Source organism: Streptomyces sp. NPDC050759, from assembly GCF_044456945.1.
Lineage (GTDB): Bacteria > Actinomycetota > Actinomycetes > Streptomycetales > Streptomycetaceae > Streptomyces.
Genome location: NZ_JBITGI010000013.1, coordinates 1 through 323,407 on the forward strand (window position 1 = coordinate 1; position 323,407 = coordinate 323,407).

The window sequence follows — 323,407 nt, forward strand, 5'->3', positions numbered from 1 at the left end:
CCCGCGGAGCGGGATATGCAGCGCTGGCGCGCTGCATAGGGAGCGGCGTCGCTGACGCTCCGCCAGATTCCCGCGCAAGCGCGGGAATCGAATTCCGCAAGCGGAATTCTGAGTGCGTGTCAATTCGCGCAAGCGCGAATTGAGGGAATCCCGCAAGCGGGATTCCTGAGACTGGCAGTAAGGGCAGAGTGCATCACGCGCGGGTCTGTGTAGGGCTTGGGATTCCCAGCTATCACCCCTGCAACGGATGTGACGGGCCGTCGGACTGACGGGGTGCCGGCCTCGTTGTAGTGACGGGTTCCGCTGCGCTACACCCTGAACCCCTCCCCCATCGTCTGACTGTCCCGACGTGTTCACCAATGGCCTGTCAGCATACAGGGCAACTGGCCGTTCGTGAGTGAGATCGAGTCACTGTGCCACTCTCGGGTGTGAACTTGGCGCGCGGGTGATGCATCACGAGTCATGACTGTGTAGAGTTTGGGATCAGATGCTACACCCCTACCGCCGCGCACTTTGTGCCTGGATTCCATTTGTTGTTACGCGCTGCATTTCGCGAAGAGGAGAGCACGGGGCATGGCTGTTAAGCTGCGTGATCACCAGATTGAGGCCGTTGCCGCCATTGTGCGGGGTCTTGATGTTCCGCCGGGTGGTATTCCCTGGAATGGTCTTCGTGGGCAGGTGCACGCGGCGTGTGGGACGGGGAAGACCATCATGGCGGCAGCGTCGGCGAGGCGGCTGGTGCCCCGGGGGCGGGTTCTCGTGTTGGTGCCGACGCTGGATCTGCTGGCGCAGACGGTGAGGGCGTGGCACGAGGCCGGGCACAAGGGGCCGGCGGTTGCGGTGTGTTCGCTTCAGGACGATCCGGGGCTGTGGTCGTTGAAGGTGCGCTCCACGACGAACCCGATCCAGTTGGCGCTGTGGCACGGCTCCGGGCCCGTGACCATCTACGCCACCTACGCCAGCCTGGGTGTTCTGGCGGAGGCGTTCGAGGGTGTGTACGGGCAGCAGTTGGACCCGGTGGACCTGGCGGTGGTTGATGAGGCGCACCGGACGTCGGGGTCGATGGGTAAGGCGTGGGCGGACATCCACGACCAGACGGTGATCCCGGCCTACCGGCGGTTGTACCTGACGGCGACGCCGCGGATCTGGGAGGAGCGGCTCAGTCGGGAGGTTGCTGAGGGGGTGCGGGATCCGCTGCCGCGGGAGATGGCGGCGTCCATGGATGACGAGAAGGTCTTCGGGCCGGTCCTGTACAAGCTCTCGCTCGCATCTGCCGTCTCCCGGGGCTTGTTGGCGCGGTACCAGATCATCGTCCTGGAGCTGAAGGACCCCGTCGTCACGCCCGAGCGGCTGATGGGCGAGGAGCGGCACACCGAGGAGGTCCGCGGGCAGCGTCTTGGGGCGCTCCAGGCTGCGCTGCTGCACACCATGGCTGAGCACGACCTGTCGACGTGCATCACCTTCCACCACCGCACCATCGAGGCTCAGGCCTACGCGGAGGGCCTGGAGCGCGTCGCGGCCAAGCTGCATGCGGATCAGCCGGATACGTACCCGGCTCGGATGTGGGCGGACTGGCTGTGCGGCGAGCACGTCCCCGAACGTCGGCGGGAAGTCTTGGGCTCGTTCGGGTCCACGGCGCGGCGGGCGGTGCTCTCGAACTGCCGGGTCCTGGGCGAGGGTGTCGACATCCGCGCGGTGGACTCCGTTGCCCTGCTGGACCCGAAGGGAGCGCCGCACGACATCGTCCAGGCCATCGGGCGTGCTTTGCGGCAGAAGCCGGGGCAAGGGAAATTGGCCTCTTTGATCGTGCCGGTATTTCTCCAGCCCGGAGAGCAGCCCGAGGACATGTTCACCTCCGGATCTTACCGGCCTTTGGTGAAAGTCCTGGAAGGGCTGCGGGCTCATGATGAAGAGGTGGTGGAATTGCTGGCGATTCCTCAGGAGCCTCAGAAGGACGTGGCGCAGCCGTCCGTGAACATCGGTGTCGCGCCAGAAGGCGGTGCGGAAGAATCCCGGTTGCTGCTCCGTTTCGCCGCCCCGAGGGATCCGGTGATGGTCGCGGACTGGGTCTCCTTCAACGTGATCGACACCGAACGCCAGGACTGGGCCCGCGCCTGGGCGAAACTGAAGACCTACGTCGAACGGGTCGGCAATGCCCGCGTGCCCTACGGACACCGCGAGGGCGCGACACCACTAGGGCAATGGGTCGCAGAACAACGACGCGCCTACACAGCCGGACAGATGACCGGCCAACGCGCCCGCCGGCTCGAACAACTCGGCATGGTCTGGTCCCTGGCAGATGAACGCTTCCAGGAAAACCTCGAGGCTGCGAAGGCCTACTACGACCAGCACTGGACACTCTGCGCACCCAGGTCCGCAGCGATGCTGGACCGGCCGTTAGGGATGTGGCTCGCGAATTTGCGGCGGCCCGGTGCGCTGGACGGACACCCCGAATGGAAGACGGCACTGGAGGCCGTGGACGAGGACTGGAACCCGGTGTGGCCGGCGGAGTGGCAGCGGCATTACGCCGCGCTGCGCGAGCTCGTACGCGACGAACACGGCCAGGCCGGTGAGACCGAGGTCCTGCCCGGGTTCACGGTCCACGGCATGGACATCGGGAAATGGCTGGCCCGGCAGCGGACGCCGAAGGTCTGGCAGGCCCTTCACGACGGGCAGCGCGAGCGCCTCGAGCGGCTCGGCATCACACCGCTCACCCCGGCCCCGGAGCCGGAGACACCCGCGAAGCCCTCCACTACGCCCATGAGCGCCTTCGAGCGCGGCGTTGCGGCTCTTGCGCAGTACAAGGCTCGTACGGGCTCGGTGGCCGTCCCACGGGGGCACGTGGAGACGCTGCCGGACGGAAGCGAAGTCAAGCTCGGAGTCTGGACCATGAACCAGAAAACCCGCCGCGCCAAACTCACCGCCGACAAGCTCGCCGCATTGGCCGCCCTCGGGCTCGACTGGGCGGCGTGATGGCCACACGAGGCAGAGCAGCGCGTACAGGCGGCCGTACAACGGCACGTGCGCAACAGGGCCTTCACGGAGGCGGACAAGGTCATCTCGTTCGTGCTGTCCGATCCGCAGGTACAGCAGGCGAGGGCCCGGATCGAGGCGGCGGAGACGCGGCAAGGAAAGAGTGGTCATGACGGATTTCGTCCGAGAGGGTCGGCTCTTCAGAGTGAGCGGGTTCAACCCCTCGCACCGCCAGCTCTTTCTGACCAGTGAGGCCCTGCGCGAGGACCGGACCACGACGAGGGTCGAGGTCTATATCGGGCATGTGGAACTGATGCTCCTGAAGCCCTTCTACGGGCACGGGCTCCACATCCGGAGGGCGACCGCCGAGGAGTTCGCCGTGCTCAGCGGACGGCACGGCATTCCGGCGGAGGACGCCGAGTACACCTGGATGCTGGAGCGGGACGGCGACAGCTTCGTCGTCGGCGGCCACCCCTCCTGGCGGGAGGCGGAGTACAAGCTGATGGTCGACCGGACGTCGTTGTACGACGCGAGCAAGCCCTGGCCGCCCGAGTACCCGGTGGAATCGGGGCACGTCAGCTGAGTGAAAAGGGAAGAGGCCTCTCGGTGCACAGAGCACCGGGCAGGCCCCTTCCTTTCGCATTTGCCCAGGGGGCACGTAGAACGGCTGGACGACGGCACCGAGGCCCGGCTTGGGGTGTGGGTCATGAACCAGAAGAGCCGCCGCGCCAAGCTCACTCGCGACAAACTTCAGGCGCTCGCCGCGCTGGGACTCGACTGGGCCAGGGCGTAGGGCATTCGAGGGGGAAACCAGTCAGTTGAGGTGAAGGGAGCAGAGACGTGACCGAGCAGAATGGCCTCGCTACTCTCATCGGCTTGATGCCACCGCCGGTCGGAGTGGGGGCGAGGGTGGACTGGGAGGCGGTGCAGAAAGCCTGGGGGCTCGCGTTCCCCTCGGACTTCAAAGGGTTTGTCACGCACTACGGCGGTGGTCTGTCGGATCTGGACCTGGGCGTCCTGATTCCCTCCGCAGTAACCCCCGAGACCTGTGACGAGCCAGGCGCGCCGAAGGGCGGCATGGGCTTCATCACCGCGGACACGCGCGCCACGTGGATAGACACCGAACCCACCGGCATAGCTGCTGAAGCCGAGGATCTGGTGACCTGGGGAGCGGACGGCAGCGCCGACCTGTACTGCTGGCTCACCCACGGCACACCCGAGGACTGGCCGGTAGTGCTGTTCAGCCATGACGACGACACCTGGACGCGCTTCGACTGCGGCATGACGGAGTTCCTGAGCAGAGTGCTTCGGGCCGACGGCCGGGCCCAGGCCATGCGGGACTCGGCGCTGTGGCGCGCAGGCCTGCGCGGAGCGTGAATCAGACTGAGCGGTGCCGGACGAATTGTGGGAGCTGTGCGCTGGAAGCCGTCACGAAAGCCGACAGCAGCTCGCACACCGCTCGGCCCCGGAGCAGGAAGCGCCCGCGAAGCCGTCCACGACGCCAATGAGCACCTTCGAGAAGGGGCGTCGCAGTACCTCGCGCAGTACCGCAGTACCTCGCGCAGTACAAGACCCGGGAGGGCTCCGTGACCGTCCCACGGGGGCACGTAGAGACGCTGCCGGACCGGCACGGAGGTCAAGCTCGGAGTCTGGACCATGAACCAGAAAAACGCCGCGGCAAGCTCACCGCCGACAAACTTCAGGCGCTCGCCGCGCTGGGACTGGAATGGGCGGCGGAAGGTTAAGGAAGGGGATAAGTTAGTGGATAAGTTTTGGTTGGCTCTCGAGTAAAGGGTGCGGGGCATGCCATCTGAGGAAGAGCTGTTCGCGTCCGTCGACGCTCTACTGAATGAGGAGCCGCACCTGCCGCCTCCGGCGGAGCGGGCTCGGCTGCGTGAGGCTGCCGGCATCACTCAGGCCCGCCTCGCCACCGCGTTGAAGACGACGACCCAGTCGGTGAAGAACTGGGAGAACGGCCGCTCGGAGCCTAAGTCGCCGCGCCTGGATGCCTACCAGCGGCTGCTGAACGGGTGGGCGGCAAAGTATCCGGCCCCCGGTGCCGCGTCGGCTGCCGCGCCGGTGCCGGCGGCGCCTGCCGCACCGGCCGCGTCCGAGGTGGAGCCGGCAGACGCCCCGCAGCCTGTCGACGTTCCAGGTGCGGGGCCGGCGCGTCCCGCCACCCGGCCGGCCGCGGCATCGCGGCGCCCGGCCGCTGAAAAGGCTGCGCGGCCTGCAGCCGATCCGCGGTTCCCGCATGGTCCGCTCGCGGTGCTGGACGGTGACGGCTCCGCGTACGGCACGGGCGGCATCGTGCTCGACTGCCCGGCGACAAGCGTGGTGGAGCTGGTGGAGTGGACGCTGCGCGAGTCCGGCCTCGGTGCGCCGCGTCTGCACCGCAACGGCAAGGACAGCGACCCGCTGATCGTCCTCACCGCCGCGGCCGCCGTGAAGTTGGGACTGCCGGAGCGCCTGGAGGGCCATGAGCAGCGCCGCTCCCTGCGCTTGCCCGAGGATCACCCGGTGGTCAAGCAGGTGGTGAAGGCGAAGTGGCGGCTCACGCAGCGGGGGTTCGGGCCGTGGGCAAGGATCTACCGCAAGGTCCAGGGGCGTGAGCGGCAGTGCGTGCAGCTCGCGGTCCTGTCGTGGGACGCGCTCGATGAGCGGTCCTGGCCCGGCGTGAGCGAGATGGAGCCGGCCGACGTCGCCCGCGTCCTGGGGGTGTACGCCCAGCGGGTCATCACCCCGCGCGGGTCGACGGCCGTGTCCGGACTGGAGCTGATGACCGCGCTGCGGCCGCCTACCCGCGCGGTGCAGGACCCGCAGACGGGGAACTGGGTGCCCGGCCACAACCCCGGCTCGCTGGGCACGGAGCCGATGGACCCGGCCCCGCCGGAGGCCACCCCGGAACACCCCGTCGTCGTCGACAGCGGCTGGAGCGGCGGGTTCCTGAACGAGGAGGCGTACCAGTGGGTGCGCGACGTCAGCCTGCTCACCGATGAGGAGTGCACGCTGCCGTACGCGGTCGGCCTCGACCTCAACACCGCCTTCCTCGCCGCCGCGGCCCGCCTGGTCGTCGGCCTGTCCGCCCCGGACCACTTCCGCGCCCCGACGTTCAACCCGAAGATCCCCGGCTCCTGGCTGGTCGACCTCTCCCACGTCGAGGTGGACCCGCGCCTGCCCTCGCCGTTCACGCCGGACGGCACCCGGCCGACCGGTCCGGCCTGGTACCAGACGCACACCGTCGCCTACGCCCAGGAACTCGGCTACAACGTCCAGCCCCTCGAGGGATACCTGCGCCGCGAGACCGGCGCCTACCTCGACCCGTGGCACGACCGCCTCAAGGAGGCGTATGTCGACACCCTCGCCGACCTCGGCGTCACCAAAGACCTGAGCGACACGGAGTTCCTCGCGGCGATGGAGCGGCACAAGGACGCCGACCCCGCCATGGCGGCCGTCCTCGCCGCGATCAAGGCGACCGTCAAGGGCGGCATCGGCAAGCTCCGCGAACGCCCCCAGGGCAAGAAATACCAGGAGGGCGAGCGGTGGCCGGCCCTCCAGCGGCCGACCTGGCGCCCCGACATCCGCGCCGCCGTCATCTCCAAGGCCCGCATCAACATGCACCGCAAACTGCGCAACATGGCCACCATGACGGGCCTGTACCCCCTCGCCGTACTCTCCGACTGCGTCGTCTACCCCTCACCAGGAGACAGCCCGCTCGACTTCCTCCCCTACGCCGCCTCCGGCAAGCCCCAGCCCGGCGGATTCCGCCTCGGACCCACACCCGGCCTGGCCAAACTCGAAGGCGTCCAAACGATGCTCTGGGCGGTCGATTTGATGGAACAGGGCTACAACCCCGCCCGCCACATCAAGGGCGGCGACGCCGTCCTCGACGAAGGAGAGTAGGCCAGTGCCCGACGCCGGCTCGACGCACAAGACCCGGTTCCCGCTGGTCGCCACTGGCGGCCAGGACCCCACTGTCGAGAAGGGCTGAGCTGTGGCAGAGATCGACGACGCGATCGAGCGGGCCGACCGGGAAGCCTTCACCCGCCAGCCGCCCAAGACCGTCAAAGGCCAGATCGGCTACCTGCTCAAGCAGCTCAAGACGACCCGGGCTGTCGCCGAGGAGATCGGCGTCAGCCAGCGGTCGGTGGAGCGCTACCGCAAAGGCGAACGCAAGCACCCGCCGAAGGCCATCGCCGAACGGATCGACGCCGCCGTACAGCAGCGATGGCAGCCCCAGGTCCGCAAACGCCGGCAGCAGCAGGCCGCCACCACCGGCGGGATCACGGTGGAGACCAGGGCCCGGTTCGGGTACACCGCACCGGTCGGTACAACCGACGACGGAAGATTTCGGCGCCTGACGGTGCACCTCCCCCCGGCCTACGCACAACGCCTCTTCGACGCCCGCAACACCGGAGCCGGCGACCAGCAGATGCGCCAGATCATCGCCGAAGGACTCAAAGAGATCTACTTCCAAGACGGCGGCAGCCGCGCCACAGGACTCTCCGACGTCACCCTCAACGACATCGACTATCTCGACCTCGACTACTAACCCCGGCAGCGACCGCGAGCCCGGACCTGCTCGTGAGCCGAAGCGCGATAGATGTCACAAAGGCAGCTTGTTGTCACCGGAACCGCCGGACTGCGCCGCGAGGTCGGCCGCCGACGCTGCGGACACGCGGTGCGGCTGCTCACACCGTCGGGCATCGCAGGCTGTCTGCAGGTGACGGTGCATCGCCCATTATCGTCACTCTGACACTATAAGGGTGTAGGCTGCCGCTGCTGCCTCGGGGCTCTGCCTGGAGAGGTACTGCCAGAGGAAGGAACATGCGCCATGACGTCTTCTGAATCTTCGGCCTCAAACAGGGGCTTCAGCCTTTCCCGTGCCGCCCTGGATGCACTGGAGTTGGAGGTGGCTGAAGCGCAGAGATCCGAGACAAATGATCTTTACCACTACACGAACGCCAATGTGGCCATGTACAACATCTTGGCCAGCGGGACTCTGCGGCTGTCACCGTTCGAATCAACGAATGACCTGTGGGAGTCGCGGCCCCTGCACCCCAACCTCAGCTCCCACCATGACGACGAGAACTGGCCCGAAGGTTCAGGGCACATGGACTTGTGGGCCGACATCGACCGGAACATCCGCCTACACGCCAAAGTCGTATGCCTGACCCGAGACTTCACGCTGCCGGACCACGTCTGGAACCGTGACGCCTCGCGGGGTTGGGGCCACCTGTCGCTGTGGGCCCACTACGGCACCAGCCATACGGGCGTCTGCCTGCGCTTCGACCGCGCCCGGCTGATCACGGCGTTCCAGGAACAAACTGGCTCAGCCGCACTGCGCTTCCATGGCCCCGTTCGCTACGTGAGCACCCAGGGGGTTGGGCCGCACGGACTGGACATCGGGCAGATCAGGGAATTCGGCGTCGACGCCGCCGCCTTGGCGTACGCCAAGGCGAACCACGAATCTCTGTTCTTCAGGAAGTACCGGGACTGGGAGAATGAGGCGGAGTACCGGCTCGTTCTGCTCAACCAGTCACTCCTCCCGGCACACATCGACATCCGCGATGCGCTCAGCGGAGCGGTACTCGGAGACGCCTTCCCTGAAAGACAACGCCCGGCACTCTGGGAAGTATTGAAGGCATACCCCGACGTCGAGGTCCAGCAACTGCGCTTCCAAAACCGCTACCTCCATTGCTTCGGCCCGCTCGCACCGGAGCCGGCCGCCAAGGCGGCGCCTTGTGCCGAGCCACGGCGCAGCGGCTCCCTGGAAGAGCGCCTTGGCGCTCTTCTGGAGGCGACAGCCGAGGCGAACGAGCTCCGGGAGTCGGGCAAGCTACTGGCGGCGGACCATCTGACGATCATCGACCAGGCCATGGCAGCACTGAGCGCCGAACTCGGATCCTGGCCCGAGGTGAAATCCAAGGCGCATCGGCATCCCGACGCTGTGCCCGTGGAACAGAGGTCCCGTCAGCCGGGCACCCCGGGAGAGCGGGTCCACTATCAGGCTGGCTTCATGTGCGTGGTGGAGAACCTTCCGAAGCCCTCGCACACCCTCGTGGCGGCTGCAGCCGTCCAGGTGCTTGACGGCCCTCGACTGCGCCTGCACGGACTGGTCAGGACTGAGCACAGCGACCCCGACGGCAACCGCCGCGCTGAGCACTGGCGTGCTGCGAGTGAAGTCTCCGCTGATGAGGCGGCCTCGGCACTGTCGGCCCTGTTGGCTGGGGTGCGGGCTGCGGTGGACACCGTGCGCCCCACTTTTAATGAACAGCGCGGCCAGACGCCTGGAGAAGCTGGCTGACCTGCCGGGAGCAGCGGGAACGGACGGACGTCCCGTGACCACGGGGCCGAGGACGTCGTCGTGCGGGTCAGCTGTCTTCTTCTCGCGCGGCACTGCGTGCGGCCATTCGCGCTCCCGCAGCGCGGCGACGTCCTTCTGCTCCTGCTCCGACCAGCCCGGCGAGTCGGGGTAGGCCGGGGCTGCGGGGCAGGTCAGGCGGATCTGGGACACCGCAGCCGGTGATAACCGCGATGCGTCGCGCGCTGCCGGTGACAAGCAGCGCGCCGCATTGGTGACAACCGCGCTGCTTCGTCCGGCTGAAGCCGCAGCTCAGCGGGTTCCGATGGTGACAACTATCGTGCTTCGGCTTAGCTCGTTGTGACTGAGCGCTTTACTTGGCGGATGAGCGGTTGAGTTGGCGAACTGAGCACCCGCGCGTGGGGACGCCTGGCAAGCCGAAGCGCTCAGTCACACGTTGTCGAGCAGGGGTTCCTGCTTCCCAAACCCTCTGCAGATCTCCCCGGCGAGGACGCCGTCCCCTTCGCTCAGGCAGAGGTAGGCCCACGAGATCCCGGCGTCGGCGAGCGCCTCAGTCATGGTGGCCCTTCCCGGGTAGCGGGCTTCGATAGTGTCCAGCTCGGCTTCGGAGGCGCCGCGCTCGCGGGAGGCGAGCCCGGGGGCGCAGGTGCCGCAGGCCCGCTGATGGCCACGCCGCCGCCTCATGGCTCCGAGGGTCTGTCGGAGCGATGATCGTCCGTCAGCGGCCGTACAAGCACGCGGTGAGGCGTTCCAGGGCTACAGGGATAGGGGCGTGATCATAGATACCGCCTCAGCCAGTCGGGCATGCTCGGGTCGTCAAGTTCCCAGGACTCCTGGAACGAGTCGTCCTGCTGCCAGGTGTTCTCATCGCCGTCGAAGAACTTCTGCCGGTGGCACTTGTACTTGACGACGGTGTCGCCTTCGAGCCTGTACTCGTTCCAGTAGTAGTTCTGCCTCCCGTGGCCTTTCCACTCCTGGGTCGTGTAGATCGTCGTCATGAAGTGGGAGTGTAGCCAGGGCGCTTGATCCGGTTTGACGGCGTAACCCGGGCAGGCCAGCGCGAGTTGGGAGGCGGTCGCCGCCGGCGCCGGAGTACGGGCCCCAGTAGCGAAGGGGACGGCGTCCTCGCCGGGGAGATCTGCAGAGGGTTTGGGAAGCAGGAACCCCTGCTCGACAACGTGTGACTGAGCGCTTCGGCTTGCCAGGCGTCCCCACGCGCGGGTGCTCAGTTCGCCAACTCAACCGCTCATCCGCCAAGTAAAGCGCTCAGTCACACTCGTGTGACTGAGCGCTTGATTTGGCCACTTAGTGCTTCACCTGGCCGTTCTGAGCACCGCATCTCGGCGAACCGCCCGCAGCATCGGCACCTTGCTGGACGCGCAGCAAACCGGCTGGAGCCAGAAGGCGGAGTGCGGCGAACTCAGCCTATGGGGGTCTCTCCGGGCGGAAACGAATGATCCGGGCCCGCGACAGCGACGCGAGGGTCATGCTGTGCGTCGCAATTACGAACTGACAACCCTGCTCGACCCTCTCGTACATCCACTGCACTTGCCGGGCGCTGGCCTCCGGGTGCAGGCCAGCCTCCGGCTCATCGAGCAGAAACAGCCGGTTTGGCCCGTCCATACCTTCAAGAAGCGCATCCGAGCCCTCGGGGGAGGTGCCCAGGTATGACACGAACAGGCGGCTCTCCGGCTCCCGCGAGGTGGACCACCGCGCCTCCAGCCCTCCGGCGATCACACGGCTGAGTGAACTAAGCCCATGCGGCAGGCCGCCGTTGCTGAAGCGGCAGTGTGTCAGCAGTGCCAGTGCTTCCAGAACGGCCGACTTCCCCGAGCCGTTCGGGCCCGCCAAGACAGTGATCCCGGAGTGGAACGAAACCCCCTTTTGCAAGCTTCGGATGATCGGCAAGGAGGACAGCCCAACGTGCTGCCCGCCGACCAGCCGCACCGACTGCAGGAATCCCTCCCCTGTGCCGTTCTGGTGGGCGAACTCGTCGGAGAAGCCGTCGAGGACCTCTCCCGCAATCTCGACCTCTTGCCCCGTCAGGCCCAACATGCGGTCGACGTCGGCAAGCTCACCATCCTGAAGATCGAGAGCTGGCGGAGCACTTGCCCTCGCGATGGTCGGCTGCGGCTCGCCGGGGCGGCCTCCTGGAAGCAGGGAACGGCTGAGATCGGCGACGTACTGCGACCACTCCACCAGCATGCGCTGGGCACGGTCCCGCTCCATCTCGGCAACGACCTGTTGCCACTCGCTCTCCTGCAGCCGGTGCTTCCATGCCAGCACCGACGAATCTTCCTCTGCCAGCTGTCCCCGGGCCTGAGCCAGCCGCAGATCATCCACGCGTTGCCGGATCCGCTCACAGATCATCAGCAGGGCCCGTGCCACCTGCCGCATGCGGTCCCGCTCCGCCAGCAGCGCTCCCTCACGCTGCTCTGCCTGGCGCAGCTGCTCGGCGAGATCGAGTGCCCGGTGCGCCAGATGGCTGTCCACCGGCTCGCGGCGAGAGACCGCCCTCTGGCAGGCCGCGTCCCAGGGGGCGCGGGCTTCGGCCAGACGCCGTTCCTGCAGTGCGGCGTTGTCCGTGGTGACATCCACTACGGCCTCGATGAATTCCCACGTCAGGCCCCTGCCCGCGAGGCGCTCATAAGTTGCAGTGCGTCGCGGCGGGGCACCGTCGCCGAAGTGCTCCGGGGTAAACCGGTCGATCAAGGCGGGCACGGTGCAGCCAGCCTGGTCGAGCCACGACCGCAACAGCTGGGCCACTTCGTTGTGCGCGGCGCTCGGTCCTGACAACGGCCCCCATTTCGTTCCCGCCCCGTTCATCGCCTTGCCTTCCTCCCCGCCTGCATCAACAGCCAGGACCATGCTGCCGTGCCGCAACCCCGTCCGGGCCCATCCGCCGGACAACCCGGACTGCTGGCCCGGCCCGCCCTGGCCGGACAAGGCTGAGCTCCGCCATCGGTTGACTCGCAAAGGAAAACCACAATGACTTCGCTCGACCATGATTCAGCACCGGCGCATTCGAGCCGCATGGAGAAGGCGCTGCAGTGGATCACCGCGCTGACTCTCCTGGCCACGGTCGCGGCAGTAATCGTGCTCGCCCTCACCGACAACGCTGGCTATCTCGGTACGGTCCTCGGGATCGGCGCTGCGGCGGCAGCCATCGGAGGGACCGTGCGCATTCGCATCCACGCCCGCGGCTGACCAATCGGCTGCCCTCGGGTGAGGCACACAGGCCGACCCTGGGGCGGCTGATCTCGTCGCGGACCAGCGAGTGCTCCAGTCGGCCACACTGGCCAACTGTGCCGCTCAGTCACAGCTCGTCTGAGCCGAAGCACGATCTTTGTCACAAGCCACGGGATGGGTGGGGAAACTGTTGCTGGCTGCGGGTGCCTTTCGGGTGGCTCCCCTGCAGAGTGAGATGACGCTGTCGTTCCTTGGGCGGATCGCGGACAGGTACGGCCTGACGGTGCGGAGTCTGCTGTCGTCGGTCACCGAAGTGGCTGGCCAGCAGGGCGTCGTCGGAACTCTGCGGGGCGACAGTGAGGTGTTCTTGAACGCCGCGGCCCGGGACCGGGTCGCGGCGCTGTGTCGTGTGCCGCAGGTGGGCTTGCACCGTGCGTTACCGGCCTGGACGCGGGAGGAGCCGCTGGGCCCCGCGAAGGAGAGGCCGGCGGCGCGGCTCGGCAACGGGGTGGAGACGGTTGCTGCCTGGGGTCCGGCGTGCCCGGGGGCTGTGTGGCTGGGCGGACCGGTCGCGTTGCATCAGCCCGGGTGTACCTGGCGGCGCACCAGCGAGTCTGCCCACGCCACCGGTGCTGGCTGATGGGCGTGCCTGGCAGCGGGGGCCGTGTCATCGGGCTGGCCGGATGCCCTGAGGTGGTCCAGGCGCAGGAGGATCACCGCAGGCTGCTGCGCCGCTCCCCCGTCGCTGCTTCGGCGTTCGAGGTTGCGGAAGCGGTCACCGCGTCGTGGTGGGCGCAGAGGTGGCCCGAGGAGCGCCTGTGGCCGATGCGGCTGGATGCGGCCATGCCCGCGGGCGAGGATCCGCAGCGGTGGCGGATCCTGGCGCGGGATCTGGTCACCTACCCCGAGACCGTCGCCCTCGCCACGCTTCTGGCCAGCCGGGCCTGGCGGCTCCGTGTCGCTGCTGACGGTGGTGGTCACCTGCCCTACCGGTTGGCTGATGTGCCCTGCGTTCCCAGCGAGTTGGGCCATCGCTTGCGGCGATCGTGGCTCACCGAGCGTCTGGCCGCCTGTACCCACGGAGCGCTGTTTGCCTGGACGTACCAGTGCATCCGTACCGAGGGCGGCAGTGGAGACGACGAACAGCGGCTGTGGCAGGTCCCCTTGGCGCTCCGGCCCCGGCCTCCCGCCGACGCTCTCGCGGGCTACCAGCGTCGCCAGACCGGGAGTACAGAGGGTCTGCCGGCTCAGAAGCGGCTGCGGGGCCACAGCTTGCACGCCGACGGGGCCTTCGCCGCCGGCCTGGCCCACGCGCGCACCTACGCCGCCCAGCACGGCCACCTCGCCACCCAACGCGACACCCGAGTCGGTTCCTTCGCCCTGGGGAAATGGGTGCACAACCAGCAGGCCCACGCCCTGGCCCTGCCTGAAGAAAAGGCCGCCGCCCTCAAGGAGGTGGACCCGTGGTGGAACATCCCCTGGTCGGTGAAGTGGCAGCGCTCCTACTACCGCGCCCGCGACCACGCCAGGCGCCACGGACCCCTCAACACCGCCGACGGCTTCCCCGACACCCACGTGCTGACCGGGGAGTGGCTGTACGTGCAGTGCACCGACTACAACTCACTCCACCCCGAACAACGCCGTCTCCTGGCCGACATCGGCCTCACAGCCCAGGCCGCCGGCAGCGCACGCCCGCGCCGAACGAGCCGGACAGCAGGCATCGATAAGGCTCTTGCCCGTGCGCGCGCCTTCGTCGCCGAACACGGATGCCTGGCCCTAGCCACCAAGAACATCTCGTACCAGAGATTTGCACTCGGGAAGTGGCTCAATGCCCAGCGTGTCCTCACCCGCCGCCAGGACGAACCCGGCGCGCACCTCCAGGTGCTCGACGCGATCGACGCGTGGTGGAACCCGCCGTGGCCCTTGGCGTGGCAGCGCACCTGGCACCGGATCCGCGCTCATGCCCGAGACCGGCATCAGGGGGCCGCAGAGGGGAGCTGGCCGGACGGCAGTGACGGCTGGGCCACGTGGCTGTCCGTACAGTGCACCGGCTACAAGCAGTTGCATCCGCTACAGCAGCGTCTGCTGGAGGAGATCGGCATCACCGCCGAGACCGCCGCCGCTTGCCCCCACGAGATCATCGCCCAGCTCTGCGGTACAGGCCCCGGGCTGGCCCACGCCCGCACGTATGCCGCCGCACACGGCCACCTCGCCACGCCCCTGAAAGCTTGTCATGAGGGGTTTCCGCTGGGCCGGTGGCTGAGCGAACAGCGCCACCAGGCGCGGGAGCACCATCGCAGTACAGGCGGGACATGGCCGGTCAGCACGCTCCTCGCAGCGCTCGACCCCTGGTGGAACCTGACCTGGTCCTTGGAGTGGCAACGCAATTGGACCCGCGTACGCGAGCGGTCAGAGTCCGCAGCCGCAGCCGGCGGCGGCGGCGGTACCGGCATTCCCGGCCTTGAGAAGGAGCTGGCCAACTGGCTGAGGCGTCAGTGCACCGACTACGGCACACTCCACCCCGAACAGCACCGCCTGCTGACCAAGATCGGAATCACCGCCGAAACAGCCCGCGCCGCCCGACCACCGGCTCCCCGCGCCGAGCCCGGTCTGCTGGACACCGCGCTCACACAAGCCCGCGCCTACGCAGCCGAATACGGCCATATCGCCGCACCCACCAGCACCATCCTCGACGGTTTCCCGCTGGGGAACTGGCTGGCCTGGCAACGACGACGCGCCCGCCAAGGCCGCCTCTCCCCCACCCGGGCCGAAGCCCTGACCATGATCGATCCGTGGTGGAATCCCCCCTGGCCCCTGCCATGGCAGCAGGCATACCACCGCCTCCGCACGGCAGCCACGGGTGCCGACGGCCTACCGGCCACGAACCTCCCCCGACGCCTTTACCGCTGGATCCGTGTCCAGCAGGAGTCCTGGGAGCATCTCCACCCCGGCCAGCAGGACCTCCTGACCGCCCTCGGCATCACACCCCACGCCGTCGTAGGCGAACGCCCCGCCCCGGCCACACGCTCCTACCCCGCCAGCCCCGGACTCGGCCACGCACGCGCCTACGCCGCCCGACACGGCCACCTCACCCCGGACAAGCACACCCGACAAGACGGCTTCCCCCTCGGCAGATGGCTGTGCCAGCAACGCCGCAAAGCCCGCGCCGGCACCCTCTCCACCACCACCGCAACCGCCCTCACCAACTTGGACCCGTGGTGGAACCCACCCTGGCCCTACACCTGGCACCGCACCTGGCAGCAATACCGCACCACGATCAGTGCGAACGGACCCGTCCCGGACGCACTCCAACGCTGGACCGCGCAGCAACGCACCCGCTGGCACACCCTCCACCCCCGCCAACAACACCTCCTCACCCACACCGGCATCCACCCGTAGAGCGCAGCCCTACGCCCGCGCTTCCAGTACCAAGCCAGTCCGCTCGGATCGTTTTGAGACATCGCCCGATGCTTCCCGTTCCTGCACCACGCCCGCCGGCCAACCTGACCTGCTTGTCGCACCACAGCGCCGTCACGCCGGATTGCGGAACACGGACTCAACGAGAGGGTCTATATCGGTGTAGCCCAGCCTCTTGGCTTCGCCTACCAGCCGGTTGACCTCCACAAGTGCGAGTTCCCACTCCCCCCGCTCGAACAGTGAAAGGTCAACAGGGTTCATTCCGTAGTGCTTCTCCAGTCGCCGGAACATGGCCCGCTTCTCTCTGTTGGAGAGACTCACGGAAAGCCATGCCCTAAGATGTTTCGATCTCACCTGCAGGGAGAACTTCCTGAGTCGCACAATCTCTGCACTCACTGGCAGCGCCCCAGAACGCCAGGTCCGGGAGCTTGCACTGTGTCGACCATTCACGGCCATGGCCATCAAGCGAGTACGAGCTGCATCGTTTTGATGCTCAGGGCTGGCCACAGAAAGGAGGTCGAACCAGCTGATCAGTTCCGTGGGGGAGGTTACACCGCAGGCTTCCAGGTAGTTGCGCAGGAAGTATGGGGACACCGGCCGTGCTCCTGACAGCACCGCCGCCACGCTCGAATGTGAGTAGGGCATCAGGTGGGCAAGCTGCCGTAGTGACAGCGAGCGGTAAGCGCGAAGGGACTGCAGGGCGAGTCTCAGGTCCAGATACGTCTCGGCGCGGTGTGAAGGGAGGATGATCCCTGTTCTGTCCCAACGTTCCCACGTGCGGGGCCAAGAAGCCCTCCGCCGCTCCTCGGGGCTCAGATGCAGCGACTCCACAGAGTCGTCACTGAGGAATTCCCTGGGCCGTATCTCCCGGCGAGCCTCTTCCCAGTCCTTGCGCCACCGCCTGGTATCGCCGGAGCACGCCTCCACGTAGGCCTTCGTCACTCGCCACGATGGCAGCTCGTAGCCCCCTGCGGCTTTGGACAACGACGCCGCAGAGACGCCGCACCTCGTAGCCATCTGCGCGAGGGTAGGGCTGCCTGCCCGCTCGCGGAGCACGCGGAGCGCGGCGGCGAATTCGAGGACCCGTGGATTTCCCTGTCCAATAGGTAGCTGGTTGATGCGACGTCCCACGTCTTCTCCAGAGGACCTTGAACTGCCCGCGGGGGCCGGGCTCAGCCGCTGACCCCCGCGGAGGACATCAGGCGAGTTCCTGGCGAAGCTTCCCTGCGATCAGGCTTCCGCCGGCCACTGCCGCCACAGCGGCCGGCGGAGCGCATCCGACCACCACGAGTACGATGACCGCAAGAAGAATCACGATCACCAGCCATACCGTCGCGGCAGTGATCTCTCGGCTCTGCAGAATCGTCAGCGGACCGATCGGAATCGGAAGGCTGCTGGACGTCACGACATACGTCATGGCGCGGGCACCTCAGTCTCTTAATGGAAGCGTGAATTCCGCTTCGTTGACCCGGACTAGTTCGATGCCAGGCCCTGGTTGGCGCCAAGGCTGATCTGGCGCCCTCATGCTGGCCGACCCACGAGGGCGATGTCCATTCCGATGTAAACGGATTCTGAACAATTCGGGGCTCTTTTTCAGAAACCTGTCCACAGCGCATAGAGAGTCTGTACTTAAAAACCGTGTCCTTCAGGCGCGTTCATGCAGGCCAAGGTGCCATTCTTCAGAGAATGTACCGCCAACGCGGTCAGGGGCAGCACCTTCGGTGCGGCATCGCCAGATGATGGATGACATGCTGGGCACGAGCCCGCGAGGGCTGTGGCCTTGGTCGCCGGGCACCTCAGTCTCTGACCCGGACTGTGCACCGCGCGATACGAGGTGAGCGTGCTGTTGGCGCAGGACGCTCAAGCAATGGGGTTCGCCGTGATCTGACCGGCGAACCCCATTGCTTTTACTTGGAGCACGGCGGAGTCTCCGCACGGCACACCCGCTCCGGAGTGCTTCAGGATGGGGCTCCAGTGTCGTCACGGAGGGGGATCAGGTGCCTGGACTTGCGTGGGAAGACTGGACAGCCGCGAGAGTGGAAGCGAACCATCTGCTGGCTGGCTGGGGCTGGAAGGTCGCACGCCCTTCAGCAGGAAGTTGACCACCCTTTTGAGGGTCTTGGGTGGTTCGTGGGTGCGGCCAGGGCCGTTGGCAGAGCACCGCAAGGCGGCGAGGTGGCCTCGCGTCGTGTCTGACGGTCAGCTTCTTGGAGGAGCTTCGGTGCCGTTGCCTGCCCTCCCCGGGTTCTGTCAGCGCCCACAGCGCTGTCGGCGGCCTCGCGCAAGTCCTATACGTCGTCGAAGCTGGGCTGACTCCATGGCTGGTCGGGGGGTGGGCCTTGGGCGCCGAGGAGCTGGGTGATCTTCTCGGCTTCATCATTTGAGAGATCGGAGAGCAGGCGCGTCGTTGTGCCGAGGAGGGCGTCCAGCGGTACCTGGGTACGTGCGCCGCGGGCGCTGGCGATTCCGGTGCCGAACAGGCACTGGAGAGTCTCGCCGGAGGGGATGCGGGCATCGGCCTCGATGACTCCCTCGGCCTGTCCCAGCGCGTCGCTGATGCCGTCGAGTTGGACGTCGTGGGAGATGTCGTCGCCGGGGCCGCCGTATCCGACGTGGCGGTCCGTGACGACCATGCGAAGAGAGGTCAACGGGATGCCGAAGCGGTCGGCCCTGTTCCTCACCTCGTCCAGGCGGGGCAGGTCGTGCTCCTGCCCCTGCGGAAGCTGGCGCCGGGACTGGGCAACCAGCACATGGAAACGCGGGGTCTGCAGGATCAACTGTCCGGCCTTCACCGCCCAGCGCCACGGGCTGACCTCCGCATCAGCCGTACCGGGCACGATCATGCAGACGCGGCTGGTCCAGAGCCGGATCGCCTCACGCATCAGGTGCTGAAGGTTGCCGGTGCCAGCGGCCGGGGTGCGCAGCAGGACGGGAAGGCTGATCATGCGGACGACCCGGTTCCAGAACGCCACGTCGGCGATGTCCTCGGATTCCAGCAGGTACATCAGGGCTGTCTCGTCGAGATGGCCGACGCCTCGCTGGGGTGCGGGGAAGCTGGCGAGTGTGGATCCGCCGCCTTGCCAGAGCGCGGCGAGGAAGGCCGACATCCGGTCGGCGACGTCGGTGGTCATCCGTGCAGTGAGGGCGTCGACGGCGTCGCGGGTGGGAACGCGTTCTCCCGCGCGAGCGGCCTCGGCTCCCTGAACGACCGTGTCCAGGAACTCCTCGGTCGCCGCTTTGTCGAGGGTGCCGCGGCCGCCTTCGAGAACGGAGCGGGACACCAGATGGGGGATGCCGGGAGAGTCATCGGCCGGCTGGAGTGTGCCGAGCGCGGAAGCGTCGAGGAGAAGCGCGGTGCTGCTGCCGGGAAGCGGGGGAAGATCTCCCTGCTGCCGGGCGGAGGGCAGCTGGCCGAGAGCCACCAGCACCGGCCGGTCCGCACCAGGAAGGCGCTGCAGGTCGTCCTCGAGCTCACGCTGGTCCGACGTGGTGCGCAGATAGATGAACCGGCGTGGTGTGCGGGGCCTGTCGGGCCATTCCAAGACCATGTCGGGGACATGGGTGTGGTTGAAGAACTCGGTCTTGGTGACGGTGGCCCGGGGGTCCATGCGGCGCAGGTGCCGCGCGACGATGTCTTTGACTTGGGTGAACATCAACCGGTCGTCGGGCTCGTCCATGGCCTGGGAGATCGACTGCTCGACGATGTTCACCACGAGCCCTCTCTGCGGGTGAGTTCGGCGGCGACGATGGCTGCCCAGTCCTTGAGCGGCAGGAGCGTTTCCTGCTTGTCCGAGAGCACGATCAGCCACAGGCGTGCGGCGACCGACCGGGCGAGTTCGGCGTCCAGGAGTTTTCGGGCTTCCTCGGCGTCGCTGGTGCCGAAAACACGGCTGCTGTGCTGAAGGACCGCGGTCTCCACCTGGTCAGGTGAGTTGAGGGTGGCCCAGGAATTCGCCCGGAACGGTGCCCAGGTGATCCACATGAAGTGATCGCTGAGATGGTGCTGGACCTGGGCCGCCACGTAGCACTTGGCGAGGAACTCGTCGAACTGGGTTCCCTGATCGCTGGGTTGCGCGTAGTTCTTGACCTCCGCGCAGAACATGTCGTTCTGGTAGGGGTCACCGCGCATGGCACCCCCCAGATCGAAGGAGAACGTCCGGCCTCCGTACGGCCAGGCCAGAGTCAGCCGACGACCGCAGGACTCCGAGTCCGTGTTCGCGTACGCGCCGAAGATGCGCATCGTGCCCTCGAGCCACTGCTTGGCTCTGCGGGCCCCCGAGAAGCCCTTCACCTGAGCGTCTTCGCCAACCACCACAGGCGTAGCTTAGTGCGATCGGATCATCACGATGCGCTCGAACGGGCCAATCCCCCGCCACACCGACGCCTGCCGGCTCCGGGAAAGGGAGACCCACGGCCTGGGGAAAGCATGCAGACGACGGGCCCAGGACCGGACGGCTACTGCGAAAGTGCCCGCCCGGATCGGCGAACGCGAGACCGTGGTGGAGTGTCTCATCATCCCGGCCTCCTGCGGACCGCTCCCCTGCAGGGGGAGACAACCTCGTCGCTGATCTGCCGCATCGCAGGCCGCTACGGGATGGAAGCGAAGGCGTTGCGGTCGTACTGGCAGTGGCGTAATTACCCGCCGGGGCACGACGGCGGGGGCGCGCGGGCCGACGCCGAGGTCCTGCTGAACACGGCCGGACAGGAGGTCCTGGCAGAGCTGTGCGGAGTCGGACAGGACGTCCTGGCGCGGGCGTTGCCGTCATGGGGACAGGAGGACGCCAAGCTGTCGGCCGGAAAGAACGGGGTGCCGGCGGCGGCGTGGCGGACCGGCGGCGCGGTCGCCGGTCCGGTCGCCTTCGGCTGCCGCCTGTGCACCGCCCGGCGTACGGGGACGGCCGTGCGGGTCGTGCGGTACGCGCCGCGGTGGGAGCGGGTGTGTGTCCGGCACGGGCGGTGGCTGCTGGACGCGGACGCCGACCAGCCTCTTGAGCATCTGGACGTGCGTGGCGTGCCGGAGGTGGTTGCGGCGCAGCGGCAGTGGGCCGGCGTGGCGCGGCGGGCAGCACGGGCCGGAGTCGAGCCGGAGCGGGTGTTCGCGCTGGCACATGCGGTGGTGGCCCGATGGTGGGAGCAGGCTCTGCACTGGGAGCGCGAGGCGGTCTGGCCGCGGCGGCTGCACCAGGTCGCGGGCGGCAACGCCGGTGGTGATCTGCCACGTTGGCGGATCGTGGGCCGGGACGCGGTCGTCTTCCCCGAGGTGGTGGCCGTCGCCGACACGCTGCTGGACCCGGCCATGGCCGAGCTGGCCTGGCGGGCAAGCGGGGGGATGCGGCCTCGGGCGCGGGGCGAGGACGACCCGTTGTGCCACCGGCTGGGCGAGCGGGTGGACCGGGACTGGCTGGGGCCGCTGGCCGCGGCCGACTACGGCGGCCCGCTGAGCGACTGGAGAGGCACGATCGTGCGCGCCCGCCGCGGCAGCGGGCCGCCGGGGTGGCGGGACGATCCTTGGCATCTGAAGCGGGAGCAGCAGCCCGCAACGATGTCCGGCCAGCTGCGTGTCATGGCGGCGGAGGCACAGGCGGGCGGCTCGGGCACCCGGTGGCGTGCCACCGCTTCTGCCGAACACCGCTTCCACATCACGCGGTTGCTCGACGAGGCCCGCGAGGAACTGGCGCAGCTGCGCGGCGCGCAGAGCGGCACCACCGCCGAGGTGGCCCGCACGCTGCTGGAGCACCTCAGTCAGAGTGCCGAGCTGATCGACCGGGCCGTGCTGCATACCGCCGCCGCGGCCGTCACGGCCGGGGTGGCGCTGGAGGAGGTGGCCCCGTGGTCCCGCCTGCCCGCCGAGGAGCTGTCACAGATACTCGCCGCGGGCCGCAGTGAAGACTGACGCACCCGACGCCAGCCAGGCCGTGGCATTACGGTCCGCTCGGCGTGCGGCGAGCAACGGTCGAAGCAGGGCGGCCCGGCAGCCGAAATAGTGCAGGGGTGCACACTGACACCGGCGAGCCCGGGTGGCATCCTGGCCCCCTCGTGCATCCCAACCGGCTTGCCAGGCAATGCAGTTGACGCGATTGTGGGTTACCGGCCGGTTCGCCTGCGCGGCAGGACAGGCATGGCGTTATGTGGAGTTCGTGATCACCGACAGCAGCCAGGACGGCGCGCAGGCCGGCTTGCCCGCTGTCGCGCCCGGCGCCTGCCGGGTGCCGGAACCGGGCGCGGTGGAGGCTGAGTTCCCCGGGCCGCAGGGCACGCTCGTGCAGCACCGCTGGGTTGAGGCCGCCGTGGCGGTGCGGTTCGAGCAGCTAGGGCCGGTGGCGGCGTTCCCGGTGGTGCCAGGACGGCGGTGGGGGCCGGGCTGGTGGTGGTCGGCCACGACCGGGCGGCATGTGATGCACGGTTCGCAGGCGATGTGCATGCAGCTGATGGTCCTGGACCGCGAACCGCAGGTAGTGGGTTTGTCGGCGCGGCCGGTTCGGCTGATCTGGCGGGACCCGGACAGCGGGCGGACGCTGACATGGGTGCCCCAGCTGTTCGCCCGCTACGCCGACGGCCGCGCCCTGCTCGCCGACTGCCCCGCCACAGCGGCGCCCGCCGGGGAGCGGGCCGGGCGCGCGGCCGCGGTACTTGCCGCGGCGTGTGCGGCGGTGGGGTTCACCTACCGGCGCCTGGTACCGCCGGATGCGGTGGTGGCGGGCAATGTCCGGTGGCTGGCCGGCTACCGCCATCCGCGCCACCGCGACGCCGGCCGCCTCGAGCAGGCGGTGCTGGAGGCGTTCACCAGCCCGCGGCCGCTGATGGCCGGGGCCGTGGCGGCGGGCGACGTCCTGGCGGCGCTGCCGGTGCTCTATCACGCGCTGTGGCACGGCCGGCTGGCCGCGGACCTGACACGGCCGCTGGGCGAGCACACTCTGGTTGCGCCCGGCCCGGCCACAGGCAACGCAGAGCAGGAGCAGCACGGCAGGTGAGCAGGCACAAGGTGACCGCCCCCGGCAGGCGGTGTGTTGAGGTGGGCACTCCGGTCAGCTTCGAGGCCCGCACCCGGCAAGTGACCAGTCTGGTCGACGGACGGGGGCACCTGGCCGCCGACGACGGGACCACCGGGTGCGTGCCGGCCGCCCGCTCGGCAACCGCCGACGGCTTCGAGGTCCTCGGCCAGGCCGCCTTGCAGGTTCCGGCCGCTACCGTGCGGGCGGCGCTGCCGCTGCCTGCCCGGGAGCCGGCGGTGGCCTGGTGGGACGCGCGGGCGCAGGCCGAGCAGTGGTGAGCGCACCCGGCCGTCCGGGCCGCCCGGTAGCCACTGCGAGCGGAAGGCAGGTGAAGCTGGGCGCGTATGTGACGTTCCAGGGCGGTACGTGGCAGGTGGCCGGTGCGTCGGTGACGCTGGTCGACGAGAACGGGCAGACGGCTTCGGTCCTGGCCGCGTTCCTGTTCGCCGACCCAGCCTTCACCGTGGTGGGCTCCCCCGCCGCCGGGGTGCAGCCGTGGGGGCTGCTGGAGTCGGTGCCCGCCCGTGAGCGGGAGCGGGCTCTTGCCTGGCAGCGGCACATCCGCGAGATCGAGACCGGACTGCCCGGCGGGCCCGGCAGCACCGGCGTCCCCCGGCCCGAGTACGACCCGCAGCACCAGTCGATGGCCGAGCGGGAGCAGGCCAAGGCCGACGAACTCACCCAACTGGGCTGGCCGCGGGTCAGCCGGGCCACCGTGCGCCGCATGCGGGCCCGCTACCACGACCAAGGGTTGTGGGGTCTGATCCCGCGCCGCAAACCCTCCCGTGCGACCGGGCAGGCCGACGAGCGGGTGGTGGCCGCGGTGCTGGAGGCACTGCGCCGCCAGCGCGGCCGCTCCAGGGGCACGCTGAAGGGGCTGCGGGAGCTTGCCGGGCAGATCCTGGCCGACACCCACGGGCCGGGTGTCGTGGCGGTGCCGCCGCCGTCGACGTTCAACCGGCTGGCGCGGGTACTGGCCGACCCGCTGGAGCATCCCGGCCGCCCGGCCCGCACCGCCACCGCGCCGGTGCGGCCCTTCACACCGACAGTGGCGCTGCGGCCGGGCGAGCTGGTGCAGATCGACACCACCCGCCTGGATGTGATGGCCATCGGCGAGGGCGGAAAGCCGCTGCGCCCGGAACTCACCATCGCTCTCGAGATAGCGACCAGGTCGGTGGTGGCGGCCGTGCTGCGCGAGTAAGGCACCAAGGCCGTGGACGCCGCCCTGCTGCTGGCCGAGATGGCCGTACCGCACCCGGTGCGGCCCGGCTGGGGCGAGCAGCTGCGCCTGGCCCACGCCGCCGTCCCCTACGACCGGCTGCTCACCCTGGACGCACGGCTGGAGCAGGCGGCGGCGCGGCCGGTGGTGGTACCCGAGACGATCGTCATCGACCGCGGGGCCATCTTCGTCTCCGCCGCGTTCCTGGCCGCCTGCGAAACCCTCGGGGTGAGCGTGCAGCCCGCACCGCCCCGCTCCCCCGCCGCCAAGGGCGCCGTCGAGCGCACGTTCGGAAGTATCAACTCTCTGTTCGCGCAGCACGTCGCCGGCTACACCGGCCCCCACATCCTCGCGCGCGGCGAGACAGTGCAGGACGAAGCCCGGTTCACCGTGGCCCAGTTGCAGGAACTGCTGGACGAATGGATCACCGCCTGCTGGCAGCACCGCCCCCACGACGGGCTGCGGCACCCCCTCCTGCCCAGGAAGGCGCTGGCCCCCAACGAGATGTGGGGCGCGCTGCTGGGCGCGTGCGGATACGTGCCGTGGCCCCTGACCGGCACCGACTACCTGGAACTGCTGCCCGTGCGCTTCCATCCCGTCACCGGCCGCGGCATCCGCATCAACCACCGCACCTACGACCACACCCTGCTCAATGAGCACCGCGGCCGCCCCTCACCCGAGGGCCCGGGCGGCAAGTGGGAGGTCCACCTCAACCCGCACGACGTACGCCAGATCTACATCCGGCTGCCCGACAGCCAGCTGCACGAGATCCCGTGGATCCACCGCGACCACGTCCACGCCCCGATGAGCGAGACCGCCTGGCGCGACATCCGCACCGCCCTCGACCGGCGCGGCGACCGCGAGGCACACGAAGCCGCCCTCGCCGAGGCCGCTGACCAGGTCCTGCGCCGCAGCCGCCCCCTGCCCGGCCCCGCGCCGGCCGCGGCAGCGGACCGGCCCGGGACAACAGGCCACCCGGCACAGGCGCGGCCCGCACAGCATCCCGCCCAGGACGCCGAGGACGCCGAGGACGCCGAGGACAGTCTCGACGCCGTCGAAGCCCGCGCTCATGACGATGACAGTCAAGCCGGTGGTGAAGAGTCCCCGCCGCCGGCCCGATTCGCGCTGTACGACGCCTTCGAGGAGGCCGAGCACTGGTGACCAGCCCCGACACCACACCCCCCACCGAGGAGACGTCCCCCGGGGCGGTCACCACCTTCGACGCCTTCGCCCGGTTCGCCGCTACCGCACCGCCCACACCGCCACAGCCCGGCCAGACACCGCGCTCACTGGAGCAACGACTGGCCTACCACTCCCAGTTCGTCACCGTGCGCACCCCGGCCATCGAGAACCTCTCACGCAGTGTGCGCACCCTGATGATCCTCGGCCGACACCAGAGCGTCACCGCACGTCCGTCCCTGATCGTCACCGGCCCGGCCACCACCGGCAAAACGACCGCGCTGCTGCAGGTCGGCCGCACCTGCCACCTCGCCCACACCCGCCGCGCCGCCCCCGGCGACGACAGCGTGCCCGTCGCCTACGTACTGGTGCCGCCCGGCGCCACCGCCAAGACCCTGGCCGGCGAGTTCGCCCGCTATCTCGGCATCCCCATCACCTCACGCATGACCACCGCTCAGATCACAGGCGCTGTCTGCCACACCTACACCGCGGCCAGGATCAAGCTCGTGCTGATCGACGAAATCCACCGCCTCAACCCGCGCACCTCCACCGGCGCGGAGGCCGCCGACTGGCTCAAGGACCTCACCGAACGCGTCCCCGCGACGTTCGTCTACGCCGGCATCGACGTCACCGCCAGCGCCGTATTCTCCGGCGTGCGCGGGGCACAACTGGCCGGGCGGGCCTCCCTGATCGACTGCGGCGCACTGCCCGCCCGCGCCGGCGAACGCGAACCGTTCCGCGAACTGATCACCGCCCTGGAAGCTGCCCTCGACCTCACCTCGCACCGGCCGGGCAGCCTGCCCAGGCTGGCGCCCTACCTGCACGAACGGACCGCGGGCAGGATCGGCAGCCTGGCCCGCCTGATCCGCCAGGCCGCCATCGAAGCCATCCTGGACGGCCAAGAACGCATCACCAAGACGCTGCTGGACACCATCGCACTGGACCACCTCGCCGAAGAGCACTACCGGCCCCGCACCCCCAAACGCCGCACCCGGCCCGCCGACCGGTGACATCCCACACCGCGCCCCGCCCCGCACTGCGAGCCAACGCCCTGTGGCCCACCCCGCCCGGCGCCCTGCACGTGAGGCCGCTGCCCCGCGAGGCCACCGCCTCCTACATCACCCGCCTCGCAGGCGCCTACCACCTCAGTGCCGCCCAACTCCTGGACGGCCTGCACATCACCGCCACCGGCACCCCAACGGGCCCGCCCGCCACCGACATCCACCTCAGCAACGAAGCCGCCCGCCGCCTGTCCCACTTCACCCGCATCCCGCCCGCACACCTCGCCCGCGCCCTGCCCCGCCGGCCCCCGCCCGCCGCCATCGGCACAGCCCGCGCCGCCACCGCCCGCTGGCACACGGTCGAACCCGCGGTGCAGCCACTGCCGGCATGCACCGCCTGCATCATCCGCCGCAGCCCGCACACGGCAACTCCCGCATGGATCCACCCGGCACCCGACCTGCCCCGGGGCCTCCTCTGCACCCGCCACCAGCAAGCCTCAAGCGACCCCAGACAGCGCACCCCCCTCGACATCAGCTCCCTGCCCGAACTCACCCATGCCCGCCCCACCACCCGCCGCCCACCGACAGCGGCCTCCCTGAGCTGGGCATCGACGATCACCACGCGCTGGTACGACCACCACCAACACCTCCACCAGCGCTGGCACACCCGCCTGCGCCGGCTCCACGCCGCCAACCCCCACCTCGCCTCAGGCCCGGCCTCCCCCGCCCTGACCTGCCGCAGCCTGATCACCTACCCCGAGACCCTCACCCTCGCCACAGCCCTCGACCGCCTGCCGCCCTACCCCCCCGACCCGCACCCAGCAGACCGCCTTCCTCCACGACCTGGCCGGCCGCCTCCACCTGCCCCGCCTCGCACCCGCCGACCACGACCTGCTCTGGCAACGCCTGGCAACCCGCTGAACCAACCCACTTACCCATACCGCCCTGACCCCAGCACACCGGCCGACAAGCCCCCGTACCTATAGGCGCGCCAACCACACTGCGCAAAAACCACCGCCCCACCCAGCCAATTGCGCAACGCCAAACAACCAGCCCAACCCGAAGGACTCAGTGCCCTTGGTCACCGACGCCAGATCGGTGTCGCCGCCGTCCGAGACCGCAATGTCGGCAACCGCTGCCGCGGGGGTGAGGTCGGCACCGGTGTCGGACAGCGCGGTGTCGATGCCCTTCCACACCCCCGCCCGCTTCACCCGGATCGGACCCGCGTACGCCGCCGTCTCCAGCTCCCCGCTGGGCAGCGCGTACGTCGTCGAGTCCGCCGCCCGCTGCGACAGCACCTCAATCTTCCGGCCCTGCAACCGGGCCATCAGCACCGCCGACGCCTCATCCTGCGCCTCCGCCGGACCCGGTGACGCGGTGGGCGATGCCGCCGAGACATCAGTAGCCGGCGTGGCGAACGCGATGCCGGTGTCCTGCGATACCAGTGCTGCCTCGGTCGCGAACAGCATGACGACACCGATGGCTATCTGCCGCAGCCGTCGCGCCTGGCGCCCTCGGCCCCTTCTAGATCTGCCATGGGCCACGGGTCTGTGACGCACGATCAGCTACCTCCCTTACGCTCCGCAATGCGGAGTCAACAGAAACGGAGCTGATCTTCACAAGAGGGTCAGATTTCGGCCACTGAAAGATCGCCAGATCTTCAAACCTTGCTCTGCAAGTCACCAAGAAGCATTAAAGGGCTGTTCGCGGCAGTAGCCCCCGGTCGTCCCAATTGAACTGCCTTCATACACTTCGAGCCGAAGATGGTAGGCAGTTGAGCCTGCGACCGCACCCTCTGTACCTTTTTAAGATTTTCATAAGAACTGAAAGAAGAAGCGGAGCAACCGGTAAGAAAACGACAAGATCAGTGCGTCCTGCACGGCAGCACGGCGGGAGTCGGGCCCGCGTTCAGGCCGCACTGCGGGCACTGTCCAGCTCGCGGTTCTTCGCCGACCTCGCGCTGCAGGCGATGGTGTCCGACCTAAAACAGTGGGGCAGGGGTGGTCAGCAACTGGCGTCGCTCGGGGGGGGCCAGATCAAGCTCAGGTACTGCATGGCGCGGGTCGCGTAGCTGATGTCGACGTTCGCGTCGCTCACCGTGTACGGCGTCTGTCCGGGGACGTCGATCCGGACTGTGGCTTTGGGCCAGGGGATGCCGTCGCGGCCCTCGGCGTCGATGTAGCCGCCGAACTCCTCGTACCGGTCGTAGCGGTTCCCGGCGTCGGGCAGGCGCAGGTGAGGGGCGTAGGCGGTGATCGTCTGCCCGTCCGCGAAGGTCAAGGTGGCGGGCTCGTCCGGGGTGGTCTGGGGAGCTTGCCGAGGGCGCGCAGCCACTGCTCGGCGGCCACGCGGGAGAAGGTGGGGCTCTCCTTCGTCCCGCCGGTGGCGTCGAGACCGCCGTGACGGCGGCGCCAGTTGACGACTGCCACACGGCCGACACCGGCCATGCGGGCGATCTGGGAGAGGTTCACCTGGGAGTCATTCATGGAGGGGCCCCCGTCACATGAAGCGGACGCGGGCGACGACGGCCAGGAGTTCGCCGGTGTCGGCGGCCCGTTGGAAGGCGTCCTGGTCCTCGCCATCCTTCACCGGTCCCGCGATCAGTACGTGCTGGGCACGGTCGAGCAGGTCCCAGAACGGTTCCGGCAGCGCCACGGTCTCACTCGCGTCCCGCAGGCGCGGCAGCACGTCGTAGCCGTCGGGATCAATCTGGACGAGGCACTCCAGCGACTTGGTGGCGATGTCCACCCGCAGCCGCCAGTTGACGTCCGGCTCCGGCAGCTGACTCCCGTCCCAGGCCTGCCAGTTCGTCCGGCGGCGCAAGTCCGCAGGCCCGGCACCCGCCGTCTCACACTCAAGGATGAGCATGGGCAACGGCCGCCCGTCGGGCATGTGGGTGGTGGCGAGCATCACCGCGTATGCGGGGACACCGTCGGGGTCGGACGGCAGACCGGCCTTGCCGACGGGGATCGAGCCGGGCCCGGTCCCGTCGACCCACTCGGTGGCGCTTCCCTGCGGGTCCAGGTCCGTCGTCAGGTCGAGTAACTGGAAGACGTCCGGACCCGTGCCCGCGGCTGCCCAGTGGGTGAGCGCGTCGTCCAGCAGATCGGCAGCCTGGGTCTCGTCCATCTGCACCACGGCCGCGAAAGCCGCGGTGCCGTCACCGGACTCGGCGGCCGCCCGGGCGAGCGGCGACCACGACCTGGTCGCGGACGACACGCTCAGAGAGTGCTGGGCACCCGCGTTCAACTCCAGCCCGTAGACGGCGCCGGCGAGCACCGCAAGGGTCGCCCGGTGGCGCTGGACGACCTTACTCATAAGCGATGTCTGGCACGGACCGCACCCCGACCGGGCCGCGGCCACCAGGCGGCCGGCGAAGTCGAGGTTGAGCGTGTTGCCCGCCGAGTGGTGCAGGCCCTGAAGGATCGACATGTCCGGGACGGGGTCGTGGCGGTGGACGTTCCCCGTCGCGGCGGACGCTCGGGAGGCCCCGGTGCGTACGGCGCTGCCTTGTCCCGGCTCTTCTTGCGCTGGTTCCTGACCATCACAGTCCTCAGCTGGCGTGCACGGACCCATGACCCGAACACGCGCGGGAGAGGTGACTGCGGTGATCGGTACTGCGCCAAGCGGCGGTGTTCTTTGCACTGATGCGCCCGGACCCGTGGTCCCGCGTACCTTCGCCTCAACTGCCAACAGTCATGGGCTGAGGCAGGCGTGGGCCGATGCGCGGCCCGTGTACACACGGTACCGGCTGCCACTGACAGCCCGGGCCTGAACCGGCCCTCGCGGGGACAGGATCTCCAGAATCACTCCAGGGCGAAGCCCGCGAACCCCTTCGAGGTCTTCTCGAACGCGGAGCCTGCGGCACGGGGCGGCCCGATTGCCGTGTGTGGGCGATCTCTATGGCTCTTCTGTACCCAGGGCTCGCCGTGCAGCTTGCTGGAAGGAGCGGTCCGGTGCGCGTTTTGCCTGCCACGCCTCCTTGAAGCGCTCGGCGTACTCGGCGAGTTGGCCGTGGCCTTCCCGCAGGGCCGCCGAGAACCAGTCCAGCCCGGCCATCTCCCAGTCGTACATCGCCACGCGCAGTTCCTCAGCGGCAGCCGCAGCGGCCACAGGGCCGGCAACGGCTACGGCTCGACCGCGGTGCTGAACTGGACCCACGCCTCATGCACCTCGGCGGAGGAGGCCCTCCACTGCTCCGGCGTGGACTGCTCGTCCCAGACCAGATTGGAAAACCGCCACCATGACGCCGACAACAGCTTCGTGCTCGCGATGAGCGCGCCGTACGCCTCCCATCGTGCGGCTTCGCGCCGGTGCTCCCGCTCGGCTTGCAGCTGCCGCTGCTGCTGGCGCCCTTGACCGACCACTGAGACCCAGCCGCCGGCGACCGCTCCGAGCACGCCGATCGCTGCGCCCACCACACCCGTCAGGCTCGCGTCCATCACCGGGCATTAGACCCCGAGGCCGCAGTAGAAGCCAGACCGCCTATCGCCGGACAGGCTTGCGCCTGGGCCTGGCCCCTGCCCCTTCGCGTACGGCGGGAGGCGCAGTGTGCCGTCACTGACTACCAGCAGGTCGCGGCCGGGCTGGAGTGTGTTGGCGTCCCGGTTGATGGTCCACTCGGTGCGCGGCCACGGCGTGGTCACCCGGTCCCACTCTTGCTGGCCACACAGCCGAGAGGTGGAGGCCCTGGATGCCGGCTGGCCGGGGCGACGACGTGGAGACCGTGGATGTCCTGTTCGTCGCCCCGCAGCAGCGCGCCGACCGTCGGGCCGGGCAGGCGCAGTTCCAGGAAGCTCGCCGTGCTGTAGCGCCAGGCCCGCTCCGTCACCGGGGTGTCGTCGTCCAAGATAACCTGGCCATGGTGCGTTGCCACTGTTGTGCGTCCGCGACCAGTGCCAGCCGGACGTTCACAGCGGCGCCCTCGCTGAGCATCGCCACCAGTACGGCCGTGTCCGTCTGCCCGTTGTTCGCCATGCCCGGCTTCCCTCTCCCCGCAGCGTGTGGAGCCGAACCAGGCGCATCGTCACGGCCCGTGCTCCCGAGCAGGCTACGCCGCAGGTGCGTGAGCGGAAGGCCAAGTGCTGCTGTCAGCTCAGGCGGTAGCCCAAGCAACGCGAGGCCGGCGGCCGCGGCGCAGTGCGGCGTTGCCCACCCGCGTGGGTTCGATTCCTCGCGTCCGATTCGAACGATCCGACTCGAATTTGAGTCACGCGGACCCGGCTTTTGTGGGGACGCCAGTGCGCGGACGTTCCCATCCGCAAGATGGTCTTGTTGGGCGCAGTTGCGGCCTGAGAGGGGATTGCCTACAGGAGTGGCTGTCGTGTGCGACACCGACGACTGCTTCGCCGTCTATCTGGCGGTGGAGACCGGCGACGACGAAGACACCCTCCGCCTCCGAGGTCTCGCAGCTGGCGCGTGACGCCGCGCAAGGTGAGGGGTGGGTGGTCAGCTTCGGCTTCCGTCAGCCGGTGATGACCTGTCCGGGTTGCGCGGACGGCCGGGGGCCGGTGCGTGAACGCGGGGCCTGCCAGAGGTGCATGGGCCGCGTCGACTCCGGGTCCAGGTGCGTGTACTGCCTGCGCCAGGTGGAGCCTTCACAGCCCGAGGCGTGACGCTGGCGTTGTGCCGTCGTTGAACATCACGACTCCATACACCGGGCCCCGGGGAGGTCTTCACTCCCATGGGGCCCGTGGTGTGTGCGGACGCGGGTCAGATCTTCCCGTTCGCCGTGGCGGTGAGCCAGTCGGCGGCTTCGGCATCGGTCATCAGCACCGCCGATGAAGCCGGCGCCTCGCAGCCGGTTTTTGAGTTCGGCGAAGCCGTTCTCGATCTCCCAGCGTTGGTGGTAGAGCTGGGCCAACTGCCGTGCGGTCGCCTGCCGGTGGTCGAGCAGGCTGGTCGCCAGGCGGAACTTCCCCACCTGGGGCGGGCCGTCCTGGGACCGGACGGTCACGGTGTAGTCGATGATCCGCACGAGGTGTCCTTCGGGCAGCCCTGTCGGGGTGCGGCCGTGGAAGCGGGCGTTGCCCAGACGCTGGCCCTCTGGCGGGGGTGGGCATGGTCGCCCACAGATCACGCTACCCGCGCCGTGCCCGGCCGGGGCCACCGCTCGGGATGAGTCGGTGGCCCCGGCCAGGCGATGCCGAATGGCGGGACGTGAACTCGCGTCCTCGTCATCCCTCAAGGCGCGTCATCGTTGTCAGGCTCGGACGCTCAGAGCCTCGTGGGAGCGGAGTGCCTCTCAGGACACCAGATTGACGTCCCAGTCGGTGTTGTCGTCCGAGACGTCGACCGATCGGCCTACTTGGCCGCCCGGTCCCTCCAGCAGCGTCTCGAAAGTGATGTGGTCCTTGAAGCAGAGCGTCGAGTACTTCGCCAGGCAGGCCTGGAACACGGCCACGTTCCTCAGCCTGTAGCGAGCCCCGCTGATCTCAAGTGGCGTACCCGTCCCTTCGACGCTTTCGAACCCGGCGCCGTAGAGGATGTCGCCCCAGGTGGTGGTGCTGCCTTGCAGGTATGTCGCTGTCGGGGCCACGAGAGTTCCGTCCGGCAGGGTGCAGCGGTTGATCGTCAGTGTGAGGTCGGCTGCGTGCGTGCCGAAGGCAGCGTTGTCCACCTCGTAGTGGATCACCTCGGAGGTGCAGCTGCCTGTGGCATGGGCAGTGCCCGTCAGCAAGCCGGTTGCGCCCAGGGTCATGGCAGCGAGTGCAGATCCGATCTTGAGGCTTCGTAACTTCATGTCGTTCCCCCATCTCTGCGGGCCGGGTGCCAAGGTGCCGCACCACATCCCCGCCCGTCTCCGTTGAACGGTTCTGTGCATCCATGCTGAGAGAGGGCACAGGCCGGGGTGGCATGTTCACGCATTTCATGCAAGGAAGGGACAATCGGAACACTTCATCGCCACATCGCCGATTACTGATCCTCCATCCCATTGGTTCTGCCACCCGAACGTCGGCATCGGCGCCCCGAACTGTTGACCAGGGGATTGATTCGCGGTCTGCTCGCGGCCTGGAGTTGCTACAGATAGCGAAAGCGCGTCCCAGGGCGGAAAGCGCACACTCGCCGCCTTTGACCGTGTCAATCCCCTCGCAGCGTGGAGACGATCTATGCGGCCAGTCCCTCGGCGAGGGTGGCCCGGTACTCGCGTTCATAGTCGATCGGGCTATTGAACTGGTGGCATGGTGGGTGCGCCAGCACCCTGAGCACGCGGATGATCCAATGGGCGCGCGCGTCTCACTGCGGGAGCGACTGCGTCGCTCGCTGGGCGACAACGGTGCCGAGCTCCTGGTGTTCGACACCTACACCAAGCTCGGCTTCGACCTCCTGTTACCGGTAGTTCGTTAAATCCGGTCGTGGGTTGACGGCAGGTCGGGTTCGTCGTCGGCCGGTGATAGGGGTCAACTGCTCTGCTGGGGGCCGAAGATGACTGCTCGCCGTCCGTGTCCGCCTGCGCCGGGACCGCTGGAGGAGTACGCGGCCCGGTTCGACGATCTCTTCTTCAGCCTGGCCCAGCGGCGCGGCTTTCGTGGGTGCCTGACGGGACTGCTGGCGCCGAGGGAGCGGAACTAGACGATCACTTGCCTGGCAGGGGCGGAACCGGTGGCAGGTGCGGGGATGCCGGGGGTGCAGCGGCTGCAGTTCTTCCTGTCCGAATCGCCCTGGGAGGCCGAGCAGGTCAACGACCGGCGGCTTGAGCTGCTGCGTGAGCAGCCGGCGACGGCTCCGCACCACGGCGGGGTCATCGTGATCGACGATTCCGGGGACCGCAAGGACGGCACCGCGACCGCGCACGTGGGCCGGCAGTGGCTGGGCCGGCTGGGCAAGACGGACAACGGCATCGTCACGGTGACCACAGTGTGGACCGACGGCCGCGTGTACTCCCCGCTGCACGCCACTCCCTACACCCCCGCCCATCACTTCGCCCGCGGCCGGGCCGATCCGGCCTTCCGTACGAAACCGCAGCTGGCTGCCGCCCTCGCGGCCCGTGGCAAGAAGGCGCGCTTCGGCTGCCGGGCGGTGGTCGCCGACTGCGCCTACTCCGTCAGCGACGACTGGTATCTCGCACTGCGCGAGGCCGGCCTGGCCTACGTGGTCGCGCTCAAGCCGCACCGCGGCACCTGGGCTCCGGCCGACCAGCCGCACACCCCCATCGAAGCCGCCCACGCCCTGACCTGGCGCGATGCCAAGCGTTCCAGCGACTGGACACCCGTGGAGCGGCACTTCCGCGACGGGCACACCGAGACCTGGTGAACCGCCGATGCCCGCCTGGGTGGCTACGGCCCCGACTCACCCTGCCGCCTGGTCGTGGCCACCACCGACCCAGCCGGCCTGCCGGAGAAAGCCACCTGGTACCTGGCCACCAACCTGCCCCACCCCGACGCACCACACGCCACCGCTGACCCGCACCCGCCGGCCGACCTCGCCGGGATCATCCGCCTCTACGGCCTGCGGCCATGGATCGAGCAGAGCTACAAGCAGATCAAGGACGAACTCGGTTGGGCCGACTTCCAGGTCCGCTCCGACCGCGCCATCCGCCGCCACCAGGCCCTGGTCAACTGTGCCTTCTCCTTCTGCTGGGACCCATGGTTCGCCCCACCCGGACCCCTGGACGCCGCCGCGCCGGACCCCTGCCCCGACGAGGGGCCAGAGAGGGGGACCAGTCCCGTCCCATCAGCCCCAACAGCCTTGCCGGCCCAAGGCCTTACGAACCATCTGTTCCTGGCTGACCCCCGCCGTCACCCTCAACCGGTGGTGGCAAGCCTGGAGGGACAAGGATCCGCCCTCCGAGCTTCAGGCCCTGATCGACGCGGTCACCACCGGACACGGCATTGACCTCTACTGCCGGATTTAACGAACTACCGTTAATGACGTTGACTTATCGACGTTAACTCAGGTCGTCAATCAAGTGGGGGGAAGCCCTCGGGGGCCAGGCCCGTACCGTGCCGGACCCGGCCCCGGCCCGTCAGTTCTGCAGGCGCCAGTGCTGATTGGCGCCGCCCGAGCAACTCCACAGCTGGACCTTCGTCCCGTTGGCGGTTCCCTGGCCGCTGGCGTCCAGGCAGAGCCCCGACTGCGCTGCCGTGATCGTGCCGTCGGGGTTGATGTTCCACTGCTGGTCCGGCTGCCCGCTGCAGTCCCAGATCGCCGCGGGGGTGCCGTTGCCCGCGCCCTGGCCGACTCCCAGGCACTTGTTGCCGTAGACGACCAGCTGCTTTCCGTTGGTGTGGGTCCACCGCTGGTTGGAGCCGCCGTTGCAGTCCCACAGCTGTGCCTGCGTACCGTTGGCCGTGGTCGAGTTGCTGATGTCGAGGCAGCGTCCGGACTGCTGGCCGACGATCTCCTGGTTTTCGGAGGGCTGCGGTGTCGGCGGCGTGCTCGAGCCGAACTGGGTGAAGAACTGCCACACCGCTGCCGACGTCCAGGTGCGCCAGCCGTCACCGGTGGAACCGTCGATGGGACCGGGGTCGTGGCCCGCTCCGTCGAACGCGGCCCAGACGACGGGGTATCCGGACCTGCATCCCGAGTAGGTGGTGATGATGTGCGTCAGGCTTCCGTTGGCCGGCTCGGGCGGGTTCTGCGGGGTGCAGCCGTTCGTCCGGACGAAGGTGTCGCGCAGGTCTCGTCCCGACTGGATGGGCAGCACGTTGTCCCTGAGGCCGTGCAGTCCCATGTAGGCGATGGGCTGGTTGCCGCCGTTGCACCCGCTGAGGTTCGCGCCGGAGTAGACCGCGACCGCGCGGAAGACCGTCGCCCGGGAGCAGGCGAGGGCGTACGACATCGCGCCGCCGTAGCTGAAGCCGGCGGAGAACAGCTGGGTGGTGTCGACGCACAGGCCCGATTCGATCTGGTTGACCATGGCGTCGACGAAGGCCACGTCCTGGCCGCCGGGGTTGGCCCAGCCGTTGCCGTTGCCCTGGGGGGCGACGAAGATCGTGCCGTTGTTCGCATTGTCCGCCAGGCGCCTGAGGCCGTAGTAGGACCAGTTGTACCCGTCCGTGCCGCCCGAGTCGACGTCGTTCGCTGTCCCGCCCCGCCAGTGGAAGCCGAAGACCAGCCGATAGGGGCGGTTGCTGTCGTAGCCGGCCGGGACCCGCAGGATGTAACTGCGGTTCTGTCCGCCGCTCTGAATCGTGTGGTTGCCGCTGGTCAGCGCTGGCGCCTTGCCGCAGCCGGCGCTCGCCGCCGCGGCGGACTTCGTGGCCGGTGCGGGTGCGCCGAGGGCGCTGCTGAACGAGGTGCCCGCGGTGGTCAGGATGAGAAGCAGTGCGGCCGCGATGGACATTAAGAGCGGTTTACGTTCCATGCTCTCCTTCTTCCGTCGTCGAGTCCTTGTGTCCTACGGGGAGCGCCGGTTCACACGGCGGTGATGGTCCACGCGTTGTTGGTGCTGGAGTTCGGCGTCCACAGCACCGTGGTGGAGCCGGCCGTGGTGCTACCGCTGCCGTCAAGAGCGGTGCCGGTGCCCCGGTTGACGATCTGATAGCGGTTGTTGCCGAGGCTGGTCAGCGACCACTGCTGGTTGTTGCCACCGTTCCACGCCTCCTGGCGGGCGGGAGCGCCGTTGGCGGCGTTGCCCCAGCTGTCGGCGGCCATGCCGTTGGTGCGGTTGATGATGCGGTAGTAGCCGTTGCCGAGGTCGATCAGCTGCCACTGCAGGTTGGTGCTGCCGTCGTAGTTCCACTGCTTGAGATTGGAGCCGGAGGCGACGTTGCCCCCGCTGTCGAGCACCAGTCCACTGGTCACGTTGGCGATCCTGACCCAGGTCGTGGAGCCGCCCGGCGCGCCCAGGACGGGGATCTCACCGGAGAAGGTGAACTTGACCGTGTACGCCAGGGCGCTGAACGGCGCGTTGGACGAGGGCATGGTGAGGTGCAGGCCGGACGCGTCCTGGGTCGGTGCGGGCAGGTTGATGTACGTGCCGGCGGTGTTGTCGAGCAGTTGGGCGCCTGTCAGGCTGCCGAGGTTGATCTGGTTGGAGTTCAGCGTCGTGATCGTCATGGTGCCGCCCTGCCAGCCCAGGGCGGTGGCGTAGAGAACCTTGTTGTCCCGGCTGCGGGTGAACCGGATGTCCTGCGGTTTGCCGGCCACCGGCCCGCTGAACGAGCCTCCGCCCATCTTGGTGGGGCCCTCGCCGTAGCTGGACCAGGCTCGGGTGGAGTAGACCGCCTCTCCGAAGCGGCCGAGCCAGTCGCCCATCGCGAGCAGGATGGACTGCTGCCCGGAGGGGATGGTGCCGTCGGCCATCGGGGCGATGTTGAGCAGCATGCTGCCGCCCTTGCTGACCCGGTCGATCAGCGAGTGCAGCAGTGCCTGCGTCGAGTAGTAGCCGATGCCCACCGTGTAGCACCAGCTGGAGGAGGAGATGCTGTCGTCGGTCAGCCAGTACGGGGTGAGCAGACCCGCCGGTCCGCCGCGCTCGAAGTCGAAGACCTCACCCTTGTTGTTGAGGCCGTCCTTGTAGGTGGCGACCACGTCCTTGTTCCACGCGACGGCCTGGTTGTAGTAGTGCGCGAGGAACTGGAGCCGGTAGGACTCCTGCACCAGGTGCAGGTTGAAGTCCTGCCAGACCAGGTCCGGTTGGTAGCCGTCGATGACCTCGATCAACTTGTCGTACCAGAGCTTGTTCTCCGCGGCCGAGCCCTGCTGGCCGTAGAGGATGCGCAGGTTCGCGTCGGACTGGGACGGTACGTTGTCGTAGAAGCCGGTGAAGTGGTAGGCGTGGTGCAGGGATGCCATGAACTTCAGGCCCTGTCCGCGGATCGACTGCGACTGCAGTCCCACGAGGTCGAGTCTGGGACCGTGCTGGACCGAGTTCCACGGGTTGGAGCGGCTGTTCCACATGGAGAAGCCGTCGTGGTGCTCGGCGACCGGGCCGGCGAATTTGGCGCCCGCGGCCTTGAACAGCCGGGCCCAGGCGTCCGGGTCCCACTTGCCGCCCTGGGAGACGAGTTTGGGGGCGAACTGGACGAAGTTGCCGGCCTTGTCGCGGGCACCGTCGATGAAGTTGTTGTACGGCCACGCCGAGGGGTCGCCGTAGGTGGCCTTGTGGTGGTTGTTCTCGGCCGAGCCGCCGATGTACATGTTGCGCGGATACCACTCGTTGCCGAACGCGGGAACGCTGAAGACGCCCCAGTGGTAGTAGATGCCGAACTTGGCGTCCTGGAACCAGGCCGGGGCCGGGGGGTGCTGGTCCACGGAGGACCAGCTCGCGGTGTAGCTTCCGGGACCGTCGGTCGCGGCGGCCTCGGGGGCGAACCGCAGCAGGCCGTAGGCCGCCGCCGCGCCGGCCGCCGCAAGCAGTCGGCGCCGGCTGAGCGGCAGGGAGGAGGAGGACATGTGGGGGCCTCTCAGGGGGAAATGACGGACGTCGTGCCTTCGGTCGCTGATGGTCAGCCGGGCACCCGGATCAGTCGCGCGTCCACTTCTGGTTGCTGCTGCCGTTGCAGGTCCACAGCTGCAGCAGGGTGCCGTTGGCCGTTCCGGCGCCGGTGGCGTCCAGGCACAGACCGGACTGGTCGCCGGTGATCGTGCCGTCGGCGTGGATCGTCCACTTCTGGTTGCCGCCGCCGGTGCAGTCCCAGATGTCCACCTTCGTGCCGGGGCTGGTGCCCTGGCCCGCGGCGTCCAGGCAGTCGCTGCCGTAGACCCGCAGCTCACCGGCGGAGGTGTTCGTCCACTGCTGGTTGCTGCCGCCGTTGCAGTCCCACAGCGCCACCTGGGTACCGGACGTGTGCGACTGGTTCGGTACGTCCACGCACCGGCCGGAGCCGACTCCGACGATCGCGCCGGTCGTGCCGCCGTCGTTCCCGCCGCTGCCAGGCGTGATGGACAGGTTGTCGAACTGTGCCGTCTCGCCCTGGCTGGTCCCGTAGCCGATCTGCCCGGCGGCCCAGGTGCGGTCGCTCACGGAACCGACCGTGGCGCCGTCGATGACGGCGGTGATCGTGGTGCCGGAGAAGGTGAGCGCCAGGCTGTGCCACCGGTTGGCGCCGAGCGCCACGGTCGTGCCGCGGGCCAGGGTGGAGACGGTGCCATTGGTGTTCGAGTTCAGGATCGACCAGGCCCCGGTGTCGCTCACCCGCAGGCGGTAGGCGTTCTGTCCGCCGGTGCGGTCGTAGTCGTGCCCGCCGGCACGGCCGAGCAACTCGGCGTATCCGGCCTGTTCGAGCAGCACGTCGGACGAGACGGTGTAGTTGCCCCAGCTCACGTCACCGAGCAGGGCATGCGGATCGGTCAGCGCGTCCCAGGTGATCGGCTTCTGCGGGCTCATCTGGCGTACGCATTTTCCGCTGCGGCCGCCGCCGCAGCCCACCGCCTCGAAGGCGCCCTGCCAGTCCATGAGGTACTTCGCCTCGTTGCCGGTGGCGTAGCCGTCGAAGGAGTCGCTGTACGGCAGCTTCAGCGCGCTCCGGGCGGGACCGGTGGCGGTGCCCTTGCCCTGCCCGGTCGTGGTGGTCAGGGTATACAGGTGGCCGGGCTGGACGGTCAGGCCGAAACCGCCGCCGGACGGAGTGATGTCCGTGGTGTGCACGAAGTGGTCGGCCGGGTCGGCGGAACCGACGTCCGTGGACCAGACGTGGACAGTTCCGGCGGACAGTCCCCCGGTGACGTTGAAGTTCAGCGTCTGCGCGCTGCCGGCGTCCACGGTCTCGATGACCGTGGAGTAGTCGGAGTTGTTCGGGGACTTGAGCGAGACGTAGCTTCCGCCTGCGCGGTTGCCGCCGATGTAGCCGCTGGACGCGTCGAGGTAGCGCCATCCCGGGCTGGTGAACTGGCTGGTGTGCGCCATCACCCAGGTGTTCTTGCCGATCGCGTACGCGCCGGACCACGGCTGCGAGGCCAGAGCCAGGCCCATGGTGGGGTACGGCAGGTTGGGGGTGAGCGCGGCGACCACGGGCCAGTTGAGGTACGCGGTCATGCGTCCGTCGATGTATCCGCGGTTGATACCGCGGGCCACGGCCTGCGCTCCCCCGTTGTAGTCGTCCGAGCCGTTCTCGCTCGCCCACAACGGCTTGCCGGACGACATGGCGGCCGCCGGCACCGTGCAGGTGGACTGGGAGGACCGATAGCCGCAGGGATAGTGCGTGCCGATGGCGCTCACCGCGGAGGCGAACGACGGGTTGGAGTTGACGTCGTTCGCCACGGACCAGTCCGAGTCGGCCGCGACGATCTTGACGCTGCCGTAGCCGTTGCTGTTGAGCGCGCCCCGCAGCTGCTGGTACCAGGAGACGTTGTAGCCTCGCTCGTTCCATCCGCCGAGGTAGTCGATGCTCAGCCCGTGCTGCTTGGCGCAGCCCAGCCACGAGACCAGGTAGTTGACCATGTCGGTGGACCAGAAGTTCCCGTTGCCGATCCAGCCCGGGGCGCCCCAGGCGAGCCCGTACAGCTTGATGTTCGGGTTGCGGGCCTTGGCCTGCTCCATCAGCCACCATTCGTAGCCCCGGTCGCAGTTCAGGTCGGAGCGGGTGTGCTGGTGGCTGGGTTCGGCTCCCGAGGTGGAGTTGGTGTCCCCGCCGATCTCGGCCTTGAGCATCTGCAGGGAGGCGCCGTAGCCGGGCCGGAAGAGGTAGTCGAGGACCTGGCCGCGCTGGGGCTCGGGATAGTCGATCAGGAGTCTGCTGTTGCCGCCTCCCCCGCTGATCGCGCCGACGCCGTCGAAGGTCCGTCCGCCCGAGGCGCCGTTGAGGGTGATGGAGGTGGCGGCCCGGGCCGGAGCGGCGGCTGTGCCCACGACGCCGCCGGCGGCCAGGACGAGGCCCGCGAGTACGGCCGTCGGGACGCGCAGGCGCCGTAACAGCCGTGCGATTGCTGACACGGTGGTTCCTTTCGCAGGTGGGGGGTGTCCACGGCCGGTGTGGTCGGCGGACGGTTCAGCGGACGAAGAAGTCCTGGTTGGTGCCGGGTGCGTTCTTGCACTGCCACTGGTCCAGTTGCTGGCCCGCGGTGCTCCCGGCGCCGTAGACGTCCAGGCACAGGCCGCTGTAGCGGTTCTGGAAGGCGTAGGAGCCGTCGGACTGCCGCACCGGCAGCCAGAGGCTGTTGGCCGTCGTGGCGGCGAGCTGTTGGACGATGTTCGGGGTGCCCGCCGTCGTGGAACCGCCGGCGACCGCCACGTCCTGGCCGGAGCTCTGGGCGCGCAGTTCGCCGTAGCCGCCCGAGGCCGGTACGAACTGGAACTGCTGGTTGCTCTGCCCGTTGCAGGTCCACTGGTCGATCGCGGCGCCCGCGCCGCTGGAGTTGCCGTACACGTCCAGGCACAAGTTGTCGTGGGCGACGACGAGTTGGTGGTAACCGGTCGGGAAGCCCTCGCCGCCGGAGGAGGCCGGGGTGAGATAGACGGCGAACGCGTCGTGCGTCCCCTGGAACGTCAAGGGCACGGTGATCGAGCCGCCCGAGGCGCTCAGGTTCAGGTCGTAGACGGTCAGTGGCGCACCGAGCGGTGCCTGGTCCGGGATGCGGTGCACGGTGACGTGCACGCTGCCGGCGTTCGTCAGCCAGGGCACGGACGACAGCCCGTTGAAGGTCACGGACGCGGTGCCGGAGTTGCCGTTGGCGTCGCCGATGATGGCCACCGCGCGCTTGTTGGTGGGGTCCTCGGAGGCCGAGATCGCGGTCGAGCCGACCTGGCCGGAGGTGTCGACGAGGGTTCCGGTCATGTCGGCGTAGTCGCGCAGCGCCCACCAGTTGCCCGTCGGCTGCCAGGTGCCCCCGCTCTGGGTGAGGACTCCCGTCAGGTTGGGGGTGACGCAGCAGACCCAGTTGCCGCGCATCGCGTTGGTGTACCCGGACTGCGCGAACCGCGCCAGGTACCAGGCCGTCACCCCGGCGGTCTGCCGGTCGGCGGGCTGGTACTCGTTCGCGGACAGCGGCAGCGGGCCGATGCCCGCCGTGGTCAGGGCACTGTTGAGGGACTGGGAGACGGTGACCGGGTCGTCGACGTCACCCTCGTCGTGGTTGGTGATCATGTCCGGGACCGTCCCGGCCGCCTTCACGTGCGCCAGCCAGGTCCGCCATTCCCCCGGGTTGCTCTGCGGTGTGAAGGCGAGCGACGGCCCGACGATCTGCGCCGAGGGGGCGATGCGCCGGATCTCCCGGTAGGCGGTGTCCCACATCTGGAAGTACTGGGCGCTGTTCACGCCCCGGGTCCAGAAGGCGGAGATGTCCGGCTCGTTCCAGATGTCGTAGGCGAAATTCAGCCCCGATGCCTGCAGTGCTCCCACCGTGGAGTCGATGAAGCCGATCCAGTTGGAGCAGTCGCCGTTGTCGCACGGATACCTCGTGTTGGACGGCTGCCCGCCATTGGCGCCGTAGATGTCGCTGACCAGTACCTGGTACTGCGCGTGATACGGCGGCTGGGTGAGCCGTTTCGCCTGCGCGACGATCGAGTCGAGGTCGGCCCGAGTGGCCGATCCGTACTGGTAGTTGTCCCGGATCCAGCCGCCGGAGAACCATCCCCCGCCGCGGAACGCATTGATCCCCAGCGGCTTGATGAACTGGTCGGCCGGCTGGCTGCCGTCCTGCGTGAAACCGTAGAGGAATCCCTCACCCACACCGGTCGACGGGCCTCGCGTCGACGCCAGGTTCACGCTCAGCATCTCGCCGGAGACAGCCCGGCTCTCCGCCGTCGCCGACAGCTGCAGCACGAACGCCAGGACGATGCCGACGGCCAGTACCAGACGGCCGGGTCTCGCTCTCGTCCTCATTCGGTCCTCCTGCGTTCCCGGGGTCAACTCAGTGACCACTGCTGGTTGGATCCGCCGTTGCAGGTCCACAATTCGACGGGGGTGCCGTTGGCGGTGGCGGCGCCGGTCACGTCCAGGCACAGGCCGGACTGGGCGCTGGTGACGGTGCCGTTGGCATTGACGTTCCACTGCTGGTTCGTCTGGCCGTTGCAGGCCCAGGTGATGACCTTGGTGCCGGGGCTGGCGCCCCGGTTGGAGGCGTCCAGGCACAGCCGGCTGCTGCCGGAGTACACGGCGAGCTCGCGGGAGTCGGTCCGGGACCAGGTCTGGTTCGCCGCTCCGGTGCAGTCCCGGATCTGCGTCTGCGTACCCGGCGTCGTGGAGGCGCCCGGCACCTCCAGGCACTTGCCCGCGCCCACCGCGTGCAGCGCGGTCGACGTACCGCCGCCCCCCGCGCCGTAACCGGCCGCGGTGATGCTGGCCTGCACGGCGTTCTCGGTGGCGTCGGAAGGGTAGCCCGCCGTCATCGCGCCCTCGAAGAACTCGCCCACGCCGTTGGGGCTGTTGTCGCCCCCGGTGCCGAGCAGGACCGAGCTGTCGACCTTCATCGGTGAGTAACCGTTCGGCAGGGGGCCGGAGAAGGTGGTGGTCAGGCCGTCGCCCGCGCCGTTGCCGTATTTGAGAGTGAAGTTGCTGGTGCCGTTGTTCTTCAGCCACGCGCTGACGAACGGGTAGTGCACACCGGGGTTGTTCGGGTCCTTGTTGGATCCGGTGTTGGTGTGGAACATGCCGTTCTCCAGGTCGGCCTCGACCCACGGGCCGCTGCCCGTGCAGCCACCGAACCAGCAGGCGGTGCCCCAGTAGATGGCGTTCATGGTGGCGTTGCCGGTATCGGTGTGGGAGTTCTCACCGCTGCCGTAGTCGAAGCAGCACCACTGGCTCGTGTAGTTCGACGAGGTCACCATGTAGATGCCTTCGGGCTGGGCTCCGGTGGGCACTCCCTTCGCGTGGTCGAGCCGGTAGCCGACACCGGGGGTGACCTTGACGCCGAAGACCTGGTGGCCGGCCGCGGTCACCGGAAGGGCCATGGCGTCCGCGCCGACGTCGGACCCGTCCGGCCCCGGCCCCTTCCAGTAACCGCCCCAGGAGATCGGCATGTCGTTGTGCTGGGCGGTCTGGTCGTAGATCTTCGTGATCGTGCACGACGTGCCCGAGCAGAACGACACCTGGGACGCGCCGTCCGCGTACCCGCCCGCACCGAGCAGCCCGATGTCGCGGTAGCTGTGGTCGGAGGCCCGCTGAATCTGGTAAAGCGGCCCGTTGTACGACGCGAAAAGCGCCCTGGTCGTGGAGTGCGCCGTCACGCACGGCGTACCGCCCGCGGCGTACAGGTCGCACGGGAGCGACACGTCCGCCACACGCTGGGCCGCCGGATGGACGACGGATGATGCATCGGCCCTGGTGGATGTGGCGAACGCCGGTGCGCCGAACGCGATCAGGACCATCGCCAGGGCGGACAGGAGCACGGCTTTGCCTCGCCTGCGTCGGCGATCATCGGCTGGTTCGAGCACGGAGACCTCCTCCGGGGTTCGAATGCGGAGTCATCCCAACGTCCACCGCTGGCTGCTGCCGCCGTCGCAGGTCTGCAGTTCGGCGAGGGTGCCGTCGGCGGTGGCCCCTCCGGCGACGCCCAGGCACAGGCCCGACTGGACGCCGGTGATGGTGCCGTTGGCGTTCAGCGTCCACTGCTGATTGCTCTGGCCGTTGCACGACCAGATCTCCACCTTCGTCCCTGGCGTGGTCCGGTTGTTGTAGGCGTCCAGGCACATCTGGCTGCTGCCGGCGTAGACGGTGAACTGGTTGGACGCGGAGTGCGTCCATGTCTGGTTGGCGCCGCCGTTGCAGCTCCAGATCTCCACCTGGGTGCCGGCGGTCGTGGTCGAGTCGGGTACGTCCAGGCACTTGCCCGCGCCCACCGCGTGCACCGCCCCGGTCACGCTGGTGCCGCCGCCGCTGGTGCCGCCCGCGACCCGGTACATCACCGTGCCGTGCGCCGGCACCGCGGCGCTGATCGTGCCCGAGGTGGTGGAGGACGCTCCCGACCACAGGTCGGTCAGGGTGTAGGGGGACGCCCCGGTCTTGCCGATCGCGGCCGCGGTGGTCGAGATGGTCGCTGTCGAGCCCGTCTCGTTGAACAGCGCCACCGACACGTCCCCGTTGGCCAAAGGCTTGGCCAACACGTCCCGGCCTCCCGCGGAGGAGACCATGGTGCCCTGCTTGCCGAGGGGGTCCTGGTCGACCGCGATCACCCGGGAGTTGGTCAGCGTGGAGAGGGTCTCCGCACTGGCCGAGGGGATGTTGGTGCCCGCGATCAGCGGCGCGGCCATCTCGGCCCACAGGCTGAACTCGCTGCGGCTCTCGGTGGCCGTCATCGAGCCGTTGCCGACCTCCAGCATGTCCGGGTCGTTCCAGTGGCCGGGGCCCGCGTAGGAGGCAAGGCCCACGTTGCTGTGGAAAATCGACAGCATGCTGGCGAAGTTGGCGCTGATGTCCCCGGTGGTGCGCCAGCTGTTGCCCACGCCCGCGCCCCAGGTCCACACGTTGTCCTGGCCCCAGTTGCACAGGCTGTACAGGATCGGCCGGCCGGTGGCCGCCAAGGCGTCCCGCATCGTGGTGTACCGGCTCTGCGCGGACACCCCGTTGTTGTTGCAGTTGTCGTACTTCAGGTAGTCCACGCCCCACGACGCGAACGACTGGGCGTCGGTGCTCTCGTGCCCCAGGCTGCCCGGATACCCGGCGCAGGTGGCGGTTCCCGCGTCCTCGTAGATCCCCAGCTTCAGTCCCAGGGAGTGCACGTAGTCGGCGGTGCCCTTGATGCCGTCGGGGAACTTGGCGGGGTCCGGCACCAGGCGGCCGCCGGAATCGCGGTTGTGGGTCATCCAGCAGTCGTCGATGTTGACGTAGGAGTAGCCCGCCGCCTGCATGCCGTTGGTGTGCATCGCCTGCGCGGTGGACTTGATCAGCGATTCGGAGACGTTGCAGCCGTAGGCGTTCCAGTCGTTGAAGCCCATCTGCGGGGTCAGCGCCAGCCCGTTGCCCAGCGCGGCGGCGGGCTGCGCCGTACCGACTGAGACGAGCGGGACGCCCACGCAGAACAGCGCGACCGAGAAGGCGGACGCCAGCATTCCGCGCGGGGACGGTCGCGGGAACGGCGGCAAGAGGTGTCCGACTCTCATAGTGATCATGCGCATGTCATTCACTCCTGGGTCGGGACAGCACTAGGCGGTGAGGCAGATCTCACGGCGGCCCTCCGGGCGTCCCGGAGGGCCGCCGCCTCCCGCGTGACAGAAGGTCTCAGCGGTATCCGGCAGCCGTGACGTTGGCCTGGACCGCGTTGTCGGTCGCGTCGGAGGGGTAGCCGGCGACGATGGCCCCCTCGTAGAAGGTGCCGGCGCTCAGGTTGGCACCGCCACCGGGCTTGCAGCAGTCACCGCCGCTGCCCAGAACGATGGCGCCCTGCTTCTTCATCGGGCTGTATCCGCCGGGCAGCGCGCCGTCCCACAGAGTCGTCAGGCTGCCGGACTGCGCATTGCCTCCCTTGAGGGCGAACCTCGACGTCCCGTTGTTCTTCAGCATCGCGGTGACGAACTTGACGGGGAAGGCCCGCTGACCGGTGTTCCAGGACTGGCTGCCCCCGGAGTACAGGCCCCATTCGAGATCGGCCTGGACCCAGGGACCGCTTCCCGAGCAACCGCCGAACCAGCACTCGGTGCCGAAGTTGATCGCGTCCATCGCCCCGGCCGCGTCAGCCTTCCGCGTCGTCTCGCTGTTGCCGTAGTCGAAGCAGCAGCCGCTGTTGACGTGGGTGCCGCTGGTCACCATGTACGCCCCTTCGGGCGCGTTGCCGGTCGGAACGCCCGTCAGATGGCCGTCCCGCCAGTAGCTGTTGCCCGGATTGATGTACAGCGAGTACGCCTTGGTGCCCCCGGCGGTCAGCGACTCGGAGGTCGCCTTGGCGGGACTGCTCTGACTCGATCCCGGAACCTGGGCCGATCCCTGGTACCACAGGTCGTTGCCGCGCCCGGACTGGTCGTAGACGACCGTGATCACACAGGAGGTGCCCCCGCAGAACGAGTCCTGCGCCGCCGCGTCGGCGAAACCTCCGGCCGCCCGTACGCCGATGTTCCTGGTCGCGTTGTCCGAGGCGCGCCTGACCTGGTACAGGCTGCCGCTGTACGACCCGTAGAGCGCCCGCACGGTGCTGTGCGCGGCCACGCACGGCGTACCGCCAGCGGAGTAGATGTCGCACGGGCCGGACCCGCCGGGCCCCGGCGGAGGTGTCGACGTGGTCCACTTCTGGTTGCTCTGGCCGTTGCAGGTCCACAGGATGACCGCGGTGCCGTTGGCCGTGCCCGCCCCGTTGACGTCCAGGCACAGGCCGGACTGGACACCGGTGACGGACCCGTCGGCGTTCTGCCGCCACGCCTGGTTCGGCTGCCCGTTGCACGTCCAGATGATCACCGGAGTACCCGGCGCCGTCCGGTTGTCGTAGGCGTCCACGCATCGGGTGCCGCTCATCGTCCTCAGCTCGCCCGCCGAGGTGAACTCGAAGGCCTGGTTCGGCTGGTTGTCGCAGTCCTGGATGTCCAGCGCGGTTCCCGACGTGTCGACGTTGCCCTTGACGTCCAGACATCGCCCCGACGCCGAACTCACCAAGGGCGCCGGCGTCGCTGCCGGGGCGGGCGCGGGTGCGGACCAGGTCTGCGAAGTCGCCAGCATCATGACCAGCAGCGCCAGCACGCCTGTGGCGGCGAACGCCGGTAAGCGTCGTCTGCGAGCCGTAGGACTCCGGCGGGAAAGGGGTGAAGGCCGCATTCTGTTCCTCGGGAAATGTGGGGAAAGGTGACAGATGGTGCTGTGCCTGGTCGAACGATGTGTTCGTGGACCGTCGCCGCCACCGGCATGACTGCGGGATCCGGACGCCTCATGGCGGCGTGGGCGCTCAAAAGCACTCACAGGAACCACTCAGACATCCCATGTCCTAGTGATTCCACAGGTCCTTCACCGAGTCAATACACACGGGACTCCCAATCGAACCCTGATCCATCCCATGTATTGCGCCTGGTCAGAACGTTCTGAGGGCATGCCGGAGCCCGCGTCCGGCGAGGGCCGCCGCGCCGGACGCGGGTGTTCGTTCCGGTCACCCCGAAGCGATCCGGGGGCGGGAGCGCGCGCTGCACGCCGGGTCACTTCACCTGAAGCTCCAGTGCTGGTTGGCGCCGCCGTTGGAGTCCCAGATCTGGACCGGGGCCCCATTGCCGGTCTGTCCGCTGGGGACCTCCAGTGCCCGGCCGGAGGCGACGTTGACCAGGGTGTACGAACCGTCGCTGTTACCGCTCGCCCGCCAGTGCTGGTTCGCACCGCCGTTGGCGTCCCAGATCTCCATCCGGGTGCCGTTGCCCGTCTGGCCCCCCGGCTCGTCCAGCACCCGCCCGCTGGCGACGTTCGTCAACGTGTAGGAGCCGTCGCTGTTCTGACTCGCCCGCCACTGCTGGTTCGCACCGCCGTTGGCGTCCCAGACCTGCAGGAGCGTGCCGTTCGCCGTCTGGCCGCCCGGCACGTCCAGCACCCGGCCCGCGGCGACGTCGGTCAGCGAGTACACCTGTCCCGAGACGATGCCTCCGCCCGGATTCCCCGCATCTCCACCGAGCGCGGAGAGCGACGCGTCGTAGGCCGGCTTCTTGTTGCCGTTGTTGTCGAACAGCAGCGGGTTCTCCCCCGTCCGCCACGAGTCGCTGTCCCTGATCCCCCACACCGTGATGCCGGTGCAACGCGCGACGCTCATGCAGGCCCGCACCGTGTTGCCGTACGCTGTCGCCGATGCCCGGGCGATGTCGAGTTCGGTGATCTGGACGTCGACGCCGAGGGCGGCGAAGCTCGACAGAGTCGTCTGAAAGTTGGACGGCGGACCGCCGGAGCCGAAGTGGCTCTGGAAGCCGACGCAGTCGATGGGCACACCGCGCGCCTTGAAGTCCCTGACCATGTTGTAGACGCCCTGCGTCTTGGCGTCGCTCCAGTTCTCGATGTTGTAGTCGTTGTAGCAGAGCTTGGCCGCCGGGTCGGCGGCCCTGGCGGTGCGGAAGGCCTCCTCGATGAAGCCGTTGCCGAGCACGTTCTGGAAGACCGAGCTGCGGTGTTGACCGCTGCCGCCGTCGGCGAACGCCTCGTTGACCACGTCCCAGGCGTAGATCTTGCCCTTGAAGTGGTTCATCTCGGTGGTGATGTGGTTGTTCATCACGCTGCGCAGGGTGCCTGCGTCACCGATGGAGCCGACCCAGCCGGGCAGCTGCCCGTGCCACACCAGGGTGTGGCCGCGCATCCGCTGCCCGTCCGCGGTGGCATGGTTGACGATCTGGTCGGCCGGGCCGAAGTTGAAGTTGCCGCGGGACGGTTCGGTGGTGTCCCACTTCATCTCGTTCTCCGGGGTGATCATGTTGAATTCCCGGTCGAGGATCGTGGCATACGTCGAGTCGCCGAGCTTTCCGGCGGCCACGGCCGTACCGAAATAGCGGCCGCTGTCGGCCGCAGCCGCGCCCAGTGTGCTGGAAGCGGCGTGCGCGGTGAGGCTCGCCGGTCCGGTCAGGGTCAGTGCCGTACCGACCAACAGGCCGGTGGCCGAGACCAGGGCTCTGCGGAGCAGAGGCTCGTCGTTGAGCCAGGACATGAAGGATCAACCTCCTTGTGCGGCGGTGTGAGTTCAGGACACGGGCAGTGCGGACCACTGCTGGTTGGTTCCGCCGTTGCAGTCCCACAGGACCAGCTGCGTACCGTCGGCGGTGGACGCGTTGGGGTCGTCGAGGCAGCGGCCGGAGACGGGGTTGCGGTAGCCGCCGTTGTGCGTCTGCCATTGCTGGTTGGTTCCGCCGTTGCAGTCCCAGATCGCGATCTTGGTGCCGTTGGCGGTACCGCGGCCGGCGGCGTCGAGGCACTTCCCGAGCGCCCGCAGGGTGCCGTCGGAGCGCGCGGACCACGTTTGCGCGGCGGAGCCGTCGCAGGACCGGATCTCGGCGGCGGTCCCGTTGGCGCTGTTGCCGCCGCTCACCCCCAGGCACTTCCCCGCGATCCCGGAACGCACCTGCCCGCTCGTGGAGTCCGGCGGCTTGATCCAGCCCGCCGCGTCCGCCGCCTGGATCCCCGCGTTGAAGGCGTCCGCCATCTTGCCGAAGCCGCTGTCGTTGGGGTGCAGGGAGTCGGACAGGTCCGCGGCGGTCAGGGCGCTCATGTCCACCAGACGTACGTGTTTACCGGCGGCCTGCTCGGCCTGGACGATCCCGGGCAACTTGGCGTTGAACGCGGGCCGGTTGGCCTCCTCGGTGCCGCTGGTGGAGATGATCACGGTGCCGACGAGGACGGTCGCGTCGGGTACTGCCCTGGTGATCTGGTCGATGAGCGCGTGGAGCCGGTCGGCAGCGGTCGGGATCTGGTAGTTGCCGTTCAGGTCGTTGGTGCCGATCTCCAGGGTGACCACGTTCGGGCGGTAACGTGCCAGCACGGAGTCCGCGATGCCGGCGATCTGGTCGATCCGCCAGCCGGAGTGGCCTTCGTTGTCCGGGTCGGACATGCTGCCATTGCGCCCCGAGCCGACGAAGTCCAGGGTGTGCCCCTCGGCCGTCAGCTTGTTCCCGAGGAAGCCCCGGTAGCTGTTCCCTGACGGGCTGCCGACGCCCCAGGTGATCGAGTCTCCCAACGGCATCAGCCGCAGCGGCGTGGCCGCGGCGGCCCGCGTGGCGGAGGGCGGCGCCTCGGCGGCGGTGGCCGCGCCGGGCCACGCGGCGCCCACACCGAGGGTGGCCGTCAGCGCCGCGGCCAAGGGTGCCCAGTACTTCTTCATCAGCGTTCCTCAGGGGGTGCGGGTCAGTGGGTGGGGGGAACGAATTGCCGGATCGTGTGGGTGTTCCGGAGGCGTGAATGGGTCAGCGGGGGGTGAACTCCTGGTTGGTGCCGGGTGCGTTCTTGCAGGGCCACTGGTCCAGTTGCCGGCCCGGGTCGCTGCTGCCGCCGTAGACATCCAGGCACAGACCGCTGTTCTGGTTCTTGAAGGAATACGAGCCGTCGGACTGCTGTACCGGCAGCCACAGGGCGCTGGATGCTCCGCCCGCGGCCTGCTGCACGATGTTCGGCGTACCGGCGGTCGTGGAGCCGCCGGCCACCGCCACGACCTGTCCGGAGTTCTGCGCGCGCAGTTGCCCGTAGCCGCCCGAGACCGGCACGAACTCGAACTGCTGGTTGCTCTGCCCGTTGCAGGCCCACTGGTCGATCGCGGCGCCCGCGCCGGTGGAGTTGCCGTACACGTCCAGGCACAGGCTGTTGCTGCTGATCACCAACTGGTGGTAGCCCGTGGGGAAGCCGCCGTCGCCCGAGGACTGGACGCCCGCCTGCTGGATGACCGCTCTGGCGCCCTGCGGCCAGTTGGTGCCGCTGACCAGGACGTTGCCGGTGAGGACGTTGTTGTGGGGAGGGCCGGTGGCGACGTATGTGTTGCCGCCGTTGTACCAGTTGCCGGAGAACGAGCTGTCGTCGGTGTGGTTGTTGGCGTTGGCGTTGGTGAGCGCCCAGTTGCCCGCGTCCTGCACCACGTTGGTGGACACTTTCAGGTACCGGGAACCCTCGTCGAGGTACAGCGCGGTGGTGCGGTTGTTGTCGTACATGTAGTTGTCGGAGATCACCGAGCCGGGGGCCGCGGACAGGCTGTAGATGCTGCCGCCGTCGAACATCGCGTTCTTGGTGTCGAAGACCAGGTTGTGGGAGACGGTGTTGTTCTTCAGCGTGGTGGGAGTGCTGTAGACCGGCTGGTAGTTGTACGTGCCCCGGTTGGCGTAGTCCTGGCTGCCGCCGGGGTCGTTCATCCCCCAGCCCCAGCCGATGTCGATCCCGTCGTAGGGCAGGTGGTCGCACTGGTTGTGGGTGATCGTCGCGTTCGTGACGTAGGTGGACAGGATTCCCGCGGTCTCCTTGTAGTCGGTGCCCACCGCGCTGACCTTGTTGTTGCTGATGGTGATGTTCTGGTTGGTCATCTGATGGTCGCCGGGGTGGTGCGCGTCCGGCTGGATCCCGCCGACCTGGATGCCGCTGCCGGCGAGGTCGGTGAACGTGTTGCCGGTGACGGTGACGCCGTTCGCACCCAGTCCGGTGCCGGAGGCGGTGGCGACGCCGTCGTTGCCCACGCCCAGCCCGGCCTGCCCGAGTTCGGAGAACGTGTCACCCGAGAACGTGATGCCGGTGGCGGCGGAGACCTGGACGGCCGCGGGCATCTGCGCCCAGTGGTTTCGGGTGGCCTCGAACTGTGTGCACCCCGACTTGCAGGTGCTCAGCCAGTTGGCGGGCATCGCGTAGGCACCGGTGATGTGTGCGCCGCTCTGCTGGTCCGCGTAGCCGTCGGGTCCGCTCGGGCCCAGCCAGGAGGTCCCGGTGAACCGGATACCGGAGAATCCCAGCCCGGTCGCCGGTGAGCCGTAGCTGCCGCTGATGCCGAGCAGGCTCTGCAGCCGGGGCAGTTCGACGTCGAGGCTGTTCGGGTTCTGTCCGGGCTGGGCCCGGTAGTACAGGTCCCCGTTGGACGAGTCGAGGTACCACTGCCCGGCCTGCTTGAGGAACGCGTAGTTGTTCTCCAGATACATGGCCCCGCCGGCGAAGGGCGCGTTGATGGTGTCGTAGCCCCAGGAGTTGTTGTTCCACGCCGGCTGCTGCATGGTGAGGGTCCTGCCGCTGATCGACTGGACCGGCGCGTAGCGGTCGGTGAAGGAGTTGATGCTCTCGACTTCCATGTGGTTCTGGTCCAAGAGGCCGGCCAGGTAGTCGAGGGAGGAGTCGGTGACGGTCAGGCCGGTCTGTGTGAAGGTGAAGCCGGCGCGGGGTACTTGGATCGCCGCCCGCGGTGCCTGCTTGCCGTTCACGTACAACTGACGCGTGTTCACGCCGCTGCCGACGGGGACCGACCAGATGTTGCTGCTTTGATCATGAACCTGCCAACCAGATATCTGCTGGGCGCCGCTCACGACCGGCTGCTGCCCGGGCATGGCCTGGTAGGTGATGGTGTGCCGGTTCTGGCCGCCTTCGCGGGAACCGAACGTCAGCGGTTTGGACAGCCGGTAGATGCCACCGGCCAGGCGGACCACCACGTCCGCGTCGGCCGAGAGCCGGTGCGCCGGCTGCTGCGCCTGGTCGATCGTCGCGAACGGCTGCTCGACGGTGCCGTTCCCGCCCGCGGGCGCACCCGGCGCCACGTACAGCTCGGCGGCCGATGCCTGGCGCTCGGACGGTACGGCGAACGCGGCACCGGCCGTGGGCAGACTCCCGGCCAGTAAGGCGAGCAGAGCCAGGGGGGCGGCCCGGAGGCCGCGGAGCGCTCTGGCTCGGGACATCGTCATCCTCCAGTGGTGGCGGTGGCATTCGATGCGGATGCCCAGTAGCAATCCGGTCGGACGGTAGGAAGATCTCGGCAGGTGCGCAGGGCGCCGGGCACCGGAGCGGCGAAGCCCAGGCTCCGGGTCCCGCCCGACCCATGGCCGGTGGTGAGACCGGTCACGGGCTGGAGCCACTCCCCTCAGCCGAGGCTCCATCGCTGGTTGGAGCCACCGTTGCAGGTCCATAGTTCGGCCAGGGCGCCGTTCGCCGTGGAGGCGCCGGTGACGTCGAGGCAGAGTCCGGACTGGGTGCCGGTGATCGTGCCGTCGGAGTTCAGCCGCCACTGCTGATTGGCGCCGCCGTTGCACGGCCAGGTCACCACCTTGGTGCCGGCCGTGGTCTGGTTGTTGTACGCGTCCAGACACAGCTGGCTGCTGCCGCTGTACACGGTCAGCTGGTCGGAGGAGGTGCGGGTCCAGCTCTGGTTGGTGCCACCGCCGCAGTCCCAGATCTGCAGCTGCGTCCCGGCCGCGGTGGACGAGTTCGGCACGTCCAGGCACTTGCCCGCGCCCACCGCGTGCAGCGCGCCGGTGCCCGTCCCGCCGGTCGCATTGCCGTAGCCGGCCGCGGTGATGTTGGCCTGAACCGCGTTCTCGGTGGCGTCCGACGGGTAGCCGGAGGTCATCACGCCCTCGTAGAAGGTGCCTTGGGCGCCCTTGCTGTTGTCACCACCGATGCCCAGGATGATGGCGCCCTGCTTCCGCATCGGGTTGTAGCCCGCGACGTTGGGCCGCACACCGTCGTAGAACGTGGACAGGCTGCCCGACTGCGCGTTGCCGCCGCGGATCGCCCAGTGGTTCGGGCCGCCTTTGACGATGGCGGTCGTATACCGGTAGTTGATGGTCGGGTCGTTCGCGTTGTAGTGCTGGTTCACCCCGGAGAACAGGCCGTTCTCCAGATCGGCCATGATCCAGGGGCCGTTGCCCGCACCGTAGCCCCAGACCTTGATGTTGCCGAAGTAGATGGCCTCCATGGTGCCGTTGCCGTCGTCGTTGCTGTCCGTCTCGGCATTGCCGTAGTCGAAGCAGCAGCCGCCGTTGTAGTGCGTGCCGTCGAAGATCGCGTACATGCCCTCGGGGTTGTCCCCGGTCGCGATGCCGTTGGTGTGGTTGTTGCGGTATCCCGTACCGGGTGCCACGAAGACGCCGTAGGCCTTGTGACCGCCCACCATGGTGGGCGCGGCCGTCGCGTTCGCGAGGTTGTCGGGACCGCCCGCGGCACCGCCACCGGGCGCCTGGGTGAGGTTGTTCCCGCGACCGGACTGGTCGTAGATGATCGAGATCAGACAGGTCGTCCCCGCGCAGAACGAGTCCTGCGCGGCGGCGTCGGCGTACCCGCCCGCACTCAGGACGCCGACGTTGCGGGTGGTGTTGTCCGAGGCGCGCCTGACCTGGTAGAGCGGCCCGTTGTACGAGGCGTACAACGCTCGCGTCGTGCTGTGGGCCGCCACACAGGGCGTCCCGCCGGCCGCGTAGAGATCACACGGTCCGGACGTGGCGGCCCGCGCCGTCCCGGTCGTGGCCGTGGCACCGGCCAGCGCGCCCACGGCGAGCACGGCCGCGGCCCCCGCCCGGGCGAATGTTTTCGGCCGAGAACTGCGGGAGCGCTCCCACGATCGGACAGATGCCTGGTCCAACTCATGTCCCGGCCCTCCGCGGCGCCGTACCGCAGCGAGCAGTCGTTGGACGCCACCGCGCCCGAACAGCACGTGACGTCTCGTACCTGTCGTTCCCATCCGATCTCCCTACCGTGCCGGCGGAACCCAGTCGGGTTCTGTGCTGGTGGCGCTGACAAATGCGGAAGCGCTTGAAGGTGCCGATCTTTCAGTGGGATTGCAGAGAGGTTTCGGGGGGAGACGGTGCTCCCGATTCCGCAGTGCTGTCAAGGGCCCGACCTCCTTCGTCCGGCCTGGATTCCGAATCGGTTCGATCGCCGATCTCCCCGGATCCTCGTCGACCGGCCCGCTCGAGCAGATCCGGCCGTGACAGTGGACGAGCGGCGGTGTGCCCTCACGCCGACGCGGCTCGACGCGTCGCGCCGAGCCGGGCCGACGGCCGGACCGCGATCGCTCAGCCACCCCCTGCAATGCCACTGACCTGGGGCGCGGCCGCCGAACAGCGGTTGACGAGGGATCAGTGCGCACCGCACCGGCCGATGAGACGATCCCCGACCCGCCCTTGGGCGCGTTCTTCGGCGTGCGGCACACCATTGCCCCCCGACCCGCGCCGGCCGTACCATCTCGTCGAAGCGCTTGCGCGGAACCGATTCGATTCCGGCCTTCCCGCAACGCGTAAGACGCGGAACGCATGACGGGCCCGGCAGCCCGACGCCGCTCCCCGCGTACTCCTGGTGCTCAAGCGTTCTGGTACTGCGTCACTTCGGTGCGGCAGCGAGGCACTTCGGTGCTGGGGCGCAAGGACGGGCGCGTCTGTCCATGGGCGGCACCCGGAACGGACGGTTCTGCCTGGTCGTTGCCGCCCGGTACCAACTGCCAGGCTCATGATGTTCGGATCGTCCCCTGTGCGAGACGCGTCGGCCTGGGCTTCGTCTCATGTCGCGGTCCTTCGACCTGTGGACCGCTCCCGGCGGAGGCGTCGGCCGTGGTGCGGAGGAGGGTGCGGGGTCCGTGGTGGCTGAACCCGGCAAGGGCTGATCGAGGCGGACGCGGTCGTGCAATGGCCAGATCTGGCCGCCGTCGGTGTGCCCGGAGAGCTGGAGGTCGATGCCTGCGGCTGCCGCCCGGTCGATGAACTCGGGCTGGTGCGCCAGGAGCAGGACGGGCAGTGCGGGGTCGGCGCCGTCCAGCGCTCCAGCGAAATGGGCGCAGTGGCCCGCCAGGCCGGAGGAGTCGGCGGTGACGTCGTCCGCGCAGGCGACGACGGGTGTGTGGCCTCCGCGTTCGAGCAGCAGGTGGCGGTTGCGCAGCGGCTGCCGACCCACTTCGTCCATCAAGGCGATCCAGCCCTCGGCTTCGCTGCAGTCCTGATGGTTGCGTGCGTTTACACGGGCTCGGGTGGCCGCACGGTTGCCGGCAGGACGGCCTCGGCGCGGCGGCATTCGGCCGTGCCGTCCGCGATGTCGCCGGTGTGGCAGACCAGGTCCGCTTCCAGGGTGTTCACCGCTCTCGCACACCCGCGCCGACCAGCGGGCGCGTTCGAGCGGGTCGTAGTGGGCGTCGGTGATGAGGACGACGCAGAGGCCGCCCACCCCGGCACCCGGCCGCGGGAGTTGCGCCTCTGGCCGGCCCACCCGCGGCACGGGACGGGTCTCGGCGTGGGCCCGGGCGAGCAGTACGGTGGTTGCACCGAGGACGGCCCAGGTGACGATGCGGACCCGGTCATGACTCCCGCCGATGACTGGCTGCTGCACCGGCCCGAGGGCCTGCGTTCGAACCTGCTGTTCACCGATCACGGCCGTCCGGTCAAGGCATCTCGCATCGAGACGGCCGTCCGCAGGGCCGCAGAGCGGGCCGGTCTCGGCCGGGTCACCCCGCATCAGCTCAGACACACCCTGGCCACCCAGGCGATCAACCGAGGCATGTCCCTGGAGGCGATCGCCGCACTGCTCGGTCACCGGTCGTTGTCCATGACGCGTGTTTATGCGCGGATCGCCGACCGGACGGTCGCGGATGAGTACTTCGCCGTCTCGGAGAAGGTCGAGGCCCTCTACGACGCTCCGCGCCAACTGCCGGCCGACGCCGAGGGTTCAGAGATGGGCAAGCTTCGCCGGGAGATGCACCGTCGGATGCTCGGCAACGGCTACTGCGCTCGCCCGGTCGAGATGGACTGCCACTTCGAGTCGGTCTGCGAGTCGTGCACGTTCTTCGTCACCACAATCGAGTTCCGCCCGACCCTCGAGCGCCAGCGGGACGACGCGGTGGCCAATGGGCAGGTCGCACGCGAACAGATCTTCGACGGGCTACTGACCCGCCTTGACGAGCAAGCCGGCTGACCGCCTCAGCTGCTGCGGCGCCAGAATCCAGTATCGCGCTGGCGCCACCAGTACAGGACCGTGCAGTCGACAGGCCACGGTGCCTCCTGCCTGCCGCGAGGTTCGAAGTGGTCCCGGTCCGGGTCGATGGGGCGCCAATTCTGTTCCAGCGGCTCGTCGTCCCCAGGCGGCCGGACCTTGGTCACGAATCGTTGCTCGGAGGCCCCGAACTCCTTGAAGTTCGCCTGGGCCTCGACCAACGACGGCCGGTTCGCTCCGCCAGCCCAGTCAGGCCAGCGCAGCTGCACGCGATCGTCCTCCCAGAAACAAACCGAACAGATTTCAAAGGATCCGGGTGGATCACCCAGAGTCAGATGGCCGCAGCACACGCAGGGGTAGTGGATCACGGCCGTCATCTTGCCTCACCACATCTTGACGCCCCAGTGAGTTTCACGACCTTGACATCGAGACCCGCATATTAGAGGGGTGCCGATGTCGATCGTCTACGACCGCACCAAGACCGTCGTGCGCCGGCACGTCGCCCCGGGCGAGGCAGTCCCGCTGCATCCCGAAGCGGTCGGCTTCGCCGGGCATTACGACTTCGACATCGACGTCCTGGCCGCCTACCGGCCCACCGGCAAGGGCCGGGTCGAGCGCCGCCAGGTGCTCATCGTCCGCGATCATGTCCTGTCCGGGCGGGCGTTCTCCTCCATCGAGGAGATGGACGCCGCGTTCGCCGCCTGGGTGCCCAGGCGGCGGGACCAGATCCACAAGACGCACCGGGAGGTCATCGGCATCCGGGCTGCCCGCGACCACGCGGCCCTCAAGCCGCTGCCGCCCACCCCTTAATCGGAGTGGAACGTGGAAACCCCGTCGAGGTCCAAGCCGAGGCTCGGTAGGCCGACCGCAAGGAGAGCTGAACTCCCCGGCGGGAGAAGGATGATCCAAGAAGCGAACGCCGACAGGCCGAAAGGCCAGAGGAAACCGCGAGACGGGGCCTTCACCCGTCCTGCGTATAACTCGTCGGATACGGGCCCTGGTGGCCGGCCCGAAAGGACGCCCACGTGGATCAGGTGAGCCTTTGAAGCCACGAGCCAGACATTGTCCTCGGGCATGGGACGGCCGTGACGCTCCTGGAAGGCGGCGGTGAAGCGGTCGATCAGTGCTGAAGTCTCGGCCAACTGCCGTTCCCGAGCGGGCTGGTGGGAGTTGTCGGTGACGAAGACCGAGCACGTCAGGCAGGCGTTTCCCTTGTCGCAGGTCTGCAGGGGCGGCAGCATGCACCAGCCGTGGGGCACAACAGGTCGGTCCGGTTGAACAGGTGCAGGCTGTCGTGGTCGTCGCGGGAGAAGGTGACGTGGGTGCCGTCCGCCCGTAGCAGCCGCCGGGGACGTTGTGGCGCTCCGCCAGGAAGGTTGCTCAGTCCGTCGAAGTCCGTCGTCGTGGTTACTGTTCGGCGGCCTCTCGGGCGGTCTGCTCGGACAGGGCGCCTGCAGCCTCGGCGACCGCCTGGGCGGCGGAGAGCGGGCGCACCATCACCGTGATCTCGTCGATTTTCCCGTCGCAGTCGACGTGCAGGAGGTCGCATCCCTGGATCTGCTTGCCGGCGACGGTGGCGGTGAAGACGAAGGCATGATTGCGGCCGTCGGGGTTGGCGATCTCACGGATGTAGGTGATGTCCTCGTAGATCAGGAGCGCGCCGCGCAGGATCGCCGCGGTGATGGCCTTGCCCGGGTACGACTCGACGGTGACGGGGCCGGTGAAGACGACGTCGTCGGCCAGCAGAGCGGCCACGGCGTCCGCGTCGCCGTTCTCGATCGCCTTGGGGAAGGGATGCATGAATCCACCTCTAATCTCAGAAATGCGAATAGGTGTGATGATGAATAGGTGCCGGAGCCGCTCGTAGCGGGCCAGTGGTGTGGCGCGTTTCAACGCGAAGGCGACAGTGAGGGCTTCGGGTGACAGGCTCGGTCACTCAGCGGCATCGCGCTTCGCGATCGCCTGGCCGGCGGAGTACTGGAGGGTCCAGACGTTGCCGTGGTGCGGGTACTTCTCCACCATGGTGGCCACCAGCTTTTCGGCGTCCTTCGCGACCTTCGAGGCAGCCGCGAAGTCCTGGATGTAGGCGCGGGTCAGGGCGATCATGGTCTCGACCGCGTAGTCGTCGCCGTCGGGCCTGCGGTGTCCGGACACGATCATGCGCGGGCGGAGGCGCTCCACGGTGTCGACGGTTTCGAGCCAGTCCTGCCACTCATCGGGCGTCGACACGCCGAGCATCGGGTGCATCTCGTTGCAGACGGAGTCACCGGCCACGGCGACGTCGATCTCGGGGACGTGCACGATGCTGGCGGAATGGGTGTCGCCTGCTTCACCTCGATGATGTGCAGGGGAGATCCGTCGACGTACAGCGTGTCGCCTTCGAGCGGCTCCGGAAGCGGCCCCGCCATGACGCAGATGTCGCCGAACAGAGTGCGCCACTGCTCGATCTGAAGCTGCATGCTCTGCTTCATGGACTCCACCACGAGAGGCAGCGCCACGGCCTTCGCCTCCGGGAATCGCTCCAGGAGCGGCTCCGAAGCCCAGGTAGTGATCAGCGTGATCGTGGGTGATGTAGATCGTCGTGAGCTTCTTGTCGGTGCGCTCGATCAGGTCACCGAGGTCGCGGACGTCGTCCTTGAGGTAGAGCGCGTCGATCAGGACCACCTCGGTGGCGCCGCTCACGAGCGTGGCGGTGGTGGGCGAGAAGGTGCCGTTCGGTACGCCGGGGAACTCCCTGGCCGGGATATTCGGCCAGCGACTGACGTAGACCGTGGCGCGGATGGGTGCGGCCGGCGGGGAGCGGATGTCAGTGGTGCGGATGTCAGTGGTCACGAGGTACCTCCGGTTGCGGTGTTGTCGGCCGACGCGGCATCGCGCACGTCGGCGGGCGAAGTCGCTCGTTATGACAGTCGCCATAACGAGAGGTCACGGTAGACTATGACGACCGTTATAGCCAGAGGAGATGTGCAGGTGGCCAAGAGCAGCAGCGCTACGCCGTCCCGCGAGCGGATCGTGGCCGGCGCCGCCGACATGATCAGCCGGCGCGGACTGAACGCCACGAGCATCCGGGAGATGGCCAAGCACGCCCAGGCGCCGCTCGGCTCGACGTACCACTACTTCCCCGAGGGCAAGCAGCAGCTGGCCACGGAGGCGGTCCGCTATACGGGCGAGCGGGTCGCGCGCAGCCTGCGCAAGGAACTCGCGGCCGGTCCCGCCGCCGGACTGCGCGCCTTCCTGGCCCTGTGGCGGGCAATCGTCGTCGACACCGACTTCCACGCCGGCTGCCCCGTCCTGGCCGTAACCATCGAGGAGCCCCTGGCCGACGAGGTGCCACCCGCTCTGGCGGCCGCGGCCGAGGTTTTCGACCAGTGGGAGGGCCTGTTCGCCGACTCCCTGCGCGAACACGGCGCCGACGCCGAACAGGCGGCGCAGGTCGCCACGCTCGTCATCGCGGCCGTCGAGGGGACCGTCGCCCTCTGCCGCGCCAAGCGCAGCACCGAACCCCTGGACCGCACCGCACTGCAGCTCCAGACCCTCATCGACGCCACGATCAAGCGCTGAAGGCCTCACCGAGGGGCAATTACCGCGACACGGCCGACGCCCCGCACGGGAGCGCGGCCGCCCACAGCCCCCTTACGCGCCGAGTGCGGCGCGGACAGCCTCGGCCTTGTCCTCGGTGAACACGCCGCTGTCGAGAAGGAAGAGGACGGACAGAACGCTGCCGCGCGAACATCACGCGGAAGGTCACCCGCCAGGTCGGCAACGGCTCGGGCACGCCACAGGCGTCGGCCATCGCGGCCAGGACGCGCTCGATGACCTCGGCACGGACTTGGGGTGTCTGTAAGAACGCTGTCAGTGCGCCACGAGGCACTGTTGTTTCGGACGGAGGTGAAAAACCACCGTCGATTCGCCGTCGTAGCGGCGAGGTGAAGCTGGAGGCAGCGTGAACCGGGGATCGCCGGGGAGGGCGAGAGCGGCCTCGACAAAGTCGGGTCGGCCCAGCACTTGAGTTGGCGGATTCCGTCAACTCAAGCGCTCAACCGCGTTCGATGGTCGACGATAGTGCGTCACGCTGGTTCGGCGGGAAGCCGCAGGTCGCGTTGCTGAAACTGGGCCAAACGCGCCTGCCCAGGCTGGGTCCATCACTTCACGGCACTACGTGGGCTCCTGCGCCAGCACGCCGAGCACTTCATCCGAAAGATCGACAGCGATCAGACCGACTCCTGGTCCAGCTGCGGATAGCCGATCTCGGAGATGTCCTGGGCCAGGTCCGTCAAGCTGGCCTCAGGGTTCAGCAACGATACGAGTTCCTGGTCCAACGGCCGCAAGGCGTGAACCTGGCTCACCGCCCCCAGGTCGACGGAGATCTCGTAGTAGTCCTCGGCGAAGCGCTGGAACGCTTCCGCAGACCGGTCGACCAGGAGGCTGAACAGGCCCGTCGCGCCGTCAGGATCGACAGCGCCTTCGGGGAAGTCGATCGTCCCGTGGTGCCACCGCTCGTCCGTCGGTCCCCGCCACAAGCAGGCCGTCACGACGGGCACCCCCTCCTGATCAGTGAACGCCGGCTCCTCGACGAAGACTCTGAAGGGCTCGGGGACTTGGTCGATCACACCCGGCCAGGGCTCGCCATCGTTGCCGAAGGGGCTCATCGGCGATTCGTGGCCGAAGCCGCGCACATAGGCCCCGGCCGCCGCGAACACGATCGAGTACTCGTCTCCCGACCCGTTGCGCATCGAGGCCATCTCCTCACCGTCGGCCCAACCGGCGTTGAAGGAGTAGTACCGGCTTTCCCAGTCCGGGCTCAGGATCGCATCAAGCATCGCCAGTGAACGGCACAGGTCCCGCAGGTCGGCGACGGCGGGGAGCTGGAGGGCCACGTCATAGACAGTCACCCGCTCATCCAAGCCGATGCCACCGACATCCCGACCTGCCAGGGGCATCGCGCGCCACCCAGTTCCCACATGCGTGGCCAGGTTCCAACTATCTTGTCCCGGATCGGACCTATCGATCTCGGGCTCAGGCTCAACTCACCGACTCGACCTCTCACTCGCCAACGAAGCGCCCAGTCACACCTGCTTGCGTGAGCCAAAGCACGATGGGTCACCAGGGCAGGTGTGTTGTCACCTTGGAGGTTGGGCGCCGGAGTCGGAGGTGCCGGCCGACTCCATGGTCGTGGGTCGGCGTCCGCCGCAGCAGGCCACCACTGCTGTCGCCGTGGAGTTCAGGAAGATCGTGAAGCAGGATGACCTGTCCACCGCGTCGATGGACCCGGTGCGAAGCGGCTCTTCCCCGGCTCGCCGAAGGATGTCGACACTGTCGGCCAGGCCATCGATCGTGTGGCCACGCTTCAAGGAGTGGTGCATTCGCCCCCGGAAGACGCCCGCGTGCCGGTTGGCCGGGACCAGGCCGTCCCAGACGACAAAGTCAGCCCCGGCGATCAATGCGCTACGCGCAGGCCCGCATGCCGGAGTCTGATCGCGGAGCATGCCGATGAGGTCGTCGCGAGTCACACTGCGCCCCGGCGCCAGGAAGACCAGTGATCGGCTATGTGAGACAACTCCAGCGCCTCTCTGGTGACAGTTCCGCTGCTTCGACCTGGTTTCTGTGCAGCCTATGCGGTGCCGTCGGTGACACCCACTGAACCTCGGCGCATTGTTGTGGCTGAGCAGTTCAGTACGCCCTTGCGTCCGGGCTCGAGTTCCCGCCGAGCGGGCGTTGCCGGAGCGTGGCGCGGCCATCTCGGCGGGAGCCGGGGCGAGTCGGCGCGTTCATCGACCGCTGCGGCCGATACCGGGCACCAGTAACGCTCGTTCGCCGTGCACCGGAAGCGCGGGCAGGAGGACAAGTCTTCGAAGCGCTTCGATATTGCAGCGAGGTTAGGGGGCCACCTGTGGGGCCACAAGGCTCGCGTCAATTTTCCTTGAGAACATTGGAAAGTGGGAGGTTGACCGGGTCTTCTGCGGGTCTGTGTGAGCTTGGGTGAACGCCTTGACGTCTGGGTCGAGGCGACGGAACATCGAAGCGCTTCGAACCTCGACTTATCTGCTCCCACACCACCTCCAGCTCGGCCTCCAGGTCTTCTTCCTGCTTCGCATCCTGCTTCTCCTCCTCAAGGGATCTGAGTACGTGACCGAAAGCTCGCCGCCCCTCTTCCGCGACCCCACCGCCGCCCTGGACCAGCGCGTCGACGACCTCCTCTCCTGCCTCACACTCGACGAACGCATCGCATTCCTGCACCAGTTCACCCCCGCGGTGGACCGTCTCGGTCTCGCCGCCTTCCGCACCGGGCAGGAGGCCCTGCACGGTGTGGCCTGGATGGGGCCCGGCGACGGTCTTCCCGCAGGCGGTCGGCCTCGGCGCGACCTGGAACGACGGCCTCCTCCGCCGGGTCGGCGACGCCGTCGCCCAAGAGACGCGGGCGATGCGCCCACGCGACGACCGGGTGGGGCTCAACGTGTGGGCGCTGACGGTCAGTCTGCTGCGGCACCCGCTGTGGGGCAGGAACGAGGAGGGCTGCGCCGAGGACCCGCACCTGACGGCGGCGATCGCCACGGCGTACACCCGCCGCCTACGCGGCGACGACCCGGCGTACTGGATGACGGCCCCCGTCCTCAAGCGCTGGTCGGCCCACAACAACGCGACGGACAGGTCGACTTCGTCCTCCTCAGTACGGCCGAGGGTCCTCCACGAGTACGACATGCGCGCCTTCCGCCGCCCCGTCGAGGCCGGCGCCGTGGCCGGGGTGATGCCCGCGTACAACCTCGTCAACGGGCGGCCGAACCATGTCTCGCCGTACCTGCGGGAACACCTTCGGACCTGGACGGACCAGGAAACTGCAGCCTCTGGGCAGACGTGGCCCCCCGATCAACATAGGCATCCACGGCAACCTCATCCGCGACGTCAGGTGCGACAACATCCGCATCGAGGACATCCGCAAGGACGTCACGTTCGAGAACCTCGTCGTCAACGGGCAGGTCATCCGCATCAGCGGGGGCAAGCCAGCCTGGTAGCTGGCCTCGGACGGCGTGCCCATGTTCGCCAATGGGCACGTTCACAAACTCCGCTTCCTCACCACCGAGGAGGCCGCGGCTCTGTAACCGCCGGAGCCGACCGCCCACCTTTGACACCGGCAACGAGCGGGTCGGTCGCGTCCACCAGTTCCTCGGCAGCTGTCTCGAAGGCTCCGTGCGGGGAGGTGCGCAGCCGCCCTTCACCCCGGTCTCTTGACGGCCTCCCCTCCAGGTACCCCCCAACTCTCTTACCGATACAGAATTCTCCCGAGCCTCTTGGAGCCCCCATGTCCACCGTTACCGCCATCGTCGACCTCGACATCGAGGGCCCGACGATCAGCCGACATCTCTACGGTCACTTTGCCGAGCACCTCGGCCGCTGCATCTACGGCGGCTTCTGGGTCGGGGAGGACTCGACGATCCCGAACGAGGGCGGCATCCGCCTTGACGTCGTCCAGGCGCTGCGTGCCCTGAACATCCCCAACCTCCGCTGGCCCGGCGGCTGTTTCGCCGACGAGTACCACTGGAAGGACGGCATCGGCCCCCGCGACCGGCGCCCCCGGATGGTCAACACCCACTGGGGCGACGTCGAGGAGAACAACCACTTCGGCACCCACGAGTTCATGGCGCTGTGTGAACTCCTGGGCACCGAGCCCTACATCAGCGGCAACGTCGGCTCCGGCACCGTGCAGGAGATGAGCGAGTGGGTCGAGTATCTGACCCGCGACGGCGACAGCCCCATGGCCAGGCTGCGCAGGGCCAACGGCCGCGACCAGCCGTGGCACGTGAAGTTCTGGGGCATCGGCAACGAGACGTGGGGCTGTGGCGGCAACATGCGCGCCGAGTACTCCGCAGATCTGGCCCGGCAGTACGCCACGTACTGCCGCGACCACGGCGACAACAAGCTGTACCGCATCGCCTCGGGCGCGGCCGGCGACGACTACAAGTGGACGCGCACCCTGATGGAGCAGATCAACTGCTTCGGCTGCGTGGCCACACCGCGCACGTTCTTCCAGGCCATATCCGTGCACCACTACACGATGACCGGCACCTGGGAGTCGAAGGGCAGCGCCACCGGCTTCGACACCGAGGGCTACTACCGCACCATGGCCTCGGCACAGCAGATCGATCGTATCCTCACCGGTCACTCCACCGTCATGGACATCTACGACCCGGGCCGGAAGGTCGGCCTGGTCCTGGACGAGTGGGGCACCTGGTGGGACGTGGAACCGGGTACCAACCCGGGCTTCCTGTTCCAGCAGAACACCATGCGCGACGCGCTGGTGGCCAGCACCCACTTCGACATCTTCCACAAGCACGCAGCACGCCTGTACATGGCGAACATCGCGCAGACCGTCAACGTCCTGCAGGCCATGATCCTCACCGACGGCGACGCGCTGGTCCTCACCCCCACCTACCACGTCTTCGAGATGAACAAGGGCCACCAGGACGCCACCTCACTCGCCGTGCACCTGCGCACCGCGGATGCCCGGCGCCGGGTGGGGGATGCCGAGCTCGACACGCTGTCCGCCTCGGCCAGCATCAAGGACGGCGCGGTGCTGATCTCAGTGTCCAATCTGGACGCCGAGGAACCGGTCGAGGTGACACTCGACCTGCGCGGAGGAGCCGTCGGCGAGCCGACCGCTCGTCTGCTGACCGCGGACAGACTCCAGGTCCACAACTCCCCGGACTCGCCCGAGGCGGTGGTTCCGCGCCCGTTCGACGGCGTGAAGCCAACAGGTCAGGGGCTCGTTCTGACGCTGCCTCCCCACTCGTTCGTCACCGTCCAGGCCCCCGTGGCCCGCGCGCACTGAGGAGCCGTCGTGACGAGCCGGACGCCCGACATCGCCGTGGGGACGGTGATCCACGGCGACACCGTGGCGTCCGGCACCGCCATCTCGCCCGATCCTTCGGGGCATTCTTCGAGGACCTCAGCCATGCGGCGGACGGCGGCCTGTGCGCCGAGCTGATCCAGAACCGTTCCTTCGCGTACAGCCGCGCCGACCGGCTTGATTGGCATGCCCTGACCGCGTGGGAGGTACTGGAGCGGGAGGGCACAGCGGCCGTTGCCGCGCGCCACCGACCCGTCCCCGGCTGCAGTGTCACGATCTACTACGCCATCGTCAGAGCGTACTTCTACCCCGACGGTCCGTGTGATTGAACGCAGCCTGTGCCGACCAAGCTCGCCGCGCCATGTCATGACCTGGCGCCGGCGGCGGCGCTGTCGCGCAGGATGTTCGCGAAGGCCTGGGCGGCAGGGGTCAGGAACACTGATCCGCGACGGCGACGGGAATGTTTCGACTCCTACCGGTCGGCCCTCGGCGAGGGCTCCGGATTCCAGTCGGCGATGTACCGGCGGATGGAGTTCCTGCTCGGCGAGAAGTCCGCGTCCATGCTGGTCCCGCACCGGGGCGCGCCGCGCGTGCACGCCGAGCTGGAGAAGGCGCTGCAGCAGCCGAGCCTGTACGACGAGGCGCTGCGGCTGCTGGCGCGCCGCGGGCACGCGATCCCGGCGGAGGTCCTGGAGCGGGACCTCGCGCTGCGCTACGAGCCGTCGGCCGGGGTCGAGGAGGTGTGGACCGAGCTGTACCGCAATGAGCAGGGCGCGGAGCTCGTACGGCTCGGCGAGGCCCTCACTGACGTCGCCGAGCTGGTGTGGCGCTGGCGCAACGACCATCTCGTCGCCACCGGCAGGGCCATGGGCGCCAAGGTCGGCACCGGCGGTTCGGCGGGCGTGGCCTGGCTGGAGAAGCGCGCTTCGAAGAACGTGTTCCCCGAGCTGAGGACGGCGCGCAGCCATGTCTGAGACGCCCGAGTTCGCGGACAAGTACGAGGAGAAGGCCGCGCGGGCGGCGAAGCTGGACGCCGCCGATGAGCTGGCCGGGCTGCGCGAGCGGTTCCTGCTCGACGACGTTGTCTATCTGGACGGCAACTCGCTGGGTGCGCTGCCGAGCGCGGTGCCGGGGGGGGCGTCGAGGACGTCGTTCGCCGCCAGTGAGGCGAGCTGCACATCCGGTCCTGGGACTGAGCCCTCCGGCCCCATGCCGATCCCGGGCGGGGAGCACCCCGAGGCCGATACGAAGCGCCACAGCAGAGCGCTCCAGGACGCTCAGGCGCTTCTCGAAGCGCTGGCCGATCGGTACGACGTCCTGACTTCCAAGGGCGATCCCGCGGCAGCGGCGTTCCTCCTCGCGCCCGAGCCTCTCGTCTACGACCAGGCCGGACCGGTACCCCAGCCGCCACCAGCTTCATCGCCCTCGTACCGTGCCCACGGCCAAGCTCAGCGCCGTTGTTGCGGCCTCATAGCCGCCGTAACTCTGATCACACTTGCTTGCTCCACGAGCCGTCGCAGACAGTCCTCCCGCAGGGCCCGCGCCCCGCGGGGTGGTGTCGGGGCGCTGTGGCATGAGGGTGTTCCTCGGTCTCGGTGATGAGGCGGCTACAGGGCTACGAGCAGGGCGCCGGCACCCGCACCTAGCTGTGCTGGGACGAGGCGAACGGCACTTTGCCCCTCGGCCGCCCGGTGGGCGACTACCCCGGGCGCCCGGTCCGTCGCGTTGTACGCGCCCGGCTGGTCGAGCCGGGCCGGGGCTGGGCCGAAGCACCGGCGTTGTGGCTCACCGCCGAGCAGCAGCAGCGCCAGGAGCTGCGGATTCCCTTGCGACCGTCGCGATCGTCGTCGCGGCGGTCCTGCCCGGGGGCGCTGTCCCGCGTCCCCCTGTCCGTACCGAGAATGAATGGCTCCGCACCTCCCCGGTGCGGAGCCGTCGCTATTTGTCTGTCGGTTCACTCCGGGCGGGTGGAGAGACGGAGCAGCACCGCCGAAGGGGCCGACGGGAGGGAGACGTCGAGCGTCGCGGCCTCCGGGTCCCACGTGGCTTGCGCCTTGGTGGTGGAGGGGTACAGCACGTCGACGCCGACCCGGGCGCCGCGAAGGGTCGGGAACGGGAGAACGGCCGACTCGTCGGAGTCGTCACCGGGACGGCGCCACACGGTGACGTACGTGGTGTCGGGTGTGTGCAGAGCCAGGGCGACCCACGGGTCGTACCAGCCGGGGAGGCCCAGCGGCCAGGCAGGGACAGCGGTGGCCAGGTCACCGCGGATCGTCTTGTGGACGGCGACCGCCTCGTGCGCCAGCGCGAGGGCTTCGGGGGCGAGTTCGGGGAGGAGGCCGGAGAGGTGGATGCGGCCAAGGAGGGCGCTGGCCATGGTGAAGGCGACCTCGTCGAGGGAGTTGTCGGGCAGCGGGTAGGCCCACACCGCCCCTTGTTCCGGCGTGACCGCGGTGGGTGCGGCCGCCGCGATCGGGGCGTACAACTCCAGGTTCTGCTGGTCGCTGGTGGAGTGCAGCTGGACGCGCGAGAGAAGGGCGTAATCGGCGCGCTTGCCGCCGGAGGCGCAGCTCTCCAGGACGAGGCCCGGGTGGCGGTCCAACACGCCGTCCAGCCAGTCGAGGAAGGCGCGGTTGTGGCCGAGCAGGCCGTCCGCCGGGGCCTCACCGGGGTGACTGCTGGTGCCGGAACCCGCGTCCACGTTGTAGTCGAGTTTGAAGTAGCCGATGCCCAGGCCGTCGACGAGCCGGTCCACGACCGAGTCCAGGTGGGCGCGGGCGGTGGGGTGGCGCAGGTCGAGGTGGTAGCGGCCGTTCGCGTTGACGCGGGCGCGGTGGCGGCGGAAGAACGCCTCGTCGGGCAGGGCGGTGGCGACCGGGCTTTCCACCCCCACCACTTCCGGCTCCAGCCACAGTCCCGGCACCATGCCGCGCTCCCGTATCCGATCCATGACCTCCCCCAGGCCGCCCTCGCCGGGAAAGCGGGAGGGGGCGGGCTCCCACGCGCCGACGGTGGTCCACCAGCCGCCGTCCCCGTCGTCGTACCAGCCGGCGTCGATGACGAAATACTCGGCGCCCGCTTCGGCGGCGGCGTCGATGTGCGGCAGCAGGCGGGCTGTGGTCGGGTCGCCCATCAGGCAGTTCATGTAGTCGTTGAAGATGACGGGCAGGTGCTGGTGGTCGGGGTGCGGGCGGCGGATCGCCCGCCGGTATCGGGTGAGGGCGGCGAACGCCCCGTCGGTGCCGCCGGCCTCGGTGAGGGCGAGGGCCACGGGGACGGTCGTGAAGCTCGCCCCCGGCTCAAGACGGTGCGACCAGCCGTGCCGGATGTTGGTGGGGCCGGACAGGGACAGGAATCCCGTGTCCATGTTCTCCCCGCAATCCCATTGCCAGCCGCCGCCGTTGGTCTCCAGCTGCCACAGCCAGGTCCGCCCCGTCCCGCGGTCGCTCAGCGCGCCCATCGGCAGGTGACCGCCGCTGGAGCAGGAACCCTTCCCGACGATGGCGAAGGTCCCCATGCGGTAGCGCTGGTGGACGCGGCCGTTGATGTGCGGGACGGCCTGGCGCAACGGGCGCCGCTGCCAGCGGTGCTCGTTGATCCAATCGTGCTCCGCCCACAGCAGGTCCGCGGTCTCCAGCTGAGCCGGGTCCGTGGTGAGGACGCCGAGGATGAGGGAGGTGACCGACTCCAGGTCGAGCGGGTTGCTGCCCCCGTTGCGCAGCTCCACGTGTGCACGCAGGACCGGGATGCCGTCGGGCGAGCGGTAGACCACGTCAGCGGCGAGGTCCGTCTCGGGGTCGTGCAGGCGGACGGTCAGCTGGTGCCAGTCCCCGTCGCGCCGGGCGTCGTGGCCGAGGTAGCGCAGCCGTGCGCCGACACTGTCGAGCAGGCGCCGGCTCGACGGGTCCGGGCCCTGGGCGCCCACGAAGGCATCGACCAGCGGCAGCGACTCCCTCGAACCGGCCGGCCTGGGCACGATGTCGGGGGCGCCGAGGTGACGGAGTCGCGGACGGCCGTCCTGGTCGGCGTCGATGATCAGGCGCAGGGCGTCGTGGCCCCAGTCGAGGAGAACGCGGGTGTCGATCATGATGAGTGTTCCTTCGCTTCTTCGGTGTCAGCGGCCGGTGTGCGCGGCGAACGCCCGGCCCGCGTGCGCCGGTACGACAGCGGGCCGCACGGGGGTGCTGGTGATGTGGACCGGCTGTCCGGCTTCGGCCGCGGCGAGCAGCGCCTCCATGACCTCCAGGACGTGATGGGCGAGGCAGCTGTCCGCGCGGTGCGGGGTGTCGGGAGGCGTGGGTGGCTGCCAGGTCAGCGATGCCGTAGCCGCGCTCGGCGCCCGGGTAGCCGCCCCGCACGGGGACGTCCCCCCAGTGCTTGGTCTCCGCGCCGGCCCGGAAGAGGCGCACCGGGCCGTCGAAGCGGTTGGGGTCGGTGACGGACAGCGAGCCTTCCGTTCCGTAGATCTCGATGTGCGGCAGGCCCGCTACCCAGACGTCGAACGACATCACCAGCGTCGACAGCGCCCGGCTCGCGTGCTCCAGAGTGCCGGTGACGTGCGTGGCCACCTCCACCGGGAATGTGGTGCCCGCTGCGTGCCCTGCTCCCGCAGTACCTGGATGCGCGGGTCGTCGAGCTCGACGGCCATGAGGATCACGCCGTCCGCGAGACCGCTCGCCGCGACGCGCCGCACGCCCTCAGGACCTTCGTCGCTCGTGATCAGCAGGACGTCGTAGGCGTGACGGCGGCCGGCCAGCGCCTTGGCGCCGGCGTTGGGGTGGTAGCCGAGCTCGGCCACGGAGCGCTGCACACGGCGCCGGGCCGCGTCGGACACTGAGGTCCTGCCGTTGAGCACGCAACTTACGGTGCTGGTCGAGACGCCCGCGCGCCGAGCCACATCGGCGATGGTCACCATGGTGGTGTCTTGGCTTCCTTCCTGTCGGCCGGGGCGGCCCTTCCCCCGAGGGAGAGCGCGAGAGTGTCGAAGCGCTTCACTTCGCGACGCAAGTTAATGGGGTCTTTCCAGCGGAACAAGGGTTTGGACTAAAAGAAGCTTTCTTCATTTCGGGCATTTGATACCCGAGCAGGGGCGATGACGGCGTCGAAGCGCTTCACCACTGCTTTCCCGTCCCACTCGTTGAGGGGTTTCTCCCGTGGGTTCTGCCTTCCTACCCGACACCAACCGGCCGCCGTTCAGCGATACCGCTCTCCCGCCGGTGAAGCGCGTCGACGACCTGCTGCAACGGCTCACGCTCGACGAGAGGATCGCTCTGCTGCACCATGACGCGCCACCTGTCGAGCGCTTGGGCGTCGCCTCCTTCCGGACCGGAACGGAGGCGCTGCACGGCGTGGCCAGCGAACAGCGCCTTGGCCTCCGGCCCGGACGGCGGAATCCGAAGTGCCGCATCCTTCGCGCCGCGCGGCCGGATCATCTCGTCGATCGGGCACTCGATCACCCGACCGGTCATCCGGTGGATCTCGGCCTTGTGCCGCAGCTCCAGGAACAGGAAGTACGTGGTCAGCGCCTGAGAGCGCCCCAGCCGGGTGCCGCTCGGCGAAGCCCGCAGCATCTACCCGAAGTACGCGTCGGCATCAGGCGGCTCCATCTCCCACAGCGGCCGACCGAACCAGGACCGCATCTGCTCCCGTGCCCGACGTCGCCGCGGATCGTGCCGTCCGCCAGCCCCGCCGAGGCCCGAGCCACCACGAACCCCGCCAGCACGTCGGTCTCGAACTGCTCCAGCTCCTCGGCCGTGGCCGGCGGCCGGACATCGCGCAGGTTCCGTACGACAGCCAGCGCCAACCCGAGCCCTCACCTTCACCATGACCGTCGACCGGTCATTCACAGTGAGAACGCTTCAGGAATCCCGACGTTACGTCAGAGCGCGAAACGTCACCAGAGAGAGGGCGAAACCCCTGGCCACGAGGTTGGGGACTCCGCGGGGCTCAGTAGAATGCACGGAATGTCGCACATTCCTGACCGCCGACGCCGGCGCGGAGGCCGACGGCCCGGCGCGTACGCCACGGGTGGGTGGCGTTGCTGCCGGGCCGTCAGTCACTCACGCGGTCTCACTTCCCGTGCAAAGCCCTGCGGCGACGTCCGCGAAGCACCAGCACGCCGCCGGCAGCGATGACCAGAAGGCCACCGAGGGCGCTGTACGTGACAGCGTTGCTCACCCCGGTGGAAGCCAGGTCGCCGGACGTGCTGCCCGGGGTCGGCTGGCCGACGGGTGCGCCGATCTCCCCCTGCGCACGGGTGCCGGTAGTGCCGGGGGCGGAGACAACCGGCGTGGCGGCGGTCGGTGTGGCGGCGGGCGTCGGCTTGTCAGCGCCGGCGGTACCCGACGCGGGCTTCAGCTGAAGAGTCGTGATCGAGTACGGCGGCAGCGTCTGTGCGACCGCCGAGCCCCGCTTCGCCGTAGTCAGGGCGGTGCCTCCCTTGGCGTACGAAACGGTCGTGACCGCCCCTGCGGCCGGGGTGAATCCGGCGTACGAGAGCGACACCTGCGCCGCGTTCTGCGGGCTCTTGTTGGTCAGCATGACGTTCAGACCGCCGGTGCTGTTCCGCACCGCGTGCACAGTGACCGAAGAGTTGCCCGAGGACGACTTGACCATGGTGTCGCCAGGCTTCGCCAGTGCGGTCAGCGAGCGGATGCCCCAGTAGGTGGGGAAGGTTGTGTCGCGCGTCGGTTGGCACTTCCCCCCGGCGCAGGTTCCCGCGGAGAGAATGCCCCCGTCCTGGTAGTCGGTCTGGCCGTTGACGGTGGTGGGTGCTTGGTCCGTGCCGTTGTGCAGGTTCCACCAGTCCACGTGGGTGGCACCCTGCTCGAACCAGGTCATGTAGGTGTCCGGCGCAAACAGGGCTGCGGCCTGGCTGGTCAAGGCGGGCGAGAAGGCGGCGTCGGTCTCGGTGACCGCGATCTCCACCGAAGCGGCGCGCGAGCCTGTGTACTTGGCGATCAGCGAGCGCAGCGAGGACCTGACACCGGCGATCCGGGAGGGGGTGTTCAGCAGGTCGGCCGTGGTGGTGCCGCCCGGATACCAGTGGACGATGACGAAGTCTATCGAGCGTCCCGCGATGGAGAGCACCGTGTTGTTCCAGTCGGCGGTGTCACCGGGAGCCTTTTCCGCGTCTGGCCAGAAGCCGGGGGTGGTGAGCACCGCTCCGATCTTCACCTTCGGGTCCACGGCCTTCATCGCCTTCGCGTAGGCGACGAGGTTCTTCCCGTACTCCTTCGGGCTCTTGTCGGCGTGCGTGTCGGTTTCCCAGCCCTTGCCGTTGCTGTAGTGCCCGTTGCCGTAGACCTCGTTGCCGATCTCCCAGTACTTCACGCCGTAACCTTTGTCGACGTTGGCGTACTTGACCCAGTCGGCGGCCTCCCGGGGGGTGCCGGAACCGTAGTTCGCGGTCAGGATCGGCTGGGCGCCGACCTTCTTCGCGGTGGCCATGAAGTGGTCGAAGTCGGTGTTGGGTACGATCCAGCCGCCGTTGCCCATGGTGTGGGTCTTCCAGTGGAAGTCGTCCGCGCCGGAGCCGCCGGGATAGCGAAGCTGCCGAACTCCTGCGGCCTTCATCAGCGATGTCACCTTGGCGTCCCCCATGCGGTCGTCGCCGACGCCCGTGTTGAGGCCGGCGCCACTGCTGGGCACCGTGCCCAAGGAGGTACCGGCATCCACACGGATGCCGACGGTCGACGCGGCGTCCGCGCTGGACGCCAGGGCGCCGACACCGGCCGAGGCGGCGAGCACCGCCACCGCCCCCGCGACAAAGCGGAGGCGCATCCGGCTACGGCGGGGCGTGCGACCCCGAGGCATCGGCTGCTCGGCGGATCTCGGGTTGTCTGGTGACACGTAATGCTCCGATCAGGTGCTGACACAGAGTGCGTAGCGCCGCTGACCACGGCTCGCCCTCGTCGGTACACCCCTAAGTGGCCACTCAGAGCGGAAAGGTTGCCCTTTCAATCGCTTTTCGCCGAGACGCTGTCGCACCGTCTCACCGGACCCCGTGACCCGGTGACCCGCCCGGGCTCGCTTTCCACCTCGACGGCGCGAACCATCACATGTCTCCGGCCGCACACCGCCCCGCGGTGACCGAGCGGCTGAAACCGCACAGGAAGCACAGGAAAAGACAGACGGCGGCCGCCCCCACCGCGACGGGCGACGGCGCGGCCCAGGCCGCACTGGCCGGCCGGAGCGTGGTGACCGGCGCACCCGACGACCCGGCCACGCCGCATCACCACGCCCATGACAACACCCTTGGCAGGCGAGCGTTGAGCCGGGGGGCCTGGCGTCAGGTGGTCGCGCTCGGCGAGGCCGGGTGCCTTGTGGGCCGCCTCGGCGTACAGCCGAGCCGCCGTCGCCAGGTCGCCGGCGCGCTCGTGGAGGTACGCCGCCACCGCGGCATGGCGGGGCATGGGGCATCCCCTGCTCGAAGAACTTGGGGAGGAGTCACCGGGAAACGTCGCGGTTTGTGAGGACGCGCAGGGACCTGCCCAGGGCGGTCGCCCACGTCGGGTCGGCGCGGACCTTACCGAACCCCCGTGCGCACCGCTACCTGCTCCTCACACCAAAAGCCCGTACGACCACGGGACTTGAAGCCGCCTGGTTTAAGCCTGCGAACGTTTCTGCCCCCGGATTGAGCGAGAAGCATTGACGCCATTCATGGGATGTCTAGCATTTTTCTCGATCGACACTTCGACCCTTGTTCGGTATACCGCACAGCCGGGTCGTATCACACCGCCAATCCGGACAGCCTCTGACAGGGAAGACCGGAGTCGCTTGCTCAAGGATGACGAGGTCCTTATGCGCAGACGTAGTTTCAGCCGCAGAAATCCGTCGGCGATGGTCGCCGCCGCGGTCACGGCCCTGACCGCGCTGGCAGCACTGCTCGTCGCCAGCCCGGCTCAGGCGGCCACCACCAGCGACGTGCGCGGCGTTGATTCCGGCCGGTGTCTCGATGTGGCAGGCGTCAGCCAGACCGACGGCGCGAACGTGCACATCTGGGACTGCCACAGTGGAATCAACCAGCAGTGGACGTCGACGGACAGCAACCAGCTGACCGTGTACGGCAACAAGTGCCTGGATGTCCGGGGCGGCGCCACCACTCCCGGGACCCCGGTACAGATCTGGACGTGCAACGGCAGTGACAACCAGCAGTGGCGGGTGAACTCCGACGGCACGATCGTCGGCGTGCGGTCCGGACTGTGCCTGGACGTCGCGGGCTGGGGCAAGGCCAACGGCACGGGGGTGCAGCTCTGGTCGTGCCACGGCGGCACCAACCAGAAGTGGACCGGCCTGTCCGGAGCGAACAACGCGTGTGCTCTTCCGTCGATCTACCACTGGACATCGACCGGCCCGCTGGCGCAGCCGAAGGCGGGGTGGGCCTCGCTCAAGGACTTCACCAGCGTCGTCTACAACGGCAAGCACGTCATCTATGCCACAACGCACAACACCCTCGCCGGTAACGATGGGCGCTGGGGATTGACGACCTTCAGCCCCTTCACGAACTGGTCCGACATGGCCGCCGCCACCCAGAACACGATCCCCTTCGACGGCATCGCGCCGACGTTGTTCTACTTCGCCCCGAAGAACCTCTGGGTGCTCGCCTACAACGGGGCTTGGCCATACAGCTTCGGCTACCGCACATCGAGCGACCCCACCAACCCCAACGGCTGGTCCGCGCAGCAGGAACTGTTCACGGGCACCCTGCCGAAGGGCGGCCCTCTCGACGTGACCCTCATCGGCGACGACACGAACATGTACATGTTCTTCGCCGACGATGAGGGCGGCATCTGGCGCGCCAGCATGCCCATCGGCAACTTCCCTGGCACCTTCGGTTCTTTCACGAAGATCATGAGCGACACGCCGCTCAACCTGTTCGAGGCGGTTGAGGTCTACAAGGTCCGGGGCCAGAACCAGTACCTGATGATCGTCGAGGCCCAGAATTACACAGGGTACGGTCGCTACTTCCGCTCGTTCACGGCCACCAGCCTCGACGGCACCTGGACACCGCAGGCCGACACCGTGACCAACCCGTTCGCCGGCAAGGCCAACAGCGGCGCGACCTGGACCAACGACATCAGCCACGGCGATCTGGTTCGCACCAACCCCGACCAGACCAAGACCATTGACCCCTGCAACCTCCAGTTCCTCTACCAGGGGCGCGACCCCAGCACCGACGGCATGGACTACGGCCTCCTGCCGTACCGGCCGGGTGTGCTGACACTGCAGCGCTAGCCGGTGGCGTGACACAAGTCCGGCTCCGGTGTTCCTGACGTTCGCGGGCAACGACGTGCGCCGAGCCGGGTGAGCATCACAGCGAGCGATCAGGAACGGGTGGAGTTGGAGCGGAGGGCTTGGTGCAAGGCCGAGCCCGCCCGTGCACGCGGAGAACCCGGATGGTGGCGGCCTCGCCCTGGTCGGTTGGTCGGGTGAGCCGGGGTCGCCAGCGTCCGAGGTGATCACTGGGCGGCGTGATCGTCCGGCTGGTTGATCCACACGCTGGCGGGGACGATCGGCGGGGCGGGTGGCTTGTTGACGAACCGTTCGAGGTCGCGCTGGTAGACGGCGGTCATAACGTCGGCGCGGACGGCGACCATCCAGACGACGGTGTAGCGGCTGTAGATGTCGATGATCGAGTACAGGTGGTACAAGACCCGTTTGACCGGTCCGCGCAGCCGCGTTGCGTCCCGGGACCGGATCTCGTCCGGGCGGGTGGCCGGCAGTTCCGGTTCGGCGTGCGTTGGGTGGACGGCGTGGCGGCGACGCTTGGCGGAGTCGGGCAAGGGCAAGCCGAGGCGTTACGCGAGAGTTTCGAAGCACCACCGGTTCGGTGTCCAGCATCAAACCGAGATCTGTCCATGCGATGAACGCATCAATCAACGCGGGCGAGCCCTACACTCGTCGGCCATGGAGGCCACCGCCTTGCGACAACTGACGGCGTACACGGCCGTCGCCCTGGCCGCGAGCTTCACCACGGCCGCCGCGGAGATGCACGTCTCCCAGTCCTCGCTCAGCCGCCCCGTCGCAGACGCCTCCAGCAGCGCCTGCCGGTGGGCTGACCGGCGGTGCACCGTGATCCTGGTCAGCCCCGCTTCTTCGGCGATCTGACGCCGGACTACGTCGGCGAGAACGTGCGGGGCTTCTTCACCAACAGTCCGAGGATGTGCACCGGCTCCGCCTCGCACCCGCCGACCACGACCTGCTCTGGCAACGCCTGACCACGGCAGTCCGGCGTTGTTCACCACCGCCCACACGCCGCCACCCGTCATCCGGGCGACCTCTCCCATCGCCTCAACACAGGAAGACGGCTCAGCGACATCCACCACCACAGTGCGCAGCCACCGCCCGCGCGCCCCGGCGGCAGCGACCAGGCCGTCCTCCTTCTGCTGGCTGCGCGCTGTACCGATCACATCAAAACCGGCACCCGCCAATCGCAAGACTGTCGCCACACCAATGCCACCGGTTGCACCCGTCACCAGCACGCTCCGCCGAACCGGCCGCCCCACACCGAGGAATCCACCGCCACCCCTGCCCCACTCGACTGCGCGATTGAACAGGTCGCGCCTGGTGCGCGGCCGCACGGTGAGCAACGAGCCGGAAGAAGCACAGGTGTGGCCCCTTGCGAACCGGCTTCGGCTGAACCGCCTGCGGCACCCGAACGGGTCGCCCGGTCGCAGCAGCCTTTGCCATACCGGGAGCACAGTCGGCGACGTCTACTTCTCGGCACGCGGCAGTTCCCTCCGAACGGGAACCAGACGTGCGGAGGCGTGGTCTGCTCGGGGCTGGCGTCCTAAGGAAAGCAGACAGTTTACTGCCGCGCGTCGGCGGCCGGGCGCCGGCGCTCCATCCCCGAAACCCTCTACGACGACCGCGGACTGGCCTCGACATCCGCCCGCCCCGCACCGAGGGTGCGCAGCCTCCATGCGACACGGCTTCGACGACGTGCAGAGCGGCGACGACCATGGAACGACTGCGAGGGAACCGGCCGTCGACTGGTCGTCGGCTGCCACCGCGTCACCGTGCGGCCCGCTGGTGTGGGCGAAGCGGCCCCGGGTGTTATTGAATGAGGTTTGCGGTCAAGGATCCCGGGACTCTGTCGCCCGGGTTCTGGTACGGCTCCGACGTGGTGCCGGGGTCGGCGAGCGAGCTGAGAGAGCCGCATGGACTCCACCCCACCCCCCTCGTCTGCGTCACCGTTCGACATGGTCAGCAGCGCTTTGGGGCAGTACATGCCAGTCGACGGAGCGGCAGCGGCCGCCGGTTCCGCCGACCCGCAGGGGGACGACGCCACCCGTCGGGACGTATCCGACAACCCGACCCCCGCCGGTCAGGAGCAAATCCTCGGCGCGGTCAATCTGGACCGGGATCTGAGAATCACCCGCTGCAATCTGGACGCCCCGGTCTTCGCGGGGGTGGAGGCCGTGGCCGGGAACCCTTTCGTCGATCTCCTGCCTCCCTCGGACGTACCGACGGTCACCAGGCGCCTGCGGCAGGTCCTCGAGACCGGTGAGCCGCACGTCGCCCGGGTCCAGCGCCTGCGACGCGGCGACGGGTCGGAGCTGGTGGTCTCGATGAGCATCCTGGCCGCCGCGGCGCCTCAGGAGGGCCTGACCGTCTCACTGATCGCCATGGCCAGGAGGCTGCACCTGTACGCCGCCGAGACCGCGATCGGCACTTCGTTGGACATCGGCGAGACCGCGCAGTCGCTGGCGGAGTCCCTGCTGGCCTGGGGTGACGTGACCGCCATCGACCTCGACTTCGCCGTGTGGACGGGTGAGGCGGTCACCGAGCAGGCGCAGGGGCGCCTCCGGCTGCGGCGGGCGGCCCTGGTGCCGGACCGGGCGTGGCCCGACGGCTACGTGACCCCGGGCAACGATCTTCCCGGCGATGCGAGTCGACTGCTGTCGCAGGCCACACGGCGTGACGATGCCGCGCAGGCCATCGTCATACCCGACCGAAAAGCGATCGAACGGGTGCTCGACAGTCCTCGGCTGGTACGTGCCCTGGTGCCCGGCGACCAGGCGGCGGCCGTGGTGTGCATACCGCTGGTCCTGGACGGCACGCCGCCCGTCGTCCTGGGTGTCGCGGAGGTCTGGCGGCGGGCGGACCGCCCCTTCGCGGACAGTGAGCTCTTCGACCTGCAGGAACTGGTGGCCAGGACCTCCCACCACGTGGACCTGGCCCGTCAGCACCAGCGCGAGCACACACAGGTACTGGCCTTGCAGCGCCGACTGCTGCCACGGTCCGGCGGCGACACCATCCAGACGGCCAGCGTCTACCAGCCCGCCACCCCCGACAGCGCGGGTGTCGGCGGCGACTGGGTGAACAGCTTTCCGCTGCCGGACGGCCGTACCGCGCTGATGGTCGGAGACGTCGTCGGGCACGGGCTGGGTGCCGCGGCGACCATGGGGCAGCTGAGCATGGAGGCCCGCGCGCTGCTGTCAGCGGGGCTGGCGCCCGACGAGGTGCTGGAGCACCTGGACGAGACCGTGTCGCTGCTGGACGACGCGGATTCCGGGCTGGCGGCCGGTTACAGCGCCCTCGGGTCGACCTGCTGCATCGCCGTGTACGATCCGGTCAGCCACCACGTGGCGGTGGCCAGCGCCGGCCACCTCCCCCCGGTCCTGGTACTCCTGGACGGACCTGCCGGCCCGGTCGCGATACGCCCCCACCCCGGACTGGGCGCCGAGTTCGCGCTGCGGGAGCCGTACGACGTGCACGCGTTCTGTGCGCCCCCGGGCTCGCTGCTCGCCCTCTACACCGACGGCCTGGTGGAGGATCCCGCCCTGTCGATCGACGAGGGCATCGACAGGCTGACGGACGCTGTGTCCTCGGTGCACCCGTGGGACGCCCTGGACCAGGCCGCACGGCGCGTGGTCTCGGCGGTCGCGCCGACGCGTCGGCGCGACGACGTGACTCTGCTGATCGCCCGCATGATCGGTTACCGCAAGGAGGACACCGCGACGTGGCGTCTACCCGCCCGCGGCGACGCGGCCGCCCGGGCCCGCACACTGGTCTCCGAGCTGCTGGGGCAGTGGAGCGCCAGAGAGCACACCAGGGACAGCGTGCTGCTGGTGGTCGACGAACTGGTCGCCAACGCGGTCCGCTTCGCCGGCGGACCCATCACCGTACGGCTGATCAGGACCGGCCACGGGCTGCTGTGCGAGGTGGGCGACACCGGCAACGGCAGGCCGCGGCTGGGCCCGGGCGGGCTCCTCGACGACGCCGGCCGTGGCCTGCACGTAGTGCATGGGCTCACCACCCGGTGGGGGGTGCGGTGGACGGACACCGGGAAGGTGGTCTGGGCTTCGGTCGAGCGGTGACGGTGTGTCGGCTCGGCGGTGATGAGGCGTCAGCGGGCTGGTGGCGAGGCTCCGGCCGGGTGGTGACGGAGCTCCGGCCGGGTGGTGACGGGGCGCTGGCCGGGCGGCGCGGGAGCTGCTCGTCAGGCGGCGGCACCGGCGTTACGAGGGGCGCGAGTCCGCACTACAGCCACTCCCCTTCCAGGGCGGTGGCAGTGAGGCCCGGGGCAGCCGCGTACAGGACGGCACGGCTGCCCGCCTTCTGCCCGGCGTCGTACGCCCTCCGCATGATGTCGAACACGGCGGCGCCTCCGCGGTTGCCGCTGGTGTAGCTGTCCCGGCTGTAGCGCAGGAGCCCCGACGGCCACCCGTCGGGCATCGTCTCCTCCATGTACTCCAGCACACGCGTCCCGCCGGGGTGGGCGAGCAGAACGTCGGGGTGCCAGGAGCCGGGGTCGTCCTGGTATCGGAGGCGCAACCACTCCCACATCGCGGTGACCGTCTCCTGCACGGCGCGCGGCCCGCGCCGGTCCATCACGAAGTGGGTGCCGTCCTCCCGTGTCTCCAGGCGGTGCAGGTCCTGGGTGCCGGGCAGAGTGTGGTGCCAGGCGGTGTCCAGACGCAGCGTCGACTCGGGCCTCGGGCGGCCCGTGACCACCGTGGCGACCGCAGTGTCCGCGAACAGCAGCCGGACGATCAGGGATTCCAGAGTGTCGTCCGCGGGCTGGTAGGTCGTGCTCAGTGCCTCCGCGATCACGACCAGGACCACCCGGTCGGGGTCCGCGGCCACGAGATCCGCCGCCAGCGCCAGGGAGCGGGTCCCGGCTATGCACGCCCACTGCGTGGCCGGCAGCAGCAGCACGTCGCGCCGGAGCGGGAGTCTGTTGGCGAGGGAGACGTCCAGCCCCGGCAGCGCCGGGGTGGTGGAGTGACTGGTGATCAGACAGTCGACGTCCGCGGCGTCCAGCCCGGCGACCTGCAGGGCCCCGCGCGCCGCACGCTCACCGTAGGACTGCACTGCCGACCAGGCCGGCGCAGTGCGTTCCTGGACGGTCTGCGGCGCGGGTATCGCCTCAAGGGCAGCGATCACGCGATCCACGTCCTGTTCGGTGAACCCGTCACCGGCCAGCGCCTCTCGGGCCGGCCCGATGCCGGCGGCCGGCAGGCCGCTTCCGCTGCCGGGCGCGACGGCGGCCTCCAACGGCAGCATCCAGCCACGGGTTTCGATGCCCGTACTGGCCGCGATGCCGTCGATCCGCGGCGCCCACGCCGCGTTCGGGTGCTGACCGCGCACTTCGTCCACAATCTGACTGGTCCGCACGGCGTGCTTGCCGTGTATCACGGCAGGCGGGCACAGGTAAGCGGGCATGATTGGCGCCTTTCTACAGAGAACGAGATGAATTGTCACGGGCGCTGTGCCATAGATCACTTGTGAGCTATTCACCCAAGTCCATGACAGTGCGCTCCGGTTAGGGACTCCATGTCCGTTTCGAGCATGGACGCCACAGGGGCGTTTGCGCTGTGATCTGGGCAACTTGGGAGGTTCTGCGATGCGTGACACGGCGCACACTGCTGCAGAGGGGCCGACGCGGTGCCGCGCCGGCCTGACATGCCACCGGTGGACCTCGCCATCGCCGCCACCGCGGCTCACCACGGCCTGGCTGTCCTCCACGACGAGGAGCCGGTGGGGTGCCGATCCGTAGGGTCCCACACCCCCTAGGCGCGATGTCCCGGGTCCTGAAACGCAGTTGCACGAGTTCGTCGAGCCCAGGGTGCCCCTGGTACGGAACGCGAGGAGCAGGGCGAGAAGTACGTCGAACTCATGGGCCGGGGAAGGGCCCCGACAGCGGTCGCGGTCCCAACCGGACCTGGGCGAGCCCGCCCGCGACCTGCCGGCCGACGACCACCGGCACGGGGCCGCGGCCAGAACCGGGCCGCCCGGTCCAGCTTCGGTCAGGCATGGCCGCAGGGACGTGACCCGTGCGAAGTCCGGGCCGTCGGCCTGGGGTTCGCATTGTGACGAGGATCGAACTCGCGCTCTCGGTTTCCGTGTCGGTGTGCCCGGGATGAGTGTGCGGTCTCCACTCGTGGAGTGCGCGCTCCGATCGGGCCACGTGCGGCCAGACTGAGGCCGTTGGACGCGCCGGGCGATCGAGTCCACACTCTGGCGGGAACCCGAGGACGCCCTGCGCTTCCAGGACATCGGGCAGAACGTCGCCTGCTCCGTCACTCGTGGAAGTGGCCGACACAGTGCCCGACGCCGACGGCCGTCAGGGGCATTCGTACGTGAGGTGGGTGGTGACCGTGCGGTGGCCGGGGGAGAGGATCCGCAGTTCGGCCCGAGCCGTGTAGTGACCCTTGCCCTGGAAGGTCCACAGCAGGTGCAGACGTGCCTGTCTCTGGCCCCGCACCACCACTTCGCTCAGGACGCCCGAGGCGGTGTCGTCACTCCGGGTCCAGCGGTAGGAGAGCGTGCCTGGTCGGCCGTTCGTGGCGACGAGGGCGACGATGTCCGCCGTGTCGTCGCATCCCAGAACCGTCGGCCGGGCCGTGACCTCCGCCGCACGCACCGCGACCGAAGGTCCGAGGCGCTGCCAGGCGAGGAAGGCGATGACGGCGATCAGCAGGAGCGCGGGCAGAGCGTGTCTTCGCAGACGTCGGCGCGGGGGCACGCCAGGCGGCGGCACCACGGGCAGCGTCCTGTGGGTTCGGTGCGCGACGGCGGCCGTCACCCCCGGGCCGAAGCGCAGCACGGTGCCTTCAGAACGGTCGGGCAGCGTTGGCGGCGTCGCCAGGATCTCCGTGGAGGGCTGCCCGACGAGAGTGGTGTCCGGCTCGGGCCTCTGGATCCAGTGGCTGGCCAACACCGTGGCGCTGTACTCGGCGTCGGCGGAGCGGGGTTCGTCGCTCGGGGCGTGTTCGTCGGTGGGGCCGAGGTGGAGGGTGGAAGTGTGGTCGTCGGCCGGGCCGAGCACCTGGGTTTCGTCGGCCGGGCCGAGCGCCTGGGTGGGTTCGCGGTCCTCGGCGAACGCGGGAGCGTGGTCGTTGTGAGCGCTCATCGGATGAGACACCGCCTGGTCTGAAGCTGCTGCGAGGCACCGCCGTCGGCGGAGGCCGGAGTGGTCGTGGCCTGCACCGCCCAGTAGCAGCCGGTCCCCTGGAAGGTGTGGTCGACGGTGAGCGTGTACTGGGTGGCGCCGCTGCGCTCGAACGTCTGGGACGCACCGTCCGGGGTGCCGAGCTCTCCCCCGGTGTCGCCCGTGAACCACGAGACGGTGATGGAGAGTGGCCCGGTGCCGTCCGAGGTGATGTCGATTGTGGCCGAGGCGGTCGCCACACCCGTCTGCTGGAAACCCGACACCGCGACGTCCTTGACGGCGGGAGCAGCCGGCGAGGTGGGAGAAGCGGTCGTCGGCGCCGCCTCGGTGGTCGCCCCGCCGGGCGTACTGGCCTCCGGGTCCGCAGCCGTGGTGCCGGACGCGGAGGGCTCGCCGGTGTCGGCGGTCGCCGGCTCCGAGGGCGACAGGCTGGGTGACACGGTGGACGTCGGGGCAGGCGGGGACGAGTTCGCCGACGCGGTCGGACCGGCGAGCCCTCCCGGCTCCACGCCGGGCTGGGCACTGGTGGTGGCCAGTGCCTGCGCCGCCTGTTGCGGATCCGCTCCCGGAGTGTGCTGGACGCCGTAGGACAGGACGACGGCCAGAAGCACGGCCGCACCGGCCAGCAGCATCCCCGCTCGGCCGGGACGCCACGACTGCGCCCAGCCGGGGCGCGGGCTCAGGACCGTAAGTGCCCTGTCCGTCGTGGTCCGCGGGGCGCTGCGGGCCGAGGGCAGCAGCAGCGGCAGCAGGGCCACCAGCGCGGCGAGCCGGCCGCGGCCGCGTTCCTCCCAGTCGGGCCCGTAGGCGGCGCCGGCCACCGCCTGGAGTTCAGCGACGAACTCCTCGGCGTGTGCGGGCCGTTCCCGCGGGTCCTTGGCCAGACCGCGCCGGACCAGTTCCCGCACCGCCTCGGGGGCCTCCTCCGCGGGGACGGGCGCGTCGACGTGCTGCAGCGCGAGTTCGGCGAGATTGTCACCCGCGTACGGCTTGTGGCCCGTCAGGCACTCGAAGAAGGTGGCCGTGGCCGCGTACACGTCGGCGGCGGGAGAGGCGGGCGCGCCGGTCCACTGCTCCGGGGCCATGTAGGCGGGGGTTCCCGCCGCGCCGACGCTGGTGCCGGCGTCCACCGCGATCCCGAAGTCGACGAGCTTGGACGATCCATCCGGCACGACCAGGACGTTCGCCGGCTTGTAGTCGCGGTGGACGACGCCGAGGCGGTGTGCGTCGGCCAGGCCGAGCAACGACCCCTTGAGGACCACGAGTGCGGCCTCGGGATCGAGCGGGCCCTCCCTGGTCAGCAGGGCCCGCAACGAGACACCGTCCACCAGCTCCATCACGATGGCGGCGCCGTCCGGGCTCTCGACGTACTCGTACAACCCAGTGACGTACGGGCTCTCCAGGCCGCCGAGCAGCCGCGCCTCCGCCCTGAACCCGCGTACGAAGCCCGGCCGGGTGCGCAACGACTCGCTGAGGTACTTCACCGCGACCGGAACGCCGGTCTCCTCGTGCACGGCAAGGACGACCCGCCCGCTTGCCCCCGATCCGAGCTCCATCGACTCGGTGTATCCGGGCACTGCCCATGTGTTCATTCCAGCCCCCCAAGGCCGCGCGTGCTGCCGGACACTCACCCGCCCCCGGGCTTCAGCCACGCACCCCAAGACACATTTCCAGCCACTTCGGTTGCGGTACGGCATCCGGTATCCCCGTTCCGCACACCGGCAGCCGGGACATCAGGGGGAAGCACTACTGGATAATGGCTCAGAACCTGTACAGATCGGCCCGGAACGCCGGTAACAGTCCGGCATACGGTCCGTGTTCCACACAGGTGCGCGGCCACCCAAGCCCGTTTCCTCCCCTTTCGCCACCGGTGCGATATGGATCAGGAGTGGCCGAAAAAGATCAGAGGATCAAGCGGGAGGCGCCACCGGTGAGGGCGCCGAGCCCACCGGTGAGCGCATCGCCCTGTTCGCCGCCTACGCAGGTGGGAACGCAGCATCCAGGAGTTCGGCCTCCACCACCGCAAACCCCTCCCCCACGACCGGCGACGCCGAGACCCGTCGCCCGGCGTCGGACCTCGACGGCACCAAGGAGAACACCAACAAGCTGCTCCAGCAGTACCTGCCCAAAGGCACAAACCTGTCGACGTTCAGCCAGGACGACCTTCACGCCATCGCGACGAAGCCCAACAACCGTCCCCGCACGTGCCTGGGACCCCGCACACCAGCCGATAGTCGAGGACGTCGCGGTGCGACACGACCACCGCAACCGGGGTATCGGCCCCCTGCTACCGGGAATCACTCACAGTGCCTCGGCCTTCAGGCCGGTGGTGAAGCGAATCTGATGGTGGCGACGCGGATCGTCGCGGATTCCTGTCCGGCGGAGCCGGACACTGACCCAAGTTTGTAGGGTGGCCGTCATGCAGCTCAGGTACTCCTTCCGTCTTACCCCGACGCCGGGTCAGCGCACCGCGCTGGCCCGTGCGTTCGGGTGTGCGCGGGTGGTGTAAAACGACGGGATCGCCGCCCGTGAGGCCGCCCGTGCGGCGGGAGGCAAGCCGCAGTCGATGACGGAGTTGTCGGCCGCTCTGATCACGAAGGCGAAGCGGACCCCGGAGCGGTCCTGGCAGGGCGAGGTCTCCGCGGTGGTGCTCCAGCAGTCCCTGCGGGACCTGGCCGCCGCGTACAACGCGTTCTTCGCGAGCCTGAAGGGTGAACGCAAAGGCCCCAAGGTCCGGCCGCCGGTCTTCAAGTCCCGTAAGGACAACCGGCAGTCGATCCGGTTCACGAAGAACGCCCGCTGGAAGATCACCGGCAAGGGGCGCCTCGCGCTGCCCGGGGTGGGAGAGGTGCCGGTGCGCTGGTCCCGTACCCTGCCCTCCACACCCTCCAGCGTCACCGTGATCAAAGATGCGGCCGGCCGGTACTTCGCCAGCTTCGTCATCGACACCGACCCGGCCGCCGACCTGGAAGGTGCCCCCGATGCCGCGGGCCTGCCCGCCGTCGGCATCGACCTGGGCCTGAAGCACTTCGCGATCCTGTCCGACGGCACGAAGATCTCCGCCCCGAAGTACCTTCGCCGGGCCGAGAAGAAGTTGAAGCGGGCACAGCGGGAGCTGTCCCGGAAACAGAAGGGGTCGAAGAACCGGGCCAAGGCCCGGCTGAAGGTCGCCCGCCTGCACGCCAAGGTCACCGACGCGCGCCGCGAATTCCACCACACCCTGTCCACCCGCATCGTCCGCGAAAACCAAGCGGTCGCCGTGGAGGACCTCGCGGTCAGTGGAATGGCCCGCGGACGACTGGCCAAGAGCGTGCACGACGCGGGCTGGTCCCAGTTCGTCAACATGATCCAGTACAAGAGCGAGCGGTACGGGCGAGCCTTCGTCAAGGTCGGCCGGTTCGAACCCACCACCCGCCGTTGCTCACACTGCGGTCATGTCGATGGCCCCAAGCCCTTGAACATCCGGGAGTGGGACTGCCCGGCCTGCGGCGCACATCTGGACCGGGACATCAACGCCGCAGTCAATGTGAAGGACGCCGCCGGACGGGTGGCGAAGGCCTGTGGAGCGAACGGAAGACCATGGCCGAAGGCCATGGCAGGGCGCCAAGAAGCAGGAAGCCAAGGAATCCATGCCGGAGCCCGCGCCGCGTAGCGGTGCAGCACCGGACCGGAAGGCCAGAATCCTCTCCCTTCAAGGAGAGGTTGCACGTCAATCCAGAACGCATTCCACGCCTCCTTCCACCAGCACGGTCGGCGGGCCTGCACCCTCGCGACGCACTCAGACACTGGCGCGTTGAACCTGTACCTGCGCGCCGGGATGACGGTCCGGCACAGTTACAACCCCGAGTCCGGGCAGACCCGTACCCGACCGTGTCGAAGAGACCTCGGTCGCAGCTGAAGGTGACCGCGTCCGTGTGCAGGGCGGCACCGGGACGGGTGTTCGCCGGTCACCGGCGGTCCCGGTTTCCGGCTCGGGTGAACGTGGGCCCGGTGGGCCGGGCGAAGATCTCGGGGCGTCGGCCGAGAGGTCATACGTCATCGCCCGGCAGTCCAGGTGACCGGGTGATCTCGTCTTCGGCGGCTTCGATGATCGCCAGCACTGCGGCCGCCGCAGCAGCAGGATCGCGGGCCGCGACGGCTTCCGCGACGGCGCGGTGACCCGGCAGAGAGGCTGCTACGGCGCCGGGAGTCTGGGTGCTGACGAGGAAGCTGTGCTCCAGCGCGATGTCGACGGCGCGGCCCAGTGAGCCGAGGAGCCGGTTGCCGCTGGCGTCGAGCAAGGCCCGGTGGAAGGCGATGTCTGCCTCGATGTAGCCGCTGCGGCCGGGTTCCGCCGCCGCGGCCTCCATGGCGGCCAGGGACTCGTACAGGGCTCGTATGTCGTCGGGACCGGCCCGTTGGGCGGCGAGCCGGGCCGCCTCGGGCTCGACGATCCGGCGCAGTTCACCCGTGTCACGCAGCAGAGCCGTGGCGTCCCCGGCCTGTTTCCAGCGAAGCACGTCACGGTCCAGGTGGTTCCAGTCCTCCGGAGCCAGCACGCGCGTGCCGGTGCGTGGGCGTACCCGCAGCATCCCCTTGGCCACCAGCGCCTTGACCGCTTCCCGCAACACACCGCGGCTGACGCCGATCTCGGCCGCGAGCGCGTCCTCCACCGGCAACGGCTCCCCCGGCTTCCACGCCCCACCTACGACGCGCCGCCCGAGTTCGTCGACCACGCGCTGGTGCAGGGTCCGGAAGTGCACCACGATCTCTGCTCGCCCCCTGGACGCCATTCATCGAATCATTTAATGATTGAGTTCCAGGGTACGGCCTGCGGGCCCTCGCCCGACAAGGCCCCATCGCGAAGCGCACGACGCCAGAGCCACGGGAGTGCCCACATGACCGACGGTCAGAACAAGAGCCGACGCAGCCAGGCATGGTTCGGCGCGCAGGGGCGCAGCGGGATGGTGTACCGCTCCTGGATGCGCAACCAGGGGTTCGGGCACGAGGTGTTCGACGGGCGTCCCGTCATCGGCATCGCGACCAGCGCCTCCGAACTCGCCCCGTGCAACGCCCATCTGACGCGCGTGGCCGAAGCCGTCAAGCGTGGCGTGTGGCAGTCGGGCGGCCTGCCGCTCCAGTTCCCCACCATGGCCACCGGCGAGACCTTGATGCGCCCCACCGCCATGCTGTACCGCAACCTCATGGCCATGGAGGTCGAGGAGCTGATCCGGGCCAATCCGCTCGACGGTGTCGTGCTGCTGTCCGGCTGCGACAAGACGACCCCCGCCATGCTCATGGGGGCCGCCAGCGTCGATCTTCCCGCGGTCATGGTCACCGGCGGGCCGATGCTCAACGGCAAGTACCGGGGCCAGGACGTGGGCTCGGGCACCCACGTGTGGAAGTTCGAGGAAGACTTGAAGACCGGCCGGATGAGCGAGGAGGAGTGCTTCTTCGCGGAAGGATGCATGGCCCGGTCCAACGGCCACTGCATGACGATGGGGACCGCCTCGACGATGGCCTGCATGGCCGAGGCGCTCGGTATGCAGTTGCCGGGCTCGGCGGCCTGGCCCGCGGTCGACTCTCGGCGGATGGAGACCGCCCAGGCGGCGGGTCAGCGCATCGTGCGGATGGTGGAGGAAGAGCTGCGTCCCTCGCAGATCATGACGCGGGAGGCGTTCGAGAACGCCATCCGGGTCAACGCGGCCATCGGCGGCTCCACGAACGCGATCATCCATCTCACCGCCATCGCCGGACGCGTCGGCGTCGAATTGAGCCTGCAGGACTTCGACGACCTCATCCACGCGGTGCCGACCCTGGTGAACCTGATGCCCAGCGGCAAGTACCTCATGGAGGACTTCTGCTACGCGGGCGGGCTGCCCGCCGTCGTGGCCGAACTGCTCCGCGGCAAGTTGCTGCACGGCGACCAGATCACGGTCACCGGACGCAGTATCGCCGAGAACACCGAGAACGCCGAGTGCTACGACTCCGACGTCATCACAAGCCTCGACGCCCCCTTCCAGCCGGCCGGCACGGGTACCGCCGTCCTCCACGGCAACCTGTGCCCCGACGGCGCCGTGATCAAGCAGTCAGCCGCGTCGCCGCAGCTGCTCACCCATCGCGGCCCCGCCCGTGTCTTCGACTCCCCCGAGGCCTACCACGAGGTGGCCGACGACCCGGAACTCGACATCGACGAGAACACCGTCATCGTCATCCGCAACGCCGGCCCCAAGGGCTACCCCGGCATGCCCGAGGTCTCCAACGTCCCGCTGCCCGCCAAGCTGCTTAAGGCCGGTATCAAGGACATGGTGCGCGTCTGCGACGGCCGGATGAGCGGCACCGGGTACGGCACCGTGGTGCTGCACGTGGCGCCCGAGGCCGCCGTCGGCGGCCCTCTCGCCCTGGTGCGCGACGGAGACCCCGTCGTCCTCGACGTCCCCAACCGCACCTTGCGCCTGGACGTGGACGACGCCGAGCTCACCCGGCGCCGCAAGGCATGGCGGGCTCCCGCCGAACGGCACAGCAGCGGCTATGCCTGGCTCTACACCCAGAACGTGCAACAGGCCGACCAGGGGGCCGACTTCGGTTTCCTGCGCGGAAGCCGCGGACACGAGGTCCCCCGCGACTCCCACTGAGCCCGCGCCAGGCGACCGCACCCCTCCAATCCGGGAGAACATCGATCGTGGAATCGGCAGCAGCGCGCCCTCGTCCGGTCCTCACCGCCGGCTCCGTCCTGCCGCAGGACGCCGCCCGAGCCGCACTCGTCGCACGCGTCCACCACCCGCAATGGGACGGACCGTGTGTGGCCGCCGTCCGCGGCGATCAGGTCGTCGACCTCACGGCCATCGCGCCCACCGTCTCCGACCTGATGGAACGCGACGACGCGGCGACGGTCGTCCGCGAGGCCGACGGCGGACACGCCTGGTACCTGGACGACCTGCTCAAGGCGCCGAACGGTCGCCGTGACGTTCCGCATCTGCTCGCTCCCATCGACCTTCAGGTGATCAAGGCCGCGGGTGTCACCTTCGCCCGGAGTCTGGTGGAACGCGTCATCGAGGAGCGCACGGGCGGCGATCCGGCGCAGGCCGCACGGGTCCGGGCCCGCGTGAAGCAGGTGGTGGGCAGCGCGCTGGACGGCATCCGTCCCGGATCGCCCGAGGCGGACAAGACCAAGGAACTGCTCGTCTCCGAAGGACTGTGGTCGCAGTACCTGGAGGTCGGCATCGGGCCGGACCCGGAGGTGTTCACCAAGGCACCGGTCCTGTCCGCGGTCGGCACCGGTACCGACATCGGAGTACTCGGCGACTCGGTGTGGAACAACCCCGAGCCCGAGGTCGTCCTCGTCGTGGACTCGCGCGGCCGGATACGAGGCGCGACGCTCGGCAACGACGTCAACCTCCGCGACATCGAGGGACGCAGCGCCCTCCTGCTGTCCCGAGCGAAGGACAACAACGCCTCATGCGCGATCGGCCCGTTCGTCCGCCTGCTCGACGACGACTTCGACCTCGACACCGTCCGCGGGCTCGACATCGATCTGCGGGTCGACGGCACGGACGGCTACGTACTGCACGGCAGCAGCTCCATGCGCGAGATCAGCCGCGACGTACTGGACCTGGTGGCCGCAACGCACGGTCCGCACCACCAATACCCGGACGGCTTCGTGCTGTTCACCGGAACGCTGTTCGCTCCTACCGAGGACCGACAGGCACCCGGCGCCGGCTTCACCCACGAGTACGGTGACACCGTGCGGATCTCCAGCCCGCGGCTCGGTGCCCTGGTCAACACCGTCACCACCAGCGAGCAGGCCACGCCCTGGACGTTCGGAGTACGAGCTCTGATGCGCAGCCTCGCCCAGCGCGGCGTGCTGTGAGACGACCACTCGCCTTGCCCCGCGGTCCCGTGTGAGCAGCGCCGCCGCAGACATGCGCTGCGCACTCCCGGCTCATCGGTGTTCTCCTTCGTGGATACCCCGGCCTTCAGGCCGGGGTGGGGGTACCTCCCGCTTGCGGGGGAGAAGCGAAGCTTCTGCGGAGCAGGGCAGGGGAAGTCGGTTCGCCGCCAGGGCGGACCGGCGTGCGCCGTCCACCGGCCGACACCCGCTGCCCGCACGGAAGTTGATAGAGTGTGAGACGTGAAGCGGCAGGTCAAGCGGGCGTTCAAGTACCGCTTTTACCCCACCGGCGTGCAGGCGGCTGAGCTGTCGCGCACGTTCGGCTGCGTCCGCCTCGTCTACAACAAGGCGCTGGAGGAGCGCACCCGGGCCTGGTACGGCGAGCAACACGGCATCTCCTATGTGCAGTCCTCCGCCGCGCTGACGCAGTGGAAGAAGACCGAGGAGCTGGCTTTCCTGACGGAGGTGTCCTCGGTTCCGCTGCAGCAGGCGCTGCGCCATCTGCAGACGGCGTTCGGGAACTTCTTCGCCAAGCGTGCGAAGTACCCGCGCTACAAGTCCCGCAAGAAGTCCCGCGCGTCGGCCGAGTACACCCGCAGCGCCTTCACCTGGCGCGACGGACAGCTGACTTTGGCGAAGATGACGCAGCCCTTGGACATCCACTGGTCGCGCCCCCTGCCCGAGGGGACGGAGCCGACCACGGTGACGGTGTCCCGTGACGCGGCGGGACGCTGGTTCGTGTCCGTGCGGTGCGAGGACACCATCGCCCCGGCCCCCGCCACCACGGCGGCGATCGGCCTGGACGCCGGGATCACCTCCCTGGTGACCCTGTCCACCGGGGAAAAGGTCACCAACCCGAAGCATGAGAAGCGGGACCGTGCCCGCCTGGCACGCGCGCAGCGTGAGCTGTCGCGCAAGGCCAAGGGCTCGGCGAACCGGGAGAAAGCCCGCCGCAGGGTGGCTCGCGTGCATGCGCGGATCGCCGACCGGCGCCGCGACGTCCTGCACAAGCTGTCGACTCGTCTCGTCCGCGAGAATCAAACGGTCGTGATCGAGGACCTGAGTGTCCGCAACCTGCTGAAGAACGGCAGGATCGCACGCGCCCTCAGTGATGCGGCCTGGGCGGATCTGCGCTCCATGCTGGAGTACAAGTGCGCCTGGTACGGGCGCGAGCTCGTCGTGATCGACCGCTTCTTCCCCAGCAGCAAGCTGTGCGGGAACTGCGGGACGGTCGCGGCGAAGATGCCGCTGAACGTCCGCGAATGGGCGTGCGTCTGCGGTGCGGTGCATGACCGCGACATCAACGCGGCGTGTAACATCCTGGCCGCCGGGCTGGCGGCGTCTGCCTGTGGAGACGGTGTAAGACCTCAACGGGAGTCCTCCCGGACGGGGCAGTCGTCGGTGAAGCAGGAACCCCAGCGGGCGACCGCTGGAATCCCCCGCCCTTAGCCGGGGGAAGAAGTCAAGACTGGGCAACCGGCTCCTGCCGGAACGTGGCGTGCAAGCGCCGCGTGTGATCCACATGGCGCTCGGCTCCGGTCAACGTGATCCTGGCCGTCAGGAGCGGATCCGCGCTCGATGCGGCCAACCGCACCTCCAGCTCACCCGGTTCGACGACTCGCCGACCATCGCGTCCGGTGAAGGAGGCGAGGTCGGCCGGGACCGTGACACGGACACGCCGGGCCTCGCCCCGCTCCAGTTCGACCCGGGTGTAGCCGACGAGGCGCTGCACCGGCTGGACGACGGAGGCGACCGGGTCGTGCAGGTAGAGCTGAACGACCTCGGTTCCGGCCCGCGCGCCTGAGTTGCGGAGCGTGAAGGAGAGAGTGAATTCGCCGTCCGTCAACGCCTCCTGGACGTCCAGGCTCAGGTCTGTCCAGTCGAACCGTGTGTAGGACAGGCCGTGGCCGAAGGCGAACGCTGGGGTCGGGTCGATGTTGGACACTTCGCTGGCGTGCGCGAGACGCGCCCCGAGGTAGGTCGCCGGCTGGGAGCCCGGCCTGCGCGGCACGCTGACCGGGAGACGTCCGGAGGGATTGGTGCGACCGCTGAGCACCCCGGCGATCGCGTGCGTGCCCTCCTCGCCCGGGAAGAAGGACTGCACGATGGCAGCGGACTCCTCCGCGGCGCGGCCGAGGGCGTATGGCCGTCCCGCGAGCAGCACGGTGACCACGGGTGTCTGCTGGTCCAGCAGGGTGTCGAGCAGGTGCTGCTGCGCGCCGGGCAGCGCCAGTGTGCCGACGTCGCATCCCTCGCCGCTGGTGCCTCGCCCGAAGAGCCCGGCGCGGTCGCCGAGCACCACCACGGCGACGTCGGCCTCGCGTGCCGTCTGGGCGGCCTCGCGGATGCCGGTGAGATCTCCGTCGTCGATTCCGCTGCCGCGGGCCACCGTGAGTTCAGAGTCGGGGAACTCGGCGGACAGCGTGTCGCGCAGCGTGGGCAACTCGATGCCGAGAGGGGTTTCGGGGTGGCGGACGCCGATGTGCTGAGGGAAGGAATAACAGCCCAGTACTGCGGTGGGCTCGTCGGCGTTGGGACCGATCAGCGCGATGCGGCGCGGCCTGTCCAGCGGAAGGACGCCGTCGTTGCTCAGCAGCACGACCGCTTCCTCGGCGACCGACCGGGCCAGCGCGCGGTTTGCCGGACCGTCCAAGGCGATCCGCCCACGCAGGGCGGCCGGATCGTCCAGGTCGGCCCCGTCGAGCGCGGCCGGAACGGGGTTCCAGTCAGGGTCGAGCAGGCCGAGCATCGCCTTCTGGGTGAGGACCCGGCGCAGGGCACGATCGACCAGCGCTTCCGGTACGCGGCCGTCTGCGACGGCCACCGCCAGGGGTGCGCCGTAGGTCTTGACGTTGGGCAGTTCGACGTCGATGCCCGCGTGCAGCGCCGTGCCTGCAGCGTCGGTCCAGTCGGCTGCGATGCCGTGAAGGGTTTTCAGGAAGGCGATGGCGAAGTAGTCGGCGACGACCGTGCCGTCGAAACCCCACGTGTCGCGCAGGAGGCGGGTGAGCAGGTCCTCGTCGGCTGCGGAGGGCATGCCGTCGGTGTCGGTGTAGGCGTTCATCACCGACCGGGCACCACCTTCACGGATCGCCATCTCGAAGGGAGGCAGCAGAACGTCGGCGCGCTCTCGCGGGCCCACGGACGAGGGGGCGAGGTTACGACCGGCGCGGGAGGCCGAGTAGCCGACGAAGTGCTTCAGGGTGGCGACGATCCCGGCGGATTGAAGGCCCTGCACATATGCCGTTCCGATGGTGCCGACGAGGTACGGGTCCTCGCCGATGGTCTCCTCGACGCGGCCCCAGCGCGCGTCGCGCACGACGTCCAGGACGGGCGCGAGCCCCTGGTGGACGCCGAGAGCGCGCATGTCCCGGCCGATGGCGGCGGCCAAGCGCCGCACCATGTCCGGGTCGAAGGTGGCGCCCCAGGACAGCGGAACGGGGTAGGCCGTCGCTCCCCAGGCGGCAAAGCCTGCCAGGCATTCGTCATGCGCGAGAGCGGGGATCCCGAACCGGTTCGTGGCGGCGACACGGGTCTGGGTACGGGCCAGGGAGAGCGCGCCCAGGGCGGGGTCGACGGGGACGGTGCCGAAGGGCCGGGTCAGCTGACCGAGCCCGGTGGGCAGCAGTGCGTCGAGATCGACGGCTTCCTCCATGTCGTGCTGATGCGGGGCTACCTCACCTCCCTGATCGGAGGCGCCCACCCACACTCCGTACAGCTGGGCGGTCTTCTCCTGCAGGGTCATCGCGTCGATCAGAGCATCCACTCTCGCGGTGACGGGAAGGGTGGGGTCGTTCCAGAGGGGGATGACGCGGGTGTTCTCTACGGCCACGTTGGCGTTCACTTTCCTCCGACGCCCGTCAGATCCTGGGTCAGGGCGTGACAGGCGAACAGGTATGCATGTCATGCCGCCCGAGCCACAGGCCGACAGCGTCGCTTCCGGCGTCGAAGTCGGCGTCGATCAACGGCTGAATCCGGCGGTCAGACCGCTCAGCAGCTGGCGGCGGCCGAACGCGTACAGGACCAGGACGGGCAGTGTGGTGAGGACGACGGCGGCGAGAACGGCAGGCACATTGACTCCGTACTGGCCCTGGAAGGTCCACAGTGCGAGCGGCAGAGTCCGGCGCTCAGGGCTCTGAGTGAGGATCAGTGGCAGCAGGAATCCGTTCCAGATGGTCAGAGCGTTGAAGATGGTCACGGTGAGGATCGCCGGTCGGGTGAGTGGCGCCGCCAGCCGCCACAGGGTCGTCCATTCGGTGGCGCCGTCGACCCGCATCGAGTCGAACAGTTCTTTGGGCACGTCGCGGATGAAGTTGGTGAGCACCAGCACGGACAGCGGGATGGCGAAGGCGATCGACGGCAGGATCAGCGCCAGCAGACTGTCGTACAGGTGCAGTTTGATGATGATCAGATAGACAGGGATCACCGTCGCCTGCAGCGGGATGGCCAGGCCCATCAGGAACAGCCCGTTCATCGCGCGCAGGATACGCATGCGCCAGCCGCGAACGATCGCGTAGGCGGCCATGAAGGAGAACACGACCGCCGGCACCACGGCGCCGGCGGTGGCCAGGACGCTGTTCACGAAGTAGCGAAGGAAGTCGGACTCGATGACCAGCCGGTAGTTGTCCAGTGTCGGGTCGGCCGAAGGCACCAGCGGGTTGCTCGCGTAGTAGCGGCTCTGCACCTTGAGGCTGGTGATGAGGGTCCAGTACAGGGGTACGGCGACGACGGCGAGCCAGAGCCATCCGGCCAGGCCGCCGGCCCAGTTGCGTCGGCCGGCCGCGCGACGGAAGCTGCGTTGCCGCTCGCCGTGGGTGGCGTTCTGCGGTCGCCGCGGCTCGGTCAGCGTGGTGGTCACCTCAGACCCCCTCGAGTTGGCTCGCGCCGGCGTCCCGGCCCCCGAGCCGGCGCAGCAGCAGGGCGAGGGCCAGGCCCACCAGGACCAGGATGACCGCGATGGCGCTGGCCGGTCCCATCAGGCTGGCCTGGAATCCCCGCTTGTACATGTCCAGTGCGAGGACCCGGGTGGCGTCGCCGGGGCCGCCCTCGGTCAGGATGAAGATGAGGTCGAAGAAGGTCAGCGACCCGACCACCATCAGCGTGGACGACGTGATGATGGTGTACTTCAGCTGAGGCAGCGTGATGCTGAAGAACTGCCGGATCCGTCCTGCTCCGTCCAACTGCGCGGCCTCGTACAGGGACTTCGGGATCTGCTGGACACCGCCCTGATAGATCAGTGAGTGGAACGGGATGAACTGCCAGGAGACGACGAAGACGACGACCCCGAACGCGAGCCCGGGCCGCCCCAGCCAGTCCTGGCTGAGCACCTGGATCTTCAGCCCGGCGCCGAGCCCGAAGTTGGGATCCAGCAGGGCTTTGTACGCGATCGCGATCGCCGCGGAGCTGAGCATCAGCGGGATGAAGTAGACCACGCCCAGCACCGCCCGATAGCGCTGGCGGCCCGCCAGGAACGTGCCGAGCAGGATACTCAGCGGCGTCTGGACGGCCCAGGACGCGGCCATCACCAGGAACGTCACCCAAAGGGCTTTCGGCAGCCCGGGGTTGGTGAGCACCGCGCGCCAACTGGTCAGCCCCGACGCGCGGATGGCGCCGATCCCGTCCCACGTGGTGAAGCTCAGCGCGAAGACACCGACGAGCGGGATCACGGCGAAGCCGACGAAGACCAGCAGCGCCGGCGCGGCCAGCCACGGCAGGATGCTGCGCGGTTCGCGACGCGTCGGACGGGCGGTGAGTGCACTCATTTGCCGGTGACCGCGTTGAGGTTGCTGGCGAACTGCTGGGGCGAGATGGACAGTTGGAACAGCTTGACGATGTTGTCCAGCAGGGTCTCGGCGGCCGTCGGACTGAGCGCTTGATCCCAGGACTGGCCGAATACCTTGGCCTTGCTGGCGATGTCGTAGGTGAACTGCAGGAAGTCGGCGCTCTTGGACGCGGCCAGCAGCTTCTCCGTGCCCAGCCGGATCGGAACCGAGCCGGTGTCGATCCACTGCTTCACCTCCGCGTCCTGGAGGACGCCGGTGGCGAAGAAGTCCTTGGCGATCTTCTTCTGCTCGGCACTGGCCTTCGAGGAGATGGACAGGTACTGCGCGGGGTTGCCGACGGTGTCGCTCGGATCGCCCTTGCCGCCTTCAACGGGCGGGAAGGTCATGTAGCCCAGGGCGCCGCTGGAGACGAAGTCCCCACCATCGGCCTTCTGAATGCCGTACGACCAGGCGCCGTGCAGCATCATCGCCGCCCTGCCGGTGTACAGCAGCGCCTGGTCGGCGTTGGAGTCCGCGGTGATCGAGGAGAATCCCTTGACGAACCCGTGGGCCTTGACCAACTCCTGCACCTTGGTCAGTGCGGTGATGGCGTCCGGGTTGGACCAGGCGTTCTTCTCCCCTTCGATGATGGCCTGGAACACCTCGGGGCCGCCGATGCGGTCGAACAGGAACTCCAGCCACATCATGTTCGTCCACCGGGACTGGCCGCCGAGGGAGAACGGCGCTATGCCCTTCGCGTTGAACTTGGGCACCAGCGCCATGATGTCGTCCCAGGATGTCGGCGGTTTCGCGCCGACCTGCTCGAAGACCTTCTTGTTGTAGTAGAGGATGATCGGCTGCACGGCCTCGCACGGCATTGCGTAGATCTTGCCGTTGACGGTCGCCGCACCGAACGAGGACGGGAACAGCCTGTTCTTGACGTCCGAGTGCTCGGCGAACCACGAGGTCAGGTCCTCGACCTGGCCCGCTTCCACGTAGGTGCGCAGCGTCCCGCCGCCCCAGCCCCAGATGATGCTGGGCGCCCGCCCGGCACCGATGGCGGTCTTGATCTTCGTCTTGTACGCGTCGTTCTGGAAGGTGGTGTCCTTGATCTGCTCATCGGGATGGGCCTTGTTGAACGCGGCCACCGCGCCGGCCCTGACACCTTCCTGTGGCTGGCCGTTGAGGTACCAGTACGTGGCACCGCCGCCCTTGCCGGGACCGGACGAGCCGCAGGCCGCCAGCGCCGCGGAGACCGGCACGCCGGCGGCCAGGCCGAGGAGGGTACGTCGGGAGAGCGCCATGTCTTTTCTCCGCACTCGAGAGCCTTCGGCTTCTCGTGAGTCACATCGAAAGGTTTTCGAAATGGTCTTCCTCAAGCTCTGTTCTGCAAATTAGTTTTCGAACTGACGCCCTGTCAAGGCATCTGCACAGGCGTTGTTGCGCAGTCCTCATCTGGGTACTGTCGGATCAAAACGGTCCTCACGGACTCGCCAGAGGACCGAAAGGTTTTCGACGTGGTCAGGATGAGAGCAGAGGCAGTTTCGATGATTGCGGATGGACGCACCGTCGGTACACGTCATGCGACGCCGAGAAGACCGGACGTGGCGCGCATGCCCATCGGTCTGCCTTCACTCAACCCGATCACCCCCGGATCGTCGGACGCGTCCAGGGCGCGGGACTCATCAGCACCTCCCCCGACGGGCTCGGTACCGGGTTGCCGTACGGTTGACCGTCCGGCGGCTCCTCACACAGGTGGACGTACAACGGGGAGGCACTGATGCCACGGAACACCAGACGCACCACTTTGGCGGACGTCGCCCAAGCGGCTGGGGTCTCCGTCGCGACCGTATCCAAAGTGGTCAACGACCGCGGTGACGTGGCGCCGCAGACCCGCGCCCGGGTACAGGAACTCCTGCATCAGCACCACTACCTCGCGCCCGTGTTCCGGCACACAGAATCCGCCGAAAGCCCGGCCATCGAGGTGCAGTTCCAGGGCGGCCTCAAGTCGTACGTGGCCGAGACGCTGGAAGGCATCATCGACTCAGCCGCCGAGTTGGGGGCCTCGGTGGTGATCAGCAAGGCATCGCATGCCCCACACTGGGCCCGGGACCTGGTCTCAGCGGGGCGCCGCGCCGTTATCGCGATCACCAGCGTGTACACCGCAACGCACCTGAACGAACTGGCCCGGGCCGAGCTACCGCTGGTCGTGCTGGACCCACTGCACCTGCCGGACAGCCGGGTCAACAGCGTCGGGGCCACCAATTTCGCCGGCGGTCTCACCGCGACCCAGCACCTGCTTTCCCTCGGCCACCGCCGCGTCGCGTATCTCGGCGGACCCCCGATGGCCGTATGCAACCAAGCACGCATGCATGGCTACCGCGCAGCCATGGAAGCGGCTGGAGCACCGGTACTCGACGCCTACGTCCGGCCCGGAGAATTCACGTACGAAACCGGCTTGCGCGGTGCCATGGCACTGCTGGACCTGAAAGAGCCACCAACGGCGATCTTCGCAGGCAACGACGAGATCGCCCTCGGTGCCATCGAGACCGCCCGCGCCCGGGGCCTGCGCATCCCCGAAGACCTCAGCGTGGTCGGCTTCGACGACACAAGCCTGGCTCAGATGGCCTCTCCACCACTGACCACCGTGCGCCAGCCGCTACGGAAGATGGGCGGTGCCGCCCTGCGCACCGCCCTGCGCCTGGCCAACGGCGAAAAGGTCGAGTCCCACCACATCGAACTCGCCACAGAACTCGTGGTACGCGCCTCCACAGCACCGCCCCGGAAAGAGAATTCGGCATAACCCAGAGTGATCGGCTGGGCCAGCCGGTAGTCCGCCATTCCTGCCGCTCCTCGGCCTCGCAGCGCACGCCGAGCGGAGGTTCACCGCCAGTCGTCGCCCATCCAGCCGGAGCGCAGGGTGGTGACGGCGTCCGGCTGGTACTTGCGCACCAGGCCGGTCAGGCCGAGGGGCTTGCCGGTGGGAGGGTGGGTGTCGCAGCCGCCCCACGTGCGCCAACCACACAGCGCTCTCCTCAACGCGTGCGGCCAGCTCAAGCGCCTGCGCATGACTGAGGTCCGCCCGATAAGCGAGGTCTGCGGCGATGCCGACGTCCGCGACCGCGGTCAGCCGGTCGACCAGCGCGGACGGCAGGGCCGCATTGGCAGCGAGCCCGCACAGGACAGGGTTCACAGGGGGCATCCTGCCTGGCACGTGACCGAATGGCTCCTGGATTTCGACCTCGACGAGTTGTTGGCGGCACCTGGGCACGAACGTTTCTCGTGGGGATTGCCCTGGTATGGGGGCTGCTGCCGGCCGCGCTGGCGGTCGCGGCCGGTGTCGCCGCAGCCGTCGTCCCGGCCGCCGCCGCCACGCCGGCCTCCGACACACCCCGGTTCCTGGAGCCGGCCGACCTGCCGCCCCACCCGTCCTCGCCGTGGTACGCCGGAGCGGTCACCGCCGGCCAGCCCGACCCGCTGCCGATGTGCGTGGGCGACGCGCTGCCGTCCACCACCTGGCACCGCGAGTACGGGACGGAGTACGACACGAACGCCCAGCAGCTCACGGTCGAAGGGCGCAGCGAACAGTGGGCGAAGGACTTCGCGGCGCTGCTGCGCAAGGACCTGGACGGCTGCGCGAAGAAGCTCATGCAGCAGGACCCGGACATCACGGCGACGCAGAAGTACTACGGCCGGCTGAACGTCGAGGAGGGCGCCGACGTCTACGGCATCCACACAGCCTCCGCCCGGGCTCCTCCGACATCGGCCTCTTCTCGGTCGGCCGCGACGGCGCCACCGTGACAGTCGTCCGGTGGGGCCAGATGGGCACCTTCCAAAACGCCCAGGTGGCCGACTTCAAGGCCACGACCGTCACAGCGGTGAACAAGCTGTACTGACCTTGTCGCGCACCACCACGGCGCCCCCCTCTCCCCGGGAGGGCTTCGTCGTCGCTCCCGGCCAGGGCCCATGCAAGTACTGCGCTGCAATCACGAGACCACCCCAGCACTGCCACCACGATGACGACCACCCACCGAGCAACAGGACCAGAAGCAGCGCAACCGCCAGCCGAAGCGCGGCATCTTTCGCAACGCGGGGACCGCTGGTGTCACCGCTCTCCCCCTCCTTGGAGAAGTACGGCCCCAAGGTCGCGGTATGGGTCGAGAAATCGCCGGCAAGACGGTCGGCAAATGGGTTCTGAAGGCCCTGCCGTACGTCGAGAGTTGGGTGCACAGCAAAATCAAGAGATAACCACCGCGCACCCCTGAACTGACCGATACCAGGGGGCGGACCACCGGCCCGCCCCCTGGTCCTGCCGCGAGTACCGCTCATCCGACTGAGGGCCCCTTGCTGAAGCTGATCTGTTCCATCGCCTTCGCTGTACTCCTGCTCTGCGCCTACGCCGCCGTCCGCGGCGCCCTACGCCGCCGCCACGCCCCGGCAGCCGCCGCTGCCTCCGAGGAGGCCGTCCTGTCCCTGCTGCGTTCCCGCCGCCGGGTGGCCGCGGTAAGCCGGGCAAAAGAACTCACCGACGGTGACACCGAAGCCGCACTCGCCCTCGTCGAACGGCTGGAGACTGACGCCGGCCGATGACCCGGTCCACGGGCAGCTACCGGGGACCAAGGGCGAGAGGGGGACCGGCCCGTCGGCAGTCCGCCGGAGCCGACGAAGAGTGATGCGAGGCGGCCCCCTCTGCGGAGCCGTCGCACCTTCACCGCGGCCTGAATCAAGGTTCGCGCGTCACCCGGGCTGAGCGGATACGAACTGCTCGGCTGGCTCGGACAGGGCGGGATGGGCCAGGTGTACCTGGGCGAGCCGCCCGGCGGGGACCCGGCCGCCGTGAGGGTGATCAAGCAGTCCGTGGTCGACTCCGAGACGCGGATGGTTCTGTCGGTAGTTGGTGGTGACGTCAGTTGTTCGTGAAAGCTGACGGCACCAGGTGATGGCCCAGAAAGGCGTTCGCGAATTCTGACGTCACCATCGGGGTTGCGGTGTCAAGCTGGATGTTCTCAGTAAAGAAGCATCCCCGATGCCGCCTGGCCAGTCGAAGGTCGAGTTGTACGCCGCGCTGGGCGCGACTCCCGCGATGGCATGTCGAACCGGGCGTTGCAGTGCAAGTACGGCGGCACCGGGAGCACGGTCAACAAGGCCCTGACCTCGGCTTGGCCGCAGCCACGCACGACAACCGCTTCGGCGCGGCCGCGAAGCTGGACCCGTTCACGCTGCTGATCGACGAGAATCCTGCTCATTGATCTGGACGCGACCAGGAAACAGCGCCACACCGTCACCCCGGATCTACCGCCGTCTGATCGACGAGCACTCCTCGTCCGAGGCGTTGCGTTGACCACTTGAACCCGCACCGATGAGAGGGCGCAAGAGTCCTGCGAGCAACCGCGCGGTCCGGCCAGGGACCGAGAGTCCGGTGTTTATACCTTGCTCGCGACCACCATGTAGTTCTCGGCCTCAAGATCGAACGTGCTCAGTTCCGTTTGGAGTCCGACCCGGTGCAGCTCGACTTCGAGTTCCTCGTACCGGTAGGGCCAGCAGGACAGCAGTTCCGAGCGGACAAGAACCAACCCGGTCGCATCAACTTGCGCGATCGCAATCTCGATGTGGTGCTCCTCCTCCCAATGCGGCGCAATCTCCCAGCGGTAGACCACGACGGCATCGCGACCGTTCCGGCGGACGAGTCGGTCACTGATCTCCAGCCGGGAACCTCTGGCCCTCACGAGTTCCCAAGTGCGGGATGTGAGTACCAAGCGCCCGCCGGGGCGCAGAAGCCGCGACATCGACTCCAGAGCAGCACCCCTGCCTGTCGCGCCCGCGGCATGGTGAAGCGAGTTGCCAACGCAGAAAACCATGTCGAACGTGTTGTCCTGGAAATGGTCGGGCAACTCTTCCCAGTTCGCCCGTACGGTCCGGACGGATGCCCCGAACTCCTCGGACAACTCTGCAGTCCGACGAACCATCGCCTCGCTGGCGTCAGTTGCGACAACCTGCATGCCACGACCGGCGAGGCCAACCGCCAACTGTCCGGTTCCGCACGAACAGTCGATGACGTGAGCGTTCGACGGCAGGAGATTGAGGACGTCGTCGAATGACGCAGCAAACTCAGCTGGAGGTAACTTTGCATCCGAGATGAGCCATTCGTACACCTCGGCAAGCACGTCATAGCCTGTCACAACCACTACCTCCGTCACGCGGCAGACTCACGGTAGGACGCCAGTCCATCAGCGTCGCAAGCCGGGGCACCAATGGTTTTCGCAAGGATGGCTCTGACGGTGTTTGTCAATTGTCAGTTGTCCGTCTGAGTTTGTCACCGGCTGGTTACTTGACTTCGGCCTGTCAGGGTGAGGCTGGATTATCGAGGATCAGGCCGGTGCGGGCTATGAAGCCGTCAAGGGTGTCGAGCCGGTACTGAAGCCGCTTGAGTCGGTTGCGCACGAGGGCCTCCAGCCGGTCCAGGACGACGACGAGGTTGGCCAGGCTGCGTTTGACGTGTGCCCAGCCCTAGAGAGTCCAAGGATCACGTTGCCCGGATACGGCAAGGACCAGTGACCTCCGACTGCCGGTCGATCCCCTTGCCTGCTCGATCGCGGCTGGAGAAGACTGATGGCCTCGGTGGGGAACGGGCGGGAGACGAGCGATGACCACGATGAGAAGTGGCACCGCATGGGAGGCGGACGGACAGCCGCCGCCTCAGCCGAGGGTCGGCCGGAACCTACTGGTCGGTGCGGCACTGATCGTTGTGTCCGTGGCCGCCGTACTGACCTGCCATTTCGTCTTCACCAGCTGGCTGCCCAGCGATCGCACCCAGTACCGGGAGTACAAGGCGGCCGAGGCGTGCCTCGCCCGCAGCGTGACACCGAGGGCGGAGGACTGCCTGCGGAAAATCACCTTCACCGTTGAAGACACCTCGCTTGGCGCCAAGAGGACAACGGCGACCTTGCTCGGCCCTGAGCCCTTCCCGCGGATGGTCGTGCCGTTCGGCGACACGGAGCCGGTGCTGAGCGGGCTTCAGCGGGGGGACCGGGTCACTGGCACCGTGTGGCGCGGCGTGGTCGTGGTGGTTGCCGAGAGGGACGTCCGGCAGAATTCCAGCAACGCGCCCCGCGACGAGCCGCAGATGATAGTCGCCGTCGGCACGTTCGCGGGCCTGCTGGCAGCGTGGGCGCTGATGTTCGGCGCGATGCATTTGGCCAGACCGCGCGACCCCGGACTCTTCACCTGGCGCCCGTACGGCAAATGGCTGCTCATCGTCATGGGGGCGACCTGCGCCGTCGTGGGTCTGTCCGCCGTGTGGACGGGCACCCCGTGGTTGCTCGTGCCCACGGTCTGCGGGGTAGTCGTCGCAGCTACGGCGTGGTTCCTCCACCGAGACCTGCGACTCAGAGGGGTCGGCCGGTAGATCGGGCATGACATGGCGAACAACGAACGTTCAGTACTTCGGCTCGTCAAGGTGTTGCTGGTTCGTCGAGAGTCAGGCCGGTGCCGGCTACGAAGCCGTCGAAGGTGTCGGGCCGGTGCCGGCTACGAAGCCGTCGAAGGTGTCGGGCCGGTACTGCAGGCGTTTGAACCGGTTGCGCACGAGCGTCTCTAGCCGGTCGAGCGCGACCACGGCGAGGTTGGCCAGACTGTGCTTGACGTGTGCCCATACCCACTCGACGGGGTTGAGGTCGGGCGAATAGGCGGGCAGCAGGAACACCGTCAGCCGGCGAGGGCGCACCCTGCATCAGCCTCGTGGCGCCGGAGACGCTGTAGGCAATGTGGAACTTCCTGCCGATCAGCGTGACCGCCCTCGCCGCGGTCCACACCTGTTCCTCCACCCAGCCGTGGGCGGTCGGGCCCTCATCGAGGTCTGCGGCCAGTTTCTCCAGACAGCCCCCTCGGCTGACGGATGACCCGGTCGGCGCCCTGACAAACGCGTGAGAACTGTTCGACGCCGCCTCGCACGTGCTGGTGTGCCGACCCCGCCGCCGGGATCCCGTGAAGCCCGGGCGGCGGTGGCGCCGGTCAGGGTGTCAGCTGCCAGCGGGCGATGTATCAGACGTCGGTGGAGCCGATCCTGTAGGCGCAGCTTCCATGTGCCGTTGAGCGGTTGAGTAGGGAGTAGACGGGGCCCGACGAGGTCGACGGTCGGGTCTCCGCGTCGGGGTGGACGACGTTGACGGAGACCGTGGTGGTCGCTGAGGCGTTGCCGTCGCCGCCTGTGATGGTCACAGGGGACGTCACGGCGGCCCCGTTGTCGGGGATGTCCACCTGGAAGCGTTGGCGTAGACGTAGGCGATCTGGCAGCTGAAGGTGACCGCGGCGGTCGCGCCCGTGCTATCGGTCACCTTGATCGCGACGTCGCCGGTGCCGAGCGTGGTGGGAGTGCCGCTGATCACTGCGTCCCGCTGTTGGCTTTGTCGCGGAGAACCGGGTTCTGGCACAGATCTTGGGGAGAGGTGGCGGAGTGTCACCAGGGCAACAGCATGAGGTGGTCGGCCGCAGGGCGGTTTGCCGGGACAGCCCAAACTTCCAGGCGCTCTCGCGAGCCGTGCTGGCATCGTATGGACCATGGCAGCGATAGCCGACACATCCGAACCCGACAGCCCTGTTCGCAGCGTATATCCGCCCCTGGTGGAGGCAGCGTGGCTGTATCAGGCGGATCAGGTGCGTCCGGAAGACCTACCGATGACCCTGCTCAGGCACTCGCCATGGGAATGGACACGCCGACCCTGTGCGAGCTCGCCGGCCTGCCGCGTCACGCGGACCCCCGGGATATTCGCGACACATTTGAGCAGGCTCTCGAAGAATTGGGGATCACTCCGCCCGAACACCACCTGGCCCGGCGATACGCGCTGCGCAGGCTGGCCACGCGATTCACCGCCGGGGAGGTGGATCTCGCCGAGTTGGCATCGGACGAGTGGGCGGAGATAGAGGTCAAGACCGCTGAGGAGCATGCATTCGTGGCGCTACTCCCGCCATGCGCGTGCTGCATCGAGTACACGCTTCGCCTCGACGAAGCGGAATGGAAAGTGCAACTGCAGATCGCGGCCTGTATCTTGGTCTCGCATCCCAATGTAGGGCCGCGCTTCTGACGGGTGGGTCAGAAGGCGTCTCTGGCGCAACATCTGAGGTCGCGATCGCGGAGGGTCACTGGAGCAGGATCATCTTGCGAAGGAGTTCGAATCCGGCACGCCCATTGAGCTGCCGCTTGATCTTCTTGATGCGATTGACGGCGCCCTCGATGCTGCCGGAGCTCCAGTCGAAAGTGAGCCCGGCGGTCACGGCGTCGAGGTCTCGTCGGCAAGGGCGGCCCGGTGGGACTGCGCTGGTGGGGCGACGCGCTGGACCAAGACGTCGAGTTCGCGCGCCGCCCGTCAAACCGACGGCGAAGACGTCGCCGTTGCAATGGCCGCATCGGGCGCGCCGCGGCGCACCTAGGTCGTCCGGCACCTGGCGTCCCAGGTCGTGGACCGGTCCGCAACGCGGCCGCACATCCAGATCGGGGATTTCAGACGAGTTCCGCCTCGTTTCCCCCACTGCGGCGGAAGTCCACCGGCTGTCCACAGCTCGCCCCGCGCAACGACCCCGCCCGGCCGGTCGACCTCTCAGATCTTCCAGGAGCGGATCCGCTCGGCGACTTCGGGGACCCGCAGGCTTGTGTCGCGGATCTTCCGGACGAGGTCGGACAGGGCGCCGTAGGGCGGGTCGATACCCTCGCCGGACTGATCCATGTACTGGGCCGCGACGAACGCGGCGTAGAGGCTGTTGCGGTGCGGGAGCGGCTCGAGGCGCACGATGGTGTGCATGAGCGCGGCCGCACGCCAGGCGGCGTCCGGGTCGGCTGCCTGAAGGGTGGGGAGTTTGGTCTTGTGCCGGGCCACGGCGGCAACCAGGGCGGAGTAGTCGGCGACGGACATGTCCTCGGAGCCGAGGGCGGTCTCCTGGACGTCGAGGAGCCAGGAGACGTCGATGGGCAGGTGCATCAGGCGGCAGCGGCCCCGCCGGGGCGCTCGGCCGGGGGGATTTCGTCGGGGAATGCGTCGTCGAACTCGTCGCGCAGCCGGTCGGCCCAGGCGCTCGCGCCCGTGATGAACTGCTTGCGCTGCATCTCGCGGACACCGAGGTCGTGCAGGTACTGCTTGAGGCTCTTGCCCTCGGCGGCCGCGGCCGCACGGACGCCTTCGAGCTCTTCCTCGGTGAACGGCACGTTCAGGGATGGCATACATCAGATGGTACCTAGTAGGTACCGCGCGTGTGAACCGTCAGCGGAACCTCGTACGACGCGCTCGTACCCGTCTCCGTGAACGGCACCCAAGAGCCCCGCACCCACTTCTCTCCCGGACGCGCATACGGTGCTCGTCGAGCAAGGCCCAGTCACAGTGCAGCCGGAAGATCTCGTGCGAGGGCAGCACGGAGATGCCCATGGCCGGCAATAGTGAATTTTGCGCCTCCAGGAGAGCGGCTGGCCGCAGAGGGTCCGCAGCAGTGTCGCGACCCAGGCCTTGGGCCGTTTTGGGAACTGGCTGGGCGGATTTCGGGCGAAGCGTCCAAGTGAAGTCCCCCTCGCCGTGGTCGGGGCCGGCGGATTCGCCGCCCTGGGCGCACCACCCCGACCGCAGGTACGTGGTCACGGAGCTCCGGGCCCACAGGCCTGTGCCCCCGGCCGATGTCGGCCGGGGGCACAGACGTCCGTGGGTCAGCGCGCGGTGAGTTTCCAGAGGTGGTCGGCGGTGCCGTTGTCGGTCCACTGGAGAACCTGGGCGCCGGGGGAGGTACTCATCTGGTCCACACCGAGCAGGCGCCCGCTGTTGTAATTGGCGATCTTGTAGAAGCCGTCGCGGGCCGGGATGAGCTGCCAGAGGTGGTCGGCGGTTCCGTTGTCGCCCCAGATCAGGGCGGTGCCGCCGTCACTGGTGCCCGCGTTGGTGATGCCGAGCAGCAGGCCGCTCTTCTGGTTGACGATCTTGTAGAGGCCCGAGCCGGCCGCGGCCAGCGTCCAGTTCTGGTCGGTGCCGGTGGTGGACGTGGCCTGGACGACCGAGGTGCCCTGGGCGGTGCCCGCGTTCAGGGTGTCCAGAGCGAGGCCGCTGTTCTTGTTGGTGATCTGGTAGCGCCCGGCGAGTGAGGTGTTGGTGCCGCTGGGGGTGACGACCACGTGGTAGCCGTCGGTGGCGTTCATCGTCACCGGCACGGTGATGGAGCCGCCGGACACCGCGTAGTCGGCATCCGAGATGGTGATCGGGCCGGGGGATGCCGTGGTGCGGCCGGTGCCCGGGCTGTACTCCACCTTCACGTGGACCGTGCTGCCGAAGGCCGACAGGGCGGAGAGGCCGTTGACGGTCACCGCGCAGGAGCCGGTGCAGCCGCCGGCGACGACGCTGATCTGGTTGCCCGCGCTGTTGCGGGCGGCTATGCCGTCGATGCCGGTCTGTGCGGGAGGCGTGGTGACGAGCATGTTGCCCGACATGTCGCCGTACCACTTGTACGTCCAGTACGAGCCGTTCGGCGAGCCGCCGGTGTCGGTAAGAGAGTCGCCGAGGGTGCCGTAGTGGTTCCAGAAGGCGAGTTCCGCGTCCCGGACACCGGCCCGCTCGAACTTGGCGGCGTAACCGATCAGTGCCCCGGAGTTGCCCATCTCGTCGGGCGTGCCGTACTCCTCGATGGCGATCGGGCGTGGGCTGATGCCGAGGCTCGACTCCAGGGACCGGTACGCGGACACGTGCGCGGCGATGTCCTTGCTGCCGTTCAGCTCATGCCAGGCGATCACGTCGGGGACGGTGCCGCTCGCCTTGGCGTCGGTGAGGAACGTGCTGAACCAGGACTGGTTCCACGCCGAGTAACTCGGGCCCTGGATCGGGGTCGTGGCGTCCTTCGCGCGGACCTCCTTGTACGTCCGCGCCCAACCGGCGTCGAAGACGCCCGCGTTGGTGGTGTCCCAGGTCCAGTCGGGCTCGTTCCAGAGCTCGTAGGCGCTGATGTTGGTGGCGCCGGAGGACTGCACCGAGGCGACCTGCTTGTCGACGGCGGACAGCCAGTCGGCCCAGCTCACCCACTTGTAGGGGAAATTCGGGTACCAGTCCGGCATGCGGACGACCACCTTGGCGCCGGCGCGGGCCGCCTTGGGCGCTACGACGAGCGCGTCGCCGGCGGGCTTCGGCTCCCCGTTGGGCAGCTGGCTGCCGCCCGGGGCCATCTGTACGAAGGTGTTCGGCTTGAGCGCCTGGACCACGCTGTCGGCGGGGGTCGTCCCGTCGGCGAGGCCGTAGAGGCTGCCGGTAGCGACGTGGGTGACCGGGCGCAGGGTCTGGTTGGCGTTGACGACCAGGGTGGTGGCGGAGGTGGGGATCGCCTCGGCGGACGGCACGGTGAGGGCGAGTGCCGTGACGGTCAGCGCGGCTGCGCCGAGGGCGGCGGTCAGGCGAACGGGCGTGGGGGGTCTTGTGCGGCTCATGACAGGGTTCTCCTCAACGGAGGGGGAAGGGGGTTGGAGGTCGTGCGCGGCTCAGTCCTTCACGGCGCCCGCGGTCACACCTGCGGCCACGTAGCGCTGAGCGAGGACCAGCAGGACCGTGGCGGGGACGGACGCGACGACGGCGGTGGCCATGATCGCGTTCCACTCCTGGTTGTTGTTGCCGATGTACTTGTAGATGCCGAGGGTGATCGGCCTCCAGTCGCCGCCGCCGTCGAGGGTGTTGGCGAAGACGAAGTCGGACCAGGCCCACAGGAAGCTGAAGAGCGAGACGGTGACGAGGGCGTTGCGGCTCACCGGCAGGACGATCGACCAGAAGGTGCGGAAGGTCCCGGCGCCGTCGATGCGGGACGCGGCGATGAGCTCGCCGGGGATGCCCGACATGAACGCGGTGAAGATCATGACGCCGAAGGGCACGGCGATGGTGGAGTCCGCGACGATCAGACCCCACCAGGAGTTGAGCAGCCCGAGATCGAGGAAGATGCCGTAGAAGCCCATCGCCATGACGATGCCGGGGATCATCTGGGCGACCAGCAGCACCAGACCGAGAGCCCCGCCGCCGAACGGTCGGAGTTTCGCCAGTGCGTAGCCGGCCGGGGCGGCCAGTACGAGGGTGAGGGCGACGGTGCCGAGGCCGATGAGCAGGCTGGTGCCGAGGTAGGGCATCTGGTCGTCGAGGACGGCCCGGTATCCCTCGAAGGTGGGGTGCAGCGGGAACAGGTCGGGCGGGGTCTTGCGCATGTCCTGCTGCGGGGTGAGGGACACGTTGAGCATCCAGTACACCGGAAACAGCATCAGGGCCGTCAGCAGGAGCCCGATGATGGTGTAACGGCGGGAACCGGTAGGTGACTTCACGTCTCCTGCCTCCTCTGGCCGGACTGGACGCGGATGTACAGCAGGCCGAACACGAGGGCGATGAGGATGAGGAGGTTGCCGACCGCCGCCCCCGGTCCGAACTTGGGCAGCAAGGAGCCGAAGCCCAGTTGGTACGACCAGGTCGCCAGGGTGGAGGAGGCGTCCCCCGGTCCGCCCTTGGTCATGATCCAGATGAGGTCGAACACCTTGAGGGTGTAGACGAGTCCGAGGAGCAGGGTGATCGCCGACACCGGCCGCAGCAGCGGGAAGGTGATGCGGCGGAACTGCTGCCAGGCACTCGCCCCGTCGAGGGACGCGGCCTCGTACAGCTCGCCGGGGATGTTCTGCAGCCCGCTGTAGAGGATGACCAGGTTGAACGGGATGCCGATCCAGATGTTGGCGATGATCACCGAGGTGAGCGCCCAGTCCGGCGAGGTGAGCCAGCCCACCGGGTCCACGCCGAAGAAGTGGAGGAAGTAGTTCACCACGCCCGACTCGCTGTTGAGCATCCACGACCACGAGGACGCCGACACGATCAGCGGCAGCAACCACGGGATGAGGAACAGGGCGCGGAGGGTCGGGGCCAGGCGGAAGTGCCGGTTGAAGAAGACCGCGAGGGCGAGGCCGATGGCGTACTGGAAGGCGATCGACACGAAGGTGAAGATCATGGTGTGGCGCATCGCCGGGCCGAACGTGGAGTCGTCGAGCACCTTCTGGAAGTTGTCCCAGCCGGAGAACGGCGCGTCCCCCGACACGAACGACCGGACGGTGTAGTCGCGCAGGCTCAGGTCGAGGTTGCGGTAGAGGGGATAGACGTAGAACGCGGCAAGGTAGGCGAGCAGCGGGGCGACGAAGGCGAGGGCGGTCAGCCGGCTCCGGCGCCGCTGCCGGCGCCGCAGCGGCAGGGCATCGGTGCCACCCGTACGGCTCGCCTTCGACACGGCCCCGGTCCGCCGCGGGCGGTCGACTCGGGCGATGGTCATGACGGAGGCCTAGCCCTTCTCGGCGCTCGACTGGGCCGTGTCCAAGGCATCCTCGGGGCTCTTGCCGCCCGACAGGGCCGACTGGACGGCTGTCCACATCGGCTGGGAGATGGTCGGGTACTTGGAGCCCAGACCGCCGCTGGTGCGCCCGCGGGCCGCGGCGACCGCGCTCACCCACGGCTCGAGCTTCGGATTGGCCGCCACCTGCTTGGCCTGCACGGCGGCCGTCGGGGCGATGTACGTCAGGGTCGTGTCCGTGGCCAGCAGGTTGGTGTCGTTGGTCAGACACTCGACGATCTTCTTGCTGACGTCGTAGCGGGCGCTGTCCTTCTGCACGGGCACGGTGACGAACTCGCCACCCGTGGGCACCGGCGCCGAACCGCCGTTCTGCGCGGGGACGTTGATGACGCCGTAGTCGAAGCCGGCCTTGTCGGCGTTGCCGAGCTGCCAGGTGCCGTTCTCGCCGAAGGCGTAGTCGCCGGTGGCGAACTCCTGCCAGCTGGTGGTCTGCGTGTTCTGGAGGACGTCCTTGGGGGCCAGTCCGTCGTCGACCCATCCCTTCCACAGCGACAGCGCGGCAACTCCCTTGTCCGAGTTGAGCTTTGTCAGATCGCCGCCCGCGCCCCAGAACCACGGCAGGAACTGGAAGCTGCCCTCCTCCGTGTTGATCGCGGAGAAGGTGATGCCCTTCTTCCCGGCCGCCTTGACCTTGTTCAGGGCCGCGGTGAGGGACTTCCAGTCCTTGATCGAGGACGGGTCGACGCCCGCCGCCGTCAGGACCTTCTTGTTGTAGTAGAGGGCGAGCGTGTTGGCGCCGATCGGGACGCCGTAGGAGGCGTCGTCGATGGTGCCCGCGCCGATGATGTTCTTCTGGATCGACTTGGTGTCGAGGCCCAAGTCGCTCGTCTTGTTGAGGATCCCCGCCTCGACGAGCGTGGAGACGACCGGGTTGTCCACCAGCATCACGTCGGGCGCGTTGCCCTGCTGGGCCGCCAGCAGCGCCTTGTTGCCGAGGTCGGTGGTGTCATACGCGGTGCGCTTGACGGTCACCCCGGCCTTCGTCCCGCACTCGCTGACGAGCTTGTCCCACGGGGAGGACGCGTCGAACTGCGGGTACGGGTCCCAGAAGGTGTACGTCCCTCCGGACGCGTCGGTGGAGCCCGACCCGTCGTCGGAGCCGCCTGAGCAGGCGGTGAGGGAGGCGAGGGTGCCGACGGCGGCGAGCGCGGCCAGGAGGGTACGGCGGGTGGGTATCACGGGGTGACCTCGTTGTCGTGGAAGAGGGGAAGGCAGGGGGGCTTCAGGAGGTGGGCAGCCAGACGCGCATGCTGCCGTCCTCGCGGTTGGCCCAGGCGTAGTAGGGGACGGCGGTCAACTCGACGGGTTCGCCGTCCTGTTGCGGCGAATCGGGCGACTCGTCGACTGGGGCGTACGGCCACCAGCCGGCGTCCGGGAGGTGCCGTCGGCTGCCCGCCGCCACGACCGTGGTGACGCCGCCGAGCAGGTCCGGGCGGTGCTTCACGGCGAGTGGGCGGGTGGTGTCGACGACGATGTCGTCCAGGCCGCCGCCGGGGTGGTCGACCCCTTCCAGGCAGTAGACGAGGGGTCCGCGTTCGATGGCCACGCAGCCGCGTACGGCGTCCACGCGGGGGTCGGCGGCGGTGAGGCGCGGCTCCAGGGAGAGTTCGAGGACGACCTGGTCTCCGGGCGTCCAGGTCCGCTCCAGCCGCAGCCAGCCGTCGGCCACAGGAGCCTCGTACGTCTCCTGCCCGCATCGCACCCGGAACTCCCGGCACCACTGCGGGATACGCAGGGAGAGCGTCCAGGGCTCCGCCGGAGTCTCCTCGACGGTGAGGGCGATCGTGCCGTGCCAGGGGTAGTCGGTCTCGGCCCTGATGACGGCCACGTCGCTTGCGTACCGCCCGGAGACGTACTGGTGGATCTGCAGGCCGTTGTCGTCGCTGCTGGCCAGGTAGTGCTCCAGGCTTGCCAGGAGGCGCATGACGTTCGGCGGGCAGCAGGCGCAGCGGAACCAGCGGGTGCGGCGGGCCGACTGGTCGCCGCCGGGGTCGGTGTGGCCGTCGCGGACCTGGAGCGGGTTGACGTACAGCCAGCGCTCGCCGTCCAGCGACACCCCGGCGAGGAAGCCGTTGAACAGGGTGCGTTCGATCAGGTCGGAGTAGCGGGCCTCGCCGGTGAGCAGGGCCATGCGCCAGCTCCACTGGATCGAGGCGATGGCGGCACAGGTCTCGCAGTAGGCGCGTTCGTTGGGCAGTTCGTACGGGTCGCCGAAGTCCTCCTCCTCGTGGTGGGCGCCGAGGCCGCCAGTGAGGTGGGTCTTGGTGGTGGTCATGGCCTGCCACAAACGCTCGGCGGCGGTGCGCAGTTCGGCGTCGCCGGTCTCGGTGGCCAGATCGGCCGCGGCGGCCAGCAGATACAGCTGGCGTACGGCGTGGCCCTCGACGTTCGTCGCCTCACGCAGCGGGACCCGGTCCTGGCAGTAGGCCTCACCGCCGAGCAGCCCGTGGCCATAGCGGTCGACGAAGTAGGCAGCCAAGTCGAGGTAGCGGCGCTCGCCGGTCTCCCGGTACAGCTCGACCAGGGCGGTCTCGACCTCGGGATGGCCGTCGATGCCGTCGATGGGCTTGCCGCTGCCGGGCGGCCCGAAGACGGAGTCGACGTGGTCCGCGAACTTCCTTGCCACGTCGAGGAGTTCGCCGCTGCCGGTGGCCCGGTGGTGGGCCACGGCCGCCTGGATGAGGTGGCCCGCACAGTACAGCTCATGGCCCCAGCGCAGGTCCTTGTAGCGCTCGCCGCCCTTGACCAGCTGGAACCAGGTGTTGAGGTAGCCGTCGGGCTGCTGGGCGCCGGCGACCAGGGCGACGATCCGGCCGACCTCGACGGCGAGGTCGCCGTCCGGGGCCTGGTCTTCGGCCGGGGCATGCTCTCCGTCCGGGGCCAAGCCTCCGTCCGGGGCCAAGCCTCCGTCCGGGGCCAAGCCTCCGTCCGAGGCCTGAGCGAGCTGCCAGGCGGCCGCTTCCAGCCACTTGTAGACGTCGGTGTCCACGAAGGGATAGGCGCCCTGGAACTCGCCCGCGGCCGTGCCGGCCGCCAGCCTCAGGTTGTGCAGGTTTCCGGCCGCCTCCAGCAGTGCCGGTCCCTGCGGGATGGAGACATGCGCGTTGCTCGCACGGCGGGCCTGCCAGAACCCCGTATCGATGCCGACAGCGGCGGGGCGCAGTGCGGCCCGGCTGTCCGGGCCGAATCGGACCGGTCCCGTCGCGGGCAGGGCGGGGCGTGTGCGGGGCATGGCTCTCCGGTGGTGAGTGGTGGGACGAGACCGGCGTACGGCCGTGAGGGGTGGCCTTCGCCAAGGCCCGCTCCTCCTGCACGAGGAGCGTCGAGGCGGGTGACCGACTACTTGGAACCCGTTTTGCGCAATCGTTTTCTCGCCGAGAATGTAGAGGGCGGACCACCCGACAGGTCAAGGGTTACGCCAGGAGTTTATTCACCTTTTCCCCGGACTGGCGCAACGCCGCCGCACCTGTCACGATGTCGGGCGTCTGACTCGTCCAGGAAAAGGTTTGCCCGTGACTCCTGCTGCTCCAGACTCTCCTCCGGCCGGGCGGGCCCGGCTCGCCGACGTCGCCGCCCTCGCCGGCGTCAGCGTCGGAACGGCGTCCAAGGCACTCAACGGCGCCGGACGCATGCGGCCCGAGACCCGGCAACGAGTGCTGGACGCGGTCGCGCAGCTCGGATTCAGTCCCAACCAGCACGCCCAGAGCCTGCACACCGGCCGCAGCTGGACGGTCGGCCTCATGACCACTGACGGCATCGGCCGCTTCAGCACCCCGGTGCTGCTGGGCGCCGAGGACGCGCTCGGGGCGGGGAAGATCTCCGTCCTGCTGTGCGACACCCGGGGCGACGCCATCCGGGAGCAGCACCATCTGCAGAACCTCATGGACCGCCGGGTGGACGGAATAATCGTCACCGGCCGCCGCACCGATCCCCGGCCGCCGCTGCCCGGCGTGGAGGGCATCCCGGTCGTCTACGCCCTGTCCCCCTCCACCAACCCGACCGACACCTCTGTCGTCACCGACGACCGCGGCGGCGCACGCCTGGCGGTCGAGCATCTCGTGGCCGGCGGACGTACCCGGATCGCTCACGTCACCGGCCCGCAGCACCACGCCGCCGCCCGCGAACGGGCCCGGCACACGGTGGAACAGCTGCAGGCCGCCGCGCTGGAACCGTCCACCGGGCGAATCCATCACGGCGAGTGGAGCGAGGCGTGGGGCCGCCGGGCCACCGAGGCGGTGCTGCGCACAGCGCCGGACACGGACGCCTTCTTCTGCGGCAACGACCAGATCGCCCGGGGCGTGACGGACGCCCTGCGTGAACGCGGGGTGGCGGTGCCGGGCGACATGGCCGTCGTCGGCTACGACAACTGGGACACCATGGCCCTGGCCAGTCGCCCGCCCCTCACCACCATCGACATGAACCTCTCCGAGATCGGCCGGATCGCGGCCCTGGAACTGTTGCGGGCCATCGACACCGAGCCCCGGCCCGGCACGCACACCGTGCCGTGCCGGCTGGTCGTGCGCGAATCAAGCTGAGTACGGGCGGTGCAGGCGCGGGCCCGTGCGGATCCCGGGCGACGCGGGGACCCGGCGCCTGCCCGCCATACCCTTCGCGGGCACTGCACCACCCGGCCGTCGCGGCCGATGGGTCAGTGCAGCGGCTGCCGCGGCCGACGAGAGGCGCTGCAGGAGACGCGCCCCGTGTCGTCAGCGGGGGACGAGGACCTGCGTTCGGGGTGAGCCACCGCGTCGGCTCACCCCGGACCGCGTTCAGCCGCCGAACGTTCAGTTCCGGTGCTCCGCCCGCCCCTCCCCCAGCACCACCGCGCTGGTGCCGGCGTCCTCGATGCACCCGAGCAGCCGCAGCACGTCGTGCGCGGGCAGGGCCGGTCGAACGACGCCGGTGTACACGCCCCTGTCCAACCGCTAGTGAACTGACCTACCTGCACGGAGTCGCCCTCAGCCGGGACACGCCCGTCCCGGACGGGCTCGACACCCTCGAGATGCCACCTGGAATGTGGGCAGTCTTCCGTACCAGCGGACCGCATCCGCAGGCCCTGCAGACGACCTGGGCGGCGACCGCGACCGAGTGGTTCCCCTCCAACCCGTGGCGGCTGCGGTCGGGGCCCTCGGTCGTCGCGGTCCTCGAGCGCGCCGACGATTTCAGCACCGCGACGTGCGAGCTGTGGCTTCCCGTCGAACCAGCGTGACGCGCCATCGACCATCGAACGCGGCTGAGCGCTTGAGTTGACCGAATCCGCCAACTCAAGCGCTCCTCGCCGGGACCGCAGTCGGCGCCGCCTTCGTCGGCGTGATCGCCGCCTGCCTCGCACCAGCGGAAGCGACGCGCCAACTGCTCGGCGGCACGAGTCTGGACGTGCTGAGCCTGCTCCTGGGCACGGCCGACCTCGATTTGGCGCCGGCCAGCCGCGAGTCCTGTCCCACAGCAGTCCAGCTCACCTCGAGTTGAAGATGTGAGGGGCTGGCCCCCGACGGGTGCCCCTCTCATCGATCAACACTGCGAGCTGCTGCAGTGACGCACCAGCAGTTCGATCCAGCAACGGGCCGCTTTCCCCTTTGAGTGTGGGGCGCCGTCTCCAACACTCCCGGGCGGCGCACATGCACCGTCGGGGCCGGGGATATCCAGTCGGCGTCCGCATGGATGCAGGTCTGCGAGGGAGCGGGTGCTGCTTCATCCCGCACCGGGCCGGGTGACCGTCTATGGACTGCGCACCGGCAACCCGACATGCCGCGCATGGCGTAATGAGCCGCTCGGACGGGCCGTAGAGGGCACGTTGTGCGCAGTCGATCACCAGGGTGCGGCAGGGCGGAAGCGACAGGCAGGTGCATGGACGAGGAGATCTGGGAGGACCGGTCGGAGGGGTTCGGCGAGCGGCTGCTGGGACTGCTGCTGGATCGGGCGCGGCATCTGCCGCCGCAGCTGATCGCTCCGCTGATCGCGGAAGAGGTGGCCAGGATCGGAGGTCGTGACGTCTCCATCCTGCTCCAGGACTACGCGCAGGAGCTGCTGGTGCCGCTGCCGGGCAGGAAACTGCATGTCAGCCAGCCCGAACCGGTGAGCAACTCCCCCGCTGGCCGGGCTTTCCTGCGCGGAGAGGTCGTTGAGGTGGCGCAGGCTCACGGTGGCCTGCGGATGTACCTGCCGCTGCTGGACGGCAGCGACACGGTGGGCGTGATGGCCCTCAGCGTGGACACCGTCGGGGAGGACGACCGGCGCCTGCTCACCCGGCTCTCCTGCCTGGTGGCGGACCTGCTGGTCACCAAGAACGCCTACACCGATCAGTTCTTCCAGGCCCGGCGCCGCGAGCCGATGAGCGTGTCGGCGGAGATCCAGTGGAGCCTGCTGCCGCCACTGTCGATGTCCGTGCCACAGTTCGACGTGGCCGGCATCCTGGAGCCCGCCTACCGCGTCGCAGGCGACAGCTTCGACTACGCCCTCAACGACAACATCCTGCATGCTGCGGTGATCGACGCGATGGGACACGGTCTGGACGCCGCCACCATGGCGACCGTGGCAGTCGGCGCCTACCGGCACGCACGGCGCGTGTTCGTCGGCCTGGCCGAGAAGTATGCGTTCATGAACGATGCCATCTCCCGGCAGTTCGGACCCGACCACTTCGTCACGGCGCAGTTGATGCACATCAACATCACCACCGGCGAAATGGAGCTGGTCAACGCCGGCCACCCCGCGCCGCTGCTGATCCGCGACGGCCGGGTCGTGCGGCAGTTGGAGAGCGCGACGACGCTACCCGTCGGCTTCGGCGGTCAGGAGCCCCGGATCAAGGAGCACGCACTCCGGCCGGGCGACCGCGTGCTGTGCTACACCGACGGCATCATCGAGGAGCACCTCGCCGGCAGCGACCTGTTCGGCGAGGAACGGCTCGTCGACTGCGTCAACCGTCTGGGCCAGGAACCCTCCCAGGGGGTGCGGGCGGATCTGCGTCTGCTCTCCCACGTACTGAAGAGCGAACGGGGCGGGCGTACCAGCGACGACGCCACTCTTTTCATGATCGAGTGGCGCGGTGGCGCCGCCGACCACCTCGCGGTCCTTGACTGAGAACTTCGCCGCGGACGGAGCGAGCCGGGCCACGGCCACTGCGCAGCTTCGCGAGCACCCCCCGAAGGCCGGCGCTCCGTGAGGACCTCACGGACCACCGACTGCGGTGTCCGCTCCACCTTCTCGGTGACGACCTGGTCGTAGTCGACGCCGCGACCGGCCGTGTCATCGATGTGGATCGCGCCCTGGGACGCGGCAGAGCACCCGGCCACCCGACTGTGCCCGCTGTACGGGACCGCGCAGGAGCTGACACCTCTGCTGTGCTCCCGTGCAGGGCAGCTCAGTTGCCGGACTGCTCGGCGAGGGTGTGCTCGACGAGGGCATTGGCGTGACCGTGGCCCAGCCCGTACTCGGCCTTCAGACAGTTCACGAGCTCCATGTGCGTGGTCAGAGGCGAGGAGTGGATGAGGTCCTTCCACTCCTCGATCGGGCGACCGTACTTCTTCAAAACCTACCCCCGTTCGCCCTCTGATCGGACGGAGGGACGGACCCCGTCCGCCGTCCCTCCGCCCGTACCGGCGCGGCCGGCGATCAGGCGGCGGTGAACTCGGCCACGTGCCCGTCACGTAGCGTCAGGTGGGCGCCGTTGAAGCGGGACCGCAGGCGCCGGTCGTGGGTGACGACGACCACCGTGCCCTGATAGCCGGTCAGCGCCTCCTCCAGTTCCTCGACGAGCGCGGGCGAGAGGTGGTTGGTGGGCTCGTCCAGCAGCAGCAGGTCCACTGGCTCGGTCACCAGCCGGGCCACTTCGATGCGGCGCCGCTGCCCGTACGAGAGGTCCTCCACCCGCTGCCGCAGATCGTCCTGGCTGAACAGACCGAGCGAAAGCAGCGCCTCGATGTGCTCGTCGAGGTCGCCGACCCGTCCGCTGCTGAACGCCTGAAGCACCGTCATCCCCAGCGGCCATGGCGCCTGTTCCTGCCTCAGATGACCCACCCGACCCGACACCCGCACGGATCCGCTGTCGGGTGTCAGCTCCCCGGAGAGCACTCGCAGCAGCGTTGTCTTGCCGGCCCCGTTGGGGCCGGTGATCAGCAGCCGTTCACCGGGCCGGAGGCACAAGGAGTCGATGCCGAGCCGGTCGCCCACCCGTACGTCGGTGAGCTCGGCCACCGGTTCCTCCGATTGCGTGGCCTCGGTGGTGATCTCCGCGGTGAAGGTGAGCGGCTCGGGCGGCGGCGTGACGGGGTTCTCGGTCAGCCGCGCGACCCGTTCCTTGGCGTTGCGGATCCGCGCCATCGCGCCGTGGCCCCGCCCGCGCATCCGGAACTGCCCGGCGCCGAAGACGGCGAAGGGAAGCTTGCGCGGGATGTTGTCCAGCCGTGCCACGTTGGACGTGATCAGCTCGCGACTGCGGTCCAGTTCGGCGCGCCACTGCTCGTACTCCAGCAGCCGACGCTGGCGTTCCACCGCCTTGGCCGCCAGATAGCCCTCGTAGCCGTTGCCGTAGCGGGCCACCGTGGCGGAGTCGACCTCCAGGATCGTGGTGGTGAGCCGGTCGAGGAACAGCCGGTCGTGGGTGACTGCGACGACGGTGCCCTTGTGCCCCCGCAGGTGTTCCTCCAGCCAGCCCACGGCCCGGTCGTCCAGGTCGTTGGTCGGCTCGTCCAACAGCAGCAGTTCGGGTTCGGAGGCCAGAGTCGCGGCCAGGGCGAGGCGCGACCGCTCGCCGCCGGACAGGGTGCCCAGCCGCCGGCCGCGGTCCAGCCCGGGCAGCCCCAGTCCGTGCAGCGCGATCTCCACCCGGGAGTCGACCTCGTAGCCGCCCCGAGCCTGGTACCGGTCGACCAGCACGGCGTACCGCTCCAGGAGGGCGGCGAGTTCGGCATCCTGCTCTTCCTGGTGCGGCCGTTCGGCCAGCTCGGCCTCGACCCGGCGCATGCCCTCCTCCAGTTCCCGCAGGTCGGCCAGGGCCAGATCGACGGCGTCCTGGACCGTGGCGTCCGGCGGCAGCTCCAGTGTCTGGGCCAGATAGCCCACTCCACCGGGCGCGACCACCGTGAGCGCACCGTTGTCGGGCTGTTCCTGCCCGGCGATGAGCTTGATCAGCGTGGACTTGCCGGATCCGTTGTCCCCGATGACTCCGACCTTCTCGCCCGGCTTGATCGTGACGCCGATCCGGTCGAGTACGACGTGGTCCTGGTAACGCTTGGTGATGTCATGCAGGGCGAGTTGTGCTGTCGACACGCAGCAGTCTCCTGATCGTCACTGGGTTGAGTGATGTCGCCGCGCACACAGAAGACCCTCGGGAGCGGGTCCGTTCGGTGGGAAGATCGCACGGCGAAGGATCGCGGTGCGGTTATTTCCTCAGGCGTGCACGGCGGGGCGCGGTGACGGAGCCAGGCTCGACGTCCCGCGCCTTCGCGGACCACACGTGTCGATCACAGGGAACCCATGACACGAGCGTAGACGGTACGAAGCTGCACCGGCAACCGGTCTGGCCGGAGCCGGGGTGGGAGGGCCGGGTCCGCCTCCCGGCCCTCCCACCTTGGTCACGGCTGGGGGTAGGCCCGTAGCACGGACGCCAGTTCCGGCCCCACCCTCGCCTTTAGCAGGGTCCCCTGCTCGGTGTGCTCGGCGGAGAGCACCTCGCCCTCCTGGTGGGCCCGCGAGAGCAGGCTGCCCTGGGTGTAGGGGATCATCGCCTCGATCTCCACCTCGGGGCGCGGCAGCAGGACGTCGGTGAGGTCCCGCAGGGCCTCGATACCGTCTCCGGTGCGCGCGGAGACGGCGATCGAGCCCGGTTCCGCCTCCAGCAGGCGGGAGAGCACGTCCGGGTCCGCGGCGTCCGCCTTGTTGACGACTACGACCTCCCTGATCCCGCCCGCGCCGACCTCCGCCAGGACCTCCCGGACGGAGGCGAGTTGCGCCTCCGGTACCGGGTGCGAGCCGTCCACCACGTGCAGCACCAGGTGTGCGTCCGCCACCTCGTCGATCGTGGAGCGGAACGCCTCGACGAGGTGGTGCGGAAGGTGCCGTACGAAGCCGACGGTGTCGGCGATGGTGTAGGGGCGGCCGCTCGGGGTCTCCGCGCGGCGCACCGTCGTGTCCAGGGTGGCGAACAGCGCGTTCTCCACCAGCACTCCGGCGCCGGTCAGCCGGTTCAGCAAAGAGGACTTGCCGGCGTTGGTGTATCCCGCGAGGACGACCGACAACACCTTGTTGCGCCGCCGCTCCTCGCGCTTGACGGCCCGTCCCGCCTTCAATTGGGCGATCTCCCGGCGGAGTTTGGCCATCCGCTCGTGAATCTGCCGCCGGTCGGTCTCGATCTTCGTCTCCCCGGGTCCGCGGGTCGCCATGCCGCCCCCGCCCCCGCCGCCCATCTGCCGGGACATCGACTGACCCCAGCCGCGCAGCCTGGGGAGCATGTACTGCATCTGGGCCAGTGCCACCTGAGCCTTGCCCTCGCGGGACTTGGCGTGCTGCGCGAAGATGTCCAGGATCAGCGCCGTACGGTCCACGACCTTGACGCGTACGGCGTCCTCGAGGTGGACCAGCTGGCTGGGGCTCAGTTCCCCGTCGCATACCACTGTGTCGGCACCGGTCTCCTCCACGATCTCGCGCAGCTCCGCCGCCTTGCCCGATCCGATGTAGGTCGCCGGGTCGGGCTTCTGCCGCCGCTGGATGACACCGTCGCACACCAGGGCACCTGCCGTCTCCGCCAGCGCGGCCAGTTCGGCGAGTGAGCTCTCGGCCTCGTCGGCGGAGCCCGACATCCAGACTCCGACGAGTACGACCCGTTCCAGGCGCAGTTGGCGGTACTCGACCTCGGTGACGTCGGAGAGTTCAGTGGAGAGCCCGCCGACCCGGCGCAGCGCGGTGCGCTCCTTGCGGTCGTACTGCTCACCGTCCCGGCTGTCGGTGTCCACCGGCACAAGGCGTTCGTCCATCAGGGCGGCCGCACGCTGCTGACGCGCGGCGGAACCGTCGGGGTGAGTCATATGAAGTCCTTTCTGGGGCGGGGCCCGCCGGCAGGGTCGGGCACGGTTGCGCTCCGCCGGCCGCGGGATCGTTGGCTGGCCTCTACGCAGGGCGCCCGTCCGGGACATACAGGACCGATCAACACAGCTGGATGCGTGGTTGGCCCGTCGGACCCCGTCGAAGAAACGGGCAGAGCAAGGCACAGGGCTGGAGGGGAGGTGAACACCGTCGGCAACGACGGGCAGACAAAGAGCAGCACAGCCCACGAACCGCGCCCGGCGGTACATCTCGCCCGAGGGCTCAGCAGACGGCCGCTCGGGGCATCGCGCCCCGCACCGCGTCACAGAGGGTCATTGCCGAATCTCACACGCTGTCAACGGTAGTCGATTGTCCGGCCGACCACATGCACCATTTCCGAACGACGAAGACCCGACGGATGGGCGTCGAAGGCGACCACGTCATCTTCGGGCATCTCCACGAGGCGGTCATCGGCACCCACTTCGCGCGCCTACGTCACCCCCCCCCTCAGCTGACCGGCCCCGGGCTGCCGTTCCAGGTCCGCCCGCCTCGTCGGGCCGCCTCGCGGATGTCTGTGCGCGGTGTGCGTCGGTGCTTCTACCGTTGTCAGCAGCGGATTGCCCTTCCAACGGCCTGCGGCAACAGTCTGACCCAGCCGATGTCCCGCCTGGCGTTGCCACCGCCCGCGCCTCCTCCGGGCCCAACCCCTCGCCGCGCATGAACGCGGCTTCGAAGGCCCCCTCTTTCAGTACCTCCCGCGCCCGTGCGGTCGCGCGGTTCACATCGCTGCGTTCCGCCGGGGGCAAGGGAGCACCGGTGGCGGCGCGGGTGGCGGCGGCGGCGCCCAGCAGCAGGGCCGCCGGCTCCCCCTCGCCCGAGAGGGCAAGGGCAGCGGCCAGGCCCTCCAGGGCCAGGGCGACCGCCCGCGGGTCGCTCGTCGAGCATGCCGTCGCGTATCCCTCCTCGTGCAGCGCGCGCGCCTCCCTCGCATCGCCCCGCAGTTCGGCGATGAACCCGAGCTCGGCCAGGAGCAGCGCGTTGGCACCGTCCAGCCCAACGTCCGTGTGCCACGCCCGTACCGCCCGCAGATGCGTCTCCGCCTCGTCCAGCCGACCCTCGCGCCGCGCGACGAGCCCCATCCCGAGCTCGGCGTTGATTTCGCCCGCCCGGAAGCCGATCTCGGCCGCGGCGCGCCGGGCCCTCTCGTGGTAATCCCGAGCCCCGTCGAAGTCGCCGGTCAGCAGTGCGATCCGCCCCAAGCCCGACAGCAGGTCGGCCGCGTGGGTGGAGAGCCCGAGTTTCTGTACCGTCACCAGGGCGTCCCGCTGCAAACGTGTCGCCCGCGCGTAGTCGCCGTGGATCTCGGCGACCGCCGCCCGCGGGTACACCGACCAAAGCTGCCCGCAGGCGTCGCCGACCGCGCCGAACAGTTCCACGCTCCGGGCCGCGTCCTTCTCCGCGCCCGCCAGGTCGCCGGCCAGCAGCCGCTGCACCGACCGGTCGGCGAGTGCCGCCGCCTCGCCCCACGGGTCGCCGAGCTCCCGGAACCCCTCCAGCGCCTGCCCTGTGAGCACCTCGCCCTCGGACGGATCACCCGTGCCGCACAGCGTGTGCCCCAGGAACCACTGTGCCCACGTCCCCCCGGCGACGTCGCCCACCTGCCCGTACTCCTTGAGCGCCGCCTCGATGCGCGTGGCCCGGTCCTCGCCGTCACCGCCCAGGATGATGATGCCGACCTGCCACACCTGCGCCCTCGCACGCAACGCCGTTTCGCCGCCCGCCAGTTCGAGCGCGGACGTCACCGAGCGGCGCGCCTCGCCGAGCCGCCCGCGCAGGACCCAGTACCCGGCGAGGGCGTCGACGAGCCGCAGCGCGTGTGCGGCGTCAGCGCGCTCCACCGCTCCCTCCAGCGCCCAGCGCAGGTTCGCGCTCTCGGCGTCCAGCCTGGTCAGCCACTCGCGCTGACCAGGCCCGCGCAGCTGCGGCTCGGCGGTCTCCGCGAGCCCCGTGTAGTACGCGACGTGCCGTTGCCGTACCGTCGCGAGCTCACCGGCCTCCCGCAGCCGTTCGACGCAGTACGCCGCCACCGACTCCAGGAGCCGGTACCGGTCGCTCGCGACGACGACCAGCGACCGGTCGACCAGCCGCACCAGGAGATCGAGCACATCGGCCCCGTCCACCCCGTCGCCCCCGCACACCTCCTCGGCGGCCTCCAGCGTGCAGCCCTCGGCGTGCACGGCGAGCCGCCGCAGCACCACCCGCTCGGGCTCGCTCAGCAGTTCCCAGCTCCAGTCGATCATCGCGCGCAGGGTCTGCTGCCGTGCGGGGACGCCACGCCGTCCGGCGCCCAGCAGCCGGAACCGGTCGTCGAGCCGGTCCAGCAGCCGGTGCACCCCGAGTGCCCGCACGCGTGTGGCGGCCAGCTCCAGGGCCAGCGGGATGCCGTCCAGACGACGGCAGATCGACTCCACCGCACCACGGTTGTCGTCGTCGAGCGCGAAGCCTGGCGCGGCAGCCGCCGCCCGCACCGCGAACAGCTCGACCGCACCCTCGATCCCCAGTGGCGGCACGGCCCACAGGGTCTCCCCGGCCAGTGCCAGCGGCTCCTGACTCGTCGTCAGGACAACAAGTCCGGGAGCGGTGCGCAGCAGCAGTTCGACCAGCGCGGCGGCCTCGTCCACGACATGCTCGCAGTTGTCGAGGACGAGCAGCATCCGCTTGCCGCGCAGTACGTCGGCGAGTCGCTCAGCGGCGCCCAGCGTCAGACCGCCCTCGGGCCGTACGCCCCAGACCCCGTCGTCGCGCAGCCCCATCGCGACGGCGACGACCTCAGCCAGGTCCCTGCCGACCCCGGCGCCGGCGAGCTCGACGAGCCACGCCCCGTCCGGGAAGGTGTCGTTCATCTGCTCAGCGACGGCCACGGCGAGCCGGGTCTTGCCGACGCCGCCTGGCCCGGTCAGGGTGACGAGTCGGCGCCCGGCGAGGAGTCCGCGTACGTCGGCGATGTCGTCGTCCCGGCCGACGAGCGCGCTGATCGGCGTGACGATGTTGCCACGGGTGGCCGCGTCCGGGGCGCCTGGGCCGACCTCCTGCCGTAACAGCGCCCCGTGCAGCTCGACGAGTTCCGGGCTCGGATCGAGGCCGAGTTCGTCGGCGAGCAGGGCGCGCAGGGCCTCGTACTGGGCGAGCGCCTCACTCTGCCGCCCGGCCCGGTACAGCGCCCGCAGCTGCACGGCCCGCAGCCGTTCTCGCAGCGGATGCCGTTCGACGAGCCCGGCCAACTCGCCGATCAGCTGGGCGTGTTCTCCCGCATCCAGCCGCGCCTCAGCATGCGCTTCGAGTACGGCGAGCCGGTCCTCCTCCAGCCGGTTCACGGCCGCCCGCGTGAACGACTCCTCCGCGAAGTCGGCGAACGCAGGCCCCCGCCACAACGCCAGCGCGTCGGCCAGCAGCCCAGCCCTGGTGCGGGCGTCCGGCGCCGTCCTGGCCCGCGCGGCGAGCCCGGCGAACCGGTGGGCGTCCAACGCCTGCTCGGCAACGATGAGTTGGTAGCCCGGCGCACGGGACACGACGAGTTCACGCCCGCCCGGCTCGGCCTCGTCGAGCACTCGCCGCAGCTGGGAGACCTTCGCCTGTAGGGCCCGCGTCGGGTTGCCGGGCGGCTCGTCACCCCACAGGTCGTCGATCAGCCGATGCGCGGCGACGGGCCGTCCCGGTTCGACGAGCAGGGAGGCGAGCAGGGCGCGCACCTTGAGTTCGGGAACTCGGACGGGCTGCCCGTCATCCGTCCAGACGGCCGTCTCCCCCAGCACCCCGAATCGCATGCCGCCCACGGTAACCCGGCCGCCCGGAACCCACCCGAACAGATCCGTAACACCACCCGAGCCGGACTCGAAGCGCCGGGCGGGACAGTCCTCCCCATCGAACTCCGAATCATCCGAAGCAAACGGAACGCAGACCGCGGACCGCACAACGCAGAACCCGCGGCACGTCGGAGCACTGACCAAGGAGGACCACCATGGGACGACTGACGAGCAAGACGGCGCTGGTCACCGGCGGCAGCCGCGGCATCGGCCGGGCCATCGCCCTGAGGCTGGCCGGGGACGGCGCCCGTGTCGCCGTGCACTACGCCTCCAACGAGACGGCGGCGAAGGAGACCGTGGCCGCGATCGAGGCCGCGGGCGGCAGCGCCTTCTCCTTCCGTACCGAACTGGGTGTTCCCGGCGACGCCGACGCCCTCTGGAAGGCGTTCGACGAGCACGCCGACGGTGTCGACATCCTGGTGAACAACGCGGGCATCGCGGGCCCGGGCCAGATCCACGAGGTCTCCGAGGCCGACTACGACAAGGTCTTCGCGGTCAACGCCAAGGCGCCCTTCTTCGTCATTCAAAAGGGCCTGGACCGGCTGCGCGACGGCGGCCGCATCGTCAACATCTCCTCCGGCGTAACCAAGGTCGCCTTCCCCGGGATGACCTCCTACGCCGCCGCCAAGGGCGCGGTGGAGGTGCTGACCCTCACGCTCGCCCAGACCCTGGGCTCGCGGCGCATCACGGTCAACGCCGTCTCCCCGGGCACGATCGAGACGGACATCCACCCATGGATGGCGGATCCTGACGCCAAGGCACACGCCGCCGCGTTCTCCGTCTTCAATCGGGTCGGCCGGCCGGACGACGTCGCCGACGTCGTCGCCTTCCTCGCCTCCGACGACGGCCGCTGGGTCACCGGCCAGACCATCGACGCCAGCGGCGGCTCCGGCCTTGGCATCTGATCCCGGCAACTGATCCCCGTCAGAGGCCGGCACCCCAACTCCTGGGAAGGAAAGCCGCATCATGCCCCACACCCTCCTCGTCGTCGCCCACCCACGCCCCGACTCGCTGACCGCCCAGACGGCCGCCCACCTGCACGCCCGTATAAAGGACGGTGGCGGCACCGTCGACATACTCGACCTGTACGCCGAGGAGTTCGACCCCCGCCTGGCTCCGGTCGACGAACCGGACTGGGCGGACCGTGAGAAGCGGTACTCGCCCGAGGTCCACGCCCATATGGAGCGCATCGCGGCCGCCGACGACATCCTCGTCGTCTTCCCGGTCTGGTGGTTCGGGCCGCCCGCCATCCTCAAGGGCTGGATCGACAGGGTGTGGAACTACGGCTTCGCGTACGGCCGCAGCAAACCGCGCCTCGCGGGCAGGCGGATGCTGTGGCTGGGACTGGCGGGCGGTTCCGCGCCGGAGTACGAGAAGGCCGGCCTCGACACCGCAATGGACGTCCAGCTGCGCGTGGGGATCTCGCAGTACTGCGGCATCCTCGACTCGACGGTCCACCTCGTGTTCGACACCGAACTCTCCGGTGTCCCGGAGGCGTCGCGCCCGGGCCGAGTACGGAAGATCCTGTCGGCTGCGGAGGCTGCCCTGGACCCACGGAACTGACAAGAGCACCACCGCGGCCACCCCGGCCGGCCTTGGGCCACCGGGGTGGCCGCGGCCGCTTCCGTCCCACCGTGGCCCGCCTCTCTGCTGCTCCCGGGCGCCGTCGCAACAGCACCGCAACGCCGTCCGAGCCGAACCCGAAGCACGGCACCGGACAGTCTCCCCATGACTTCACTGACGCCCTCCCGGGCGGGTGCCCGCCAATGGCTTGGCCTCGCCGTACTCCTGCTTCCCGTGGCTCTGATGACCGCCGACCTCGGCGTGTTGTGGCTGGCCACGCCGTATCTGAGCGCCGACCTGCGGCCCAGCAGCGCGGAAGTGCTGTGGATCACCGACATCTACGGTTTCCTGACCGCCGGCATGCTCGTGATCATGGGCACGCTCGGTGACCGCATCGGCCGCCGCAAACTACTGATGGCCGGCTCGGCCGGTTTTGTTGCGGCCTCGCTCGTCGCCGCCTACGCCCCCAACCCCGAGACACTGATCACGGCCCGTGCGCTGCTCGGCGTGGCGGGGGCGGCCGTTCTGCCGTCCACGCTCTCACTGATCAGCCATATGTTCGCCGACCCGCGCCAGCGAGCCACGGCGATCGCCATGTGGGTGAGCGCCCTCTCCGTGGGCCTGGCCGTCGGGCCGATTGCCGGAGGCGTTCTGCTGGACAACTGGTGGTGGGGCTCGGCGTTCCTGATCGGTGTGCCGGTCATGGTGCCGGTGCTGGGCGTCGCCACGGTGCTGCTGCCCGAATACCGCGATCCGGCGGCTGGACGGCTGGACCTGACGAGCGTGCTGTTCTTCCTGCTGGCGGTGCTGCCACTGGTCTACGGCATCAAGACCGTGGCCGAGCACGGCCCGAACGCGTCGGCGGCCGTGGCGTTCGCCGCCGGACTGATCTTCCTGATCGTCTTCATCCGCCGTCAGAACCGGTTGGAGGTCCCGTTCCTGGACCTGCGCCTGTTCCGCCACCGGGCCTACACCGGTGCCCTGCTCACGCTGCTGCTGGGCATGACGGCGCTGAACGGCGTCGAGTACCTGGTCCCGCAGTACCTCCAGGCGGTGGCGGGAAAGTCACCGCTGGAGGCGGCGCTGTGGTTGCTTCCGGGCGCCGCGGGGCTGGTGGCCGGTTCGCAACTGACGCCGGTACTAGCGCGGCGCGTCCGCCCGGCGTACGTACTTTTCGGCGGGCTGCTGGTCTCGCTGACCGGTTACGGGGCGATGGTGGTGACGACCGGTGTCGTACCCATGTCGACCGCGCTCGCAGTGATCATGTTCGGCGTGGCCCCGATCAGCGTGCTCGGTACGGTGCTGGCGGTCGGCTCCGCCCCGCCGGAGAAGGCGGGAGCAGCGGCGGCGACCGGTCAGACGGCGTACGACCTGGGCCTGGCTCTGGGTATCGCGGTCACCGGCAGCGTCGCGGTCGCGGTCTACCGCGGCGGCATCCCTTCGGACGCCCCGCCGGAGGCGCGGGACACGCTGGGCGCGGCACTGGCAGCGGCCGAGCACCTGCCGAACGGTACTGAACTGGTCGCCATCGCCCGGGAGGCGTTCACCTCGGGACTCCAGACCGCGGCGACGGTGAGCGCGGGCTTCGCGCTGGTGACGGCAGTACTGGTGATGACGCTGCTGCGTCACGTCCCGCCGATCCCGGCAGCGGCTCCGGAGGAGGAGCCGACGCCCCGTGGCAACGACCGGCTCCAGGACGAGGCACCAGTCACCACCCGCTGACGAAGACCGTCCGGCGGATCATGCCAGCCCCTCTCGGGCTCGGAATGATCCGCCGGGCAGGCCCTGACTGACCCGCACTATGGAATCAGAGGTCCGCAACTACAGCCGGGTCTGGCCCACCGTGTTAACCACCGGACGCGGTGCCATGCTTCGCGACGAGTCAGAACGGTCCTTCATCGACTTCTTCGCCGGGGCCGGCGCCCGGAACTACGGGCACAATCCACCCGGAGTGAAGTCCGAGCTGCTGGACCATCTGTCCGGAGACGGCGTCAGACACGGACTCGACACGCACACCGCAGCCAAGCGCTCTTCCTGGACCCTGGCATCCGACGCGAAAGGACCGGTACGACCTCACACTCTTCGATCGCTACATTGAGGCGTTGCCGCCCGTTCGCTGAGACTGAACCAACGGCACCTCGCCGACGACCGCCCCGCCGGAACACCCACCAGCGGGGGCGTCGCCGCCACACGCCACGTCCGCGACTTCGCCACCATGATCCGCGACACATCCAGGGACTCCTGCCCGCCTGAATGGACCGGGTTCTCGCGAACGACCTGACCGCCCTGCGCTCCCTCGCCAACCTGCGCCGCGACATCGACGCCGTTACCGCGGTCTTTCCCACCTCCTGGGGCTCAGGCCAGGTCTGAGGGGCACGTGACACGCGTCAAACTCATCAAACGCCTGGGATTTGGCCGGGCCAACCTCGATCTCCTCCGCAGACACGTACTTCACAGCCCGTGATCTTGCCGACGCCTCAAGATCGTCGACAGAGCCTGAACCGCCCCACCCGGCACAGCTCTGCGGTGACCGCCCTGCCATGATGATCGCCGCCAGGGCGGAACGGTCTCTGGAAGAGTGGCGGAAGAAGAGAAGACACAATGCGAATGCCATGGCGCCGACGGCCTGCCGGGCGATCTCGGCGACTGCTTGACGCCGCAGGGCTCGGGCCCGGTCCGACAGATGACGGCAACGACCAGGTCGTCGGTCGAGAGGTTGCCTATCGAGTCGCCCACCGCAACTCCGGCGCGATCACCGAGGTTCTGGCGATCGCGGAGGAACTGCTCGAGGACGAGGCGAACTACGAGTTCACCGTCTCACTGCTGGAGAACATCCAGAACCTCGTGTCGCACGGTCTCGACACGTTCTGGTCGCCCGACGAGGTGTACGCCCAGCTAGGCCCCCGCAGCGCAGCCTGCTGGGACACCCTGACCAGTTTCTGGAGCGCAGTAGCCGATTGGTGCGGCCGTACGAGCCTGTCGTTGGAACCTGTCGAACCTCTTCTCACCATCCAGAACGAGCAGCTGAAGGTGCTGTTGTGGACAGGGAACCGGACCCTGTCCACGGGCGAGAAGCTCGGGCTCGCACAGGCGGTCCGTTACGAGAAGGCCAACGGAGCGTCCATACCCGGCTACAGCCACATCGCGGTGGCATTGCGTAGTACCGGACCACAATGATCCTGCTCAGCATGCTCGATCGGCCTTGCCAGAGCCGAACTTCATGAGCCTCGACATCCCGCGCGTGAGACCGTCGCATGCCGTCCTTACACCTGGCGGAAAGGGACGGGGTATCCGTCGCGCAACGGGGATGTCAGCGGCCCGACCACGCCGTACGCCCGTGGTGACCTGGGCGGACTCCAGGGCGCTGCGAAGGCCGGCGCAGCACCTACTGCAACACTCGGCGCAACATCTGCCGCAACGCCCAACGCACCACGGGGACTTATGAGGTGAAGCGGCGGCCCGGCGGGCTGGTCACCGTGTCGCCCTGCGATCGGTGCCCACGATGTCGCCGGTCGCGCGCACGACCAGGTCGAGGGCGAGCCGCAGGTCGCGTCCGTCCTTCGACACGGCACGGTCGGACCCGTGATCGGGGCGTTGGTCTGGCGTGGAGGGCTCTTGGGTGGGCCCAGGCCTCGGCCCGGGCCGGATCTGACAGCGGGAATATGGGCTGTCCCGGAGCGCGGCGTGGGAACTGCGGCCGGGTGGCGCAGTTGGTCGGGAAGAAGATCGCCGTGGCGGTGCCGGAGTAGGCGAGCGTGTGTTCGAGGGAGGGGTTGTGGTCGATGCTCTTCTTGACGAACTCCAGCCGCTGCTTGGCCTCTCGCAGGATTTCGGACCACGTACGCACCCCCCGGACACTGGCGTGCTGGTATTGGGTGGGTTCGCGGTACAGGCCCTCGGGCTTGTTGGTCTGGCGAAGAGCTCGCATAGGCCTGTCCTTGACTGAACGGACGACGAGGTAGAAGTCCCAGGTGGTTTCGACGTTGGCGAAGCGCGGCTCGTTGAGAACGGCCTGCATGTAGTCGTCGAGGTCTCGCGGCTCATCGTCTCCATCAGTGCGAAGGCGCCCTCGCACTCCTCATCGGACACGTCAGCGGTCGGGGGGGCGGAGCAACTCGGCCGGAACTGCGGTGAGTGCAGTGAACGGCATCGCCGACGGAAATGGCCGTTCGATCCGGGCATGAGTGCTCAGCTGGCCGGGCCGCCGACAAGGACCGACCAGCCGCCGTCGACCCGCAGGGTCGTGCCGGTGGCCACGCGGAGTGCGGGATCGGCGGCCAGTGCCACCGCGGCAGCAACATCTTCGGCCTCAAGCATCCGCCCCAGCACGGACTCGCGGGCGACGAGGGCGCCGCGCTCGCCGGTCAGGGCTTCGGCGGTGGCCGGCGTTCGGACTGCCCCGGGGGCAACAACGAGCACGCTGACGCCGTCGCGCGCGCTCTCCGCAGCGACGTGTCGGGCGAAGGTGGCCAGCGCGGATTTCGCTGTGCCATGCGCGAGCCTGCCTTCGCCGACGTAGTCCGCAGCGGTGCTGCCGATGTAAATGATCCGACCCGAGCCCTGCGCCCGCATCGGCGCGAGGACGCGCTTGGTGATATGGAAGGCACCGGCCAGCTCGCCGGTGACCTTGGCCGCGAAGGCGGTCCACGACAGATCGTCCAGCGCAGCGAACGGCGGCGGAGCGGTATTGGCGTTGACGACGACTGTGTCGATCCGCCTGTGGGTGGCAAGGATCCCGGTCACCAGCTTATCGATGGCGGGAGGGTCGGTGACGTCGGCCCTGGCGCTCGACGCGCTGCCGCCAGTGGCCTCGATGTCACGCACGATCTCGGCTGCGTCGGCTGCACCGGTGCGGTAGTTGACGATCACGTGGTGGCCGCGCGTGCCGAGTTGCCGCGCAATGGCCGCCCCCAGGCCACGGGCGGCGCCGGTGATGAGTGTGATCGGTGGCATGCTTCCTCCTCGGTCGTGATCAGGTCACTAACCTAAGGAGAGCGCAGGTGCGGCGGAAGGCGCTCACCACGTGGTGCGGTGCTCACTCGACGGTGAGCGCGCACTCCACAAGCCCGGGAGAGATGTAATGGGTGACGTGTTCCACAAGGACTGCCCGGCCCGCGAGGTGCTGGGGCACCTCGCCGGCCGGTGGACGATCCTGATCCTCACGGCTCTGCTGGCCGAACCGCTCCGCTATCACGAACTGCGCACGGTGGTCGCGGGAATCAGTGACAAGAGCCTCGCGGCCACGCTCCGCTCACTCCAGCAGGACGGCCTGGTGCACCGCCAGGTCGGCACGGGACAGCCGCCATCGGTGACGTATTCGGTCACCGATCTGGGCCGAGGCGCAGCGGCGGCGCTCGACCCGCTGCTGCAATGGATCCGTGACAACGCGGCGGAGATCACGGCACGCCGCGAGAAGTGACCGAGCCGTCGAACGTCCGGGAAGACGTACGCGGTCTCACCCGAACCTCCGAAATCGAACACTGCAGGGACTCTCCGCAGCAGCTCCACCTGAAGTTCGACGTGTCGAAGTTCGCCGGGCAAGCACACCACCGACACCAACTTGGCGCTGTACTCGTACTACTCCTCGACCTGCTCCAGCTGGGTGCACGCCTATAAGCACCAGCGCCCGCACCAGGCTCTGAGCAGGCCACCCCGGTCAGTCTCTTCCGCCCAATGCTGCCGTCCCCGGCGGTGACCGGCATCCCGAACAGGACGTCACCGAACCTGAGTTGTCCATTGAGGTCGTCGAACCGCCCGTCCTGCCCCCGCAGGGAACCGCGGTCGAGTTCGACGTGCGGGTGCCGCCCAGCGGCGAGTTCACCCTGGTGACGGGCAGGCAGCGAGTCGGTATCCACCAGGCACTGGCCGACCGGACGCTGACGGTCTGGGCGATCCACGGCAGCGTCCACTTCTTCCTCGACGGGCATCGTCACTACGGTCCCGTCCCGGCTCCGGCCGGAGCACATCGCCTACCTGACCATGCCCAGGCGCGTCAGCCACCGGCCTACGGTGCGCGCGCTGATCTGCACTCCCTGGCCTGCAAGTTCGAGGGTGATCCGGCGGGCGAACCACTGGTTGTCCCGCCGCAACTGCTCGATCCGTTCGACGACATCGGGTGGGGTCTGGGTCGGTGAGGATCGCGGGACGCTTGGGCGGTCCTGCAGCCCGAGTTCGCCATGCGTGTCGTACCAGTTCTTCCACTTGGACAGGCAGGCGCGGGAGATATCGGCCTCGGCGGCGACGTGCGCGATCGGACGGGTGCGGCAGCGCTCCACGAGCCTTCGGCGTCCCTCGATGGTCAAGGGGGCGTTCGCATGTGTCACCGGAGCACCTCGGTACTCCGGCCGTCCGTGATGGCGGTGAGGAGGGGAAACGCGATGAGCAGCGCGACCGCGACGAGGAGTCCGCTTGCCCAGAGCGGCCCGAGGTCCCCGGCTTCGGTGCTGAGGGTGGCCGCAGCGATGACGGGGCCCACGGCGGCGCCCACGTTGAGCGCCGCGGTCGCATACGAGCCGGCCATGGTCGGGGCTCCCGCGGCCTCGTACAGGACCCGCGCAATCAGCGTGCTGCCCAGCGCGAACGACAGTGCGCCCTGCACGAACACGAGGATGAACAGGACGACCGGCTCGTCGGCCAGCATCGCCAGGGCCGGCCAGCCGATAAGCAGCAGCGGGCCGCCGACTGCAATGACCGGACCGGGACGCCGGTCGGACAGCCGGCCGGCGACGGTGACACCCACGAAGGAACCGGCGCCGAAGAGCACCAGAGCAACCGAGATCCACAACTCGCCCAGCCCGGCGCTGTCGGTCACCACGGGGGCGAGGAAGGTGAGGCTTGCGAAAGTTGCCGCGTTCACCAGCGCACCGAGCAGCATCACCAGAATCAACCGCGGCCGGGTGAGCTGGGCGAGCTCCGCTCGCAACGCCGGCCTGCCAGTCGCCTCACTCTCATCACGTCCTGCTGGGATTCCCTTCAGGACGCCGAGAGCCGCCGGCAGGCAGAGAGCGGCGACAGCCCAGAAGGTGGCCCGCCAGCCGAGCACCGTGCCGAGCACCGAGCCGCCGGGGACACCGGCGATCGTGGCCACCGTCGTGCCTGACAGCAGCACGGCCAGCGCCCGTCCCTTCCTGTCGGGTGGGACCAACGTGGCGGCAGCCGTCAGAGCGACGGCAAGGAACCCTGCGTTCGCGAGCGCGGCGACCACCCGGGTGGCGAACAGGACCGGGAAGCTGGTGGCGAGGGCGCCCACAGCGTGAGCCGCCGCGAAAGCGAGGATGAACCCGAGAAGGCTGGAGCGCCCGGGCCAGTTGCGGGCAAGCGCGGCCACAAGAGGGGCACCGACGATCATGCCGACCGCGAAGGCCGAGGTGAGCGTTCCGGCTGTCCCGACTGTGACATCGAGGTCTGAGGCGATGTCCGGCAAGAGGCCGGCGAGCATGAACTCCGAGGTGCCCATGGCGAAAACCGCCATGGCAAGCAGGTACAGCGGAAAAGGCATCGAGTAGCTCCGAGGTGAGGAGAAGCACGAGAAGGTCATCTCGTCACCGCGGCCAGCCCCAAACGCCATTCGTCCCACCGCAGAATGCGGCGCGACGACAGCGCTACGAGCTCAGTGGTTCAGGGGGCTGACGGCGTGACCGAAAGCCCCCGCCCTGTCTGACTCAGGACTCGACATGGCCCGCACGCTACCGGACCGATGCCCCTCGAAGCATCTCGGTTTCACTGGCATTGCCCTGTGTCACCAACGTCATTTCCCGCAACATCTAGCTGTACAACAATGTCGCTCGCCACCGGGGCCCATCCCTCACCAAGAGGGGCCAGTGCATCGGCGGGAGCGGGCGTTCCGAGTGGCGCGCTGTATGCCCGTCCGGTGTGTTCCCACGACGTCGAGGTCAGTACGACCTCTTGATCGAATAGCTCAGGCTGGAGCACGAGGACTCCGGCGGATTGCAGGGCCCGAACATAGTTGAGGAGTTCGATCGCGCTGATCATCATCCAGGCGACCAGGGGTACTGCGGCGCGGAACCGTTCGGACAAGCCGAATGGATCAGTTTCCGTGAGCCGTTCAATGTCGTGGTGAACGACATCACCGTAGATCCACGCCATCGCCAACGTCTGGTCGTCCAGACCTGCGACCTGGCCGGTGTCGGCGTTACCGATCATGACCTGATAGCCGCTCTGACGCGTGGTGGTGGACCCAGTCCTCGCTCTCCACTCGGTCCGCGCTTCCTTCACCCATGTCGTCTCGTCCGGCAAGGACCGACAGAAGTACCCCACACCCGCCAGGGCCTTGAGGTATGAACAGGCGTCAGTCTCCAGCAGCAGAGGCCTGACCCTCGCGGCAGCCGATTCGACCACTTCTTCGGCCGGAAAGTCCTGCCGAAAAGTCGCCTCGCCGTCGTCATGGACAGTCACCGAATACGGTGCCGCAGCAAGAGTGACCAGAGCGTCCCAGTCGGCCGCGAGTGAGTGTGCCTCCATCCGGCGAGCGCGTAGTACGAACGCCTCAAGCATGGCGCGATGCCGTCTCGCCACGTCTGTGTCCGACGAAGTACCCGCTGTCATGGGCCTCTCCAGCTGTCTCAACTGTGTGGTCCAGCGCCTCGCGGTGAGAGGAAGCATGACGTGACAGGCATACAGATATCAATTCGTTTCAGCACAAGACGCAGGAACGATCACACTCTGGTCTACCCGGGCCGGTCCGGGGTGCACTCGGTCAGATCCAGGTCTGATCTTCGTTGGTGAAGACCGGCCACGGCTGCCATCCCACTGATCCCTTTGCCAGCACGCGATCCATGCCCCGGGCCCAGGTCGGGAGGTCGACCAGTTCGAGCAGCAGCCGGTTGATCTCGGCACTGTTCATGGATACACGGTGGCCGCTACTTCGGAGCTCCAGCACTGGTTGCCCTGGCCACGTAGGTTCAACGCCGTCGGGGAGCAACCACCGCACGTCCATGCCGCACTTGCCGAGTTCTTCTACAAGGGAGTCGGAGCACAAGGTCACGGTGAAGACCAGGAAGTCGGCGATGAGGGCGGCGCACTGTGCGGGATAGATCCCCCAGGGCGGGGTGAGCCGTCCGCGAGCCACGCTGTCGCCACTGGTAAAACAGATGCGGGTCCCCGTCGTCAGGCGGGAGCGCCGCAGTAGCGACGAGTACGCGGCTTCGAAACGCCGGCCCGCCTCTTCCTCGCCCCATCGTTTCCTTGCCGCTGAGAAGTCAAAGGCGAGCAGTGCCCTGCCACCGGGGATCTTCATGGTCTGGATGCCGCGCTTGTGAGCCAGGCTGAACGCATCTGCGAGTGCGGGAAGGTGGGTGACGTATGGCACGCCGGTATCGACGAGACGGGCACGGATATCTCCGGGAAGCCGGCCGAAGTTCCGGGTCGCCTCCGCAGCGGCTTTCAGACGCAGGTCCTGGATGCGGTCGCGTGCGTTCGGGTTCGACTTCAGCTCGTGGAGATAGATGTCCTGCCAGCCATCGTCGCCGTCGTGGAAGACCGTAGCGTCGCCGATGCGCAAGCAGTCGGTGACGTCGCGCAACAGCGTGAACCGGCGATGGTCGCGCCATTGTTCGGCGGCGAACTCGATCTCGTGCTGGGTCCCCTTCTTACCTAGATGCATCGGACCGGGCGACTCGTTGCGGCACAGAGCGAGGACGTAGGAGCGGTTGTAGCCCAGGACACGCCAAGCCATCGCGTCACCGATGGAGCGCAGCTGGCGGATGATCCGCTCGCACACGTCCAGCTCCAGCACCCATGCATCAACGTCGTACGGATCTCCATCCGGCAGTTCCGGAGCGTCAGACGGAAGCTTCTCTCCCTTTCGCAGACGCTTTGCCACGCGGGATCTCTCTGCCCGGGCCTGGGTCGCCGCCAAGGTGGCCGACAGTAGATTGTCCTGGAAAGTGAAGAAATCACCCGGGTTCTGGCACATGCGCAGATCGCTGGTGAAGCCGGCAGACCCTCCACCGTCTTCACGTGCGCGGGATGCTGCATGACAGCGTCGATTCGTGCGGGGGGCATAGCACTCAGGAGCGGCACGCCCTCAATCATCCCAAGCGCCTCCACCCTCCACCAGGCGTTTTACCGAGTCCCAGGCTGGATAGGGCGTTTCCCGGGCTGTCGACCACAGCCCAGGCAGCGCCGCATTGCCTTCAACGGGGTTTAGTGGCGCTCGTTTTGCACACCGTCACAACCGACGGCCACGGCACGTTGCCCGCCCCGTCCGGCTATGCGGAGCCCGGGCCATCGGCGGTGGCCCCGCTCATTCTCGCCCGGGTGCTGCGGCGCGATCAGGACCCGATCTCGCATGATGATGGGGCAACAGCACTCGGCGCCCTTGGGCACGGTCAGGAACTGTTGGATGTGTCCGCGCTGGGACCACGGACGCACGCCCCTGACGGGACCGAGCCCGGTCACGAAGCCGCGGCGCGGGGCGGCGGATGCTCAATCGTCCACCGGCGCTCGATGTTCCGGTTCGGCAGGAACACCGGGTACTGAAGCGCGTACTGGAGGGCCGAGTGCTCTTCTCCGGCCCAACGCCTTGGCTGGCGAGGGCTGTTCGGCTTCCAGTGCAGCCACGGGTCGTGGCGGGGATGGTGGATGACGAACTGATCCGCCACGTCATAGGCGACCTCAACCAGGGCCTTGCCGACGGCTCCCTCGACATGCAGGAGGTGGTCCGTGCGCTTGCGCGGGTCGGTCAACTGCTCGGCCGGGCTGGGAAGGAACAGGAGCCGGTGCGGGTCCAGGGGCAGCATGATGTCGCTCTGGGCCACGGCGAGAACCTGATCGTCCGCGTCAGGACGGTTCCATACGACCACAGGGACGTCGCTGGTGAGCAGGCACATGTCGCTGAAGCCCAGCCCCCAGGGGCGGTTGTACAGCACGGGCGCCAGGATGGCGATGTTCTCGACGATGTAGCGAAGGTGGGGGTTGTTCGCGGTGATCCAGGCGATGTTGTCAGGGACATCCGCCTCTTGCACGGACGGCGGCTGAGTATGGGCGAGGCGCTTGGGCTGGCGCGTCGTGCGAAGGATCTGCGCGGCCATCCACCAGGAAAGAGCGCCGCGTTGCTCGGGCGTGAGCGGCCAGTTCGGTGTCAGGGCCCAGTCCTTGTCGTCGAGAATCACTTTGAGGACGGCCTCGGCATTGCCCTCCAGAGCGGTGAACAACTCCTCGCATTCGTGATGGGGCACGCCGTCGATGGTCGTACCCCAGTAGAAGCCGCGTTCGGCGCCGATCGCGGTCGTCATCGCCGGGAATGCCTTGTCGGGGTTCTCGAGGCGCCGTACGCGCAGTTCGTACAGCAGCACGTATCAAGCGGCTTGAGCGGGTGTGTGGACACGGGCGGAGCCAGCAGAACCGCCCCTGTGTCCTGAAGAGCGAAGGATGCCCGGTACAGGCCGCGCAGGCCCGCGCGCATTGCCTCCACCCTGCCTTGTGTAGCCTGTCCGCCTGACACTCGAGTTCCTCAGCCAGCCCAGTGGGGCGCAGGTCATGGGTGGTGGCGTAGATGAAGACTTCCGAGCGGCTGGCCCAGGAACCTGCGAAGAATTTGTCGAACGCTGTGATGATGTGCGCCGGTGACAGCGTCGCCACGCGCTTTGACTGCAAGGTGGTGTAGCGACGGCCGGGATCGGTGCCGGCAGACGCAGCCGGATCGCGGGTGTCGCGGACGAACAGGTCGATGCCTTCCTGGCCCTGCCCCGCCGTGCCGTACAACTCGCGCCCGTCCCGCTCGGCCAGCCGCAGAAAGAGCCGCTCCGCATCCGGCCACGGCAGTTGATCCAGCGGCAGATAGTCGGCCTTGGTCGCAATCGGCGGCGCAACCTTGCCCGAAGGAGGAACACGCAGGCTTGTCGGCACCTCCCCCGACGGCCGCATGGAGCCTCCCCCTGAGTGGTGGACACGCTGATACTGGATCTGCTTGATCCGGAGAAAGCGAGACCACCGCCGATGGCGATGAAGGACTACTCGGACGAGTTCAAAGCCGATGCCGTGGACCTGTACGAGTCCACACCCGGGGCGACGTACAAGAGCATCGCCGCTGACCTGGGCATCAACCGGGCCACCCTGCGCGAGTGGGTCCTGCGGGACCGCGAACGCCGCGGCGTCAGCGCCGGCCCGGCGTCGACCGGGCAGACGCCGACCCCGACCGGGACGTCACCGTCCGCCGATCCGGACGAGCGGATCCGCCGACTCGAGGCCAGGGTCGCCGAGCTCGAGGTGACCGAGCGGAAGCTGGCGACCGAGCGGGACGTACTCCGCAAGGCGGCCAAGTATTTCGCCGGGGAGACGAACTGGTGGGGAGCCGCTTCCAGTTCGTCGACGACCACCGGACCACCAAGGAGGTGAAGCGGCTCTGCGAGGTCCTGGAGCTCAACAGGTCCAGCTACTACAATTGGCTCTCCGGTCGGTACGCCAGAGCGGCCCGGCAGCACAGGGACCGGATCCTGGCCGAGCGGATCCGCGAGGTCCACGGCGAGTCCGGCGGCGCCTACGGCTCACCGCGGGTGACCGTCGAGCTGAGGGAGAGGGGCCTGCAGGTCAACGAGAAGCGCGTCGCCCGGGTGATACGGGCGTTCTCCATCACGGGCATCCGCCTGCGCAGACGCGTGCGCACCACCGTCCCGAACCCGGCCACCTCACCGGTTGCGGACCTGTTCCAGCGGGACTTCACCGCCGCCGAGCCGGGGCGCAAGTACATGGGCGGAATCACGTATCTCCGGCTCTCAGGCGGGGAGTTCCTCTATCTCGCGGCCGTCCTGGACTGCTTCAGCCGCAAGGTCGTCGGCTGGTCCATCGCCGACCACATGCGCACCAGTTTGGTCGCCAACGCCCTGCGGATGGCAGCCTCGACCCGAGGCGGCCTGGACGGGGCCGTGTTCCACTCCGACCACGGGGCCCGATACGGCTCCCGGGCCTTCGCCAGCCTCTGCGACCAGCTCGGAGTGACCCGGTCGATGGGCGCGGTCGGCACCAGCGCGGACAACGCGGCCTGCGAAAGCTTCCACGCATCCCTGAAACGCGAGACCCTCCAGGGCGCCCACGACTACGGCGACGCCGGCACCTGCAGAAGGACCGTCTTCGCCTGGCTGACCCGCTACAACAGCCGCCGCCGGCACTCCGCCAACGGCCACCTCAGCCCCAACGAATACGAACGCCGACACCAGACCGCTAAACTCACGCTCGCCGCGTGATCAATAACCGCGTGCCCACCTTCACGGGGGAAGGCCCCTGCCTACCCAGCCCGGGGCATGGCGTCCGCACAAACAAGCCACCGCGTGGCGGGCGGCTGCACTGGCAGTTGGTGGGGCTGCCCGGTCATGCTCGTGCGGATGCAACAAGGGTGTCGGCCCGCTGCAGGCCTTCAGGCGCTTCAGTACACGGTGAACATCCCCCGGGTGAGGGCGTGGACCTAGGTCTCGGCGCGCCACACCCAGGTTGGCCGGACAGTCACGCGAGCGATGACCACCGATCGGCGGGCCTGCGGGACTGCCCTGTGTTTCCTTTGAGCACATAGGTTCGGGACGTCAATAGCGGCGGGACATATAGGGCCAACTGCCTGCGCCGGCTTGACGAGTTCGGTGTCCTCGCATCCTCGCTCAGCGAGCCCATTCCAGGAGCCGCTCGGCCAGATGGCGAGTCCTGCCCCATGCCTCCTGGTGCCTCGGACAAGGCATACCACGTCATCAACCTCCCGACTCCTGAGGCTCATTGCCGAGAGGGCCAGCTACACGTCTTCAGCGCCGACGTGGCTCCTGGCCTGAATGAGTCTCCGGCCTGCAAACCATGACTTTGATCATATTTCTTTCGACGGGGCCGTGATGGGGTCCGGGCTGGCATGCACAAGACATGCACCCACAAGGGGGATTGAGGAAGTGAGACCCTTATGCGCGTCAGGGTGGCGACAGGCCACCGTTGGTGCCGTGCTGTTGTTACTGGCCGGGGTGGGCACCGCAGCAGCGGCACCCGCCCCTCCCGTGCCCGTTGGCGAGGCTTCGCCGGCAACGCTGGCAGCAGCCGGGCCGCAGGACCTTACGGCCATCGCCGACGGGGGTGAGCGGCCGGCCTCGGGCAAGACGCCAGCGGCCGGCCCCAAGTTCACCAAATCGGGCACGGCCTGGCGGGTCATCTCTCCGGACGTGGTGCTGCGCAACACCGTGACCGATCCGGACGGGGACACCGCGAACCTGACGTTCCAGGTGTACACCACGAATGCGGACGGTACCCCAAAGGCTCAGGTCGATCTCGACGGGTCGGGCCAGTACGGGGTGCTGGTATCACCGTATGTGGCCTCGGGAGGCCTGGCGAAAGTGCCAGTTCCCTACGGCATCCTGAAGCCGGGCGTGCTGTACAAGTTCCGCACCTCCGCCTTCGACGGCAGCCTGTACGAGACGACCTGGTCGCCGTGGGCGGACTTCCGTATCGACCCGTACATGAAGTTCCCTGCAGCGCAGTCGTCTTCGACGATCGACAAGACCGCGCAGGAGATCGACGAGTTCACCCGCTCCGATCCGGGGCCGGCGCTGCCGACGTTTGACGCTAACGGGGCGGTGAAGCGGGAAGCTGCGCAGAAGCGCACCTGCGGCCAACAAGACGCCCAGGGCCGACAGCTGTGCATTGAGCTGTCCCCGCCCACCGCGGAGTCCAAGGCGCGTGCACACAAGCGCGCCCAGGCGCTGCGCGAGGCTGCCGAGGCCAAGGCCCGTAAGGCCGGTCGGTCTCCCGCCGCAGCGGCTGTCGCGCCCGCGGTGGAGCTGGTCGACTGGTGCTGGGACAAGGCGGCGGGCAAGGACTACATGACCCGCACCGAGGCATGCCTGAAGAACATCGGCTCGGCGAGACTGACGTTCGTGGACACAGGACGGGATGTGACGATCGGCTTCGCCACATTCGACTTCGAGCAGCGCATCAAGGCATATCCGAACAAGGGCGCCTCCGGATCGAACTTCGCCGAGTTCGACCAACAGATCGCGATCATGCCGGTCTCGATCGACCAGGCACTGCAGGGCGTCACCATGAAGTGGAACGTCGGCACGACATGCCAGTCGTGTGTGACGTCAAACGTGAAGTGGACCGACGGACAGAACAACCCCGCCGGGTCGACCGCGTACTGGGATGTGGACGGCACCAGCCCGCCGTACGGAGAGCGGTGGGGCCGGGTCACGACGCAGTGGAGCGGCACCGGCAAGGAGATCATCGACCTGGGCTGGTCGGTGACCGCCACCGTGGATGCCAGCGACACCGCCAGCGACACCGCGAACTTCGGCACCTCCGGGACCGACGCGATGCGGGAGCTCGCGCCGCGCTGCGACGATTACCTCAAATCATCGGCACCGGGCTGTGTGCTGCCGTTCTTCAAGCTGACGTGGACGGTGGACACAAACCTGTACCCGGCCGCCGGGGCGTACTACTGGTACATGCAGCAGGTGCTGCCCGACCACGCCGGATCCAAGCGGTGGGACTCGCTGATGCACTACCTGGGCCCGGATACCACGGTCAAGAACAGCGCCGGCAACCCATGGACTACGGAAAACAGCCGCAACATCATCTGCGGCGCCGGCTCCGCCTGGACCATCCACCCCTCCGACACGTCGGTGGGTGAGGTCCAGTGCGACGAGTTCGCGATGGCCTCGACCCACGAGTCGGGCGGTTATCCCAAGAGTGTCAACCTGGTGTCCTCGGGCACCAAGTGCGCCCAGCTGTTCACCGACAAGATGGGAGACGGTTCGGCGAACTTCGGCCTGCTCGCCGACACCCGCACTGTGGCCAACGGGCCAGGCGGCACGGAGCGGTGCGGGCGCGCGGCGATCCCGAAGGTGCAGAACCAGATGGCCTTCAACGGGTTCCCGGCTCCGCAGTGGCGGATGCTGGACGGCGACGGCTTCTTCGTGACCCTGCCGGGATACGAGCATTGCACGTCGGCCGCGACGACTTGCACGTGGAAGAAGATCGGCAGCTAGCGCGAGAGCCAGGATGTGAAAGAGGGCGCGGAGGCCAGCCGCCTGGGCCGGTCTCCGCGCCTCGCACGGGTCAATCCGTCAGGGACTGCCACCGGTCTTCCTGTACAGGGTCGATACTGCTCAGCCACACCAACGTCCCACCGATCAGCCCCGGCTTGTCCCGCGCGGCCAGAGCCGGGGATTCCAACATGTCGGCCATCTCTTCCAGATAGGTGACCAGCGTGTCGCGTTCTTCGCCCGGGACTTCGTTGTAGCGGGACCAACGGCCCAGGAAGCCGGTTGCGGCGTCCAAGTACAGGCCCGAGGTGTCATCGGCCGGCCCGAGGGCGATCACCGGAATCCAGGTCGCCTGCCACACCGTGATCCACTCCTCTTCGGGGCGCCCAGAGTTGAGGGTGTCCTCTTGGGTCTGAGCGGCCATCTTCATGCGGTAGAGGGCGCTCACAGCCTCCAGGGTCATCAAGGCCTTGTTGCCCGGAAGGCAGCCCCAGCCCTGGGCGCCGTCGTCGCCCGCCGTCAGCAGCCACAGGGCGCGCAGCTCAACGGGTAACTGGATGCCGAGGTCACTTTCCACGGCGGCGACTGCAGCGGCGCTCGCGCCGGCCCGAAGGGCCGCATGGGAGACGGGGGCGTTGATCCGGAGCCAGCCGGTGATGCGCCGCCAGGCGTCCGCGACCTCCCGTACGGTGACCGCCTCGGCGCCGGGATCGGCAGGCTGCTCTTGATGCTGCCCTTGCGGCTCATGCTGATCCGGGTTGTCGGCGGTGGACTGAGCGAAGGAGGCCGGGGTCACGTACCGGATCTCGATCCGGTCGGGCTCACGGATGTAGCCGACGGCCAGGGCTGGGCAGTCCTCGAAGAGGTCGCCGTCGATCATCACGGTGAGGATGCCGGGCAGAGCCGAAACCTCGCCCCTATCTGGGTCGTCCGCCAGCTGGCCGGCCAGGATCTTCAGCGCGTAGGGCACCCCGTCTCCGAGCTGGGAAGCGGTCTCACGGACGTGCGTGGGGATCTCGACGTTCACGGCCTGGTGCTCCTTGCGGGTCGGATGGGGACACAGCCCTTCACACGGGACGACGCAGAAGTTGACGGTAGCTCAGACGTGCCCGGTACGCGCAGTGGCAGCGGTCCGGTCTGGTGCTCGCGACACCCCGTCACTAAGTGAGCGTTTGGTTCTCCGTTGTCTGTTTCGTTTGGCTTAGCTGTCGCGCCAGTTGGTGGTGGTTTCGTGGGCGAGGCGGCGGATCATGAGGTTGATGGCGGCGATTTGGATCATGGCTGCTGATCGGTGGAGGTGGGTTTCGTAGTCGCGGGCCAGGCGGCGGTGGCGCATGAGCCAGCCGAGGGTGCGTTCGATCACCCAGCGGCGGGGCTGGACGTGGAAGCCGCGGGTGGTGGGGTCGCGTTGGACGATTTCGAGGTCGATGCCGAGGTGGCCGGCTTCTTCGACGGCTTTGGTCTTGTAGCCGTTGTCGGCCCAGGCTTTGGTGATGGTGGGGTAGCGCTCGCGGACGTTGGTCAGGAGCTGGGTGCCGGCGGCGGAGTCGTGGACGCTGGCGGCGGTGACGGCGACGGCCAGCAGGAGGCCGAGCGTGTCGGTGACGATGTGCCGCTTGCGTCCGATGATTTTCTTGGCGGGGTCGATGCCTTGGCTGGTCAGGTGGACGGTGGCGGAGGTTTTGATGCTCTGGCTGTCGATCAGGCAGGCGCTGGGCTCGCTGGTGCGGCCTCCGGCCTGGCGGACTTTGCCGCGTAATAGCCCGGTGAGCTGGTCGAAGATGCCGTCGGCTTCCCAGTGGGCGAAGTACCCGTAGACGGTCTGGTGGGGCGGGAAGTCGTGGGGCAGGTAGCGCCAGGGGATGCCGGTGCGGTCGACGTAGAGGATGGCGTTCATCAGGGCGCGCAGGTCGTGGGTGGGTTTGCGGATGCCGTTGCGGGCCTGGCGCCAAGCTTCGAGGGTGGGGCGGATGAGTTCCCAGCGGGCGTCGGACAGGTCGCTGGGGTAGGGTCGTGGGGGCTGCATGATGCCTGGGTACGCGGTGGCCGTCGGCCTGAGCAGGGCGTGTGCGGGGGTGCTGGGTGCATCGGGGCATGCATTCTCAACTCGGTGCGAACCGGTAGGTTCCTGAATGAGACAGGAGCTCTTGCCAGGAAAACCGGCGCATTGCCGTTCTGCTGATTGCCGCAGAAGCGGTGTTTCCGGCGAATCACTTCGTTGGGCGCTCGATCTAGCTCCCGAAATTCGCCATGAACCATCCAATACCAGAACCAAACGCTCACTTAGGATCCGCCCTCATCACCTGGGCACCTATCACGCTCATGACCCGTCGAATCTCGCGTGGCCAAGTCCCGGCGAGGGCCGCCCCCTCCAGTACGTAAGAGGTCCCTATCCTTCAGCCGCTCTTGGGACGGCAGCCCCAGAGGGGCGGCCGCTGTGGTCCTCCGCGGGAACAGATGAGGGCAGTTCACGCGCATTGGCCACCGGGCTGAGTGCCAGAATCGCCCAGGTGAAGGCCAGCGGAACGGTCATGACCCACATGGTCGGGCGGATACCGACGACCGAGCCGAGTACGCCTCCGAGGGCGGATCCGATGGCGATCGTGCCTTGGTTGGTAGCCATGGCGGCAGACGAGACCCGCCCCAGAAGGTGCGCCGGACAATAACTCTGACGAAATGTGCCGACCACGACGTTGCCCACAGCGATGCCCACACCGAGGAAGAACGCCCCGGTGCCGAACAGCAGCAGGCCCGCCCGGGACGTGGTGAGCGGCAGAAGAAGCGCGAAGGGGCAGGCCAGAGCCTGTGTGAGCACCATGGCGCGTGCGGTGCCCCAGCGATGGCACAGATGTGTGGCGATCACGGCGCCCAGAGTCCCGCCGAGGCTGGCGCACATGACCAGGAGGCCCACGGTGCCGGTGCTGACGCCGATGGTGCGGACGAGGAAGATGACCTGAACCGCCTGGTAGCCCATCAGCAGGAAGTTCAGGGTGGCGCCGTAGATCACGATGGGCCGCAGGTAGGGATCGTGTCCGAGGAAGCGCAGACCCTCAGCGATCTCGCCCACCAAGTTCTTGGCCGCATCCTTATGATCTGCGGGCCTATCCTCCGACGTCCGGATGCCGAGCAGGCACACAGTGGAGAGAAGGAAGGTGAGTGCGTCCAGCAGCAGCCCCGCGGTGGCCCCGAGGACCTGGGCGACGACCCCTGCCACGCTCCTGCCCAGCACTCGGGTACCGGCTTCACTGACCTGAAGCTTCGCGTTCCCGTCCGCCAGGTTCTCCCTCGACAGAACGGTCGGCACGTATGCGTGACAGGCCGTGTTGATGAACACCGCGGATGTACCGCAGGCCAACGCCGTGAGGAACAGATGCGTGATCGTCAACTGCTCCAGCCAGCCCGCGATGGGCACGCTGATATACATCACTGCGGACACGAGGTTGCAGACGATCATGATGCGGCGTCTTGGTAAGCGATCGACCCAAGCGCCAGCGGGCAATCCCAAGAGCAGCCACGGAAGCCACACCGCCGCCGCAAGAAGCCCCACCTGCAAGGCACTGGCCTGCAGGGCTAGTACGGCCACGAGCGGCAGTGCCACCGTAGTGATCCCGTTGCCCAGACCGCTCGCCGTCTCACCGATCCACAACAGGCGAAAATCCCGCTGCACCAGCACACCCCAACGGGCCTTCTTCGCAGGCATGGCCGTCCCCTCCCACGTCACGGCAACGCTACCTATGCCATGAGGCACAGCAACAGCGATGGCCCGCGGCTCATTTGACGCCGTGAGTGATCTGGCGCGCGTACCGTACGACGCGGGCGGTCGAGATTGACGGCGTCACGATCCCGCCGCGGGCTCAGGTGGCGATGTTGTTCGGTTCGGCCAACCGGGATCCGCGCAAGTGGCCGGAGCCGGACACGTTCGACATCGGCAGAGCACCGATGGACCACGTCGGGTTCGGCTCCGTCGTGCACGCCTGCGCCGGTCAGGGCCTGCGCGGGTGGAGGTCAACGCGATCCTGTCGGCGCTGCTGGGTCAGGTAGGGGCGATCCAACTGGCCGGCCCACCCCGGCGGCACCTCAACAACGTCATCCGGGGTCTGGAAAGCCTCCCGGTCACCGTGGCGCCGGAAGCACTCATATTGAGGACATTGTGGCCGACCGCGCGGTGTGCGGCCACGAGCTGCGCGGGGCGTTCGCCCGGCCATGCTCAAAATGGATTATGTGGATCTGGGGCCCCGTCGAGCCTCTTCAGGTTCGCGAAGTCATGTTCGTTCGCGGCGCGTCAGCGGCTGACCAGGCACAGGTGCGCCAGCCGCAGGGGCCGCTCTCCACTCCCGCCGGGCCCGAAAGGTCATACCCGTATCGCCCACAGTGTGCCGTTGTCGTCGAGGAGCACGATGGAGTCGCCGCTCGCGGCAGGGTCGCTCACGGCCGGGCTGTCGAACTGGCCTGTCCAGAGCGTGCGGCCGCGCTCCACTCCGACGATCCGCACGCTGGTCCAGCGCTGGAACACTCGTGCCTGCTCTGTCCCGGAGAGCAGGGCGTATGTGCGGGTGGTCTGCACTCGCTGAGTATCGGCGTGCCACCGTTCCCTTCCGTCGGCGGCGGCCAGGCACACCGGCCCCGACCTCGTGGGCAGGACGAACCCGCCCGCCACGCTGGTCGTCGCCCGTTCCATCAGGCCAACCTCTTCGTACGTACTGCCGTACGTCCAGATCCGCTCGCCGGTGAGTCCGTTCAGTGCGGTCGGATTCCGGCGGGACCCCGCGGGCAGTGGAAGGAACACCGTGGTGCCCGACACCAACTCGTCGAGCGGCTGATAGGCCCCGATGATGAATTCCGGTTTGGTCTTCTGGAACGGGGTCCGCCACATCACCTCACCTGTGTCCGCCTTGCGACAGACGAGGTCGAGGGGGACTGTTCGGCCGGTCTCGTAGCAGAGCAGACCCTCACCCAGGGCCTGCGCCAGGTCGCCGTGCGGGTCGTAGTCGGAGCGTGTCCACAGCGTCTCGCCCGTCTTGCCGAGTACGGCGATTCCGCCGCTGCAGAGGATCAGGTCGCCGGCCAGGACCCATGTGGCGTCGTAGGGGGCCGACACGTCGATCCCCCATCGCGTGTCGCCGGTGCGTGTATCGATTCCGGTCACCGAACCGCCTTCTCCGGTGATCAGCAGGCCGCTGGGCCGGTGCACGGCCAGCCCCATGTCACTGTCGGAGACCGGCCGCTGCCACCGGCGCTCGCCGGTCGCGGCGTCGAAGGCGTGCACCCGTCCGCCTTCCTCATCGTTGTCCTGGACCAGGGCGAGTACCGTGCTGTTGACGACCGTGAAGCGCGCTGCGCGGGCCCAGGCCGCGTCGAGGGACACCCTCCACAGACGCTTGCCGGTGGCAAGGTCGAAGGTGTGGAGCGCGGCGGTCTTCTTGTTGTCGTGGCCTGCGGCCACATGACACCGGCCGTCGGCCAGGACGACGTCCGGACCGTTGGAGTTGATCACGTCGACGTCTGCGATCTTCTGCGACCAGGCGACCGGGTCCCGCTCGGGGTCGCCGGTCAGGTACATCGCCGCTGCCCCTCCGGCGACCGCGACCGCAGCGACGCCCGCGCCCCTCCGGAGCAGGCTGCGCCGGCTCATACCGGTTCCATCGAGCGGTCCGACAGACGCCTGAACCGTGGATGCCGCCGCGAGATCGTCGGAACCGGGGGCAGCCGAAGGCGCTGAACTCGGCCCGTGCTCCTCCCTGTCGACTACGGTGGGGGTGTAGCGACGGGCCGCGGGTACGGCCTGCCGCACACCACTGAGGCGCCGCAGCTCCTCGGCGAGCACAGCGGCCGATTCGTATCGCTCGCGCGGGTCCTTGGCCAGCAGTCGACCGACCAGGCGGTCCCACGGAGCGGAGACGCCGGGCGCGAGGTTGCTCGGCGCGGGAGCCGGATCGTGAAGGTGCGCCGTGACGTACCCGAGAACGTCCGGGGCGACGAACGGCAGCCGCCCGGTGAGCAGTTCGAACAGCACACACCCGAGGGAGTACAGGTCGCTGCGCTGCTCGGGGCGCCCGCGTGCCTGCTCCGGTGCCATGTACGCGGCCGTGCCCACCATGAACCCGGTCTGCGTCAGCCGGTCACCGGTGGCCGAGGCGTCGGCGGCGCGGGCAATCCCGAAGTCGAGCACTTTCAGGCTGCCCGAGGCCATGACGAACAGATTCGCGGGCTTGATGTCGCGGTGGAGGATGCCGGCAGCATGCGCCTCACCCAGCGCGTCACACACCTGTGTCCCCCACTGCGCCACCTCCTCCTCGCCGACGGGGCCGCTCCGGACGACGGCGTCCAGGCCCTCGCCCCGGAGCAGCTCCATCACGAGGAACGGCGTCGTGCCCTGACCGGTGGCTGCCTCACCGAGGTCGTGGACGGTCACGATATGGGGATGCTGCAGCGCGGCGGTGATCCGCGCCTCCCGAAGAAACCGGGCGCGCGCCTCGTCGGCCCGACTGCCGCCACCCGAAAGGACCGAGATCACCTTGACCGCGACCGGCCGCCGCAGACTGACGTCCTGCGCCTCCCACACCTCCCCCATCCCGCCGCGCCCCAGCGGGCGCACCAGGCGGTAGCGGTCAGCGAGTATCGGATCCCGGTCGTCCACAGCCCCAAGCCCCCGGTAGTAAGCGGTTTTCTCGGCAGCGTTGATCGTAGACCGTGCCACCGATGACCCAGGATCCGGGCGACAGTGCCCGTCCGGTCATGGGATGCGCTCGAAACGACTCGCCGCCCCTGGGCCGAGACGGCTTCGGCGCATTCGGAGTCGGTGAGCGGAGCTTGTCGAGGAGGCACCGAACGCGTTGACGCCCCCTTCGCGCAGGGGCGGCTGGGGCCGATGAGTTCCGGGGCCCGGTGGGGTCTACCTCTGCACGAGCGAAAGCTGCACACGAGTTCTGTGAGGGACCATGACCACCCACGCACTACCACCCGTCGTCGACGCCGCATCTTGGGAGCGCCAACTCGAGGCGCTGCGTGCCCGGGAGAAGGCCGCGACGCGGGAGCTTGACGCCATCGCCGCCGAGCGTCGTCGCCTGCCGATGGTCGAGATGCCCGACTACACCCTGGAGGGCGAGGACGGCCCCGTTCGGCTGGCGGACGTCTTCGAAGGCAAGAGGCAACTGATCGTCTACAACCACATGTGGTTCGCCGGCAAGGAATGGCAGTGCCCGGGCTGCACGGGGTTCACCTCGCAGTACACCCGCCTGGAGTTCCTGGACAACTACGATGCGCGATTCGTCATCGTCACCCAGGGCCCGATCAAAGAGGCACTCGCCTACCGGCAGCGGGTCGGCAACCAGATGACGTGGTACTCGACTGCCAACAGCACCTTCGGGGCCGACGTCGGTGCACCGCCCGACGCAGGATTCGCGGTCAACGTGTTCCTGCGCGACGGCGACACCGTCTATCGCACCTGGCACACCAACGGCCGGGGCACCGAACAGCTCAGTCACACCTTCCCGCTGATCGACGTCCTGCCGTACGGACGGCAGGAGGAGTGGCAGGACTCGCCCGAGGGCTGGCCTCAGTCGCCCACCTACAGCCGGTGGGCGACGTCCAAAGACATCGCTGCGCTCTATGGCCCGGGCTCCGGCGGCTGAACGACCTGCATCACGGCCGGTGAGCGGGCGAACTCGGTCATGCTGCCGGTGCGCGACGGGTTGACCATCGCCCGGCGTCCACGTAACTGCTGGACGAGTTGCTTACGCGCTGCTCGGCCGGGCCTCCTCGGGGTCTCGTCACGTGGCACCCGCACTCCCAGCGGGTGTCGCGCACCCGCCATCCCTCGGGCTCGCCGTCCGCCTGATCACCCACCGCCACGTCCACGACGAAGGTCCGCATGAACGCCCGTCGCGTCACCCTCCTGCTGCGGGCGTTGCTGGCGCTGACGAACACCGAGATCTCCCGGTGACAGACGATCACCCTGAGGCGATCAGGCCGCCGACCGGCTCGAGGGTCCCACCCGCCGCTCACACCAGAGCCGGTGACCCGCAGAAATCACGATGGAAGAGGTCCAATGAGGCCGGTCGATGCTGCGTGGCCGTCGTTGATTACGCCCCCGGAACGCCCGGAGTCGCCTCGCCTCGCGATGTCCGGACAGCGAGCCAGGGGTTCGCCGACGACATCCCCGCTTCAATCTCATGAGGTTCACAAACGGTCACTCACAGTGACGAAAGGCGCTTGCGACGGCCGAGGGGTGTGTTCAGGGAGCCCGTTGATCACGGGCCGGGACGCTCGCGCGGCGGGTTCACCACCAAACTGCACCTGGCTGTCGAGCAGGGCCAGAAGCCCATGTCAATCGGGGTGACGGCTGGGCAGCGCGGCGACTCGCCGCAGTTCGAGGCCGTGCTGGAGAAAGTTCGCGTGCCCCGCATTGGGGTGGGCCGGCCGCGCATTCGACCGGATCGCGTGCGCGCTGACAAGGCGTACGCCTCCCGCAGGAACCGCGCCTACCTGCGTAGACGAGGTATCCGCTGCACGATCCCGGACAAGGCGGACCAGGTGCGTAACCGTAAGCAGCGCGGGTCCCGCGGCGGTCGGCCGCCGAAGTGCGTCCCGTCGACTACCGCGAGCGCCACGCGGTCGAGTGCGGCATCAATCGCCTCAAGAGGCACCGTGCCGTCGACACGAGATACGACAAGCTGGCGGTCCGCTACGAGGCGACCGTCCTCATCGCAGCCATCAACGAGTGGCTGTGATCGAAGGATTCGAAAAGCGCGACGGGCGCTACGATGCGGACTATGGAGTGCTTCGACGCTTGGCGTGCACGTCACTGAGGGGCCCGGCTCACCGCCCATCCTGCGGCCGGGAGCGGGCCGATCGATGCCCTGTTCCGCCCGGGTATCAAGCCCTCAGCCTGAGAGGCAACACTTCCATGCTCATCCGCGCGTTCACCCAGCACGACCTGGCACCACTGACCGAACTCACCATCGACACGTTCCGGCCGTTCTACGAGGACTCCTTCCGCCCATTGATGGGCGAGGACGTCTTCACTGTTCAGCACGGCAACTGGCGCGACGACTACCGCAAACAGGTCGCCGAACTCCACGCGCCCGAACGGCACACATACATCGCCGTCGCCGAAGTCGAAGAGACCATCGCGGGCTACGTGGCGTGGAACGTCGACCAGGCCCGCAAGAAGGGTGAGGTCACGATCCTCGCCGTCTCGGCCGAGCATCGACGCCACCACGTGGCTACCGCACTGTGCGAGCACGCCTTCGACCAGATGCGGGCCCTCGATGCCGAGGTCGTCGAGATCGGCACCGGAGGAGACCAGTTCCACGCGCCGGCCCGAGCCCTCTACGAGGCCCTCGGATGCACTCCCCTCCCGCTCACGGTCTACTTCCGTCAGCTCTGACACCTCCCGGACGGGCGCCCTCGGGCACCCGTCCGGGTTCGGCAGAGAGGTGGGGTTCCGGCGGCAGCACGAGTACGTCCGTTACCGCAAGCCGCTTGCTTGACCGACCGGTCATTGGGCTGTCCGGTCAATCCACACGATTTGACAATGCCTCTCGAGTCGGCGCGTTGGGCTTGAGCCCGAGATCGATAGGTCGGAAGCGGCGAACCGCGTCAGTCCACGCGCCTGACCAGATCGGATCGCAGCGGTCGGGTGTTGCCGGGGTGCCTGCTGCCAGAGTGGGAGTCGAAAGGGAGGCTTCCTAATGATCTCGGCACTCAACCAACTTGTCGATCTTGTCGAGGAGCACCTCGCCGAGGATGTCGACGTCGACAAGGTGGCCGGGGCGCTCGGCACCACCGAGTACCACCTGCGTCGGATGTTCTCGTCGTTGGCCGGTATGCCGCTGTCGGAGTACGTGCGGCGGCGCCGCATGACAGTCGCCGCCGCCGACGTCGTCCGGGGCAAGGGGGATCTGCTGGGCATCGCCGTCCGGCACGGTTACGGCTCGAGCGAGGCGTTCGAACGCGCGTTCCGGGCGGTCCACGGTGCCAGCCCCAGTGACGTGCGCCGTAATGGAGGCCCCTTGCGCACACAACCGCAGCTCAGGTTCCGCCTGACTGTTGAAGGGAAGGGAGTATCCCCATGGACACCCGCCTCGTCGACCGCCCTGCATTCCGGCTGGCCGGACACGCAACCCGGGTTCCGCTTATTCATCAGGGCGTCAACCCGCACATCCAGGCGCACATCGCTGCGCTACCGCCGGAGGAGCATCTGCGGCTGAAGACCCTCGGCGACACCGAACCGAAGGGCCTGCTGCAGGTCACCGATGACGTCGATCCCGACGGCAGAGAGGGCAGTGAACTGACCTACCTGCACGGAGTCGCCCTCAGCCGGGACACGCCGGTCCCGGACGGGCTCGACGCCCTCGAGATGCCACCTGGAATGTGGGCAGTCTTCCGTACCAGCGGACCGCATCCGCAGGCCCTGCAGACGACCTGGGCGGCGACCGCGACCGAGTGGTTCCCCTCCAACCCGTGGCGGCTGCGGTCGGGGCCCTCGGTCGTCGCGGTCCTCGAGCGCGCGGACGATTTCAGCACCGCGACCTGCGAGCTGTGGCTTCCCGTCGAACCAGCGTGACGCCCCATCGACCATCGAACGCGGCTGAGCGCTTGAGTTGACGGAATCCGCCAACTCAAGCGCTCCATACCTTGTTGGCGGGTTGATTCCGGTCCTTCGTACGATCGCGAGGCCCAGGGGCCTGGGTGTGGCTGAAAGCGCTCATGCCGTCCGTGTGGCTTTGACTGAAGAGGCCGCCCAGCGCCCCACGACGACACGGCCACTCATTGGGATGCGCGAACAGATCGCTTCGTAAGGACACGTCGGCGTGGTCGTCTGCAGGGACCAGTCGACCGATCGACGAGGGAGGCTCAGGTGCCCGAGCTCTCGGCGGGGACAGACGCCGGCAAGGCCGCGCACCACTGCACGGTGATCGAGACAGAAGGGACGAAGGTGCTCTCCGCCGAGTACCGAACAACGAGGCGGAACTGCTGTAGCTGATAGGCGACGTCCTCGCGCTGGCTCAGGATGCCCCGGTGACCTGGGCCGTCGACCTGAACGCGGGCGGAGCCGCCCTGCTGATCGCATTGCTCATCAGTCACGGCCAACTGCTCCTGCATACCCCTGGCCGCACCATTCACCACGCCTCCCGCAGCTATCGAGGGGACGGCAAGACCTATGCCAAGGACGCCTACGTCATCGCCGACCAGTCCCGGATGCGCCGGTACCTGCAGTCTCTGCAGGACTGGGATGCGATCGCGGTGGACCTGAAGATCCTCACCGCTTGCCGCCACGACCTGGCAGCGGACCGCACGCGGGCCATCAACCGAATGCGCGCTCAGCTGCTGGAGTACTGCCCCGCTCTGGAGCGGGCGTTCGACTACGCCGCATCAAAAAGTGCCCGGCACGCAGGCCCTGGCTGACACCGCCGTCGCTGCGGCGCAGGCCCAGCACACGGCTGTCGCCGGGGAGACCACGGCCGCAGCCGTGGTCCAAACCCTGGCCAAGGCCGTATCGGCGCTGGACAAGGAGATCTCCAGCATCGACCTGAAGATCGCTGCCCCGTTTCTGTGAGCACCGCGACGCGGAAGTGATCGTCAGCATGCCCGGAATGGGCTCGTTGCTGGGGGCCGAGTTCATCGCCCGCACCGGAGGGGACATGGACGCCCTCAGGAGTGGGGGACGCCTCGCCGGAGTCACTGGTCTCGCCCCGGTCCCACGGGACTCAGAGAACATCAGCGGCACCATGCGCCGGCCCCGCCGCTACCACCGCCGGCTCCTGCACGTCTTCTACCTCTCCGCTCAAATCGCCGCTCGCTTCTGTCCCACCTCGAAGACCTTCTACGACCGCAAACGGTCCGAGGGCAAAAGCCACAAGCAGGCGATCCTCGCACTCGCCCGTCGACGCCTCGGCGTCCTATGGGCCTCGTCCGCGACCAACAAACCTTCGATGTCCTACCACCTCAGCGCGGTCTCACGACGGGCTGATCCCTGTTGCCTGGGACGGTGCGTGCTCGCTGCCGCGATGCGTCTCAGCTCCTGATGAGGGGCTCGTAGGAGTGACCCTCCGGCGTGAAGATGAGGACGAAGTTCTTTCCCATCCGAACAGCTACCTCCCGCAAGCGGGCCAAGACGTCTGCCTGGCCCGGCAGGTCGAGGCTCAGGGCTGCCGCGGCACGGTCTCTCTGGGCCACGAGATCTGGCATGTCCTCCAGGTACTCGGCCGCGAGCTCGCGACTCTCCTCTTCCGTGAACGCTTGACAGTCGCGCCACCACGGGGCGACCAGCAGCAGTCGCAAGAGCTCGGGCAGGCCGATCGCAACCAGAGCCGCACCTCCTTCGGAGTCGGCATAGAGGATGGGACGTTCCTCGCCACCTTCACCGCAGAAGAAGTACGTGCCCCCGGCGCCGTCACCGGCGAAACCCTCGAGCGCGGCGCCCGAGGCGAGGTGGACCTCTTCGACATGGTCGCCTCGGTCCAGGTCGAAGTCACCCGGCCAAGCGAGGAAACGGGCAACTTCGTCCTGCCCGCGGACGGCAGCGATCAACGATTCCATGGGCCGCACCTTACGGCTCACTGGGTTGACAGGAATCATTGGGAATCAGTCACACTTGTTGTGACTGTAGTGCTCCGCCGAGTCCGGGTCGTCGCGCAAGACCGCTGATGCAACGGCCGCGGCGTCGTCCTCGAGTGATCTGAGCCAAGTGCTGATCATGCCTCGCGAGTCCCATCGGTCCCAGGAGCCATCCCATGGGCACATGGCCTGCATGGCTTCTTCCAACACAACATCATCGAGACCGGCACCGACTCCTACCGTCTCGCCCATGCCAAGACCCATCAAGCCGACGCCTGATCGCATGCCTCCCAGTTGCAGCGTTCCGCGGCCTCTTCGCATCCGGAGCGATGAGTTCTTCCCATGCCCGGAGTCCCCACGGGTATCGACGCATGCCAAGCGGCCAAGGAGGCTCGACGTGAGGAAACTGGTGTTGAAGATATCCGTCTCGGTCGACGGATTCGTCGGGACGGACAGCGGAAGCGTCGACTGGATCTTCCCCAGCCTCAGCGACGATGCGACAGCCTGGCTGGCACAGACCCTCCGAGAGGCCGGCACTCACATCATGGGGCGGCCCACCTATCTCGGCATGGCCGCCCACTGGCCGACGTCAACCGAGGTCTTCGCCGCCCCGATGAACAACATTCCCAAGGTCGTCTTCTCCCGCACGCTCAAGGACGCCGACTGGGCCGACTCACGCATAGCCGACGGCGACCTCGCCACCGAGATCGCCCGCCTCAAACAGCAGCCCGGCAAGGACATCCTGGCGCACGGCGGCGCCGGCTTCGCACGGTCACTGTCGAGGCTGCGGCTCGTCGATGAATACCGGCTGCTGGTTCACCCGGTCGTACTCGGCAGCGGCCTGCCGATGTTCGCCGATCCGATGGACCTGAAGCTGATCAGCACGACAGCGTTCAGCGGCGGTGCCATCGCCCACGTCTACCGACCCGCGTGACCAGCGGCCCGGGGTAGGCCAGACTGTCAGACCATGGCACGGAGATCGCTGAGTGGGGCCAACTCACGGTGTCCTCCGGGCCATCAGAGACCGGCGAAGCCACCTGGGAGGCGTCCTCGTAGTGGACACGTCGGGTGCCGGCCCCGCCGACGTGCGGCCGTGAGCTCTGCCGAGGACAACTGCGGCGTCACCACCGCGGGTCCTTTCGCCGTGCTGGGGCAGGCGGCCCTGGCCCACCAGACATATTACCGGGTCGCAACACCGCCGCGTCTGAAGGCGATATCGTCGTCTTCCATATCGGGCTACGAATCAACCGGCTGCGGTCACTCTCCAGTTGGGTGCCAGCTTTTATGTCGATGCCGCGAATGCTGCGTGAGCTGTCACAGGAAAAGAGCAGCGGACTTCTTGGCTACAAGCTGCTCTTCGGCAGTCCCCGAGACTTCTACGTCATCCAGTACTGGACTGATAAGGAACACCTCCTTGCCTACGCTCACCAGCAGGACAAGGAGCACCGGCCCGCATGGACGGCGTTCAACCGGCGGGCACGCGATGGAAAGGGCCGTGTGGGTATCTGGCACGAGACATTCATCGTCCCAGCAGGTTCCCATGAATCGGTGTACGACGACATGCCCGCATACGGCCTCGGTGCCGCGACAGGTGTCGTACCGGTCGGTCGGCGCGGCGACACGGCGGCCCAGCGACTGAGTGCAGAAGAGAGGTAAGCCGTCTCGGTCGGCTCCGCAACCCCGAGCTGTCAAGGCCCTGATTGCAGGCCGTAGCCAGCGGAAACCACCCGATCGAGACTCCCGTTCGACGCACAACCCTCAAGATCGGAAGACAATAGCTACTCAGTGAGCCACAGCCGGTTCGCGCCGTCCGTCGTGAAGTCACGGCGAACCAGGTCGTCATGCACCGGCGGACCGGCCTTCTTGTATCTGCCGCGCTTCTTCCCGAACACACTCCGCCAGCTGTCGTCCCGGCAGATCCGCCACGCGGTCCGGTCGGCCATGCCGGATCCCACGCCGCGGGCTTCGTCAGCCAGGAATCGGTAGCCGGACTCCGGATCCTCGCGGTGAGCGTCGAACAACGCGTTCGCTCGTGTGGCCTGCTCGAACTCGGCATCGGTCACTGGCCCTCCAGCCAGCGGTAGTTGGGCTGGCGGGCAAGTTTCAGGACCGGCACCTGACCGCGACGGGAATTCCACCCCTGGCCACCTCTTTCACGAGCGGGTAGATCCTTTTCCCGGCAGGTGCGCATGAGACAGGTAGGCCGCGGCCCGGCGCAGGACCTCGTTCTCCTGCTCCAGCAGGTTGATCCGCCGACGTGCTTCCCGTAGTTCCGCGTCGTCCCGGCTGTTCGTTCCCGGCTTGGTCCCGTCGTCGATGTCCGCGCGACACATCCACTTCCACGGCGTCATCGCGTGCACTCCGAAGTCGGCGGCCACCTGCTCGACCATCACACCCGGGCCGCGGTTCCCCGCCACTCGCACGACATCCTCGCGGAACTCTTCCGGACAAGGCTTGGGCACAGCGACATCCTTCCCAGCCGCCCCGCAGGGCAAGCCAGTTCAGATGTCACCCGATCGTGCACCAGAACTCACTGCTGGGCCTCATCGGCCGGCGCCTCAAGACGCTGATCCACACTCCGCTCACGATCCTCAGCCATCTTTCCGATCTGATTAGCACCAGCTCGGGCAACAAGCCATGGGTCTTCACGGACGGGTCTTGAGGCCGTCCAAGATGAGGTCGAGCAGGCGTTCCGCTTGCTGTCGGTGTTCGGTGCCCGCCGAGGTGAGGGCGATACCTTCGAGGGCTGCGCTGATGTCGGTGGGGGGGATGTCGGTTCGGATCGTTCCGGCTGCCGTGCACGCCTTCATGAGGGTGGCGACGGCCTCCTGGATCATCTCCCTGCTGTGGCCATAGGGATTGTTTCCCGCCGCGGCGATGGCTCGCAAGGCGTCGATCATGCCGTACTTCGTCGTGACGTAGTCCAGGAAGAGGCGCGTCCACGCGCGCAGGGCCTCGTAGGGCGATTTCTGCGCAAGCAGGGGGCGGACTGCGTCGCACAGCTGCACTACCTCGTTGCGGTAGACCGCCTCGACCAGGATTTCGCGAGTGGGGAAGTTGCGGTACAGGGTTGCGTTGCCCACACCCGCCTCTTTGGCGATGCGGTCCATCTGCGCATCCAGGCCCTCCGTGGTGAACACGCGCGCCGCAGTGGTGAGGATCTTGTCCCTGTTGCGTTGGGCGTCGGCCCGCAACGGACGGTGCCCCTGGTCGGCCATCGCTGTCGTATCTCCTTCCCGTGAGTCTGTCTCGACTTGCTAAGTGGGGATGTCCCCGTTTACCTTCGTGGAAGTGGGGACATCCCCGCTTCCACTGTAGGTCACAAGGTGACCTGCGCATACTCCACCTAAGGAAATGATCATGTCGACCATCCAGGGCAAGGTCATCGCGATCACGGGTGCCAGCAGCGGTATCGGCGAGGCCACCGCGAACTTCCTCGCCGAAAAGGGAGCCCACCTCGTGCTCGGTGCCCGACGCGAGGACCGGCTGAACGCCGTCGTGGACAGCATCACGGCCAAGGACGGAACCGCGACCGGCGTCCTCGTCGACGTCACACGCCGCGAAGACCTCCGGCGCCTCACAGACACGGCGATCGAGGAGTACGGCCGCCTCGATGTCCTCATCTCCAACGCAGGCACGATGGCCGTCTCGCCGTTCGACGACCTGCGCCAGGACGACTGGGACGCCATGGTCTCCACCCACATCACCGGCCTGCTCAACGGTATCGGCGCGGCCCTTCCCCTCTTCCGCCGACAGGGCTTCGGTCACTTCGTCAACGTCAGCTCCACCGCGGCCTACGTCGTCATCCCCCCGCAGGCCGTGTACGCGGCCACCAAGGCGGCGGTGAACGTGATCTCCGAAGGCCTGCGCCAGGAGTCGGGACCCGACCTGAGCGTGACTGTCGTCTCGCCCGGCTTCACCCACACCGAAGGCGTCGGCAAGGGGGCCAGCCCCGAGGTCGCCTCTGTGATGACCAAGATGCGCGACGAGATCGCGATGCCTCCGTCCGCCATCGCGTCCGCCATCGGCTATGCGATCGAGCAACCTGCCGGCGTCGACGTCAACGAGATCGTCGTCCGGCCCACCGCGCAAGCCTGACAACCCCACGGAACGCCCCGCCTGCCGCCAAACGATGGCTAGCTCAAGCGGTCAGCGCATGACTGCTGTTCATGAGGCCCGCGTAGACCTCCGCCGGAGTGCGGTGGTCGTGGGTCTTGCGCGGACGGTGGTTGAGTTCGTGAGCGATGGCGTCCAGGTCGGCCTGGCTGAACGTGCGGAGGTCGGCGCCCTTGGGGAGGTACTGCCGCAGCGGCCGGTTGGTGCCGCGTTGCCACGGGCTCCGCGGCTTGCAGAGGAAGATCGACACCCTGGTCTCGGTGGTGATGGCCTGGTGCTCGGCGATCTCCCGGCCGCGGTCCCGGGCGAGCGTCCGCCGCACGTGGGCCGGGATGCCGAGGAGGCTCCGGGTGCGGTGCGGGGTGACCTGCTCGGCCTTGATGCCGTCCGGCCGCGCGACGATGGTCGTGTAGCGGCTGGTGCGCTCAACGAGCGTGGCGACCGCCGAGTGCCTGGCCCCCATCACGAGGTCGCCCTCCCCATGACCGAGGACCTTCCGGTCCTCGACCTCGGCGGGGCGGGCGGTGATGGACACCATGCCGCGGATGATGCCCCGCCCGGTAGGTCGGTGGGCGATCTTCGGGCGGCGCATGGGCCGGGCTGACCGCAGGCGCTGAGTGAGGCTCCGGTCGATTTGCCTGTCGGCGACGAGGGTCGTAGAGCGAGAGGCAGATCGCTTCATGCGAGTTCTGCATGGCGGTGGCACCGGAAAACTGGCGTCACAGCCACCCTGCGATCAAATCGCGAGACCAGCACAGAGCCAACTTCGCCCCCACCAGGGCGCGCGAAGCGGGTCGTTGGGCGAGCGTGGCCTGCTTGGGCCGGCGCCCGCGCGCGTAGGCGGGCACGGGAGATCGCTGGCCGACTGGGCCGGTCACCATCAACGCTCTCCCGCGAGCTGCGGCGCAACGGGGCCACACGCGGTGGCAGTCTCGAGTACCGGGCATCGGTGGCGCAGTGGAAGGCCGACCTCGTGGCACGGCGCCCCAAAGAGGAGAAGCCGGCCGCGAACGAGCGGCTGCGGGAGTATGTCCAGGACCGCTTGCTGGGCGTGATCCGGGCCCTGGATGGTAGGGCGCTTCCCGGTCCGCAGGCTCCCGAGTGGATGGGGCGCAACAAGCCGCATCGCAATGGCCACCGGTGGACGAACGCCTGGAGCCCGGAGCAGATCTCAGCCCGGCTGAAGATCCATTTTCCAGAGGACGAGTCGCCGCGAAACTGGGCATGGGTCAAGAACACGTCCATCTCACGCTCCACGACCACGAAGGCCGGACGGCACGTGTCGGGGTTGGTGATCGTGGTGGCGAAGGTGTCCGCCCTCTGAATGCTCCCCGTCGGAACCGCCCGGTTGTAGGTCCGGCTCTCCGCGTACCGGGTCATGGAGACCTTGCCTCGTGGCTCCGAGCGCAAGACGCCGTTGCTGTCGCAGGCCACGACACCGCCGAAAGTGTCCACGTCGCACGCATACGGCCACGCCCCGGTGTTGGCCGTGACGGGCGCGCTGGCGGAGCCGTCACCGGTGATGCCACACCCCACGCTCACCGTCGCCGCCCCAGTCGGCACGAACAGGCCACCGTCCGGGCCGATGGCGACGTTGTTGCCGGCCTGGTCGGACAGGTGCCCCGATACGACGCCGGTCGACGAGTTGTAGCTGATGCCGTCCCCGGCGGAGATGCACGGCCGGACGTCCTCACAGCCGATGACAGCCGAGACCACATAAGGGTTCAGCGTGCTGCCCGCGCCCGTCACTTCAGCGTTCTCGCCAGCGATGACCACGCAGTTGCAGCCGTCGCCGCCACACTGACACCTGGCCAAGACGCCCACCCTTCAAGGTGATCTCGGCCCGGCCCACAACCAGCGGCGTGAACGTCAGTCTACGGCGCGGACCAACACCCCCAGCTGCGGCAGCTCAGCCGTAAAGCTCCACGATCACGCATCCCCCACCGCCTGGCGCGCCGTTGACCGAGCCACCGTAGGAGAGCCCTCCGCCCGCTCCGCCGCCGAAGCCGCGCGGCCCGGTGCCATTGCCTTCGCTCACGCGAGCTTGCCCGCCGTGCCCCATATAGGACTCACCGCCAGCTCCAGAGACACCGTTGGTCCCGTTCAGACGGAGGGCGGCCCCGCCCTGCGCGAACTGGCCGCGACCGACAAGGGGAGCCGCCGCGCCCGACGACACGTCCGCCGCCGTGCCCGAGGTCTGGATCGAGTGTCCCCCGTCGCCTCCGTTGGCCGTCACGAACCCGCCGAAGGAACTGCTGCCGCCGGCCCCGCCGCTCGTCGCCGTCCCGCCCGCATCACCCCCGGCACCCACCACGATCGTCTCCACAGCGCCCAGCGAAGACGCGGCAATCAGCTGCTCGCTGTAGCCGCCGCCCGCGCCGCCGGGGCGCACGATGCACTGATTGGCGGCTGCGTTCGCTCCGGCCGAGCCGCCTCCGCCCCCCCCTGGACCCGCACGAACACCTTCGCCAGACACGGGTAGTCAGCCTTGCGGAACTGGAAAGTCCCCGGGTCGTTGTGGACGACGATCCGGCGCAGGCCCATCGTTCCCGGCTTCAGGCAGAGTTCATCGGGGTCGGAGTCCACCGTGAAGTAGTCGTCACATACGCAGGCACGCGCCATGAAAGCCCCTCCCGGGGTATCGCACGCGCCCGGCCCACAACCAGCGGCTACCCGCAGAGGTTAGCTGGCCGGTTCACCACTCGCAGTGACGTGCACCTGCACCCCCGCCCCAGCGGGCAGCAGCGGCAGCAGGCCCAGCCCGGTAGGCGGCTGCGTCCGCCACACGCGCACGGTCGCGCACTCGCCGGTGACCTGCTCCAGGGTCACCGTCACCGTGTGGTCGTCGCCCGGGTGGGGATCCACGGGCAGTGCGCTGATCACCGGGGCTGCTGCGAACGGTACGGGGTACGTCCAGGTGGCGCGGCCGTCAGCGGCCGTCGTGAGGACTGCAGCGGCGGGTGCCGCGCCCCGTGGTCCGGGCGGCCCCGGCACACCCTGTTCCCCCGGCGGTCCCGGCACCCCGGGGGCACCCTGCTCACCTGGCAGCCCCTGGTCACCTTGGCGCCCACGTCGGCCCGGCTTCCGGGACAGCGTCCTCGACTGACGGTCCAGGTCGCGCAGGACGCCGCCCATGGGATCCAGGTTGCGCCGCGCTGCGGATCCTCGTACCGCCATCAGTCCCCCAGATCGCTACTCAGCGGCGCAAGAGTGACCTGGACACTCTCTCCGTCTCCGTCCTCCGACACCTTCACGCCGCCGATCTTCAACCGCTGCCGCAGTGGCCGGCATGTCGCCGCGGTGGTGACGTCCACACAGCCAGCCCGGCACGAGCCTGGCCACGTCCACCGCGGCCTCCGGCGACAGGGTCACCTCGTCGGAACTGAGGAACACTGGCACCGGGTAGGCCGCCGCACGCTTCGACCGCGCCGCCGACTCCGCCGAGGCACTCGTCGTCACCGAGGTCTCCTCCACGCTGCGCTCCAGCAGCCCGTAGTAGGAATCCATACCGCCCGAGACGCCCTTGACGCCGCTGTCTTCGTCGCCGTGCACGATGTGGCGAGTCACGAGCGCAGAGCCGTCCTCGGCGACGATCAGGCCCTCGGGGAAGTCGACGTCCGTGAGCGTGCCGACGCTCGCGTCCCAGGTCTCCGGCATGAGGACGATCGTGGAGCCGATGGCCGTGTAGTCGAGGCCGGTATCCGCGAGATCGCGGAGGTGGTCGCCGCTCTGCCCGATGTCCTCGCTGTACTGCCGTCCGCCCTCCACACCGGAGGGTCCGAGGATGTCCACGATGTGGCCCGGGTCGTCCGGCGCGAACGCGTCCTCGATCAGCCAGTTCGCGATGTCGGTGAGGTCGGAGCCGTCGAACACGATCGACTCGTGCGGAACGCGCCGGTCAAGCCACACCAGAACGTCGGAGGCCCACAATTCCACCTTGCCGAACGACCACTCGGCCTGGATGATCGGCCCCTCCCACACGGTGACACCATCGCGGGCGAGGACCAGTTTGTGTCGCCAGGTACGGACGTTGCCGAGTTGGGCGCAGCAGTCGCCGTCCGGGTTGATGACGACGTGCGCCGTGCTCACGTCGTCCAGGATTCGCGTCCACTCGACGGACACCAGTGTGTTCGCCGGCGTCACGACCGAGCCGCCACGGTCCACGATGCAGGCGGAGTGGACGCCACAGCCCGCTGAAGACAACGGGCCCCCTGCGGGAGAAGGCGGCCCGGCCCAAAACCAGCGGCACGACACCAGACTAAGCGTCCCGAGGCGGCGGTAAGTCATCAGATAGCGGGCTGGAAAACGGTTGGGCCCTGTGAGACAGGAAGTCGGTCACAGTCAGGGGGAGGAACGATGTGGTTCTGGCGGAAGCGGACCAAGAAGAAGCGGCTCACTTCGGTGGGTGTCTCGCTGACCGGCGTATCAGCGAACTGGGAGGCTGTGAAGACCGATCGGGGACGGGCCCTGGAGGTTCTGCACCGTCTGGAAGATCATCGGATGCTGTACGACGTGTACGAATCCGAGATCGCCGATCGGGTTGTCACTTCGGCTGAGCGTCTGCGGTCGTATCTCAGCGAGCAAATCCCTGAGTGCGAAACCATCGAACTGCGGAGCGGTCTTCGCGAGATTCAGGCAGCGGTGCGTCAGTTCCTTACCGGCATGAGCAGCAACCGGGCACGGCGGAACTGGAGCCCGTTCTCCAACGCATTGCGGCACTTGCGTAGGCGAGTGGGAACAGCCGTAGTCGAGATCATGCAGACCTTCGACATCCCCGTGGACGGGGATCTCGCTCGCATCATTGAAGCGGGCCGCCAAGCCGATCAGTAGCTCGGCCGGTGACCCGATCGTCAGCCGGGCGTCCTCGGCAGGGTCAAGGAGGGCATCGGTCTCGAGGCAGACGCAGATCGAGGCGCAGTCGAAGGCCGGCCATGTTGGGGAGGCGCCGCCTGCTCCCCACACGCTGGTGCTGGTCTCGCAGTTGCCGCCGCACTCCACGGTGGCGCGGCCGATCTGCCCGTACAGGACGAGGGTGCATGCGGAAGCGCCTCCTACCGGGGCAGGTCGACCCCCGGTAGGAGGCGCGGGGGCGTGCCAGCGTCTACGTTCCGTGATCCGTCTGCCTGGACAGGCCGGAATCTCCGAAGGCTGGTCTTCCGCCTTCATGACCAACGCCGTGGGCGGCATCATGTCCGGCATGGATCAAGGGGACGCTGCGGTGTTGGCGGCGGGGCTGGGGATCGCTGGAACGCTGGCCGCTGGGCTCATGAGTCCACTGCTTCAGGCACACACCGCGCGTCGTCAATCCCGGGAACAGGAGGCGATTGACATACGGCACCGACTCCGTGAGGAACGCCGCGTGGCATTCGCCGCCGTGCTGGACCAAGGGGAGACAGTCCAGCGGGCTCTCAGCGATTTCTTTGGATCCAGGGAATCCGAAGAGCACACAAGCAGGGCAGTTACGCAAAGCGAGTGGGCGCACGTGACTGAGACTCTCCACGCCTTGCGACGGGCGGCGACGGAAGTCGCCGTCACTGGTCCTGGGCATATGGCCGATCTGGCGGAAACCATCCACGCGGAAGCCCTGAGGCTCTCGGTAGCAACGCGCAGAGTGCTTGAAGCAGGCGATGACCCGCGCGCCGTACCGGTCATGGCTGACACGGGTACTCGCCTGGCCAATGCGCGGGGGGAGTTTGTTTCTGCAGCTCAAAAGGCCATGGCACCGCCAGAGTGACCGGCTAAACCGTTTCCCACAAAAGGCCCTGCGAAAGATGCCGAACGGTTCCCTGATCAAGAATCGGCGGGCATGCGGAAGACCCCCGGCCTGGGGTGGGTGGGGGCCTTCACGGGTGGGGCGCCGGCCACGACTTGAACGTGGTCCTGCCCCCTGGAAGGGGGCTGTGCGGCGGTTACACCTCCGCCGCGTGGGTTGATCGCGCCGCTGCTCAAACGATCAACCTGACTCGGATCGTACATGCGGGGTGCGGACTTTCACGGGAGGTGGGTGAGCACGGAATCCCGCTGGTGGGGCCCCTGGTTCCGCCTGTGGCCGCCTCGTTGCCCGGTCTTGGGGTGGTGGAGGGCTCAGGGGGTTGAGGGGCTTAGACGGGCATGCGGCCGGGGAACAGTTCGAGCTGGTCCGCGGTACGGTCCTCGGTCTGCTGGTCGGGCTGCGTGATCTGTCGCAGGGAATGCTGAGCACTTCTCGCTGACGACCGAGTGCCGGACCGCGCAGAACTGAGGCCATGGTGATCCGGGGCGTGCTACTCGCCGGTCCGACGCTACCGATGAGGCTACAACGGCATCATGCGGGGCATCCTGGGCTTACCGGCCTTTTCCGCTCGTGCTGTCGGACCGGCCGAGGAGGGGGAACAACATGAACGCCGACGACCAGAGGGGCCCCAGTCAGTGGGGCGCCACGTCGCTCGAGCATTTCGACCAGCTGGCTCGCGGGGTGCTGAGGGCTGCCCGCGAGGCGGAGAGGGAGCTGCGGCGAACCCCTCCGGACCCGGAGCAGCCGACATGGGCTCTCGCCGTCCTGGCGGGGCGGGCACAGGCGATGCTGGGGCATGACGGGCCGGCCCACCCGCCGGTCGGGGCCGCAGCGCAGAAGGAATTCGTCTGTACCTCGGTCAAACTCGCCGTGGACGCCCTGTCACATCGATGGGCAGAGGCTGACCTCGGCCTGACCGGCGTGGCAGGTCAGGCCGATGCACCGCATCTTGGGGAGCGCCAGACGGCCGACGCCTTCGACGTGCTCGGGCGGCTGATGCTTCCGAACTCCACACCCGAGGGCTGGACCGCCGCCGTCTTGACCGATCTGGCCCGCGGCGACGAGACGTGGGAGGCGGTGGTCAAGGTGGGCAAGTACATCCTGCACCCGACCTTCCTGGCCTTCGTCGACGACGCGACCCGTGTCGTCGGCGAGGCCGTGCACAACATCAATGTGCGCCGCCTGCGGGCGCGGGCCCACTTGCTGCGAGACCACATGGGCGCCGCTGAACCCTGCCGCCCGGCGGCGGGACGGGAGCAGACCCATACCGCCTACGAGATGCCAGTGCTACCGAAGGTCACCCACCAAATGACGAAGCGGCCGGAACGCCTCGCCAGGAAACGCCGCATCTTCAAGGGGGTACCGGAAGTGGAAAGCGGGCTGGACCCACAACGGGCCTGGCAGTCGCCGGAGTCTGACGAACCGATCATCACCCCGATCTTCAGTGTGCTCGACCCGCAACTGGCGTGGCAGCCGCCGGAGTCCGACGAACCGATCATCACCTCCATCTTCGCCAACGCGGACGCCGATGCACTCAGGATCGAACCCGATGTGTCACTGGACCTAGACGACCCGGAGTGCGGCGGTCGTGATCTGGGTGGCCGCAACCCGTTCAGCCTCTAATGGGAGCTGCCGAGCGCACTCGCACGTATTCCTTCGAGCCTCCGCAGACGGTCGCTCAAGATTCCCTCCGCAGACGGTCGCTCAAGAATCGATGAGGATGCTCAACCTGCACTGCGAGAGGCCACTGCGGCTGCTGTTCGAGGTGCTCGGCGATCGTTCACCGCCACCGGCCAACCGACGGAATGCGCTGACCTGCTGAAATGCGACCGTCGCCGGTTGGTGATCCCGAGTAGAAGTGTGGAGTTTCCCGGCGAACCGCCGTACGACCTGTCCACCGCGCTGGGTCTTCGGGCAGCCGCCGCCCTCCACCGGCGTTGTCTGGACGACGACGGTTCGCTGCGCGAGCGGGACGACGGCGGCGGCGATGCGGGTCGCCGAGCCGGGATGCGAGGCGCCCGCCGTGCCGCACTGGTAGCACCAGGAGGACATGACGGCCCCGACGGCTGCCGAGTGCGGGCATCCGTCGGGGCGCACGGTCGTGACGAAGAACATCAAGGCGGGGCGGAAGGCCCCCTCGGCCGTCTGTCCGGTTACAGGCCCCAGCCCCAGCGCAGTTGGGCCACGCCCGAGGAGTTGTTCACCGCCAGTCCGCTGCCGCTCTGCCGGGTGATCGAATAGCTGTCGCCCGAGCGCAGGCCGGGCCAGTAGACGACGCCCATCTGACGGGACCTCGTCAGGTCCGTGGTGGCGGCGAAGTACGCGGTGAAGGTGTTGCCGTCCTGGTTCCCGCCGTAGTAATTCAGCCCGGTCGTCATCGGGGCACCGGCCTCGTCGATGATGGTGCGGGACGAGTACGAGCCGAGCCGGTTGCTCAGGTTGGTGGTCCATGCCGAGCGGGTCGTGTCGGAGGCCCAGTATCCGTAGAAGTGCAGCGACAGCAGCGTGCCGTTCAGGGCGCCGGCCGCTCCGACGCCCGTGACGTTGTCGTTGTAACCGGTGCCGCTGATGAGGACCCGCCCGCGGGGGGTGCTCGAATGCCGGGACAGCCACGACGAGCAGAGCGACACCCAGTCGTTCAGGCTGTAACCGAACGGCTCGTTCATCGGTTCGAAGTAGACGTTGCCGTTGCTGCCGTAGTCGCTGATGACCTTGTCCCACATGGTGTTCCACGCGTTCATGTCATCGACTTTGCCGTCCTTGTTCGCTTCCCAGTAGCCGAAGATGACCTTCATGCCGTGGGACAGGGCCGAGTCGGCGGCTCCCTTGTACCGCGCCCACCAGTCCGAGTTGACGCTCTGTGGGTTGATCGGCAGCCGCACGGTGTTCGCGCCGAGCTGCTGCTGGAAGCCGCTGATGATGCCGTCGGCCTTGGAGCGGACGCTGTCGTAGCTGTCCCCGGCCGTGAGGCCGGTCGGGATCACCCAGCCGTCCACGTAATTGTCACGGCTGTCCGCCCAGTTGACTCCGCGGAAGGAGTTCGTGGCGGCGGATGCGCCATGGGACACCGTCAGCAGTGGTGCGAGAAGTGCTGCGACGACCAGGAAGGCCCGCAGACGGATGCGGGAGCGGAGGCGATTCACACGAACTCCATTGTTCGATTGCTCGATGTTTACGTAAACATCCGCCCTGACGTGGGGCTACCGAGTCGAAGGCGGGGAGGTTTCTGAATGCTGATCCTCCATCGATTCAGTGTCAAGAGCCTGTCAGGAGCCGTATCCCGTGTGACAGCGGCGAGTTGGCGCTGGCGACCAATGGGTGCGGTGCCCACCAGCGGATGGCGTCTGAGCTCAGCTCACTGGAATGGGGACGTCCCTCGTACGACGGCCTCACACAGTTCTTCGAGGCTGCTGCCATGGGCGGACGACGCGATGCCCATCTGGCTGGACTGACGGGCCCGGACACCTGTGGGACCTCAACTTGGGGAGCTGATCGGGCCCTCCACGACTGCCGCCCTGCGTCCCGGGCTACCGGCGGCCGGCTACGGGCGCCGGTCGGCGGGTGCGGTCGGGCAGGCGATCGCCGGGACAGCCGGCCATGGAGTGCGCCCGCGGCGGTCGACATCGACCATCCCCGACGGCGGATCGCCCTCCTTGAACAGGACCTCGCTGAGAAGCGGGGCGAGCTCGAAGAGCGGACGGAGGACATTGATGCCGCACGGGCAGCGAACCGGGAGTTGACCCGCGCGTTGAACCAGGGATCATGACGTCTTTGCTCTTCTTTGCCTGCAGGAGCACTGTTCCCGCATCTGCGGTCGGTGACGACAGAAAGATCTCGGCCAACACTCTTTCCCGCGTACATCGTTGCACCTTGAAACGTCGGTTGGAGCACCTACCGTCCCGGTGTCACGAGCCCTGTCTCGTAAGCCACCACCACGGCCTGTGCCCGGCTGTTCAGGTCCAGCTTGGCCATGGTGCGGTTGAGGTGGGTCTTGACCGTCGCCTCGCTGATGGAGAGCCGGCCGGCGATCTCCGGGTTGGACAGGCCGCGTGCGATGAGTTCGAGGACCTCGACCTCCCGGGTGGTCAACACGCCCAGGTCCGGCGGGGGTTGGGCGCGTGGTTCGAAGGAGGCCCGGTGGGCGAAGGCTTCGACCAGTCGCCGGGTCACAGTGGGCGCGAACAGGGCGTCGCCGGCGGCAACCGCGGCCACCGCGGCCAGCAGCCGCTCGGGGCCGGAGTCCTTGAGCAGAAACCCCGACGCTCCGGCCCGCAACGCCCCGTACACATACTCGTCGAGGTCGAAGGTGGTCAGGACCAGCACCCGGGGTGCGGGGGCGGCCAACTCGGCGAGGATGCGCCGAGTGGCCTCGATGCCGTTCATGCCCGGCATGCGGATGTCCATCAGGATCACGTCGGGCCGCGTCTTGGCGGCCAGTCGCACCGCTTCCTGGCCGTCTCCCGCCTCGCCGACGGCCTCGAAGCCGGGCGCGGCATCGAGCAGGCCGACGAGCCCGGCGCGGATGAGGAACTGATCGTCGACGACTAGGACTCTGGTCATCCCTTGAGTTCGCCCCTCCACCGTGCGGCAGTCGCCGACGTCGGCAGGGTCAGGCGGACCGCGAAACCCCCCTCGGCGCGTGGGCCGACGCGGATCGTCCCGCCGTAGAGCTTGGCCCGCTCCCGCATGCCGATCAAGCCATGGCCGCCATCCTCCGACACTCTGGCCGGAATCATCCCCTCTCCCTCGTTGGTGACGCTGACGGTCAGTTCGTGCGGGGTGTAGCGGAGTTGCACCCGTGTGCCGGCATGGCGGGTGTGTTTGAGGACGTTGGTCAGGGCCTCCTGGACGACGCGGTAGGCGCACAACTCGACGCCGGGCGGCAGCGGACGCACAGTGCCCTCGACGCTCAGCTCGACGGGGACACCGCCGGCCCGGACGCGCTGCACGAGATCGTCGAGCCGGGCGAGGGTGGGCATGGGCGCGGCCGACTCGGCGCCGCCCAGGTCGTCTTCCCGCAGGACCTTCAGCATGCGCCGCAGCTCCTCGAGCGCCTCCGTGCTGGTGTCCTCGATGGTGCCCAGCGCGCCCCGGGCCGTTGCGGCATCGGAGTCGAGGACGAACCGGGCCAGGCCCGCCTGCACGGAGATCACCGACATGTGGTGAGCGACAACGTCGTGCAGTTCCCGCGCGATGCGCCCGCGTTCGGCGGCGACCTCCTGGCGGGCCCGCTCGGCCTGCTCGGCCCGCAACTGCTCGGCGAGTTCCTGGGAGCGGCGGGCCAGCGTGCCGGACCACACCAGCACCGAGCAGTACAGCAGTGCCTGACCCACGACCAACCCCAAGGACAGCTGGTCACTGACCACACCGGCGTACACCCACTTGGCGGTCATCACCGCCGCGCAGCCGACGGCGATCCGCACCGAGTACACCGACACCACCGTGTACAGGGCGAGCAGCGAGCCGAACGCGGACGCCACCGGCCAGTACCCCAGGCCGATATAGACGACGCCGACCATCTGTACGGCCACGAAGACCACCAGCGGTGCCCTGCGCCGCAGGGCGACGGGCAACTGCGCCAGGACGAGCAGCGCGTAAGCGGTCGTGTCGGGTTCCGGCCAGCCCTGCCTCACCGACCCCTGTCCCAGCAGGACGGCCGCCGCAGTCATGGCGAGCGCAATCAGTGAGTCGACGACCGCCGGCCTGGGCGTACGCATGCGCATCGCCGCAGCGTAACGCCGGTGCTCACCGCGCGGCGTCAACCCTTCGAAGTACCGCGAAAGTTGAAGGAACGGCTGCCGCGGAAGTTGCGGGCACTGCGCGGCTACCGCGCACGGTGGAGCGGGAGTTCCACCCGGCGTGCGACGCGGCAGCTGCGCCGCCGCCTCTACCGTCATGGCACACCGGCACCGCCCGACCAGCGGAGCCACACGGTCCGCGGGCCGTTCGGGGGGCCCAACGGGGAACCCGGCCCGCGGGCGGAAGGAGCCAGCATGACTCTACGGAAGATCGTGTCCGGATGGTCGGCGTTCGCAGCGATAGGCGTCGTCGTGGCCAGTGCCCCATCTGCGGCTGCCGAGCCGGCAGTGCACGGATGTGCCTATCCGCGGGTGTGTTTCTACCTCACGCAAGCCCAATGGAACGCCAACAGCCCGACGGCCGCCTACCAGGATGCGGATTACAACCAGACGCTCGGCTCCAGCAGCAAAGGGGCGGATGTTGTCTACAACTCGCGCAACGACGACACGGTCCTGCTACGGGTCGGCAGCACAAGCACCGCCATCTGCCTCAACCCGAACGGCGCCGTGGACAACGACGCATCTGTCACGGTAACGGCGATCCGAATCCGGTCCACGCCGGCCAAGTGCAGCGGCATCTTCGAGACCTGGCCGTCGTAGCTGATCGCACCAAGCCCCTGCCCTGATGTGGCCCGGGGCCAACCACCGGTCATCGCCTGGACGGGCGATGGAGTGTTCAGCGAAACGAGGAGGGATTTTGAAGATCAAAACTCGGGCCTCAAGGCCGAAGAGGCTGACAGTACTCGCCGTATCGAGCGCCGCTGCCCTCATTGGCCTCACGGCCGCTCCGGCCGAGGCTCATACCTACAACCTGAGCACAACCGGCGCGGCGGGTGCAGTTGACTACTCTGCCAACGGTACGTGGGACATCTACGCCCGCGACAGTCTCACCGACGGCCACTGCGCTCGCTTTCAGGTGAAAGACTGGGACGACACCAGTTGGCGCTGGTACGACGACATGGTCTGCACGTCCACGGAACAGTGGGTAGGTATCGTCCAATCGGGCTGGTCCGTCCGCATATGCCGGACCGGAATCGGAAACTGCTCTGCGGCCCTCAAACTTTGAGCCGAGGGACCTGGCCCGAATACCAAGACCCGCACCCTGTGGTGCGGGTCTTCCCGCATCACTATCGGCTACCGCAATGAACGAGGCTGTCCGGCGGCGGGTTGGTCAGTGCCGTGGATGGCCATGAGTTGCTGCGCCGTGTGGTGGCCGCCGACCGTCATCTGCATCGCGTTTCGCGCCAGGTGTTGGGGGCCACCTTGAGCTTCGCGTAGATCGCGTGCTGGAAGGCCCTGGTCCGCAGGATCGCCACGGCCTGCGCTTCGAGCTCTTTGCGCTGGGCGGGCGTGCGTCTGGCCCGGCCGGACGGCAGGGGGATGCGGTGAGCGCGCCGGACACGGCTGATGGCCCTGTCGCGGGTGAGCCGGCCGACCGGCCGTCGGTGATCCACGCGGAATAATGGATAGCCCCTGGACGGGGCCGGCGCGTCAGCCGGTGGACCAGGCGCGCAACCGTGCGGCGACCTCCTGGACGCGGCGCCCTTGTGCTTGGCACGCGTGACGAGCGCGAGGGCCTCCTCCGGCTCGTAGTTCAGTGTGACTCCATTGGTGTTGAGGAACGTCTCGGCGACCAGCCAGGCGAAGAACTCGTTCTTCGCCTCCAGTGGTTCGTGCAGAGCGAGGCTCTCCAGCATGGCCGCCCCCTTGAGCCAGTCGCTGGCGTACACGCCGCGGCCCATGGAGTGGGCCTGGGTCCGGGTGCGGCCTGACCCGGCTCCCCCGGGCAGCCGAGGCCGTGGGCCCACGGTGTACGTCACCGGTGGCGCCCAGGGCTCGCAGCAGATCAACACGGTCGTGGCGGAGGTGCTGCCGTGGCTGCTGGAGTACGCGAACCTCGTCCACCAGTGCGGGCCCGACCACGTCGGGGACCTGCGTCAGCGGGCGGCATCTCTGCCGGTGGAGAGTGCGGGCCGCTCCTACGTGAGCGGGTTCGTCGGCGTGGAGCTGCCTGATGTCCTGGCGCTCGCGGAAGTGGTGGTCTCGCGCAGCGGGGCCGGCACGCTCGCCGAACTGACCGCGCTGGGCAAGGCGGCCGTGTTCATCCCGCTGGCCACCTCGGCAGGCAACGAGCAGGTGCACAACGCACGCCATTTGCAGGAGGCCGGGGCCCCGGTCACGCTGGAGTGCGACGTGACCGCGCAGCGATGCGGGACGTGCTGGGCCCGTTCCTTGCCGATGCCCACGTGCGGCAGGCGAAGGCGGAGCGGGCCCGGGCACAGGGCCGTCCGGAGGCGGCCAACCGGCTCGTGGCCGTGATCCTGTCCGCCGCTTCGGGAACTCGGGGTTGAGACCGGTGAGCTCGCAAGTTCAGGCGTCGCGTATTCGCGGCTGAGCCCGGATGGGGTTCGCGCTGAGTGATCGGCGCGAGCTCGGCGGCACCCGGAAGTCTGCTGGTCGGCGATGGGCATGATGGGCGGCGGCAAATCTCAGGTGTCTCAAGAGGAGCAGCCAGGGCGTTCAAGACCGGTGTCCCCGAACGGGACAAGTGGTGCTATTCGCCAGCTGTCGGCGTCGAACCGCTCCAGTTCGGTATGACCGTCGACGAAGTGGTCGAGGCGCCTGAGAGGTTCGGTCAGACGAAGGTCAGCGATTGTGCACAGGACTAAGGACTGTCCCGCAAAAGCTGGCGGGGCCCTCCGCGACTCGGACCTCACGCCTGTGGCAGCCTGCCGTCATGCCAGCCGAGCTGCGAGAACATGCAGGACGTCACTACGCCATCCAGTTCCACTACGCCTTGCCCGACGATGCCTGGGCTGTGGAGCTGAGCGAGGCGGTGCTGGCGCCAGCCGCGTGGGCCGAGAACCCCAACGCCGAGAGGCACCTGCCTGGAGCCGCCTTCTTGGTGGCGTTTGTCCCCGACGAGGATCCAGATCTGGAACCGACCGTCCACATCCACAGCCATGATGAACACGTCATCCCCTACGAGATCATGCGCTGGTTCATGGAGCAGGTAGCCGAGCAGGTCGAACGCTGCCGCATCGCGTTCGAGCAGGACGGGCGGGAAGCGGTGGAATGATCTTGCCGTGGCTGGTGTGATCACGGCACCGGAGCCGTCCTGGATAGCCCCGTTCACCGGGCTGAGCCCGCGACAGTTCGGGAAGCTGATCACCGCGCTGCGGCGCGAGGGGGCGGACGCAGTCCGCAAGGGCCGGCCGTGGAGCCTTCCGCTGGAGGACCGTGCCCTGCTGGTCGCGGCCTACTGGCGCACGAACCTGACCATGCGGCAGCTCGCGCCGCTGTTCGGGGTGTCGAAGTCGGCCGCCGACCGCATCATCGACCACCTCGGACCTGCGCTCGCCCTCCAGCAACGCAGCCGGTTCCGCAAGGACGCTGTGCTGATCCTGGACGGCACCCTGGTCCCCACCCGCGATCACCACGTCGCCGAGCGGTCGAAGACATCTCATGTCGCTGGTGGGTCAAGTAGGTGCTCAGGCAGCGAGGTCCACGGTTGATGTGAAGGCACGATCGGGGTCGAATAGCGTGCGGCGTTGCAGGCAGTGGTAGAGGCAGCCGAGCAGTTTGTTGAACAGGTTCCTGAGAGCTGCGGTGTGGCGTTCCCCGCCAGCACGCCGTCGGTCGTAGTGGGCGCGTGGAGCCTGTGTGCGGAGGGCTGCGAAGGCCCACATGTGCCCGGCTGAGGCCAGTCGTTGGTTCTTGACGGTTCGGGCCACAACGATGTGGCTGCGGCCGGAGGCCCGCGTAACGGGGGCCGCGCCGGCGTATGCCTTCATGGCTCGTGCGTCCGCGAAGCGTTCGCGGTCGTCTCCGATCTCTGCGAGGACGCGTGCTCCGGAGAGCACGGACAGCCCCGGGAAGCTGGTGATGATCTCGGCATCTGGGTGCGTGAGAAATGCTTCCTCTGTCGCGGCCGCGAGTTGGGCGACGCTGGTGCAAGCGGCATCGAGCTGCCGGACGAGCGCTGTTGCTTGGTGTCCCAGAGCCTGTTCGACCTGCGGCAGCTGCCGCAGGTAGTCCGCGCGGAAGATCTCCCTAAGCCGTTCGACCTCGGCTTCAATTCCGTGGCGTGGACGTTCGCCACGTTTGAGTAGTGCGCGTAGCTGACTGCGGGTGAGCTTGGCGGCGTCGGCCAGCGTGGGTGCGGCGGTCAGGATCACGCGGGCGCGTGGCGAGTCGAGGCCGGGTCTTCCGGGTCCGTGAAAGGCCACGAGGGCCGCCGGGTAGTACTCGCGCAGGTGTGAACGGAGCCGGTTGATCATTTGTTGCCGGTCCCAGACTGAGTCCTGGTGGGCTCGGGCCAGGGCAGCGATGGCCTGACCGGCTTCGCTGTCGTCAGGTAGGGGGCGGTGAGTGTGCCGGTCGGTGCGCAGGATGTTGGCCAGGACCCGAGCGTCGGCTGCATCGGATTTGGCTCGGGAGACGCTGGCGCGATCTCGGTATCGGGCGGCGGCCAGCGGGTTGATCGCGTAGACCTTGCGGCCGGTGGCCCTCAGGCAGGCGACAAGCAGCCCGCGAGGGGTCTCGATGGCGACCGGAATCGGGTCATCGACGCTGTCGCCGTGTCGGACCAGCAGTTCTATCAGCGCATGGAACCCTGCGCTGTCATCGCTGATCCGCAGCTTGGCCAGCTGGGCGCCGTCTCCGTCCACCAGAGCTACGTCGTGATGTCCTTCCGCCCAGTCGATGCCGCAGAAGATCGCGCTCAATGTCTTTACCTCCGTGCCGATGTGCGGTTTCAATTCCAGGCGGAGCACGCGGCGCTCTAATAGAAGTGCTCAAGGCACGCCATCTCATGAGCCGTTCGTGTCTCCAGCGACCGGCAGGGACCTCGGTCTGTTGAAGAGCTCTCGGGCTCGCGAACTGCTGAGAGGTCGGCCCCTGCCGGCGGGCTGGCGACATGAAACCTGTGATGCCAACGCTCCTGCCGGACGGGACCGGTCTTTGACGAGAGATCGAGGTCCCGGAACTACCGAAGGTCTCCGTCCGACAGGGCGAGGGGCAAGGCGGAACCGGTCTGACGACGGGGATCCAGTCCCGGAACGGGGGCAGGCTTCCACCTTGTGCAGCGGGCCCTTGCACTCTCGCGCTCGGGCTCACCGATGAGCTATTAGAACTACCGGTACTCCACCGCCCACCAGGTCGTCATCGACGCGGACACCCGTCTCGTCGTCGTGGTCGGCCAACCTCTGCCGGGCAACCGGCACGACTCCCGCGGCTGGGAGGAGTCCGGCGCCAAGGCTGCCGTCGGCAACACCACCACTATTGCCGACGGCGGCTACCAGGGCACCGGACTGGTCATCCCGCACCGAAAGGCGAAGAGACAGGCCGAACTCCCGGACTGGAAGGAGGAACACAACCGGTCCCACAAACAGGTCCGAGCACGGGTCGAGCACGTCTTTGCCCGCATGAAGACCTGGAAGATCCTCCGCGACTGCCGTCTCAAAGGCGACGGCGTTCACCACGCCATGCTCGGCATCGCCCGTATGCACAACCTCGCCCTCGCCGGATAGGCAAGCGGGCCACGGCTGTTCACCATGCCCAAGGCGACCAGAAGATCATTTACGGGACAGCCCTTACAGCGGCCAGAAAGTGAAACTCCAGTACCGCCCCAAGAACAGCACCACCTACACCACTCTTCAGACCGTCACGACTACCAGCACCGGCGAGTTGAAGACCACCGTCAAGGCCACCGCCGACGGCTTCTACCGCTACCGCTTCCCCGGAACCACGACCACCCCCGGCCATCAGCGCCGCCGGTGACTATGTCGACGTGACGTAAACCGCCCGACAGGAACCCTCGTCCTTGCCCGCGCTGTACTGCGGGCTCCGGCGCGGCAGGTCAGGAGGCCTGCTTGTCGCGCATGCTGACGTGACTGGGTGCCGTACTGGTGAACGCCGGTGGAGGCAGTGCTGCCCGCTCCCGCCCGCAGCCATCTCAACGCTGAATGAGAGGCGGCGCGTTCTCAGCAAGGCAGCGGACCGTGTCCAACCCCGCGCCATCCAGGCTCCAGGATGACCCGGTCCATGACCAACCGATCGCCGACCGGGTGCCCAGGCGCGGTCCGGACGCCAGGGGCCCAGTCTCCGGGGGCGAGGTCCAGGACCACTTCGCCGATGCTCGCCACTTCCCCGATGTAGGAGTCCATTGCCTCGAAGGGGCGGGCCGGACCGAACATCCGCACCCGCACGAACGACATCCGGCGCCTACCGCGACGTCCTGCACCGCGTCCAACGCATCCTCATCCAGGTCACTGTGCACGGACAGGTCCTCGGCCAGGACGTCCGCGTCGATCCGGGCCGTCACCGTCCACACGTCCAGCGTGTCCGTACACCTGGAGGGGGTGTTCGTGGGCGATGGCCGCGTCCTCTACGGCGAACGCGACCACGCCGAACTGGCCCTCACCAAGGGGCCCCTTCGCCGAATCCTGACCCTGACTCCGTCGAAGTCTGCGTGGTGTCTGACGGAGGGCCAGGAACAGCCGATCGGCTGCCACCTGTACGGTTCCGCCTCTCGCTGTTTTACTTGCGGAATGCGCTGGCGATACGGCAGTTCATGGTGTGTCGCCAACATCGCGTTCGGGTTGGTTCTCGTGGGTCTGGGCGCCTGGCGCATCGGGCCGGCGTACCACCGTGAGCACCAGCAACGGGTTGTGGCGGTGTGTATCGCCGAGCGTGGTGTCGAGCAGTGTCTGCCGGTGCGGACCGCCGCCATCACCAAAACAGTCAGGCTGAAGCAGACGTTCGGCGGAGTCATGCTGGACGTGTATCTCGACGGGGCCTCTAAGCCGGCGTTCGAGATCTCGCCGCACTGGAGCGAGCGGGACAGCTCGACACTGGTCGTCGCCGACTTGCAGGGCAAGGTGTGGGCCTGGCAGGAGAGCGCGCACCACCGGTGGGAAGAACTGTACAAAACGTGGCCGCTGCGGACACTCATCTATCTCTCAGTGATCCTGGTCGGCGGCTGGTTCGTACTGAACTTCGCAAGCGAGCTGCTCATCGTGGGGCACAGCCGGTACAGAGAACTGGCCGAGCGGTTGGTCGCCCTGTACAGCGGGGTGAGCTTTGCGGGGACGGCGATCCTCGCCGGGTTCTCCTTCTCCTGGATCTTCGGGCTGGGGTCCATCGCCGTCGTGGCGCTGGCCGTCGGTGTCAACGGCGCGGACCTCTGGCGCCATTGGCAAAGCGCCTGGCGCCGAGCCCGCCGTGTACCGGGCTGACCGTATCTGTATCCGTACCCGCACCCGCTCCCGTGCAGGGCGGAAGCCACTTCTGCCGGGCGCACGGCGCGGCGGGCAGGCCACAACCTCACACGCCCCCACACCATGAGAGGTAGCTTTCTCCCTCTTCGGAGCGGGCAGGGAGGGTCTCGTAATTTCTCGCCAAGCGGCGGTGGAGCATCAGCCAGCCGTACGTCCGCCCGACCGTCCACCGCTTCGGGATCGGGGTGAAGCCCCTGGTCCCGGGGGTGCGGGCGGTGATTTCCAAGTCGATGCCGAGGGTGGCGGCGTGCTCGACGAAGTGCTTGCGATAGCCGCCGTCGACCTAGACCTTGCGGATGGTGGGCTGGGTGGCGGCGACCTGGCCGAGCAGTTGGGTGCCGGCCACGGAATCCTGGACACTGGCCGCGGTGACCAGCACCGCGAGGAGGAGGCCGAGGGTGTCGGTCACAATGCTGCGCTTCCTGCCCACGATCTTCTTGGCGTTGTCCCTGCCCTGACTTGAGGCTGGGACGCTGGTGGAGGTTTTGACGCTCTGCGCGTTACGAGCCGTGGTCCACCACGGAAGATCAAGATGCTGCAGTATCGGGCCCCGGCTGCTCGACGGCTGTCTCATCGGCACCGGCCCGGCGCTCGACGCGTGACCAGCTCGGGAACCTGCCACCCGAACGCGCGTTCAGTAGCATCGCGTCGCCTGGATGAAGTTCCCGCCCGACGAATCGAGTGAGCCCGTGAGTGACGACGTCCTGTCTGTGATTCCGACCGACCCGCACTGGCAGCCCGAGCAGGCCGCGGCTGACCGTACTGCGTCGATCGTGGAGGACCTGACCCCCGGGCTCCCCGGCGGCGCCGACGTCGAGATCGACGTCACCTGGCACGACACACTCACCGTTGTCGACTGTGGTCAGAATCTGCAGAAGATCGGTTGTCCCCACTGCGGCGCGTCGATCGACACCGAGTGGTGGGGCGACCTGCTCGAAGCCCACTGCGACGACGGCTTCGCAACCCTCGCGGTGGTGGTCCCCTGTTGCGGCGCCGCGACTTCGCTGGATGCAATGGACTACGACTGGCCCTGTGGCTTTGCTCGATTCGAGATCGCCATCTGGAACCCCGAGCGCGCCTGGTTCAGCGACGAGGAACTGGCCGCCATCGGAGGCGCCCTCGGACATCCAGTGCAGCAAATCAGGGCCCACATCTGACACACCTCAGCCCGCGAGACCCGACATCACGAGTTCAAGTTCAGTAGCCACCTACCTGCGGCCCTGAAGCCGCGCATCCTCGGCCGCGATCTGTGCCATCAACGCGCGTGCCCCACTGGGGTCGATACGGGCCGCGCTGCGCGGCCGCGCTCCGTCGGCCGGCTGCCGACGGGCCCCCTGCAGCGGGGCGTACAACTCGGCCCGGTTCCGGGCGCGCGGCGCCGTCCTCCGCCGCCATGTCCATGGACGCCTCGGCGGCGTTCAGCATCCGCCTCAGCGGCCGGGAGTGCGGGTCGACGCCCTGGAGGGCGAGACTCCCGTGCCACGCCTGACAGCCTGCCGCCATGGAGTCGAGGAGTCGGAAGACAACGTAGTAGGGCGGTTACCACCACCCCATACAACTCGACCACTCATTCCAGCAGTTCGACGATCACGCGGGTGGACAGGCGGAGCGCGTCGGCCACGCGGGCGCCTTCATGCTGGGCGGCGAACTCCTCCGCCTGGTCGAGATCCTGGAAGGACTCCAGCGTCTCGCCGTCTTTGACGACGTTAAGCCGCAGGAAGAGGTCCGCCGGAGTCTTCGACCATCTGCCGGGCAAGGAACAGGCGCAGCGCACGGACAGTGCGGCGCACGTCCTTGGGTTCGGCTTCGGCGAGGTTGTCCATGTCGACGCCCTTCGCCAGGATGGATCCTTGTCTCCCGCTCCGCGCCCGGCCCAAAACCAGCGACGCAAGGAGAAGCGCAGTGGTCGAGCGGTCTCACGCCCGGCCTGGAACGATCACGTACAGAAGCCGCACCCAGCCACCCGAGAGGTCTATCTCGGCATGTGCGTCTCTGGACGGGCCCATAGGGCAGGGCTTCGGCGTGGTCGCAAGATGTCCGGTTCGTGATCGTGCGACGCCGCTGACGCCCTGCCGCGTGCGGGCTTGGGCCGGCTGCCATTGATCAGTCGCATGGGGACCGGTACAAGTGACGAGTGACAGAACCTCTTGTTCCTCGCCCGGATGGCCGCGTCGCGTCGAAGCCGGGACGGTGGACCCAGCAGTCAGCGGGTGCGATGTTCGCCGCTGTCGCGGCATTCCTCCTCACTCGCGACGTCACGTTCGGGTTCTTCAGGCAGACGCTGCCCGACCGGGCGTACACCGCTACGGTCCTCACGGGACTTGCTGTGTCGGCTGTCGCCTACGGCCTTGCCGTGTTGTGGCTCAGGCGATTGCCCTAGCAGGCCTCACGGGAGGCTTCAGCGTTGCTGCAGGGCGTCCGGTCGGTGAGAATCCGTCGCCTTGGCGGTCATCCGGGAGTTGACAGGCACTGGCTCTCAAGAGCATGGAGTTCTCTGCCCCCGTTGTCCAACTGGAAGACCGTGCCTGCCGACGCATCGACCAACTGCGGGAGAATCCGCAGGTCGGTCCCGAAAAGTTCCCGGGCCTGGTGGAGCGGCTGGCCGCGGTGCCGGACCCGCGTGGCCCGCGCGGGGTGGGCCACCGCCTGGCCGTCGCGTCCGCCCTCACCGCGTGCGCGGTGCTGGCCGGAGCGACCTCGCTGCCGGCGGTCGGCGAATGGATCGCCGATGCCCCTGGACGTGCTGGAACAGGTCGGTGTCGCCAGCCGGCCGCTGTGCAGCCATGATGCTGCTTTCCGTCTGCCGTGATCTTTCCGCCTGCCATGACGTACGCCGTGAGATAACAGCCTTCGTCAAGCTGTTGACCGTCTCCGTCCAGAACGCTGAAGTAGGCTTTGAACTTCGCCGTGCCGTTTCCGGCCGTTGACAAGGTCCAGGGGCCGACTTTTTCGTAGCTTCCGCCGTCCATGATCTGAACCGAACCGATCTTTCCCTCTCCAGAGACCGTTCCGGTGGGATCACCCGGTGTGTCCGAGGGGCTTGAGGGCGGTGGAGAACCTGGCTGCGCAACAGATGGGGGCTCCCCTCGGATCCGGCCGCGAGGATCACCTCGCGCTCCGCGCGGACCGAATCGGTCGGCGCCCGGTGCCGTGATCGAGGATGGGGCGAGTGGCGGGGGCGTAGCCCGCCGATTCCGCGTGACGCTGATGTCGGTGAACCGGTGGCGGCAGCACGATTTGTCGGCGGCTTCTACCGCGCGTGCCACATCAGGGTCTTCGCACCCTTGCCCTCGCCCGTGAACGACACCATCGCCGGGCGGTCACCTGCGGGGAGCAGGTGGACGGTGCACAGGGTGAGGGTTGAGTTCGGCTCCAGGCGGGTGTGGGGGACGCTGCCCCGGCACTGGTCGATGCCCTGGCCCTCGGCGGCGCGGAGGTCGAACAGCGGTGTCGGCTGGACCTCGCGGCCGGCGGCGGTGCGCAGTCCGACGCCGTCGTCCATGGACGGCAGCAGCTTCTCCGTGCCTGCGTTGCGGTACTCGAAGGTCACGTACCAGGGCACGAGGTTCTTCTGGGTGTCGCTCAGGTCGTAGTCCCCGAGGTCGTTGAGGCTCCCGGCGCGCACGCTTTTCGGGGTGACGCGGATCGGTACGGTGCCGCTCTTGGTGGTGACGTCCTGGTACGTGGAGTCGGCGGTCGTGCCGGCAGCCAGCAGCCTGCCGCGGTCGTCGTCGCCGGTGCCGTCGCCGACTTTCCACAGCAGGGTCTTGCCGGAGTCGTCGGCGTAGGCAACGGTGGCGGGCGTGTGCCCCTTGGGCAGCAGCACCAGCTGGCACACCGTGGCCGTGGCGGCGGGCGCCACCGAGGCGGGGCCGGCCTGGTCGCAGTTTTCGGGCAGGTAGGAACTGGTCGCGGTGGCAAGGGGATTGCTGTTCCACAGGGAGGTCGCCTTGCCGGGCGTTCCGTCCGCGAGGGTGACCGTGAAGTTCGCCTCCGGGTCGGGCTGGGCCAGGGCGGCCGAGCCGGTGTTGGTGTAGGTGACGGTCAGGTAGTACGGGACCATCCCCGTCAGGTCCTCGTCCAGCTGGACATGGTCGAGAGCCGCCGCCGTGCCGCGCGCGAGCCGTTTGGGCGCGAGCGTCAGCTGATGGGCCGTGCTCTGGTCGGTCCACGTGGCCTTCCGTGCGGTCGACTCCACCGGTAGCGCCGTGGCCGCGGCGGGTGTGCCCGCGGCCTTGCCGGAGCCTGACTCGCCGCTGGTGGAGTCTCCACCGGTACTCCCGCAGGCGGTGGCGACCAGCGCGAGCAGTCCGACTCCTGTGATCGCGGCCATCGTTGTGCGCGTCCGCATGTGCACCCCCGTGCCGTTTCGCTTGTCTGTTCGCGAGGCGATCAGCCTATGTGGCGCACGACGACGGCTTATCACATGGTCACCACAGCAACAGTCGTGTCGTCCCCGCAGGGGGGCGATTGAGCAACCGCCCAGCCACGAGGCCGACGAGACCCACAAGGTCTCGCTGTCGGTCTGACCGACTGACGGTCTGGCACCTGGTCCGCGGTGCCACGGTCCCCGCGTCCGCCCGTATTCTCTGATGACCTACCTACCGGTCGCTGCCGCCGATAGAGTCCGCCACGGAGGACTGACCGTGACGCGCATACCCAGACCGGCTGTAGCGCTCATGTTGGCTGCCTCGGTTGTCGCGGTGACGGCGCTCGCCGGGTGCGGGGAGCAGAAGTCCGCGCCTGCGGTAAGGAGCCCGTCGGCGAGCGGGCTCACACCCGCACCTCACCCGGTCATTCATCTCCGTGCGGACGGCAACACCCTGGTCCCCGGCGGCCCGCCCCTCCCCCTCCACCTCACCGTCACGGGCCTCACCGCCGGCCAGGCCGAGCGACGCCAAGTGGCGCTCTACATCGGGACCGTCCCCGACGGACTCCAGATCCGCGAGAACGGTTCCTGGCACGATGTGCCGCTGCAGTGGACCAACGAGCAGGACGACAACGGAGAGTTCGCCGCCGTCGTGCCGCTGTCGTATCGCGGCAAGGCACGGACGGAGCTCGACTTCCGGCTGTTCGCCGCTGACCAGCGCACCGACGACGTGGAGGGCAAGGTTCCTGCCGTGACCACCACGGTGGCCGCGGAGATGTCCAAGGATGCCCGTTTTGCGGATATCCACCCGGCAGCATCCGCGACGCGCCTGCTTCTTTCCATCGACCCCACACATCTCACCATCATGGTCCCGCAGATACTCCGGGCGACCGAGGGCGGGACACCGGTGGAGTGGTACGTGCGGGTGCGCAACGCCGCGGGCAAGCTCACTCGCTCCCACCTCCGCATCTCGATCTCCCTCGCCCACGGAGAGATCAGCCAATCCATGCGACAAGTGCACTGGTCGATCAACCGCGAGGGCCGCTGGGCCGACCTGACAGGCCGAACACACGTGGAGACGGACGAGTTCCAGCTCAAGCCCGGGGAATCGCGGACCGTGCGGATCCGCCTCGCTCTGCCGGCCGAAGCCAAGCCCAGCAGGTCCGACGACGTCGGCGCCGTACTGTGGGCGCGGTCACGGCCCCTTGGTGGCCCTCCGACCCGGATCAGCCGTCGGGCGTCACACGCGACGCTATGAGCACGAACATTCTCATCGAACGCTGACCCGAGAAGGACAACCCCTCGTGGGCCGACCTGGCGCCTTACCGGACTGACCGGGGCACGAGCCCGGAAGAGCGAAATCCACCCCAGACTCCGGGTCGTACAACAGGCCTGGCTCCAGGAACTCGCGCACCCCCGCCCGCCCTCACCGCACCAAGGTGGTGGCGTTCACCGAGGAGAGGAGCAGCCATCGTGTGGTGAAGCGCGCGTACACGGTGGTCGGTTGCGCGAACAGCTCGGCGAAAGCGCGGTGCCCTCCCCCACTGACCCGGCCAAGTGTGCCCTCGTACAGACTTCCGCATTATCCTGACGACCGCCTGACAGCGTTGTCCGCAGACCTCATCTCCTCGGGGGGCCGTTGTGCCAGTTCACGAACAGCCGTCCGCGGTACCGGACTTGGACGAGCTGCGTCGGCGGGCGGTGGCCACCGCCGTCCCGCAACGTGAGGCGGGGCTGGTGGTCTGCGAGAACCTTGTGCGGATCTATCAGACCGGGGGCGTCGAAGTACAGGCTCTCCAGGGCCTCGACCTGACGGTGGCCCAGGGCGAGATGATCGCGGTGATCGGGGCCTCCGGCTCCGGCAAGTCCACCCTGCTGGGCATACTCTCCGGCCAGGACGTGCCCAGCGCGGGTGCCGCCGAGGTCGCCGGACACGACCTGCTGGCGATGAAGCGCCGCGAGCGGCTCAGCTACCGGCGCCGCACGGTGGGCTTCGTCTGGCAGCAGACCTCCCGCAATCTGCTGCCTTACCTCTCGGCGGCGGAGAACGTGATGCTTCCCATGACGTACACCGGGATCAAGCGGTCCCGGCGCCGGGGCCGGGCGGAGGAACTGCTCGATCTGCTGTCCGTCGGGCACTGCCGGGACCGTACCCCCGACACGCTCTCCGGTGGCGAGCAGCAGCGGGTCGCCATCGCCGTCGCCAGCGCCAACGAGCCGCGCGTGCTGTTCGCCGACGAACCCACCGGCGAACTCGACACCGCCACCAGCGACGAGGTCTTCGCGGCGCTGCGCCGGGCCAACGAGGACCTGGGTGTCACCGTGGTCGTGGTCACCCACGACGCGCTGGTGTCCGAGCAGGTGCAGCGCACCGTGGGGATCCGCGACGGCCGCACGTCTACGGAGGTACTGCGCCGTGTCGCCACCGGTGAGGACGGCGTCGAGGTGCTGAGCGCCGAGGAGTACGCGGTACTGGACGGCAGTGGTCGGCTGCAGTTGCCGGGTGAGTTCACCGAGCGGCTGCACCTGCGCAAGCGGGTGCGGCTGGTCCTGGAGAGCGACCATGTCGGTGTGTGGCCCGACGAGGCCGCGCGCCGGGCACGGTCCGCCGCGCAGGACGCGGCCGGCGGTGGCCCCGAACGCTGATCGCGTCGAGGCTTCACGCGAGGCGCAGTACGGCTCCCAGTCCGCGCCGGCGGGCGAGGACGGCCTCGGTGACCGCGGCGGCCAGGATCAGCGCGCTCACGCCGGCGACGAGGGCGACGGTCAGTGAGTGGTCGGTGTGCAGCGCCGGTTGGGCGGGGCCCCCAGTGAACTGCTGCAGGTCCAGTGTCCGCGCCAAGAGCCGCGGTTCGAGCAGCCCGAGCAGTGTGCCGCCCACCGCTGAGGCGACCGCCAGCGGCAGCAGTTGCAGGAAGTGCAGTGTCGCGGCTTCCCTGCCGCCGAGTCCGAGGGTGCGCAGGAACGAGGTGGTGCGGCTGCGCTCGTGGGAGGTGAGGGTCAGTTCCAGGATGAGCGCGAGCAGGCCCGACAGGGCGGCCAGGATGGAGCTGGTGGTGTAGATCGTGCCGAGTCCCCGCGTCAGGCCGTCGGTGCGCAGGGCGCTCAGCGTCTCGGAGCGGACGCGGATCCGGGCCAGTGGGCCGAGCGCCTTGGCCGCCGCCGACCGCAGTGCGGCGGGTTCGGCGGTGGCGGGAGTGTCGCCCTTGAGGAGCAGGACGGTGCTTCCCGAGGACTGATGGGGTATCAGCTGCTCGGCTGCGGTGGTGGTGATCAGCATCGGCGTCCCGGCGGGGATCTGCGCCGTGACCGGCCCGAGGAGCGGGTCGCGCAGTTCCGCGGCGGTGAGGGTGCCGACCGGCTTGAAGTTCAGGTCCCTTGGGCGCTGCCTGTCGGGCACGACGGTGGCGGTGAATCCGCCGGTGCGCTCTCTCGCCCGCAGGCCGGGCGAGAGGAGGGACGGCAGCGGGGCGTTCGCGTCGGCTCGGGCTCCCGTCGGGGTGGTCAGCCGGGCCAGCAGGGTTCCGGCCAACGGCGACTTCGGGGCGACGGCGGCCAGTTGCCGGGGATTCACGGTGATCACGGCGACCGTCGATATCACCGCGCCGTCGGTCTGTCCTGTCATGCTGAGGGTGTACACATGCTGGACGGCGGTCCGTGTTCCGGAGGTGCCTCTGTCCGGTGCTGAGGTCACGGTCCCGGCCGCGGTCGCGCTCGCGTCGGCGCCGGTGGTCCAGGCCGCACCCGTGGCCAGGCCGTCGTCGATCGTACGGTGTACGAGGCCGCCGAACACGGCCGTCCCCAGGGTCAGGACCAGGACGAACAGGGCCAGCCCGGTCGCCGGGGCGTCGTGGGCGGCCCGGGCCGCTCCGACGAAGCTCACCGCTCCCCGGCCGCGCCGGACCCGCCGCAGCACCAGGCGCAGCACGAGCGGGTAGATCCGAAGCAGGATGAGTACGACGGTCAGCGCGACCAGCACCGGCACCGCGCCCAGAATCCCGTCGGGTCCCTGCGAGCGCAGCGCGACCACGCCCGCCGCCGTCGTGACCAGCATCGTCAGCTCCAGGACCACGCGCCGGCCGATGGCAATGTTCCGGCGTGAGCGCCGCAGTCTGCCGGCTCTGCGCGGCTCACGGACCGCGAGCCAGGTCAGCAGCGGCACCGTCAGCGCCACCACCGCTGCGGCGAGGGCGGCGGTCATCGGTTGCGGGGATCCGGACGTGCCGGTGGGAGCGAGGCTCCCTCCGGCCGCCCAGCCGAGCAGTGCGGCGATCAGGATTACCGGCCAGGCCACGGCGCAGCGCAGCAGCACCAGCCGCACGGTGGACGCGCCCCGCGCGCGCTGCAACCGCAGGTGCGCCTGTCTCCGGCGCAGCAGCAGCCGTACCGCGACGGTGACGGTGGCCAGTGCTACCGCGGCCAGCGCGTCGACGGCGAACGTCGCCAGTTCCCTGGCCTGTTGGTCCTGAGCGGTGAAGTCGGCGAGCAGTGGCGTCAGGGAGTCGACCACCAGAAGTTCCCCGGTGGCCTGGCCGCCGACATGGCAGCCGAGGTCGCTGGTGATCGGGTCGACTCCCTGGCACAGAGCGTCGCTGAGGACCGCGCTGTAGTGGGACAGCGGGCCGGTCAATGCGCGGGCCTGGTCGAGCGCCGCTCCGGACAGGTCGGCGCGCACCTGCCAGGTCACCCGGGGGCCGCCCACCCCGGCGCCGGCCAGCAGGTCGGCCGCGTCGAGGCCGACGAGGCCGCGGACGGCGAGCACGGTGCCGGCGGAGTGCTCGGTCGGGTAGCGGGACGGCTGGTCCAGCGTCTCGCGGCCCGCCCAGAAGCCGTCGGTCGCGGCCGTGGTGCGGTAGACCCCGCTCACCACCAGCTCCGCGCGGGGCGGTGCGTTCTGTACCCCGAGCGTCTTCGCGAACTCGAGGGTCAGCCGGCTGCCGGCCCGGACGCCGAGCGCCTGTGCGGTGGCCTGCGACAGCCCGATCTGGGGCGCGGTGCCCAGCGGTGTGTGGTCGGCCGGCGCATGGCCGCTGACGTAGTGCAGATGGGTCCGGGCGGACGGCAGATAGCTGACCCGCAGGTGGGTGCTGGTGTTCGCCGGTCCCGGCGGCGCCGGCGAGATCAGGGACGCCTGGTTGTAGTCGTAGCTGCCGCCGGTGATGGTCAGCTGCCGCGCGGCGGGGCCGCTGAGCTGCTCGGTGAGGGTGCGGCCGGCGTCGAGCAGGCCGGCCGCGTCCATGGCGGGCGGCACGGTCCCGAAGACCTCGGGAGTGGTGCTCAGGCTGATCAGGGGTGCTTGGGCCTGCGAGGCGTGGACCCGCTGCCGCAGTGCCCGGTCCTCCTGACCGCCCGCGTAGGCGGGGAGCCACGCGCAGAGCGCTGTCAGCGCCAGGACGACCACCGCCAGGCAGGCCAGCAGCGGCAGATCGCCGCGCGTCTCCTTGCGTATCAGGCGCCGCGTCACCGCCCCGCCCGCGCCGACGGTTCGCGTCACCGTCCGCCCTTTCCGGTCGTGTCCGGCCGCCGGCTTCAACGGTCCTCCCCCGCTCTCAGCACACGCACCAGGTCCACTCGGGACAACAGCCGGGCCAGCGCCGGCACGACCGCGCTGATGGCCGCAGCGGTCGCCACCGCGGTGAGCGCCACAGTGCCCCAGGGGATGACCAACGGCAGCGGCGGATAGGGGGTTTGTCCGCTGTCGTCCACGGTGACCAAGGGCAGCACCGCCGATGCCAGGGCCATGCCCATCAGCGCCCCCGGGACCACCGCGAACAGCGCCAGACCCAGTTGCTCGACGCCCAGCAGCGCGGACAGACATCCGGCACGGACGCCGATGGCCCGCAGCAAGGCGAACTCCTTGCGGCGCTGCTGGGTGGCGACCACCGCGTGCACGGTGAAGGCGATGACCGCGAAAGCGGGGGCCAGGTACCGGACCAGTTCCAGCACCCGGCGCAGCCCGCTGCGGAACGGGTCGGCCTGCAGGGAAGCGGCGGTGGACGCCGTGGTGATGACGCGGCCCAGCGCGGGCTGCGCCTCGGCGGCGGAGGCCGTGCGCGCGCTGTCGGTGCTGCTGAGCCACCAGAACGCGGGATCCTCCTGGTCGGCACCGGCCCGCGTCATCGCGGTGGCGAGTTGGCGCTGGTCGGCGATCAGATGCCCCTGTCCGCGGCCCAGTCCGGGCAGCGAGTCGACCCGGCCCACCACCTTGGCGGTGATCCGGGCGCCACCCACATCGAGCGTGGTGGTGTTGCCCACGCCCAGGCGTGCCTCGCGCAACGTCGGGGCGTCGGCGCGCACCGGCAGCGGCGCCGGCCCGCCGGCCGGGCCCGCCACCAGTCGCACCTGGCTGCCGGGAAGGGTGTCGTAGTCACTGTCGGACAGGTCGCCGCCAAAGGCGTCATCGACGGCCTGAGAGGCCCGGATGCCGGTGCTGATGGTGGTCCGGAGCACCTCGGAACCGCCGGGAACGATGGAGCACACCCCGGGAGTGCCGAGTTCGTAGCGGCCGGTCGAATTTCCCTGGCACGCCCCCGCGGTGGAGTCGGAGGCATGGTCCGTGCCATCGCCCCAGACCTGCCCACCGGGCAGTCGGGTGCCCCAGGCGTCGGAGGTGCCGCGCCCGCCCACCCGGATCAGTTCCAGGTCCAGTCGTGCGGGACGCACGTTCGGCTGCGGCAGGACGCTGACGGCGGTCACCGTCAGCGGATACTCCCGCGGATGGCCGCCACTCAGCTCCACATCAAGGGGGACCACGATGGTGTGCCGGGCTCCGTCGGCGGCGGGCAGACGAGTCGTCACGGTGCTGACGAGGCCGGACGCGTCCTGCAAGGTCAGGCCCAGACCGGGCCCCGCCCGGTTGCCGTCGCTGCTCAGCCGCTCGTCCAGCAGCAGCGCGGTCGGACGCCCGGGCAGCCGTATCCCGAAGACGTCCGGTGACGGGGTGCGCGGGGCGGGTCCGCCGATGGTGCCGACCAGGTCTTCGGTGGCGCCGCCGGGCAGGTTCACCGTCGACCGCGTCACCGGTGTCACGGCGGTCACCGCGGGCAGTGCGCGATAAGCGGTGGCCAGTACGGAGGACGGGTAGCTGTCGGCCGCGGACGGGGAGATCCGCACGTCGGCGCCGACGGTGAACGCGGCCTCCTCGGACGCCAGGCCGCCCAGGCAGGCAAGCGCGGTGGTGGCGAAGGCGCTCACCGACACGGCCAGACACATCAGCGACACCGGTCCCGCGTTGCGGGTGGCTCGTCGGCTCAGCTGCCATCCGGCCAGCGCGAGGACCAGTCCCCGGTTGCGACGGCCGAACGCGTCCAGCAGGAGAGAGGTCAGCGGCAGCAGTCGTAGCAGCAGGAGCGCTCCGGCGCCCGCTACCAGGGCCGGCACCAGGACCAGCACCGGGTCCGCAGACGCGCTGCCGCTGCCCAGGCCGGCGAGCAGTGAGTGGTGGCGCCGTAACTCCAGATACCCCAGGGCGGCGACCGCCGCCAGCGCGAGGTCGGCGCCGAGGCGCTGCGCGGCGGCGGCCCGTGCGCCGCGGGCCGGCCGCGTCCGCGGCGACGTCAGTACGGGCAGCAGCACCGCCGCGGCGTGCACCAGCAGGGTCAGACCCACCGCCGCCCACACGCCGGTGCCGCGGCTGCCGGGGTGCAGCAGTCCGGCCAGGAAGGGAGCGGCGACGGCGGCCGGGACGCCGGTGAGCGCCCACTCGGCCGCCGCGCCGCGCAGCAACCGCAGGGTGCCGGCGCCTCTGGCCCGCTGGAGGGCCAGCTCGTCGCGCCGACGCACCGTCAACTGACGAGCGGCCAGCACCAGGGTGGCCAGGGCGAGGGCCGCCAGCATCACGCTCGGCAGGTACAGCGAGGAGCGGGCCGCCACCATCGGAACCGTCAGGTCGTCGATCGCTTCCGGCAGCCCGGAGGCCACCCTCAGGTCGTCCAGTGACGGCTGTCGCCCGCGGAACACCGACACGCGGCTCTGGCTGCCGGCGAAGGCACGCAGCCGGTCGTGCAGCCCGGGGAGGCTGTCCGCGTCGATACGGGAGAAGTCCGGCTGCACACTCCAGTGGGCCGTCAGCTGTCCGTTCAGGACGGCGCTGCCGTTGAGGGCCGACGCCGACACCACCAGCAGGTGCTGGTCGGCGGTTTGGCCCCGGGTCAGGTCACCGGCCATGGCGGGCCAGAACCCGACGGCACCACTCGCCCGGAAGACACCGGTGATCCGCAGGGTCATGGCGCGCCCGAAGGCGTCCTGCACCTGAAGACCGGTACCGGGCTTGATGTCCAGGCGCTTGGCCAACGCCTCGGGCACGGCCGCGTCGACCGGGGCGGTGGATCCGGTGGCGACCCGGACATCGGGGAGCGAGGTGAACGCGTCGGCCGGGGCGTCGGCCGTGCCGGCGGGCCACCGCCCGGCGACCAACTGTCCGAACCTGCCCCCGTCCTGCACCGCGACCGGGTGCAGCCCACTGCCCCCGGGACCGCGCGGCGGGCCGGCCACCCCGTCGATCCCCGTCACCGAGACCGGCGACACGCCCAGCAGCCCCACATAGGTCCGCTGTGGCACCCCCGCGAACACCCGCGAGGCGGCGGCCCGCACATCTCGATCGGCGGCGGCCATTCCCCCGGCCCGGTAGGACGCGCTGACGTCCACCTGCGCGTCGAGGTCGGCAGCCAGCCGCCGTACGGCCCCGGCCTGCACCGAACTCCCGGCCAGCGCTGCGAGCGCGGCCAGCGCCGTCGCACACAGCAGCACGGTCACCGCGACAGCGCCCAGCACCAGCCCGTGCCGCGTGGCCCGCCTGACAACGGCGGGAAGCCGCCGCCGAGCCGGGCGCGGAGCACCCGGGCGTCGCCGCGGCGAAGACGGTAAGGCCGTGGCGACCACATGAACCCCCGCAGAATCGAACATGTGACGGTGACGGCGCGCCACAGTCCTACCAGGCATCCCTCAACCACACAAGAATCGCTGATCGCCTCCTGGAACTCCCTGACCATGCAGTGAAGACAACGACGGGGATGTCGGCGCCGCTGATGGAGGCGACCAGGTGCCACATCGGACGCCGGGTCAGGCGCCGCCCGTACTCCTCGGTCCTCCACCCGGGGACAGCGGCCTCGCACACTCGTAGGCTCTGGATGGTGCCTTCGGCCGACGGCGGCCTCCCCAAGATGCCGCAGCAACGGCCCGGTCACCGTCACCACCCCACCAGGACGCCTCCGATGCCCGGACCGCGTTCAAGCTGACCGAGACGTGCTCCGACCGGTCCTGGCGCAGAACGCGGCGTGGCCCCCGGGCACGCGCCTGACTGTCCGTTACGCGGCACCGCTCGACGCGCAGCCCGTCCCCCGCCGTGCGGGTGCCTCCAGCTCCCGCACGGCGCTGCCCGCTGCTGCGCTACGGCTTGATGCCCACCCCCGTCCACAAGCTGACCTCGGCGTCCGAGGCGGTGGGCTCCTCGTCCGGGCGCCAGCGGTGACCGACCGTGACACCGGGGTCGAGCAGCTCAAGACCCTCGAAGAATCGGGCGACCTCCGCCTGGCTCCGGAACTGCACCGGCGTGCCGGCGTTGGTGTAGATGTCCGTGACCTTCTGCCACGTGGCCGGGTCGAAGTCCGGCGTGCAGTGGCTCAGGGCCAGCGCGCTGCCCGAGGGGAGCACCTCGAGCAGACGGCTCACGATGCCGTACGGGTCCTGCGCATCCGTGACGAAATGCATGAGCGCGTTGAGGGACAGGGCCACGGGCCGGCCCGTGTCCAGCACCTGGGCCAGCTCCGGCGCGTTCAGCAGCGCGCCCGCGTTGTTGACGTCCGCCTCGATGTACGTCGTGCGGCCCTGAGGCGTGCTGCGCATCAGGCGCTCGGCGTACCTGAGGACCAGCGGGTCGTTGTCGGCGTACACCACCCGGGCATCGGGCACCACCGACTGGGCGACCTGGTGCAGGTTCGGCTCGGTGGGGATGCCGGTGCCTATGTCCAGCCACTGACGGATGCCGTGTTCACGGGCGAGGACGCGGGTGGCCCGGTGCATGAAGGCGCGGTTCTCCCGGGCGCAGGTGAAGATGCCGGGGTAGACCGCCGCGACGGTCTCGGCCGCCTGTTTGTCGACGTCGAAGTGGTCCTTGCCGCCGAGGTAGTAGTCGTACATCCGGGCCGAGTGGGGCCGACTGGTGTCGATCTCCCGCGCGGCGTGCGAGTTGGTCATCCTGTCCATACCTTTCGGTGCTGTGCGTGGGGGTGCCGGGAAGGTGGTGACCGAGGCCGGCTCAGTCCCACCGGTCCGGATTCAGCCGGCCGCCAGATGGTCGGCGAGGCCGTGTTTGATGCCCGTGACGAACGCGGAGATCTCCTGCGGGGTGTAGATCAGCGCGGGTCCGGCCGGATCGGTCGACTGCCGCAGCGCCACCCGGCCGTCGGACAGCAGCTTCGTCTGTACGCACTGGCCGCCGTTGGGCCCGCTCCACGGGGACTCCCAGCCCTGCTCGCCCAGGTCGGTGGCCGGCATCCCGTTGTAGACGTGACAGTCGGTGCTGGTCATGAGTACTCCTTGCGCATCCGGTTCAGCAGCGCCTTGCTGTCCGCGTCCGAGGTCAGCAGGGACATGCGGTTGTGCGCCTCCAGATGCGCCGACACGTCCGAGCGCTGGTCCAGGTACATCGCGCCGGAGAGGACCTCGGTGTACACGATGTCCGGCAGCTCCGACTCCTCGAAGCGGAAGTAGGTGAACGGGGCGCACGCCCCCACGTGGGCGCCGGCGGTGAACGGCACCACGTCGACACTGACATGCTCCAGCTCCGAGACCTCCAGGAGCCGTTCGATCTGCTCCCGCATCACCTCCGGGCCGCCGACCACCCGGTGCAGTACCGCCTCCTCCATCACCACCCACAGCGTGGGCGCGCCGGGTCTGCCCAGCAGGCCCTGGCGGCGCAGCCGCAGGTCCACACGCCGCCCGAGGTCCTCGTCGGCCTCGTTCGGGAAGCCGCCGCGCAGGACGCCGCGCGCGTACGCGGGGGTCTGCAGCAGCCCCGTGACGTAGTGCGGCTCGTAGGTGCGCACGGTCTGGGCCCCGGCCTCCAGGCTGACGTAGGCGCTGAACCAGTTCGGCAGGACATCCCGGTAGGTGTGCCACCAGCCGGGCTCGTTGGCCCGCTCGGCGAGCTCGACGAACTCCTCGATCTCCTGCTGCTCCGCCCCGTAGGTCTCCAGGAGCTTTTCCACATAGAGCGGCTTGAGGGCGACCTCGGCCTTCTCCAGACGGCGGATCGTCAGGGGGCCCACCCGAAGGGTCCGTGCCGCGTCCTCCAGTGAGGCGCCTGCGTCCTGCCGCCGCTCCTGAAGACGCCGGCCCAGGATCATGCGGAGAACGGTGGGGGCACTACCGCTACCCGCAGCCGACCGGCCGTCGCTCACTCCGGAACCTCCTGAGGGACTGTCACCGGCCCGAGTCTGACATCGACTTGACGACGTGACCACATAGACGCCAGCGCTCTGAAATTATCAGAAGGCTGGTTTCAGATTGAACTTGGGTGCGAGGAACGCTACTTGCAGCAGCACTTACTCTTGAGGGTGGACGCGGCGCAACCAACCACCGGTAGAACAGCGCGTGTTGGCATTGTGTCGCGCTTCCTCCCTGCGATTTGGTCATCGCTTGTCAACGCACCAGGGGGAGGAAGAGCGTGTCGACGATCTCTTCGAGAACCTGGTCGGGCACGGCGGCGAAGGTCGTCAGGAACTCGTGGCGGAGCAGGTCGAAGGGCAGGGTCTTGATGCGTTCGGTGAGGCGCTCCGCCTTGACTTCCCCGCGGTCGACGGCACGGTGGTAGATCGTGTCGATGGCTTGCTTGCGGCCGGTCTCGGACGGATCGAGCAGTTCGCTGGGGCTGGTCCCGGTCGCCTGGTGGTAGTCGGCCAGGTACACGCTCATGACGGTGACGAGTTGGACGCGGGTGGCGTTGATCTCCCGCATGAGGGTCAGGACGTCCTCGCGCAGGCTTCCGGTGTCGGGAACGGCCAGGACGTTCTTGTGCAGGATGTGGACGAGGGTCGCCCGGACGAGTGCGTCCCGGTCGGGCCAGCGGCGGTAGAGGACCGGGGGGCTGGTACCGGCCCTCTTGACGACGGCGTCCATGGTGAACCTGGCGTATCCAGTGGCCGTGAGCTCGTCCCAGGCCGCGTCCAGCAGCGCATTCTCCAGGGCCGCTCCGCGGCGCCGTTCGGGCATCGTCGCTCCTCCAGTTAGATAGATTTGCCTATCTTAGATTAGCGCCCTAGCCTGAGACCCGTAAGATAGAGCACCTTATCTTAAGGGGGCGTCCATGAACGCCGGCGGTACCCAGTCACCACCCATCCCCGGTTCCAGCCGGGTCGACCCGGCCTTGCGGCGCCTGACCTGCACGTTGATCGTCGGCGCGCTCGCCGTCATCTTCGACACCACGATCATGAGCGTCGCCATCGACAGCCTCGCCGGGCAACTGCACACCTCGCTTGCCACCATCCAGTGGGTGACCACCGCCTACCTGCTGGCCCTGTCCGCCACGATGCCGACCGTCGGCTGGGCCCAGTCGGTCCTGGGCGGCAAGCGGCTGTGGATCCTCGCCCTGGGCCTGTTCTTCGCCGGATCGATGCTGTGCGCCGCGGCGTGGAACGCCCCGAGCCTGATCGCGTTCCGCGTTGTCCAGGGCATCGGCGGCGGCATCATGATGGTGCTGATGGCCACGCTGGCCATGCAGGCCGCCGGGGGCCGCAACATCGGCAAGGTCATGTCGCTGATCACCGTGCCCACCGCCCTGGGCCCGATCATCGGCCCGGTGATCGGCGGCGTCATCCTGCACCTGGGCGACTGGCGCTGGATCTTCCTGTTCAACATCCCCTTCTGCCTCGTCGGCGGCTACCTGGCCCGGCGCAACCTGCCCGAGGACCGGCCCCGCCCCGGGACCGGCCCCCGACTGGACCTCGTGGGCGTGCTCCTGCTCTCGCCCGGCATCGCCGCCGTCATCTACGGCCTGACGCAGCTCGGCGGACCCGACTGGTTCATCGGCATCAGGGCCGGGCTGCCCCTGCTCGCTGGAGTCGTCCTGCTTGCCGGCTACCTCGCCTGGGCCCTTCGGCGCGGAGCCGACGCCCTGCTCGACATCCGCCTGCTCCGCCATCGGGCCCCGGCCTCGTCCACGGCGCTGCTGCTACTGGCCGGAGCCGCCCTCTACGGGGCCATGCTGGTCATGCCGCTGTACTGGCAGCAGGTCCGGGGTGAATCCGCTCTGGGCGCCGCGATGCTGCTCATCCCGCAGGGTGTGGGCACCTTGTTGTCCCGTTCGCTTGCCGGCAAGTACATGGACCGCATCGGGGCGCGTCCGGTTGCCGTCACCGCCTTCGCCGTCACCTTCGCAGCCACCGTGCCGTTCGGCTTCGTCACCGCCACCACGGACAACACCATGCTGACGGCCGTGCTGTTCGCCCGCGGCCTCGGGCTGGGCGCGGCCATGATCGCCTTGATGGGCGGCGCCTTCGTCGGACTGCGGCGCCAGGAGATCCCGGCCGCCTCCAGCATCAGCCGCGTCGCCCAGCAGATCGGCGGCTCCATCGGCACCGCGCTCCTCGTCATGATCCTGCAGCACGCCACCGCCAACACTCACACCCGGGCCGCCCTGGCCTCGGGATTCGGCGACGCCTTCTGGTGGGCCGCCGGCTTCACCGCCGCAGCGGTGCCGCTCTGCCTCCTGCTGCCGCGTCGAGCCGACCCCCAACGCCAAGACCAGGACCACTCCTGACACACCATCCGCCGAGGCGAAATCCATGTCGCCCGCGGTGTCCGGCGGCAGGGCGGTCGGGGGGACGGAGTTCAGACAGACCCGGCGCATCACGGCGAGACCGACGAGTAGCGCGATCATCATGACCCCGACGCCGAAAGCCGTGGCCATCAGGGCGACACGATGCGCGGGTGCACTCCGGACGGGAGCGCCGCCAGCAGGACGAGGACCGGGAGCCGGGTACCGATCGCGTTGAGCAGACGGAGTCCGGCGAGGTGGCTTGCCGGGGTCTTGCACACGCCATCGCGTTCCCGCCGTGGAACAGGGGAAGGGAGAAGGCAGGGATTGAGCGGTTCTCCGCGAAGGTCCACGCCCGCGAAGGAAGACACGATGAGTCGCCCTGTGCCGGCGAGTATCGACGTGTCTGCGCACAGCTCGGTGGCGGCCGACCGGGCGGCGCGAGAGGCCGCGCTGCGTGGCGTTCACCGGCTCCTTCGCCAGAACGAGCAACGGTTTGCCGGCCGGCCCGTCCATCCCCGGCTGGTCAACGACGACCTTGGCCCGCCGCAACCAGCGCGATCCGGAAGTTGCAGCTGCGATTTCCGCTGTCCCACTCGTTGAGCACCGCCTCGCCCACGCAGGCGCCGGTCGCCCGCTCGACGACGGCCAGGTTCAGCCGATCCGCTTGCTCATGGCGGGTGCCATACCACACACGCATCCGTTCCTCAGCGGCCTCGTCCCAAGGCTCACGATCTGCCGCCCCATGGCTGCTGCCGGTCAGGCGGCCCACCTCCGGATCCTGGAGGAACGAGCCAAGCACGGGAGCGTCCTGGTCCAGGAGGAACGGGCGCAGGAGCACCCTCCCCCAACGAGCGTGGGTTTGACGGAAAAGTCCGCCTGCAAATGATCACTCATGAAGCGATTCTCAATGCAACCGGCTCAGCAATCGAGTTCCTCGGGCCGCCTCACATCGATCGAAGGAACGTCATGGCCAGCCACGTTGAGCAGTATCTGCCACAAAAACAGCGATAACCGTCGGCCCGAGCAGAATCACGTTCTCGCACGGATCGTCTTCGCCGAAGCCAACGATCAAGCCACGGTGCTCGGCACCGCCGGACTCGTCATCTCTGGCAACCTCAGGCTCATGGTGTGACTCGAACGAGCAGTGGCATGGCAACGCCATCGACCAGATACTCGACGAACTCCACATCCAGAGGCAGGCCGAGCAGAGCGTGGCGCATGAACAGGGCCGGCACACAGAGCTCGTCGATGAATCGGACGTCCTGGCCCAGGGCGAGTTCTCCACGCCCTTCTGCCCGCTCGCAGACAGCCCGGACAGGCGGTACAGCGGGGATCAGCAAGGGGCGCAGCAGCGCCGCGAGCTCGGCATCATTGCGCATGGTGACGAAAAGACCGCTGATCACGGCGCCTGGCTCGCCCCCCATCCACTCGGCGAGCAACTGGAGGTATGCCAGGAGGTCGCCACGCAGCGTGCCGGTGTCCGGCACCTGCAGCTCTTCGGCCGGGCGCAAGCTCATGGCCGTGGTCACCAGTTCCGCCTTGGTGGGCCAGTGCCGGTACAGCGTGGCCTTGCTCGTCCTGGCGCGGGTCGCCACTGCCTCGTAGCGCAGGCCCTGGTAACCGGACTCGGCGAGAATCTCGTAGACGGCTCGCAGGATGGTCCGCTCACGGCCTGCCGAGAGCCTCTTGGCAGGGCGGGCGACCGCCGTGGTCGGTGCCGCCGGCTCTGACATGGCACCCCCTCGCTCTGGAAAGTAGACAAATGCGAACGGTTGAGTCAGGCAGTGGTCTCAAGAAGTCGAAGCCTTGGGCGACTCCTTGATCCTTTACAGGATACGTGGCATTGGACGCAGTCACCGAACGGTTCCAAGGTCGGTTCACCACCGCTGACCAGGGGGGATGCCGCGCGGGCCGCTCCGGCGCCGCACCCGGCACCGGAGCTGTTCGCGCGGTCAGCCCAGTCCGTCGGCGCCGACCTGGACGGCGGACTCGTCCAGCAGAGAGCTGCTCACCTCCTGCTGCCGTCCGTCGAGGTCGAGAACCGGGGTCGCCTCCTTGTACCAGGACTCGATCACGGCGTTGCCCCAGAAGTCGCGGCGGCGGTCGTCGTTGACGTTCCATCGGTAGGTCTCGTGGTCCGGGTCGCCGGTGTAGTAGTCGGAGGTGTAGATCTCCACTCGGTGGCCGTCGGGATCGCGCAGGTAGACGTAGAAAGCGTTGGAGACACCGTGTCGGCCGGGCCCGCGCTCGATGTGCTTCTCCTCGTGCAGGGCGCCGAAGATGTCGGCGGTGCGCAGCACCTGGTGGGACTCGTGGGTGGCGACGCCCAGGTGGTGCAGTCGGGGGCCGGCCCCGCCGGTGAAAGCCACGTCGTGGACGGTCTGCTTGCGGTACATCCAGGCGGCGTACAGCTCGTGTTCGTCGCCCTCGATGGTCTCCGAGCAGCCGAAGCCGAGGGACTGGTAGTGGGCGTAGGCGGCGGGGATGTCGGGGGTGCAGATGTTGAAGTGGTCCAGGCGGGCGATCTGGGCGCCGCGGTGGAGGTCGTACCGCTGGATGAGGCGCTCACCCCGCTCGATCTCGTGGAAGAACTCGACCGGGAAGCCGAGCGGGTCGACGACGCGTACGGCGTCCCCGACTCCGACCGTGCCCTCGCCCTTCTTCAACCGCTTGACGGGGCGGCCGAGTTGGCGGAAGAACTTCTCCGCCTTGTCGACGTCCTCGGGGGTGCGGACGCGGTAGGAGATGTGGTCGAGAGCGGCGATCTCACCCTTGCGCAGCACGAGCGAGTGATGGGTGAGCTCGTCGGTCCCGCGCAGGTAGAGGGAGTCGGCGTCCTCGTACTGGACGTGGAATCCGAGCATGTCCACCCAGAACCAGCGGGCCCTGACCAGGTCGGTGACGGCGAGCTGGGCGTAGGCGGAGCGTACGACGTCCGGTGCGGCTGTTCCCGTCATCCGACGGCTCCGAATCGTGGGGTGTGGACGTCACCGAGGGCGACGTGGACGATCTTGGACTCGGTGTAGAAGTCGATGCTGTGGGCGCCGCCCTCCCGGCCGACGCCGGAGGCCTTCACACCGCCGAAGGGGGTGCGCAGGTCACGGACGTTGTGCGAGTTGATCCAGACCATGCCGGACTCGACGGCGTGCGCGATGCGGTGACCGCGCTTGAGGTCCGAGGTCCAGATGTACGCGGCCAGGCCGAACTGGGTGGCGTTGGCCAGCTCGATCGCCTCGGCCTCGTCGTCGAAGGGCGCGACGGCCACGACGGGGCCGAAGATCTCCTCCTGGAAGATCCGGGCGTCACGGGACACGTCGGCGAACACGGTCGGCTGGAGGTAGTTGCCCTCGGTGAGGTGGTCCGGGCGGGCGCCGCCCGCCGCCAGCCGGGCCTCCTTCTTGCCGATCTCGACGTAGTTCAGGACGCGCTCGTAGTGTTCCGTGTGGACCAGCGCTCCCACCTCGGTGGCGGGGTCGGAGGGCAGGCCGACCCTGACTCGTTCGGCTCGTTCGGCGAGGCGGCGGGTGAACTCCTCGTACAGCGGGCGCTCGACGAGCACCCGGGAACCCGCCGTGCAGCGTTCTCCGTTGAGCGAGAACACTCCGAAGACCACGGAGTCCAGGGCTGCTTCGATGTCGGCGTCGGCGAAGACGACGACCGGGGACTTGCCGCCCAGCTCCATCGACGTGGTCTTGAGGTGCTCGGCGGAGGAACGGATGATGTGGCGGCCCGTGTCGGTCGAGCCCGTGAAGGAGATCAGCGGCACGTCGGGGTGGTCGACGAGGGCCTGCCCGGCCTCCTCGCCGATGCCGTGGACGATGTTCACGACTCCGGCCGGCACGCCCGCCTCGGTGAAGATCTCCGGCCAGAGCGAAGCCGACAGGGGCGTCCACTCGGCGGGCTTGAGGATGAGCGTGCAGCCGGAGGCGAGGGCCGGGGCGAGCTTCCAGCTCTCCAGCATGAACGGGGTGTTCCATGGGGTGATGAGGCCGGCGACCCCGACCGCGGTGCGGACGACGTAGCTGAATTGCTCATTGCCCTGCCGGAAGGCCTCCTCGCCGAGGGCGACGATGACGTCGGCGAAGTAGCGGAAGTTCTCCGCGGCGCGCCGGGCCTGGCCCTTGGCCTGGGTGATGGGCAGACCCGAGTCGTAGGACTCGAACCGGGCGAGGCGGTCGTGGCGGGCCTCGACGGCGTCGGCGATGCGGTACAGGACGCGGGCGCGTTCGCGGTTGGAGATGGACGACCAGCCGGGGAAGGCGGCCTGCGCTGCCTCGACGGCCCGCTGGACGTCGTCCTGCGCGCCCCGTGCGGCCTGGGTGTAGGCGGTGTTGGACACCGGGTCGGTGACGTCGAAGGTGCGGCCGTCGGCCGCGTCGACGAGTTCGCCACCGATCCAGTGCCGGATGGTCGAGGGCAGGCCCTCGGGGGCGGTGCTCACTTGTCGGCTCCGTTCGCTTGCGTTCCGAGCTGCTGCGTCAGGTCCCCGCCCTCGGCGAGGAGGGTGCGGATGCGGGCCAGGCCCGCGGCAGTGGGTGTGATGAGCGGCGGCCGTACGTGAGGCGAGGCGATCCGGCCTTGCTGGGCGAGGACCCACTTCGCCGGGGCCGGGTTGGTCTCCACGAAGAGCAGGTCCACCAGTGGGTGCAGGCGGTAGTGCAGGTCCCGTGCGCCGTCGAAGTCCCCCGACTCCCACAGCTCGTACATCCGTGCCACGGCGGTCGGCGCCAGGTTGGCCACGGCGCTGACGAAGCCGGCGCCGCCCAGGGCGAGCAGCGGCAGGCAGAGGAGTTCGATGCCGGACCACACCAGCAGCGAGCGGCCGCAGGCGTGCAGCACGCGGGAGAAGTGCTCGAAGTCCTTGGTGGTCTCCTTGACTCCGACGAAGTTGTCGAAGTCGGTGAACAGCCGCCGCACCGTCTCAGGAGCGATGTCGACCGCCGTGCGGGAGGGCACGTTGTACGCGACGATCGGCAGGTCCGGGAACTCCCGGGCCACCGTGGCATACCACTGGTACAGCGCCTCCTGGGTGGGGCGCGCGTAGTAGGGGGTGATCACCAGGGCCGCGTCCGCTCCCAGGTCCTGCGCGGCGGCCGTCAGCTCCAGGGTCTCGTTCAGCTTGTGCGAGCCGGTGCCGGGCAGGAAGGGCACCCGGTCGCCGGTCTCCTCGACGGCCGTACGCATGGCGGCGATCCGCTCGGCGACGGTCTGTGCGCTGGGCTCTCCGGTGGAGCCGCCGAGCGAGATGCCGTGCGAACCGGACTCCAGCTGGAAGCGGATCAGGGAGCGCAGACTGTCGTGGTCGACGGCGCCCTCGTCGGTGAACGGGGTGACGACCGGGGCGATGGATCCGCGGATGGTGGCGGGATCACTGCGGAACTTCATGCGGTTTCTCCTTGCGGCTCTTGCGGCTCTTGCGAAGGGGCGTTGCTGCGGCGCCACTGCTCGAACGGTTCGCGCCAGTCGGGACCGAGGGGATACAGCCCGTCGACGCCGTGCCCGGCACGCACCTGCTCGGTGATGAAGCGCTCCCGCAGCTCCTGCTCCCGGCAGTCGGCGATCAGCTCCTCGGCCAGCTCGGGTGGCACCACCACGACACCGTCCGCGTCACCGACGATCAGGTCGCCCGGCTGCACCAGGGCGCCGCCGCAGGCGATGGGCACGCCCGAGTCCCACGGGACGTGGCGGCGGCCCAGGACGGAGGGGTGCTCCCCGCCGTGATAGACGGGCAGGCCGAGTGCGGTGACCGCGGCGCTGTCGCGCAGGCCGCCGTCGGTGACGACGCCGGCCGCACCACGCGTCTGCGCCCGCAGCGCGAGGATGTCGCCTAGGGTTCCGGCGGAGGTGTCGCGGCGGGCGTCCATGACGAGCACGTGGCCCGGCCTCAGCTCCTCGATGGCCCGCTTCTGGGCGTTCATGCCGTTGCCGTACTTTGTGAAGAGGTCCTCGCGCAGCGGCAGGTAGCGCAGGGTGTGCGCGACACCGACCATGGTCCGGTCCGGCAGCGTGGGGCGGACGCCGTCGATGGACATGTGCGGCAGGCCGTGGGCACGGAGCTGTGCGCTGAGGGTGGCGACGGCGACCGAGCGCAGCCCCTCCTCCAACCGCTTGTCCAGCAGGGGCGCGGGAGTGTACGCCGTCCCGTACGCGGCCTCCCGCTCCGCCGGATCGGCCTTGGGCATCGCCCCGTACGGGTCCAGGGCGGGCCCGGCGGCGACCGGATTGCGGAGGCGGCCGGTGGACATCCCGCTGCCGGTCACCTCGACCTCGACCACATCACCGGGGGCGACCACGGAGGCGCCGGCCGGCGTGCCGGTGAGGATGACATCCCCCGGCTCCAGGGTGACCTGCCTCGACAGGTCCGCGATCAGCTCGCCGAACGGGAACAGCAGCGTGTCCGTGGTGTCGTCCTGGACCAGTTCGCCGTTGACCCAGGTCTGCAACCGCAGGGCGGCGGGGTCGAGTTGGCGTGCGTCCAGCAGTCGCGGCCCGATCGGCGTGAAGCCGTCTGCGCCCTTGGAGCGGAGGTTGGAGCCGCGGTCGGCGTAACGCAGGTCGTACACACCGGCGTCGTTGGCGGCGGTCACCCAACGCACGTACTGCCAGCCGTCCTCGGGCCTCACCTGCTTCGCGCGCGAGCCGATGACGAGGGCGATCTCGCCTTCGAAGCCGAGGAGTTCGCATCCCTCGGGGCGGAGGAGTGCCTCCTTGGTGCCCGCCAACGACGAGGGTGGCTTGAGGAAGTACGACGGATGGGCGGGGATCCGGCCGCGCTCCTTGGCCCGGCTGGGGTAGTTGAGATGCAGAGCGATGATCTTCGAAGGTGGGTTCCCCAGGGGATGCGTCATCACGAACGCTCCAGGAACGCTTGGACCTTGGCCTTGTACGGCTCACGGTCGTAGCTCTTCACGTACGCGCCGGCCATCCGCACCGGGTCGCCGAAGAAGTAGTACTCGTACAGCGCCTGGCGGCTGGAGAACGCCGAGATGCAGGTGTCCCACACCAGGCGGAAGAGCTTCACGCGCTCGGGGCCGGACAGGGTGGCCGACTGCAGGTACGCCTCGATGTCGGCGGCAGCGGGGCCCTGGATGTCGAGTTCGGTCGGGGTGGCCATCAGACCGGAGGCGCCGAGCTTGCGCAGGATCTGCGGGAAGCGCTGGTAGAGCTTGGGGTAGAGGTTGCGGGCGGCGTTCAGCGGGGCGAAAGCCGGGGTGAGGACCCCGTACTCGTTGACCTCGGCGTCCGCCTCGGCGGCACGCAGGAAGGCCCGCAGCATCTCCAGCGTGGTGATGATCTCGGCGACGTCCTCCTGGACGTGCTGGAACTGCTCGATGCCGATGGCCTCGGTCAGCAGCGACACCAGGCCGAGGACGTACTCGGTCTTGGCGGTGGTGCGGGTGACGACCTGGTGGGTCATGTGCACCACCGACGCCGTCTGTGAGTAGAAGCCGTTGCACAGTTCCGCGTCACCGAGCGCGAAGCAGCGCTCGTACGGCACGTGCACGTCGTCGAAGACGACGACGCAGTCGGACTCCTCGAAGCGGGAGGCGAGGGGGTGGTCGTGCCGGGGGCGGTCGTAGTCCAGCGGTTCGCGGGCGATGTAGCGCAGGCCGGGGGTGTCGTTCGGGATGGCGAAGGCGTAGGAGTACGGCTTGTCCTCGGGGGTGCCGCGCAGCACGGTCGAGGGGAACACCAGCATCTCGTCGGCGAACGGGGCGATCGTGGCGAGCATGCGCGCCCCGCTGATGACGACGCCGTTGTCGTCCTCCTTCACGATCCGCGCGGCCAGCTTGCCGCCGGCCTGTTGGGTACCGGCCACGGACCGGTTGACCTGCGGCGGGATCAGCGTGTGCGTGCACAGCAGGTCCTCTTCCCGGGCCTTCTCGTAGTAGCGGCGGATGTTCTCGCCGAAGGCGGGGTTGGCCTGGGCGAACCAGTCGGCGGCCGAGGCGAGCGCCATCAGGGAGCTGTTCATGTAGTCGCCGGTGCGGCCGAGCATGCCGTTGCTGTGGTCGGCCCACACCTTGAACGCCTTGCGGCGCTTGACCAGGTCGTCCGGGGTCTGCGGGGTGAGGAAGGACGTGCCGACCGGCTCGCCGGACGTGGGCGAGGTGTAGGTCAGGACGTCCTTGTGCTCGTCCGCGTGCTGGAGGTCGAACAGTTCGGCGTAGGTCTGGACGACGTTGCGGAACGCGGGGTGGTCCTGGATGCCGCCGGTGACGGTCTCGCCCTGGATGTGGACGGTGGGGCGGGAGGCGGCGAGGCGCTCCAGGTATTCCTTGCCGGTGCGTGCGGCCATGTTGGTTCTCCTGGGGAGGTGATCAGCGGGAGGGGGCGGGTTCAGATGAGGTGTTCGATGCCGTCGGTGGACTCGGCCGCGGTGCCGAAGCGGCTCCAGGCGTAGGTGAGGGCGTCGCCGTCGCGGTGGCCGAGGTCGGTGACGCGGCCGACGAGGAGGGTGTGGTCTCCGCCGTCGTACGCCTGCCACGGCTCGCACTCCACCCATGCCAGCGGGTTCGTGAGGCGGGGCACCCGGGCCGCGGTCGCCCAGCGGGGCTCGGTGGCGCCCTGTGCCCCGGCGAACAGCCGGGCCAGCGGCTCCTGTTCGGCGCCGAGGATGTTGACGCAGAAGGAGCTGTCGATCAGCTGGTCGTGGCAGCGGGCGCGTCGGGCGACGCTGACGAGCACCAGCGCGGGATCGGCGGAGACGGACGTGAAGGAGTTCATGGTCGCGCCCCGGGGACCGTCCTCGCCCGCGTACGTCACGACGGTGACGCCGGTGGCGAACCGGGACATGCAGGCGCGCAGGGCGCCAGGGCTGGGAGGGGCGAGGGCTCGGGACATGAGGAGGACTCCTTGAGTCGATCGTCGGCTGTGCCCTCTCGCACAAGGCTCGGGAGGGGTGGCGACGGCCCGGCAGGCCGGGGACGAAGCGGACGAGATCCTGGTCAAAGCATGTAATCAAAGCTTTGATTATTTGGACGGTACCTGTGCCGACCGCTCCTGGGAAGACCGGAGCGGAGAATTCAGTGGCCGCGGACGATCCACTCCTCCAGATGCGGAGCCTCGGCCCCGATGGTCGTGGTCGCTCCGTGCCCGGTGAGCACCCGGGTGTCCGGCGGCAGAGGCAGGAGTTCGCTGCGGATCGAACGGATGATGGTGGGGAAGTCCGAGAACGACCGCCCGGTGGCCCCCGGGCCGCCGGCGAAGAGCGTGTCGCCGGTGAAGACGGTGCCGAGGTCCGGCGCGTACAGACAGATGGCCCCGGGGCTGTGACCGGGCGTGTGCAGCACGATGAGTTCCGTACCGGCGACTGTGAGCCGACGCCGGTCGGAAAGGTAACCGTCCGGGGATCTGTCCGGGTGGACGTTCCGCCACAGGATGCGGTCGTCCAGGTGGAGAAGGATCGGTGCACCGGTGCGGGCGGCGAGCGCCGGGGCGGCGTTGATGTGGTCGTTGTGCCCATGCGTGCACACGATCGCGGTCAGTCGACGCTCCCCGACGGCTGCGGTGATCGCGTCCGCGTCGTGAGAGGCGTCGATGACGAGGGCCTCCTCGTCGTTCCCGACGATCCAGACGTTGTTGTCCACTTCCCACGTACCGCCGTCGAGGGTGAACTCCCCGGTGGTGACGACGTGTTCGACTCGTGCGGCCACTCAGAACACCACCACGGACCGCAGCACCTCACCTGAGTGCATCTTCTCGAAGGCCTTCTCCACCTCGTCGAGGGCGATCGTCTCGGTGACGAAGGCGTCCAGGTCCAGTCGCCCTTGCCGGTACAGGTCGACCAGCATCGGAAAGTCCCTCGAGGGCAGGCAGTCGCCGTACCAGGAGGACTTCAGCGCCCCACCGCGGCCGAAGACCTCCAGCAGCGGCAGCTCCAGCTTCATGTCCGGCGTCGGGACCCCCACCAGCACGACGGTCCCGGCCAGGTCACGGGCATGGAAGGCCTGCTGGTACGTCTCCGGACGGCCGACGGCATCGATCACCACGTCCGCTCCCTGCCCGCCGGTGAGCTCGCGGATCGCCGTCACGGCGTCGGTGTCACGGGAGTTGACGGTGTGGGTGGCGCCGAAGGTCTCGGCCAGGGCCAGCTTCCGGTCGTCGATGTCCACCGCGATGATCCTGGCCGCTCCGGCGAGGCGGGCACCGGCGATGGCCGCGTCGCCGACACCGCCGCAGCCGATCACCGCGACGCTCTGCCCCCTGGTGACCGGTGCCGTGTTGAGCGCGGCTCCCAGCCCGGCCATGAGCCCGCAGCCGAGGAGGCCGGCCGCTTCGGGCCGGACCTGGGGGACTTTCGTGCACTGGCCGGCGGCCACGAGGGTCTTCTCCGCGAAGGCCCCGATACCGCGGGCGGGCGCCAGCTCCGTGCCGTCCTTCAGTGTCATCTTCTGCCGTGCGTTGTGCGTGTCGAAGCAGTACCAGGGCTGACCGCGCCGACAGGCACGGCACCGCCCGCACACCGCCCGCCAGTTGAGGATGACGAAATCACCGGGGACGACGTCGGTGACGCCGTCACCGACCGCTTCGACGACTCCCGCGGCCTCGTGGCCGAGCAGGAAGGGGAAGTCGTCCCCGATGGCGCCCTCCCGGTAGTGCAGGTCGGTGTGGCACACCCCGCAGGCCTGCACCCGCACCAGGGCCTCCCCCGGTCCGGGGTCGGGCACCAGGATGGTCTCCACCGAGACAGGGGCGCCTTTGCTCCGGGCCAGGACAGCGCGGACTTCATGAGACATGTCTGTGTTCCTCTGGAAGGGTTCCTCTGGAAAGTCGAGTGGGTCGGCGACGCGTCGACCGGTCTACCGGGTGCTCCAGGCGCTGCGGAGATCCCGCCGCAGCCGTCCGAACTCCCTTGGGCTGTCGACGGCGAGGACGCCGGAGATCTCGCCGTCGCGCCGGTACACGGCTGCGAAGTTGTCGTCGAACGAGCCCGAGACGAGTTCGAGCTCGTCGTCGACGCCGGGTCGGCCGGCGATCTGGAGGTGGACGCCGTACTGGTCCGACCACACATAGGGCAGCGGGTCGTGGACCGGTTGTGCCGTGGGGTCCTGCCCTCGCAACGTGGCCAGCAGCGATCCGGCCGCGATGAGCGGCATGTCCCGCGCGTTGGTCCAGTGCTCGATGCGCAGCCGCCCGCCGCGGCAGCGGTACGCGGCCACGTCGCCCGCCGCGACGACCCCGGGCACGGTGGTCCGGCACCGTTCGTCCGTGAGAACGCCGTTGTCGCAGGCGACACCGGAACCCGTCAGCCACTCGGTGTTGGGCACGGCTCCGACGCCGACGACCACCACGTCCGCGGGAAGGGAGCGGCCGTCGGACAACTCCACCGCTCGCACCCCGGCCTCGCCGACGACGCCCGTGACACCCACGCCGGTCACCAGAGCGACCCCGTGGTCCGTGTGCAGACGGCCCAGGATGCCGGCGGCGTCGGGCCCCAACTGACGTAGCAGCGGCATTTGTTCGTACTCGACGATGGTCACCTCGTGTCCGAGGATCCGCGCCGAGGAGGCGACCTCCGCGCCGATGAACCCGCCTCCCACCACGACGACCCTGCCGGGCCGGGACAGGTCCTCGCGCAATCGGTGTGCGTCGTCGAGCGTGCGGAGGGTGTGCACCCCAGGCAGCCGCGACATTCCGGGGAGGGTGCGAGCGCGGGCTCCCGTCGCGATGACCACACCGTCCGTGTGCAGGCTTCGCCCGTCGGCGAGGGTGAGCGCCCGTGAGGCCGGATCGAGGGCGGTGGCGCGAGTGCCGAGCAGCCATTCGGCGTCGAGCACGGCACGCAGGTCGTCGTCCGTCAGCGCGATGTCCTGGCCCTCGCACTTGCCCAGCAGCACCTGCTTGGACAACGGAGGCCGGTCATAAGGCTGCGCAGCCTCCTCACCGACCAGCACGAGACGCCCGTCGTAGCCGTCGGCGCGGAGGGCTTCGGCGGATCTGACGCCGGCCAGTCCTGTGCCGACGACGGCGATCGTGGTCATCGCACGGTCTCCGCGGTCAGCGCCAACGACGCCTCCTCGACGCACACCATGCCGTCGACGACCTGCACGACGTGGGTACGGATGGGCCGCCGCGCGGGCGGGCAGTCGGGCTTGCCGGTGCGCAGGTCGAAACGTGACTCGTGCAGCGGGCATTCGATCTCATGGCCGTCGAGCCAGCCGTCGGACAGCGAGGCGGTCTCGTGGGAGCAGGTGTCGTCGACGCAGAAGACGCGTTCGCCGACCTTGACGAGTGCGAGCGGAACCGGCACGTCGGGCCTGGCGATCCGCGTGACCACACCGGGGGTGAGGTCCGCGATCGGACAGAGCTGGATCACTGTGCCGCTCCCTTCACGCCCTGGGCGTCGTGACGCATGAGGACCGATTCCGGTCCGCGGAACATCCAGCCGACGAGGTTCGGAGTGCTGGTGACGCGCAGCCCGGTGAGCGGGCCGAACAGTGCGGGCACCGCGGTACGGAGCTGCTCCCGCGCCAGATAGGTGCCGAGGCAGTAGTGGGCGCCGAGCGAGAAGGCGAGGTGGTCCGACAGTTCGGGACGGTCGATGTCGAAGGCGTCGGGGAGGGCGAACTTCCGGTCGTCCCGGTTGGCCGACGCGGCGAGCGCGAGCAGCTTGTCCCCGGCCCGCAAGGTCACGTTCCCCACCGTGTGGTCGACGGCGAGCTGACGCGGAAAGGCTCCGACGGGGGTGAGCCAGCGCATCGTCTCCTCGATGGCCGTGTCGAGGGCCTCGGAGTCGGCCAGCACGCGGTCGCGCAGCTGCGGCTGTTCACACAGCTGCCAGACCAGGGTGGCCAGCGCGTGCCAGGGCTCGTTGAAGCCGCCGGAGATCATCAGACGCACCTGAGTGGCGATCTCCTCGGCCGTCAGCGGTTCGGCGAGTTCGGCGTGCACCATCGCGGAGATCACGGTGTGGTCCGGTGTGACCGTCACGCGGGCGACGGCTTCGCGGACCAGCTCCCCCACCTCGGTCCTGGCGCGTCCGGCCCGTTCCCAGACCTCGGGGTCGTCGTCGTGGTTGGCCAGGCCCGCGATGAAGGCACGCGACCACTCGACCACCTGCTCGGTGGTCACGTCGGGGAGCCCCGCCGTCCGCATCAGCGCTTGGGCGGCGAACGGCGCCGCGAAGTCCGTCACCAGGTCGAACTCCGGCTTCTCGGCCAGCCGGTCGGCGAGTTCCGTGGCGTGCGAGGTGAGCCCCGCCGACCACTGCTGACGCACGTTGCGGCGCTTCAACGGCCCGTCCACCGCCGAGCGCAGCCTGCGGTGGGCGTCGCCGTCGGTACGGATCATGACCAGACCCATGGTGCGTTCGGCGAGGGAGTTCTTCTGGTGCGCGGTGAAGATCTCGGGGTGCTCGTCGACGAAGACGACGTCCTCGTAGCGGCTGACGAGCCACATACCGAGCCCGTCCGACCAGGCCCAGGGCTCGTCGTCCCTGAGTTCGCGGTAGACGGGATACGGGTCGGCGTAGAGGTCCTTGCTGGTGAGACTGCGTGCGATGGACATGGCGGCTCCTCACGTGTCGGCGACATCCGGACAGGGGATGTCGGCCGCATCGGGCTGCAACGACTGTGCGGTACGCCGCCTGAGCACGGAATACTCTGGAATCCAGCAATACGCCGACAACAACCACAGGAATCCTGAGGTATGGACCATGACGCTCTCACTGCGCCAGCTCCGGTTCTTCGTGGCGGCGGCCGAGGCCGGAACCATCGCGGGCGCCGCGGCACACGAGCACATCTCCCAGTCGACGATCGCCCTGGCCGTCAGCGAGCTCGAGCGCACCCTCGGCGTCCAGCTGTTCCTGCGCCGCCAGGCCAAAGGACTGACGATCACTCAGGCCGGCCTGGCCGTGCTCGCGGACGCGCGCCCGCTGCTCGCCCACGCGGACGAACTGGTCTCCAGCGCGCGCAACCTGGGCGGGGAGCTCTCGGGGAACCTGACGGTCGGCTGCTACACGACCCTGGCCCCGTTCCTGATGCCCGGCGTCCTGGAGGGCTTCGCCACCGAGCATCCGACGGTGCGGCTGAGCTTCGCGGAGGGCACTCAGGTGGAACTGCAGGAGAAACTTCTCGACGGCAGCTGCGAGATGGCCCTGCTGTACGACCTCGATCTGCAGCCGGGCATTCAGCAGGAGACGCTGTACATCACCCGGCCGCATCTGCTCCTGCCCCGCGCGCACCCCCTGGCCGGACAGGCGCCGGTGAGCCTGCACGACCTCGCGGACGAACCGATGGTCATGCTCGACAACCCGCCGAGCCTGCACTACTTCACGGAGCTGCTCGCTTCACTCGGCATACGGCCGGCGATCCGGCACACGACGAGCAGCTTCGAGACGGTGCGGTCACTGGTGGCGCGGGGCCTCGGCTACTCACTTCTGATCCAGCGGCCGGCCTCCGGCATCAGCCACGAGGGCGTACCACTGGCCGAATGCGAGATCCGGGAGGAGGTGCCGGACATGCCCGTGCTGCTCGCGTGGCCCGCCCGCGCCGACCTCACCAGACGGGCCAGGGCGTTCGCCGACTTCTGCCGCCGAGCCCTTGCGGACGGACCGGTACGGCCGGCGGTCGGGGATCGCAGGTGATCCGCTTCGGGGAGATCTCGGCGTAGCCGGCGCGCACGGGATTGCGGACAGTGCGGGCGCCACTTAATGTGAGCACGAATCGAAACGATACGTACCGCATCGAAGGGAGTGGGCCGGTCGCCCCACTCGTGCCCCACCGGATCCCCAGCGATCTGCTCGGCCCCGCCGTCAACGAGCCCGTGCGCGCGAGGAGATGGCGTATTCCGGCCTGTCGCGCGCCCCCTTCCTCCGGTCGACCGGCTCACCCGCAAGGAGCTTCCCCATGGCCGTGTATCTCACCGACGACGACGTCCGTTCCCTGCTCGACTGGGAGTCCGCGCTGAGGGCTCTGCACGAGGCCTACGCCGCTCCGGTCTCCGAAGCGCACTTTCCCCCGCGGACGATGGCCTGGGGCGAGGAGGAGTGGATGCGCACCCTCAGCGGGATACTCCCGAGCAGCGGTGTGATGGGAGCCAAGCTCATCGCCGTGTCGAACGGCAAGCGCAGGGGCGCCTACCTCGTGGCGCTGTTCGACCTCCAGACCACGGAGCTCGTCGCCCTGCTGGACGGCCGGTCGATCACGGGCTTCCGTACCGCGGCGACCTCTGCCCTCGCCGTCCGGTTCCTGGCACCGCAAAGGCCGCTCTCGGTCGCCGTCATCGGCTCGGGGTTCGAGGCGACGAATCACCTTCGGGCCCTGGCCGCGACGCGGGAGCTCACCTCCGTACGGGTCTACAGCCCGAGCCCGGCGAGCCGAGCCCGGTTCGCGGGATCGTTCAGCGACCTGGCGGCCGAGGTCGTCCCCGCCGAGGCGCCTGAGGACGCCGTCAACGGCGTGGATCTGGTGCTGTGCGCCGCCCGGTCCAGGGACGAGACGCCCACCGTTCGCGGCACGTGGCTCAAGCCGGGGACGACAGTCGTGTCCATCGGGTCGACACTGCCCGAGCAGCGTGAACTCGACCCTGTCGCCATCGACCGCGCGGACGTCGTGGTGTGCGACCTTGTCGACGAAGTCGCCCACGAGACCGGCGACTTCATCGCCGCACGGGCCGAGGGCGTGGAGTTCACCGACAAGCTCGTCTCTCTCGCCGACGTGGTCTCCGGTCGGGCACCGGGCCGGACCGGAACCGATGACATCGTGCTCTACAAGTCGGTCGGGTCCGCTCTGCAGGATCTGACCGTGGCGGCACTGTGCGCGCGTCTCGCGGGCGAACGGGGCGCCGGCGTGTCTCTGGACGCCCGCATCAGCCGTGCTTTTCAGGAACACTGAAGGGTTGTCAGCCCCTTGAGCCGGGCCACTACGGCCCCTGGGGGTGGCAGCCGCAGAGCTGCCACCCCCGGGGGCCGGTCCGAACTCGCCGCCGCCGACGCGGCCTCGTGCGTGATGTCACGCGTCTCAGGGGATGAGCCTGACGACGGCTCCGTCAGATCTTCACGCAGACCGGCGCACGACCGAGGTCAAGCAGCGCCTCTTTGCCGCCATCGCCACATCGCCGGCACGGGTGGGCGTGGCCGACGAGGACGTCTTCATTGGATACGTTGAGAGCACCCCCGCCGACTGGTCCTTTGGCTCGGCCGCGCCCAGTACATCGAAGGTGATCTCCGCGCCCCCTCTGTAGCGGCCGCATCCTGACCACCGACTGCCACCCGCCCGCGGAGCACGCGGCGCTCCAGGGGTCGGTGGCTGCGTGGTGGACGGCGGCGGCCAGGGGCGAGGGTCACGCCAGAGGGCCGCCCAGCAGTTCCGTGACGGTCGTGACGCGCACGAGCGGCCGGTACAGGTCCATGACGTGCAGGGCCTGGGCGTGATAGTCGTCGTCCACGCCCGCGCAGGCGTCGGCGACGACCAGCACCTCCACTCCGGCGTCGGCGGCGGCGAGCGCCGTGGACAGTACGCAGCAGTCTGTGCTGACGCCTGTCAGGACGAGGCAGCCTCCTGGTGCGGCTCGCGCGGCGAGTTCGGAGGTCCACTTGCCGAGAGTGGACGCGTCCAGAACGTCGTGCGCGAGGGGCGCGAACTCGTCCGTCAGCCGCCAGAGCGGGGCGTCGGGCGGTTGGAGCGCGAAGGGCCAGCGGTCGTAATACGCGCGCCAGGCGCCGGTGGGCTGCGCGGGGGCGATGAAGCGGGTGAAGGTGACACGCTCGCCGAAGGCCGGCAGCAAGCGTCGTACGCCTGCTGCCGCCTCGGTGTAGCGGGGAGCCGCCCAGGGGCTCGCGGGATCGGCGAAGACGTCCTGCATGTCGATGACGGCAAGCCAGCCGGTCGTCATACGGTCACCGCCCCCCGGGCACTGGCACTGGCAGCGTGAGCAGCAGCGGGACGGCGGTTACCTCGTCGTAATGGTCGTCGTGGTGGTGGAGGGACAGCGGTCGGTCCGCTGTCGTGTCGGCTCGGTGTTCCGTCATCGTCGACCTGTCTGTCCTGGTGAGGGGGATCCACGGAAGGGGCAGCGGGGGGCCAGCGGGGGTGGCGGCTCCCCCGGCGGCCCGGAATCGGCTCAGGCACCGACCTCGGTGACGCGTACCGCGAAGGGGACTGGAAGGCGGCAAAGGCGCAGAGCGGAATGACCGCCGTCGGGTCGTCCTTCCGTGCGCAGACTCCTTCAAAGGAGTCTAACCGAGAGAAACATTGTTTCACAGCAGTAGACAGAGATGTCATAGGACAGCTCCGCGGCTGATCAAGGCCGGCCAGCCTCAGTGCTGGGGGCTGTCCCCGAAGGCCGTCACGGTGAGGAACTGGATGGGGAGTTCGACCAGCGTCTCCGGGCCGTGCGGGGCCTCGCCGTCGAACTGGAGGGCGTCGCCGGGGCGCAACGTGTAGCTGGACTTGCCGTGGCCGTAGACCATGACGCCTTCCAGCATGTACAGGAGTTCGGTGCCCGCGTGCTGGAAGAGCGGGAAGACCTCGCTCTCCTCGGTCAGGGTGACCAGCAGGGCGTCCATCCGCTTGTGGGCGCCCCTGAGCGAGCCGAGCTGGGCGTACTCGTGACCGACCCTGGTGCCCCGCCGGACGATCCGGGCGCCGTGACCGGCGGGGACGAAGACCGCCTCGCGTTCGTCGTCCATGCCGCGGAACAGGGCTGTGACGGGCACGTCCAGTCCGCGGGCGAGCCGGGAGAGCGTGGTGAGACTGCACGCGGTCTGGGCGTTTTCGATCTTCGACAGCATGGCCTTCGAGATGCCGACGCGCTGCGCCATGTCGCCGACCGACAGCCCGGCCGCCTGCCGGTACTCGCGGGCGCGGACCGCGATGATGCGCTCCAGCGCCTTGTCGTCGGAGTCGTCGGAGTCGTCGGGGCCCGCGGAGTCCGTTGCAGGGGTGGGGTGCTCGGTCATCGGCGCATCCTAGCCCGCGCGGTCCAGCCGGAAGCGCGGATGGGGCTCGGCCCGGCCGGTGGCGAGGTCGGCCGCCATCGCGCCGATGAGCGGGGCGAATTTCGCGCCGTGGCCGGAGCACGGGGAGGCGATGACGAACGGGCCGTGCCGGTCGAGGACGAAGTCCTCGTCGTGGGTGGTGGTGTAGAGGCAGGTCGCTTCGGCCACCGGGTCGGGCTCGAGGCCCGGGAGGCGGTCGCGTACGAAGCCGCTCACCCGCGTGCGCGACGACGCGTCGACGACCCCGCTGCGGGTGCGGGCGGTGGTGGGGGTGCCGCGATCGTGCTCGGCGACCTTGACCGCGGGCAGCGGACCGCCGTCGCTTCCCGACGGCAGCCCGTAGAGATGCAGTTCCCCGTCCCAGATCAGGGTCGGCCACCGCACGGACGGATCCCGCTGCCGGAAGTGGAAGACCTGCTGCTGGGTCACCTTCAACGGCGGCAGCTCAAAGGGAAGTTCGAACTCTGGCAGCCAGGCACCGGCAGCGATCACCACCGTGTCGGCGATGATCTCGCGGCCGTCGTCGGTGCGCAGGAGCACCTTCTCGCCGCCCTGGACGTCGATGCCCGTGACGCGCACGCCGATGATCGCTTCCGCGCCGTGCTCGATCGCCCGCCGAACGCAGGCCGCGACGGTCTGGTCGGCGTCGACGACGCCCGCGTCGGGGTGATACAGCACAGGGCCTGTGATGCGGATGTACGGCCAGCGCTCCGAGGCGGCTTCCGGGCCGAGGAGTTCGTGGGTCACTGCCGCCGCGTCGAGGAGGGCGGCGAGTTCCTTCGTGTCGCGGCCCTCGCCCATGTCGAGGCCACCGGTCGTGCGCAGCAAGGGAGTCGAGCTGTCGTCCTCCAGCTCCCGCCACTGCTCGTGCGCCTGCCCGGTCAGCCGTACGTAGAAGGGGTCGGCATACGCCCGCCGGAAGATCCTCGAGCTGCCGTGCGAACTGCCGTGACGGTGGCCGATGTCGTACGCCTCGACGAGCGTGACCTCGTGGCCGCGCCGGGCGAGTTGCCAGGCGGTGGCCGCGCCCATCAGTCCGGCGCCTACGACGGCGATCAAAGCCCCTCCCCCGGGATCCAGTTCGTACCCGCGAGCGGGACGCGGGCCATGGCGGCGGCCTCGATCGTGAGCGCGACCAGGTCCTCGGGCTCCAGATGCAGGAGGTGGGCCTTGCCGCAGGCGCGGGCAAGGGTCTGGGCCTCCATGGTCATCACACGCAGGTAGTTCGCGAGCCGGCGACCGGCCTCCACCGGCTCGAGGCGGGCGGCGAGCTCCTCGTCCTGGGTGGAGATGCCGGCCGGGTCGCGGCCGTCCTGGTAGTCGTCGAAGTAGCCTGCGGCGGAGCCCAGTTGACGGTACTCGGCATCGTACTGGGGGTGGTTGTCGCCGAGCGCGATGAGCGCCGCCGTGCCGATCGCGACCGCATCCGCGCCCAGAGCGAGGGCCTTGGCCATGTCGGCGCCGCCGCGGATGCCGCCGGAGACGATGAGCTGGACCTCGCGGTGGACCCCCAGCTCCTGCAGCGCCCGTACCGCTTGGGGCAGGGCGGCCAGGGTGGGGATGCCGACGTGCTCGATGAAGACGTCCTGGGTGGCGGCCGTGCCGCCCTGCATTCCGTCGACGACCACGACGTCGGCGCCGGCGTGGACGGCAAGCTTGACGTCGTAGTACGTCCGGGTCGCGCCGACCTTCACATAGATCGGCTTCTCCCAGTCGGTGATCTCGCGCAGTTCGAGGATCTTGATCGCGAGGTCGTCCGGGCCGGTCCAGTCGGGGTGCCGGCAGGCGCTGCGCTGGTCGATGCCGACGGGCAGCGTCCGCATGCCCGCGACCCGTTCGGTGATCTTCTGGCCGAGCAGCATGCCTCCCCCGCCGGGCTTGGCGCCCTGGCCGAGGACGACCTCGATGGCGTCGGCCTTGCGCAGATCGTCGGGGTTCATGCCGTAGCGGGACGGCAGGTACTGGTAGACGAGGTGCTTGGAGTGGCCGCGCTCCTCCGGGGTCATCCCGCCGTCGCCGGTGGTCGTCGAGGTGCCGACTTCGCTGGCACCGCGGCCGAGGGCCTCCTTGGCCTGGGCCGACAGGGCACCGAAGCTCATGCCGGCGATGGTGACGGGAGTGGCGAGGCGCAGGGGGTGCTTGGCGTGCCGGGTGCCGAGGGAGACGTCCGTGTCACAACGCTCGCGGTAACCCTCCAACGGGTAACGGGACATGGAGGCGCCGAGCAGCAACAGGTCGTCGAAGTGCGGAAGCTTTCGCTTGGCGCCCCAGCCACGGATGTCGTAGACGCCGGTCTCGGCGGCTCGCTGGATGGCGTGGATGGTGGCACGGTCGAAGGTCGCGGACTCGCGCAGGCCGTGGGATGCGGGTTCCATGGTCAACTCCTCCAGTAGGGCTGAGGTGCAGCGCCCCGTAAGGGGCGCGGCGCTGTATCGATATGCGGCTCCGCCGCGCGGGCGCGACCAGCCACATCCGGCCCGCAGCCAAAATTCGGCCCCCCAGCGGCGCTAATACGCCGCCGAGTTGCCGACGTTGAAGTGGTAGAGCGTCCTGGCGGAGCCGTACCGTCGGAAATCCGCGGCGTCCTCGTCCCGCTCGGCCGCCTTGAGCAGCTCGGCCAGTTCGACGACGTGTTCCTCTCGCATCTCCTTCTCCACGCAGTCCGCGCCGAGGGACTTCACCGTGCCCCGGACGTAGATCCGCGCCTCGTAGAGGGAGTCCCCGAGGGCTTCCCCTGCGTCGCCGCAGACGACCAACCGCCCGGCCTGACCCATGAACGCGCTCATGTGGCCGACGTTTCCGCCGACGACGATGTCCACGCCCTTCATGGAGATGCCGCACCGGGCGGACGCGTCTCCGTCGACGACGAGCAGTCCGCCGTGCGCGGTGGCCCCGGCCGACTGGGACGCGTTGCCGCGCACCCGCACGGTGCCGGACATCATGTTCTCGGCGACTCCGGTGCCGGCGTTGCCGTGCACGGTCACCGTGGCGCGCTGGTTCATGCCGGCGCAGTAGTAGCCGACGTGACCTTCGATGTCGACGGCGAGATCCTCCCGGATCCCGCAGGCCACGGCGTGTGCGCCGCGCGGGTTGAGAACGCGCCAGGACCCGGCTTCGGGGGCGTGCAGTGCCTGGTTGAGCTCCCGCACCGGTGTCCTGGCCAGGTCGATCAGCGTCGCCATATGTACACCTCTTCCGGCTCGGGTTCGAAGATCCGGGCGTTCTCGATACCCGGCAGGACGTCCAGCGCCCGGTACTCGGAGGCCATCGCCACCCACGCGTCGGTCTCGGCGACCAGCGCCGGTTTGCAGGCGATGGCGTCGCGGACGACCGCGAAGGAGTCGCCGGTCGACACCAGCAACGTGTAGAAGCCGTCGAACCGCTCGCACAGCAGCCGCAGCGCCTTCTCCAGGTCGGCGCCCTGCTCCAGCTGGTGGGCGACGAAGCGGGCGCCGACCTCGGAGTCGTTCTGGCTGTCGAACTCGACGCCTTGGGCGCGCAGTTCGCGGCGAATGGTGGCGTGGTTGGCGAAGGAGCCGTTGTGCACCAGGCACTGTCCGGGGCCGACAGAGAAGGGGTGGGCGCCCTCGGGGGTGACGGCCGACTCGGTGGCCATGCGGGTGTGGCCGACGCCCTGCCAGCCGCTCACCCCGGCGAGTCCGAACGCGTCCGCCAACTCGACGGGATTCCCAGTGCCCTTGAGTACGGCGAACCCCTCGCCGGAGCCGATGACAGTGGCTTCGGGAAGCGCGGCCGCAACTTGGTCGGCACCGGCGTGCACCACGGTGGTGGCGTCGGCGTCGAGGGCCACCACCCCTGGCAGCGCGGCTTCCACCTCGGTCTTCGAGGTGCCCAGCAGTGAGACGACGGCCCGTCCCGGCGGGGACAGCCGCGGGTCGCCGTAGACCGCGACACCCGCCGAGTCCGGGCCCCGCTCGACGACCTGGCCGAGCATCGCGCTCAGCAACTCGCCGAGCCGTGGTTCGAGTGAGGGGTCACGCAGATGGAGCCCCACGATTCCGCACATCTCAAGTCCCTTCGGAAGGCGGTCAAAGGCGGAAGACGATCAAAAGGCGAGAGGCGATCAGAAGGCGGTCAGATAGCGGTCGAGCTCCCAGGGGCCGACCGTCGCGTGCCAGTCGAAGAACTCCTGGCGCTTGAGGTCCGCGAAGTACCGGCTCACGCCGCTCCCGGCCACGTCCAGGGCGCCGCTGATCACGTCGTCCGCCTGGAGGGCCTCGACCGCGTGCAGCAGGGTCGGCGGGAGTTCGGGGCCCTTGCCGCCCGCGCCCGGCTCGCCGGGGTCGAGGCCGCGCTCGATGCCGTCGAGGCCGGCGGCGAGGGCGGCGGCAGCGGCGAGGTAGGGGTTGGCGGCGCCGTCTCCGCCGCGCAGCTCGATGCGGTTGCCGTCGGGGACGCGGACGAAGTGGGTGCGGTCGTTGCCGCCGTAACTCGCCACGCGCGGTGACCAGGTGGCGCCCGAGCGGGTGGAGACCGCGCCGGTGCGCTTGTAGGAGTTGACCGTCGGGGCGATCACGGCCTGCAGGGCCGGCGCGTGCTCGACGATCCCGGCGAGGAAGGAGTAGGCGAGCGGGGAGAGGCCCAGTCCGCGTCCGTCGGTGACCTCGGGGAAGGCGGGGTCGTCGCCCCGCCACAGCGACATGTGCATGTGCATGCCGGTGCCGGTGCGGTCGGTGAAGGGCTTCGGCATGAACGTGGCCGTCATGCCGCGTTGTTCGGCCAGTACCGACACCAGGTACCGCATGGTGATGACCCGGTCGGCGGTGGTGAGGGCGTCGGCATGCTGGAAGTTCTGCTCGAACTGGCCGTTGCCGTCCTCGTGGTCGTTGGCGTAGTTGCCCCACCCGAGGGAGTTCATGGCGCTGGAGACCGCGGTGAGGTGGTCGTACATCCGGGTCAACCCGCGTGCGTCGTAACAGGGTTGGGCAGCGGTGTCCCTGACGTCGGCGACCCTGAGCACGCCGTGCTCGTCCCGGTTGACGAGGAAGTACTCGACCTCCGCGCCCACGGACAGGGACAGCCCCTGCTCGGCGGCTCGCTCCAGCAGCCCGCGCAGGATGACCCGCGGGGCGTACGGCCAGGGCTTCCCCTCCACGTACGGGTCGCAGTGGACGAGCGCGAGACCGGGCTTCACGAAGGGGACCGGCGTGTACGAGGACGCGTCCGGCCGGGCGATGACATCGGGGTCGCTGGGCTGCTGGCCGAGCGCGCCGGCCGCGTACCCGGCGAAACCGACGCCCGCGTCCCGGAGTTCCTCGACGGCTTGGGCCGGGACGAGCTTGGCGCACGGCTTGCCGGTGAGGTCGACGAAGACGGCGAGCACGAACTCGATGCCGTCGGCGCGGACCAGCTCGGCGAGATCGGGGGCGTCCGCTTCCGGGTCGGTCGTCATGGCCCCTCCCAGGGTGTCCACTGTGGTGAATCAATGTTGCATCTGAGTAGACCCCGTGGGTGTTACGGCCGGATTTCCGCCGTGGAAGGTCCCCGTAAGCCGAAGGGCCGGGTCCGCCTCCGACGAGGCGGACCCGGCCCTGAGATTCCGTCAGGACACAACAGCCGTCGGTTCGCTGGAACCCAGCTCGGACGAACCTCGGGAGGAGCCCCGCACCCACAGCGGCTTCAGCCGGTACGTCAGCAGGTACAGCACCGCGCCCGCTCCGGCCGCGACGAACATGCTCAGGTCGCCCGCCCCCGGATACGCGGCCGAGAACGGGCCGGTGTAGAAGCTGGACTGCCAGAACGGCACCGAGGCGGCCACCCCGCCCGCCCAGGAGACGAAGCCCCAGTCCAGCACCCGGCGGCGGTCGTAGAGCTCGGAGACGCGGGACGGGTCGGAGCGGCCGCCCAGATAGAAGTCGAGGAGCAGCACGGCCGCGAAGGGGGCGATGAAGTACGCGGTCAGGTTGAGGAACACCTTGAACTTGTCCTCCGTGCCCGCCTCGCCCCACAGGCTGATCGCGTAGGCCAGCAGACAGATGACGGTGACCGCCTGGGAGCGGCTGACCGGGATCTTCAGCGTCTGGACGGAGATCGCGCCGCCGTAGACGTTGAGGAAGTTCTGCGCGAGTGCGGACAGGCCGACGGCGAGCAGGGCGGGCACGGCGAAGGGGCCGGCCAGTTCGTGCAGGGCGGTGATCGAGTCCGAGCTGGTCGCGCTGCCGCCGACGACCACGCCCAGGATGCCCAGCCAGCAGATGGTGACGAAGTTGCCGAGGCCGGTGTACCAGGCGGTGCGGGTGACGACCTCGGGGGTGTCCGGCAGATAGCGGGAATAGTCCGAGGCGAACGGCGCCCAGGCCACCAGGAAGGACAGGAACCAGCCCCCGAAGGTGACCCAGCCGCCGGCGGAGCCGATGTAGCCGGATGCCTTCGGGTCGGCGTGGAAGAGGCTTCCGCCGCGCACGACCGCGACCACGGTGATGAGGAGGAAGAGCGGGGTGAGGACGTAGGTCAGCGCCTTCTGGAGGTAGTTGATCATGTTGTAGCCGTAGATCGACACCACCAGCTCGACCGCCGTGAGCACCGCGCCACACAGCCAGAACGGCAGATGTGTCAGCTCGGCGAACGCCTTGCCGCCCAGGATGACGGTGACCGCCGCCCAGCCGATCCCGGCGAACACGTTGATGTATGCCACGGGCAGGAAGTTGCCGAAGAATCCGAGCGGGCCGCGCGCCTGGACCTGCTGCGCCACGCCGAGCCGTACACCCATCCGGGACATGACGGCCATCAGCAGTGAGCCGAGCGCCGCCCCGACGACGATGGCCGTGACGGCGGCGCCGAAGCTCAGCCCGAACCAGGCCGCGCTGAAGCCGAGCAGGATGATCGGGAAGTTGAGACCGGCCGCGAACCAGACGAAGAACTGCGAGCTGGGCTTGCCGTGCCGTTCGTTGTCGGGGATGTGGTCGATGCCGAAGGGCTCGACCTTGGTGACCGCGCTGCCGTAGACCGGCGCCGGTGTTCCGTCTGTCATGTGGTGCTCCTGCTCGGGTGGGTCGGGGTCACCACGGCAACGGCGCCGTGTGCGAGATGTCGAAGAAACCGCCGCCGCTGTAGACCAGCGGGGCGAGGTCGTCGTGCCGGGCGGAGACCACCCGGCCGGTGAACACGGTGTGGCTGCCGGCCTCGAGCCGCTGTCCGATCTCGACCTCCATCTGGGCGCAGGAGCCGTCGATCAGCGGGGCGCCGAAGTCACCGGGGGTCCAGGAGATACGGGCGAACTTGTCGTCCCCCTTGGAGGCGAAGGTCTTCGCCACGTCGAGCTGGTCGGCGGCCAGGATGCTGATACCGAGATGGCTCGACCGGTGCAGTGCGGGATGGGTGCTGGAGCTGTGCTGCACGCAGACCAGGACCATCGGCGGGTCGAGCGAGATGCTGGAGAAGGCGTTGACCGCGAGGCCGCGGGGCGTGCCGTCGTCGTCTGTGGTCACCACGGTGACGCCGGTGATGAACTTGCGGTGCACCCCGCGCACCAGGTCGGCGTCGACGGCGGCCCGCTGGACGGTGGAGATGATCCCGAGCGCCTCCAGGAGCTGCCGGGAGTCGAAGGTCACCCACTCCTCGGCGACCGAGGGCCCCTCGAAGCGGGCGAAGGTCGCGCCGGACACCTCGACCGGTTTCCCGGTGGGCGGCACACCGAGGAAGTCCCCGGTGTGCCGGCCGGCGCTGCGCCAGCGGATCGCCAGCCGGTCGCCGTCCTCGACGATGTCCTCGATCTCGGTCCTGAGGTCGGGGAACGCCTCACGGACGGCGCGGATGGATTCCTTGAGCTGGTCCCGGTCCTGTGTGACGGACGCGGGCCCGCGGCGGCGGACGTAGGAGGGGCTGAGCAACTGATCCAGGGCGTCGAGGTGTCCCTGGTCCCAGGCGGCCCGCCAGGCGGAGCGGACGCGGGAGCTGCGATCGGCGGCGGGGCGGTCAAGAGTGTGGGTCATGGTGGGTCCCTCAGTCAGCTCTTGTATGGCAGAGGACCGTAGGGAGGGGATGGTTCGGTGTCAACACCTCCTCCGGAAAAGCCTGGTGATTGCTGCGGCGACGATCAAATGCACAGGTCAGACTTGTTTCTGAGTAGTTAACCCTTGACGGTACTGATTCCGGACTCCTAGCCTCACTGCCATGGCACAGCGAGAGAGGGAAGGTCACGGGATGCGGTTCTCGATATTCCACAACCTCGGAGCCCCCGGGCGGCTCGGCGAGTACGCCCAAGTGATGGACGAGGCCCGGGAGTTCGCAGTCGCCGCGGAACAGGCCGGTTTCTGGTCCACCTGGTACACCGAGCACCATTTCGGGCACGAGGCGATCGAGATCACGCCGAACCCGGTCCTCATGGGCACCGACATCGCGGCCCGTACGTCACGCATCCGCATCGGCCAGGCGGCGTCCATCGCCACCTTCTGGCACCCACTGCGGCTCGCCGAGGACATCGCGATGCTCGACCAGCTCTCCGGCGGCCGCGTCGAGGTCGGCCTCGGCCGTGGTCTGTACGGCCGCGAGGCACTCAACCTCAACGCCCTGGCCGACCCGCGCGACCAGGAGCAGAACCGGGCGCTGTACGACGAGACGGTCGAGATCCTGCGCAAGGCGTGGAGCGGCGAGTTCTTCTCCCACAAGGGCCGCTTCTACGAGTTCCCGGCCCCCGGCGTGAAGTGGAACCACCCGCTCTCCCCCGCGACGGACGACTACACGACCGCCGGCGCCATCACGAAGATGCAGGTCACCCCCTTCCCCCTGCAGCGCCCGCACCCGCCCCTGTGGCAGGTCATCGACAGCCCCCGCTCCATCCAGGCAGCGGCTGCCGACGGCGTGCAGGGCATGTTCTGGCTCCCGCCGGTGTCCGCGCTGAAGGACCGCTTCGAGCTGTACCGCGCCACGGCGAGCGAGGCCTCGGGCCGGGAGTACACCCTCGGCGAGGGCATCGGCCTGGTACGGGACGTCTACGTCGCCGACACCATGGAGCAGGCACGCGCCGACTTCGAGGAGGCGCTGATGACGACCTACCGCTGGATCATGCACTGGCGCGGGCTGAGCAATCTCATGGAGGCCGGCGAGGAGCTCACCGACGCGCACGAGCTGTCCTTCGACTTCCTCCAGGACAGGAACCTGCTGGTCGGCACGCCCGAGTACGTCGCCGAGAAGGTGGCGGAGCTGCGCGACGAGGTAGGCCTCGAGCACCTCCTGCTGTGGACCACGCACCCGGGGCTCGAGCACCGCAAGGCGATGCGCAGCCTGGAGCTGTTCGCGGAGAAGGTCATGCCGGAGTTCGCCGCATGAGCACGGGCGTCCGGAAGGTCGTGACCGTCGTCGAGGAGGTGCTGCTGGAACTCGGCCGCCCGGTGGCGACTCCGGTACGGCGGGTCGCGGTGGCCGCGGTGCTCCGCAACCCCTGGGCGGGGCGCGGTTTCGTGGCCGACCTGCAGCCCGAGGTCGAGGCGGTGGCACCGGAGCTGGCGCAGCTGCTGACCGGGAAGCTGATCGACGCGCTGGGCGGAGCCGACCGCGTCGAAGCCTTCGGCAAAGCGGCCGTCGTGGGCCTGGACGGCGAGATCGAGCACGGCGGCGCGCTGATCCACACGCCGTACTTCGGCAACGTCCTTCGAGAGTTGACCGAGGGCACGTCGATCATCGTCTTCAGCGACGACCGACTGCCGGCCGGTGAGCCGCTCACCGTCCCGCTGTGGCACAAGACGGCCGCCGCGACCCGCTCGCACTACCAGACCGTCCAGATCCGCGTCCCGGACGCCCCCCGGCCCGACGAGCTCGTCGTGGTCGCCGCCGCAGCGTCCGGCCCGCGCCCCAATGCCCGTATCGGAGACCGCCGTACGGATCCCGCCGTCCGTCTCGTCGACCTGCTGGAGAGCGCCCGATGAACGTCCGCAAGATCATCACCTTCACCGAGGACATCCACACCGAGGGCGGCCGCCCCGTCGACCCGCCCGCGCGTACCGCGGTGGTGCTCGCCGTGATCGAGAACCCGTGGGCGGGACAGGGCTTCGTCACCGACCTCCTGCCCGGCATCGACGAAGTCGCCCCGAAACTCGGCGAGTTGCTGGCCCCACGGGTGGTGGAGGCGCTCGGGGTGCCGGTGGAGGCGTACGGGAAGGCGGCGATCGTCGGACTGGACGGGGAGATCGAGCACGGCTCGGCGCTGATCCACACGCTGAAGTTCGGCGACCACTTCCGCAAGGCGGCTCAGGCGACGACCTTGCTGCCGGCCGTGGAGAAGCGGGCGGCGGCCGGAACGGTCTTCGACATCCCGCTGAAGCACATCACGGACGCCACGATCCGCTCCCACCACCAGACGATCGAGGTCCGCGTGCCGGACGGCCCGCGCGCCGACGAGATCGTCATCGGCCTGGCGGCCGCGGCGCAGGGGCGGCCGCAGGCCCGGCTGGCGCCGCTGTCGACGGAACGATGACCACGGTGGGCCCGTCGGTGGCGCTGAGCCACGAGGTGCACGGCACCGGTCCCGACCTCGTGCTGCTGCACGGCGTGGGGCTCGACCGGTCGATGTGGGAACGCTGCCTGCCCGCACTGGCCGAACGGCACCGCGTGAAGGTGGTCGACTTGCGCGGACACGGCACCTCTCCGCCGGCGGCTCCCGGGGTGTCCCTGCCGGAGCTGGCGGCTGACGTGGCGGCACTGCTGGAAGGCCCCGCGCACCTCGTGGGCTTCTCTCTCGGCGCCCTGATCGCGCAGCAACTGGCCGCTGTGAGGCCAGAGTTGACAGCTTCACTCACCCTGGTCAGCTCGGTCGCCGGACGATCGCAGGAAGAGCGGACGGCGGTGGCACGACGCCGGGAGCGCGCCGTGGCGGACTTCGAGGCGTCGGCGCTCGCGGCGGTGGAGCGCTGGTTCTCGCCGGCGTGGCGGACCAGGGAGCCGGAGCTGGCCCGGTCGGTCCTCACCACCCTGCTGAAGAACGACCGTACGTCGTACCTGGCCTGCTACGACGTGTTCGCCACCGCGGACGCGGCGCTGTGGCCCCGCCTGCCCGACATCACGGCACCGACCCTCGCGGTGACAGGCGCGGACGACCCCGGCTCGACCCCGGCGATGTCCCGACTGCTCGCCGAGAGGATCCCCGGCGCCCGCGCGATGATCGTGCCCGGTACACGTCACCTGCTCCCGCTGGAGGGCTCGAAGGACCTCGTCGAGGCGATCCTTCACCACACGGAGGCGATGACAGCGCCCCACTAGGGGCGACGGTCCGCGTCGACATGCGGCTCCGCCGCGTGGCCGCGAGCAACCACACACAACCCGCAGCCGAGGAGCAGCCCGCATGACCCCACTCCCTCGCCACCAGCACTACATCGCCGGCGAATGGACAGCCCCCGCCTCCGGCGAGTACTTCGAGAGCCTCAACCCGACCACCGGCCAACCCTGGTACGAGGCGGCCGACGGAACCGCCGAGGACATCGACCGCGCCGTCAAGGCCGCCCGAACCGCCTTCGAGGACCCCCGCTGGCGCGACCTCAGCCAGACCGGGCGAGGCCGCCTACTGCGCAACCTCGCCGAGCTCATCGGCGAGAACGCGGCGGAGCTGGCCCGCACCGAAACCCTCGACAACGGCAAACTGCTGCGCGAGATGCGCGCCCAACTCGCGGGTCTCCCCGAGTACTTCCACTACTACGCCGGACTCGCCGACAAGATCCACGGCGAGGTCATCCCGGGCGCGAGCCGCGACCTGCTCAACTACACCCTGCGCGAACCGGTGGGCGTGGTCGGCGCGATCACCCCCTGGAACTCCCCCCTCCTGCTGACCGCCACGAAACTCGCCCCCGCACTCGCCGCCGGCAACACCGTGGTCGTCAAGCCGTCCGAACACACCTCGGCGTCCCTGCTGGCCCTCGCCCCGCTCTTCGAGCAGGCCGGCTTCCCGCCGGGCGTCGTCAACGTGGTCACCGGATACGGCGCCACGGCGGGCGCCCCGCTCACCGAGCACCCCGACGTGGCCAAGGTGACCTTCACCGGCTCCACCGAGACCGGCCGCCGTATCGCCCGAACCTGCGCGGACCGCTTCGTACGCTGCACTCTCGAACTCGGCGGCAAGTCGCCGAACATCGTCTTCCCGGACGCCGATCTCCCCTCCGCGGCCATGGGTGTGGTCGCCGGCATCTTCGCCGCCGCCGGCCAGACGTGCGTGGCGGGCAGCCGCGTGCTCGTGCACCGGGACGTCTACGACGAGATCCTGGAGCGGGTGACGGCGCGAGCCGCCAGTATCCGCATCGGCGACCCCCTGGAGGACACGACCGAGCTGGGCCCGCTGGCCCTGGCCGACCAACTGGCGAAGGTCGAGTCGTACGTCGAGCTGGGTCTGTCGGAGGGCGGCAAGGTGGTCTGCGGTGGAGCGCGGCCCGTGACCGGTCTCGGCGGCTGGTTCTACTCCCCCACGGTCTTCACCGGCACGGACAACTCGATGCGCATCTGCCAGGAGGAGATCTTCGGACCGGTCGCCACGGTCATGCCGTTCGCGTCCGAGGAAGAGGCCCTCGCCATCGCGAACGACACGGTCTACGGTCTGGCCGCGGGCGTGTGGACCCGGGACGTCAACCGCGTCCACCGCATGGCGGCGCGCCTGGAGGCGGGCACCGTCTGGGCCAACACGTACCGGTCGATGTCGCCGATGTCACCGCGCTCGGGCTTCAGGAGCAGCGGCACGGGCGTCGAACACGGCACGGAGGTCATCCGGGAGTACACCCGGCTGAAGAGCGTGTGGGTCAACACGAGCGAGGAACCTGTGGGTGATCCCTTCGTCCTGCGGTCATGAGCCGCCTTGCATGGCAGAAGGCGGGGCCGAGGGAGGTTGACGCCGCGCGCCTCCCCACACTACGTTCACGTACCATGCAACAACCCAGTGGACGGGCACGGAAACCGCTGCAGCAGACCAGCATGCAGGCCAGGGTCGCCGAAGAGCTGCGCCAGATGATCATCAGCGGGGAGCTGCCGCCGCGTTCCAGCCTGTCCGAGATGGCACTGTCGGAGACGTTCGGCGTCAGCCGCACCCCCATCCGCGAGGCACTCAAACAGTTGCAGATCGAGGGCCTGGTGGAGGTCCGCCCGCGGGTGGGCACGTTCGTCGCCGTGCCGTCGCGGCGCGAGATCACCGAGCTGTTCCAGATGAAGGAACTGCTGGAGGGCGCCGCGGCCCGGCTGCTGGCGTTCCGTGGCAACGTCCCCGAAGTGGCCCGCATCGAGGAGAACATGCGGCAGGCCGACGAGGCCGTCCACGCGGGCGACGCCGAGCGGTACGCGCAACTGGTCCACGAGTTCCACGACCGGATCGTCATCGGCGCGGACAACTCCAAACTGGAGGCGCATTACCGCACGCTCATGAACCAGCTGGCATACGAGCGGCTGGTCCGCACCTCGCTCGCCCAGCCCGGCCGACTGAGCGAGTCCGACCACGAGCACCACCGCGTCCTCGACCTCATCCTCGCCAAGGACGGCGACGGCGCGGAACGCGTGATGCGCGAGCACGTCAGCCGCAGCCACCAGGCCCTCATGGCGGGCATGGACGAACGACAGCAGCGGAGTTGAGGATCTGCCGGGGCGTACCCTGCACGGACTGGCGGCGGGTGCGAGCAGCCGGTCCGCGGAGTCGAGCAGCCGGCCGCCGGCGAGTGCGGCGCGCCGGCCGCTGACGCATCCGCTGTCCAAGATCAGGCGTGAACTTCAGTCACCGTCAGCCCGTGTCCGACCGCAGCCGCACAGCGGGCGGACAGGACGCCTGCACCCGGTTGTGCGGTGCCTCGTTTTCCAGTCACCGGGCCGCTGCGGGATTGGTGGACAGGGCCGGTTCCAGGGGCCTGTCCCCTCCGCTGAGCTGAGAAGCCGTACGTCAACCGCATGTGATCCCTTGATTCCTGCTGGTCAGGCACGGTTTCGCTCGGCTTGAGGGTGGCATCGCGACGTCTTGTGTCCGCTTCATGGTCGAGGGGTGCGCGGTGGCGTCGGTGCTGGGAATGCTGGAGGAGCGGGACGGCTGCTCGCGTGCGGGTGGAGGGCTTGCGGGAGGAAGTCGCGCGGTGTTGGAGGCCGCAAAGATCGATCTGGACCGGCGGGTGATCGCGTGGGAGGAACTGGTCGAGGCCCTGGCAGCGATCGTGGACGGCGGCGCGGGTGTCGCCTCCCCGCGCAGGACGCTCGGCAGCGCACTCCGTCGTCGGCCACGACCGCTCAGCGCGGCCTCAACGGGACCCGCACAAGCCAGATTCCGCACAGCGGCCGTCCTCCACGCGACGTTGCTTGATATGTCGAAGGGCGAAGAACGGCCGTACTGCTGTCTCAGGAGGACGAAAAGATCAGCAGGTCAGGTGCCCCGGCGACGTTGAAGATCAAGCTCATGCCCGGTTGCGTCCGGTGAAGAACTCACGGATGGGATCCATGCTCGGCTCAAGGCCGGCGTCCACGAGTCCCTTGCGCAGGGCGGCCATCTGGCTGTCCTGGAGGCGCATCGTCGGCTGGCGGAGCGGTCCGCCGTTGTACCCCTGCAGCCAGCCCTGGAACTTCCAGGCCTGGCGGTTGAGGACCGACCCGCCGTGCAGGGTCCCGAAGAGTGCGGCCTTGGTCTTGCGGGCGGGGTGCAGCTGCCAGTAGATCGCCGTCGCCTCGTCGTGTTTCCCGTCGCGCAGCAGTTGCATGACGCGCGGGATCATCGGGCCGAAGTACTCGTGGTCGCTGGTCGCCGACAACTGAATGGGCATCACCTGCGACAGAGGGATCAGATCACCCTCGATCGGCACCGATATGACCACCTCGTCGCCGAAGAGCCGGTTGCACTCGACGGCGCTCTGGATGTTGGGGTATCCGCCTTCGGCCTTGATGACCGCGATGTTGGGGATGTCGTCGATCAGGCGGCGGATCAGCCGGGTCGGGAGATCGGAGGGGTGGATGCGAGCGCCGAAGTTCCAGATGGTCATCGGGAACAGGATGATCCCGAGGCTCGTGGCCTCGCAGACCGCCTTGGTGTAGTCGTAGATCTCCTGCTCGGACTCCGGGTAGAAGTTGGGCGGGTAGGCCAGCAGCACCAGGTCCGCTCCCGCCGCCTCGGCACCACGGACCGCTTCGAGGTTCTGCTCCAGGTCGTTCCAGCTCGCGTGGTGGACGACGTAGAAGCCGTCGCCGGCCTCGTCCTTCGAGATGCGGAGGAACTCCAGGTACTCGTCGAGGGTGATGCTGATCTCGGAGACACCGAGGGTGCCGATGAAACCATGCGCCTTGGCGAGGCGGATGTCGTGGCGGACGGCCCGCTCATTGACGGCCCGCAGGTCGCCGGTGAACGACGGGATGGTGCAGTTGACCGCGCCGACAAGCTTCTCGCGGGCCCAGTCACGTGCCTCGGCACGGGTGTATGCGGACATGCCTGCCCCTTTCTTTCGTCGTCTGAGTTGTGTTGAGTCCGTGGAGGGCTACCGAGCACCCGCGCCTTCCCAGGAGAGGTACTTCATCTCCAGGTACTCGTCGATGCCGTGGACCGAGCCCTCACGCCCGAGGCCCGACTGCTTGATGCCGCCGAACGGTGCGACCTCGTTGGAGATCAGCCCCGAGTTGATGCCGACCATGCCCGCCTCGATCGCGGCGGAGACCCGCCAGATCCGCTCGGCGTCGCGGCTGTAGACGTAGGCCGCGAGCCCGTACTCGGTGTCATTGGCCATGCGGATCGCGTCCGCCTCGTCGACGAACCGGATGAGCGGGGTGACCGGACCGAACGTCTCCTCCCGCGTGATCTTCATACCGGGGGCCACGTCGGCGAGCACGGTCGGCTGGAAGAAGAACCCGCCACGTTCATGGCCCGACCCGCCGCACAGGACACGTGCGCCGTGGCCGGTGGCATCCGTGATGTGTTCCTGGACCTTGTCGACGGCTGCGGCATCGATGAGCGGCCCCTGCTCCGCGCCGGGTTCGAAACCGTCGCCGACCGTCAACTCGCTGACCCGCACCGCAAGTTCCTCGGCGAAGCGGTCGTAGATGCCGGACTGGACGTAGACCCGGTTCGCGCTGATGCAGGCCTGGCCGGTGTTGCGGTACTTGCTCGCGAGGACGCCCTCGACAGCCGTCTCGAGGTCGGCGTCGTCGAAGACCAGAACGGGCGCGTTGCCCCCGAGCTCCATCGAGACCTTTTTCACCGTCTGCGCGCACTCGGTGAGCAGGACGCGTCCCACCTCGGTCGAGCCGGTGAAACTCACCTTGCGCACAGCTGGGTTGCCGGTCAGCTCCGGACCGATCTCACGGGCCTTGCCCAGGACGACGTTGAGGACGCCCGCCGGGACGCCGGCGCGTTCGGCGAGCTCGGCGAGCGCGAGCGCGGTCAGCGGCGTCTGGGCGGCCGGCTTGACGACCATCGTGCATCCGGCGGCGAGGGCCGGCGCGGCCTTGCGCGTGATCATGGCCGCCGGGAAGTTCCAGGGTGTGATGGCAACGCACACGCCGACCGGCTCCTTGAGCACGAGGACGCGGCGTGACGGGTCGGGGGCCGGGAAGATGTCGCCGCGCACGCGCTTCGCTTCCTCGGCGAACCACTCGATGAACGACGCTGCGTACGCCACCTCGCCACGTGCTTCCGCGAGGGGCTTGCCTTCCTCCAGGGTGATCAGGCGAGCGAGATCCTCCGTGTGCTCCGTCACGAGCTCGAACCAACGGCGCAGGACCTGGGCCCGCTGCTTGCCGGACCGGGCGCGCCAGTCCGGGAGCGCGCGGCCGGCCGCCGTGAGGGCATCGGCCACCTGGGCCCGGCTCATGGACGGCAGATCCGCGATCGTCGCGCCGGTGGAAGGGTTGTCGACGGAGAACCGCCCGGACTCCCCGTGGCTGACCCAGCGTCCGTCGACGTAGGCCGACTCCTGGAAGAGTGACTTCTCGCTGAGGACTTCTGCGGCAGCGGTCTCGGTGCTCATAAGGCCTTCTTCTTGTCCCTGGGACATTCGATAGGTTTCGGAATACGGGGTGCGGTAAGCGGCAGAGTCCAGCTGCGAAGGCGGGCCGGAGGATGAGCGGCCGTCCGGCCTACACTCCTGGTGTGGACCACGAGCACCCGGACAACGAGGACCTGCATTTCTGGTCGTTCATCGATCATGCGATCAGCCGCGCGAGCCGTGAGCTCCCGGGCGTCGATCCGCTGGCGATGCGGTTGGTCCTCACCCTCCACCGGGCCGCGAACATGCTGGTCTACGACCTGGAATCAACCGTTCACCGGCCCCGCGGATGGTCGTGGCCCGGCTTCCGTGTGCTCTTCGCGATCTGGCTGTCGAGCCCCGTCGAGGCCAAGAAGGTCGCGGAGCTGTCCGGCATGAGTCGCGCGGCCGTGTCGGCGCTGGTGAACACGCTGGAGCGGGACGGTCTCGTCACCAAGGCACGTGCCCCGCACGACGGACGCGCGGTCAACCTCAGCCTCACCGAGAGTGGTCTGCACGCGATCACCTCGGCTTTCCAGGCGCACAACGAACGTGAGCAGGAATGGGCCGGCTCGCTCAGCTCGGACGAGCAGCGGACCCTTATCGCACTGCTGGAGAAGCTGACCGCTCACTCGCTGCACTCCGAGGTCAAGCAACGGACGTGACGGCTGCTACCTGCACAGGTTTCGCTGCGCGCCGAGTCCGCTGATCTCGCTGTCCATCACGTCGCCCGCCTGCAGGAAGCGGCCGTAGTGCGAGCCGTTGCCCTGCGGAGAACCAGTGATGATCATGTCGCCCGGCTGCAGCGTCACCCGGTGCGAGATGTACGAGATGAGGGCCGCGATCCCGAAGATCATGTCGTTGGTGTTGCCCTTCTGCATGACCTTGCCGTTGAGCCGGAGCGTGATGTCCAGGTCCTGCGGGTCGGGTACGAAGCGCGCCGGCACGAGGTAGGGGCCCGTGGGGTAGAACGTGGGCTGGTTCTTGGCCCGCATCCAGTCGGTGCCCATCATCGGGATCTCCGGGCGGGGCACCAGGCTGCGCGTCGTCAGGTCGTTGCAGATGGTGTACCCGGCGACGTGGTCCAGTGCCTCGTCACGGCTCACCTCGCGCGTCTCGCGCCCGATGATCACGCCCAGCTCGAGTTCCCAGTCATGGTTCTCACCGAGGGAGGGCAGGATCACGTCGTCGTACGGGCCGCTGATCGCGGACGGGACGCCCACCCACACGTAGGGCTCGCCGTGCGCGGCACGCTCGTCCATCTCCCGGGCGGCCTGCTCGCGCAGCTCCTCCTCGGTGGCGTCCGCCTTGCCCAGGCGGTGCGCCACGGTGATCTGGATGACGTGCTCGCGGTAGTTGGCTCCGGCGCCGAAGATCTGGCCCGGTGGCTGGACCGGGGCGAGCACCGCGAGCTCGCCGACCGGCCGTCCTTCGCCCTCGGGTGCGTCGGCCAGGGACTGGAGCGCGTCCAGTGATGCTTCCCAGTCGGCGAGCAGGAGGGATGTGGTCGTGGCCGCGGGCAGGACGGTCCGGGTGTCGTACACCCTGTCGTTCACGACGACGCCGGGGAACGGACCGGACGGTCCGTCGGCGAACGTTCCCAGCGAGAAGGGGGTCTGGCTCATGGTGTCCTCATGCTTTCCGGCGGGTGTGGGCGAACTCCGCGTATTCCTGGAGCAGTGCGCTGTCGTCCACCGCGCCCAGGTCCACGACGTCGTTCAGGGAAGCTCCCTGCAGCAGGCGCTTCACCGGCACCTCGATCTTCTTTCCGGTGCGGGTGTGCGGGATCGCGCGCATGGGCACGACCTCGTCGGGCACGTGCCGCGGTGACAGCTCCTCACGGATCACCTGGTTGATGCGCTCTGCCACCGCTGCGAAGTCGGCGTTCTCCTGGAGGGCGACGAACAGCGGCATGTAGTAGGCGTCCTCGCCCAGTTCGGCGCCCACGACGAGGGCTTCGCGCACCTCGGGCAGCGCCTCGACGACCCGGTAGATGTCCGCAGGCCCCATGCGCACGCCCTGCCGGTTCAGGGTGGAGTCCGAGCGGCCGTGGATCACACTGCTGCCGTCGGGCTCGAACTCGATGAAGTCCCCGTGCCGCCAGGCTCCGGCATACACAGCGAAGTAGCTCTGCCGATAGCGCCGGCCGTCGGAGTCGTTCCAGAAGCGGAGCGGCATCGAGGGCATCGGCTGCGTGATCACCAGCTCGCCCCGCTTGCCGACCACGGACTTGCCGTCCTCGTCCCACGCTTCGACGGAAACGCCCAGGGCGGGCGCCTGGATGCGGCCCACGCGGACGGGCAGCGTGGGGGCTCCGCCGACGAAGATCGAGCACACGTCGGTGCCGCCGCTCATGGAAGTCAGCCACACATTGCCGAGCCGGTCGTAGACCCAACGGAAGCCGTCGGTGGACAGCGGTGATCCGGTCACCTGCAGTGTCCGCAGCGCCCCGGTTTCAGGGGCGAGACCGGCCTTCAGGCAGGCGTGCAGGTATCCGGCGCTGACGCCGAGCGTGTCGACATCGTGTTCGTCGGCGACGCGGAAGACGCGCCCCAGGTCGGGGCGGACCGGGTTCCCGTCCAGCAGAACGATCGTGGCGCCGACCGCGAGCCCGGAGACCAGCATGTTCCACACCACCCAGCTCGTGCTGGCGACGGTGAGATAGCGGTCACCGGCCCGTAGGTCCGAGTGCAGCCGCAGGACCTTGAGGTGTTCCAGGAGGACGCCTCCGTGGCCGTGCACGATGCCCTTGGGTGCCCCGGTGGTACCGGATGAGAACAGCACCCACAGCGGGTGGTCGAAGGGCAGCTCGTCGAACTCCGGCTCGCCTCCTCCCGCGGCGACCGTGCCCCACAGTGACACGGGGCGGTCCGCCGTGGGCATGCTTCCGGGGTGGAGGTGATCGACCCAGAGCACGTGCTCCACCGAGGGCAGCCGGTCGAGCAGGGTGCGCATCTCGTCCGTGCGCTCGTGCGTCCGTCCGCCGTAGTAGTAGCCGTCCGTGAGCAGCAGCACCTTGGGCTCCAGCTGGGCGAACCGGGAGGTCACCCCGTCCGCGCCGAACTCCGGGGAGCAGACCGACCAGACGGCCCCCACCGCCGCGCAGGCGAGGAGCCCCACGACGGCCTCCGCGCGGTTGGGCAGGACGGCGGCCACCCGGTCGCCGTGGGCCACACCCATCCGGCGCAGCGCGGCCGAGACGGCGGCGACCTGGCCGCGGAGCTCGGCTCGCGAGAGCGTGTGGGACGTACCGTCGTCGTCCACGACGACGAGCGCCTCGTCCGGGCAGCGGCGCAGCACATGCTCGGCGTAGTTCACGGTACGGCCGGGAAACCACGTACCTCCGGGCATCTCCCGCGGAGCCACCGGACCGGTCGGGACACCACCGAGTCGTACGTCCTCGAACTCGGCGACGGACTCCCAGAACCGGCCCAGGTCGCGCGTGGACCAGCGCCAGAGATCGAGGTAGTCGGCGCCGCCGTCGTAGTCCTTCAGCCCACGGCGGTAGCGGGCCAGTTCGCTGCCGTCCTGCCGGGCGCTGCTGGGCGTCCACAGAATGTCCTGTGCGGTGCTCATGAGACGGCGGTATCGACGGGCAGGGCGCCGATGAGGACGAAGGCCACGCGACAGGTCGTGTCACTGCGGTTGGACCAGGAGTGGCTGGTGCCTCGCTGGATGATCACGTCACCGGCCCTGGCGAGGGTCTCTCCCTCGTCCGTCAGCAGCCATATCTCCCCCTCGAGGACCAGGGCGTAGTCCAGGCTGTCGGTGCGGTGGAACCAGAAGTGGCGGCCGCCGACGGTGTGTTGGGCGGCGTCGCGGGCGTGTTCGCCGTCGATGTCGTCGAAGAGGGAGTCGGCGGCGGCGTCGGTGTAGGCGGTGTCGGGCGGGAAGCTCGCGATCCGGAAGACCGTTCCTCCGGGCTTGGGGTGCATCGGCACCTGGACGTCGGCGGAGGCCGCGTCCTGGTTGCCGTCGTTGCTGACATCGCCCGGTTCGGTCTGCCAGGGGACGATCGCGCCGAAGCCTTTGACGGAGTCCGAGACGAAGACGTTGGGGGCCGGGCCGTCGCTGATGACGGTGGAGCGGCCGTCGGCGGTGTGGCCGGTGACGATGCGCCGTATCGGCTTGATGGCGTGCGGGTTGGTCATCTCTGTCGGTCCCGTCGTCAGTTCGCCGGCGTACCGAAGGGGTACGGGCGGGGCTCGGGCCACCAGGGGGCCTTGTCCGGCTCGGCGCTCAGTCGGTTGCGCAGGACGCCGACGCCTTCCAGTTCGAGTTCGATGACGTCTCCGAGCGACAGCCGCCGGTCGATCTCCAGGCCGGAGCCGTTGGGCAGGGTGCCGGAGCCGATCAGGTCGCCGGGCTGCAGCCTGTCGTTGATGGAGACGTAGGCGAGCATTTCTTCCGGCGTGTAGATCATTCCCTCGGCAGTGGTCTCACTCCAGACCTCACCGTTGACGCGGACGACACCCTTGAGCCCGTCGGTGGAGGGCAGTTCGTCGACGGTCGTGATCCAGGGACCGATGCCGTACGCGTAGTCCTTGCACTTCTGCGGGCCCATACTCATGGCCATCTCGTAGCCCTGGATGTCGCGCGCGCTGAAGTCGTTGAAGATCGTGACGCCGAACAGGTGGGCGCGGGCGCCGTCGGGGGTCAGATTGCTGCCCGCGGCTCCGACGATGAGGCCCATCTCCAGTTCGTAGTCGACGTATTCGGAGTAGCTCGGGTACGGGATCTCCTCGTCGTGGCCGTAGACCACTCCGGTGGATCCCTTGAAGTAGCCGGGCGTCTTGAACAGCTGGGGGTTGGGCAGTCCGCCGCCCACCCGCTCGTGGAACCCCTTCATGTGCGCCGGGAAGGTCAGTCCGTCACGGATGACCGGCGGGTCGACGGCCGCCACCCAGGACAGGCCCTCGATGGGCAGCGAGGCGTCATCGGCGGCCCCGTCCACGGCCCGGTGGGCGGCGTCGAGGAAGGCAGGCCCGGCGGCGATGGCGGCGGCCATGCTCGACGGGAAGTGGGCCGCGGCCAGTCGGCGGGCCGCGTCCGGCGTCGCGCCCTCGGCCTGCCTGCCCAGGGCGTAGGCCCTGGCCAGGTCGATGACCCTGCCCTCGTCGGGCCGCACGGCGACGATCCTGATCTGGTCGCCATCGGGGGAAGGTACGGAGATCCGACCGAGCTTCATGTGTGCAACTCCTTCATCTATTCGAAACGTTTCGTATCGTATGGCAGGCTTGTCCCCTTGTCGATCCCGCGCTGACATTGGGGAATGAGGCCGTGCGTGGGTTAACTTGACTCCGTGGCTGTACGAAGCGAATTGAGTCGTCGCGCGATCCTCGACGCGACCATGGACCTCCTTGTGCGTGACGGCCGGCGGGCCATCACGGTGCAGAAGCTGACCATGGAGGCGATCGCCAAGCGGGCCAAGGTCAGTAAGGCGACGATCTACCGGTGGTGGCCGAACAAGGCCGCGGTCGTCATCGACGCCTTCATGGAGAACCACCTGGCGCACACCCGCATCCCCGAGGGGGTGCCAGTGCGCGACGCCCTCCTGGCACACCTCAAGTCGCTGATCTCCCGCTACGCCGGCCCGCAGGGCAAGTTGGTCGCCCAGATCATCGCCGAGGGGCAGTACGACCCCGAGACGATGGCCAACTTCCGCGAGCGCTTCTGGCAGGAGCGCGCCGCGGCCGTCGAGAAGCTGATGCGCAGGGGAATCGACGAAGGCGTCTTCCGGTCCGACCTCGATCCGAAGTCGGCGGCCCAGTTGTTCTACGCCCCGGTCTACTTCCATCTCCTGTTCGGTGTCAGCCCGCTCGACGACGCGCTCGCGGAGCAGCTCGTGGAACTGGGGATCCGCGGTCTGGAAGCCCACCCGTCGCCGGACGGGGAATCCTGAGCCCTCCCCCGGCGGCTTCCTGAGTGCGCCTCAGGCGCCAGCGGGGTCACACCGGAGGCGGGATGAACAATCCCCGGTCCGGGTCGTTGAACATCTCCTTGGACACGAACTCGTTCATCGGGTTGGAAGTCCCCCACACGTCCGAGGTCTCCGGGTCGTCGGTGCTGTACAGGTGGGGGTGCCAGGTGTCCTCGTCGAGGATCTCCAACTCCGTGGTGTACTCCATGGTGTTGCCGTTGGGGTCGTGGAAGTACGTGAAGGTGTTGTCTCCGGCGCGGTGCCGACCCGGGCCCCACACCTTGTGGACTCCGTCGCGCATCAGGCGGCCACTGCCCCGCATGTACTCCTCCAGGCCGCGCATCTCGAACGACGCGTGGTGCAGCGACACATGGGGACAGCGGGCGATCGCGATGCTGTGGTGCTGCGGGTTGCAGCGCAGGAACCACATGATCCCGCCGAGCTGCGGGTGCACGTTGGTGTCGGTGAGCCGGAAGTCCAGGTACTTCTCGTAGAAGGCCATCATGCGCTCGGGCTCGGGGGAATTGAGGACGACGTGGGACAGCCGCACCGGGATGTCCTCGCGCTCCTCGACCTTGCGGTGGGTGCGGGCGGCGACCTCCGCGGAGATCTCTACGGTGCGCCCCTCCACGTCGAAGAACCGGAAGCCGTAGCCGCCGCCGGGCGTCTGGAGCGTGTCCGGCTCGCTGACCAGCTTCACACCGTCGGTGGCGAGGCGGGTGGCGAGGCCGTCCACGGCAGCGCGGTCGGCGGCGCCGAAGGAGACCAGGTCGAGGCGCTTGTCCTGGGAGCGGCGGACCCGGACGACGTACTGCTCGGGCGAACCCTCGGCGGCGAAGTACGTGACATCGCCGTCCGTGCCGGTCTTGGTCAGCCCCCACTGCTGCTCGTAGAAAGCGACCTGCTTGTCGTAGTCCTGCACGGCGATGTCGACGTGCCGAAGGTGAGTGATGGGTTGGTCGTGCATGGTGAACTCCTGTGGGTGAAACAGTGATTGCACGCGCGCGGGTCAGGCCTGCAGGGTGTTCTCCTGCTGCGGCGGGCTCATCTCGCGCCGGGGTTCCGGGGCGCCTGCGAGAGGCAGGAGTCGGAGCAGCGCTTCGAGCTCTTCGGGGGTGTGTGCCGTCCCGAACACATAGCGGTCGGGACGGACCAGGACGGCAGGGGCCTCGACCGAGGTGAGCAGTTGGCCGACGTGCTGCGGGGAGGTCAGTACGGCGACCTCGGGCTCCTCCTCCAGCGCCTTGCGTACGGGATCGGGCAGCCCGGCGGTCAGTTCGGGCGTGGCCGCGAGCAGGAACCGCCGTCCCACGAGGTCGTCGAGCCGTGTCCCGTCGGGCAGCATCGGCTGCATCGAAATACGTCCGGCATGGGGGTCGGCCGGGCCCGTGTGCGTACCCGGGCCCAGGGCGGGTGCCGGCGGGTAGCCGTCGGCCGGGTTGGCACGGATGTGCGCATCCCGCTGGGCGGCCATCACGGGGTCGGTGGTCTGGACGAGCCCCGCCATCGTCGCCGCCTGCTGCACCCAGTACCTGGCGTGGTCCCTGCGTTCGGACTCGTAGGTGTCGAGCAGGGACTCGGGGGCTCTGCCACGCGAGACGAGCCGGATCTTCCACACCAGGTTGGCCACGTCCCGCAGGCCGGCGCACAGTCCCTGGCCGAACAGCGGAGGTGCCAGGTGAGCGGCATCGCCCGCGAGGAACACATTGCCGACCCGCCACGACGTGGCCAACCGCGCGCGGAAGGTGTAAACGGCGATGCGGTCGGGCTCGAAGTTCTGCGGTGAGAGAACCCCTCGGCTCAACCGGGCGATGCCCGCCGGAGTGGCGATCTCCTCCCGGTCGTCCTCGGGGAGGACTTTGAACTCCATGCGCACCCGGTCACCGGGGAGCCTGATCCAGAGCGCGGGACGGGTGTGCCGGCCGAGGAAGACCATGTCACCCCTGATGCCCGCCGTCCCGCGCAGGTGTCCGTCGACGACGAGCCACGGATCGTCGGTGCCGAGGTTCTCGCCGGATACCCCGAGCGTGCGCCTGACGGTCGAGGTGGCGCCGTCACAGGCGATGACCCATCGCGCGGTGAGCGTCTGCGTCGTCCCGTCCGGTGTACGGACGGTGCAGTGCACTGAGCCGTCACCTTGCTGGATGTCCAGCAGCGTGGTGCCGAGCCGGAGTTCCACATCAGCGAGCCGCTCGACTTCTGCGCGCAGCAGCGCGTCGATCTCCGGCTGGTGGAACAGGACCTCCGAGTGCCATGCCTGGGGTCCCATCTGCCCCGTGGCATGGGCCACCAGCGTCTCGCCGGCCTCGTTCTCCATGCGGTAGTCGCACATCGGCTTGATCCGGGCGGAGAGTTCCTCCCCCAGCCCCATGGACTGGAAGGAACGCACCGTCTCACCGTCGAAGTGCACGGCCCGCGCCTGTTCCCACAGCTCGGGCTCGCGTTCGATCCCCACGGCCCGCACACCGGCATGGCCCAGCAAGGCAAGGGCCATCACCCCGACGGGTCCACCACCCACAACGATGACTTCGCAGTCCTGTGACACCTGAACTCCATTTGCGGCTCGGGTACTTGGAAGTACCGTTTGATCTCTGCACCCCCGCGCGTCCGCCGGACGACCTGGGCGCTCGGCGTCCGCGGCTCTATCGGCCCGGCGTGCGCTCCGGCACGGCGGGTCCGTCCGGCACGGCGGGTCCGTCCACCGCGTCGGGTCCGTCCACCGCGTCGGTGTCCGCGCCCACCGGACGGGCGCGGTGCTCCTCATGGCCGGCTCGTCCGGACAGGCTGCCCGGGACCGGATTGCTCCCCGCCGACGGCACACCGTCCGCCAGGACGATCTGCACCCCCCGACCGTTGAACTCGCCGATGACCTCGTCACCGCGCCGCACCGTGACCTCACAGATCACTGAGCGGCCCTCCCGGGAGCGGGTCACCGCTTCGGCGATCAGGTCGTCACCGAGATGGCCCGGGCGTCGGAAGGTGATGTCCGCGCTCGCCGTGACGACCGGCGGGCCGTAGCTGTTGACGGCGCAGGCGAAGGTGGTGTCGGCCAACGCGAACACGAGCCCTCCGTGCACGATCGCGTGCCCGTTGACCATGTCCGGCCGGACCCGCATCCGTGCGCGCGCCCGACCGTCGGCCGCCGACTCGACCTGTATACCCAGGAGTTCGCAGGTACGGTCCTCGCTGAGCAGATGCCGCACGCTCTTCGCCACCTGACCGTCCGTGCCGGGCTCCGCGTCATCACGACGGCCGTCGGACGCACCGTCGGACGTGAACGGGTCGGGCGTCATGGACGCAGCTCCAGACCGAGCGGGCGGCCGTCGTACAGGTCATCGGCAGCGGGCGCCCTCTCGGGCATCATGCCGAGCTTGTCGCGCATCGTCAGGACGCACTCCAGACCGGCACGAGCGGGAGCCAGTGAAACGGGGCGGGTGCGCAGCGCGGCACGAGCCGAGGCCGGTCCGTAGCCGCCTCTCGTCAGCACGTCCAGGACCTGTTCGTCCTCGGTGGCGTGCAGCCACTTCCGCGCCGCATCGAGGGCCGTGAGGTAGAGCGAGAGCCTTTCCCGCCCCGCCCCCCGCGTCGTGGGGCCGGCCACAACACCCTGCCCAGGGAAGTCCGGCACCTCGTCCTCGACCGCGAGCAGCGAGACGAACCCCTCCTGCTGCGCCAGCTCGTCCAGCGGCGGCCCCAGCCACGCCGCGTCGATCGACCGTGCGCGCAGGGCCTCGAAGCGCTCGCGCACGCCGCCCACCGGTTCGAATGCGTATGCACCGGGCGGGAGGCCATGGTGACCGAGGAGATGACGGAGCAGGACGGCGAAGCCGTTGTCCGGCGCGTCGACGCCGAGCGTTGCGCCCCGCAGGTCTTCCAGCCCCCTCACCGAGGGCTGCGCTACCAGGCGGAGCGGTGTCGTCGACTCGATCTGGGCGACGACTCGCAGGTCGCCTCCGCGGGAGTTCCACACGATCAGGTTGTCGATGGCCGTGACGCCCGCATCGACGTCGTCGGTCAGGAGTCGGTCACGCTGGTCCGTCGACGACTCGATCAGCACGGTCTCGACCTCAAGGCCGACGTGGGCGAAGAAACCCAGCTCGTGGGCAACGACACACACGGGTGGCGGAACGAACACCGCCTGTCGAAAGCACGCCGTCATTGGAGTGCTCCTCTCTGCACGAGGTGGCCTCACAGTAAGTCAATCGAAACGGAACGTCTAGGATCGCAACCGGTAATATTTTCGTGTGTACGACACGGAGAGACACACGCTGACAGTGGCAGGCACCAGCCTGCTTGATCCAGCGAAAAGAAGACACCGATACCGGGATGCGAAACGGTCCGTACAGTATCTTCCTCAGTAGAGAGCCGCCTTCGAGACGCCCCGCCCCACGCACCCGTTCGCCATCCTGAGAGGTGCATGACATGCCTGAAGCCGTCGTAGTCGCTGCCGCCCGCACGCCCATCGGGCGCGCTTTCAAGGGTTCCCTGAAGGATGTCCGCCCCGACGACCTCGCGGTGACTGCGGTCCGCGCGGCCCTCGACCAGCTACCCGGACTGGACCCGACACAGATCGATGACCTGCATCTCGGCTGCGCCGAGCCGAGCGGCGAGCACGGTGCCAACATCGCCCGGCGGGTGGCCGTACAGCTGGGACTGGACGAGGTGCCCGGCACCACGGTCAACCGTTTCTGCTCGTCCTCCTTGCAGACCGCCCGGATGGCCTTCCACGCCATCAAGGCAGGAGAAGGCCACGTCTTCGTCAGCGCGGGCGTCGAGTGCGTCTCCCGCTACCGGCACTTCGGGCCCACCGGAGCCGATGCCGACGACGTCTTGAACCCGGCATTCGATCAGGCCAGGGACCGTACCGCGGAGGACGCGCGAACCAACGGCCTGTGGACCGATCCCCGCTCCGACGGCCTGCTGCCCGACGTCTACATCGGCATGGGGCAGACCGCGGAGAACGTCGCGGGCCTTTCCAAGATCAGCCGCCAGGAGCAGGATCACTACGCCCTGCGCAGCCAGCAGCTGTACGCCAAGGCCGCCGAGTCCGGGTTCCACGCCCGGGAGATCACCCCTGTCCGAAGGCCCGACGGCACGGTGATCGCGACCGACGACAGCCCGCGCCCCGGCACGACGTACGAGGCGCTGGAACGCCTCCAGCCGGCCTTCCGGCCAGGCGGCTCGGTCACCGCAGGGAACTCCTGCCCGCTGAACGACGGATCGGCCGCCGTGGTCATCATGAGCGACGTCAGGGCGCGAGAGCTCGGCATCACTCCCCTGGCCAGGATCGTGACCACCGGTGTGTCCGGCCTGTCCCCGGAGATCATGGGCCTGGGACCGGTCGAGGCCACACGGCGGGCCCTCGCGCACGCCGGCCTGTCGATCGGGGACATCGACCTGTTCGAGATGAACGAGGCGTTCGCCGTTCAGGTCATCGCCTCTCAGCGCGAACTCCGCATCCCGCTGGAAAGGCTCAACGTGCACGGTGGGGCCATCGCGCTGGGGCATCCGTTCGGTGCGACCGGCGCCCGCATCATGACCACGTTGATCAACGGTCTGCGTACGCGCGACGCGCAGTGGGGCGTGGAGACCATGTGCGTCGGAGGCGGGCAGGGCATGGCCATGGTGCTCGAACGCCTCAGCTGAATACCCCCCTCGCGGACCCAGGGTCGCCTACCAGCCGGAAGGCCTCGGGTAGACGCCCGACGCAAACGGGCGGAGTTTGGCGTACCTGCCCCAGCGACCCGCGAAAGGGAGCGCCTGGGGGACGCACTGACCTGCCCAGTCCCTCCCGGATTCCGGGCGGGACTGGCGCCCCGGGGCAACCGAGGCCACTGCCGAAGGCCGCGGGCTCCACGGTGACCGGAGTGGCATCCGGCGAGTAGAGGGCCTCCACGGCGTGGGCCAGCGCGTTGACGCCGCTGGTCACCGTCATCGGAACGGGCAGCCCGAGGGTGAGCTCCACGTCGTAGACGACCGTTTCCGGCAGGATCTCGGGCGTGGAGCGGGTGATCTTGCGGCCGTTCTGCGTCTCGCCGAGGACGGGGGTGACCTCGGAGCCGGCGTAGGTGGTGGGCACGATGACCTGGGGCAGGTCCGTACGGACCGCCAGCGCCTTCGCGAGGCCGGTCGTCGAGCCGCCGCCGATCGCCGCCAGGCAGTCCACGTCATGCTCGCGCAGCACGGTCAGGGTCTGCTCGGTCGCCTCGACGGGAGTGTGCATGGCAGCTCCGTAGAACTCCGCCACCAGCAGGTCGCCCAGGGCGTCACGGAGCCGTTCGGTGTCCTTGCGCAGGGCCGGCGCCCCGTCGGAGACGAGCATGACCCGGGACCTGGCGAGCCGCTCCACCTCACCGCGGACCTGCGGAAGCGTGCCCGCGCCGAAGACGGCCCGGCTCGGGCCGACTGTGTGCACGAAACTCCTCATGAAGCCGCTCTCCATACTGCGGGGGCAGGGGGTCTACGCAGTATTCGAGCTCCCGCGTCGGCTGTTCCTGCACAATTGCGGCATCGCCCCGCACAAAACCGTCGTGCACGGCGCCCGGTCCGTGCTTGCCCGCCCATGCCGAGGGCGGGAAGGCTGTGCCGCGAAGGAAGGCCGCATGAGCGAGGTGGGGCTTGGCGACACCCACGGAATACTGGCCAGGCCAGGGGTGCGTCCCGTCCGCACCAGCGCGGGGCTCGGCTGGGAGCGGCTGTATGTGTCGACGCAGCGGGAACTGCCGTACCGGGACGCGTTCCAGGGAGCCGGCAGCAACCTGGTGATCCTGCATCTGGACGGGCCCGTCACCGTCCGCAGGGGTCGCCGCGGACTGATGGCTGCCCAGCAGGTACCGCCCGGCGGTCTCTTCCTGCATCCGGCGGCCACGGAGCTGGACGTGGAACTCGGCGGATACCTCAACACCGTGCACGTCTACCTGTCGGACGCGGTCCTCCAAGCGACGGCCGATGATGACCGACTGGTGCGGTTGAGGGAGGAGTTCGGCAGCACGGATCCGCTGCTGGAGCAGCTCGTCCTGGCGCTCGACGGTGTCGTACGGCGCTGGGAACCCAGCGGCAGCGCCTATGCGGATCAGCTCACGCTGATGACCGCGGCCCAGCTGGCCCGTCGCCACAGCGTGCGGCAGGGGGTCGAGGAGCCTGCGGGAGGGCTGGTGGGGCTGAGCGACCTGCAGTTCGCGGCCGTTCGGGAACTCATCGACTCCCGCCTTTCCGAGCCGTTGTCCCTGGAGGATCTCGCCTCGGCCGCGGGACTGGGCGTCAGCCAGTTCGCCCGGCGTTTCAAGGCCCGCACGGGGCGCCCTCCGCACCGGTATCTCGTGCGACTGCGGGTGGAGCGGGCCGCCCCTCTGCTGCGTGCGGGATCCATGCCCATCGCACAGGTGGCGGCGGCCTGCGGCTTCTCCCACCAGGAGCACCTGACCCCAGTGATCCGCTCCCACCTCGGCACGACACCGGCCGCGCTGCGCCGCGAGGGCTGACGGCCGCCCGAGTCGCACGGGCTGCAGTTCCCCGGCACCCAACGAAAGAGCGATGACGGTCGCCGCATGGCCTGGTTTCTTCCCGGCGACTTGAGCGATGGGCAGGCCGGCGTCTCACCGGTGTCGGGGGCGGGCATGGCGGTGGGATACGTGATCTGCTGCCATGCCTGGTCGAGTCCCATCATCCCAGCTCAGAAGGCATCCGCGTCTTCATGTCCAAGCCTGGACCCGCCATTACCCGGTGGATCAAGGCTCAACTGCCGACGGTGAAACGTTGATTGAGATGCCTGGGGTTCTCGATCTCGTCGACGAGGGCGACGGCGTAGTCCTCGTAGGAGACGCGGGCCTGGCCGTCGTCGCCCGTGACAGGTCGGTCGAGGGCAGTGCGGTAACGACCGGTGCGCTCGCCGGGTGCGAAGTGGACCGGCGGCGGGGAGAGGTAGGTCCAGGTCACGTCGCCGCCGAGGCGCAGATAGGCGTCGAGTGCCTGGATCTGGCCGATCGCGTACGGCTTGAACTCCTCGGGGAAGCCGGGGGCGTCGAAAAAGCGCACGCCGTCGTCGTTCAGCAGGCTGGCGCCGCCGCCCATGTGGAGGATGCGGGGGCCACCGGCGCCCAGGGCCCGCACGGCAGCGGCGGCCGTGGCCACGGCGTCGGTGTACAGCCTGGCGTCTGGTCCGCCGACGGTGAGCACCAGCGCATCGGCGTCCTTGGCCAGGCCGGCGACGGATTCGGACTCGGTGACGTCACCGTGCACCACCCGCACCCCGGCGGGGAGTTGGCCGAGGCGGGAGAGATCCCGGGCGACGGCGGTGACCTCGTGGCCGCGCGCGGCGGCCTCGGCGACGACCCTGGAGCCGGCCTTTCCGGCCGCTCCGAACACGACGATCCTGCTCATGGCATTCCCTTTCCTGTTGCTGGTATCGCTGCTGTTGCTCGTACAGGGTTCAGATGCCTTGAGCGCCGAAGAGGTACTGGTTGCCGATGTCGATCAGGATCGGGCCGCCGTAGGAGGGATAACGCTCCAGGATCGCCTTCTTGTACGCCTCACCATCGTGGCCGAGCAGCTCGCGTGCGTCGGCGAGGTAGCGGCCGAGTGCGGCGTAGACCTCCGATCCGGCGGGCAGGCCGTGCCCGGCCAGGATCGTGTCGTACGCCTCCTCGGCAGCCAGCTGCTTTACGGCCTTCTGCCAGCCGGCGATGTCGTTGTTGCCCAGGAACAGGTGGGTGTCGTGGTAGACGAGATCCTGGGCGACCAGCACACCCTGCTCCGGCAGCTTGAGCAGCAACTCGTCGGCGGCCTCGCCACCCGACACCGCCTCGAACACGAAGGGGACACCGTCGATGACCTCGGTGCCCGGCGTGATCTCCACGGTCGGCGTGACGTCGCCGACCGGGATGACCGTGCCGGTGGGGTCCTGGGCGTCGCCCTGGGCGGCGATCTGGTCGCGCACCGCGGCCAGCGCGTGCACAGGGACGCCGAAGCGGGCGGCGCCGTGGAAGTGGTCGGGGTGGGCGTGGGAGACGATCAGCCGGTCCAGCGGCTTCCCCAGTCCCTGAGCGTAGGCGACGACCTCCTCGGCGTATCCGAGGGCGTACTGGGCGTCGACGGCGACGATCCGGACCGGGGTCTCGATCAGCTGGGTGGTGACATTCAGACTGTCGTCGGGTGCCATGTAACTGTGGACGCGGATCGCGCCCTTGTCGACGACCGTAATCGTGCCGTGCATGATGCCCACTTCCTTCGCGGTCGGACGGCATCCCATCGCCGTCCGGATCGCCTCCACTCTTCCCTGCCCACCCTTGGGCGGCGAGATATGCTGGAGACCCGTCATGGTCAAAAACGGACAAGAGTGAGATCGGCATGACCTCCGCAGGTAACAACGTCGAGGGCCTCAGCGGTGACGAGCCGATCCCCGGATTCGGCTTCAATCCGCCGACGGCTCCCGTGTCAGGCCTGGAGATCACCGACCTTCGCACCTTGCACGACCGCATGCGTCAGGGCGGCCTGGAGCGCGTCCACCGGGTCGCGTTCCACACCCTGACCCTGATCACCGAAGGCAGCGGCGAGCACACCGTCGACTTCGTCACCTACCCCTGCCGCCCCGGCACCCTGCTGTGGATCCGCCCCGGCCAGGTCCAGCGCTTCGGCCGTCTCGGCACCATGAACGGCACGCACCTGCTGTTCACCCCCGCCTTCCCGCCCCACTTCACAAGCGCCGACCGTCTGATCAACGAGTGGTACGGACCCACCTGCTGGCAACTGGCCACCGGCCGGGACCACGCCGTCCTTTCCACCCTCGTGGGACAGATCCGCGCTGAGTTCACCCGGCGCGACGGTGCGGTGTCGCAGGAGATCCTCCAACTCCAACTCGTCACCCTGCTGCTGCAGATCGACCGTCTACCGCGCCACGGCAAGCGGGACGACCCGCACGCCGGCGGTGAGATCTACACCCGGTTCCGCATCGAACTGGAACGCTCCTACGCCGACACACGCAGGGCGGAAGACTACGGCCACCGCCTCGGCTACACCGTCAAAACCCTCACCCGTGCCTGCCTGGCCGCCACCGGACAAACCGTCAAGCAGGTCATCGACGCCCGTGTCACCCTGGAGGCGCAGCGCCTGCTCTCGCACACAGACGAGCCCGTCGCGGCCATTGCCGGTCGGCTGGGATTCTCCGAGGCCACCAACTTCGGCAAGTTCTTCACCCGCCACACCGGCGCCGCCCCCGGAGACTTCCGCCGAATCCACCAGGGTCCCCAGTGAGTTGGGTGCATCGCGATGTTGCAGGACGCGGCCCCGTCCTGCTCGGCCAGCCGATTCAGGACCCGCTCGGCGACCGCGTATCCCCTTGAACCGGCTGCACCGGGCGCCCCGCTTGATGCGGCCGCAGACGCGAAAAGCCGCCTTGCCGAGCCGATGCAAGCTTCGCGATCCTGATTCCACTACGGCAAACGGGGCGACGGCGCCCCGCCGACAGGGACGGGAGCGCCATGCCTCACATGACCGCCTTCGCCAGGAAGCAGTGGTACGGCTAGACGAGTAGTTCCTGTGTGGCTCAGTGGTCGTAGGCGATGAGTGACCTGGTGACGGGTGCGCCGGTGTTGCGGTTGTGCCAGATCGCGCAGGTCATTGCCAGGATCCGCTGGGCCACGCGGACACCGACGCCTTCGATGGTGCGTCCGCCGTGCTGTTCCAGGTCGAGTTGGCCCTTGAGGGTGTCGTTGACCGACTCGATCAGCTGCCGCACCGTCTTGAGCAGGGCTTCTGCGGGTTGTGGGGTGCCGCGGTTGCGGTAGGAGGGCCGCAGCAGAGTGATGCCGTGGGCGGCGAGGAAGCGGTCGAGGTCGGCGGCGATATAGCCCTTGTCGGCCAGGATCAGCAGGCCCGGCCGGGCGGCTGCCAGATGCGGTTCGTCATCGATCAGGGCGGCCAGGACCTGTCGTTCGTCGATCTTCGGGTCGGCCAGGGCCCAGGTCACGGGCAGGCCGGCCGGCGTGCACACCAGGTGCAGCTTCAGGCCCCAGCAGAAGCGGGAGTGGGAGCGGCAGTAACCGTAGTTGGCCCAGCCGGCCAGGTCGGAGCGCTTGACCGTCTCGCGGGAGCGGGCGCACTCGACGGGCGTGGAGTCCACGATCCATACATCGTCCAGCCACAGGTCGGTGTCTGCGGCCAGCGACCGGATCGCCCGCTTGACCATGGGCCAGAGCAGCTCGCAGCCGCTTGTTGCAGGCGGGGCGCTGTGGCAGATACGGGAACATGCCGTGCAGATGGACGTGGGCAAAGCGCAGCCAGCGGGCCTCGCAGTGGAAGCCCAGCACTGCCTGGGCCACTGCCAGGGTCACCAGCTCGGCATCGGTCAGCCGCGGCGGACGCCCACGCCACCGCAGGGTCTTCAAACGGTCATCGACATGCACGTACAGTCTTGGCCCATGCCGCTCGCGCCGACGCCGCCGAAGGGCAGGTCGTCCTGCCCGACGTGCATGATGGTGCCGTTGACGGTGACGTTGCCGGAGGTCGTGCGGTCGAGGACCTTGCGCCGGTCCGCGTCGTTGCTGCCGAAGTAGTAGAGCGCGAGCGGTCGTGGCCGGGCGTTGACGTAGTCGATGGCGTCGTCGATGTCGCGGTAGGGGAAGATCGGGAGGATGGGGCCGAAGATCTCCTCGTGGGCGATCCGCATCTCGTCGGTGACGCCGAGCACGACGGTCGGCGTGAGGGTGTGCGGACGGTGGGCGGCCTCACCCGGCCGGTGACCGACCTCGATGATCCGTGCCCCGTGGCTGCGGGCGTCTTCGATCAGCTCGGTGAGGATCGCGTACTGCTTGTCGTTGACGATCGAGGTGTAGTCCGTGCTGTTCGGTCTGTCGGGGTAGGCGGTCTTCACCAGCCGGTCGTAGCGGTCGATGAAGGTGTCGATCTCGGATTCGTGGACCAGGGCGTAGTCGGGGGCTATGCAGGTCTGCCCGCCGCTGAGGAGCTTGCCGACGACGATGTCGGACACGGTCCGGTCGGTCACGTGTCCCTTGGCGACGATGGTCGGAGACTTGCCGCCCAACTCCAGCGTGACGGGGACGAGGTTCTCGCTGGCCGCCTTCATCACGGCTCGTCCGACTTCGGTGCTGCCGGTGAAGACGAGATGGTCGAAGGGCAGGGAGGAGAACGCTGCGCCGTCGCCGCTGACGATCGTGACCTGCTCCTGGGGGAAGAGGTCGCTCAGCATCGACGCGAGCACGGCGTTCGTCGCCGGGGTGAACTTCGACGGCTTGAGCATGACGCGGTTGTCGGCGGCGATCGCGGTGACGACCGGCATCAGGGAGAGGTTGACGGGATAGTTCCACGGTGAGATGACCCCGACCACGCCGAGCGGCTGGTATTCGATGCGGTTGGTGCCCACCGCATGGGCCAGGCGGTGTGCCGGCCGGCCGGGCGCATGAACCGACGGAGATGGTCCTCCAGGTAGTCGATGCCCTGGACGACGCCCCCGAGCTCCATCATCGCGGTCTCGTGTCGCGAGCGGTTTCCGAAGTCGGTGCTGATCGCCTCCTCGATGGCGCTGCGCCGGGCGATCAGCGCCGCCTTGAGCCTGCTCAAATCGTTGCGCCGGGCGGCCAGCGAGGGCGCTCCGTCGCGGAGATAGGCGGCGCGCTGGACGGCGAGGATGTGACCGAAGCGCTCCGCGTCGGTGCGCTGCGAGGTGACTTCTGTGATGGTCACGATGGTGTGGCCTTTGCTGCGGGTGGGGGCGACCGAGAGGCAGTGCCGACTGACGGTGGGCCTGTGCTACCGGTGGGGCGACAGTGGAGAAGGTGCCGGCTACGGACGGGCCATGCGGCCCATGAACCGGACGATCAGGCGACGGGGCAGGATCTTGCCGGCGAGGGCGATCGGGCGGCCGTTGGTGATCACCGACGGGGGCACGGAGCGGCGGTCGAGCGTGTCGAGGGCCGTCTTGACGACGTCGGCGGGGGTGACTCGCTTCGCGCCGTAGTCGGCCTGCTGACTGCCGGCGGCGTCGTAGAACTCGGTCTTCGTGGCGCCGGGGCACAGGGCGAGGACGCGGAGACCGGTGTCGTGGGTCTCCTCCCACAGTGATTCGGTGAAGCTGAGGACGAAGGCCTTGGTGGCGCCGTAGACGCTCAGGTACGGGGTCGGCTGGAAGCCCAGCAGGCTGGCGACGTTGATCAGGATGCCGGTGTCGGCTGCGGCCAGCGGGCCGATGTAGGCGCGGCTGAGGTCGACCAGCGCGCTGACGTTCAGCGCGATCATGCTCTGCAGGCGGTCCGGGTCCTCGTCGGCGAGGGCGTTGTGGGTGCCGAAGCCGGCGTTGTTGACCAGCCCGGTGGCGTAGATGCCGCGGGATTCGAGTTCGGCGCGCAACGTGCGGCCGGCGTCGGGCTGGCCGAGGTCGCGGGCGACGACGTGCACCGTGACCCGGTGGGCGCGGGTGAGTTCGTCGGCCAGGTCCTTGAGCCGGTCCGCCCGGCGGGCGACGAGGACGAGATCCGCGCCGCGACGGGCCAACTGGCGGGCGAATTCCGCGCCGAGCCCCGAGCTGGCTCCGGTGACGATGACGGTCTGGCGGCGATAGTCAATTTTGCTCATGCCTTCACTTTACGCACGCTCTTGCACTGAGTGCAAGTTACTGCTCCTCGCGAAGATATGTACCATCGGTGCATGCCCCAGAAGCCGACACCTCTTCGGGAGCAGACCCGCTCGGTGGTTCGCGCGCTCCTCGCCAAAACCGCCCTCGAACTGTTCGCCGCCAAGGAATACGACGACACGACCCTCGACGAGATTGCCGCCGCGGCCGGTGTCTCCAAGCGGACCCTGTTCAACTACTTCCGCAGCAAGGAAGACCTCGCCCTCAACGGCCTGTCCGAGCAGGGGGAATTGATAGCCGCGCGGCTCGCCGAGCGCCCGCCCGACGAGGACGTCTGGGCGTCGCTGCGTGCGTCGTTCCAGGTTCTTCAGGAGACTCCGAAGGCCCCGGTGCCGCCCGAACAAGTGCCGTCAACAGGATCAAGGGCGGACAGAATCAGGGGCGGACGAGGCCGGCGTCCGGAAGCGCGGGCTGGGCGTTGGAGTCGGCCATGTACCGCATGGTGTACGGCCGCAGGTTCCAGGCTCCGACCGTGTAGCCGAGGCTGCCCCCGCCTCCGGCTTGGGCCTCGATCCGCCAGGGGGCGCCACCGGTTGGGTAGAACCGCAGCGTCAACGCCCGGCCCGACGGAAGGTAGAGCTCGGCGACGGAGCGGTCCACCACCAGGCGCAGTTCGACCGGGGCGCCGGACACCGCCCTCGCCTCGGGGCAGGGGACGCGGTAGGTTCCGCCGTGTGCGCGCGGGTCGAGGGAGGCGTGGTCGCGGTCCACGACGAGCTCGCCCGCGGCGGTGTCGATCCTGATGTCGAGGTACTCGGTGCCGTCGACGGAGGTCACCAGCCGCAGTCTGCCCGCCGTCCCGGCGCTCCGGGGTTCCAGACGGGCCGTCAGATCGAAGCTCGGGCCCACCGTTCCCAGTACGGCCGTTCCTGCGGTCTCGCCGGTAGCGGTCACCGCGCGCTGGTCGCGCAGCGCGAGGAGTTCCGCGGCCGGTCGCTGTCGTACGGAGCCGTCCTCGGCGAGTGTCACCTCGCGCGGCATGGTCAGCAGCCCGGCCCAGCCGCTCTCCCGTACCCACGTCGGATCGCGGGCCTCCCACGACCAGCCCCACAGCAGCCATCGGCCGTCGGGCGCGCGCAGCAGCGCCGGAGCGTAGAAGTCGGGCCCGTGGTCGAGCAGAACGGGATCGCCGGCGAGGAAGCGGCCGGCCTGTTCGCGCCCGGGGTAGACCACGGTGCGGCGCGGTCCGAGCTCCGGATCCCAGGCGCCCAGGAGCAGCGCGCCGCGTCCGTCCGCGTGCAGGTACTGGGGGCACTCCCAGCCCAGCCCCGTGTCGGCGCCCTGCGCCACCGGCTGCGGCGCCCGGCCCAGGAAGAGCCCCCGGTACTCCCACCGTTCCAGGTCCCCGGACTCGTAGAGCAGTGCCGCCGCCCGGCCGTCCGACTGGGCGGAGCCGACCAGCATGCGCCAGCGGCCGGCTTCCCGCCACACGTACGGGTCGCGGTACATGGTGGTGCCCTCGGGCGGTTCGGGGATGAGCAGGCTGCCGCGCGGTGTCCAGGTGACACCGTTGTCCCGGGACTCGGCCGTGGTGACCGGCTGTGCCCAGCGGTCGGTGCGGAACGCGGAGTAGAAGGCGACCATGCGGTCGCCGTCGGAGATCGCATTGCCGGAGAAGCAGCCGTCGGCGTCCTCGCCGCCCGGCGTGGGGGTCAAGGCGAGGGGAAGTTCTTCCCAGGTGATCAGGTCCGGGCTGCGGAAGTGGCCCCAGTGCATGTTCGCGTGCTCGGGTCCGTATGGGTTGTGCTGGAAGCACACGTGGTAGTGGCCGTGGTGGAAGGCGAGCCCGTTGGGGTCGTTGATCCAGTTGCGGGGCGGGCGCAGGTGCACGACGGGCAGGTGGGGGTCTGCGGGCATGACGGACACGCAGGGGTCCTTTCGGGGTGGAGGTCGACGGAGCGTGGTCAGCCCTTGACGCCGGTGGAGGCGATGCTGTTGACGAACGACCGTTGGAAGGCCACGAAGAGGGCCAGGATCGGCACGGTGATCATGGAAGAATAGGCCATGATCTGGCCCCAGCCCACGTTCAGCTGGAAGAAGTAGGAGATGCCCACCATCACCGGCCGCAGGTTCTCGCTCTGTACGACCATGAGCGGCCACAGGTAGGAGTTCCAGGCGGGCAGGAAGGTGAGGATGGCGACGGTGGCGACGGCCGGTCCGGACAGTGGCATGACGATGCGGCGGTAGATGGTGAACCAGCCTGCGCCCTCCACGATCGCCGCCTCGTCCAGCTCCTTGGGGATGCTCTGGAAGTACTGGTGGAAGAAGAAGATCGAGAAGGCGTTGGCGACGAACGGCACGATCTGCACCTGGTAGGTGTCCAGCCAGCCGGTGGTCCACTCCAGGTGGAAGCCGTTGACGCGGAGCAGCGGCAGTTGGTTGACCCACCACACCAGGGGCAGGGCGAAGGTCTCGAACGGCACGATGAGGGTGGCGATGATCGCGGTCAGGACGACTTTCCTGCCGGGCCAGCGCATCCGTGACAGCGCGAACGCGGCCAGGCTGTTGACGATGATGCCGAGTACCACGGTGATCGAGGAGATCAGCATGGAGTTGAGCAGGAACCGTGCCGCCGGGACGCGCTGGAACACGGCGGTGTAGTTGTCCAGTGACAGGGCGCCGACCGGCAGGAAGGCGCGCAAGGAGCCCAGGTCGCCGAAGATCTGGTCGTCCGATTTGAACGACGAGACCAGCATGAAGACGAGTGGGAGCGCGAAGACCAGGGTCAGGACGACACGGCCGGCGTGACCGCCGAGATGCTTGAGGAGGGAGGTCATGTCAGTCCTTCTCCCGGGTCAGGAAACGCTGGACGAGGGACACGCTCAGCACGAGCACGAAGAAGACCAGGGAGATCGCCGCAGCGTACGCGGTCTGCTGCTGGTCGTAGCCGGTGTGCACCGCCTGGTAGACGACGGTGCTGGTGGAGTCGAGCGGGCCTCCTTGCGTCATCACCCTGATCTGGGTGAAGAGGCTGAACGCCGCGATGGTGATGGTGACCAGCACGAAGGTGCGGGTGGCGCGCAGCCCGGGCCAGGTGACATGGCGGAAGCGGTACCAGCCGGTGGCCCCGTCCAGGGCGGCGGCCTCGTACAGCTCGACGGGGATGGTCTGCAGGCCGGCCAGCCAGATGATCATGTGGAAGCCGACGCCCTGCCAGACCGACATCAGGATGATGGCGGGCATGGCGGTGGCCGGGTCGCCCAGCCAGTCCGGGCCGTGGACATGCCCCAGGGTGAGTCCTGAGATCACGTGGTTGACCAGGCCGTCCTGCCGGTAGAGGAAGGTCCACAGGAGGGACACGACCACCATCGAGGTGACCACCGGCAGGAAGTAGACGGTGCGGAAGAAGTTGACGCCGCGCACCTTCGCGTTGACCAACAGCGCCAGCACCAGCGCGAGCCCGGCCTGGAGCGGGACGACGACGGCGGCGAAGTACGCCGTGTTGCGCAGGGACTTGTAGAAGACCGGGTCCTGGAAGAGCAGGGTGAAGTTCCTCAGGCCCACGAAGCGGGCCGGGGTGGGCGAGATGAGCCTCGCGTCGGTGAACGCCAGGGCGAAGGCGAGGGCGACCGGTACGACGAGGAAGACGATCAGCAGCACGACGGCCGGAGTGGCCATGCCGAGGGCGGTGAGGCTCTCACGGCGACGGGCGTGCGTCGTTCGGGTTCGCCGGACCGGGCGCAGCCGTTCAAGGGCTGCGATCATGGTGGTCACGGTAGCTCCAGAGGGAGCCGGTCCGGTTCAGGCGGCGCAGCGAGGCGCGGTCGAGGCCCGAACCGGACCGGGGCGGGGCGGGGCGGGGCGGGGCGGGTCAGCCGGCGTAGTTGTTGTTCGTCTTCAGGTTGTTGTCGATGTCCTTCGCGGCCTGGCCGAGAGCGTTCTTGGGATCGGCGCCGGCCAGGATGTCCTGGGCCGCCTTCTGGAACTCGGTGGAGATGTACGGGTAGGCCGGGGTGACCGGACGCACTACCGCGTACTTGCGCGCGTACTGGACGAGTCCATTGAACTTCCCGCCCGGCTGGTAGCCCTCGACCTGCTTCGCGGCGGCGTCGGTGCCGGGGAGGGTGCCGGTGGCCTTGGCGTAGTCGACGAAGTACTTGGTCTGGCGGGAGAACTTCAACCACGCCTGCGCGCCGGCCTTGTTGGAGCACGTGGAACTCATCGCCCACTGCCAGGAGGCGCCGCCGATCTTGGGCCCGTCACCGAAGTCGACCGGCGGGATGATCGCCAGGTCGTCGCCGAACTTGTCGGCGTTCTTGGCCGCGTTCCAGCTGCCGTCCCACTGGATGGCGCTCTTGCCGGCAAGGAAGTCCTTGTTCGGGTCGGCTCCCGACTTCTTCGCGATGTAGCCCTTGGTCACCAGCGAGCGGAACCAACTCGCCCATGCCAGGGAGTCCTTGCCGTCGAGCGTGCCCGAGGCGGTCTTGTAGCCATCGCGATCGATCAGGTCGCCGCCGAAGCTCTCCAGCTGCGGGGAGTATGCGTACGGCCACCACTCGCCACTGCCGCCGGTGCCCATCTCCAGCGGGTACTCGAACTTCCCGCCCTTCTTCAGCTTGGCCAGCGCGGAGTCGAACTCGTCCTTCGTCCAGGGCTTGTCCATGGTCGGGACGCGGATGCCGTACGTGTCCAGCACCGACTTGCGGGCGAAGAAGGCCAGGGCAACGTCGTAGAAGCCGAACCCGTAGACCTTGTTCTTGTAGCGGCCGACGGTGCTGGGCAGCTGGTCGGACAGAGGCACCTGGCTGCCGGAGACGTCGATCGGGGACAGATAGCCGCCCCAGGCCCAGTTCGGCACATTGGGGCCGTCCACATCCAGCAGGCAGGGCAGCTTGCGGGCCGAGGCGGCCGCCACGACGGAGTTGTTGTAGTCGCTCTGCGGGAACGCCTGGAGCTTGACCTTGTATTTGCTCTGGGAGCCGTTGAACTCCTTGATGATCTTCTTGACGACGTCGAGCTCCGCCGAGTTGCCGGCGTTGTGCGTCCACAGCGTCAGCGTGCCGTCGGCTCCGGACGTGCTGCCGCCGCTGCCGGTCGCGCATCCGGCGACCAGCGCGGTCGCCGCCGCGGCGGCTACACTCGCCACTGCGAGGCGCCTGGTTCTGAACACCACGAGGTTCCTCCATCTCACTGAGACGGGTCTTGCCGGACCCGCCCATGCGACCGATTGCGACGGTCGCTGTTCTTGGTGGTCGTCCCACCGCCCGGGGATCTTCGCTCCGGGCGGCGGGACAGCCGTTTTTCGGGTGCCCGGTGTCAGCCCGCGGCGGGGGCGCCGATGGAGGCACGTTCCTGCAGCGGCATGGGCACACGGTGTACGACTGCTTCGAGCGGCCCCTCGCCGAGGATCAACTCCACGGCAAGGCGGCCGAGTTGATAGTGCGGCAGTTTCAGCGTGGTGAGCGCCGGGCGCAGTACGGACGCGATGTCCTGGTCGTCGAAGGAGACCACCGATGCGTCGCCGGGCACCGACAGACCCGCCTCGCCGAGCGCCTGGTAGGCGCCGAAGGAGACCCGGTCGGTCAGGCACACCAGCGCCCGCGGGCGGTGGCCCGCCGCGAGCAGGGCGGAGACCTCCCGGTAGCCGTCCCGCGTGTCCCAGTCGCACTCGACGACACCGTCCAGGCGGGCGCCGCCCACCCGCAGGACCTCCTCCAGGCCGCGCATGCGCTCGTTTCCGGCGATGATCCCCTCAGGCGTGGCCGGGATGGCCTGGTGGCCTCCGATTGCCCAGATGCCCTCGGTATGACCGGCGGCGAGCAGGGCTCGGGCCGCGTCCCGGCCGGCCTCGAGCTCGTCCGGGACGACGGACGGCGCGTCGAAGCCGGGCGCCAGGCAGTTCAACAGGACCACCCGGCGACCGAACAACTCCTTGGGCGGAGTCACATACCGAGTGAACATGGACGCGTAGATCACCGCGTCGACCTGGCGGTCCAGCAGCGCGTGGACCAGTGACGACTCGGCGGCGCGGTCGCCGCCGGCCTCGGTGATGAACAGCAGGTGGTCCCGCTCCCGGGCGGCCTCCAGCGCCCCGCGGATCACATCCCCCGCGAACGGTGTCGTGGTGATCTGGTCCGACACGAACCCGATGGTCTGGGTCGACTTCGTGCGCAGGCTGCGCGCGGTGACGTTGGGGCGGTAGTCCAGCTCCCTGGCGGCCTCCAGGACACGTGCGCGGGAGGCGTCGGAGATGCGCATGTCGGTGCGGCCGGACAGGGCGAACGACGCGGTCGTGGGCGAGACGCCTGCCTTGCGGGCGACGTCGGCCATGGTCACGCGGCGTTCGGGCATCAGCGGCTCAGCTCCGTTGTTAAATCGGATTAGCAAGTGGTGACGAGAGTGATGCGCTCTTCGTCCGGTGTCAACACCTCGGACATATCGAGTCGCGAACACCGACCTTATGTGGCGTTTTGCGAGGTCTTCAGGTAACGCCCAGGTAAATCGGCATGCGTTAGCCCTTGCTTTAGCAGGAGCGGCGCGCGAACGATGCCGAGCCACCGGTTAAACCGATTTGGCAGGGCGTCAGACCTGTCGTGCACCCTCAGGAGTCAGCCATGAGGAGAAGAGCAGTCCTCGGCGTCGTATCGGCTGCCGTCGGCGGCGCCATCGTCCCGCTCTCGTTCGCTCCCGCACCGGCCGCCGCCCAGAAGCGGCTCAGCCCCCAAAGCCCTTCCGCCCGCTGGGACTTCGACGAGCGCACCGGCGCGGTCACCCGCGAGGCGATCTCCGGCACAGCCGACCCCATCGGGTACGTCTTCGACGACGCCCGCTACAAGCCCGACAGCGATCCCGTACGGCGCCGTGGAGTGCGCGGCCGGGCCCTGTACTTCGACGGCTACTCGACCGTCGTCACCGCCGACGGCCCCGGCAAGCTCGACCCCGCCGGGGGCATCACGCTCGACGCGTGGATCGCGCCCTACGCCTACGAGCAAGGCATCGACGGGAAGCCGCAGGCCCTGGTCAACCAGCACGACCCGGATGCGAAGACCGGATTCCTGCTCGGCCTGCGCCGCTTCGGTCAGATCGTCTTCCAACTCGGCTTCGGAACCGACCTGATCGAGGTCAAGGGAGCCTCGGATCAGCCTGCCGTCAAGGGCCGGTGGACACACGTGGCGGCCACCTACGACCCGGCCGCACGGCAACTGCGCCTCTACCGCGACGGCCGGCTGATCGGCACCGCCACCACCCCGGACAAGGCCCCCGTACCGGCCTCGGGCGAGCCGCTGCTCATCGGGCGGCACAACAGACCCACGCTGCTCAACGGCGAGTTCCACGCCAACATGTACATCGGCCTGATGGACAGCCTCGTGATCCGCCCGGGCACCCTGGACGATACGGCGGCGCACCAGGAACACACCGACGCGATCGCGGCTCTCCCCGGCCATCGCGTGCCCCGGCCGAACCTGGCCCAGCAGCGGGCCCGCTACGACGGCGACCGCCACCGTCCCCAGTTCCACATGCTGCCGCCCTGGCACTGGATGAACGAGCCGCACGCGCCCGTGTACTTCAAGGGCAAGTACCACATCTTCTACCAGCATGATCCGTTCGGCCCGTACTGGGGCCAGATCCACTGGGGCCACGCGGTCAGCACCGACATGGTGCACTGGCGAGACCAGCCCATAGCCCTCGCGCCTGCTGCGGACTCGGTCGCACCGGACGGCTGCTGGTCGGGCTCGGCCCACGTCGACGGCGACCGCGGCCCCGTGCTCTTCTTCACCGGCGGCGACGACCGGCTGCCCTACCGCCAGCGCACCGGGCTCGCCGTGTCCTCCTACCCGACCGACGGCGACACGGACCTGCCCACCTGGACCATGAAGTCCGAGCCGGTCACCGAAGCCCCGGCCGCCCTCCCGGCCGGCCCCGGCACCGCGTGGGCGGAGAACTTCCGCGACCCGTTCGTCTGGGAGGAGGACGGCGTCTGGTATCAGCTGACGGGCAGCGGAATCGTCGACTACGACGGCACTCAGGTCACCAAGAAGTACGGCGGCACCGCGCTCGTCCACACCGCCCGCCGACCCGAGGGCCCCTGGACGTACCAAGGCCCCCTGCACTGGAACGATCTCACCAAGGTGTCCGAGCCCGGCGAGGCGTGGGAACTGCCGGTCCTCCTCCCGCTCCCCGGACCCACGGGCAAGCGCACCGGCAAGCACATCCTGCTGGTCAGCCCCTGGTGGGAGGCGTTCAACTCCAACGCCGTCAAGCACACGTACTACTGGATCGGCGCCTTCGACAAGAACGCGTGCCGCTTCGTGCCCGACCACGAAAAGCCCCGTGAGTTCGATTTCGGCGAGCACTTCACCGGCCCGTCCGGCTTCGTCACCCCCGACGGCCGGTCCGTGCTCTTCAGCATCACCCAGGACCGCCGCAGCGAACAGCAGCACGCCCAGGCCGGCTGGGCGCACAACGCCGGAATGCCCGTCAGCGTCTCGCTCCGCCAGGACGGCGCCCTCGGCGTCGAACCGATCGCCGAAGCGGCCACCCTGCGGGGCCTACGACTCGCCAGGATTCGCCAGACCTCGGTGAAGGACGCGAACCGCCAACTCGCCTACGTTTCCGGCGACCTGCTGGACATCGAAGCCGTCATCGAGCCGCGCGACGCCACAACCATCACCCTGACCGTTCGGGCCAGCGACGACGGCAGCGAGCAGACACTGCTCTCCTACGACACCGTCGAGCACCGCTTCTCGATCGACCGCAGCCGCTCCAGCCTCGACCCGGACGTACGCAAGGGCGTCCACGGAGGAACCGTGGAACTCGACGGCGGCCGACTGAGGTTGAGGGTCCTGCTCGACCGCTCGATGCTGGAGTCGTACATCAACGGCACCAACAGCCTCACCAGCCGCGTCTACCCGACGCAAGAGGACGCCACCGGCTTGCGGCTGACCAGTGAGGGCGGCGCCGCCCGGGTCGTCTCCCTGGACGTCTGGCGCATGAACGGCGCCTACGACACATCTGTCGCTCCCGCCGCCTACGACCCGCCGCGTCCGACGGACGTCGACGCCCTCCCCAACCACGACTTCGCCACCGGGGACCTCACCGGATGGACGGTCGTCTCGGGCACCACCTTCAGCGACGCCGGCGTGACCACCCGCACCGACTGGGGCTGGGGCGGGCCCTTCTACCAGGCCGAGACCGAAGACGACGCGACCGGCCACCACCTGTGGGGCTACAACCCGGACGCGGGCGGCGACGACGCGGTCGGCGTCCTCCGCTCCGCCACCGTCACCCTCGGCGGAGACGGCGTCGTCGATCTGCTCATATCCGGCGGCAACGACCTCGACCGGCTCTACGCGGCCGTCGTCCGAGCCGGCGACGCCAAGGTGTTGGCCAAGGCCACCGGTCGTGGTGGCGAGCAGTACCGCCGGGTCGCCTTCGACCTGTCCGCCCACATCGGTGAGCGGATCTACGTCGAGGTCGTCGACAAGGCGACTGGCGGCTGGGGCCACATCAACGTCGACGACGTCAACGTGCCCGTCCAACGCCCCTGACCACCAGCGCACCCTGTTCCACGCTCTCGAGGCCGTGTCGTGGGCCCCGCACTCAACCACGCGAACCAGCCTGCTCAACAACCTCAACACCCCATCGGAGGTCTGCATGCGAACGCGCTCACCAGCGATACCCAGGCCAGGATCCCCGGGCAGCCTGCTGCGCATACTGCTCGCGCTCGTGACATGTCTCGGCCTGACAACACCCCTCATGTCACAGCCGGCCAGCGCGAGTGAGAGCACCCTGTCCAACCCCGGCTTCGAGACAGGCGACCTGAGCGGTTGGACCGCCACAGGAACCGCCTTCAATGGATCCGTCACCGACCAGGCGGGCTGGGGGTGGGGCTGCTGCTTCAACCAGCAAGGCACCTACCACCTGTGGGGATTCGCGGGCGGCGGCGACGCGCCCACAGGTACCGTCACCTCCGAGCCGTTCACCCTCACCGGCACGGGAATGGTCAGCGTTCTGGTTTCCGGCGGCCGCAACGACGACCAGCTCTACGTCGCCCTGACGACCCTGGACGGCACCATCCTGCACAAGGCCACCGGAACCGACGACGAGGCGTACCGCCGCGTCACCTGGGACGCGCGCGAGCACCTGGGTGAGCAGCTGCGCATCACCGCGGTCGACCAGGCCACCGGCGGCTGGGGACACATCAACCTGGACGACGTGAGAGTCGGTCTGGACAAGGCACCGGACCCGGGCCTCGAGGGACTCGCCGACTACTGGGACTTCTCCGAGGGCCAGGGCACCGCGACCACGGAGCGTGTCAGCCAGAGCGCGGACCCCATCAGCTACGTCTTCAACAACGCCGTCTACAAACCGAACAGCGAACCACTCTGGCGTACCAAGCGACAGGAGGACGGCGTACTCTCCGGCGCCCTTCTCTTCGACGGCTACTCCACCTGGGTCACCCGCGCCGCATCGCAGACCCACATCCCGACGGACGGCATGACCGTCGAAGCCTGGGTCGCACCGCGCGCCTTCGAATGGGGCGACGAAGGCAAGCCCTCGGCGGTCGTCAACCAGCAGGACAAGGCAGCACACCGGGGGTTCTCGCTCGGCGTCGGCCGACACGGCGTGTGGCAATTCGGCATCGGCACCGGTGACGCCTGGTACGAGACGGCGGTCCCCCAATCGGCAGCTCTGGCCGCAGGCAAGTGGGCGCACCTCGCGGGCGTCTTCGCGCCGAGCGACGGCACGATCACTCTGTTCCTGAACGGTGCGCAGGTCGCCCAGACCGCCATCCCCACCACGGCCCGCCTGGCCAAGGCCGACGTTCCGCTGCTCATCGGCCGCCACAACCAGCCCGCCATCATCAACGGCACCTTTGCCGTAAACATGTTCAATGGCCTGATCGACGAGGTGAAGGTCCACACCAGCGCGCTCACCTCGGAGTCCGTGAAGGCCGGCCACGAGCACGATGTGCAGACATTCGCCGGGGGCAGCATTCCCGAGGCCCGTATGGCCATGGACCGTTCACGCTACGACGGCGACCGCTACCGCCCGGGCTACCACTTCACGGCCCCCAACCACTGGATGAACGAGCCGCACGCCCCCATCCAGGTCAACGGCAAGTACCACCTCTTCTACCAGCACAACTCCCACGGTCCCTACTGGCACAACATCAGTTGGGGGCATGCGGTCAGCGCGGATCTGGTGCACTGGCGCGACCTGCCCGTCGCTCTCGCGCCCACCGCGGGAAGCGTGGCGCCCGACGGTGTCTGGTCCGGTGGCTCGACCCTCGACGCGAACGGCGTCCCCGTCCTGCTGTTCACGGCCGGCAACGATTCCCAGCGCCCCAACCAGGCGGTCGGACTCGCACGCCCCGTCGACCCCAGCGACCCGGACCTGGTCGAGTGGAAGATGGACCCGACCCTGGTGACCCGCCAGACCGCCGATCTGGACGTCGGTGCCGGACGGAAGGTCCGCTTCGGAGACTTCCGCGACCCGTCCGTGTGGAAGGAGGGTGACACCTGGTTCCAGTTGGTCGGCTCGGGAGTCCAGACCACCTCGGGCCAGAACGTCGGCGGCACGGCGCTCCTCTACACCTCCAAGAACCTCACCGACTGGACCTACTCGGGACCTCTGATGGTCGGTGACGTGGCGGCCCACCCCAAAACGGGCCAGGTCTGGGAGCTTCCCACTTTCCTTCCCATCGGCAAGGACGCCCAGGGCCGCCAGCGACGGGCGCTGCTCGTCAACCCGGCCTTCCCCGACGGCCCCGGCGAGTACAGCAGCAAGTACACCTACTACTGGGTCGGCACCTGGGACGCTCAGGCCCGCCGCTGGACACCCGACACCACCGAGCCCAGGCTGCTCGACTACGGCGATCACTTCACCGGGCCCAGCGGCACGGTCGACGACAAGGAACGCTCGCTCGTCTTCAGCATCGCGCAGGACCGTCGCACCGAGCGCGCCCACTACGACGCCGGCTGGGCCCACAACGCCGGACTCCCCATCCAACTGTCCATGCGTCCTGACGGCGACCTCGGATTCAGCCCCGTCGAGGAGGTCTCCCGGCTTCACGTGGGCGAGCCGCTCCTGGACATCAGCCAACAGACCTCCGTCGCCGACGCCAATGCGCGCCTGGCCGACATCAAGGGGGACATGCTCCACATCAAGCTGACCCTGGAACGGGGCAGCGCCGACACCCTCGGACTCGACGTGCTCCGCAGCCCCGGGGACGAAGAGCGGACCCGCCTGTTCTACGACGCCCCAGCTGGGCAACTGGGTGTCGACCGCACACGATCCGGAAACAACTCCAGCGTCGACGCCGACCTCGGCATCCACAAAGGCCCGCTGACGCTCTCCAACGGAGATTTGTCACTGGATGTGTTCCTGGACCGCTCGATGATCGAGGCATACGCGAACGCGCACAAGTCCATCACCACCCGCGCCTACCCCTTCCGGCAGGACTCCCTCGGCCTGCGGCTCTTCGGTGACGGCAGTGTTGTCAAGTCCATGACCATCTGGAAGATGGGCAACCTGACCGACTGACGCAGCGCATTCCCCACACCAGCACAGTCGGCAAGCTGCACTGGAGGGGCATGTGCCAAAAAAAGCCTGCTCGGCCCGCGGCCTGGCCGCCGAGGGCCGAGCAGGCGCCGGATGCGGGGCCTCGCCCGGTGGCCGCTGGTCGCGGGTCCCGGTTGAGGACGACGAGGCTGCGCCGACTGTAAAGGCCGGGGCGCAAGTGCTGACGGGAGCGCGCGCCCTGCGCACAGCTCGGGCCGGCAACCCGGTTTCCGTCTCGGAGCTCGGGTCTGCCGGCGTGGGACGGCGTAGGCGGAATGGGACCCCTGTCGCGCGCCCTGGTGTGCAGGCCGCCCCGTCACAGCCGTGACCGGATGTGCCGGTACGCCGCCCTCACTCGCTGGTCCGCACAGCGAACTGGGGCCACGAACGGGTCCGCGCCCACACAGTCGAGGTAGCCGCGGGCCCGGATCGGTCGGCTCCGGCCCCGATCAAGATCCGAAGCATTCCCGGGCCGGCAAGCCGCTCCCCCGCTTCGATTGAGGCTATTTCCGCAGGTCAACGGCTACCAACCGTGTACCACCAGCAGACGAAGAATCTACTCGCGTGCACCCTTCAGGGCCGCAGTCCCAGCAATCGGTCGCGCGCTGCCTGCCATCACGCCCTCTCAACCCACCCCCGACCTGCAACTACGCGCTGGCGAGGCGCAAGAACGGCAAATTCGACCCGGATTCGACCCCACGACCTCTCAACGCAGAAATGATCATGTCTGATCTGCAGCGACACAACTTCTACCGATGTACCACCAGTTCGCGGCGCAACAATCGACAGAAAATGCGCCCCCATGACGCCCTTCCGGACGATGTCGTCATCACCCAACGACGGGAGCCGCAGCCATGCCGCATACGACCACGTTCGCCAGGAACCAGTGGTTCTTGGCGAGCGGCGGGTCAGAGGCTGAGGTGTCCGATGCCCTCCCGGATGGTGATCTGCGTGCCGAACGGCTTGGAGAGCCGTTGCAGACGTAGCAGGATCCGCTCCGCGGTGGGCCGGTCGGCGAGCCGGGGAATGCCACGGTCGGCGTCGCGTGGGCCGTCCCAGTGCAGTTCGATCGGATGCAGTTCCACGGTCCGGAGGGTGCCGTCGCCGTCGAACCGGCTGACCGCGACCACGGACTCGTACCAGATCTGCTCGCCGAACACCCCGTGGACCCGTTTGCGTTCCAGGAACTCGGCCTCGGTCTCGTGCTCGCGGCTGCCGTCCTTGTCGTAGGCACCCGGGGTCAGTGGCTGCTGGGTGTTTTCCATGAAGACGAAGTTGCCGAGGGAGTAGTAGATCGGGCGTCCCCGGTACACCTCGATGCCGCGGAGTTGGTGGGGGCCGTGGCCCAGGAACGCGTCGGCGCCGTTGTCGATCGCCTCGCGGGCGATGAGCGGGAGGAAGTCGGGGGGCTCCTGGCTGTAGTTGCCCGGCTCGTGGGTGTGCATCGTGGCGATCGTGAAGTCGGAGGTCTGCTTGGCCTGCCGGACGGCGTGCAGCACCTCCTGGCGGTCCGACTCGTGCACGGAGAAGTGGAACTCCACGGCGTCGGTGTGGGGTTCGGGACCGGGCTTCGCGGCGTAGCGGGTGCCGAACAGGGTCACGGCGCCGTCCCTGAGGTCGGCGGCGAGGACGGAGGCGCGGACCGAGCCGGGCGGCAACGCGTCTTGGATCAGGGTGAGTTCGCGAAGGCGCTGGGCCGGGACGAGCACATGGCGGGTGGTGCGCAGGGCGTTGACGCCGGGGCGGCCGGGGACGCGGCCGAGGGGGTCGGCGGCCCGGGACATGGGCTCGAAGCGGGAGGCGACGGAGACCAGGGAGACGCGGCCCGCGGGGGTGGTGAGGAAGCGCGGAGAACGCGCGTCGGCGAGGGTGTCGCCGGTGCCGGCGTGGACGATGCCCGCCTCGGTGAGCAGTCGGTCGGTGGACCGCATGCCGGCCACGCCCCAGTCGGTGGTGTGGTTGTTGGCCCTGGCCATCAGGTCGAATCCCATCCTGCGGAGATCCGCGGGCACCCGTGAGGTGCTGATCAGCCATGATCCGCCGGATTCGGCCTCGGGCCAGCCGTCGAAGTCCGTCAGGTCGACGGCTGTGCTCTCGAAGTTGCCGAAGGTCACGTCCGCCGACCGCAGCAGTTCCAGCAGGCCGGGCGAGCGGGTTTCCAGCAGCGGGGCGAGCGCGTCGTCCACGACCAGGTCACCGACGGCGGTCAGAGTGAAGCCGTCGCGCACGTTCGCCTGGCGCCAGGAGGGAGACAGCCTTCCGTCGGTCATGCGGGGCGCCCCTCGGGCTTCGGACGGAGTGCGGACAGGGTCAGCCACGAACGGCCGCCGGTGTGGACGCGGTTGGTGGCGACGACCTTGCGCCGGTCGCCGACTTCCGTGTCCCCAGTGTTGGTATTGACGTCGAAGCGCGGGAAATTGCTGGAGCTGACGTCGAGCCGCAGTCGGTGGCCGGCCAGGAACAGGTTCGCTGTGTCCGGCGCCTCCACCGTGATCTCGTACGTCTCCCCCGGCGTCATCAGTTCCGGCTCGCTGAAGGAGTCGCGGTAGCGGCAGCGCAGGATGCCGTCGGTGAGGTTCATCGCGAAACCCTGCGGATAGTCCTCGCCGGGCGGGTGGACGTCGATGAGCTTGACCGTGAAGTCGGTGTCGCGGGCGGTGGACGACACGGTGAGGTGCACGACGACCGGCCCGGCGACCGCCAGGTCCTCGGTGAGCGGCGGGGTCTGGAACACCAGCACGTCGGGTCTGCTGTCGAGGGGCAGGTGGGGCTCGGTCACGCCGAAGAACCGGTCGTCGGGGTGCTGGTGGAAGGCGCCGCCGCTCATCACCGGTTCGCCGGAGGTGACCTGGCCGCCGAGGGTCGGCACCGGGTCGCGGGGGTCGAAGTCGTATTCCAGGAAGGAGCCTTGGGCCTCGCACGTGTCAACGGCCGTCTCGAGGGTGCCCGCGCTGCCGAGGACGAGGGTGAGGTTCGCGCTCTCCTCGGGCGGCCACGAGGTCGCCGTGCACCAGTGGCCGCCGTGGTCGAGCCGCCCTTCGGCAGTACGCCGGCCGGAACCGCCCCCCATGAGGAAGTACCGCACGGCAGGCGGCGGTTCCGCCATGCCGTCCGGGCCGAGGTGCGCGTCGAACCAGCTCAGCCGCATCGCCGCGTAGTGCTCGGCGAGGCTGCCGTCCAGCCGGGCCTGCGGACCGAAGTCGACGTCACCGGCGAAGCTGTGGCTGCGCCCGCCGTGCGTCCACGGGCCGAGCACCAGATACGCCGGACTGTGTTTCTTGCGGCCGAGCTCGCGGAAGTTCTCGGTGGCGGTGCGGACGTAGGGGTCGTACCAGCTGGACATGTGCAGGCTGGGGACGTCCGGGAAGTCGTCGTAGAAGCCGCGTGCGTAGATGCCCGGCTGCTGCCAGTAGGGGCCGAACGCGCCGTTCTCCCACTGCTCGAGGAGGTAGTCCTCGTACTCGGGGACGAAGCGCAGCGGGCTCGCGCCGCGCCGCCACGGCATGCGGGTGAACCATGCCCGAAGGTCCTCCGACTCCAGTGAGGCGCGCAGGACCGGATCGGTGCGCACCGTCTCGCTCACCTTGGCCCGGTGGAACGCCCAGGTGGCCTGCTTGAGTTCGAAGGCCCCGCCCATCCGGGTGCCGGCCTCGTAGGCGCTGGCGAAGCCGCCGGAGTCGAGGAACATCGCGGCCAGGTGCGGCGCGCCCAGGGAGGCCAGGGCTGCCTGGGCGTGTGCGGAGTACGAGACGCCCATGGTCGCCACCCGGCCGTCGCACCAGGGCTGTTCGGCGATCGACTCGACGGTGTCGTAGCCGTCGGTCGCCTCGTTCAGGTACTTGACGAAGGTGCCCTGCGAGTCGCCCCGGCCGCGGCAGTCCTGCCGTACGATCCGGTACCCGCCGCGGGTGAACACCTCGGCCACGGTCTCGGGTGCCGGCGGAATCTCGCCGCCGAGGGCGCCGTCCGAGGTGCGCGCGGCCCGGCGGCCGTACGGCGTCCGCTCCAGGATGACCGGGCCCGGTCCCGGGTCGGGCCGGTCGGCGTAGACGTCCGCGACGAGCTGGATGCCGTCCCGCACCGTCGTCCGCAGCACGCGCCGCCAACACGTGCGCCCGCCGGGCAGCAGGACCGGCTGCCACTCGTCGTCGACTGCGGGCATCACTTGGCTCCGGGGAACTGGGACTTCAACGCGGGCCATGCGGCGAGGAGTTCGGGCTGCGGCCGGGTGGTGAAGTACTTGCGGTAGAGCTTGGCGTAGGTGCCGTCGGCGACCATGGCGCCGATCTCCTTGTCGAGCGCCTTGAGGAAGGCGCTGTGCTTCTTGGGCACCGCCATCGAGGTCGGGTGGTCCACCGGGGCGGACACCGCCTGGCGCAGGCCCTTGTACTGCTTCACAAACTCCGTCGCGTCGGGGCCGCCCACCAGGAAGGCGTCGATGCTGCCGTTGAGCAGCTGGCTCACCGCCGCGTTCTGGGCCTGGAAGCGGACCGGCTGTGCCTTCGGTATCCGCGTGGGCAGCTGAGCCTCCTGCGAGGATCCGGTGACCACTCCGACGCGCTTGCCGTTGAAGCCGTCGAAGGTGGAGATCGTGCTCTTCGAGGTCGTCAGCACGGTCACGGTGCTCCAGAACAGCGGTTTGGTGAAGTCGACGCTCTTCTGCCGCTCCTCGGTGACCCCGAGCCCGGAGGAGGCCAGGTCGTACTGACCGGCGGTCAGGCCGGCAAGCGATCCGGTGACCGACGTGGACTTGTAGTCGACCTTGAGCCCGAGGCGCTTCGCGGCCTCGTCGGTCACGTCGACGATGAAACCGGCGGGCTTGCCCGAGTCCTCGGCGTAGGCGAAGGGGGGCTGGCCGGTCTGAGTGGCGGATCTGATGGTCCCGGCCTCGATCAGACCGTACGGGTTCGACGCCTTGCCGGTTTCCGCGCTGGAGCTGCCTCCGCAGCCGGTGAGCGGAAGGACGAAGCCGGAGAGGGCGGCGAGGGCGAGCAGTCGGCGACGGCCGAGACCATTACGGGACGATATGGACATGGAGGGTCTCCTCAAGGAAGGGATGGGCGGTGAAAGGGAGGGGTACGGAGAAGCGGCGCTTCAGAGGACGCGGGCGAGGAACTCGCGCAAGCGAGCCGTCTCCGGGTGCTCCAGTGTCCGGCGGGCAGGGCCCGACTCGGCGATGCGCCCCTCGTCCATGAAGACCACTCGGTCCGCGACCTCGCGGGCGAAGCCGATCTCGTGGGTGACGGCGATCATGGTCATACCGGACGTGGCGAGCAGCCGCATCACGTCGAGCACGTCCTTGACGAGCTCGGGGTCCAGCGCCGAGGTGGCCTCGTCGAACAGCATGACCTCGGGCTCCATCGCCAGGGCTCGGGCGATCGCCACCCGCTGCTGCTGACCGCCCGAGAGCTGACTCGGCCGGGAATGGGCGAGCCCTGCGAGGCCGAGCCGCTCCAGCTGGGTCATGGCGGCGGTGTCGGCCGCTTCCCTGTCCATCCCGCGGACCTTGCGCAGGGCCACGGTCACGTTGTGCAGGACACTCAGGTGCGGGAACAGGTTGAAGTGCTGGAAGACCATGCCGACCCGGGTGCGGATGGCGTCGACGTTCACACCCGGACCGGTGATCAGGTCACCGCTCAGGCGGATCTCGCCCGCCGTCGGGGCTTCCAGCAGGTTCATACACTTCAGGAGCGTGGACTTGCCCGAACCGGACCGGCCGATGACACACACGGTCTCGCCCGCGGCGACATCGAGATCCACCCCACGCAGGACCTCCACGTCGCCGTAGCGCTTGTGCAGGTCGCGCACGGCGACCGCTGCCGCGGTGCCCGTGCCCGCCTGCTCGGAGCGGGAGTTCTTCTCGGACAGCGTCTTGGCCATGGCTCAGACCTCCATCACGGCGGGGGCGGGCGTACCGGCGACCGGAGGGGCCGCGGGCTTGTTCGTCTTCCGTCCGCCGGTGCGCAGGCGCAGGTCGAGCCGGTTGACCAGGAAGGTGAGCGGGACCGTCAGCATCAGATAGCAGGCACCGGCGGCCACCAGTGCGGAGGAGTTGTACGTCGCCGCCTGCCGCTCCTGTGCGATGAAGTAGAGCTCGCGCTGCCCCAGGCCCAGCCCGAGCAGATACACCAGCGCACTCTCCTTGATGTCGATGATGAACTGGCCGGCCAGAGCGGGCAGCACGTTCCGTACGCCCTGCGGGACGACGATCACCCGCATCGCGGTCAGATAGGACATGCCCAGGCTGCGGGCCGCGCTGAGCTGCCCCGACGGAACGGCCTGAATACCCGACCGGAAGATCTCCGCCAGATAGGCCGCCGATATGAGACCGATGGCAAGGACCGCGTAGCCGAGCGGATCACGGCCGAACGGCCGGATCCCGGCCGACGGCAGACCCAGGCCCACCAGGCTGACGGTCACGATCGCGGGCAGACCGCGGAACACGTCCACATAGATCCGCGCGGGCAGCCGCACCCACCGGCGGTGCGACAGCAGCAGCATCGCGAGCAGCACGCCGAGCACGACACCGAAGACGATCGCCAGCCCGGCGATCAGCAGGGTGTTGCGCAGGCCCTCGGTCAGCAGGACGGGAAACGCCTTGAGTAGTTCGTCGGGGTTGAAGAACGTCTGCAGAAACAGGTGCATGGCCGGAGCCTCTCGCTGCTCGGACTGCTCAGAGCGGAAACGACTGCTCGGAGCGGCGGGAATGGGACGCAGCCTAGGTCGGCCGGCCGGGGGCGGCAGTGATGCTTACCGCACACGCGACAAGCATCCGCTGTACGCTGCGCCGCATGGCCGTGGTCATCACCTTGCAGGGCGCGGTGCCGGCGGACGTCGCCGTCGGTCTCTCACCACTGGCCGAGCTGATGGCGTGCCTCCACTCGATCGCCGAGCCCGAGCACCACCTCGCCGTACGCCCGTGGCTGGAACGCGTACGCGCCGACCTGTCTCCGGAGGCCCAGAGCCTGATCGCGGTCTACGCGCCCCTGTGGACCCGGCGGCGCTGCCGTCTGCTGATGCCGCTGGAACCGCCCCTGGGACAAACACTCGAGCAGGAACTCGACCGGCTGGAGGCGTTGCCGCTGAACGACTTCGTGCTGGGTGTCGCACCGAGCGTGCACGGCGGTGTCTTCGACACCCGTGCCCTGCTCACCGACCAGGCGGTCCGCGACGCCTACACGGTCTCCAGCGAACGGCGCTCCTTCAGCCGCGGCGAGCTGGCCCGCAGCCTGCTCCAGGCCCCCGAGCTGATGCGGGCAGGACTGCTGGAACTGCTGCGGCGCTGTGCCGCCGAGTTCTTCGACGCCGAATGGGCTCGGGTACAGCACCGGCTGGACAGCGAATGCACCCGCCTGAGGGCCCGGGTCCAGGCCCTGCCGCTCCCCGAGGCACTGGCCTCGCTCAGCCCGAACGCCGTCGTCCGGCACAACCCACCGGCGGTCGTCTACGACAAACTGCAGTCACTCACAGCCGACCTGCGCGGCCGTCGCTGCCTGCTCGTACCGTCCGCGCACTCCCGCCCGCACCTGATCGTCAAGGACGACCCGCCCTACCCGCTCGTCGTGCACTTCCCCGTCGAGAACACCACCGAGGTGGAACGAGCCACGCTGGCACAGGTACGGCTGAGACTGGCGGTCCTGTCCGACCCCGCGCGGCTGTCACTGTGCCGGCACCTGGTGAACGAACCCATCACCACATCCGACCTGGCCGTACGCACCGGGATGACCCTGCCCCAGGTCTCCCGCCACCTCGGACGCCTGCGCGAGGTGGGCCTGCTGACCTCCCGGCGCGACGGCCGGCAGATCCACCACCGGCTGAACACGGACCGCCTCATGCATCTGGGCGTGGACGTGCTGACCTCGATCATCCGCTGAGGCTGGGACTTACGAGGCGCCGTACGGTTCGTCTTTACCACCACGCAGGCGCAGAGCCCTCCGAGGATTCGTGTTGGCTCTGTGCCCCTGACCCGCCAATTTTCTGCGGACTGGACCACGAGCGCGGTCCGCAGCATGTGGGGATCGTTGGCGGGCCGACTCACCGGCCGCAGGTCACGGGAACTGGGTGATCTTCAACGGGACGGTGTCGGAACCGGAAGTGGGCGCACCGGTGTCGTTGACGACGTGGGCGTACTGGCCCCTGCCGCCCAGGGAGATCACCTGGATGCTGTCCGGCTTGATGCCGGTCTTGACGGCACCTGGAAGCCGTGGTGCTGCACGATGGAGGGGTCTGAGGTGAAGTTGCAGTAGCTGCCCAGGCCCCAGGCCTCGTGGACGTCGACCGTGTCGGCGACCTTGTAGGCGGCGTAGCCGACGATGCCGTCGTGGGTGATGGCGGCGGCGTTGGGGGCGTCGTAGGCCTTCTCGTTCTGGAAGAAGATCGTGCGGCCCCGTTCCCCGTTCCACAGCACGTCGTAGAAGTCGCAGATCCAGGCACTGGACCGCTCCCAGCCTGTGCTTGGCTGATCGAGGCCGTGGTCCCGAGGTCGACCTGGAGCCACTGGTCGTCGGCCGCGGCCGAGGGCCGGCGGGTGCCCGTGTCCCCGTAAACGGCCGCGGCGGCGTGAGTCCCTGCGTTCTCCGTCGAGGACGAGGCGGCCGTCCTGCCCGGGGACAGATCGGCGTCGGCGGCGAGGGCCGACGGTGGTGCGACGACAGGAAGGGCGATCAGCGCCACCGTACTGGCGAGCGCGACACCGAGACAACCGAATCCCTGCAACTTGTGCACACCGCAGACCGGTTGACCCGTCGGCAGCCTTCAGGGAGTGACGCCAAACCCTCGACAGCCTCCTCAGTCACCTCTTCCACGCCCCGGAAGCCGCGCCTCCATTCGGGCCAGGAAATGTCACGAAAGGACACTTCGCTACAAGACGCCCGCCCTCGCCGCAGTCGATGCTGAAATGTGGCATGGAACCAGGCAGGCGCCGCACGCACCCCAGCATGATCCCTGTGGCTGAGGAGCCGTTTCGCGCATTGCTGGAAGCGGCCCCCGACGCGATGGTCATCGTCGACGACACCGGGATCATCCGCCTGGTCAACGCCCAGACCGAAGCCCTGTTCGGCTACCCCCGCAACGAACTGCTCGGCCGTCCCATCGAGATGCTGGTCCCGCAGCGCTTCCGCGCTCAACACCCCGGTCACCGTCTGGGCTACTCCGCCAACCAGCAGGTCCGCCCCATGGGCGCCAACCTGGACCTGTACGGGCTGCGACGGGACGGAGCCGAGTTCCCGGTCGAGATCAGTATCAGCCCGCTGCAGACCCCCGACGGACTGCTGATCTCCGCCGCCGTACGTGACGTCAGCGAACGCAAGGCCGCCGAAGCCCGCTTCCGCGCCCTGCTGGAAGCCGCCCCGGACGCCATCGTCATCGTGGACGACACCGGCACCATCCAGCTGGTCAACGCACAGACCGAAGCCCTCTTCGGCTACCGGCGCGAAGAACTCCTGGGACAGCCCGTGGAAATCCTGGTCCCCCAGCGGTTCCACCATCACCACCCCACCCACCGCCACGGCTACGTCGACAACCGCCGTGTGCGTCCCATGGGCGCCGGGTTGGAGCTGTACGGGCTGCGCCGGAACGGGGCCGAGTTCCCGGTCGAGATCAGCCTCAGCCCGCTGGAAACTCCGGAGGGCACACTGGTCTCCGCCGCCATCCGCGACGTCAGCGAACGCAAGAAGGCCGAGACCCAGCTCGCCGAACTCTACGAACAGCAGCGCCATGTCGCCCTGACCCTGCAGCGCAGCCTGATGGGCTCACCTGCCCCACTGCCCGGCATGGACACCTCCAGCCGCTACTTCCCCGCACGCCAGGGACCCGGCGTGGGCGGGGACTGGTTCGACCTGATCGCCCTGGGCGGCGGCCGCATGGGCGTTCTGATCGGCGATGTCATGGGCCGCGGCCTGGAGGCCGCCGCCGTCATGGGCCAGCTGCGCTCTGCCTCCCATGCCCTGGCCAAGACCGGCATGCCGCCCTGGCAGCTGATGCGGGCCCTGGACGCGGTCGTCAGCGAACTGCCCGACCAGCTCGTCACCTGCTGCTACCTGGTCCTGGACCCCGACGAGAGCGCCCTGACGGTGTGCTCGGCCGGGCATCTGCCGGTGCTGGTGGTCGATACCACCGGACAGGTCCGCAGGCTCCCGGTCGATGTCAGTGTGCCGCTGGGCGTCGGCGACGTGCCCCACCAGGAGACCCGGCTCACCGTGCCGCCGGCCTCGGTACTGGCCCTCTACACCGACGGCCTGGTGGAAACCCCCACCAGCGACATCGAGTTGCAGATCGACGCCCTTGCCATCGCCCTGGAAAAGGCCGTCGCCGACACCGCCTGCCTGGAGCAGGCCGCCAACTCCGTTCTCACCGCCCTGCTGCCCGATCCCCAGGACTACAGCGACGACGTGACCCTGCTCCTGGCCCGTATCCCGCCCGCTCCCGTGACCGCCGTGTCCGCGCTCCTTCCCGCACAGCCCATCAGCGTGCGGGAAGGGCGCCAATTCCTGCGCCGCACGCTGCAGGACTGGCGCTGCGAGGCTCTCACCGACACGGCGTGCCTGCTGGCCTCCGAGCTGCTGTCCAACTCGGTGCGCCACGCCTGCGACCCGCTGCGGCTGCGTCTGCGCCGGACCCGGGACGAGCTCCACATCGAAGTCTGCGACGGCAGCCCTGTCCTGCCCCGCGCCAGGACCGCAGGCCCCGACGAGGAGTCGGGCCGCGGACTGGCCCTGCTCGACCAACTGGCCTCCACCTGGGGCACCCTGCTCGCCGAGGAAGGCAAAACCGTGTGGTTCTCTCTCCCCCTGCCGGACTCTCCTCACCGCCAGGGCGAGAACACGTCGGAGGACGCGAGCGGCCATCCGGAGTAGCCGTGGCGGCGAAGCGGGCGGCGGGGCCGAAGACGTCGCGCAGGACGGGGAGATCCCGTACGACCAGCGGGACTCCGGCGGCCAGCGCCTCCATCGCGGCCGGGCCGAAGCCCTCTTTCAGGGAAGGGAAGGCGAAGGCGTCTGCGGCTGCGACGAGCGCCGGGAGTTCGTCGTCGGGGACCGGTCCGAGGACGGCCGGGTCGATGCCGAGTTCGGCGGCCCGGGTCTCCCAGTGGGCGCGGTAGTCGCGGTAGTCGAAGAGGGTTTCGCCACCGGCGATCATCAGCCGCACGTCCGGGTGCTCGGCGTGCAGGAGGGCGTACGCCTCCAGCAGGTCGAGTGATCCCTTGCGGGGTTCGATGCCGCCGACGGTGAGGACGTACCGGCCCAGCTGAGAGCGCCAGGCGGCGCGGGCCGCCGGTTCGGTCCGTGCGAAGCGCTCGTACGCCACGCCGTTGGGGATCACCTGCGCCTTGATGCCCCATCCGTCGGTGAGTTCGTCCGCGACGGACTGCGAGACGCACAGGTGCGCGTACGGCTCGACGATGGCCCGTTCGTGGCAGGCGGCCAGTTCGGGGGTGGTGAAGTGGTCGATGTGGTGGACGGTGCGGACGCAGCGGCCGTCCACGGCGTTGGCGCTGATGCAGTCCTGGGCGTGGACGATGTCGTACGGGGACGGATCGAACGCCGCGCGCAGGCTCGCGATGGAGCGGAGGATGCGTTCCCCGACCGTCTCGTTCTCGGGTCCGTCGGGGAAGGGCACGATCCGCAGCCGTACGGCCGGGTCCACGGGCCGGAAGAAGCCGTCGTCGCCGCCCCGGCCCTGAAACGATCAAGATTGAGGAGACTGCGCAGTGCGGATCTACATCAGTGTGGACATGGAGGGCATCACCGGGCTGGTGGATGCCGACGATGTCCAGCCTGGCGGCCGGGACTACGAGCGTGGACGGCTGATGATGGCAGAGGACGTCAACGCAGCCGTCCGCGGCGCCGTCACGGCCGGTGCCAGCGACATCACCGTCAACGACGCGCACGGCCCGATGCGCAACCTCCTGCCCGAGGCACTGCACCCAGCAGCGCGCCTCATTCGCGGCAAGCCCAAGCACATGGGCATGCTCGAAGGCCTCACCCCCGAGCACGATGCTGTGATCTGCGTCGGCTATCACTCGCGGGCCGGTGCGCTCGGCGTGTTGAGTCACAGCTTCATGGGTCATGAGATCGAGGACATGTGGCTGGACGGCCGGCCCGTGGGTGAGATCGGTCTGGCCCAGGCCACCGCTGCGGCCCTTGGCGTTCCAGTGGCGGTCCTTACCGGTGACGACTGCGCCTGCGCAGAGATGTCGGAATGGGACGCCTCGGTGAGAACCGTGGCCGTGAAGTATGCGCGGGACCGTTTCGCGGCAGAGCTGCGGCCGGCGGAGGAAGCACGTGCGGCAATCGAGAAGGCGGTCGCTGCCCGTCTCTCCGCAGTGCCGAAGGTGTCAGCGGTCGCTGCGAATCCGTCCGTCCTCACCGTCCGCTGGCAGTCGGCTTCAGTGGCCTCGACGCTCCTGGGAATTCCGGGGGTCACGTCGGCAGACAGCCGGAGCGTCCAGGCGCAGGGCACACTGCCCGACCTCTATCGGCTGTTCGGCGTGTGGATGCGAGTGGCAGCGTCCCTGACCAACCAGCCCCCTTACTGCTGACCGCCACGGGCCGCGGTTTGGTCGCGGGTGCGGAAGTCCGCTGATGCACGGGCCTGCGGCAGCGGCCTGGTCGCCTCCGCCGACGGGGTGCGCTTCGCCGGGCGGGCAGGACAGGGAAAGGACTCGGGGTGGACGAGATCGACCCGTACGACGACGCTGCGCGGCAGTTGGCCGCGGCCAGGAACCGCACTCATGCAGCACACCTCTCCTGCACCAGGATCGCGAACGAGCGCCACGACCACGCGGGTACCACCGGGCCCGCCTGGCCGTCCGCGGTGACTGCGGATCCGCCCACCCGACCATGATCAATCTCACCGACAACCGCAGCAGGGAGAGCGTGATTACTGGGAGCAGGGCCCACGCCAGCAACGGTGTCCGGATCTCACAACCGATGTCGGGCTCTGCTCGTCCCGGTCAGCGATTCACGCTCGAGTCTGACTCCCTGTCGTCACGACGGCACGGAGGGCCTTCGTGGGTGACAAGCCGTGAGGCCCTTTCCCGATGGAGGCTGTCAGGAGAAACCGGCGCACAACCGCCCGCTTCCCCTCCGCCGTTGGGGGCGATCGTGGGCGAGGACGTACTGAGCATGTAACGAGCGCCAACGCGCCCTCGCACAGCAGGTGTTCGGCCTGGCAGAGTGGGGTGGGTACGCCGCGCGGCGGCTGGGGAGGCACGGGAGACATGACGGCGACGATCTCCGTGAAGGTCGAGGGACCGGTCGGGCTGGACGAGCCGGAGCAGCTCCTGGAGGAGCTGGGACGGGAGACAGGGCTGAGCTGGCGGCTGGAGACGGCCGGGCAGGACGGCACCCTCGACGGTGGCCTCGCCGCCATCATGCTGGAGGCCGTGCTGGGCGGCACTGTCGGTGCCGCGGTGCAGGTCGGCGTGCAACGGGCGATCGAGAACTGGCGGGGCCGCAGGCTCGATCCACCACCCGTCACCATCATCGTCGTCCAGCCCCCGCAGGCCCCGCCGCCCGCCCAGGACCCGCAACCCGCGCCGCGCACCGACGGCCTCACCACCCCCGAGGGGAGCTGACCGGCATGGCATCCCGGGCGCTCGTGATCGGTGTTGGAACATACGGCGAGGAATCCGGCATACAGGGCTATCCGACGATCGAGGCGAGCGCACGTGCCTACGGGGCCGCACTGGCCCGGGACCCGCGCTGGGGCGCCGCCGACCGGTCCCCGGTGCTGGAGCCGGACGAGGTGCGGACGGCCGACGGCGTGATGCGCGCCCTCCACGAGGCGGCCGCGGCCGGCGAGGGCCCGGAGGACACCCTGCTCGTGGTGTACGTCGGGCACGGCGCCTACTGGCAGGACGTACCCGGCGGCCAGGTCCACTTCGCGGTCGGCTCCTCGCGCAGCAGCGAACCCTGGACATGGCTGTCCGCCTGGTACGTGTACCGGGCGATCAGGAAGAGCAAGGCCGGCCTCAAAGTGCTGATAGCGGACTGCTGTTACTCCAGCATGCTGCCCCACCTGGGAGCCGACTCCGCCCCGCCGGGCGTTCTCGGCACCCGCTACAACGGCACCTGCGTCCTCACCGCGGTCGGCGGCAGCGTGCACAACGCGTGGGCCGGCGCCTGCCAGAACCTGCCCCATCCCCTCGACACCTGCACGCCGTTCAGCGGCCATCTGCTGAACGTGCTCGGGCAGGGCATGCCCGAGCATCCCGAGGACCTCACCCTCGGCGCACTCCGTGCCGGTATCGACGAGGGGATGCAGGAGTGCGGCGTCCACCACGCGCCGCGGATGCTGCTGAACGACGCCTCGGAGGCGGCCCCGCTGTTCACCAACCACGCCAAGGGCCGCCGGCCCCGGACCCGCGCGCTGGGCACGGTGGACGAATGGGTGCGCGAGCTGCTCCTCAACGGCGAGCGCAACCTGCCCGATCTGATGCGCCGGCCCGACCTCGCGGGCCGCGTGGTCGTCCGACTGAGGGCCGGCGACGAGCAGAGCCGCGACCTGGCTCGCCGCGTCGACCGGAAGGCCGGCGAACTGCTGCCCGACCCCGCCGACTTCGTCAGGTACTGGGGTGAGATCGAACCCGCGATGCTGGGCGGCGGATGACCGGCGCCGACAGCGCCGCGGGCGACCGCCGCACCGATCACCTCTTCCAGCCGGACCTGGCCGAGTCGCTCAACGAGGCGTACTCCTGGGTGGCGCGGGCCGAGGTCCAGCAGTTCATGGGCATCCTCGACAGGATGCGCAAGGAGCATCGCGAGGCGATGGCCATGCGCGCCCTGTACGCCTTCGCGCTGCGCCGCCCCGTCGATGAACTCGTCAAGCTCGCCCGCCGCTTCGACCCGCGGGACGGCGTCATGCTGATGGCGACGGCCGCCCTGTCGCGGCCCGTCGGGGAGGCCGCCGAGCTGGCCGTGATGCAGCAGGAGGCGGAGTCCGGCAGCGAGCGCGCCCCGATCACCGCGAGCATCGTGCACGACGTGGCCTGCCAGCGCACGGCCTTCGACGTGGCGGTGTTCGTGCGGGTCGTCCAGGAGCGGGGGTCCGACCTCGCGGAGCGCACCGTGCAGGTGTTCGCGGGTCCCGGCTCCGGCCGCACCAACCTCGACAAAGCGTTGCTGTACACCGCGCTCCGCGACGAGGGCTGTGACCGCGAGGCCGACCGGCTGCTGGAACTGACCTTGCGGGCGATCGCCGACAGCGAGCCGCGCGCGAAGCCGGGCGAGGAGGGCGAGGAGATCGCCGACCTGTCGGGCGCGTTCCAGCACCTCAGCCCGGTCGGGCGGGTCCTGGAGCGATGGATCGAGGAGCGGCTGAAGGCCTCGGACGCGACCCAGGTGGAGATGACGCGGCGGCTGGTGGCGAAGCTGATCGCCCGGCGCGGGGCCGGTCACGACGCCCTCGCCGAGCACATCGGCCGCACCACGCGGCCCCGGCACGTGGTGAAGCTCTGCGCGCTGCTGGCGAGGGAGGAGGACTCACCCGCCAAGTGCGCCCTGGTACGGCACTACGCGGCCGGGCACACGAACGTCCAGGAACTCGCCGCGCTCGTGTCGTACTGGCACAAGGAACCGGCCCTGACCGGCACCACCCGGGACCTGCTGGCCGACATCGTGGCCGGCTCCGCCACCCCGGGCTCCGCCCCCCGCCCCCTCGACGAGCTCAAACACCTGGACGAGTGGCTGCCGGAGAAGGACGCGGCTCCCGAGTGCTCCCGGCTGCTGCGCCATGTCGCCGCCGTGGGCGTCGAGGGGCGCTCCGGCACCGAACTGGTGGCCCTGCTGGACAACGTCGAGCGCAGCCGGGACCGCACCCGGGCCGCGGACGAGGCGGGGCGCCGGCTGGCCCTGGCGGTCATGGAGCCGCACGCGGACCGGGACTGGTTCGTGGAGTGCCTGAGCGCGCTGCGGACCCGGCACTCGGTCGCGGTGGACGCGGCCTGCCGCGAACTCTCCGACCCCTCGACCCGGTTGACGGTCGACGCCGCCCTGGTCGCCGATGTCGCGGCCCGTCTTCATCGCGCCGACCTGCGCGACGAGGCCTGGACGTTGCTCGAACGGTTCCTGGAGAACGAGCAGTTGGTGACCCCGGCCGCCGTCGTCGAGGTGGTGGGCGGGGTGCTGGCACTGCCGCTGCCGGACGCCGAGCTGCTGCTGCGGGCCACGGTGGGCCGCTGGTCGGACGTGGGCCACCGCGATGACGCGGTGGCCGAACTGCGGGCGGCCGAGCAGCACGAGGCGGCGCAGTGGGTCATCAAGTCCCTGCGGTGACGCGCACTTCCTTGGGTTCACGGCGGGGCTCGGGCAGGGTGGGCGGCACTCTGTCCATGTAGCGGCGGCAGGCCCTGACCAGCAGTGGGAAGACGACGGCCGCCGACAGGGCCACGATCAGCCGCGGCACCACGGCCAGATCCTCGCTCAGCACGTCCCTCAGCAGTGTGCACGCCACGATCACCGCCCAGTGCGCGAGAAACAGCAGCACCGGTCGTACCGCCGGGTCTCCGCGGGTCGCGAAGCGAGAGACGTGGTCCCGGGCGTCGTAGCGCCGGAACAGGCTTCCTATGAAGGGCAGATCGCGTCTGGCCAGCCAAGGGAGACCGAGCAGCAGCGCCGAGCCGATCCCCACGCCGGCCATGCCCCGCCACACGTTGGGCCACTCCGCCTCGAGCATCACGACGGCGATCGCGACGAACGCGGTGGCGGAGAGCGCCAGGTGCACCATCTGGCGCGTCCGCCCGAACTCCGGCAGCTTCAGCGCCACCAGGACGACGCCCGGCGTGGCGTACACGACGAGTGTCGGAACGCTGTTGAGGGCGACCAGTTCCTCCCAGTTGCCCCGCACCACGACGAGCATTGCCAGCCCTATCGCGAAGTTGACCAGAAGGATCATCCAGTACGCGTCGATCTCGCCGCCCCGGAACCGGAACGACGCCCGGCGTGCCGTCTGCAGCCCGCGGTGGGTGAGGTGGGCGCGGCTGAGGGCCGCGACCTCGCGGGTCAGGGCGTGGGTGAAGACGAGGCCGGACCCCATCGGGGACAGCACCGCGTTCACCCGGATCAGCCAGGCCAGCCAGGTCATCGTCGCCGCCGCGGCGAACTGGGAGTACGGCGATTCGAGTATGTTCCCGGTGAGCCCCTGGCAGTGTCTGCCGAACACGTACTGCAGCGCCGTGTACAGCGCGAACGCGCCGACGAGAGTGCCGTACACCGCCCAGCGCAGCCGCGCCGCCTCGCCCATGCCCCGCCGCTTGACGTTGCCGGCGAAGTCGAGCGGTGCCTGGAAGCCGATGTACGCGTAGATGACGGCGCCGCCCAGCACCACATACAGCGGCGACACGCTCCCGGCCTGGCTCTGCAGGTGCTCAGCGGTTCCCGAGCGCCCGCTGAAGTACCAGACCCGCTCCGGCTTGCAGCTCTCGGCGGCGTCGAACGCGGCGAACCCCAGACAGACGATGATCAGCACCGGCACCAGGACCTTCACCATGGTGATGAAGAGGTTCAGCCGGATCAGCCGACGCGGTGGCAGCAGGTTGAGCCCGACGATCAGCGCCATGAACACCACAGCCCACAGGACGCCGGTCATGGAGAAGTCGTAGGCGTGTTCCATGCTCTGCGGGGTGGGCTTGGCGACGTTCTTCAGCGCCTCCCCGTTCCGCAGCAACGACGGGAACCAGTTCGCCAGTCCGTGGACCATGGCGACTGCCTCGCTCGCCGGATTCACCGCGTACACGATCCACAGCCCGGCGGCCACGACCGTGGCCACCAGCGGGCCCGCGGCCTGCAGGGGGAGGAAGATCAGGCCGCCCGTCTTGGGGACGGCGATGCCCAGTTCGACCATCACGGCGGCTATCAGCAGCATCAGCGCTCCGCCGGCCGCCCAGGCCCACACGGCGTTGTCACCGGCCGCCCAGTGGGCTTTACCGGCCGCCAGCAGCCACCCGGAACCCACGACCCCGCCGGCGGCGAGCCCCACCAGATCCAGCGTGGACAGCCGACGGCGTTCGTCGGCGTCCTCCAACGAGCCCGACCGTGCCGAGCCCCGGTCGCCCATCCACCCCAACTCGTCCCCCTCCCCCGGAGTTACCGCAGACCAGGTTATCTTCGGCAGCGACTCGGGAGGCCGTGGACGGCAGGTGAGGAACCGGTACTGAATCGATGCCGGGACGACGCCTTCACAGGTTCCGGTCACTGCCCCTGGCCGGCGGGTCCGCCTGAAGGGGCGGGCCCGCCGGTGGTGTTGGTCAGGGCTCCGTGCGGACCAGCTTGTCGTAGGCGTCCACGAGCCTGTTCGCGAGCTGGCCGACGCCCAGGGCGTCGAGGCCCTTCTGTCCGCGCACCGCTGCCCTGGCGGCGGTGCGTGCGGTGGTGAAGTCGGCCCATGAGTCGGCCGTGTAGTCGGTCCGGTCCGGGGAGCCCACCGTGTCCAGGGCGGTCCGGAGCGGTGTCGTGTCGACCGGCCCGTCCACGTCGCCGGAGAGCGCGGTGAAGGCGTCGAGCACGATCTTCCCGGACTTGAGGGTGAACGTCGCCGTGTGTCTGCCGTCGGGCAGGCCGCGCAGTGAGTACGTCGCCTGACGCTTGTCGGTCGCGGTGGTCTTCGCGTTCCGGGCGACGGACCGGCCGTCCACGAGGACGTCGAGGACGGCGCTTCCGTCGTTGCCGCCGATGACGTCGATGCCCGTGCCGCGGAACGGGACGGTGACGGTCGCGCCCGCGGTGGCGCTGGTCGACGTCGAGCGGTACCAGTTCATCGCGTCACCGAGGGAGGCGTTCCGGCTCCAGGTGCCCTCGTAGGCGACCGAGCTGTCCATGTTGTCGGTCAGCGTGGCGGCGTACGGGGTGTAGCCGGCGACCTTCTCGACCTTCAGGTTGTCGAACGCGGTCGTGTGGAAGTCGGTGCCGAGCTTGACCCGGCCCTCGGTCACCGGCGTCGGGTCCTGGTAGGTGGCGACGGCCTGGCCGTCGACGTACGCGGTGACGGTCGCGCCCTTGGCCTCGACGGCGAGGCGGTAGCCGTCGGACGCGGCGACCGTCCCGGTCCGCAGTGCCGTGCCGTACCTGGAGAAGGTCCAGCTCCCGCTCGGGCCGATCCCGACGCTGTACGCGGCGTCGGTCGCGGCCATGCCCTTCTGCTGGCGTACGCCCAGGGTGGCGAGGCCGCCGGCCGGGTCCGGGAAGGAGACGTCGACCGAAGCCCGGTAGTTCTCCCAACGGAAGTCGCCGACCGTGGTGTTGGGGGTGTTCCGGTTCCAGGCGCCGGTGTCCTTCATGGACTGGTCCAGGTACTGGTACAGCACGTTGTCGCCGCTCGGGCCCTTGCCGACCTCCCAGGCGCCGGTCTGGTCGACCAGGTAGCGGGGCTGGTTGCCACGGGAGGTGAGGTACGGCTGGGAGATCTTGCGGGCGCCGTTGTCCGTGCCGACCGCGACCCGGCCCTCCTCCTCGTACCCGAAGTCATCGGCGTACAGGACGCTGTCGTGGGTGTCGTGCTTCTTGCCGGTCGCGTCGGTGTCGAGGACCGTGCGGGCGGCGGTCTCGGGCAGGCGCTGCCTCGTCGCCTTGTCGGAGCTGCGGTCGAGGGTGGTGAACGTGACGATCGAACGCGGCTTGACCGTGTAGGTGTAATAGCCGTCTCTGTCGGGCCGTATCTGGGCGGCGAGATGCTTGAAGTTGGCGTCGTAGGCCTGGCCGGGGTCCGCCGCGCGGGTCTCCCAGACCTCCATGGTGGGATCGCCGCCCAGCACCATGTTCTCGGCCTTGATGCGGTAACTCTTCGTCCGGTCACTGTCGTTGACGGCGATCGTCGAGAAGTCCTTCTTCGCCGGGTCGGCGAGCGTCATGTAGCTGGGGGCGCCGTTCGAGCCGTCGACGTTCTCGGTGCCGCTGACGCCGCTGTAGCTCGCCTCGGGCACGGTGCGCCAGATGCCGGCCGTGTTGGTGTCGTTCTCCCAGCCGGTCTTCGCGAACTGGGTGAAGTGCTGCATCACATACACGGCGGCGTCGTAGTGGATGCTCCCCGACCACGGGTCACGGGCGCTGACCAGCTCCTTGTGGCTGTACTGCGCGCCCTCGTAGAAGGCCCCGATCGCCGGCTGGAAGATGTAGTGCGTCCGCTTGGAGTTGGCGTAGCTCTTCACCGAGCGGTTGGCGATGTCCAGGGCGCTCTGCACACCGCCGATACCCGTGCTCGCGCCGCCCGGCCCCTCGGTGTTGGAGACCCGGTAGTCCGTCCAGCCGAAGGAGCCGACGCCCTCGCTGTACCAGACCTCCTTGTCCTGACCGTGGGTGTTGTCGCCGGTCGCCAGCTTCGTGTACGGCCGGTAGGTGGCGCTGTCGGACGTGCCGTCCAGGCGGTCGTCGGTGGTGTAGTGGTAGCCCACCGCGTCGACCATGCCGAAGAGCTCGGTGTCCGTGAGCATCGCCGGGCCGATGTTCTTCGTGGTGTTCTCGTCCGAGGCGACGATCTTGATGTCGTGGTACGCCCTCGCGGCCGAACTCTGCTGACGGGCCGTCAGCCCATACCGGGAATCGCTGAATTCCGTGTCGTTCGCCAGCGTGTTCTTGTACCACTTGATGAAGGAGATGTCGGGTTTCGTGGTCTCGTTGGTGTCCGGATTCACGTAGTCGACCATGTACCCGTACTTCTGGTACGCGTCGAGGATCGTCTCCTTGTACCAGCGGTACATCTCGTCGGTGCCGGTTCCCTTGTTCCACTCGGTCTGCACCCACTGGGGCATGACCCAGCGCAGGATCGACACCTTGAGCTGCGGGTTGACCGTCTTGGCGTCGGCGGCGAGCTGGAAGCCCGGTGAGCGGGAGGCGTCGGCGAGTTCGTCGCGGGTGCGCATGGTCGCGGGATCGGAACCGGTGGAGGTGTTGGTGTCCGAACCCATCTCGATCTTGACGTGGTTGATCAGAGGGCTCTTCCCGCCGAACAGGACCCTGATGAGCTGCCAGTACCGTTCGGGGTGCTCCGCCTTGTAGTCCATCAGCAGGTTGCTCGTGCTGTTGCAGCTGAGCAGGCCGAGGCCCTTGTAGGTCAGGCCGTTCACGTTGTCCGCGCGGACGTCGTTCCCGTCGACCACGATCTGTACGGGGTCGTCCGCGGAGTGGGCGGCGGGCGCCGCGGTCACTCCTGCCGCCAGTGCCATGGTGGTCGCCGCGGCGAGCGACGCCCAGCCGAATCTTCGCTGCATACCCATTCGGGGGACCGTAGGCGGCAAGCGCTTTCTACGTCAATCCCCTTGCGTCACTCGAGATTTGACCGTCCTTGACGGCGCGACCTGCCGGAAAAGGCGTGGACCCCGAGGGCGCCGCCGCGGGACACTGCCGAACTCGGACCGCTACTCCCCATACACACAGGGTTAGGATGCAGACGCCTGAGCTGGAGAAGATCACGCCGCGCCGAGGCGCGGTACTCCTCGCACTTCGTTACTACGGACGGGAGTTGGCCCGGCTCCGCCGGCTGACGGTTCCCGCCATGCTGCTGTTCGCGCTGGGCGGCATCGGCCTCAATTACATCGCCCCGCTGATCGTCGCGAGGCTCGCCGGCGACATCGCCGACGGCGCCGAACTGACTGTCGGGTCGGCTCTGCCGTACGTCTTGGGTTTCGCCGGTGTCCTGCTGCTCGCGGAAGCGCTGTGGCGGGTCGCCCTGCACTGCATGAACCGTCTCGACGCCCTCGGCATCGAGCACCTGTACGTGATCGGAATGGACGAACTGTTCGCCAAGGACGCCACGTTCTTCCACGACAACTTCGCCGGGTCCCTCACCAAGCGCGTCCTGAGCTTCGCCACCCGCTTCGAGCCGTTCGTCGACACCCTGGCGTTCCAGGTCGTGGGCAACGTCGTACCGCTGCTGTTCGGCTCGGTGGTGCTGTGGCGCTACGAACCGCTGCTCGTCGTAGGACTGTTGACGATGATCGCGGTGACGGCGCTGTGCGCTGCACCCCTCATCCGGCGCCGCCAGGCACTGGTCGCCGAGCGCGAGGCGGCCGTCGCGCGGGTCTCCGGACATGTCGCCGACAGCCTGATGAACATGGACACCGTCCGTGCGTTCGGCGCCGAGGCACGCGAGGCCGCCGAGCACCGCTCCCGCGTCGCGACCTCACGCCGGCTCATGCTCCGGTCGTGGGACTACGGCAACCTGCGCATCGACACCTTCGTCGCGCCGATGTCCGTGCTGACCAACGCGCTGGGCCTGCTCCTCGCGGTCACGCTCGGCGGAGGCAGCCACGGTGTGGAGGCGGTCGTGGTCGCCTTCACCTACTACTCCAACGCGACCCGGATCATGTTCGAGTTCAACCAGATCTACCGTCGCCTGGAGAGCTCGATGACGGAGGCCGCGCAGTTCACCGAACTGCTGCTGACCCCGCCGACCGTGCTCGACCCGCCGTCGCCCGAGCCGCTGCTGCCCGGGAAGGCCGACGTCCGCTTCGAGCAGGTGAACTTCGCCCACGCGGGTGCGGAGTTGCTCTTCGAGGGGCTCGACCTGTTCGTGCCCGGCGGGACGAAGGTGGGGCTCGTCGGCCGGTCCGGCGGCGGCAAGACCACACTCACCCGGCTGCTGCTGCGGATGCAGGACATCGACGGCGGCCGGATCCTGGTCGGCGGACAGGACATCAGCAGACTGCGTCAGACCGACCTGCGGGGTCTGATGGCGTACGTGCCGCAGGACCCGGCGATGTTCCACCGCACCCTTCGGGACAACATCGCCTTCGCCCGGCCCGACGCCACCGAGGCCGAGATCCGCCGCGCGGCCGAGGCGGCACACGTCACCGAGTTCGCCGACGCACTGCCGGACGGCTTCGACACCCTGGTGGGCGAGCGCGGCGTCAAACTCTCCGGCGGACAGCGCCAGCGCGTGGCTCTCGCGCGGGCGATCCTGCGGGACGCGCCGATCCTGCTGCTCGACGAGGCCACCAGCGCCCTGGACTCGGAGAGCGAGATCCTGGTCCAGGAGGCGCTGTGGCGGCTCATGGAGGGGCGGACGGCGCTCGTGGTGGCGCACCGGCTGAGCACGGTCGCGGGCATGGACCAGCTCGTCGTCCTCGACCGCGGGCGGATCGTCGAACAGGGCAGTCACCAGGAACTGCTCGCGCTGGACGGCCCGTACGCCAAGCTGTGGCACCACCAGTCGGGCGGCTTCCTCGAAGACGATCCCGTGGAGGTCGAGTTGCACTGAGCATGGTCGTCGCCTGTCAAGAGCCCCCGCTGGGGGCTATGGCAGCACCTTCCGCGGCAGTCTGCATCTGGACGACGTTGGATCCGCTGCCCGACGGTCGACGGCCGCAGGAGCCGGGGGACGGCGCTCGGGGACTGCCCCGCGCATCGTCTGCGCAGCCTTCTCGCGGGCGAGGGCGACGTGTTCACGGAAGGGGTAGATCTTCGGGTCGGTCGCGGCCCTCCGCAGGGCGGCGAGCGCTTCGACCCATTCCACAGCGTCCTCGGGCAGGTTGTGGGGCTGGCCGTTGGTCCGTTCTGCCGCGCGGGGTGCCGGCGGGATCCGGTGTGGATCATGGATCACGGCGGTGCGCACATTGCCCTGTCGTCACGCCGCTGCTGCGAGCCCTCGAGCAGCGCTTGGCTGCAGGCGGGCGTGTCAAGGCTCTCCGGCCCCAGGACAGCACCCGGACAAGTCGACGAATCCGCCGGCGAATCGGTCCACAAGCACGCGGACGATCAGCGTGCGCGGGTCAACGTCGCCGGCAAAACCCTGAGACCCGTGCGGGCGGCGGCCGTCCCCGAGAGCGACGGGTATCCGGGCGGTCCCTGCGCGCAGGCCCGCCGGCATCACCTTCCGCCCATGGCGCCCCGTACGACATCGCGTCGGCCCGTGTCGGCCCGCGTCGGCGGAAGCCGAGTCGTTATGGACCGGGGCGGGGTGGAATCGCCGCCTCCATGGTGCAGTCGAGCAGTGGTCTGGTGGGAGAGAACGCGGAACGGCATCGGCGGACTGCGGCGACGCTTCGGCGGGCGGTCCGTCACGGATGAGGATGAGGATGAGGGCATCGGGGCGGAGAGGCGGCGGCCCTCTCGGCTGACCGATGCCGCGGTCGCGCTGCTGCTGGCGGTGGCCGATGCCACGGCCCTCGCGGGAGTGGCTCTGTTGATGTTCATCGTGGGGATGTCGCACTCGGAGCCGCCGGGGCATACGCCGGCCAGGGGCGAGGACGTGTCGCCGCTTCAGCTGGCCGTGGTCTGGTTCGTCCCGTGTGCGCTCGCCTTGTCATGCTACGTCCACGCCCGGCTGCGCATGCCCATCACCAGCGCCGTTCAAGGTCTGTTCTGCGTCATCGGCACCACACTGGCCATCGGCGAGACGAACATGCTGCTGTCCTTCACCTGAGCTGCGCGACCTCCCGAATCAGGGCCCTCGGCGGCTCCCGAAACGGGGTCGTACACGGCATCGGCGGGGCGGGCCGGAACAAGCCTCCCGGGGGGCGGTGCGCGGTTCCCCTGGGGCCTGTCCCTGCAGGTGTTCTGAGCTGCCTACGTGATGCGGCTGTGCGACACGGAGGACGACGAGCCGGGCCCGGCATGGTTCGGCGCGGACGAGGCTGACTCCGAGGCGGCGTACGAGGCCCTGGCGAACCAGCGCACCCGGACGCCGGCTGTCCCGGATCCGGTGTCGCACGCTCTGACGTCGCGGTCGCCCACCGTCCGCAATGGATCTCACCTAGCCCGGCGGTGCCGCCGGTACGGCCGATGGAACTGCACCAATACCGGGAATCAGGCGGCGACGAGTTCCCGCTCGCGGTCTGGCGTTGTGACCTTGGGCTTCGTGTTCGGCAGCGAGAGCCGGAAGACCCTGTGCCACGCGGAGAACACCTGCTTGGGCAGCGGGCCAGTGACGTACTCCAGGTCGTACTTCTCGAACAGCGCGCGCACCTTCACCGCGACCTCGGCGTACCGGTTGCTCGGCAGGTCCGGGAACAGGTGGTGCTCGATCTGGTGCGACAGGTTGCCGGTCATGAAGTGCATGGCCTTGCTGCCGCTGATGTTCGCGGAGCCCATCATCTGGCGCAGGTACCACTGGCCGCGCGTCTCGCCCTTGATGGAGCGGCGCTCGAAGACCTGTACGCCTTCGGGGAAGTGCCCGCACATGATCACCGAGTGGGACCAGATGTTGCGGACCAGGTTCGCGGTGAACGTGGCGGCGAGCGTGGGGAGGAACGACGGGCCCGACAGCAGCGGGTGGATCACGTAGTCCTTGAGCACCTGCTTGCGGATCTTGCGGCCCACGGCCTTGGCGCGCGCGCGGAACTCCGGGTTCTTGCGGCGGCGCTTGTCCAGGTTCTTGCCGAGCTCCAGGTCGTACGCCGCGATGCCGTACTCGAAGAAGCACGCGTTGAGGAAGTTCCACAGCGGCTGGCCGAGGTGGATCGGATGCCACCTCTGGTCCTCGTCGACGCGCATGATGCCGTAGCCGAGGTCGTTGTCCTTGCCGATCACGTTGGTGTACGTGTGGTGCAGCTCGTTGTGCGAGTGCTTCCACTGCTCGGCCGGCGAGACGTGGTCCCACTCCCAGGTGGTGGAGTGGATCTTCGGGTCCCGCATCCAGTCCCACTGGCCGTGCAGGATGTTGTGGCCGATCTCCATGTTGTCCATGATCTTCGCCACGGACAGTCCTGCGGTGCCGAGCAGCCACGCGGGCGGGAAGATCGAGAACAGCAGTACGCCCCTGCTGACCAGCTCGAGCTTGCGCTGCGCCGAGATGACCTTGCGGATGTAGGCGGCGTCTTTCTCGCCTCGGGCGGCGATCACGTCGTCGCGGATCGCGTCCAGCTCGCGGCCCAGCTCCTCGATCTGCTGCGCGGTCAGGTGGGCGGTGGGGTCGATGGCGGTCAAGGTGCTCCTACCGTTCGATGTCGCAGGGGCCCGCGGCGGCGGACACGCAGGTCTGGATGAGGACGCCCGGCTCGGCCTCGGTGATCTCGCCGGTGCGCAGGTCGCGGACGGCGCCCGCCTTGAGCGGCGAGACGCAGCCGAAGCAGATGCCCATGCGGCACCCGGAGGGCATGAGCACGCCGGCCTCCTCGCCGACGTCCAGCAACGGCGTGGCGCCGTCCGCGTCGACGGTCTTGCCGGTGGCGCTGAACGTGACCTCGCCGCCGTCGCCGGCGACGACGATGCTGGGGCGGAAGCGTTCGGTGTGCAGGCGCTCGGGGACGCCGTGCTCGCTCCAGTGCTTTTCGGCGGCGTCGAGCAGGCCCGCGGGCCCGCAGGCCCAGGTCTCGCGCTCGGCCCAGTCGGGCACGAGTGCGTCGAGACGGGCGATGTCGAGCATGCCGTCGGTGTCGGTGTGCACCTCGGTGAGCCGCAGTTTCTTGTCCGCGACCAGGTCGTGCAGTTCGTTGCGGAAGATCACGTCGTGTGGCTGTGGCGCGCAGTGGACCATGACGACGTCGTCGAACTCGGTGTCGCGCAGCATGCCCATCACGGGCGTGATGCCGCTGCCGGCCGTCAGGTAGAGCACCTTGGCGGGCTTGGCCTGCGGCAGCACGAAGTCACCGGTCGGCTGGTCGAGCTGGATCAGTGTGCCCGGTTTAGCTCTGCGGACCAGGTGGTTGCTGACCTTGCCGTCCGGGATCGCCTTCACGGTGATCGTGACGCGGCCGTCCTGGCGGTTTGTGGGTGAGGTGAGGGAGTAGGCACGCCACAGGCGCACCCCGTCGACGTCGACCCCGATCCGCACGTACTGACCGGCTGTGTGGCCGCGCCAGCCCCGTCCCGGCCTGATCACGATGGTCGCGGCGTCACCCGTCTCGTGGTGCACGGCCTCGATGCGCCCCCGCAGGTCAGCGCCCGCACGCAGCGGACTGACCAGGTCGAGGTAGTCCGACGGCAGCAGTGGCGTCGTGACCATCTCCAGCAGTTTCCACGCCCTGCTGCGCAGGGCTGTACTCGTCATGACTCCAGCTTGCTGTGCCTCAAGGCGTAAAGTCCTGACCGCAGGACGTAAATCTGGCTGGCTGAATTGTTCGCAGGGAATAGAAACGTGAGCCATGCAATCCAGAGGGCCAGCGAACTGGCCCTGGATGAGACGACGGTCACCGCACTTCGGGCGGCGCTGAAGACCACCGCCGACGAGGTCGTTCAGGCGATCATCGACGAGGTCCCGCCCTACGCCAACGCCCTTTCGGGCAGCATGGGCGCCACCATCCGCCGAGCCGTCCGCACCGCCCTGGGCCACTACCTGGACCTCGCGAGCGGAAAGACCACAGGCGTCGACGCCGGTGACGCGGCCTACGAGCTGGGCCGCGGCGAGGTGCGCGACGGCCGTTCGATGGACGCCCTGCTCAGCGCCTACCGCGTCGGCGCCCGCGTGGCCTGGCGATGCCTGGCAGCGGGTGCCGTACCCGCAGGTCTGCCCGCCGCCGAGGTCGCCAAGTTCGCCGAGCTGACCTTCGCCTACATCGACGAGCTCTCCGCCGCGAGCGCCGCGGGCCACGCCGACGAACTTGCCGCCCGCGGCCGGGACCAAGAGCGCCACCTCGAACACCTGGCCCGCGACCTCCTCGCCGGCGCGAGCCCGGACGTGCTGCTGGCCTCTGCTCAACGGGCCGGGTGGCAGCCTCCGGTTTCGCTGACCGCGGTCCTGCTGCCCGCCGCCCAGGCCCGACCTGCCTACCGCTCGCTCGACCCGAGCACCCTCGTCCTCGACGATCTGCCGGACGCCACCGGTGTGCTGCTCGTCCCCGATGCCGACCGATCGCATCTCCTGCGGCAGCTGACCGACCGCGCCGCCGTGGTGGGCCCGGCCCGGCCATGGACTCGTGCGTCCGCCTCGTACGCCCGGGCCATACGCGCGCGCTCCCTCTCCTCCGATATCCGCGACACCGAGGACCACCTGCCCGAGCTGGTGCTGAGCGCCGACGTGGACGCGTTCGCAGACCTGCGTGCCCGGGCCCTCGCACCGTTGCGGACCCTGCCTGTCGCGACCGCACGGAAGCTGGAGGAGACGTTGCGGGCGTGGCTGCTGCACCAGGGCAGGCGCGACGAGGTGGCGGCGGCGTTGTTCGTCCATCCCCAGACCGTCCGGTACCGGATGTCGCAGCTGCGGGAGCTGTTCCCGGATCTCGCATCGCCACACCGGGTCCTCGAGCTGACGCTGGCGGTCGGCCTTCGGGGCAGCTGACCCGTACGCCGACCGTGCACGACCGCGTCCGCGAGCGATCCCGGAATCGTGCCGCGTTCTCGACGCCTCCCCCAACTGGCTCATGCGGCCCGGGGAAGAGCGGTACGAGCCGGCTGAGACCGGGGGTTGAGGCGAAGACCGGACAGGGCCTCGGGAAGCCCGTCGGGGCGTTGTCTCTGAGAAGCGCGGTGGCGGGTACGGCTCGACTGGATTCGGTGGACGATGCGCACCAGCCCGCTCGTCGCGCCGCTCAGGGGCGGGGGCCGTGCCGCCCGCGCCGGGCACCACCGTGGTTCTGCGACGCCCCGTGCCTCCCTTCCGACAGGTCAGCCGGACGACCGACCGGGCCGTCCTGGCACCCCGCGCGAGGGATGATGGGGATGGAATGACGGAGCGTGAGGCCAGGAGCGTTCATGGCGAATCGGATTCACCGGCCCCGCGAGGACGCGGAGTTCAATTTCATCCTCGGGATGAGCAAGGTTCCAGTCCTCGCATACTTCACCGGGACATGGCCCAAGGCCATCGAGCCCTGCCGGGTGATGGACCTCGTCGTAGGTGGCATCGCCGACGACTACACGGGCCGCCTGACGGCCGTCCGCACCGACATCACGCGTTGTCCGGCAGCAACCGAGCGATACGGGATCACCGGAGCCCCGTCCTGCGTCCTCCTGAAGGAGGGAGAGGCGGTGGCGCATGGCACGGGGCCTATGACCATCGCCGAGGTACGGAAGTTCCTGGACGTCCACCTCTGAGCGGCCCATGCGGCACGTGGCCGCGACGCCTGTCTCGTGTCGTCTCGTCTCGTGTCGTCTCGTCTCGTCTCGTCTCGTCTCGTCTACGGGAGCTGCGCCGCCTGAGACACCTTGGGGCTGAGACACCCCCACAGTCACATACCGCCATTGATGTGAACTGTTTCAGGTGCCTCATGAGGTGCCGGCCAAGGCCAGTCACGGCACCAGGTCGACGCTGACGGTCGACCCTGGAGGCTTCCTTCCTGTTGCTCTGTCGCTCGGCCGTCGGGCGAGAACTCGGGAGCGCCCGGTGCCTGATCCCGGAACAATGATCGGCATGACGTCTCTCCACTCCAACCCACTCTTCACTCGGCTTGCCGATGCCGAACGGATCCTCGTCGCGGGCGCGGGTGGCGGGTTCGACATCTACTCCGGCCTGCCGTTGGCCCTTTCCCTCTTGCACCAGGGCAAGCAGGTGCATCTCGCGAACCTCTCCTTCAGCGCGCTCGAGGGCCTTCCGATCGACGACTGGGTCGCCCCCGACCTGGCCGCGATCACTCCCGACTCCGCCTTGCACCAGAGCTATTTCCCCGAGCGGACCCTTGCTCAGTGGCTGCGCCGGCACGGCTATCCGTTCACCGTGTACGCCTTCCCCCAGACCGGGGTGCGTCCGCTGCGCGCCGCCTACCAAGCGCTGATCGAGCTGCATCGTGTCGACGCTGTGGTGCTGGTCGACGGCGGTACCGACATCCTGATGCGCGGTGACGAAGCCGGGCTCGGCACTCCTGAGGAGGACCTGGCCAGCGTGGCGGCGCTGGCCGCGCTGGACGGTGTACCGACCCGCCTCGTCGTCTCGGTCGGCTTCGGCGTGGACGCCTACCACGGCGTAAACCATGTGCAGGTCCTGGAGAATATCGCCGCGCTGGAGCGCGACGGCGCGTACCTCGGTGCGTTCTCCATACCGCGTGCCACCCGTGAGGGCGCTCTCTACCTTGACGCAGTGACGCACGCTCAGGATCACACCCCGGAGTACGCCAGCATCGTGAACGGTTCAATTGCGGCAGCCGTGCGCGGTTCTTTCGGCGATGTCCGGTTCACCGACCGCACTCGGGGCAGCGAATTGTTCGTGAACCCCCTGATGTCCCTCTACTTCGCCTTCGACCTGCCCGGCCTGGCAGCACGCTGCCTCTACCTGGACCGTATCGAGGACACCCACCTGATGCGCCAAGTCCATTCGCGGATTGCCGAGTTCCGCGAATCCATAGTGACGCGCCCACCCCGCCGCTTCCCGCACTAATGTGATGCGTCCCGGGGTCCTCGTGCTGTTGAAGTCAGGCTGTCCGATGCGGAGTTCGCCCAGTTGTCGTGCTGGGCGGGCGGGGCGGTAGAACCCCGTCTTGCCGAGCGGGCCCGCATCGTTCTGGCGTGTGCGACCAGGGCGCCGAATGCGCAGGTGGCGGCAGATCTCATGGTGACCGCGGACCCGGTGAGGAAATGGCGGTCGCGGTTTGCCGACCATCGGCTCCAGGGGCTGACGGTCATGACGCTGCCAGGCCGGCGCAAGGCGGAACTGGTGCCCAGCGAAGACGAGCGGCATCAGTTGATGCGTTGGGCGAGGCGGGCGAGGACCGCCCCGTTCCTGGCGGCCCTTCGGGCGAAGATCGTGCTGCGGTGCGCGGAGGGCGGGACGAACAAGCAGCTGGCGGACGAACTCGGGGTGCGTGAGCAGTCGGTGAACCGCTGGCGGGCCCGGTGCGTCAAGGGGCGTCTCGACGGGCTCCTCGACGAGCCCCGGCCGGGCCTGCCAGCCCGTGCAGGGCCGTTGCTCAGGTCGCTGACGCCAGCGAAGGACGCCCGGCCGCTGTACGCCGAGGCCCTGATCGTGCACGCGTGCATGGCCCGCTCCGGTCTGCGGGTCGTCGCCGAACCTCTCGCCGCCTCCTCCCGGCCCGGGGCGGAGCGGCGCTACGTCACCGCCGACATCACCGCCGCCCCGCGCCCACGGATACGGTTGCAGCGAGTCCCCCGCCGGACAGCGGCGGGCCGACTCCACCTCCCCCGACCCGAACGAGGTCTACCAGCGCACGCTCTCGCCCGACGCCCAACGGGCCTACGAGACCGTTCTGTACGGCGCTCTGATCCGCACGACGCACAGCGACCCGCTGGCCCGGCGCACTCCTTGCGAGCGCAGCGTCCTGGAGACCCTGGCCCAGGGGTACACCAACGCGGCCATCTCCGCCAAGCTGCACATCTCGCATCCGTGGACGATGAGGGCCCGACGCAACGCAAGGGACTACGAACGACTCATGGCCCACGCCGAAGCCCACATCCAATGGGCGTTCATCACGCTGATGAGCCGCCGCCTCACCCGACGAAACCACGGGACAGAGACGGCCCCAACTCCCCTTGCCGCAGCCGCCTGACAAACTGTCACCACACTGCGGGACGCCGGATACGGCGAAGGTGACCGTCGGCAACAAGAGAAGCGAGCCCGTCAGGAACTCCGCGACGTTGCCGACGCCGGGGTCATCGTCAAGACCGCCCCGGACAGCGCTACCTACCGCGCCCTCGAGCAGTAGCCGCACTCACAACGAACCGTCCCCGCTCCCCCACCCGCCGCGTCTTACGGCCCGTATGGCTCCGTGCAAGGCGACGACAAGCAGGAGACGGCGGCCGGGCTCGGTCGCTCGGACTGCAAAAGTTCATGCCATCCCGGCAGCTCACCCACCAGCGGTGGATGGCGCGGGCCGTACCGCGCATGCCGAAGGCCCGGACCGATGACGATGACGGTCCGGGCCTTCCGCGTCTTAGCCGAGGCTTGCGGCGAGTTCCCCGTTCTCGGCTTCCTCGGCGGACAGCTGGAGCGTGCCCCGGTGGCTCACCTCGACCTTGTAGAACTTCTCACCCTTGGGCACGTCGGGCACGGCGACTTTGAACTCGCACGCGTAGTCGCTGTACGTGGAGTCGCCGAGCGCTCCGGTGGCGACGACGTCCCCGCTGGCCCCGTACACGGTGACGGAAGTGCCCTCGGCGATGTCGTCGTAGCCGGAGTCGTAACTGCCGCTACAGCCGTCCCCGTTGTGGCTGACATCGTCGGTGAGGGTGAAGGACCCTTCGAGCGTGAACGTGGCCGGCTGAGACGGGCCACTGCTCGCGGTGATCGCCCAGATGCCGCCCACGACGCCCGCGCCGACGGCGAGTCCGATGAGCCCGGCAGCGAGCGGGCTGAGGCGTCTCTTCGCGGGCGGCGGCACGTCGAGGGGTGCTGGCCAAGTGGCCGGCGGCGGTGTGGATGGCAGAGCAGGCTGCTCGGCAATGTCGTCGTTCATGATCCCCCCAGGGATGTGATGGAACGGCAGGCTATCGCCGGATGATGTTGATGCTCCGGCTGATGCAGCGGGAGCGACTTCCACCTTCGAGGGTCTCCTGGCCGACCAGCTGCGGGTCCTGGGCCCCAAGGACCACTCCGATCCCCTGACCACCCGGAACAACTTCGCGTTCTGGAGGGGTGGGGGAGAATCTCCAGAGTTCGTCGTTCGCTGACTTCCGGTTCTCGCAACTGGATCGGTGCGCGACCTCACCCGCTCTGTCTCCCTGGCCGTCGGACGGCGCCGGCCGACCCCTCTGTCCTCGGACCGAGTCCGCCCAGGCACGCTGGCGCGCGGTCACCGGTGCCCACCTCGTCGTCGTGGTCCGCGCGGACGCCACGATCGAAAACGGCGTCCTCGTCGAGCGAGAGCAGGCCACCCCGGCCTGACAGCCCCAGACGCGTGTCGCGCCCCGCAATGGCGCGGCTGACGGAGAAGAGCTCGGCGAGGCCGGCCCGGTACCAGGGCCCGTCCCAGCGGCCCGGCCGCGTGCTGTGGCTCATCGCGCGAGTGCCCCGCCGCACCATGCCGCTCAACTGGGTTCTTCTGGCGCGTTTCCAGTCGGAGTGCGGTTCACCGGTCAGGTTCGTACGGCGGGATGGTTCAGCGCAGTACCGCTTCGCCTGCGCGGGCTTCGAGGGTGGCGGGGTAGACCTGACCGTAGGCCCGCTCTCCGCGGTGGCGCATGGAGTGATCCCCGGGGTCCCAGCCGAGACCGAGGACTTGGCAGGCGTCGAGGTCGATGGCGCCCGCGAGCAGTGGGTGGCTCCATCCCGCCCGGTTGAACCGGTGGAAGTCGGTGTGGGCGTCGACGGCGACCATCAGGCCGTTGCCGGGTCCTTCGCGGGTCCAGGTCCGGAGCCGTTCGGCCGCAGCTTCGGCCTCGTCCAACGGGAGGTCGAGCCATCCGCGCGGGCCGTGTCGGCTGGAGTGCTGCGGGATGCGGTCGCCGCCGAACTGGGCATGGACGGTGTCTGCGTACTTGCCCCAGTAGGTGACGTCCGCCAGGCCGTCGGTCGACTGGCCGTCCAGGCCGGTGAAGCCGTCCAGCGCCCGGGCGTCGCCGAGGACCATGCCGCACCGGTCGACCGGCAGGTCTCCGAGCTGCAAGGGGTCGCCGGCGTCGGGGCCGGGCCAGGGCAGGCCGAGGTCGACCTCCAGTACGGCGATCGTCGGTCCCCCGTCGAAGGGTGAGGCTGAGGTCCGGGCCCGAACCTGCAGGGGCCGGTCGGCTGCGGCTGCTACGGCGACCGCCTCGCACATCCAAGCGGATGGCTCGCTGTCCTCAGGTCCGTGCAGGTGGCCGCCGCCGGCGGCTATTGCTGTCCGGGCACGCTCGGACAGTGGTCCTCCGACCTGCGGCCAGTAGTCGATCCAGCCCGCCGCCCAGATGCGGCCTTCGACGCGAAGCTCGCCCGGATTGAGCGCGCGATCAATGAACGACCGGACCGCACTTTCGCGTTCGACGAGTTCGGGCCCCTGGGAATCCGCCCCACCGCCGGCTTCTGCTGGGCCGAGCAGTCGCAGCCCGACCGCCTGCCGGCCACCTACCGGCGCACCCACGAAATCACCTACTTTCACGGCTGCTACTCCGTCGGTGAGGACAAGATGTGGGGGATCAACCGGCGCCGCAAAGGCATCGACCACACCTGGGCCGCCTTGAAGACGCTCCGGGCAGCCCGCCCGGACGGCGCCCCGATCTACGTGATCCTCGACAACCTCTCTGCCCACCTGAACTGGAGAATCCACAGGTAGGTGGAGCGAAACAAAGTTGAGCTGTGCTTGACCCCGATCTGCGCGTCCTGGGCCAACCCCCTCGAGGCGCACTTCGGACCACTACGGCAGTTCACCCCGGCCAACTCGAACCACCCCAACCACACAGCCCAGACACGGGCCCTGCATGCCTACCTGCGCTGGCGCAACAAGAACGCCCGTCACCCGACGTCCTCGCGGCCCAACGACGCGAACGCGCCCGCATCCGCAGCGAAAGAGGCATCCGCTGGGGGGGGCAGACCCCTACCCACCGCGGCCTGACCACTCAACCCGGCGAACCTTCCCGGTCACAGCACAAGGCGCGGGCCGGAACGTGACGGAGCCCGGGAGCATGTCCAGCTCCCGGGCTCCAGCTTGCCACCCATTGCGCACACCGGCGGCGTTTAAGAACCGCGGGTCATGTTGAGATCGACGTGTTCTGCCTTTGAACTACAGCGCCACGAGAGAGGCGCCGAGGGGACTTGAACCCCCATCCGTCGATGTTCGCCCACGCTCGGTCGATCCGGTGTTCGGCGGCGAATACTGAGACTGGAGCGAGAATCTGAGTTTCACGGGGCCGCCTCTGCCAGCCTTGGGCCACCCCCGCACGTGGTGCGGGGAGAGGGATTCGAACCCCCAACTGACACCCCTTCATCAGCTTCAACATCAGTTTCAGCTTGCGCTCATCGCGCACCCTCCGCTCGCGACGGAGGGCGTGTGTGGAGGCTACCGGAACAGGTAGCCGAATACCGCGTCACCGACCCGCTGGTCGGTGACCTCGGTGTTGTTCGCCTCCTCGCGGGCGAACTTGACGGACTGCTGGAGCTTCTCAACGCGGTCGAGGAGCTCGTTGACCCGCCGGGCGGGCAGCGCGCCGGAGAACTTCACCGTGGTCCAGTAACCGACCGGGACGTCCTCGTAGTACACCTCGACCTGCGCCGGATGCTTCTCCGTGGCCTCGGCCTTCACGTGGTTGCGCGGAACCTTCTTCGTGCGGATGGTCCGCACCGGGTCCGTCTTCCACGAGTCCGTCGAGGGGTCCAGGCTCCAAGACTCGGAGGCGTCGAGCACTGGCAACTTACGCACGAAGGTGTGCAGGTCAGTGAGTTGCTTCTCCAAGAACAACAGGTAGGGGACAGGCACCTGGGGCAACAGCACCGTACCGTCGACCACCACGTCCGCGACCGCGGACCGGTTCGCCCAGTCCTTCGTCGCGGTCACGTCGAAGAGCCGCGTCAGCGTCCCGGCGGTCGCCCGCAGAGCATCCTCGGCCTTGATCTGCACCCGCGTGGACTCGGGCGGCAGCTGCTCGCCCTCCTCGTCCTTGGGCTGGTAGGTCCGGGAGATGCCGGCCAGCAGGGCGGGCTTCTGCACGTCCTGGTGAGCCTGGGTGAGCTCCTGGAGAGCCTTGGACTTGACGCCCTTTTCGACTGCGATGATCTGATTCAGCTTCGGCACACGGCGAACCTAACAACCCCGCGCCGCAAGCACATCCGATTAAAGGCCTGCCCCGTCTTTTCCGCATGAGAGGGCGGGGCGGCGAGTGTGAGCCCGGGCCGGGGCGCGAAGGTCACCAACCGTAAGGAGGCCGCCCGGCCGGCGGCCCGTGCGGTGCATCGCAAGGCGGAGGGCCACAGCTTCTACCGCACGTACCTCGGTGGTCCGACCAACGCGTCGAGGCGCCGTGCCGGCCGTCGCGACACGGTGAACCTTCCCGGTCACAGCACTAGCCATCAACTGCCGCACAGCGGCCACCCCGACGCTCGTCACGGACCAGTTCAGCGACCGCCTGGGCCGCGTACGCCGCCCAGGCCTCATCCCCACCGCGGCGCCTGCACACGTCACCAAAACATCACCTGGCCAGGCGGTTGAACCAGCTTGGGCTGGACGTCGACCTGTGGTCCATGGACCTGTCCGCATTTCTGGCGCACCCGAGTTTCCCCGGAGCGGAGGCGCCGCGGGACGAGGCGTGGGGGCTGGTGGGTGTCACGAAGGACGGCGGCGACGGACCGACCCTGATCCTTGAAGGCCATGTCGACGTCGTCCCGCCCGGTGACCTGGAGCGGTGGGACGGTGACCCCTTCGTGCCAAGGGTGGTTGGGGACACCGTCCATGGCCGGGGCGCGTGCGACATGAAGGCCGGGCTGGTGGCTCACCTCGCCGCGCTGGCGGCGATCCGGGCGAGCGGGGTGAGGCTGGCGCGGCCAATTGGCGGTGCACTTCGTGGCCGGTGAGGAGGACTGCGGACTCGGCGCCTTCGGCACGCTCCAGCGCGGCCCCACGGGCGAAGCCTGCATCATTACGGAGCCGACCGGCGGCGCCCTGATCACGGCCAACGCCGGTGCGCTGACCTTCCGTATCACCGTTCCCGGTCTGGCCGCCCACGCCAGTTCACGCGACTCGGGGGTCAGCGCCATCGACGCGTATCTGCCCGTCCACACTGCGCTGGCCCGCCTGGAGGCTGAACGGAACGCCGACCCAGATCCACTGATGGCGGAGTACCGGACTCCGTATGCGCTGTCCGTGGGCACGGTCCGCTCGGGCGACTGGGCGAGCAGCGTGCCCGATCTTCTGGTCGCCGAGGGCCGGTTCGGCGTGCGCCTCGACGAGGACCCCGCGGCCGCTCGTGCCGATCTCGATGACCGTCCTGTCCGAACTGCGCAACCGCGGAGTGGAAGACGATGGCATCGCGGGACTCCCCTCCCCCGATGCGACCAGCCGTACGCAAAACGGTACCGAGCGTGACAGGGAAGTGCCCGAAGAACGGTTGACACCGATCCGAGCCCAGCACCCCTGGGACAACTCCGAAGAGCACTGATGCTTACCACCGAGGTCCGGCATGCAATCCCTACGATCGACCAACCTCGGGCATGGCCGACGGGCAGCCCCGTGCCGATTCGGCGTAGGCGCCGTACTGCTTGGACGGTTCACCTCCGCTCGAGCGGAGGTGAGCCGTTCTCAGGGTATGGAGGAGCTGCGGCAGCTGGTGCTCTCCGCGTGAGCGGAGGTGAACCGACCCACGCCACGAGCCCGACCGCCTTCACCTCGTCCTCACGAGGGACCAGATCGCACAGCCCCACGTCAAGAGCGGTACAACCGACGGCGGGTGGTTGGGGGTTCCGCGCCGGCCCAAGTACTCCTCCCCCATCCGACGGCTGTCGCTGAACCTGTAGGTCGTGTCCGTGAAGGACAAAGCCGGCCCCCAGCGGCCGAAGCCTCCGTCGGCGACTTCGAGATGGATCCGTCTGAGGAGCGGCGGCATCAGATGCCCTACCGCGACCTCAAGCCAGGCCACGGCCTCGGGCGGCGCAGGCGGCGGCAGTTCGCCGGCCGCATCCTGTTCTCGGACCCTGTGGATGATCTCGTCGTGGGTCATGCCGACATTCGTAGCAGCGGCCACCGACCCGGCCGGCCCTGCTCTGCCTCGCCAGACGCAGGGCCATGTCCTCTTCGCGATGTTCCGCGACTGATCCTCTACCAACCGCAGCCCTTTCGGGCCGTCGTTCCGCAGACCTAGACCATGACCAGGAGGTGATCCGTGGGGCCGTAATCGATCTTCCAGTCGGCATAGACCCCCACGGCGCCGTCCTTCTGGCACCGCAGCGCAACGGTCACCCAGCGGACCGACTCGTCGTCGGCGAGGGAGAAGGCGACTGCCGTCTCGAACTCCTCGTTCCCGCACGGGCAGACGGCGGCGCCAGGATCCGCGTCCTCCCAGAACTCCTCACTGTCCGCGATGAACGCACGACCGCCGCAACCAGCGCACACCCGCTCGGCTCCGCCCTCGACATCGTCGACGAGCACGAAGAACGCTCGCCCACCACACCCGCCGCAGACGGAAGGAACAATCCTCACCGGACAGCCGTCGGCAGCGTTCCGGAGGAAGACCGCGAGGTCCACCGAGACACCCTCGTCGGCCTGATCATCAGCATGCACAGGCACATCGTTCCAGACGCCCGGATCAGCACCCATCCACCTTGACCAAAGAAATAGGGCACCCCCACCATCCCGTTGCCCGTCGACGCATGTCGCCACTGCCGGGGCAGCAGATGCCGACGACGGTGTGCGGTCGGCGAGAGCTCTCAGGACGTGTTCAACTTTCCTGAAAGCGCTGGGCGACGAGCGGGCGCCCGCAGCTACGCTCACCGCGTGATGCATCGGTGGAAAGGTCACGTAGGCCGCCATCCCCTGTGGGGGGCCGTCGAGTTCACGCTCGCCTGGCATGTGGTGCTGGTGCTGCTCGCCGAGGTGATCCTGCCTCCCCTGGCGCCCTCTTGGTTCCCCGGCCTGGGTGCCACCGTCGTCAATGCGGTCTGCTTCGCAGGTGTCTGGGGCATCCTGCACCGGTGGGGATGGCTACGCCCCAGCGGGGTCGCGGTGCTGGGCCGACTGCGGCGCTGGTGGCTGGCGCTGCCGATGCTCGTCGTGGCGTGCTCGTACGCCGTGGCAGGCATCGAGGGCAGTACGACCGTGGTGGCCAGCGCTCTGGTCTCGCTGCTGTGGGTGAGCATCAACGAGGAGATCTACAGCCGCGGGATGGTGCAGCAGGTCCTCTCCCCGCTCGGCCCGATGCGGTCCGCCATCGGTGTCGGATTCCTGTTCGGCGTCGGCCACCTGCAGAACTACCTGTTCTTCGACGCACCGCTGGACGACACGCTGTGGCAGATGCTGTCCGCCGCCCTGTTCGGCTTCGCCTGCGCCGGGCTGCGCTTCGCGATCGGCTCGGTGTGGCCGATGGTTGTCGTGCACGGGCTGGACGACTTCTTTCAAATCCGTTCGCCGGGTGCGGCGCCGGACTGGTGGCAGGTGTGCGTGTACGTCTTCCATGCCACGTTCGGGGTGTGGTTGCTGCGCCGCTACGGCTCTGGGGACGCGCCCCTGGCACGGAGCATCCGTGCGGACCCCGACGGGCGCCCGGAGCAGACGGGGGCGCTCGACTGACGACCGCGCGCCTGTACCCACTGCCGACCCGGCACCCAGCTATGCATCATCGACGTACTCGAGTAGGGAAGCACCCAGGGGCCGGCGGCGAGCGCTTCCGGGGGCGGTGGCGACGACGTGACTGCGTCGGAGGAGACCACGCACACCCAGCGGTCCTCGTAGCGGTCGATGGCCGGGGCGTTCGCCAACAGGACCTGCCCCAGCAGCATTAACTGGAGCGCCGACGGGTTCGTTCCGCTGCCCTGTGCGTTCGGCGCAGCTCGGAGACGTGCACTGGGAGAACGGGCAGTGGGGCCGTTTCCTGGTCCACGGCAAGGGCGTCGGCGGTTCCCGCCCCCCCGGGACCGCGAAGCCTTCCTCTTCGAAGAGGGCCGCGCGCTCCTGTGGTGGTACGTCGAGGAGGTGCGTGGTGCGTTTCCCGATGACCCCTGCGACCCGCGAGCGCCGCTGTTCCCCTCCGAGCGGCTGGCGAAGTCGCTGGCCGGCATGGACGGACTGCTCGCGCCGCCGGTGGTGCCCGACACCTTCCGGCGCGCGCTGAAGATGGCCTCGCACGAGCATCTGGGGGGGCCGGTCAGCGAGCTCTTCCCGCATCTCCTGCGGCACGCCTGCGCGACCCACAACTATGAGGCGGGGATGCCGTTGTGGGACGTACAGGTCTTGCTCGGTCATGTCTGGGCATCCACCACGGTCGGCTATCTCGCGACCGCGAAGGGCGACCCGGAACGGGCGAGCCTGGAGTCTTCCCGGCGAGCGGTTCGCCGGCTGAGCACGGAGACGTGATCTGATCCCCGGATCTGCCCTGTTGCAGGCCGCCTTCCGGGAGGTGGGATTCATCCCGTCTCTGAGTAACGTGGCCGCCCTGTGGTCGGGCAAGCCGGTCACCGTCCGGCTGGAGGACCTGGACAAGATCTGCGCCGCCCTCCAGTGCACGGTCGCGGACCTGATGGAAGCCGAGCCGGTGGCGGCGGCCGAGGGACGCCCGGAGACCGAGCAGCGCGCCGTCGGTGAGAGCGGACCCGCACGCCCGATTCCCCGACCGGGCAGCGGTGGAGCCCGGCGTTCGCTGCCACCGAATTGACCGGGGCGACCGGTGATCAGAGGGTTTGGGCTGCTCGGGTCGTGCGGGACGTGCGCGAGCTGGGGGCGGTGAACGGCAGGGCCATGTGCTCTCGGTGTGCGTGGGCGTGGATCCGCGTGTCCTCGGGCAGGGACGGCTGGAGCGAGGCTTCGTGCCGCCGCTGCGCATGGACCGTGCCGGTGACGCGGGCGGGCGTGTGTGCGCCTTGCCTGCTGGGTGGCCGCCTTGGAATCGAGTCGATCGAGACCGATGTCCTGGTCCTGGGGGATGACCGCGCCGACACAGACACCGTGCAGGCACTCATCGACCGCATCCCCGGCATGCGTGGCATCTACGCCGGCAAACTGCGCAACTCCCATCACGTCGAGGCCCTCGTGGCCAATCTCATCTCGGTGAACCGCCGCTACAAGGCGCACGTCGGGATCCGCATCACGGACCTGTGACTTCTGCCGGATCGTAGGCAGCCGGCGCGCCGCTCCGCCCGCGGCAGGGCGTCGAGGAGCGCAACGGCGTAAGGCTTGGCCATCTGTCGTCCTGAGCTCAGGGCAGTGGCCTGCTGGTGGACGAGCACGGAAGCGACCCACTGGAGAGGTTCGTCTACCGGCGGCGCCGCTCGCTGGGCTGTTAGTACTTCAGTGGGCTTCACCATTCCGGCTGGTCAGTTCGCCGTTGACGGCGCATCAGCCACCGACACCGGATGCTCGAGAATGCTCCGCGAAGTCGCTGAACCCGTCGCACAACCCCGCCGATGCCCCGAGAGGACCAACAAGTTCACGCTCGATCCCCTCCAGGAATTCGGGAACCTGTCGGTTTCCGGTCACTGGTGTGCGGTGCCGCGTCGCGCACCAGGCCGGCCGGCGTCCGTCCGAAGGTGGCCAGATGCATAGCGGTCACCACCAAGGTGAACTCGTAGGCGTTCTTCACGCGGGTGAGCAGTTCGTCGCCGAAGTGGCGGCGCAGCCAGGCCGGCGCGGAACTCACGGTGGGTTGGCTCGCACTATTGCTGTTGTTCATGGCCGACTTGGTCGGTCTCGGATGTCCGAAACTCCGGGCGGGCGATGGGGATTGGGCGTCTGTCGGTGTGCCGCTGGACGGAGGGTTCGAGCTGTTGGCTCTGTAATGACTGTCGCTCCGCCAGTGCGCGGCGACCCTTGTCCACACCCGGCTGCGAACGCGTCATCCGAGACCGCCGGCGGTGTGCGACCGAGAGGATAGCGGGTGTCCCGCACGCGGACGGTCTCCGCGTGCGGGATCGGGTGCTCCCCGTGGGTGGGTCAGCTGGTCGTCAGGGCGGTGTCGTCCACGACGAAGCTGGTCTGGAGGGAGGAGTCCTCCACTCCGTTGAACTTCAGGGTGACGGTGGAGCCGGCGTACGAGGACAGGTCGAAGGACTTCTGGGCGTACCCGGAGGTCTTGTTGAGGTTGGAGTAGGTGGCCAGGGTCGTCGAGCCCGCGGTGACCGTCAGCTTGTCGTACGCGCTGCTGGTCGAGGTCTCCGCGGTGTCGATGTGCAGGTAGAAGGTGAAGGTGGCCTTGCAGCCGCTCGGCACGGTCACCGACTGGGAGAGCGTGTCGGTGTGCGCGGAGCCGTAGCCGTCGAGCCAGGCATAGTAGGAACCGGCGTGTGCCGCTTCGCTGGTGGAGTTGGTGATGACTCCGCTGGAGCCGGTCCAGGTGGTGTTGCCCGACTCGAAGCCGGCGTTGCCGAGCAGCTGGGTCGAGGTGCAGGTGCCGCTGCCGGAGCCGACGGTCCAGGTGAAGGATGTCGAGCCGGAGGCGCCGGTGGAGTCCTTCGCGGTGACGGTGACCTGGTAGGTGCCCGCGGTGGACGCTGTTCCCGTGATCTTGCCGGTCGAGCTGCTGATGGACAGGCCGGCCGGCAGACCGGAGGCGCTGTAGGTGAGGGTCGCGCCGGCGCTGTCGCTCGCGCTGATCTGCAGGCTGGCCGAACCGCCGGTCGTCGTCGACTGGCTGCCCGGGTTGGTGACGGTGACCGTGTTGGCGGAGGTGCTGCCTGAGGAGAAGGCGGTGGTGCCGTTGGGTGTGCCCCAGCCGGTCGGGCCGTCGTAGCCGGTGGTCGCGGTGCAGAAGTACGAGGTGGAGCAGGAGCCGTTGTTGCCGCTGGTCACGTCGTACAGGTTGGAGGTGTGGGAGTAGGGGTACTTCGCCGGGTAGTCGCTGGATCCCGGGGTGCCCGCCAAGGCGTACACGCCGGCGACGATCGGGGCGGAGGCGCTGGTGCCGCCGTAGACGGCCCAGCCGGAGCCGCCGTAGGTGTCGTACACGGCCACACCGGTCGCAGGGTCGGCGACCGCGGAGACGTCGGCTTCCATCCGCTTGGTGCACCCGGTGTCGGTCTGCCAGGACGGCTTGGGGTCGTAGGCCGAGCAGCCGGAGCCGGTGCCCTCGGTGGAGCTGGTCTTCCACACGGACTCGGTCCAGCCGCGGGAGTTGGAGGACGTGGACAGGGCGGTGCCGCCGACTGCCGTCACGTACTGGGAGGTTGCCGGGTATTCGGCACCGTAGGCGGAGTCACCGGAGGAGACGGTGATGGCAACGCCCGGGTGCTTGAAGTACGAGGTGTCCTCGGTGGTCTGGGAGGAGGCTTCGTCGCCGCCCCAGCTGTTGGAGACGAACTTGGCGCCGAGCGAGACGGCCTCGTTCTCGGCGATGCCGAGGTCGGAGTCGTTGGCGGAGCTGGCCTCGACGAGGGTGATGTTGCAGTTCGGGCAGACGGCGCTGACCATGTCGATGTCGAGGGCCTCCTCGCCGGCCCAGCCGCTGTCGTTGGTCGGCAGCGAGGTGGTCGAGCCGGTCTGGCTGACCTGCTTGAAGCAGCCGTTGGCCTTGGTGCAGGCGGACAGACCATAGGTGGAGCGGTAAGTGGCGAGGTCCGACTCGGCGTTGGGGTCGTTGTAGGCGTCGACGACGGCGACCGTCAGGCCGCTGCCGCCGGTGGTGGGCAGGTTGTAGGCGCTGTGCAGGTTGGCCGGGGAGAGGCCGGAGGGGGCCGCAGCGGCGAGCGCCGAGGCGAGGCGCTGCTTGATGTCGGTGCGGCGCTGGGCGAAGCAGGACGCGTGGCCCGGCTCGGCGGTGGCGCACAGGTGCGTAGTGGGTACCTTCTGGCCGGCCTTGCCGGTGGAGTGGAAGGTCTGATGTGCGGGGTCGGTCAGCGCCTTGTTGTTCTGCGTGACCTTGGTGGTGTGCGGGTGGGCTGCGGCGGGCTGGGCGCCGGCCGTCGGTGCCGCGACGAGTCCGGCGACGGTGAGGGCGAGGGCAGGGAAGGAGACGGCGAGGAGTCTTCGCAGACTCCGTCTCCGCTTGCTCAGACGTGACTCACGCATGGGGTTCTGCCTCCGTAGACGTGGGGATGCGCACTGGATTGGCAGGCCCGTGACGCGCGTAGCGGCGGCGAAACCGCGCAGCCATGAGCATGACATTAAAGTGACCCGAGATGCCCGATGAACGTGCATGACAGGGTGCGAGAGGAACGTAAATCCGAGGCGGGCGAACCGGCAGCGCCACAAGGAACTCTTTGCTCCGCCATAGGAGGAGATTGGCCACTTCATAGGAGGTGACGGGGGCGGGCTTGGCGCAGAGCAGAGGAAGACCGAAGCGGGCCCGGCCCCGGAGGCTGACCCTGCAGCGTCTCCATGACCTCTTCAGTGGTGACTCATACCGACCGCCATGCCCGTCTCCGACCATCCGTCATGTCGAGGGCGACGGAAAGTTTCGCGGCACGCACTCGACGGTAATGCGGACGGTGAAGAGGTTCGTGATCCACACACAATGAGCAAAAGGCCCCGAAGGCTTGCAGAGATCAGGCTGAGATTACGGCCCAGCCGTTCCCGTACTCTTCCGAGGAGCCACCGCGTAGGCCCGGCTCCTAAGGGGGCAGGACAACCGCGACGAAGACGGGATGGGAGCCGCTGACCGGCGGGATGCCCGAGACTGGAATGGCGTCGGCGACCGGCCCCACGCCTGGGATGGCCGCGCAAGCGAGTACGGCCACAACCACCCGTACGGGGTGCCAGTGCCTGTGGGGCGCTCATTACCCAATCCGTGCCGTGCGGTTGTTGTGCTGGTCCACCTTGGTGTCGCAGCGTCCGTGCCGTGGACACTTCTCTCCCCACTCGTGCGCGTTTCCTATCCCCCAATCTCGCGGTGTCCGGTGGCGGAGACCCCGGCCGCAATCACCACGGCCTGCGAAGCGATCCGGTGATTCACCCTGGCCTTGCAGTGGGTGGCGTCTGGGAAGACGTAGGGGAAGACGGTGTGGTCCGGCGGCCCCTCCTTGAACGCCGTCAGTTCCTCGTCCAGCTCGCCGCAGATGCGGGAGACCTCGGACTTGGAGATGCCGCTGTCCGCGCCGAGTGCTCTGACCAGGTCGTCGACCGAGCGGGTCGAGACCCCATGCACCTATGCCTCCATCACCACGGCGAACAACGCCCGGTCGATCCGCCGCCGGCGTTCCAGCAGCGACGGGAAGAACGACCCGCTCCGCACCTTCGGGATCTTCAGGTCCAGGTCGCCGGCCTGCGTGGTCAGCAGCCCCTCCCGGTGACCGTCGCGCCAGGTCGTGCGCGTCTCGGAGTGCTCACGCGGGGCGGCGCCGATCACCTCGGTGGCCTCCGCCTCGATCAGCTTCTGCAGGATGCGCTCGGACTGGGACAAGGCCATCGCGTGCCCCTCCGGTCGAACTGCCCGTTCACCAGGGTGACTTGCGCGAAGTCCTGCCCTTGTTCAGGGAGCATGCACCGTCAGCGGATGCACGCCCCGGGCAGACACCCGCGCGTTCCGGAACCCTGCCCGGCTACACCACTCCATGGGACGCGATCCAAACAGACCCTCGGCTGGACCTCACCGAAGATCCGCACCCCCGAAGCAGCCGACCGATGGACCTGGCTGATCCTCACCGCCTACACCCAACTACGGCTCGCCCGGCCGCCGGCAGCCGACCTGCGTCGCCCCTGGAAAAGACCAACTCCGCCGGACAGGATCACTCCCGCCCGAGTCCGCCGCGGCTTCCGGCACATCCGCCCACAGGCCAACCGCCCGGCCCAAGCACCGAAACCCACCCGCCCTGGCCCCGGACGACTCCCAGGCCGAAAGAACACCCGCCCCCCATGGCACGACGTCCACACACCCCGCAAAACACCGGCGGCAAGACAACGAACGAAGAAGCCGACCACCCCACGACCACACCGCACAGGTTAAAGATCAAGCTAGGGGCCCAGCCTGGCCGACGCCGTCGACGGCCGCGGTGTCGAGACGGCGACGGCCGCCGCGATCGCAGCCGGCGTACGCCGGTTCCTGCTCATCTCAGCCTTCCCCGACGCCTGGGGGGATCGCCGTATGCCGCCGGACTTCGAGCACTACATGAAGGTCAAGCGCCAGGCCGATGTCCACCTCGCGGCCACAGACCTCGACTGGGTCATCGTGCACCCCGGAACCCTCACCACCAGCCCGGGCACAGATCGCGTCCGGCCCGGTCCGGCCATTCCCTACGGCGACGTCGCACGTGACGACGTCGCCGCCGTGTTCGCCGAACTCGTGCACCAGCCGCAGGTGAACCGCACCATTCTCGAACTCACCGGCGGCGCGACCCCCGTCCGCGAGGCGGTCGCCCACGCTGTGTGCCCCGGGGCGGCAGTGCCCTCGCAGAACCAGTGCGCTCGCAGGCGTTCACAGCGGACGACTCGGTTGACGAGGCCTCGGTCACCTCTGTGGGAGCAGCGGAAGCGAAGTGGTCTTCCAGTTCCGTGCGGCGTTGCCCGGCAACGTGATCCCTCCGAGTCAGCGCTCGTGGCGTGCCGTGTCCAAGGTGCCGCATTGGACCTTCAACTCCCCCTGGACACAGGCTTGTTACGCCAATCGGCGGGCAGCGCGCTCTCATCCTTGCCTGGACCGCCGTGCGCTTGCGCGGCCGTTCCGCGTGATCGGCCGGCGCCGCCCTTCGCCGCGTTGCGTGCGTTACGCCGACCGGAACGACGCGCCGATGCGTCGACTGCGGGCGGCTGCGCCGTACACCTCCTTCACATAGCGCTTACTTGCGGGCAAAAAAAACCAAGGGAAGATCAAGGAAAAGCAAGGGGGGACAAAACTCTCCCTGCCATGGATGACTCCTGTGGTGCAAGACTCTTCGCGTGATCAGCCGCCCCGTCGAGGCGAGCGGTCACCCAGTCTCCCGCGGTGGCGTCGATCTCGTGCCTGGGTCCCCGCTCGTGCACGACTGATCCGTCCGTGATGCAAAGGCGAACGCATGTCCTCTGAACTCCCTGATTCTGCTGTTTCTCCGCCCACCGGAGCCGGTGAGTCCACCTCGGGGCCCAGTCGGCGAGTTGTCATCGCCACTGGTGTCGTGGTGGGCGGTGTCGTGGTGGCCGGCGGAACGTTCCTGGCCGACGCCGAGGAAGCCGCCGCCGAGGGGGCGGCTCCCTCCAGCCGTGTGTCCCTGACGGTGAACGGCACCCGGCGGACGGTGACGGTCGACAACCGGACCTCGCTGCTGGACCTGCTGCGTGAGCACCTCGACCTGACCGGGTCGAAGAAGGGTTGCAACGCGGGGGCCTGCGGGGCGTGCACGGTCCTGGTCGACGGGCAGCGGGTCAACTCCTGCCTGACACTGGCGGTGCGGCTGGAGGGTGCCGAGGTCACCACCATCGAGGGCCTGGCCGACGGCGACGAACTCCACCCGTTGCAGCAGGCGTTCGTCGACGAGGACGCCTTCCAGTGCGGCTACTGCACACCGGGGCAGATCATGTCCGGTGTCGGCTGCATCCAGGAGGGCCACACCAGCTCGCCGGAGGAGATCCGGGAGTACATGAGCGGCAACGTCTGCCGCTGCGGCTGCTACGTCAAGATCGTGCGCGCGGTCGAGCAGACCGCCGCCCGCAAGTAAGGAGCGGCTCCCATGCACCCCTTCTCCTACACCCGCGTCGACAGCGTCCGGGAAGCCCTGGACGCCGGGAGAGGCGGCGGGCGTTACATCGCCGGCGGTACCACGCTGGTCGACCTGATGCGCGAGACCGTCGAGACCCCCGACACGCTCGTCGACATCAGCGCCCTGCCCTTGAGTGAGATCACCGCCACCGCGGGAGGCGGCATCCGTATCGGTGCCCTGGCCCCGATGGCCGTGGCCACCGCCGACCCCAAGCTGAACTCGCTGTACCCGGTGGCCGCCCAGGCGCTGCGGGGCGCCTCGGCGCAGCTGCGGAACATGGCGACCATCGGCGGCAACATCATGCAGCGCACCCGCTGCACGTACTTCCGTGACGTGACCGCTGACTGCAACAAGCGTGAGCCGGGCTCCGGTTGCGCCGCCCTGCAGGGCTACAACCGTGGCCACGCGATCCTCGGCGGATCCGATCACTGTGTGGCCGTGCACGCCTCCGACTTCGCCGTCGCGCTCACCGCCCTGGAGGCGACCGTCCACCTCCAGGCCCCGGGCGGCAAGGAGCGCAGCCTCCCCTTCGGCGACTTCCTGCTCCGTCCCGGCAGCACCCCGCACCGCGAACAGGCCATCAGGCAGGGCGAGTTGATCACGGCGGTCGAGATCCGGGCGTATCCGCGTCCGCTCAAGTCGGCCTACCTGAAGATCCGCGACCGGCAGTCCTATTCGTTCGGGCTCGCTTCGGCGGCCGTCGCGCTGCATGTACGCCACGGTGTGATCCGCGAGGCGAAGGTCGCCGCCGGCGGTGTGGCGACGGTGCCGTGGAAGCTGTCCGCCGTCGAGCGGGCCCTGATCGGTGAGCGCCCCTCGGACGGTCTGTGGGCCGAGGCGGCCAGTCACACGGTTGACGGCGCTCGCCCCCTCCAGCACAACCGGTTCAAGGTCGAGCTCCTGAAGCGAACCGTCGAACGCCAGCTGCGCACCGTAGGAGAGATGCAATGAGCCCCCAGCCGCAGGCAGCTGTAGGTGCGCCGCTGTCCCGGGTGGACGGTCGGCTCAAGGTCACCGGCAAGGCGGAGTACGCCGCCGAGCACGACCTCAAGGGAGTCGTGCACGCCGTCATCGTCGACGCGAGTATCGGACGTGGCCGCATCAGGTCCATCGACACAAGCGCCGCCGAGAAACATGCGGGCGTACTGCGGGTGATCCACCACGGCAACGCCCCGAAACTGCCCTACCGCGACAACACCGGCTCCAACAACCCGGCCGGGCGCAGGCTTCGGGTCTTCCAGGACGACAAGGTCCTCTTCCACGGCCAACCGGTCGCCGTCGTCGTGGCCACCACCCTGGAGGCCGCCCAGCACGGCGCGAGCCTGGTCAAGGTCCGCTACGACGCCGAACAGCCCTCGACCGACATCACCAAGGCCGAACCCGGCGAGCCGACGCCCTATGCGCGCGGGGACGCGGAAGCGGGGCTGCGCTCCTCGGCCGTACAGCTGGATCTGAAGTACGAACTGGCACGCAACCACCACAACCCGATGGAGCCGCACGCCACCGTCGCCCGCTGGGATGGCAACCGGCTCACGGTGTGGGACAAGACGCAGTGGGTGATGGGCACGCACGACGAGATCGCCGCGGTCTTCGACCTGCCGGCGGACGCGGTGCGGGTCATCAACCCGTTCGTCGGCGGCGGCTTCGGCAGCGGGCTGCGCTGCTGGCCGCACACCATCGTCGCCGCGCTGGCCGCCCGCGTGACCCGGCGCCCGGTGAAACTGGTGCTGTCGCGCAAGCAGATGTACCACGGCACCGGATTCCGGCCGGCTTACGAGTACCGGTTGCGACTGGGCAGCGACCGGCGCGGTCGGCTGAACGCCGCGATCCACGACATCGACCACGAGACCTCGTCGTACGAGACGTTCTCCGAGGCCGTCCTGGGCACTGGCCAGATGATGTACAGCACGCCCAACGTCCGCCAGGCGTACCGGCAGGTGCCGCTGGACGTGAACACCCCGATCTGGATGCGCGGACCCGGCTTCGCCCCCGCGTCGTTCGTGATCGAGTCGGCCATGGACGAGCTCGCCACCGAGCTCGGCATCGATCCGATCGAGCTGCGCCGGCGCAACGAACCGGCCGAGGACGAGTCGACCAACGAGCCGTTCTCCACCCGCCGGCTGGGCGAGTGCTACGACGTCGGCGCCCGCGAGTTCGGCTGGGACCGTCGCAGCCCCGAGCCGCGCTCCACACGGGAGGGGAACCTGCTGATCGGCCTGGGCATGGCCGCCGGGGCCTACGACTGCGGGCGGTATCCGGGGCAGGCCAGGGCGCGGCTGGATGCCGACGGCACGGCGGCCGTGGAAGCGGCCACCACCGACATGGGGCCGGGCACCTACACCTCCCAGACCCAGGTCGCGGCCGACGCCCTGGGGCTGACCATGCGCACGGTCACCTTCCGGCTGGGCGACTCGGAGTATCCGTTCACCTCGCCGCACGGCGGTTCCTCGACCATGGCCAGTGTCGGCTCGGCCGTCGTCGACGCCTGCAACAAGGTGCGACAGCAGGCGATCAAGCTGGCCGTGGAGGACCGGGAGTCGCCGCTGTACGGGGTGCACGCGGACGACGTGGTCGTACGCAGCGGCCGACTGCACGACCGGAACAACACGGCGCGCGGGGAGACGTACAAGAGCCTGCTGGCCCGCCACGACCGCACTCACCTGGAGGCGAACGGCTCCTACGAGGGGCCCGGCTCCGAGCGGTCCGCCTACTTCGCCTACAGCGCGACCTTCGCCGAGGTCTCGGTGGACGCGGACCTGGGACTGGTACGGGTACGGCGGATGCTCGGCGTGTACGACGCGGGGCGGATCATCAGCCCCAAGCTCGCCGACAGCCAGGCACTCGGCGGCATGGTCGGCGGCATCGGCCAGGCACTGTTGGAGCACACGGTCACCGACCACCGCGACGGGCGGATCGTCAACGCCAACCTCGCCGACTACCTCGTCCCGGTCAACGCCGACGTCCCCGACCTGAAGGCGATCTACCTCGACGGCGAGGACGACGCCGGCAACCTGCTGGGCGTCAAGGGACTCGGCGAGGTCGTCCAGGTCGGCGTGGCGGCCGCGATCGGCAACGCGGTCTACAACGCCACCGGCCGCCGTATCCGCCAACTGCCGATCACCGCCGAGGCGTTGCTCTGACACCACCGCCTCCCTAGCCGGGTCCGGCAGTCGAACCCCCCGTACGGCTGCAGGACCCTCCCCGGGCCGCCGCCGCGCATGCTCCCCGTCTACGCGGCGGCGGCCCGGCCCACCTTCTGTGACAGCGACCGTGTGCTCTGGAGACCCCCATGCTGAACATCGCGGACACACTGCACCGCTGGTGTCGCGAGGAACGCCCCTTCGCCCTGGCCACCATCATCGACGTCACCGGCAGCGCGCCCCTGCCGATCGGTACGTCGGTGGCTGTGGACGAGGACGGCAACGCCGTCGGCAGCATCTCCGGCGGGTGCGTCGAGGGCGCGGTGTACGAACTGTGCCGACAGGTGCTCCAGGAGCAAGGCGCTCGACAGCGTGCCCGGTTCGGCTACTCCGACGACGACGCCTTCGCCGTGGGACTGACCTGCGGTGGCGAACTCGACGTGCTCGTCCAGCGCGTCGACCCGGCCGCCCGGCCCCATCTCGGCGCGGCGCTCGCCGAGGCGGTCGAGGGCCGACCCGCCGCCGTCGCCCAGATCGTGGACGGGCCCGAGGAATGGATCGGCGCCACTGTGAGTGTCCTCGGCGACCGTTGGATCGCCGACAGCACGCTCGGCGACGGGCCGACCGGCCGGACGGTCGCGGACCGGGTCACCGCCCAACTGCGCACCGGACGCACCGCACTTCTCGCCCTCGGCCAAGACGCCGACACCTGCCCCGAGAAGCTCTCCGTCCTCGTCCACGCGGCCGCCACCCGCCCCCGCATGCTGATCTTCGGCGCCGTCGACTTCGCCGCCGCCCTCGCTCAGGCGGGCCGGTTCCTGGGCTATCACGTCACCGTGTGCGACGCCCGCCCCGTCTTCGCCACCCAGGCACGCTTCCCGCACGCAGACGAGGTGGTCGTCAACTGGCCCCACCGCTACCTGGCACAAACGGCCGTGGACCCCCGTACCGCCGTCTGCGTGCTCACCCACGACGCCAAGTTCGACATCCCTCTGCTACGGCTGGCACTCGGTCTCCCCGTCGGCTACGTCGGCGCGATGGGCTCCCGGCGCACTCACGAAGAGCGCCTTCTCCGTCTGCGTGAAGTCGGCGTCGCACAGGAGCAGTTGGCCCGGCTTCGGTCCCCGATCGGTCTCGACCTCGGTGCCCGTACCCCCGAGGAGACGGCCATTTCCGTCACCGCCGAGATCATCGCCCACGCCGGCCGGGCGAGCGGCTTGCCTCTGGCCCGGGTCAGCGGCCCGATCCACCGTGTTTCCGATGCGGTGCCGCACGCGGCAGGAACGGTCTCAGAGACATGCTGATCGACACCTACGGCCGGCAGGCCACCGACCTGAGGGTCTCGCTGACCGACCGCTGCAACCTGCGGTGCACCTACTGCATGCCGGAAGAGGGTCTGCAGTGGCTGGCCAAGCCGGATCTGCTCACCGACGACGAGATCGTCCGCCTGATCGACATCGCCGTCAACTCCCTCGGGATCGAGGAGGTCCGCTTCACCGGCGGTGAACCCCTGCTGCGCCCGGGCCTGGTCGGCATCGTCGAGCGCGTCGCGGCCCTCGCCCCGCGCCCCCAGATGTCCCTCACCACCAACGGCATCGGCCTCAAGCGCACTGCAAAGGCCTTGAAGGCGGCGGGCCTGGACCGGGTCAACGTCTCCCTGAACACCCTGCGCCCGGACGTCTTCAAGACCCTCACCCGCCGCAACCGCTACCAGGACGTCTTGGAGGGCCTGGACGCGGCCCGCGAGGCAGGCCTGACCCCGGTCAAGGTCAACTCCGTCCTGATCCCAGGGCTGAACGGCGACGAGGCCCCCGACCTGCTGGCCTGGGCGGTGGAGCACGACTACGAACTGCGCTTCATCGAGCAGATGCCCCTGGACGCCCAGCACGGCTGGAAACGCGACGGCGTGATCACCGCCGGGGACATCCTGACCTCCCTGCGCACCCGCTTCACCCTCACCGAGGAGGGTGCGGAGGCCCGGGGCTCGGCCCCTGCGGAGCGCTGGATCGTCGACGGCGGCCCCCACGTCGTCGGCGTCATCGCCTCCGTCACCCGCCCGTTCTGCGCCGCCTGCGACCGCACCCGCCTCACCGCCGAGGGCCAGATACGCACCTGCCTGTTCGCCCGCGAGGAGACCGACCTGCGAGCGGCCCTGCGCTCCGACGCCGGTGACAAGGAGATCGCCCGGATCTGGCGTGAGGCGATGTGGGGCAAGAAGGCCGGCGCGGGCCTCGACGACCCGACCTTCGTCCAGCCGGACCGGCCCATGTCCGCGATCGGGGGCTAGGGCCTGTTGCGAAAGTGGCCTCGTCGCCCGGAGGGCGGCCGCGCGGCGTCCGGTGCGTGCTCTGGGGTCCCCCCGGCCGAAGGCTGGGGGAAGTGCCGCACGGAAGCCCTCGTACGGGGCGTACTCGGGCTTTCGGGCGGTGCGACGAGTGCGGGTACCTCCCACGCCTCAGGGCAGTGGGGGAGCGTGCCGGGCCTCGCGCGGCAGAGGCCACTTTCGCAACAGGCGGCCCTAGGGGCGTGCTGAACGGCAAACCAGGTCGACGTGGATCAGCGCGGCACCCGATCATGTGTTCATGCCGCTGAGAGAGACCCTTGCCCGAGTCGACGCGGACCTGGCGGCCGGCCGGGTTCCCGTCGCGCGCCAGCGTTTGCGCGGTCTCGTCTCGTCCTTCCCTTACGATCTCACGCTTCGTCGGCGCCTGGCCGAGGTGTACCGGCTCTACGGCGATGCCGCCGAGGCCGGACGCTGGATGTACCTCGAAGACGACCGCCACGCCGACGAGACCGTCGCCTTCGAGGCGCGGTACGGGTCTCCCGGGTGGCGAATGAAGGCCCTCGCCTGGCGCGGCCCCGAGGCCATGGCCGCCACCTCCTTCGCCGAGGGGCAGCTGGTCGCAGTGCGGGCCGCCTGCGCCGAGCAGTTGGGGCACCCTGTCGACTGGGACGACCCCGCCTCCTACCGGGACGGTCTGGAGGAGTGGTACGAGGAGGCGCCGTCCGGGCCGTGGACGGTCGGCGGTGTACTGGCGGGCGTCGGCTGCCTGGTGGGGGTTTTTGCGTTCCTCGCGATCTGGGTCAACGGAGTCGTTGCCCTCTTCGACTGACCCAGGTCACCAGGGGGCCGGTGAGGAGCGCCGTGAGCGTGTGGCCACGGGGCGGGGCTTGGAGGAAGCCGATGACGTCGCCGGTACGTTTGCCGCGGACGGTGCGCTTTTTTTTGGGGGGGAACTCGCGGTCATCATGCACGGCTCGATGGAGCTGACCGGCCCGGACCTGTTGTGGGACGCCACGCCTGAGCAGGCACACGCGCCGCGCAAGGCGCTTGCTGTCGCCGACTGCTCGCGTCTGCCGGACCTTGGCCGCTTCCAGGCGGGGTACCAGGTGGCCGGTGTCAGCGCCGACTTGTGCACGCCCGGCCCTGCCCTGGGGCGACCTGGACTCCGCCCCCTGCCTGGCCCGGGCGGTGAGCGCCACTGGCGCGTTTGCGTCCCTGAGCTTGCTTCTTGTGTTTCCCAGCCGTGAGTTGGGTGTGTTCGGCGATGCTCCGGGCGGGCTCGGTCGGATTCTCCCAGGGGTGGCGGTGACCGGCGGCTTCTCTGCGAGCCGTAAGTAGTAATCCAGTCGTAGATCGCGACCAGGCACAGCGTCAGTACGTTGAACAGGCTGACGAGCGAGGATGACGGCCGGGTGCATCGGCATGTTGCGGATCTACTGTTTGTTCAGCGGACGCCCCAGTCGGGTCACCTTCACGGCTGGGTGCGTCGCTCGGCGGCGTCGAACGCGGGCGCGAGCGGGGCCAGCGTCTCGCGGAGCCGGTCGGGCAGTGAGCCGGAAGGCACGACCAGTCCTCGGGCGCCGAAACTCCCGGCGGCCTCTGCGTTCCCGGTCGGCCGGAGCCAGCCTTCCATCGCGATGCGAACGGCCGCGGCCACGCTTGCCGCGAGAACGCGGGCTGTGTGCGCTTCGGCCTCACCCAGGCGTTCGGCGATCACCGCCGTGAGAGGGGGCTCGATGCCGGCGGTGGTATCGAGGAACGCGTCGCGCAGCGCGGTCTGGGTGGTGATCAGCAGCAACGCCTCGTGTTCGCGCTCGCCGGTGTTCGTGTACTGCTCGACCACTGCTTCGGTGACGGCGTCGGCCAGGCGCACTCCTGCAGGCCGGCCCGCGACCGCCGCCGCGATCCGCGCCTCCCGGTCCGCGGTGACAGCGGAGACGATCGCCTGCTCGCGGCTGGCGAAGTAGTTGTTGTAGGTGCGCGGCGAGACCCCGGCCGCCTCGGCGATGTCCTCGACCCGCACCTGGTCCAGCCCGCGCTCCACGGCCAGGCGCAGGGCCGCCTCGCGTAGCGCCTCGCGTGTGGCCCGCTTCTTCCGCTCCCGCAGCCCTGATGGTGGTGTCGTCACGGCGTCAGCGTTCCACACAGGCCTGCGCGCACGCAAAGTTGCGTGAGCGCAAACTTGCGGGCACGCACTTTTCCTGTCAGCCTCGACCCGCCCGAGACCGACAGAGAGGACGTCACTCATGCGAGCAAGAGGAATGACCTACGACACAGGATTCGTCGTGCACGGCCAGATATCCCGCGAGCACCTCGACCCCGCGGTGGTCCGTCGCGAGCTCGCCATCATCCGCGACGACCTGCACTGCAACGCGATCCAGATCATCGGCGGCGACCCGGACCGACTGGAGCTGGCCGCCGGTGTCGCCGCCGAACTCGGCCTGGAGGTCTGGTTCTCTCCCTATCCGCTGGAGCTGGATCCAGCACAGATCCTCACGCTCTTCCGCGACTGCGCCGAGCGAGCGGAACGGCTCCGGCAGCAGGGGGCCACCGTCGTATTCGTCGCAGGGGTCGAACTGAGCGTGATGAACCGGGGGTTCCTGCCCGGAGAGAGCCCCGAGAAGAGGGTCGAGCACCTGATGAGCCGGCCCGAACAGCGGGCCCAAGCGATGCGCGAACTCGGCGTGCACATCAACGCATTCCTCGGCGACGCGGCGGCCACGGTCCGCGAGCGCTTCCAGGGCAAGCTCACCTACGCAGCCATCCAGTTCGAGCAGGTCGACTGGACTCCCTTCGACATAAGGACGTTCGAGCTGATCCGCTCCGCCGAGGTCGCCGACCGGTTCCGGGACGCGGTGCGCACCCTGGCCCAAGGCCCGAAGCCGCTCGCCATCACCGGGTTCGGCACGGCCGCCTACCGCGGCGCGGGAGACCACGGCGGGCGGGTGCTGGAAGTGGTCGAGCACGACCCACAGACCAAGGCCCCAGTACGGCTGAACGGCATACACGAGCGCGACGAGGCCGGCCAGGCCGCATATCTGAGCGAGCTGCTGGAGATCTTCGAGACCGAGGGCGTGGACAGCGCATTCGTGTTCTTGTTCGCCTTGCCTGGCTACCCGCACCGCCCAGACGGAGACCCCAGGGACGACTTGGACCGGGCCGGGCTGGGCATCGTCAAACTCCTCGAGGGGCGCCGGGGGCAGACCTACCCCGACATGGAATGGGAGCCCAAGGCCGCTTTCACGGCGGTGGCGCAGCGGTATCGGAGGTGACAGGCACCGCACACAATGACCACCGCAGCGTGTTGTACCTGCGCGGGTCACTGATGCCAGGCGTTGCAGGCAACTGCTGGTCGATCACGGAGGCACTCGGCCTGGACCGGCCGTGCCGCCTGCACCACCTCGGCGCGCCGGCTCTGCGCTTCGCCGGTTCCGCGCCCAACCTCGTCTCCGGCCTCAGCGTCTCGGCGCCCAACGTGGGCATCGCCGTCGGCTCCTGGGCTGCGGGCACCGCCCTGAGCTCACCACTGGGGCAAGCCGGACCGCCGCTGGTCGGCACGGTGGCGGCCGCCCTCACCCTCGTACCACTGACCGCACTCGCGCTGATGCGCACCAGCCGCTCCGAGACGCCCCCGCCTCGGTCCGGAGTAGCCGCAGAGCAGTCCATGGGGCGCGACACTCACGCCGTTGGCTGACGACGTGCTCGGCTCGTCAGAGCGGGCCGTCGCCGCGACGCGGGCCAACGTCGCGGCGACGGCCCTGGAGAGTCCGGCAGTCGGACGGGGAGAGGCAGGCTGCCGGACAAGCGGTGTGCACTCCGTCGAGGAGGAGCGGGAGCATGAGCGCTGGGTCAGATCAACGCCTCGGCGGAAATGGGCAGTTCACGGACCCGGCGGCCGGTGGCGTTGAAGACCGCGTTGGCGATAGCGGGCGCCACTCCGATCATCACGAGATCGCCGAGACCCTTGCCGCCGATCGGGTCGGCCTCGCGGTCCTCACCGTCGAGGTAGACCGCCTTGAGCTCGGGGTTGTCGGCGTCGACGGGGACGAGGTAGTCGGCGAGGTCGGCGTTGACGATCCGCCCGTCGCAGCGGTCGGTGAGCGTGTGCTCCAGCAGGGCCGTGCCGATGCCGCCGACCATGCCGCCGAGGGCCTGGCTGTCGGCGAGCTCGGGGCTGCTGATCCGGCCCGCGTACACGCCGAGTACGCGCCGCACCGGCACCAGGCCCAGCGCCGTGTCGACGTCGAATTCGGCAGCGTTCCGCGCCTTGCCGGTGACCTTCAGCGGCCCGTCCACCCTCGACAGTGGTGCGCCCACGGCTGCCTGCGGCTGGGGGCTCACTCGGCACCTCCTACGACGCGCAGCTGGCGCTCCACGGTGCGCTTGAGCAGCTCGACCTTGAAGCGGTTGTGCTGCAGGGGACGGGCGCCGTCCGCCGCCCTGGCCGCAGCGGCCGCCCACAGGGCCGCCGAGGGGCGTTCGCCGACGAGGTGCTGTTCGACGGCGGGCAGTTTCCAGGGCACGGTGCCCACTCCCCCGGCGGCGACCTTGGCCTCGCGGATCACTCCACCGCGTACATGCAGCGCGACGGCCGCCGACGTCAGGGCGAACTCGTAGGACTGCCGGTCGCGCACCTTCAGATAGCCGGACCTGAGTGGCCGCGGAAATGCCGGGATCTCGACCGCCGTGATCAACTCGCCTTTCCGCAGGGCCTGTTCGCGTTGCGGTGTGCTGCCTGGCCGCAACAGGAAGTCAGCGAAGGGGACTTGGCGTGTCCCGTCCGGGCCAAGGAGGTGCACCCGGGCCTCCAGGGCGGCGAAGGCCACGGCGGCGTCGGACGGGTGGGTGGCCACGCAGGCGTCGGAGGTGCCCAGGATGGCGTGGGTGCGGTTGACGCCGTGCAGCGCGGCACAACCGGAGCCGGGCTCACGCTTGTTGCAGTCGGCGGTCACGTCGCGGAAGTACGTGCAGCGGGTGCGCTGCATGATGTTCCCGCCGATGGTCGCCATGTTCCGCAGCTGGGCCGACGCGGACAGTTCCAGCGCCTCGGAGACGACGGGATACAGGGTGCGCACCTTGGCGTGGGCGGCGGCCTCCGACATGGACACCAGGGCGCCGATCCGCAGGCCCCCGCGCTCGGTCGCCGTCACCTCGCGCAAGGGCAGACCGCTGATGTCGACCAGACAGTCGGGGCGCTCGACCGTCTCGCGCATCAGGTCGACCAGCGTGGTCCCCCCGGCGATGTAACGGCCGCCCGCACGCCCGGCATTGAGGGCTTCCCGGGTGTCGGAGACACGGGTGTAGGCAAAGGGATGCATGGGGCCGCTCCTTACTTATGGGCGGCGGTCTGCTCGACCGCGCGCACGATCTTGACGTAGCAGCCGCAACGGCAGACGTTGCCGCTCATCCACTCGCGGATCTCCTCCGGCGAGCCGGTGTGGCCCTCCTGGATGCAGCCCACGCCGGACATGATCTGCCCCAGGGTGCAGTAGCCGCACTGGAAGGCGTCCTCGTCGATGAACGCCTGCTGGAGCGGGTGCAGTTGATCGCCGTCGGCCAGGCCCTCGATGGTGGTGACGTCGGCGCCCTCCAGCCGTACGGCGAGCGTCAGGCAGGCGTTGTACCGCTGACCGTCGACCAGGACCGTGCACGCCCCCCATGCCCCGGCGTTGCAGCCCTTCTTGGAGCCCGTGAGGCCGAGGTGCTCGCGGAGCAGGTCCAGCAGCGAGGTGCGGTTGTCGACCGTCACCGTTCGGCGGATGCCGTTGACCGTCAGTGAGACACGGCTGGACGGCGGTCTCTCGGCGGCCGTCGCTTCCTCCGGATCGACGAGGAACGTGCCTCCGATCACGCTCCCCGCGCCACCGGCACCACCGACCGCGGTGCCGGTGGCGATGAACGTGCGCCGCGTGGGCGCCGGGGAGGACTCGCCGGCTCCGGTGGGGGGTGCAGCGGCAGACTCGGGGAGCTCATTGGACATACGTACGCCTTCGGATCGCGGACGGACCGGCCGTACACAACAGCGGGACGGGAGACGGGGATCGTCGCCGCCGCGGGGAAGCCGGCGACCGCGCGCTCTGGCAGCGGCTGCCGGTCACCTGGGGAGTCTTGCACCACCGGCAACGCTCGTGACAGGGAGACTTTCCTCCCCCCTTGAGGCCCCGTCAGAAATGACTGACCGGCGTCATCGGGGGCATTTGCGCGCGCTGCGAGGCAGAGGGGGGAGGGCGTGGGAGGGGTAGGGGCTACTGGTTGCGGGTGCGGGGGCCGTTGTACTGCTGGTCGGTGACCGGTTCGGCCCACGTGGTCTCGGGGGTGTCGTCGCCCGTGCCCTCCCACAGGGCGATGTGTTCCATGAAGCGGTCGGGGGCGGCGCCGTGCCAGTGTTC

At 68.9% G+C, this 323,407-nt stretch carries 251 protein-coding genes and 40 pseudogenes; 122 read left to right on the forward strand and 169 right to left on the reverse strand.

What is annotated here, in order from left to right; translation table 11 throughout:
- Window positions 1-573: 573 nt before the first annotated feature.
- The 7 genes from ACIBJB_RS32040 to ACIBJB_RS32070 all read left to right on the forward strand — a co-directional run bounded on the left by ACIBJB_RS32040 (window position 574) and on the right by ACIBJB_RS32070 (window position 9,280).
- Entirely contained in the window at window positions 574-2,973 is a 2,400-nt protein-coding gene (locus tag ACIBJB_RS32040) for a Helicase associated domain protein (protein ID WP_398935738.1), read from the forward strand.
- 169 nt (window positions 2,974-3,142) lie between these two features.
- Window positions 3,143-3,556, forward strand: coding sequence for a hypothetical protein (locus ACIBJB_RS32045; protein WP_398935740.1), 414 nt, complete (start codon window positions 3,143-3,145; stop codon window positions 3,554-3,556).
- A gap of 60 nt (window positions 3,557-3,616) precedes the next feature.
- Window positions 3,617-3,766: a hypothetical protein gene (locus tag ACIBJB_RS32050; protein WP_398935742.1), complete on the forward strand. Its 150-nt coding sequence runs from the start codon at window positions 3,617-3,619 to the stop codon at window positions 3,764-3,766.
- 47 nt (window positions 3,767-3,813) lie between these two features.
- Window positions 3,814-4,350 (forward strand): SMI1/KNR4 family protein, encoded by a 537-nt coding sequence (locus ACIBJB_RS32055; protein WP_398935744.1) that lies wholly within the window; start codon window positions 3,814-3,816, stop codon window positions 4,348-4,350.
- 426 nt (window positions 4,351-4,776) lie between these two features.
- Entirely contained in the window at window positions 4,777-6,876 is a 2,100-nt protein-coding gene (gene tap, locus ACIBJB_RS32060; protein WP_398935746.1) for a telomere-associated protein Tap, read from the forward strand.
- Window positions 6,877-6,967: 91 nt separating this feature from the next.
- The gene (gene tpg, locus ACIBJB_RS32065; RefSeq protein WP_398935748.1) at window positions 6,968-7,525 is read left to right on the forward strand and encodes a telomere-protecting terminal protein Tpg; all 558 of its coding nucleotides are present in this window, start codon (window positions 6,968-6,970) and stop codon (window positions 7,523-7,525) included.
- Between the two features lie 282 nt (window positions 7,526-7,807).
- Window positions 7,808-9,280 (forward strand): DUF2971 domain-containing protein, encoded by a 1,473-nt coding sequence (locus ACIBJB_RS32070; protein ID WP_398935750.1) that lies wholly within the window; start codon window positions 7,808-7,810, stop codon window positions 9,278-9,280.
- 447 nt (window positions 9,281-9,727) lie between these two features.
- Here ACIBJB_RS32070 and ACIBJB_RS32075 read toward each other — a convergent pair whose 3' ends face one another.
- The 3 genes from ACIBJB_RS32075 to ACIBJB_RS32085 form a co-directional block, all read right to left on the reverse strand.
- Entirely contained in the window at window positions 9,728-9,982 is a 255-nt protein-coding gene (locus tag ACIBJB_RS32075) for a hypothetical protein (RefSeq protein ID WP_398935752.1), read from the reverse strand.
- Window positions 9,983-10,074: 92 nt separating this feature from the next.
- Window positions 10,075-10,296 carry a hypothetical protein gene (locus ACIBJB_RS32080; RefSeq protein ID WP_391612221.1) on the reverse strand — a complete coding sequence of 74 codons (222 nt, stop codon included), beginning with the start codon at window positions 10,294-10,296 and terminating at the stop codon, window positions 10,075-10,077.
- Between the two features lie 427 nt (window positions 10,297-10,723).
- Window positions 10,724-12,244: an AAA family ATPase gene (locus ACIBJB_RS32085; protein WP_398935754.1), complete on the reverse strand. Its 1,521-nt coding sequence runs from the start codon at window positions 12,242-12,244 to the stop codon at window positions 10,724-10,726.
- Window positions 12,245-12,286: 42 nt separating this feature from the next.
- Here ACIBJB_RS32085 and ACIBJB_RS32090 point away from each other — a divergent pair, with 42 nt between their 5' ends.
- Window positions 12,287-12,505 (forward strand): hypothetical protein, encoded by a 219-nt coding sequence (locus tag ACIBJB_RS32090; RefSeq protein WP_398935756.1) that lies wholly within the window; start codon window positions 12,287-12,289, stop codon window positions 12,503-12,505.
- A 627-nt stretch (window positions 12,506-13,132) separates the two neighbouring features.
- Window positions 13,133-15,886 carry a helicase associated domain-containing protein gene (locus ACIBJB_RS32095; protein WP_398935758.1) on the forward strand — a complete coding sequence of 918 codons (2,754 nt, stop codon included), beginning with the start codon at window positions 13,133-13,135 and terminating at the stop codon, window positions 15,884-15,886.
- Window positions 15,887-16,018: 132 nt separating this feature from the next.
- Here the strand turns inward: ACIBJB_RS32095 and ACIBJB_RS32100 are convergent, their stop codons facing one another.
- The 4 genes from ACIBJB_RS32100 to ACIBJB_RS32115 form a co-directional block, all read right to left on the reverse strand.
- Window positions 16,019-17,035 (reverse strand): helix-turn-helix transcriptional regulator, encoded by a 1,017-nt coding sequence (locus tag ACIBJB_RS32100; RefSeq protein ID WP_398935760.1) that lies wholly within the window; start codon window positions 17,033-17,035, stop codon window positions 16,019-16,021.
- A 67-nt stretch (window positions 17,036-17,102) separates the two neighbouring features.
- Window positions 17,103-17,321, reverse strand: coding sequence for a hypothetical protein (locus tag ACIBJB_RS32105; RefSeq protein ID WP_359567436.1), 219 nt, complete (start codon window positions 17,319-17,321; stop codon window positions 17,103-17,105).
- Window positions 17,322-18,192: 871 nt separating this feature from the next.
- Entirely contained in the window at window positions 18,193-19,617 is a 1,425-nt protein-coding gene (locus tag ACIBJB_RS32110) for a hypothetical protein (RefSeq protein WP_398935762.1), read from the reverse strand.
- Complete coding sequence (locus ACIBJB_RS32115; protein ID WP_398935765.1) at window positions 19,611-20,219, reverse strand: hypothetical protein; 609 nt, start codon at window positions 20,217-20,219, stop codon at window positions 19,611-19,613. The genes ACIBJB_RS32110 and ACIBJB_RS32115 overlap by 7 nt, the downstream gene beginning before the upstream one ends.
- Before the next feature lie 189 nt (window positions 20,220-20,408).
- Between ACIBJB_RS32115 and ACIBJB_RS32120 the strand changes: the two genes are divergently transcribed.
- The 6 genes and pseudogenes from ACIBJB_RS32120 (at window position 20,409) to ACIBJB_RS32145 (ending at window position 27,281) form a co-directional block, all read left to right on the forward strand.
- Complete coding sequence (locus tag ACIBJB_RS32120; protein WP_398935767.1) at window positions 20,409-21,797, forward strand: DNA-binding protein; 1,389 nt, start codon at window positions 20,409-20,411, stop codon at window positions 21,795-21,797.
- A 235-nt stretch (window positions 21,798-22,032) separates the two neighbouring features.
- Entirely contained in the window at window positions 22,033-22,875 is an 843-nt protein-coding gene (locus ACIBJB_RS32125; RefSeq protein WP_398935769.1) for a TnsA-like heteromeric transposase endonuclease subunit, read from the forward strand.
- Complete coding sequence (locus ACIBJB_RS32130) at window positions 22,872-23,174, forward strand: hypothetical protein (protein ID WP_398935772.1); 303 nt, start codon at window positions 22,872-22,874, stop codon at window positions 23,172-23,174. The genes ACIBJB_RS32125 and ACIBJB_RS32130 overlap by 4 nt, the downstream gene beginning before the upstream one ends.
- Window positions 23,168-25,276, forward strand: a pseudogene (locus ACIBJB_RS32135) (transposase). The gene ACIBJB_RS32130 and the pseudogene ACIBJB_RS32135 overlap by 7 nt, the downstream one beginning before the upstream one ends.
- Window positions 25,273-26,304: a TniB family NTP-binding protein gene (locus ACIBJB_RS32140; protein WP_398935774.1), complete on the forward strand. Its 1,032-nt coding sequence runs from the start codon at window positions 25,273-25,275 to the stop codon at window positions 26,302-26,304. Before ACIBJB_RS32135 ends, ACIBJB_RS32140 begins: the two are co-directional and overlap by 4 nt.
- The gene (locus ACIBJB_RS32145; protein ID WP_398935776.1) at window positions 26,301-27,281 is read left to right on the forward strand and encodes a TniQ family protein; all 981 of its coding nucleotides are present in this window, start codon (window positions 26,301-26,303) and stop codon (window positions 27,279-27,281) included. Before ACIBJB_RS32140 ends, ACIBJB_RS32145 begins: the two co-directional genes overlap by 4 nt.
- Here the strand turns inward: ACIBJB_RS32145 and ACIBJB_RS32150 are convergent.
- The 9 genes from ACIBJB_RS32150 to ACIBJB_RS32190 form a co-directional block, all read right to left on the reverse strand.
- Complete coding sequence (locus tag ACIBJB_RS32150; protein ID WP_398935778.1) at window positions 27,276-27,764, reverse strand: hypothetical protein; 489 nt, start codon at window positions 27,762-27,764, stop codon at window positions 27,276-27,278. The two genes, ACIBJB_RS32145 and ACIBJB_RS32150, sit on opposite strands and share 6 nt — an antisense overlap.
- Window positions 27,765-28,299: 535 nt before the next feature.
- On the reverse strand, window positions 28,300-28,575 hold the full coding sequence (locus ACIBJB_RS32155) for a hypothetical protein (RefSeq protein ID WP_398935780.1): 276 nt from the start codon (window positions 28,573-28,575) through the stop codon (window positions 28,300-28,302).
- Complete coding sequence (locus ACIBJB_RS32160; protein ID WP_398935782.1) at window positions 28,572-28,781, reverse strand: hypothetical protein; 210 nt, start codon at window positions 28,779-28,781, stop codon at window positions 28,572-28,574. The genes ACIBJB_RS32155 and ACIBJB_RS32160 overlap by 4 nt, the downstream gene beginning before the upstream one ends.
- 13 nt (window positions 28,782-28,794) lie before the next feature.
- Complete coding sequence (locus tag ACIBJB_RS32165) at window positions 28,795-29,727, reverse strand: hypothetical protein (RefSeq protein ID WP_398935785.1); 933 nt, start codon at window positions 29,725-29,727, stop codon at window positions 28,795-28,797.
- A 468-nt stretch (window positions 29,728-30,195) separates the two neighbouring features.
- A complete protein-coding gene (locus ACIBJB_RS32170) occupies window positions 30,196-30,375 on the reverse strand; it encodes a hypothetical protein (protein WP_398935787.1) in 180 nt (59 codons plus the stop codon).
- Window positions 30,376-30,422: 47 nt separating this feature from the next.
- Window positions 30,423-30,737 carry a hypothetical protein gene (locus ACIBJB_RS32175; RefSeq protein WP_398935789.1) on the reverse strand — a complete coding sequence of 105 codons (315 nt, stop codon included), beginning with the start codon at window positions 30,735-30,737 and terminating at the stop codon, window positions 30,423-30,425.
- Between the two features lie 200 nt (window positions 30,738-30,937).
- Window positions 30,938-31,144, reverse strand: a complete 207-nt coding sequence (locus tag ACIBJB_RS32180) for a hypothetical protein (protein WP_398935791.1) — start codon at window positions 31,142-31,144, stop codon at window positions 30,938-30,940.
- Between the two features lie 792 nt (window positions 31,145-31,936).
- Entirely contained in the window at window positions 31,937-32,272 is a 336-nt protein-coding gene (locus ACIBJB_RS32185; RefSeq protein WP_398935793.1) for a transposase, read from the reverse strand.
- Window positions 32,273-32,539: 267 nt separating this feature from the next.
- Window positions 32,540-32,995, reverse strand: coding sequence for a hypothetical protein (locus ACIBJB_RS32190; protein WP_398935795.1), 456 nt, complete (start codon window positions 32,993-32,995; stop codon window positions 32,540-32,542).
- A gap of 917 nt (window positions 32,996-33,912) precedes the next feature.
- On the opposite strand from ACIBJB_RS32190, the gene ACIBJB_RS32195 reads away from it, so the two are divergent.
- Window positions 33,913-34,548, forward strand: a complete 636-nt coding sequence (locus tag ACIBJB_RS32195) for a transposase (RefSeq protein ID WP_398935797.1) — start codon at window positions 33,913-33,915, stop codon at window positions 34,546-34,548.
- Between the two features lie 712 nt (window positions 34,549-35,260).
- Here ACIBJB_RS32195 and ACIBJB_RS32200 read toward each other — a convergent pair.
- From ACIBJB_RS32200 to ACIBJB_RS32255, 12 genes and pseudogenes are all read right to left on the reverse strand, one after another.
- Window positions 35,261-36,580 carry an RICIN domain-containing protein gene (locus ACIBJB_RS32200; RefSeq protein WP_398935799.1) on the reverse strand — a complete coding sequence of 440 codons (1,320 nt, stop codon included), beginning with the start codon at window positions 36,578-36,580 and terminating at the stop codon, window positions 35,261-35,263.
- A gap of 71 nt (window positions 36,581-36,651) precedes the next feature.
- Window positions 36,652-38,634, reverse strand: a complete 1,983-nt coding sequence (locus tag ACIBJB_RS32205; protein ID WP_398935801.1) for an alpha-L-fucosidase — start codon at window positions 38,632-38,634, stop codon at window positions 36,652-36,654.
- 70 nt (window positions 38,635-38,704) lie between these two features.
- The gene (locus ACIBJB_RS32210) at window positions 38,705-41,113 is read right to left on the reverse strand and encodes a ricin-type beta-trefoil lectin domain protein (RefSeq protein WP_398935803.1); all 2,409 of its coding nucleotides are present in this window, start codon (window positions 41,111-41,113) and stop codon (window positions 38,705-38,707) included.
- Between the two features lie 55 nt (window positions 41,114-41,168).
- Entirely contained in the window at window positions 41,169-43,001 is a 1,833-nt protein-coding gene (locus ACIBJB_RS32215; protein WP_398935805.1) for an RICIN domain-containing protein, read from the reverse strand.
- Window positions 43,002-43,024: 23 nt separating this feature from the next.
- Window positions 43,025-44,485: an arabinofuranosidase catalytic domain-containing protein gene (locus tag ACIBJB_RS32220; RefSeq protein ID WP_398936207.1), complete on the reverse strand. Its 1,461-nt coding sequence runs from the start codon at window positions 44,483-44,485 to the stop codon at window positions 43,025-43,027.
- A 96-nt stretch (window positions 44,486-44,581) separates the two neighbouring features.
- Window positions 44,582-46,216 (reverse strand): glycoside hydrolase family 27 protein, encoded by a 1,635-nt coding sequence (locus ACIBJB_RS32225; protein ID WP_398936209.1) that lies wholly within the window; start codon window positions 46,214-46,216, stop codon window positions 44,582-44,584.
- 118 nt (window positions 46,217-46,334) lie between these two features.
- Entirely contained in the window at window positions 46,335-47,777 is a 1,443-nt protein-coding gene (locus tag ACIBJB_RS32230; RefSeq protein ID WP_398936210.1) for an arabinofuranosidase catalytic domain-containing protein, read from the reverse strand.
- Window positions 47,778-48,234: 457 nt separating this feature from the next.
- Window positions 48,235-49,704: pseudogene (locus tag ACIBJB_RS32235) on the reverse strand (endo-1,4-beta-xylanase); the annotation flags it as partial.
- 33 nt (window positions 49,705-49,737) lie between these two features.
- Complete coding sequence (locus ACIBJB_RS32240) at window positions 49,738-50,871, reverse strand: ricin-type beta-trefoil lectin domain protein (RefSeq protein ID WP_398935806.1); 1,134 nt, start codon at window positions 50,869-50,871, stop codon at window positions 49,738-49,740.
- An 82-nt stretch (window positions 50,872-50,953) separates the two neighbouring features.
- Window positions 50,954-53,401, reverse strand: coding sequence for an RICIN domain-containing protein (locus tag ACIBJB_RS32245; RefSeq protein ID WP_398935808.1), 2,448 nt, complete (start codon window positions 53,399-53,401; stop codon window positions 50,954-50,956).
- 182 nt (window positions 53,402-53,583) lie between these two features.
- Window positions 53,584-55,179, reverse strand: coding sequence for an arabinofuranosidase catalytic domain-containing protein (locus tag ACIBJB_RS32250; protein ID WP_398935810.1), 1,596 nt, complete (start codon window positions 55,177-55,179; stop codon window positions 53,584-53,586).
- An 864-nt stretch (window positions 55,180-56,043) separates the two neighbouring features.
- Window positions 56,044-56,798, reverse strand: a pseudogene (locus ACIBJB_RS32255) (metallophosphoesterase); the annotation flags it as partial.
- Here ACIBJB_RS32255 and ACIBJB_RS32260 point away from each other — a divergent pair.
- A complete protein-coding gene (locus tag ACIBJB_RS32260) occupies window positions 56,784-57,395 on the forward strand; it encodes a tyrosine-type recombinase/integrase (RefSeq protein ID WP_398935812.1) in 612 nt (203 codons plus the stop codon). The pseudogene ACIBJB_RS32255 and the gene ACIBJB_RS32260 overlap by 15 nt on opposite strands.
- Before the next feature lie 5 nt (window positions 57,396-57,400).
- Here ACIBJB_RS32260 and ACIBJB_RS32265 read toward each other — a convergent pair whose 3' ends face one another.
- The gene (locus tag ACIBJB_RS32265) at window positions 57,401-57,790 is read right to left on the reverse strand and encodes a CPCC family cysteine-rich protein (RefSeq protein ID WP_398935814.1); all 390 of its coding nucleotides are present in this window, start codon (window positions 57,788-57,790) and stop codon (window positions 57,401-57,403) included.
- Window positions 57,791-57,848: 58 nt separating this feature from the next.
- On the opposite strand from ACIBJB_RS32265, the pseudogene ACIBJB_RS32270 reads away from it, so the two are divergent.
- A pseudogene (locus ACIBJB_RS32270) lies at window positions 57,849-58,220 on the forward strand (IS21 family transposase); the annotation flags it as partial.
- Here the strand turns inward: ACIBJB_RS32270 and ACIBJB_RS32275 are convergent.
- The 3 genes from ACIBJB_RS32275 to ACIBJB_RS32285 all read right to left on the reverse strand — a co-directional run bounded on the left by ACIBJB_RS32275 (window position 58,220) and on the right by ACIBJB_RS32285 (window position 60,245).
- Window positions 58,220-58,654 (reverse strand): hypothetical protein, encoded by a 435-nt coding sequence (locus ACIBJB_RS32275; RefSeq protein WP_398935816.1) that lies wholly within the window; start codon window positions 58,652-58,654, stop codon window positions 58,220-58,222. The pseudogene ACIBJB_RS32270 and the gene ACIBJB_RS32275 overlap by 1 nt on opposite strands.
- Window positions 58,655-58,820: 166 nt before the next feature.
- Window positions 58,821-59,213 (reverse strand): nuclear transport factor 2 family protein, encoded by a 393-nt coding sequence (locus tag ACIBJB_RS32280; protein ID WP_398935818.1) that lies wholly within the window; start codon window positions 59,211-59,213, stop codon window positions 58,821-58,823.
- Between the two features lie 132 nt (window positions 59,214-59,345).
- Complete coding sequence (locus ACIBJB_RS32285; protein WP_398935820.1) at window positions 59,346-60,245, reverse strand: MBL fold metallo-hydrolase; 900 nt, start codon at window positions 60,243-60,245, stop codon at window positions 59,346-59,348.
- A gap of 138 nt (window positions 60,246-60,383) precedes the next feature.
- Between ACIBJB_RS32285 and ACIBJB_RS32290 the strand changes: the two genes are divergently transcribed.
- On the forward strand, window positions 60,384-60,974 hold the full coding sequence (locus ACIBJB_RS32290) for a TetR/AcrR family transcriptional regulator (protein WP_398935822.1): 591 nt from the start codon (window positions 60,384-60,386) through the stop codon (window positions 60,972-60,974).
- 650 nt (window positions 60,975-61,624) lie between these two features.
- Here ACIBJB_RS32290 and ACIBJB_RS32295 read toward each other — a convergent pair.
- The gene (locus ACIBJB_RS32295) at window positions 61,625-62,305 is read right to left on the reverse strand and encodes a hypothetical protein (protein WP_398935824.1); all 681 of its coding nucleotides are present in this window, start codon (window positions 62,303-62,305) and stop codon (window positions 61,625-61,627) included.
- Window positions 62,306-63,539: 1,234 nt separating this feature from the next.
- Here ACIBJB_RS32295 and ACIBJB_RS32300 point away from each other — a divergent pair.
- The 5 genes and pseudogenes from ACIBJB_RS32300 to ACIBJB_RS32320 form a co-directional block, all read left to right on the forward strand.
- Window positions 63,540-64,275 (forward strand): annotated as a pseudogene (locus tag ACIBJB_RS32300) (glycoside hydrolase family 3 N-terminal domain-containing protein); the annotation flags it as partial.
- Window positions 64,196-64,423: a hypothetical protein gene (locus ACIBJB_RS32305; protein WP_398936230.1), complete on the forward strand. Its 228-nt coding sequence runs from the start codon at window positions 64,196-64,198 to the stop codon at window positions 64,421-64,423. The pseudogene ACIBJB_RS32300 and the gene ACIBJB_RS32305, both read left to right, overlap by 80 nt.
- 287 nt (window positions 64,424-64,710) lie before the next feature.
- Window positions 64,711-66,237, forward strand: coding sequence for an alpha-N-arabinofuranosidase (locus tag ACIBJB_RS32310; RefSeq protein WP_398936212.1), 1,527 nt, complete (start codon window positions 64,711-64,713; stop codon window positions 66,235-66,237).
- Window positions 66,238-66,719: 482 nt separating this feature from the next.
- A pseudogene (locus ACIBJB_RS32315) lies at window positions 66,720-67,229 on the forward strand (tryptophan 2,3-dioxygenase family protein); the annotation flags it as partial.
- Window positions 67,222-67,418: pseudogene (locus ACIBJB_RS32320) on the forward strand (kynureninase); the annotation flags it as partial. The pseudogenes ACIBJB_RS32315 and ACIBJB_RS32320, both read left to right, overlap by 8 nt.
- A 791-nt stretch (window positions 67,419-68,209) precedes the next feature.
- Here the strand turns inward: ACIBJB_RS32320 and ACIBJB_RS32325 are convergent.
- The 3 genes and pseudogenes from ACIBJB_RS32325 to ACIBJB_RS32335 all read right to left on the reverse strand — a co-directional run.
- Window positions 68,210-70,342 (reverse strand): alpha-galactosidase, encoded by a 2,133-nt coding sequence (locus tag ACIBJB_RS32325; RefSeq protein ID WP_398935826.1) that lies wholly within the window; start codon window positions 70,340-70,342, stop codon window positions 68,210-68,212.
- A 27-nt stretch (window positions 70,343-70,369) separates the two neighbouring features.
- On the reverse strand, window positions 70,370-70,492 hold the full coding sequence (locus tag ACIBJB_RS32330) for a hypothetical protein (protein WP_398935828.1): 123 nt from the start codon (window positions 70,490-70,492) through the stop codon (window positions 70,370-70,372).
- 366 nt (window positions 70,493-70,858) lie between these two features.
- Window positions 70,859-71,170 (reverse strand): annotated as a pseudogene (locus tag ACIBJB_RS32335) (LacI family DNA-binding transcriptional regulator); the annotation flags it as partial.
- Between the two features lie 238 nt (window positions 71,171-71,408).
- Between ACIBJB_RS32335 and ACIBJB_RS32340 the strand changes: the two are divergent.
- Window positions 71,409-71,609 (forward strand): annotated as a pseudogene (locus ACIBJB_RS32340) (hypothetical protein); the annotation flags it as partial.
- Window positions 71,610-72,324: 715 nt separating this feature from the next.
- Here the strand turns inward: ACIBJB_RS32340 and ACIBJB_RS32345 are convergent.
- Together ACIBJB_RS32345 and ACIBJB_RS32350 are read right to left on the reverse strand one after the other, a co-directional pair.
- Window positions 72,325-74,037, reverse strand: a complete 1,713-nt coding sequence (locus ACIBJB_RS32345) for an LPXTG cell wall anchor domain-containing protein (RefSeq protein ID WP_398935830.1) — start codon at window positions 74,035-74,037, stop codon at window positions 72,325-72,327.
- A gap of 451 nt (window positions 74,038-74,488) precedes the next feature.
- Window positions 74,489-74,669 (reverse strand): annotated as a pseudogene (locus ACIBJB_RS32350) (RNA polymerase subunit sigma-24); the annotation flags it as partial.
- A gap of 388 nt (window positions 74,670-75,057) precedes the next feature.
- Here ACIBJB_RS32350 and ACIBJB_RS32355 point away from each other — a divergent pair.
- Entirely contained in the window at window positions 75,058-76,491 is a 1,434-nt protein-coding gene (locus ACIBJB_RS32355; RefSeq protein ID WP_398935832.1) for a non-reducing end alpha-L-arabinofuranosidase family hydrolase, read from the forward strand.
- 224 nt (window positions 76,492-76,715) lie between these two features.
- Here the strand turns inward: ACIBJB_RS32355 and ACIBJB_RS32360 are convergent, their stop codons facing one another.
- Window positions 76,716-77,045, reverse strand: a complete 330-nt coding sequence (locus ACIBJB_RS32360; RefSeq protein WP_398935834.1) for a hypothetical protein — start codon at window positions 77,043-77,045, stop codon at window positions 76,716-76,718.
- 118 nt (window positions 77,046-77,163) lie between these two features.
- Between ACIBJB_RS32360 and ACIBJB_RS32365 the strand changes: the two genes are divergently transcribed.
- Window positions 77,164-77,364, forward strand: coding sequence for a LysR family transcriptional regulator (locus ACIBJB_RS32365; RefSeq protein WP_398935836.1), 201 nt, complete (start codon window positions 77,164-77,166; stop codon window positions 77,362-77,364).
- A 116-nt stretch (window positions 77,365-77,480) separates the two neighbouring features.
- Here ACIBJB_RS32365 and ACIBJB_RS32370 read toward each other — a convergent pair.
- Window positions 77,481-77,957 (reverse strand): annotated as a pseudogene (locus tag ACIBJB_RS32370) (SDR family NAD(P)-dependent oxidoreductase); the annotation flags it as partial.
- A 459-nt stretch (window positions 77,958-78,416) separates the two neighbouring features.
- Here ACIBJB_RS32370 and ACIBJB_RS32375 point away from each other — a divergent pair.
- A complete protein-coding gene (locus ACIBJB_RS32375) occupies window positions 78,417-80,579 on the forward strand; it encodes a SpoIIE family protein phosphatase (RefSeq protein WP_398935838.1) in 2,163 nt (720 codons plus the stop codon).
- A 163-nt stretch (window positions 80,580-80,742) separates the two neighbouring features.
- Here ACIBJB_RS32375 and ACIBJB_RS32380 read toward each other — a convergent pair whose 3' ends face one another.
- From ACIBJB_RS32380 to ACIBJB_RS32390, 3 genes are all read right to left on the reverse strand, one after another.
- The gene (locus tag ACIBJB_RS32380) at window positions 80,743-81,927 is read right to left on the reverse strand and encodes a type III polyketide synthase (protein WP_398935840.1); all 1,185 of its coding nucleotides are present in this window, start codon (window positions 81,925-81,927) and stop codon (window positions 80,743-80,745) included.
- Between the two features lie 901 nt (window positions 81,928-82,828).
- Window positions 82,829-83,617, reverse strand: coding sequence for a hypothetical protein (locus ACIBJB_RS32385; RefSeq protein ID WP_398935842.1), 789 nt, complete (start codon window positions 83,615-83,617; stop codon window positions 82,829-82,831).
- Window positions 83,614-85,248, reverse strand: a complete 1,635-nt coding sequence (locus ACIBJB_RS32390) for a protein kinase (RefSeq protein WP_398935844.1) — start codon at window positions 85,246-85,248, stop codon at window positions 83,614-83,616. Before ACIBJB_RS32390 ends, ACIBJB_RS32385 begins: the two co-directional genes overlap by 4 nt.
- Window positions 85,249-85,738: 490 nt before the next feature.
- Between ACIBJB_RS32390 and ACIBJB_RS32395 the strand changes: the two are divergent.
- Both ACIBJB_RS32395 and ACIBJB_RS32400 read left to right on the forward strand, forming a co-directional pair.
- Window positions 85,739-85,882: pseudogene (locus ACIBJB_RS32395) on the forward strand (IS30 family transposase); the annotation flags it as partial.
- A gap of 193 nt (window positions 85,883-86,075) precedes the next feature.
- Window positions 86,076-87,308, forward strand: a pseudogene (locus ACIBJB_RS32400) (RNA-guided endonuclease InsQ/TnpB family protein).
- A 376-nt stretch (window positions 87,309-87,684) separates the two neighbouring features.
- Here the strand turns inward: ACIBJB_RS32400 and ACIBJB_RS32405 are convergent.
- The gene (locus ACIBJB_RS32405; RefSeq protein ID WP_398935846.1) at window positions 87,685-88,428 is read right to left on the reverse strand and encodes a FadR/GntR family transcriptional regulator; all 744 of its coding nucleotides are present in this window, start codon (window positions 88,426-88,428) and stop codon (window positions 87,685-87,687) included.
- Window positions 88,429-88,533: 105 nt separating this feature from the next.
- On the opposite strand from ACIBJB_RS32405, the gene ACIBJB_RS32410 reads away from it, so the two are divergent.
- The 3 genes from ACIBJB_RS32410 (at window position 88,534) to ACIBJB_RS32420 (ending at window position 92,975) form a co-directional block, all read left to right on the forward strand.
- Window positions 88,534-90,270 carry an IlvD/Edd family dehydratase gene (locus ACIBJB_RS32410; RefSeq protein WP_398935848.1) on the forward strand — a complete coding sequence of 579 codons (1,737 nt, stop codon included), beginning with the start codon at window positions 88,534-88,536 and terminating at the stop codon, window positions 90,268-90,270.
- Window positions 90,271-90,317: 47 nt separating this feature from the next.
- Window positions 90,318-91,505, forward strand: a complete 1,188-nt coding sequence (locus tag ACIBJB_RS32415; protein ID WP_398935850.1) for a fumarylacetoacetate hydrolase family protein — start codon at window positions 90,318-90,320, stop codon at window positions 91,503-91,505.
- 261 nt (window positions 91,506-91,766) lie between these two features.
- A complete protein-coding gene (locus ACIBJB_RS32420) occupies window positions 91,767-92,975 on the forward strand; it encodes an RNA-guided endonuclease InsQ/TnpB family protein (protein WP_398935852.1) in 1,209 nt (402 codons plus the stop codon).
- Window positions 92,976-92,988: 13 nt separating this feature from the next.
- Here ACIBJB_RS32420 and ACIBJB_RS32425 read toward each other — a convergent pair whose 3' ends face one another.
- The 4 genes from ACIBJB_RS32425 to ACIBJB_RS32440 all read right to left on the reverse strand — a co-directional run bounded on the left by ACIBJB_RS32425 (window position 92,989) and on the right by ACIBJB_RS32440 (window position 98,592).
- Window positions 92,989-95,370, reverse strand: a complete 2,382-nt coding sequence (locus ACIBJB_RS32425) for a glycoside hydrolase family 3 N-terminal domain-containing protein (protein ID WP_398935854.1) — start codon at window positions 95,368-95,370, stop codon at window positions 92,989-92,991.
- A gap of 117 nt (window positions 95,371-95,487) precedes the next feature.
- Window positions 95,488-96,384, reverse strand: coding sequence for a carbohydrate ABC transporter permease (locus tag ACIBJB_RS32430; protein ID WP_398935856.1), 897 nt, complete (start codon window positions 96,382-96,384; stop codon window positions 95,488-95,490).
- A 1-nt stretch (window position 96,385) separates the two neighbouring features.
- On the reverse strand, window positions 96,386-97,288 hold the full coding sequence (locus tag ACIBJB_RS32435) for a carbohydrate ABC transporter permease (protein ID WP_398935858.1): 903 nt from the start codon (window positions 97,286-97,288) through the stop codon (window positions 96,386-96,388).
- Complete coding sequence (locus ACIBJB_RS32440; RefSeq protein WP_398935860.1) at window positions 97,285-98,592, reverse strand: extracellular solute-binding protein; 1,308 nt, start codon at window positions 98,590-98,592, stop codon at window positions 97,285-97,287. Before ACIBJB_RS32440 ends, ACIBJB_RS32435 begins: the two co-directional genes overlap by 4 nt.
- A gap of 476 nt (window positions 98,593-99,068) precedes the next feature.
- Between ACIBJB_RS32440 and ACIBJB_RS32445 the strand changes: the two genes are divergently transcribed.
- On the forward strand, window positions 99,069-100,091 hold the full coding sequence (locus ACIBJB_RS32445) for a LacI family DNA-binding transcriptional regulator (RefSeq protein WP_398935862.1): 1,023 nt from the start codon (window positions 99,069-99,071) through the stop codon (window positions 100,089-100,091).
- 80 nt (window positions 100,092-100,171) lie between these two features.
- Here the strand turns inward: ACIBJB_RS32445 and ACIBJB_RS32450 are convergent, their stop codons facing one another.
- On the reverse strand, window positions 100,172-100,357 hold the full coding sequence (locus ACIBJB_RS32450) for a hypothetical protein (RefSeq protein WP_398935864.1): 186 nt from the start codon (window positions 100,355-100,357) through the stop codon (window positions 100,172-100,174).
- A gap of 153 nt (window positions 100,358-100,510) precedes the next feature.
- On the opposite strand from ACIBJB_RS32450, the pseudogene ACIBJB_RS32455 reads away from it, so the two are divergent.
- Both ACIBJB_RS32455 and ACIBJB_RS32460 read left to right on the forward strand, forming a co-directional pair.
- A pseudogene (locus tag ACIBJB_RS32455) lies at window positions 100,511-101,184 on the forward strand (hypothetical protein).
- A gap of 448 nt (window positions 101,185-101,632) precedes the next feature.
- Complete coding sequence (locus ACIBJB_RS32460) at window positions 101,633-101,878, forward strand: hypothetical protein (RefSeq protein ID WP_398935865.1); 246 nt, start codon at window positions 101,633-101,635, stop codon at window positions 101,876-101,878.
- Between the two features lie 833 nt (window positions 101,879-102,711).
- Here ACIBJB_RS32460 and ACIBJB_RS32465 read toward each other — a convergent pair.
- Together ACIBJB_RS32465 and ACIBJB_RS32470 are read right to left on the reverse strand one after the other, a co-directional pair.
- Window positions 102,712-103,467, reverse strand: coding sequence for a class I SAM-dependent methyltransferase (locus ACIBJB_RS32465; protein WP_398935867.1), 756 nt, complete (start codon window positions 103,465-103,467; stop codon window positions 102,712-102,714).
- A gap of 163 nt (window positions 103,468-103,630) precedes the next feature.
- Window positions 103,631-103,792: pseudogene (locus ACIBJB_RS32470) on the reverse strand (IS630 family transposase); the annotation flags it as partial.
- Between the two features lie 247 nt (window positions 103,793-104,039).
- On the opposite strand from ACIBJB_RS32470, the gene ACIBJB_RS32475 reads away from it, so the two are divergent.
- On the forward strand, window positions 104,040-104,693 hold the full coding sequence (locus ACIBJB_RS32475; RefSeq protein WP_398935869.1) for a hypothetical protein: 654 nt from the start codon (window positions 104,040-104,042) through the stop codon (window positions 104,691-104,693).
- A gap of 87 nt (window positions 104,694-104,780) precedes the next feature.
- Here the strand turns inward: ACIBJB_RS32475 and ACIBJB_RS32480 are convergent.
- The 3 pseudogenes from ACIBJB_RS32480 to ACIBJB_RS32490 form a co-directional block, all read right to left on the reverse strand.
- Window positions 104,781-104,996: pseudogene (locus ACIBJB_RS32480) on the reverse strand (transposase); the annotation flags it as partial.
- A 28-nt stretch (window positions 104,997-105,024) separates the two neighbouring features.
- Window positions 105,025-105,111, reverse strand: a pseudogene (locus ACIBJB_RS32485) (winged helix-turn-helix domain-containing protein); the annotation flags it as partial.
- A 187-nt stretch (window positions 105,112-105,298) separates the two neighbouring features.
- A pseudogene (locus tag ACIBJB_RS32490) lies at window positions 105,299-105,672 on the reverse strand (M4 family peptidase); the annotation flags it as partial.
- A gap of 312 nt (window positions 105,673-105,984) precedes the next feature.
- Here ACIBJB_RS32490 and ACIBJB_RS32495 point away from each other — a divergent pair.
- Window positions 105,985-106,368, forward strand: coding sequence for a hypothetical protein (locus tag ACIBJB_RS32495; RefSeq protein WP_398935871.1), 384 nt, complete (start codon window positions 105,985-105,987; stop codon window positions 106,366-106,368).
- A gap of 55 nt (window positions 106,369-106,423) precedes the next feature.
- Here ACIBJB_RS32495 and ACIBJB_RS32500 read toward each other — a convergent pair whose 3' ends face one another.
- From ACIBJB_RS32500 to ACIBJB_RS32535, 8 genes are all read right to left on the reverse strand, one after another.
- Window positions 106,424-106,558 carry a hypothetical protein gene (locus tag ACIBJB_RS32500; protein ID WP_398935873.1) on the reverse strand — a complete coding sequence of 45 codons (135 nt, stop codon included), beginning with the start codon at window positions 106,556-106,558 and terminating at the stop codon, window positions 106,424-106,426.
- Window positions 106,559-106,881: 323 nt separating this feature from the next.
- A complete protein-coding gene (locus tag ACIBJB_RS32505; protein ID WP_398935875.1) occupies window positions 106,882-107,259 on the reverse strand; it encodes a toxin Doc in 378 nt (125 codons plus the stop codon).
- Window positions 107,259-107,498, reverse strand: coding sequence for a hypothetical protein (locus ACIBJB_RS32510; protein ID WP_280860177.1), 240 nt, complete (start codon window positions 107,496-107,498; stop codon window positions 107,259-107,261). The genes ACIBJB_RS32505 and ACIBJB_RS32510 overlap by 1 nt, the downstream gene beginning before the upstream one ends.
- A gap of 474 nt (window positions 107,499-107,972) precedes the next feature.
- Entirely contained in the window at window positions 107,973-109,727 is a 1,755-nt protein-coding gene (locus ACIBJB_RS32515; RefSeq protein WP_398935876.1) for an RICIN domain-containing protein, read from the reverse strand.
- A gap of 51 nt (window positions 109,728-109,778) precedes the next feature.
- Window positions 109,779-110,600, reverse strand: coding sequence for a carbohydrate ABC transporter permease (locus ACIBJB_RS32520; protein ID WP_398935878.1), 822 nt, complete (start codon window positions 110,598-110,600; stop codon window positions 109,779-109,781).
- Entirely contained in the window at window positions 110,597-111,583 is a 987-nt protein-coding gene (locus ACIBJB_RS32525) for a carbohydrate ABC transporter permease (protein ID WP_398935880.1), read from the reverse strand. Before ACIBJB_RS32525 ends, ACIBJB_RS32520 begins: the two co-directional genes overlap by 4 nt.
- Before the next feature lie 9 nt (window positions 111,584-111,592).
- Window positions 111,593-112,840: an extracellular solute-binding protein gene (locus ACIBJB_RS32530; RefSeq protein WP_398935882.1), complete on the reverse strand. Its 1,248-nt coding sequence runs from the start codon at window positions 112,838-112,840 to the stop codon at window positions 111,593-111,595.
- A gap of 43 nt (window positions 112,841-112,883) precedes the next feature.
- Entirely contained in the window at window positions 112,884-114,893 is a 2,010-nt protein-coding gene (locus tag ACIBJB_RS32535; protein ID WP_398935884.1) for a glycoside hydrolase family 127 protein, read from the reverse strand.
- Between the two features lie 280 nt (window positions 114,894-115,173).
- Here ACIBJB_RS32535 and ACIBJB_RS32540 point away from each other — a divergent pair, with 280 nt between their 5' ends.
- The gene (locus tag ACIBJB_RS32540; RefSeq protein WP_398935886.1) at window positions 115,174-116,196 is read left to right on the forward strand and encodes a LacI family DNA-binding transcriptional regulator; all 1,023 of its coding nucleotides are present in this window, start codon (window positions 115,174-115,176) and stop codon (window positions 116,194-116,196) included.
- Between the two features lie 249 nt (window positions 116,197-116,445).
- On the opposite strand, the gene ACIBJB_RS32545 is transcribed toward ACIBJB_RS32540, so the two are convergent.
- Window positions 116,446-116,571 (reverse strand): hypothetical protein, encoded by a 126-nt coding sequence (locus tag ACIBJB_RS32545; protein ID WP_398936232.1) that lies wholly within the window; start codon window positions 116,569-116,571, stop codon window positions 116,446-116,448.
- Between the two features lie 23 nt (window positions 116,572-116,594).
- Here ACIBJB_RS32545 and ACIBJB_RS32550 point away from each other — a divergent pair, with 23 nt between their 5' ends.
- Window positions 116,595-116,870: a GyrI-like domain-containing protein gene (locus ACIBJB_RS32550; protein WP_398936214.1), complete on the forward strand. Its 276-nt coding sequence runs from the start codon at window positions 116,595-116,597 to the stop codon at window positions 116,868-116,870.
- A gap of 638 nt (window positions 116,871-117,508) precedes the next feature.
- Complete coding sequence (locus ACIBJB_RS32555; protein WP_398935888.1) at window positions 117,509-118,738, forward strand: PP2C family protein-serine/threonine phosphatase; 1,230 nt, start codon at window positions 117,509-117,511, stop codon at window positions 118,736-118,738.
- Between the two features lie 280 nt (window positions 118,739-119,018).
- Here ACIBJB_RS32555 and ACIBJB_RS32560 read toward each other — a convergent pair whose 3' ends face one another.
- The 4 genes from ACIBJB_RS32560 to ACIBJB_RS32575 form a co-directional block, all read right to left on the reverse strand.
- Window positions 119,019-119,186 carry a DUF4287 domain-containing protein gene (locus ACIBJB_RS32560; RefSeq protein WP_398935890.1) on the reverse strand — a complete coding sequence of 56 codons (168 nt, stop codon included), beginning with the start codon at window positions 119,184-119,186 and terminating at the stop codon, window positions 119,019-119,021.
- 83 nt (window positions 119,187-119,269) lie between these two features.
- Complete coding sequence (gene car(A), locus ACIBJB_RS32565; RefSeq protein WP_398935892.1) at window positions 119,270-120,925, reverse strand: ABC-F type ribosomal protection protein Car(A); 1,656 nt, start codon at window positions 120,923-120,925, stop codon at window positions 119,270-119,272.
- 305 nt (window positions 120,926-121,230) lie between these two features.
- Entirely contained in the window at window positions 121,231-122,679 is a 1,449-nt protein-coding gene (hflX, locus tag ACIBJB_RS32570) for a GTPase HflX (protein ID WP_398935894.1), read from the reverse strand.
- A gap of 465 nt (window positions 122,680-123,144) precedes the next feature.
- Window positions 123,145-126,501: a BTAD domain-containing putative transcriptional regulator gene (locus tag ACIBJB_RS32575; protein WP_398935896.1), complete on the reverse strand. Its 3,357-nt coding sequence runs from the start codon at window positions 126,499-126,501 to the stop codon at window positions 123,145-123,147.
- A 194-nt stretch (window positions 126,502-126,695) separates the two neighbouring features.
- On the opposite strand from ACIBJB_RS32575, the gene ACIBJB_RS32580 reads away from it, so the two are divergent.
- The 4 genes from ACIBJB_RS32580 (at window position 126,696) to ACIBJB_RS32595 (ending at window position 131,280) form a co-directional block, all read left to right on the forward strand.
- Window positions 126,696-127,445 carry an SDR family oxidoreductase gene (locus tag ACIBJB_RS32580; protein WP_398935898.1) on the forward strand — a complete coding sequence of 250 codons (750 nt, stop codon included), beginning with the start codon at window positions 126,696-126,698 and terminating at the stop codon, window positions 127,443-127,445.
- A 61-nt stretch (window positions 127,446-127,506) separates the two neighbouring features.
- Window positions 127,507-128,103 carry an NAD(P)H oxidoreductase gene (locus ACIBJB_RS32585; protein WP_398935900.1) on the forward strand — a complete coding sequence of 199 codons (597 nt, stop codon included), beginning with the start codon at window positions 127,507-127,509 and terminating at the stop codon, window positions 128,101-128,103.
- Between the two features lie 165 nt (window positions 128,104-128,268).
- Window positions 128,269-129,825, forward strand: coding sequence for an MFS transporter (locus ACIBJB_RS32590; RefSeq protein WP_398935903.1), 1,557 nt, complete (start codon window positions 128,269-128,271; stop codon window positions 129,823-129,825).
- A gap of 885 nt (window positions 129,826-130,710) precedes the next feature.
- A complete protein-coding gene (locus ACIBJB_RS32595; protein ID WP_398935905.1) occupies window positions 130,711-131,280 on the forward strand; it encodes a hypothetical protein in 570 nt (189 codons plus the stop codon).
- 1,011 nt (window positions 131,281-132,291) lie between these two features.
- Here ACIBJB_RS32595 and ACIBJB_RS32600 read toward each other — a convergent pair.
- The gene (locus ACIBJB_RS32600; protein ID WP_398935907.1) at window positions 132,292-133,056 is read right to left on the reverse strand and encodes an SDR family oxidoreductase; all 765 of its coding nucleotides are present in this window, start codon (window positions 133,054-133,056) and stop codon (window positions 132,292-132,294) included.
- A gap of 127 nt (window positions 133,057-133,183) precedes the next feature.
- On the opposite strand from ACIBJB_RS32600, the gene ACIBJB_RS32605 reads away from it, so the two are divergent.
- Window positions 133,184-133,522, forward strand: a complete 339-nt coding sequence (locus tag ACIBJB_RS32605; protein WP_398935909.1) for a winged helix-turn-helix transcriptional regulator — start codon at window positions 133,184-133,186, stop codon at window positions 133,520-133,522.
- Window positions 133,523-134,075: 553 nt separating this feature from the next.
- Here ACIBJB_RS32605 and ACIBJB_RS32610 read toward each other — a convergent pair.
- From ACIBJB_RS32610 to ACIBJB_RS32630, 5 genes and pseudogenes are all read right to left on the reverse strand, one after another.
- Window positions 134,076-134,426, reverse strand: a pseudogene (locus ACIBJB_RS32610) (helix-turn-helix domain-containing protein); the annotation flags it as partial.
- Window positions 134,423-135,601, reverse strand: a complete 1,179-nt coding sequence (locus ACIBJB_RS32615) for a Cmx/CmrA family chloramphenicol efflux MFS transporter (protein WP_398935911.1) — start codon at window positions 135,599-135,601, stop codon at window positions 134,423-134,425. The pseudogene ACIBJB_RS32610 and the gene ACIBJB_RS32615, both read right to left, overlap by 4 nt.
- A gap of 221 nt (window positions 135,602-135,822) precedes the next feature.
- Window positions 135,823-136,617 carry a hypothetical protein gene (locus tag ACIBJB_RS32620; protein ID WP_398935913.1) on the reverse strand — a complete coding sequence of 265 codons (795 nt, stop codon included), beginning with the start codon at window positions 136,615-136,617 and terminating at the stop codon, window positions 135,823-135,825.
- 202 nt (window positions 136,618-136,819) lie between these two features.
- Window positions 136,820-138,037 (reverse strand): hypothetical protein, encoded by a 1,218-nt coding sequence (locus ACIBJB_RS32625; protein WP_398935915.1) that lies wholly within the window; start codon window positions 138,035-138,037, stop codon window positions 136,820-136,822.
- Between the two features lie 481 nt (window positions 138,038-138,518).
- Window positions 138,519-139,418, reverse strand: a complete 900-nt coding sequence (locus tag ACIBJB_RS32630; protein WP_398935917.1) for a DUF4238 domain-containing protein — start codon at window positions 139,416-139,418, stop codon at window positions 138,519-138,521.
- 643 nt (window positions 139,419-140,061) lie between these two features.
- Here ACIBJB_RS32630 and ACIBJB_RS32635 point away from each other — a divergent pair.
- A protein-coding gene (locus ACIBJB_RS32635; RefSeq protein WP_398936216.1) for an IS3 family transposase occupies window positions 140,062-141,305 on the forward strand; the annotation gives its coding sequence in 2 pieces (ribosomal slippage) (window positions 140,062-140,392 and window positions 140,392-141,305; 1,245 coding nt in all).
- Between the two features lie 627 nt (window positions 141,306-141,932).
- Complete coding sequence (locus ACIBJB_RS32640) at window positions 141,933-144,071, forward strand: hypothetical protein (protein WP_398935919.1); 2,139 nt, start codon at window positions 141,933-141,935, stop codon at window positions 144,069-144,071.
- Window positions 144,072-144,141: 70 nt separating this feature from the next.
- Here the strand turns inward: ACIBJB_RS32640 and ACIBJB_RS32645 are convergent, their stop codons facing one another.
- From ACIBJB_RS32645 to ACIBJB_RS32655, 3 genes are all read right to left on the reverse strand, one after another.
- Window positions 144,142-145,038: an SMI1/KNR4 family protein gene (locus tag ACIBJB_RS32645; RefSeq protein ID WP_398935921.1), complete on the reverse strand. Its 897-nt coding sequence runs from the start codon at window positions 145,036-145,038 to the stop codon at window positions 144,142-144,144.
- A gap of 231 nt (window positions 145,039-145,269) precedes the next feature.
- Entirely contained in the window at window positions 145,270-146,094 is an 825-nt protein-coding gene (locus ACIBJB_RS32650; protein ID WP_398935923.1) for an IS5 family transposase, read from the reverse strand.
- 363 nt (window positions 146,095-146,457) lie between these two features.
- Window positions 146,458-147,768, reverse strand: a complete 1,311-nt coding sequence (locus ACIBJB_RS32655; RefSeq protein ID WP_398935925.1) for an MFS transporter — start codon at window positions 147,766-147,768, stop codon at window positions 146,458-146,460.
- A gap of 164 nt (window positions 147,769-147,932) precedes the next feature.
- Here ACIBJB_RS32655 and ACIBJB_RS32660 point away from each other — a divergent pair, with 164 nt between their 5' ends.
- Window positions 147,933-148,109 carry a hypothetical protein gene (locus tag ACIBJB_RS32660; RefSeq protein WP_398935927.1) on the forward strand — a complete coding sequence of 59 codons (177 nt, stop codon included), beginning with the start codon at window positions 147,933-147,935 and terminating at the stop codon, window positions 148,107-148,109.
- Between the two features lie 310 nt (window positions 148,110-148,419).
- Here ACIBJB_RS32660 and ACIBJB_RS32665 read toward each other — a convergent pair whose 3' ends face one another.
- Window positions 148,420-150,705 (reverse strand): PQQ-binding-like beta-propeller repeat protein, encoded by a 2,286-nt coding sequence (locus tag ACIBJB_RS32665; protein WP_398935929.1) that lies wholly within the window; start codon window positions 150,703-150,705, stop codon window positions 148,420-148,422.
- Between the two features lie 301 nt (window positions 150,706-151,006).
- Between ACIBJB_RS32665 and ACIBJB_RS32670 the strand changes: the two genes are divergently transcribed.
- From ACIBJB_RS32670 to ACIBJB_RS32700, 7 genes and pseudogenes are all read left to right on the forward strand, one after another.
- A complete protein-coding gene (locus ACIBJB_RS32670) occupies window positions 151,007-151,699 on the forward strand; it encodes a DUF899 domain-containing protein (RefSeq protein ID WP_398935931.1) in 693 nt (230 codons plus the stop codon).
- A 598-nt stretch (window positions 151,700-152,297) separates the two neighbouring features.
- A pseudogene (locus ACIBJB_RS32675) lies at window positions 152,298-152,579 on the forward strand (transposase); the annotation flags it as partial.
- Between the two features lie 68 nt (window positions 152,580-152,647).
- A complete protein-coding gene (locus ACIBJB_RS32680) occupies window positions 152,648-152,797 on the forward strand; it encodes a hypothetical protein (RefSeq protein ID WP_398935933.1) in 150 nt (49 codons plus the stop codon).
- Between the two features lie 176 nt (window positions 152,798-152,973).
- Window positions 152,974-153,456 carry a GNAT family N-acetyltransferase gene (locus ACIBJB_RS32685; RefSeq protein ID WP_398935935.1) on the forward strand — a complete coding sequence of 161 codons (483 nt, stop codon included), beginning with the start codon at window positions 152,974-152,976 and terminating at the stop codon, window positions 153,454-153,456.
- Between the two features lie 439 nt (window positions 153,457-153,895).
- Window positions 153,896-154,009 (forward strand): annotated as a pseudogene (locus tag ACIBJB_RS32690) (AraC family transcriptional regulator); the annotation flags it as partial.
- A gap of 131 nt (window positions 154,010-154,140) precedes the next feature.
- Window positions 154,141-154,635, forward strand: coding sequence for a GyrI-like domain-containing protein (locus ACIBJB_RS32695; protein WP_398935938.1), 495 nt, complete (start codon window positions 154,141-154,143; stop codon window positions 154,633-154,635).
- Between the two features lie 294 nt (window positions 154,636-154,929).
- A pseudogene (locus ACIBJB_RS32700) lies at window positions 154,930-155,980 on the forward strand (IS110 family transposase); the annotation flags it as partial.
- A gap of 106 nt (window positions 155,981-156,086) precedes the next feature.
- On the opposite strand, the gene ACIBJB_RS32705 reads toward ACIBJB_RS32700, so the two are convergent.
- Window positions 156,087-156,611, reverse strand: a complete 525-nt coding sequence (locus ACIBJB_RS32705; protein WP_398935940.1) for a hypothetical protein — start codon at window positions 156,609-156,611, stop codon at window positions 156,087-156,089.
- A gap of 415 nt (window positions 156,612-157,026) precedes the next feature.
- Here ACIBJB_RS32705 and ACIBJB_RS32710 point away from each other — a divergent pair, with 415 nt between their 5' ends.
- Both ACIBJB_RS32710 and ACIBJB_RS32715 read left to right on the forward strand, forming a co-directional pair.
- Window positions 157,027-157,563, forward strand: a complete 537-nt coding sequence (locus tag ACIBJB_RS32710) for a dihydrofolate reductase family protein (protein ID WP_398935942.1) — start codon at window positions 157,027-157,029, stop codon at window positions 157,561-157,563.
- A gap of 242 nt (window positions 157,564-157,805) precedes the next feature.
- Window positions 157,806-158,285, forward strand: coding sequence for a DUF4188 domain-containing protein (locus tag ACIBJB_RS32715; RefSeq protein ID WP_398936218.1), 480 nt, complete (start codon window positions 157,806-157,808; stop codon window positions 158,283-158,285).
- A 122-nt stretch (window positions 158,286-158,407) separates the two neighbouring features.
- Here the strand turns inward: ACIBJB_RS32715 and ACIBJB_RS32720 are convergent, their stop codons facing one another.
- The 3 genes from ACIBJB_RS32720 to ACIBJB_RS32730 all read right to left on the reverse strand — a co-directional run bounded on the left by ACIBJB_RS32720 (window position 158,408) and on the right by ACIBJB_RS32730 (window position 159,847).
- Window positions 158,408-158,692, reverse strand: coding sequence for a hypothetical protein (locus ACIBJB_RS32720; protein ID WP_398935944.1), 285 nt, complete (start codon window positions 158,690-158,692; stop codon window positions 158,408-158,410).
- 90 nt (window positions 158,693-158,782) lie between these two features.
- The gene (locus ACIBJB_RS32725) at window positions 158,783-159,046 is read right to left on the reverse strand and encodes a transposase (protein WP_398935946.1); all 264 of its coding nucleotides are present in this window, start codon (window positions 159,044-159,046) and stop codon (window positions 158,783-158,785) included.
- Window positions 159,047-159,274: 228 nt separating this feature from the next.
- On the reverse strand, window positions 159,275-159,847 hold the full coding sequence (locus ACIBJB_RS32730) for a TetR/AcrR family transcriptional regulator (protein WP_398935949.1): 573 nt from the start codon (window positions 159,845-159,847) through the stop codon (window positions 159,275-159,277).
- 142 nt (window positions 159,848-159,989) lie between these two features.
- Between ACIBJB_RS32730 and ACIBJB_RS32735 the strand changes: the two genes are divergently transcribed.
- On the forward strand, window positions 159,990-160,727 hold the full coding sequence (locus ACIBJB_RS32735; RefSeq protein WP_398935951.1) for an SDR family oxidoreductase: 738 nt from the start codon (window positions 159,990-159,992) through the stop codon (window positions 160,725-160,727).
- A gap of 43 nt (window positions 160,728-160,770) precedes the next feature.
- Here the strand turns inward: ACIBJB_RS32735 and ACIBJB_RS32740 are convergent, their stop codons facing one another.
- Window positions 160,771-161,427 (reverse strand): IS30 family transposase, encoded by a 657-nt coding sequence (locus ACIBJB_RS32740; protein ID WP_398935953.1) that lies wholly within the window; start codon window positions 161,425-161,427, stop codon window positions 160,771-160,773.
- A 165-nt stretch (window positions 161,428-161,592) separates the two neighbouring features.
- On the opposite strand from ACIBJB_RS32740, the pseudogene ACIBJB_RS32745 reads away from it, so the two are divergent.
- A pseudogene (locus ACIBJB_RS32745) lies at window positions 161,593-161,961 on the forward strand (helix-turn-helix domain-containing protein); the annotation flags it as partial.
- Window positions 161,962-162,654: 693 nt separating this feature from the next.
- Here ACIBJB_RS32745 and ACIBJB_RS32750 read toward each other — a convergent pair.
- The 3 genes from ACIBJB_RS32750 to ACIBJB_RS32760 all read right to left on the reverse strand — a co-directional run bounded on the left by ACIBJB_RS32750 (window position 162,655) and on the right by ACIBJB_RS32760 (window position 164,834).
- On the reverse strand, window positions 162,655-163,137 hold the full coding sequence (locus tag ACIBJB_RS32750; RefSeq protein ID WP_398935955.1) for a hypothetical protein: 483 nt from the start codon (window positions 163,135-163,137) through the stop codon (window positions 162,655-162,657).
- A gap of 290 nt (window positions 163,138-163,427) precedes the next feature.
- Entirely contained in the window at window positions 163,428-163,922 is a 495-nt protein-coding gene (locus ACIBJB_RS32755) for a hypothetical protein (protein WP_398935957.1), read from the reverse strand.
- 15 nt (window positions 163,923-163,937) lie between these two features.
- Window positions 163,938-164,834 carry a hypothetical protein gene (locus tag ACIBJB_RS32760; RefSeq protein ID WP_398935959.1) on the reverse strand — a complete coding sequence of 299 codons (897 nt, stop codon included), beginning with the start codon at window positions 164,832-164,834 and terminating at the stop codon, window positions 163,938-163,940.
- Between the two features lie 267 nt (window positions 164,835-165,101).
- Between ACIBJB_RS32760 and ACIBJB_RS32765 the strand changes: the two genes are divergently transcribed.
- From ACIBJB_RS32765 to ACIBJB_RS32775, 3 genes are all read left to right on the forward strand, one after another.
- Window positions 165,102-165,575 (forward strand): hypothetical protein, encoded by a 474-nt coding sequence (locus ACIBJB_RS32765; protein WP_398935961.1) that lies wholly within the window; start codon window positions 165,102-165,104, stop codon window positions 165,573-165,575.
- 280 nt (window positions 165,576-165,855) lie between these two features.
- Window positions 165,856-166,479, forward strand: coding sequence for a hypothetical protein (locus tag ACIBJB_RS32770; RefSeq protein ID WP_398935963.1), 624 nt, complete (start codon window positions 165,856-165,858; stop codon window positions 166,477-166,479).
- A 642-nt stretch (window positions 166,480-167,121) separates the two neighbouring features.
- Window positions 167,122-168,141 (forward strand): hypothetical protein, encoded by a 1,020-nt coding sequence (locus tag ACIBJB_RS32775; protein WP_398935965.1) that lies wholly within the window; start codon window positions 167,122-167,124, stop codon window positions 168,139-168,141.
- A 530-nt stretch (window positions 168,142-168,671) separates the two neighbouring features.
- On the opposite strand, the gene ACIBJB_RS32780 is transcribed toward ACIBJB_RS32775, so the two are convergent.
- The 3 genes from ACIBJB_RS32780 to ACIBJB_RS32790 form a co-directional block, all read right to left on the reverse strand.
- A complete protein-coding gene (locus ACIBJB_RS32780) occupies window positions 168,672-169,661 on the reverse strand; it encodes a cellulase family glycosylhydrolase (protein ID WP_398935967.1) in 990 nt (329 codons plus the stop codon).
- A gap of 748 nt (window positions 169,662-170,409) precedes the next feature.
- Complete coding sequence (locus tag ACIBJB_RS32785; RefSeq protein WP_398935969.1) at window positions 170,410-171,078, reverse strand: response regulator; 669 nt, start codon at window positions 171,076-171,078, stop codon at window positions 170,410-170,412.
- Window positions 171,075-172,241: a sensor histidine kinase gene (locus tag ACIBJB_RS32790; RefSeq protein ID WP_398935971.1), complete on the reverse strand. Its 1,167-nt coding sequence runs from the start codon at window positions 172,239-172,241 to the stop codon at window positions 171,075-171,077. Before ACIBJB_RS32790 ends, ACIBJB_RS32785 begins: the two co-directional genes overlap by 4 nt.
- Before the next feature lie 270 nt (window positions 172,242-172,511).
- Here ACIBJB_RS32790 and ACIBJB_RS32795 point away from each other — a divergent pair, with 270 nt between their 5' ends.
- On the forward strand, window positions 172,512-172,916 hold the full coding sequence (locus tag ACIBJB_RS32795) for a hypothetical protein (protein ID WP_398935972.1): 405 nt from the start codon (window positions 172,512-172,514) through the stop codon (window positions 172,914-172,916).
- A 623-nt stretch (window positions 172,917-173,539) separates the two neighbouring features.
- On the opposite strand, the gene ACIBJB_RS32800 is transcribed toward ACIBJB_RS32795, so the two are convergent.
- The gene (locus ACIBJB_RS32800; protein WP_398935974.1) at window positions 173,540-174,013 is read right to left on the reverse strand and encodes a hypothetical protein; all 474 of its coding nucleotides are present in this window, start codon (window positions 174,011-174,013) and stop codon (window positions 173,540-173,542) included.
- Here ACIBJB_RS32800 and ACIBJB_RS32805 point away from each other — a divergent pair.
- From ACIBJB_RS32805 to ACIBJB_RS32815, 3 genes and pseudogenes are all read left to right on the forward strand, one after another.
- A complete protein-coding gene (locus ACIBJB_RS32805) occupies window positions 174,012-174,635 on the forward strand; it encodes a UDP-N-acetylglucosamine--N-acetylmuramyl-(pentapeptide) pyrophosphoryl-undecaprenol N-acetylglucosamine transferase (RefSeq protein WP_398935976.1) in 624 nt (207 codons plus the stop codon). The two genes, ACIBJB_RS32800 and ACIBJB_RS32805, sit on opposite strands and share 2 nt — an antisense overlap.
- A gap of 418 nt (window positions 174,636-175,053) precedes the next feature.
- On the forward strand, window positions 175,054-175,395 hold the full coding sequence (locus tag ACIBJB_RS32810) for a hypothetical protein (RefSeq protein ID WP_398935978.1): 342 nt from the start codon (window positions 175,054-175,056) through the stop codon (window positions 175,393-175,395).
- 7 nt (window positions 175,396-175,402) lie between these two features.
- A pseudogene (locus ACIBJB_RS32815) lies at window positions 175,403-175,774 on the forward strand (transposase family protein); the annotation flags it as partial.
- Between the two features lie 33 nt (window positions 175,775-175,807).
- On the opposite strand, the gene ACIBJB_RS32820 reads toward ACIBJB_RS32815, so the two are convergent.
- The gene (locus tag ACIBJB_RS32820) at window positions 175,808-177,043 is read right to left on the reverse strand and encodes an IS110 family transposase (RefSeq protein WP_398936220.1); all 1,236 of its coding nucleotides are present in this window, start codon (window positions 177,041-177,043) and stop codon (window positions 175,808-175,810) included.
- A gap of 405 nt (window positions 177,044-177,448) precedes the next feature.
- On the opposite strand from ACIBJB_RS32820, the pseudogene ACIBJB_RS32825 reads away from it, so the two are divergent.
- The 3 genes and pseudogenes from ACIBJB_RS32825 to ACIBJB_RS32835 all read left to right on the forward strand — a co-directional run.
- Window positions 177,449-177,847 (forward strand): annotated as a pseudogene (locus tag ACIBJB_RS32825) (transposase); the annotation flags it as partial.
- Window positions 177,848-177,911: 64 nt separating this feature from the next.
- Window positions 177,912-178,116 (forward strand): annotated as a pseudogene (locus ACIBJB_RS32830) (hypothetical protein); the annotation flags it as partial.
- A 568-nt stretch (window positions 178,117-178,684) separates the two neighbouring features.
- The gene (locus tag ACIBJB_RS32835; RefSeq protein ID WP_398935980.1) at window positions 178,685-179,554 is read left to right on the forward strand and encodes a hypothetical protein; all 870 of its coding nucleotides are present in this window, start codon (window positions 178,685-178,687) and stop codon (window positions 179,552-179,554) included.
- A 127-nt stretch (window positions 179,555-179,681) separates the two neighbouring features.
- Here the strand turns inward: ACIBJB_RS32835 and ACIBJB_RS32840 are convergent.
- Window positions 179,682-180,098 (reverse strand): annotated as a pseudogene (locus ACIBJB_RS32840) (transposase); the annotation flags it as partial.
- A 187-nt stretch (window positions 180,099-180,285) separates the two neighbouring features.
- On the opposite strand from ACIBJB_RS32840, the gene ACIBJB_RS32845 reads away from it, so the two are divergent.
- Window positions 180,286-180,753 (forward strand): hypothetical protein, encoded by a 468-nt coding sequence (locus ACIBJB_RS32845; RefSeq protein WP_398935982.1) that lies wholly within the window; start codon window positions 180,286-180,288, stop codon window positions 180,751-180,753.
- Between the two features lie 410 nt (window positions 180,754-181,163).
- Here the strand turns inward: ACIBJB_RS32845 and ACIBJB_RS32850 are convergent, their stop codons facing one another.
- Entirely contained in the window at window positions 181,164-181,352 is a 189-nt protein-coding gene (locus ACIBJB_RS32850; protein ID WP_398935984.1) for a hypothetical protein, read from the reverse strand.
- 728 nt (window positions 181,353-182,080) lie between these two features.
- On the opposite strand from ACIBJB_RS32850, the gene ACIBJB_RS32855 reads away from it, so the two are divergent.
- The gene (locus ACIBJB_RS32855; protein WP_398935986.1) at window positions 182,081-182,383 is read left to right on the forward strand and encodes a transposase family protein; all 303 of its coding nucleotides are present in this window, start codon (window positions 182,081-182,083) and stop codon (window positions 182,381-182,383) included.
- A 463-nt stretch (window positions 182,384-182,846) separates the two neighbouring features.
- On the opposite strand, the gene ACIBJB_RS32860 is transcribed toward ACIBJB_RS32855, so the two are convergent.
- Window positions 182,847-183,947 carry a hypothetical protein gene (locus ACIBJB_RS32860; RefSeq protein ID WP_398935988.1) on the reverse strand — a complete coding sequence of 367 codons (1,101 nt, stop codon included), beginning with the start codon at window positions 183,945-183,947 and terminating at the stop codon, window positions 182,847-182,849.
- A 328-nt stretch (window positions 183,948-184,275) separates the two neighbouring features.
- Between ACIBJB_RS32860 and ACIBJB_RS32865 the strand changes: the two genes are divergently transcribed.
- Both ACIBJB_RS32865 and ACIBJB_RS32870 read left to right on the forward strand, forming a co-directional pair.
- Window positions 184,276-185,223: a hypothetical protein gene (locus tag ACIBJB_RS32865; protein WP_398935990.1), complete on the forward strand. Its 948-nt coding sequence runs from the start codon at window positions 184,276-184,278 to the stop codon at window positions 185,221-185,223.
- A gap of 419 nt (window positions 185,224-185,642) precedes the next feature.
- Window positions 185,643-186,611, forward strand: a complete 969-nt coding sequence (locus ACIBJB_RS32870) for an ABC transporter ATP-binding protein (RefSeq protein WP_398935992.1) — start codon at window positions 185,643-185,645, stop codon at window positions 186,609-186,611.
- A 13-nt stretch (window positions 186,612-186,624) separates the two neighbouring features.
- On the opposite strand, the gene ACIBJB_RS32875 is transcribed toward ACIBJB_RS32870, so the two are convergent.
- The 6 genes from ACIBJB_RS32875 to ACIBJB_RS32900 all read right to left on the reverse strand — a co-directional run bounded on the left by ACIBJB_RS32875 (window position 186,625) and on the right by ACIBJB_RS32900 (window position 196,175).
- Window positions 186,625-189,459 (reverse strand): hypothetical protein, encoded by a 2,835-nt coding sequence (locus ACIBJB_RS32875; RefSeq protein ID WP_398935994.1) that lies wholly within the window; start codon window positions 189,457-189,459, stop codon window positions 186,625-186,627.
- A gap of 35 nt (window positions 189,460-189,494) precedes the next feature.
- Window positions 189,495-192,719 (reverse strand): FtsX-like permease family protein, encoded by a 3,225-nt coding sequence (locus tag ACIBJB_RS32880; RefSeq protein ID WP_398935997.1) that lies wholly within the window; start codon window positions 192,717-192,719, stop codon window positions 189,495-189,497.
- Window positions 192,720-193,352: 633 nt separating this feature from the next.
- The gene (locus ACIBJB_RS32885; RefSeq protein ID WP_398935999.1) at window positions 193,353-194,159 is read right to left on the reverse strand and encodes an SAM-dependent methyltransferase; all 807 of its coding nucleotides are present in this window, start codon (window positions 194,157-194,159) and stop codon (window positions 193,353-193,355) included.
- Between the two features lie 81 nt (window positions 194,160-194,240).
- Window positions 194,241-194,492 (reverse strand): DUF397 domain-containing protein, encoded by a 252-nt coding sequence (locus ACIBJB_RS32890; RefSeq protein WP_398936001.1) that lies wholly within the window; start codon window positions 194,490-194,492, stop codon window positions 194,241-194,243.
- Window positions 194,489-195,364 carry a helix-turn-helix domain-containing protein gene (locus ACIBJB_RS32895; protein ID WP_398936003.1) on the reverse strand — a complete coding sequence of 292 codons (876 nt, stop codon included), beginning with the start codon at window positions 195,362-195,364 and terminating at the stop codon, window positions 194,489-194,491. Before ACIBJB_RS32895 ends, ACIBJB_RS32890 begins: the two co-directional genes overlap by 4 nt.
- Before the next feature lie 241 nt (window positions 195,365-195,605).
- Window positions 195,606-196,175 carry a TetR/AcrR family transcriptional regulator gene (locus ACIBJB_RS32900; protein WP_398936005.1) on the reverse strand — a complete coding sequence of 190 codons (570 nt, stop codon included), beginning with the start codon at window positions 196,173-196,175 and terminating at the stop codon, window positions 195,606-195,608.
- A gap of 94 nt (window positions 196,176-196,269) precedes the next feature.
- On the opposite strand from ACIBJB_RS32900, the gene ACIBJB_RS32905 reads away from it, so the two are divergent.
- A complete protein-coding gene (locus tag ACIBJB_RS32905) occupies window positions 196,270-197,721 on the forward strand; it encodes an MDR family MFS transporter (RefSeq protein ID WP_398936007.1) in 1,452 nt (483 codons plus the stop codon).
- Between the two features lie 149 nt (window positions 197,722-197,870).
- Here the strand turns inward: ACIBJB_RS32905 and ACIBJB_RS32910 are convergent, their stop codons facing one another.
- The gene (locus ACIBJB_RS32910) at window positions 197,871-197,999 is read right to left on the reverse strand and encodes a hypothetical protein (protein WP_398936009.1); all 129 of its coding nucleotides are present in this window, start codon (window positions 197,997-197,999) and stop codon (window positions 197,871-197,873) included.
- Between the two features lie 245 nt (window positions 198,000-198,244).
- Window positions 198,245-198,520, reverse strand: a complete 276-nt coding sequence (locus tag ACIBJB_RS32915) for a hypothetical protein (RefSeq protein WP_398936011.1) — start codon at window positions 198,518-198,520, stop codon at window positions 198,245-198,247.
- Between the two features lie 93 nt (window positions 198,521-198,613).
- Between ACIBJB_RS32915 and ACIBJB_RS32920 the strand changes: the two genes are divergently transcribed.
- Window positions 198,614-198,853 (forward strand): hypothetical protein, encoded by a 240-nt coding sequence (locus ACIBJB_RS32920; RefSeq protein WP_398936012.1) that lies wholly within the window; start codon window positions 198,614-198,616, stop codon window positions 198,851-198,853.
- Here ACIBJB_RS32920 and ACIBJB_RS32925 read toward each other — a convergent pair.
- From ACIBJB_RS32925 to ACIBJB_RS32980, 12 genes are all read right to left on the reverse strand, one after another.
- Window positions 198,843-199,454 carry a TetR/AcrR family transcriptional regulator gene (locus ACIBJB_RS32925; RefSeq protein WP_398936014.1) on the reverse strand — a complete coding sequence of 204 codons (612 nt, stop codon included), beginning with the start codon at window positions 199,452-199,454 and terminating at the stop codon, window positions 198,843-198,845. The two genes, ACIBJB_RS32920 and ACIBJB_RS32925, sit on opposite strands and share 11 nt — an antisense overlap.
- A 219-nt stretch (window positions 199,455-199,673) precedes the next feature.
- Entirely contained in the window at window positions 199,674-200,678 is a 1,005-nt protein-coding gene (hpaD, locus tag ACIBJB_RS32930) for a 3,4-dihydroxyphenylacetate 2,3-dioxygenase (RefSeq protein WP_398936016.1), read from the reverse strand.
- Window positions 200,675-202,162: a 5-carboxymethyl-2-hydroxymuconate semialdehyde dehydrogenase gene (hpaE, locus tag ACIBJB_RS32935; protein ID WP_398936018.1), complete on the reverse strand. Its 1,488-nt coding sequence runs from the start codon at window positions 202,160-202,162 to the stop codon at window positions 200,675-200,677. Before hpaE ends, hpaD begins: the two co-directional genes overlap by 4 nt.
- Window positions 202,159-203,106: a 4-hydroxy-tetrahydrodipicolinate synthase gene (dapA, locus tag ACIBJB_RS32940; RefSeq protein WP_398936020.1), complete on the reverse strand. Its 948-nt coding sequence runs from the start codon at window positions 203,104-203,106 to the stop codon at window positions 202,159-202,161. Before dapA ends, hpaE begins: the two co-directional genes overlap by 4 nt.
- Entirely contained in the window at window positions 203,103-204,569 is a 1,467-nt protein-coding gene (locus ACIBJB_RS32945) for a fumarylacetoacetate hydrolase family protein (RefSeq protein ID WP_398936022.1), read from the reverse strand. The genes dapA and ACIBJB_RS32945 overlap by 4 nt, the downstream gene beginning before the upstream one ends.
- Window positions 204,569-206,020, reverse strand: a complete 1,452-nt coding sequence (gene hpaB / locus ACIBJB_RS32950) for a 4-hydroxyphenylacetate 3-monooxygenase, oxygenase component (protein WP_398936024.1) — start codon at window positions 206,018-206,020, stop codon at window positions 204,569-204,571. The genes ACIBJB_RS32945 and hpaB overlap by 1 nt, the downstream gene beginning before the upstream one ends.
- A gap of 41 nt (window positions 206,021-206,061) precedes the next feature.
- Complete coding sequence (locus tag ACIBJB_RS32955) at window positions 206,062-206,565, reverse strand: flavin reductase family protein (RefSeq protein ID WP_069758046.1); 504 nt, start codon at window positions 206,563-206,565, stop codon at window positions 206,062-206,064.
- A 182-nt stretch (window positions 206,566-206,747) separates the two neighbouring features.
- A complete protein-coding gene (locus tag ACIBJB_RS32960) occupies window positions 206,748-207,377 on the reverse strand; it encodes an MBL fold metallo-hydrolase (RefSeq protein ID WP_398936026.1) in 630 nt (209 codons plus the stop codon).
- Window positions 207,378-208,460, reverse strand: coding sequence for an S-(hydroxymethyl)mycothiol dehydrogenase (locus ACIBJB_RS32965; RefSeq protein ID WP_398936028.1), 1,083 nt, complete (start codon window positions 208,458-208,460; stop codon window positions 207,378-207,380).
- Window positions 208,461-208,523: 63 nt separating this feature from the next.
- Window positions 208,524-209,705, reverse strand: a complete 1,182-nt coding sequence (locus ACIBJB_RS32970; protein WP_398936030.1) for an NAD(P)/FAD-dependent oxidoreductase — start codon at window positions 209,703-209,705, stop codon at window positions 208,524-208,526.
- Entirely contained in the window at window positions 209,702-210,040 is a 339-nt protein-coding gene (locus ACIBJB_RS32975; RefSeq protein WP_398936032.1) for a bifunctional 3-phenylpropionate/cinnamic acid dioxygenase ferredoxin subunit, read from the reverse strand. Before ACIBJB_RS32975 ends, ACIBJB_RS32970 begins: the two co-directional genes overlap by 4 nt.
- On the reverse strand, window positions 210,037-211,230 hold the full coding sequence (locus ACIBJB_RS32980; RefSeq protein WP_398936034.1) for a cytochrome P450: 1,194 nt from the start codon (window positions 211,228-211,230) through the stop codon (window positions 210,037-210,039). Before ACIBJB_RS32980 ends, ACIBJB_RS32975 begins: the two co-directional genes overlap by 4 nt.
- A gap of 148 nt (window positions 211,231-211,378) precedes the next feature.
- On the opposite strand from ACIBJB_RS32980, the gene ACIBJB_RS32985 reads away from it, so the two are divergent.
- The 3 genes from ACIBJB_RS32985 (at window position 211,379) to ACIBJB_RS32995 (ending at window position 213,906) form a co-directional block, all read left to right on the forward strand.
- Complete coding sequence (locus ACIBJB_RS32985; protein WP_398936036.1) at window positions 211,379-212,308, forward strand: LysR family transcriptional regulator; 930 nt, start codon at window positions 211,379-211,381, stop codon at window positions 212,306-212,308.
- Window positions 212,309-212,570: 262 nt separating this feature from the next.
- Window positions 212,571-213,557: an ornithine cyclodeaminase family protein gene (locus tag ACIBJB_RS32990; protein WP_398936038.1), complete on the forward strand. Its 987-nt coding sequence runs from the start codon at window positions 212,571-212,573 to the stop codon at window positions 213,555-213,557.
- A 133-nt stretch (window positions 213,558-213,690) separates the two neighbouring features.
- On the forward strand, window positions 213,691-213,906 hold the full coding sequence (locus ACIBJB_RS32995) for a tautomerase family protein (RefSeq protein WP_398936041.1): 216 nt from the start codon (window positions 213,691-213,693) through the stop codon (window positions 213,904-213,906).
- 99 nt (window positions 213,907-214,005) lie between these two features.
- Here the strand turns inward: ACIBJB_RS32995 and ACIBJB_RS33000 are convergent, their stop codons facing one another.
- From ACIBJB_RS33000 to ACIBJB_RS33040, 9 genes are all read right to left on the reverse strand, one after another.
- The gene (locus tag ACIBJB_RS33000; RefSeq protein ID WP_398936042.1) at window positions 214,006-214,557 is read right to left on the reverse strand and encodes a cysteine hydrolase family protein; all 552 of its coding nucleotides are present in this window, start codon (window positions 214,555-214,557) and stop codon (window positions 214,006-214,008) included.
- A 424-nt stretch (window positions 214,558-214,981) separates the two neighbouring features.
- Complete coding sequence (locus ACIBJB_RS33005) at window positions 214,982-215,623, reverse strand: helix-turn-helix domain-containing protein (protein ID WP_398936044.1); 642 nt, start codon at window positions 215,621-215,623, stop codon at window positions 214,982-214,984.
- A 9-nt stretch (window positions 215,624-215,632) separates the two neighbouring features.
- Entirely contained in the window at window positions 215,633-216,721 is a 1,089-nt protein-coding gene (locus ACIBJB_RS33010; RefSeq protein ID WP_398936046.1) for an FAD-dependent oxidoreductase, read from the reverse strand.
- On the reverse strand, window positions 216,718-218,037 hold the full coding sequence (locus ACIBJB_RS33015; protein WP_398936048.1) for an FMN-binding glutamate synthase family protein: 1,320 nt from the start codon (window positions 218,035-218,037) through the stop codon (window positions 216,718-216,720). Before ACIBJB_RS33015 ends, ACIBJB_RS33010 begins: the two co-directional genes overlap by 4 nt.
- Window positions 218,038-218,169: 132 nt before the next feature.
- Entirely contained in the window at window positions 218,170-218,844 is a 675-nt protein-coding gene (locus ACIBJB_RS33020; protein WP_398936050.1) for a glutamate synthase, read from the reverse strand.
- Window positions 218,832-219,689, reverse strand: a complete 858-nt coding sequence (locus ACIBJB_RS33025; protein ID WP_398936052.1) for a glutamine amidotransferase family protein — start codon at window positions 219,687-219,689, stop codon at window positions 218,832-218,834. Before ACIBJB_RS33025 ends, ACIBJB_RS33020 begins: the two co-directional genes overlap by 13 nt.
- 57 nt (window positions 219,690-219,746) lie before the next feature.
- The gene (gene glnT / locus ACIBJB_RS33030) at window positions 219,747-221,075 is read right to left on the reverse strand and encodes a type III glutamate--ammonia ligase (protein WP_398936054.1); all 1,329 of its coding nucleotides are present in this window, start codon (window positions 221,073-221,075) and stop codon (window positions 219,747-219,749) included.
- Between the two features lie 150 nt (window positions 221,076-221,225).
- Window positions 221,226-222,653 carry a purine-cytosine permease family protein gene (locus tag ACIBJB_RS33035; protein WP_398936056.1) on the reverse strand — a complete coding sequence of 476 codons (1,428 nt, stop codon included), beginning with the start codon at window positions 222,651-222,653 and terminating at the stop codon, window positions 221,226-221,228.
- A gap of 28 nt (window positions 222,654-222,681) precedes the next feature.
- Window positions 222,682-223,614, reverse strand: a complete 933-nt coding sequence (locus ACIBJB_RS33040) for a flavin reductase (RefSeq protein ID WP_398936058.1) — start codon at window positions 223,612-223,614, stop codon at window positions 222,682-222,684.
- A 181-nt stretch (window positions 223,615-223,795) separates the two neighbouring features.
- Here ACIBJB_RS33040 and ACIBJB_RS33045 point away from each other — a divergent pair, with 181 nt between their 5' ends.
- The 6 genes from ACIBJB_RS33045 to ACIBJB_RS33070 all read left to right on the forward strand — a co-directional run bounded on the left by ACIBJB_RS33045 (window position 223,796) and on the right by ACIBJB_RS33070 (window position 229,216).
- Window positions 223,796-224,950: an LLM class flavin-dependent oxidoreductase gene (locus tag ACIBJB_RS33045; RefSeq protein WP_398936060.1), complete on the forward strand. Its 1,155-nt coding sequence runs from the start codon at window positions 223,796-223,798 to the stop codon at window positions 224,948-224,950.
- Entirely contained in the window at window positions 224,947-225,546 is a 600-nt protein-coding gene (locus tag ACIBJB_RS33050) for an amino acid synthesis family protein (protein WP_398936062.1), read from the forward strand. The genes ACIBJB_RS33045 and ACIBJB_RS33050 overlap by 4 nt, the downstream gene beginning before the upstream one ends.
- Window positions 225,543-226,094 (forward strand): amino acid synthesis family protein, encoded by a 552-nt coding sequence (locus ACIBJB_RS33055; protein ID WP_398936064.1) that lies wholly within the window; start codon window positions 225,543-225,545, stop codon window positions 226,092-226,094. Before ACIBJB_RS33050 ends, ACIBJB_RS33055 begins: the two co-directional genes overlap by 4 nt.
- Window positions 226,091-226,876 carry an alpha/beta fold hydrolase gene (locus tag ACIBJB_RS33060; protein WP_398936066.1) on the forward strand — a complete coding sequence of 262 codons (786 nt, stop codon included), beginning with the start codon at window positions 226,091-226,093 and terminating at the stop codon, window positions 226,874-226,876. The genes ACIBJB_RS33055 and ACIBJB_RS33060 overlap by 4 nt, the downstream gene beginning before the upstream one ends.
- A gap of 82 nt (window positions 226,877-226,958) precedes the next feature.
- The gene (locus ACIBJB_RS33065; protein ID WP_398936068.1) at window positions 226,959-228,446 is read left to right on the forward strand and encodes an aldehyde dehydrogenase; all 1,488 of its coding nucleotides are present in this window, start codon (window positions 226,959-226,961) and stop codon (window positions 228,444-228,446) included.
- Window positions 228,447-228,520: 74 nt separating this feature from the next.
- Window positions 228,521-229,216, forward strand: a complete 696-nt coding sequence (locus tag ACIBJB_RS33070; RefSeq protein ID WP_398936070.1) for a GntR family transcriptional regulator — start codon at window positions 228,521-228,523, stop codon at window positions 229,214-229,216.
- An 803-nt stretch (window positions 229,217-230,019) separates the two neighbouring features.
- Here ACIBJB_RS33070 and ACIBJB_RS33075 read toward each other — a convergent pair.
- On the reverse strand, window positions 230,020-231,039 hold the full coding sequence (locus ACIBJB_RS33075; RefSeq protein ID WP_398936072.1) for a dihydrodipicolinate synthase family protein: 1,020 nt from the start codon (window positions 231,037-231,039) through the stop codon (window positions 230,020-230,022).
- A gap of 48 nt (window positions 231,040-231,087) precedes the next feature.
- Window positions 231,088-232,572: an NAD-dependent succinate-semialdehyde dehydrogenase gene (locus ACIBJB_RS33080; protein ID WP_398936074.1), complete on the reverse strand. Its 1,485-nt coding sequence runs from the start codon at window positions 232,570-232,572 to the stop codon at window positions 231,088-231,090.
- A gap of 122 nt (window positions 232,573-232,694) precedes the next feature.
- Here ACIBJB_RS33080 and ACIBJB_RS33085 point away from each other — a divergent pair, with 122 nt between their 5' ends.
- Complete coding sequence (locus ACIBJB_RS33085) at window positions 232,695-233,234, forward strand: MarR family winged helix-turn-helix transcriptional regulator (protein WP_398936076.1); 540 nt, start codon at window positions 232,695-232,697, stop codon at window positions 233,232-233,234.
- 6 nt (window positions 233,235-233,240) lie between these two features.
- Here the strand turns inward: ACIBJB_RS33085 and ACIBJB_RS33090 are convergent, their stop codons facing one another.
- The 4 genes from ACIBJB_RS33090 to ACIBJB_RS33105 are packed head-to-tail and all read right to left on the reverse strand — an operon-like array spanning window position 233,241 to window position 237,757.
- A complete protein-coding gene (locus ACIBJB_RS33090; RefSeq protein WP_398936078.1) occupies window positions 233,241-234,194 on the reverse strand; it encodes a fumarylacetoacetate hydrolase family protein in 954 nt (317 codons plus the stop codon).
- A 7-nt stretch (window positions 234,195-234,201) separates the two neighbouring features.
- Window positions 234,202-236,145, reverse strand: coding sequence for an acetoacetate--CoA ligase (locus ACIBJB_RS33095; RefSeq protein WP_398936080.1), 1,944 nt, complete (start codon window positions 236,143-236,145; stop codon window positions 234,202-234,204).
- Window positions 236,142-236,720 carry a cupin domain-containing protein gene (locus ACIBJB_RS33100; protein WP_398936082.1) on the reverse strand — a complete coding sequence of 193 codons (579 nt, stop codon included), beginning with the start codon at window positions 236,718-236,720 and terminating at the stop codon, window positions 236,142-236,144. The genes ACIBJB_RS33095 and ACIBJB_RS33100 overlap by 4 nt, the downstream gene beginning before the upstream one ends.
- Window positions 236,721-236,737: 17 nt before the next feature.
- Complete coding sequence (locus ACIBJB_RS33105; RefSeq protein ID WP_398936084.1) at window positions 236,738-237,757, reverse strand: fumarylacetoacetate hydrolase family protein; 1,020 nt, start codon at window positions 237,755-237,757, stop codon at window positions 236,738-236,740.
- Between the two features lie 114 nt (window positions 237,758-237,871).
- Between ACIBJB_RS33105 and ACIBJB_RS33110 the strand changes: the two genes are divergently transcribed.
- Entirely contained in the window at window positions 237,872-238,471 is a 600-nt protein-coding gene (locus ACIBJB_RS33110) for a TetR/AcrR family transcriptional regulator (protein WP_398936086.1), read from the forward strand.
- 46 nt (window positions 238,472-238,517) lie between these two features.
- On the opposite strand, the gene ACIBJB_RS33115 is transcribed toward ACIBJB_RS33110, so the two are convergent.
- The 4 genes from ACIBJB_RS33115 to ACIBJB_RS33130 all read right to left on the reverse strand — a co-directional run bounded on the left by ACIBJB_RS33115 (window position 238,518) and on the right by ACIBJB_RS33130 (window position 242,648).
- A complete protein-coding gene (locus ACIBJB_RS33115; RefSeq protein WP_062039220.1) occupies window positions 238,518-239,456 on the reverse strand; it encodes a VOC family protein in 939 nt (312 codons plus the stop codon).
- 42 nt (window positions 239,457-239,498) lie between these two features.
- A complete protein-coding gene (locus ACIBJB_RS33120; RefSeq protein ID WP_398936088.1) occupies window positions 239,499-241,034 on the reverse strand; it encodes a bifunctional 3-(3-hydroxy-phenyl)propionate/3-hydroxycinnamic acid hydroxylase in 1,536 nt (511 codons plus the stop codon).
- Window positions 241,035-241,131: 97 nt separating this feature from the next.
- Window positions 241,132-241,782 carry a PaaI family thioesterase gene (locus tag ACIBJB_RS33125; protein ID WP_398936090.1) on the reverse strand — a complete coding sequence of 217 codons (651 nt, stop codon included), beginning with the start codon at window positions 241,780-241,782 and terminating at the stop codon, window positions 241,132-241,134.
- Window positions 241,779-242,648: an ABC transporter substrate-binding protein gene (locus tag ACIBJB_RS33130; protein ID WP_398936092.1), complete on the reverse strand. Its 870-nt coding sequence runs from the start codon at window positions 242,646-242,648 to the stop codon at window positions 241,779-241,781. Before ACIBJB_RS33130 ends, ACIBJB_RS33125 begins: the two co-directional genes overlap by 4 nt.
- A 263-nt stretch (window positions 242,649-242,911) precedes the next feature.
- On the opposite strand from ACIBJB_RS33130, the gene ACIBJB_RS33135 reads away from it, so the two are divergent.
- Window positions 242,912-244,135: an acetyl-CoA C-acetyltransferase gene (locus tag ACIBJB_RS33135; RefSeq protein WP_398936094.1), complete on the forward strand. Its 1,224-nt coding sequence runs from the start codon at window positions 242,912-242,914 to the stop codon at window positions 244,133-244,135.
- Here ACIBJB_RS33135 and ACIBJB_RS33140 read toward each other — a convergent pair.
- Entirely contained in the window at window positions 244,128-244,904 is a 777-nt protein-coding gene (locus ACIBJB_RS33140) for an iron-containing alcohol dehydrogenase (protein WP_398936096.1), read from the reverse strand. The genes ACIBJB_RS33135 and ACIBJB_RS33140 overlap by 8 nt on opposite strands.
- A 187-nt stretch (window positions 244,905-245,091) precedes the next feature.
- On the opposite strand from ACIBJB_RS33140, the gene ACIBJB_RS33145 reads away from it, so the two are divergent.
- On the forward strand, window positions 245,092-245,970 hold the full coding sequence (locus tag ACIBJB_RS33145; protein WP_398936098.1) for a helix-turn-helix domain-containing protein: 879 nt from the start codon (window positions 245,092-245,094) through the stop codon (window positions 245,968-245,970).
- Between the two features lie 253 nt (window positions 245,971-246,223).
- Here the strand turns inward: ACIBJB_RS33145 and ACIBJB_RS33150 are convergent, their stop codons facing one another.
- Both ACIBJB_RS33150 and ACIBJB_RS33155 read right to left on the reverse strand, forming a co-directional pair.
- Window positions 246,224-246,868, reverse strand: coding sequence for an NAD(P)-dependent oxidoreductase (locus ACIBJB_RS33150; protein WP_398936100.1), 645 nt, complete (start codon window positions 246,866-246,868; stop codon window positions 246,224-246,226).
- Between the two features lie 49 nt (window positions 246,869-246,917).
- The gene (locus ACIBJB_RS33155; protein WP_398936102.1) at window positions 246,918-247,700 is read right to left on the reverse strand and encodes an MBL fold metallo-hydrolase; all 783 of its coding nucleotides are present in this window, start codon (window positions 247,698-247,700) and stop codon (window positions 246,918-246,920) included.
- Window positions 247,701-247,834: 134 nt separating this feature from the next.
- Here ACIBJB_RS33155 and ACIBJB_RS33160 point away from each other — a divergent pair, with 134 nt between their 5' ends.
- The gene (locus tag ACIBJB_RS33160) at window positions 247,835-248,737 is read left to right on the forward strand and encodes a helix-turn-helix domain-containing protein (RefSeq protein WP_398936104.1); all 903 of its coding nucleotides are present in this window, start codon (window positions 247,835-247,837) and stop codon (window positions 248,735-248,737) included.
- Window positions 248,738-249,029: 292 nt separating this feature from the next.
- Here the strand turns inward: ACIBJB_RS33160 and ACIBJB_RS33165 are convergent.
- From ACIBJB_RS33165 to ACIBJB_RS33180, 4 genes and pseudogenes are all read right to left on the reverse strand, one after another.
- Window positions 249,030-249,894 (reverse strand): annotated as a pseudogene (locus ACIBJB_RS33165) (IS982 family transposase).
- A complete protein-coding gene (locus tag ACIBJB_RS33170; RefSeq protein ID WP_398936106.1) occupies window positions 249,867-250,865 on the reverse strand; it encodes an aldehyde dehydrogenase family protein in 999 nt (332 codons plus the stop codon). The pseudogene ACIBJB_RS33165 and the gene ACIBJB_RS33170 overlap by 28 nt, the downstream one beginning before the upstream one ends.
- Window positions 250,781-251,185, reverse strand: a complete 405-nt coding sequence (locus ACIBJB_RS33175; protein WP_398936108.1) for a hypothetical protein — start codon at window positions 251,183-251,185, stop codon at window positions 250,781-250,783. Before ACIBJB_RS33175 ends, ACIBJB_RS33170 begins: the two co-directional genes overlap by 85 nt.
- Window positions 251,186-251,284: 99 nt before the next feature.
- Window positions 251,285-252,073, reverse strand: coding sequence for an SDR family NAD(P)-dependent oxidoreductase (locus ACIBJB_RS33180; protein WP_398936110.1), 789 nt, complete (start codon window positions 252,071-252,073; stop codon window positions 251,285-251,287).
- Between the two features lie 72 nt (window positions 252,074-252,145).
- Here ACIBJB_RS33180 and ACIBJB_RS33185 point away from each other — a divergent pair.
- A pseudogene (locus tag ACIBJB_RS33185) lies at window positions 252,146-252,322 on the forward strand (helix-turn-helix domain-containing protein); the annotation flags it as partial.
- Window positions 252,323-252,506: 184 nt separating this feature from the next.
- On the opposite strand, the gene ACIBJB_RS33190 reads toward ACIBJB_RS33185, so the two are convergent.
- The 5 genes from ACIBJB_RS33190 to ACIBJB_RS33210 form a co-directional block, all read right to left on the reverse strand.
- Window positions 252,507-253,988, reverse strand: a complete 1,482-nt coding sequence (locus ACIBJB_RS33190) for a glycoside hydrolase family 32 protein (RefSeq protein WP_398936222.1) — start codon at window positions 253,986-253,988, stop codon at window positions 252,507-252,509.
- 47 nt (window positions 253,989-254,035) lie between these two features.
- On the reverse strand, window positions 254,036-254,908 hold the full coding sequence (locus ACIBJB_RS33195; protein WP_398936112.1) for a carbohydrate ABC transporter permease: 873 nt from the start codon (window positions 254,906-254,908) through the stop codon (window positions 254,036-254,038).
- A 1-nt stretch (window position 254,909) separates the two neighbouring features.
- Window positions 254,910-255,836, reverse strand: a complete 927-nt coding sequence (locus ACIBJB_RS33200) for a carbohydrate ABC transporter permease (protein WP_398936114.1) — start codon at window positions 255,834-255,836, stop codon at window positions 254,910-254,912.
- Between the two features lie 106 nt (window positions 255,837-255,942).
- Entirely contained in the window at window positions 255,943-257,217 is a 1,275-nt protein-coding gene (locus tag ACIBJB_RS33205) for an extracellular solute-binding protein (RefSeq protein WP_398936116.1), read from the reverse strand.
- A gap of 170 nt (window positions 257,218-257,387) precedes the next feature.
- A complete protein-coding gene (locus tag ACIBJB_RS33210) occupies window positions 257,388-258,422 on the reverse strand; it encodes a LacI family DNA-binding transcriptional regulator (RefSeq protein ID WP_398936118.1) in 1,035 nt (344 codons plus the stop codon).
- 263 nt (window positions 258,423-258,685) lie between these two features.
- On the opposite strand from ACIBJB_RS33210, the gene ACIBJB_RS33215 reads away from it, so the two are divergent.
- Window positions 258,686-261,619 carry a GH32 C-terminal domain-containing protein gene (locus ACIBJB_RS33215; RefSeq protein ID WP_398936120.1) on the forward strand — a complete coding sequence of 978 codons (2,934 nt, stop codon included), beginning with the start codon at window positions 258,686-258,688 and terminating at the stop codon, window positions 261,617-261,619.
- A gap of 208 nt (window positions 261,620-261,827) precedes the next feature.
- On the forward strand, window positions 261,828-264,617 hold the full coding sequence (locus ACIBJB_RS33220; protein ID WP_398936122.1) for a GH32 C-terminal domain-containing protein: 2,790 nt from the start codon (window positions 261,828-261,830) through the stop codon (window positions 264,615-264,617).
- 926 nt (window positions 264,618-265,543) lie between these two features.
- Here the strand turns inward: ACIBJB_RS33220 and ACIBJB_RS33225 are convergent.
- Genes ACIBJB_RS33225 through ACIBJB_RS33245 form a run of 5 tightly spaced genes read right to left on the reverse strand, consistent with a single transcriptional unit; the run spans window position 265,544 to window position 271,280 of the window.
- Window positions 265,544-266,905 carry a CapA family protein gene (locus ACIBJB_RS33225; RefSeq protein ID WP_398936124.1) on the reverse strand — a complete coding sequence of 454 codons (1,362 nt, stop codon included), beginning with the start codon at window positions 266,903-266,905 and terminating at the stop codon, window positions 265,544-265,546.
- Complete coding sequence (locus tag ACIBJB_RS33230) at window positions 266,902-268,797, reverse strand: CocE/NonD family hydrolase (RefSeq protein ID WP_398936126.1); 1,896 nt, start codon at window positions 268,795-268,797, stop codon at window positions 266,902-266,904. The genes ACIBJB_RS33225 and ACIBJB_RS33230 overlap by 4 nt, the downstream gene beginning before the upstream one ends.
- On the reverse strand, window positions 268,797-269,669 hold the full coding sequence (locus ACIBJB_RS33235) for a transporter substrate-binding domain-containing protein (protein WP_398936128.1): 873 nt from the start codon (window positions 269,667-269,669) through the stop codon (window positions 268,797-268,799). The genes ACIBJB_RS33230 and ACIBJB_RS33235 overlap by 1 nt, the downstream gene beginning before the upstream one ends.
- Window positions 269,670-269,729: 60 nt before the next feature.
- Window positions 269,730-270,515: an amino acid ABC transporter ATP-binding protein gene (locus ACIBJB_RS33240; protein ID WP_398936130.1), complete on the reverse strand. Its 786-nt coding sequence runs from the start codon at window positions 270,513-270,515 to the stop codon at window positions 269,730-269,732.
- 3 nt (window positions 270,516-270,518) lie between these two features.
- Window positions 270,519-271,280: an amino acid ABC transporter permease gene (locus ACIBJB_RS33245; protein WP_398936133.1), complete on the reverse strand. Its 762-nt coding sequence runs from the start codon at window positions 271,278-271,280 to the stop codon at window positions 270,519-270,521.
- A 146-nt stretch (window positions 271,281-271,426) separates the two neighbouring features.
- Between ACIBJB_RS33245 and ACIBJB_RS33250 the strand changes: the two genes are divergently transcribed.
- A complete protein-coding gene (locus ACIBJB_RS33250; RefSeq protein ID WP_398936135.1) occupies window positions 271,427-272,509 on the forward strand; it encodes a DUF5937 family protein in 1,083 nt (360 codons plus the stop codon).
- A gap of 174 nt (window positions 272,510-272,683) precedes the next feature.
- Here the strand turns inward: ACIBJB_RS33250 and ACIBJB_RS33255 are convergent.
- Window positions 272,684-273,048 (reverse strand): annotated as a pseudogene (locus ACIBJB_RS33255) (sialidase); the annotation flags it as partial.
- A gap of 523 nt (window positions 273,049-273,571) precedes the next feature.
- Here ACIBJB_RS33255 and ACIBJB_RS33260 point away from each other — a divergent pair.
- The gene (locus ACIBJB_RS33260) at window positions 273,572-275,488 is read left to right on the forward strand and encodes a PAS domain S-box protein (protein WP_398936137.1); all 1,917 of its coding nucleotides are present in this window, start codon (window positions 273,572-273,574) and stop codon (window positions 275,486-275,488) included.
- A gap of 73 nt (window positions 275,489-275,561) precedes the next feature.
- On the opposite strand, the pseudogene ACIBJB_RS33265 reads toward ACIBJB_RS33260, so the two are convergent.
- Window positions 275,562-276,278: pseudogene (locus ACIBJB_RS33265) on the reverse strand (MSMEG_0565 family glycosyltransferase); the annotation flags it as partial.
- Window positions 276,279-276,342: 64 nt separating this feature from the next.
- Here ACIBJB_RS33265 and ACIBJB_RS33270 point away from each other — a divergent pair.
- The gene (locus tag ACIBJB_RS33270; protein WP_398936139.1) at window positions 276,343-277,173 is read left to right on the forward strand and encodes a M55 family metallopeptidase; all 831 of its coding nucleotides are present in this window, start codon (window positions 276,343-276,345) and stop codon (window positions 277,171-277,173) included.
- Here ACIBJB_RS33270 and ACIBJB_RS33275 read toward each other — a convergent pair.
- Window positions 277,164-277,367, reverse strand: a complete 204-nt coding sequence (locus ACIBJB_RS33275) for a hypothetical protein (protein WP_398936141.1) — start codon at window positions 277,365-277,367, stop codon at window positions 277,164-277,166. The two genes, ACIBJB_RS33270 and ACIBJB_RS33275, sit on opposite strands and share 10 nt — an antisense overlap.
- A gap of 487 nt (window positions 277,368-277,854) precedes the next feature.
- Between ACIBJB_RS33275 and ACIBJB_RS33280 the strand changes: the two genes are divergently transcribed.
- From ACIBJB_RS33280 to ACIBJB_RS33290, 3 genes are read left to right on the forward strand one after another with little or no spacing between them, the layout of a single operon-like run.
- Window positions 277,855-278,211, forward strand: coding sequence for a hypothetical protein (locus ACIBJB_RS33280; RefSeq protein ID WP_398936143.1), 357 nt, complete (start codon window positions 277,855-277,857; stop codon window positions 278,209-278,211).
- Between the two features lie 5 nt (window positions 278,212-278,216).
- Window positions 278,217-279,245: a hypothetical protein gene (locus ACIBJB_RS33285; RefSeq protein ID WP_398936145.1), complete on the forward strand. Its 1,029-nt coding sequence runs from the start codon at window positions 278,217-278,219 to the stop codon at window positions 279,243-279,245.
- The gene (locus ACIBJB_RS33290) at window positions 279,242-280,909 is read left to right on the forward strand and encodes a hypothetical protein (protein ID WP_398936147.1); all 1,668 of its coding nucleotides are present in this window, start codon (window positions 279,242-279,244) and stop codon (window positions 280,907-280,909) included. The genes ACIBJB_RS33285 and ACIBJB_RS33290 overlap by 4 nt, the downstream gene beginning before the upstream one ends.
- On the opposite strand, the gene ACIBJB_RS33295 is transcribed toward ACIBJB_RS33290, so the two are convergent.
- Complete coding sequence (locus ACIBJB_RS33295) at window positions 280,893-282,689, reverse strand: APC family permease (protein ID WP_398936149.1); 1,797 nt, start codon at window positions 282,687-282,689, stop codon at window positions 280,893-280,895. The genes ACIBJB_RS33290 and ACIBJB_RS33295 overlap by 17 nt on opposite strands.
- A 190-nt stretch (window positions 282,690-282,879) precedes the next feature.
- Complete coding sequence (locus tag ACIBJB_RS33300) at window positions 282,880-285,840, reverse strand: GH59 galactosidase (RefSeq protein ID WP_398936151.1); 2,961 nt, start codon at window positions 285,838-285,840, stop codon at window positions 282,880-282,882.
- 167 nt (window positions 285,841-286,007) lie between these two features.
- Between ACIBJB_RS33300 and ACIBJB_RS33305 the strand changes: the two genes are divergently transcribed.
- Window positions 286,008-287,822 carry an ABC transporter ATP-binding protein gene (locus tag ACIBJB_RS33305; protein WP_398936154.1) on the forward strand — a complete coding sequence of 605 codons (1,815 nt, stop codon included), beginning with the start codon at window positions 286,008-286,010 and terminating at the stop codon, window positions 287,820-287,822.
- Window positions 287,823-288,554: 732 nt separating this feature from the next.
- Window positions 288,555-288,986, forward strand: a complete 432-nt coding sequence (locus ACIBJB_RS33310) for a hypothetical protein (RefSeq protein WP_398936157.1) — start codon at window positions 288,555-288,557, stop codon at window positions 288,984-288,986.
- 383 nt (window positions 288,987-289,369) lie between these two features.
- Here ACIBJB_RS33310 and ACIBJB_RS33315 read toward each other — a convergent pair whose 3' ends face one another.
- Window positions 289,370-290,488, reverse strand: a complete 1,119-nt coding sequence (locus ACIBJB_RS33315) for a fatty acid desaturase family protein (RefSeq protein WP_398936159.1) — start codon at window positions 290,486-290,488, stop codon at window positions 289,370-289,372.
- Window positions 290,489-290,495: 7 nt separating this feature from the next.
- Window positions 290,496-291,551 (reverse strand): ferredoxin reductase, encoded by a 1,056-nt coding sequence (locus tag ACIBJB_RS33320; protein WP_398936161.1) that lies wholly within the window; start codon window positions 291,549-291,551, stop codon window positions 290,496-290,498.
- 87 nt (window positions 291,552-291,638) lie between these two features.
- Here ACIBJB_RS33320 and ACIBJB_RS33325 point away from each other — a divergent pair, with 87 nt between their 5' ends.
- The 5 genes and pseudogenes from ACIBJB_RS33325 to ACIBJB_RS33345 all read left to right on the forward strand — a co-directional run.
- On the forward strand, window positions 291,639-292,778 hold the full coding sequence (locus ACIBJB_RS33325; protein ID WP_398936163.1) for a PucR family transcriptional regulator: 1,140 nt from the start codon (window positions 291,639-291,641) through the stop codon (window positions 292,776-292,778).
- Window positions 292,779-293,191: 413 nt separating this feature from the next.
- Complete coding sequence (locus ACIBJB_RS33330) at window positions 293,192-293,530, forward strand: thioredoxin family protein (RefSeq protein ID WP_398936165.1); 339 nt, start codon at window positions 293,192-293,194, stop codon at window positions 293,528-293,530.
- A gap of 316 nt (window positions 293,531-293,846) precedes the next feature.
- The gene (locus ACIBJB_RS33335) at window positions 293,847-294,806 is read left to right on the forward strand and encodes a DUF1152 domain-containing protein (protein ID WP_398936167.1); all 960 of its coding nucleotides are present in this window, start codon (window positions 293,847-293,849) and stop codon (window positions 294,804-294,806) included.
- 306 nt (window positions 294,807-295,112) lie between these two features.
- Window positions 295,113-295,310, forward strand: a pseudogene (locus ACIBJB_RS33340) (helix-turn-helix domain-containing protein); the annotation flags it as partial.
- Window positions 295,311-295,644: 334 nt separating this feature from the next.
- A pseudogene (locus ACIBJB_RS33345) lies at window positions 295,645-295,764 on the forward strand (LuxR C-terminal-related transcriptional regulator); the annotation flags it as partial.
- A gap of 552 nt (window positions 295,765-296,316) precedes the next feature.
- Here the strand turns inward: ACIBJB_RS33345 and ACIBJB_RS33350 are convergent.
- Together ACIBJB_RS33350 and ACIBJB_RS33355 are read right to left on the reverse strand one after the other, a co-directional pair.
- Window positions 296,317-296,838: a hypothetical protein gene (locus ACIBJB_RS33350; RefSeq protein ID WP_398936170.1), complete on the reverse strand. Its 522-nt coding sequence runs from the start codon at window positions 296,836-296,838 to the stop codon at window positions 296,317-296,319.
- A 642-nt stretch (window positions 296,839-297,480) separates the two neighbouring features.
- The gene (locus ACIBJB_RS33355; protein ID WP_398936172.1) at window positions 297,481-298,140 is read right to left on the reverse strand and encodes a hypothetical protein; all 660 of its coding nucleotides are present in this window, start codon (window positions 298,138-298,140) and stop codon (window positions 297,481-297,483) included.
- Between the two features lie 123 nt (window positions 298,141-298,263).
- Between ACIBJB_RS33355 and ACIBJB_RS33360 the strand changes: the two are divergent.
- A pseudogene (locus ACIBJB_RS33360) lies at window positions 298,264-298,889 on the forward strand (transposase); the annotation flags it as partial.
- Window positions 298,890-299,355: 466 nt separating this feature from the next.
- Here ACIBJB_RS33360 and ACIBJB_RS33365 read toward each other — a convergent pair.
- Window positions 299,356-300,087, reverse strand: coding sequence for a hypothetical protein (locus ACIBJB_RS33365; RefSeq protein WP_398936174.1), 732 nt, complete (start codon window positions 300,085-300,087; stop codon window positions 299,356-299,358).
- Window positions 300,088-300,476: 389 nt separating this feature from the next.
- On the opposite strand from ACIBJB_RS33365, the pseudogene ACIBJB_RS33370 reads away from it, so the two are divergent.
- Window positions 300,477-301,269, forward strand: a pseudogene (locus tag ACIBJB_RS33370) (M20/M25/M40 family metallo-hydrolase); the annotation flags it as partial.
- A 400-nt stretch (window positions 301,270-301,669) separates the two neighbouring features.
- Here ACIBJB_RS33370 and ACIBJB_RS33375 read toward each other — a convergent pair.
- Window positions 301,670-302,005: a hypothetical protein gene (locus ACIBJB_RS33375; protein WP_398936176.1), complete on the reverse strand. Its 336-nt coding sequence runs from the start codon at window positions 302,003-302,005 to the stop codon at window positions 301,670-301,672.
- A 137-nt stretch (window positions 302,006-302,142) separates the two neighbouring features.
- On the reverse strand, window positions 302,143-302,601 hold the full coding sequence (locus ACIBJB_RS33380) for a hypothetical protein (protein ID WP_398936179.1): 459 nt from the start codon (window positions 302,599-302,601) through the stop codon (window positions 302,143-302,145).
- A 180-nt stretch (window positions 302,602-302,781) separates the two neighbouring features.
- Between ACIBJB_RS33380 and ACIBJB_RS33385 the strand changes: the two genes are divergently transcribed.
- The 4 genes and pseudogenes from ACIBJB_RS33385 to ACIBJB_RS33400 form a co-directional block, all read left to right on the forward strand.
- On the forward strand, window positions 302,782-303,570 hold the full coding sequence (locus ACIBJB_RS33385) for a lysostaphin resistance A-like protein (protein ID WP_398936181.1): 789 nt from the start codon (window positions 302,782-302,784) through the stop codon (window positions 303,568-303,570).
- A gap of 402 nt (window positions 303,571-303,972) precedes the next feature.
- On the forward strand, window positions 303,973-304,353 hold the full coding sequence (locus ACIBJB_RS33390; RefSeq protein ID WP_398936183.1) for a tyrosine-type recombinase/integrase: 381 nt from the start codon (window positions 303,973-303,975) through the stop codon (window positions 304,351-304,353).
- 1 nt (window position 304,354) lies between these two features.
- Entirely contained in the window at window positions 304,355-304,651 is a 297-nt protein-coding gene (locus ACIBJB_RS33395; RefSeq protein ID WP_398936224.1) for a helix-turn-helix domain-containing protein, read from the forward strand.
- A 230-nt stretch (window positions 304,652-304,881) separates the two neighbouring features.
- Window positions 304,882-305,094, forward strand: a pseudogene (locus ACIBJB_RS33400) (NADPH-dependent F420 reductase); the annotation flags it as partial.
- A gap of 328 nt (window positions 305,095-305,422) precedes the next feature.
- On the opposite strand, the gene ACIBJB_RS33405 reads toward ACIBJB_RS33400, so the two are convergent.
- From ACIBJB_RS33405 to ACIBJB_RS33415, 3 genes and pseudogenes are all read right to left on the reverse strand, one after another.
- Window positions 305,423-305,665, reverse strand: coding sequence for a hypothetical protein (locus tag ACIBJB_RS33405; protein WP_398936185.1), 243 nt, complete (start codon window positions 305,663-305,665; stop codon window positions 305,423-305,425).
- Window positions 305,666-305,925: 260 nt separating this feature from the next.
- Window positions 305,926-307,995: a putative Ig domain-containing protein gene (locus ACIBJB_RS33410; protein WP_398936187.1), complete on the reverse strand. Its 2,070-nt coding sequence runs from the start codon at window positions 307,993-307,995 to the stop codon at window positions 305,926-305,928.
- Window positions 307,996-308,800: 805 nt separating this feature from the next.
- Window positions 308,801-309,331 (reverse strand): annotated as a pseudogene (locus ACIBJB_RS33415) (transposase); the annotation flags it as partial.
- Between the two features lie 159 nt (window positions 309,332-309,490).
- Here ACIBJB_RS33415 and ACIBJB_RS33420 point away from each other — a divergent pair.
- The 8 genes and pseudogenes from ACIBJB_RS33420 to ACIBJB_RS33455 form a co-directional block, all read left to right on the forward strand.
- Window positions 309,491-309,868: pseudogene (locus tag ACIBJB_RS33420) on the forward strand (transposase); the annotation flags it as partial.
- A 96-nt stretch (window positions 309,869-309,964) separates the two neighbouring features.
- Window positions 309,965-310,801: an NAD(P)H-binding protein gene (locus ACIBJB_RS33425; protein ID WP_398936226.1), complete on the forward strand. Its 837-nt coding sequence runs from the start codon at window positions 309,965-309,967 to the stop codon at window positions 310,799-310,801.
- 112 nt (window positions 310,802-310,913) lie between these two features.
- Window positions 310,914-311,552 carry a (2Fe-2S)-binding protein gene (locus ACIBJB_RS33430; RefSeq protein ID WP_398936188.1) on the forward strand — a complete coding sequence of 213 codons (639 nt, stop codon included), beginning with the start codon at window positions 310,914-310,916 and terminating at the stop codon, window positions 311,550-311,552.
- 12 nt (window positions 311,553-311,564) lie between these two features.
- Window positions 311,565-312,545 carry an FAD binding domain-containing protein gene (locus tag ACIBJB_RS33435; protein ID WP_398936189.1) on the forward strand — a complete coding sequence of 327 codons (981 nt, stop codon included), beginning with the start codon at window positions 311,565-311,567 and terminating at the stop codon, window positions 312,543-312,545.
- On the forward strand, window positions 312,542-314,734 hold the full coding sequence (locus ACIBJB_RS33440) for a xanthine dehydrogenase family protein molybdopterin-binding subunit (protein WP_398936191.1): 2,193 nt from the start codon (window positions 312,542-312,544) through the stop codon (window positions 314,732-314,734). Before ACIBJB_RS33435 ends, ACIBJB_RS33440 begins: the two co-directional genes overlap by 4 nt.
- Window positions 314,735-314,883: 149 nt before the next feature.
- Window positions 314,884-316,038: an XdhC family protein gene (locus tag ACIBJB_RS33445; RefSeq protein ID WP_398936193.1), complete on the forward strand. Its 1,155-nt coding sequence runs from the start codon at window positions 314,884-314,886 to the stop codon at window positions 316,036-316,038.
- Window positions 316,032-317,021, forward strand: a complete 990-nt coding sequence (gene moaA / locus ACIBJB_RS33450; protein ID WP_398936195.1) for a GTP 3',8-cyclase MoaA — start codon at window positions 316,032-316,034, stop codon at window positions 317,019-317,021. Before ACIBJB_RS33445 ends, moaA begins: the two co-directional genes overlap by 7 nt.
- Before the next feature lie 295 nt (window positions 317,022-317,316).
- Window positions 317,317-317,847, forward strand: a complete 531-nt coding sequence (locus ACIBJB_RS33455; RefSeq protein WP_398936197.1) for a DUF6584 family protein — start codon at window positions 317,317-317,319, stop codon at window positions 317,845-317,847.
- 642 nt (window positions 317,848-318,489) lie between these two features.
- Here the strand turns inward: ACIBJB_RS33455 and ACIBJB_RS33460 are convergent.
- Entirely contained in the window at window positions 318,490-319,146 is a 657-nt protein-coding gene (locus ACIBJB_RS33460) for a TetR/AcrR family transcriptional regulator (RefSeq protein ID WP_398936199.1), read from the reverse strand.
- 133 nt (window positions 319,147-319,279) lie between these two features.
- On the opposite strand from ACIBJB_RS33460, the gene ACIBJB_RS33465 reads away from it, so the two are divergent.
- Complete coding sequence (locus ACIBJB_RS33465; protein ID WP_398936228.1) at window positions 319,280-320,290, forward strand: hypothetical protein; 1,011 nt, start codon at window positions 319,280-319,282, stop codon at window positions 320,288-320,290.
- Between the two features lie 53 nt (window positions 320,291-320,343).
- Window positions 320,344-320,712 carry a hypothetical protein gene (locus ACIBJB_RS33470; protein ID WP_398936201.1) on the forward strand — a complete coding sequence of 123 codons (369 nt, stop codon included), beginning with the start codon at window positions 320,344-320,346 and terminating at the stop codon, window positions 320,710-320,712.
- A 155-nt stretch (window positions 320,713-320,867) separates the two neighbouring features.
- Here ACIBJB_RS33470 and ACIBJB_RS33475 read toward each other — a convergent pair.
- The 4 genes and pseudogenes from ACIBJB_RS33475 to ACIBJB_RS33490 all read right to left on the reverse strand — a co-directional run.
- Window positions 320,868-321,272 (reverse strand): annotated as a pseudogene (locus ACIBJB_RS33475) (molybdopterin cofactor-binding domain-containing protein); the annotation flags it as partial.
- An 83-nt stretch (window positions 321,273-321,355) separates the two neighbouring features.
- The gene (locus tag ACIBJB_RS33480) at window positions 321,356-322,336 is read right to left on the reverse strand and encodes an FAD binding domain-containing protein (protein WP_398936203.1); all 981 of its coding nucleotides are present in this window, start codon (window positions 322,334-322,336) and stop codon (window positions 321,356-321,358) included.
- 11 nt (window positions 322,337-322,347) lie between these two features.
- Window positions 322,348-322,998, reverse strand: coding sequence for a (2Fe-2S)-binding protein (locus ACIBJB_RS33485; RefSeq protein WP_398936205.1), 651 nt, complete (start codon window positions 322,996-322,998; stop codon window positions 322,348-322,350).
- Window positions 322,999-323,263: 265 nt separating this feature from the next.
- A pseudogene (locus ACIBJB_RS33490) lies at window positions 323,264-323,407 on the reverse strand (cupin domain-containing protein); the annotation flags it as partial.

Coding starts and splice junctions, on each gene's coding strand:
- ACIBJB_RS32040 (WP_398935738.1), top strand. CDS start 574: ATGGCTGTTAAGCTGCGTGATCACCAGATTGAGGCCGTTGCCGCCATT.
- ACIBJB_RS32045 (WP_398935740.1), top strand. CDS start 3,143: ATGACGGATTTCGTCCGAGAGGGTCGGCTCTTCAGAGTGAGCGGGTTC.
- tap (WP_398935746.1), top strand. CDS start 4,777: ATGCCATCTGAGGAAGAGCTGTTCGCGTCCGTCGACGCTCTACTGAAT.
- ACIBJB_RS32070 (WP_398935750.1), top strand. CDS start 7,808: ATGACGTCTTCTGAATCTTCGGCCTCAAACAGGGGCTTCAGCCTTTCC.
- ACIBJB_RS32075 (WP_398935752.1), bottom strand. CDS start 9,982: ATGAGGCGGCGGCGTGGCCATCAGCGGGCCTGCGGCACCTGCGCCCCC.
- ACIBJB_RS32080 (WP_391612221.1), bottom strand. CDS start 10,296: ATGACGACGATCTACACGACCCAGGAGTGGAAAGGCCACGGGAGGCAG.
- ACIBJB_RS32090 (WP_398935756.1), top strand. CDS start 12,287: ATGACTTCGCTCGACCATGATTCAGCACCGGCGCATTCGAGCCGCATG.
- ACIBJB_RS32105 (WP_359567436.1), bottom strand. CDS start 17,321: ATGACGTATGTCGTGACGTCCAGCAGCCTTCCGATTCCGATCGGTCCG.
- ACIBJB_RS32150 (WP_398935778.1), bottom strand. CDS start 27,764: ATGCTGTTCGCGACCGAGGCAGCACTGGTATCGCAGGACACCGGCATC.
- ACIBJB_RS32160 (WP_398935782.1), bottom strand. CDS start 28,781: ATGAATGACTCCCAGGTGAACCTCTCCCAGATCGCCCGCATGGCCGGT.
- ACIBJB_RS32165 (WP_398935785.1), bottom strand. CDS start 29,727: ATGTCGATCCTTCAGGGCCTGCACCACTCGGCGGGCAACACGCTCAAC.
- ACIBJB_RS32175 (WP_398935789.1), bottom strand. CDS start 30,737: ATGGACGCGAGCCTGACGGGTGTGGTGGGCGCAGCGATCGGCGTGCTC.
- ACIBJB_RS32190 (WP_398935795.1), bottom strand. CDS start 32,995: ATGACCCTGGGCGCAACCGGCTTGCTGACGGGCACTGCCCATGCCACA.
- ACIBJB_RS32195 (WP_398935797.1), top strand. CDS start 33,913: ATGCCGGGGGTGCAGCGGCTGCAGTTCTTCCTGTCCGAATCGCCCTGG.
- ACIBJB_RS32200 (WP_398935799.1), bottom strand. CDS start 36,580: ATGTCCATCGCGGCCGCACTGCTTCTCATCCTGACCACCGCGGGCACC.
- ACIBJB_RS32205 (WP_398935801.1), bottom strand. CDS start 38,634: ATGTCCTCCTCCTCCCTGCCGCTCAGCCGGCGCCGACTGCTTGCGGCG.
- ACIBJB_RS32215 (WP_398935805.1), bottom strand. CDS start 43,001: ATGAGGACGAGAGCGAGACCCGGCCGTCTGGTACTGGCCGTCGGCATC.
- ACIBJB_RS32220 (WP_398936207.1), bottom strand. CDS start 44,485: ATGGTCCTGATCGCGTTCGGCGCACCGGCGTTCGCCACATCCACCAGG.
- ACIBJB_RS32225 (WP_398936209.1), bottom strand. CDS start 46,216: ATGAGAGTCGGACACCTCTTGCCGCCGTTCCCGCGACCGTCCCCGCGC.
- ACIBJB_RS32240 (WP_398935806.1), bottom strand. CDS start 50,871: ATGAAGAAGTACTGGGCACCCTTGGCCGCGGCGCTGACGGCCACCCTC.
- ACIBJB_RS32245 (WP_398935808.1), bottom strand. CDS start 53,401: ATGTCCCGAGCCAGAGCGCTCCGCGGCCTCCGGGCCGCCCCCCTGGCT.
- ACIBJB_RS32250 (WP_398935810.1), bottom strand. CDS start 55,179: ATGGGAACGACAGGTACGAGACGTCACGTGCTGTTCGGGCGCGGTGGC.
- ACIBJB_RS32260 (WP_398935812.1), top strand. CDS start 56,784: ATGACTCCCGCCGATGACTGGCTGCTGCACCGGCCCGAGGGCCTGCGT.
- ACIBJB_RS32265 (WP_398935814.1), bottom strand. CDS start 57,790: ATGACGGCCGTGATCCACTACCCCTGCGTGTGCTGCGGCCATCTGACT.
- ACIBJB_RS32275 (WP_398935816.1), bottom strand. CDS start 58,654: ATGCTGCCGCCCCTGCAGACCTGCGACAAGGGAAACGCCTGCCTGACG.
- ACIBJB_RS32280 (WP_398935818.1), bottom strand. CDS start 59,213: ATGCATCCCTTCCCCAAGGCGATCGAGAACGGCGACGCGGACGCCGTG.
- ACIBJB_RS32305 (WP_398936230.1), top strand. CDS start 64,196: ATGTCTCGCCGTACCTGCGGGAACACCTTCGGACCTGGACGGACCAGG.
- ACIBJB_RS32310 (WP_398936212.1), top strand. CDS start 64,711: ATGTCCACCGTTACCGCCATCGTCGACCTCGACATCGAGGGCCCGACG.
- ACIBJB_RS32325 (WP_398935826.1), bottom strand. CDS start 70,342: ATGATCGACACCCGCGTTCTCCTCGACTGGGGCCACGACGCCCTGCGC.
- ACIBJB_RS32330 (WP_398935828.1), bottom strand. CDS start 70,492: ATGGAGGCGCTGCTCGCCGCGGCCGAAGCCGGACAGCCGGTCCACATC.
- ACIBJB_RS32345 (WP_398935830.1), bottom strand. CDS start 74,037: ATGCGCCTCCGCTTTGTCGCGGGGGCGGTGGCGGTGCTCGCCGCCTCG.
- ACIBJB_RS32355 (WP_398935832.1), top strand. CDS start 75,058: ATGCGCAGACGTAGTTTCAGCCGCAGAAATCCGTCGGCGATGGTCGCC.
- ACIBJB_RS32365 (WP_398935836.1), top strand. CDS start 77,164: ATGGAGGCCACCGCCTTGCGACAACTGACGGCGTACACGGCCGTCGCC.
- ACIBJB_RS32375 (WP_398935838.1), top strand. CDS start 78,417: ATGGACTCCACCCCACCCCCCTCGTCTGCGTCACCGTTCGACATGGTC.
- ACIBJB_RS32380 (WP_398935840.1), bottom strand. CDS start 81,927: ATGCCCGCTTACCTGTGCCCGCCTGCCGTGATACACGGCAAGCACGCC.
- ACIBJB_RS32385 (WP_398935842.1), bottom strand. CDS start 83,617: ATGAGCGCTCACAACGACCACGCTCCCGCGTTCGCCGAGGACCGCGAA.
- ACIBJB_RS32390 (WP_398935844.1), bottom strand. CDS start 85,248: ATGAACACATGGGCAGTGCCCGGATACACCGAGTCGATGGAGCTCGGA.
- ACIBJB_RS32405 (WP_398935846.1), bottom strand. CDS start 88,428: ATGGCGTCCAGGGGGCGAGCAGAGATCGTGGTGCACTTCCGGACCCTG.
- ACIBJB_RS32410 (WP_398935848.1), top strand. CDS start 88,534: ATGACCGACGGTCAGAACAAGAGCCGACGCAGCCAGGCATGGTTCGGC.
- ACIBJB_RS32435 (WP_398935858.1), bottom strand. CDS start 97,288: ATGAGTGCACTCACCGCCCGTCCGACGCGTCGCGAACCGCGCAGCATC.
- ACIBJB_RS32440 (WP_398935860.1), bottom strand. CDS start 98,592: ATGGCGCTCTCCCGACGTACCCTCCTCGGCCTGGCCGCCGGCGTGCCG.
- ACIBJB_RS32445 (WP_398935862.1), top strand. CDS start 99,069: ATGCCACGGAACACCAGACGCACCACTTTGGCGGACGTCGCCCAAGCG.
- ACIBJB_RS32450 (WP_398935864.1), bottom strand. CDS start 100,357: ATGCGCAGGCGCTTGAGCTGGCCGCACGCGTTGAGGAGAGCGCTGTGT.
- ACIBJB_RS32495 (WP_398935871.1), top strand. CDS start 105,985: ATGGGAATGGACACGCCGACCCTGTGCGAGCTCGCCGGCCTGCCGCGT.
- ACIBJB_RS32505 (WP_398935875.1), bottom strand. CDS start 107,259: ATGCACCTGCCCATCGACGTCTCCTGGCTCCTCGACGTCCAGGAGACC.
- ACIBJB_RS32510 (WP_280860177.1), bottom strand. CDS start 107,498: ATGCCATCCCTGAACGTGCCGTTCACCGAGGAAGAGCTCGAAGGCGTC.
- ACIBJB_RS32515 (WP_398935876.1), bottom strand. CDS start 109,727: ATGAGCCGCACAAGACCCCCCACGCCCGTTCGCCTGACCGCCGCCCTC.
- ACIBJB_RS32525 (WP_398935880.1), bottom strand. CDS start 111,583: ATGACCATCGCCCGAGTCGACCGCCCGCGGCGGACCGGGGCCGTGTCG.
- ACIBJB_RS32535 (WP_398935884.1), bottom strand. CDS start 114,893: ATGCCCCGCACACGCCCCGCCCTGCCCGCGACGGGACCGGTCCGATTC.
- ACIBJB_RS32555 (WP_398935888.1), top strand. CDS start 117,509: ATGGACGAGGAGATCTGGGAGGACCGGTCGGAGGGGTTCGGCGAGCGG.
- hflX (WP_398935894.1), bottom strand. CDS start 122,679: ATGACTCACCCCGACGGTTCCGCCGCGCGTCAGCAGCGTGCGGCCGCC.
- ACIBJB_RS32575 (WP_398935896.1), bottom strand. CDS start 126,501: ATGCGATTCGGGGTGCTGGGGGAGACGGCCGTCTGGACGGATGACGGG.
- ACIBJB_RS32580 (WP_398935898.1), top strand. CDS start 126,696: ATGGGACGACTGACGAGCAAGACGGCGCTGGTCACCGGCGGCAGCCGC.
- ACIBJB_RS32585 (WP_398935900.1), top strand. CDS start 127,507: ATGCCCCACACCCTCCTCGTCGTCGCCCACCCACGCCCCGACTCGCTG.
- ACIBJB_RS32590 (WP_398935903.1), top strand. CDS start 128,269: ATGACTTCACTGACGCCCTCCCGGGCGGGTGCCCGCCAATGGCTTGGC.
- ACIBJB_RS32595 (WP_398935905.1), top strand. CDS start 130,711: ATGCCATGGCGCCGACGGCCTGCCGGGCGATCTCGGCGACTGCTTGAC.
- ACIBJB_RS32600 (WP_398935907.1), bottom strand. CDS start 133,056: ATGCCACCGATCACACTCATCACCGGCGCCGCCCGTGGCCTGGGGGCG.
- ACIBJB_RS32605 (WP_398935909.1), top strand. CDS start 133,184: ATGGGTGACGTGTTCCACAAGGACTGCCCGGCCCGCGAGGTGCTGGGG.
- ACIBJB_RS32615 (WP_398935911.1), bottom strand. CDS start 135,601: ATGCCTTTTCCGCTGTACCTGCTTGCCATGGCGGTTTTCGCCATGGGC.
- ACIBJB_RS32620 (WP_398935913.1), bottom strand. CDS start 136,617: ATGCTTGAGGCGTTCGTACTACGCGCTCGCCGGATGGAGGCACACTCA.
- ACIBJB_RS32625 (WP_398935915.1), bottom strand. CDS start 138,037: ATGTGCCAGAACCCGGGTGATTTCTTCACTTTCCAGGACAATCTACTG.
- ACIBJB_RS32640 (WP_398935919.1), top strand. CDS start 141,933: ATGGGGTCCGGGCTGGCATGCACAAGACATGCACCCACAAGGGGGATT.
- ACIBJB_RS32650 (WP_398935923.1), bottom strand. CDS start 146,094: ATGCAGCCCCCACGACCCTACCCCAGCGACCTGTCCGACGCCCGCTGG.
- ACIBJB_RS32655 (WP_398935925.1), bottom strand. CDS start 147,768: ATGCCTGCGAAGAAGGCCCGTTGGGGTGTGCTGGTGCAGCGGGATTTT.
- ACIBJB_RS32660 (WP_398935927.1), top strand. CDS start 147,933: ATGTTGTTCGGTTCGGCCAACCGGGATCCGCGCAAGTGGCCGGAGCCG.
- ACIBJB_RS32670 (WP_398935931.1), top strand. CDS start 151,007: ATGACCACCCACGCACTACCACCCGTCGTCGACGCCGCATCTTGGGAG.
- ACIBJB_RS32685 (WP_398935935.1), top strand. CDS start 152,974: ATGCTCATCCGCGCGTTCACCCAGCACGACCTGGCACCACTGACCGAA.
- ACIBJB_RS32695 (WP_398935938.1), top strand. CDS start 154,141: ATGGACACCCGCCTCGTCGACCGCCCTGCATTCCGGCTGGCCGGACAC.
- ACIBJB_RS32705 (WP_398935940.1), bottom strand. CDS start 156,611: ATGGAATCGTTGATCGCTGCCGTCCGCGGGCAGGACGAAGTTGCCCGT.
- ACIBJB_RS32730 (WP_398935949.1), bottom strand. CDS start 159,847: ATGGCCGACCAGGGGCACCGTCCGTTGCGGGCCGACGCCCAACGCAAC.
- ACIBJB_RS32735 (WP_398935951.1), top strand. CDS start 159,990: ATGTCGACCATCCAGGGCAAGGTCATCGCGATCACGGGTGCCAGCAGC.
- ACIBJB_RS32740 (WP_398935953.1), bottom strand. CDS start 161,427: ATGAAGCGATCTGCCTCTCGCTCTACGACCCTCGTCGCCGACAGGCAA.
- ACIBJB_RS32755 (WP_398935957.1), bottom strand. CDS start 163,922: ATGGCGGTACGAGGATCCGCAGCGCGGCGCAACCTGGATCCCATGGGC.
- ACIBJB_RS32765 (WP_398935961.1), top strand. CDS start 165,102: ATGTGGTTCTGGCGGAAGCGGACCAAGAAGAAGCGGCTCACTTCGGTG.
- ACIBJB_RS32775 (WP_398935965.1), top strand. CDS start 167,122: ATGAACGCCGACGACCAGAGGGGCCCCAGTCAGTGGGGCGCCACGTCG.
- ACIBJB_RS32785 (WP_398935969.1), bottom strand. CDS start 171,078: ATGACCAGAGTCCTAGTCGTCGACGATCAGTTCCTCATCCGCGCCGGG.
- ACIBJB_RS32790 (WP_398935971.1), bottom strand. CDS start 172,241: ATGCGCATGCGTACGCCCAGGCCGGCGGTCGTCGACTCACTGATTGCG.
- ACIBJB_RS32795 (WP_398935972.1), top strand. CDS start 172,512: ATGACTCTACGGAAGATCGTGTCCGGATGGTCGGCGTTCGCAGCGATA.
- ACIBJB_RS32805 (WP_398935976.1), top strand. CDS start 174,012: ATGGCCGCCCCCTTGAGCCAGTCGCTGGCGTACACGCCGCGGCCCATG.
- ACIBJB_RS32800 (WP_398935974.1), bottom strand. CDS start 174,013: ATGCTGGAGAGCCTCGCTCTGCACGAACCACTGGAGGCGAAGAACGAG.
- ACIBJB_RS32810 (WP_398935978.1), top strand. CDS start 175,054: ATGCCAGCCGAGCTGCGAGAACATGCAGGACGTCACTACGCCATCCAG.
- ACIBJB_RS32855 (WP_398935986.1), top strand. CDS start 182,081: ATGGAGTTCTCTGCCCCCGTTGTCCAACTGGAAGACCGTGCCTGCCGA.
- ACIBJB_RS32860 (WP_398935988.1), bottom strand. CDS start 183,947: ATGCGGACGCGCACAACGATGGCCGCGATCACAGGAGTCGGACTGCTC.
- ACIBJB_RS32865 (WP_398935990.1), top strand. CDS start 184,276: ATGTTGGCTGCCTCGGTTGTCGCGGTGACGGCGCTCGCCGGGTGCGGG.
- ACIBJB_RS32885 (WP_398935999.1), bottom strand. CDS start 194,159: ATGACCAACTCGCACGCCGCGCGGGAGATCGACACCAGTCGGCCCCAC.
- ACIBJB_RS32890 (WP_398936001.1), bottom strand. CDS start 194,492: ATGACCAGCACCGACTGTCACGTCTACAACGGGATGCCGGCCACCGAC.
- ACIBJB_RS32900 (WP_398936005.1), bottom strand. CDS start 196,175: ATGCCCGAACGGCGCCGCGGAGCGGCCCTGGAGAATGCGCTGCTGGAC.
- ACIBJB_RS32905 (WP_398936007.1), top strand. CDS start 196,270: ATGAACGCCGGCGGTACCCAGTCACCACCCATCCCCGGTTCCAGCCGG.
- ACIBJB_RS32920 (WP_398936012.1), top strand. CDS start 198,614: ATGAAGCGATTCTCAATGCAACCGGCTCAGCAATCGAGTTCCTCGGGC.
- ACIBJB_RS32925 (WP_398936014.1), bottom strand. CDS start 199,454: ATGTCAGAGCCGGCGGCACCGACCACGGCGGTCGCCCGCCCTGCCAAG.
- hpaD (WP_398936016.1), bottom strand. CDS start 200,678: ATGACGGGAACAGCCGCACCGGACGTCGTACGCTCCGCCTACGCCCAG.
- dapA (WP_398936020.1), bottom strand. CDS start 203,106: ATGAAGTTCCGCAGTGATCCCGCCACCATCCGCGGATCCATCGCCCCG.
- ACIBJB_RS32945 (WP_398936022.1), bottom strand. CDS start 204,569: ATGACGCATCCCCTGGGGAACCCACCTTCGAAGATCATCGCTCTGCAT.
- hpaB (WP_398936024.1), bottom strand. CDS start 206,020: ATGGCCGCACGCACCGGCAAGGAATACCTGGAGCGCCTCGCCGCCTCC.
- ACIBJB_RS32955 (WP_069758046.1), bottom strand. CDS start 206,565: ATGTCCCGAGCCCTCGCCCCTCCCAGCCCTGGCGCCCTGCGCGCCTGC.
- ACIBJB_RS32965 (WP_398936028.1), bottom strand. CDS start 208,460: ATGTCTCATGAAGTCCGCGCTGTCCTGGCCCGGAGCAAAGGCGCCCCT.
- ACIBJB_RS32970 (WP_398936030.1), bottom strand. CDS start 209,705: ATGACCACGATCGCCGTCGTCGGCACAGGACTGGCCGGCGTCAGATCC.
- ACIBJB_RS32980 (WP_398936034.1), bottom strand. CDS start 211,230: ATGTCCATCGCACGCAGTCTCACCAGCAAGGACCTCTACGCCGACCCG.
- ACIBJB_RS32985 (WP_398936036.1), top strand. CDS start 211,379: ATGACGCTCTCACTGCGCCAGCTCCGGTTCTTCGTGGCGGCGGCCGAG.
- ACIBJB_RS32990 (WP_398936038.1), top strand. CDS start 212,571: ATGGCCGTGTATCTCACCGACGACGACGTCCGTTCCCTGCTCGACTGG.
- ACIBJB_RS32995 (WP_398936041.1), top strand. CDS start 213,691: ATGAGCCTGACGACGGCTCCGTCAGATCTTCACGCAGACCGGCGCACG.
- ACIBJB_RS33000 (WP_398936042.1), bottom strand. CDS start 214,557: ATGACGACCGGCTGGCTTGCCGTCATCGACATGCAGGACGTCTTCGCC.
- ACIBJB_RS33005 (WP_398936044.1), bottom strand. CDS start 215,623: ATGACCGAGCACCCCACCCCTGCAACGGACTCCGCGGGCCCCGACGAC.
- ACIBJB_RS33015 (WP_398936048.1), bottom strand. CDS start 218,037: ATGGAACCCGCATCCCACGGCCTGCGCGAGTCCGCGACCTTCGACCGT.
- ACIBJB_RS33020 (WP_398936050.1), bottom strand. CDS start 218,844: ATGGCGACGCTGATCGACCTGGCCAGGACACCGGTGCGGGAGCTCAAC.
- ACIBJB_RS33025 (WP_398936052.1), bottom strand. CDS start 219,689: ATGTGCGGAATCGTGGGGCTCCATCTGCGTGACCCCTCACTCGAACCA.
- glnT (WP_398936054.1), bottom strand. CDS start 221,075: ATGACGACCGACCCGGAAGCGGACGCCCCCGATCTCGCCGAGCTGGTC.
- ACIBJB_RS33035 (WP_398936056.1), bottom strand. CDS start 222,653: ATGACAGACGGAACACCGGCGCCGGTCTACGGCAGCGCGGTCACCAAG.
- ACIBJB_RS33040 (WP_398936058.1), bottom strand. CDS start 223,614: ATGACCCACACTCTTGACCGCCCCGCCGCCGATCGCAGCTCCCGCGTC.
- ACIBJB_RS33045 (WP_398936060.1), top strand. CDS start 223,796: ATGGCACAGCGAGAGAGGGAAGGTCACGGGATGCGGTTCTCGATATTC.
- ACIBJB_RS33050 (WP_398936062.1), top strand. CDS start 224,947: ATGAGCACGGGCGTCCGGAAGGTCGTGACCGTCGTCGAGGAGGTGCTG.
- ACIBJB_RS33055 (WP_398936064.1), top strand. CDS start 225,543: ATGAACGTCCGCAAGATCATCACCTTCACCGAGGACATCCACACCGAG.
- ACIBJB_RS33060 (WP_398936066.1), top strand. CDS start 226,091: ATGACCACGGTGGGCCCGTCGGTGGCGCTGAGCCACGAGGTGCACGGC.
- ACIBJB_RS33065 (WP_398936068.1), top strand. CDS start 226,959: ATGACCCCACTCCCTCGCCACCAGCACTACATCGCCGGCGAATGGACA.
- ACIBJB_RS33070 (WP_398936070.1), top strand. CDS start 228,521: ATGCAACAACCCAGTGGACGGGCACGGAAACCGCTGCAGCAGACCAGC.
- ACIBJB_RS33075 (WP_398936072.1), bottom strand. CDS start 231,039: ATGTCCGCATACACCCGTGCCGAGGCACGTGACTGGGCCCGCGAGAAG.
- ACIBJB_RS33080 (WP_398936074.1), bottom strand. CDS start 232,572: ATGAGCACCGAGACCGCTGCCGCAGAAGTCCTCAGCGAGAAGTCACTC.
- ACIBJB_RS33090 (WP_398936078.1), bottom strand. CDS start 234,194: ATGAGCCAGACCCCCTTCTCGCTGGGAACGTTCGCCGACGGACCGTCC.
- ACIBJB_RS33095 (WP_398936080.1), bottom strand. CDS start 236,145: ATGAGCACCGCACAGGACATTCTGTGGACGCCCAGCAGCGCCCGGCAG.
- ACIBJB_RS33100 (WP_398936082.1), bottom strand. CDS start 236,720: ATGACCAACCCGCACGCCATCAAGCCGATACGGCGCATCGTCACCGGC.
- ACIBJB_RS33105 (WP_398936084.1), bottom strand. CDS start 237,757: ATGAAGCTCGGTCGGATCTCCGTACCTTCCCCCGATGGCGACCAGATC.
- ACIBJB_RS33115 (WP_062039220.1), bottom strand. CDS start 239,456: ATGCACGACCAACCCATCACTCACCTTCGGCACGTCGACATCGCCGTG.
- ACIBJB_RS33125 (WP_398936090.1), bottom strand. CDS start 241,782: ATGACGCCCGACCCGTTCACGTCCGACGGTGCGTCCGACGGCCGTCGT.
- ACIBJB_RS33130 (WP_398936092.1), bottom strand. CDS start 242,648: ATGACGGCGTGCTTTCGACAGGCGGTGTTCGTTCCGCCACCCGTGTGT.
- ACIBJB_RS33135 (WP_398936094.1), top strand. CDS start 242,912: ATGCCTGAAGCCGTCGTAGTCGCTGCCGCCCGCACGCCCATCGGGCGC.
- ACIBJB_RS33145 (WP_398936098.1), top strand. CDS start 245,092: ATGAGCGAGGTGGGGCTTGGCGACACCCACGGAATACTGGCCAGGCCA.
- ACIBJB_RS33150 (WP_398936100.1), bottom strand. CDS start 246,868: ATGAGCAGGATCGTCGTGTTCGGAGCGGCCGGAAAGGCCGGCTCCAGG.
- ACIBJB_RS33155 (WP_398936102.1), bottom strand. CDS start 247,700: ATGCACGGCACGATTACGGTCGTCGACAAGGGCGCGATCCGCGTCCAC.
- ACIBJB_RS33160 (WP_398936104.1), top strand. CDS start 247,835: ATGACCTCCGCAGGTAACAACGTCGAGGGCCTCAGCGGTGACGAGCCG.
- ACIBJB_RS33180 (WP_398936110.1), bottom strand. CDS start 252,073: ATGAGCAAAATTGACTATCGCCGCCAGACCGTCATCGTCACCGGAGCC.
- ACIBJB_RS33190 (WP_398936222.1), bottom strand. CDS start 253,988: ATGCCCGCAGACCCCCACCTGCCCGTCGTGCACCTGCGCCCGCCCCGC.
- ACIBJB_RS33195 (WP_398936112.1), bottom strand. CDS start 254,908: ATGACCTCCCTCCTCAAGCATCTCGGCGGTCACGCCGGCCGTGTCGTC.
- ACIBJB_RS33200 (WP_398936114.1), bottom strand. CDS start 255,836: ATGATCGCAGCCCTTGAACGGCTGCGCCCGGTCCGGCGAACCCGAACG.
- ACIBJB_RS33210 (WP_398936118.1), bottom strand. CDS start 258,422: ATGCCCGAACGCCGCGTGACCATGGCCGACGTCGCCCGCAAGGCAGGC.
- ACIBJB_RS33215 (WP_398936120.1), top strand. CDS start 258,686: ATGAGGAGAAGAGCAGTCCTCGGCGTCGTATCGGCTGCCGTCGGCGGC.
- ACIBJB_RS33220 (WP_398936122.1), top strand. CDS start 261,828: ATGTCACAGCCGGCCAGCGCGAGTGAGAGCACCCTGTCCAACCCCGGC.
- ACIBJB_RS33225 (WP_398936124.1), bottom strand. CDS start 266,905: ATGACCGACGGAAGGCTGTCTCCCTCCTGGCGCCAGGCGAACGTGCGC.
- ACIBJB_RS33230 (WP_398936126.1), bottom strand. CDS start 268,797: ATGCCCGCAGTCGACGACGAGTGGCAGCCGGTCCTGCTGCCCGGCGGG.
- ACIBJB_RS33235 (WP_398936128.1), bottom strand. CDS start 269,669: ATGTCCATATCGTCCCGTAATGGTCTCGGCCGTCGCCGACTGCTCGCC.
- ACIBJB_RS33240 (WP_398936130.1), bottom strand. CDS start 270,515: ATGGCCAAGACGCTGTCCGAGAAGAACTCCCGCTCCGAGCAGGCGGGC.
- ACIBJB_RS33245 (WP_398936133.1), bottom strand. CDS start 271,280: ATGCACCTGTTTCTGCAGACGTTCTTCAACCCCGACGAACTACTCAAG.
- ACIBJB_RS33250 (WP_398936135.1), top strand. CDS start 271,427: ATGGCCGTGGTCATCACCTTGCAGGGCGCGGTGCCGGCGGACGTCGCC.
- ACIBJB_RS33260 (WP_398936137.1), top strand. CDS start 273,572: ATGATCCCTGTGGCTGAGGAGCCGTTTCGCGCATTGCTGGAAGCGGCC.
- ACIBJB_RS33275 (WP_398936141.1), bottom strand. CDS start 277,367: ATGAGTGCGGTTCCTGGCCGCGGCCAACTGCCGCGCAGCGTCGTCGTA.
- ACIBJB_RS33280 (WP_398936143.1), top strand. CDS start 277,855: ATGACGGCGACGATCTCCGTGAAGGTCGAGGGACCGGTCGGGCTGGAC.
- ACIBJB_RS33285 (WP_398936145.1), top strand. CDS start 278,217: ATGGCATCCCGGGCGCTCGTGATCGGTGTTGGAACATACGGCGAGGAA.
- ACIBJB_RS33290 (WP_398936147.1), top strand. CDS start 279,242: ATGACCGGCGCCGACAGCGCCGCGGGCGACCGCCGCACCGATCACCTC.
- ACIBJB_RS33295 (WP_398936149.1), bottom strand. CDS start 282,689: ATGGGCGACCGGGGCTCGGCACGGTCGGGCTCGTTGGAGGACGCCGAC.
- ACIBJB_RS33300 (WP_398936151.1), bottom strand. CDS start 285,840: ATGGGTATGCAGCGAAGATTCGGCTGGGCGTCGCTCGCCGCGGCGACC.
- ACIBJB_RS33305 (WP_398936154.1), top strand. CDS start 286,008: ATGCAGACGCCTGAGCTGGAGAAGATCACGCCGCGCCGAGGCGCGGTA.
- ACIBJB_RS33320 (WP_398936161.1), bottom strand. CDS start 291,551: ATGACGAGTACAGCCCTGCGCAGCAGGGCGTGGAAACTGCTGGAGATG.
- ACIBJB_RS33330 (WP_398936165.1), top strand. CDS start 293,192: ATGGCGAATCGGATTCACCGGCCCCGCGAGGACGCGGAGTTCAATTTC.
- ACIBJB_RS33335 (WP_398936167.1), top strand. CDS start 293,847: ATGACGTCTCTCCACTCCAACCCACTCTTCACTCGGCTTGCCGATGCC.
- ACIBJB_RS33350 (WP_398936170.1), bottom strand. CDS start 296,838: ATGAACGACGACATTGCCGAGCAGCCTGCTCTGCCATCCACACCGCCG.
- ACIBJB_RS33355 (WP_398936172.1), bottom strand. CDS start 298,140: ATGTGCGAGGCGGTCGCCGTAGCAGCCGCAGCCGACCGGCCCCTGCAG.
- ACIBJB_RS33375 (WP_398936176.1), bottom strand. CDS start 302,005: ATGACCCACGACGAGATCATCCACAGGGTCCGAGAACAGGATGCGGCC.
- ACIBJB_RS33380 (WP_398936179.1), bottom strand. CDS start 302,601: ATGGGTGCTGATCCGGGCGTCTGGAACGATGTGCCTGTGCATGCTGAT.
- ACIBJB_RS33385 (WP_398936181.1), top strand. CDS start 302,782: ATGCATCGGTGGAAAGGTCACGTAGGCCGCCATCCCCTGTGGGGGGCC.
- ACIBJB_RS33405 (WP_398936185.1), bottom strand. CDS start 305,665: ATGAACAACAGCAATAGTGCGAGCCAACCCACCGTGAGTTCCGCGCCG.
- ACIBJB_RS33410 (WP_398936187.1), bottom strand. CDS start 307,995: ATGCGTGAGTCACGTCTGAGCAAGCGGAGACGGAGTCTGCGAAGACTC.
- ACIBJB_RS33430 (WP_398936188.1), top strand. CDS start 310,914: ATGTCCTCTGAACTCCCTGATTCTGCTGTTTCTCCGCCCACCGGAGCC.
- ACIBJB_RS33435 (WP_398936189.1), top strand. CDS start 311,565: ATGCACCCCTTCTCCTACACCCGCGTCGACAGCGTCCGGGAAGCCCTG.
- ACIBJB_RS33440 (WP_398936191.1), top strand. CDS start 312,542: ATGAGCCCCCAGCCGCAGGCAGCTGTAGGTGCGCCGCTGTCCCGGGTG.
- ACIBJB_RS33445 (WP_398936193.1), top strand. CDS start 314,884: ATGCTGAACATCGCGGACACACTGCACCGCTGGTGTCGCGAGGAACGC.
- moaA (WP_398936195.1), top strand. CDS start 316,032: ATGCTGATCGACACCTACGGCCGGCAGGCCACCGACCTGAGGGTCTCG.
- ACIBJB_RS33455 (WP_398936197.1), top strand. CDS start 317,317: ATGCCGCTGAGAGAGACCCTTGCCCGAGTCGACGCGGACCTGGCGGCC.
- ACIBJB_RS33465 (WP_398936228.1), top strand. CDS start 319,280: ATGACCTACGACACAGGATTCGTCGTGCACGGCCAGATATCCCGCGAG.
- ACIBJB_RS33470 (WP_398936201.1), top strand. CDS start 320,344: ATGCCAGGCGTTGCAGGCAACTGCTGGTCGATCACGGAGGCACTCGGC.
- ACIBJB_RS33480 (WP_398936203.1), bottom strand. CDS start 322,336: ATGCATCCCTTTGCCTACACCCGTGTCTCCGACACCCGGGAAGCCCTC.
- ACIBJB_RS33485 (WP_398936205.1), bottom strand. CDS start 322,998: ATGTCCAATGAGCTCCCCGAGTCTGCCGCTGCACCCCCCACCGGAGCC.